The organism is Hymenobacter properus (assembly GCF_015694735.1).
Classification (GTDB): Bacteria; Bacteroidota; Bacteroidia; order Cytophagales; family Hymenobacteraceae; genus Hymenobacter; species Hymenobacter properus.
In genome coordinates this window covers 968,183-1,429,555 of record NZ_JADQDP010000001.1, presented here as the reverse complement: position 1 = coordinate 1,429,555, position 461,373 = coordinate 968,183, and the positions used below count along the sequence as shown (strand labels likewise).

Here is a 461,373-nt window from a genome sequence, read left to right as displayed (position 1 = left end):
TTGCGCGAATAGCGGCGGCGCGGGCCTCGGCACGCTCAGCGTTACGGCCCAGGATGGCCACTTTGGCACCGGCTTCGGCCACGGCCAGCGACATGGATGCGCCCAGTACCCCGGTAGCCCCGGTAATGACGACGACTTTATCGGCTAGGAAGAATTGGTTTAGAGAGGGCATATAGGGGGTAGAAACGATGGTGGAGTGAATAATCAGCAGACGTTCAAAGCAAAATTAGAGTAGCTCTACCGACCCTTCCAGACGGATGGCATCTGAGGCGCCGCTACCCACCATGAGGTTGAATTTGCTGGGCTCGGCCACTCACTCCCGGCCGCGGGGGCGGGCCTGAGTGAGGTAAGGCGGCCGGGCAGAAACCGGCCAGGAAGGGCGAACAGTCCACTAAAGGTGTTAGCCGCCCCAATCCAAATGCTAGCAGTGGCCCGGACTTATCCACGAAAGCGTTTGCGGTGGTTTTGCCTGCTTACTCGTCCAACTCAGCCGTGAAAGCACAAGTAACTCCGTGGTTTAGCTCGAAAAAAAGCTTTTAAAGCAGACCGGCCCAACACAAGAAAGCCCCGCCGGCCACCTGCTGCAAGCAGATAACCGGCGGGGCTATTGTTTCGGCCGTTACGCTTATTGCGCGATGCGGCGGCTATACGAACCCGCGCTGGTGAGCAGGCGCACCACATAAATGCCCGTGGGCAACGATTGCAGGCCCAGCGTCCAGCGGCCCGGTTGCTCGGCGGGGGTGAGCGTGATTGACTGCACCCGGCCCAAGGCATCGAACACTTGCAGGGCCGCGCCCGTGCTGCCCAGCAGCTCGGCGGGCAGCTGGCTGCTCACCACCCATTCTTTAGCCGTTGGGCCAGGGTACACGTCGAGGCCTTGTCCCGGCTTGGTGCTGAGCTGCACCACGCGCACCGGCGAATAGCTGCTGCCCTTATCGAAATCGACTTGGCGCAGGCGGTAGTAGCTGGTGCCCGGCAGCGGCTGCTCGTCCACCACGCGGTAGATGGTGCGGGTTTGTGTGGTGCCCGCGCCCTCCACTGTGCGGTTGTCGCGGAACACTTTCCCATCGGCCGAGCGCTCCACTACAAAGCTTTGGCTGTTCTTTTCCGATGCCGTTTCCCAGTGCAGGGCCACTTGCTGGCGGTCCGTGGGAGTGGCCGTGAAAAGGGTCAGCTCCACGGGCAAGGGCCTGGGGCAAGTCGGTACCAGGGCATCGCAACTTCGTTCGTTGGTGTTGTTGCCGGCCACGGGCCCCATGTTGCACACCCCGGTGCTGCTGCCTAGGGCGCACACCCCAATTTTATTCGTGCAGTTCTGGGCAAGGTGGTTGAAGGCTCCATTGCCACCGAACACGCAGCCTTTCACCGATATATTGCCCGCGCCGCAAATCGTGTTGTTGGCGCCACCCGGCGTAAGGTCCAGGTTGCCAAGCACGTACATGGCGCCGTCGGCCACAATGTCAGAATTATACAGAATTGTATTGCAGGTGGTCGTGAGCGACGCCCCGCCTTGCACCATGATGGTGGCCTTGTTCACTCGCATCACCCCCGAGGTCACCGAACTGGGCGCGAATACCCGCAGGTTGGTTACCTTCTGCGAAGCCGAACCGTCGCCCACCCCCAGGTTGTAGTCGCCCGAGATGGTGCCGCCGTTGTTTACCACCACAGTGCCGCGGCTGGATATGTCCAACGACCCGCCGTCTTCGACCACAATGGAGCCCCCATTGCTCACCGTAATCAGGCCGTCGGCTTCCACCGTCAGGTGCGAGTGCACCGTGAGGCGCCCGGCCGAAACCGTGATGCTGCCCCCGGCCCCCACCACGTAGTCGCTATCGAGCGTGAGTGCGTAGTTAGAGTTCAGAAATACCCGGGCGTCGGTGTTTGACGCTGGCTGGGTCGGGCACGACCCACTGCCTACATCAAAGGTAGCCGTTGCCGAGAGGCCGCCCATGACCCCGGAACCCGTCGCAACATACGAGCACTGGCCCAATGCTACCATGGGGATGATGGCGCTGACCGCAGCCGCCATTACGCAAGTAACTATCGTCTTTTTCATAGCAGTAGTGACAACTCATGAGCCTTTTGGGATTTAATTCATAACTAATATAACTAATTTGTATGCAAATTGCAAGTGTATATTGAATAATTTATAGTATCAACCTTGATAATTCATCACTCATAAGTTTATTGTGCTATTAGTATAATGTTTGAATTCGACAGTTTAGGTATCAAGACAGGTAAAGTCCATTTAGAATTGCCAGAAACTATTTAATTAATTATTGACAAAACACAAATCTGTCTTTGCCTTACGCTGGAGCTTATTTGCTAGTAAGGTCCCTGAAGCAGGAGGCGGCCTGTCGTGGCAGGACCGCACAAGTCCATAGTTGCCACGCCAAAGCGGGCGCTGCGCAACAGCCGGAAACGACAATGGCCCGTTCCAGACGAGCTAGAACGGGCCATTGTGTTTGCGTGCGCGCGGGGAGATTCGAACTCCCACACCCGAAGGCACCACCCCCTCAAGATGGCGTGTCTACCAGTTTCACCACGTGCGCAAAAAGAGCAACCAAACCGGGTAATTCGGCCAAGGCCGGCGTCGCTGAGGTGGCGAAGCGGGTGCAAAGATAGCCGGCGGTGTTCGGGTTTACAAACACGTTGGACACATTTTCATCAAATGACCATCATTCAATCGTTTAACTTGCGCTCCCGCATAGAAAGCGTCGCACTTTCACGCCTATTGCCCCCATTCCAGCTGATGAAACACGCTTCCAAGCCTGACTCCACATCCTTTTTTGGCCGCATGGCCGAAGGCATTACCAAGTTTTCGGGCTCCACGGCCGCTTTCATTGCCGCGGCGGGCTTGGTGCTGGTGTGGGCCCTGACCGGGCCGCTGTTTCATTATTCCGAAACCTGGCAGCTGGTCATCAACACAGGTACCACTATCATCACGTTTTTGATGGTTTTTCTCATTCAGCGGGCCCAAAACAAGGATTCGCTGGTGCTGCACCTCAAGCTGAATGAGCTGCTGGCCGCCACCCAGGGCGCCAGCAACCGCCTCATCAACGCGCAAGACTTCTCTGAGGAGGAAATTAAAACCCTGCACGATTTCTACTGCATCCTAGCCGACCTGGCAAAAAAAGACAACGACCTGGGCAAAACCCACACCGTGGAGGAGGCCGAAGACAACCACAGCGAAAAGCTGGCCGCCCACGGAGAGTAGGGGAGACAGTAAAAACAGTAAAATAGGAAGGTGGGGAGTTGGGGTTTTGCCTGCGCAAACCGCGCAAGTCTTAACTCCAACTCCCCACCTTCCTATTTTACTGTCTTCCCTACTTGGCCTGAATCAGCGGCGAATCGACCACGTGCTCCGACACAAACCACACCTGCATCTCGTTGGTGCGGATGAGCTGGCTCACAATGAGGTCGTTGGTGCCGTCGTCGCCATCCTCGTCGGCTTTGTCGGCGTAGTCGTGGCAGTTTTTCAGCAGGCGCTGGTGGGCGTCGAGCAGGCGCGAGACCTGCACGGGGGCTTCTTCGCGGTCGCGGGGCACGCGCGGGATGCTGCTGAGCTCGGCCACGTCGTGGGCCATGGCCACGGCCACGCCGCCCAGAATCTGGATGCGCTCGGCAATGGCATCTACCAGCACCGACTGCTCTTCGTAGTGCTTGTCGTAGAGCAGGTGCAGCTGGTAGAAGGTGGGGCCCACCACCTGCCAGTGGTGTTTCTTGTACATGTCGCGCAGCGTGATGGTGTCGGCCAGCAGCTGGTTGAGGCCAGTGACGCTGTTCTGGCGGGTTTCTTCGCTGAGGCCGATGGGCAGGCGCTGGCTCACGGTGCCGTAGCGCTGGGTGGGGGCGGGGGCTTGGTTTTGCTGGGTGAGCACTGGCTGGATGTTCACGGCGGGGTTGGAGCCGTTGGAGCCTTTGGCCGATGGGGCTGCTTTTTTGGCGGCCGGTGCTTTGGAGGAAGCGGTTTTGGCGGAAGATGCCATGGGAAGAAAAACGAGTGAGGTGAAAGAAAACCGGAACGAGCCGGCAGCGAAAAAATCTGCTTCTGCGTACGTAAAGCACCCCGCCGGGTTAAGCCCATGCTCTTTAAAACTTGCTCCATGACCGAGCCAATTTCTACTACCCAGCTGCCGCAGGACCTGCACCCCGAAGACCACCTCACCAGCTCGGCCATGCTGCAGGACATCGTCATTGGCTTGTCCGACGGGCTCACTGTGCCGTTTGCACTAGCGGCGGGGCTAAGCGGGGCGGTGAGTTCCTCAGGGCTGGTTATCACGGCAGGCTTGGCCGAAATTGTGGCCGGTAGCATTGCCATGGGCCTGGGCGGCTACCTGGCCGGCCGCACCGAGGTGGAGCACTACGCCGCCGAGCTCAGCCGCGAGCACCGCGAGGTGCAGGAAGTGCCGGAGGTGGAGCGCGCCGAGGTAGACGAGCTGCTGGCTGATATGGGCCTGTCGGAAGCCACCCGCCGGCTGGCCGTGGCCGAGCTTACCGCCGACCCCGAGCAGTGGGTGAAATTCATGATGAAGTACGAGCTGGGGCTGGAAGAACCCGACCCCAAGCAGGCGCCCAAAAGTGCCGTCACCATCAGCCTGGCGTATGCCGTGGGCGGGCTCATCCCGCTCAGCGCCTATTTCGTGACGGACACGCCGGCGCAGGGGCTGCTGTGGTCGGCCGTTATCACGCTGTTGTGCCTGCTGGTATTTGGCTACTTTAAAAGCCGTATGACGGGCCAGCCCCCGGTAGCGGGCGCCGTGAAAATGGCCGTGGTAGGGGCGCTGGCCGCTGCGGCGGCTTTCGGCATTGCGCGGCTGGTGGGCGGGGCGTAGAAAGCAGCTGTCATCCTGAGCAAAGCGAAGGACCTTCTCACTTATGAACGACTGGCAGTAATAAATGCGCCAAACGTGAAAAAGTCCCTCGCTGCGCTCAGGAAGACAGACGATAAAATTCTCAATCAAACTGACCAATTCTCAACCATGCAGTTCAAGCTTCCCAAAACGCCGGCCGTGTACGTCGAAGGCAAGGATTTCAAGCTCGCCGACGTTGACCCCGACGACATCACGCCCTTCAAGCGTCGCCCCGATGACAAGGCCGACGCAGAACCACGCCTTATCGAGTTGCGGAAGCGCCTGAGCGTGCTACAGGAGCTGCTTTATGCTGAGCACAAGCGCAGCCTGCTCATCGTGCTGCAAGCCATGGACACGGGCGGCAAGGACGGTGCCATCGAGAATCTGCTCACCGGCGTGAATCCGGCCGGCGTGCAGGTGGCCACGTTCAAGGCGCCGTCGAAGGAGGAATTGGACCACGACTTTCTGTGGCGGGTACACGCCCACGCACCGAAGCAAGGCCACATCACGGTGTTCAACCGCTCGCACTACGAAGACGTGCTTATCACCCGCGTGCACGGCCTGATTGACGAGAAAACCTGCCAGCAGCACTACGACGACATCAACAACTTCGAGCAGCTGCTGCGGCACAGCGGCACGCGCATCCTCAAGTTTTTCCTGCACATCTCCAAAGAGGAGCAGGCCCAGCGCCTGCAGGCCCGCCTAGACGACCCTGCCAAAAACTGGAAATTCGACCCCAACGACCTCAAGGAGCGCGCCTATTGGGACGATTACCAGGCCGCCTACGAAGCGGCTTTGCGAAACTGCTCCTCGGAAAAAGCGCCCTGGTTTGTGGTGCCCGCCAACCACAAATGGGCTCGCGACCTGGCCATCACTGAAATTGTGGTGGCCGCGCTGGAGGACATGAACCCGCAGCCGCCGGAGCCGGATTTCGACGTGAAAGCGCAGGTGATTGAGTAGGCTAGCGCGCCAGCAAGTTTACATTGCTACGGCACCAGTCAGGGCGTCCTCCTTGCGCTCGCCAATCTGTTGGCGCCACATGGCGTAGTAGAGGCCTTTTTGGGCCAGCAGCTCCTCGTGGCGGCCCTGCTCGGCAATGTGGCCGCGCTCGAGCACGAAAATGCGGTCGGCGTGCAGGATGGTGCTCAGGCGGTGGGCAATGAGGATGGTCATGTGCTGGCGCGAGCCCGAAAGCTGCCGCACCGTCTTGCCGATTTCCTCCTCGGTGAGCGAGTCGAGGGCCGAAGTGGCTTCGTCGAACACCATGAGGGTGGGCTTGCGCAGCAGGGCGCGGGCAATGCTGAGGCGTTGCTTCTCGCCGCCCGACACCTTCACGCCGCCCTCGCCAATCACCGTGTCGAGGCCCAGCGGGGCGCGGGCCAGCAGGGTGCCGGCCGCGGCCTGGCGCAGGGCCAGTAGGCATTCCTCATCGGTGGCGCCGGGGGCCACAAACTGCAGGTTTTCGCGGATGGTGCCGGCGAACAGCTGGGTGTCCTGCGTCACGAAGCCGATTTGCTCGCGCAGCTCATCGAGGTCGATTTCCGAGCCGGGGATGCCGTTGTAGCGAATCTGGCCCGCCAGGGGCGGATAGAGGCCCACCAGCAGCTTCACCAGCGTGGTTTTGCCCGAGCCCGAGGGGCCCACGAAGGCAATGGTTTCGCCCAGCTTGGTGGTGAAGGTGATGTTGGTGAGGGCCTGGTTGTTGGCCGTGAGGTGCTTGAAGCTGACGTGGTCGAAGGCCAGGTTTTCGATGTGGGCCACCGATTTGGGCTCGGCCGGCTTCACGTCCTTGGGCGTGTCGAGGATGGTTTGGAAGTTGCCCAGCGAAATCTCGGTTTCGCGGTAAATACCAATGATGGCGCCCAGTTCCTGCAGCGGCCCGAAGATGGAGAAGGAGTAGATGAAGAACGAGAAAAACTGCCCCAGGCTGATGTGGCGCTGCACCAGCAGATAGAGCAGCAACAGCACAATGATGTTGCGCAGCAAGTTCACGAAGGTGCCCTGCACGAAGCTCAGCGAGCGCAGGTAGCGCACCTTGCGCAGCTCCAGCTTCAGGATTTTGTTGGTGGTGCCGTTCAGACGCTCCGTTTCTTGCTGGGCCAGGCCCAGGCTTTTGATGAGTTCGATGTTGCGCAGGCTCTCGGTGGTGGAGCCGGCCAGGGCCGTGGTTTCGGCCACAATGGTTTTCTGTATGACCTTGATGCGTTTGCTCAGCACGTAGCTCAAAATGCCCAGCAGCGGAATGGTGAGGAAGTAGCCCAGCGCAATGGGCCAGTACACCGTGATGGCGTACCACATCACGAACACAATGCCCACCAGCGCCGTGAACAGCACGTTCACGAAGGCCTGAATCAGCTTCTCCACATCCAGACGCACTTTCTGGAGCTTGCCCAGCGTCTCCCCCGAGCGCTGGTCCTCGAACACCTGGTAAGGCAGCTCCAGCGAGTGGCGCAGGCCATCGGAATACATTTTGGCCCCCAGCCGCTGGGTGATGACGTTGACGTAGTAGTCCTGAAAGTTCTTGGCGATGCGGCTCACCATGGCCGCGCCCAGCATCAGGCCGATGTAGGGCAGGGCCTCGCGCAAAAACGGCCCGAACGGCACCAGGTGCACGGCGCCAAGGCCACCGTCTTTGGGCGCAAAGTGGTCGATTAGCTTGCGGAAGAAATAGGGGTCGAGCAGCGAAAAGACCTGGTTGATGGCGGCCAGCCCGAGGGCCAGCACCAGCAGCGGCCAGTAGTTGCGCAGGTAGCTATAGAGGATTTTCATGAAAGCAAAACAGAAGCCCGGCCGGGCCGGCCGTAAGGCTAGCAACCCGGCCGGGCGGCAATGGTTTGACCCGTCAGCATGAGAGGAGCTGAAAACGGAAAAGAACGTCATGCTGAGCGCAGCCGAAGCATCTCTACCGCGCAACGCAATTCATGTTTACTACAGCGGTAGAGATGCTTCGGCTGCGCTCAGCATGACGTTTTTATAAAGAAGCACCGCTTCTACACCGTGCGTACGGCTTGGCGGCTGCGCAACAGATACACTACCACCAGCAACACCAGCGCTACCAGCGCCGGTATGCCTTTGGCAATACCACCGGGAATCTTAGTGGCGTGCATAAACACGGCCCCAATCATGATAATGATAAGACCAAGGGCCGCCAGGCGCACCGTGCGCGGCACCAGTAATCCGATTCCGCCCAGCAGCTCGGCCACGCCCACCACGGTGGCCAGCACGCCCGGCAGCCCCATGCCTTCAAAGTTTTTGGCGGTGCCGTCCAGGTCTATCAGCTTGTGGACGCCGGCATTGATAAACATGGCCGCCAGCAAGGCTTGCAGTATCCAGGCAATGATGTTGCGTACAGAAGGGCTCATAAAAACAGGAAAAGGGTGAGGGGTGAAGGTTACGGAGTACCGGCCAACGGGGCCAGCCAGCCCGCAGACGCAGGCCGCGCAATATTACTTTAACCCCAACAAAAACACCCTCTTCACCAGCAGGGCAAAGCGGGTGTTGATGGATAAGCTGCCGCTGTTGGCGGCGGGCTTTAGCGGTTGCCGCCGCTGGCCTGGCCGCCTCTGCGGCCGGCCTCGGCGTGCTGCTCTTTGCCGCCGCCGCGCTCCGACTTGCCGCCGTTGCTGGCTTCGCCGCCCTTGCGGCCTGCTTCGGCGTGCTGCTCCGAGCTGCCGCCGCGTTGCTTTTGGTTGTTGGCCATGATTGAAAAAATGGAAATGTGGAAAGAAAGAACACCGCCTCTAACGACCTCATCACGGGCCCGGATACCACTGATGAGGTCAAAAACGGCCTTTTTCTCCAAAATCTTTCTTTCTGCGGAGGGCGGGCTACGGGTTTTCCGGCGCTACCAGCAAGAGTAGTTTAGGCCGCAAAACCCCAGCTTTAAAATAAGATTTATCCCGGTTGAAATATCAGTATTAACCACTGTCTAAACCCGTACTTTTCCACTGGATTTTTGAATATAGAATAAATTAAATTTGTAAGCCGCGTCTTCCATTATCCTCCTTAATATTTCTTTTCTGGAAGTCTGAGGCAGCTCCTTTATCGCTCTTAATCTCCATTATTCATTCCTGCCGATTATGACCGTTGTTTATCACGAATTACTGCCCGAGAGCTACCTGCTCATTCTCGCGCCCAGCCACGCTGAGGAGCCCGAAGCCGCCCTGGCCCACTCGCTGCACTGCGCCCAGCGCAGCGGCAAGGCCGCCGTGTGGGTCGATTGCGGCATGCTGCACTCGCTCTCCGATGAGGCGGTCCGGCTGCTGTGGGTGGCGCACCACCAACTCGAGGAAAAGCACGCCAAGCTGGTGCTGGTGCACGTGCCCGAGCGCGTGCGCCGCGACTTGCTGAAGCGCGAGCTGGGCCCCGCGCCCTGCATAGTGCCCACGCTACTGGACGCGGCCCGCCAAATGCCTCATGGCATTGAAAACACGCCGGACTAACGCCCGGCTCATTCCGAAATACACCGTTTTATTCTTTGTGTGATGTTTACCACGCTTTTCGGGTCCGTGCCCGACGACTTGCCGGCCGACCAGCGGGCCCACTGGCTGCGCCGCCAGGCCACCGCCCGCAACACCCTCGAAATTCAAAACCTGACCGGCACGCCCGCCAACGACGAAACGGTGGCTTTTTTCCAGCGCTATGTGCGCGGCGAAATCACGCTGGCCCAAGCCATCGCGCAAGTGCGCGAGCAAATGGCCCAGGAGCACCAGAGCTACCGGCGGTTTCTGGACCGGCGAAATAGTATCTGAGGGGTTCGTTCTGACGTGGGTGAAGCACCCACCAGAACGAACTCCAGCCGGCCCTATGCTGGCCGCAAGGTTGGATTCAGGAAGTGGGGCCTTGCGCTAAAACGGCCCTTCAACTCTCTGGCTTGACCACCGTGAATGCTCCGGTGCCGTCCCCGTTGGGCAGGAACCCGCGCAGCCGGTTGACATGCTTGTTGATTTCCTCGATGCGCTCTTCCTGCCACACGGGTAGGCGCCGCGACGCTCAGGCCCCGGCCGCTTCGTCGAGGGCGCGGCGCACTTCGGGCCAGCTCAGTTCGCCGGCCACGTAGCGGGCGTAGAGTTGCTGGGCAAGTGCCGTGGCGTGGGTTTTGAGCTTGGGGTGCGTGAGCTGCAGCTGGCGCAGTACATTGGCGCGCTGCTGGGGCGTTTGGGCGCTGGGCCCAAAGCGAGGGTCGTAGGCCATGGGTAGATGCAGGGAAATGGGATGAAGGCTTTCCTTGAACAAAGTTCCGGGCGGGAAGGCCGCAAGAACAGCGGGAGAATACGGATTTTGGGAACGGGGAATTACGGAAGGACGCTTCATGATGCCCCCGCCCAGCGCGACTATGCTACCAGCCTCGCGGCCCTGCGGGCCGTAATGGGCTCCTACGTGCTTCGTTTTTCGAACAAGCAGGTGCTACATCACCTGGATGGGAGTGCTGGAAATCATAAAAGCAACAATAACATAGCAGGTCGCTAACGTGGCCAGTTTCAAATGCCGAATTAAAACGTCATTAAAAATGCAAGGCTACCCCTCTCCCCAGCCAACCGTAGGCCGGCGAGTGAGGCGCCCCCTTTGTAGCTTTGGCCTCCTTCACCGGCCCCGCCTAATGTCGTCCACCGTGCAGTTTGCGTACCGCCCCGACCTCGATTTGTTTACCGCCCGCTGGCTCAGCCTAACTTCTGGCAGCACCGAGCGCGGCGAATACGAGGCCCTGCTACGAGCGCCTGAGGCCCTGGGCACCCCGCACTGGCTGCTCGACGTGCGCCGCCGCCCCACCACCACGCCCGAGGCCGCCCGCTGGGTTACCACCGACTGGCTGCCCCGCGCCGCCGCCCTGCTGCGGCCCGCCCGCCTGCGTCTGGCGTTTCTGGTGCCGCCCGTGCGGGCCGAAAACCTGCGCGCCGACCCGGCCTTGCACGCCATCATGAGCGCCGCCTACGCCCCCGGCCACCCCTTCGACCTGCGCACCTTTACCGACGAGGGCGCGGCCGTGGCCTGGCTGCTGGGACAGTTGGAATAGCCGCCGGGCCACGGCCATTGATGTAGTTCGGCAATGGCTTTGGCAGGGGGAAAATGGCTAGTCATACTGTGTAAATTTTAACCTGGGTTTAGGCGAAAGAGGTTCGTTTGTTGAACCGGGGAGGATTTCGGCGGCATAGCTGGGCTTGAGCGCAGCGGATTCACTCGCCCCTATTCTTTTATCACACCTTCTGCCGATAGCAACCCGCCCGCGCTGCCTCCACTCCGGGCAGTCATTTGAAGCTCCGCTGGCCTTGCGCACCCGCGCCGAGCTTTGCCGCGAATTCGCGACTCAAGTGGCCGAGCAGCACAGCGGCGGGCTCACTATGGACCCGCTCCCGGGGCGGGGCACCATTTTCAACTGCAAACTGGGCTTGTGAGGGGGCTTCGGCCTGATTATTGAGCAGCGAGCGGGACGCCGCCCAGCGGCTGGTTCTGCCGATGAAGGGCGCCGGCTGGTCGGGACCGGCGAACCTATTTGCGGGCCCGTTTGTACATTTGAAACCATACCCGCGTGGCTGGTGGTCAGCCTATTCGGTGCAGAAATGATGAAGTTTACTGCGATGCCGAAATGGGGCCGGGCCGATAGGGGCGTGGCCCGTATGTTTGCCACGGAGCACGTTCACGCTTCTTAACTTAATGCTTGCATGAAGATAAAATCGACTCTACTCGCCGGCCTGGGACTGCTACTGGCGCTGGCCAGCTGCAAGCACGACGCCGACACTGTGGACCCCGAAGGCGCTGTGGCGAAGCCCACGGCCTACAACCTGCAAGTGCCGAGCAACTTCCCGGCCCTGCCCGCCGCCCCGGCCGACAACCCCCTCACCAACGAGGGCGTGGCGCTGGGCCGGCAGCTTTTTTACGAAAAAGCGCTGTCGTTGAACAACACGGTGGCCTGTGCTTCCTGCCACCGGCAGGAACTGGCCTTCACCGACGGGCAGGCGCACGCCACGGGCGTGAACGGTACCACCACCCTGCGCGGCTCCATGAGCCTGGCCAACCTGGCCTGGGAGCCCAAACTGACCTGGGACGGCGCCGCCACCGGCCTCGAAAACCAGTCGCGCATTCCCATCGAAAACCCCCTGGAGATGCACCAGAGCCTGAGCGCCGGCGTGGCCAAGCTCCAGGCCACGGATACCTACCCGGCCCTGTTCCGCAAAGCCTTCGGCAGCAGCACCATCACCGAAGCCAACGTGCAGAAAGCCTTGGCGCAGTTCGAGCGCACCCTGATTTCGGGCAACTCGCGCTACGACCGGTTTAAGCGCGGCGACCCCACGGCCCTCACCGACTACGAGCAGCAGGGCATGGTCCTGTTCTACAAGCACCCCGAAGGCACTGCTTCCACCCGGGGCGGCAATTGCGGCGACTGCCACGCCGGCGACCTGCAAACCGACCACCAGTTCCGTAACAACGGCCTCGATGCCACCTTTACCGACCTCGGCCTGGGCGGCCTCACCGGCCAGCCCACCGACAATGGCAAGTTCCGGGTGCCCAGCCTGCGCAACATCGCCCTCACCGCACCCTACATGCACGACGGTCGCTTCGCCACCCTGGCGCAGGTGGTGGATCACTACGACCAGCACGTGGCGCTGAACAGCCCCAACATCGACCCCTTGCTGCTCAACACCACCAACAACCCCCTCGGCGGCTCCCGCCTGGACCTGACGGCCAGCGAAAGGGCCAAGATTGTGGCCTTCATGCTCACCCTCACCGATACCACGTTCATCAAAGACCCGCGTTTTGCCCGGCCTTAGGCCGCGCAGTAGCTTCTGCAACGCAAGCCCCAAAGCAGCCGCGTGCCGACGACAGCCTCTTTCGGAGAACTGTCGCCGCCATGCGGCTGTTGCGGTTAAAGGCAGCGAGCCGCCCGGGCAGAAGCGGGCGCGGCGCTAAATTTGTTGTTTCGGCGCATTTGCCACGCATTCATTTCTGCTTCTGATTCCCTCCGTTATGCTTTTATCCATTCGCGCCACCTTCGTTCTGGGCTTTTCGGCCGGTTTGCTTCTGCTAAGCGGCTGCGAGCAGCAGAAGCCCGCTGCCACCACGCCCGCTGCCCCGGCCGCTCCCGCTGCGCAGGTCCGCTACGAATGCCCCATGGGCTGCGCTGGCAGCCAGAGCAGCAAGCCCGGCAAGTGCCCGGTGTGCGAAATGGAGTTGGTGAAGAAGTCGTAACCGGCGCCGAGGGCCGGATTGTGAAAGTCTGGAGCGCAATTTTATGTAGCTGCGGAAGCAGTGGCTGGTAATTTTGCGAGGCCGTTTTTGGTTATATGCAATGCGGCTCTCGCGCGTTTGCGAGCCGCCTCAAACCTTACTCCGCCATGTCCACACTTCGTTTCAAAACCACCATCAACTGTGGCGGCTGCATCAAAGCCGTCACGCCCGCGCTCAACCAGGAAGTGGGCTCCAACAACTGGGAAGTCGACACCGCCAACCCCGACAAGATTCTGACCGTGAAAAACACCCAGGCCACCCCGGCCCAGGTAGTGAAAGCCGTGCAGGAAGCTGGGTTCGAGATTCAGGCGCTGGCTTCTTAAGACTGATAGGCAAGAAAACGTCGTGCTGCGGCCATGCTCAGCATGACGTTTTCTTGCCTGCAAGAGCAATAAAAAAGGCGGCCCCAATAGCGGGGCCGCCTTTTTTGTGGTGCCTGAATCAGCTTATTGCACCACCACTTTCTGGCTGGTGAGCTGCTCGCCCACTTGCAGCTTCACCAAGTAGGCGCCGGCGGGCAGGCTGCCCAGGGCGAACTGCTGCGGGCCGCTTTGCTCGGCCGAGGCCAGGGAGCGCACACGCTGGCCCAGCGCGTTGTATACGGCCAGCGACACCGGCTGGCGGCCGGCCGGCACGGTGTATGCCACCGTGGAGGTAGCCGTGGCAGGATTGGGGTATACCTGGAAGCCAAGGCCTTGGGCCACGGCCGAGCGGCTGGCCAGTGCGCCCGTGCCCAACACAAAGCCCACCGACTGCGTGCCGGGAATGGTGCTAAAATCAGGGTTGGCCCCGAAAGCCGTGCTGCGACCCGCTACCTGCGGAATCACGTCAGAGAAGTTGAATTGGCCGTTGCTGTCGATGAAAGCGGCAAACAAATCGATGCGGCTGCCGGCGCCCAGCGAGGTGGTGGCGCTGTTCAGCACCGACAGCGGAATCTCAAGTTCAAGACCCGTATTGTTGGTGTTGGCGGCCAGCGACACGGTGTTGCTGTAGGCGAACTTGGTGCCGGGGAGCACGGCCGTGGTCGAGGTAATCACCGCGCCGGTTTTGTTGCCCTGGCCCACGTAGGGGTCGGTGCCGGCGGCCGGGGCGCCGGTGCCCGTCACATACGATACGGCGCTGAAATACACGTCGCTTGCGCCAGGGCCCACCACGGCCCGGAAGCCGTAGTCCGTTTCCTGGTCGAGACGCGGCTGGTGGGCCAGGGGCGACTGCGAGTCGCTGCTGCCGGGCAGGGCCAAGGCCGCCGGCACCCCCGAGCGGGCAGGCGTGTTCAGGTACAGGATGAGTGCCCGGTAAGCCCCCGAAGTGGAGGATTCGGCCGAGCCCACCACCATGATGTTGAGCGTGGTGGCGGTGTAGCCCACGTAGAGGGCCTTGAGGCCGCGGTCGGCGTCGAGGTGGTTGCCGGTGTAGGTGCCGGCCAGCTGGTACTTGCCTACGCCAATGCCGATTTCAGCCGCCGAGGCCATGCCGTCCATCGTGAACTGGGCCGAAGCCGTGAGCGAAGCCGCCGTGAGGGCGCCCACTGCCGCTAGGGTAAAGAAACGTTTCATGGGAATTGGGAATGATAAGTGAGAAAGTTTGGTAAATGTGGAGTTTACAGCTGTTCGACTTTCACTACGTCGGTTTGGTCGCCGTGGCTGATTTTTAAGAAGTAAAAACCTGCGGCCAGCCCCGAGGCATCCCAGCGCAGGGTTTGCGGGCCTGCCGCCAGCGCCTGGGGCGCGGCCACCACCCGCACCAGCTGGCCGGTGAGGCTGTAGAGGGCTGCTTGCACGGTTTCGGGGCGGGGAAGGCTGAAGCGCAGCGTGCGCTGGCCGGCCGCGGGATTGGGATATACCTGGGCCGCGAGCGTGGCCGTGGCCTGCATGGTCGCGGTGGTGCTAGTGGCCACAAATTCGACGTCGTCGAGGCTCGCCGACTGGTTGGCGCCCGCGGTGGAGCGCAGGCCGATTTCGCATTGCCCGTTGGTGACGACGATGCCTGGCACCTGCACCTGCACCCAGATGCTGGAGGCGGGCAAGGTGGTAGCCAACTCGGTGCCGCCGAAGCCGTTGGCATAGAGCTGGCAGGTGGTTTGGCCGCCGGTGCTCTGGGCCCAGGCGCGCAGGGTGTAGGTGCCGTTGGGCACGTTGCTGAGCAGCTGGAAGGTGCGCACCTGGTAGGCCGTGGCTTTCTGGTGGCCCAGCTGGTAGAGGCTGGCGCGGCCGTAGTTCTGGGTCAGGTCGGCGTCGGCATCGGCGGTCGACACGGTGGTCCAGCCCAGCGGCGTCTGGGTGGCGGCCGTGTACTCAAAGCCGGGGTTGTACACCAGCCCCGGGGCCGGCGGGTTGTTCAGAAACGAGCTGAGAGCCACGGTGGGCTGGCCGTTGTTGTTCCACATGCCCAGGGCGTAGCCCATCCAATTGTAGGCCTGCGGCTCCCAGTACATCACGCCCAGCCCCTTGCCACCGGGCACGGCGCGCACCTTGGCCAGCAGGTCGAGCAGCATTTGCTGGGTGGGAATGGCGGCGGTGGCCGGCATGCCGGTTTCCACCACCATCACTTCCTTGCCGGGGTAGCGCGCCACCATGTCGTTCATGTTGGCTTGCAGCTGGGCATTGAGGGTGGGCCAGTTGGCGGCGGTGGGGTAGTGCGACATGCCGATGACGTCGTAGCGCGCGCCGTTCACGGCCAACTGGTCGAACACGTTGCGGAAGTAGCTGTTATTGTAGCCGTTGGCAATGTGCACGATGACCTTAGAGGTCGGGTTCACGGCTTTCACGGCGGCGTAGCCGCGGTCGATGATGGCGGCAAAGTTTTGGGGGTTGAGGGAACGGCGGCCGTCGGGCCAGAGCATGCCGTCGTTGGTTTCGTTGCCCACCTGTACCCACTCGGGTACGATGTTGTTGTCTTTCAGCGAGTCCAGTACATCGTAGGTATGGTTGTACACGTCGGTCAGCAGCTGGCTGAAGGAGTGCGAAGCCCAAGCGGCAGGCTTGGCCTGCTGGCCGGGGTCGGCCCAGGTGTCGCTGTAGTGGAAGTCAATCAGCAGGCGGAAGCCCAGGTTGCGAGCCCGGATGGCCTTGGCTATTACATCGTTCTTGCCATTCCAGCCGCCGGCGGGGTTCACCCATACGCGCAGCCGGATGGCGTTCATGTCGTGGTCGCGCAGCAGCCGGAACAGGTCCTGTTGCACGCCGGCTTCATTGTAGAAGCTGTAGTTGGCCTGCTCCATCTGCGTCACCCAGCTGATGTCGGCGCCTTTGGCGAAGACGGGGGTGGTTTGTGCCTGCGCGCGGTTGGCCAGCCCCAGCAGCGCGCTCAACATCAGGAAGAGTAAGGTTTTTCTCATATCAAGTAAGCAAGCTTATGGCCGCTACGCTATTAACCTAAGTTCAGGGTGGAGGTTATTTACTAAGGCGCCCTTTGCGCAATCGATTGATGCCCTGGTCACAAACGGACGCAAAAAAGAAACCCCGTGATTGCAGAAGCATTGCTCCATCAATACGGGGTTTCTCAAAAAAGTTACGCGGACTGCGGCAAAAACCTTACTGCAACGTCACGGATTCGATGTCGACAGTCAGCGGCTGGTTGGTGGGCGTTGCGGCCTCCCAAATCACCTGCAGCACTTCAGCATCGGCCAGCTTGAATGCGGGCATGCCGGCGGGCTGGTACTGCAGGGCATTGAAGCCGGGGTAGGGGCGGGGCATCAGCAGCAGCGCATCGGGCCGAAAGGCGCTGAGCGGCAGCCGAACCTCCTGCAGTTCGGCGCCCACCGGCAACGCGGCCGAGTATGACACGGCGTCCTTCGTGGTCAGGGTCACTTTGAGCTGGGCGCCGGGCTGGCTGCTGCGGGCCCGTACCACCACCGTTTGGAAGCCGGCCACATCGGCGGTGCGGCTGGCCAGTTTGTCGCCAAAATACGCCCGCAGGCTGGCAGCCGGGCCGCTTTGGGCCGCCTGGCCGGAGCGAAGCGGGCCTTGCACCAGCCGCAAGGCCAGGGCGCCAACCGGCGTTGTCACGTAGTCGGTCCAGGCGTTGTTGACGACGGTGCGGGCCTCGATGCGCTCCTGGTCACGGCCGGCCTCAAACAGCGGCAGCGGCGTGCCGGCGGCCACAATGGGCACCTCAAAATGCTCGAGGTGGGCGTAATCCCAGTCGCGCGGCTGGCCGCTGAAGCCGCCGGGAAAAGTGGTGGCCTGCGTGCCTTTGCGCACTACTATCCAGTAGCGCAGCTGTCCTGGATAAAGTAAGTCAGCGGGCACGGTGGCTTCCACGGTGGCGTAGCGCGGCATGCTCATTGGTAGGGTGCGGGTGCGGCCGTAGTAGTGCTGGGCCACCAGAAACACGCTGTCGGTAGCGGCCAGGTCGGTGAGCGTAGCCGTGAGACGCAGGGGTTGGCCTGCCACGGCTTGCGCTGGCGGCGTGTGGCGCAGTTGCCGCCCCAATTCCAGGTTTTTCGGCGTCACAAACTCGCTCAGCCGCAGGTAGTTATTGAAGACCGTGCGCTCGGTGTAGGCCGCGGTGGCCTTGCCGGGCGCGGAGAGCAGGTAGGCGCCAGGGCGCAGGATGGTGCGGCCATCAGCAGCCTGGCTTTGGGCACTATTGCCCTCGCTCAGGCCTTTGATGGCAAAGGCGGGGCCGAGGTCGGGCAGGTGGAGCTGCAGCGGCTGGTCGGTCCACAGTACCTGCGTCACGGGCTTGCTCAGCGAAGCTTTTTCAAACGGGTCGCGGATGGGGACGGCGTCGGGCATCACCTCCAGGCGCCACACGCCGGGCGCCAGCTTATCCAGGAAGTAGGCGCCGGTGCCGCCGTACGTTGCCACCGGCGAGGAGCCCACGCCGGCCAGGTGCTGCAGCTTTGCCGGCTGCTTGGGGACCGTGCGCGTGTCGGCGGTGTAGTAGAACTCCTCGGGCGTGTTCACCTCGCTGAGCTGCTGCCGGTAGCTTACATGGAAGTCGCTGAACACCGAATCTTGCGGGTAGCGCGGGAACTGCTGCCCGCGCTTCACCGTGCGAAACACCTTGCCGGCAATGAGCAGGCTGATGGCCTTGGCGGGCGTGTAGGCCAAGTTCAAGTAGTGGGTTTGGTACTCGGTGTTGGCGTGGGCAATGGCCAGCGGGTCGTAGGCAAACTGCGTGGCCCATTGGAAACCCGCCTCGCGGAAGCTGCGGGCCATGAACGGGTACATGACGGGCTGAATGATGTCGGCCGACTCGAACTCGTACACCATCTTGGCCTTGCTGCGGAAGCGCGGGTCGGTGCGGTAGGGGATGGGGTACTGGTCGACGTAGGGCAGGAAGTTGCCGCGCAGCGCGTGGTTGGCCACCAGCCCCTGCGGGTACCACTGAAAGGTGAGGCCGTCGACCTTGGCGTTGAGAATGGCCTCGTACACGTCCGGGTTTTCCGACACATTATAGAACACCGGCTTGCGGCAGCCCGTGGCCCTGATGGCGGCGGCCATGCGGTTGGCGAAGCTCGTTACCTGCTCCTCGGGCTTGTGGTAGCGCGGCTCGTTGCACACCTCGAAGGCCAGGATGTCGGGGTCTTCGCGATTGAGGGCCTTGGTGTAGGGGTTGCGGTGGTTGAGGAACTGCGTGAGGTAACGTTCCTGCGCGGCAATGGCGCGCGGGTTGGTGTAGGCCTCGCCCTTTGAGAAAATGCTGGAAAAACCCGTGCCGGTGTCGGGCTCGGGGTAGCCGTTATTCCAGTAGGCAATGGGCGTGAGGATGATTTTGATGCCTCGCTGCTTGAGCTCGTTCACCAGAAAGTCGAGCAGGCGCAGGTGCTCATTTTCTAGCAGGTTGCCGGTGGTGTCGGTGATTTCCACGTCCCACACGTGCACCCGAAAGGCGTCGACGCCCAGGCGCGCCAGGTGGTACACGTCCTGCCGAATGGCCTGCTCGTGGTTGCCGCCCACTTTCTGGATGGCGCGGTAGGAGTAGGCGAAGGGCGCGGTGTAGTTCACGCCAAACAGTGCCACTTCCTGTCCGCCCTTCTGCCAGCGCAGCACGCCTTTTTTGTCCACGTACACGTCGCCGGCGGGTGCTTTCGCAGGCTTCTGGGCCTGAGCTTGGCTGGCAGAAAAGAGGTGGCAAAAGCAGCTCAGCAGCAACAGAAACGTAGGGCGCTTGAACATGAGGCAGGCGGAAAAAGTAAAGGCGAAGTACCCCGCAAAAGTACGCGGCCCGGCTCCTGCGGTCCCGGCAAACGATTGCCTGCCTTTGAAAGTTAGACAGTACTTTTCGGCCCCTAAGGCGCCGGAATTGGCCTGTCCGGCCGCGTCTGCGTACGCTGCTCAGTGCCCCAAGGCCGTACCATCCACCCGTTTTCATTTCCTCCGCTCTCCATGTCTGCAACCCTTGCCCAAGCCCTGGCGGCTGATTTTCAACAACGTTTCGGCTACGCGCCGCTGCTGGTGCGGGCCCCCGGCCGCGTGAACCTCATCGGCGAGCACACCGACTACAACGGCGGCTTCGTGCTGCCCGCAGCCGTGGACAAGGAGGCGGTGTTTGCCGTGGGGCTGAACAAGGGCGCGCAAATCCGGCTGGTGGCGCACGACCTGAATGAAACCCTGGACCTGGACAACGCCGCCGAAATCGCACCTAGCGACACGCACTGGGCCAACTACTTGCTGGGCGTAGCGGCGCAGTTTCAGCTGCGTGGCGTGGATGTGCCGGGCTTCGACTGCGTGTTTGCCGGCACCGTGCCGCTGGGCGCGGGCATGTCGTCGTCGGCCGCCATCGAGTGCGGCTTGGCCTTCGCCCTTAATAAGCTGCTGGATGCCGGTTTTGAGAAGATGGAGCTGGCCCGCGTCGCCCAGTTTGCCGAGCACACCTACGCCGGCGTGCAGTGTGGCATCATGGACCAGTTTGCCAGCCTGTTCGGGCGCGACGGCCAGGTGGTGCGCCTCGACTGCCGCTCGCTCGAATACGAGTATTTCCCCTTCGATACCCAAGCGGCTCGCATCGTGCTCTGCAACTCGGGCGTGAAGCACAGCCTCGCCAGTTCTGAGTACAACACCCGCCGCCAGGAGTGCGAGCGCGGCGTGAGCATCCTGCAGCAGCACTACGAAGGCATCAGCAGCCTGCGCGACGCCACCATGGAGCAGCTTGAAGCCCTGAAGGGCGAGCTGGGCGGCACCGTGTTCCGCCGCTGCGCCTACGTGGTGCAGGAAAACGCCCGCCTCATTCGGGCCTGCGACTGTCTCAATGCCGGCGATTTGGCGGGTTTTGGCAAGGAGATGTACGGCTCGCACGCCGGCCTGCGCGACGACTACGAGGTGAGCTGCGCCGAGCTGGACGTGCTGGTAGAAGCCGCCCAGAAAGCTCCTGGTGTGTTCGGTGCCCGCATGATGGGCGGCGGCTTCGGCGGCTGCACCATCAACCTGGTGGCCCCGGATAAGGTGGATGCGTTTATCGAAAGCGTGAGCAAGGCGTATGAGGAGAAGCTGGGCCTGAAGTTGGAAACCTACCAGACCACGATTGTGGCCGGGGTGGGGGCGGTGGTTGAAGCCCAATAGAACGTCATGCAGAGCGCAGCGAAGCATCTCGCGTGCCGAAGTAATCAATTCGATTGAGTCAGTATTGCGCGCGAGATGCTTCGCTGCGCTCTGCATGACGTTCCCCTCAAAATTCCCGAAATCATGTCCACTTCCTTCGATTCCACCGAACACCCGCACCGCCGCTTCAACGCCCTGGCCGGCGAATGGGTCCTTGTGTCGCCGCACCGCTCCAAGCGCCCCTGGCAGGGCCAGCAGGAAGAGCCCGAGCAGGAGCAGCGCCCCGCCTACGACCCCACTTGCTACCTCTGCCCCGGCAACAGTCGTGTGGGCGGCGAGCAGAACCCCAAGTACGAGTCGACTTTCGTGTTCAACAACGACTTCGGCGCCCTCACCGCCGACGTGCCCACTGGCGGCGTGAACGAAGGCGGCCTGCTGCGGGCCGAGGCCGAGTCGGGCGTCTGCCGCGTCATCTGCTTCTCGCCGCGCCACGACCTGACCCTGCCGCAAATGACGGTGCCCGCCATCCGGCGGGTGGTCGATTTGTGGGTGGAAGAATTCCAGACGCTCGGCGCCCGACCCGACATCAACTACGTGCAGATTTTCGAGAACAAGGGCCCGATGATGGGCTGCTCGAACCCGCACCCCCACGGCCAGATTTGGGCCCAGCGCACCGTGCCCGGCGAGCCCGCCAAGGAAACCACGCAGCAGCTGGCCTACTTCCAGGAGCACGGCCGCACCCTGCTCAGCGACTACCTGAAAATTGAGCTGGAGAAGAAGGAGCGGGTGGTGCTCGAAAACGAGCATTTTGTGGTGCTGGTGCCCTATTGGGCCGTGTGGCCCTTTGAAACCATCATCATCTCGCGTCGGGCCGTGCAGGATATCACCCAGCTCACGGACGAAGAGCGCACCGCCCTGGCCGACGCCGTGCGCCGCCTCACCATCCGCTACGACAACCTGTTCAACATCAGCTTCCCGTACTCGGCAGGCCTGCACCAGCGCCCCACCGACGGCCAGGAACACCCGGAGTGGCACCTGCACATGCACTTCTACCCGCCGCTGCTGCGCTCGGCCACGGTGCGCAAGTTTATGGTGGGCTACGAGATGCTGGGCGACCCGCAGCGCGACGTGACGCCGGAATTCAGCGCCGGGCGGTTGCGCGAGCAGTCGGAAGTGCACTATAAGGGCGTGCCGGCGGAGTAAGCGGTTGCCTTCGGAAACATCATTTTAGAACGTCATGCTGAGCGCAGCCGAAGCATCTCGCGTGTGGTAGTAATTCTTTTCTTGCGATTGGATTACTTCAGCACGCGAGATGCTTCGGCTGCGCTCAGCATGACGTTCTGCTTTTAATAACAGCCTGCAATACACCCCATGTCCCACAAATACCGCGCGCTCGGCACCCTCCTCACCGGCCTTGCCCTGCTGAATGCCCCTGCTGCCTCGGCTCAGAAAGCGCCCAAAGCTTCGAAGGCTGCTGCCGTTGCCAAAGCAACCCCGGACTACTTCCCGGCGGCCGACATGATGACCATCGGGGTATACTACTACCCCGAGGCCTGGCCCGAAAGCCAGTGGGCGCGCGACTTTGCCAACATGCGGAAGCTGGGGCTGGAGTTTGTGCACATGGGCGAATTTGCCTGGGGGCTGTACGAGCCGCAGGAAGGTAAATATTCGCTCGACTGGTTGGAGCGCGCGGTGAAGCTGGCCAGCCAGGCCGGGCTGAAGGTGGTGCTGTGCACGCCCAGCGCCGCGCCGCCCGTGTGGCTGGCCGAAAACCACCCCGAAACGATGATGGTGAGTGCCCAGGGCCGCCGCCAGGCTCACGGCACCCGCGAGCAGGGCAACTGGAGCTCGCCGTTGTTTCGGCAGTATGTGGCCAAAATCAATACCCAACTGGCCCAGCGCTTCGGCCAGAACCCGGCCGTGGTGGGCTGGCAGATTGACAACGAGCTGAGCCACTACGGCCGCCAGTTTTCCTACGATGACTTTAGCAAAACCAAATTTCAGGCTTGGCTGAAGCAGAAGTACGGCACCATCGACAACCTGAACCGCGACTGGGGCAACGTGTTCTGGTCGCAGCTTTACCAGAATTTCGAGCAAATCCGCATCCCCAACCCTGACGAGCTGGTGGCCACGCCCAATCCGCACGCCCTGCTGGATTTCGAGCGCTGGTTTGCCGATGAAGCGGCCGACTACATTCGGGAGCAGGCCGCCACGCTGCGCCAGCACAGCCGCCACCAGTGGGTGACCACCAACCACATGGCCACCCACCGCGACGTGAACCCCGCCCTCACTCGCAAGGACGTCGACATCACTACCTGGACCGTGTACCCCGTGCACGGCGAGGTATTTCCCGAAAACGGTCCACTGGGTTTCCGGCTGGGCAACGGGGCCATGCTGGGTTTCATGCACGATTTCACGCGCCCCCTGAACGGCTACTCCGGCGTGATGGAGCTGCAGCCCGGCCAGGTGAACTGGGGCGACGTGAACCCGCAGCCGTTGCCCGGTGCCGTGCACATGTGGCTGATGCACGCCTTCGGCTCGGGCGCGAACCTGATTTGCTCGTACCGCTACCGGCAGCCACGCGCGGGCAGCGAGCTGTACCATTACGGCTTTGTAGGGCCCGACGGCGTGACGCCCCTGCCCGGCGGCCTCGAATACGCCCAGGCCATGCGCGAGGTGACCCAGCTACGCCAGCTGCGGAAGCCCAACGCGACCATGCCCGCCCGCCACGCCGCCCGCCGTACCGCCCTGCTCTACAACGTCGACAACCGCTTCGACCTCGACAACCAGACTTCCACAACGCGCTGGAACAGCATGGGCCACCTGCTGCGCTACTACCGCGGCCTGAAAACGTTGAACTGCCCGGTCGACGTCATCACCGAAGACCAGGATTTCAGCAAGTATCCCTTCGTGGTGGCGCCGGCTTATCAGCTGCTGGACAAAACGCTGGTGGACCGCTGGACCGCCTACGTGCAGAACGGCGGCCACCTCGTGCTCAGCGTTCGGACCGGCCAGAAAGACCGCCGCGGCATGCTCTGGGAAGGCCTCTGGGCCATGCCCATCCTCGACCTTATTGGGGCGAAATTCAACGACCGGCCCTTCGACATGCTACCCGGCCAGGTGAAAGGGCAGGTGACGGCCGCGGCCAAAAAATACGACTGGGGCAGCTGGGGCGAGCAGCTGGTGCCCAACGCCGGTACCAATGTGCTGGCCACCTACGCCGACCAGTTCTATGCCGGGGCGGCGGCCGTGGTCACGCGCAAGCTGGGCAAGGGCACCGTCACCTACGTGGGTGCCGAGTCGCTGGCCGGCGACCTGGAGCGTGACGTGTTGCGGCAGGTATACGCTGCCGCCAACGTGGCTGTGGAGAACCTGCCCGACCAGCTGATGGTGAACTGGCGCGACGGGTTTTGGGTAGCCACCAACTTCACGTCCAGCAAGCAGGCCGTGCCCGCGCCGGCCAGTGCCAAGCTACTGGTGGGCACCCGCGAGCTGGAACCGGGCGGCGTGGCCGTGTGGCAGGAATAAGCAGCAGAATTAATGGATAGCGGGTGCAAATAGGCCAAGGGAAAGGCCTACTTTTGCGTTTTCCCACCTGGCTCACTTTCCCACCTATTCTCCTTTCCCCTTGACGCCCAAACGCGCCTCTATCTCGGACATTGCCAAGGAGCTGAAACTCGCCGTTTCGACCGTGTCGCGGGCGTTGAGCGGACACTCGCGCATCAGCGAAGCCACCCGCCAGCGCGTGTGGCAGCTGGCCGAGCAGCTCGATTACCAGCCCAACCATTTGGCAGCCGCCCTACGCAAGGGCCGTAGCAACACGCTGGGCGTCATCTTGCCGAACATCGATGGTCACTTCTTTGCCCTCGTGATGAAGGGCGCGGAAGCCGTGGCCAATCAGGCCGGCTTCAACGTGATGCTGTGCCAAAGCAACGAGGACCACGCCCACGAAGCCAAAAACGTGGAAACGCTGATGAACGCCCAGGTCGATGGTATCCTGGTATCGTTGGCCCGTAACACGCACGATTTTCAGCACTTCGAGAAGGCTCGGCAGCGCAACCTGCCCCTGGTATTTTTCGACCGCATTCTCGACGGCAGCGAGGTGAGCGCCGTGGTGGTAGACGACCAGCGCGGCGGCTACGAAGCCACCCGGCACCTGCTGGCCCAGGGCCGGCGGCGCATTGCCCACTTCGGTGGCCCGCAGCACCTCAATATCTTCAAGGACCGGTATGCCGGCTACCGCCAGGCCCTGGAAGAGGCCGGCGTGCCATTGGAAGAGGAACTGGTGGTGCTTTGCCACGATATGTCGTTGGAAGACGGCGCGGCCGGCATCCGCCAGCTGCTGGACCTGCCGCAGCCGCCCGACGCCATCTTCTCGTCGGGCGACTTCACGGCCGTGGGAGCGCTGGATGCTCTTAAGGAAAAGGGCTTGCGCGTGCCACAGGACGTGGCGCTGGTCGGTTTCGGCAATGAAACCTTTTCCTCGCTCACCGAGCCCAAGCTCACCACCATCGACCAGCGCTGCGAGGAGATGGGCGGTGCCGCCATTCGCCTGCTGCTGGAAATGATTCAGCACGACACCCAGACGCGCACGCCCCGCAAAATCGTGCTCCGGCCGGAGCTGCTGAAGCGGGCGTCGTCGGAGCTGGTTTAGGTTCGAATAGGAAGAACATCATGCAGAGCGCAGCGAAGCATCTCGCGTGTAGCAGTAAACCCATCAAAAGGATTGGTACTGCCCGCGAGATGCTTCGCTGCGCTCTGCATGACGTTCTTTCCGCCCGTTATCATCCGTCGGTCGCGCTGTGAAAGACTACCTGCTGTTCGTCGATACCGAAACTTCGGGCATCCCGCGCGACTGGACCAAGCCCTACGCCAGCCGCAAAAGCTGGCCGCACATCGTGCAGCTGGCCTGGATAATCTGCACGCCCGACGGCCGCGAAATCAAGGCCGAAAACCACTACATCCAGCCCAGCGACTACGACATGAGCCCGGAGTCGGGCCGCGTGCACGGCCTCACGGTCGACTTTCTGCGCGCCAACGGCCGCCCGCGCCACGCCGTGATGCAGCGCCTGCACCGCGACCTGCTGCACTACCAGCCGCTGGTGGTAGCCCATTTCATGCAGCTCGATTTTCACATGGTGGGCGTGGGCTTCCACCGCGCCGGCCTGAAAAACGTGCTGGCCGAACTGCCCACTTTCTGCACAATGCGCGCCACTGGCCCACTGGTGCGCCACGCCACACAGGGCTTTCTGCGGCTGGGCGAGCTGTACGAGCGGCTGTTTCACGAGCCGCTGCTCCATGCCCACGACGCGCTGGTGGACGTGCGCGCCACCGCCCGCTGCTACTTCGAGATGCGCCGCCAGGGTCTCATCACTGACGAAACCATTGCCCAACAAACGCCCGTGACCGTGCCGCCTGAGCGCCCCGTGCGGCCCTTGCGGCGGAAGCGGCTGCGCATCGGCGTGGCGCCGTGGCTGTTAGTGGGCACGCTGGCGCTTCTGTTGCTGGCTTTTTGGTTGATTCGATAAATTGACCAGCTAATAATGAGCGTCATGCAGAGCGCAGCGAAGCATCTCGCCTGCTTCAACTAATTACTACTGCTGGCGAGATGCTTCGCTGCGCTCTGCATGACGTTCTTTTATTCCTGAATACTACCAGCCTCTTGCCTTATGTCCGATAAACTCGATTTTCTCCGCACCGTCAAGCCCTTCGACCTGCTGCCCGAGGACGTGCTGGCCGAAGTGGCCGCGGGATTGCAGGAAGTGCAGCACCCGCGGGAGGGCGTCATCTACTTTCAGGACGAAACCAAGCTGCGTGGGCTCGACATTCTGGTGGAAGGCGAGTACGAGACGTTCTTTTACGACAGCCAGCAGAACCGGCGCGTGGTGGAGTACAGCCGGCGCGGCGACTGCTACGGTGGCGTGTCGCTGCTGCTGAACCGGAAAAAGTCGCTGCGCACGGTGGTGGCCAAGAAAAATACCCGCGTGTACTTCCTGCACCGGCGCGAGTTTCTGGCCTTGTGCCAGGGTTATGAAGGCTTCTTTCACTTCTTCACGGCGCGCTACGGGCAGCGCATGCTCAATGAGGAATACGCCCACTTTGTGCGCCCCCTCACCCATGCCGGCCAGAGCTACCTGGCGTCGGACCAGCTGTTTTCGCGCCGCATCGAAACGCTGGAGCTGCGGCCCATGGTGCTGTGCGCCGCTTACACGCCCATTCACGAAGTGGCCCGCCGCATGGCCGAGGCCCGCACCAGCTGCTATTTCATTACCAATGCCGACGTAGACGGCCACATCATCGGCTACGTCACCGACATCACCCTGCGCGACAAGGTGGTGGCCGGCCTGGCCGACGCCCGCCTGCCGGTCGAAACCATTATGGATGCGCCGGTGGTCAGCATCAGCTCGCGGGCCTTTGTGTATGAGGCCATTCTGCTGATGTTCCGGACCAAGACGCGCTACCTGCTGGTGGAAACCGATGGCGAGTACGTGGGCTTCCTGAGCCGCAACAAGCTGCTGACCGACGACCAGGCGCAGTCGCCGTTCATCTTCATTCAGAGCGTGAAGCAGGCCCAGGCCGTGCCCGAGCTAAAGCGCCGCTGGGAGCAAGTCCCGGAAATGGTGTACCAGCTCCTGAACCGAGGCGTGAAGCCCGAAATCGTGAACCAGGTCATTACCACCGTGTCCGATACCATTGCCCTCAAGCTCATTGAGGGCGCCATTGCGGAGCTGGGTCCGCCGCCGGCCCGCTTTGTGTACATGGTGCTGGGCAGCGAGGGCCGCAAGGAGCAAACCTTGCTCACCGACCAGGACAACGCCATTATCTACGAAGACAAGGCCAATGAGCAGCGCGAGCTGGTGCGCGCTTACTTTCTGAAATTTGCCGAGATGGTGAGCGACCAGCTCAACGCCATCGGCTTCAGCTACTGCGAGGGCGGCTTCATGGCCAAAAATCCGAAATGGACGCACTCGCTCTCGCACTGGAAACGCAACTACGTGGAGTGGATGACCGAGGCCAACCCCGAGGCCGGCATGCAGTTCGCGGCCTCTTTCGACTGCCGCTATATCTATGGCGACGCCGAAATCATGGACGAACTGCACGCCTTCCTAGACGCCGAGCTGCAAAAGCCGCGCGAGCGGTTCTTCCATTACATGGCTGTGAACGCGCTGCAGTACGAACCGCCGCTCACCTTCTTCCGCAACATCCGCACCTTCGCCGTGGGCTCGCAGCAGGTGTTCAACCTCAAGCGCACCATGTCGCCCATCGTCGATTTGGTACGCATGTATGCCCTCAAGCACCGCATCTTCGCCACCAACACCGGCGAGCGGCTCGAAGCCCTACGCGCCGCCGGAGTGTTCACCGAACGCGAAGCCCAGGAGCTGCTTCAGTCCTACTATTACCTGATGGGCGTGCGCCTGAAAAAGCAAGCCGCCCAAATCATCAGCGACAACGTGGCGCCCGACAACTACCTCGACCCCAAGACTCTCACTAAAGTGGAGCAGGTGACGCTCAAGGAGATTTTTAAGGTGATTTCGGATTTCCAGCTCAAGATTAAAGTGGGCTTCACGAAGTCGTTGGGGTAGGAGCTAGCCGTCTATCCTTAGGAGGGCCTGTCATTGCGAGCGCAGCGAAGCAATCCGTCCTGTTCATAGCGACTAGCCCAATAATGTGACAAAGCCCCGGTACCATATGGCGCCGGGGCTTTGTCGCTTAAGACAGTATCTGGTTTTGACAGGACGGATTGCTTCGCTGCGCCCGCAGTGACAGGCCCTCCAAGAACAGGGCGCTATTTCCTGCGCTTCATTTCCTCGCGTCGCATCGGCATCTTGTCCACGATGCCGAAAAGTGCCTCGGGCGTAATTGGGCGGCTGCTCTTTTCTTTCACGCCGCCGTCTTTACCGATGAGTACAGCTGCAAACGCGGGCGGCTTAATGCCTATTTGCTGCGCCAGAAACTGCTGGTCAGCTGCTGTTAGCTGAGCATATAGGACTTCCAGTACCAGAAAGTCGCGCTCGGCCAAGGCTGCAGCCTGGGGCGCGAGCAGTGCCTTTTGTTGCTGGAAGTCGACGTGCTGCGTTGTGGGGGCGGCTATCAGTAGCACTCGCTTCTTCCAGCGGCTTTCCCACAAAAGTTGTTGTAAGGATGCGGGCGTGGCGGTTTGGGCGTTGAGAGATGACAGAGAACTTAGCAGCGCCGTGGCGGTAGACAGAATCAGAAAGGCGATACTTTTCATGCGGCAAGTGCAAAGTAGGATTGCAGGCAAAGTGGCTTCTCACCTCCTGTCGTAACTGGCGTAATACGCAAAAGATTTTTGCCTCGACCATGCTCCACCTGCTGCGCGACGCCCTTTTTCCCGTCCTCGTTTTCCTGCACGCCGTGCTCATCGGCGCGCCGGCCAACCACGGCCGGGGAAGCTTCCAGCGGGCTCATTGCAAAGTGCGAAAAATCGGCCGCCTGCCACGCAGCGTGCGCGAAAGCTCTGGCCTGGCTTGTGCCGACACGCTGGGTGGCTTCTGGACGCACGGCGACGGCGGCACGCCTGCGCAACTCACCGAGTTTTCGCTGCCCGGCACGGTGCGCCGCCGGCTCGACCTCGCGCCGCTGCCCAACCGCGACTGGGAAGACCTGGCCCGCGACCCCACCGGCCGCCTCTACATCGGCGACTTTGGCAACAACCGCAGCCAGCGCCGCGACCTGGCCATTTACCGCCTGAGCCTGCGCGGTGGCCGCCCGAATGTTGACACCATCGCCTTTCGTTACCCCGACCAAACTGCGTTTCCGCCGCACCGGGGCCACCGCAATTTCGACTGCGAAGCCTTCTACTTTTACCAGGACACGCTGCATTTGTTCAGCAAAGACCGCAGCCTGCGCCAACTCACCAAGCACTACGTGCTGCCGGCGCACCCGGGCCGCTACGTGGCTGTGCTGCGCGACAGCATTCGCCTCGGCCGCCCCATCACGGCGGCAGACATCAGCCCTGACGGCAGCACAGTAGCCCTGCTGGGCTACGGCGGCGTGTTTTTGTTCACTAATGCCCCGGGGCGTCCTTTGTTCGACGGGCCGAAGCGCTTCCGGGCACTGCCCACCACCGGGCAGGCCGAAGGGCTGGTTTTCCTGACAGATTCCACCTTTCTGGTCAGCAATGAGCGGGGGCGGCTTTTCGGGGGCAGCCGGCGGGAGCGCCGGTAGCAGCGTTTGGCGGCTGGCTTGGGGCTAAAGAAATGGCACCTGCATGCTGCCGATTGTCGGCGTTGGCGCGAATGCGTGGGGGCTATATTATCTTATTGTTGCTTTGGGTTTTAAAGCGTGGTTTTTCGAAAGGAATAGTATAAGGCCCTTACTTTTGAAGCGTTGAAAAAACTAGCTGAAAGCGCTGCAGGGAACCACGCAGCCCTGGCCCAACTGTGGGCCCGACTACAAGCCCTTGACCTCGACGGCGGGGCTTCGCTCTCCTTCTCCCGGCGCTTGGCCCGCGACAATGGCTGGCCCGTGGATTTCGCCCACCGGGTGGTGCTGGAGTACAAGAAATTCCTCTTTCTGGCCGCTACCTGCGGGCACCCGGTCACGCCTTCCGACGAAGTGGACCAGGCTTGGCACCTGCACCTCGTCTACACCCGTTCGTATTGGGACGAGCTGTGCGGGCAGGTGTTGGGCTTCCCGCTGCACCACGGGCCCACCCGGGGCGGGGCGGCCGAGGGCCAGAAGTTTGAAGATTGGTACGCCCGCACGCTAAACTCTTACACGGCCGCTTTTGGAACCCTGCCGCCGGCCGACATCTGGCCCGAAGCAGCGGTGCGATTTGGCGAGGCGCCGCACTTTCGGCGCATCAACCTGCGGAAGCACTGGCTGCTGCCGCGGCCGCGGTGGCCGTTTCGGCGGCCCAACGGGCGTGTGGAGCTGGGGCTCCTGGCGATGCTGGGGCTGCTGGGCTGTGGCGCGCGCACGCCCCTGAACCCGCTGAACTGGTACGGACCGGAGTTTCTGACGCTGTTCTGGGGGCTGGCCCTGCTGCTGGTGCCCGTGGTGTGGTGGCTGCGGCGTGCCGGGCGCGGACCCGAAACCGACTACGCCGGCGCCCCGCTCGGCACCTACGAGCTGGTCCGCTTAAGCGGCCGCGGCCAGCTGGTGGCCGAAAACGCCATTGCTGCGCTAGTCAGCACCGGCCACGCCGAGCTAATGTCCGGGCGCCAAATCAGGCGTACCGACGCCGCCCCGCCCGCCGAGCCCTACGAGCGTACCGTGTGGGATTTGATTCGGCCGGACGGCAGCACCGAACTGGATGCGCTGCTGAAGCAGGCCGCTAACCCCAACGTAGCGGCCCTGCAAGCCCTCGATGCCGCCCTGGAAGCCAAAGGTTTGCTGCTGCCGCCAGCCCGGCGCAAGCAGCTCAATCGCATACCGCTCCTGGCGGCGCTCGGCTTGAGCCTTTTCGGTCTAGCCAAAATAGGAGTGGGCCTGCACCGGGACCGGCCCGTGGGGTTGCTGTGTGCGTCGTTGCTTGTGCTCGCCGTGCTGGCATGGAGCTACCGGACCGCCGCGGAGGCGTGGGCCACCGGCTGCGGCACGCGCCTGCTGCAGCGCTTCATCCCAGAAGTGCGTGCTGACCAAGTGGCGCAGCGCCGCAGCGGCGGCCCAGTGTCGGGGCACTTGGTGGCTGTTTCGGTGGCCTTCTTCGGGGTGGCTGAGCTGCGGAGGTGGGGCATGGGCGCAGTGGCTGCTAGCCTGGCGCCCCCACCCAGCTCAGATAGCGGCGACAGCGGCGGCTCGGGCTGCGGCAGCAGCGGCTGCGAAGGTGGCTGCGGCGGCTGTGGCGGCTGCGGCAGCTAAACATAGGGCCGGGGACCAGCCGGCAATAAGCAACCCGCTATTTTGTGAAGGAAAACAAGTAGGCAAAGGAGGCCTGAAAAGCCCGATTTCGGAAAGTAGGACCGTCCACTGTCGAGCCATTGCCGAGTTGGAAGTCGGCCCCAAGGTTGCGCAGGCCTAAGCTATAGCCCGCCTGCACCAACAGGGGACCGTGCCGATAGCCCAGGCCGCCTTGCACGCCGAAATCGAAGCGTCGGCAATAGTAGGCCTTGTCGCCGAAGGTGTTAGAGAAGTAGTCGCCCCCGGCTACTGGCCCCGAAAACTCCGAATAGCCGCCCGAGGCGGAACGCGGGGTGCGGACAGAGTAGCTGATGCCATTTGAATAGGTGCCACCAAGCAGCACCCCGGCGTAGCTGCCCGCAAAAAGGCAGAAGCCCTGGCCGTCGGCCCGCTGGTTGTAGGCCAGGTTTAGCGGCAACGTGAGGTAGTTGAGCCGGTAGGTGCTTTTGGTCACAATGATGGTGGTTTGCCCCGCACTTTCCTCGGTGTAGTTATCGTTGATGCCAAACCCTTTTTGCGAAAAGAGCAATGCGGGCTGCAGTTCCCAATGGTTCTGGCCAATGTAAGCTTGGATGCCAGCCTCAACCCCTTGGGTATGGGTGGTGGCAAAGGACCGCCTTTCGAAATACGGGGCCGTGGTCACATTCAGGCCCAGGGTGGGGCCAACGCTGACGCGCAGCTGGGCTTGGGCACGTCCCCCCGCCAAGTTTAATGCGCCGGTGAGGGCTGCCGGAAGAAATAAAAGGCGACGGTTCATAGCAGAAAGAGAAGGATGAAGCGAATTAGCAACCAGGCTGCGGCAAGGTAACAATCGGACCAGCTTAACTAATCTGCCTGAGCTTCTCGTTGCCAGTGGCACTGTTCGCCAATCACCGGGCGTACTGTCGTTGGCACTGTGGTTTCAAGGGGCCTCCAGCAACACCACCGAAGAGTACAGGAAGGTTTGGGCAAAGGCCGGCAAGTTCTTGCGGGTGCTTACCTCCATTCCCACCCCATGAAAACCAACCGCTACTTGCCTATTGCCGGCGGCCTGCTGCTCAGCCTGGCCGGCCACGCCCAGACCAAGCTGGTTACGGGCGCGCAGAAGCCCATGCCCGCTGCCGAATGGATTGATGCCGACACCGGCCACAAGGTGGTGCGCCTCACCCAACAGGATGGCGACAACGCCAGCTTTTACTTCCACAACAACCCGTTTGTGAAGGGCAAGGGCAATGAGGATTTGATGGTGATTTACCACACCGACGACCGGGGCCACCAGCTGCGCCTGCTGAACCTGAAAACCCGCCAAACCGAGCCGCTGACGCGCTACTTCAAGCAGGTGAAGGGCGAGATTGTGGGCCGCAAGCGGCGCGAGGTGTTCTACCAGGTGCAGGACACCGTGTACGCCACCAGCGTGGACAGCAAGAAAACCCGCCGCGTGTTCGTGTTCCCCGCCGATTTCAAGGCCGACATCACTTCGCTCAACGCTGATGAAACCCAGCTGGGCGGCGCCCTGGGCTCTGATGCGGAAAAGGAGATTTACCGCCAGTACCCGGCCAAGAGCGACTTCTTCAACCGCATCTACGAGGCCAAGCTGCCGCGCACGCTGTTCACGGTGAGCACCGACGGCAAGGGACGGGTCGACAAGCTATTTACCGACAATGCCTGGCTGAACCACGTGCAGTTTTCGCCCACCGACCCCGATTTGCTGATGTTTTGCCACGAGGGCCCCTGGCACAAGGTGGACCGCATCTGGCACATCAATACCAAAACTAAGGCCGTGAAGCTGGTGCACAAGCGCACGGTGGATGGCGAAATCGCGGGCCACGAGTTCTTCAGCCCCGACGGCAAAACCATCTGGTTCGACATGCAGAAGCCGCGCAGCGTCACGTTTTACCTGGGCGGCACCGACGTGAAAACCGGCCAGGAACGCGCCTACCAGATGGACCGCAACGACTGGTCCATCCACTTCAACATCTCGCCCGACCAGAAGCTTTTCGCTGGCGACGGCGGCGACGCCGGCCAGGTGGCCAAAGCCCCCGACGGCATGTGGATTAACCTTTTCCGGCCCGAAGGCGACAAGTTCCTCACCGAGCGCCTGGTGAACATGAAAGCCCACGGCTATAAGCTGGAACCCAACGTCCACTTCACGCCCGATGGCAAGTGGATTGTTTTTCGGGCCAACTTTGAGGGCTCCGAGCAGGTGTACGCCGTGGAGGTGGAGAAGAAGGCTTCCTAAAACGTCAGCAGCGCGCAGCGAAGCATCTCGCGTGCGCAACGCATTAATTTGATTGACTACTTCCCCAGCGAGATGCTTCGCTGCGCTCTGCATGACCGGCTGATGGTCGAGAGTGAAACGCACAACCCCCATGCCCCTAAAAACCACCCTCGCCGCTTGCTTTTGCGCCGCCCTGCTGCTGGCCCAGCCCGCCGCGGCCCAGAAGCTGCCCAAGAAAAAAGCCGTGCTCAAAAGCATGACGCTCACCAACGACTACTTCATGAAGAAGTGGCCGGACACGGGCAAGGAAATTGTGACCAACAAAACCCGCCCCAGCCACATCTGGACGCGTGCCGTGTACTACGAAGGCCTGATGGCCCTCTACCGCACCGACAAGCAGGCGCGCTACTACGACTACGCCGTGGACTGGGGCCAGAAGCACCAGTGGGGCATCCGCAACGGCACCACGGACCGCAATGCCGACAACCAGTGCGCCGGCCAAACCTATCTGGAACTCTACCAGATTGACCCCAAGCCCGAGCGCCTGCACGACATCAAAGCGGCCGTAGACAACATGGTGGCCAGCGAGAAAGCGGACGACTGGAACTGGATTGACGCCCTGCAAATGGCCATGCCGGTGTTTGCCAAGCTAGGCGTTATCACGAAGGACAACGCCTATTATGAGAAGATGTACGCCATCTACAACCACTCGAAAACCCGCGAGGGCGGCAACGGCCTCTACAACCCGCAGGACAAGCTGTGGTGGCGCGATAAGGATTTTGTGCCGCCCTACAAGGAGCCCAACGGCGAAGACTGCTACTGGAGCCGCGGCAACGGCTGGGTGGTGGCGGCCATGGTGCGCGTGCTGGAGGTGATGCCCAAAGACGCCCCGCACCGCGCCGAGTACGAGCAAATGTACCTGGCCATGATGCAGGCCCTGCCGCCCCTGCAGCGCCCCGACGGCTTCTGGAACGTGAGCCTGCACGATGCCAACCACTTCGGCGGCAAGGAGATGAGCGGCACCGCCCTCTTCACCTACGGCATGGCCTGGGGCCTCAACAACGGCCTGCTCGACCGCAAGCAGTACGAGCCCATCATCGCCAAAGCCTGGCAAGGCATGGTGAAGGACTGCATTCACAAAGACGGCTTCCTGGGCTACGTGCAGGGCACCGGCAAGGAGCCCAAAGACGGCCAGCCCGTGAGCTACACCAGCAAGCCCGACTTTGAAGACTACGGCCTGGGCTGCTTCCTGCTGGCCGGCAGTGAGGTTTATAAGCTGAAGTAGAACGTCATGCAGAGCGCAGCGAAGCATCTCGCGTGCCGCCACTAATTCAATCGTTGGAACTGCCTTAATTACTGCTGCACGCGAGATGCTTCGCTGCGCTCTGCATGACGTTCTTCTACATGAAACGCTCCCTCGCCCTTCTCCTCCTTGCCTCGCTCACCGCCCAGGCGCAGGCCCCCAAATGGCCCGCCATCACCCAGCAAACCAAGCCTTGGACGCGCTGGTGGTGGGAGGGCAGCGCCGTGAACAAGGCCGACCTCACTCACCTGCTCACCGAGTACCAGAAAGCCGGCCTCGGTGGCATGGAAATCACCACGATTTACGGCGTGAAGGGGGCCGAAAGCCAGTTCATCGATTTCCTTTCGCCGAAGTGGATGGACATGCTCTCGCACACGCTCACCGAGGCCAACCGGTTGGGGCTGGGCATCGACATGGCGCAGGCCTCGGGCTGGCCGTTTGGTGGCCCTTGGGTGGCGCCGGCCGATGCTTCCAAGTACGTTGCCTACAAAACATTTGAGGTGAAGGGCGGCGCCAGCCTGGCCGAGCCGGTTACGTTCATGCAGAAGCCCATTGCCAACGCCGTGGGCCACAAGGTGGACCTAAAGCAGCTTTCAGACCCCGTGGCGACCAACAAGAACCTGCAGACGCTGGCCCTCGACCAGGTGCGCTTCGAAAAGCCGCTGCCCCTGCAAACGTTGATTGCCTATTCGGACAAAGGCGAAACCCTCGACCTCACCACCAAAGTAGACCTTAAAGGCAAGCTGACCTGGACGGCTCCGGCCGGCGGCACCTGGACGCTGTACGCCCTGTTTCAGGGCTGGCACGGCAAGCAGGTGGAGCGCGCGGGCCCGGGCGGCGAAGGGGACGTCATCGACCACCTGTCCAAGCCGGCCACCGACCACTATTTGGCTTACTTCGATAAAGCCTTCAAGGGCCACGATGTAAAGCCCATTCGCGCGTTTTTCAACGACTCCTACGAGGTAGACGACGCCCAGGGCGAAGCCAACTGGACGCCGGCAATGCTGGCTGAGTTCAGCCGGCGTCGGGGCTACGACCTGCGCCAGCACCTGCCCGCGCTGTTTGGCAAAGCCAGCGAGGACGAAAACCAGCGCGTGCTGACTGACTACCGCGAAACCATCTCGGAGCTGCTGCTCGAAAACTACACCAAAACCTGGGGCGCCTGGGCCAAAACCCACGACGCCCTGATTCGCAACCAAGCCCACGGCTCGCCGGCCAACATCCTGGACTTATACGCCGCCACCGACATTCCGGAAACGGAAGGGGAGAACCTCACGCGCATCAAGTTCGCCTCGTCGGCCGCGCACGTCACGGGCAAGCCGCTGGCCTCGGCCGAAACGGCGACCTGGGAGAATGACCATTTCTTGAGCAAGCTGAGCGACATTAAAAAGGCCATCGACCGCATGCTGCTTGGGGGCGTCAACCACGTGTTTTACCACGGCACGGCCTACTCGCCGCCGGCCGCCAAGTGGCCCGGGTGGCTGTTCTACGCCGCTGTGGAGTTCAATCCGCAAAACCCGTTCTGGACGGATTTTGGCAAGCTAAACCAGTACACGGCCCGTGCCCAAAGCTTCCTGCAAGCCGGCCAGCCCAGCAACGATGTGCTGCTCTACCTGCCGCAGTCCGACGCTTACACCCGGCCGGGCAAGGTGCTGCTCCAGCACTTCGACGGCATCGAGCATGGCTTCAAAGGCATGCCCGTTGAAGGCACCAGCGAGCTACTGTTGGCCAAGGGCTACGGCTACGATTTCATTTCCGACAAGCAGGTGCAGCAGGTGAAAAACGACGGCGCCGCCCTGCTCACCAGCGGCGGCGCCCGCTACCAAACGTTGCTCGTGCCCGACGCCCACCTCATGCCGCTGCTCACGCTGGAAAGCCTGCTGCGCCTGGCCCAGAACGGCGCCACCATCGTGCTGCAAAACCAGGCACCCGCCGACGTGCCCGGCCTCGGCAACCTCGAAAACCGCCGCGTCAACTTCCAGAAGCTGCTGGCCCAGTTCAAATTCAAAGACGCCAAAGACGGTGTGCGCCAAGCCACCGTGGGCAAGGGACGCGTGCTGCTAGGCGCCGACGTGAGCCAGCTGCTGACCCAAGCCGGCGTGAAGCGCGAAACACTGGTGGACAATGGATTGGAATTCATTCGCCGCCGCCACGAGGGCGGCCATACCTACTTCCTGGCCAACTGGGGCGAGAAGCCCGTGGCCGCCTGGGTGCCGCTGGCCACCGCCGCCAAATCGGCCACTCTCTTCAACCCCATGACCGAGCAGGCCGGGCTGGCCACCTTACGCCCCACAGCCCAGGGCACTCCCGAAGTGTACGTGCAGCTGGCGCCCGGCGAAACCTGCCTGCTAGACACCAACGAGGCCACCGCCACCGGCCCGGTATATCCCTACCTTACCCTCACCGCCACGCCCCAGGCCCTCTCCACGCCCTGGGACCTTAGCTTCGTTTCGGGCGGCCCCGAACTGCCGGCCAAGCAGCAGCTCAAGGAATTGACTTCGTGGACGAACTTGGGCGAGGCCGGCAAGAAGTTCTCGGGCGCGGCCAGCTACACCACCACCTTCGCCCTGCCGCAAGGCACCGCCGACGGCTTCCTGCTCGACCTGGGCCGCGTGGCCCAGAGCGCCCGCGTGCAGCTCAACGGCCAGCCCGTGGCCACGCTGCTGGGCCCGGCCTACCAGGTGTACCTGCCCAAAAACCAGCTCAAGGCCAGCAACACCCTCACCGTGACGGTAAGCAACCTGATGGCCAACCGCATTGAGGACCTGGACCGCAACCACGTCGACTGGAAGATTTTCTACAATACCAACATGCCCGCCAAGCTTAAGGAAAACCGCGGCCCCGACGGCCTCTTCACCACCGAGGGCTGGAAGCCGCTGGAGTCGGGTCTGCTGGGGCCGGTCACGCTCACGCCGGCGTCGGTAGGCGCCCCGGTGCAGTAGATTTTAGTTATTAGTTGCTCGTTGTCAGTTGTTAGGAAGACCTAAGACTGTATGAGTAACTGACAACTGACAACGAGCAACTGACAACTAAAGAATATGGAAGAAATAGCCTTCACCATGAAGCTCAAGCCCGGCGTGGCCGCCGAGTACGAGCGCCGCCACGACGAAATCTGGCCCGAACTGTCGGCCCTGCTACACGAAGCGGGCATCCGCGACTATTCCATCTACCTCGATGCCGCCAGCGGCATCCTGTTTGCGGTGCAGAAGCGCCTGCCCGGCCACTCTTCCGACGACCTGCCGCGCACCGAAATCATGCAGCGCTGGTGGGCCTACATGGGCGACTTGATGGAAACCAACCCCGATAATTCCCCGGTGGTGCAGCCCCTGGCGCGGGTGTTCCACATGGACTGAAGACTGCTGCAAATTTTCTGCGAATAGCAGGAGGGTGCGGGAAGGTTTGGAGTAGATGAATAGGCAGATTTGTACTGTGAGTGATTTACAACCTGACGGGTGCGCGGCAGGATGGAAAAAGATTGGGTGGGAGTCCTCTTTCAGCCGTTTCCGCCGTGTGCCCCGTCAGAGTTGTCACTTCGCCAGATTCCCGTGCGGTTGTGCAGGCAAGCCCTGCTGAATGAGGCAGCGCCCATTCAATCCGCCTCCTACTGGTGAGAAACAGCATCCGAAGCGGCCTGCCTGCCAGCTTCCCGCTTAAATGAAAAAGTGAGTTTTAGTGAAACAATAAATACGAAGAGGCGGCCTCCACTGGGGGCCGCTTCTTTTTTTGCTGTTTCCGCTAAGCCGGATGAAACTAGCCGCCTATAAAGTGCTGGGAATTGATTGAGTAATCTGGAAAGCGCAGTGCGTCGAAGTGGTTTTGCCTCAGTATATGAGGCAGTTAGCTATTTAGGTAAAGGACGCCGCGGCGGCAGAGCTACTGGTTTAAGGCCATGTTTCAGCCTCAGGGGCGCTAAGTGAAGATGTCGCATTTGTACAATTGAATATATTAAATATATAATATATTTGTTTATACAAAGAAGGAGGCACCGGCTGGATGAGCTCAGAGCCGGGGCCTGCTATCGGCCTGTCCTTGCAAGTGGTGGCGTCTGCCCGCCAATGTTCACCCGCCCTGCTTGAATGCCTCCCGGTTTCGCGCCTGAGCGAATCGGTGGGAGTTGCGCGCAATTGCTGCTGGAGGCGCCTTCTGGTGCTGGGCGCGCGGCTGCCTGCCGGAAAAGGGCTGTCCGGGAGAAGCCTGCTTTCTCATTTTTTATCCTGCACGACATGAAACACCTTGTATTTTCATCCGGTCGCCCCTGTTCAGGTGTTGCGGCGGGGGGACGCCTGCTGCTGGCTGTGCTGGTGGCGTTGCTACTGGGGGCTGGCACTGCCACGGCCCAGATTACGGCGGATTACCACGACGGCAACCCCGCCGACTGGGCCAATTTCACCACAATTTACCCCATCCACGCCTACTCGCTCGACTTGGCCAATGCGGCGGGCAACGTGGACAACCAGTTCACGCAGGGCTCGAAAGACGGCAACCTGCTCACGGATTGGCACTGGAGCAACGGCAGCGCCAACGCCAAAGGCGACATTACCAACGCCGGGGCGCTGCTCACAGGGCCCAACAACACCATCATGCGCTTCTTTGGCGACCGCACTTCCGACAACGGCGACGCGTCCATTGGCTTCTGGTTTTTCACCACCCCGGTCAGTGTGAATGCCAACGGGAATTTCAACGGGGTGCACGCCAACGGCGACCTGCTGATTCTGAGTGATTTTACCAGCGGCGGCACCACGCCCACCATCAGCGTGTACCGCTGGAACAACGGCGCCCTGGTGCAGCTGCCGGCCAACAATGCCCTGTATGCCGCCAACGTGAACCACGTGACCTACCCCGCGCCGGCGGGCTTCACCTACCGGGCCAGCAACGGCAGCCTCGACTACGCGCCCAACCTGTTTTACGAAGGCGCCATCGACCTGGCCGGGATGAACATTGCCAGCTGCTTTTCCTATTTCCTGGTTGAAACCCGCAACTCGCAGTCCATCACGGCTTCGCTGCAGGATTTTACTTCCGGCACCTTCAACGCGCTGCCGCCCACGCCCGAGGCCACCGTGGTGCAGCCCTCCTGCACCGTGACCACCGGCACCCTGAACGTCACCGACCCCGTGCTGGGCTACGTATACACCCTCACCGGCACCAAGCCTGTGCGGGCCGCAGTGAGCAATACGACGGGCATTTTTGCCGGCACGCTGCCAGGGGACTACAGCTTGGTGGCGGCCCAGCGCACCTGCCTTTCCGGCGCCCGCTCCGTTACGGTAAACCCGCAGCCGCTCACGCCCGCCGCGCCCTCGCTGGACAAAGTGGACCCCACTTGCACCGTGAGCACGGGCACGGTCACCATCACCTCAGCCACCACGGGCCTCACCTTCAGCTTGGACAATGGCACTTACGCGGCTTATCCGGCCGGGGGCTATACAGGTCAGGCAGCGGGCCCGCATACCGTAACGTCGAAAAACGGCGACGGGTGTATTTCGGCGGTGGCTTCCATCTCGATTGGCGCCCAGCCGCCCACACCGGCCACGCCCACTTTGGGCAAAGCGGACCCCACCTGCACCCTAAGCACCGGCACCGTGACGGTGACCTCGGCCACGGCGGGGCTGCAATTTAAGCTCGATGCCGGCAGCTTTGCTGCCTATCCGGCCGGGGGCTACACGGGCCTGGCCGCTGGCCCGCACACCGTAACAGCCAAAAACACCGACGGCTGCGTTTCGCCGGCGGCATCCATCACCCTCAATGCCCAGCCGCCCACGCCCACTACCCCCACGCTGGGCAAAGTGGACCCCACCTGCGCCGTAAGCACGGGCACGGTCACCATCACCTCGGGCACTACGGGCCTTACGTTCAGCTTGGATAACGGCACTTACGCGGCTTATCCGGCCGGGGGCTACACAGGTCAGGCAGCGGGCCCGCATACCGTCACGGCCAAGAATAGCGACGGCTGCATTTCGCCGGCGGCTTCTATTACCATCAGTGCGCAGCCCGCTACCCCCGCGCGGCCGGTGGTTACCATCCAGGAAGCCACCCTGTGCGGCCCCCTGACGGCGCCGAAGCTGACCGTAAGCTGCCCCCTCACGGGCTACACCTACACCGTGACCCAGACCGGGGTGGCGGGCTCGCAGACTGCGGTGTACGGCGGCTCCGGCGCGCTGGAGTTCACGCTGCAAGCCGGCAAGGGCTTCAGCATCACCACCACCAGCCCCGCGGGCAGCGGCGGCTGCACCTCGGCGGCCACCAATTGCAGCAACTACACCCTCAATGCCTGCCCGGTGTCGAATTTCTCCGTGTCTGCCCCGTCGACAGTGAGCTCCTCGCTGAGAGACATTGAAACGCAAGCCTACCCCAACCCGACCAGCCACGACGCCACCATCAACTTTGTGGTGCCCCAGCGCGGTCACGTCGTCCTGACGGTATACAACGCCATGGGTGCGCGCATTGCCACACTTTTCGATGGCGAATCGCAGGCTGGCGAAGCCCATTCTGTGGTGCTGAGGGGCGCGTTGCTGGCCTCCGGTACTTATTACTACAAAGTGACTGCCAACGGCAAAACCAAAACCAGCCGCGTCCTGCTGGTGAAGTAGCACTGGGCTGATTCTGAAACGCAAAATCCCCGCTCCACTTGGGCGGGGATTTTTGCGAAAAGCTTAAGGCTCCTGGTTTAATACAGCAGCACCACTAGGCTGCGCGCCCCGTGCGCCCCAATCACCAGCGACTGCTCAATGTCGGCCGTTTTGGACGGCCCGGCTACGAATTTGCCGTAGCCGCCCGTATCGGGCAGCTGCGCGTAGGCCTGGTGCATGGTGGCCACAATGCGCCGTTGGTCGAGCACCAGTGCGAGGTGCTGCGTGATGGTGGGCAGCGCCCGGTGCAGCATATTGGCCTCGGGCAGCCACACGCAGCCGTTTTCGGCCACCCCGATTTCGCCCGGCAACACCGCTAGGTCAATTTCGGCCAGAATGCTCGTGGGCGTCTCCCTATCCACCGGCACCGTGCCACGGAAGAGGGGAGAGGCCACGTGGCGCGCTTCGGGAAACAGCTGCTGCAGCGTGGCCTCCAATTCTTCCGGCCCGCCCATGCGCACCACGGTACCGCCGATGCCCGCCAGCACGGTCGTAAACCGTTCCACGGTGGCCTCACCGCCAAAATCGGGCACGGTGGGCAATGGCAGTTCGGCCGGCTTGTTGGCCTTGGCAGCGGCTAAAATTCGTTCGCGGGAAGTGGTGCTCATGCGGAAGTCTGGGATGGGGCGGGCTGGGCGGCGGGCTGTTTGGCGTACCACTCGCGGAAGCTTTGCTTGGGCGCCTCGGGCAACTCGCGGGCCACGGCCCAGGCGTTCATAGAAGGGGCGTGGGTGAGGCCGTGCGGCAGCAGGCGCAGGGCCTTGCGCGCAAACTGCCCGCCCAACCCATACACCCGCGTGCTGGCCAGCACCCGGCCCATGAATTTCATGCTCCACTTCTTTGAGGCCGGGATTTCGTTGGCCTCGCCCAGCACCTGCCGCCACTTGTAGAGCTGGGTGTGAATGTCGATTTTCACCGGGCACACGTCGGTGCACGAGCCGCACAGCGTGCTGGCAAACGGCAGCGAGGCGTGCTTTTTCATGTCGATGTTGGGCGACAGGATGGCGCCAATCGGGCCGGGCACGGTGAAGTCGTAGCTGTGCCCGCCGCTGCGCCGGTAGACCGGGCAGGTGTTCATGCAGGCCCCGCAGCGGATGCATTTGAGCGAAGCCCGGAAGTCGGGCCGCCCCAGCTGCTGCGTGCGCCCGTTGTCAACAATAACGATGTGCATCTCCTTGCCCGGCGCGGGCTTGGCGAAGTGCGAGGTGTACGTCGTCACCGGCTGCCCCGTGGCGCTGCGCGCCAGCAGTCGCGTGAACACGCCCAGGTCGCTCAGCCGGGGAATAATCTTCTCAATGCCCATCGCCGCGATGTGCACCCGGGCCAGGTTCACGCCCAAATCGGCGTTGCCCTCGTTGGTGCACACCACCACGGCGCCGGTTTCGGCAATGGCGAAGTTGACGCCCGAAATGGCTACTTCGCCCGCAATGAACTTGGCCCGCAAGTGCTGCCGCGCTGCCTCAGTCAGGCGCTGCGGGTCACTCTCGCCCTTGGTCGTGCCCAAGTGGGTGTGGAAGGTGTCGCCCACGTCCTCCTTTTTCAAGTGAATAGCGGGCAGCACGATGTGGCTCGGTGGCTCGTCACGGAACTGAATGATGCGCTCGCCCAAATCCGTGTCCACCACCTCAATGCCGTGCTGCATTAGGTAGGGGTTCAGGTGGCATTCCTCGGTGAGCATCGACTTGCTCTTGACGATGCGCGTGGCGCCGGCTTTCCGGGTGATGTCGAGGATAATGGCGTTGTGCTCGGCCGCATCGGCAGCCCAGTGCACGTGCACGCCATTGGCCTGCGCCGCGGCCTCAAACTCCTGCAAATACAGGTCGAGCCGGCTCAGGGTGTGGTTTTTGATGCCGGACGCCAACTCCCGCAGTTCCTGAAACTCGGGCACGCCATACACGGCCCGGTCGCGCTTCTCCCGCACGAACCACAGGGTTTCGTCGTGCCAGGTGGTGCGGTCGGCATCCAGCAAGAATTTATCGGCGCGAATGGCGTGGGACATGAGGCGGGGTAGTGGTTTGGGGGCTGGCGGATTGCGGGGGGTGAAGGTGGAAATTCTGTCATCCTGAGCGCAGTGAAGGACCTTATCACCGAAGAACTATTTGCAGTAATTCAAATTGCGCAGCCGTGATAAGGTCCTTCACTGCGCTCAGGATGACAGGTGCTTTCAGGCTACTACCCCATTCAAAATCTCGGCCGCGTGCATCACCTTAATGGGCAGCTTGGCGCGGCGCACGATGCCTTCGAGGTGCATCAGGCACGACATGTCGCTGCCGGTGAGCACCTGCGTGCCGTTGCGCACGTGGTCGGCCACACGGTCCTGGCCCATGCGGGCCGAGATGCCGGCCTCGCTCACGCAGAACGTGCCGCCGAAGCCGCAGCATTCGTCATTCCGGTTCAGCTGGGTGAGCTCAATGCCGTCGAGGGAGCGCAGCAGGCGGCTGAGCTGCCCGTCGCGCACGGGCGTCATCTCCGATTCATTGGCTTGGTGCAGGCCGCGCTGGCCGTGGCAGCTCAGGTGCAGGCCCACCTTATGGGGAAAGGCGCCGGGCAGCGCGTCCACTTTCAGCACGGTGCTGATGAAGTCGATGAGGTCGTAGGCCGCGCTGCGCACATGCTGTACATCGGCGGTCTGGTCGAGCTTGTCGAAGTGCTTGCGGACGTGGTACACGCAGCTGCCTGAGGGGGCCACCACGTAGTCGTAGTCGCTGAATGTTTCGACGAAGTGCTTGTAAATGGGCAGCGCGTCGCGCTCGCAACCGCTATTGGCCAGGGGCTGGCCGCAGCAGGTTTGCTGAGCGGGGAAGTGCGCCTGCACGCCCAGCTTCTCCAGCAGCTGCAGCGTGGCAATGCCGACCTGCGGGTAGAACTGGTCGATGTAGCACGGGACGAATAGGGCAACTTTCATTCTTGTTTTCTAGCGTATTCGGGCGTGAGGTACCTTAGAACGTCATGCCGAGTGCAGCCGAGGCATCTCGCGTGTGGCAGTAATCAAAATCGTTGTCTCGATTGGATTCCGTTACGCACGCGAGATGCTTCGGCTGCGCTCGGCATGACCATTCGGTATTGTTCAACTTCAAACCGTTCGGCCCGGCACCGCCACCAGCGGCATGTCATCCTCATCCGTAAACAGCGGCTGCGTTTTCTTCAGCGCCTCGCCCTGCTCCAGGTGCACCAGAGCGCCCAGCGCGGTGGCCTGCGGCACTTCCAGCGTGCGGATTTCCGCCTTCGGGAAGTTCCAGCTCAGCGTTTGCATGAAGAGCGGGTTGCGGGCAAAACCACCATCTACGAAGATGGTTTTCTCGCCCTGCCACACTAGGTGGATGGATTCGAGCAGGATGTTAATCAGCCCGTGCATGAGGTGCTGGTAGGCATCCGAGGCGGTGCGGAAGCCGCTCAAGTCCCACTCCTCGGCTGGCTGGTCGGGGAAGGGGCCGGTGCCGGCCATGCAGGCGGGGCGGAAGCCCGCGGAGGCCTCATCGTAGGGCCGGGCCAGCACGATGGAGCGGTAAAAATCGGGCTTGACGTGGAAATGGGCGGCAATGCGCTCCACCTGGTAGTCGTGCTCGCGGCCCAGAAACACGCGGGCGGCCCGGGTGGCCTCGCCGCGGGGCGTCATGAAGCTGAGGCAGTCGCGTCGCAGCAGCTCCGGCGTCAGCGGCTGGCTGTTGAAGGGGTTGATGGTGACCGACCAGGTGCCAGTGGATACCAGCACGAAGGGTTCGTCATTTTCGGCCAGATAAGGCATCACGGCCGAGGTGCTGTCGTGCAAACCCACGCCCACCATGATGCCATCCACCACCGAGGCGATGGAGTCGCGGGTGAGGGGCGCCAGCTTCTCGTCGATGCCCTCGCGGTACACCCACTCGTGGTAGTCGCCGCGCTTGTAGTCCCACAGCGCCGTGTGGCAGCCAATGGAAGTGAAGTCGCTAAATTTCTCGCCCGAAATGAGGTAGGAGAGGTAGTTCGGCAGGTGCAGCGAGGTGTGAATCTGGGCGAACTTCTCCGGCTTGGCGTACTTCAGCCAGTACAGTTGCAGGCCCGAGTTCAGCAAACCCAGGCGCGGCGAGCAGGTGTCGGCCGCAAACTCCTCGGGCGACTGGCTCAGCTCTGCGTAGAACTTGGCCTCGATGTCAGCCGGCATGGGCTTGAGGTAATTGTAGAGCGGTAGCATGGGCTGACCATCGGCTCCGAGGTGCACCCAACTGGCGCCGTAGGCAGTGAAGTTCACGCCCTTCACGGTGTAGTGCGGGTGTTGGCGCAGCTGCTTCCAGTGGTCGAGTACCCACTCCGTGAGGCGGGGCAGGTGGTCGCACACGAAGCCGTCGTCGTCCAGCACATCGGTGCACACGTGCAGCTCCTCGTTGATAATCTGCTGGTCCTCATCAAAGAGAATCAACTTCTTATTGGTCTTGCCGATGTCAAAAACGGCGTAGACGGTTTTTTTGATGGTTGGATTCATAGCCCCGTCGATACGCTGTGTTTGCCGCGCTGCTGAATGAGTTTCTCGCGCACGCTTTCGGCGCGGAAGGCGGCCAGAGGCCGGATGGCGCCGCCGGCACGCAGATAGGCTTCCGATACCAGCGGGCGCACGTCGGTGAGAAAGGCATCGCGCAGAATTTCCTCGGCGCGCACCACGTCGTTGGCGTCCTGGGCTTCGGCCAGGGCCTCGCGGTCCACCAGCAGGGCTTTGGCGTAGGCCGAGAGGATGTTGTCGACCGATTGCAGGAGGTCTTCCAGCGGGTCTTTCACGTTGTGGCTGGCGTCAATCATGTAGGCCACGGCCTCGGCGGGCACCGAATGGTCGAGGGCGGCGTCTACCAGCTCGTTGAAAATTAGAAACAGCTGAAAGGGCTTAATGCTGCCGGTCGTCAGGTCGTCGTCGCCGTACATCGAACCGTTAAAGTGGAAGCCGCCCAGGCGGCCGAACTGCCGCAGGCGGCCCACAATCTGCTCGATGTTAGTGTTGGGCAGGTGGTGGCCGAGGTCAACCAGCACCTGCGCCTGCTTCCCCAAAGCCTGGCACAAGGCCAGTGAGGTGCCCCAATCGGGAATCACCATCGAGTAGAAGTTGGGCTCGTAGGGCTTGTATTCCACCAGCATGGTCCAGTCCGAAGGCATGGCCTCATAGATGGCCGCCAGCGACTCCTGCGTGCGTAGAAACGCGCGGCGCAGGTGCGACTGCCCGGGGAAGTTGGAGCCGTCGGCCAACCACACGGTCAGCGTCTTGGCGTCGAGCTGTTGGCCGTAGCGCACGCAGTCGATGTTGTGCTGAATGGCCTGCTCGCGCACCGCCTTGTCGGTGTGGCTAAGCGAGCCAAATTTGTAGGACAACGGCTGGTCTTTCTGGTCCTGAAAGGTGTTGGAGTTCACCGAATCAATCACCAAACCTTTCTCCTTCAGCAGCTGCTGCAAGCTGGCAATGTCCTGCGGAATGTCCCAAGGAATGTGCAGCGAAATGGAGTTCGACGAGCGGTTCAGCGCCTGCAGAATGCCCACGTCGCTGATTTTGTCTTCCAGCGTAGCGGGCTCGCCGCCGGCCGCAAAACGGCCGAAGCGGGTGCCGCCCGTGCCCAGCGCCCAGCTCGGAATAGCCACCTGAAAATCAATCAGCTTCTGCACCACGGCGGCCACATCGGCGTGACGCAGACGCGGCGACTCGGCCGTGTACTGAAACTGGGTTTGGTGCTCGGCCAGCAGCGGCTGGTTGAGTTCGGCGAGGCGTTGGTCAGAGAACATAATAGGCTATAGGAGTTAGGTCCGGTGTTGGTTGGGTAGATACAAATTACCCGCTCCCCAAAGCGCGAACTGTTCTGGGCTCTCCTGTTTTTGGCTGCGGAAAGTGGGGACAGGCTAGTTATTAGAACGTCATGCCGAGCGCAGCCGAGGCATCTCGCGTGTGGTAGTAACTCAATCGTTCAATGATTGTGATTACTTCGGCACGCGAGATGCCTCGGCTGCGCTCGGCATGACGTTCTGGCTACGGCCTTACAACGACCCCCGCCGAATCGTGTAAAACGGGTTCTTCACCTTCACACGCTGCTTCTCCAGCAGCAGGGTGGCGGCGGTTTTGCCCATGGCCACGAAGTCGGTGGTAATCACCGTCATGTTCAGCAGCTCCTTCAGGGGCGTTTCGTTGAAGGAAATGATGCCGACCTCGCGGCCCAGCAGGTAGCTGGTCTGGCGGATTTTTTTCACCAGCTCCACTAGGTCGGTTTCGCGGATTACCACGTAGGCGGTACCGGCCTGCACCACTTCGTTCTTGGCATTCTCAACCACCGCAAATTCCTTGTTGCGCATCAGGCAGAAGGAGCGGAAACCCCAGGGCAACTCTTCCGGGTGGTTGGCGTCGGAGGGTAATACCAGCACCAGGCGCGAGTACTTTTCGAGCAGGTCTTCGGAGCTTTCCAGGGCGTTGAAAATGTCCTTGTCGAAGTCTTGGAAAACGCGTAGACAGTCGTGAGTCAGCTCCGGAATGTCCTTGTCGAGCAGCACTAATTCCTGACTGGGAATGGTGTTGAGAATGGCCCGCGACTGCTCCTTGGGCGTGTCCAGGGTGAAGTGTGGCATCACCACGTAGTAGTTGTACTTGCCGAGGTTCTTCTCGATGATTTCCTGAAACAGGTTCACGTTGTAGTGGTGAATCTGCAGGTCGACGGTGGCGCGGTCGCCGAGGGTTTCGAGGAAAGCGTAGTAGATTTCTTTCTTGTAGGAGCTCAGCTTGTTGAAAACCAGCAGAATCTTCAGCTTTGAGGTGTCGCTGGCTTCCACGTAGTAGCCTTTGCCCTGCACCGAGGTAATGAAGCCCCGCTCGCGCAACTCGCGGTAGGCCTTTTCGACAGTGTCGCGGGCCAGGTAGTGCTCCACGCTCAGCTCGCTGATGCTGGGCAGGTGGTCGCCGTTTTTCAGCACGCCACGCTCAATATCCATGATGACCGATTGCACAATCTGCTTGTACTTCGGCGTTTTATCGAGGGGCTTTAGTTGAAGTTGGTACATCCCGGAGGTGGTGGGCAAGGCAGGTGATTTCATGCTTTTCTACTAAGGGAAACCCGGTTGGAAGCGGCGAAATTCAGCAGCGCAAAAGAGGAAGTGGGAGAGGAGAAAAACGTGGGGCGTTACCCAAATGTAGCTTTTTCCGCAATGCGGACAGATAGATAGCTGGCGAAATTCGCATAAAAAAGAACGCCATGAGGGAAAAAACAGAACGTCATGCCGAGCGCAGCCGAGGCATCTCCCGTGCAGCAGTAAATCCAATCGACTGGATTACTACCACAAGCGAGATGCTTCGACTGCGCTCAGCATGACGTTCTACTTAACTCAACCGGCACAATTGCCAGCCAATTAGCGCACGAAGGCCATGGCTACGCCGCCGTCCACGTTCAGCACGTTGCCGGTGCTCTTGCTCAGCGAGCCATCCACGAATACGCGCACGGCTTTGGCAATGTCTTCGGAGAGCAACTCCTCGCCGAGCAGGGTACGCTTGGCATAATGGGCGGGCAGCTCTTCTACCGAGATGCCGTAGGCCTTGGCGCGGCCAGCAGCCCAGTCGCCTTCCCAGATTTTCGAGCCGCGCAGCACGGCATCGGGGTTCACGGTGTTCACGCGGATTTTGTCGCCACCGAGTTCGGCGGCCAGCAGGCGGCTCATGTGCAGCTGGGCAGCTTTGGCGGTGCCGTAGGCCACGTTGTTGGGGCCGGCCACGAGGCCGTTTTTGCTGGCGATGTTCACGATGTCACCGCCCAGGCCCTGCTGGCGCAGGATGGTCACGGCAGCCTGGCTCACCAGAAACTGGCCTTTCACGAGCACATCGTTCAGGATGTCCCAGTCGGCCTGGGTGGTGTCGGCCAGCGGCTTGCTGATGCTCAGGCCGGCGCAGTTCACGATGATGTCGACGCCACCGAATTGCAGTACGCCGGCTTTCAGCGACTCGGCAATGCTCTCGGCGCTGGTTACTTCGATGGGGGCGGTGATGGCGCTGTCCTTGCCGAATTGCTTGCGCAGGTCGGCCTGGGTTTCTTCGAGGCGGTCGCGGTCCACGGCCACCACGCAGGCGCCGTACTTCAGCAGCTCCTCGCAGATGGCTTTGCCGATGCCGCCGGTGCCGCCGGTCACGTAGGCGATTTTGCCGGAGAGGGCCTTGGGCGGGGCCATGCGCTGTAGCTTGGCTTCTTCCAGCAGCCAGTACTCGATGTTGAAGGCTTCCTGCTCGGGCAGGCCCTGGTAGGTGCTTACCGCTTCGGCACCGCGCATCACGTTGATGGCGTTGGTGTAGAACTCGGCGGCTACGCGGGCGGTCTGCTTGTCTTTCGAGAAAGAGAACAAGCCCACGCCGGGCCACAGGATGATAACCGGGTTGGAGTCGCGCACGGCAGGCGAGTTGGCGTGCTTGCTGCGCTCGTAGTAGGCCACGTAGTCCTTGCGGTAGGCCTCAAACTGCGCTTCTAGGTAAGTTTTTACGCTGGCGGCATCGCCCTGCATCACGTCGGCGTCGAGTACGAGCGGGCGGATTTTAGTGCGCAGGAAGTGGTCGGGGCAGGAGGTGCCTTTGGCGGCGAGGCGGGCCAGGTCGTGCGAATTCACATACTCCAGCACGCGGCTGTCGTCGGTATAGTGGCCCAGCATGCGACGCTGGCTGCTGGCCAGGCCGCGCAGCACGGGCATCACGGCGGCGGCAGCGGCGCGGCGGCCGGCAGCGTCGAGGGTTTGCTCGCGCTTCACGCCCCCGAATACCGGACCTTTCTTGCCGTAGTTGGCTTCGAGGTAGGTGGCGGCTTGCTCAATGACTTCGAGCGTGTTCATGTACGACTCGTACGACGTGTCGCCCCAGGTGAAGAGGCCGTGGCCGCCGAGGATGACGCCGCGCAGGCCGGGGTTTTCAGCTACAATCTTTTCGAGCTGCAGGCCGAGGTCAAAACCCGGCTTCTGCCAGGGCAGCCAGCCCATGGTGTCGCCCCAGATTTCGTGCATGATTTGCTCGCCGTCCTTGCTGGCCGCGATGGCAATCAGGGCGTCGGGGTGCAGGTGGTCGATGTGCTTGAAGGGCAGCAGGCCGTGCAGCGGGGTATCAATGCTGGGCGTGGCGCACTTGGGGTCGAAGAGGCAGTACTCGAACAGGCCCACCATCTCGTCTTCAAATTCGAGGCCGCGGTAGCGGTTTTTCAACTGGTGCAGCTTCTCCACGTAGAGGTTGGCGCAGCCCGAGCGGGTCAGGGTGCCGATGTCGCCGCCCGAACCTTTCACCCACATCACTTCGGCGGCTTCGCCGGTCACGGGGTTCGTCTCCTGGATTTTGCAGCTGGTGTTGCCGCCGGCGTAGTTGGTCAGGCGCAGGTCGGCGCCGAGCAGGTTGGAGCGGTAGAGGAAAAGGGCTACTTCGTCGCCCGCCAGCTCGGCGGCTTTGGCTTCGTCCCAGAGGTAGCTGACGTGCTGGAAAGTGAGGGTTTTTTCCATGATAGGGCTTCGGTTGCGGTTAACCAGAAAACAGGATTGATTTTGCTTGCTACAAAGGTGCCGGGAGTGGGAGAGGGGTTACATCCTGCACTCTCCTGCTTCGTTGGTAAAAAGTTGTTAAGGTTATGTGTAGCGGTTCCGTAGCGCGGACTTTGTAGTCCGCGGTCTTGACCGAAACCCACGCGGCGCGGCGACGCGGACTAAAAGCCCGCGCTACTTTCGCGGTCAGGAGAGCACAGGAGGGTTTGGACTCACTTACCTGGCAGCTTTGCCCAAAACGACATTGTTATGGCTGTTATCTGGGGAGTTATTCTTCATGCGCTGGGCGGCTTTGCCTCCGGCAGTTTTTACTTGCCTTATAAGAAGGTGAACGGCTGGGCCTGGGAAAGCTACTGGCTGGTGGGCGGCATCGTGAGCTGGCTGCTGGCCCCCTGGATTTTGGGCTACCTCACCGTGCCCAACCTGCTGGAGGTGCTGCACCAGGCCGATTCGTCGACCATTTTCTGGGCCTATTTCTGGGGCGTGCTTTGGGGCACGGGCGGGCTCACGTTTGGGCTGGCCATGCGCTATCTGGGCCTGAGTCTGGGCATGGCCGTCACGCTGGGGCTGTGCGCCGTGTTTGGCACGTTGGTGCCGCCCATTTACGAGGGCAAGATGGGTGAGCTGGCCGCCACGGCTTCGGGCCGCTACATCCTGCTGGGCCTGGGCGTATGCGTGCTGGGCATTCTGATTTGCGGCCGGGCCGGTTTGCTCAAAGAAAAGACGCTCACGCAGGAGCAAAAGCAGGAATCCATTGCTGAGTTCGACCTGAAAAAAGGCCTGATGGTGGCCGTGTTTTCGGGCATCATGAGTGCCTGCTTCTCGTTCGGCCTCACAGCCGGGCAGCCCATTGCCAAGCTGGCCGAGGCGCAGGGCACCAACCCGCTGTTCGTGAACAACGCCATTCTGGTCATCATCCTGCTGGGCGGCCTCACCACCAACGCCATCTGGTGCCTCTACCTCAACTTCAAAAACAAGACCTACACCGACTACCTCAACCCCTCGTACCCCGCCCTGCGCAACATCATTTTCTGCGCGCTGGCCGGCACCACGTGGTACTTCCAGTTCTTCTTCTACGGCATGGGCGACAGCCAGATGGGCGCCTACCGCTTCTCGGGCTGGACGCTGCACATGGCCTTCATCATCGCCTTTAGCAGCATGTGGGGCCTGGTGCTGCACGAGTGGCGCGGGGCCAACAAGGCCACCATGCGCACCGTGACGCTCGGCATCATCGCCGTGGTGCTCTCCACCGTGGTGGTGGGCTACGGCAACTACCTGGGTTCGCCCGAGCACAGCCAGGCCGCGCAGGACACGGCCGCCGTGGAGAATACTGCCGCTCAATAACTGTTGCTAAAACTGCCGCAGGCCAAGCGCCCGGGCCTTGTCGGTAGATGGGGCCCGGGCTTTTTGTTCAACGCCATGACCCAACACTTCGCCGCTTTTCTGCTGACTACCGGCCTGCTCAGCGCCCGCCCGGTGGCCGCACCACCTGCCGCCCCGCCGGTGCAGGCCGAGCGGCTGGGACGTGGCGTGGTAGCCATGGCAATGCCCGATGGCAAGGTCTTCGTGAGCTGGCGCCTGCTGGACTCTGATGCGCCTGATGTTGTCTTCGATGTATACCGTCAGACGGCTTCCGGTCCGACGATAAAGCTGAACGATACGCCTTTGGCAGCCGGTACAAACTGGCTTGATGCCACCGCTAAGAAAGCTGAGGCGACTAGCTATACCTATACCGTTCGCCGGGGCGGGGCTGTAGGGCTTAAAGTCCATGAAAAGCTTGAGCTTACGAAGGTCTGGGCCGACGGCTACCTGCGCCTGCCGCTGCAGCCGCCGCCCGGCGGCACGGTGAGCAGCGGCGCCGAAACCAGCCCCTATACTTACGTCGCCAACGACGCTTCGGCCGCTGACCTCGACGGTGATGGCCAGTACGAAATCGTGCTGAAATGGGAGCCCACAAACAGCCGCGACAACGGCTCCAGCGGCATCACCGGCCCGGTCATCCTCGATGCCTACAAGCTGAATGGAACCCGCCTGTGGCGCATCAACCTGGGCAAGAATATCCGGGCGGGTGCGCACTACACGCAGTTCATGGCTTACGACCTGGACGGCGACGGCCGGGCCGAAGTGGCCTGCAAGACCGCCGACGGCACCGTAGATGGCGCGGGCAAAACCCTCGGCGACGCCGGCAAGGACTACCGCTCTCTGACGGTGCCAACCGACGGCGTGCAAGTGCCCGGCCCGCGCGACAGCAAGTACGGCCGCATCCTGGCCGGGCCGGAGTATTTCACCGTGTTCGACGGACGCACCGGCGCGGCGCTGGCCAGCACGCCCTACCTGCCCGCCCGGGGCGAGCTGGGCGGCTGGGGCGGCATCGGCGGCAACGGGGGCAACGACAGCTACGGCAACCGCGTGGACCGTTTCTTGGCCGGCGTGGCTTATCTCGACGGCCAGCGGCCCAGCGTGGTAATGTGCCGCGGCTACTACGGCCGCACCGTGCTGGCCGCCTGGGACTGGCGCGGCGGCAAGCTTACTTCGCGCTGGGTGTTCGACTCGAAAGACGGGCAAAACCCCTTCTCCGGCATGGGCAACCACGGCCTGAGCGTGAACGACGTGGACGGCGACGGCAAGGATGAAATCGTGTACGGCTCAATGGTGGTAGATGATAACGGCACTGGACTGTTCAGTACCGGCCTGCGCCACGGCGATGCCCTGCATGTGAGTGACTTTGACCCCAGCCGTCCCGGCCTCGAAGCCTGGGGTGTGCACGAGAACGAAGAGAAAGTGCCTGGCCACGAAAACGGCCCTGGCGCCGCCATGTATGCCGCGGGGTCGGGCGAAATTCTATTCTCCAAGCTGCCGGGTGAGGACGTGGGCCGCGGCATGGCCGCCGACATAGACCCGCGCCACCCCGGCGCCGAAGTATGGACCAATGTGGCTGAAATGGGCTTGCTCAGTTGCCAGGGCGAGCGCCTCGGTCTTGCGCCACGCTCTGTGAACTTCGGCCTGTGGTGGGACGGCGACTTGCTGCGCGAACTGCTCAACGATACCCGCGTGGAGAAGTGGGACTACCAGACCAGCCAGCTCAGTACTTTGCTCGACGGTAAAGCCTTCGGCGCGGCCTCCTGCAACGGCACCAAAGCTACGCCCTGCCTTAGCGCCGACCTGCTGGGCGACTGGCGCGAGGAAGTGGTGTGGCGCACGGCCGACAATTCGGCGCTGCTCATCTTCAGCACCACCATTCCGACTACGCACCGCCTCGTCACGCTCATGCAGGACCGTGCCTATCGCCTCGGCGTAGCCCGCGAGAACGTGGGGTACAACCAGCCGCCGCACCCGGGCTTTTTCCTCGGGGAGGGGATGAAAGCAAATTGAGCGAAAGACGGACATGCTGAGCGCAGCCGAGGCATCTCGCGTGCGCAACGCATTCTAATCGATGAAATTACTGCTGTACACGAGATGCCTCGGCTGCGCTCGGCATCACGAACAAACTCCTGAATACCCCATTCCATGAAACCAAAGCTCCTCCTGCCACTCGCGCTGCTCGTGCTGTTCCTCGCCAGCTTCCGCAAGCCCGGCCCGCCGCCCACGCTGTTCATCATCGGCGACTCCACGGTGAACAATACCGGCAAGGGCCAGATGGGATGGGGCAACGTCATCGGCGCCTACTTTGACACTACCAAAATCAAGATTCGCAACAACGCCAAGGCCGGGCGTAGCACCCGCACTTTCATCAGCGAAGGCCGCTGGAAAACCACCATCGACGCCATCCGGCCCGGCGACTTTCTCATCATGCAGTTTGGCCACAACGAGGGCAGCGTACCCGACACCAGCAAGGCCGGCCGGCGCGGCGTGCTGCGCGGCACCGGCGAGGAAACAAAGGCCTTGGTGTGGCCCGACGGTCACCCCGAAACCGTGAACACCTACGGGTGGTACCTACGCAAATTCATCCGCGAGGCCAAGGCTAAAGGAGCCACGCCGGTGGTCTGCTCCATGATTCCGCGCAACGAGTGGAAGGATGGCAAGGTCGTGCGGGCCGGCAACGACTTTGGCAAGTGGGCCCAGGAAGTGGCCCAGCAGGAAGGTGTCGCGTTTATCGATTTGAACGACATCACCGCTTTGAAATACGAAAAGCTGGGCCCCGATGAGGTGAAAAAGTTTTTCCCCGGCGACCACACCCACACTAACGAAGCCGGCGCCCGAGTCAACGCCGAATCGGTGGTCGATGGCATTAGGGCCAATAAGAAACTGGCGCTCAATAAATACCTAAAAAAGTAAATCGTCTGTCATCCTGAGCGCAGCGAAAGACCTTATCACCTTAGAAAGCCCAAGTGTGATAAGGTCCTTCGCTGCGCTCAGGATGACAGAAGTGAAAAACACTGACGCTATGAAACCCACTAAAACCACTCTCGCCGCCGGCCTGCTCTGCCTCGCGCTGCTACTCGCCGCCTTTACTGCCCGACCGCCCAAGCGCAAGCCCACGCTCTACCTCATCGGCGACTCGACCGTAAAAAACGGCAAGGGCCGGGGCGACGGTGGCCTCTGGGGCTGGGGCAACTACTTGCCCGCCCACTTCGACACCACCCGCATTCGCATCGAGAACGACGCGCTAGGCGGCACCAGCAGCCGCACCTTCCAAACCAAGGGGCTGTGGGAGGCCGTGCGCACCAAGCTCCAGCCCGGCGACTTCGTCATTATGCAGTTTGGCCACAACGACGACGGCCCTCTGGCGGACACCGCCCGCGCCCGCGGCACCCTCAAAAGCAACGGCGAGGAAAGCCAGGAAATCTACAACCCCCTCACCAAGCAGCAGGAAGTGGTGCACAGCTACGGCTGGTACCTGCGCAAAGTCATTAGTGAAACCAAGGCCAAAGGCGCCACACCGGTGGTGTGCTCGCTGGTGCCGCGCAACGGGTGGAAGGACGGCAAAGTAAACCGGGCCACTACCGGCTACACGCAGTGGGCCGCCGAAGCGGCCCGGCAGGGCGGCGCCTATTTCATTGACTTAAACAAGCTGGTGGCCGATAAATACGACCGCGAAGGCGAGGCCAAGGTGGGCACTGTTTACTTCACCGCCAAAGACCATACCCACACCATTGAGGCCGGCGCACAGCTGAACGCGGCCACCGTGGCCGAGGGCATCCGGGCCACCAAGGGGCTGGCGTTGCGCAAGTACTTGAAGTAGAATTCGCAACACCCACCACTGGCCTCTACCTGCCGGGGAGGGTCAGGACGGTGCAGGAGGCTTACAACCGGGACCGGCAATTCCTTCGCAACACTTATTCCCACCTGTCGCCTGCTTATGAAAAAACTTGCCGCGTGGCTGCTGCTCCAGTGCTGCTTAGGCAGCTGGAGCGGCAGCGCCCAGACGCCGTCTGCCCGCCCTGCGCCGCTGCCGGGTACGGTCATCATTCCAGCCTCCGATTTTATTCAGGAGATACCCAAGGGTGTTGTCATCGCCGATGCGGGTAATCTGAAAGCGCCCTGGATTTTCAACAACACCGCGCTGGTGCTGAAGTCGAAAACCAACATGCAGGTGCGGGTGCAGGTGCCGGAGGCGGGACGCTACACGCTGTACGTGCGCAGCCAGGGCGAGAAAAACACCAGCTTCAAAGTGGCCGTCAACGACAAGGTGACGGCCGAAAGCTTCGGCCGCGGTCCGCTGAGTTGGCAGGTCGGTGGCACGTTTGAGCTACCCGCTGGGCCGGCCTACGTGAAGCTCACGCGCATCGAAATGGGCGCGGCCGTGGACGTGCTGGTGCTGAGCAAAAACGCCAACTTGCAGGAAAACGACGTGCGACCCTACCAGCTGCCGGAGGACGTGGTGCTGTTGAAGCAGTACAGCATTCCACTGTCGAACGCCGTGAAGTTTGGCGACGTGGACGGCGACGGCGAGACCGATTTCATGGTGCTTGAGCCCGACTTTTCAGCCCATGTGTTCAACCACGCGGGCAAGGAGTTGTGGGCCTACCAAGCGCCTACTGAATACGTGAAGGAGCGGTCAGAATTTGAAGCGCCCGGCGTGCTGTGGGATTTCGACCGCAACGGCCGGGCCGAAGTGGTGCACTGGCGCTTCATCGAAGGGAAAGAGTGGCTGGTGGTGGCCGATGGGCGCACCGGCCGCATCCTGCGCAAAACGCCCTGGCCCACCCAGCCGCTGCCGCACGTGTACAACAACTTCCGGCTGGCCATTGCCCACCTGCACGCGGGCCCGGCCAACGACCTGGTGGCGTACACCGACATGGGCGGCACCCAGAACATGACGGCCTACAACGCCGACCTTAAGCAGCTTTGGCAACACACCGAGCACCGCAAAAAAGACAACCTTGGCCACTACGTGTACCCCGTCGACCTCAATGGCGACGGCCTCGACGAAGTGCTGGTGGGCTCGTTGCTGCTTGACACGAAGGGCCAGGAAATCTGGAACCGCTTCGACCTGCTGCCCGACAACCACGACCACGCCGACAGCTACAAGTTCATTGACATAAACGGGGACGGCCGGCTCGACATCGCCACGGCCAACAGCGAAACCGGCGTGTTCGTGTATGACGGCATGACGGGCAAAATCATCTGGCAGAACACCGCCGAGCATAGCCAGCAGCTCGCCGTGGGTAATTTTCTGAAGGGCGTAGCCGGTCCGCAGGTCGTCATCGGCGGGCGCACCTACGGCACGAAAGGAACCGATGAGCCCGGCCTTTCCAGTCAGCTTTACTGGTTCGACAACGCGGGCAACCTGGTGAATAAATGGCCCGGTAACCCCATCAACGGCAACCCCGATTTTGTGCGCGGCCACTGGCGCGGCGACGGCGCTACCTGGCTGTTCTGGCACAAGTTCCGGCTGAACGACGCGGGCACCGGCGAACTGTATTTCCCAGATACAGTCTTCCACATGTTCGATTTCACGGGTCAGGGCGCAGAAGAAGTCATCACCCTGAACCAAGGGCGGCTGAGTGTCTTTGGCAGCCGTAGTGCCACGCACAGCGGCAAGGACCAGAAGAAGGACCTCGAATACCTGCGCAACGCCGTGGTGAACCACACGCATTACTAGCGCTTACAATGCTACGTCATGCAGAGCGCAGCGAAGCATCTCGCTCGCGCCGTCTGTCATGCTGACGAAGGAAGCATCTTATCACCGACGAACGTTTATTGTTCTAGCTTGATAAGGTCCTTCGCTTTGCTCAGGATGACAGATGGGGCAGTAAAGATGCTTCGGCTGCGCTCAGCATGATGGCGTAGTCGAATCCGATATTGCTTATGAAATACTTCTGCCTGCTGCTCTTCGCCTTGCTTGACTCGCAAGCATCCCACGCCCAAACACCCGCCACCCAGCGCCAAATCCAATACCTCTCGGGCCGCGACAACCACCCCACTGTGAAGTGGGACTTCTATTGCACCGGCGGGCGCCAGAGCGGCTACTGGACCACCATTGCCGTGCCCTCGTGCTGGGAGCAGCAGGGTTTTGGCTTCTACAATTACGGCCGCGACTACAAGACTTACGGCAAAAACTTCCGCTTCGCCGATGAGCAGGGGCTCTACAAACACTCCTTTACAGTGCCCGCCAGTTGGCGCGGCCGGCGCGTCGAAATCGTGTTTGAAGGCTCGATGACTGACACCGAGGTGAAGGTGAACGAGCAGGTGGCCGGGGCCGTGCACCAAGGCGCTTTTTACCGCTTTAAATACGACATCACCGACAAGCTCAAGTTCGGCGAATCCAATCTACTGGAAGTGAAAGTGAGCAAAATGTCGGCCGATGCCAGCGTGAACAACGCCGAGCGGCTGGCCGACTACTGGGTATTTGGTGGGATATTCCGACCGGTGTTTCTGCAGTCGTTCCCGCAGCAATATGCCGACAACGTGGCCATTGATGCCCGCGCCAACGGCAGCTTCACGCTCCGCGCCAACGTGCGCAACGTGAAGCAGGCGGCCCAATTGCAAGTCGATATCATTGACCAGGCCGGCCAAACCGTGGGCACCGCAAGCACTAGCGTGGCCGCCGGCGATACCCTGGCCCGCCTGAGCACCACCTTGAAAAACCCACGCCAGTGGACCAGCGAAACGCCCAGTCTCTACCGCGCCCGTCTCACGCTGCGCAGCGGCTCCGAAACTCAGTACCAAACCACCGAGAGCTTCGGCTTTCGCACCATTGAGGTGCGGCGCGGCAAGGGCATCTATGTGAACGGCACGCAGGTGAAGATGAAAGGCACCAACCGCCACAGCTGGTGGCCCGAAACCGGCCGCACCCTCAACGACAGCATTCAGCTGCAGGACGTGAAGCTGCTGAAGGAGATGAACATGAACGCCGTGCGCATGTCGCACTACCCGCCCGATGCCGAATTCCTGCACCTCTGCGACTCGCTGGGCCTCTACGTGCTCGACGAGCTGGCCGGCTGGCAGAAATTCTACAGCACCAAAGCCGGCACCCCGCTGGTGCGCAGCATGGTGGAGAAGGACCAGAACCACCCCAGCATCATTTTCTGGGACAATGGCAACGAGGGCGGCACCAACAAGGAGCTGGACGCCATTTTCTATCAGTATGACCTCACCCGGCGGCCCGTCATTCACCCGCACCACCGGCCCGGCAACGCTGCCAGCGGCATCGACTGCAACCACTACGAGGACTACTACAGCACCCAGAAAATCCTGGCCGACTCGCTCATCTACATGCCCACCGAATTCCTGCACAGCCAGGACGACGGGGGCGGAGGCGCCGGGCTGGCCGATATGTGGGAGCTGCATTGGAAGGCCCAGCGCTCGGGCGGCGGCTTCCTTTGGGCATTGGTAGATGAGGGAATTGTGCGTACCGATGAGCGCAACATCATCGACGTGAACGCCGTGAACGCACCCGACGGCCTCGTGGGCCCGCACCGCGAGAAGGAGGGAAGCTTCTACGCCATCCGCGAGATTTTCTCGCCCGTGCACATCACCCTCAAACAACTGCCGGCCAAGTTCGACGGCAGCATTCCGGTTGAAAACCGCTACCATTTCACTAACCTCAGCCAGTGCTTTTTCCAGTGGGAGGTGGTGAATTTCCGTAAGCCTGGCGACCCGTTTGCGGGGAGCCTCTCCGGCAAGAAAAGCCGCGTCAAAAGCCCCGCCGTTGCCCCGCTGGCCACGGGCAAGCTGAAGCTGGACCTGCCCAAGGACTTCCAACGCTACGACGCGCTGGTGCTCTCGGCCTTCGACCCGCAGAAGAACCTCGTGTACAAATGGACCTGGAAAACCGGTGGCAACGCCAAGCTACTGGAGGGCGTGCTGGCGCTGGCCGCCAAGGACCAGCCCGCCGTGCAGGTGGCCGAAACCGACTCCACGCTCAACCTCACGGCCAACAGCATTTCGGTCACCTTCAATAAAACCAACGGCCGCCTCGGTGGCGTGAAGGGCAACAACGGCGACAAGCTCAGCTTCGCCAACGGCCCCGTGCTGGTGGCAGGCACCGCCGCTTTCACCGGCCTCACGCACCGCCCCGAGGCCGACGGGGAAGTGGTGGAAGCCAGCTATACCGGCGCCCTGAAAACCGTGCGCTGGAAAATGCACACCACCGGCTGGCTGCAGATGGATTATGAGTATGCCCTGAGCGGCGACTTTCCCTTCACCGGCCTCAGCTTCAGCTACCCCGAAAACTTCGTCATCGGGGCCAAATGGCTGGGCCAGGGGCCGTACCGGGCCTGGAAAAACCGCCTGGCGGGTACCTCCCTCAACACCTGGACCAACGCCAACAACAGTACCCAAACTGGCGCCGCCCCTTGGATTTACCCCGAGTTCAAGGGCTACTTTGCCGACGTGGCCTGGATGGAATTCAACACCGTGGAGGGCGCCTTTCTGGTGGCCAGCCCCGACCCGGGCCTGTTCGTGCGGCGCTTCAATTTTTACGGCCTCTCGGGCGTGAAGCCCCAGCCCGGCTTGCCTACCGGCGACATCTCCTTCCTCGACGGCATCCCGCCCATCGGAACCAAACTGGGGCTCAACATCGACCAGCACCCCGAACGCCTCGGTCCCAATTCGGAACTCAACCACCTCGACGGCAAACCGCTGAAGCGCACGCTCTATTTCTACTTCGGCCTGCCGCCGACGGATAGCAAACCCCAGCCCTACGTAGCCCCGGTGAAGGACGATTTATTCTAAAAAGCAATTCGAAGGAAATGGGGACTTAAGGACTACATTCGTTCGGTCATTATGTCCTCCAGCCATGCGGAAAATTTTTCTTGCCTCTTTATTGGTCTTCGGCACTCAGGTAGCACACAGCCAAGCGGTTGAGCCGGGTTACTTGGTGCTGCAACGGGGCGACACGCTGCGGGGCGAAGTGGAAAATGCCTTTTGGGAAGAACCGCCCGCCACCGTCCGGTTCCGGGCGGCCGCAAGCGCGCCCTGGGAGAGTTATTCCAGCGAATCCCTGGCGAGCTTGTATGTGTCGTCGGGCCGGCTGTGGCGGCGCGAGACCCTGCCGCTCGACCGCGCCGCCCAAACCAAAGTCGACCTGCTTTCCTACGACGTGGTGCGCCGGCAAACGCCCGAGTCGGTACTGGCCGAGGTGCTGGTGCTGGGGCCAGCCTCGCTGCGTGGCCTCACCCTCAACGGCACCCGGCATTTCTTCGTGCAGCGCCCCGGCCAGCCCTTCCTGGAGCTGGCCGCGCGCAACTACCTGGTGAACAAAGAAGGCGCCACCCGCGTGGCCGATGCCAACGATTTTAAGAGCCAGCTGCTGCGCTATTTCGGCGATTGCGAAGCCCTCACCCGCCAGCTGGACAATACGCCCTTCACCGCCGCCGGCCTCACCGGCCTCGTGCAGGCCTACAACCAGCACTGCTCAGAAGCCCGGCGGGCCGGGCAGGAAATTGCCGTGCGGGGCCCGGAGGTGCGGCCCGCCCTGGCCCTTCGGGTGGGCGCGCTGGCCGGACTGCGGTTCAACTCGGTGCGCCTCGACGGGCAGGGCCAGGCCGGCGCCGTGCTGCACGGCCTCAACGCCGACGCCCGGCTGCATCCCCAGCTCGGGTTGTACGCCGATGTGGTGAACGGCCGGCGGCGGCTGGCCCTGCACTCGGCCGTTATGGCGTCGCGGTTTGGCCGGAGCGAGCCGGCCTCCTTTGGCGGCACAGCCGGCAGCTACCAGTGGAGCGGCACGGTGGTGGGCCTGCAGCTCGGCCTGCGGGGCTTCTGGCCCGTGGGCCCGCGCACGCAGGTGCTGGCGGGCGTCGGCTACGAGCTCAACACGTTTTGGGACGGCTTCAGCGACTACCACTACGGCCCCGAGCAAAGCGGCTTTATCTATCAATTCTGGGGCACGGCCCTGCCTTACCTGGAAGCTGGCCTGAGCCACCAACGCTTCGCCTTCACGCTCCTGGGCCGCATCTACGACCACGAGGCCGTGACGCTGGCTTACAGCACGCCCATTGGCCGCGCCGAAACCACCTATACCTACACGCCTGGTGCCTGAGCGCCATGCTCAGCTACCGCCTCAATGCCGACCCGGATGCCGCGCGGCCCGTCCGGTAGCGCCGGCACAGGCTGGGCACAGGACTGGTGAGGCAGCGACAACCGCCTCTGCCTCACCGGTCATTAGCTGTTCAGCATCGCAAATGCCTCGGCCGGCGACGCGCGGCTGAACTCGTAAAACTGCGCCGTCTGACCTACCCGAATTTCTTCGTCGCCCTTGGCCAGGCCGGCCAGCAGTTCGTCGGCCACCTGCTGCGGCGGAATCCCGTTTTCGCCGCCTATTTCGGTAGAAAACTCCGTGTTCACCAGCGGCGGCATCAGCTCAAACACGCGCACGCTGCTGGCTTTCAGCGTGTGGCGCAGCGCCTGGGTGTAGGAGTGCACAGCCGCCTTGCTGGCCGAATACGTGGGCACTCCCGCGCTCGGCGCGTAGGCCAAAATGGATGACACGTTCACAATAGCCGCTTCGGGCTGCTGGCCCAGCACGGGCAGCAACAGCTCAGTCAGACGTATCATGGCCAGGTAGTTGGTCGTGATTTCGACGCTGGCTTTGGCGAAAGCATCCGAGCCGGCCGTGAGTTGGTAAGCCGAGGCCTGGCCGGCGTTGTTGATGAGCACGCTTAGGTCGCTGAATTCGGCGTGTACTCGCTGCACCAAACGAGTAACATCGGTTTCGTTGGTGATGTCAGTAGCAATGGTCGTGACGCCGGGGAGTTGGGTAGCCGCCGCTTGCAACTTGGCTTCATTGCGGCCCACGATGACGACGCGGTTGCCTTTTTCGGTCAGCGTTTTGGCAATGGCCAGGCCGATGCCGGAGCCGCCCCCCGTGATGAGGACGGTTTGGTTGGAGATGTTCATGTGATGGGATAATTGGGAAATGGAAAAAAGCTGGTTTTAATGTAGGCTGTCGGTACCGCTGTTGGGCGGGGTTTTAATTGGGTGAAGCTTCAAAAAGCCATGCTGCGCGGTGCACTGAATGGCTTTTTGAACCGCCATTTAAGCCGAAAACTTCTTCACAATGAGCGTGGCGGTGTGGCCGCCGAAGCCGAAGGAATTGCTCATGGCGTATTCGATGGGGCGGTAAGCCGGCTGGCCCAGCGTGAGCCGGAGGCGGCCCGTGATTTCCGGGTCGGGCTGCGCGGTGTTGATGGTGGGCGGCACCACGTCTTGCTGCACGGCCTGCACGCAGGCAATGGCTTCCACAGCCCCGGCGGCGCCCAGCAGGTGCCCCGTCATGCTTTTGGTGGCGCTGATGTGTAGGTGCGGCGCCGGCCCAAACACCCGCCCAATGGCGCGCAGCTCGCTGGCATCGCCCAGGCCGGTGGAGGTGGCGTGGGCGTTCAGGTAGTCAATCTGGGCGGCGTGTAAGCCGGCATCGTTCAGCGCCGCCTCCATGCTTAAGTAGGCGCCTTCGCCCTCGGGGTGGGTGCCGGTGAGGTGGTAGGCATCGGCGGCCATGCCCCCGCCCACCAACTCGGCCAGAATGGGCACCCCACGGCGGCGGGCGTGCTCATACTCTTCCAGAATCAGCGCGCCGGCGCCTTCGCCCACCACAAAGCCGTCGCGGCTCACATCGAAGGGCCGCGAGGCGGTGGCGTAGTCCTCGTTGCGGGTCGAGAGGGCCCGCAGGGCGTTGTAGCTGCCAATGCCCGTTTCGTTGACGGCCGCCTCGGAGCCGCCCGAAATCAGCACGTCGGCCTTGCCCCAGCGGATGTAGTTGAAGGCATCAATCAGCGCTGTGGTAGACGTGGCGCAGGCCGAAACCGTGGCAAAATTCAGCCCCCGCAGCCCGTGCTTGATGGAAATCAGCCCGGCCGCGATGTCAATAATCATTTTCGCGCCCATGAAGGGGTTGAAGCGCGGCGTGCCGTCGCCGTGGGCAAACTCGCTTATCTGTTCCTGCAGGGTGCCCAGCCCGCCCACCCCCGAGCCCCAGATGACGCCAATGCGGTTGCGGTTGAGCTGGTCAAATTCCAGCTCGGCGTGCCGAATGGCCTCATCGGCCGCCACCAGCGCGTACTGCGTGAATAGGTCGTACTTGCGCACCTCCTGGCGGTCGAGGAAGCGGAGCGGGTCGAAGCCTTTCACTTCGCAGGCGAAGCGGGTTTTGAATTTCGACGCGTCGAAGTGGGTGATGGGCGCCGCCCCGCTCACGCCTGCCCGCAGCGCGCGGCCAAAGCTGGCGGCGTCGTTGCCGATGGGCGTGAGGGCGCCCACGCCCGTAATGACTACCCGTTTGTATTCAGGCATAATGAGGGGATTTTGAGGAAACAATAGCAGCTGAATGGTCTTCTCCGCAGAGCCTAAGTCAATGGTCCGACAAGCTGACCTTCACCGGCGAGCGGCCCGGCTGGCGGCGCACCACCAGCAGGAGCAAGGGCATGGCCGCCAGAAAAAAGCAACCCACCAGCAGGAAAGCGTCGTTGTAGCTCATGATGCCGGCCTGCTGGTTCACGGCCGCGTCCAGCAGGCCGTAGGCACGCCGTTGGGCTTCCAGCACGGGCTGGCCCAGGCGCAGAGCCACTAGCTGCGCGCCGGCGGCCAGGCGCTCGGCCACACCCAGGTCGGCGGCCGTAAGGTGGGTGACGAGGGCCTGCCGGTGCACGGCAAATTGCGTGGCCAGGTAGGTGTTCACGATGGCAATGCCGAATGAGCCGCCCAACTGGCGCATCATGTTGTTGAGGGCCGCACCCTGGGCAATGTCCTTCAGCGCCAGGCCAGATACGGCCAGTGCCGTAAGTGGCACGGTGAGCAGGGCCAACCCCGCCCCACGCAAAATGAGCGGAAAATAAAAATCGTCCTTGCCCGCCGTGCCATTCAGCAGCGCCATGCGCCAGCTAAACGCGAAAAACAGCAGAAACCCCAGCATGACTACGACTGGAATGGGCACGCCGCCTTGCAGCGCGCGGGCCGTGAGCACCAGGCAGAAAATAGCCAGCACTGCCCCAGGCAGCAACAAAAGGCCCGTGTCGAGCACCGGGAAATGCAGCAGGCGCTGAGCAAATACCGGCGTGAGGTACACGGAGGTGAATAGTCCCATGCCCGTCACGAAGGTGAGCAGCGCTGCCACCGCCAATGTGCGGCTTTTCAGCACCCGCAGGTTCACGATGGGAAATTCGGTGGTTAGCTCCCACCAGATAAACGCCACAATGCCCACGGCCGCGGCCACGCTCAGCTGCGTGATGTACGCTGTTTGGAACCAGTCTTCTTCCTGGCCGCGCTCCAGTACCACTTGCAGCGCCCCCACGCCTACAATCAGGAAAAACAAGCCCACCCAATCCATGCGCAGTGCATTGCGGGCCACCTGCACGGCGGGCTCCCGCACCAGCAGAAACGCCCCAACTGTCACAACAATGCCGATGGGCACATTCACCAGGAATATCCAGTGCCAGGTGCTCACGTCCAGAATGTAGCCCCCCAGCGTAGGCCCAATGGTGGGCCCTGTAAACACACCAATGCCAAACAAGGCACTCGCCACCCCGCGCTTGGCCGGCGGGAAGGCTTCAAAAACAATGGTCTGCGAAGTCGATAGCAAGGCCCCGCCGCCCAGCCCCTGCACAAACCGGAAGGCGACCAGCGTCCAGATATTGCCCGCCGTGCCGCACAGCACCGAGGCCAGCGTGAACAGAATAATGGACCCAATGAAGTAGCGCCGCCGCCCAAACCGCGCCGCCAGGAAGCTGGTAATCGGGATGATAATGATGTTGGCGATGGCATAGGACGTGATGACCCAGGAGGTATCCGCCAGCGTAGCACCGAGGTTGCCGCTCATGTGCGAGAGCGCCACGTTCACGATGCTGGTATCAATCAGTTCCATCACGGCAGCCGCAATGACGGTGGCGCACAGCAGGAAGAGGCGGAGAGTGCTCATGAGAAATTATTTTATACCAATCGGTATAATTTAGGGCAAAAAAAGAGAGCTATGCCACCAGCTCGTTTTCAATGAGGTGCTCGATGTGGTTCAGGCTGGCGAATAGCGCCGTGGAGCTACCCGTGGCTTTCGAAACGAGAATGCCGCCCTCGGTGAGGGCGATGAACAGGTTGGCGTAGTGGCTGGCGTCGACACTGGAGCGGACTTCGCCGGTGGCCTGGCCTTTCTCGATGAGGTGCATGAGGTTGCGGTGCCACTTGGCGAAGCTGTCTTGCACGCGCAGGAGCAGGGCCGAGGGCGGGGCATCGTCGCACTCCACCGCCGCGTTGAGGATGGGGCAGCCGCCGCGCAGCTTTAGCGTGGGGTAAGCGTTGCGGTAGTAGCGCGGCATGGCCAGCAGCTTTTCGCGCACCGTGCTGCCGCTGGCGGCCCCGGCCCGCAAGGGTTGTTGCACCAGTTCGAGGTTGTAGTCGAACGCCGCCAGCGCCACTTCCTCCTTGTTCTCGAAGTTGCCGTAGATGGCACCCTTTGTCAGGCCCGTAGCCGCCGTAAGGTCGTTCAACGACGTGCCGGCGTAGCCCTGCTTGTTGAAAACAGGGGCCGTTTGCTCGATGATGAACTGGCGGGTGCGCTCGGCTTTAGACATGATGACGGTGCAAATATACCGTTTGGTATGAAAACGCAATGACGCCCCGAAATGTTTTCGAGAAATGAAATTTGGATTGCAGCTCTACCTATCCTTAGGCTTTAATAGCTGCACATAGGTCGGCTTGTCCCGGTCGCAGGTCAGTTTGCCGTCCTTGAATTCAAGCGTCGCTACCTGAATGACGCTGCGCTTGGCAGCGATGCTGTTGGCGGGCGCGGGGTTGGCCTTGCTGCGGCCGGGGTGGGTGAAGTAGAACACGTAGGCGCGGCCGTTATTCACTACCACGTCGCAGTGCCCGCCAATGGCCTGGTCGTCGCGGCCCTGGCCGGGGAGTTCGAGCAGGCGCTCGGGCTGGGCGGCCCAGTGCAGCAGGTCGGGGGAGTGGTACACGGCCATGCCTTTCCACTGGTCAATTATCATCCAATACTGCTCGTGCCAGCGGAAGACCTTGGGGCCTTCGCCGCGCTCGTTCAGGGCCTGGCCGCGGTCGGTCCAGTGCTGCAGGTCGGGGCTATCGGCGTAGTAAATGGATTTGTGGTCCCGCTCGTTGTTGTACCACAGCCGCCAGGTGCCATCGGGTAGCCGGTGCACACTGGCGTCGATGACTTTATCGGTGATAAGGGGCAGGGTTTGCACGTACTGCCAGTTCAGTAAATCGGTGCTGCGGAGCTGCACAATGACGCGCGGGTGCTGCCAGTCGGTGAAGGTGCCGGGCACATAGGTCAGGAACATGTGGTACTGGCCGTTGGCTTCCACAACATCGGGGGCCCAGTGCGTGTAGCCGCGGTCGGGCCGGTAGTTGATGTTGGCCGTATCGCGGTAGCTCCAGGTGGTGCCGCCGTCGGCCGATTCGGCGATGCCGATGCGGGTGCCATGCACCCAGGTCACGCCCGTGGCGGTGGTATCGGTGGCGCGGCGGTTGGTGTAGAACATCCACCACTTTTGCCGCTGCTTATTCCAAATAATGACCGGGTCGGCCGCGCCGTCATACACGGGGTCGCTGAATAGCGGCTTGGGCGCCGGCTGTTTTGTCGGGCGAACCGGCGTTTTTTGCGCCAGGGCCGGGCTGGTCGCCGCCAGTAGGCCCATGGCAGCGAGGGCCCACAGGGCTCGTCGGCAGGCGTTAGGGGTGGTTGCTTTCATCGGGGACTATTGTTGCTCCAGCAGCTTCAGCTCCTTGGTTGTGACGCGAAAAATGGTGCCGTGGCGCAGGCCCGCCGGCACCCTCACCTGGTCGGAAACATCGGTCCAGGTGGTCAGGTCAGCGGACTTGACGGCCCCGTACTTGTGCTCGCGGTACTTATCGAAATACACCAGCCACTCCCGGCCCAGCTTCACGGCGGTGGGCCCCTCGGCCCAGTAGCTGCCCGTGATGGGCGCCGACGCCTTGCCATAGGGCCCGGCCATCTGGTCGCTGAACGCCACGCGCAGGTTCTTCTGCACCGGCTCGCGGGTTTCGTCTTTCAGAAACATCACAAATCGCTGGCCGTCGGGCTGAATGCTGGCGTCAATCACGTTGAAGCCGGGCTCGTAGAGCAGTTTCGTGGGCGTGAAGGTCTTGAAATCCGGCGTGCTGGTGGCGTAAATGCGGTGGTTGTAGCCATTTTCGGCTGGGCTTTGAGTTTCCGGAAATTGACCGCTGATGGTGCTGGCCCAGTAGATGAGGTAGGTTTTGGTGCTGGCGTCGTAGCTGATTTCCGGGGCCCAGGCGTTGCGCGCGCCTGGCTCGTGCGCCATCACGGGCAAAAACTGCTGCTCGCTCCAGTGAATAAGGTCTTTCGAGGTAGCGTACCCAATGCCTTTGTCCTGCCAGCTCACCGTCCAGACCATGTGAAACCGGCCATCGGCGCCGCGCAAGATGCAGGGGTCGCGCATGAGCCGGTCGTGGGCCACGGCGGGCCGCAGGAAGGAGCTGTCGCGCTTCAGGGCCGTCCAGGTGTAGCCGTCGCGGCTGCTGGCCAAGTGCAGGCCGTCGCGGCCGTTGCCTTTGAAATAGCAGAACACAAGGGCTTCACGCATGCTAAGTCCCGCGGGTGCCTGCGCCCGGGCCGCCCAGGCAGGCGCGAGGGCAAGCGCAACGAATGAAAGCACGGTTTTCATCTTTAGCATAGAAAATGATGGTGGTGAAGCGGCACTAGTTCCCGTCCGGCTTGGTCACGGCGCTTCGGGGGCTGTCGGGCCACACCCAAGCCGCTAGCGCATCCGGCTTGGCGGGGTCGAACGCCGGCGTGTCGTCGCGCAGGAATTTGGCCAGGCCCAGCTTGTTGGCTTTGATGCCTTCCACCACGCACTTGGCTATTTCGTAGGCGCCGTAGGGGTTGAAATGGGTGTTGTCGGCCAGCGGAGCGGTTTGGCCGGGATAGGTGTTGGCGGGGTAGTGCACCAGGGCTTTTTTCGATTCCTCCACGCCCAGCGCTTCGTACAGCTTGGTGGTCATGGCGTTGAGGTCGATGAGGGCCACTTTCTCTTCCTCGGCCACTTTGCGGGCGGCAGCGGGGAAGTCGCCCAGGCTGTTTTCAATGCGGCCATCGGCCCCGAAGGTGCGGCGGCTGGTGGAAGTGACGATGACTGGTATGCCGCCCTTGCGGCGGGTTTCCTGCACGAAGAAATGCAGCCGCTCGGAGTAGGCCTTCCAAGCGCCGTCGTTTTCGCCCTTGTCCTTCTGGTCGTTGTGGCCGAACTCGATGAAGAGGTAGTCGCCGGGTTTCATCACGCTCAGCACCTTGGCCAGGCGCTTCGAACTGAGGAAGCTGCCCAGTGCGAGGCCCGATTCGGCGTGGTTGGCGACGGCCACGCCGGGCTTCAGGAAGCGCGGCAGCATCTGGCCCCAGGCGGCCCAGGGCTCGTCGTCCTGGTCCACGACGGTGGAGTTGCCGGCCAGAAAAACCGTGGTGGCCTGCGGCGCGGGCGTGATTTCCAGCGCCGCCAGGCAGGGGCGTGAGCCATCGAATTCCAGCGTCAGGCGGTCGTCCCAGTCCAGCTTGTGCAGCTCGCGCGGCTTGAGGCTCACCGTTTCGGTGTCGTTGATGCGCCGGCTCTTCACGTTGATGGTGAAGGTGCGGGTGATGAGTTGGTCGGGCTTGGTGGCGGTGGTTTCGAGCAGCAACCGACGCGACTCGGCCTTTAGAAACGTACTGCTGGGGCCTTTGGCGTCGCCCAGCGTCACGGTCACGTTGTAGTTGCCCTCGGGCAGCTTCACCGAGAAGTAAAATGGTTGTGGGCTGGTCACAAAGTCGCTTTTCAGGGCATCCTTCCCGCCGCGGTCCACGCCCGTTATGGTGGTGCCGAAGTCGAAGCCGTAGCCGGTGGCATCGGTATATGCGGCAGTGGGCAGCACCTGCTGGTAGCCGGCGGCAGGTTGGCCGGGGCCGAAGTCAAATTTGAAACTGGGCTGGAGCGACTGCGCAGGGGCTGCAGTAGCCAGCAGCAAGCCGGGGCTGAGGAGCAGGCAACGGGTTCTCATGGGCGGGAAATGGCGAATGCGCTAAAAGTACCGGCGGCTTTTGCCGGTGCTTACCTGCACTGTCCTGACTGCGGCAGAGTGCAGGAGAGTGCCTGAAACGCCCCGCTCTTTCTTGCGCCATTTCCCACCCTTGCAGTACGTACCGTATGCTGGCCCGCCGCACCTTCCTGACCGGTTTGCTCCTCACGCCGCTCACCCGCGCGCTGGCGGGCTTCACCGGCCGGCTGATTGATTACCCCAAAGCCGATTTCTCGAAGTTCAGCAAGCACCTCAGGCCCGTGGGCCGGGCCCTGGAGCTGCCCGAATATTACGTGTGGTGCAACTCGCCCATCTACGGGCCCGATGGGCTGGTGCACGTGTTCTTCTCGCGCTGGGATGCGAAAAAAGGCATGGGCGGCTGGCTGAACGGCTCCGAAATAGCCCACGCCGTGGCCAAAAAGCCCGAAGGCCCCTACCAGGTGCTCGAAACCGTGCTGGCCCCGCGTGGCCCCGGCCACTGGGACGCCACCACCTGCCACAACCCCAGCATCCAGTTCGTAGACGGTAAGTACTGCCTGTTTTTCATGGGCAACTCCAACGGCAAAACCGACACCAAGCGCATCGGCCTGGCTACCGCGCCCAGCCTGAACGGCCCTTGGACGCGCCCCGACCAGCCCCTGCTGCTGCCCGGCCCCGCCGGCGCCTGGGACGACCACTGCACCACCAACCCCGCCTTTATCAAGCACCCCAACGGCCAGTACTGGCTCTACTACAAGTCCTGGAACACCCAGGAATACGAAGCCGCCAAAGGCCAGGAAATCCGCGGCAACCGCAAATACGGCCTCGCCATCGCCGACAAGCTGGAGGGCCCTTATGTAAAGTTTAAAGGCAACCCGGTCATCGACTTCTCCCGGCAGGGCAACAACAAGCAGTTCGAGGATGCCTTTGTGTGGCGGCAGCACGGCAAGTTCCGGATGCTGGCCCGCGACATGGGCGTGTACAGCCAGGAAGTGGGCCTGTACCTGGAGTCGGAAGACGGCAAGGCCTGGACCTTTCCCAAAATAGCCTTCCTGCCCATCCGCGACTATGGCGTGGCCGAACCGCCCGCGCCGCCCAAGCTCAAGCGCTACGGCCGCCTCGAACGGCCGCAGCTGCTGCTGCGCGACGGCAAGCCCGAATACTTGTTCTGCGCCTCGCAGGGCGGCCAGGGCATGACGGCTTCGTCGTTTATCCTGAAAGTGGAGTAAGCCGGCCGCGCCAGCTACAGTGAGGAATCACTCAGGCCGCGGGCCAATACGCAAGAAACAGCGGCAGGGCAGGAGGGTGCGGGAGGGCAACCCGATGAAACAGAGAAAAATTTGTATCAATGGTAATACCCGGCGGAGTGGTTCTCCGCCGAAGCGGTGAGTGAAGGCCGGCGCGGGTAGCTGCAACTGCTTGCGCCGGCCTGTTCCGCACCGGCCGGGTATTGACGGGCCCCGGCCGACGGGGTTGGCAGCGGGGCCGTTGCCCTGGGTTTCGGCGGCTTCGATGCAGCCGCTGGCCACTGGCGGTGCTGGCTCCGGCGCGATGACGGGATATGATAATTAAGTATCAAAACCGGGCAGGATGTTAGCAGAAATGTGGCCAAGCAGTAGTCTACAGGAGAGTGAGGGCTTACCCCGCTTCTAATATTGACCCAGGTTCCGCCTTTCCACCCCTCGCAAACAAGTAGAAAGTCTCACCCAATTCCCACAGTTTATGAATAAGTTTTACTCCTGGCAACGTTTGCGGCTTACCGCCTGCGTGCCCATGCTGCTGCTGGCAGGAACGGCCCTGGCCGCGGCGGCGCCGGCGGCCCACGCGGCCCGTCACGCAGTGGCCGACTGGACGCTGACCGGCAAAGTAACCGCACCCAACGGCGAAGGCCTGCCCGGCGTGACCGTGGTGGTGAAAGGCACCACCCTGGGGACTACCAGCAACGCCGACGGCTCGTTCAGCCTGTCGGTGCCCGACAAGGCCGGCACGCTGGTGTTCAGCTTCATTGGCTACCAAACGCAGGAGCGGAGCTTCTCGGGCCCCGGCAACTTCTCCATTAAGTTGGCCGACGACTCCAAGAGCCTCGAAGAGGTGGTGGTGGTAGGCTACGGTACCCAGAAACGGGCCGACGTGACCAGCGCCATTGCCACCATGGACGCCCGTAAGCTGGAAGAGCGGCCCATTGCCCGCGTCGACCAGGCGCTGGTGGGCCAGCTGGCCGGCGTGCAGGTGAAGCAGACCTCGGGCGTGCCCGGCCGTCCTTTCAGCATTCAGGTGCGGGGCGCGGGTTCCATCTCGGCCGGCAACGAGCCGCTGTATGTAATTGACGGCTTTCCGCTCGAAACCGTGGGCGCCAGCGCCAACGGCCGTTTCGGCAGCGGCAACCCGCTCGACAACATCAACCCCAACGACATCGAGAAGATTGAGGTGTTGAAGGACGCCGCCGCGGCCGCCATCTACGGCTCGCGGGCCGCCAACGGCGTGGTGCTCATCACCACCAAGCGCGGCCGCTCGGGCAAGCCGCAGATTCAGGTGAACAGCTACGTGGGCGGCTCGCGCGCGGCCAAGAAGCTCGACCTGCTCAGCGGCGAAGAGTGGGCCTCCCGCGCCACCGAAATCATCAACAATAACTGGGTGAAGTCGACGCCCACCACGCCCGGCGCCGTGCAACGCACCGCCGACCAGACCACGGCCCAGCGCCGCGCCATTCTGGGCCTGACCGGCAACAACGTGAACCCCGACCTGATGCTGGACGACCGGTGGGCCATTCCCGGCCACCCCGGCCTGACCTACATCGACTGGCAGGACCAGCTCTACCGCACCGGCCTGAGCCAGAACTACCAGGTGAGTGCCTCCGGCGCCACCGACAACGTGAACTACTACGTGTCGGGTAACTACAACGACCAGCAGGGCTTCGCCCTCGGGCTCGACTACAAGCGCTTCACGGCCCGCGCCAACGTGGAAATCAAGGCCAACGATAAGCTGAAGTTCGGCCTCACTATCAGCCCCACGTATTCCATCTCGAAAGACCCTGGCATCGAGGGCAAGGACAACCGCTTCCACCAGCTGCTGTCCGAAACGCCGATTGTGGAAGACACGGCCGGCGTGAACACCGCCTACGGCAAAAACGAAGCCTACCGCTGGGGCGTGAGCACGGCCAGCCCCATTGCCGTGATTAACGCCTACGAAGGCGACACCCGCAACTACCGCACGCTGGGCACCGTGTTTGGCGAGTACCAGCCCATTGCCGGCCTGCGCCTGCGCTCCACGCTGAACTTCGACAACAACGAGTCGACTTCGACCTCCTACCAGCCGCCCACGCGCAACCTGGCCACGTCGCTGGCTAGCGGCTCGTACAGCACCTACCGCCGCCAGACGTTCGTGAACGAAAACACGGCAACGTATAGCAAAACCCTCGGCAAGCACGACTTTTCGGTGCTGGCCGGCCAGTCCTACAACTTCGCCCGCCTCGACAACAACAGCGCCTCGTCGTCGGGCGGCTTCGTGAACAACACGGTGCGCACCCTGAACGGCGCCGTCACCATCACCACCAGCGGCCCCACGGCTTCGCAGAGCGTGCTGCTCTCGTACTTCGGCCGCTTGCAGTACGCCTACGACGGCAAGTACCTGCTCTCGGCCAGCATCCGCCGCGATGCTTCGTCGCGCTTCGGCTACGAGGACCGCGCCGGCGTGTTCCCGGCCGTGAGCGCGGGCTGGCGCATCTCGCAGGAGTCCTTCCTGCAGCCCGTCACCTTCCTGAGCGACCTGAAGCTGCGCGCCAGCCTGGGCTACTCCGGCAACAACACCATCGGCGACTACAGCAGCATTGCCACGCTGGGCGTGTACAACTACACCTTCGGCGGCCTCATCGCCCCCGGCCAGGCGCCCAACAAGGTGGGCAACTCGCAGCTGAAGTGGGAGCGCAACCGCACCATCGACTTCGGCGCCGACGTGGGCGTGTTTAAGAACCGCATCACGGCTTCGTTCGACTACTACACCAAGAACAGCCTCGACCTCCTGCTGAACGTGCCCGTGCTCACGGCTTCAGGCTTCGGCACCAACCTGCAGAACATTGGCGAGGTGCGCAACACGGGCTGGGAAGTGGAACTGAACACCCGCAACCTGGAAGGCGCCCTGTCGTGGACGACCTCCTTCAACCTGAGCCACAACGAGAACAAAGTGGTGCACCTGGGCCCCGGCGACGCCACCATCTACGTGCCCAACGGCCTCGACACCGAAAGCAACATCCTGCAGGTGGGCCTGCCGGTGTACAGCATCTTCGTGGTGAAGCAAACCGGCATCCTCAGCCAGGCCGACATCGACGGCGGCGCGGCCCGCTTCGGCAACGAAACCGCCGGCGACCCCAAGTACGAAGACTACAACAAGGACGGCAAGATTGACGTGAACGACCGTCAGGTGGTGGGCAACCCCAACCCGACTTACACCTTCGGCCTGACCAACACGCTGCGCTACAAAGGCTTCGACCTGAGCTTCCTGATTCAGGGCCAGTTCGGCGGCTCCATCTACTCCACCCTGGGCCGGGCCATCGACCGCACCAGCGTGGGCTACAAGGAAAACGCCCTAGGCCGCGTGCGCGACCGTTGGTTCTCGGCCGACAACCCCGGCGCCGGCATCAAAGGCAAGGCCACGGGCAGCTTTGGCTTCATCCGCAACACCGACTGGCTGTATTCGTCGGACTACTACCGGGTGCGCACCATCACGCTGGGCTACGACCTGGGCCAGCTCATCAGCAAGCGCGTGGCGCAGGGCGCCCGCGTGTATGTGACGGCCGAAAACTGGTTTGGCTGGGACAAGTACACCGGCGGCCTCAACCCCGACGCCCTGAACACCGGCAACACCGGCACCTTCATCTCGGGCTCGGACTACGGCGGACTGCCGCTGGCCAAGACCTTGGTACTGGGCCTCAACCTCACTTTTTAATTAGCCGAACGGTCGAGTTAGAAACCATTGAACGTCATGCTGAGCGCAGCCGAAGCATCTCGCGTGCAGCAGTAATCAATGCCATGGCAACGAAGCGAGCGAGATGCTTCGGCTGCGCTCAGTATGACGTTCAGAGTTGTCTCAATTGACTCTCTTCCCCCGAAAATTCCCATGAAAAAGATATTCCTCAGCTTATCCCTGGCTTGCGCGCTGGTGTCACTGGGCGGCTGCGAAAAGGACCTGGACCAAACCCCGATTTCGAACGGCTCGGTGCCGGACTTCTACAAAACCGCCGCCGACTTCGACCAGGCCATGACGTCGGTGTACAGCTCGCTGCGCGGCTTCCCCGACCGGGAGGTCATCCTCTCGGAGCTGCGGTCCGATAACATGTTTGCCGTGAGCTCCATCGGCTCGCGCGACTGGGACCCGGTTAACAACTTCTCGGCCGCGCTGCTGGTGGTGAACCCCTACGTGGCCGACGCCTGGGCGTCGGACTACTCCACCATCTTCCGGGCCAATACCATGCTCGACCAGCTGGACAAGAACGGCGCCGCGGCCGGCTCGCTGCGGGCCCGCTACGAGGGCGAGGCCAAGTTCATCCGGGCCTTCATGTACCTCGATTTGGTGCGCAAGTTTGGCCGGGTGCCCGTGATTGACAAGCCGCTCATTCCGCAGGAAGTGGCCAAGAAAGGCCGCAATGAAGTGTCGGAGGTGTACGCGCTGATTGAATCGGACCTGCGCACGGCCATCGCCAACCTGCCCGCCTCCTACACCGGCACCGGCGTGGGCGCTACCTCGGGCGTGGGGCGCGTCACGAACGGCGCAGCCAAGGGCATGCTGGCCCTGATGTACCTCACCAAGTCGGGCCCCGACTACGGCATCAAAGGCCCGGGCCTGAACAGCAACGAGTACGACAAGGCCAATGTGCTGCTCGATGAAATCATCAACCGCACGGGCACGCCGCAGTCGGCCGCATATTCGCTGCAAACCAACTACGCCAACATCTTCTCGCCTACCAACGAAAACAACTCTGAGGTACTGTTCGACATTCAGTACATCTCCAACGGCCTGGGCACGCTGGGCTCGTCGTTTATGAACGTGGTGGTGCCCGATGCCTATTACCAGGGCCTCGCCACCAACGGCAACCTGGCCCTGCCGTTCTCGGCCGGCTCGGTGGAAATCAAGCCTGTATCCAACGACCTGAACAACGTGTCGTACGCCGCCACCGACACGCGCCGCGCCGCCACCATTCAGCAGGGCTACACGAACGCCGGCACCACCGACACGCGCCCCTTCTACAAGAAGTACGTGAACGTAGCTGGCAAAGGCACCAGCCGCACCGACTGGGCCACCAACTACATTGTGCTACGCTACACCGACATCCTGATGATGAAGGCCGAATGCGAAGTGCGCGGCATTGGCGGCTCGCCCGCCACGGCGGCCGCCCGCCTCACGCCCATTCGCACCCGCGCCGGCCAGCCTGCCTTCACCACCATCGACCTGCCCGGCCTGATGGAGGAACGCCGCCGCGAGTTTGCCGGCGAAAACCTGCGCTGGAACGACCTCATGCGCTCGGGCCTGGCCCTGACCACGATGAACGCCTGGGCCAACCGCGAAGACCCCACGACGCTGCCCAGCGGCGCTCCGCGTGATTACAAAATCGTGCGGCCCATCACCAAGGACCTGCTGTTGCTGCCTGTGCCGCAGGTAGAGCTCGGCTCGGCCCCCGGCACCTACACCCAGAACGACGGCTACTAACCCGTTTGTACCACAAAGGCCCTGCGCCCGGTTTTGGCTCTCGTTGCGCACGAGGCCAGAGCCGGGCGCAGTTGCGTGCTAGCACCCCGGGCTAGTGTTGATACCGCACAGTACAGGACGGTGCGCCTGCAAGCCACGGCTTCATTTGCCGAACGTCCCCATTTCCACCCATGCCCACGCTTCGCTTCCGTCCTCTGGTCAACTTCTGGTGCCGCAGTTGGGTCTGGCTGCTGCTGTGGGGGCTGAGCCATGCTGCCCTGGCGGCCCCGCCTCCGGCCGGCCGCACCAAGTTCAATTTCAACCCCGGCTGGAAGGTGCAGGTAGGGGAGAAGCCCGGGGCCGAAGCCACGGCCTTTGACGACGCGCAATGGAAAAGCGTGACGCTGCCCTACGCCTGGAACGAGGACGAGGCTTTCCGCAAAGACATCAAGGACCTAAGCACGGGCGTAGCCTGGTACCGCAAGCATTTCCGGGTGCCCGCCAGCGCGGCGGGCCAAAAGGTATTTGTGGAGTTTGAGGGCGTGCGGCTGGCCGGCGAGTTCTGGTTGAACGGCCAGCGCCTGGGCCTGCACGAAAACGGCGTGATGGCCGTGGGCTTCGACCTGACCCCGTACTTAAAGCCCGCGCCGGCCGACAACGTACTGGCCGTGCGTACCGACAACGACTGGGACTACAAGGAGCGCGCCAGCGGCCAGCTGTTTCAGTGGAGCAACCGCAACTTCAACGCCAACTACGGCGGCATTCCCAAAAACGTGTTTTTGCACGTGATGAGCCCGCTGCACCAGACGCTGCCGCTGTTTTCGGCGCTGGGCACCACGGGCGTGTATGTGTATGGGCAGGACTTCGACGTGACCAGCGGCCGGGCCACGGTGGTGGCCGAGTCGCAGGTGAAAAATGAGTTCCCGACGGCCCGCACCTTCACCTATGAGGTGAGCGTGGCCGATGGCGACGGCAAAACTGTGGGTACTTTCCGCGGCGGCGAAACGGCTTTGCAGCCGGGCGAGGTGAAAACGGTGAATGCTCGGCAAGCGCTAGCGGGGCTGCATTTCTGGAGCTGGGGCTACGGCTATCTGTACACGGTTTCGACCCGACTCATCGTTGATAAGAAGGTTGTTGACGAAGTGAACACCCGCACCGGTTTCCGCAAAACCGAGTTTGCCAACGGCCTCATCAAGCTGAATGACCGGGCGATGATGGTGCACGGCTACGCCCAACGCACCAGCAACGAGTGGCCCGCCGTGGGCCTGGGCGTGCCCGCCTGGCTGTCGGACTACAGCAACGGCCTGATGGTGGCCGGCAACGCCAACCTAGTACGCTGGATGCATGTGACGCCCTGGAAGCAGGACGTGGAAAGCTGCGACCGGGTGGGCCTGCCCCAAGCCATGCCCGCCGGCGACGCCGAAAAAGACGTGGACGACCGCCGCTGGGGCCAGCGTTTGGAGCTGATGCGCGACGCCATCATCTACAACCGCAACAACCCCAGCATCCTGTTCTACGAGGGCGGCAACGAGAGCATCAGCGCCGCCCACATGCAGGAGCTGAAGGACATCCGGAACCAGTACGACCCGCACGGCGGCCGGGCCATTGGCTCGCGCGAAATGCTCGACATTCCGCAGGCCGAGTACGGCGGCGAGATGCTGTACATCAACAAAAGCGCCACCAAGCCGCTGTGGGCCATGGAGTACTCGCGCGACGAGGCCCTACGCAAATACTGGGACGAGCTAAGCCCCCCCTTCCACAAAGACGGCGCCGGCCCGCTCTATAAGGGCGCCGATGCTTCGGACTACAACCGCAACCAGGACTCGTTTGCCCGCGAGGGCGTGATGCGCTGGTACGACTACTGGCACGAGCGGCCCGGCACCGGCACCCGCGTAAGCTCAGGCGGCGTCAACATCGTGTTCAGCGACACCAACACCCACTACCGCGGCGAGGAAAACTACCGCCGCAGCGGCGAGGTAGATGCCCTGCGCATTGCCAAGGACGGCTACTTCGCCCATCAGGTGATGTGGGACGGCTGGGTGGAACCCGAGCGCGCCCGCACCCACCTCATCGGCCACTGGAACTACCCGGCCGGCACCGTGAAAAACGTGGACGTGGTGTCGAATGGCGAAAAGGTGGAGCTGTTGCTCAACGGCAAGTCGCTGGGCTTCGGGCAGCAGCGCTACCGCTTCCTGTTCACCTTCCCGAACGTGGCCTGGCAGCCCGGCACCCTGCGTGCCGTGAGCTACGACGCTACCGGCAAAAAAGTGAGCGAAGCCGAGCACCAGACCGCCGGCCCCGCCGTGGCCCTGCGCCTCACCAACCTGGCCAGCCCCACCGGCCTGCACGCCGACGGCGCCGACCTGGCCCTGCTGCAAGTGGAAGCCGTGGATGCCCAGGGCCGCCGCTGCCCCACCGCCCTGAACCTGATAAACTTCACCCTCAGCGGCCCCGCCGAGTGGCGCGGCGGCCTGGCCCAAGGGCCCGGCAACTACATCCTAAGCAAAAGCCTGCCCGTGGAAGGCGGCGTGAACCGGGTGCTCATCCGGAGCACCACGCAGGCCGGCAGCATCAAGATAACCGCCACCTCGGAGGGCTTGAAACCGGCCGTAGTCAGCCTGAAATCGCAGCCGGTGCAAGTAGAAAATGGCCTGAGCCCGCAGCTGCCGAGCGCCGGCTTGCCGGTGCGCCTGCAGCGCGGGCCCACGCCGGCCGGGCCGGCATTCACGGTGTCGCGCGTGGCGGTGCCCATTCAGTCGGTCACGGCCAGCTCGAATGCGGCCAATGCGGCCTTCAGCTTCGACGACAACGAGCTGTCGGAATGGGTGTCGGACCGCAAGCAGGCCGGGCCGTGGATTGAGTACACGCTGGCCCGGCCTGCCCCCGTTAGCCAGGTGGCGATGAAGCTGACGGGCTGGCGCAACAGCAGCTACCCCATCCGCATACTGGTGGAAGGGCAGGAGGTGTTCAATGCCAAAACCGAGCGCAGCCTGGGCTACTTTACCGCCGTGTTTCCGCCCCGCACGGGCCAGAAGATTCGCATCGAGCTAACCGGGCAAACCCAGGCCAAGGACGCCTTCAACATCACCGAGCTGGAGGCGCCCCAAGCCACTGCCGTCACCGACAAGGCCGGCCCACCCGGCACGCTAGGCCTGGTGGAGGTGGAAGTGTACGAGAAGCCGACGGGGGCATCGGTGCCGTAGATTTTTATGCAGCAATCTATTTCTAAATGCCTCGACATGAGGCGTCGCGTTTGGACGGTACTGTGGCTCTTGTTCCTCGCTTTCACCGCCCGTTCCCAAACGCCCGCGCCGCTTTGGCACAACCAGCCGCGCACCCTGCGCTACCGTCCCGAGGGCCAGGATTTCGTCATCACCAACGGCACGCACCGCTTCACCCGCGCCCTCTACGGCACCAACACGGCTTTTCGGGTGGAGGCCGGCGACTTGCCGGAATTTGCCCTCTACCTGCCCGGCATGGGTGGCAACCTGAAGTTTGGCCTGCTGGCGGGCGGCCAGAGCAAGTGGTTGATTAAGGCCGATAACATTGTGGCCCGCTACCGGCCCGGTATGATGCTGTATGACATCACCGACCCGCTGTTGGGTCCTGGCAAATTGCACCTGGAGGTGCTTGCCCGGGCCGAGGCCGAAGGCATTCTGGTGAAAGTGCGTTTTGAAAACGTGCCGGCCAACTCGGTGCGGTTGCTGTGGGCCTTTGGCGGTGCCACGGGCAGAAAGTTCAGCCGCGACGGCGACATTGGCGCCGACCCCGAATCGAGCTTCTACTTGAAGCCTGAATACTGCCAGGGCAATGCGTTTACGCTGCAAAAAAACAGCTTCACGCTCAGCTTCAGCCTGCCCGCCAAAGCCGGTGCCATCCCCGCCCCGCCCCAAACGCTGGCCGGCGTGGTGCCGCTCACGTCCGAAACCCATGTGGCCGATGCCGCGCAGCAAGACACGCCCCAGCAGCTTTTCGCATCGTCGGCGTCGGCTGCGCCGGTGGCTACCGGGGCGGTGAAAGTGGTGGCGGGGCGGGATTTCTACTTCGCGGTGCAAAAGCCGGAAACGGGCGTGCTACCCATCTACGCGGGCCTGCCTGCTGCCTTTGCCCAGGCCGAGGCGGCCCGCGCCGCGCTGGCCGGACGCGTGAGCGTGAGCACGCCCGACCCCTACCTTAACACCTTGGGCGGGGCGCTGGCCGTGGCGGCCGATGCCATTTGGGAAACGCCCTCGTACATGCACGGCGCGGTGGCCTGGCGCATGCGCCTCAACGGCTGGCGCGGCCCCTACGCGGCCGACCCGCTGGGTTGGCACGACCGCGCCGCCACCCACTTCCGGGCCTACGCCAAGTCGCAGCTGACGAGCCCGCCCCGCGGCCCCGTTACGCCCGACACCGCCCTGCACTTTGCCCGGCAGCTGGAGAAGCTGGGCACCGCCGTGTTCAGCGAGGGCTACATCAGCCGCAACCCCGGCGGCGACTTCCGGCCCCACCACTACGACATGAACCTCGTGTTCATTGATGAGCTGCTGCGCCACTTCAACTGGACCGGCGACCTGGCCCTGGCCCGCGAGCTGTGGCCGGTGCTGCAGCGCCACCTGGCCTGGGAAAAGCGCAACTTCGACCCCGACGGCGACGGCCTCTACGACGCCTACGCCGCCATCTGGGCCTCCGATGCGCTGCAGTACAGCGGCGGAGCCGTTACCCACAGCTCGGCCTACAACTACTACGCCAACCGCCAGGCCGCCGAGCTGGCCCGCCTGCTGGGCGAAAACGCCGCGCCCTACCGCCAGGAGGCTGCCCGCATTCAGCTGGCGCTGCAAAGTCGGCTGTGGCTGCCCAAGCTGGGCTGGTACGCCGAATACCAAGACGCGCTGGGCCTCAAAAGCCTGCACCCGGCCGCGGGGCTGTGGACCATTTACCACGCCCTCGATTCGGAAGTGCCCAACCTGTTGGAAGCCTACCAGGCCACGGAGTATGTTGATGCCGGGATTCCGCACATTCCGGTGCGGGCCGCCGGCCTGCCCGATGCGGGCTACTACCTGTTGTCGACCACGAACTGGCAGCCCTACGACTGGTCTTTGAACAACGTGGCGCTGGCCGAAAACCTGCACACCTCCTTGGCTTACTGGCAGGCCGGCCGTGCTCAGGACGCTTTTCTGCTCTGGAAAAGTGCTGTGCTCGAAAGCATGTACCTGGGCAGCAGCCCCGGCAATTTTCAGCAGATTTCCTTTTACGACAACTACCGCGGCGAGCTGTACCGCGACTTTGCCGACCCCATTGGCGTGGCGGCCCGCTCGCTGGTGGAGGGCCTGTTCGGCATTCGGCCCGATGCTTTGCACGACACGCTGCGGGTGCGCCCCGGCCTGCCCGCGGCCTGGGATTCGGCCTCTTTGCAGGTGCCAGACCTGACGTTCCGCTACCGCCGCCAGGACCGGCGCGAGGTTTATACCCTCGCCCAGCGCCTGCCGAAGCAGCTCGCAGTTGAGCTGCAAGTCCCGGCCCTGGCCGACCACGTGGCGGCGGTGAAAGTGAACGGCCAGCCTGCCGCCTGGCGCAACGTGGCCGGCGCCGTAGGGCGGCCGCTTATCGAAATCAGCAGCGCTCCGGCGGCGGGCTTCCGCGTCGAGATTGAGTGGCGGGGCGAAGCGCTAGAGGCGGCGCCTCCGACAACAGCAGGGCCAAACTTGGCTATTGCCTTAGCTCGTGCCCGGCCCGGCGCGTTGCTCGACCCGCAGCAGGTGCTGCGTCAGGCCCGGATTGACGGGAATAAGCTGACGGCGCAGGCAGCCGGGGCACCGGGCCAGCGCACTGCCTTTGTGCAGCTCAAGCAGGGCGACCTGAACTGGTGGGAGCCACTGAAAGTGGAAATGGTAGCGGTAAGTAGCCCCGCCGCTTCAGCGGCAGCAGCTACGAAATGGGAAACTCTCGACCTCAGCGCTTCCTTCAACGACCGGGTGACGCAGATTTTTCAGCAAATCTACCTCGCGCCGCGCGCCAATACGGCCACGCTGGCGCTGCCTTTGCAGGGCATCGGCAACTGGTGCTATCCGCTCACGCAGGCCAGCATTGACGACAGTGGCCTGCGCCAACTGGCCGAGGAAAAAGATGAAATTCGGCTGCCTAGTGGCGTACCGTTGCGGACGCCCGGGACGCCGCGGCGCATACCCGGACCTAATGTGAAGAATATTCTCTTTGTGTCGCAATGGGACAACTACCCACGTCAGGCCACTGTGCCGCTGCGGGGCCGCGCCCGCCGCGCGGTGCTGCTCATGGCCGGCAGCACCAACCCCATGCAAAGCCAGCTGGTGAATGGTGAGGTCATCGTCACCTACACCGACAACACCACCGCCACGCTGCCCCTGCGCAACCCCGACAACTGGTGGCCCATCGAGCAAGACCTGCTCGATGACGGCTTCGCCTTCCAGACTGGCGCACCCAAGCCCTGGCGCGTGCACCTCAAAACCGGCCTTATCACCCAAGACTTCAACCAATACACCAGCATCAAAGGCTTCAGCACCCGCGCTATTGACGGCGGTGCCGCCACCGTGCTGGAGCTACCCCTCGACCCGAAGAAAAAGCTCAAAAGCCTCACCGTGAAAGCCCTGGCTAATGATGTGGTAATTGGGCTAATGAGCGTGACGCTGGGGCGCCCATAACCTCACCCTCGGCCCTTGTTCGCTTGAAGCGCGAAGTCTCAGGAGAGGGTTGCCAGATGATTTTAAAGTTGATTGCATGAAAAGAAAAAACTTGAACTACTCGTCGGGCTCCCCTCTCCTGGGGGAATGCGGCCAAGCATTCTTCGGGGCCGGGGGCGAGGTGGCTCGCGTGGCAGCTTTGCTGCTCTTCGCCTTCACGTCGCAGGCTCAGCCCATCAACCGTCAGGCTGTGGTAGAGCGGCACAAGGTCGTCGTCACCAACACCGATTCGCTGAACTCGCTGTCTGTCGGCAACGGCAAATTTGCCTTTACCGTCGACGTTACCGGCCTGCAGACCTTCCCGCAGCACTACGAAAAGGGCCTGCCGCTCGGCACCGAGTCGGAGTGGGGCTGGCACCGCTTTCCGAATAAAGAAGGCTATAGGTTTGAGCAAAGCCTGCGCGAATACACCCTGAACGGCCGCAAAGTGAGCTATGCCGTGCAGGTGAAAACGCCCGGCAACAAGGAAGCAGTCGACTACTTCCGCGCCAACCCGCACCGCCTGCAGCTGGGCAACCTGGGCTTCCTGATTCTGAAAAAGAACGGCCAACCCGCCGGGGTGCGCGACCTCAAGAACATTCAACAGGTGCTGAACCCTTGGACCGGCGAAATCAAGAGCCACTTTACGGTGGAAGGCACCGCGGTGGACGTGCTAACCGTGGGCCACCAGACGCAGGACGCGGTGGCTGCTAAAGTCACCTCGGAGCTGCTGAAGGCTGGGCGTTTGAAAGTGGCCCTGCGCTTCCCCTTTCCCACGGCGGGCTGGGCCGATATGGCCGTGGACTACAGCCACGATGACGCGCACAAATCGGCCATTGCGGAGCAGAAATCCGGCCACGCATTACTCACGCATCAGCTCGATACGACGAAGTATTTCGTGGCTCTGAACTGGACTGGTGCGGGCGTGCTGGCTGCTGGTCGGCCCCACGAATTCATCCTCGCGCCCGACCGCAAAAGCGCCGTGCTGGAGCTGGGCTGCGAGTTTGCACCACTTAGGGCCAAAGCAGCTGCGCCCACCTTTACCACCACGCTCGCCAACAGCCGCCAGCAGTGGCCGGCCTTCTGGCGCAGCGGCGGCGCCGTCGATTTTGGCGGCACGCCCGACCCGCGCGCCAAGGAGCTGGAGCGGCGTGTGGTGCTCTCGCAGTACCTGACCAAAATTCACAACGCCGGCTCGCAGCCGCCGCAGGAAACCGGGCTGCTGCTCAACAGCTGGTACGGCCGCCCGCACCTCGAAATGCACTGGTGGCACGCGGCCCATTTCGCCTTGTGGGGCCGGCCCGAAATCCTGGAGAAGAGCCTCACCTGGTACGCCCGGCCCGACGTGCAGGCCGTGGCCCGCGGCATTGCTCAGCGCCAGGGCTACGCCGGCTGGCGCTGGCAGAAAATGACCGACCCCTGGGGCGAAGAAGGGCCGTCGTCGGTGGGTGCGTTTCTCATCTGGCAGCAGCCCCACACCATCTACTTCGCCGAGGAAGCCTACCGCGCCCACCCCAACGCCGCCACGCTGAAGCTCTACCAGGAGCGGGTGGCCCAGACGGCCGAGTTCATGGCGTCGTACCCGTTTTTTGAGCAGGACAAAGGCCGGTTTATTCTGGGCAAAGGCGTGATTCCGGCGCAGGAGCGGTTCAAGGCCGAAGAAACCTTCAACCCCACGTTTGAGCTGGTGTACTGGCACTGGGCGTTGAATGTGGCTCAGAAATGGCGCGAGCGCCAGGGCCAGCCGCGCAATGCCAAGTGGGACGAAGTGCTGGCTAAACTCTCGAAGCTACCCGAAGCCAACGGCGTGTACCTGGCCGCCGAAAGCGCCCTCGATTCTTACACCAACCCCGAATTCAAAACCGACCATCCCTCGGTGCTGGCCGCGCTGGGCGTGATGCCCGCCACCGGCCAGCAGGACGCCGCCACCATGCGCCGCACCTTCGACCTCATCTGGAAAGACTGGAGCTGGAACGACACCTGGGGCTGGGATTTCCCCATGACTTCGATGACGGCCACCCGCCTCGGCTTGCCCGACAAGGCCGTGGACGCCCTGCTGATGAAGGTGCAGAAGAACACCTACCTGCCCAACGGCCACAACTACCAGGAAGGCCGCCTGCCCCTCTACCTGCCCGGCAATGGCGGCTTGCTGGCGGCCGTGGCCCTCATGTGCGCCGGCTACGACGGCGCCAAGGAATCCAACCCCGGCATCCCGAAAGGGTGGAAGGTGAAGTGGGAAGGCTTGCAGAAGATGCCGTAGAGGTTAACGCAGCGAATAAACAGCACGTCATGCAGAGCGCAGCGAAGCATCTCGCGTGGGGTAATTAAATACTTACTACACGCGTCATGCTTCGCTGCGCTCTGCATGACGTTCTTTGATTTCAATATGAAAAACAAGCTTATTCTGGCCCTCACGGCTCTTTCAACCCACGCCGCCGCGGCCCAGACGCCCGCCGCGCTGCCGCCCGTCAAAACCACGGCCTTTCGAACCGACACGTTTTCTATTGCCAAATACGGCGCCGTGGGCGACGGCCAAACCCCTAACACCGCCGCTTTTCAGCAAGCCATTGCGGCCTGCGCCAGCAAGGGCGGGGGCGTGGTTCTGGTGCCGCCCGGCCAGTGGCGCACCGGCCCCATCGAGCTGCAAAGCAACGTGAACCTGCACGTGGCTACCGGCGCGCTCGTGCAGTTCAGCGAGCGAATGTCCGATTACAAGCTCATCAAAACCAACTGGGAAGGCTTAGCTGCCGTGCGCAACCAGCCGCTCATCTATGGCAAAAACCTGGAAAACGTGGCCATCACCGGCCGCGGCATCCTCGACGGGGCGGGCGAGGCCTGGTGGATGGTGCAAAAGGCCCGCACCCTGGAAAGCGAGTGGAAAAAGCTGGTGGCCTCTGGCGGCGCCCTCAACGAGAAGCAGGACCGGTGGTACCCCACCGCCCAGGCCCTGAAAGGCACCACCGTGAAGGAAGCCGGCGTGCTCACCGAGGAGAAAAAGGAAGTTGCCGATTTTGAAGACATAAAGGACTACCTGCGGCCCGATTTTCTGGTGCTCGATGGCTGCAAGCGCCTGCTGATTGAGGGTGTCACCTTCCAGAACTCGCCGGCCTGGACGGTGCACCCGCTGTTGAGCGACGACGTGGTGGTGCGCAACGTGACCGTTATCAACCCGCCCTACAGCCCCAACACCGACGCGCTGGACCTGGAATCGTGCCGCAATGGCCTGGTGGAGGGCTGCTCGTTCTCGGCCGGCGACGACGGCATCTGCATCAAGAGCGGGCGCAACGAGCAGGGGCGGGCCCGCGGCGTGGCTACCGAGAACTTTCTCATCCGCAACTGCACCGTGTACCGCGCCCACGGCGGCTTCGTGATTGGCTCGGAGATGTCGGGCGGCGCGCGCAATATCTACGCCTCCAACCTCACCTTCATTGGCACCGACATTGGCCTGCGCTTCAAAACCACGCGCGGCCGGGGCGGGGTGGTTGAGAACATCTTCATCGACCACATCACCATGAAGGACATTCTCAACGAGGCTCTGCTCTTCGACATGTACTACATGATACGCGACCCCAGCCCGCAGGTGCCCGGCTCGAAGGAGCGCCCGGCCTCGCCGCCCAAACCGGTGGACGCGGGCACGCCGCAGTTTCGCAAAATCTACATTACGGACGTGACCTGCAACGGCGCCAAAACCGGCATGCTGGTGCGCGGCCTGCCCGAAATGGCCATTCAGGATATCAGCCTGAAAAACGCCGTGCTGCGGAGCGAACAAGGCCTAGTCTGCATCGAGGCCGACCGCATCAGCCTGAGTAACGTGACGCTGCTGCCCACTCAAACCGACCCCGTGATGGAAGTGCACAACAGCCGCAACATCACCCTCGACGGAATCCGCTACGCCCAAGGCGCGGCGGTGCTGCTGCGCGTGTCGGGCCCCGAAAAGGCCCAAAACATCCGGCTGCTCAACACCGATGCTTCAAAGGCTAAGCAGGCGTTGGAACTGGGCGTGGGTGTAAACAGAAAGGTGGTGACGGTAACCAAAAAGTAACCCGCCGGGCGCGGCAAGAATGGCTGGTGCATTTGCTGTCGGCCAGTGCTTGCGTCGGCACATCCCTTTGAAGGCAATTGGTGGTCGTCAGGCAAGCCCGCAAAATTGATGAATAGCAGAAACAGGCCCCCATTGCGGGGTCTGTTTGGTATAAGTATAGCTTATCCTGCGGGGTAGGAGCTAGAATGGTGTAGTCTATTTGAGAAATTAGGTGCGCTTTATTCACTGAGAGGCCTTTTAATCCCATAGACCTGAATCTTGCTGCATTAAAGGATTTAGCAAAAAAGCTATTTTGCTGAATGTATAAATTCTGCCCGGCTGTATTAATAATATTTCTTCTGCCCGTACCATCCATTGCCTTTCCTTAAAAAAAGCTAGCGTTTTTCAGAATATGAAGGTTGGCTGAAGGGGGCGCAGGATGGTTTAGCGTTTCAAAAATCAAGGTTGTCAGGGTATTAACAGCCTTGTTTCCTTCTACATTTGAAAAAATTCTAACCAGCCTACTTCAGATGAAAAAACTGTTTACACGCACCTATCGTCCGTTGCTTTGCGCGTTGGGCCTGGGGGCTTTGGTAACCGGTGCAGCGCATGCTGCTCCGGTGCCCCTGGTTGTGACCGGCTACACCGCCGACGTGGTGGCCGACGGTACCGGTGCCGCTTCGGCCCGCACCACGGCCGATTTCGACGGCGCCTCCTACGCCCTCATGACGGTGGGCTACACCAACCCGGCCGGCACCTCTTCCACGTCGGGCCTGCCCGCGTCAGGCCTCATCACCAGCGCCAACACGCCGGGGCTCACGTTCCAGCTTGCGGCCTACACGGCCAACAATTCGCTGCGTATCAACACCACCAGCGGCACCGGCACCCTCACCGTGACCACGCCGCGCACGGCCGGCGACATCTACGTGCTGGCCTCGAGCGGCAGCGGCGTTAGCACCATGGTGGTGACCGTGACGTTTACGGACGGCACCACGCAGGTATTCCCGGCTTCTACGGTGAGCGACTGGTACGGGGGCAGCGGGGCGGCCATCATCGGCCTGGGCCGCGTGAGCGTGGCCGACAACAGCATCACCAACAACACCTCCGACCCGCGCCTCTACGAATTCCGCTATACGCTGTCGGCGGCCAACATAAGCAAGCAGGTGCAAAGCGTCGGCTTCAGCAAAACGTCGACCACGGGCGTGCTGAACGTGATGGGCGTTTCGGCCAACCCCGTGTGCAGCAGCGCGCCCACGGCTGGCACGGCCACGGCCACGGCCACCAACACCTGCGCCTCGTCGGCCATCGTGGTGTCGCTTTCGGGCGCTTCCACCGACGGCGGCCTGGCCTACCAGTGGCAGTCCTCCACCAACGGCGGCACCAGCTACACCGACATTGCAGGCGCCACCAGCGCCACCTACACGGTGTCGGGCCAAACGACGACCACCCTGTACCGTGCCCGCGTGACCTGCAGCGGCACCGCCCAATCGACTACTTCCACGGCCGTCACCATTTCCTCCACGCCGCCCACCTACGCCACCCTGCCGGTAGTGGAAAGCTTCGAGAACACCTGGCTGGACGTGTGCAACACGCGTGACGTGCCCACCGTGTCGTGGCGCAACACGCCCTCCACGGGCAACAACTCCTGGCGTCGCGAAGACGACGGCACGGCCGGGGCCTGGGTAAGCCCCGCTTCCTGGGGCTACACGCCCGCAGGCAGCCAAGGGGCCCATTCGGCCCGTTTCCACAGCGGCCAGGCCACCAACGGCCTCATCGGCACCCTGGACCTCTACGTGGACCTGAGCGCTGCCGGCGCCAAGCGCCTGAGCTTCGACTTTATCAACACCAGCGGCAGCGACTCGCTGGTGGTGCAGCTTTCGACCAACGGCGGCACCACGTTTAGCCGCCTCGACGGCTACAAGCTGAGCACGGGCACGGGATTTAACACCGTTGTGCTGCCCATCAGCGCCACTTCGGCTACGTCGGTGCTGCGCTTCCGCGGCCGCGCCGACTTCGGCGTCACCGATATTGGGTTGGATAACATCGTGCTGGAGTCGGCCACGGGCTGCCTCACGCCGGCCACCCTCACGGCCACCACCACTACCACCACGGCCACCCTCTCGTGGCTGACGGGCGGCACCGGCACCTACACCGTGGTGTACGGCCCCACGGGCTTCAACCCCGCCACGGGCGGCACCTCGGTTTCGGGCATCACCACGGGCAGCACCACCATCACGGGCCTCACGCCGGGCACCACCTACCAGTTCTACGTGACGTCGAACTGCGGCGCGGGCTCCAACTCGGGAACCGCTGGCCCGGTTGCGTTCACCACGCTTATCCTCAACGACGACCCCTGCGGTGCTACGCAGTTGACCATCAGCAACGTGTGCACGCCGATAAACTCGACTACCATCGGCGCTACGCAAACGCCCAGCAGCACTTACGCCGGCGGCACGCAGGGCACGGGCTGCGGCTCCATCTCGGCCCCGCGCGACGTGTGGTTCCAGTTCACCACGGCCGCTACCGGCCCCACCAGCACGCAGGTGCGCATCACCGTTACGGGAGGCGCCGCCAGCGTGGTGCGGGCTTACTCGGGCACGGCCTGCGCCGGCCCGCTCACCTACATTTCCTGCGCGGGTACGGCCTCCAACACGGCCGCGCCGGTGCTTGACCTGACCACCCTCTCGCCGAGCACCACCTATTACATCCGCGTGAACGAGTACAGCACCACCGGCACGCTGGGTAACTTCACCATCTGCGCCTCGCCGGTGCCGAACTGCCCGGCGCCCACCGGCCTGGGCACGGGCACGCTCACCAACACCACCGCCGTGGCCAACTGGAGCGGCACGCTGAGCACGGGCGGTACCTACTCGGTGATTTACGGCCCCAGCGGCTTCATTCCCACCGCCACCGGCACCACCATCTCGGGCCTCACCGCCAACACGGCCACCCTCACGGGCCTGAGCCCCACCACGGCCTACCAGTTCTACGTGCAGCAGATTTGCGGCGGCTTCAACGGGAGCAGCACCCTGGCCGGTCCGTTTAGCTTCACCACGCCCCTCACCGCGCCTACCAACGACGACCCCTGCGGCGCCGTGGCCCTGAGCAGCACGGCCGTATCGGCTACCAACGTGGGCTCGACCGTTACCACCACCGGCAACATGAACCTGCCGGCCTGCGCCGGCGGCTCACTGCCCAAGGACGTGTGGTTTGCCTTCACGGCCAACGCCACCACCAGCACCTTCACCCTGACCGGCGCGGCGGCCGGCGCGCTTCGCGTGTACACCAGCCCGAGCTGCTCAGCCGGTCCGTTCACCTCGGTGTTCTGCCAGGGCAGCGGCGCCAATAACACGGCCTTCGCAGCGCCGGTCGTTGTTTCGCCCCTGGTGGTAGGTCAGCGCTACTACGTGGCCGTGAGCGGCTTCGGCAGCTCCGACACCCCGGGCTCGTTCACCATTGCCGCCACCAACGTGCTGGCGGCCCGCGCCCAAACCAACAGCAACGCCCTGAGCGTGTTCCCCAACCCGAGCAACACCGGCCAGCTCACCCTGCGCCTCAATGGCCTCGGCGCCAGCCAGGCCACGTTGCTCAACGCCCTGGGCCAGACGGTGCGCACCCAGGCCCTGAGTGCCGCTCCTGAGCATACCCTCACCACCCAGGGCCTGGCCGCCGGCGTGTACACGCTGCGCGTGCAGGCGGGCACGGAGGTGTTCACCCAGAAAGTGGTGCTGGAATAGTTGCCACTTCACACCGATAAAAAGAGCCGCTCCGGTTGGGGCGGCTCTTTTTTGTTGGGCCCCGCCCATAGCTGCTGATGCCGGTGCTTGGGCGCGGTAGCTTATTGATTAACTCCGGGGGGCGGTCGTTTTTAGTTCGATGGTAGATGCGGGGGAATGCTCTAAATGTAGAATAGATTTCAGTAGACATCATTGCCGCAGGGCAGCTTGGCCCGGTCGCGTAGGTCGTGAAGAGTGCGCTGGTAAAAGCTGCGTTGGTGGCACTCGCCTTTCCGGGTAGGTGGCTCGGCTTCGACGGCATTAACAGCGCCATCCGGGCCAGCTTACAAAACCTGATGGACATTACCTTGAAAAAGGGTCAACTGGAATAACACACCCCATTAGGTACATAGGAAATCGTCGGCCTTTGCCAGCTGCGACGTTATGACAGCTGCTTAGCTTTGCCTAAGAACAGCAGCCTTCGCCCTATATGCCGGATTTATCGCCGTTAGCCGTCGAGTTCCTGATGGACCTCCGTATTATTGCCCCGGCATGTAGGGTGCATTTTCACTTGCTGTCGCCACGCCGCTCTTACGCCGAGCCGACCCCGCAGGAAATCGCGCGGATGGACCACCCGGAGTGGATAGCACCTGTCATGTGGGCCTACTGCGAGGTTGGCAACGGCATCGACCTGGCCTGGACAGTGCCCGAAGAGCTGGAGGACCAACACCCCGAGTGCAGCGGCCGGCTGGCCCTTCGCCGAATGCAGGACATCTACGGCAGCTGGGAGGGCATTGTGTATTTCGAGCGGCTCCTGCGCCCGGGCTTCGAGCGCCTGCGCCAGTTCAAGGTCGTGGACCTGAACACCGAGGAAGCCGGCGTGGGCTTCTACCACGACGAGCAGCAGGACCCGGCCCTCTATTACCTGCCCTTCGGCGAGGGTCGCCTGCCCGAGCCGCTTGGGGTGGACTTCACGGGCTACATCAAGCTGCTTACCCTCTCGCTGGGCTATGCCCACTGGCCCCTGTTGCTTGTTGAGCTCTGCCAGCACTTTGCCCAGCATCCCGACCTGCCATTTGCCGGTCCGCAGCACCCCAACGCGCAGGAAATGGTGGCCGACCTGACGGCGCTTTACCCGGCCTTCACCCTGGCCGCCTTCGTCGCCCTCTACGACCAGGTGCGCCTGCGTTCGTGAAAGAGAGGACGCTTGGGCCAGGCGGCTAGCGGGTGAGGACGTGTACCCGCCGGTGCGCATGTCGGTAGATTGATGAGGGTAAGACGCTGGAGCCACTCCGGACACAGCCGGCACAAAAAAGCCCCGACTGCTTGCGCAGCCGGGGCTTTTTAGGAAAGTCAACAAGCTGTTATTCCACTACCAGCTTCTTGACAATGACGCCGGCACTGGTTTTCAAGTGCAGGGTGTAAACGCCCGTAGCTAGGTCAGCCAGGCTGAGGCGGTGGGGAGCCGCACCCTGAGCGGGCAGCGACTGGGTACGTACGGACCGGCCCAGGGCATCCACCAGTTCGGCCACAACCGCCGTGCGGCCCAGGGCCGCCGGCAGTTCCACGAAAGCCGTGGTAGTGGCCGGATTGGGGTAGAGGCCCACCTGGGCGGCCAGCGCGGCCGGGGCCGTGGCTAGCACGGCCTGCGGCGAAAACACCAGCTCGAAGCGGCCGGTGATGAGCGCCGAAGCGTTGCTCACCGTGAAGGTGTAGCTGGGTTGGGTGCGCAGGTCGATGACGGCGCCGCTCTGCAGGTCGCGCAGGTACACGGGCGTAGTGCCCAGGTTCAGCAACTGCGCAGTGCTCAGCGTGTAGCTGCCCACGGCGGGCACGCCCACGGCCAGCGGCACCACGCGCTGCGTGGTAGTCAGCGGCGCGCGCCCGTCAATAGCCAGGCGCTGGGTGGCCGAGAGGCTGGTGCTCAGGTTCAGGCCCGAGGGGTTGGGCAGCTTTTCGGCGTCGTATTGCGCGTCGAAGCCGTCGGTAGCGCCCTGCTCGAAGTACACGAAGGCCGCGTCGGTCAGCGTGCTGCCGGCGCCTTGCAGGTGCAGCTCCACCAGGGGCCGGGTTTCGGTGGTGCGCTGATAAGTGGGGCTCGTGTAGGTGGTGGGGCGCTGGCTGTTACGGAAGGTAACCGAACCGTTCGTCTGGCCCTGGGCCACCTGCACGAAGAAGCCTTGGCCCTGGGCCACCACCGGGCTGACGGTGCCGATGCCCGCGCTCGCGCTGTAGAAGCCGTAGACGCCGGTGTAGGGATTGCGGGGGTCGTTGCTCTGGTACACGTACATCGTGCCGCCTACGTTCGGGCGGTCCGCAACGCTCACCTGCGACCAGTCTAGGGGCGAGGGGTAGGGGTTGCCAACCAGGTTGTAGCCCGCGGAGCCGTCGGTGGGCAGGGCGGCGGGGCGGGCCACGTTCACCGTCTGGGTGCCGTTGTTGAGAGGGCCGGTGAAGTTCCAAGTCTGGCCGCCGCCAATCAGCACGGTGTAGCCCTGGCCCACGTTCAGCGGGTCAGTGAGGGCGTTAGGCGAATACCAGCCCTTGTCGAACAGGTTCAGGTTGTTGTTCGTCGTGGTCAAGCGGGTCGGGTCGTAGCCATACACCGTGGGGAAGGACGGTACCAGCAACGGCGTGGCCGACGTGTTGTAGGCCGGGTTCACCACCGGCGTGTAGCCGCTCGTCGTCAGGCTGCTCACCGTGGCGTTGCCGATGGCCGGGCTCACGTGGCGGTAGCCCAGGTTGGGGTTCAGGCTGGGGTCGATGTAGCGCTGCACGGTGGCGGTGCCGGTCACAACCGCACTACTGTTATTCACCACCATCGCCGTACCCGCCGCATCCGAAACCAGGGTGAAGGGGTTGCCGTTGGCGGCAAAGTTGCCGTTGAGCAGGAGCAGGCGCCGCACCGAGGTCACGTTCGGGTTGTTGAGCTGCGCGCCGTTGGGGCCCACGGTCAGGTTCCAGAAGCGGTTGACGCCGCCGCCGTTTAGCAGGCTCAGCGCGCTGCTGCCCAGCACGAGCGTGCCGCCGTTGCTGCCCGAGAAGCCGGCGAAGATGCCGTTGTTGGTCAGATTGGCCGCGAGGATGAGCGTGTTGTCGGTCATCGTCAGCGAGGCCCCGGAGGCGATGCTCAGGTTACGGGCGTTGGCCGGCGCGTTGGCCGTGATAATCGGGAAGCGCCCGCCGCTGGGCGAAGTGGGGATGGTCGCGTCAAGCGTGGCGTCGGGCACCTGATTGGGCGTCCAGTTGCTGGCATCAAACCAGTTGGTGTTGTTGTTGCCGGTCCACGTTACCGCCGTCACGGCCGGGGCCGCAATGGTGAGGGAGTAGGCGCGGGAGCCGCTGTAGGGGCCGGGGGCGGCCGAGGCGTCGGTGGCTGTCACCGTGAAGTTGAACGTGCCGCTGGCCGTGGGTGTGCCCGAGAGCGTGCCGTTGGTCAGGGTCAACCCGTTCGGCAGGGCGCCGGCCGTGATGGCAAATGCGTAAGGAGCCGTGCCGCCCGAAGCCGTGAGGGTCTGGCTGTAGGCCGTGCCCTGCGTGCCGTTAGGCAGCGAGGCCGGGGCTACCGTGATGGTGGGAGCCGCAACAGTCAGCGTGTAGCTGCGCGACCCGCTGTAGGGGCCGCCGCTGCCTGCGGTTGAGGCATCGGTGGCCGTCACAACGAAGGTGAACGAGCCGCCGGCTGTGGGCGTACCCGCGATGGTGCCGTTCGTCAGGCTCAAGCCCGCGGGCAGGGCACCGGCCGTGATGGCATAGGCATAGGGAGCCGTGCCGCCCGAGGCCGACAGGGCCTGGCTGTAGGCCGTGGCCACCGTGCCCGTCAGCAGCGTGGCCGGGGCCACCACAATGGTCGGGGCCGCGATGGTGAGCGTGTAGTTGCGCGAACCACTGTAGGGGCCGGGGGCGGCCGAGGCGTCGGTGGCCGTTACCGTGAAGGTGAACGAGCCGCTCGCCGCGGGCGTGCCCGACAGGAGCCCGGCTGCCGTCAGCGTCAGGCCCGTGGGCAGGGCACCGGCCGTGATGGCGTAGATGTAAGGAGCCGTGCCGCCCGAAGCCGACAGGGCCTGGCTGTAGGACGTGCCCCGCGTGCCGCCAACCAGCGTGGCCGGCGAGACCGTGATAGTCGGGGCCGCGAACTGCACGCTCGCCGTGTTGGTGAACGCGTTGCCCGTGTTGTTGTCGTCGAAGGCCACGTTGTCGGCCAGGGTCACCGACACGGTGCCGAACCCGCTGGGCGTCACGGTGAAGGTGTAGGGGCCCGCGCCGCTGCCGCTGAAGCTGCCGCTGGTCAGCGTGCCGCCGGTCACCGTCACGTCCGAAGCCGTGAAGCTCGTGCCCACGCTCTGCGTGAAGCTCACCGAGAATGGAATGGGCGCGGTGCTAGTGGGGCTGGTCGAACTCGTGCTCACCGTGGCCGTCAGGGGCGCGGCCGTCACGGTGAACGTGGCCGAGGTGAAGGTTCCGTAGAGGCCAAGACCACTAATGTCGGGCTGAATGCTGCCCACAAACACGGTATTATTGAAGTTATCCAGCAGGTACACGTTCAGCACCTGGTCGTCGTTCCTGCCGTTGTTGGTCCGCTCGGCGGCCCGGAAGCGGACCTGGTAGCTGCCCGTGGGCACGGCCAGGGGCTGCGCCACGCTGCCGTTGTTGCCGGTCGAGCTTAAGCTTTGCAGGAGCGCCACCGCGTTGAGGTCGGCCGCCGTCGAGCCGAAGCCGCTCCCATTGCGTGACACGCCCGCTTGCGTCGTGAACGTCCAGGGCGAGGCCACGACCCCGGTCTGCTGGTAGAGGAAGCCACCGGCGGGCACGTTGTTGGCTTCGAAGCTGCCATTTTGGATGCCGTTAGTCACGACGGTGGTAGTGCCGCTTTGCAGCACCTGTACCAAGTCCACGAAAGCCGTCACGTCGCTGAAGCCGCTGGGGCTGCCCATGCCCTGAATGCGCAGGGTGGGCTTGGCCAGGAAACTCTTGTAGAGGGTGTAGCCGGGGCCTCTAACCGGCAGGCTGCTCACCGTGGGGGATACCCCCGTGCTGTTGACCAGCTGTAGCTCCAGACTGCCGTTGCCGGTGCCCGTGTTCACGACCACGTCGTAGGTCGTCGTGCTGCCGCTCACGGCGGTTACGCTGGCCACGGAGGCCCCGCTCACCGACGTGCCGCTATTCGCCACCGAGAAGTTACCCGTGTTCAAGCCCGTGACGCCGCCGGAGAAGGTAGCCCGGTAGGTCAGCGTCGCCGTCGCCGTCGGCGATGGCGTCACCTGCGTCAAGGTTGCCGTGACGAGCGGCAGCGAATAGGTGAACGAGTAGGTGCTCGAGGCCGGGTTGAAGTTACCGGCTTGGTCCTGAACGGTGTTGGCCAGCACCTGCACCGTCACGTTGCCCGCCCCGCTGGGCGTCACCTGGAAGGTAAAGGTGTTGCCGCTGCCGGCCGTCGGGCCGCTGGTCACCGTGCCGCCGCTCACCGCGATGTCGCCGCTGGCGAAGCCCGTCACCGGCTCGCTGAAGGTGGCCGTGAACAGCACCGGCGAGGTCGTGGTCGAGCCGCCGTTGGTCACGGTGCTGCTGGTCAGGGAGGTCACCGTCGGGGCCGTCGTGTCCACCGTGAAGGTGTTCGTGTTGGAGTTGGCGCTCACCGTACTGCCGCTGGTCTGGGCCGTGGCATACACTTGGTAGCTGCCGCTGGTCAGGGCCGTGGGCTGAGCCAGCGAAAAATTGCCGCTGGCGGTGGCCGTGGTCGTGCCGATGGCGGAGGCCGCACCGGAGGCCGGGCCGACGTACACCGTGACGGTGCTACCAGCCGGGGCCGTGCCCGAGTAGGTCGGCTGCGAATTATTGGTCAGGCTGCCGTTGGCCGGCGCGGTCACCACCGGCGCCGCCGTCACCGGCTGCTGCACCGTGAAGGCGCTGGTCACCGTCTGCGAGCAGGGAGCCGCCACCGAGATGTTGCCAGCGCCGAAAGTGGCTGTGGTGGGCACCACGAAGGAGAAGCCATTCGCCGTCAAGTTGCCCACAGTCGCCGTGGCACCGTTCACCGTCACGCTGGTCACGCCGCTCAGGTTGGTGCCGGTTACCGTCACCGGGGTGCCGCGCAGGGCCGAGGTGGGGCTCACGTTCGAAATCGTAATGGTGGGCGACGGGTTCACCGTCACCTGGGCCACCGACGTGCTGGTCTGGCCGTCGCTGCTGCTCACCGTCAGCAGCACGTACTGGGTTTTGTTGGCCTCGCTGCAGTCGTAGGTCAGGCTGGGGGCGTTGGCCGAGTAGGCAGCCTGCACGGCCAGCGCCTTGGGCGTGCCCGAGCAGGGGTCGCCAAACGTGTTGTTATTGGCATCAATGGTGCCCGAGTTTCTGTTTATCAGGGAGGCGTTCACCGTGGCGCGCACGTCGGTGCCGGGAGTGCCTCCGTTGCCCGTCGGCGAGCCGCAGGTGCTGGGCCCATAGTTGCCGTTCGTGCCCGTGGGGCTGCCGTACACGGCAAAGGGGATAGACGTGAAGTTCGCCCCATTAGGGGTGCTCAGCGCCAGCGTGCTGCCTTCGGTCACCCGCCCATATACAATTTTCTGGATGGTGTAGGTGAGCGTGCCCCCGCCGCTGCTGCCGTTGTTGACGCTGCTGGCGTTCAGGGTAGCGGTGCCGTTGGCGGTCAGGTTCACCGTTACAGCCTGCGAGGAAGCCACCAGCGGCTGCTGGTAGGTGACGCTGTACTGTGAGGCCGCCGTATTGCCGTTGCCGGCCAGGTCCTGGGCCACGTTGGCCGCCACGTTCACTCGCACGGTGCTACCGCTGCCGCTGGGCGTCACGTTGAAGGTGTAGGTGCTGTTGCTAGCAGCGAAGAAGCCCGATAGAGTGCCACCCGTCACTTGTACGTCGCTCGACGTGAAGTTCGACACGTTTTCCGTGAACGTCACCGTGAAGGCAATCGGCGTGGTGGCCGTCGTGCTGCCGTTGCTCACCCCCGGCGTCGAGCTGGTGATGGTCGTCGTCGGAGCCGTCTTGTCGATGGTATAGGTTTCACCGGCAAAGGGCACGTTGCTCACGCTGGGCGTAAGGCCGGTGCTATTGTTCAGATTCAGGGTGAGGGTACCGCTGCCGCTGCCGGTGTTCACCGTCACGGTATAGGTAGTGCCCGAGCCCGATACGCTGCTCACGCTGGGCGTTGCGCCCAGCGTACCGGTGGTCGTTACGCTGAAGTTGGCAGTCGTCAACCCCGTCACGCTGGCCGCGAAGGTCACCGTGTACTGCACGGTGGTGGCGTTGGTGGGGTTGGTGCTGGCTCGCACGATGGAGGTAATCGTCGTCGGCACCGGCGTGCCCGTTACCTGGATGTTGTCGAAGGCAATTTCTTCACCCCCGTTGTCGCCCACTTCCACCCGGAAACTCACGTTGGTACCCGCCACCGCGGCGGGCAGCGTGATGTCCACGTCTTGCATGGTGGTGGTCAGCGCCGTACCGGTACCGTTCTGAAGCAGTGCCCCTCCCGAGCCTGTAAAGTTTCCGGAAGGGAAGGCCTGCCAGCCCGCGCCGCTGTTCAGGTTGTAGGAAAAGCGCAGGAAGTCGTCGCTCGAAAACGTATTGCCCGCGGCAGCCGCCTTGAGCTTGAAGTGCAGGTTGGTGTAGCCGGTGGTATTGATGGGCGCCAGCATCAGCACTCCGCCAAGCGGCGTCGCGATATTGTTGCCCGCCGTGGGCAGCCCGTCGCTCGACGCGGGCAGGAATTCCTTGGTACCCCTGCCGTAGAAGTAGCCGCTGCCCTGGATTTGGCTGAAGACGGTGGTGGAGTTGAACGTAGCGCCGGGGGCGCCGGTCAGCCGCACAAAGCCCTGCGTTCCGGAGGTAGCCGTGTTGGAGCCGTAGGTCGTGCCTTCGCCGTCAGTCTCGAAGTCCACGGTGAAAGGCACCGCCAGACCCACCGCGCTATTGAGCGTGGCCGTCACCACGACGTTGCGGTTCAAGGGCGAACTGGTATTGGCGCCGTCGCTGACCGTAAACGCGAAGCTACGCGTCCCGCCGCGGGCGGCCGTAGAGGTGATGTTGCGGTACCTTACCGAGAGCAGCAGGTTCTGGTAATTGGCTTCCGATGAAGAGCCGGTAAAAGCCAATGCGCCGTTGGTGCTGTTGGCCGCGTCGAACGTGATGCCGCTGCCAGCAGGAATTGTGTACGTCAGCTCGTCCTGCGCCGCCACGCGGGTGCCGTTGGTGAAGACGACCTTGGCGGCGTCCAGCGTAGTGCCGGAGGGATTGTCGACGGTCAAATTGGTGAAAATGGGCAGCGCCGCGGCCCCTTCAGCATAAGCCCGGTCACCGGTGTCGGTTGTAGTTAGCGTCGGGCGGAGGGTGGTGGCCTGGCTGCCCGTTACCCGAATGTTGTCAAACCCTAGCTCCGCGCCCGGCTGGTTCTGGTCAGCCTCTACGCGGACAAACAAATACCCCGTGCCGTTCGGAATCGAAAAATCAAAATTGGTGAAGCTCCCGGTTAGGGCAGGCCCTTGGGTGCCGTTCACGAACTGGTACCATGAGCTGACAGTACCAGGATTAAGCCCCCTAAATTCGCCGGCTGTTATGAAACTGGAAGCTGCCGGAACGACGTTCGTCGGGGTATAAACGTATTGAATACGCAGATGCTCGTCCGATGAAGCGACGGGGCTGTTAGTAGCAGCGCGCGGGTCCGTGACCAGAATACTAATCTGGATGTTGTTGTAGTTCCCCGCGTTGGGTATCCCGTTGAGCGTCAACGTCGCCGAGGGTATGGTGCGGTTGAAATCCCTTACCCCTTCCGACGCCCAGAACCAGGAGCCATCGGGCGTCGGCTGAACAACCGGGTTTCCAAATCCCGTCTTCGGATTGGTCGTGCGGGTGAAATAAACGCTATTGGACGTGGTATTGGAGAAGCTACTCGTGTAGCCGTATTCACTACTGGTGCCTTCGAAGCTTTCCCTGATGCTCAACTGAGCCCAGGCGCTGCCGGAAAGCAGGAGCAGCAACCAGAGGATTAAATGTTTTTTCATAAAAAAAATATTGGAAAGGATGAAACAAAGGTACTATGTAATTCAGCGAGTTACTCGATTTTAGCGTTTCCTTTTTAGAGGAATCAGTTTAGCACCTCGCCGATGCCCACCCCAAGCTGCAGGAGCTGCGCCCCGGTGAAGTAGCCTTCTTCCAGGGCTACCATGTCAAGGCGCAGGGCTTCACGCTGGCCGCACGCTACCCAGATGCCGGCCGCCGCATCGGCGTGGAGCACCGTGCCGGGGGGCACCGGGCCGGTGGCGGCGTTGGGGTGGGGCAGCACGCTCAGCAGGCGCAGCGGCTGGCCGCGCAGGGTGGTCAGCGCGCCCCGGTTCCAAGGGTTGGCAGCGCGCACCAGTCGTTCAATGGCCGCGGCTGGCTCCGTCCAGCGCACCGATACATCGGCCAGGGCCGGGCGCGGCCAGTAGCGGGCCCGGGCCTCATCCTGGGGCACGGGCGTCAGGGGCGGCCCCTCGCCGCGCAGGCTGGCCAGCAGGCGCAGGGCCACGGGGGCGGCCTGCAGCGCCAGGCGGGCCCGGTGCAGCCCGTGCGTATCGGCCGGCCCAATGGGTACGGGCTCGGCCAGCAGCACGGGGCCGGTATCAAAGTCGGCGTCCATGCGGTGCACGGTCACGGCGCCGGCCGGTTCGCCGTTGCGCAGCTGCCAGAATAGGGGCTCGGGGCCGCGGTAGCCGGGCAGGGCGGCCAGGTGAAAATTGAGGAAGCCCAACGGCGGCACCGCCAGCAGCGCCGCCGGAATGCGCCAGGGCAGCGTAAACACCAGCACTGCTGCCGGCTGCAGTTCCCGCAGCCAGGCCGCCAGTTCTGGCGCCAGCTGGGGCCGGGCCAGTCGCACTACGGGCAGGCCTAGCGTGGCGGCCTGTTCAGCCAGCTGCTCGGTGGCATCGAGCGGGGCGCAGCGGGGCACGGCCACGCCCGCCACGGCGCCTTGGGCCGCCAGGGCCTGGAGAGCAGGCCAGCCCAGCTCGTTGCTGATGATAACGGCTACTTGCATGTGATAGGAAGCAGGAAAGCCCGCCGCCAATAAACCGCGCCGGCCTGGGTAGCAGATGGGCTGCTGCCCTGGCCGGCGCGGTTTATTGGCGGTAGAGGCAAGGGGTTAGCTGCGCGAGGGGTAGATGCCCGTTATGGCAATGGCGTAGTTCATTGCCATCAGGGGCTGGCGGTTTTCGTGGGGCTGGCTGCCGCCGCTGTTGTCCGTGTTGCCCGTAAACTGCCCGCCCAGGGTCGTGTTGGCCGAGCCATTGGCGTACTGGTTGCCCTGGTTTAGTGGAGGAGCCGGATAAGTATTGGAGGGCGACTTGCTGTCGGCCGAGTCCGACGTCTTCACGGTGCCCGAGAAGGCGTGCACGTGCGCCGGTATCTGGTTGGCGTTTAGCGCCACCGATTCGGTGCCGGCCACTTGGCCCATCGTGTAGTTGGCGCCACTGGCCGTCGACTGGCCCTGGCCCAGAATCACGCGGCCGCGCAGGTCGGGCAGCTTGAACGTGGTCACGCCGTCGCCGCCGTAGAAGGTGCCGAGCAGCGAGAACAGGGCCTGATTCTGGCTGATGGGCAACGTCTGGCCCTGGCAGAGCAGCCAGCCTTTCGGGGGAAAGTTGAAGCTCATGAGGCGAATCTCGCCGAGGAATATACCGTCCATATGATTGGGAGCTGATACGAGGTGGAAGAGGAGAAACTACTGTTGCGACGGGTAGATGCCAGTTAGGGCAATGATGTAGCTCGTCGCCAACACGGGCTGGATGTTGAGGTGCGGCGCGCTGTTACCCACTGGGGTGGTTTGACCGGTCACAGAACCGGGGGCCAAGGTGGCATTCGCTCCCCCCGCCGGGCTGGCGTATTCACTTGCTCCATTGCTCCCGAACTGGTTGTTAGCGGGCGTATTGGCGGGCGTGCCGCCGTTCATCGCGCTGATGGAGCTGCTGACCGGGTGCGCATGTGTCGCCATGTTCAGGGTGGTCAGCGTCACGCTCTCCACGCCCGTACTCATCCCTATCGGGTAATTGGTACCCGTAGCGGCCACGCCCTGGCCTACCACCACCCGGCTCTGCAGGTTGGGCAGGGCAAAGGTCGTTTGCCCGTCGCCGCCGTAGGTCGTGCCGACCAGTTGAAACAGCGCGGGGTTTTCACTAATACTGACCAGGCTGCCATCGCAGAACGCCCAGTTTTCCGGGGCGAAGTTGCCAGCAAAAACGCGGATTTCGCCAATGTAGTTATCCATAAGAAAAGCTGCTTAAAAGTCAGGGGTTAGGAACGGGGCGGGAAAACGCCCACCAGGCAGATGATGTAGTTCATGGTCAGGTAGGGCATCATGTTGCTGTGCGCCTGCCCGCCCCCGCTTGGGCCGGACGTCCCCTTGATAATGCCCTGGCCCATCGTTTTGCTGCCGGCTTCTTCCCCGTACTGATTGACGGCTGTCGTGGCCAGAAAATTATTGCTGGGACTGCCCTGGTCCGCTTGGCCATTGAAGGCCGGCAGCGTGCCGGTGATGGAGTGAATGTGGGCCGGAATCTGCGTCATATCCAGCGTGACGCCTTCACTGCCTACGGCCGCGCCCCGCGGGTACGTCGATAGCCCCGGGCCCTGCCCCGCGTTGATGATGGCCCGGCCGCAGAGGTTCGGCAGGGCGAAGGTGGTCGTGCCATTGCCGCCGTACGTCGTGCCCAGAATCGAGAACAGGGCCGTATTCGACCGGATTTGCATAATCTGGCCCTGGCATAAGGCCCAGTTCTGCGGCGCAAAATTGAACCCGACGGCGCGGATTTCGCCTATGTAAGCTTCCATAAAGGGGAATGAGAAAAAAGGTGAAGGAATAGAGAATGCTCTTGCCCACAAGCAAAAGCGGTGAAAACAGAGAAGGTATCAGAGCCATCGGCGGTTAGTTCACGTAAGTGGACCGTCCATGGTGGCCATCCAAGGCCGCGCGCATCACTCATTTGCGGTGCACGCCGAGTCGGTGGAGCATAACCTTCGCTTCTACTATCTGCCCCTATCCACACCAACATGGAAACAGGACAAGTCCGGAGGTGAACACAGCTTGAATTGAGGAACAAAAGCGGAAAAATGTCGGCTCAAGCATTTATAGCATTGCTCGTCAAAGCTTGATTCAGCACGAAAGCTACACGGCTGCTGATGCAAGCACAACTTGAGCGCATTACAAATTCATGGTTTGTATGTGAACTTCCGTATTTGGTATGTAGAGCCTGGCCGGGTAGATTATTCAATGCCTGAATGCAAGAAAAAACAGGATGCATCCTGCTGGTTTGCGCAAGCAAAGTAACGGTTTGTAAACAGGCGGTATTAGCGTAGAAATACCTGGTTTTCAGAACCAGGTATTTCTACGTAGATGGATGCCAATTTCGGGCGGTTCTTATGCCTCCAGCAGGCCGTGCTTCACGGCAAATACCACTAAGCCCGCCACGTTGGGGGCACCGGTTTTTTCGAGCAACTTTTGCCAGTGGCCCTCCACCGTGCGCCGGCTGATGCACAGGTGGGCGGCAATGTCGGCAGCCTTGCGCCCTTCGCAAATAAGCCGCAGCACCTCCTGCTCGCGCGGGGTGAAGTGCTCCTGTTCGTTGAGTTTGGCCGAGGCCGGCCGGGCTGGTTGCTGCAGGCCCCGCATGAGGGCCCGCGAAATGCGCGGCGTGAAATGGTGGCCGGTGGTGAGCACGCCTTCCAGCGCCTGAATGAGCTCGTCCTGGGTGGCGTCTTTGGGCAGGTAGCTGCGCACGCCGAGCTTCATCATTTGGGTGATGTACTTATCGGCCGAAAACATCGACAGGACGATGATTTTCAGGTCGGGGTACAGGCCGAGCAGCTGCTGGGCTACTTCGGCGCCGTCAGTCACGGGCATTTGCATGTCGAGCAGCAGCACGTCGGGCAGGCGCTGGGCGCAAAGGGCCAAAAGTTCGGGCAGGGTGGTGGCTTCCTCCACGGCGGCCACGTAGGGCAAGGCCTGCAAAATGAAGCGGAGGCCCTGCCGGAACAACGGGTGGTCGTCGAGCAGGGCGATGTGGACGGGGGAAGGAACAGCCATGTACAGTGGGGGTAGCCAATGATGGGCGAAGGTAGTAGTTCGGCCGGCGTGGAAAGCCGCGGACTAAGCCGCGGCCCGGAGCTGAATAAGGAAGTGGCTGCCCTGGCCCGGCGCTGACCGCTGCTGCAGGCGGGCGCCCAGCATTTGCACCCGCACGTCGATGTTGCGCAGGCCGGCCCCGCCCCCGGTGGGCGCCGCCACGAAGCCGCAGCCGTCGTCGCTCACTTCCAGCGTAAGCTGCGGGCCGTGCTGCTGCAGGCGCACCTGCAGGCTGGTGGCCCCTTTGGCGTGCTTCAGGGCGTTGTGGATGAGCTCCTGGCAAATGCGGTAGAGGGCCAGCTCCTGGGCCAGCGCCAGCGGCTGGGTGTAGTCCATCTCCAGTTCAATGGCCAGCGCCCCCGTCTCGTTGCACACATCTACCAGGTGCTGAATGGCCTCGGCCAGGCCGAAACGGGCCAGCACCGCGGGGTAGAGGCTGTGCGAAATGCTGCGCGCGTCGTGCACGGCCGCAGCTATCAGTTCTTCGACCAGGGCCAGCAGTTCGGCGGAGTTGTCGGGCACAGGCTGGCTGCGGAGGCGGTTGACGAGCAGCTTGGCGGTGGCAATGGTGGAGCCGATGCCGTCGTGCAAATCCTGCCCGATGCGCTCCCGCTCGCCTTCCTGCGCTTCGATGATGGCAGCTAGCAGCTCTTGCTGGTGCGCCGTTTCGGCGGTGCGCAGCCGCAGTTGCTGCTGCAGCAGGCGCTTTTGGTAGGTGAACAGAAACAGGAGCAGGCAGCCGGCGGCCACCACCATCATGCCAATGCTCCAAAAGAGTAAAGAACCAAATGTTACTTCTTCCGGGGTAGCCATAGCGCCACGCTGTAGCAGCAATAAAGCATGATGAACAGCAGCGAATGTACCATCCAGACGGTCATGTTCAGCTGGAAGGAGAAGCGCAGCAAGTAGTTGCTGAACAGCGCAATTTGTAGGTAGCCCAGGCAGTAGATGGTGAGCCCCGCCGATACCCAGAACATGGGCTCGCGCTTGAGCTGCTGCACGTGGAGTTCGTGCAGCAACTTGCGAAAATAAAGCCCCACCATCCCCAGCACCAGCACGCTTTGCAGCACCTGCTGCCCGGGCCGGAATTCTTTGAGCCCGCCGATGGAAAGACTATCGAATACCACATAAGCGGCAAAGCCCCCCACCAGCCAGGGCAGGGCCCGCGTGAAGGTGGGGGACTGGAGCGTTTTGCCGTAGAGCACGGCTTGCAGCCCAAACTCGCCAATGGCGCAGATGGGCATCAGAAACAGGTTGTTTGATTGCATCATCATCATCGCAAAGCCGATGATTTCGAGCGGCAAAATGAACCAGGTCAGGTACGCCAGGTACCGGATATTGTCTGGCAGGTGGCGAAAGCGGACGGCGCCCATGACGGCCGCCACCACCACCGGAACCGGCGTCAGCCGCGTCAGCCACTGCTCCGGCGTGAGGTACAAAAAATCATCCATGCGGGCAACGCGCTAGCTCCGCCAGGGGCAGCGCCACCAGGGTTAGCGAATCGGCGGGCAGGGCGTCGACAAATCGTAGAACGACTCGTCGGTAACGGGTTGGCCTTGCTGCACGGCCTGGGTCGGGTCGAAGCGGCGCGCCACCAGCCCAAAGGTTTGCGTCGGGCTGTTGAGGTTGGTGGGCGAGTAGTAGGTGTGCAGGCCCAGCCAGAGGCGGATTTCCTGCTGCCCGTAAGCCTGGTCGGTGAACAGTGGCTTGACGAAGTCCTTGAGGTCAAAATTGTAGCCTTCCAGCGGCCCCGCGGGCGTGGCAAACATGTCGGTCGTCACGGCCGACGCCCCCTTCCAGCTGTCGACCCACAGGGTAGCCAGGTTGTCGGGCACAGGCTCGCCCAGCACTGGCGCCGTGCTTTGCGTCCACCACGGCTGGGCCAGGTAATAAGCCGACTTGCGGCCTTCGGGCTGCTGCGTGTCGTCGGCGGCAAAGAGCACCAGCGAGAACTTCTGCTGGCCGCCGTCGGGTATCAGCACAAAGCGGGCTTTTATCTGCTTGGCCCCCACTGCCGACACCAGCTCTGCCACGCGCATGATGGGAAAGCTCACGTAGGCCACCCGGGCGCCAGCTTCGGCCTCGAAGCTGCCCGGCAGCGCCGGACTTTCGGCCTGGCTGACGAGGTTCAGCCAGTTGGCCGCGTATTGCGTGAATTCTTCCTGCGTCAGAAAGCCGGAGGGGGTGGAGATGTTTTGCATGAGTTGAAGAAAGGGGAATGAAAAGCCGTGATGCGCTTCAGCAAAGCAAATAAAGGGCCCGCGCGCCAAAGCCAAAACGGCGACGCCGGGCTTTCGGGCACGGGCGGCCGCTTGCTCCGCTGCAGGGGCAAAGGAATGCGATAAGCAGAAGAGTTGTGCAGGTAGAAATACGCGGTTTTCACAACCACGTATTTCTACGGGTGGGCTGGGCCAATTAGTCCAGCTCCACCATGGCCTTGATGACGCCGTTGGCGGGGTCGAGCCAACCGGCAAATTCGGCCTGCACGGCCCCAAACGGCACCCGGTGGGTGATGTAGGTGGTGGGCTGCACCAGGCCCCGCTTCATGCATTGAATGACGTGCTCAAAATCGGGGCGGGTGGCGTTGCGGCTGCTCATGAGCGTGGCCTCGCGCTTGTGAAACTCGGGGTGTGAAAAGCTGATGTCGCCCTTCTGCAATCCCACCAACACAAACCGCCCGCCCGGCGCCAGGTAAGCAAACGCGTTCAGAATGGCCTTCTGGCTGCCTGTGGCGTCGATGACAACTGTAGGCATGTCGCCGTTGGTAATGGCGGCCAACTGCGCCGCCACATCGGGCGCCAGCGCGTTGACGGTATGGGCCACGCCCAACTTCTCCTGGCAAAAAGCCAGGCGCTGCTCGTTGATGTCGAGGGCGATGACCTGTGCCCCGGCAATGCGGGCAAACTCCATCACGCCCAGCCCAATGGGGCCAGCGCCCACCACCAGCACAAACTCGCCGGGCTCCACGGCCGCGCGGCGCACGCCGTGGGCGCCAATGGCCAGCGGTTCTACCAAAGCCAGCTCATCGAAGCTCAGGCCGTCGCCATGCACCAGCTTATCGGCCGGCACGGCCACCACGTCGGTCATGCCGCCGTCCACGTGCACGCCAAACACCCGGATGCTGGCGCAGCAGTTGGGCAGCCCGCGGCGGCAGGCAATGCAGTGGCCACAGTTGAAGTAGGGAATAAACGTGACGGCTTCGCCCGGGGCAAATCCTTCGGCTCCGCCGGCATCAATCAGCTCGCCGGCCAGCTCGTGGCCCAGCACACGCGGGTAGCTGAAAAACGGCTGCGTGCCCTGGAAAGCGTGCAAATCGGTGCCGCAGATGCCGATGCGCCGGATGCGTATCAGTGCCTCGCCCTGCTGGGCGGTAGGGTGGGGGTGCTGCTGGTAAGCAAACTGGCCAGGCTCCAGGCAAACGAGGGTGTTCATTGGTGGATTGGTGGGGTGGTGGACTATTGGGGAGGCGAAGCAAACGCCTGTCATCCTGAGCGCAGCGAAGGACCTTCTCACGCTTGAGTTACTTACTCGGACGTGAGAAGGTCCTTCGCTGCGCTCAGGATGACAGATGGTTTTGGTATCTAAGCGTTGGCCAGGGCGCGGTCGAGGTGCACGTAGCCGCCGTCGACGTGGATGATTTGGCCGGTGGTGTGGCTGCTGCGGTTGGAGAGCAGGAAGGCCGTAGTGTTGGCCAATTCTTCGGCCGTGGTCATGCGGTTGCCGAGCGGGATTTTGCTAGTGATTTCGCGCAGCTTCTCCTCCGGGTTGGGCAGGGTCTGAATCCAGGTTTCGTAGGCCGGCGTCCAGCTTTCGGCCACCATCACGGCGTTCACCCGAATGCCGTACTTCAGCAGCTCCACGGCCCACTCGCGGGTGAGGGCGTTGCGCCCGCCGTTGGCGGCGGCGTAGGCCGAGGTGTTGCCCTGGCCCGTTTCGGCCGTTTTAGAAGTGATGTTGACGATGGCGCCCTGCGACTTCTTCAGCTCGGGCAGGGCGTGGTGGGCCATGAGGTAATAATGCACCACGTTGCGGTGCAGGCTCAGCATGAAGCCGGCGTAGTCGCCGGTTTCGAGGCCCACGCCGTCGTTCACGCCGGCGTTGTTCACCAGGCCATCGATGCGGCCAAACTGGGCCACCACGGCCTGCACGGCGCGGGCGCACTCGTCGGGTTCGGCCAGCTCGGCGGCCACCTGCCCGGCGCGGCCTCCGGCGGCTTCAATAGCGGCCACCGTTTGCCGGTTGTCGGCTTCGTTGCGGCCCACGATGACCGGAATGGCGCCCTCTTGGGCCAGCACCCGCACGATGCCCTCGCCGATGCCCTTGGCTCCGCCTGTGACGATGATGACTTTGTCCTGAAGCTGTAAATCCATGAAGAAGAAGGTTGTTAGTTGCTGGTTATCAGTTGTTCGTTGTCAGTTGCTGGTAGTGGTTACAACGACTAACCAGCAACTGACAACGAACAACTGACAACCAGTAATCCTACAGTTGATAAAAAGCGGTGGCGTTGTCGCCCCAGAACTGGTTTTGCTCGCCGGGCGAAAGCCGGGCCACGTAGTCGGCCACCAGCGCGTGCATGCGTCCGTAGCCGCCGGCCACGTTGCACACCGGCCAGTCGGAGCCAAACATGACGCGGCCGGGCCCAAAGGCCTCAAACACCACGTCGAGGTAGGGCCGAAAATCAGCCGGTTGCCACTGTTGCCAGTCGGCTTCCGTCACCATGCCCGAAACTTTGCACAGCACGTTCTCGCGCTTGGCTAAGGCCTGAATGTCGCGCCGCCAAGGCTCCAACTCGCCGGCTTTGATGAGCGGCTTGGCCAAGTGGTCGAGCACAAAGGGCTGCTTGGGAAAGAGGTCCGCTAACTCGGCCGCATAGCCCAGCTGGTCGGGCAGCACCAGCAGGTCGTAGGTGAAGCCCTGAGCGGCCAGCGCCGTTATGCCGCGCCGGAATTCGGGCTTCAGCATCAGAGCTCGGTCAGCTTCGCCCTGCAGCACGTGCCGGAAGCCTTTCAGCTTCTCGAACTGCGCGTAGTGGGCCAGGCGCTCAGCCACGTTCTCGGCCCGCAAGTCAACCCAGCCCACCACGCCTTTGATGAAGTTGTGCTCGGCCGCCAAATCCAGCAGCCAGTCTGTTTCGGTCTCGCTTTGGCTGGCCTGTACGGCCACGCACCCATCGAGGCCGTGCTGCTCCAGAATCGGCTGCAAATCGGCGGGCAAAAAGTCGCGTTGGATGACTGCCATGTCGGGCGTTATCCAGGCGTCACGCTCGGCGTCGAACTGCCAGAAGTGCTGGTGGGCGTCAATTCTGACCATACGCTTTCACGGTTTGGCGCGAGGTGCCCAGGCCGTCGATGCCCAGCTCCACCACGTCGCCGGGCTTGAGGTACACCGGCGGGTTCATGCCCAGGCCCACCCCAGCGGGCGTGCCGGTCGAGATGATGTCGCCGGGCAGCAGGGTCATGAACTGGCTGAGGTAGGAAATGAGGAAGGGAATCTTGAAAATGAGGTTGGCCGTGGTGCCGTCCTGCATCAACTGCCCGTTCACGCTTAGCCAGAGGCGCAGGTTGTCTACGTCACCCATTTCGTCGGGCGTGGCCATGAAGGGGCCGATGGGGGCGAAGGTGTCGCAGCCCTTGCCCTTATCCCAAGTGCCGCTGCGCTCCAGCTGAAACTCACGCTCCGACACGTCGTTGTGCAGGGCATAGCCGGCGATGTACTGGTGGGCGTCGGCCTCGTCCACGTAAGAAGCTTTCTTGCCAATCACCACGGCCAGCTCTACTTCCCAGTCGGTTTTGACGGAGTTCCGGGGAATCACCAGGTCGTCGTTCGGGCCCACGTAGGCCGTGGTCGACTTCATGAACAGCACCGGCTCGGGCGGGGGCGTGGCGCCGGTTTCGCGGGCGTGGTCGGCGTAGTTCAGGCCGATGCAGAGGATTTTCGACGGCCGCGCCACGGGTGGGCCCAGGCGCTCGGTTTCGGCAATGGGGGCGAGCCGGCCGTCGTTTTCTTTCAGAAATTGAGCGAGCCGAGCCAGGCCATCGGTCGCAAAAAAGGCTTCGTTGTAGTCTTCGCCGAACGCCGAGACGTCGTAGCGCTGCTCGTGGAGGATGACGCCGGGTTTTTCCTGGCCGGGCTGGCCGTAGCGGATGAGTTTCATAGGAAGGGTGTGGTGGTTAGAGAAGAGGGAACGTCATGCAGAGCGCAGCGAAGCATCTTTACCCCGGAAGTAATTATTTACTGTTGCGGTAAAGATGCTTCGCTGCGCTCTGCATGACCGTTCTGGAGTGTCCTGCATCAGGTGTTTAGCTTGATGAAGCCGCCGTCCAGCGGGTAGTCGCAGCCGGTCACGAAGCCGGCTTCGTCGGAGGCCAGGTAGAGGGCCAGGGCGGCCACTTCGTTGGGCTGGCCCATGCGGCCGATGGGCTGGCTTTTGGAGAGCTTGTCGAAGATTTCGTCTTCCTTGCCGGCGTAGTTTTTGGCAATGAAGCCATCCACGAACGGTGTGTGCACGCGGGCCGGCGAGATGCTGTTGCAGCGAATGTTGCTGCCGAGGTAGTCGCGCGCCACCGAGAGCGTCATGGCAAACACGGCGCCCTTGCTCATGGAGTAGGCCAGGCGGTCCGTCAGGCCCACGTGGGCGGCAATGGAGGCCATGTTCACAATGGCGCCGCCGCCCTGCGCCTTCATCAGCGGCACGGCCGCAAACAGGCAGTTGTAAGCGCCTTTCACGTTCACCTGGTACACCCGCTCGAAGTCGGCTTCGGAGGTGGTTTCCACGTTGCCGACGTGGGCGATGCCGGCGTTATTCACCAACACATCGACCCGGCCGATGGCCTGAAAAACGGCCACCACGGCGGCCTGCTCGGCCACGTTGGCGGCGTGCACCTGGGCCTGGCCGCCCGCCTGCTCAATTTCGGCCACCACCTCCTGCCCGGCGTCGGCGTTGAGCTCAATGATGTGCACGCGGGCGCCCTGCTTGGCAAAAAGCAGGGCAATGGCCCGGCCGATGCCGCTGCCGCCGCCGGTGATGACGGCCGTTTTTCCGGATAAACTGAACATGTTTTTAAAGTGCGGGTAAGTGTAGAATAGGGTGAAAAGGGGGCGTTAAATGTTGCGGTTTCGGCTGGCCCGGCGGCGGTTCACTACCGCCAAACATGCCAATGCGCCGCCACCCTTTCGGAATAGCGACGCATTGATTTGTAATGCATTAAACTAGCTCAGCCGTTGGCCTATTGCATGGGGTCGAAGCTGCCGCCCCAGTCTTTGTTCTGCTGCACCTGGGGGTTGTTGTCGATAGCGGCCTGCGGAATGGGAAAGAAGTAATACTTCGCATCCCACTTGATGCCGGTCGTCGAGATGGGCGCGGCTTCCAGCGCCTTGGGGGCGATGGTAAAGTAGTTGGTGTACACCTGGTCCAGGTTCAGGTTGTCGCGGGTGGTAGCGAAGTCCGACGGGGCCGAGGCGTTCAGGGTGATGGTGCGGCCCGTGCGCTTGAGGCCGTTGAGGGTTTCCATCTTGCGCCAGCGGCGCAAATCCCAGAAGCGCTTGCCCTCAAAGGCCAGCTCCAACTGCCGCTCGTACAGGATGGCGTCGAACATCTCGGCGCGGGTCATGTTGGCTTTCAGGCCGTAGTTGCCGTCGCTGCCGGGCTCGATGCCGGCACGCTGCCGAATGGCCTTCAGCTCGGTGTAGGCTTCGGTGAGGCGGTTCACGCCGCAGGCGCTTTCGGCCAGGTTCAGCAGCACTTCGGCGTAGCGGATTTCAATCCAGTCGGTGCCCAGGTACTGCACTTCGCTGGGCGAAGCCGAGGGGTTGATGGCCTTGCGGCAGTAGAAGCCGGTGTTGGTGGCACTGCCAGATTCTACCGAGGTGCTGCCGCGCAGGTAGGTCCAGAGGCGGTAGCCGGTGTTGCCGTTCAGGGGCCAGGTGCAGCCGTTGTAGGCAATGGTTTTGTCGAAGCGCGGGTCGCGGTTTTTGTAAAACAGCTGGTCGCTGTAGGTGTAGCGGCCGGTTTCGGTGCGCTTCTTGCCGTCCAGCATGGGGAAGGCCTGGACCATTTCCCAGGTGGGCTGGTTCTGGCCGCCGCCGGTGCCGTTCACGGCGGGGCGGGTGGAGTTGTCGTACTGGTTGTTGCGCTTCAGCTGGTCACCGGTCGAGGTGTTGTAGCTCGTCACCATCACGGCCTCCGGGTTGTTCACTTCCTGGAACCAGAGCTGGTCGAAGGAGGCGTGCAGGCGGTAGCCGTTGGCCAGCAGCGTGGCCTTGGCTTGCACGTTGGCGTCGTAAGCGGCCTGCCACTTGTCGGCGGTGGTGAACTGCGGGCTGGCGGCGTATACCAGCACGCGGCCCTTGAGGGCCATGGCGGTGCCTTTGTTGATGCGGCCCCAGTCCGAGTTAGACGTCCACTTGCCCGGCAGGGTCTGAATGGCCGAGTCCAGGTCGGCCACGATGGCGGCAAAGGTTTCGTTGGTGGTGTTGCGCGGGATGTAGGCCAGGTCGCGGGCTTCCTGGCCCACGCCGTTCAGCGGGCTCATCACCAGGGGCACGCCGCCGTACTGGCGCACCATCTCGAAGTAGCGCCAGGCGCGGAAAAACTGGGCCTGGCCCCGCAGGCGGCCCTTGGCGCCGCTGGGCAGCGGGCCGTTTTTCACGTTGCTCAGGAACATGTTGATGGTCCGGATTTTGCCGTAGTTGTTGGTGGCGCTCAGGCCCGTGCCAAACTCGCCGCCCACGTCCGACACCAGCAGCGTACCCGCCAGCAGGCGGTTGGCCGAGTAGGCTTCTTCGGTCAGGCCGGCCACGTTGAAGTTGCTGGCCGTGTTGTTGGCCGTGTTCAGCGTGGCGTTGATGATGGGGTCGCCCCACTCGGGCAGGTTCTGGTTGTAAATGAAGCTCAGGTTGAGGTTGGCCAGCGTGGAGTCCTTAAACACGAGCTCCGTCGTGGACTGCCCCAGGTTCTCCTTGTCCAGCACTTTCTCGCAGCTGCTCAGCCCGAAAGCGGTACCGATGGTGGCGAGGGCGATGTAGTGAAATGGTTTCATGTGGCGAATGGGGTGGGAATTAGAAGCCTACGTTCAAACCAAGCGAGAGCGAGCGCAGCGTGGGGTATGCGTCGTAGGAGCCCGAGTAGGTTTTGTAGCTGTAAGGGTTGTAAAAATTGAGGGCGTTAACGGCCGTGAAGAACACGCGCACCGAGCCGACGCCCACCCGGTTGGTGAGGGTGGTGGGCAGGCTGTAGGAAATGTTGGCGTTGCGCATGCCCGCCGAGAACGAGCTGCGGAACCAGAACGACGAGTTCACGTCGTAGGTCGAGCCGAAGGCCGGGGCCGGGTACGCGGCGTTCGTGTTTTCAGGCGTCCAGTGGTCGGCCCAGAACTCAGGCCGGTTGGCCGTGGCCGTGCCCTGCTTGCGGGCGGCCGATTCTACTACGTCCTGGCCGCCCCACGACAGGCCCATCGTGGCCGAAATGCTCAGCGACTTGTAGGTGATGGTGGGGTTGAAACCGATGCTGTAGTGGTTGCTCGACTTGGGGGTCAGGTAGGTTTGGTCTACCTCCGTGATGATGCCGTCGGGGGCCGTGTAGTTGCCCGAGGCGTCTTTGGGGCCGCGGATGTCCTCGTAGTACAGCATGCCGGGCTTGGGGGCCGAGCCGAAGAGGGTGTACTTGGGGTTGGCCTGCAGCAGGGCGTCTACATCAGCCTGGGTGCGGAGCATGCCCAGGTACTTGTAGCCCACCACGCCTTGGTCGGTCGAGCGGCCCGTCGGGTCGTCCCACTGGCCAACCTGGCCGCGGCTCACGTCCACTTTGATTTGCTTGTTGTCGCTCCAGGCAAAGAAGGTGTTCACGCGGAAACCGAGGTCCTTTGTGATTTTGTCGCCGTAGCCCACCGATACTTCGTAGCCGAAGCCGTCTACCGACGAGAAGTTTTCGGAGGGCAGAGCCGCGCCAATCACCTGCGGCGCCGAGTTCACCAGCGCCGTGAGCATGTTGTAGCGGTGGTCGTAGAAGCCGTCCACGGTCAACGACAGGCGGTTGTTCAGGAATTGAGCGTCGATACCAGCGTTGTACTTGGTGTCGTCGTCCCAGCGGGCGGCGCGGTTGGCCAGCGCATTGTTGGCCGCAAACACCAGCGACCGGTCGCCGTTGCCGCCGAACACGGCGCCCTGGCCGGTTTTCAGGCCGTAGCTCGTTTGCCAGTTGAAGGCTTTGGTGGCGTCGCCGCCCAGGAAGCCCACCGAGCCGCGCAGCTTCAGCAGGTTCACGAAGCTCACGTTGTCGCGGAAGAAGTTTTCCTGCGAAATCACCCAGCCCACCGACACCGAGGGGAACAGGCCCCAGCGGTACTCCGGTGCGAAGTTGGTGGAAGCGTCGTAGCGCAGCGTGGTTTCGAGCAGGTACTTGCCGTCGTAGTCGTAGTTGAAACGGCCGGCGTAGGAGAGCGTGCCAGCTTCGCTGGCGCTTTCCGTAGTGGTTTGGGCGCCGGTGGCGAAGTTCTGGTAGTCGAGGTTGGGCACGCCGGGGGCGATGATGGCGCCTTCGGCCATGGCGGCCACGCCGTCGGTGGTGGTTTCCGACTGCTCGAAGAAGGCAATGGCGGCCACGTGGTGCTTGCCAAACTGGCGGTCATACGTGAGGTAGCCGTTCAGCTGGTAGCTGTCGAAGGTGGTGGGATTCAGGCGCACCCGGTCGCCGTTGTTCAGCACCACAGGGGCGCCGGTCACGTTGCCGCCGTAGATGTGCTTGTTGGTGCCCAGCATGGTCAGGCGGTACACGTTGTACTTGGTGCCGTACTGCTTGCCGAAGCTGTTGTCCATGGTTTTGCCGAACAACACCCGGGCTTTCAGGCCCTTGATGAAGGGCAGCTCGTACTCGGCGCTGGCCGTCACGTTCAGGCCGGTGTTGCGGGTCGAAGTGTAATTGTCCGAGTTCTGTACTTCGAAGAAGTGGAAGGCGTCCACTGTGTTCAGGTTGGCGCCGTTGGCGTTGGTGAGCAGCGTGGGCAGGCCGTTCACGTACATGGGCACCCACTGCGGCGTGTAGAGCAGGCTCTTCATGTCGTTTTCCACGTTCTCGCCGCCCTGCTTGAGGTAGTACATGCGCTTCTGCGACAAGTCGCCGCTTACCGACAAGGCCACCTTCAGGCCGCGGGCCACCTTCACGTCGGTGCTGGCGCGGTAGGTCCACTTGTTGGCGTTGATGTTGTCGAAGTTGGCGTTCTGGTAGTTGTAGCTCACGCCGGCGAAGTAGGTCACCCGGTCGGTGCCGCCGCTCATGTTCAGGGCGTGGCGCGTCAGAATAGCCGGTTTCCAGGCCGTGCGCAGCCAGTCGTAGTTATTGCCCGCGAAGCTGTCCAGCTCGTCCTGGGTGTAGTAGTTCGTGCTGGTGGGCGCCACGTTGTTGGCGCGGTTGATGTCGTTCAGGTAGGTGGCCTGTTGCACGCCCGACATCATCTTGGGCAGCTGCACGGCGTCGGTGGAGCCCACCGAGCCGCTGTAGCTGAACTTGGGCGCGCCCAACTGGCCGCGCCGGGTGGCCACCAGCACCACGCCCTGGGCACCGCGGGCACCGTAGATGGCGGCCGAAGCGTCTTTCAGAATCGAGATGGATTCTACCTCCGACTGGTCGAGCACGTTGAAGTCGTCCTCGGTGCGCACCACGCCGTCAATAACGAACAAGGGGCGCAGCGTACCGCCGTCCTTCGACAGGATGATGGGGTTGCGCACCGTGATGGCGCCGGCCTCGCCGGGGCGGGCCGTGCCGCCACTCACACTCACGCCCGGCAGCTGCCCGGCCAGCGTGGCCGAGAGACTGCCCGTGGGCAAGTCCTGAATCTTCTGCATGTCCACCGTGGCCACGGCCCCGGTCATGGTAGCCCGGGTTTGGGTGCCGTAGCCCACCACCACTACTTCTTCCAGGGCGGCGTTGTCGTCTTGCAACGACACGTCCAGCGTGGTGCGGCCGTTCACAGCCACTTCCTGTGTCTTAAAGCCAATGAAGCTGAAAATCAGCGTTTCATTGCCCGTGGGCAGGTTGAAGTGGAAGGTGCCGTCCGGGCCCGAAGTGGTGCCGCTTTTGGTGCCTTTGATGAGCACCGTCACGCCCGGCAGCGGGTTGCCTTTGGCGTCTTTCACCACACCCGTAAGGCCCACTTTGATGCCATTCGGCGCCTTGGGCGATTTAAGATTGAGGGGCGGACCGGCCACGGCCGCCTGGGCCGGGTCGGTGGCCAGCAGCGTGCCGCCTACGAGCAGCGCGCAGGCTAGCCGCGGAGCCACTGCCGACAGCGGCAAGGATTTGGGTAAGGAGTGGGCCATAACAGTTTGGTGGGTTAAACTGAGAAAAAGGGTGTTGATGGATTATTGCGCGGTGCCGGCGGCTTTGCGGGCCGCGATGCGAGCCTGCCAGTCGATGCCGGCCTGTTTCATGTCGATGCCAGCGGCCGAGAGGTAGTTGTTGATGCGGCCCTTGTATTTGCCGAACCAAGCGTGCTTCTGCTCCGAGGTGCCGCCGTCCATGGCGTGCTCGCGGGCCTCGGTCAGCCAGGCCAGCATCTGAGCACGCTGCTCCTTCGTGAGGTTGGGCAGCATGTCGTTGTAGGCATTCATGGTGAGGGGCAGCACGCCGTAGGTCATGCCGTCTTTCACCTGTTCTACCTGGGCCGGGGTGAGGCGGCGGCTCAGCTTTTTGAGGAACTGCGGGTGCAGCTTGTCGAGGGCGGCGGTGGTTTCGGTTTCTACCTGGGCCAGGGCGGCCTTGGTGGCGTCGGTCTGGGGCTGGGCTTTGAGGGCGGCCTTGCGGGACTTCTGCTGCTCGTAGATGTCGTTCAGAGCGCGGTACTGGTCGGCGATGACGTCGCGTACCTGCACCGAGTCTTTGGCTTTCAAACCGTCAATCTTGCCCACAATCTTGGCCGCGCGCTCCGTGATGGTGCGGGTGTAGGCAGCCTCTTTGGTTTCGGTGGGCGCGGGCGCCTGGGCCGAGGCCTGACTGGCAGTAGTTGCAATAAGCAAACCTGTTAAAAACAGGCTTAGCAATGATTTATTCATGTTTCACGGGTAGTGCTAGAATAGGAGCAAGTTACCCGTGTTTTGAAGGCCCGTACTGTAACTTTTAACTAACTTATTGTACGATATTATCATGAGTATGAAGTTTTGATTAAGCCAACTTCCAATTTCGGCAAAAAGTGCCTCTCCAGTATCGTGAAGGTGGTTTTGGCCGGCTCGCCAGAGAGCCCGACCGGGTGTGTAAAAGCCCTTAAATGGCCCAAAAACGCCACGCAATCGTTCCCGGACTTTTTTTGTATATCGTATAATCAGCGCGCAAAATTCCCTATGCTTCGGGTACAGCTAGCGGGCTATATATAGGAGCGGCCGTAAGTGAGGGCGTCATCACCGGCCGTTTGCGCCAGTAATTGGCCAGGATAGAACCCGAAATATTCATCCACGGGCTGAACACCGCCGCCGGCAGCCCTACCGTGCCCAGCTTGCCCATGCTGCCGGCCAGCCCCGAGGCCATGCCGCCGTTTTGCAAGCCCACTTCGAAAGCCACCGTGCGGGCCGAATTCACGTCGAGCCCGAACAGCCGGCTCAGCCAATAGCCAAAGAAATACCCCGCCGCGTTGTGCAACACCGAAGCCAGGAACAGCAGGAAGCCCACGCGCAGCAGGTTGTCGTGCCCGGCAGCCGTGGTTACGGCCGTGAAGTAGATGATGCCGAACATGGACAGGTAGGGCATTACGGCATCTATTCGGGGCAGCTTCTTAGCTGCTTGATGATACAGCACGCCCACCACCACGGCCGCCACCAGGAAGCTGAGAATCTCCAGCGCCTGCAGCAACTCGGGGCTGCTGACACGGCGCTCCAAAAAAGCCCACAAGCCCAGCGGCAGCGCCACCAGCCATAGTGCGCCGGCCCCAGCCAGCAGGCCCACCACGCGCCGGCCCTGCGGCGGCGCGGTTTTCAGATAATCGTGCAGCAGCGCGGCCATGATGGGCACCAGCACGATTTTGATGATTTCCATCATCATGCTCACAAACTTCACCTCGATGAGCGTGCCCGCCAGCAGCTTGAGCAGGAGCGGCGTGAGAAACGGCGCCGCCAGCGTGGCCATGGCCGTCACGACCACCGAGAGCACCATGTTGGCCCGCGCCAAATACACCATCACATTCGAGGCCAGCCCGCTGGAGCAGGAGCCGATGAGGATGATGCCGGCCGCAATTTCCGGCTCGAAGTGAAACACCCGGGTGAGCAGCAGCCCCATGAGCGGCATCACTGAAAAGTGGCACAGCAGGCCGATGAGCACGCCCTTGCCCGTGCTGCCCAGCCCCGAGAAGTCCCGAATGCTCATCTGAATGCCCATGCCGAACATCACCAGCTGCACCACCGCCAGAATCAGCCATTTGTGGCGCAGGTCCACGCCGCCCCACTGCTTGAAGGCGCCCGGGTACACCAGGCCGGCCACCACCGCCACAATAATCCATGCCGTGTACTGGTAGCTGCGCAACAGAGGCACGGCTTTCAAGCCCAGCGCCAGGCCCACCACTGCTACTACTGCCGCCGGCTGCCACAGGGCAGCATTATGTTGGCTGATACCTATTAGAAGTACCACGCCCGCGAGGCCGGCAACAAGCAAGCAGAGTTGGAAAAGGCGGTTCATGGGGCGCGGCGAAAGGATTGGGGTTGGCGGGACCATTCAAAGATTTAGGCGGGGCAAGCCGGCCCCTACAGCAGCTCCGTTGCCAACTGCTTGATGGCGATGCCAGGGCTGGCCAGAATGGGCACGATGCGGTCGGCTGCATCCAGCGCATCGACCACCCGCGCCATGCTGGCCTGGGCCAGCACCACCACATCCACTTTCGTTACCAATTCCTTCAGCGCGGCGGCTACGATGGCGTCGTGCTTCGCGCCATCGCCGCTCATCAGGGCCTCGAAAGCGCCTTCGCAGAGCACAGAGGTCAATTCGATTTCGCGGCCGGCCAGGGCGGCGCGGCGCTGCACCAGGTCAGCAGTAGGGCCAAGGGTGGTGGGCAGCGTGGCAATAACGCCGATGCGCCGGCCGGTGCGCACAGCTTCGTCGGCCATGGGCTGGTCGACGCGCAGCACGGGTACCCCGGCCAGGCCGGCGGCCTGCTCCACCGCCGCGCCAATGGACGAGCAAGTGACCAGTACATAATCGGCCCCGCCTGCCTCGGCCGAATTCACGTAGCCTACCACGCGCCGGGCCACGGCGGGCGTGAGTGAGCCCTCGCGGTTGATGGTGCGCACCAGGCTGTCGTCGACGATGTTGAAGGTTTGCACGCCGGGCAGGTACTCGGCGCAAAGCTGTTGGAACACGGGCACCAGCGTAGCGGAGGTGTGGACGAGGGCGAGGGTTTTGGCGGGCATATTAGAATGGGTTGCTAGGTTTGAACAGCCGTCATGCAGAGCATATCGAAGCATTTCGCTGGGGCACAACTAATTAGTTAATCAAGCGAGATGCTTCGCTGCGCTCTGCATGACACGCCATTAATACTTATTCGGGCATCCGGCCTTCGAGCAGCACGCCGAAGTACCCCGGAGCGCCCACTTGGCCGCCTTTGAAATTGACTTCGACGCCGTGCAGAGGTGAATCCGGGGCCGACGCGCGGCACAGCGGCGCACCGGGGTAGAAGGGGGCTAGCATTTCTACTGCTTCGATGCCCATGGCGCGGGCAGCGTAGCTGGAGGTGTCGCCGCCGGCCACCACCACGCGGCGCACGCCGGTTTGCTGCACGGCTGTGCGGGCGATGAGGCCGAGGGCGGTACCCAGCGTTTCGGCCGGGAGGCTTTGGCCTGCGCCCGCCGCGCCGCCATTGGTGTGGACGATGACGCTTTGATTTTGCCGGAGGTAGCCGATGACTTGCTGCTGGTAGTGCAAGAGGGCAGAGGAGACATCAGTTTCGGTCGAAGCAGCCAGTTGATGCGCGTCAAGCACGACTTCGGCAAAGCCGTTGGCCCGGGCCCAGGCCACCTGGCCAGCCGTGACCGGCGAGCAGCTGCCCGACACTACCAGCAACGGTGCGGCACGGCCGGGTGCGGGCCACTCGCTTACAGGTTGCAGCGTGCCGCGCTGCGCCCATAGCCGCCCCAGTGCCATTTCGATGCCGGAAGAACCCACGGAAAACAGCGGCTTCGATTCGGTAGCGGCGCTGTCGACGGCGGCCCCAATGCCAAGAAGCTGCTCCTCGTAAAGCGCATCGAACAAAATGATTTCGGCTCCAGCCTGCACCTGAGCGGCCAGGGATTCCTGCATTTCAGCCAGCGGCCGGGCGATTTGCAGAATGTCGAGCAAACCGGTTTGGAGGCTGGTCTGCCGGGCCAGGTGCAGGCGCAGGTCGCTTTCGTCGGCGGGGGTGGTGGGGTGTTGGCTCATCGACGGATGCCGGTCGAGGCGGAAGATGCCGCCCTCGCTGCCGATGCCCAGGCGCGCAAAGAGGTTGCCGAAGGCGCAGTAGCGGCCCAGCGGCGGCGCAGCCACCAGCAGCGGTATAAAAGCATTGGGAAACACCCGACGCCCCACCTCAATGGCCCGCCCGATGCTGCCAATAGTAGGCGACGAATCGAACGTTGAGCACACCTTATAATGCACGTGCCGCGGCTGCAGCTCCCGCAACCGGGCAAAAGCCGGTTCTAAAACCGTCTGCATCGCATCGGGCCGCATGGCGCGGGTGAGGCCGGCTACGCCGATGGCATCGAGGCGGGGATAGGCGGCGAGCTGCGTGGCGGTGGGCGGCTCGATGAACAGGGCCGTGCGCGCCCCGGCGCGGCTCAGGAACTCAAGCGCGTCGGTGCTGCCGGTGAAGTCGTCACCGTAGTAGGCTAGGAGTAGCTGCCTGTTCATTTGCCGCCGAACTTTTCAACCGCTGCGGCAAATTCCGGATGTAGCGTGGCGGTTTCGGCCAAGCTGCGGCCGTCCACAGCGCCTTGCCAGGCTTGCTGTAGGGCCTGCACGCCGGCCGCCGGGCCCATGGGGTGGGCCAGGATGCCGCCGCCGGCCATGTAGAGCAAGTCGGTGGTGCGGGTGCGGCGGTAAGTCTCAAACGCCTGCCCGCCCCACTGGCCCGAAGACACCACCGGCAGCACTGAATAGCCACCGAGCAACGGCGTCTGGCAGGCTTCGATGGAGGCCACCACGCTGTCGTCCGATTCCCAGAACTTGTTTTGGATGCCGTTGACGTGCAGCTGGTCGACGCCCGCCAGCCGCCACAGCTTCTGGTAGGCGCGAAAATCGATGCCCAGCAGCGGGTGGCGCGTGAGCATGCCCCATCCGTTGCGGTGGCCGTGGATAGCTAGGGCCCCTTGGTCGCAGATTTTGCGGGTGCCGGCCAGGCCCACGCTGTTGATGCTCACCATAGCGCAGGTGCCGCCGGCGCGCACCACGTATTCGTACCGACGCAGCATTTCGTCCACTTCCCCGCTGATGTTGAAAGCATACATCACCTTCTTGCCGGTGCGGTCGGCATGGCGGTTGATGACGGCCATCACGGCATCCACGCGGGCCTCAAAAGGCGAGTTGGCGGCGGCCATCTGCAGCTCGTCGTCCTTCACAAAGTCGATACCAGCCTCGGCCAGCGTCTGCACCAGCCCGGCCGTTTGCTCGGGTGTGAGGCCGATGCTGGGCTTGATGATGGTGCCGATGAGCGGCCGGCCCTGCACACCGGTCAGCGCCCGGCAGCCGGCCACGCCGAACGCCGGGCCGGCAAAGTGCTGCGCATACGAAGCCGGCACGTCAAGGTCCATCAGCTTCAGCCCCGTGAACTGCCGGATTTCATACAGATTGCCCTGCAGCGTGGACACGAGCAGCGGTAGGTTGTAGCCAAAGTTCTCCACGGACCACGACACCCGCACCCGCGCCCGATGATACAGTCCGCTGCTGCTCGTGGCACCCGGAATGGCCGGTTCGCGCACCGTCTCTAGCTCCTCCACCGACTCTACGCGGGCCGCGAAACGCTGCTTGAGCTCCGCGGTTTCGCCCGGTACGGCCACGAAGGTGCCCGACGACTGCTCGCCGGCCAGCACGGCGGCCGCGTCTTCGGGGCGGAAGGGGGTTTCGATGTAGTAGGTAGCGGTAATGCGTTCCATGTAGTGGGGTGTAGCGTGGACTCTGCGAGTCCGCGCATGGGCGTTCAATTGGTAGGTTCGGGCAGGCGCGGACTCGCAGAGGCCACGCTACATTACCCTTGAAAAATTGACTTCAAATAGGCCGTATTGGCCCCGAAATTCTTCTTCACGTTGCGCGGGTCGGCGGCATCGCGCGAGCGTTCAATCACCAGCCAGCCTTCCCAGCCCATGTCGGCCAGGGTTTGCTTCACTTTGTTCATATCCAGGCGCGTGTTGTTTTGCAGCCACACGCCGTCCTCGTCGGTCGCGTGCATCTGGCAGATGCGCTTGCGGCCCAGGATGCGCAGCTCCTCGTTCAGGTCACGGCCTTCCTTGAGCGGGTTCGAGAAGTTGAAATAAATCTGGATGTTTTTTGAGCCGATTTCCTTTAACAGTTCTACCTCACCCTTGGCATCCAGTGCAGTTTCGATGCCGACGATTACGCCTGCTTTCTTCGCCATTTCGCCCACCACCTTCAGCCGCTCTACAATGGCGGGGCGCAGCTCCGGGTTCTTACGCAGGTCTCCTTGGGTGCCGAGGGGCAGGAAGGCCACCTTCACGTTCAGGGCCTTCATGGTGTCGAGGCAGTCCTGAATCATGCGTTGGTAGGTGGGGCGCGTAGCGAAGGACTGGGCGTAGAAGCCGGTCATGGCCAGCGAGCAGATTTCCAGGTTCAGTTCCTTGGCCTTGTCGATGAACTGCTGGCGGATTTCGGGCTTGGCGAGCTGGTTGTCGAAGGTTTCGCGCTGGCCCAGGCCGCCCATGTCGATTTCCACCCCGTCGGCCCCGATGTCCTTGGTGAGTTGCAGCGCGCCCAGCTTCTGCCGCTTCAGAATCATCAAGTCAACCACCGCCACTTTGTAGGTCAGTTTCTTTTTGGCGGGCGCAAGGGCGCTGGCCCAGCCGGGCAGAAGCAGGCCGCCTGTGAGCAGGGCGCTGGCGGATAGAAAATCGCGGCGGGAAATAGACTGGCTCATGGGGAGAGGGGCAGGGGCGGGGCCTGCCCCCGTCCGTTGTTGAACGAATTCGTTATTGTGGCGCGAACGTGTGGGTAGGGACAGATTTCGCCCCTACATTTTCATTGGTCGGAGCGAAAGGGACGGGCCGGCAGCCCGGCCTCCGAAAACAGATTCGGCTGCGCCACCTCATCCCAGCCGAAGCGCACGGCCTTCGGTTGCTTCACGCCCGGCGCCGATACCAGCACCTGCGAACCCTGGATGCTCGCCTGTGCAGGCACAAACACGCCGTCGGCTCCGGCAATGGTAAAGTCCGTCAGCGGCTTGCCGTCTTTGCTGACCAGCGGCGCGGCCGAGGCAAACGAAACGGTGGCTACGTCGCCCTTCACTTTCAGGCTGCGGAAAACCGGCCCTTTGGCCACCACGCCGGGCATTTTGTAGGTATTGGCCAACGCCAGCAAGGCCAACCGCCGCCCGATTTCCCACTTGAAGCCGGGGTGAATGCCGCCTTCGGTGTGGGCCAGGTCGGTGGTTTCTATCATGCCGGTGTGCGGCACTTGCAGCACCGCCGCCTGCGCCTCGCGGAACAGCGGCAAGGTTTCGCGCGTCAGCACTACTTTGTCGTGGGTATCGGAATATTTGAACGGAGCCAGCGACACGTAGTAGAATGGCATCGCTGAGTCGCCCCAGGCCGCGCGCCAGCTGCTGATGAGGGTGCGCATTTTCTGAGTGTACGTCGTCGTTTCGGCCAGGAAGCAGTTGCTTTCGCCCTGGTACCAGAGAAAACCACGGGCTGCCAGCGGCGCCAACGGCTTCACCATTGTCTCCCAGAACTTGCCCGGGTCGCCGTCTACTTTCTTGCCCGCAAAGGCCGGGTCCCGGGCAAAAGCCTCTTCCGAAATCCAGGGCTCGATTCGGCTACCCGGCACGGCCGAGGATACCATGCCCACCGGCACGTGGAGGCGTTGGTTCAGCTCTTTGGCGAAGAAATAAGCCGCTGCCGAGAATGAGCGCAGGGCCGAGTCCTGGGCCACGGCCCAGTCGTGGTGCAGGGTATCGGGCTTGGACAGCGTTTTGCGGTTGACCAGGAAAATGCGGATGGCGGGGTTGTGGGCCACATTCAGCTCGTCTACCGGATTGGGGCCGGGCACGTTGGGGCGCGTCACCTTGCTGTTTTTGCGCATGGTGTACTCCATGTTCGACTGGCCCGAGCACACCCACACTTCGCCCACCAAAATATTGCGCAGCCGGATGGTATTGCTGCCGCTGACGACCAGCTCGGCCGGCGTGGCCGAGGCTTTGAGCGGCTTCAGCAGCACCTGCCACTTGCCAGCGGCATCGGCCTTGGTGCTCGGGTGCTGCCCGGCAAACTGCACTGTCACCGCTTCGCCCGGTGCGGCCGTGCCCCAGATGGGAACGGGCTTCTCGCGCTGCAGCACCATGTCGTGCCCGAGAATGCGCGGCAGCGTGATGGTAGCGTGGGAGGGCAGTGCCATCCCTAGCAGTAACAATAATCGCCCGATAAGCCTGCGCTTTTCCATCATTTCTTGGCCAGCCAAATAACCTCCGCGCCGCTACCAGCGCTACTTAACGTCAGCGACTTGCCGCCCTTCACCGATTCTGTTGCGCCCGTAAACTGCCCAGTTTTGGGGTTGATGCGCCGCACGGCAAACGTGCCGCTCATCCCCGACAAATCCACCTGCACCGGCGACTGGCCGTCACGGTACAACAGCAGACCGGTTTTGCCGTCGCTCATGGTCCACTGGTCAGTTGGCTTACCGGGCAACTCCACCGGCTTCATCCCGGCCACTGCCGATGCAAAACCGGCATCGGCCACGCGGGGCAGGCTGGCCATCGAGCCGCCGGCCAGCAGCACGGCCCAGCCAAAGGCGTCGTAGCCATCAGCGGAGTAGAGCACGGCTTTGTCGGGGAATTGCTGGCGGTACTCGCGCACGGCCCGGTACACCTGCTCGAACGAACTGCGCTTGGGCGGCGTGAGGCGGGCGTGCTGGCGCGGGGCCAGGTTCTGGCCGCCGGCCGGGGCGTAGGCCTGGCCGTTGAACTGGTAGTGCCAGTAGTTGATGTCGATGACATCGACCACTTTGGCTCGCGCCGCATCGGCCAGAATGGCGTCCTGCACGTCCTTGGTGGTGCTCAGAGCGATGGTGGGGTGCTGACCGGTTTCAGCTTCCCACTCCTTTATGGTGTCGAGCCAGAACTGCACGAAAGCCAGTGGCCCGGTGAACTCAAACCCGATGGAGTGAATGACGCCGGTTTGGCCCTTAAAATTGTCGAGGCACTGGCGGATGTAGGCGCGGTGCAGCGGCCGACGCGTGGCATCGGTCACGTCGTAGAACTGCTCGGCCATGAAGATGCGTTTGTCGCCGGCGTAGGGCGGCGGCTCCGGGAAGCCCGTGTTGTTCACGTTGTTTACCGGGCGCCAGGGGAAGTCGGCATAGTGCGCGCCGGCCTCGATGATGTTGTGCTGGAAATAATGCTGGTGGAGCAGCACGAGGCCTTTTTGGTCGGCTAAGTCGGCAAACTGGTGCAGGCGGCTCCAGTACCAGGCGTTATACTTGGTGAGGTCGTAGCGGCTGAGGCCGTCCCAGGCCAATTCCTTGCCGCTGCGGGCGAAGGGCAGCTCGTAGAACGGCGCCCATACCTCGCCGTCCATGCGACGGATACGCTCGTGGTCGTCGCGCCGACGCTCGTACCACAGGCCGTAGTTGTGGTGCAGCATCACCACGTTTTGCGCCCGCATCGAGTCGGTCATTTCCTGCAAATCATCGGTCAGGCCACGGCCAATCTGGCCCGGCACGAAGCGCGTGATGTGCGGCTTGGGGTTGAGCAGGCCGTAGGGGCGGGCGCTGCCGTTCCACCACGGTACTTCCTGGCGGCGGCCCAGCACCAGGGAGTTGCCGCGCGTTAGCACGCCCTGCGCTACGTGCAGCGGAGCCGCGTAAGTGGGCGCCGGGGCGATTTTCAGCTTCAGCTTGTCAATGCTCGGGGCTGAGTTTTGAACCGAAATAGGCTGACGCGTGGGCGCGGCCTTCACCAGTTCCAGCACGGTAGGAGCGGGGTTCACCGATAGGCGCGTCAGCTCCTGGGCTACGGCCACTTTGGGGCTGCTGCTGGCCTCAGTAGGCACGGGCAGCAGGATGGCGCGGGCCTTTACGGCGTCGCCCAGCCGCTCCTGCAGCTGCGCGTAGTAGAGGCTACGCGGGTTGATGTTTTCGTTGGATTGGTCCCAGTAGCCGTTGCCGGCAAACTGCGCCCAGGTGCCAAAGGCCCAGTTCTGGGCCGTGGGCGGGCGGTAGCAGTCCATGCGGGAGGCGGTGCATTGCCAAAACACGCTGTTGGCCACGGTCCAGCCGGCGCCCTGCCCGTCCTGCTCGCGGTTGCCGAAGCGTAGGGCCTGGCCATATTCCTTGATGATGTCAAACAGCACGCCCGAGGCCCAGCTGTCCACACCTCCGCTAAAGCTCAATGCCTGCTCGGCGTCGCACTGCACGAAGGCATTGGGACCAGCCGCGCAGAAGCCCAGCGCGAAATCATGGTAGCCATTCTCAGCATACAACCGTTGAAAAAGCGTCTGCGAGCCCAGCGTGTAGAAGGTATTGCGCCGCTCGTTGCCGATTTCCGACACCGGCGCGGTCGAAATACAATCCTCCACCGTCAGGCGGCGCGCGGTGGCCTGCGCCAGCACGGCCGAGCCGGCGAAGTGCCGGAAACTCACCTGCCGCACCCAGGCATCCTGCGCGTTTTCAATGTCAATGGCCACCCAGCGGTGGTTTTCATCCTTGGGGTTGGCCGCGTCGAAGGTCGATTCCAGCCGCAGATTTTCTACGCCCACCTGTGTAACCAGGCCGGGCCAGATGTAGCGAGCCACGGTGCCGCCGCCGTAGGCTTGGTCGAGCGCAGTGGTGATGGGGGCGTCCAGCGTGATGCCGTTGGCATCCACAGCCACCACCTGCCGGTCCCAGGCCAGGTCGCGCTGGCCGGGTTTCCAGCCCAGCGATGACAGACCGCCACCGAAGGTTTCCATGCCCAGCTTATGCACCCAGGCCGCTGTGCTGGGCCGTCGTACCTGCACCCGGTCCCCCACCTTGAAGGCGCTGGCATTGTCAACTTTGATGCTGCGGGCATTCACCGGCACGTACTTGTCAGCGACAGCGACGGCGGTTTCAAACTTGCGGTCGTTGTGCCCGCCCACAGTCAGCAGGTGGTCGCGGCTCACGCCCGTGCCGACAACAACGGTGCCGCCGTCGCCCATGCCGCTGCCGCGCAGTACCACGCCCGACGCACGGATGAATAGGCGCCCCGCCACTTCATACGTCCCATTTTCCAGCAGCACCGCGCCGCGCAGCCCGTCTTTGCCCAGCGGCAAACCCGCTACATAATCCAGCGCCGACTGAATGCGCGCCGTGGCATCGCCGGCCTTCACCGGCACCGTCACCTTGATGGTGGCGGTGGGAATGGCTGCCTCGCCTGCCCGATAGCCGGCGTAGGAAAAATCCGGCACCCGGTTGCCGAGCGAGTCCGGCGCGTAGCTCAGCTTGCCGTCCTTGAACTCGATAGGGCCGGGAGGAGGCACGGGCTTCGCTGGCTTCTGCGCGGCGGCAGGGCCGGCGGCGAGCAGACCGGAAAGGAGCAGGAAGTAAAAGGTGCGAGTGGGGTGGGGCACTGGAAAGAAAAAGGGTGTTTTCAGAGCAGCTTAATAGGATAGTCGAATAATCAAGAACGTCATGCTGAGCGCAGTCGAAGCATCTCTACCGCGCAATGCATTTCATTTTACCATTGCAGTATAGATGCTTCGGCTGCGCTCAGCATGACGTTCTGAAAATCAAAAAATGGCTACGGCTTCACCGTATTCAGTGCCACCAGGCTATTGAGGTAGTTCTCAATGTTGGCGTAGCCGTTTTTGGCAATGGCTGCTGCGTCGGCCGCATTCTTGGGGTCGAAGCCGTTCTTCTTTTCGTAGTCGTCGGGCATGCCGTCCTTGTCGGAGTCGGTGTAGGGCTTGCCGGCGTAGGTGGGGTAGCCGCCCACCTGCACGGGGTCGGTGATGATGCCGTTTTTATAGGAATCAATCGGTAGGCGGCGGTGCTCAAACTGCGTGGTGGGCAGCTTTATGTTCTTGATGTAGTCGATTTTACCGGTGCGCACCTGCTGAATCACGCGGGTGTCGACGGGGTCGCGCTTGGGCAGGGTGGCGCCGGCGTTGTCGAGCACGTAGCTGTAGGCTTTCTCGGCCGGGATGATGGTGATTTCCGGCATCGGCAGGGGCTTGTCCACCTTCATGTCAGGCATGTACTTGCCGGCATTGGGCAGCTCCTCCACCTGCACGCCGCCGTTCCAGTTGTCCTTGGTCACCTCGGGGTAGCCTTCCACGATGTTGCCGGCCACGTAGGCGCGGCCGTACACCTGGTATTTCAGCTTGCTGCGGCCCGATTCAGGCTTCAGGATGCGGTGGCCGATGGGCGTGTCCTTGGGCGTTTGGGGGCCGGGCTTGTAGTAGTTATTGATGATGTTGTAGAGGGCGCGGTAGTCGCCGCCGTCGGTGGAGCGGTGCACCCAGTTAAACATCACATTGTTGGCGAAGTTGAACACGCCGTTCCAGCCGATGGACGGGTTGCGGCCCGCGTTGTCGGCCCACAGGTTGCGCATGAACGTGCAGTTCTCGCCGCCCAGCGTGCTGCCAAAGGCGTGGTTCCAGGTATCGAGCGCTTCGGAGAAGATAGAGTTCTGGATGGTGATGTTTACCGTGCCCAGCTTTTGCTCTGGAATGCCGGTGCTGTCGTTGTACATGTGGCGGTACATCGACATGTTCTCATCCAGGCCCCAGCTCGCCGAGACGTGGTCAATCATGATATTGCCAATCGGGTTGCCGCCGATGGAGTCGTCGCGCCGGCCCACATTCGTCTCGCCGCGGCGGAAGCGCATGAAGCGAATCAGCACGTCGTGCGTGTTCAGCCACACCGACTCGCCGGCCACGCAGATGCCGTCGCCGGGGGCGCTCTGGCCCTCGATGGTGATGTAGGGGGCCCGAATCATGAGCGGCGTTTTGAGGCGGATGATGCCGGCCACGTTGAATACGATGATGCGGGCGCCGCCCTGCTCGCATGCCTCGCGCAGGCTGCCGGGGCCGCTATCGGCCAGGCTGGTCACCACAATCACGCGGCCGCCGCGCCCACCGTAGGTGTAGGCTCCGCCGCCCTCCGCACCCGGAAACGCCGGGATGCTGGCCTGCGGCAAATCAATGGGACGGGCCGCCCACGGAATGTAAGGCTTGCCCTCGCGCTGCTCCTTCTGAATGATGGGGTAGGCCTTGTTCCAGGCAATTTCGGACTGCCGGTAGGCGTCCTTCATCATAGCCTCGCTGGCCTTCTGCACGTCCTGCGGAATCTTGGGGTACTGGGCGTGGGCCGCGAATTGCGTGGAGAAAAAGAGGCCTAAGGCGCTAAGCGAAGCAAGCGGTTTGTTCATGAGCGGGGTGGGGGAGTTTGGATGAAGCGAAATAACAGGGTAAAAACCGCCGGCACCTATACCATTTTCTCGACCCTGTGTAGGATGTTAGCATTCGCCCAGAGAAGGCGGGTGGGCGTTTGGCGTTGATAAGTAAATACTCACCCGCACGCTGCTGCTCGATATGTTTATCGTCAACGAGGCGCATTCATTGTTCAGTTCAAAACAACAGGAAGAGGGTTTTAGCTACTGAGAAAGCCTTCGAGCGTGCTAGGGTATTGCTGGCGTCTGCCTGTGAAACAGCCGTTCGTGACGCCTCACCAAGCCCAGTTTCTGCCGTGGCGAAAGCCGCTTACGCAGCAGATTTATCGATTGTGTAAAGGCTGCTTTGGCGATGGCAACATGCTACAAGAGCCGGCGAACATGGTACACAGAATTAGCCCAGGCGCCCGATAATTTTGACCTGATGCCATTCGTCCATTTCGCTTCTTCTTGCCGCCAATCAGCAGTGCTCCGCAAGTACTGGAATCAGCTTTTTTGCAGTGCTGTCTTACTGGTTGGTTTGTTGCTGGGCCCTAGCCAGATAGCCCAGGCCACCAACCCGGTAGAACGGCCTGCCGCCGCCCAGACCCGCACCATTCTCCTGCCCAAAACGGCCCACGCCCGCCTGCAATACGGCGCGGACCAACTGGCTGCGGCACTGAAAAAAGCTGGCTATCAGGTTCAGATTCAACAGGCCGACAAACTGCCCAAAGTTAAAGGCCTGATTGTAGTGGGCCGCGCGGCCGATGCCTTGGTGCAGCAGGCAAATACCACTTTTCACACCGCTGCTGAAAAGGCACCCGGCAAGGAAGGTTTCGCCATTTCTTCGGCCAAGGATGACAACCTGCTCATCAGCGGGGCCGATAATTCTGGGGCGCTCTACGGATGCCTGGAGCTGGCTGAGCAGGTGAAAGCACAAGGCAAAATCGGCGAGAACATTCACCTCACCGACCAGCCCGAAATGGTGCTGCGCGGCACCTGCATCGGCGTGCAGAAGCCCACCTACCTGCCCGGCCGCAACGTGTATGAGTATCCCTACACGCCCGAAACCTTCCCCTGGCTCTACGACAAGGCGCTCTGGATTAAGTATCTGGACATGATGGCGGCCAACCGCTACAACTCGCTCTACCTGTGGAACGGTCACCCCTTCGCCTCGCTGGTGCGGCTGAAGGACTACCCGTTTGCGGTGGAGGTAGACGATGCCACCTTCAAGAAGAATGAGGAGATGTACCGCTTCCTGACGCAGGAGGCCGACAAGCGCGGTATCTGGGTGATTCAGATGTTTTACAACATCATTGTCTCCAAGCCCTTCGCCGAGCATTATAAGATTAAAACCCAGGACCGGGCCCGGCCTATTGTGCCGCTCATTGCCGACTATACGCGCAAGTCCATCGCCGCCTTCGTGGAGAAATACCCCAACGTGGGCCTGATGGTGGCGCTGGGCGAGGCCATGGAAGGCGCCGGCCAGGACGACGTGGACTGGTTCACGAAAACCATCATCCCCGGCGTGCAAGACGGCCTCAAAGCCCTGGGCACTACCGAGCAGCCGCCCATCGTGCTGCGGGCCCACGACACCGACGCGCCCCGTGTGATAACCGAAGCGCTGCCGCTCTACAAAAACCTCTACACCGAGGCCAAATTCAACGGCGAGGCGCTGACGACTTACACCCCACGCGGTTCCTGGGCCGAACTGCACCGCAAGCTGAGCGGGATGAACTCGGTGCACATCGAAAACGTGCACATTTTGGCCAACCTGGAACCGTTCCGCTACGGCTCGGCCGATTTTATTCAGAAATCGGTGCAGGCCATGCATAACATTTACGGTGCCAACGGCTTGCACCTCTACCCTGAGTCATCTTACTGGGACTGGCCCTACACGGCCGACAACGTAGCCGGGCGCCAACTACAAGTTGACCGCGACTGGCTGTGGTATGCCGAATGGGCCCGCTACGCCTGGCGCGCCAACCGCCCCCGCCCGGCCGAAGTCGCGCACTGGAGCCAGCAACTGGCCGCCCAATTTGGCTGCGACGAGCAGGCCGGCCAGCACATTCTGGAGGCTTATGAGCAGGCTGGCGAAATCGAGCCCAAGCTGCTGCGCCGCTACGGCATCACCGACGGCAACCGGCAGACGCTCACGCTGGGCATGTTGATGAACCAGCTGATTGACCCCAAGCGCTACGGCTTGTTTACGCTGTTGTATGAGTCGGAATCGCCGGAGGGCGAGATGATTATCGAGTATGCTGAAAAGGAGGCGAAAGGAGAGAAGCACGTGGGCGAAACCCCGCCGCAGGTGGCCAATGAGGTGGTAGCGCATGGCAAAGCCGCCATTGCGGCCATCGAGCGCGCCGCACCGGCTATCAAGCAAAATCAGGCCGAGTTTGCCCGCGTCAAAAACGACATGTACTGCCAGGATGAGCTGGCGAATTTCTACGCCGAAAAGGCCCGCGCGGCCCTGCAGGTGCTGCGCTACAAGTACTCGCACAACGTGCAGGACCTGATGGCTGCAGTGCCGCTGCTGCAAAGCAGCGTAGCGCACTGGCAGAAGCTGGTGAACCTCACCAAGGACAGCTACCTCTACGCCAACAGCATGCAAACTTCGCAGCGCAAAATCCCCATGCGCGGCGTGGACGGTACCTACAAAACCTGGGCGGAAATGCTGCCCGTGTACCAAAAGGAGCTGGCCGTTTTTCAGCACCACATCGACTCGCTGAAAACCGCTAAAACCAACGTGGACGCCCCCAAAATTGAGGTGCTGCGCAACGCCCCGGTGAAGCTGCTGAGCAAATCCGATACCTACCCTATTGCCAGCGGTCAGGCCGTTTTTGCTGATACCACGGCGCGCATCACGGCCCTCGCGCCGGAACTGGCGAAGCTGCAGGGGCTGCGTTTCGGCAAGGCGCAGCAGGTGGCACATGGCACCGAAATCCGCTTCACTACTACCAAGCCGGTGCGGCTGCTGGTTGGGTTCTTCAACCAGAAAAGCCCGCGCTATTTGCCCATTCCCATCCTGGAAATTGACGCCAGCGCCAACGACTACGGCCAGGCCGATAGCAAGATTACCAATGCCCTTGCCATCGAAGGACTGCCGCCGGTGAACGTGCACGCCTATTCCTTTAAAGCCGGTACGCACACGCTGAATCTGGCCCGTGGGGCCTGCGTGGTGCTGGGCTTTATTGATGGCAGCCAGCCGCTGCGCACCTACGATGCCGGACTGGGCGAAGGGGTGCGCAAGGTGGGCGAACTGGATTGGTTGTTTGAATAAATATGTAGCGTGGACTCTGCGCGTCCGCGCCGTTCTTAACCTGACTAACGCGGACTTGCAGAGTCCACGCTACTTTCTTGCTATGAAACCCACCCGCCTGCTTCTTTCCCTCAGCCTGCTAAGCGCCGTTCCGGCCGCCGCCCAGCAGCCCGTGCTCACGCCGGAGCACCTGCGCGCCAGCGTGGCCCGCTTCAATGCCCTGGACAAGGAGGACGTCATCAACTTCGTGCCCAATGCACAGGCGGCCGACTGGCTGGCCCGTGAGGTGCCGCTGTTCGAGTGCCCCGATTCGGCCATTCAGGAGACATATTATTACCGCTGGTGGACCTTCCGCAAGCACCTCAAGCAGACGCCTGACGGCTATGTGTTCACGGAGTTCATCACGCCGATGAAGCACGCCGGGCCCTATAACACTATCAGCAGCGCGCTGGGGCACCATATCAACGAAGGCCGCTGGCTGCACGACCCACAGTATATCGACCAGTACACGCGCTTCTGGCTGATGGCTAAGCAGCCACAGGTGAACACCAAGCTGCACAGCTTCAGCAGCTGGCTGCAGGATGCGGTGTATGGCTTGTACCAGGTGAATAACAACCAGGCGTTTGTGCAGGAAATGCTGCCCGCGCTCAACGCCGACTACCGGCAGTGGGAAAAGGAGCGGATGCTACCCAACGGGATGTTTTGGCAGTACGACGTGCGTGATGCCATGGAGGAGTCCATCAGCGGCGGGCGCAAGGAAAAGAACGTCCGCCCCACCATCAATAGTTACATGTACGGCAACGCTAAAGCACTGGCCGCCATGTACAAACTTACTAAAGTCGACAGCCTCGAACGCAAGTACACGGCCAAAGCCAAACAGCTCCGCGCCGATGTGCAAAAGGTGCTTTGGGACCCCAAAGCCAGCTTTTTCAAGGTGCAGTACGAGAAGGGCGGCCTCTGCGAGGCGCGGGAGGAGCTGGGCTACATTCCCTGGTACTTCTCGCTGCCGGCCGATAAGGCGACTTATGCCAAGCAGTGGGAGCAACTCACCGACGAGCAGGGCTTCAAAGCACCCTGGGGCCTGACCACGGCCGAGCGGCGTGCCCCTGGTTTCCGCACCCACGGCTCGGGCCACGGCTGCGAGTGGGACGGCGCGGTGTGGCCCTACGCCACCACGCAAACGCTTAAAGGCCTGGCCAACCTGCTCACCGAATACAAGCATCAGGACGGCATGAGCGCGCAGGTGTACTACGACGAGCTGCACAAATACGCCCTCTCGCACCAGAAAAACGGCGTGCCCTACCTGGGTGAATACCAGGACGAAAAGAACGGCGAGTGGCTGAAAGGCGACAACCCGCGCAGCAGCTACTACAACCACTCCGGCTTCGCCGACTTGGTGATAACCGGTCTCGTGGGCCTCAAGCCGCGGGCAGATAATGTGGTAGAGGTGGTGCCACTGGTGCCAGCTGGCAAGTGGGATTGGTTTGCCCTGGACCAGGTGCGCTACCACGGCCGCATGATTTCGGTGATTTGGGATAAAACCGGCCAGAAATACGGCAAAGGCCAGGGCCTGCGCATTTTTGCCGATGGCAAGGAAATCGTTCGTGCCAGTGAATTGAAGCGGGTGACGGCTAAGCTACCCGGTTAATAATTGGTCATGCGCAGCGCAGCGAAGCATCTCGCTCGGGGTAACTAAATACTTGCTACATGCGAGATGCTTCGCTGCGCTCTGCATGACAGATTAAATTCTATGAAACGCTTCCTTTCCGCCTTTCTCCTGGTTCTCACCTTCTCGGCGGCCCGCGCCCAGGACTTTTACAACGTTCTGAAATACGGCGCCAAAAACGACAGCACGAAACTGTCCACGGCCGCTATTGCCAAGGCCATTGACGCGGCGAGCAAGGCGGGTGGCGGCACGGTGTACTTCCCGGCCGGTCGCTACTGCACCGGCCCCATTCACCTCAAAAGCAACATCACCATTGAGGTAGGCGCGGGCGCCATCCTCTATTTCAGCGACAACTTCGACGACTACCTGCCTATGGTGCCCTCGCGGTATGAGGGCATCGACGTGACCAGCTTCTCCCCTCTGTTCTATGCTTATAAGGCCGAAAACATCACTATCAAGGGCCGGGGCATCATTGACGGGCAGGGCAAAAAGTGGTGGGACTACGCCGAAGGGCAATCGCGCAAAAGCCAGGATTCGAAGTGGCAGCAGGAATTCAAGCGCCTCAACGCCAACATCCTGAAGCCAGATGAGCAGGGCGGCGTGATTGACCGCGCGTTTCTGCGTCCACCCTTCATTCAGCCCATGTTTTGCAAGAACGTGCTGATTGAGGGCATCACCATCCGCAATTCGCCGTTCTGGACCGTGAACCCGGAGTTCTGCGAGAACGTGACTGTGACGGGTGTCACGATTAACAACCCGAAGTCGCCGAACACCGACGGCATCAACCCGGAGTCGTGCCGCTACGTGCACATCTCCAACTGCCACATCAGCGTGGGCGACGACTGCATCACCATCAAATCGGGCAAGGACGCGGCCGGCCGCAAGATGAACGTGCCGGCCGAAAACTACACCATCACCAACTGCACCATGCTCAGCGGGCACGGCGGCGTGGTGATAGGCTCGGAGATGTCGGGCGGGGTAAAGAAAATCGTGATTTCGAACTGCGTGTTTGACGGCACTGACCGGGGCATTCGCATCAAAACCGTGCGCGGGCGCGGCGGCGTGGTGGAAGACATTCGGGTCGATAACATCGTGATGAAGAATATCCGCGACCAGATGATTGTGCTCGATATGCAGTACGCCAAAACCACGCCCGAGCCGGTGAGTGAGCGCACGCCGCGCTTCCGCAACATCCATTTCAGCAACATCACCGCCGAGGGCAACCAGGCCGGCCTGCTGAATGGCCTGAGTGAGATGCCTATCGAAAACGTCTCGTTTTCCAACCTGAACCTGGATGCCAAGCAGGGCTTCACCATTCGGGAAGCGCGCAACATCGCCTTTCACAACGTGCAGGTGAATACCACCATTGGGCCCGCCGTGCGCGCCGAAAGCGTGCAGCTGCTGCGCCTCGACGGCGTGGGCAGCGCTACCCCGCTGGCCGGCACCCCGCAAGTGGAGCTGGGCGACGTGCAGGATGCCTTCATCTACAATTCCTTTCCAGCAGCGGGTACCGAAACCTACCTCAAGCTGAAAGGCGCCAAAACCCGCAGCATTGTGCTGCAAAACAACAATTTTAAGTACGTGAAAGCGCCCGTGTCGCAAGACGAAGCGGTAACGGAGCGAGTGGTTGGGCCATAGCACCGTAGCGTGGACTCTGCGAGTCCGCGCTTGCCGGAACTATAAGCCTTTCGCCCAAGCGCGGACTCACAGAGTCCACGCTACACTTCCCACCCATGCCGCGCCTCATTTTATTTCTCCTGCTCCTCACCCTTCCCGCCGCCGCTCAGCAACCGCTGAAGCTGTGGTACGCCCAGCCTGCGGCCAAATGGACCGACGCGCTGCCCCTCGGCAATGGCCGACTGGGCGGCATGGTGTTCGGCGGGGTGGGGCAGGAGCACATTCAGTTCAACGAGGCCACGCTCTGGACCGGCCGGCCGCGTGCCTACGCCCGGCCCGGTGCCGCGCAGTACCTGCCCCAAATCCGCCAGCTATTGGCCGAGGGCAAGCAGGCTGAGGCCGAGGCGCTGGCCGAGCAGCACTTCATGGGCCTGAAGGACCACGAGGAATCCTACGAATCCGAAAAGGCCGCTTGGCTGCAAAAGTTGCGCACCCTGAGCGTGGCACAGGCCCTGGCCCAGCCGGGGTGGAAGCCCCTCGCCATCCCTACCCTCAATGGCTGGGAAAGCGCCGGCCTCGACGGTTTGGACGGGGCGGTGTGGTTTCGGACCTCCTTCGACCTGCCCGCCGCTTGGGTCGGCAAAGACCTCACCCTGAGTCTGGGCCGCATCCGCGATGCCGACGTAACTTACGTGAACGGCCAGCAGGTGGGCACCGACGAGGGCATCAGCAAGAAGCGGCGCTACCGGGTGCCGGCCGCCGCGCTCCGGCCGGGCCGCAACGAGGTGGCCATTCAGGTGCTGAATTTTTACGACAAGGGCGGACTGATTGGGGTGAAGGAAAAGCAACCGGTGTTTGTGGTGTATCCGGAGAATGCCGCGCCCGAAACCGGCGTGGCGCTGAGCTCTGATTGGCAATACTGGGTGCAAGACGCCAACCCGCCGCTGGCCCCGAGCTACCAGGCCTCGTACCAACCGTTTGGGGATTTGTGGCTGGACTTTCCGGCGTTGGGCCAAGCCAGCGACTACCGCCGCGAGCTGGAAATCACGCAAGCCGTAGCGCGAACGGAATACCGGCAGAATGGAGTGGCGTTTACGCGGGAATACTTTGCCAGTGCCCCGCAGCAAGCCTTGGTTAGCCGCCTGACGGCTGGCACAAAAGGCAAACTCACTTTCACGGCCCGCTTCGGCAGCGCCCACGCCAACCGCAAAACCTATCGGGTAGACGACCACACACTGGCCCTGGCCGTGCAGGTGCGCGACGGCGTGCTCCGCGGCGTGAGCTACCTGCGGGTGGCCGCCAAGCACGGCAAAGTCACGGTAACGGACAACCAGATTCAGATTGAAAATGCCGACGACGTTACGCTTTTCCTGACGGCCGCCACCACCTTCAAGAGCTACCAGGATGTGTCGGGGCAACCGGAGCAACAGGCGAAACAGGCGCTTGAAAAGGCCTCAAAACGAAGCTACGAAGACTTAAAAGCCGAGCACGTTCGGGACTATCAAACGCTCTTTAACCCCTTCGCCCTCGACCTGGGCCACACTGCCAGCGAGCAGCTGCCGACGGACACCCGCATTCAGCAGTTCACCCCCACCGCCGACCCCGCGCTACTGGCGCTGTACCTGCAATTCGGGCGCTACCTGCTGATTTCTTCCTCGCGGGCCGGTGGCCCGCCGGCCAACCTGCAAGGCCTGTGGAATGACTCGCTGACGCCCTCCTGGGGCAGCAAGTACACCACCAACATCAACCTGGAAATGAACTACTGGCCAGCTGAAGTGCTGAACCTGTCGGCCTGCACCCCGCCGCTGTTCCGCTTCATCAACCAACTCGCCCAAACCGGCCGGGCCACGGCCCAGGCCCACTACAACGCCCCCGGCTGGGTGCTGCACCACAATACCGACATTTGGGCCGGCACCGCGCCCATCAACGCGGCCAACCACGGCATCTGGGTGACGGGCGCAGCTTGGCTGTGCCAGCCCGTTTGGGAGCATTATCAGTTCACGCAGGACCGGGAATTTCTGCGCCAGCAGTACCCCGTGCTGAAAGAGGCCGCCCGGTTCTACGCCGCTTTTCTGGTGAAGGACCCACGCACCGGCTGGCTCATCAGCACGCCTTCCAACTCGCCCGAGCACGGCGGCTTGGTGGCTGGCCCAACGATGGACCACCAGATTATCCGCGAGCTGTTCAACACTACCAGCGCCGCTGCCAAGGTGCTGGGCGTGGATGCCGATTTGCAGCAGGAGCTGACCGCCAAAGCCGGCCAGCTGGCCCCGAACCAAATCGGCCGGCACGGCCAACTGCAGGAGTGGCTCGAAGACAAGGACGACCCCACCGACACGCATCGCCACGTGTCGCACCTCTGGGGCGTCTTTCCGGGCTCCGAAATCAGCCCTGCCGAGCCCAAGCTGCTGCAGGCCGCCCGCACCTCGCTCACCCAGCGCGGCGACGGCGGCACCGGCTGGAGCCTGGCCTGGAAAGTCAACCTCTGGGCGCGTTTCCGTGACGGCGACCACGCCCAGCGCATCCTCCAAAACCTGCTCTCGCCGGCCGAAAACGGCACCGGGCCCGAGCAGGGCGGCGTGTACAAAAACCTTTTTGACGCCCACCCACCATTCCAGATTGACGGCAACTTCGGCGGGGCGGCGGGCATGGCCGAAATGCTCCTGCAAAGCCAGACCGGTGCATTGGACCTCCTGCCCGCCTTGCCCACTGCTTGGGCTAGCGGCAGCGTGCGCGGCCTGCGGGCGCGCGGCGGCTTTGTGGTGGATATGAAGTGGGCGCAGGGCAAGTTGGCGGAAGTAGAAATTAAGTCGGAAGCCGGGCGGGAATGCGTGGTACGGTATGGCGGGAAGGAAACGCGGTTTGCCACGAAAGGGGGACAGGTTTATAAACTGACGGACGTAGGGGCAGGGCTTGCCCCCGCCCGCCGCTGAACAAACACAGAATGACACTTGTGCAGCTATTGCAACGATTTTGGGCCCCAACGGACAGGAGCAAGCCTTGCCTTTACATCGTGCTGCTTTTACTGCTGCTCACAGTCCAAACTCACGCCCAAACCCGTCTCACTACACCTCTGCTCGACAACTGGCGCACCATCGCCGACGACCACAACCAACAGGCTCACTCCAACTTCGAACGCCCCGATTTCGACGACAAAAACTGGCAAACTGTGACCGTACCCCACAACTGGGACGCGTACGAGGGCTACCGTCGCCAGCGCCACGGCAACCGCCACGGCTACGCCTGGTACCGCAAAACCTTCACCACACCTGCCACCGCGAAAGACGCCCGCAGCTTCCTGTTTTTTGAGGGCGTGGGTTCCTACGCCACCGTTTGGCTGAACGGCCTACAGGTAGGCTACCACGCCGGCGGCCGCACCACCTTCACCCTCGACGTAACGGCCGCGCTTCGCCCTGCCGGCCAGCCCAACGTGCTAGCCGTGCGCGCCGACCATCCCGCCAACATCCAGGACCTACCCTGGGTGTGCGGCGGTTGCTCCGAGGAGCGCGGCTTCTCGGAAGGCTCGCAGCCCATGGGCATTTTCCGGCCGGTGTCGTTGGTGGTCACCAGCCCAGTGCGGGTCGAGCCCTTCGGTGTGCACATATGGGCCGATTCTACGGTGTCGGCCCAGGCCGCCCGGTTGAACGTAGACACAGAGCTGCGCAACTACGGCGTCACTTCGCAAACCCTGACCGTCAGCAGCCAGCTGCTGGACCGGCAGGGGAGGAGCGTGGCCGAAACCAGCACCAAGCAGAAACTGGTGGCCGGGGCCAGCGCCCAGCTTCATCAGCAGCTGCCGGAGCTGAAGCAGCCGCATTTGTGGTCGCTGCAAGACCCGTATTTGTATCGGCTGGTCACGAAAATACGCGCCAAAGGCAAGCTGCTCGATGAGATAGAAACGCCCTACGGCATTCGCTGGGTGAGTTGGCCGATTGGGCGGGCAGCGGCGCCCGGGCAGAAGCAGTTTTTGCTCAATGGGAAGCCGGTTTTCATCAATGGCATTGCTGAGTACGAACACATGCTAGGCCAGAGCCACGCCTTCACCCCGGAGCAGATTCGCACCCGCGTGCAGATGATAAAAGCCACTGGCTTCAACGCCTTCCGCGACGCCCACCAGCCGCACAACCTGCGCTACCAGGCCAACTGGGATTCGCTGGGGCTGCTGTGGTGGCCGCAGCTGGCCGCGCACGTGTGGTACGACACGCCGACCTTCCGCCAGAACTTCAAAACCCTGCTCACCGACTGGGTGAAGGAGCGCCGCAACTCGCCCTCGGTGGTACTGTGGGGCCTTGAAAACGAAAGCACGCTGCCGGCGGACTTCGCCCGCGAGTGCAGCGCACTCATCCGCCAGCTCGACCCCACGGCCTCGCGCGAGCGCAAAATCACGACCTGCAACGGCGGTCAGGGCACCGATTGGGACGTGCCCCAGAACTGGACCGGCACCTACGGCGGCGACCCCAACCAGTACGGCGCCGACGTGGCCCGCCAGGTCCTCATCGGCGAATACGGCGCCTGGCGTACCCTCGACCTGCATAAAGAATGCCCGCCCGCCTTCAACAGCGGCCCCTTCAGCGAAGACCGGTTTGCCCAGCTAATGGAGCTGAAAGTGCGCCTCGCCGAAGCCGCCAAAGACCAGACCGCCGGCCACTTTTTCTGGCTGCTGACCTCGCACGACAACCCCGGCCGGGTGCAGGGCGGCGAAGGCCAGCGTGAACTTGACCGCATCGGTCCGGTGAACTATAAAGGCCTGCTCACGCCCTGGGAGGAGCCCACGGATGCCTTCTATATGTTCCGGGCCAACTACGCGTCCAAAGCCACGGGGCCCATGGTTTACGTAGCCTCGCACACCTGGCCCGACCGTTGGCTGACACCCGGCCGCAAGGACAGCATCACCGTCTATTCCAACTGCGATGAGGTGGAGCTGTTCAACGACGTGAACGCCGCCTCGTTGGGCCGCAAAACCCGCCCGGCGGGCATTGGCACCCATTTTCAGTGGGATGGCGTCGACGTCAAATACAACGTGCTCTACGCCGTAGGCTATGTTGCCGGCAAGGCCGTAGCGAAGGATTATATCGTGCTGCACCACCTGCCGAAAGCGCCAAATTTTGACCAGTTCCTAGCCGATGCACAGCCCATCACCCGGCCGCAGCCGGGCCTGAACTACCTCTACCGCGTGAACTGCGGTGGCCCGGCTTACCAGGATGAAAACGGCCAGACCTGGCAGGCCGACCAACCCCGTACCGACCCCAAAACCTGGGGCTCCGAGTCGTGGACGCAGGATTTCCCCGGCATCACGCCCTTCTTCGCCAGCCAGCGCCGCACCCATGACCCCATTCGCGGCACCCGCGACTGGCCCCTGTTCCAAAGCTTCCGCTACGGACGCGAGAAGCTGCGCTACGCCTTCCCCGTGCCCAACGGCGAGTACACAGTGGAGCTGTATTTCACGGAGCCCTGGCTGGGCACCGGCAGCGGGCTGGACTGCACCGGCTGGCGCCTGTTCGACGTGGCCATCAACGGCGAAACGGCGCTTCACAACCTCGACATTTGGAAGGAAGCTGGACACGACCAGGCTCTCAAAAAGACCGTGAAAGTGCGTGTAACTGACGGCCAGCTGATTGTTTCCTTCCCGCACGTTGCTTCCGGCCAGGCCCTGATTTCCGCCATAGCCATTGCTACTGCCGATGCCAACGCCCAGCCCGCACAGGGCCCGCAGCCTGTCATCGGTAGCCTTAAAACCACCAACACAACGCAGGCCGCGCAGTGGTCGGCCCAAACCTGGCTCGACACAGGGAGCCAAACTTTCAGCGATGCACCGGCTGCTTTCAGTGCCCTGCCTTCGGCGCTTTACGGGGCCGAGTGGCTGCGCGGGTCAAGTAAGGCCGGGGCCGCTGGCGGCACGTTCAGCGTGAGCACCGCCGCCGATGTGTACGTTGCCCTCGACGCCAAGCAAGCCACGCGTCCCGCTTGGCTGAAGGAATACGAGGACACCAAAACAACCCTCGAAACCACCGGCCCAAGCACCTCCACTTTCCATCTGTACCGCAAGCGGTTTCCGGCTAACGCCAATGTTGCTCTCGGGACCAATAGCAGCGCTTATATCGTGGCCGTAAACCGCACCAGCAGCATCGAGCCGGCCTACGACCTCAAGGCCGTCACCGGCTACAAGCCTGCCACCGCCCGGCTCAGCGGCCCTGGCCTAGTGAAGGAAACCGTCAACACCAAAGAAAGCATCACCTTCAAAGAAGCCAGCGGCAGCGCCCTGGAATGGACCATTCAGGTGGGCGTAGCCGATACCTACTCGCTCACCTTCCGCTACGCCAACCCGCTGGCCCGCCCGCTCGCCGCCACGCTCACCGTGGCGCTGGCCGACGGCACCGTCCTCAAAACCGAAAACGTGGAGCTGCTGCCCTCCAAGCCCGGCAAGTGGAACTACTTGGCCACCTCCACCGGCACCATGATAAACGCCGGCAGCTACCGCGTGAAACTCACTGCCGCCGACGCAGCCGGGCTGAGCGTGTCGGGGCTGGATGTGCAGTAGTAAGGTCGGGAACAACACCGTGTCATCCTAAGCATTCTGCGAAAGCAGAGACGAAGGACCTTATTACCGCTGAACGGTTTGCAGTAATTCAAGCGACGCAGCCGTGAGAAGGTCCTTCGTCTCTGCTTTCGCAGAATGCTCAGGATGACCGATGGTTTTCTGCGGCTCGGTTTTGCCTGATGTTATCCTGCCCTAGCCAAGATGTTATAATAGGAGGCTAACAATCTACAGCACGCCCGCTCCGGCCGCCGGTAAATTTGCTAGCAGTACCAGCAGCCCCTATTTCGGCGCTATGTCGCGGCAATTTGGTAATATGGCCTCATGAGCAATTTGCGAGTTCTTGACCTTGTTATCATCGCGCTATACCTGGCGGCCATGATTGCCGTGGGCGCCTGGTTTGCCCGGAAAAACGACAGCGCCGAGCAGTATTCCAGCGCCTCCGGCCTGATTCCGGGCTGGGCCATCGGCATGTCCATCTATGCTACTTTTCTCAGTAGCAACACATTCCTCGGCGTGCCTGGTAAGGCCTTTGGTACCAACTGGAACGCCTTCGTCTTCAGCATTTCGATGCCGTTGGCGGCCTGGGTGGCCACGCGCTACTTCGTGCCGTTCTACCGCAGCACCGGTGAAATATCGGCCTACACTCACTTGGAGCACCGGTTCGGTAGCTGGGCGCGCACCTACGCGGTGGTGTGCTTCCTGCTCACGCAGCTAGCCCGCATCGGGTCCATCTTCTTCGGCATTGCGCTCACCCTGCAGGCCCTCACCGGCTTCTCCATGGAGTGGATTATGCTCATTACCGGCAGCTGCATCATCGTTTACACGGTACTGGGCGGCATCGAGGCCGTTATCTGGACCGAGGTGGTGCAGGGCGTGGTCAAGACTTTCGGCGCGCTGCTCATTCTCTACCTCATTGTGACCAACATGCCGGGCGGCGTGTCCAATATCGTGGCCATCGGGCAGGCCCAGCACAAATTCAGCTTGGGCGGTTTTGCCCCCGATTTCACCACGTCTACCTTCTGGGTAGTGCTGCTCTACGGCTTCTTTATCAACCTCAACAACTTCGGCGTCGACCAGAACTACGTGCAGCGCTACCACACGGCCACTTCGGCTAAGCAGGCGGCCAAGTCCATCTGGCTCTGTGTGTTGATGTACGTGCCGGCCTCGCTGCTGTTCTTCGTCATCGGCTCGGCGCTCTTTGCCTACTACCAGGTACACCCCGAGCTAATTGAGGCCGTGAAGCTGAAAGTGGCCGCCGAAAAGCTGCCACTCACCGCCACCGCCAGCCAGCTGGCCCAGGCCGCCGCGCAGCTCCAGCCCGCTGATTACGGCGACAAGGTGATGCCGCACTTCATGGTCACGAAAATTCCGCCCGGCTTCGTGGGCCTCATCGTGTCGGCCATCCTGTCGGCGGCCATGAGCACCATCAGCTCGGGCATGAATGCCTCGGCCACCGTCTTCACCGTCGACATCTACCAGCGCTACTTCCGGCCCGGCCTTAATGTGAAGCAAACCATGCGCAGCCTGCACGTGGGCACCGTGCTGGTGGGCCTGCTGGGCATGGGCGTGGGCATTGCCATGATTGGGGTGAAAAGCGTCCTCGACGTGTGGTGGGAGCTCTCGGGCATCTTCGCGGCGGGCATGTTGGGTTTGTTCCTGCTCGGCATCATCAGCCGCCAGACGCGCAACGCCGAAGCCCTCACCGCCACCATTATCGGCGTGCTGGTCATCGTGTGGCTCACGCTCTCACCCAACCTGCCCGAGTCGCTGGCGGCCTTCCGTAATCCGCTGCACAAGAGCATGGTCATAGTGGTGGGCACACTCACCATTTTCCTGCTGGGCTTGCTGCTCACCCGCCTGCGTCAGCGTCGCACCGCGCCCCTTGTCCCCGAAGAAGTCTTAACCCAGTCCGTCCACTAGACGGCTCACTTTTACAGCCCGCGGCTCACCCGCCCCAGCCCTTTATTCTTATGAAAAACGCATCCAAGGGATTTATCCCCGTTATGCTCACGCCCTTCCAAAACGACGGGCGCATCGATTATCCCGCCCTTACCCGCCTCACGGAGATGTACTTAAAGGCAGGAGCGGCTGGCTTGTTCGCCAATTGCCTGTCCAGCGAGATGTTTGAGCTGAGCGCCGAGGAGCGCATGCAAAGCATCCGCCACATCGTGGATGTAGCGGGCGGCGCCGTGCCCGTAGTGGCCACTGGCACCTTCGCCGGCACCCTCACCGAGCAGGCCGATTTTGTGAAGCAAGTATACGCGGCCGGCACCGAGGCTGTCATCGTCATCACCGGCCTGCTGGCCGCGCAGGATGAATCCGACGCCGTATTCAACGAGCGGTTCCACGGCCTGCTCGCCCAGACCAGCGGCGTGCCCCTGGGCTTCTACGAGTGCCCGGAGCCTTACAAGCGCGTGCTCACGGCCGAGCAGCTGGGTGAGTTTGTGGCCACCGGCCGCGTCACCTACCACAAAGACACCTGCCTCGACCTCAACCAAATTAAAGCCAAGCTGGCTGCCACCGCCGGCCAGAAGTTTGGCCTCTACGACGCCTACATGGTGCATGCCGTGGAGTCGCTGAAAGCCGGCGCTGCCGGCCTCTCCTGCATCCAGGGCAACTTCTTCCCGGAACTCATCGTGTGGCTCTGTCAGAACTACGACAACGCCCTGCTGCAGCACGAAGTGGCTGAGGTGCAGGAATTCTTCATCAAGAACATGCACGTGATGCACGACGTGTACCCCACCGTAGCCAAGTACTCGCTCAAGCAGCGCGGGGTGGACATTTCCACCTTCACCCGCCGCAAGGTGGGCAACTTCACCGGCACCGTGCGTGCTGGGGTAGAGGCGCTCTACGGTGATTACAGCACCCTGAGCCGGCAGCTGGAATTGGTGGCTTAACCTTACGCCCTGACCTCCTCTACCCAAGGAGGAGGCACCTTTTAGGCGTAACTAATCCTACATCGTTGATAAAGTAAAAGAGCCTTCTGCATCAGCAGAAGGCTCTTTTACATTTCGTACCAAGGCATTTGGCTCCCCGAAGAATGCTTGGTCGCATTCCCCCAAAGAGCGGGGCCGGAGGATGTTACGCCGCCATTGCCAGCTCCTTGTGACTGTGCAGGTACTTCTTCTTGTACTCCAGTGGCGTCATCTTTGTGATTTTCTTGAAGTGACGGTAGAAATTCGATACGTTGTTAAAACCGCATTCGAAGCACACAACTTCTGTTGGTAGTTTGTCCTCAATCAGCTGACGGCAAGCCTGGCTGATGCGGATTTCGATGAGGAAATCGTAGTAGGTTTTCTTCGTGATGAGCTTGAAGTAGCGGCAGAATGACGTGACGCTCAGGTTGCTGATGGACGCAATTTCGTCGAGCGTGATTTCCTTTTTGTAGTTCGACAGCGTGTAGTTGCACACCTTATTGATGCGCTGCACGTCCGACTCGTTGCTCTGCTTGAAGGCGTGGTGCTCCGAGGCAATGGTTTGGGTTTCCGTGGTTTCAGAAAGCACCTTCAGGATGGACAAGAAGATGATAATGCGGTCCAAGTCGGTCGCTAGCACGGCCTGGCGCATCAACGGGGCTAGCTTGGCCTTGGCCTTGCCGGTGATGAGCAGGCCGCTTTTGGCCTTCTCAAACAGCTTGGGAATGAGGTAGGCTTCGGGCAGGCCGAAGAGGTAGCGGCCCAGGCACTCGGGTAGAAACTGAATTACAATGGCCTCCACCTGCTTGTCGGGGTTGCCTTGGAAGTACTCCTCGTTGCAGCGCCACACGTGCGGTAAGTTGGCCCCCACGAGCACCATTTCATCGTCCGAAAAATTGCTGATGTTGTCGCCAATCAGGCGCACGCCCTCGCCTTTAATCGTGTACACTAGCTCCAGCTCGGGGTGGTAGTGCCAGGTGGTACCGAAGTACGATTTCACATCGTGGCGAATGCTGAACGAGCTCTGCGGGGCAACCGGGACTTTGTGGAAATGGGCTTTCATGAGGGAGAGAGTTTGGTGGGAATTGCGAGTGGGAGGGCAACCGGACGGGTAGAGCTGACGCGACGCTATGGTTACGAAATCGATTGTGTAGAAGAGCGAAACAAGAATCGGTAGGAAGAAGGGTAGGGTGGCAAAAGGTAGTGGCGGGCTGGCTTCTCTAGGATATTATCCTGCGTTTGGAGAAGCCTGAAACTGACTAGTAAATGATAATATCCGTCAGTAAGTAGTCACTAAACTATAGCCTTCAAAAACCTGAACTCTCCTGTACTTGCCTGCTCAGGCATCTCAGCGGGGTAAAAGAGGCAGAAAAAGACGGCTTGGACACAGGTGGGGTGGCCGTTTTTTGCTTTAGCAGCTTCTGGAGGCTGGCTTCAGCCCTATGGTAACATCCTACACTAAGTAGGCAAAAAGCCGGAGGCCTTGTGGGGAATATGCTGGCAAATTTGTCTACCCACTCAACCCGGATTTTTCCCGCCATTCCTAGCGCGTTAAGCAACCGTTTTCGGACTTGCGTGGGGCTTGGCTCCACTTTTACCCTATCAGCCCGTGACGACATTTCCTACCCACGAAGTTCTCCTGCTCGCCAGCGGCGACCTGCGCTTGGCCGCCAACCAAAACTGCTGGCCCGCCCAAGCCGCCATGGAAGCCCAGCTCACCGCCGCTCTTGAAAAGCAAGGCTGGACGGTGAAGCGCGCCCACGCCTACGACGCCGACAAGCAGCACGGCTTCCTCGATTCGCAAAAGATGGGCCTGGAGGTGTTCCGCCATATCCATCCCGAACAGCCGCTCATCGTGGCCGAAAGCGTATGGCAGTACTCGCACCACGTGCTGGCCGGCCTCACCACCCACCAAGGCCCCATCCTGACGGTGGCCAACTGGAGCGGGCAGTGGCCCGGCCTGGTGGGCATGCTCAATCTGAACGGCTGCCTCACCAAGGCCGGCGTGACCTACAGCACGCTTTGGAGCGAGGATTTCACCGACGCTTTCTTCGAGAATGGCCTCAAGCAATGGCTCTCCAAAGGGCGCATCACGCAGGACGAGCGCCACGTGAAGGACTTCGCCGACGCGACTTTGCCCGCCACGGAGGAGCACGCCGGCCGCAACTTCGGACGCAAGTTCAAGCAGCACAAGGCCATCATGGGTGTGTTTGATGAAGGGTGCATGGGCATGTACAACGCCATTGTGCCCGACGAGCTGCTGCACGCCACCGGCATCTTCAAGGAGCGCCTGAGCCAGGCCAGCCTCTATGCCGCCATGCGCCTCGTGACCGAGGCCGAGGCACAAGCCGTGCTCGATTGGCTGCTGGCCCGAGGCATGAAGTTCAACTGGGGCACCGATGAGGCTACCCAACTCACCAAGAATCAGACGCTGGAGCAGTGCAAGATGTACATCGCCGCCGTGCGCATCGCCGACGAGTTCGGCTGCGACACCATTGGCATCCAGTACCAGCAGGGCCTCAAAGACCTGACCGTGGCCAGCGACCTGGCCGAAGGACTGCTGAATAATGCCGACCGTCCGCCCGTATTCTCCACCACCGGCGTGGAGCTGTACGCCGGCCAGGCCCTGCCGCACTTCAATGAAGTAGACGAGTGCGCTGGCCTCGACGCCCTGCTCACCTACCGCCTCTGGAACGAGCTGGGCTTGAGCGGCGAAACCACGCTGCACGACCTGCGCTGGGGCCAGAGCTTCGACACCGGCGACGGCGACGAGTTTGTGTGGGTGTTCCTGATTTCGGGCGCCGCCCCGCCGGCCCACTTCGTGGATGGCTACGCGGGCACCAGCAGCGAGCGCCAGCCGGCTATGTACTTCCGCCTGGGCGGTGGCAGCGTGAAAGGCGTGAGCCGCCCCGGCTCCATCGTGTGGAGCCGCGTGTACGTGATGGACGGCAAGCTGCACTGCGACCTGGGCGTGGGCGAAGCCGTGGCCTTGCCTGCCGCCGAAACCCAGCGCCGCTGGCAGGAAACCACCCCCGAGTGGCCCATCATGCACGCCGTATTGAGCGGCGTAACCCGCGACCAGATGATGGCCCGTCACAAGGCCAACCACATCCAGGTGGTATACGCCCCCTACGCCGCCAAGGCTCATCAGCTCTGCCGCATCAAGGCCGCTGCCATGGCCGAGATGGGTATTGAAGTGCACTTCTGCGGTGATGTGAAGGGCTTGGAAAAAGTGGCAGCGGGAGAGGTGGCCTACGCCGCGCAGCCGGCTTAATTCCGGACTGAAACCAACGCCAAAAACCTACGCAAACAATTGCCTAAAATGTCCCACCGCCGCGCTTTACTCGCCGTTCTTTTCGTCTCTGCTTGTGCCGCCCAATCGGCCCGCGCCCAGTACCCCACCATTCCGCCGGAAGTGCAGGCCAAAGCCGATGCCGCTCTGGCCGAAGAAGAAAAACGCTCCGACGAAGCCTGGCAGAAGGCCCAGCCCATCATTCAGGCCGAAGCCAAGGCCGGCAAGCCTTACATTCCCTGGGCCGCCAAGCCCAGCGACCTACCGCAGTCGAAGCGGCTGGCTTTTCCCGGCGCGGAGGGCGGTGGAGCCTATGTTTTTGGCGGGCAGGGCGGCAAGGTATACGTGGTGAAAAGCCTGGCTGACCGCGGCCCCGGCACCTTGCGCGAGGCCCTGGAGCAGGGAGGCGCGCGCATTATCGTATTCAACGTGGCGGGCATCATTCGCCTGCAAAGCCCCATCATCATCCGGGCGCCCTACGTCACCATTGCGGGCCAGACGGCGCCCGGCGACGGCATCTGCGTGGCGGGCGAGTCGATTTGGATTAATACCCACGACGTGGTGGTGCGCTACCTGCGCTTCCGCCGCGGTGCTACCGAGGTGGCCCGCCGCGACGACGGCCTAGGCGGCAACCCGGTGGGCAACATCTGCATCGACCACGTGTCGGCCTCGTGGGGGCTGGATGAGAACATGTCCATCTACCGCCACGTGTATCACAACCCCGAAACCGGCAAGGCCGACAAGCTGCCCACGGTGAACGTGACCATCCAGAACTCCATCTTTTCGGAGGGGCTCGACACCTACAACCACGCCTTCGGCAGCACCATTGGCGGGCTGAATAGCTTGTTTACCCGCAACCTGTGGGCCAACAACATTGCCCGCAACCCCTCGGTGGGCATGTACGGCGATTTTAACTTCGCTAATAACGTGGTGTTCAACTGGTGGAACCGCTCGGCCGACGGTGGCGACAACCACTCGGAGTACAACTTCGTGAACAACTACTACAAGCCTGGTCCCATCACCCCGGCCGGCGAGCCCATCAGCTACCGCATTCTGAAGCCCGAATCGGGCCGCGACAAGGACGCCAAGAATCTGTTCGGCAAGGCCTACGTGGCTGGCAACGTGGTGGCTGGCAACGACAAAGTAACTCAAGACAACTGGGCCGGCGGCGTGCAGGTAGAGGTCCCGGCTGATGCCGATAAAATCGTGGCCGAAATCCGCACCGATAAGCCTTTCACCCTGCCTAACATGAACACCGTGCTGCCCGCCCAGGAGGCCTACCAGTACGTGCTGGCCAACGTGGGCTGCACCCTGCCCCGGCGCGACGCCGTGGATGCCCGCATTGTGGAAGACGTGCGCACTGGCAAAATCACCTACGCCAAAAACGCCCAGCCCACGCCGAAAAGCCCCTACATCAAGCGCCGCTTGCCCGAGGATTCCTATAAAAACGGCATCATCACCGACCCCGCGCAGGTAGGTGGCTACCCCGACTACAAAGGCACGCCCTACGCCGACGCCGACAACGACGGCATGCCCGACAAGTGGGAAACCGCCCATGGCCTCAACCCCAAAAACGCCGCCGACGCCACCCAGGACCGTGACAAGGACGGCTACGCCAACATCGAAGAATACCTGAACAGCGTGGTGCCCCTGCAGAACGTGCGGCCCAATGCCGGCAAGGTGAAGTCTTAAAACGAACGTCATGCAGCGCGCAGCGAAGCATCTCGCGTGCCACCACTAATTCTTTCGATTGATTTTACTGCAGCACGCGAGATGCTTCGCTGCGCGCTGCATGACGTTCTTAGGCTTAGGCTGGGAGCTCACTGGAAACCGAATGACTATAAAAACACGCTTCTCTGCGCTGCTTTTGCTGCTACTAGCATCCTTTGCACCAGCCGCTGACACCACCGGCCCGCTCAAAGTGTCGCCCAATGGCCGTTACCTGATGACGGGTAGCGGCAAGCCGTTTTTCTGGCTGGGCGATACCGGCTGGCTGCTCTTCAGCAAGCTCAAACGCGAGGAAGCCGAAACCTACCTTGAAGACCGCCGCAAAAAAGGCTTCAACGTGATTCAGGTGATGGTACTGCACCAGGTGCCCCTTGCCAACGTGTACGGCGACTCGGCCATGGTGCACGGCAATGTGGCCCGGCCGCTCACCACGCCCGGCAACTCACCCACCGATGCCGCGCAGTATGACTACTGGGACCATGTGGACTACATCGTGGACCTGGCCGCCAAAAAGGGGCTCTACATGGGTATGGTGCCGGTGTGGGGCACCAACGTGAAGAACGGCAAGGTGAACCAGAAGCAGGCCAAAACTTACGCTACCTTCCTGGCTGAGCGGTATAAAAACCGCCCCAACATCATCTGGCTGAATGGCGGCGACATTGCCGGCTCCGACTCGCTGAAGGTTTGGAACACTATAGGTGCTACCCTAAAAGCCGTGGACCCGAACCACCTCGAAACCTACCACCCGCGCGGACGCACGCAGTCATCGGATTGGTTTCATAATGCGAGCTGGTTGGATTTCAATATGTACCAGTCGGGTCACCGCCGCTACGAGCAGGATACGTCGAAAAACGAAACCAACCACTACGGCCAGGATAACTGGCGCTACCAGCAGGCCGACTACGCCCTGAAACCCACCAAGCCCTCCCTCGACGGCGAGCCTTCCTACGAAGGCATCCCACACGGCCTGCACGACATCACCCAGCCCCGCTGGACTGATGCCGACGTGCGCCGCTACGGCTACTGGTCGGTGTTTGCGGGCGCGTTCGGTTACACCTACGGGCAGAACTCGGTGATGCAGATGCACAGCAGCTTCGACAAAGGCAGCGCCTACGGTTCGTCGGAGCTGTGGTCGTCTGCCATCAACGCGCCGGGTTCGGCCCAGATGCAGTATTTGAAACAGCTGATGCTGTCGCGGCCTTTCTTTGACCGGGTGCCCGACCAGTCGCTGATTGCCGGTGAAGTAGGGGAGAAGTACAACCGCCTGATGGCCACGCGGGGCAAGAATTACGCCTTCATCTACACCTACAACGGGCGGAACATGAAGGTGAACCTGGGCAAAATTGCCGGCGCGAAAGTGAAGGCGTCTTGGTATAGCCCGCGCGATGGCAAAACCACCGCCATCGGCACCTTTGCGAACAAAGGCACTCAGGAGTTCAACCCGCCCGGCGAGCAGAAGGACGGAAATGACTGGGTGCTGATTTTGGATTCGGTGTAATGTATCGGGCCTGAGAAGGCCGTCAGGCTGAGCGCGGACGAGGCAGCTCTATCGCGCAAGTATTCATACTATTGCAACGAAGCGGTAGAACTGCTTCAACTGCGCTCAGCCTGACGTTCTGATTTTTCCTCCAATGACTAAACATTACTCCCTCCGCTTCCTCACCCCGCTGCTAGGCATCGCGCTGCTCACTTCCTGCGCGAAAGAGGCATACATGTTTACCTCCTTCCGCGAGCCGGCCACCGACGGGCTGCACTTCCTCTACAGCTACGACGGCTACAAGTGGCAGGACGCGGGCAAGTCGTTTCTGACGCCGCAGGTAGGCCCCAGCAAGCTCATGCGCGACCCCAGCATCGCGCAGGGCCCCGATGGCACCTACCACCTCGTGTGGACCTGTGGCTGGAAAGGTGATAAGGGCTTCGGCTACGCCAGCTCCAAGGATTTGGTGCATTGGAGCGAACAGCGCTTCATCGACGTAATGAGCCACGAGCCCGGCACCGTGAACGTGTGGGCCCCCGAAATCTTCTTTGACCCGCCTACGCAGCAGTTCCTCATTGTGTGGGCCAGCACTATCCCTTTGCGCTTCCCAAAGGGCCAGGAAGAAGAGGACAATAACCACCGCCTCTACTACACCACGACTAAGGACTTCAAGACCTTCTCCGCCACCAAGCTCTACCTCGACCCGGGTTTCAGCGCCATCGACTCTGAGGTGATTCGACGAGGCGTGGATGACTACGTGCTGGTGGTGAAGGATAACACTCGGCCCGAGCGCGACATCAAGGTGGCTTTCGGTCCCACGGCTACCGGGCCGTTCCCGAAAGTTTCGGCGCCCTTCACTGCCAATTTTACCGAAGGCCCCAGCGTGGCCAAACTGCCGCATAATCAGTGGCTGGTTTATTATGACGCCTACCGCGAGAAGAAGTACGGCGCCGCGAAAACCAGCGACTTCCTAACCTTCACCGACGTCTCGGCCAAAGTCAGCGTGCCGGCCGGGCACAAGCACGGCACCATTTTCATGGTGCCGCGCAAGACACTTAAAAACCTGCTGCAAACCGCGCCGGGTGGGGCGGCGGGGGCAACCTCAGCTACTGGAAAACAATGAGTAAATCCCAACTGCCGGCAACATGTAGCGTGGATTCTGTGAGTCCGCGCCCGGGCGAACGTTCTAATGGGACGCGGACTCGCAGAGTCCACGCTACAATGCTGGCGGCGTTACTTCCCATTCTCGCCCACGCCCAAGCTGCACCGGAAACTATCCGTTATACCGGCACCACGCTCAGCAACGTGGACTACCACCACGGCCAGTTACGCCCGGCCATCGGCACGCACGCCCGGCAGGTGCTGCGCGCCAACCGCGAACACCCCGACGCAGCCAACGGCGAAGGCTGGACCTACAACCACGCGCCCATGCTGGCCTACTGGCAGGGACAGTTTTACTACCAGTACCTCAGCAACCCCGTGGGCGAGCATGTGCCGCCCGGTCGTACCCTGCTGCTGACCAGCAAGGATGGATACACCTGGAGTAACCCCACGGTTATTTTCCCGCCCTATAAGGTGCCCGACGGCTTCACCAAAGCTGACCAGCCCGGCAAAGTGGCCAAGAACCTAATGGCCGTGATGCACCAGCGCATCGGCTTCTACACCTCCAAGAAAAACCGCTTGCTCACACTGGGTTACTACGGTGTTGCCCTCGACGCCAAGGACGACCCCAACGACGGGCAGGGCATCGGCCGGGTGGTGTGCGAGGTGCTGCCGGGCGGCAAGTTTGGCCCCATCTATTTCCTGCGGAACAACAAGACGTGGGACAAGTCGAAATCCGCTTATCCCTTCTACACCACCAGCAAGGACAAGGGCTTCGTGGCTGCCTGTGAAGAAATACTGGCCAACCCGCTGATGATGCAGCAGATGGTAGAAGAGCAGGACAAGGACGACCCGCTCATTCCCATCAAGAAGGATTACAAGGCCTTCAGCTACTACCACCTGCCCGACGGCCAGCGCGTGGTGGGCCTCTGGAAGCATGCCCTCACCACCATCAGCCCCGACGGCGGCAAAACTTGGCCTAACCCGGTCATCCGTGCGCCGCACTTCGTGAACAGCAACGCCAAAATCTGGGGCCAGCGCACCTCCGACGGCCGCTACGCCACGGTATACAACCCCTCGGAATTCCGCTGGCCGCTGGCCATTTCGACCAGCGAAAATGGCCTTGAATACACTGACCTTTGGCTGGTGCACGGTGAAATCACGCCCATGCGCTACGGCGGCAACTACAAGAGCTACGGCCCGCAGTACGTGCGCGGCATCCAGGAAGGCGACGGCCTGCCGCCCGATAAAAAGCTGTGGGTGAGCTACAGTGTGAACAAGGAGGACCTATGGGTGGCCTCGGTGCCTGTGCCCGTGCGCGCCACAGCCACAAGTCACGCCAACGAAGTTTTCGCCCAATTACCAGCCGGGCAGGAACTGGACCAGTGGAACACCTACAGTCTCGTGCAGGCTCCCGTCGAAATCGGCAAGCTGCCGGACGGCTCGAAGGGTCTCGTGCTCAAGGATTCCGATAAATTCGATTACGCCAAGGCCGAGCGCATCATTCCCGAAAGCAAGCAGCTGGTGGCCGAGCTGTCGGTAGTGCCCGGCCAGAACGACCACGGCTTGCTGCAAATCGAGTTTCAGGACGCCAAGGGCCAGCCCGCCGTGCAGCTCAGCTTTGACTCTACCGGCACGCTCAGCTACAAAGCCGGCGCCCGCTTCAAGGGCGTGACTAAGTACCAGGCCAGTCAGCCGCTGGACCTGAAAGTGACCCTGGACGCCCCCAACCGCACCTGCACCGTCACGGCCAACGGCAAAACCAGCACCTTCATCTTCTTTGCCCCGGTGGCTGCCTTCGAGCGCGTGATGCTGCGCACCGGCCCGGCCCGCCACTTTCCCACGCCCGACACCCCCGCCGACCAAGCTTACGACCTGCCGAAAGCCGGCGATTCAGAGCCGCTTGCGGTGTTTTACCTGAAGTCGCTGAAAACATCGGCGCCGGAGGTAACTGCTAAGACGCCCTGAAGTGGCGCCTCACCCCCCGGCCCCCTCTCCGAAAAGGAGAGGGGGAGCCACGGCGACAGAGGTTGTTGCTTGCTTTAGTATTTTTCATTGCTTGAATGGAACCGACCGAGCCGTATTTGCCGCAGGATAAAATCTTCACTGCTGATAAGAAGCAGTATGGTAAACTTGAGCTTAAAGCGCGAGCCAGAGGCATGCGCCATGAGCCTACGCCTGCTGAGGAAAAGCTGTGGCAACATCTGCGCGGTGGCCAGCTAGAAGTGAGGTTTCGTCGCCAGCACAGCATTGACCGCTACATCGTAGACTTCGTGTGCCTTTCCCACAAGCTGATAGTAGAACTGGATGGTGCTGGCCACCTAGAACCTGACCAAGCCGACTATGACAGTGGCCGCTCTGCTTTACTAGCTGAGCTAGGCTACCGCGTGCTCCGCTTCACTAACGAGCAAGCCCTCAACCAAACTGAAATAACCTTAGCCGCCATCAAGGCCAGCCTATAAAAGTCCCTCGCGCTCTTCCTTCCCTCCATGGTCGTCAGGCTCCCCTCTACTTTTCGGAGAGGGGGCCGGGGGGTGAGGCGCCACGCTCGCACAACATGCTCAAATACCTACTAGCCTTACTGCTCCTGCCGCTGAGTCAACTCCACGCCCAGCGTACCGAAACCCAATTCCTCTCCGGCACGGGCAATGACAAAACCGTGAAATGGCAATTCTACTGCACCGCGGGCCGCAACTCCGGCAAGTGGACTACCATCCCGGTGCCCAGCAACTGGGAGCTGCAAGGCTTTGGCAAATACAACTACGGACACAACAAAGACACAGCACGCGGCAAGGAAAAAGGCCTCTACAAGTACCAGTTCAAGGCACCTGCCGGCTGGCAGGGCAAGGTCGTAAACATCGTATTCGACGGTTCGATGACCGATACGGAAGTAAAAATTAACGGTCAGTCGGCTGGGCCCATCCACCAAGGTTCGTACTACCGCTTCAAATACGACATCTCGAAGCTGCTGAAATACGGCAAAACCAACCTGCTCGAAGCCACTGTGGCGAAGCACTCGGCCAACGAATCGGTGAACGACGCCGAGCGGCGCGGCGACTTCTGGATTTTCGGCGGCATTTTCCGGCCGGTGTTTCTAGAGGCCCTGCCGATTAGCCACATCAGCCGGGCGGCGCTGGACGCACGGGCTGATGGCTCGTTCAAAGCCGACGTGTATGCAAGCGGCGCAGCCGATGAAGTCGTGGGCCAGCTTTACACACTGGATGGCCAGAAAATAGGAGGAGAGTTTAAAGCTGCAGTAGCAGCCGGCAGCACAGCCACGCGCCTGCGAACCACCGTTTCCAACCCGCGGCTCTGGACACCTGAAACACCCAACCGCTACCGCTTGGCCCTCACGCTGCGCAAGGGTGGCCAAACAGTGCACACGCTCAGCCAACGCTTCGGCTTCCGCACCGTGGAGCTGCGCGAGCGCGAGGGCTACTACGTGAATGGCGTGAAGGTCAAATTCAAGGGCGTGAACCGGCACTCGTTTTGGCCCAGCTCGGGGCGCGCTACCAGCAAGGCGCTCAGCATCATGGACGTGAACCTGATGAAGGACATGAACATGAACGCCGTCCGCATGTCGCACTATCCGCCCGACGACCATTTCCTGGAAGCTTGCGACTCGCTGGGTCTCTTCGTATTCGATGAAGTGGCCGGCTGGCACGCGGCCTATAACACGCCCACCGGCACCAAGCTCACCGAGGAAATGGTGGTGAAAGACGAAACCCACCCCAGCATCATCGGCTGGATAAACGGCAACGAAGGCGGCCACAACTTCGACCTCGACCCCGTGCTCGACCGCATGGACCTGCAAAAGCGCCCCGTAGTGCACGCCTGGCAGGTATTTCGCGGCACCGATACCCAGCACTACATCAACTACGACTACGGCAACGGCACCCACCTGCACGGCCACAACATCGTGTTTCCCACCGAGTTTCTGCACGGCCTCTACGACGGCGGCCACGGCGCGGGCCTCGAAGACTACTGGGAGCAGATGTGGCGCGAGCCACTCTCGGCCGGCGGCTTCCTCTGGGACTTCTCCGACGCCGCCGTGGTGCGCACCGACAAAGGCGGTATCCTCGACACCGACGGCGACCACGGCCCCGACGGCATCGTGGGCCCGTACCGCGAAAAGGAGGGGAGCTACTTCACCATCAAGGAAGTGTGGAGCCCCGTGTTCTTCGAGCGCCGCGAAATCACGCCCAACTTCGACGGCACCTTCCGCATCCAAAACCGCTTCATCTACACCAACCTAAGCGCCTGCAAATTCACCTGGAAGCTGGCCCAACTGCCCACGCCCGGTAGCAGCGCCGCGCCCGCCCCGCGCACCGGCGCCATTGCCGCGCCCAGCATCGCGCCCACCGAGTACGGCCCGCTCAAGCTGGCGCTGCCCGCCGATTGGCAGCAGGCCGACGTGCTCTACGTGACTGCCACCGACCCTAGTGGCCGCGAAATCTACACCTGGAGCTGGCCCATTGCCCGCCCCGCGCAGATGGCCCAGCGGCTGGTGCCCACCACCAGTTCCGGCTCGGCTAGCATCACCGAAACCGACTCGCTCTACACCGCCAGCGCCCACGGCGTCACGCTCACCTTCAGCCGCAAAACCGGCCTGCTGCGCCAAGTGCGCAATGCCAAGGGCCTCATCCCGCTCACCAACGGCCCCGTGCTGGCCGAGGGCGAAACTGCCTTCGAAGGCCTCAAGCAGCACCAGGACGGTGCCAACGTGGTCATCGATGCCACCTTTGGCAAGGCCAGCCGCTACCAGTCGCTGCAATGGACGTTGTACCCCTCGGGCTGGGTCCGTATGACGGCCAAGTACTTCCCCAAGGACTACGATTTTGCCCTGGCCGGCCTCAGCTTCAACTACCCTGAAAAGGAGGTGCGCGGCATCCAGTGGCGCGGCGACGGCCCCTACCGCGTCTGGAAAGACCGCCTGAAAGGCACCAACCTAGGCGTCTGGACCAAGGCCTACAACAACACCAGCACCGGCGAGCCCGACGGCACCAAGAGCCCGCTCTACCCCGAGTTCAAGGGCTACTACTCCAACTTCTACTGGCTCACGCTCCAAACCACCGGCCAGCCCCTCACCATCATCTGCGACCAGGAAGACGTGTACCTGCGCCTCTTCACGCCCCGCTTCGCCGCCAAGCCCTACAACACGGCCCCGGCCTTCCCCAGCGGCAACCTCTCGTTTATGCACGGCATCACGCCCATCGGCACCAAGTCGCAAAAAGCCGAAAACATGGGCCCCATGGGCAAAACCAATATGTATTACGACTACAGCAAAGACCCTTCCTACGCCAAGGAAATCACGCTGTACTTCGATTTTTCGGGGGATAGCGCGCCTGCACCAAAGCCAGTGGGCAAAAAGTAGGAGGGAGGCCCTATTCGCTGGAGCCCGAGCAGCTGCACATCGGCTTCGCCCGCATGACGTACCCGTTTTTTGCGGGGCTGCTATTTCGGCTGGCGCGGCTGCGGCCGGTGCAGCATGCCTTTTGGTGGTGCAGCCTGGCGGTGGTAGTGGTGCTGGCCATGCCCCGCATCGGCAGCCCCGCGCAGCTGTGGCAAAATGGGCTCTACGATGCTCTCTGCATCATTTTCGTCTTCCCCGCTATCATCTTCTTCGGAGCCAGCGGGGCGGTGCGCTCGGGCGCGGCCCAGCGGCTGTGCCGCTTCCTAGGTGATATTTCGTATCCGATTTACATCACGCACTACCCGCTCATCTACACCTACACGGCCTGGGTCGCTACCCATAAAGTGTCCTTGCGCGAGGGCTTGCCCGTGGCGGCGCTGGTCTATCTGGCGGCGGTGGCGCTGGCGTATGGGTGCTTGAAATTATACGATGAGCCGGTGCGGGAGTGGTTGAGGAAGAGGGTACTAGTGGGTGCGGTTTAGTAGAGGATTCCTCTGCTATGCTGATGTTATGAGTGCTTTGGCCTATTCTACCTTATATTTCCTCCCTGCTGGTCCAAATTTCGTATCGACAGTTGGATATTTAGAATGATTTTAGATTAAATTGCTGAAAATAAATGATTTATGCCTGACGAGCTTTCAATTAAAATAACCCGCGAGAAAGACGGGTCAGCGCCATCATTGACGAATATGTCACTTGATGCAGCTCAATCTGTGAAAGTTTTTATAGAATCTTTCACCGAGTACGCTAGGGCTCATAGCGAAGACTCACATATAAAAATACTTGATACTGGTAACGCAATCGATAATATACTGACTCTTCCAGAAGCTGACAATTCTGCTTCTGATGAAATTCTTGATGTTGTTAACAGTGAATCTGAAAGTGATAATCTTGTTAAGGTATTTAATCTGATACGTAAAAGAATAAGTGAGAATGGCCTATCATACGAGGTAAATCTGAAGCACCAAGACGAAATAGTTAATCTGACTGAAAAATTTAAATCTAAAAGGTTTATCACGAAACAACAAGCAGACCCACCATTACAAGAAGAGGTTGTTTTTGTGCGCGGAATGATTTATGAATCCGGCGGTATGAATGTTACTAATATTCATATTAAACCGAAAAAAGGTAAACCTTTAGGTATAAGTTGCTCACAAGCCGAAGCTAGAAAGTTTTCAAAGCTTCTTTATTCTACAGTATTCGTTTCAGCAGTTCGGCAATGGAAAAAACCGAAGGATGTTACAATGCGGTTGCTTGATGTATACAAAGACGAGGAGCAATTTGAAAGATTTCAGGCGCTTTATCATGAGTATACTGATAGCGAATCATCGGAAAGGTTTAATAAACTTCGTGAGGACTTAATATCGACTCTTACTAAGTTTGGAGCAGCTTCGCCGCGAATCTCTAGGATAATGCGTCTTTACAATCATGCGTTAAGTGATAGAGGGATAATCAGAACTATTTTATTTATTCTCAAACCTTTAAGACATGAAAAAGCTATTGCGAGTCTTTATGATGACCTAGCCACGGTTTTGAAGAATGGTAACACGCAACACTCGTATTAGAACTGACACTGAGTATGAAAGTTGAAGAGTCGTATATCATCAAAAACCTGAAAAGATTTAATGATGAGTCACTGCCGAATAGCTTCGTTGCGCTAGCAGCTAAAGTTAATGAATTGAAGCAGTTCGGTCATGCTGCAATTTTAATAAGACTAAAGGGTCGAAATTTCTTATATCATTATCCTAGTTTTACTCTTCCTGTTGTGGAAGATGACTTTGACGAGCACGGCTGGTATTTCTATAAAATATTTTCTCAAATAAGGGTTGATGATGTTAATGAAGTCGAAGGATTTTTAGATTTATGTCGATGGATATGTGGAAAGTCAAATATAATGTATGCGTTTTTTGCTGATAAATCTAATTATAATTCCAAGGGTGAATATATTAGTAAAAATGGGCTGCCTGAACTTGGGACTTGTGTTTCATTTTGTGTAAATACTCTTTCTGGTTTTATGCCTGAAGTTGATTCTTATCTTGAATTGGATGATTGGAATAGTTCTTCCTTAGGTAATATGGCTAGCTATGACTTGTTATTGCAAGAATACGCAAGAGGAAAGGATATTGATATGAATATCTACAATGCCTTTAAGAAGCGTGTTACACCATTGGAGTATGTTACTTCTGCTTTTCTTGAGGAATATCCAATCAAAAGAGAATGGATATCTGAAATTGCGCCTATAGTACAAGGTGCTGTTTAGCATACTTCTACATTATAATTTTAGTCATTGGCATCATTGTGAGTTTTTAATTCACGATTTAAACGCTATCTAAATCGCAACTAGACAAAATCTAGATTTCCCATTCCACCATCCTCACCACACCATGCACAAATCGACTAGATTCGTGCTAACATCCTAGAATAACGGGAAGCAAAAAAGTCCGAACTATGTGGGTGCCGAACTGCGCCCTGCGCACCCCCCAGCCGGCCCGGTGGCCGAGGCACTTGCTCTACCTAGGAGCGAGCGCAGGGGGGAGGCTCCGACTATGACTGCCCGACTTCTGTTTCTGCTACTTACTTGTTTGTCGCTCACGGTCTTGCGGGCCGCGCCGCCCGCCGCTGTGCAGCTTCAGCGGCTGCGCTGCGAACTGCTAACCAACCCCGAAGGCATCGACGCCACCGCCCCGCGCCTGAGCTGGGAGCTGAGCGGGCCGGCGCGCGGCCTCACCCAAACGGCCTACCAGGTGATGGTGGCCTCCACGCCCGAGAAGCTGGCGGCCGACGAGGGCGACTTGTGGAACTCGGGCAAGGTGGCCGCGGGGCAGTCGGTGCACGTGGGCTACGGGGGCGCGCCGCTACGCAGCCAGGCGCGCTGCTACTGGAAGGTGCGCACCTGGACCAGCCAGGGCGAAACCGCCTGGAGCGCGCCGGCGCAGTGGAGCATGGGCCTGCTGAACTACCTCGACTGGAAAGGTCGCTGGATTGGGCTGGACCGCGCCTTTCCGTGGGACGATGAGACGACCCACGCCCGGCTGTCGGCCCGCTATTTCCGCAAGGAGTTCAAGGCCGCGAAGGCCGTGACGCGGGCCACGGCGTCCATCATCGGGCTGGGGCTGTACGAGCTGTATGTGAACGGCCAGCGCGTGGGCGACCAGGTGCTGGCGCCCGGCCCCACCGACTACACCCAGGGCGTGAAGTACAACACCTTCGACGTGACGCGCCTGCTGCGGCCGGGCGCCAACGCCCTAGGTACCGTGCTCGGCAACGGTCGCTTCTACGCCATGCGGCAGCACTACAAGCCGTACAAAATCAAGACCTTCGGCTACCCCAAGCTGCTAATGCAGTTGGATGTGACCTACGCCGACGGCAGCCACGAGGTCGTGAAAACCGACGAAACCTGGCAGGCCACGGCCGACGGCCCCATCCGAGCCAACAACGAGTACGACGGCGAAGAATACGACGCCACCAAGGAAATGCCCGGCTGGAGCACCGCCGGCTTCGACGCCCAAAAGTGGGGCAAGGCCGAGCTGGTGCAGGAGCCCGGCGGCGCTTTCGAGGCCCAGATGAACGAGAACATGAAGGTGATGGAAACCCTGAAGCCAGTGGCCCTCAAGCCGCTGGCGGGAGGCAAGTTCATCCTCGACATGGGCCAGAACATGGCCGGCTGGCTGCGGCTGCGCGCCACGGGGCCTAGGGGCCAGAAAATCACGTTGCGCTTTGCCGAGACGCTGCAAAAAACCGGCGAGCTGTACGTGGCCAACCTGCGCGACGCCCGCGTGACCGACGTATACACGCTGCGCGGCGGCGCCCGCGAAACCTGGGAGCCGACGTTTGTGTACCACGGCTTCCGCTACGTCGAAATCAGTGGCTACCCCGGCACGCCCACGCTGGCCGATTTCGACGGCCGCGTGGTGTACGACGACCTGGCCACGACGGGCGAGTTCGTGACCTCCAACGCCACCATCAACCAGGTGTATAAGAACGCCTACTGGGGCATCAGGAGCAACTACAAGGGCATGCCCATCGACTGCCCGCAGCGCAACGAGCGGCAGCCCTGGCTCGGCGACCGCACCACCGGGGCCTACGGCGAGAGCTTCGTGTTTGACAACTCGCGGCTGTACGCGAAGTGGCTCGACGACATTGCGCAGGCCCAAAAAACCGACGGCAGCATCCCCGACGTGGCCCCCGCCTTCTGGCGCTACTACGGCGACAACGTGACCTGGCCCGGCACCTACCTCACCATCGCCGATATGCTGTATGCGCAGTACGGCGACGCCCAACCCATTGCTATGCACTACGACTCGATGCGCCGCTGGCTCGCCTACATGCGCGCCAACTACATGACTGCCGGCTACCTTGTGACCAAGGACAAGTACGGCGACTGGTGCGTGCCGCCCGAATCGGAGAAGCTGATTCACTCGCAGGACCCCGCCCGCAACACCAGCGGCGAGGTCATCGCCACCAGCACCTACTACCACATGCTGACGCTGATGGAGCGCTTCGCCACCGTGCTCGGCAAGCCCGCTGATGCGCAGGAATACGCCGCCCTAGGTGCCAAAATCAAGGACGCGTTCAACCAGAAGTTTCTGAACGCTCAAAACCAGCAGTACGCCAACAACACCGTGACGGCCAACCTGCTACCCCTGGCCTACGGCATGACGCCGGACGCCGAGCGGGGCAAGGTGTTCCAGAACATCGCCGATAAAATCTTGGTTGAAAACAAGGGCCACATCAGCACCGGCGTCATCGGCACGCAGTGGCTCATGCGCGGCCTCACCGCCGAGGGCCGGCCCGATATTGCCTACAAACTGGCCACTAACCGCGACTACCCGAGCTGGGGCTATATGGCCGCCAACGGCGCCACCACCATCTGGGAGCTCTGGAACGGCAACACCGCCGACCCCGCCATGAACTCCCAAAACCACGTGATGCTGCTCGGCGATTTAATCATCTGGGACTACGAGAGCCTGGCGGGCATCAAGTCGGCCGCGCCGGGTTTTCAAGAACTGGAAATGAAACCCGCCCTGATTGACGGGCTGACGTCGGTGCAAGCATCTTATAACTCGGTGCGCGGCCTAGTACGCAGTAGCTGGACGCGAGATGCAAAGCGCTTCACCTGGAACATCACGGTGCCGGGCAATGCCAAGGCGCTGGTGTACGTGCCGGCTAAGGATGCGAAGGACGTGATGGAAGGCGGCAAAAAGGTTTCTGGCGCGGCTGGGGTGAAGTTCCTGCGGCTGGAAGGGGGTAGGGCGGTATTTGAAGTTGGCTCGGGGGAGTATGCGTTTGTGGCGAAGCAGTAGAGAATGAATCAATTAAGCAACCGTCATGCTGAGCGCAGCGAAGCATCTCTATCGCACCGTTCAACGGGGCGCCTCACCCCCCGGCCCCCTCTCCGAAAAGGAGAGGGGGAGCCGGACGCCTTTCTTACTGAAACTAGAGCTAGAATTAAAACTAGTTCCCCCTCTCCTTTTCGGAGAGGGGGCTAGGGGGTGAGGCGCCCCGTTGGGCGAGCTTCCTGTATTACCGCACACATTCTATTGTTCCGACTTCCATTTAATGACTAAATCCTTCGCTATAACTAAGCTGAAAGCGACTGGGCAAGCCGTAGCACTAGCTTCTGCGCTGCTACTAGCCGCCCCAGCCACCCACGCCCAAACCCCAGCGCCCACCATCACGCAAATCCCCTCCACCGCCAAGTGGTCGGAGCGGATGGCGCTGTCGGTGCTGAAGCGGAGCCCGTGGCTGCAAGACCCCGCCCTAGGTGATTCCTGGGGCTATACCCAGGGGCTGCTGATGCACGCGCTGGAGGCGTTGGAGCACCAGACCCACGACCCACGCCTGCGCACCGCCTTGCAGCAGTACGGCGATAAAATGGTGGATGCCCAGGGCGAGATTCACAACAAAGATTACAAGCCGCTGGACAACAGCCTCGACAACATCAACTCGGGCAAGCTCCTGTTTCAGCTCTACACCGATACCAAGCAGGAGAAATATAAAATAGCCCTGCAAAAGCTGCACGCGGAGCTTCAGCAACAGCCCAAAACCAGCGACGGCGGCTACTGGCACAAGAAGAAGTACCCCAGCCAGATGTGGCTCGATGGCGCCTACATGGCCAGCCCCTTCGTGGCGCAGTACGCGGCGTATTTCAAGGAGCCAGCCGGGTTTGACGAGGCGGCCAAGCAGCTGCTCTTGCTCGAAAAGCACCTGCGCGACCCCAAAACCGGCCTGCTCTACCACGGCTGGGACGAGAAGCACGTGCAGGCCTGGGCCAACCCGCAAACCGGCCAGTCGCCTAACTTCTGGGGCCGCGCCATCGGCTGGTACGGCATGGCGCTGGTCGATGTGCTCGACTACCTCCCCGCCAAGCACCCCGACCGCCCCAAGTTGGTGCAGGTGCTCGACCAACTGGCCGTCGCCATTCAGAAATACCAGGACCCCGCCAGCGGCCTCTGGTACCAGGTGGTAGACAAGGGCGGCCAGCCCGGCAACTACCTGGAGGCGTCGGCCTCGGGCATGTTCGTGTACACGCTGGCCAAGGGTGTGAACAAGGGCTATCTGAACAAGAAGTACCGCCCGGTGGCCCAAAAAGGCTTCGACGGCATCACATCCAAGCTCATTGAGGTGAAGCCCGACGGCGAGCTCAACCTGCTGCAAGTGTGCGAAGTAGCCGGCCTTGGCCCCGGCACCGAGCGCAACGGCTCCTACGAATACTACGTGGGCGAGCGCATCAAAATCAACGATTTGAAGGGGGTAGGGCCGTTCATTCTGGCCAGCCTCGAACTCAATAAATAGCGGCTCCGGCCATCCAACGTACCGCCATGAGAAACCCCATTTTGCTACTGGCCCTCGGGCTGCTTGCGCACGGCGCATCGGCCCAAACGCAGCCGTGGAAACAGGGCATCGTCACTGACGAATTCATCTTCGAAAAAGCGCCCTTCCCTGAGAGCCACGCCGCCACCATCGCCGAGACACCGAAGGGCCTCGTGGCCGCGTGGTTTGGCGGTACCAAGGAGCGCAATCCCGACGTGGGCATCTGGGTGAGCCGCCAGGAAAATGGCCGCTGGACCGCCCCCGTGGAGGTGGCCAACGGCATCCAAAACGAAACCCTGCGCTACCCCACCTGGAACCCGGTGCTCTACCAGGCGCCCGGCGGCGAGTTGCTGCTGTTTTACAAAATCGGCCCAAAACCTTCGGAGTGGAAGGGCTGGCTGCGCACCTCCAAAGACAACGGCCTGACGTGGTCGGCGGCCCAGGCGCTGCCGGAAGGCTACATCGGGCCGGTTAAAAACAAGCCCGTGCTGCTCAAAAACGGCACTTTGCTCTCGCCCACCAGCACCGAGGGCAGCGGCGGCTGGCTGGTACACTTTGAGGCCACGCCAGATTTTGGCAAGACTTGGACTAGAACCGCGCCCGTGCCGAATGGCGCAACCCAGGGCGCGATTCAGCCCAGCATTCTCACCTACAAAGACGGCCGCCTGCAAGCCCTCTGCCGCAGCCGCGACCGCGCCATCCTCGAAACGTGGTCCACAGACCAGGGCAAAACCTGGTCGCCCCTCGCTAAAACCACCCTGCCCAACAACAACTCCGGCACCGACGCCGTGACCCTGAAAGACGGCCGCCAGCTGCTGGTTTACAACCACGTGTTACCCCCCGGCACCCTTGCCAAAGGCCCCCGCACCCCCCTCAACGTGGCCGTATCAAAAGACGGCAAAGAGTGGTACGCGGTGGCTATTCTGGAGGATTCACCCATCAGCCAGTACTCGTACCCCTCGGTGATTCAGACCAAGGACGGGCTGGTGCATTTCGTGTATACCTGGCGCCGCCAGCGCATCAAACACGCCGTGCTCGACCCCAAAAAGATGAAGCTGGTGAAGATTGAAAACGGCGTGTGGCCGGCCATGAAAGGCTACACAGCGCCAGAAGGCACGGCAGAGATTACGAAAGATTGAGCCTGACGAGGCGCCTCACCCCCCGGCCCCCTCTCCGAAAAGGAGAGGGGAGCCGGACGACCACCAGATTAGAGCTAAGGCTAAAACTAGAGCTAGTTCTCCCTCTCCTTTTCGGAGAGGGGGCTAGGGGGTGAGGCGCTCCGTTAGCGCGGCACCTCAAACACCAACAGCATTCCCACCCATGTCCAGATTCTTCCGCCTGCTCCTAGGTTCACTTTTCCTCACCACCGCTGCCCAGGCGCAAAACTCCGACGACCAGTACCGCGAGCCGTTGCAGCAGGTGCTGGAGGAAATTCAGCAGCGTTATGGGGTGAAAATCCGGCCCGATGCGGCCATGGTAAAGGATAAGTACGTGACCTACGCCGAGTGGCGTTTCCGCCCCGACGTGGACGAAACCTTGCGCAGCGTGCTGGCCCCCTTCGACTACCAGGCGGCGAAAACCGGCGACAAAACCTACAAGCTCAAAACCTTCCAATACCATCTCAAAACACCCGACGAAGGCGCCGCCCAACTGGCGCAACTGGCCAGTCAGTACCACGACGCGGCCACCTGGGAAAAGCGTAAAGCCGAACTGCGCAGCTGCATGTGGTCGGCGCTACGGCTGTCGCCTATGCCGGCCAAGCCAACCAGCAAACCCATCATTACCAACAAGCGTCAATTCGACGGCTACACGGTGGAGAATGTGGCTATCGAAACGCTACCGGGCTACTACATGACCGGCTCGATTTACAAACCCACTAAGGCCAAGGGTAAAATCCCGGTCATCATCAGTCCCGACGGGCACTTCGGCGACGGGCGCTACCGGGCCGATGCGCAATTGCGCTGCGCCACGCTGGCCCGCATGGGCGCGATGGTGTACAGCTACGACCTCTTTGCCTGGGGCGAGTCGCTGCTGCAATTCAAGGGCGAAGACCACCGCCGCAGCCTCGCCATGACGGTGCAAGCCCTGAACGGCGAGCGTGCCCTAGACTACCTGCTGTCGCTGAAAGACGCTGATAAAACCCGCGTTGCCATCACGGGCGGCTCGGGCGGCGGCAGCCAAACCATGCTGCTCACGGCCCTCGACGACCGCATCAAGGTGAGTGTGCCCGTGGTAATGCTCTCGACCTACCATAGCGGCGGCTGCCCTTGCGAAAGCGGCCAGCCCGTGCACCTCTGCGGCAACGGTACCAACAACGCCGAAATCGCCGCGATGGCCGCCCCACGCCCCCAACTCGCCATCACCGACGGCGGCGACTGGACTGCCCAAACGCCCGAAGTCGCTTACCCCTATCTCCAAAAGATATACGGCTACTACGGCAAAACTGACCTTGTGCAAAACGTGCACTTGCCCAAGGAAGTCCACGACTACGGCCCCTCGAAGCGGCAGGCCATGTACGAGTTTATGGCCAAAAACCTGGGTCTGAACCTGGCCGCCGCCGAGGACAAAACCGGCAAGCTGGATGAGTCGCACGTGACGGTAGAAAAGCAGGAAGCACAGTTTGTTTTCGGACCGAAAGGGGAGGGGTTGCCGGCCAACGCGCTGCACAGCTTCGAGGACTTGCAAACAGAATTTAATAAGCTGACGGCTGCCCGATGAACGATGTAGCGTGGACTCTGCGAGTCCGCGCAACGAGCGCAGCGAGTATCCACGTCTGCGCCGTTCAATTTCAAACTTAATTCAAGTGCGGCTGGCAATACTCGCTGCGCTCGTTACGCGGACTCGCAGAGTCCACGCTACTTTCAGAATGACTCGAAGCTTACTTATTGCACTCAGCCTGCTCGCCGCTGCGCCAGCCCATGCCGCCGACATCTGGGTGGCGCCCACTGGCTCGGACCGCAACCCCGGTACCCAAGCGCAGCCGTTGGCAACTCCAAATGCTGCCTTGCGCCATGCCCGTAATTTGCGTCGCTTGCACGATGCCTCAGTGACTGGTGGCGTGCATATCTGGTTGAAGGGCGGCGAGTACCAACTGGCGGAGACGTGGTTTTTCCGGCCCGAAGACGCGGGTACAGCCGACAGCCCTACGGTAGTAGCCGCCGCGCCTGGCGAGCGGCCGGTGCTGAGTGGCGGCGTGTCGGTAGCGGGCTGGCACAAAGCGGCTAGTAAAATCGCGGGCTTGCCGGCTGCGGCGCAAAGCCAGGTGTGGGTAGCCGCCGCGCCGCTGCTGGGCGGGCGCGCCCTCGATTTTCGCCAGCTGTGGGTGAACGGTTATAAAGCCACCCGCGCCCGCACGCCCAACAACGATAACCTGCCCCGCCTGCTCACCTGGGACACTGACAAGCGCGAAACAACCGTGCCGGCTGCTGCCCTAGGTGGCATAAAGCAACCCGGCCAACTGGAAATGGTGCTGCACCAGATGTGGGCCGTGAACGTGCTGCGTGTGAAAACCCTGGCTGTGCAAGGAGACAAAGCCCGCGTGACGTTTCAGGAGCCCGAAAGCCGCATCCAGTTTGAGCATCCCTGGCCGCGGCCCATTATCAACGGCAAAAACGGCAGCTCGGCCTTTTATCTGACCAACGCCATCGAATTGCTCGACCAGCCCGGCGAATGGTTTTATGACGCTCCACACGGCCAGGTATATTACTGGCCCCGCTCTGGCGAAAACCTGGCTACCGCCCAGGTAGTAGCGCCCGCCCTAGAAACGGTGGTGCGGGTAGCCGGCACCCTCGACCAGCCGGTGGGCTACGTGCAGTTCAAGGGCCTGACGTTTGCTTACACCACTTGGCTGCGGCCTTCTGAGCAGGGCCACGTGCCCTTGCAGGCGGGCATGTATCTGCTGGATGGCTACTCGCTGGCTAAGCCCGGCACGCCAGACAAGGCCGGCCTCGAAAACCAAGCCTGGATAGGCCGCCCACCGGCCGGGGTGGAAATGCAAGCGGTGGACCACACCCGCTTCGAACGCTGCCAGTTCCTGCACATGGGCGCGACGGGCCTGGACTACCAAAGCGGTACCCACGATGACGTAATTACTGGCTGCACCTTCCGCGACGTGGCTGTGAATGGTATGCAAATTGGCAAGTTTTCGGATGAAAGCGTGGAAACCCATCTGCCCTACAACCCAAAGGACGAGCGGGAAATTTGCACCAACGAGCTGATAGAAAACAACCTTATTACCGACTGCGGCAATGAGGACTGGGGCGCGGTGGGCATTGCGGCGGGCTTCGTGCGGAGTACCACCATCCGCCACAATGAAGTTTCGCAGGTGCCTTACACTGGCATAAGCCTGGGGTGGGGCTGGACCAAAACCGCCAACGTTATGCGCGACAACCGCGTGCTAGCCAACTACGTGCACCACTACGCCCAGCATACCTACGACGTGGCTGGCGTATACACGCTCTCGGCTCAGCCGGGTACTCTCATCAGCGAAAACCGGGTGGATGAAATCGGCCGGGCGCCCTACGTGCACGACCCCGACCACTGGTTCTACCTCTACCTCGACGAAGGCTCGTCCAACATCACTGTGCAGGACAACTGGTGCCCGGCCGAGAAGTTCCTGGCCAATGCCAACGGGCCAGGCAATGTATGGAAGAACAACGGGCCGATGGTAAGCGAGGCGATAAAGCAGGCAGCGGGGCTGGAGGCAGCTTATCAGGATTTGAAGAAAGTATCAGCCCAGAAATGAATAACCTAAAACGTCATGCAGAGCGCAGCGAAGCATCTCGCGTGGCGCTATAATCAATGCCATTGCAACGAGGCGAGCGAGATGCTTCGCTGCGCTCTGCATGACGACCAACCTCAATAACATCAACCCACCTGATGATAAAATTCTGCCTGAAACGAGTCGCGGCTGTGCTGCTCTTGCTACTCTTAGCAACCTCTGCCCAAGCCCAGCAGCGTCCGCAAAAAGCCACCTGGATTTGGTACCCCGGCGACTACGAAATCTGGCTGGGCAACCAGATGCAGAACCGCCGCACCGAGCGCGGCACGTTCTTCCCGGTGTTCTGGCGGATGGATAGCCACTACGTGCTCATCGACTTTCACAAAGATTTTGACCTTGCACAGCCCGAAGAAGTGGAACTGCGCGCCGAAGGCCAGTACAACGTAAAGCTCGACGGCAAGCCGCTAACCGGCGCGCCTACTCACCTTACTGTACCGGCCGGCAAGCACCGTATTAATCTCAAGGTTTACAACCAGGCCACACCGCCAGCCGTGTTCGTGCGCGGCAACACCATTGCCTCCGATGCCTCGTGGCTGGTTACCTACGAGGACAAGGAATGGATTGACGCTTCGGGCAAAACCTCCGACCAGTCGGGCACCACCTGGCTGCAGGCTGGTGCCTGGAACTTCGACTCGCCCGAGGCGCGTCCCTCCGCTTTCAAGCTGCCCACGGAGGTGCGCCGGGCGGCCCAGGTGGAGCGCAACGGGCAGAGTATGTTGGTAGATTTTGGGCGCGAGACCTTTGGCTATATCAAGCTGCACGGCGTGAAAGGCAAGGGCCAGGTGGCGGTGTATTTCGGCGAATCGAAGGAGGAAGCCCAGGCCACTGAGACTTGCGAAACACTGGAGTACTTGGCCGTGAACCAACCGCAGAAGGGCGAACAAACCACCACGCTATCCAAGGCGTTTCGCTACGTGAACATCCGGCCCGAGGCGGGTGTGAGCCTCGATTCGGTGTCGCTGCTGTACGAGTATGCGCCGGTGGCCGAGCGAGGCAAGTTCCGCTGCTCGGACGCGCAACTGAATAAAATCTGGGACGTGGCGGCCTACACCATGCACCTGAACACGCGGGAGTTTTTCATCGACGGCATCAAGCGCGACCGGTGGGTATGGTCGGGCGACGCTTACCAGAGTTACCTGATGAACTACTACCTGTATTTCGACACGCCCACCGTGAACCGCACGCAGTGGGCCTTGCGCGGCAAAGACCCGGTAACCAGCCACATCAACACCATCATGGACTACAGTTTTTACTGGTTCATCAGCGTGTACGATGCCTACCAGTACACGGGCGACAAGGCCCAGGTGCAGCAGCTCTACCCCCGCATGCAAAGCCTGATGGACTACTGCCTGAACCGCCGCAACAAAGACGGCCTAATGGAAGGGCTGGCTGGTGACTGGGTATTTATCGACTGGGCCGACGGGCTGAGCAAGAAGGGCGAAGTAAGCTTCGAGCAACTGCTGCTGTGCCGCAGCCTCGAAAGCATGGCCTTGTGCGCTAAGCTGGTCGATGACCAGACCGGCGCGCAGAAGTATCAGCAGTTGGCTACTGACCTCAAAGCGAAAATTTTCGCCACCTACTGGAATCCCGGTAAAGGCGCTTTGGTGCACAGCCGCGTAGCCGGCCGGCCCACCGACCACGTGACGCGCTACGCCAATATGTTCGCCATTTTCTTCGATTACCTCAGCCCCGAGCAGGAGCAGCAGGTAAAGAAATCGGTGTTGCTGAACCCGCAGGTGCCCAAAATCACGACGCCCTATATGCGCTTCTACGAGCTAGAAGCCCTGTGCGCGATGGGCGAGCAGCCCTACGTGCTCAAGGAAATGAAGTCGTATTGGGGTGGCATACTGGACCTAGGCGCTACCTCCTTTTGGGAAGAATACGACCCTACTAAAAAGGGCACCGAGCACCTAGCCATGTATGGTCGGCCCTTCGGCAAGAGCCTGTGTCACGCCTGGGGTGCCAGCCCCATCTACCTGCTCGGCAAGTACTACCTCGGCGTGAAGCCCCTCACGCCGGGCTACGCCACCTACGAAGTGGTACCCAACCTCGGCGGACTACAATGGATGGAAGGAACCGTGCCTACTCCGCAGGGCGACATCACGGTAGCTGCGAGCCCCAAGCAGCTTAAGGTGAAGGGCGCCAGCGGCACCGGCACGCTACGCTTTTCTAGTAAGTCGAAGCCAAGCTGCAAAGGCGGCAAAATCGCCTCGAAAGGCAACGGTCAGTATGAACTGACGCTGGAGAAGGGGCGGGAGTACGTGGTGACTTATCAGGCCCTCTAATGGAACATCCTCTGCGTTCCTCTGCGAAAACCGCTGCGCTACGCTGCGGGAGCTGGCATCTTCTCGGCCTGTTGTTATGGTTGCTGCTGCCGCTGAGTGCCACTGCGCAAGCCGGTGAGAAGATGGCAATTGTGGAAATTATTGGCTCCGGGCGGGCACCCGTTGCGGCCGAAAACCTGCTGAAGCTGTGCCGGAAATACCAAGTGCCGACCACCGGCGTGTATAGCTGGCAAAACCACTTGGTTGCCTATGGAAAGGCGGCCAGCATTCAGGCGGTGCAAAAGAACCTGGCCGCGGTTTATGCCGGGAGCGAAGTGAAGTTCTACGCCGTGCCTTTCTACAAATTCGATAGGCAGCGCTGCGCCGGTAAAACCACTGCCAAGCAGTGGGACAATATCATTCTTACCGCCAATCTGGTGAAAGACCCTGCCAAGCAGCAGGAATACCTGAACTACCACGACACCCAGTTTCAAAAGTGGCCGGAGGTGGCACAGGGCTTCTGCAACGCCCGCTTTCAGCAGCTGCTGGTGTTTCGGCAGGGGCGGCAACTGATGCTGGTTATCAGCATTCCGCACGGCGAAAGTTTGGATAAGTTGAACCCCAGAACCTCTCTGAATAACCCGCGTGTGGACGACTGGAATGCGCTGATGAAGCAGTACCAGGAAGGCCTGCCCGGCACCAAGCCGGGGGAGGTGTGGGTGTTTCTAAAACCGGTGGCAATGCCAAAAGCCGTACCGGTGCACATCAAATAATACGAAACGTCATGCCGAGCGCAGCCGAGGCATCTCGCGTGCGCAACGCAATTCAATCAGTTCAACGAAGCGAGCGAGATGCCTCGGCTGCGCTCGGCATGACCGGCGGTTTCGGTCATTCAAAACTCAACATTCATAACTCAAAACTCCTTAATGCTTACCCTCGGAATCCTCGGCCTCGGCGAAGGCCGCAGCACCATGTCAGCCGCCCTCAACAGCCCGAAATGGAAGCTTAAAACCATCTGTGACCGCAACGAAGACCTGTGCCGCCACCGTGCCGAAGAATTCAACTTCCCCCACTACACCACGCAGTACCAGGACATGCTCGACGACCCGGAAATCGACGCCGTGGCCATCTACACCCCCGACCACTTGCACGCCGAGCACGTGGCCCAGGCCCTGCGCGCGGGCAAGCACGTGGTGTGCACCAAACCGTTTATCGACGACCTCAGCAAGGCTAACGAGCTATTGGAACTGAGCCGCACCTCAGGGAAAAAGCTGTTCGTCGGCCAAAGCTCCCGCTTTTTCGAGCCCATGAAGCGGCAGCGGGCCGACTACGAGGCCGGCCTCATCGGCGAGCTCATTACCATCGAGGCCTACTACCACGCCGACCACCGTTGGTTTCTGGAAAAAGGCTGGTCCTTAGAAAATGCTTTCAAGTGGCTCTACGGCGGCCTCAGCCACCCGGTGGATTTTATTCGTTGGTACCTGCCCAATATCGAGGAGGTGATGGGCTACGGCATGCTCAGCAGCAACGGCGCCAAGGGCGGCCTCAAGCACCAGGATACCATGCACTTCATCTTCAAGAGCACCGATGGCCGCGTGGCCCGCGTGAGTGGCTGCTACACTGGACCCGTGCAGCCCGTGACGCGCGATTCGGAGATGAGCTGCGTGCTGCGCGGCACCGAAGGCGCCAGCCAGGGCGACTACATGGACCTGCGCTACGCCATCACCGACCGCACCGGGGAGGAGCGCCTCATTACCTGGGAGCACAAGCTCAAGCACTATTTCCGCTTCGAGGGCAAGAGCCACCACGCCGGCGAGTACCAGAACTATCTAGAATATTTCGCCGATTCCATCGAGCAGGATTTCACCGCCTACCCGGACTTGAAAGAAGGCATTGGCACTATTGCGCTGCTGCAGGCCATGGACCGCTCGCTAAGCACCGGCCAGCCGGTGAAGGTGCAGGCGCTGCTGGCGGAGCATGGTATTGTGCTGAGCTAGAACGGCCTAAAAAAGTCCGTCATGCTGAGCAGAGTGCAGCGGAGTCGAAGCATCTCTACCGGGGTAGTAACTCCTGACGCCCGCAACGAAGCGGTAGAGATGCTTCGACTCCGCTACGCTCTGCTCAGCATGACGAATTGTTAAAGCAAGCCCTTTCCAAATTCCCACCCGTCATTCCCACCCACTATGGGCAACAACTTACTCGGCCACCTCACCGCCTGGGACTACGCCATCGTCGCGGCCTACGTCGTGATTCTGGCTGGCATCGGCTATCGGGCCAGTGCTGCTAAGAAAACCGAAGAATCGTTGTTTCTGGCCAATAAGTCGCTGGGATGGGCCAGCATCGGGTTCAATATGTGGGGCACGAACGTGGGGCCGTCGATGCTGCTGGCGTTTGCTTCGATTGGTTACAGCACGGGCATTGTGGCGGTGAATTTTGAGTGGTACGCCTTCGTGTTTCTGTTTTTGCTGGCTGTGGTGTTTGCGCCGCGCTACCTGGCGGCCAACGTGAGCACCATGCCCGGCTTCATGGGCCGGCAGTACGGCGACTCGACGCAAAACATCCTGGCCTGGTACGCGCTGATTAAGATTCTGATTTCGTGGCTGTCGCTAGGGCTGTTTTCGGGTGGGCTGCTGGTGCGGCAGATTCTGGGCATCCCGATGTGGCAGTCGGTAGTGGTGCTGGTGCTGTTTGCGGGCGCGTTCACCTTTGCGGGTGGGCTCAAGGCCATTGCGCGCGTCAACGTGTTTCAGATGCTATTGCTCATTGGCGTGTCGCTCACGCTCACCGTTATTGGCGTGATGAAAGTGGGCGGGCTGAGCGAAGTGTTCCACCGCGTGCCCGGCCACTACTGGAACCTGCTGCAACCGGCCTCCGACCCCAAGTACCCGTGGTACGCCATTCTGCTGGGCTACCCGGTGTCGGCGGTGGCGTTTTTCTGCACCGACCAGGCCATGGTGCAGTCGGTGCTGGGAGCGCGCAGCCTGGAGCAAGGCCAGCTGGGCGTCAACTTCATCGGCTGGCTCAAAATCCTGTCGTTGCCGCTGTTCATTCTGACCGGTGTGCTCTGCTACCTCCTGTTCCCCGACCTGAAAGACCCCAAAGAAGCCTACATGACGATGGTGACCAGCCTGTTTCCGGCCGGTATGAAGGGCCTCGTCATCGTAGTACTCATTGCCGTGCTGGTTGGCACCATCAGTTCCTCGCTCAACGCGCTAAGCACCGTGTTTGCGATGGACGTATATGCCCGCAACATCAACCCCCAGGCCACCGACGCCGATGTGGTGCGGGTGGGGCGGCGCACGGTGCTGGTGGGCTGCGCCTTCGCCGTGCTCATGGCGCTGGCCATCGACTCGGTGAAGGGGCTGAATCTGTTCGACGTGTTTCAGGCGGTGCTGGGCTTCATCGCGCCGCCGCTAGCAGTGGTGTTTCTGCTGTCGGTGTTCTGGGCTCGCACCACGCAGCGCGCTGTCAACGGCATCTTGTCGTGGGGTTCGGCCTTTAGCCTGGGCGTGGGCGTGCTCTACCTCTGGGTGCTCCCGCCCGATACGCACCCCTTCTGGCCGCACTACCTGATGCTGTCGTTCTACATTTTCGCGGCGCTGTTCGGGGCCGCCGTGCTCATCTCCCTCACCGACCCGGCTGGCCAGGCCCGCCGCCAGGCGGTAGACTACGGGGAGTTGGCCCGACCTACGCGGCGCGTGCAGCTGCTGTGGGCCGCGCTGGCCGTGGTGATGGTGGGGCTATACGTGGTGTTCAATGGGCATTAAGGTGTAGCGTGGACTCGCAGAGTCCATGCTACATCACCACGACATCGGCCCTCCGCGATTCCGGCAGCACTTTCAGCACCTGCACCTTCCCATCCTTAACCACTGCTTCCACCGTCGTTTGGTATGGCGCATGCAGCTTGAAGTGCACGTCCCACTGCTTCGGCCAGGCGGGCAATAAATAAATCTTTCGGCCGTCGGTTTGCAGCAGCATTTCCTGCAAGCCAATCATACCCGAGCCGCCCCAGTTGTGGTCGGGCGCCCAGTCGTAGCCCGGCCCCCAGAAGGCAGGGAAGCGGCGGCCGGAGTCCTGCAGCTTCTGCACCGTCAGGGCGGCGGCCTCGTCGGTGAGACCAAGGCGGGCGGCGAAGATGTTGTGCTGCTTCCAGCCCACGTGGGAGCGGAATTTCTGCACGTCGGCATCATAAAGGTAGGTGTTGCGGGCCGTGTCGAGGCCGGCTTTGCCCACGCCGTAGAGGCCCCAGGGAAACACCGGGTAAAGCTGCGGGCTCTCGGTGTTGTTGATGCGCTCCCAGGTTTTGGCCGGCGCGATAGTGGGGTGGCTCTGGCTTTCGCGAAAGCTGATAGCTGGAATGCGGCCCAGCATGGCGGTCCACTTCTGGCGTTGCGCGGGCGTAACGAAGCGCGGCGGCAGGGCCAGTAGCTGCGTGAGAACGGTGCGCAGGCCGGTGATGGTGGCGGTAGAATTGTAGGCCATTTTGTAGGTCTCCGCCCCTGAGCCAGGGTAGAGAACCAGGTGCCCCGCGCCGTCGAGCGCCTTGGCCCCGCGTTGTCGGGCCAGGTACAGGTAATGCTCGTCGAAGAAGGTGAGGCAGCTCTCCACGAAGGGCAGGTAGGCGGCTACATCGTGCCCGGCGTAGCGCTCGGTTTCCAGCATCATCAAACAAAATTCGAGCACGGTGTCCCACTCATATTCCAGCCAGGCGTTGTATTCCATGCCCTTGTCGAAGTCGGCGGGGCGTTTCCAGTTGTATTCGGCGGGATTGGGCAAGCCAAAGTTTTCGAGCTGCTCGGTGAAGCTGGCGCCGCCGTGCTGCCAGTAGGTTTGGCTGCGTAGTTCGGCATTCTTGAGCAGGCGCAGGTAGAAATCAACCTGCGGTTTGAGCAGGTTGAAATCACCGTTTTTCAGCATCGGCCAGTACACGAGGCGCTGGTTTTGGGCCGTGTGCGTACCGCCGCCCCAGTTGCGAAAGTCAGGCGTGAACTTCAGCGTGGAATCCGTCAGCACCGGGTCGTAGGTGAAGAGGCCGCCGTTGAACTTGGTGGGCCACTGGCCGAAGGCGTTGCAGCCCAGCATGTAGCGCATGAGCTGGTAGTTGCGGCCGGCTTGCCATTCGCGCAAGTTTGCGGCTGCTTTATCGGGCTCGATGTGGATAAAGCTGCGCTGCCAGTAGTCGCGCCACCAGGCCACGGTGCGGCGCCGGGCCGTCAACTGGTTCGGCAGGGTGCCGATAAGCCGCTGCAGCTCGGCTTGCCATTGCACCCGGGCGGGCGAGTTAATGGCAAGCAGCCCCAAGTGCCCCTGTTCTGCGGATTCGTAGGCCGTGTGCAGCACCAGCGTGAGCGAATGCTTGCGGGCCGGCACTCGGCTTTTTAGCTGCCAGCCGCGGTAGGGAGTGCGGAGGTACTGCCCGTCGGTGGTGCCGGCCGGAAGCATGTTTTCGCCCCACAACAGGCCGCCAAAAATCAGGTGTTGCAGGGGATTGTAGAGCTGGCCTTTCACTGCCGCCAGGCCCTGCTGCTGCACGGTTACATCGAACACCGTTTGCGGCTGGTTCTGGTGGAAAAACTCCACGGTGTGCCCTTGGAAGCTGATGCTGTCGTGCCGGGTTTTGACCTCGCCTTGCGGCGCCCATTTGTAGGAGTTCTGGTTGTTTTCCTTGCCCTTCAGCACCCGGTCCTGGAAGCGCCAGCTTTCGTAGCTGGCCGTGGCCGCGAGCTGCTCGGTGCTGCTCACTTCCACATGCACCACGGGCCGGAACACATCTACCCAAACGTGAATCTGCGTCGTGGCCTTGCCCGCAGTGCCGGTGAGCGTTACGTCGCCCGTTTGCAGCGCTAGTTGCTGCTTGAAAGCGCCTTTCTCGAATGGATTGGGCGAGAGACGCAGGCGCACGCGCCCTAGCTTCAGCAGCGAATTGTTCTCATCAAACGTGCCGCTGCGGGCAATGTAGAACAACACGTCGCCGTTTTCAGCCCATACGTTCAGGCCAATGTCGCCGCCCCCGCAGGGCATCGATTCGCCGGCGTTTTTGCTGGGGGAGGTCCAGGTGATGTTGTTGGAGGCAAGTTCGGGGCTTTGGGCGCGGGTGAAGAAGGGGAGTAGCAGAAACAGCAGAAGCACTTGCCGCGTCCGATTCGGATGAGACATCAGGCCGTCATGCAGCGCGCAGCGAAGCTTTTTGCGTGCTGATGTAAACGAATTACTGCTCCACGCGAGATGCTTCGCTGCGCGCTGCATGACCGTCAAAGTAGCGCTTGTGGCCTTTCTCATTGCGCCCAATCATCCGTGCGGAACGACGACACCGGCAGCCCTTCGTTGCTGAACAGCGTGGCCTTGGTGAAGTCCTGAAACGCGTAGCGCACCGCCACCGGCGCCTTCACTGCCTCGGCCGAAACGTTGATGACGCTGCCACTGATGCTGGCTTTGGCAGGGTACCATTTCTGGTCGGCGCCGGCTATTTCAAAGCCCGTAAGCTCCTGCCCGAACGTTGTCATACCCATCGGCGAATTTTTGAAACGCACGGCCACCGTGTTGTCTTTCACCGTCATCGACTCGTAGGTGGGAGGCAGGGCGCCGAAGCCTTTGCGGCCGTAGGTCTGGGCCAGGGCCAGCAGGGCCAGGCGCGTGCCTCCGGGCTCCTTGCGCATGGGATGGATGCTGGCCTCCTCGCCCACGTCGAGCAGCACGGCCATCGCGGCGTTAGGAATCTGGTCCTGGGCCTTGCGCTGGGCATCGCGCAGGAAGGCCGAGTTGTACTTGCCGCCTTTGTTCTTGGAGGTGCGGGTGTAGTCGAAGGGTGCAATCTGGGCGTAGTAGAAGGGAAATTCGCCCATGCCCCACTTCGTGCGCCACAGCTTTACCAGCGTGGCCAGCTTGTTGGCATACTCGTCGGGGTTGTCGTAGTTCGATTCGCCCTGGTACCAGATGGCGCCCTTGATGCCGTAGCCTTCAATAGGATGCAGCATGCCGTTGTACAGCGTGGTGGCCGTGCGGCTCACCAGCTTGATGGTGTCGCCCTTGGCCGGCACTTTCACGCCGGCAAACTGCCGCACCGTCTCGGCGTCCATCCACGCCTCGATGAAGGAGCCACTGTAGCTGCAGTGCAGTAGCCCCACCGGCACCCCAAGCTGCTCTTGCAACAGCCGCCCAAAGTAGTAGGCCGTGGCGCTAAAGTTGCTCACCGCCTCGGGCTCGGCTACGCGCCAGGGCGAGGGCTTGCTATTCTCCTGCACCTCCGTCACCGACGAGCGGGGAACGGTGTAGAGCCGCAACTGGTCATTCTTCGAGTGCAGGATGGCCTCGTTCGAGCCCAGCACCGGCTGGCCTTTGAAGCCCTTCATCGGCATTTCCATGTTCGACTGCCCGCCGCAGAGCCACACCTCGCCCACCAGCACGTTCCGGAGCTGCACGGCCGGCCCGTCGCCGCTGATGCCCAGCGTGTAGGGCGTGTAGCTGGCGGCTGGTGTCTTCACTTTCACTTTCCACTTGCCAGTGGCGTCGGCCTGGGCGGTGTATTTCTGCTTGCCCCACGAAGGATTGACGGTGATGGTGCTGCCAGCCTTGGCCCAGCCCCACACGGCGCACTCGGCCTGCTGCTGCAGCACCATGTTGTCGGTGAACAGGGAAGCGAGGCGCAGCTGGGCGTGGCTTAGCAGCGGGAGCAGCAGGGTGAGGCAGAGGAGAGAAAGATGCTTGGTTCTCATGTAAGATTTGGATGGTAACCGGCGGTCATGCAGAGCGCAGCGAAGCATCTCGCGTGCCGCAGTAAACAAACTGTCCTTAATTGAATTAGCATAGCACGCGAGATGCTTCGCTGCGCTCTGCACGACGGCACGTAAAGCAGTCGATTGAGGCTACCTACTCACCGGCAGCCACACCTCCATGTCGTGCAGGCCGCGGTTGCCCCAGGCATAGTAGGGAATTAGCTTAAAGGGAACCGTGGCGGGCTTTTCCTTGGAAATGGGATGGTAGAGCTGGCCCTTCCAGGCCGAGTTGTCGGCGAATTCACTTTGGCCTTCCAGCCACACCACGTCCGAGCCGGCAATGGTGGTGTGGCGGGGCGTGAAGACGGTGTTGGCGTTTACAATCAGGCCGCTGAGGGGCTTGCCGGCGGGCAGGTCGCTGGCTTCGAGGCAGTACACCACCGGGCCGCGGCGCACGGCCACCTGGTTGCGGGTTTCTTCGATTAAAGCGTTGGCTTCAAGGAGCTGCGCAGGCATTGGGAGCTGCAGCTCCACTTTGTCGCCGGTTTTCCAGCGGCGGTTGATTTCGGCGTACTGGCCGGGAGTGAGCTTGGCGGCCACGGGCTGGCCATTCACCAGCAGCGTCGCGCCTTCGCTCCAGCCGGGCACCCGGAAAAACATCGAAAACGGCTTCTTCGGCGCGGTCTGCAGCATCACTTTCACGCTACCGTCCCAGGGGTAATTGGTTTCCTGCGTCAGCTTGAGCGGCGAACCGTCTTTCAGCTTCGTGGTCAGGTTATTGCCACCGTATAGATTGAAAAACAGTCCCTTGTCCGACGTGTTGTACATGTAGTTGTTCACCTCCGAGATGGTGCGCACCACGTTGGGCGGGCAGCAGTTGGACAGACTGATGTAGTCGACCCGCTCCTTCGACCAGCGTTGCGAAAACGGCAGGTCCGTGGAATATGCCAGCGGGTTGGTGTACAGGAAGCGCTGCCCGTCGAGGCTGATGCCGGAAAGCACGCTGTTATAGAGGGCCGTTTCCATCACGTCGGCGTACTTGGCTTCGCCGGTGATTTGCAGCATGCGCCAGTTCCATAGCACGTTGCCGATGTTGGCGCAGGTTTCGCCGTGGGCCGTGAGGTTGGGCAGCTGGTAGTCTCGCCCGTAGGCCTGGTGGATTTTCTGCACCGTGTCGGGCTTGTAGGCCGTGCCGTCGGGCGACACGCCGTCGTAGAGCGCGCCGCAGGCCCCGGTCACGTACATTTTGTGTTGGGTCACGTCGTCCCACATTCTATCCAAGGTGGTGAGCAGCGTCTTGTCGCCGGTTTCGGCGTACACGTCGGCCGCGCCGGCGAAGAGGTAGTTGGCGCGCACGGCGTGGCCGCCGGCCTTTTGCATCTGCCGGAAGGGCAGGCGGTCCTGGTTGTCGTCGGTGCCGATGTCGGCGGCCAGCCCGCGGATGTTGATGAGGCTCTCGGCCAATTCCAGGTAGCGCGGGTCGCGGGTGGTGCGGTACATTTCCACCACGCCCATGTAGTGCGCCGGGCAAATGGCGTTGCGCGCCAGCTCGGGCGAGGCCGTTTTGTAGAAATTATACAGATAATCGGTCGCTTTCTTCGCCGCATTCAGCAGCGTGGTTTTGCCTGTGGCGCGGTAATGCACGCAGCCGGCCGTCATCAGGTGGCCCAGGTTGTAGGTCTCAAAATTCAGCCGATTCTTGAATGCCGCCTTTTGCCCCGGGTTGTTCAGCTCTGCGATGGTGCTCTGGGTGCTTAGGTAGCCATCGGGCCGCTGCACCTTCACCACCAGCGCAATGGCCTCGTCGAGCTGCTGGTCTAGCTTGGGGTCGTGCGTCACGGCGTAGGAGGCCGATAGCGCCTCCAGCAGCTTGAAAAAGTCGCCATCGTGGAAGGGCGGGCCCTTGTGTGCACCTTTCTCCAGGCCCGCCGCAATTTCGAAATTCTTGTAAGCGTGGTTGCGGTCAGAATGGTAGAGCGCCCACATGGTCGGAATCATCGATTTCTGGCACACGTCGAAGCGCTCGGCCCAGAAGCCGTTGGTCCATTGCACGCTGCCCATGTCCACGCTACTGAGCTTGGCGTGGGAGCTGGCGGCGGTGTTGGTTAGGGCTTTTTGCTGCGCCAAAACCGGGCCCGCAAAAGCCATTGCCAGGAGGCCAAGGCCGAGTTTTTGAATAGCTACTCGCATAAAAACTAATCTACTTTGAAGGAGAATGACGGAACGTTGCCGAGGCCAATGGTGACTGGCCCCAGCAGGCCGGCTGGCAAAAGCGGCTTATCGGCGGCAGGCAAGGGGGCCGGGGTCCAGGTAGGGCGCTGGTCAGCAGGCAGGGCCTGGTCGCCGATGAGGCGGTTGGCCCAGGTGTTGGTGACGCTGATTTCTATTTGGTTATTGCCCTTTTTCAGCGCCGGGGTAATGTCGAGGCGGTAGGGTGGCGTCCAGGCAATGCCACAGGGCTGGCCGTTCACGCGCACTTCGGCCAGGTTGGCCACGGTGCCAAGGTCCAGGTAAACCCGGGTTGAAGGCGTGCCGGCCAGCTTGCCTTTCTGCTGCTTGAGCTGCTTCGGGGGCTGCCAGCGGAAGGTCTGGGTGTAAGTGGCCGTGCCGGAGTAATGGCGGATGGTTGCGTCTGAGTGCTGGCTCCAATCCGTGAGCTTGGCGAAGGCTACGGGCCGGGCCGGGCCGCGCATTTTCGAATCGAATTGCACCTGCCAGGGCCCCCCGAGGGTTTGCACCGGCTGCATTGCCAAGGCATTCAAATCGTCGTGCGCGCTGGGCGGTGTTGCAGGTTCTCGGAAAACCACGAAGACGGAGCCATTACGGTCCAGATGCAGCGGCAGCAAAGTGCGGCCGTTTTCAATTTTCCAGTCAGTAGCCGGGCGAATTTCACCGGTCACGGCATCCCATAGCTCCGGCTGCCGCCCGGCTACGCGCAAGCTCAGGTTGATGGTGCGGGCAGAATCGAGCTGGTTGGAAATGAAATAGAGGTCAAACTGCGTGTCGGTGCGGTGCGTCCAGGCAATACCGCGGGCGCGCTGGCCGCTGGTAGTGCTGGCCACTACGTCGCGGGTAAAGCCCAGCGCGTCAAAAGAATCGGCTTGATAAGGCTCCCGCAGCACACGGCCTTTTGCTGCTGAACCCGTCGCCGCTCCGCCCGCTGTCGTAGACGCCGAGGCCGGCGAATTAGTAGTCTGGTTCAGCGTAGCAGTCAATTGTCGAACCTGCTTATCCGCGTTTGGAAAACCTTGCAACCCCGGCGAGTGATTGGGCTGCCGGTTAAGCAACACGGTGGCCCCCTCCTGCACCAGTTCCTCTAGCTTCGTCGCCACCTCGAGCGACATGGCGCTGCTATCCGGGCTCATCTTCAGCGCGCCCGGCACCACCAGCAGGCCGTAGTTGGCCCCGCCCGGCAGCGCAATGCGGCCGTTTTCCACCTTGGCCAGCCGTAGCAGCGCGTCTTTGTTAAAGGAGTCGTAGGCGTAGCCGTGCAGAGGGTCTACCAGCATGTCGGCGGTTTCCATGTTGGCCGAGGCGGATACTTTCTCCGGCTGCTCGCGCATGGGCAGGCCCGCGTTGGCGAGGCGTTTTTGCTCGGCGGCTACGGCTTGCGGGCCCATAATGCCGGGCAGGTCGTTTACCAGCCGATTGGGCAGAATTGCCCGTCGTGGCGTTTCCTCACCCGTGAACACGGCCACATCCACAACAGGGCTACCGAGTTGCAGCAGCGCCTGGCAGCGGCGGGCGTAGTCGACCCAGGCGCGGCCGGGCTTCCACCAGGTTTGGTCGCGCTGGAAAAACAGGCCGATGCCGCTCAGGGTCATGCCCGGCTTGCGGTCGAGCCAGGGGTTGTGCACGAACACGTGGTACACCATCCGGTTGACGCCCAGCGCGTAGTTGCGGTCTTGCAGCGCCTTGAGCATGCCGGGGTGCTCGTCCCAGGCCAGTTTTAGCTCTGTGAAGGCTTCGGCCTGCACGATGTTCTTGCCGTAGATGTGCGCGCCCGACACGGCGTCGAGCATGTCGTTGGGCTTGTCGTGGGTGGGGCTGCGCAGCCAGAATTCGCCCATCGGCACGTCGGCGTGCTGGTAGTGCAGCAGGCCGTCGCTGACCATGGTGGGCGCAATGGCTTCGGCCGAAAACGTGCAGCCTTTGGCGTGCGCCAAGTCGCGTAGCGTCACGTAGAACTTGTCGTTTACTAGCTCTGCAATGGTCTGGCGCACATCGAACAGCACGCGTTCCGACTGGTCGGCGTTGGCCAGGGGCACGCCGGCCATCACGGGCAGCCAGGGCAGCAGGTCGTAGCCGCGCCGCTGCTTGAACTCGGCCGGAAAGTTGGCCGACCAGTTCTGCGAGCCGCACTCCCAACTGTCCACGTGGAAGCCCTTGAGCACCCGCGCCGCCAGCTCCGGCCCGCCCTGCCGCACCGCCTCGCCAAACCACTTATCAAACTGCATACTCACCGCAGCGGGGTTGAACTTGTCGCATTCCAGCCCGCGCCCGCCGCCGCCGGTGGTGTTGACTTGGCCGGTGCTGGTGTGGCCCATGCGCAGGATGGTCCAGCGGCCGGGCGGCGCGGTCCAGGTCAGGCGGCCGTTGGCGTCGAGCTTGTCAGTGAGGTTGATGACTTTGCCCAGCGGTACGCACTGCGCGTCGGGCAACTGGACGGGCGTGCTGCGCTCACTCACGCGCCACACGTCGCCGTTCTTGCCCTCAAATTGATGAATGCGTGCCTCGCTAGAAAGCTGGATTTCCGAAACTTTCAGACTTTGCTTCCACTTGGCCGCGTCGAGGTCCTCAGCGCCCGGCTCCGAACCGGCGGGGTCGTACAGGAAGCGAAAAAATCGGGCCGTAGTGGCGGGCAGCGCGTGCGTCACGGCGCTGCTGTCCTGCCAGCCGCTGCGAGGCGGCTGCAGGCGCGTCACGGGCCGGAACGTGCGGCCATCGTCGCTTACTTCCACGCGTAGGCGGTTGGCCTGGTAGTTATAGCCGTTAGAGCGGATGCGGATGCTGCGGCAGGTGAACGGCTGTTCGAATGCGTATTGAATCCAGCCGGTTTCGCTGGTTTTGAAGCCTTTTTTGTTGCCGGGCGTGGCCAGCAGCTCCAGATTCTCGCCGGTCAGGCTGCTGGTTATTTGCGGCTTCACGGTGGCGGTGGAAACGCCGCTGCCAGTGGGCGTGGGGTAGGCGTACACCGCCACGTCGCGGTAGTAGCCCTGCGTCCGGGGCGGCTGGGGCAGCGTCAGGCTCAGCTTTTTGCCGCCCATCACCTGTGTTTGAGCCGACACCACGTGCTGCATCGACAGCTCCGGCGTAATCCACGGCCCGCCTGCCAGCGCGAAGCCGTCGCTGACGTGCATGGCGAGCTTCAAGCCTAGCCGGTCGGCTTCCTGCATGGAGTGCTTCACCATGGCCCACCACTGCGGCGAAAGCTGCCGGGCCGGCGGCGAAACGGCCGGCGGATTCTCCACGTCCTTTATGGGCATCAGATACGCCCCGCCAATGCCGGCTTCCTTCATGGCCTCCAAGTCGGCGGTAATGCCTGCCGGGGTCACGGCGCCATTCATCCAGTACCAGAACACCCACGGCCGCGCGGCTTCGGGCGGGTTTTTGAAGGCGGATTCTAAATCAAGTGCTTGCTGGGCGCGCACCGAGGCCGGCAGCAGGCCGAGCGTCGGCAGCGCGAGCAACAGGAGGGCCTTGGGAAGCAAGCGGGTTTTCATTCGTGTTATCAGTTGAGCTGTAGTTTTTTGACTGTTATGCAGCGCGCAGCGAAGCATCTGGCGTGCGCAACGCAATTAGTTACTGCCACAAGCGAGATGCTTCGCTGCGCGCTGCATCACAGTCTGGTATAGGCCAGACGGTTAGGCCAACTGCCCTTTGATGCGGTAGCCATACATGCCGAACAGCAGAATCACCAGGTAGCATACCATCGGGATGAGGTAGCCAATTTGAATATTATCACCGCGCATGTCGATGAGGGTGCCCATTAGCGGCGGCATGATGGCGCCACCCACGATGGACATCACCAGCCACGACGAGCCGGGCTTCGTGTCGTCGCCGAGGCCGGCAATGCCCAGGGCGAAGATGGTGGGGAACATGATGCTCATGAAAAAGCCCAGTCCGCCTAGGGCGTAGATAACGTAGGCCCCGTCGCCGAACACGGCCACCGCGCACAGCGCCATGGCGACAACGGCATAAATCGACAGCAGCCGCTGCGAGGCGATGTACTTCAGCAAAGCAGTGCCAATGAAGCGCCCCACCATGAACAGCAGCCCGTAAACGGCCAGGTAGTAACCGGCCGTTTTCTCATCCACGCCGGCGCCTTGCTTGGCCATCCGGATGAAGAAGCTCGTGACGCATACCTGCGCTCCCACATAGAAAAACTGCGCCACCACGGCCCAGGTGAGGTGCCGGTGCTTGAGCACCGCGAAGAAGCCGCCGCCTTCCGACGGCTCGGCTTCGGCGGCCCGCACTTCGGGCAGCTTGCTGAAAAAGAACAGCACCGCCACGGCCACCAGCACGCTGGCCAGCACGATGTAAGGCAGTTTCACAGCTGCCGCTTCGTGGTTGAGGTAGGCGATGCGAACGGCCTCGGGCATGGCGGCCAGCTGGGCCTTGGTGTATTCCTTGCCCGACAAAATCAGGTTGGCCCCGATGATGGGCGCTACGAACACGGCCAGCCCGTTGAACGAGGCCGCCAGGTTCAGCCGGCTCGTGGCCGACTCGGGCGGGCCGAGCACGGCGGCGTAGGGGTTGGCGGCGGTTTCCAAGGTTGTCAGCCCGCAGCCAATGATGAACAGCGCGGCCAGAAACAGGCCGTAGGAGCGGGCGTCAGCAGCCGGCACGAACAGAAACGCCCCGCCCGCAAAGGCCAGCAGCCCCAGAATGATGGTGGCCTTGTAGCCCAGCCGCTTGAGCAATATCCCGGCCGGAATGGCCATCAGGAAGTAAGCCAGAAACACGGCCGTGTCCACGAAGGTTGACTGCCGGTTGTTGAGTTGGCAGGCTTTCTGAAGGTGCGGAATCAGGATGGAGTCGAGGCTATGCGCCATGCCCCACAGGAAAAACACACCCACCACCAGAATAAACGGCAGCAGGTAGGCGCGGCCACTGGCGGGGCTGCCGGTAGCAACGGGTGGCGGGGTGGAAGCAGGAGCAAGGGCCATGGGGTGGGATTTGAGTTACAAGAATGAGAAAAAGGGCGTCATACTGAGCGCAGCCGAAGCATCTCTACCGCGCAATGCAATCAATTACCAATGCGGTAGAGATGCTTCGGCTGCGCTCAGCATGACCGTTTTATTGATGGTCTCAAGCGCGCAATTTCACCACCAGCAGGTGGTCGCAGGCCAGCACCACTTCGCCGCGCTCGTTGATGACTTCCACGTGCTCAGTAACGGTGCCGTAGCCGGGCTTTTTGCCTTCTTCCTTGGCCGAAATCGTAACTTCTGAGTGGATGGTGTTGCCAATGAAAACGGGTTTCACGAAGCGCAGCCGGTCGTAGCCTTTGGAGAAGGCTTCGGGGTTGATTTCCGAGGCGGTGAGGCCGATGCCGATGCTGAAAATCATGGTGCCGTGCGCAATGCGCTGGCCGAAGGGCTGGGTTTTGCTCCACTCCGCGTCGAGGTGGTGGGGGAAGAAGTCGCCCGTGTGACCGGCGTGTACCACGAAGTCGGTTTCGGTGATGGTGCGGCCCAGCGTCACGCGCTTATCGCCGAGGGTGTAGTCTTCGAAAAAAGTCGATTTGAAGTACATGAGTTGGTAGTCAATTACTCGTTTTTAGTTGCTGGGCTGGATAGTCAAACCCAGACCGTCATGCAGCGCGCAGCGAAGCATCTCGCTTGTGGCAGTAACTAATTGCGTCGCGCACACGAGATGCTTCGCTGCGCGCTGCATGACCTACTTTATGACGTAACATTTTCGCGGTTAGAGCCACTTGTTGTGGCGTTGCCGTCGCTCGACGCATAAGCTGCTTCCACCACGGCCATGGTTTTTATCACGTCTTCCACGCTGGTGGGCAGCACGTCTGTTTCGCCGTTTTTATAGCGCATCAGGCTGCCCATTGTGCCCATGAAGGCATCCGGAAACCACGAACCTTCCAACGCCACGGTGTGCCATACCGGCTTTTCGCCCTCGCGCAGCAGGCAGTACTCAAACTTGTCGGGCACGCCGTTCGGGTAGTCCATCAGCAGGCCCATGCGGGCCTTGATGGCGCCTTTTGTGCCTTCCCATTTGATAAAGCTCTCCTGGTTTTCGGGGCCGAAGGAATGGTCGTGGTTGGTGTTGATGACGGCGTGCATCGTGTCGCCGTAGTCGAACAGAATGGTGGAGCGCGACGAGGACAGCGCCTTGGCGGGGTGCCGCAGCGTCTTGGCCAGCACGCGAGCGGGCTCGCCCAGAAAGCTGCGAATCAGGTCGATGTAGTGGATGCTGTGGTACTGAATTTCGAGGCGTGGGTGCACCATCACGTGCGGAAACAGCTCCCAGGGTGTCTCCAGTGTCACGCGCACTTCCATATCGTACAGCTCCCCGATAAGGCCCTGGCGCAGCATTTCGCGGGCGGCGGCCACGTAGGGCGCAAAGCGCAGCTGGCAGTTGATGGCGGCCACCAGGTTCTTGCGGCGGCACACCTCCAGTATTTCCTGGCTTTGCCAGAAGTAGTCGCCCATGGGCTTCTGAATCAGCACACCCGCACCATCAGGCAATTGGTTTAGCGTTTCTACAAACTGCTCGGGCATGATGGTGATGTCGTACACGGCATTGGCGGGCGCGTGGGCCACGGCCTCGGCCACCGAGTCGTACACGTGCGGGATGCCCCAGGTAGCGGCCAGCTTTTCGGCCCGGGCCCGGGTGCGGTTGGTGATGCCGACGACCTCAAACCCGGCCTTGCGGTAGGCTGGCAAATGCGCGTCGTTCACGATGCCGCCAGCTCCGATGATGACGATGGGCAACGGCCGCTGCGGCAGCACGGGCAGGTAGTTGATTTCGTGGCTGTCGATGTTAAACATGGTCAAGCGAGTTGATTTTCTGTTGGCCCGCGGCGAGTAGCTCGGCCACCGGCGCGTCGGTGTTGATGGCTTGCAGCACCACTTCGTCAATAATGGCGGCGATGCGCGCCCAGTTGGTGTGGCGGGGCAGCGTTTCGGCCTGTTGGTGCAGTTGCTCCAGCTTGTGATAGTAGGGCACGAGGCCATTAATGTCAGCGTCGTGCCAGGTCGAAATCCGGCAGCCGATGCCGCCTTCCAGCGTCAGCAACTTGTCGTTTTCGGGGCGGGTGGCGTAGCGCAGAAACTCGTAGGCCACATCCTTGTACCGGCTGCCCGCGCCGATGGCGTAGAGCCAGTACACGTTCAGCGAAGCCGACTGCCCGCCCGCGCCCTGTGGAATTGGGGCAATATCGACCTGGCCCCTTACCGGGCAAGCAGTATCCACGTCGCACACGGCCGCAAAGCCAAACCAGTTAACCATCATAGCCGCTTCGCCGCGCGCAAAGGCCTGACCGGCCGTTACCGACTCATACTGCATGGTCTGTGGATGCGCGGCGGCGTGGTCGCGGAGCAACTCCCGGTAGAACGCGAGCCCCTCGGTCGCCGCAGCACTGTCGATGCGCACCTGACCTTGGGTGTCAACCAGCTGGCCGCCACGCGTCCAGAGGTGCAGGCAGAAGTCGAAGACCGTGTTGTGGCCGTCGGGGTAGCCAGCGGCTACGAGGCCGTACAAATTGTTGGCAGGGCGCTGGAAGAAGCGTGCCACGGCCTGGAATTCCTCCCAGGTTTCGGGCACTTGCAGCGGCCGGCCGTGCTGTTGCTGGAAGGCCGCTTGCTCGGCGGGGTTCTCAAACAAGTCGCGGCGGTAAATCAGGCACTCAGGCCCGTCGTGGAAAGGTAGTCCCAGCACGGCGTCGCCAAATTGCTGCATGCCTAAAAGTGAGGGACTCCAGCCCTGCGGAAAATCAACTGGCGGGTTCGGAGTGAGGTAGGGCACGAGGTTTTCTAGGGCATCGACGGCTTGAGCTTCGGCCAGCCAGTCGGTGCTGATGTGGGCCACGTCCCAGGCGCCATTTTTAAGACCTTCATCCGTGAGCAGGCTGGCGTGTAGCTCGTGCAGGTCCATGGGCACCATCTCCACAGCTAGCGGGCAGCCGGTTTCCTCGCAGAAGCCCGACCACAGCTTCGCCATGGCACTTTCGAACGGGCCAAACTTGCGCACGGCAATGCGGAAAACGGTGGGCTCAGGCGTCATGGCGGGCGGGTTGCAAAGTGGCTAGTTCGGCCAGGATGGCGGCGTTGTCCTGGCCCAGTTGGGGGGAGCCCACGGACGAGGTCAGCAACTCGCCATCGAGGCGGATGGGGCAACGCGTGGTGCGGTAGCGGTAGCCGTCAGCCATTGTCACCTCTTGCACCATGTTCAGCGCCGCGAAGCCTTCGTGCGCCAGCAGCTTGTCCCAGGTCAGCACGTTGGCGCACCAGATGTCGGCGGGCTCCAGCACGGCCAGCCAGGCTTCGGTGGTGGCGGTGCGCAGGTGCGCGGCCAGGGTGGCTTTTATCTCGTCGCGCTGCGTGAAAGCCTGCGCCACTTCCCCGTAGCTCAGCAACGCCGGACAGCCCAGCAGCTGGCCCAGCTTGGGAATTGAGCCCATGGCCAGGGCCAGGAAGCCGTTGCTGGTCTGGTAGATGCCGTAGGGCGCGCCAAGGTAGGCGTGGGCGTTATTATGTCGGGTGCGCTCGGGCAGCGCGCCACCGTCGTTGAAGAAGGTGGTGATGGTTTCGAACTGAAAATCGAAGGCCGATTCCAGCATGCTCACCTGCACCAGCCCGCCCGCGCCGCTTCGGCCGCGCCGCACGAGGCAGGCCAGCAGTCCCTGCGCCAGGTGCGCCCCTGCCAGCATATCCACGATGGACAGGCCCATGGGCACGGGGCCAGCATCGGCGTTGCCGCTCAGCCAGGTCAGGCCCGACACGGATTGTAGCAGTAGGTCCTGACCGGGCTTATCGCGCCAGGGGCCTTCGGGGCCGTAGCCGGATATTTCGCCGTACACCACGTTGGGGTTCTGCGCTTGCACGCGGGCGTAGTCGAAGCCGAGGCGCTCCATCACGCCGGGGCGGTAGTTGTGCATCACCACGTCGGCGCGGGCGAGCAGTTCCCACACCCGAGCTTTGTCGTCCTCGTTTTTGAGGTCGACGGCGAAGCTTTCCTTGTTGCGGTTGATGGCGTGAAACACCGACGACTCGCCGTTCATAATGATGTTCGAAGTGTAGAGGTGTCGGCAGATGTCGCCCGTTTCGGGCCGCTCAATTTTGATAACACGCGCTCCGAGGTCAGCCAGCCGCAGGGCGGCCGAGGGGCCGGAAAGAAACTGGCTGAAATCAACTACCAGCAGGCCATCGAGCGGTTTGCTCGCTGCACTAACCTCACTCTCCCAAAGGCCAGCACGCAAAGAGGGGAGGCTAGCCTCTGACACAAGACCAAATTCCGCCCGAATAGCCTCCGTGTCAACTCCCGGTCGGGGCGCCGCCTTGTCTGAATACAATCGTTCGCCATCAATGCGGATGGGGCAGCGCGTGGTGGCTAGCTGCTGCCCGTTACTGAGGTTCACCAGCTGCTTTATTCCCAGCACCTCGAAGCCGGGGCTGCTGGTGGCCTGCTGGTAGTTCAGCACCTCAGCGCACCAGATGCCCAGTGGCTCCAGCTTCGCGAGCCAGGTGGCGGTGGAGGCTTCGCGCAAGGCTGCGGCTAAGCGGGCACTGATGTCGTCGCGGCCGTCGAACCAGGAATTTGCCGTGGGGTAGTCAGCCAGAATGCCCAGGTTCAGCGTGGTATCGAGCTTATCCAGGTTGCCCATGGCCAGAGCCAGGTAGCCGTCCTGAGTTTGATAGATGCCGTAGGGGGCGCTCAGGTAAGGATGAGCGGTGCCGCGCGCCGCACCGCGTTGCGGCAGCTGGCCGCCGTCGTTCAGGTGGGTGGTCAGCAGCTCAAACTGCATGTCGAGCACCGATTCCAGCAAGCTGACTTCGACCAGAGCGCCCCGGTCGGTTTTATCGCGCCGGACCAGCGCCGCCAGCAGCCCTTGCGCGAAGTGCGAGCCGCAAATAATATCGGCCACGGCAATACCGAAAGGCGTGGGGCCGTCATCCTTCGTGCCCGACAAGTATGTGAGGCCCGACATTGACTGAATCAGCAAATCCTGCCCCGGCTTGGTGGCCCAGGGACCAGTGGGTCCGTAGCCCGTCACCACGCCGTAGATGAGGCGCGGGTTCAGGGCGCGCACATCGTCGTAGCCGAGGCCGATTTTTTCCATGATGCCCGGCCGGAAGTTGTGGGTCATCACGTCAGCCCGGGCCAACAGCTGCTTCACCTGGGCCAGGTCATCGGGATTCTTGAGGTCGGCGGCGTAGGATTCCTTATTGCGGTTGATGGTGTGAAACACCAGGCTGCTGTCTTCCACAAACAGGTTTTTGATGGCAATCTGCCGGCCGGCCTCGCCGGTGCCCGGCCGCTCAATTTTAATGACGCGCGCGCCGAGGTCGGCCAGCCGCAGGCCCGCCGAGGGCGCGGCTAGGAACTGGCTAAATTCGATGACTAGTAGGCCGGAGAGGGGGAGAGACATAGATTGTTGGTTGTGATGTTGCGTGGACTCTGCGAGTCCGCGCAACGAGCACTGCGAGTATTGGCGTAAGGACGGTGAAGGCGCGAGTCACTCGCTACGCTCGTTGCGCGGACTCGCAGAGTCCACGTTACATCGTTCTGGATTTCACATATAGCTCGTTCAGCTCGCGCAGCAGGGCGCGCTCGTCGCCGCCGTGCATCAAGTACTGGCGCACGGGCTCGCCGGCGTGGTCTTGGAAGTACATGTGGCCGTGGTAGCGTGGGCGCAGGAAGGCGCGCTGCAAAGCCGGCAGCGTGGCCGCAAAATAGTTGCTGGACTGTGCGTTCACCTGCGCGTCCTGCCAGGCGGCGAGGTGGCCGGGTTGGCCGCCGTTGTCGAAATACAGCGTTTGCTGGCAGGTGGGCGAGGCCACGAACTCGGCGTAGCGCACGGCGGTGGCTACGTCGGCGCACTTGGCCGAGATGGCCAGGCCGGTGCCGCCGAGCGTGCTGCGTAGGCGGGTGCCACCGGGCGCTAGGCTTACCATGTCGTGGAAGTGCAGCAGGCGGCGGGCGTAGCCGCGGCGGGCGTAGTTGGAATAGCCATAGGCGAAGGGGCAGTAGGCCAGCGCGTCGGTCTGCGTCATAGCCTCGTACACCTGAATGGGGTTGCGGTGGAAGCAGGCCGGGTCCACCTTGCTGGCCAGCTCGCGGAACATCTGCAGGGCCTGCACGCCCACGGCCTCGCTCACCACTTCGTTTTCGCGCTGGCAGGGGTCTTCGTCCAGCGAGCAGCAGAACATGTAGAAACTCATCAGCGTGTCGATGGGGATGAGCGCGAAGGCCACCAAGCCGCGGTCGGCCAGGGCCAAGAGGTCGGCGAAGGTTTCGGGCAGGGCCAGGCCGTGCTGGGCCAGTAGGTCGGGGCGGCTGGCGGCTACGGGCGTAGCCGCGTCGATGGGCAAGGCCCACTGGTGGCCGTTGAAGCTGTAGCTTTCGAAGGAGTGACCCACGGTGTTGGCTTGCTGGTCGACCAGAAACTCGGCGGGCAGGTACTCATCCAACGGCAGAATGGAGCCGGTACGCGCCGCAAAGCCGGCCCACGGGTGGTCAATCACCAGCAAGTCGAACCGCTCGGCCAATTGCTGTATCGACTCGTCGGCGAACTGTTGCAGCGAGCGTTTCTCCCAAGTGATGCTCACGTTCGGGTTCAGCTCCGAGAAGCGTTGGGCAGTGGCAGCCATCGGCACGAAGCCGCGGCTGTGGTTCCACGTGATGCCTTTGAGGTGGATGTGGTCGGTGGGCATTGGGGTGCGTTTCTTATGATGGCCGTCATGCAGAGCGCAGCGAAGCATCTCGCTCGCTTCGTTGTTGACGCTAGGAATTACTTCAGCACGCGAGATGCTTCGCTGCGCTCTGCATGACGTTCAGTGGGTTGATTAGCAAAGCGAATGCTTTGAGCCAGTTTGCTCGCATCCTTTTTGCCGCTGACGGGTAGCAGGTAGAAGCTGTAGCTATAAGGTTTCGAGGGCAGCTGGTATTTGTCAATCGGGGCGGCCTGGGCGTCCCAGCTGGTGTTGCCGCCCACGCCCATCTGGGCGAGGTCGATGTTGAGGGTGATAAAGCCGGCGTCTTTCAGCTTGTTGGTGTGCCGGGCTTGCCGGATGTTCTGCTCGGTGTAGGGCCAGGCGCTCATGCTCAGCATGCTGTCAGCTACCACCAGCAGGCCGGTGTTTTGCTTGTCGGCGAGCTGCATCCAGCGCACGTCGGTGCGGTTGGCGTATTCCATCGGCACCACGTAGGAGTCAGCAAACTCGCTTAGCGGCTGCGAGTAAATGCCCGCGTCGAAGCCGTAGCGGCGGTCGATGTAGTTTTCCAGGGGGCCCCGGCCGTAGAAGCTGATGTTGTCGTAGGCGCGCTTGATACCGAGCTGCATGCCCACGCGCGGAATGTTGGGCAGGCCGGCGGCGGGCGTGAGGGCGTAATCCACTTTCAAGGCGCCGTCGCCGTTCAGCGTGTAGGTCACGCGCGCGGTGGTTTTGCCGTCGATGAGGGCGTAGGTGCTCATGAGGCTCGGGCGGCTGGCGTTACTTTGGTCCAGCGTCAGGCTTTGCAGCTTGGGCTCGGCCGCAAACCACTCTTTCAGCTTCTTGTCGGCCTTCCAGCCGCGCCGGTCGTTGTCGGTAAGGGGGCGGGTGAAGTGAGGCAGCAGCGGAGCCGCCAGCTGCTCGGTGCCGCGGTAACGGTAGGAGGTGAGGGCCCCGCTGGCCTTGTCAATGGTTACCTGAAAGTCCTTGCCGCTTAGCTGGTAAGCCGTCGCATCGTTGCGTACGGCCACAGCTGGCTGCTTGCCCGAGGCCGCCTGGGGCTGGGCTAGGCCGGTGAGGGCCAGCTGGTTGGTAGCGACTTCGTGGCCCGCAGCGGCCCAGGCCGTCAGTTGGGGCAAGGTGAAGGAAATATTAGCCAGGTACTCCGCGTCAGCTTTCAGCTTGGGCAGGTATTTCGCCAGGGAAATTACCGTGTCGCGCCCGGCTGCCAACCGCAGTCGGGGAAGTGGTTTGGTGCTGATAATGCGGCCGTTCTCGCGCAGAATCAGCGCGGCGGCGTAGGTGTCGGCGTTGAGCAGTGCGGCGCGGTTTTCTATTCGTACGAGGCCCTTGACGGCATCCACCAGGGTGCATTCCAGCGGCTGATACACGCGCTTGCACTCGTAGATGGCGGCGTGCGGCTTGCCGTCCGAAGCCACGATGCCTTTGATGGTGAAGTCGTCGTAGTATTTCTCCTGAAAGTCGCCGCCATAGGCGTAAAACGCGGTACCGGTCGAGTCTTTTTTCAGCAGGCCCTGGTCTTTAAACTCCCAGATGCAGCCACCAATCACGCGCTTGGTGGCGCGCCAGCCGTCCCAAAATTCCTTCATGTTGCCGGTGGCGTTGCCCATGGAGTGGGCGTACTCGCAGAAGAAAATGGGGCGGGTATCGCCGTTCGGCTGGTTGGCCAGTAGCTCGCCCGTGAACAGGCCGGGGTACATGCGGCTCACCATGTCCACGTAGGGCTGGTCGCGCGGCACCTGGATGCGGTAGGCGTGGTTTTTGGGGTAGTTTGGGTCGGAGGGGTCGATGTAGCCGGGCAGGTGCGGGTCGCCCTGCGCGGGCTCGTAGTGGATGGGCCGGGTGATGTCGAAATCGCGCAGCCAGGCAGCCATGGCGGCGTGGTTGGGGCCGCGGCCGCTCTCGTTGCCCAGGCTCCAGAAGATGATACTGGGGTGGTTTTTGTCGCGCAGGGCCATGCGCATGCTGCGCTCCTGGTAGGCGGCGGTCCAGGCCGGGTCGTTGCTCAGCTTGGAGCCCAGGCCGTGGGTTTCGAGGTTGGCCTCGTCGATGACGAGGATGCCGTACTCGTCGCAGAGGTCGTAGAAGTAGGGGTCGTTGGGGTAGTGGCTAGTGCGAATGCAGTTGAAATTAAACTGCTTGAGCGTGCGCACATCTTCCCGAATGTCGTCGCGGCTCACGGCCATGCCCTTGGCGGGGTGGTGGTCGTGGCGGTTCACGCCGTAGAGGTAGGTGAGCTTGCCGTTGATGAGCAGCTTGCCGTTATCCTTCGAGAATTCAATGCTACGGAAGCCTACCCGGCAGCTCTTGGCTTCGAGCACCGCGCCGGTTTTGTCGGTGAGGGTGAGCACCAGCGTGTAGAGGTTGGGCGCCTCGTCGCTCCACTTCAGCGGGTTGCGCACGGTGGTTTCGAGCAGACCGAACTTGGCGTTGTCGAGGCGCGGATACTTCTCATTTAGGATGCCGTCGGCTGTGATTTGCAGGGGTTTTTCCAGCACCGGCTTGCCCTGCCGGTCATAAAGCTGCGCCGCTACCTGGTAGCCGCCGAGGTCGTTGTTGCCGGTCAGATTTTCGAGGCGCGGGCGGATGCTCAGCACCGCGTCCTTGTAGTCCTTGTCGAGCTTGGCCTGCCAGTGGAAGTCGGCAATGCGCAGCTTGGGCTCGGCCAGCAGCAGCACCTCGCGGAAGATGCCGCTCAGCCGCCAGTGGTCCTGGTCTTCGAGGTAGGAGCCATCCGACCAGCGCATTACCTGCACCGACACCACATTTTCGCCGCCCTGCAAATAAGGCGTCACGTTGAACTCAGAGGGCAGGCAGCTGTCCTCGCCGTAGCCCAGAAACTTCCCGTTCACCCACACTTTAAACGCCGAGCTGACGCCGCCGAAGTGCAGCGTCACGTTCTGGCTTTGCCAGCCGGCCGGCACCGTGAAGCTGCGCTGGTACGAGCCCACGCCGTTGTAGTCCTGCGGCACGAACGGCGGGTCAACGGGCCGAAACGGGTACTTGGCGCTCTTGTAAATGGGCAGGTCGTAGCCGTTCAGCTCCCAGTTGGAGGGCACGGCCAGCTGCTTCCAGCCCTTCACGCGGCTTTTGTAGAAGTCGCGGGGCGCATCAGTGGGCTTGCTGGCGAAGCTGAAATCCCACAAGCCATTGAGCGACTGCACACGCGAGCTAAGGCTGCGGTTGCCCGTCAGCGCGTCCTTCTCAGAAGCGAATGAGTAGGCCGTGGCGCGAGCCCGGTCGCGGTTGATTTCGGTAAGCTGCGGAATCTGGTAGCCGTCGGCCTCGGGGCCGGGGTAGATGACTGGTGCGTGCGAGACGTTGGGGAAGAAATAGACGCTGGCCTCCTGGGCGCGTCCTAGGAAGGGCAGGAGGAGCAGGATACACCAGACATGGGGCTTCATCCCCCAGTCCCCTCTCCAGCGGAGAAGAGGAGCCAGGCGGCATTTCGCTCTGGAAAAAAATGGAATATGAATTCTAGTCATTCTCATTTTAGTCAATTCTTTAATCCCGTGGCTCCCTTATTCCTCCAGTAGGAGCAGGGGTAAGCCATTAGGGCTGACTTTGAAGCGTTACTGTTGCGCTAGTCGGTCCCTCAGCATCTGCCCGAAGCGTAATGGCCCCGCCCTTCTCCATCGTCTGAATAATGGCCAGCGCCATCCCATTGTAAGTCTTGCGCTCAGGCGCCTTAAATGACTCCATGCTAGCCTGGTACCCATTGTCCACGCCCGCAATAAAACCAGGCCCGCTCACCGAAAACTTCACCAGGTTGGCCGCATCGGGCACCAGGTTGCCAGCCGCATCCAGCACACGAACCGTCACAAAAGACAAGTCTTTGCCGTTGGCTTGCAGTTGGCTACGGTCGGCGGTTAACTCGATTTTGGCGGCGGGGCCGGCGGTTTTTACGGTGCTGGTCAGCACAGTTTTGCCGGCGCGGCGCGAAATGGCTTGCAGTGTGCCGGGGACGTAAGGCACGCGCCACATCACGTGCAGGTCGTCGGCGCCTTTCTTTTTCGTGCCCAGCGACTTACCATTTAGAAAAAGCTCCACCTCATCGGCTTGACTGTAGTAGACCCACACGTCCACGGTTTGGCCAGGGCGCCAGTTCCAGTGCGGCAGCAGGTGCAGCACGGGTTGGTTGGTCCACTCGCTTTGGTAGAGGTAGTAGGCGTCTTTGGGGAAGCCGGCTAGGTCGATGAGGCCGAAGTAGGAGCTGCGCGCCGGCCAGGGGTAGGGCAGGGGCTCGCCCAGGTAGTCGAAGCCGCTCCACACGAAGGCCCCGCTGATGAACGGGCTGTTCTTGACGCCCCACCAAGCTGCCTCGTGGGTGGCGCCCCAGTAGGGCGCGGCTTGGTCGTAGCTGGAAGCGGTGAAGTCGGAGTTGCCGGTGGTGAGTTTGGTTTTGCCGTCTTTGGGCCAGATGCGCAGGCTGTCGGAGGGCAGGTCGTAGTGGCCGCGCGTTTCGTAGGCGGCCGCTATTTCGGTAGCCAGGAAATGCTGACCGGGGAAGCTGGTGGGCAGTTTGGGGTAGTCAGCGTGCTTGTAATTGAAGCTCAGCACGTCGAGCACGTTGGCTTGGCTGATGAAGTTCTTAGCCGGCTCCTGCTCCGTGAGGGCTGAAGTGACGGGGCGCGTGGGGTCGAGGCGCTTCACGGTGGCGGTCAGCTCGCGGGCGAGGCGGGTGCCGGTGCTGTCGAACTGCTCGCGAATTTCGTTGCCGATGCTCCAGATGAATACGCTCGGGTGGTTGCGGTCGCGCCGAATCTGGTCTTCCAAGTCGCGCTGGTGCCACTGCTTGAAGTCAAGGTGGTAATCTTGGCCGTTCTTCTTTTTCTGCCACATGTCAAACGCCTCGTCCATTACCAGAAAGCCCATGCGGTCACACAAATCCAGCAATTGCGGCGCGGGCGGGTTGTGCGACATCCGAATGGCGTTGCAGCCCATAGCGCGCAAAATCTGCAACTGCCGCTCAGCCGCCCGCACGTTAAATGCCGCCCCCAGCGCCCCCAGGTCGTGGTGCTGGTTCACGCCCTGGATGCGCAGCGGCTGGCCGTTCAGCAGAAAGCCCTTCTGGCTATCGAAAACGCAGGTGCGAATGCCCAGCGGTGTTTCATATTCGTCCTCAATTGTCCGTCCCGTCAGCACCGTGGTTTTCACCCGGTACAAATAAGGCTTGGTCACCGACCAGAGCTGCGGATTCTTCAGGGTAAGTTTTTGCGATACTGTGGTTGTTGCGCCGCTCAGTTTCACGCTCGTTGTCAACTGGCGCACTATTTCCTTCCCACTTGCGTCCAACAGCACCGTTTGCAGCGTCACCGTTTGCGGCTTGCCGGTGGCATTTCGCAACTGCGTGACCGCGGCCACAGTAGCGGCTTGGGCGCTCACGGCGGGCGTACTCACGAAGGTGCCCCACTCGTCCACGGCCACCTGATGCGTTGTCACCAGCCGCACGTTGCGGTAGATGCCCGAGCCAGTGTACCACCGCGAGTCCGGCTGGGCCGAGTTGTCGACGCGCACGGCCAGCACGTTGGGCTGGCCGGCGGGGCGCAGATAGGGCGTCAGTTCGTAGCGGAAGGAGATGTAGCCGTTCGGCCGGTAGCCAAGAGAATGACCGTTCAGCCACACCTCGCTGTGCTTATACACGCCGTCGAACTCAACAAACACGTTGCGCCCCGCTGTGGCCGGTAGCGTGAACGTCTTGCGGTACCAGCCGATGCCGGTGGGCAAGCCGCCGCCCTCGGGCTTGGCGGGGTTCTTCTCATCGAATTTGCCTTCAATACTCCAGTCATGCGGCAGCGTGAGTTTTCGCCACGCGGCATCGTCAAAAGCCGATTCTTTCGCACCGGCTTCGTCGCCCAGATAGAACTTCCAGCCTTTGTTGAAATCAGCCGTGACCCGCGCCGACGGCTGTGCGCCAAAAGCCGTATTGGCTGCGCTGAGCAACAGTAGAAACAGGGCGAGCAGACGGGGCATTGGGTGGGATTTTGGAATATCAGAACGTCATGCAGAGCGCAGCGAAGCATCTCGCTCGGGGTAGTAAATCAACCGTGCGAACAAAGCGAGCGAGATGCTTCGCTACGCTCTGCATAACCGCCTATTTTTTACTCTCTTTCGGCTTCTTCACCGGCGGCGCGATAAATGCCACCGCACTCTTGCCCAAGTCCTTCGACGTGGCCACGGCAATGCCGCGCTGGTCGGCCTTGTTCACGGCGCAGTAGTAGTGGTACACCACGCCTTTGTATTTCAGCACGAAGGACTTATGGGCAAACAGCTCGTCGTAGGGCTCGGAGGGTTCTACCAGGTTAGCACCGGTCCAGTCGGTCCAGTGGGTGAGGTCGTAGGAGCAAGCGAAGCGGTTCACGGCGCCCTTCACGCCGGGGTAGAAGGCGCCGAAGTAGAACATCACCCACAGGCCGCTGTCCATCTTCTGCAAATAGGCGTCGCCGGTGATGCCGGTGTGGTGGTTCAGCACGGGGTTGCGCAGGTAGCGCTGCCAGTGCGTCATGTCGTCGCTCACGGCCATGCCGATGCGCTCAGCGCCGCGTTTGGCGTTGAGGCTGTCGCCGTTGGCGTTGTAGTACATCACGAAGGGGTGGCCGGTGAGTTTGGCCTTGTCCCAGGTCACGGAGCTTTTGTAGATAGTGTGATTTTCCCACCAGCGCACGTCCTTGTCGTCGGGGCGCAGCACCGGTTTGGCAAGCCGCTGCCACGTGGGCAGGGTGGTGGGGTCCTTGTCGGTCGAGGCCAGGCTGATGGAGAGTAGGCCTTTTTCGTACCCGCGCGAGTTACCGCCGAAGTACGACAGCCAATACTTCCCCTGGTAAGGCTGCCACTCGTAGCTGCCGCCCCACTTGGGGTCTTGCAGGGCCACGTAGCCGGCCTTTTGGTTGGTGTCCCAATCAGTGGTGTCCGTGAAGGACAGGATTTTGCCCTTGGTTTCCCACTTTAGCAGGTCTTTGCTCTGGGCCAGCCAGGTTTCGTAGCCGCGCCCGTCGAAGATGATGTAGGTCATCCACCACTGCCCGTTTTTGCGGAACACGCTGGGGCAATCCATCTTCTTCTGGTTGTCATCCGTCACGAGGACAAGGCCGTATTTGTGGGGCGTCTTCACCTCCTCGTACACCTTCTGCATCTCGGCAGCAGGCACTTCTTTTGGCAGCACTTTCTGCGCCCAAGCCGGTTGGCACATGCCGCTGATTAGCAGGAAGGAGGCAAGCTTGATTTTCATGCGATTACAAAGAGGAGTTAACCTCAAAATGATAAGTGCCCGAGCCCACCTTAATGCGCGCCCGGCCCTGGTCAATGCCCAGCGACTGCAGCTCCGGATGCTGCGCCAGCGGCTGGCCGCCCTCTGAGATGCGTGCCCCTGCCGCAGCGGGCAGGTAAACCGTGGCCGTGGCGTTGGCCGGAATGGTAACCGTCAGCGCGAAGCCGCTTGCCGACTTTTTCCAGTCGCTGGCAATGAGGCCATAGGGCGACTGGTGGCTGGCTTTAGCGCTGGTCACGTCGCCCACCGGTTCGGGCTTAATGTCAATGTGGTTGAAGGCCACCGACCCTTCAGCCGGCCGTATCCCGGCCAGGCCACCGTACAGCCACTCTTGCAAGTGGCCCAGCATCAGGTGGTTATTCGATACGGTGGGCAGCGCGGCCCACGACTCGGTGAGGGCCGTGGCGCCGTGGGCCAATTGGTAGCCGTAGCCGGGCACGTCGGTGCGGCTGTTCATGGCAAAAATGACGTCGGAGCGGCCGGCATCTTCCAGCACGCGCAGCAGGTAGCGGTAACCAATGTCGCCGGCCGTCAGGGCGTTGTCGCGGCTGCGGATGTCTTGCACGATGTTGTCGACCACGGCGGCCTTATCGGCCGGAGCCACCAGGCCCATGTACACAGCCATGGCGTTGGCGGCCTGACTGCCGGTGGCGTACTGCTTGGTGCTGGGGTTGAAAAACTTCTGGTTAAAAGCCGTTTTCACTTCCGCGCCCAGCTGCTCGTAAGTCGTAGCGTCGGCGGTTTTGCCCAGCAGGCGGGCAATTTGGGCCAGAATGGTGAGGTCGTAGTAATAGGTAGCGGTGCCCGTCACGCCCATGGGCGTGAGTTGCGAGGTGCCCGGCGGCTTGGGGCCGAGGTCGTACCAGTCGCCCAGGCCTTTGGTGATGATGTGGCCGTTGGCCTGCGTGCCGAGGTAGGCCACGTAGCGGCGCATCATGTCGTAGTTCTCGGCCAGCGCCGGCCGGTCGTCGTACCATTGATAGAGGTACCAGGGCAGGATGATGCTGGCGCTACCCCACTCGGGCGAGTCGCGGAAAATGTCGCCGCCCCACTCAAACTTCACGTACTCGGGCGCAATTTCCGGCACCAGCCCCTCGGCGGTTTGCGAGGCGCGCATGTCGGCCAGGGTTTTGCGGCCGAGCGTGGCAATGTCGTAGCCGTAGCGCATCGAGGCGCCCATGAGGTGGGTTTCCTCCAACCAGCCCAGCTTTTCGCGGTGCGGACAGTCGGTGAACACGCTGGCTAGGTTGCTTTTAATGGACCAGTCAATCAGCTTGTTGGTGCGGTTGAGCAGGTCGTTGGAACACGAAAACTCGCCCACAGAAGCCGCCGCGTTGCGCGTGTGCAGGGCGGTGAGGCTGATAATCTCGGGCCGGTTTTGCGGGTTGGCTTCGCCCTTCGGCACGCCGCCTTCCACCTGCGCGTAGCGGAAACCATAGTAAGTGAAGCGCGGGCGCCAGGTTTCGATGTCGCTGCCTTTCAGTACATAAGTGAAGTAGAAGCCGCGCCCAATGTTCTTCTGCGTGATGGTTTTATCGACGGACAGCAGCTCGGCAGGCGCAATGCGCACGGTATCACCGCGCCGGCCCTTCACTTGGAGCTCAATGATGCCCGAGGCGTTCTGGCCGAAGTCGTACACCCACTTGCCGGGCTGGGGTTGGGTGGTGCTTTTCGCCTTGAAAGTATCGAACATCCGCAACGGCTCTTGTTGCTGGGCCAGCAGCTCGGCCGGACCGTCCACGGTGATGACGGGCCGCCACTGCCGCGCGTCGAAGCCGGCGGTGGCCCAGCCGGACTGTTCCAGAATGGCGTTGTAATCCTCGCCGCCGTAGATGCTACTGAAGGTGACCGGCCCGGCGGTAGTTTGCCAGCTTGGGTCGCTCACCACATTCTGCTGGGTGCCGTCGGCATAGGTCAGCGCCAGCCGGCAAATGAGCTTGGGGTAGCCAAAGGCCGACTTGAGCTTGCGGTACCGCTCCTTCACCGGCGGCACGTAGTAGAAGCCGTTGCCGAGCATCACGCCCAGCGCATTGGCGCCACTTTTCACCTGGTTGGTAACGTCGAACGCCACGTACTGCGCCTGCTGGTCGTACTTCGTCCAGCCCGGGTCGAGGAAATGGTTGCCAACTTTCTGGCCGTTCAGCACTGCTTCAAACTGGCCTAGCCCGCTGATGAACAGCGTGGCTTTAACAGGCTGCTTTTTGGCTTCGAACTGCTTGCGTAGCAGTGGCAGTACGTTGTTTCCGGTGTAAGTGTCCTTCTTGCCGTCTACGGGCAGCACGTTCACGCGCTCGGCGGGCAGTTGCTCGTAGGCTATCCAGGTGGCGTCCCTCCAATCTGCAGCAGAAAACAGACCCGTTTGCCACTCGGCCGGGGCCGACCACCCGGAGGCCACGCCCTGGTTGTCCCAGGTTTTTACCTTCCAACAATAAGTTGTGGCCGGTTGCAAGGCGCGGCCGGCGTAGCTTACCTGTATGGAAGCGTCCGACATTATTTTGCCGGAATCCCACACGTTGCCTACGTTCTGGTTGAGCTTTGTGGGGCTGTCAGCCACCAGAATCTGGTAAGCCGTTTGCCGCACGTTGCGGCGGTCGGTGCGTAGCTGCCAGCTCAGGGCCGGCGTGCGGGTTTGCACGCCTAGCGGGTGGGGCTGGTACTCGCAGCGAAGGTTGGTAACAGCCAGCTTTTGCGCGGCGGCCGGATGATAAATCAGTACAATGAGCGTGAGCAGAAGGGCAGCGGCAGGCGAGGGCAGAAAGGAAAGAAATGGCCTTATTTTCATTGCCTTGAATTTGGCTGCGACGGTGCTGGGCTCAGAATGGATAGACGAACAGAATATTGGACCGGGCCTGAAGCAGGCCATTGACAAATGTAGAATTTGCGCCGGCCGGGCCCGTGCCGGGCGTTGGCATCTTGTTGTAGGATGTTAGCATGCGGCCTGCTGAAGCCGTTTCCTCGTTTTTTGTAGCCAACCCTAAAGCGCCGCCTCCCGTTTAGCCACCCACTCAGGGCACACAGCGTGGGGAGTATTGAAAGGATGATGAGAAAGAAAATGACGGCCTTTGCGGGAGCATTGCTTGTGGCGGACCTGCTGCTCGCAGCCTGCCAGGACAAGCCTTCGCAGCCCACCGCTACCTCCGAGGCCCCCGTCCCGGTAGCCGATAGCAGCGCCGATACCCTGAAGCGGGTGCGGACGCCCGGCAGCAAGGTGCCCTTCGTGGCGCCCACCAAAATCGGACGAGTGCTGGGCGAGAAAAGCCCGTCGCCACCCGCCAGCCGCTAAGGGGCGGCGCCGCGGCCAGCATAGACGGATAGGCTATGTAATTTCAGCACAGTACAGGAGGGTTTTCGCGTGCACTGGTGGGTGCTTGCGCGCATGTTACAACGCGCCGTTTTGCTGCTCCTGCTGTTGCTGGGTGGCCTGAGAAATGCCAGTGCCGCCCCGCCCGCTGGCGGCTTCAACATCCGCGACTTTGGGGCCCGGGGCGACAGCGCAACGCTGGACACCGACGCCATTAACCGGGCCATTGCCGCGGCGGCCAAAGCGGGCGGGGGCACGGTGTATTTCCCGGCGGGCACCTACCGCAGCTACTCTATCCGGCTACAAAGCCACATCAGCCTCTACCTCGACCAGGGCGCCGTGCTGCTGGCGGCCGCGCCCGTAGGCACCACCGGCTACGACGCTCCCGAGCCGGCCGACAACGACAAATTTCAGGATTTCGGCCACAGCCATTGGCACAACAGCCTGATTTGGGGCGAGAAGCTGATGGATATTTCCATTCTCGGGCCGGGCACCATCTATGGGCAGGGCCTCACGCGGGAGGGGCCGCACCAGGCGCCGGTGGGCAACAAGGCCATAGCCCTGAAACTGTGTCGCAACGTGATGCTGAAGGATTTTACGGTGCGGCAGGGGGGCCACTTTGCCCTGCTGGCCACCGGCGTCGACAACCTGACCATCGACAACCTCAAGCTCGACACCAACCGCGACGGCCTCGACATCGACGGCTGCCAGAACGTCCGCATCAGCAACTGCACCGTCAACTCGCCCTGGGACGACGCCATTTGCCTGAAAAGCTCCTTCGCCCTGGGCTACGCCCGCCTTACCGAAAATGTCACCATCACCAACTGCCAGGTAAGCGGTTTCGACCGGGGCTCGCTGCTGGATGGCACCTACCGCCGCAACGAAGCCGCCCTCGTACCCGACCATGAAGGGCCCACCGGCCGCATCAAGTTCGGCACCGAGTCGAACGGGGGCTTCCGCAACATCGCCATCAGCAACTGCGTGTTCACCTACTGCCGCGGCCTGGCCCTGGAAACCGTCGACGGTGGCCTGCTCGAAGACGTGACCATCTCGAACATCACTATGCGCGACGTCACGAACTCGCCCATCTTTCTGCGCCTGAGCAGCCGGTTGCGGGCGCCGGCCGGCACCGCCACCGGGCAGCTGCGCCGCATCAATATCAGCAACGTGACAGTTTATAACGCCGACGCGCGCTTTGCCACGCTCCTGAGCGGCGTGCCCGGCCACCCCATCGAAGATGTGCGGCTGAGCAATATCAGCATCTGGTACCGGCCGCTGGACGCGGCCTCCGCAGCGGCCATTCAAAAGGACCTGCCCGAGGACGAGAAAGGCTACCCCGAGCCGCAAAAGCTGGGCGTAGGCCCGGCCTACGGCTTCTACATCCGCCACGCCAAAAACATTGAGCTCAGCAACATGAACATCTACTTGCTGGGGGCCGAAATGCGGCCGGCGCTGATGCTCACAGATGTAGAAGGCGCCCGCCTGCAAAACGTGATGGCCGACAAGGCCGGGGCTGCGCCGCTCCTGGTGCTGCGCGGTGTGCGCGGGCTGGAAGTGGCAAATAGCGAGGCACTGAAGAAGTCGACCAGCACGAAGTAAGCGCGGGGGCGTAACCGACAGGGCTTGGTTCTGCGCGCCATCCAACGTCATGCAGCGCGCAGCGAAGCATCTCGCTCGAAATAGTAAATCAACTGTGCGGGCGAAGCACACGATATGCTTCGCTGCGCTCTGCAAGACTTTTTTCTTGTTCTACAAATCCCACCCCATGAAACAAGCGCTACTCCTGGCTTTCACGCTCCTGGCTACCACCGCCCAGGCTCAAATCGGCCGTCGTTTTCCTGCAGAAAAGAAGGTTGTGAAAGACCCTGTGACGGGCACGCCGCTGACCTTTCTCACCAGCACCCCAGCTGGTGATTCCAAGATTTACCAAACCCACAACCAGTGGACTGCCGACCTGCAGTGGCTCATCTTCCGCTCCAACCGGGCTAAGAACGAGGCCCTTGCGGTGAATGAGAAAACCGGCGAAATCGTGCAGGTGAGCGAAGGCGGCTACACCGGCATGCTGAACGTGGCGCGCAAGGCCATGAAGCTGTATTTCATGCGCGACCTGCCGGGAAGCACGAAAGAGCAGCCCGCCGGCGTGCAGATTGTGGAAGTAGACCTCGCTAAGGTGTTTGCCGACAGCAAGGCCGGTAAAATGCAGCCCGCCAGCGCCTACCAGCGCATCTGCGGCACCACGCCGCTGGAGCTGCAGGCCGGCGGCGACATGGCCCTGGATGGCGACGAAAACTGGGCTTACTTCCGCGTGGGCAAGGAGGAAGCCGCCCGCCATCTGGCCCCCGGCACCAAGCTGGAACCGGAGTTTGGCCCGCGCCACATGGGCGCCGGCCCGGCCGGCATTGCGGCCATGAACGTGCGCACCGGCGCCATCAAGTACGTGGTGTCGGTGCCATTCCAGATTGGGCACATCCAGACCAACCCCTGGGTGCCCGGCGAAATCGTATTTTGCTGGGAAACCGGCGGGAAGTCGCCCCAACGCACCTGGACGGTGCAGGCCGATGGCACCGGCCTGCGCCCGCTCTACCCCGAGGCCGAGTACGAATGGGTGACGCACGAGGCCGTGATTACCAAGGATGAAACCGCATTTACCATCATGGGCCACCGTCCCATTCCGGCCGTGGCCAAGGACGTGGCCCCCGGCACCCCCGTAGCCGGCGCCAACCCCGGCCAGGAGGCCGCCTGGGGCCCCTCCGGTACCCGCGAAAAGCCCACGGGCCTGGCCATCGTGAACCACCGCACCCGCGAGGTAACCATTGCGGGCCAGACGCCCAGCGGCAGCGGCCTCTGGCACGTGAGCGGCTCGGCCGACGGCCGCTGGGCCGTAGGCGACGACTTCGCCCGCAACATCTATCTCATCGACCGGCACAGCCACGAAATGCTGCTGCTCAGCACCGGCCACAAACCCACCGCTGCCGACCACCCGCACCCCACCATGAGCCCCGACGGCACCCGTATCGAAATCCAGTCGGCCATGCTTTCGGCCGATGGTAAGAGCATGAACATCTGCATCATCCCGGTGCCGGCGGCGTGGCTGAAACGGAAGTATTAGGTTTGGCCTTCTACAGGAAAAGAACGTCATGCCGAGCGGAGTCGAGGCATCTCGCGTGCAGCACTAATCAATGATGAAGCAACGATTTAATTACTACTACACGCAAGATGCCTCGGCTCCGCTCGGCATGACGTTCCGGCGAGGTATATGCTGCCTCCTAGTGCTGCTTTGCTTCTTTCGTCTCCCCGCCGCCTACGCCCAGGAAGACCGGGGCTTCAAAGTATACCAGTTTCCGGCTAACATGATACCGCGCATCGACGGCAAAGCCGACGATTGGGCCACGTTTCCGAAGGAATACATTGTGGGCACCGACCAGCTGCGCGACGACTCCGGCCACTACCCCAAAGCCGACTCGGCCAACCTCGACGTGAAGGTGCGCGTGGCCTGGGTGGCGGGCCTCAACCGGCTCTACTTCCTCTACGAAGCCTATGACAACTATTGGGATTTTAGTCGGCCCGACCTGCACAACGACACCTTCGAAGTGGTGGTGGACGGCGACCTCTCCGGCGGCCCGCTAACCGCCGAAATGCACCCCAATCAGGACTTGCCGTTGATGGAGCGCTACTTCGCCTTCCACGGCGTGCACGCCCAGAACTATCACATTTTCATGCCCGCCGAGGGCAAGGATTGGGCCCTGGCCTGGGGCAGCCAGCCCTGGATAAAGCAGCTGCCCTATTCCAACATCGCCTATCACTACGATTTCCGGCCCGGCCAACGCGGACGGCTCACGGCCGAGTTCTGGATTACGCCCTTCGACTACGCTGGGGCAGAAGGGCCGGCGCGCGCTGTTGAATCGGTGTTGACCGAGGGCAAGAAAATCGGCCTCACCTGGGCCGTGATTGACTACGACGACGTGCAGGACGAAAGCAAAAAGGGCTTCTGGAACCTCTCCAAAAACCACAAGATGTACGGCAACACCAGCCTGGGCACTGTGTTCACGCTGCAACCGCTAGCCGAGCAGTACCTCCCGAAACTGGCGGCCCAATGGTCTTTCAGCGTCACGGATATGGCCCGCCGCCAAGTCAGCTTCCGCGACGAAAGCCGCGGCCCCATCCGGCGCTGGCATTGGGACTTCGGCGACGGCAGCACCTCCACCGAGCCAAGCCCGGTGCACCGCTACAAAGACGCTGGTAAGTACATCGTGGTGCTGGAAGTGGAGGGCCCGGCGGGCAAAGCGCGGATGGCCAAGGTGTGGGACGTGGCGGTGAAGTGACATTTCCGCAGCCGTACCCCAAAAGCCCGTGCTCGCCAAACCCCGGTCGGGTTTTCATGGTAACTATGCCTGACCACTGCCCCGCCTCCCATCCGCTGCATGCCCGATTCCACCTATGATGCCGTTGTTGTCGGTTCCGGCCCTAACGGGCTGGCGGCTGCCATTGCCATGCAGCAAGCCGGCTTGTCTGTGCTGCTGATTGAGGGCAAGAACGAGCTGGGCGGCGGCCTACGCACCGCAGAGCTGACCTTGCCCGGCTTCCGCCACGACATCTGCTCGGCCATTCACCCGCTGGCCGTCGCCTCGCCTTACTTCCAGACGCTGCCGCTGGCCCAGTACGGCTTGGAATACCTCACGCCGCCCGTGGCCGCCGCCCACCCTTTCGACGACGGCACCGCGGCGGCGGTCCTTGCTTCCATTGATGCCACCGCCGCCACCCTCGGTCCCGATGCCGCCGCCTACCGCCGCCTGCTGGCCCCACTGGTGGCCGAGTGGCCCAGCCTTGTGCGTGCCGCGCTGGGGCCCTTGCGCCTGCCGCCCAAGACGCTGGCGCTGGCTCGGTTTGGGCTGTCGGCGCTGCTGCCGGCTACAGTGCTGGCGAGGCGGTTTTCGGGTGAAAAGGCAAAGGGGCTGCTGGCGGGCATGGCCGCCCACAGCATTCAGCCGCTCAGCAACCTCACCACTTCGGCCATTGGCCTGGTGCTGCTCACGGCGGCGCACCGCGGCGGCTGGCCCCTGGCGCGGGGCGGTTCGCAATCCATCGCCGACGCGCTGGTGGCCCACTTCCGCGCCCTGGGCGGGCACGTGGAAACTGGCACCTTCGTGCGTTCGCTCGGGCAACTGCCGGCCGCTCGTGCCGTGCTGCTCGACGTGACGCCCGCCCAGCTGTTGGAAATAGCCGGGCATAGCCTCTCCCGCATCTACCAGTGGCAGCTGCGGCGCTACCGCTACGGCATGGGCGTGTTCAAAGTCGATTGGGCCCTGGCCGCGCCCATTCCTTTCACTGCGCCGGAGTGTGCGCAGGCTGGCACCGTGCACCTGGGCGGCACCCTGGCCGAAATTGCCGCCGGCGAGCAGGCCGCCGCGCGTGGGCAGCACCCGGCCCGGCCGTTTGTGCTGCTGGCCCAGCAAAGCCTGTTCGACGCTACCCGCGCCCCGGCGGGGCAGCACACCGCCTGGGCCTACTGCCACGTGCCCAACGGCTCGCGCCACGACATGACCGCCGCCATCGAAAGCCAGGTGGAACGCTTCGCGCCAGGCTTCCGGGAGCGCATTCTCGCCCGCCACACCTTCGACCCGCTTCAGATGCAGGCCCACAACCCCAACTACGTAGGCGGCGACATCAACGGCGGTGTGCTCGACATCGGGCAGCTGTTCACCCGGCCGGCGCTGCGCGCCTCCAACTACCGCACCTCACAGCGTGGGCTCTATCTGTGCTCCTCGGCCACGCCGCCGGGCGGGGGCGTGCACGGCATGTGCGGCTACCGCGCCGCTCGCCTGGCCCTGCGCGAGGTGTTCGGGCTGGAGGCGCCGCCGCTGCAGGGGGAGGGGTGAGGTGCCCGGAGGTCGGCGCTAAAACCCAAACGCCAGCGCCCCGCCGTCCACGCTGAAATCCTGGCCGGTGATGTAGGTGGCGCTGGGCGAGGCCAGGAAGCACACCAGCGCCGACAGCTCCTCGGGGCGGCCGAAGCGGTGCAGGGGCATGCGCTGCAGGATTTTCTGTCGGCGGTCGGCGTCCATCACCTGCTGGCTCATCTCCGACGGAAACCAGCCGGGCGACACCGAATTGACCAGCACGTTCGACTGGCTCCACTCCACGGCCAGGCCCCGGGTGATGCCCAGCACCGCCGACTTGCTGGAGCTATATGGCACCACTTCCGCAAACCCGAGGTAGGAGGCCATCGAGGAGATGTTGATGATGCGGCCGACGTGCGGCGACTGGCTGAGGTATGGAAACGCGGCCCGGCAGCAGGTAAATACGCTGGTCACGTTCACGGCATGAATGGCTTCCCACTCGGCCGTGCTCAGTGCTTCGGCCCGCTTGCGCTGGGTGATGCCGGCATTGTTAATCAGCACATCGATGCCGCCGTCGGTGCCGATGGCGTCGAACACTTCTTTCACGGCGGCTTCGTCGGTCACGTCCAGCTTCATGAACGTGATGTTTTCCGGCACCGATCCATCGTGGGCCACCTTGATGCCGCCGGAGCGGCTCAGGGCAAACACTTGGGCGCCGCACTGGGCCAGCGTCAGGGCCTGGTCGAGGCCTAAGCCGCTGGAAGCGCCAGTGACGATGATGCGCTTGCCTTGTAGGGAGAACAGGGATTCTAGTTTGGAAGTCATAGCGGGGGAGAGTAATAACTTTAATCACCTGTCATCCTGAGCGCAGCGAAGGACCTTATCACGTTAGGAGTAAAATTCAAACTTGATAAGGTCCTTCGCTGCGCTCAGGATGACAGATGGCGCGGGCGGGCTAAATCTCCGTCAGGCACTCGTCCTTAAACCCGAAGCCCCAGCCTGGGCGGTTGTGCGGGCGGGCCAGGCCGTTCACGATTTCCAGCGGGTGGTCAATGAGCGGGTCTATCCAGTCGAAAGACTCGGCACCAGCGCCGTTGGGGATGGTGCAGAGCAGCGGAATGTCGTAGTCTTTGTAGTAGTGCGGCAGCACAGGAATATTGAAGCTGCCGGCCAGCGCGGCGCTGTTGCGCCAGGCTTCCACGCCGCCCAGCCGCAAGATGTCGGGCTGCCAGATGTCGATGGCGTTGCGCTGCAGCAGCTCGCGCAGCGGCAGGGTGGAGTATTCACGCTCGCCCATGGCCAGCGAAATGCCCGCCTGGGTGCGCAGCAGCTGGTAGCCCTGGAAGTCGTCGTGGGCAATGGGCTCCTCAAACCACTGGATGTTGAGCTCGCGGGCGGCGCGGGCTAGGGCCAGGGCGTTGGGCACGGTCATGCCCTGGTTGGCGTCCATCATGATGCCGATGTCGAGGCCCACGGCCTCGCGCACTAGCCGCAGGCGCTCGAGGTCTTCGCGCCAGTCGGGCTTGCCCACCTTGATTTTCACGGCCTGGAAGCCGCGCGCCTTGTAGCCGCTCACCTCGCCAATCAGCTCCTCCACCGAATAAGAAATCCAGCCGCCGCTGCCGTAGATGGGCACTTCGGTGCGCGAGGTGCCCAGCACTTTCCAGATGGGCTGACCCAGGATTTTGCACCAGGCATCCCACATGGCAATGTTGTAAGCCGCCTGCGCCCAGCGGTTGATGCCTTCCATGCCGAAGTACTCGTTGGCGTGGTTGAGCTGCTCAAACACCTTCACCGTGTCCGACACTTCGGCGCCGAGCACCAGCTGGCCGGCGTCTTTCAGCGCCCCGGCAATGGCGAGCGGGCTGTACTGAAAGCTGAGCAGGTAAGACTCACCCACTACGCCGGTTTCGGTGGTGATGCGCAGCACCAGAAACGAGATTTCTGAGAGCGTGTGCGTGGCGTCGGAAATGGGGTTTTTCAGGTCGGCCTTGGCGGTGTACACGCCGAAGCTTTTGATTTTGTGCATGGGAAGGGAAACAGGTGTTTTTGGTAAAGAAGCAGTGTTGCTGGCGCGCCAGCGAGAGAGTGGAAGGAGGTGAGTAAGCTACCGCGCCATAATGGTGAGCACGGGCGCCACCAGCAGCCGTGAGGCGGTGGCATCGAGGTGCAGGCCGTCGGCGGTCATGGCGTTGATGTCGAGGCCCGGTGTTTGGTAGCCGTTCACGAACAGGCAGTGGGTGCGTTTCGCTACTTTTTGGAGGGCGGTGCTCATGGCGCGCACTCGCGCGTCGCCGCCCTGGTATTTGGGCAGGGCCTCGGCCTTTGTGCCGTAAGGCGGGGGCGAAACGATGATGATGCGTGCCTGGCGGATGGCGGGGTAGGGGCAGGATTTGATTTTGCGGATAAGCTTCTCCAGGTTGGCCGGCACTTCAGCCTGGCGGTCGGCAAAAACGGCTTTGGCGTCGTTGGTGCCCAGCTCCAGCACCACAAAATCGAATGGACGCTCCTTGGTAAACTCGGCTGCTTTCCGCAGATTCTCGTCGATGACCAGCAGCGAGTTCAGCGTACTGTCGCCGTTGTTCACGAACCCAATGGTGCGGCCCGATTTGCTGATGTTGAATACCTGCGCGCGGGGCAAAGCCAGCTCCAACTGCTTGGGCCAGCTGTGCGGAAACGTGCCGTTGCTATCGCCCAGGGTAAAGATGTTGAGGGCCTTGTCCGATGCCGCCGGGGCTTGTGCGGGCAGCAGCGCCGGCAGGAGCAACAGAAACAGGATAAGCTTTTTCATGGCAGATGTTAATTGGCGCGTGTGCTGCTTTGCAATGGATTACAGAGGGGGTTAAGTATTTCCCTCATTAGATTTATTGGCCGCATTAATTGATAGATTAGCGCAGACAGCAATTTGGAAGGAGCCGATACATGAAAAGAAAGCAGTGCGCACTTTGGGTTTTCGCTTGGCCGTTATTCGCCTTGGCTCCGAAACAAGAGGCTGCACCTGTTCCAATAGTTGGGCTTCATTCTTTGCAAGAAGTAATTGATATCCACACGAAAGAACTACGGGAACACCTGCCTAGATATGACCATCTTTTTGTTGTGACAAACCTTGACCATGTACAGGCTTTTGATAAAACTGTATTGGTATTGAGCGAATTAAATGCTCACGTCTTACGCCGAAATGACCAAGACTACTTAATGGACGTTCGTATTGAAGCAAATGGACATGATTTGAGAGTTCGAGTAGCTAATTTCAAAGTGATGAAGATGTCTAATAATCGTATAGAGCTACTGAACCTAAATAATGGCCATGTCTACCTCTTACAATAAAACAGTTAGGTTAAAACCTTAATCAGCTACTTCACCTGCACCGAGCTGTCGTTAATGCCATACGGGTGCTGCTTGAGCAGTTGGGTGATTTCGGCGCCGGCCAGCAGCACGGGACCGTAGCCGTGGGCGGCGTACACGTTCACGGGGCGGTAGTAGTAGAAGGCGGGGTCGAAGCCCATGCCGGTGCCCACGCAGGTGTCTTCCACCTGGCCTTGCGGGTTAACCTTAGTGCTCACGGCGTTCCAGGCGAGCAGGGCCATGGGGCCGTAGGCCTGGGCATCGAGCCAGCCCTGGTTCACGGCGTGGGCAATGGCGTAGGCGTAGATGGCCGTGGCCGAGGTTTCGAGGTAGCTGTCGTTGCGGTCGAGCAGCTGGTGCCAGAAACCGGTTCCGCTTTGTTGGGCCGCCAGGCCGCGGGCATGGGCGCGCAGCAGCTCCAGCACCGCCGGGCGGCCGGGGTGGTCGGCAGGCAGCACGTCGAGCAATTCTACCTTGGTGAGGATGGCCCAGCCGTTGGCCCGCGCCCAGTGGAACTCGGGGTGCTCGGCCATGCCCTGCACCCAGCCGTGCATATACAGGCCCTTTTGCTTATCAAACATGCGCGGGGCAAACTGCGTGACCTGCTTCACGGCCTCGTCGTAGTAGCGTCGCTCGCCGGTGAGCTTGCCCATTTGCGCCAGGGCCGGCGCGCTCATAAACAGGTCGTCGAGCCAGAGGGTGTTGGGCAGGGGCCGGTTGCGGGCCAGTGTGCCATCGGCCAGCCGAAACTCCTTGGTCATGATGTAGCCGATGAAGTTGTCAATCATAGGCCGCAGGTTGGCCTTGGGGTCGAGGCGCTGCGTTTTTATCATGGCCGCGCAGATGGCGCCGGCATCGTCCAGCGCGTGCGGCTGCAGCACCGAGCGCACGGGCGTAGCCGCCTCGGGGTGCGCGGTTTGGTAGTCGCGGAAGTAGGGCACCAGCTCGCCCAGAAACTTGAGGCGGCTGCTGGTGTAGGCCGCGTATTTGGGGTCGCCGGTGGTTTCGGAGGCGCGCAGCATGCCGGCATAGGTCACGCCCCATTCGTAGCTGGTGAGGCGGAAGTCGCCGGGCTTTATGATGGCGTCGGGGTTGAACTTCCGGCGGTCGGTGATGGCCGCATTGGTCTTTTTATCTACCAGCTCGGCAGGCGTGGCGGCATTGAGGTAGCCGTACACGCGGTCGAGCACCTGCTTCACGTCCTCGGCTTTGGTCTGGCCGTAGGGCACGGGGTAGTCGGGCCGGAGCAGGTGCAGCGGGGTGGTGGTGTCGTTGGTTTTAACCTGGGCGTGGGCGGGAGCGGCGGCCAGCAGCAGGAGCAGGGCAGGAGCAAGGGGGCGCATGGCGGAGAAAAGGCGTTGGCTGGCCAAGGTAGCGGCCGGGCCGAAGCGGATTCTCCTGCGCTGTCCTGCTTCGCGGCGGGCTTAGGCCAGTGTGGCCTCAGGGCGGGCAGCAGGGTGCCGCTTCGCCTTACTGTAATCCCCGCAGCATGTTATAAAAGGCCTCGGCATAAGTGTCGCTGATGGGAATGATTTGGTCGGCAATTCGAATCCTGTTTTTCTCGATGTGGTCTATTTTGTCAATAGCAACCAGGAAGGACCGGTGCACGCGGGCAAAGTCCTGAGCGGGCAGCAGCTCTTCCAGCTTGGCAAAGCTCAGTAGCGTCATAATTTTCTCGGTGCTGGTATGAATGCGTAAGTAGTCTTTCATGCCCTCCACAAAAAGTATGTCGCGGGTGGCTACTTTTTGAATGCGGTGGCCCACTTTCAGAAAGACATACTCCGGCTCATTCCGGGCCTCCGCCCTGGCTTCCTTGTTCTCCCGCAGCTGTGGCCAGCTTTGTTCCTGGTACAGGCGGAGCACGGCCTTATAAAACCGCTCAAACGTGAAGGGCTTCAGCAGGTAGTCCCGCACTTCCAGCTCATAGGCTTTCAGCGCATACTGGTCGTAGGCGGTGGTGAGAATAATCATGGGCTTTGGGTTCAACATCGGGATGAAGCTGAGCCCGTCCAGGTCCGGCATATTGATGTCGAGAAACAGCAGGTCGGGCTGGTCGGCCTTCAGCGGGGCGGCGGCCTCCAGGGGGCTGGCATAGGCGCCTTTCAATTCCAGAAACGGCACCTTCCGGATGTATTCTTCCAGAATTTCCTGGGCCAGGTATTCGTCCTCAATGATGTAGCAGCTGAGCTTTTCTTTCATGAGCCGGGGCGTGCAGGCCGTGGATGGTCAGATTGACCGTAAAGGTGTGGCCGGTGTTCTGAATGGTGAGCGAATGTTGCTCCGGATACAACAGCGCCAGCCTTTTCCGAACATTCGGCAACCCGATGCCGCCGGGGCCTTCCAGGGGGCTGGTGGCCTGCTGGCCGATGGGGTTTTGCACGCTGAAAGTCAGCGTGTCTTCCTGCACCGCCACGCACACTTTCAGGTCGCCGGGCTCGAGGCGGGCGGGGCTATGCTTGTAGGCGTTTTCGAGCAGGTGGATGAACAGCAGGGGGGCAATGCGGCAGGCCGTGGCGTTGCCACTAATCTGCAGGTCAACTATGGGGCTGTTTTTATAGCGAAGCTGCTGCAGGCTCACGTAGTCGCGCAGATAGTCCAGCTCCCGGGCCAGCGGCACGGTGGCCGCGTTAGACTCGTAAATCATGTAGCGCATGAGCGAGGCCAGGTGCATCACCGCCTCCGGGGCAGCCGGGGCTTGCTTGTACACCAGCGTGTGAATGTTGTTGAGGGTGTTGAACAGGAAGTGCGGGTTGATTTGCGACTTCAAGTAGTACAGCTCGGCCTCCACGGCCTGCTTCTCGAGCTGCTCTTTTTTGATGGTGTTAATGACCAGCGTCTCGGTGACCCGCGCCAGCCAACCCAGGAAGATGAAAATGGGCACCAGCGTGACCAGTGTCATGCAATAGTACCCGATAAAGGGGTTCGATAAACTGAAATCCTTATAGTGAAAAAGCAAAAAGGGCAGCGGCCCAATCAGCCAAATGGCCGCCAGCCGCAGCCAATAGCCTTTTCGCGTACCAGTGTAGTGGGTAAGCAGGTAGAAATGGCTGTAGAACACTCCCGTAGCGGAGGCCACCACCCCCACGGTGAGCGTCAGCCAATGAGGGTTTGTTTCCCCTCGCAGCTGCAGCACGACCAGCAGCGTGAACAGCGCCCAGAGGGATACGTGAATCAGCCGGAAGATTTTCTTGATGCGGTCCATGAAGCAAAGGTGTTTCGTTCGGGCCTGGCCGGCGCACCGCTTTATACCAGCTGCTGCTCTCCCTCTACGAAAAGGGAAATGTAGCCGGCCAGTGCTTTGGCGGCAGCAAAGCCGCACTTGGTAGAGCGGTTCACGGCATTAGCATAACGCTTTTCGCTTTCCCAGCCGGCCAGCCTTGCTTCGACCCAAAATGAGGAAAAGGCCCCGGCTGGGGTGCTTGCAGCCCTCAGGCCACCCAAAACACCGAAGCAAATCAGCTATGACAAAGCCTCACTCGTTGCGCCTTTCCATTCGCAACGTCTCGAAAAAATATGCGAATGGCGTGCAGGCGTTGGAGAATGTGTCGTTGGACATTCCGCCCGGCATGTACGGCCTGCTGGGCCCCAACGGCGCCGGCAAATCAACCCTCATGCGCACGCTGGCCACGCTGCAGGAACCCGATGCCGGGCAGCTGCTGCTGGGCGACATCGACGTGCTGAACCAGAAGGACGCCGTGCGCCAAACCCTGGGCTACCTGCCCCAGGAATTTGGCGTGTACCCCAAGGCCAGCGCCGAGGAGCTGCTCGACTATTTCGCGGTGCTCAAGGGCCTGACCGACCGGGCGCAGCGCCGGGCCACCACCGAGGCCCTGTTCCGGCAAACCAACCTGTGGGACAAGCGCCAGCAGAAGCTGGGCGGCTACTCCGGCGGCATGCGCCAGCGCTTTGGCGTGGCCGTGGCCCTGCTGGGCAACCCGCGCCTGCTGATAGTAGACGAGCCCACCGCCGGCCTCGACCCCGCCGAGCGGGTGCGCTTCCTCAATTTGCTCAGCGAATTGGGCGAAAACAGCATCGTGATTCTCTCCACGCACATTGTGGCCGATGTGGCGGAGCTGTGCACCAACATGGCCATCATCAACAAAGGACGAATTTTGCTGGAGGCCTCGCCGCTGGGTGCCGTGGCGGCCCTCAACGGCCGCATCTGGCGCCAGCTGACTGATAAACACGCCCTGCCGGCGCTGGAGCAGGAGCACCGCGTCATTTCAGCCAAAATGCTCAGTGGCCGCACCCTGGTGCACGTGCACAGCGAGGAGCGGCCCGGCCCGGGGTTTGAACCGGTGCAGCCGGACCTGGAAGATGTGTACTTCAGCGCCCTGACGGGCTGCCTGGGCCCGGCCCAGCAGCAACGCAAAGCGGAGGAGGCAGCGCAATGAAGCTCCAACGAATTTTCGCGCTGGAATTTGGCTACCAGCTGCACCGGCCCGCCACCTGGCTCTACTTTGGGGTAATAGGAACCATTGCCTTTCTGATAGTCACGGCCAATTACCTGTCGGATGCGCAGGAAGGGTATTTTAAGGTCAATGCGCCCGTGGTCATTGCCACGGTGGCGGTGTTGTGCAGCGTGTTTTGGCTGCTGATAGGAGCCTCGGTGGCCGGCGACGCCGCCGCCCGCGACGTGCAGACGCGCATGCACTTGCTCACCTATACGGCCGCCACCCGCAAAGCCGACTACCTGGGCGGGCGGCTGCTGGCGGCCCTGGCCCTCAATGTGCTGGTGCTGCTGGCGGTGCCGGCGGGGCTGCTGTTGGCCATGCATGCCTCCGGCATCGAGCCCGAGCTGCTGGGGCCATTTCGCGGGGCACCCTACCTCACGGCCTTTTTCTTTATCGTGCTGCCCAATGCGTTTATCGCCACGGCCATTCAATTTTCGGTAGCTGCCCTCAGCCGCCGGGCCATGGGGAGCTACCTGGGCGGGGCGGTGCTGTTTGTAGCGGCCTACGTGGTTGGGCAGGTGCTGCAGCACGAGGGGCAATGGGGAAATCTGGTCGACCCCATGGCGTTTACCCCGGTGATGGGCCTGATGTCCAAATGGAGCCCGCTGGAGCTGAATGCGCGCCTCGTGCTGCTGGAAGACGCTTTTCTCGTCAACCGGCTGTTGTGGCTTGGCATCGCACTGGGCTCGCTGGCCTTTACTTACTTTCGGTTTCAGCTTGTGTTGCCCGAAAGCCGCCAAAAGCGGAAGCTCGCGGAACAGTCCCAGGCGAACGGGCCGGCCCAGGAAGCCCTCAGCTGGGGAGCCGGGCAGCCGCAGCCTCGGGGAACGTTTGGGGTGGCTACGTGGCTGCAGCAGCTGCGCTTGCTCACTGGCCAGGCCTTTCGGCAGCTCGCTACAAGCAAGGCGGGCTTGCCGCTGCTGGGCTTGCTGGCTTTGGTGATGTGCGTGGCCTCGCCCGGCAACCTGAAGGCTCGGGGTGTGCCCTTGCTGCCCCGCACCGACTTTGTAATAGACTACCTGACGGCGCCCATCACGCAGCCCGACAAGTTCTGGATTGTCGTCGGCCTGCTCACCATTTTCTACGCCGGGGAGCTGGTGTGGCGCGAGCGGGAAACCGGGCTAAATGAGATTTCTAATGCCGCGCCGGTGCCGGAATGGGTGCAGTTTTTGAGTCGGTACCTGGCACTTGTGCTGGTGCTGGTGAGCTGGCTGGCTTTCCTGCTGGTGGCCGGCATGGGCGTGCAGGTAGCTATGGGTGGGTTCAGGCCCGAACTGTGGCTATACGTGCAGGTTTTGTTCGGGCTGCACCTGCTCGATTGCCTGCTCTTTCCCCTGTTGGCGCTGGCCGTGCACGTGCTGGTGAATCAGAAGTTCGTCGGGCACCTGGTGGCGCTCCTGCTTTACGGCTGCCTCTGCTTTGCCCCGAAACTGGGCATCGAGCATAAGCTGCTCATTTATGCCGCCAGCCCAGGCTGGACCTATTCCGACCTAGCGGGCTTTGGCCCGTCGGTAGCGCCCTGGCTGTGGTTTAAGAGCTACTGGGCGGCGTGGGCTCTGTTGCTAGGGGTGGTGGCGGTGCTGTTCTGGGTGCGCAGCCGCGATGCCGGCGTTATTTCCCGGTTCCAATTGGCGCGTCGGCGCTTCAGGGGGGCTGTGGCCGGGGTAGCGGCGGGGGCAGCAGTCGGCATTTTGGGGCTGGGAGGGTATATTTTCTACAACACCAACGTGCGGCATGCCTATACCAACTCCGCGGCCGCCGCCGCGCAACGGGCAGCCTACGAGCAGCGGTTCCGTCGGTACCAAAGCATGCCCCAACCCTTGCTGACCGGCGTAACTCTCGGGGTAGAAATGTACCCCAAGCTGGGCACGGTGCAGATACAGGGCACCTACCTGCTGGTAAACAACAACCGGGTACCCATTGACTCGGTGCTGCTGGCCGCTGGTACTGCCGACGTCGCAACCAGCGCCGTTGCCTTCAGCCTGCCCGCCAAGGCCGTGCTCGTGGACGAGGAGCTTGGCCAGCGCCTGTACGCGTTGAGCAAGCCCTTGGCGCCCGGCGATTCGTTGCGCCTGCGCTTTGAAGTGGCGCACAAAGCGGTGGGCTTTTCCAACGACGGCGCCGATGCGCAGATAACGGCAAACGCCAGCTCCTTCCGGAACCTGGAGTGGCTGCCCACCATCGGCTACCAGCCCTACCGGGAGCTGGACGAGGCGGGCGCCCGCAAAGCGTATGGCTTGCCGCCCCGGCCCGCCACGGCATCGCTCTATGATGTGGCGGCCCGGCAGTATGCCCCATTCCCTGAACAAATCCGCTTCGAAGCCACCGTGGGCACCGACGCCGACCAAACCGTGGTGGCACCGGGCACCCTGCGCCGGAGCTGGACCAAAGCCGGCCGCCGCTACTTCCATTACGCTTCGGAGGCGCCCATCCGCAACGAGTACGCTTTTTTCTCGGCGCGCTACGCGTTGCATGAGGGGAAATGGCACAATCCGACGGCCGGCGGGCAGGACGTTGCCATTCAGGTTTACTACCCCCGGGGGCTGACCGAAAACCCGGCTCGTATGGTCCGCAGTGCCCAGGCTTCGCTGGACTATTACACCCGGCAGTTTGGGCCCTACCCGCACCGTCAGCTGCGGTTTGTGGCCCATTCAAGCAATGATTTTGGCAACCACGCCGCGCCCATCAACATCACCACGGAAGAGGGCTTTTTCCTCCTCAACCCCAAAGCCGACGAGCGGGGCTTCGACCTGGTGACGGCCGTGGTAGCACACGAAATAGCGCACCAGTGGTGGGGCAACCAGCTCAAGCAAGCCTATGTGGAGGGCGCCGGCCTTATTACCGAAAGCCTGGCGTGGTACTCGGCCATGGGCGTGTTGGAGGATAAGTACGGCGCCGAACACCTGCAGGCGCTGCTGGGTTTTCTGCGGGAAGAAAACGAAACCCCGCGCACCCGGGCCGCCAAGCCGCTGCTGCAGGCCGACGACTGGTACCAAAACTACCGCAAAGGCCCCCTGGCCCTGTACGCCCTGAGCCAATACATAGGCCGAGACCGAGTGAACGGGGCGCTGAGGCAGCTGCTGGCGAAGCACCGCCCCGGCACGCTGCCCCGGCCCACTTCGCTCGACCTCTACCACGAGCTGCAGGCGGCAACGCCGGACTCGGTTAAACCCTTGTTGCGCGACCTGTTCCAGGTCAACACCTTTTGGGAGCTTGCGGCGGAAAGCGCCCGCGCCCAAAAAATTAAAACGGGCGCCTGGCAGCTGACGTTCACTGTGAAGGCCAACAAGCTGGCGGTGGATAGCTTGGGGGCCGAGACCAAGCTACCGATGAAGGAATGGGTGGAAATTGGCGTCTTCGCACCCGCTGAAGCGGGCAAGGAAGTAGGCAAGCCGCTCTACCGCCAAAAGTACCTCATCGCATCCGGCAAGCAAACCATCGTGGTGACGGTACCTGACCAGCCTGCTAAGGTTGGTATTGACCCCCGCAATCTGTTGGTGGATTGGAAACTGACCGACAACTACGCAGTGGTGCAGGCCAAAGAATAAGCCGCCGCCCTGCACCATTGGGCGAGAGGGCACTACATTTCCAACAGAAACGTAGTGCCTGCTTCCAGGGCGGTTTGCACCTTGATGCTCCCGCCATGCAAGTGCATAATCTGCTTGGCCAGGCTCAGGCCGATGCCCGTGCCGCCTTTGCGCGTGGTGAAGAAAGGAATGAAGATGCTGTCCAATACGTCGGGCGCGATGCCAGTGCCATTGTCGGCTACTTCCAGCCCTACCTGGCCCTCCGCCAAGTGGCGAGCCAGCAGCTGAATGCGGGGCTGGGGGCTGAGGCGCACCGCGTAGGCCGCGTTGAGCACAAGGTTGATGAGCACCTGCTCCATCAGGCGTGAGTCGGCTTGCATACACAGGTCGTGGGGCTCCACCGTGGTCAGGAGCTCAATGCCCTTTTCGGCCAACTGGGTCGTCATCAACCCCCGGATGCTATCGAATAGCTCCTGCACGTACACGGTGGTGAGCTGAGGGGCGCTGATGGTGCTGAAGTCGCGGTAAACCTGCGCAAACTGCAGCAGGCCCTCGCTGCGGTGCTGAATAATGCCCACGCCTTCCACCACATCCTCCAGGGTGGCGCGCACGGCAGCGGGCGCCAGCTCCAGCTCGCGGCCCAGGTCGCGCCGCAGCGTGTCGGCCAGCGAGGCAATGGGGGCCACCGAATTCATGATTTCGTGGGTCATCACGCGCAGCAGCTTCTGCCAGGCTTCGGTTTCGTTTTCTTCCAGCGCGTGGCTCACGTTTTTGAAGGCCACCAGCGTAAACTCCCGGCCCTGCAGGCGGAAGGTGGTGGCCGAAAGCAGCAGCTGCACCGCCTTGCGGCCCACGGTCAGCTTCACCACCGTGGCCGCGCCCGACCGGAGCTGGCCAATGGCTTCGTAGAGCGCTGGCAGCCGCTTTTGCAGCGTGCTCATGTGCCGGAGGTAGGGCAGTTCCAGGGTGCGCTTGAACGACTCGTTGATGGATTCGACCTGCCCGTCGGCGTCGTAGGAAATAATGCCCGTGTCGATGAGCTGCAACACGGTTTGCAGGTAGGTGAACTGGGCTTCCCGCTCGGCGCTGAGCTGCCGGTAAGTGGCGCTGAGCTGGTTGAACACCGCGTGTAGGGGCCGCAGGGCGCGGTTGGGGTGAGCCTCGTTGTAGTGCTGCGAGAAGTCACGGTACTGCACCCCGGCCATGAAATCGGCCAGGGCCTTACTGCCCCGGGTCACGTGCCGGCCCAGCTCCCATACGGCGAGGCCCAGAAGCAACACGGCCAGCCCCAGCAGCCCGAACTGGCCGCGCGCAAACAGCCGTTCGGCCGCATACAGCAGCGCAAAAAGCACCAGCAGGCGCAGCGCCAGGCCAAGTTCCAGCCGCTTAAAGGTCATGTTTGTCGAGGCGGCGGTAGAGGGCAGTGCGCGTGAGGCCCAGCTCCTTGGCGGCCTTGGTGATGTTGCCGTTGTGGCGCTCAATCACGCGCAGAATGGTGTTTTTTTCAACTTTGCTCAGTTGCAAGGGGCCTTCCTCGGCACCGGCCGCCCCGGCGGCCACGTTTTCCATGGCCGAAAACTGGAAATCTTGCGGCCGCAGCACCTCGCCTTCGGTCAGGATGACTGCCCGCTCCACGGCGTGCTGCAGCTCGCGCACATTGCCCGGCCAGGGGTGCTGCTTGAGTTTTTGCAGGGTGGCGGGCTCGAAGGCGGGCGTGGGTTTGCGGTTGCGGGCGGCGTAGAGGCCGGCGAAATGCCGGGCCAGCAGCAGCACGTCATCGCCGCGGGCCCGCAGGGGCGGCAGCGTGATTTCGACGGTGTTGAGGCGGTAAATGAGGTCTTTGCGGAACTGCTGCCGGGCCGCCAGCTCGTAGAGCGGGGCGTTGGTGGCCGAAATCAAGCGAATGTCGATGGGCACCGGCGCGTTGCTGCCCACCGGTATCACCTGCCGGTTTTGCAGGGCCGTGAGCAGCTTGGCTTGCTGGGCCAGCGAAATGTTGCCGATTTCGTCCAGAAACAGCGTGCCGCCCGACGCGGCCGTGAACCGGCCCTGCCGGTCCTCGCGCGCGTCGGTGAAGGCGCCCCGCTTGTGGCCAAACAGCTCGCTCTCGAAGATGCCCTCGCTCATGGCGGCCAGGTCGGCGGTCACGTAGGGTTTGGCTGCGCGGAAAGACTTTTGGTGCAGGGCTTTGGCTACCAGCTCCTTGCCGGTACCGTTTTCGCCGAGCAGCAGCACGTTGGCTTCGGTGGGGGCCACTTTTTCGATTTTGTGAAACACCTCCTGCATGGCTTCCGATTCGCCGAGCAGGGAAAACTCGGCAAAAGAGGCCGCGCGGCGGGGCGCGGGCGGGGCGCTGGGGGCGTTGCCGGCCTCGCGGGGCTCTAAAGCCGCGGCCAGGGTTTCGAGCAACTGGGCGTTGTGCCAGGGCTTCACCAGAAAATCGGTGGCGCCGGCCTTGAGGGAGCGCACGGCCGTGCTGATTTCGCCGTGGGCCGTAATCATGATGACGGTGGCGCTGGGGTCTTTTTCGCGGATGCGGCTCAGCCAATACAAGCCCTCGTTGCCGGTGCCGAGGGTGCTTTTGTAGTTCATGTCGAGAAAGATGGCATCGAAGCGCTGCTTGCTCAGCAGCGAGAGCAGCAGCTCGGGGTTCTTCTCGGTCACTACTTCCTGCACCTCGGGCTTGAGCAGCATGCGCACGGCAAACAACACGTCTGTGTCGTCGTCGACCACCAAAATGCGCGCTTTTTTCAGAATCATGAATCGGTAACGCTAAACAAATCGAAGCCCGCGGCCCGTTGCGGACGCGAAGCACCGCATTTCCAGCCACAATTGTACTAGATTCTAAAAATTGCCTTTGCAGCGCCTGATAGATGATTTTAACCCGGCGGTGTTGCAGCGTTGTATCAAAAGCGGACGGTTGGTGTATCAAAAACGTACGTTTTAGGCGCTGCTTTAATTGGTTATAAATTTAATAATTTGTGAATCAGTGATTTGACAAAGTGGCATCGTTCTTCGTGTGTCGAGGCATGGGCCTTTAATCAGGCCGCTGAAACGCTGCCAAGCACATGGACGAACTGATTCAAAAGAAAACCTGGACCCCAGCTAAGCTGCTGCTGCTGGGCGCGCTGGCCCTGGTGGTGGTGGCCGTGGCGGCCCTGCTGCTCACCTCGGCCGGCCCGGCCAAGCTCAACATCGACCCCGAGCGTATCACCATCAGCACCGTGTCGCGCGGGCCGTTTCAGGAGTTTGTGCCCGTGGATGGCGTGGTAATGCCCATCAAAACCATTTACCTCGACGCGCCGGAGGGCGGCACGGTGCAGCGCATCCTGGTGGAAGATGGCGCGGCCCTGCAGGCTGGCCAGCCCATCATTCAGCTGGCCAACACCGACCTGCAGCTCGAAATGGTGAACCGCGAAACCGCCGTGTTCGACCTGATGAACAACCTGCACAACACCCGCAACCTGCTCCAGCAAAACCGCATCACGCAACTCAATCAGCAGGCCGAAATCGACAACCAGCTGCGCGAGGCCAAGCGCCTCTACGACCTCAACAAAAGCCTCTACGACCAAAAGGTGATAGCGCGGCAGGAGTACCAGCAAACCAAAAACGCCTACGATTTTCAGCGCCGCCGCAAGCAGCTCAGCGGGCAGGCCCTGCAGCACGATTCGCTGGTCATTCGGGAGCAAATCAACCAGATGCAGCAGTCGGTGGGGCGCATGCAAAGCAACCTGGCCCTGATGCGCCGCAAGCTCGACGACCTCACCATCCGGGCGCCCGCGGCCGGCCGCATCACATCGCTCAACGCCGAGATTGGGGAACTGAAAACCCGCGGCCAGCGCATCGGCCAGCTCGACATGCTGACCGGCCTGAAGGTGCGCGCCACCGTGGACCAGTACTACATCTCGCGCATTTTCCCTGGCCAGAAGGGCGATATCACCCTCAACGGCAAAGTGTATGGGCTGAGCGTGAAGAAGATTTTTTCGCAAGTGGCCAAGGGCGTGCAGGTAGACCTGGAGTTTACCGGCGAAACGCCTGCCGGCCTCGCCCAGGGGCAGTCGTTGCCGGTGCGCCTGGCCCTGAGCGACCAAACCATGGCCCTGCGCGTGCCCAAAGGCGGCTTCAACCAGAAAACCGGTGGCAACTGGATTTTCAAGGTGAGCGAAAACGGCGACAAGGCCTACAAAGCCGACATCCGGCTGGGCCGCCAAAACCCTGACTATTACGAAGTGCTGGAAGGCCTCAAGCCCGGCGACCGGGTGATAACCTCCAGCTACGAGGGCTACGAAAACATGGGCGAGTTAGAGCTGCGCGCCAAGTCGAACTAGCCCGGCACGAACATAAAAGGAACGGTCTTGCCGGGCGCGGCCGAAGCGGCGCTGCCACAAATGGTACTTGGTGAGTGCTTTGGCTTCGCTGCAACGAAGCGGTAGCGCTGCTTGGGCGGCACTCGGCAAGACCGTTCCACACAACCGAATGCGAACACAACCCCATCTTTTTTCTGCAAAAATTACCTTCTCCCGTTCACCAGCCCACTTCCACTTCCCATCCCATGATTAAAATCGAAAACCTCGAGAAGATTTACCGCACCGACGAGGTGCAGACCAAGGCCTTGAACAACGTGTCGCTGGCCGTGAACGAAGGCGAGTTCGTGGCCATCATGGGGCCGAGCGGCTGCGGGAAGTCGACGCTGCTCAACATCCTGGGGCTGCTTGACGAGCCCGACGGCGGGCAGTTTGCCTTTGCGGGGGCGGAGGTGGCGCACGCCTCGGAGCGCCGCCGGGCCGAGCTGCGCAAAAAGCACATCGGCTTCGTGTTTCAGAGCTTCAACCTGATTGAGGAATTGACGGTGGCCGAAAACGTGGAGCTGCCGCTCATATACCTGGGCGTGGGCGCGGCCGAGCGCAAGGAAAAAGTGGCTGCGGTGCTGGAAAAGATGCAGATTATGCACCGCCGCAACCACTTTCCGCAGCAGCTCTCGGGCGGGCAGCAGCAGCGCGTGGCCGTGGCCCGCGCCGTGATAAACAGCCCCCGCCTGATTCTGGCCGACGAACCCACCGGCAACCTCGATTCCAGTAACGGCAACGAGGTGATGGAGCTGCTCACCGAGCTCAATGAAGGCGGCACCACCATTGTGATGGTGACCCACTCGGAGCACGACGCGCGGTATGCCCACCGCGTCGTGCGGCTGCTGGACGGGCAGGTGGTGCTCGAAAACCGGCAGCCGGCTTTCTCGGCCTAACCAGCCCTTATATCTCGCCCGATTTTCTGCTCAGAAGTCATGTTCAAGAACTATTTCCTCGTGGCCTACCGGAACCTGGTCCGGCACAAAGGCTTTTCTTTTCTCAACATTGCAGGGCTGGCGCTGGGGCTCACGGCCTGCCTGCTCATTGGCCTGTTTGTGCACGACGAGCTGCAATTCGACAAGTTTGTGCCGCAGGGCGACCGGATTTTCCGCCTCTACGCCGACCATTTCAGGGGTGATGCCCGGGAAACTGCCGCGCCGGTGCCGCCCATGTACGCCACCACCATGAAGCAGGAGTTTCCGGAAGTGGAGCAAACCATGCGCATCCTGATGCAGGCCTCGAACAACCTGGTGGAAGTGGGCGACAAAAAGCTCTACGTCGACAACAGCGTCATTGCCGATTCTACCTTCTTCAGCATGTTTGAGCTGCCGTTCAAATACGGCTCGGCCGAGCACGCGCTGGACGCGCCCACGTCCATTGTGCTGGCCGAGGACGTGGCGACCAACTTTTTCGGCAAGGAAAACCCGGTAGGCAAGGAAATTAAGGTGAACAAGCAGAGCCTGCTGGTGAAAGGCGTGCTGCGCGGCGGCCTTTCTAAATTCCACTTGCCCATCAACTATGTGCTGCCCCTGTCGGCGGCCGGCCTGCCCAAGGAGCGCATGAAAAAGTGGGGCTGGCACCAGTTTTTCACCTACGTGAAGCTGCGCCCCGGCACCGACGCCCAGCAAACCCAGGCCAAGCTGCAGCGCTACGTGACGCAGGTGGTGAACCCGACCCTGCCCGCCGACGACCAGATTAAAGAGGTGACGTATCTGCAGCCCCTGCACCAAATCCACCTGTATTCGGCCAATTTCAAGTACGACATGTCGACGAAGGGCAACATCACCTACGTAAAGGCCCTGAGCTTCATTGCCGTCTTCATTCTGCTGATTGCGGGCTTCAACTTCGTAAACCTGTCCACGGCCAAATCGCTGCAGCGGGCCAAGGAAGTGGGCATCCGCAAAACCATTGGGGCCAGCCGCGAGCAGCTCATGCTGCAGTTTCTGAGCGAAACCGTGCTGCTCACGCTGGTGAGCGTGGTGCTGGCCACGGTGCTCACGGCCTTGCTGCTGCCTTCGCTCAATGCCTTCACGGGCAAAACCATGACGTTCGACCTGCTGGCCAATCCGGCACTGCTGGGTTTGCTGGGGCTGCTGACCGTGGTGGTGGGGCTGGTGGCGGGCTTCTACCCGGCGCTGGTGCTGTCAGGTTTTCAGCCGGTAAAAGTGCTGAAAAGTGCCGTGGTCACGGACGGTGTGTTTGGCCGGGTGCAGTGGCTGCGGCACGGGCTGATTGTGGTGCAATTCGCGCTGTCGGTGTTCCTGATTGTGTGCGCGCTGGTGGTGTTTCGGCAGGTGAGCTTCCTGCACAACAAGGACTTGGGTTTCAACCGCGACCAAATCATGTTTTTCCCCATGCGCGGCGACAACATGAAGGAGCACTACGACGCCTTTAAGAACGAGCTGGCGCAGGTGCCCGGCGTGGCCTCGGCCAGCATCGGCTACGGCTTCCCCGGCGACCAGGTGGCCGGCGACGGCATCATCGTGCCCAAAAACGGCGAGGACAAGGAGCACGGCGTAACCCAGTTGATGGTAGACTACGACTACCTCAAAACCCTGGGCATGCAACTCATCGCCGGCCGCGACTTCTCGCCGGCGCTGAAAACCGACAAAGACCAGGCCTTCATCCTCAACGAAACGGCCGTGAAGGAGCTGGGCTTCGGCACGCCCGAAAAAGCCCTGGGCCAACCTCTGAAGTGGAAGGTGTGGAACGACAAAAACCCCGACTCGCTGAAAGTGGGCAAGGTTATCGGCGTGGTGAAGGATTTTCATTACAAGAGCCTCTACGACAGGCTGGAACCCGCCGTGCTCCAGATTTTCCCCGGCGCCTACTGGAAAGTGGCCGTGAAGCTCAAGGCCGACAACATCGGCAGCTCGGTGGAAGGCGTGAAGCAGGTGTGGGCCAAGTTCAGCCCCGACAGCCCCATTGAGTATAAGTTTCTTGACGACAACTTCGACCAGATGTACAAAGCCGAGGATAAGCTCAAGTCGCTGCTCTGGCTATTCACCGGCATTGCCATCTTCGTGGGCTGCCTGGGCTTGTTCGGCCTGGCCACCTACGCGGCCGAGCGTCGCAAGAAGGAAATTGGCATCCGGAAGGTATTGGGCGCCAGCGTGGGCAGCATCGTGGGCCTGCTCTCGAAGGAATTCCTGGTGCTGGTGCTGGTGGCGGCCGTCATTGCCTTCCCGGCCGCCTGGCTGGCCATGAACCGTTGGCTGCAGGACTTTGCATACCGCATCGATATGCCGCTGTGGGCCTTCCTGGTGGCCGGGCTGGCTGCGGCCGCTGTGGCCTTTCTCACGGTGGGCTACCAGGCCGTGCGCGCCGCTACCATGAACCCGGTTTCTAACCTGCGAGCGCAGTAAGGATTCCTGCGCGTGCCTGGCAGCCGCACCAGCCACGCACCTAACCCCGGCAGCTTTGGGAAGCTACCTCTTCGGAGGTGAGGCCGAAGAGGGGAGGAGTGGGCACGCCCAGTAGCCCCAGATAAACGTACAGCTGCCCCCGGTGGTGGATTTCGTGCTCCAGAAGGGCCCGGAGCCATTTCCACAGCGTAATCGGCGCGTTGCCCGGCATGAGGCGTTTCTGCTGAAGTTCACTGTCGGTCAGGCTGCCGAGAATGGCGGCAGATTCGGCCCGCAACCGGTGGTAGTAGTGCAGCACCTCGGCAGGGCCCGCCGCCAGTTCCCGGCCCCAGCCCGCGTAGGCACTCGGTCGGCCCGCCGCTACTTCGGCGTACAAGTACCGCTCGATGGCCGCGAGGTGGCGCACGGTATCGCCGAGGGTTAAGCTGCCGGGCCGGCAGCGCCAGTCCAGCTGGTCGGGGGGCAGCAGCGCAACCAGGCGGTCGGTTCGCTGACGGATTTTCCCGTGGTAATCGAGGAATGAGGCAATGGTGCGAATTTCCATCAGGAGTTCAACGAAGTAGACGCCGCGGCCGGGCTTTCATCCAGCAGCAGCTCCATGTGGATGTTGACCCGTTCGTAGGGCGAGGGCCGGTCGGGCTCAATCTGGCGGAACCCCAGCTTGTGGTAGAGCCCGATGGCCGCGGTGAGCCCGGTGTTGCTTTCCAGGTACACGCGCCGCGCGCCCATGCTGCGGGCCGCGTCGAGGGCGGCCTGGGCCAGGCGCTGGCCAATGCCCAGCCCCTGCGCCGCCGGCGACACGGCCATTTTGGCCAGCTCCAGCGTATCGGCACCCATGCGCAGCAACGCGCAGGCCCCAACAATTCGACCCTGATGCTCGGCCAGCAGGATTTGGCCGCCCCGTTGCAGCACGTAGGCTTCGGGATGGTCGAGCATCTCTAGGTCGTGGTCTTCGAGCACGAAGTCCTTCTCAATCCATTCTGCATTGAGGCGCTTGAAATCCGCGGCGTACTCGGGCTGGAAAGTGAGGATGCGGAGGTTTTCCGCCTGGGAGCGGGCCGCTGGTCCGGGTTGGGCAGGGGTGGTGGAGGCGTGCATGAGTGCAGGCGAATAAGGGGAAGGCACTGTTGTTAGGAGGCGGCGGGCTTACGCCCCTGCAGGTACTCGTCGGTGAAGTGGGCGGTGCGCTTGGGCTGGGCAAACTTCTCGGCGTTGTAGCCCTGCGAATGGCCCCGCGGGATGGACAGGGAATGCCACTGGCTATCGAGCGCCATCTTGCCCAGAAACACAATTTGGCCCACGTGGTAGGGGTAGTGCGCCAGTTGCCGGTTGATGGCTTCGGTGATGCTGTGGCCTTGGTTGCGGATGTACACCGTGGTGCCCTGGTTGGCTTCGGTGATGGAATCCAAAGCCGTGAATAAGCATGCCCAGCCGGCTTCCCACTTGGCCAGCAAGTCGTCGCGGGTCAGGATGTGGGCTTCAAATTCCGCGTCGCGGTTGCGCCACTGCTTCTCGCCATCGGAGGTGAGGAAATCGGTCCAGCGCGAGAGCATGTTGCCCCACAGGTGCTGCACAATGATGGCGATGCTGTTGCTCTCGGCGTTGTATTGCCAGAACAGGGCTTCATCAGGCACCTGGGCAAACGTCTGGTCGCCGAGCAGCTTGTAGTACTCAAACTGTTTTCTGACACTGGTGAGGTAGTCCGGAGCCATGGCAATAGTCATTGAAGGGTGAAAAGAGTCGTGTTGCTTGAATTCAATTAGGAGCCTTGTGGCCCGGAGCCGGGCGGTTGATAAGCCAGACGCCGCCCAGTATCACCGCCAGGGCCAGCACTTGTTGCAAGCGAATGGCTTCGTGGGCCAGGCCGGCCCCCAGCAGCACCGCTACCACCGGGTTGACGTAGGCGTAGGTGCCCACTACGGCCGGCGGCCGCACCTGCAGCAGCCACAGATAAGCCAGATAAGCCACCCCCGAGCCGAACACAACCAGGTAGCCCAAGGCCCACAGGCTCCGGCCGCTGACCTGGGCCGGCGCCACGCGCGCCCACTCGCCCGCGCCGCAGCCCACCAGCCCGCAGAACAGCCCCGCAGCCAGCAACTGCTGCGCCGCATTGGGCAGCGCAGAACCCGGCGCGACCCAGTAGCGGGTGAGCAGGGCCCCGGCCGCAGTGCACAGGCTGCCACCCACAACGGCCCCCACGCCCAGCCAGTACCCCGGACTGAGGACCCGCACCCCCGATTCCGTGAGCTGTCCACCAAACAAGCCCGCTACCCCCAGCGCGCCCAGCAGCAAACCCAGCAACCGCAGCTTCTCGCGTCGGTACTGCGCCCAGCGCGGCCAGTCGAGCACCGCCAGCCACAGCGGCACCGTGGTAGCCAGAATGGCGGCTAGGCTGCTGGGCAGCACCTGCTCGGCCCACACCGTAGAGCTGCTACCGAGTCCCAGAATCAGCACGCCGCACGCCGCATTGCGGGACCACCCGGCCCGCACCACGGCCGGCTGCCCGCGCAGCTGGCTCAGGCCGGCCAGCAAAGCGCCGGCCAGCAGCAGGCGGGCGGCCATCAACAGGTAGGGCGGCAGCGTTTCCAGCGCCACCAGCGCCGCAAAATACGTCGACCCCCAAATCACATAAATGGCGGCAAACGCCAGGGCCACCGCTCCGGGTGCGGTCACGCGGGGCGCGAGCGGGCCGCTGCGGCGCACGGGAGAGTCAGCTGTCGCGGGCATAGAGGGACATAATGAAAATGATTGAGAAGGCCCTGCCAAAGGACCAAAGCGGGAACAAGCCGCAAACGCAGGCTTCAAGGAAATTGGCGTGCTGCAGCACCGGCGTGTGACGCAAGAGGCGGCTATGGCCTGATTCACTGGCTACAAGCAACTCAATGCTTGCATTCTCAGCCAAGTAGGTATGCGCCCGGACAAAACGCCTGCTCGTTAGCTGTGTCGTGAACGCCCATGCAGCAACGGGCTCTCTGCAGTGCCTCGAAAGGAAAGGCAATATCCTCCAAGGGTTGCCGCAGGTACTGGGCAACGCGCTAGTAGAACCGTTCCCGCACGGAATTGGAAACGTGAAGCGGCGGAAACCTACCCTTGGGCTGGTTCAGCCAATTCTTCGGGCACCACCACGATGCCCTGCTGCAGCTTGGAGTTTCGGCGGCCGTAGAGGAAATAGACCGCGAAGCCCAGCAGCATCCACACCCCGGCCACTTGCAGGGTAAAGGCATCCAGGGCCACAATCAGCAAGGTGCAGAGGACGGCGCCCAGCGCGGGCACCAGCGGGAAGCGCGGCGACGACAGCGGCGAACGGAACGGGCGGGGCTGCTCGGGGTGGGAGCGGCGCATCAGCCACACGCCCACGCTCACCAGCACGAAGGCCAGCAGCGTGCCGAAGGAGGTTAAATCGCCGGCCAGCGAGCCGGGCACGAAGGCCGCGAACAAGCCCACAAAGGCCATAAGCATGAGGTTGGACTTGTAAGGGGTGCGGTAACGTGGGTGCAGCTCGGCAAAGGCCGGCGGCATCAGGCCGTCTTTGGCCATGGAGAAAAACACGCGGCTCTGGCCCATGAGCATCACCAGCACCACCGACGAGAAACCCAGCAGAATGGCCAGCGTCACGGCCGTGGCCAGCCAGCCGTAGCCCGGCATGTGCGCCCGGATGGCATAGGCCACCGAGGCCTCTGCCCCCAGCGAAGGGTCGGCAAACTCGCGCCAGTTGGCCACCCCCGTGAGCACGTGCCCGAACAGGATGTAAAGCACCGTGCAAATGACCAGCGAGCCCAGAATACTCAGCGGCATGTCGCGCTTGGGGTTCTTGGCCTCCTGCGCAGCCGTGCTCACGGCGTCAAAACCGATGAAGGCAAAGAACACAATGGCCGCGCCGCCCAGAATACCGCCCAGGCCGTGCTTGTTCCAGGCCGAGTACTCGCGCACCACCGCACCCGCCGCGTTCCGCACCGGCGCTGCATTTTCCGGAATGAGGTAGGGCGTGTGGTTGGCGGGGTTGATGAACTGCCAGCCCACCCCAATGAAGAGCAGCACCACGGCTACCTTCACCACTACCATCACCGAATTAAACACTGCCGATTCCTGCGTGCCTTTCACAAGCAGCAAGCTCAGGGCCACCACCACCAGCACGGCCGGCAGGTTGATGAGTCCGTGCTGCGTGACGCCGCCAAGCACGGCGCTTTCCAGCGGGGAATGGCACCAGGCGTAGGGCATCTGAATGCCAAACGCCTGCAAGAGCTTGTTGAGGTATTCGCTCCAGCCAATGCTGACGGTGGCCGCGCCCAGGGCGTATTCCATAATCAGGGCCCAGCCGATAACCCAGGCCACAAACTCGCCCATGGTGGTGTAGGCGTAGGTGTAGGCCGAGCCGGCAATCGGAATCATGGCCGCGAACTCGGCGTAGCACAGCCCCGCAAACACGCAGCCCAGCGCCGCCAGCACAAACGCCAGCGTCACGCCCGGCCCCGAGGCCTGCGACACGGCGTTGGCCGTGCGAATAAACAGGCCGGAGCCGATGATGGCGCCCACGCCCAGCGCAATAAGGTTGCCCGCGCCCAAGGTGCGCTTAAGCGCGCCGTGACCGGAAGCATTGGCCTCGCCCAGCAAGATTGCCAGGGGCTTGGTAGCGAAGATGTTGCTCATGAGTGTGAGAGGGAATGAGTAGGGGAGAAGGCTTCAAGTTGGCGCCTTAGCTCGCTGATACGGGCCAGGTGGTGGTCGTCGTGCTCGGCCACAAACAGAAACAGGTCCGTTGGCCGCATGGGCGTGCGCATGCGCGGGTGTAGAGCCGACCGTTCCAGCATGGCTGCGTCCAACGCCTGCAGGCGTTGCACGGCGCGCAGGCGCTGCTGCCGGAAGCTGCTCAGCAGCGTGGGCAGGGGCGTGGCGTTGTGGCCCGCCCGGGTGGTGGCTTCGTTGTTCAAATCCGTCGGGCGCAGCTCGGCTTCCCCAGCCACGATGTCTTCGAGGCGGCCCAGCCACAGGGGTTCCAGGTCGGCCAGGTGGCCCGCGTTTTCCTGAATGCTCCAGGTGCCGTCCACGCGCGCAGTCAGCCATTCAGAAGGCATTGCGGCCAGTTTTTCTTCCAGCCGGGCCGGCGTGCCCGCTAGCCGCTCCAGCAGCGAAGGCAGCAGGCGCGGGTCGGCCGACTGGGAAAATTCGCGTTCAAACCATTTTAGTTGTTTCATGCGGAGTGGGGTGGTGGGGGCCGCAAGGCCTGTTTTTGGGAAGCCAAATGGGGGATGCCACCCGCTTTAAGCAGGCGGCGCGGCCAGGCCGATGGCCTCGCGCACGAGCCCGGCCAGGCGAATGAGGCCGGCTTCCACTTCCTCACCGAAAGGCAGGCCGTAGCTGAGCCGAAAGCAATTGTGGTACTGCTCGTGCAGCGTGAACATGCGGCCCGGCGCCAGGCTGATGCCCGCCTGCGCCGCCCGCCGAAAAAGCGCTGTGGCGTCCACGCCCGCCGGCAGCTCCACCCACAGCAGAAAGCCCCCCTGCGGCCGGCTGACCTTGGTGGCCGGAAAGTGTTGCTCGATGACGCGGGCGTAGCGCCGGTAGTTGTCCAGCAGAAAGCGCCGCAGCCGCTGCAAGTGCAATTCGTAGCGGCCAGTGGCCAGCAGGTAGCCAATGGCTTGGTGCGTGAGCCCCGGCGAAGCCACCTGCTGGTAAAGCTTGAGCCGCTTGAGCTGCTCCACATAGCGACCCGGGGCCACCCAGCCCACGCGGTAGCCCGGCGCCAGCGTCTTGCTCACCGAGCCGCACCAAAGCACCAGCCCCGAGGTGTCGAAAGCCTTGCAGGGCTTGGGTCGCTGGGCGCCGAAGTGCAGGTCGCCGTAGAGGTCGTCTTCAATCAGCGGCACCTGGTAGCGCTCCAGCAGCTGCACCAGTCGGCGCTTGTGGGCTTCGGGCATGCAGCTGCCCATGGGGTTGTTGAAGTTGGGCGTGAACAGGCACACCTGCACCCGGCCCGCCGCCAGGTGAGCAGCCAGGGCATCCAGCTCCACGCCGGTGTCGGGGTGGGTGGGCAGCTCCAGCACCTGCCGGCCCAAGGCGCGGGCCAGCTGCAGCACGCCCAGGTAGGTGGGGCTTTCCACGGCGAGCGTGTCGCCGGGCTTAGTGAGCGCCAGCAGGCACAACGTCACAGCCGCCATGCAGCCTTCGGTGGCGATGAGCTCGTGCTCGGTGAGCTGGCCACCCCACAGCATGCTGTAGCGGGCAATCTGCTGGCGCAACAGCAGGTTGCCCTGCACGGGCTCGTAGCGGGTGCCGGCCTGCGGCAGCTGTTGCTGGGCCCGTCGCACGGCCTCGGCCAGCCGGGCCACGGGCAGCACCGAGGGGTCGGGCACCGAGACCGAAAGCGGAAGCAGGTCCGGGCGGTGCATGTGGGCCGAGTACTCAGCAATCAGGTCTTCCGCCTCGCTGAAGGCCGCCAGCTCCGGCGGATGCGCGGCGGGCTGTGTGGGCGTGGGCAGGGCAGGAGCGGGCCGGCCCACCGGGCGCACGTAATAGCCCGACTGGGCCCGGACCTCCACCAGCCCGCTCGCTTCCAGCGCGTAATAGGCCTGCAAGATGGTGCTCACGCTCAGCCCCTGCTCCCGGCTCAGTACCCGCACCGAGGGCAGCTTGTCGCCCGCGCGCAGCACCCCGCCCCGAATCTGGGCCGTCAGGTGGTGGGCCACCACCTGGTATTTGTGCAGCGGGGCAGCGACGGGCAGTGCAGGGTTCATGGCAAGGCAAGAATAATGCTAATGAGCAAGATAAACCTGTCGGGGATGCATCGCGAATCAGGCGCCGGCCGCTGCAGCCGCGTAGTGTGCCCGCACCCGCTGCACCAGGCCCTGGGCGTTCAGCTCCATGTATTCGGCGGCCGGCCAGTCGTTGATGCTGCGGTAGTAGAGCACCACCGACTGCACGCCGGGCAGCACCTGCTGTAGCGCAAAGCGCAGGTCGGGGTAGCGGGTCAGGCCCGTGGCGAAATAGGCGCGCAAGGCGGCTTTGCTGCGAAGCACGCCGCTGGCGTCCGCGCCCAGCTGCTTAATGAGTGGCGAGCAAAAATCGAGCTCTTCGGCGTAATGGGCCATAATGCGGTCCAGGTCGTGAGCATTCCAGCTGTCGACCCAGTCGTGGGCGAAGGCGGTGGCTTGTTCGAGGGTCATGGTAATAGCAGAAGGGTAGTAGCACGGCCGGTGCAGGAACCCGACAAAAGTCCGGAAGGCTGTACCGCCAAAACAGAGGCAGTTTTCCACTTATTACACCGGTACAGTTGGCCCTTGCACGAAGCTTGGAATTGTCGGCACACCACCAGCGAGGCCTGCGCTAGGGCGTCCACTCCCTTAATGACCATGCACTGTTATTCAGACAAGGCAAAAAGTGCCACAGAGACAGAAGTTTCCCTGATATTAAATGTGCCAAGCACTCTGGGCTTCGTGGCATTGTTTAGCCTTAGGGGGCAGGTGCAGCTAACCCAAATTGCGCCGCCGTACCCATGCCGCATCGTTCATTGACCACGCGGGGCTCAAAAAGGAATATCCGGAAAACGAAAATGCCCTTCCTGCAAGCAGGAAGGGCATCGTTTGTAGTCCGTAGGGGAATCGAACCCCTGTTGGCAGAATGAAAATCTGCAGTCCTAACCCCTAGACGAACGGACCGTTGTTCGTTTTGATGATGCAAAGGTACGGCGCGAAGTCTTCCGTGCAAGTATCGGGCCTAAAAAAAATGGCGTGTGAGCGGAAATGGCCTGTTTTACAGGCTGAAAAATTTGCGCACCATGTCAAGTCCCGCTGCTGGCTGGTGGATGCAAACCCTCAATGGAGCTAGTTGGTTGTTGTAATCGGTAGAGGAATCGAACCCCTGACGGCCTATATGGTGGAAAGCGGCGCCAACCCGCGCCGTTCTACTATCTTCGCCCCGATTTTAAACCAGCCGCCAGTCTGGGGGCTGTCACTTACCACCCTTCCTGTTTCACCATGGCTAAAATTAAAGTCGCCATCAACGGCTTCGGCCGCATTGGCCGTCTCACTTTCAAATCGCTGCTGGGCCGCGACAACGTGGAGGTCGTTGCTATCAACGACCTGACCGACAACAAAACCCTGGCCCACCTGCTGAAGTACGACTCCGTGCACGGCCGCTTCAATGGTACCGTGAGCTACGACGAGGAGAGCCTGACTGTGAACGGCCAGCGCATCCATGCCCTGGCTGAGCGCGACCCCAAGCTGCTGCCCTGGGGCAAAATGGGCGTGGACGTGGTGCTGGAATCGACCGGCCGCTTCGTGGACGAAGCCGGTGCTGGCCAGCACCTCACCGCTGGCGCTAAGAAAGTGGTGATTTCGGCCCCCGCCACCGGCAACATCCCCACCGTAGTGTTGGGCGTGAACGAAGACATCCTCACCGGCTCCGAAACCATCCTGAGCAACGCCAGCTGCACCACCAACTGCCTGGCCCCCATGGCTAAGGTGTTGGACGATGCTTTTGGCATCGAGAAAGGCTACATCACCACGGTGCACGCCTACACCTCCGACCAGAACCTGCAGGACGCCCCCCACAAGGACCTGCGTCGCGCCCGCGCCGCTGCCTATAGCATCATCCCCACCAGCACCGGCGCCGCCAAAGCCGTGGGCCTGGTGCTGCCCCAGCTGAAAGGCAAGCTCGACGGCCTGGCTATGCGCGTGCCCGTGCCCGATGGCTCGATGACCGACCTGACCGTGATTCTGAAAAAGGAAACCACCAAGGAGGAAATCAACGCCGCCCTGAAAGCCGCCGCCGAAGGCCCGTTGAAAGGCATCATCGAGTACGTGACCGACCCGCTGGTGAGCATCGACATTGTGGGCAACCCCCACAGCTGCATCTTCGACTCGGAACTGACCGCCGTGAACGGCACGCTGGCCAAGGTGATTGGCTGGTACGACAACGAAACCGGCTATTCGACCCGCACGGCCGACCTCATTCAGAAGCTCGGCGAGCAGATGAACGGTTAACTCCCGGCTTCGTAAATAAGACGCCGCTTGCTTCGCCATCCGTGGTGGGGCGGGCGGCGTTTTTCGTGTAGCTGCCCGGCGACTCCACCTTTTATATTGATTTGCTTAGCGCTAGCTGAGTGCGCACCATGCCCAAAACCTGCTTCATCCTCAACCCCAAAGCGGGCCCCAGCCGCCGCCACGACATGCCGGCGCTCATCGCCCAGCACTTTGGGGCGCGGGAGGCCGACTATGAAATCCGGCAAACCGAATACGCGGGGCACGCCGTGGAGCTCGCACGGACGGCCGCGGCGGAAGGGTTCGCGGTGGTGGCCGCGGTGGGCGGCGATGGCACGGTGAATGAGGTAGGCCGCGGCCTGCTGGGCACCGATGCGGCCATGGGCATCATCCCGCAGGGTTCGGGCAACGGCCTGGCCCGCCACCTGAAAGTGCCGCTGGGCTTGCCGGCGGCCCTGCGCCGGCTGGCTGCGCCCGCTTTCAGCCGCATGGACGTGGGCGTGATGAACGGGCACCCGTTTTTCTGCACGGCCGGGCTAGGGTTCGACGCGCACGTGAGCCAGCACTTTGCCCAGGCCGGCTCGCGAGGACTGAGCACCTACCTGCGCGTGACACTGCGCGAATACCGCCGTTTTCGCGCCGTGCCTGTGGAAGTAGACCTCGCCGGGCAGCACCTGGCCACCGATTGCTACGTGCTGGCCTTTGCCAACGCCTCGCAGTACGGCAATAACGCCTACATCGCCCCGCTGGCCGACTTGCGCGACGGCCAACTCGATGTGTGCCTGATTGACGCGCTGCCGGCCGGCCGGGCCTTCCGCGTGAGCCTGGCCATGGCCCTGGGCACGCTGCCCCAGAGCAAGGCGGCCGAGTATTTTCGGGTGCCACAGGCACGGGTGCAAGCCGCGGCGCCCATCGGCTTCCACGTCGATGGCGACTACCTGGGCCACGCTACAGAGTTTGAAGTGGAGCTAATGCCGCTGGCGCTGGCCGTGGCGGTTTAGATTTTGGTGGTCAGTTGCTCGTTGTCCGTTGTTAGCAACTCGATACGCTGATGCAAATGCTAACAACGGACAACGAGCAACTGACAACTAGAACCATGAAACAGAACCGTACCGGGGTCGTGTACTCGACCAACCCCGATTTCTCTTACCAAAGCAACGAGCCGGCGGAGGCCACTACGCTGCCGCCGCAGCAACAGCAGCTGCGTGTGCAACTCGACAAAAAGCAGCGCGGCGGCAAGCAGGTGACGCTTGTGACCGGCTTTGTGGGCACCGATGCGGACCTACAAGCTTTGGGTAAGCTGCTAAAAACCAAATGCGGCGTGGGCGGCAGCGCAAAGGATGGCGAGGTAGTGGTGCAAGGCGACTTCCGCGACAAAGTGCTGGAAGTGTTGCTGAAGGAAGGTTACAAAGCCAAAAAAGCGGGCGGTTAACGCTAAGCGGATGCACCCCGGCGGTGGGGTTTGCGTATGCCGGGCTTTACACTTGATGCTCATGCCCGAGTTGCCCGCGCCTGCTCCCATTAATTCGTCGGCCCGTCGGCTGCTGAGCCGGCGCGGCGAGTTATTACTGGCGGTGCTGCCAGTAATTACGGTGCTGGGCTTGCTCTGGCTGCTCAAACTCCTGAGTAACCAGCAGCTCCTGTTTGCCTCGCTGGCGTCGAGTTGCTTTTTGATTTACCTCGACCCTGGGCATCCCACCAATAGCGGGCGCACGCTGGTGATTAGCCAGCTGTCGGGGGCAATTCTGGGTTTTGCGTTTCATGCCTGGCTGGGGCCGGGCTACCTTGGAGCGGCTCTGGCGCTCCTGAGCGTGATTGGGGTGATGATAGCCGCCGATGCCATGCACCCGCCGGCCGTGGCCACGGCGTTGAATTTTGCATTCCGCGCCGGCGCGGGCGAAGGTAATTTGCTGTTGTTTGGGCTGGCCGTGGGCTTGGTGCTGGTGCTGCTGGCCGTGCAACGCGGCTCGGCCTACGTGTTGGGCCGGCTCACGCGCGCCGCGTCCTTGCCTTCGTTCTAATTTACTGCCATGCCACAGCTACCCGCCCTGCCCGAAACAGCCCGCGACGTGACCTCCTTACACGGCCAGGCCGAAGACACCGTCATCAACGCCGTGCAGTGGCTGAAGCTGGGAGTGGAAGCGGTGGGGGCCACCATCATTGTGCTGGGCATTCTCAGCGCTGGCTGGCTGCTGTTGAAAGCGCTGCTCAAACGACAGACGGCTGATTTTACGGCCATCCGGTTGGCGTTGGCGCGTTACCTAGCCCTGGCGCTGGAGTTTCAACTGGGGGCAGATATTCTCTCTACGGCAATTGCGCCGAGTTGGGAGCAAATAGGCAAATTGGGCGCCATTGCCGTCATCCGGACGGCATTGAACTACTTCCTCTCCCGCGAAATGCGCGAGGAGCGCCGTGAAACCACACCCGAAAAAGCGGTGGTGGAGCGGGCTGATAAATGAAAGAGTAGAAGACAGCACGTCCTGCTGAGCGCAGTCGAAGCATCTCTGCCCCAGCAGTAATCCATTCGATTGTCATGCTGAGCTTGCGAAGCATCTTCTCCCCGCTGAACGATTCGGACTGACGTGATAAGGTCCTTCGTCTCTGCTTGAGCCGCAGAATGCTCAGAATGACAGACGAAGTGGTAGAGATGCTTCGGCTGCGCTCAGCAGGACGTTTCTTTTCTCACTTCTCACTTCTCACTTCTCATTTCTCAACCGCTCCTTTGCCCGCTCAGCGTCCTCCGGCGTGTCGATGCCGAAGGCTTCGAGCTCGGTTTCGGCGCATTGGATGCGGAAGCCGGCTTCGAGCCAGCGCAACTGTTCCAGGCTCTCGGCGGATTCGAGGGGCGACACGGGCAGGCGGGTGAGCTGCTCCAGCACGGTGGGCTTGTAGGCGTAGAGGCCCAGGTGGCGCAGGTAGCGGTGGTGCGCCAGCCACTCCTCGGGCACGCGGCCCCGCTGGTAGGGCAGGGGGTGGCGGCTGAAATACATGGCGTGGCCCAGCTGATTGAGCACCACCTTGGGCAGGTGCGGGCTGAACAACTCCTCGTCCGTCAGCACGGGTTTGACCAGCGTGGCGATGTCGGGTGCGGTGGCGGCGTCGGCAAACAGGTCGGCCAGGGCGTTGATTTGGCCGGGGTGAATGAAGGGCTCGTCGCCCTGGATGTTGACGATGCAATGCACGTCGGCCGGGCTGCCCAGCTGCTGGAAGGCTTCCCACAGGCGGTCGGTTCCGCTGGGGTGGTCGGGGCGGGTGAGCACGGCCTCGCCGCCGAATTCCTGCACGTGCTGCTGGATGCGGGCGTCGTCGGTGGCCACCACCACGCGGGCCAGGTTGGCCTGCCGGGCCTGCTCCACCACGCGCCGAATCATGCTGCGCCCGCCCAGGTCGACGAGGGGCTTGCCGGGCAGGCGGGTGGAGGCAAAACGGGCGGGAATAAGGCCAAGAACCATGCGGAGCGCGAAGATAAAATCCGGTGAAAGCACCAAAAATAGGGGGCAAACCACGGCTTTAACTTGAAATGCTTTCGGGGCGCGGCCAATTACCCGCTGGTTTTTGCGTTATTTTGCCTCAACTGCCCACCCAATCGGTTTTTGCTGGAGTGGCGCTGATTTTGCCAGGTTGATTTTATGACTGTACTTCTTTCGTTATTCACGGTGCTGGCCCTCGGCGGCCCGGGCAAGGGCTCAGCTGCCAAGGCTGCGCCCACCGATTCTATTGGCGTGGAGATGCGCGGCGGCCAGCGCTTCGTGAAGCACCGCGTGACGGCCGGCGAAACCCTCACCGCCCTCACCCGCCGCTACCACGTCAGCCTCGACCAGCTCACGGCGGCCAACCCGCAGATTAAAAACGGCCTGGGCATTGGCCAAATCGTGTACGTGCCGCGCCCGGCAGCCGGCAAAACGGCTGCGGCAACGACGGCCAGCAAGGCTACCGCACCCGCTGCTGTTGTTGTGCCCGCCCGCCACACCGTGGCCAAGGGCGAAACGCTGTTTGGCATTGCCCGCAAGTACCAGCTCACGCCCGACGAACTCATTCGCCTGAACAAGCTGCCCGCCGGCGGTGCGGTGCGCGTGGGCCAGCAGCTGGTGCTCTCGGGCAGCAGCGCCACGGCCGAGCCCGCGGCTGCACCAGTGCGCGCCGCCGAGGTGGAGGCCGTGCCCACCACCACGGTGGCCAAAACGCCCCCGCCGGCTCCCGACAAGCCCGCGCAAATTGCTACTGTGACCTCTACGGCACCGGCTGAGAAAGAGAAAGAAGAAAAGCGCGAAGAGCGCGAGGAAAAAACCGAGCGCACGCCTACCCGCGCCGGCGAGCTGCTCTCCCGCGTGGTGGAAAATGGCCTGGGCGCGTCCATCGAAAACAACGTGACCGACAAGTACCTGGCGCTGCACAAAACCGCGCCGGTGGGCACCATCATGCAGGTGAAAAACAGCATGAATGGTCTGTCGGTGTATGTGCGCGTAATCGGCAAGCTGCCCGATACGGGAGAGAACAACAACATTCTGGTGCGCCTCTCGCCCCGCGCCGTGCAGAAGCTAGGCACCTCCGATGCCCGTTTCCGGGTGGAGACGAACTACATTCCGCAGTAGGGCGGTTGTCATTATAACACGCCTGTCATCCTGAGCGCAGCGAAGGACCTTCTTACGTTGGAACGACAGTTCAGCCGTTAGAAGGTCCTTCGCTGCGCTCAGGATGACAGGCGTGTTATTTCATGCATTTATACTTACCTCGTTGAACATCGCCCAACTCCGCCGCCAACTCGACGCCCAGTACGAGCGCTACAACCGGCCCGATTTCATTAAGAACGACCCCATTCAAATCCCGCACCGCTTCACCCAGAAGCAGGATATTGAGATTTCGGCCCTGTTTGCGGCACTGCTGGCCTGGGGGCAGCGGCCCACCATCATCAACAAGTGCAACGAGCTGCTGCGCCGCATGGACGACACGCCCTACCAGTTCGTGACGCAGCACCAGGACGAGGACCTCAAGCGCCTGCTGGGTTTCTGCCACCGCACGTTTTGCGACACCGACTTGCTGTATTTCGTGGAGTTTCTGCGCGACTGGTACCGGCAGCACGATTCGCTGGAAACCGCGTTTCTGGTGGGGCACTCACAGCGCGAGCGGCTCATCAACTTCCACAACCGCTTCTTTAGCCTGCCCGATGCACCCCAGCGCACCCGCAAGCACGTGGCCACGCCGGCCCGCAAATCGGCCTGCAAGCGCGTGAACATGTACTTGCGCTGGCTGGTGCGCCGCGATGACCACGGCGTAGACTTCGGCCTCTGGACGCGCCTCTCGCCCGCCGACCTCATCATGCCCATCGACCTGCACGTGGAGCGGCAGGCCCGCCCCCTGGGCCTGCTCACCCGCAAACTCGTGGACTGGGAAGCTGCCGAAGAACTCACCGCCAACCTGCGCCAACTCGACCCCGCCGACCCGGTGAAATATGACTTCGCGCTGTTTGGGGCGGGGGTGGATAAGTAGGGCAAATGGCGTCGCTGGCGCGCGTGCTACACACCAGCTAGTCTGGTGCCTCAAATTTAATTTGCCTGCACATTAAGCATTTGGGGCGGCTAGCGGCAGCTTGGGCCAAATGGTCGAAGAAAATATCTTGCGCGCTATGCTCCGTTATGCCCTGCGTCTCCTTTGCCTGATGCCGCTGGCGGTGGTCGCATGTCAATCACACCAAGACAGCGGCGCTGCCGGTCGCAAGTCCCGGCCTGCAGACGACCCGATTGAAAGTGGGGCGCTGTTCTACTGGGTGGGGGCGAGTGCAACGCAAACCTTCGGCCACTACACCCAAGGCCAGCCAAAATTCACCGTTGATTCTGTTAACCACCGGAACTATAGTGTCCGAATATTCGACCAATGCCTAACGGTTGACGCCCGCGATACTGTGCTGGCCACCTGCAACGACGCAAGCCCCGGAACCGCAGCCTTTGCGCCGCTACTTGCTAAGAATACACGGCTGCATTTTACTTACAGCGGGGAAAGTGGGGAGCACGAACAAGTGCTTGTTTATGAAGTTGCTGATTTGGAACATGCAAGCAAACAGTCGCTTGCATTGCCGCGTCGGGCCGTTATTCTGGACCTAAAGCCATTTTCTTCTGATGGGGAATAACTCTCCGGAACGCGGCCGCACAAGTGCACCCGGCATGAAACCAAACCATCCAGTAGCGCCTCGCTGGCTCCTGTATTCCTGCTTTTTGCTGCTTGCCGTGGCGCTCTTCTTGGCTTATTTGTCGTGGCAGGATTTTCGGTTTGCCAATGCACTACTTTCCAACGGGACCCGCACTCAGGGCAAAGTGGTCGATGTTTTTTACCAGCGAGGCTGGTACGCTGCAACCATCTACACGGTAGAATACGCCGTGGGCCACACCCACTACCAAGTCACCAACCGGTTCACGAGCAACGACCAGCGGCACCAGCTCAACGACTTGGTGCCCGTGCTCTATGCGGCTGCCGCACCCCAGGTGGCAATGATGGACGATAAGTGGGAGCGAAACACTTGGACTGTACACGCCCTTGTGGCGGGCGGTGCTCTCCTAATGGCTGGACTTTTTTTCAAAGTATATCGCGCCGCAAAAGCTACCTGAGATTTCGGCCGGGCGCATATTTGACTCTTGTCCCCGCTCTGGGAATAAAATCTGGGCATGGTCTTCACCCTGTGCCGCTCGGGCCCGCTACCGCAATTTGCTTTTTCACTGACAGACAGATAATTTGGCTGCCCTCTCACCCCAACGTTATCTGCTATGAGCGCACCGCTACCCGCTACTGCTGAATCAATTGCCACCCAGCCCACCACCTTGCGGAGTCACCTCGTGCTGGTGCGCATGGGCCTGATGCTGGCTGGCATCCTTATCCCGGCGTTTGGGCTGCCGGTACTCATTGGCGCCTGCCTGTTGCTGAGCGAAGGCAACCTGGCGTGGGGCGGGGGGCTGCTGTTGCTCGGCCTACTGATGCTGGCTGCGGCCTGGCCGCTGTTGCGCCGCAGCATGTTGCCCGTGCTGGCCACCCTCACGCCCGCGGCCCTGCGCCTCGAGCCCCGCGACCGCAGCGTAGCCTACGGCCTGGCCCCGGCCGAATACCCCTTGGGCGACTTCACCGGCTTTGGCGAAATCCTGTCGCAGGGCGGCAGTCACATCAAGCTCTACCGCGCCAACGGCCCCATGCTGCAGCTGGCCGACCGCCCCAAGCGCGGCATCTCAGCCGCCGAGGCCAACCTGCCCGGCCTGGTGGATGCCCTCAGCCTGAGCGAGGCGATGCAGGGCCAGGTGGCCGACGCCGGCGCGCCCGCCGAAAGCCTGCATCGCCCCAATTTCTACCAGAGTGGGCTGGGCCGAGCCTTAGCGTGGCTGTGCTACGCGCTGATGGCGCTGGGCGTGGTGCTCCTGCTCGTACCCGGTGTGGAATGGACGGTTTCGTTGCGCTTGTTCACGTTCACGGCTTTGTACCTGGGCCTGTACCGGCGCAACCAAAAGACCGACGACTCGGCTGCTCCGGCCGAGGCCAAATAGTCAAGTTTACGCTGGGCTGCCAACTGCCTTATGGAGCAACGCTTCCCTCTCGTCCTGACCAACCGGTGGAAGGCCACAAGCTTTGTACTTGCTACCATAGTGGTAGCGCTGGCGACAATGGGACTGATTGGCTTTGCGGCCGCTCTCTATCCGCTGCTGGGCATTGTCGGACTGGGGCTGTGGTTTGCGGGCTTATGGGTTTTGCCAGAGCGGCTGGGCAAAAAAGTTGCCTACAGCCTGGCCACTGCTACGCTGGATGAGACGGGGCTGACGGTCTGCTACGAGACAACTGGCACCGTGCAGCATCTTGCGTTTGCCGACATGGTCTCTTACAGCACTTATTTTAACTCCGGCCTAACCATCAGGCCGCGCCGGGGCCGTACGCTGTGCCTTCACCTCAACAGCCGGCTACACCCGCAGGGCATGGGCAAGATGTGGGCGCTGATAAACGCTTTTGAAAGCATCGTGGCAGCCTATCAGCGGCAGCACCCGCAACAGCCGCAAATAGCTAACCTTGGCTTTCTGGAGCGGCCGGCTGGGGCGTTTTGGCTGGTTGTTTTCGCCACCTTCGTGGGGTGGCTGGGCTGGCGGGCCGGGCAGCCGCTGGCCAGCGAAGGCACCTGGGGCGGTTTCCTCTTTGCAAGTCTGCTGCTCACTATTTATGCCCTGGCCTGGCGCCATGCCCGCATGCAATGGAAACGGTAGACGGCAGCATAGGGCACATTTAAGTAATAAACCGGCGAATCTTCCCGCCCGCTTAGCTGTTTACCTTCGTATCCAATTTCCGAAATACTGAAAGACTACCTTCTTGCTTTTACCCCAACACTTTGAACAAAAAATTGGCTTCAACACCCTGCGCGAGCAGCTCGAAGCCAATTGCCTATCGGCCCTGGGCCGGCAGTACGTGGCCCGCATGGAGTTCCAAACCAAGCACGAGCCCCTGCTGAAACTGCTGCAGCAAGCCGATGAATTCGCCTACCTGCTGCGCTCCGGGGCCGATTTTCCGGCTTCGCACTACCACGACGCCAAGGTGCACCTCAAGCGCGCTGCTCTGCCAGGCGCCTACCTCGACGTGGCCGCGTTTTTTGAGGTGAAGATGAGCCTGCGCACCATCCGGGAGGCGCTTACCTTCTTCACCCAAGCCGACGAGGAACTGTACCCCACGCTGCGCCTGCTGGGCATCGGCGTGCAGGTAGACCGCAACCTGCTGGCCGCCATGGACAAAGTAGTAGACGACGAGGGCGGCGTGCGCGACGATGCCTCGCCGCTGCTGCGCCAGATTCGGCAGGAGCTGATTGCCCGCCAAGGCCAGCTGCGCCGCCAGATTGCCGGCATCCTGCGCCACGCCAAAACCGAGGGTTGGATTCCGGGCGATGCCGAGCCCACCATTCGGGGCGGCCGCCTGGTGCTGCCCGTCATTGCCGAGCACAAGCGAAAGGTGAAGGGCCTGATTCACGACGAGTCGGCCTCGGGCCAGACCGTGTACATCGAGCCGGCCGAGGTGTTCGAGCTCAACAACGACATCAAGGACCTCGACAACGCCTATCACCGCGAGCTGATTCGCATCCTTACGGCCCTCACCAACCAGTTGCGCCCCCACATTCCGGACCTGCGCAAGGCCTATTCCTACCTCGGGCTGATTGACTTCATTCGGGCCAAGGCACGGCTGGCCGTCACGCTCGACTGCCAGTTGCCCAAGCTGCACAACAAGCCGCTGCTGAAGTGGCACGGCGTGCGCCATCCACTGCTGCAACTGGCATTCGCCCAGCACAAGCGCGAGAACGGCGACGCCCGCGAAGTGGTGCCGCTCGACCTGGAGCTAAATCACGAGCAGCGCATTCTGGTGATTTCCGGCCCCAACGCCGGCGGTAAGTCGGTGAGCTTGAAAACGGTGGGCCTGGTGCAGTTCATGCTGCAAATGGGCCTGCTGATTCCCTGTGCCGACAACTCCGAAGCCGGCGTGTTCGAGGACATTTTCCTGGATATCGGCGACGAGCAGAGCCTGGAAAATGACCTGTCGACCTACTCCTCGCACTTGCTGGCCATGAAGCAGTTCCTGACCCTGGCCGGCAAGAAAAGCCTGGTACTGATTGACGAATTCGGCACCGGTACCGAACCCAGCCTGGGCGGCGCCATTGCCGAGGCCGTGCTCGACCAGCTGAATAGAGCAAGAGTATATGGCGTCATCACCACGCACTACACTAATCTGAAGAATTTTGCCGAGCGCACCCCGCACCTCATCAACGGGGCCATGCGCTACGACCCGGAGAAGCTGCAGCCGCTTTACCGACTGGAGGTGGGCAAGCCGGGCTCGTCGTTTGCCATCGAAATAGCCCGCAAAATTGGCCTGCCCAAGGAGGTGGTGGAGCGCGCCACGCAGCTGGTGGGCAAGGACAAAATCCGCTACGACCGCCTGCTCGAAGGCCTTGAAAAGGAGAAAACCGAGCTAGAGCAGCGCACCGCCGAAGCTGCCAAAGCCGAGCGTCGACTCAAGAAGGCCGCCCAGGAATACCAGGACCTCAAGCAGCACCTCGAAGACACGAAAATCGAAACCCTGCGCACGGCCAAGCAGCAAGCCAAAGCCCTGTTGGTGAACACCAACCAGCAGATTGAGGCCACCATTGGCGAAATCCGCCGCGGCAACGCTGAGAAGGAGGTGAACAAAGCCGCCCGCGAGAAGCTCGACAACTTCGTGCGGAAGGAGTTGCAGATTGAGCCGCCCAAGCCCAAGGCCACCCGCGAGCGCGCCGAAACCGGCGGCCTGCAGCCCGGCGACAAGGTGGCCCTCTACGGGCAGGAAGGCCACGGCGAGGTGGTGAGCGTGAAAGGTAAAACCGCCGAAGTGCTGTTCGGCGGTCTCAAAACCTTGGTGAAGGTGAACCAGCTCGAAAAGCTGGGCCGCGCCGAAATCCGCGAGCGGGAGCAGGCCGCCAAGGCCAAAGCCGGCAAGCTGGGTGGCGGCGGAGGGGGCGGCAACGGCCTCAACATCACCGACCGCATGGCCGGCTTCAGCCCCACGCTCGACCTGCGCGGCGAGCGTGCCGAAGACGCCCTCACCAAAACCATGAGCTTCGTGGACGACGCCGTGATGCTGGGCATGCCCGAAATCAAGTTCCTTCACGGCCGCGGCAATGGGGTGCTGCGCCAGGTGGTGCGCGACTATCTGCGCTCGCAGCGCGCCGTGGCCAGCGTGGCCGACGAGCACGCCGACCGCGGCGGCGACGGCGTCACCATTGCCGTGCTGAAGTAGCGTATTTTACTTGGCGGCGGGACGCCACTAATGTCCTTGAAAAAAAGAGAAATCCAGGCCAAAATAAGGCCTGGGTTTCTTGTTTGTGGTATTTTGTAGGCTGCGAGGAAGCCAAGAGAGCAACCTGAAAAGTCTGGAAAAAGCAAAAATCAGCTGGCGGCCGGGAGTAGGTGGGGAGTACGTTTGCAGCGCTTCGGCCAAAACGCAACGCCGCGTGGGTCGCAAGCCATAACCACGACCTTGCCCCCCTAATTCCTATGAGTCCCGCTGCCACCAACCCGCGCCTTCAGCAAACTTCTTCGGCCTTCATCGCCGCCTCCTGGGTGGCCTTGCTTCTGGGCATCGTTGCCTTCAACATCGGCCTCTGGAATGCGCAAATGGCCCTGAATGAAAAGGGCTACTACTTCACCGTGCTGATGTACGGCCTGTTCGCCGCCATTTCGGTGCAGAAAAGCGTGCGCGACCGCCTCGAAGGCATTCCCGTTACGAACCTCTATTACGGCATTAGCTGGGTGTCGGTGCTACTCACGGTGCTGCTACTCACAGTCGGTTTGTGGAATGCCACGCTCACGCTGAGTGAAAAGGGATTCTACGGCATGGCCTTCGTGCTGAGCTTGTTCGGGGCCATTGCCGTGCAGAAAAACACCCGCGACAGCCTACACGCCAACCCGCCCACGTCGGCCGACCTCGCCCAGTAGCCTGCCGCGCCGCTCACTTTGCCCCAAGGCCGCTGTGAAGCAAGTTCCACTGTTGCTTATCTATTCCCGGCTGGTCATCGGCGGGGCGCTGCTGGTTCTTAGCTACCAGGCTGTGGCCCACTTTGCCGCCCTAGCCGTGGGGCTGCTGGCCCTGGGCGTGCTCACCGATGTGTTTGATGGCATCGTGGCCCGCCACCTGAGCCTTTCCACCGAAAAGCTGCGCCGGCTCGATTCCGCAGTTGACCAGATTTTTTGGGTATTGGTGCTCGGAGCCACTTACCTGGCCTGGCCGGGCTTTTTCGCACGGCACACAGCGCAGCTTTGGCTGCTGGTGCTGCTGGAAGGGCTGACGTATGCCGTTTCGCTGCTACGGTTTCGCAAGGAGGTGGCCACACATTCGTGGGGCGCTAAGGCCTGGGTGCTAGTTTCGCTGGCCGCTCTCATTCAGCTATTGACCACTGGCGACGCCGGGTGGTTATTTCAAGCCTCATTCGGCATTGGCGTGGCCAGCCGGCTTGAAATTGTGGTCATTGTGCTTCTGCTGCGGCGGTGGACCAACGACGTCCCCACCGCCTACCACGCTTGGCAGCTGCGGCGCGGCCGGCCCATCCGGCGCTACAAGCTGCTGAATGGGTGAGACGATTACTTAATTAGAAAAGCTACTTGTCTTTAATCAGCCCACCCAAATAATTCAGCGGCTGACTGACATTGAAGTAGATTCTATTGCCATTAAAGTGCTGCTGGGCATCACCCGCCGAGGCTTCGGCCATGGGCTTCAAAGTGAAGACATCGGTGGTGCCCGTTCGCGACTGCTCGCTAAAATCCAGGTTGTAATAGCCCATCAGGGTGTACTCGTCGTCTACCGTGGGCACCACAAAAGCCGTGGCGGGGCTGTGGCCGTCGCCGCTGCTGCGCAGGGCCCGGAGCAGGCCAAAGTAGCGGTTGGCGTAGCGCTGGGCGAGGCGGCGGCCGCTGGCCTGGCTGGCGCACACTATCATTTCGGTGGTGAGACGCAGGTTGAAGGGGTGGGCGCGCAGGTCTTTGGCACCCAGCGCCAGGGCTTCGCGGTACTGCTTGGCGGCAAAGGCTTTGGTGAAGGCTTCGGATGCTTCAGCAGCAGCTTCTGGGTTATAGCTCGGCTGAAAAATCTGCCCGTAGTAGAGGTAATGGTAGTCCTTCGCCTGCAAGGTCGAGTCCGAAGCTTGCAGCCGCGTCAATTGCTTGGGAAAGTAGTAGGGCGAGCCAGGGTTGGTGGTTTCGCGCTTGATTTCGTCAAAATCAACGTTGGAAACCTTCTGACCCATTGCCCGGAAAGTGAACAGCAGGCAAACGGATAGCAGCAAAAATCTCATAGCAGTGAAAGGGTTTTGAGTCTGAAACGCAACGGCGGGATAATTGAATGATACCCGAACACAAAAAAAGGCGGCCTCCCGTTAGGAGGCCGCCTTTTTTTAATGCTTAATTAGTGCTTACTGCACCACCACGCGGCTCACCTGAGTGAATTCCGGCGTGGTCACCTGCACCATGTACAGGCCCGATTTCAGCGCCGTGGCGTCAACCGATAGGTCGGTGCCGTTCAGGGGCTGGGTTTGGGTCAGCACTACGCGGCCGGTCACGTCGCGCAGCACCACGGTAGCGGTGCGGGCGGTGCTGCTGGCCAGGCGCAGGTTGAAGCTGCCGCGGGCGGGGTTGGGGTACACCTGCATGGTGCTGGTTTGCACCGTGCCGGCCTTGGTGGCCAGGGTGAGGCGGCACACCGTCACACCGCTCACGTTTTGCTCGGCAATGCGGGCAGCATATTCCTGGTAGTAGCGGTTGGTTACGCGGCCATCGTGCACCACGAGGGTGTTTTCGTCGTTTTCGGTATCAGCCGAAAGCGTCCAGTTGTGCGAGCCCACGAACACCGTGGGGTCCGACTGGCTGGCGCCGGCGTCCACAATCAGGGTTTTGTGGTGCATGATGCCGAAGCCGGCGTTCGAGCGCTTGATGAGCAGGCGGTTGCCCAGCCCGGCCTGCATGAGGCGGAACGAGTAGCCGGCCGTGCCGCTGGTGTCGTTCACGAGGCCGTCGGAGCAGGTGCCGATGCCGCGCTGCGTCACCTGCAGGGCAATGGCGCGGGCCAGGTCGGCGCGGGTGATGAGCATGGACTCGAAGTGCAGGTCATTATCGGCCGAGGCAATGGCCTGCAGCAGGCGGCCGTTCACGTTGTCGGTGGGCGAGAAGTACGACTCCACCGACTTGCCGCCGATGTTCAGGAAGTGCGGCGTGTTGTCGGTTTTGCGCGAGCCGAAGGTGCTGGTGCCGGGCGTGGCCGTGTTGGAACCCCACATTTCTTCAAACTCCACGGTGTAGACGCGGGCCAGCGACTGGTCCTGAATGGCGATGACGTTGTTGCGGTCGGTGGTGAGCTGGGCGCCGGTCCAGTTCATTGAGCCCGTCCACACCCATGGCACGTTGGGGTTGGTGCTGTTGGCATCCACAATCACAAACTTGTTGTGCATGATGCTGCTGGTGGTGCTGCCGGCCGTGTTGGGGCGCGAAATGCGGCGGATGCCGGTATTCAGGCTGTTGATGCTCACGTTGGCGTTGTCGTCCTCGTAAATCACACGCACCCGCACGCCGCGGGCGAAGGCGGCATTCACCGCGTTCAGAATCGTGGCGTTGTTCCAGTTATAGATGGCAATGTCCAGCGTCTGGGTGGCGCGGTTGATGTAGCGCACCAGCGTATCAGGAGCGGCGCCGTTGAGCATAACCACGGCCGCGTTGCCGGGCAGAGCCAGCGAGGCGTCCACCGTGTTGTTGAAGAAGTTCTTAATCACGCCCGACGACAGCGAAGCCGTAATCATGGGCACCACGCGCGATTCCGAGCGGCCCACGCTGTTCACCGACACCGCCTGGATGTAGTAGATGGTGGCGGGCTGCAGGCCGGAAAGCGTCTGGGTGTGGGAGGTGGTGAGGGCCGTGTTGCCGGCCACGGTGGTGAAGGGGCCGGCCGCCGTGGTGGCGTAAGCCAGCTGCGTGTTACCCGCGTTCTGGGTGGTATAGTCGATGGTCAGGCTGGTGGTCGTGATGGTCGTCGGCACCGGCGTGTTGGTCAGGTTCGGCGTCAGCCCCTGCAGGAAGTCGCTGTACTTGCGGTTCAGCAGCTGGTAGCCACCGGTGATGGAGGTAGCCGACGACGAATACTGGCTCATGACCCCAATGGCGTCGAACGTGCCGGTCGGGCTGGGCTTGCCAATCAGGCCGTCGGGGCCCGTCGAGTTGGTGGGCACGTAGGTGATGTAGTTGCAGTTGCCGTTGAGGCGGTACGAGGTGTTGGCCGCGAAGGCCGACACCGGCGAACCCGAGGTGGTGCAAGCCGTGGGGTGCGTCGTCATCGACGTCAGGCCGTTGATGCGCACCAGCATGCCTTCGTACTGCTCGGCAAAAGCACTGGCCGCGTTGGCAGCCGTAAATACCACCGGCGCCGGCACGGGCCGGTTGCCGGCCAATACAGTCAGCGAGTTGATGGGGTCAATTTCGAGCAGGCCACGGAACATTTTCAGGCCGCCGGTTACTTCAATGCTGTCGCCGGGTACCAGCGGCGACACCAGCGCGCCCGAAGCGCCGCCCGTGCTGTACACCCCGATGCCGGCCGTGCCGTCCTGAATGTAGCGGATGATGCTCGCCGAGGAGCCCAGCTCGGCCCCGTTCGTCACGATGCCGCGCACCGTCACGGTGGGGCCTTGCGTGCCGTTGGTGGTGGGGGCCAGGGCCCGCGCCGCCGCAATGGTAATCGCAGTAGTTTGCGCCGAGACGGTGTGCCAGCAGCTGGCCGCCGCCAGCAGCGCCAGCAGAGTAAGTTTCTTCATGAAAAAAACAGGTTTACGAAACGGTTATTTTTAAATGGTCGGCGGTAGACGGAAATACAAAGATGCTGTATTTCAGCCAAACGAACCCGCCGCCTGGGCCGGCCGTTCCCCCGTCGCGCATTAATTTTTTGTTGTCGCACGGCCGCGCTTGCCGCCGGCTGTGATGAAGGGCACCGGCGTGGCCGTCTCGGTCCCGGCCGCGTTGCGCGAGCTAACTTCCACGTAATAAGTGGTGCCCGGTATCAGGTCGCTCAGCGTGAGGCTGTGGTGGGTGGTGGGCGTGGCGTCGAGGCGCGATTCGCGGAGCTGTTTGGGGTCGAGGCCGAAGCGCACGCGGGTGTCGCCGGGGTTCAGCGTCGAATACACCACCGTAAAGCTCGTGGCGCTCACGTTCACCGGCACGGGCTCCTCGGTGAGGCGGGGCAGGCCACCGCCCAGCACCAGGTCGGAGGCCAGGCGGGGCAGCAGCTGGTAGCCGCCCGCACCGCTGGGCGCATACTGGCTCATGATGCCGCGCAGGTCGAATTTTTCGGTCGGGGGCTTGGCGTCCACCAGGCCCTCGGGGCCGGTGCTGGCGGCCATTACGCGCACCAGCGTGCCCGGCTGGCCGTCGAGCAGGTAATTGGCGTTGCCGGCCAGGGCAGTGGCCGGGGTGCCGGCCGGCGTGGCCAGGCGCGTCACCCCCGTGAATTCCACCAGCCGGCCTTCGTAGCCTTCGGCAAAGGCCGTGGCAGCCTGTGCCACCGGCAGCTTCACGGCGTGCAGCCGCATGCCCGAGGCCAGCTTGTGCACCGAGGCCACGGGGTCCATTTCCAGCAGTCCGTTGTAGGCCTTGAGCTGGCCGGTGACTTGAATGCTGTCGCCGGCGCGCAGCTCGCCGAAGCCCGGCAGCTTGGCCGGCTGGGCGTAGAGGGCCAGGCCAGCTTCGGCGTCCTGCACGTAGCGGACGTTGCCCATTTCAGGGCCGTTGAGCACGATGGCGCGCACCGTCACGGTGCTGCCGGGCCCCAGCGCGCGGGCCGCTTTCACGGTGAGCACGGGCGGGGCAGTAGGTTCGGTAGGGGCGGGTGGGGGCGTCGGCAGGCCGGGGACCAGGCTGGCGCAGAGTAGCAGGTGGTACATCATCGTAAATGGGATTTAAAGCAGACCGATGGTGGCAGTGCTATTGACAAAGTTCGGCACAAATTCCTCATTTGGTGCCCGTCAGCCCATTCAAAAATGTGTAACGTTACGGTGCTATTCAATCACAAAATATTAACTTCCGGGTGTAGCTCGATGCCGAACTGCTGGCGCACGGAGGCTATTATCTCCTCGGCCAGCTGGCGCACTTCGCCGCCGGTGGCACCGCCGTGGTTCACGAGCACCAGGGCCTGGCGGGCGTGCACGCCGTGGGTGCCCGCGCCGGGGCCACGCCGCATCCCCTTCCAGCCCGCCCGCTCGATGAGCCAGCCGGCGGGCACCTTCACGCCGCCGGGCACGGGGTAGCCGGGCAGCTCGGGGTACTCGCTTTTGAGGTGGTCAAATTTGGCCTGCGACACCTCGGGGTTCTTGAAAAAGGAGCCCGCGTTGCCAATTTCAGCCGGGTCGGGCAGCTTGCTGCGGCGGATGTGGATGACGGCCTGGCTCACATCTTGCGGCGTGGGCTCGCCCTCGATACCCAGTTCGGCCAGGGTTTCGGCGATGGCGCCGTAGCGCACGTTGGGACGGGCCTGCCGGTGCAGGCGCAACACCACTGCCGTGACCACAAACTGGTTTTTGAGCGTGTTCTTGAACACGCTTTCGCGGTAGCCAAAGCCGCACTCACCAGCCGAAAACACGCGCAGCGCGCCGGTGGCTATTTCCACCGCTTCGAGGTGGTCGAAAGTATCGCGCAGCTCGGCCCCGTATGCCCCGATGTTCTGCAAAGGTGAGGCGCCCACCGTGCCGGGAATGAGCGAGAGGTTTTCGAGCCCGCTCAGGCCCTGGTCGAGGCTATACTCCACGAGGCCGTGCCAGCTTTCGCCGGCCCCGGCGCGAATGAGGGCTGTCTGAGTGTCGGCATCTTCCGAAATGATTTCGAGCCCGCGAATCTCGTTTTTGAGTACTACGCCCGGATAATCCTGGGTGAACAGCAGGTTGGAGCCGCCGCCCAGGATGAGCTTGTCGGCCGCCTGCACCTGGGGCAACCGTAGAAGCTGGCGCAACTCATCGGCCGAAGCGAAGCGGGCAAAGTAGCGGGCCCGCACATCGAGGCCAAAGGTGTTGTAGGGGCGTAAGGAGACGTTTTCTTCGAGTACCATGCCGCAAAGGTATTGGTGCCTGCATCAGCCTTGCCAGTAGGCATATTTAAGCCGGAAAGGACTCGCATATTTTGTACTGCTGTGATGAGCGTTGTACGCGGCAAGGTGTCGTTGTGCCTAATACGTTGACATTTTGTGCTAGAACGAAGTCTTTTGTGCGGTAAAAGTGGGCTTTGTGCTATTAGGGATGGCTCAGAAATGCGCCGATTCAAATGGTGGTTTTATCGCCAAGACTTTGGGAAACGCCAGCAATTACGGTTTGCCTGGCTCTTTGCCCCATGTTTAGAAACCATTGTCATCTTTGGGCAATGGACTCCAAGCAAACCACCCGCCTTAGCAAGTTTCTCAGCCTGCACCTCCGCCACCGGCCCGATGCCATTGGCCTCACCCTGCAGGAAGGCGGCTGGGTGAGTGTGGCAGAGTTGCTGGCCGCCTGTGCGGCGCACGGCACGCCTATCAGCCCAACGCAGCTGGCAGAGATTGTGGCCAACAATGATAAAAAACGCTTTGCCTTCGATGCCAGCGGCACCCAAATTCGCGCCCAGCAGGGCCACAGCGTGGAAGTTAATTTGCAGCTCACGCCCGCCGTGCCGCCGCCCGTGCTCTACCACGGCACGGCCCCGGCCGCGCTGCCCGCCATCCGCCGCGAGGGTTTGCAGAAGATGCAACGCCACCACGTGCACCTCTCGCCCGACGAGGAAACGGCACGCCGCGTGGGCGCCCGGCGCGGCCAGCCCCACATCCTAACCGTGGATGCAGCCGGCCTGCACGCGGGCGGCGCGCTGTTTTACGAGTCCGGCAACGGGGTGTGGCTGGTAGATGCGGTGCCGCCGCAGTACCTGGGCGGGCTGTAGCCCGGACTTTGCGAATCCGCATCTAGGCGAAATCCGGCTGATATATGCAGGCTCACCGAGCCGAAGCTACAGCGGCACTAGCGCAAATAATGCGCGGCCATGATGATGCCGTAAATCCAGCAGGTGTAGAGCGAGGCGTACCCAAAGCCTTCCCACAGGCTGGCACCCAGGCGGCCCCGGCAGCGATTTGAGTTTTTGAACACCAGCCGCAGCGCCCGGAAAAACACCCAGTACAGCATAGCGGCGAAGATGAGCACGCCCGTCCAGAGCAGCGCGCCCACCAGCCAGATAACGAATACTGCCAAAACGGCCACCACCACGGCCATGACAAGGGCCGCCAGGATACCCAGGATGCCGTGCCCTTCGGAGAAGTCAAAATCGAGGCTGGGCAACGAGTCTAAGCCGCCGGTGCCGGGGAAATGTTTGCGGCTGATGCGGTCGGTGAGGCGGCCCACGTCATCGCGCAGCTTCACGCCGTGGTAGAGGCCCACAGCTGTGAACAGGAAAAATGCCGCGAACAAGATGCTGGTTGAAATCAGCGAATTGGCAAACAGAGTGCGATGCTGCCCCAGCCCCAGCAGCCACACGGCCACCGTCGTGACTACCACCACGGCCGCCGACACCAGGGCCACATTGCCGGCGCTGAGCAGGCGGTAGGGGCGGGGAGCGGTGGGCATGGCGTCTGGTAAGAGCGGGCTCGGGTAAGGCGAAGCGAAGATTGCGCCATCAGCGGGCGCAATCCTCGCTGCCTAAGCAACGCGGGCTACTTCAATTTGGCTTTCACATTAAAGCGCGAATCGGCCCGCAAGGTGGTGTTCTGGCGCAGGGGCTGGGCCATGGTCACGTCCGTAAACAGGGTGTAGGAGCCGTTGCGCAGGTAGGCGTCGAGCTTGTTGCCCGAGGGGGTCAGGGTGATGGTGGTTTGGCCGGTGGGCACAGGATTGAGCGAGGCCAGCAGCGTTTTGTTGGTGCCCGACGCGTCGGTGGCAATGTAAATGCTCACGCTTTTCAGGAAGTCGAAGTTCTGGCCGGCTGGGTCGGTCACAGTCAGGGTGAGGCGGTCGAGGGTAACGTCCTGCACGTGGTCGGCGCTGGTATTGTTGGCCGAATACGTGTTAGAAGAGCTGGAATTGACTGTGGCCCCCGGCAGCGACAGCAGCGCCGTGCTGAACACGCCCGTGGCCGGCACCTGGAAGCTGGTCGAGTCGTTGATTTGAAAGGTGAGCAGGTCTTCAATCTTCTTGCAGCTGCTGGCACCCACGGCCAAGATGAGGCAAATAGCGAATAGGACTTTATGGGAAGAAAGTAGGGTTTTCATGAAAATCGGGCTTTTTGAAATAAGACAGTAGAAAGAATCGTGCCGGCAAAAATATTGCCAGCGCTGAATCTACGCCCCATCCAAACCTTCGGATTTCAGCCAGCGTTCAATCGTACCCTCCGCGTGCTACCGCACCCGGTAGCCGCTCAGCGCGTAAAACAGCAGGTACAGGTAGCACAGAGCCGGCACCACAAATGCCACCCGCAGCCCGCCGCCGTGCGTGGCCAGCCAGCCCATGAGCGGCGGAATCAGCGCCCCGCCCACAATGGCCATAATCAGATACGACGAGCCCTGCTTGGTGAACGGCCCGAGCCCGGTGATGGCCAACGGGAAGATGACGGGCCACATGATGGAGTTCATCAGCCCGCAGAGCACGATGAGCCACAGCGCCGTTTCGCCGGTGCTCAGGATGCTGGCGCCCACCAGCGCCGTGCCGGCCGCGCACACCGCCACCAGCAGCGCGCGGTTATGAAACTTGAGCAACAGCGGAATGCCCACCACGCGCCCAATGAGCGAGCCGAACCAGTACGAGGCCACCAGCACTGCGCCCACAGCTTTGGTAAAGCCGGCCGCAGTATCAATAGGCGCCGGCTGCTGCCCAAAAAGCACGCCCACGTAGTTGGTAGCCACATTCAGCCCGCGCACCAGGCTTTGGGTGAAGCTGGAAAGCTGCTGAATCCCTTGGCTCTCGCCGTAGCGAATTAGGAAAGACCCCAAGCCTACTTCTACACCTACGTATACGAAAATGGCCACCACGCCCAGCACCAGGTGCGGGAACGACAGTGCCGACGTGCGCCCCGCCGCCATGGGCCGGGCCTCTTCGGCGGCTTCCTCGGGAATGCCTTCAATATCGGGAAGTTTCACTAAGAAGAAAAACAGCGCCGCCAGCAGCACCAGAAACACCGCCAGCCCGATGTAAGGCCCCTTCACCAATTGCGATTCCTCAGCCAAGCGCTCTTGAAGCGGCAACGCTGCCAGCCGTGCCTTGAGCGCCACCGAGCCGCCAAACAGCACCAGCCCGCCCACCAGCGGCGAGAGGCTGCCGCCGAAGTTGTTGGCCACGCCCACCACACTCACCCGCGCCGCCGCGCCGCGCGCCGGGCCCAGGATGCTCACGTAGGGATTGGCCGCCACTTGCAGCAGCGTGATGCCCGCGCCCAGCGTGGCCAGCGCCGTAAGAAACAAGGCAAACGCCCGCGAGTCGGCCGCCGGAATGAAGAGCAGCGCGCCCGCCGCCATCACCAGCAGCCCCACCACAATGCCGCGCTGGTAGCCCAGCTTCCGTAGTACCCAGCCGGCGGGCAATGACATCAGAAAATAAGCCCCGAAAAAGGCCGACTGCACCGCCGAGGACTGCAAATCGGTGAGCTGGCACACATCCTTGAGGTAGGGCATGAGCACATCGTTGAAGTTGGTGACGGCGCCGAACAGGAAGAACAGCGTGGTCATCAGCACCATGGGGCCGGCGTAGGAGCGGGCGGGCGCAGCAGCGGTGGGAGCCGAAGAAGGAACAGAAACAGGAGTAGCCATATGGGGGCGGAAGGTACAAAAAAACCGGCCACAGGGGCTGGCTTCAAAGCAGGAGCATGAAGAGGGGACACGGCGGCTTTGTAAATGCGCCAACGAAAGGCGGCCTTATTGCGGGCTAAGCTTCATTATTTTCTTGTAATTGGCCACGGTTCCGTAGTTTTCAAGCCCCTGTAGGTAACTTATTTTCCAGGTGCCGTTAACTTTTTTCGCTTTCACCTCATAGTTGAGTGGAGGCTCAACGCCATCTATTTCGTCCCAGGTCCAGTGAAATGAGGCCGTATTATCGCCAAACTTCAGGTTGTTGAGGGTAAGTCGTTTCCAGTAAAAGTCAGGGTTGTCCTGGCAGTTACACCAATCATCCGAATCGGTGTACCACAACGGAACGCCATCCTTTGCGTTTCGCCATTCAACCCCTGCTTGTTTGATGGAGGAATCAATCGTCATGGCAATGGCCCGGTGCTTGGCCAGAAATTCATCGGAGAAAAAGTTGGTCTTCTTATAAGTCGCGTAGCTTTTTTCGTAGGCTGCCCAGTCGATGCCGGTGAATAGGCTATCGGAAGGGGCATTGAACTTTAGGGGAAATCCGTAATCCCGGAATTTAGTCGCGTGCCACTCGTAGGCGCGTCTCATCAAAGCCGTGAGTTCAACGCTGTCCGGGTTTATTCGGAGCTTGGTGCCGGGTTTATCTTTTGAATTGTAGGTGTTTAGCAAAGTCGTGCTGTCGGTGTCTGCTTGCTTCTGGACGGTGATGCTACCTGCTGGCTTTGAATCGGGCGAATGGCCGCAACTTGCGAGCGCGACAGCCATTAGTAATAAGGCAAACAGGGAGAAGCTGCAGTTCATCTTAAGGTGGTTATTGAAGCGCTTGCCCACTCAGTCGGAATGCAAGCTCGTCTAGGTGTTTCTCAAGCTAGAACTTGCAGCGGATTATCTGATGCAGCCTGCCGATGGCAAAGTAACAAAGCGAAGTGCATGGCTAGAGGAGGGCTGGATTACGGGTGACGAGTGCTTTCGCCTAACTACCATTCGCGGCTGGCAGGGCACTTAGGCGAAGGAAAAAGGAGCCGCATGGCCGGGTTGGTGGTCGGTACCCGCCCGCTAGTCCCGACCTTTGTGGGATGCACCTCACCGCCACCACCCAGTTTGGCCTAGAAGAACTCCTGGCCGACGAACTCTACGACCTCGGGGCCGACATCACCCACGTGGGCTCCCGCGCCGTCGAATTCATCGGCGACCTGCGCCTGCTCTACGAAGTGGCCCTCTGGAGCCGGCTTTCCATGCGCCTGCTGCGGCCCTTCGCCGCCTTCTACGCGCCCGATGAAAAGGCCCTGTACCGCGAGGTGAGCCGCATCGACTGGCAGGATTTCCTCGGCCCCGGCCAAACCTTTGCCATCACGGCCGTGGTGAACCGCTCCACGTTCGAGCACTCGCTGTTCGTGGCCCAGCTCACCAAAGATGCCATCGTGGACCAGTTCCGGAACCGCACCGGCGAGCGGCCCAGCGTAGACACCCGCAACCCCGACATCCGCCTGCACCTGCGCATGACCGAGAACGAGGTCATTCTCAGCCTCGACGCGGCCGGCGACTCGCTGCACCGCCGCGGCTACCGCCAGGGCACCAACGAAGCGCCCCTGAACGAGGTGCTTGCCGCTGGTCTGGTTTTGCTCTCGGGCTGGGACGGCAAGCAGCCGCTCATCGACCCCATGTGCGGCTCGGCCACCATCCTCACTGAGGCGGGCCTGATGTGCCAGCGCATTGCGCCCGGCCTGTTCCACCAGGGCAAGTTCGGCTTCGAAAACTGGTACGACTTCGACCCCCAGCTCTGGCAGCAGGTGCGCACCGAAGCCGAGGCCCAGCGCCTCGAAGAGCCGCAAGCCTACCTCGCCGGCTCCGACCTCGACCCCAAAGTCATCGACGCGGCTGCCGCCAACATCACCGCCGCCGGCCTCGAAGACTGCGTGCGCCTCTCGGTGCGCAACGTGAGGGATGCCGCCGCGCCCGCAAAAGAGGAGCCCGGCATCGTACTCATGAACCCGCCCTACGGCGAGCGGATAGGGGAGGAGGCCCAGATGGCCGCGCTCTACAAAACCATCGGCGACTCGCTGAAGACGAATTTCCAGGGTTACAACGCCTTTGTGTTCACCGGCAATCTGGAGGCGGCCAAGAGCATCGGGCTGAAGCCGGCGCGGCGCATCCCGCTGTTTAACGGGCCGATTGATTGCCGACTGTTGAAGTACGAGTTGTACCGGGGCTCACGTCGTGAGCCGAAGCCAGCCGAGGGCCCGGCCAAAAACTAATCTGCTTGGAACTTCCCGCCCCCGGCTGTTATTTTTATCTAATTACTCCACCTGTGTTATGTCCGATACCTTAACTACCGCCCCAACCGACCTGCTGCCCGCCGCCCGCCAGGCCCTGAAACGGTATTACGGCTACGACAATTTCCGCCCCATGCAGGGCGACATTATCCAGAACATCCTCGGCGGGCGCGATACCGTCGTGCTCATGCCCACTGGCGGCGGCAAGTCGGTTTGCTTCCAGATTCCGGCCGTGGTAAGCGAGGGCACCTGCGTGGTCGTCTCGCCCCTCATTGCGTTGATGAAAGACCAGGTGGAAGCCCTAAAAGCCAACGGCATTGCGGCAGCTTACATCAACAGTAGCGTGGGCCAGTCGGAGTCCAATGACATTGCCCGGGCGGCCGTGAGCGGGCACCTCAAGCTGCTCTACGTGTCGCCGGAGAAGCTGCTGAGCGAGGGCTTCTTGCAGTTTTTGAATCGGGTTAATATCAGCCTTTTCGCCATTGACGAGGCGCACTGTATATCGAGCTGGGGCCACGATTTTCGGCCCGAATACACGCAGCTGGGCGCGTTGCGAAACCACTTTCCCAACACGCCCATTATAGCCCTCACGGCCACGGCCGACCGCCTTACCAAGCGCGACATCATCACCCAGCTCAACCTGCACGAGCCCAAGGTGTTCCTGTCCAGCTTCGACCGGCCGAACATCAACCTGATAGTGCGCGGCGGGCAGGACCGCATTAACTCCATTATCGATTACATCGGGCGCCACCCGCAGGACCCCGGCATTGTGTATTGCCTCTCGCGCAAAACCTGCGAAACCATTGCCGCCAAGCTCAAGACCAAGGGCATTAAGGCCGGCCACTACCACGCCGGCATGACGCCCAACCAGCGCGGCGCTGTGCAGGAAGCCTTTTTGCAAGACGATTTGCAGGTGATTGTGGCCACCATCGCCTTTGGCATGGGCATCGACAAGAGCAACGTGCGCTGGGTGATGCACTACAACCTGCCCAAAAACATCGAGGGCTACTATCAGGAAATTGGCCGGGCCGGGCGCGACGGCGCACCCAGCACCGCCATCCTGTTCTACAGCTTCGCCGACGTGATGCAGATGCGCGAGATGGTGACCAAGGACGTGCCCGCGCGCCAGGCCCAGCTCAACACCGCTAAGCTCGAGCGCATGCAGCAGTTTGCCGAGGCCGCCAGCTGCCGCCGTAAAATCCTGCTCAACTACTTCTCCGAAACCCTGCACGAGGAGTGCGGCAACTGCGACATCTGCCGCAACCCGCCCACCACGTTTGATGGGACATTGATTGCCCAGAAAGCCCTGTCGGCCGTGTTTCGCAGCCGCGAGAAAGTGGCCATCAACCTGCTGATTGACATCCTGCGCGGCATGCGCAACCAAGCCGTGCTGCAAGGTGGCTACGACCAGATTAAAACCTACGGCGCGGGCTCCGACCTGCCGTATCTGGACTGGTACAGCTACATCCACCAGATGCTGAACGACGGCCTGTTCTACATCGCCTACGAGGAAGGCTACGCCCTGAAAATTACCGAGCGCGGCCACCAGGTGCTCAAGGGTCAGCTCACGCTGCCACTCAAGAAATTCCAGCCCGCCGAGAAGGCCGAAAAGCCCACCCGCGCCAGCAAGAAGGCCGCCAGTGCTGCGTCTACGGCCGCCGTGGGCACGCCCGAAGCCCAGCTGTTCGACAAGCTGCGCCGCCTGCGCAAAGCCATTGCCGACGAGCAAGGTGTGCCGCCCTACGTGGTATTCTCCGACGCCACGCTGCAGGAAATGGCGGCCGAGCGGCCGGTCAGCCGTGTGGGCATGCTGGGTATTTCGGGCGTGGGCATGAAGAAGTTCGAGACTTATGGCGAGGCCTTCATCAAGCTCATTCTGGAAGATGGCGGCGGCCAGTACGTGCCCTCCGACTCGGACAGCATGTTCAACGAGCCTCGCCCGCGCCTGGCCAAGGCCGCTGCCGACAAAACGGCTGGCGCCGACAAGCCCGTGAATGACTCCGAAGACGCCACCGTGCAGTTCCACCAAATGGGCCTGACGCCGGAAGACATTTCGGAGCGCCGGGGCTTGGCCCTGAGTACCGTGAAAACCCACCTCTACACCGCCTACGCCAAGGGCCGCGAGCTGCGCATCCAGGACTTCGTGAGCGACTCGGAGCTGGCCGAAATCCTCACCGCCCGCGCCCAACTCGGCAACGACGCCTCGCTGCGCGACCTGTTCGACCACCTGCGCGAGAAGTACGACTACTTCCAGCTGCGCATGGCCGGGCTGTACCACAAGCGCCTGCGCGGACAGTAGGCTGCACCAAATAAATAGAGAAAGCTCGCCGTTACGCACGGCGGGCTTTTTTATTTGTAGGTTCCCGCCTGATTCTGCCGCTTTTATGGCTCGAAAACTTCTCCTTGCCCTCGCGGCCCTCGTCATCGCCGCGTTTGCGGGCCTGATGCTCACCAAAACGTACCCTTACTACACCTTCGAGAAGGGAATTTTCTTCCTCACCACCAAGAGCGACGAAACCAACGACAGCCCAATTTTTCGGCTGGGATTCTACGTGCACATCACCACCAGCCTCGTGGTGCTGGTGCTGGGGCTGCTGCAGTTTCTGCCGTGGCTGGCGCGGCTGGGGCCGGGGCTGCACCGGGGGCTGGGCAAGGGCTACGTGCTGGGCATTTTGGCGCTGGCGGCACCGTCGGGCCTCATCCTGGCTTACTTTGCCAACGGCGGGCTGGCCGCCCAGGTCGGCTTCACGCTGCAGTGCCTGGTGTGGTGGCTGTGCACCTGGAAGGCCTACCGCACCGCCCGCCAGCGCCAGTGGCCCCTGCACGTGGACTGGATGCTGCGCTCCTTCGCCGTGACGCTGGCCGCCCTGGCCTTGCGCGGCGAGAGTTATGTGATGTACTACGTGTTCGAAACCAAGCCCATAGAAACCTACCTGACGGTGGTGTGGCTTTCGTGGGTGGGTAATTTGATAGCGGTAGAAATGCTGCTGGAGGCAGGACTCGGGCGGTATTTCCTGCGCGAGTTTATGCCGCAGCTGCGTGCTAAATTGGCGGCATGAAAGCCACGAATTGGGTACTCGCGCTGGCAATGGCCGGCAATGCCGCCTGCCAGCACCAGACGCCGCCGACTGCGGCTGTGGAGGGCGCAACTGCCGCGCCGCTTGCCGCTGCATCGGCCCCGGAAGTCGCCCCTTTACCGAAGCCCTCCGCCACCGAGCCCAAAGACACGCTGACGCCGGAGATGCTCCAGGCACTGCAGCGCTACGACTTCTCGCCCTTGCTCCAAACGGTCACCGGCAAAGATTCGGTCGCCAGCAGCCACGTGCATAACGGCTTTTTCGGCCCCGACCACTACCGAATTGAGGTCGTGTTTACGGAGGTGCGGCGCGACTCTGCGCAGCCGGCCCTGTACCATCTGCGGGGGCAGGACCGGTACAAATCCGTCGTTACGCCTTTCGCCGGCACCTTCACCGTCACCCAATTGGCTGACCAAGCGCCCTATTCGGCCGCACGGGTGGCAATGGCGAAGAGAGACGGCTATGAACTGCGGAATGACCCCAACCTCTACAGCGCGCTGGGTAAGTTTGAGCTACGCGAAGACAGCACCCGGCGCGGGGCGGGCGTGTTCAGGGGCCGGGTCGCTTTCGACTGGCAGTTGTTAGAAAGCGGCTCATTGGTTTTGTCGTCACGCGACGGCAAAGGTTCTACCCAGGGCGGCGATGTAAAGTTTGAGGGCACTTGGACGCATGCCGCCACGCACCGCACGTATCCGGTAGTTTGGGTAGAGAACATCTTTACCTATGCCGGGGCCCGAAACGTGCTCAAGGACTTTTTCATTGGGGAGCGTGACCCCGATTTCAATCCCAAGTACGCCAAGCTCGGTTGGAACAGCTATTGGGAAAACGACGAATGGTGGGCCAAGCCGACCAAGCCAGCGCTTAGTTTGTAAATACTAAAACGCCGCCACTCTCCGTTAGAACCCCAGAAGAGCCATCTAGCAATATAGCTGGCCATATAATTCTCATTTCTGGGCTCATGCGGTATTTCCTGCTTCTCACGGCTCCGGCGCTGTTGCTGGGCGCCACGCAATTCAATTCCTTGCCACCCGCCCCCGCTCCTGCAAAGGGGACGACGCCCGCCGCCCTGGCTGCCCCCGGCGCCGTGCTGCCCAATGCCGCCCGCGCCACCCTGCTGGCCCGCGCCCAACTGGGCAAGCTCTGGCAGCACCAGCCCCAGAGCGGCACCGAAGATGTGCTCAACGGCTGCTATGGCTACGACGGGCGGCGCATCGAGTTCGTATTCACCACCGTGCAGGCCGATGCTAAGAGCCCCGGTCGCTACCTCGTGGCCGGCAAGTTCCGCTGCTACGGCGACGTGACGCCCTTCCGCGGCAGTGTGGAAGTGCAGCAGGTACAGCGCCTGCCCACCGAGCAGGCCGCCTATGCCGAGGCCGACGAAAGACTGCCCACCTACTGCGCCACGGGCAGCTTTGCCCTGCAGGCCACCAGCCACCGCGGCCTGGGCGGCCGTTTCGATGGCCGCCTGGCGCTCGATTTTACCCTCTCGCCCAGTCAGCGCGCCGTGCTGGCGTCTACCAGCAACCCCGCCACCCGCAACGGCGGTCTGCTGTTTGAAGGCCAATGGCGTGAAGACGCCACGGCCGAAACCGCCGTGCCCGTGCTCTGGAAGCAGGGAACCGCCGTGACGCGGCAGGTGCTTTCGCGCTTCGAAATGGGCGAACGCAGCTCCTATGTCAACCCTAAATACGCCCGCGTGGGCTGGAAGGACTTATGGGAAAACGATGAATGGTGGGTCGAAAAATCGGTGGCGCGACGCTAAAGTGGTGGGCAGAAAATTATTAGCTAAGTGAATTAGTATCTTCGCACTTGCGTTGCTAACTTCACCAGCCGAATTCGCGTTAGCATCCGACGCCACTCCCGGCTGCTGCCCTCCCCGATGATTAACACCAACCTCAAGTTTTGCCGGCGCGAGCTCGCCCTCACGCAGGCCCAGATGGCCGATAAACTCGGCATCAAACGCTCCCTGGTGGGCGCCTACGAAGAAGGCCGCGCCGAGCCCCGCCTCGCCACCCTCGTCAACATGGCCCGCCTTTTCGGCATCACCCTCGACCAGCTGGTGACCACCGACTTTAGCAAGAAAAAGAACGCCAAAATCATCGGCACCGCCCCGGCCCCCGAGGCCGCGGCCGACACCGACGACCAACCCGAGCCGCCCACGCCCGCCGGCGGCAAGCTCCGCGTGCTGGCCTTCACCGTGGACAAGGACCAGAACGAAAATATCGAGCTGGTGCCCCAGAAAGCCGCCGCCGGCTACCTCAACGGCTACGCCGACCGCGAGTACCTGGAGGTGCTGCCCAAGTTCCGCCTGCCCATGCTCTCGAACACGGGCACCTACCGCGCTTTCGAAATTGCCGGCGACTCCATGCTGCCCATTGCCAGCGGCACCGTCATCGTGGGCCGCTATGTAGAAGACTGGACGACCATTAAAGACGGTACGCCGTGCATCGTGGTGAGCAACCGCGACGGCATCGTGTTCAAGCGCGTGTACAACAAGCTGCGCTCGGGCGCCATGTTCGTGCTGCACTCCGACAACCCGCACTTCTCGCCCTACGACGTGAAAGTAGACGACGTGCTCGAAATCTGGGAAGCCAAGAGCTACATCAGCAGCACCTTCCCCATCGCCGAGCTGTCGCTGGAGCGCGTGGCCAGCCTTGTGCTGGACTTGCAGCAGCAAGTGGCGCAGCTGAAGAAGGTGTAAAGAATCAGAGAAAGAGCGTCGTGCCGAGCGCAGCCGAGGCATTTCGCGTGCCATAGTAAACCATAACGATTGGATTGCTTCGGGACGTGAGATGCCTCGGCTGCGCTCGGCATGACGTTTTCTGTTCCTACACCGGCCAACTTACGGCCCAGCCGGCGCGTATGGGAGGCACTCCCATTCTTCACGCCCCCGCCCATGCTCAAATACATTTCCGCCGCCGACCGCCACCATGCTGCGCCCGCTGCCTGGCTCAACAGCTATTTCCTGTTCTCGTTCGCCGATTATTTCGACCGCGACAACCTGCATTTTGGCCCGTTGCGGGTGTTTAACGACGACAGCGTGGCCGCGCAGTCGGGCTTTCCGCAGCACCCGCATTCCGAAATGGAAATTGTGACACTGGTGCTCGAGGGCGAAATCACGCACCAGGACACGATGGGCAATAAAACCACCATCAAAGCCGGCGAAGTGCAGCGCATGACGGCCGGTTCCGGCCTGGCCCACTCCGAATTCAACCGCCAGGACAAACCCCTGCACCTCTACCAACTCTGGTTCATTCCCGGCCAGAAAGGCCTGACGCCCAGCTACGAGCAGAAGGATATCGGTTTCCTCAGCGGCAACAAAAACGAGTTGGTGCCTCTCGTCACGGGCCAGAAAGTACTGGAAGACGTGGTCTACATGAACTCCAACAGCACGGTGTATTGGTCCAACCTGAGCGCCGACAAGGAAATTGAGTTTAAAACCTTCCCCATTCGCCTCACCTTCATCTACGTGAAGGAAGGCGTCATCTTCGTGAACGGCACGGAGCTGGGACCCAACGACCAGGCCCGCATGACCGACGACGACGTGGTGCAAATCAGGGCCAGTAAGGACGCCCAATTCATCCTCATTGACCTGCCCGCAAGCGAAGCCAACTACTAAGCTGCGGTTTCGCAAAAACAAAAAAGCCGGCACGAAGCCGGCTTTTTTGTGTCAATGCCATTCCATAACTGAGGTCGAAGGCGCTTTAAAAATTGTAGCTCACCCCGGCCGAATACCCAGTCGATTTGCCGATGTTGCGCCCGGCCACGTAGGTGCTGATGCCCAGCGTCAGGCCGAAGCCGTTGCTGATGGGGCGGTAGCCGCTGGCACCCAGGCGCACGTAGTTGACGCGCGTGGACGGGAAAAAGCCGGTGAAGCCCTGTTCGGAAATATCGGTGCCGCCGTTCGACTCCTGGAAGGAGGCGTAGCCTTCGAGGTAGGTTTTGGGGCCGGCGTAGCCCAGTTTGGCTTCGCCGATGAGGGCGTTGGGCACCAGGCCGCTACGCAGGCTGTAGCCTACCTGGGCCGTGGCAAACACGCCGGACGCTGTTTTGAGGTGGGCCACGCCGGCCGTGGAGTACTTGGTGGCCCGGTTGCCGATGGCAATGATGTAGCCGTAGCCAGTGTTCGTCTGGTAATTGCTGAGCGGCGTGCTGAAGCTCACCACGCCCAGCAAATCGAGGATGCTGCTGCCGATTTCGCGCGAATACGCTTTAAACTTGAGCAGGGCCGTTACGTCTTGCAGGCCCTGGCGCACGTTGGTGTAGCCTTGGTCGCTATACAAGGCGCTGAGGTCGTTGATGACGGTGCCCGGGGCCCGGCCTTTTGACTGGATGAAGGGCAGGCTCACTACCGCGTCAATCTTGTCGGTGAGGCCATAGGTGGCGTAGAGGTTGACCGAGTTGACGCGCACTTCCTGGAAAATAGGCACCTGGTCGATTTTCTCCGGGGCGAGGTACACATTGGTGTAGCTCTCTGTGGTGCCCGACAGCGACGCCGAGCCATGCCCTTTGCCCGCCATAAAGCCGCTTACCAAGGTTTGTGCCCATCCGGCCGAAACGCTGCCCAGTACTAACATCGCGCTCAGCGCAAGCGTAGAAAAATTTTGCATATAATAGGATTTTGCAAATAAATAATTTGCCGGGTGTTGGTTGCAAAAAGGCCGTACTAATTATTTCAAAGCGCAATCTACGGAGATTAATTGCCTGTCGGATTTACCTTCGTGCAATCCGAAGCCGATTTAAAATCGTTTGTATTCAACACTTTGGGTCGAATTGCAAATTACGCCCGACCAATACATCCTTTTACCCGATGAAAAATTTTTTCTCTCTTACAACAGGTGTTCTGGCCATGTCCTTGCTGGTAGCCGGATGTGCTAAAAACAAGGACGTCGAACCGACAATTACCAATATTGCCGTTACCAATCCCGACTTTCAGACCCTGGAAGACGCAGCCATTCGCGGCGATGTGGCCGTGCTGCTGGGCAACAAGAATGCGGCCGACCCATCGGGCAACTTCACGGTGTTTGCGCCCACCAACGCGGCCTTCGCCCGCCTGGGCCTAAACTCGGCAACGGACCTCACGGCCTTGCAGCAGCCGTTTCTGCGCAGCACCCTGTTTTACCACGTGTTTAGCGGCACGCTGCCGGGCAGCGCCCTCACGGCCGGCAGCACGTCGGTGTCGGCACTGGGCGTTACGCGGCGCATCATTCAGCGGGCCGACAGCAGCAAGTACGTCAACGGCTCGAAGATTCTGGGTACGGACGTGACGGCGGCCAATGGCCTGATTCACCCCATCGACAAGGTGCTGCTGGCCACGGGCGGCAACGTAGTAGAATCGGCGGTAGCGCTAAGCACCGCAAAGGTCTTCGTGAAGCCGGAGCTGACGTTCCTGGTGGCGGCCGTGTTGCGCTGCAACCTACAGGGCCTGCTTTCGCAGCCGGGCCCCTACACCGTGTTTGCGCCCACCGACCAGGCGTTTATCGACGCCGGCATTCCCAACATCGACGCCATTAACAAAATGGACGTCAACACCCTCACCGGCATTCTGGCCAACCACGTGCTCAGCAACAGCAGCGCCGGACAGCTGGGCAACAAGTTCACGCCCGAGCTGCCGGCCGGTAGCTCCGTTACGGCCTTTGGCGGGCGGCCCCTGGCCCTGGGCGCTTTCACCGACGGCGTGCTGACCGTGAAAGGCGCGGGCAACCCGGCCCCGGCCAACATGGTGATTCCCGACGTGCAATGCACCAACGGCGTGGTGCACGTCATCGACCGCGTGTTGCTGCCCTAGCAGCGCGGCAACAGAGCAGCTAAAACGAACAAACAGAACGTCATGCTGAGCGCAGTCGAAGCATCTCTACCGCAGCACTAGCCATTTAGTATCGCGGTAGAGATGCTTCGGCTGCGCTCAGCATGACGTTCTTTTTTACTCGATTCGCAAGCTACCCAAAGCTACATCGTGTATTTCCGGCCCTTGTTTTGAGCTTTCAAATAAGCCATCAGCGGTTGGAAGTAGTCGACCATGGCGCGGGCCGAGAGTTCTTCGCCCGTTTTTTCTTTCAGCACCACGCGCCAGTCGCGGCTGGCGCCGGGGCGCATGATGTCGCGCAAGAAATCACCAACTTCCTTGTTGCCGAAATAATTGGTAGCGTGCGGGTCCTGGTGCAGAATGTTCTTGGCAATGTGGTCGTGTAGCTGAAACAGAATGACGTAGCTCAGGGCGTAGTCGTAGTACTGAGCGGGGTCGTCGTTGATGTGGGTTTTGGTGGCGGGGTCGAGGAAGTTTTCGCCGCGCTCGGTGGGCGGCACCATGCCTTGGTACTGCTTGCAGAGGGCCCACCACCGGGCGTTGAGCTGGTCGGCGGGCAGGTTGTCAGCGTAGAAGCTGTTTTCCCACTCGCTCATCACGCCCGAGGCGAAGGGTATGAACGTGACGTAGCTCAGGGCCTCTTGCAGCAGCTGCTGAGTCTGGTCGGTTTTGGTGTTGGCCGGAATCAGGCCAAGGCCCACTAGGAAGGGCTTCTGCTTGGCCGCCAGGCCCATCATGCTGCCGATGGCTTCGTGGTAGGCTCGGTTGGCGCCCTGGCGCAGCAACGGCGGCACGTCGGGGTTGGAGTAGGTTTGGTAGTAGAAGATGTGGCCCAGCTCGTGGTGAGCGGTTTCGTACCACTCGGTGTTGGGCTCCACGCTCATCAGGCTGCGCAGGTCCTGGTTCAGGTCCATGTGCCAGGCGGAGGCATGGTTGTTCTTTTTGTAGCCCGCGTTTTTGGGCAGGGGGTAGAGGCTGCTTTTTTCGTAAAACGAGGCCGGCAAGGCCGGGAAGCCCAGGCTTTGGTAAAACCGCTCGCCCTGCTTCACTTGCCACTCGGCGCCTTTCTTGGCCAGCACGGCGTCGAGGTTCAGGCCTTTCACGTCCACCATGGCGCCCCAGTCCTGGCCCCAGCGGTTGGGCAGCCAGTGGGCGGGCAGGTAGTCGGGAACCTGCTTCACGTGGTATTTCTTTGCCAGCTCATAGCGGGCGTAGGTATGCAACTCGCGGTAGAGCGGACGCAACTCATCGTTGATTTTGCGCACCAGCGCCATCATCTCGTCGCGCGTTAGGCCGTAGTCGCTGGCCTGGTAGGTGAAGTAGTCGGGGTAGCCCAGTGCCTGCACCGTCTGGTTGCGCAGGTCGCGCAGGTTCAGCAGGCCGTCTTTCAGCGTGGGGCCGATGGCCTTGCTGGCTTCCCACACCTGTTGGCGCTTGGCGGGGTTGGTTTCCTTGCGCAGCAGGTCGTCAATGTCGTTGGTGGTGACGGACTTGCCAGCGTATTTGTAATCAAAGCCATAGAGCTTTTCCGTTTGGGCGGCCTCGGCACTGATGCGCTTTTTCACCACACCGGCCACCGTTTGCGGGTTGTTGGCGGCATTGTAAAGGGCCGTTTCCAACTGTTTGACCTGGATGGGGGTGAGGGCGCTTTTGTGCTTGAGCAATTCGCGGAGCTGCTCAATGTTGGCCGTGCTGCCCGTGAAGGCGGCCATGCGCTGGTTGGCGCGGGTGGTGGCGCCGGCATTGCTGGTGTCGCCGGCCACAATGTGCGTGTTGGAGCGCCACTCAGCCTCGCTCGAGGCCGTGTAGAGGCGCACGTACTCGGCGTTGTAGCCGCGCAGGAAGTCCTCGGCCTGGGCGCGGTAGTCGGGCGGGGCCGGCGCGGCGGGCGGCGGGGCAGGAGCGGCCGGCGTGGTGGCCACGGGTGCTTTCGCGGTGGGCGCGCAGGCGGCCAGCGTGGCGGCCGCCAGAAGGGGAAGTAGCTGCTTTTTCATGGAGCAAAGAAAAGCATTTGCGCCGCGCGTGGCAGCCCCCAATTCTAATGCTTCATGCCGTGCATGCCGGGCTGGCCCTTGCCCAGTTGGTCGAGGGCGGCGCGGAAGCCGGTGGCCAGCTGAGTGGCGGGCCCGCGGCCGTAGTAGTGCAAAAACACCATGCGCGGCTGGTCGAAAAGCATGTGGTTGTGCACGGCCACCACTTCCAGCTGGTGGGCGCGCAGGGCCCGGATGACTGGGTTGACTTCGTGCTCCAGCATGGCGATGTCGCCGGCTATGTGGGCGGCCTGTGCCGTGCCCGCAAACGCCGCCCACGAGTTCAGGCCCATGGCGGCCGTCATCTCCGTGTTCATCATCAGCACGCGCAGGTCGGCGCGGCCCACGGTGTATTTGTAGGTGGGGCCGTTTACCTTGCCCTGATACTTCACAATGGCGTCGAGCGCCGGCAGGTCGAACAGTTCCTTGCCCGTGGGCGCGGCGCCGGGGGCCGGCGTGGCGTTGTTGGCAGAGGTGGGTGCCGGGGCTGCCGGGCCCGGCGGCTGGTTGGCAGGCAGCAGCTTCGAGTTGCGCAGGGTGGCGGCAAACTTGCGGGCCAGCTCCGCGGGTGTGCCCATGCCGTGGAGGTGCATGTAAAAAATGCGCGGCTCCTCGTAGAAAAAATGGTTGTGCACGGCCCCAATCTCCAGGCCATTGGCGTGGGCGGCATCCATCAGAGGCGCCACTTCTGCCTGTAGCAGCACGGTGTCGCTCATCAGCATAGCCGCCTTTCCGTCGAGGGTGTGCTTGATGGCCACCCACCCGCCAAAACCGAACGGGATGGGCACAGGCTCGCCGTGGATACTTATTTTCAGGTCGTTGCGCGGCAGAGCAGTTACGTGGGTGGCCTGGGCCTCGTCGTAGCTGCCTTTCTTGCCCAGCGCAGCTTCGATTTCGGCAATTTCCGCTGGCGTCAGTGCCGGTGTTGCGGCTTTAAGGACGTGCGCCGCCTGCGTGGCCTCGGCGGGTAGCAGCGACGTGGCGCTGAGCAAAGCGGTGGCGCGCAAGGCCTCGCGCCGGGACATGTAAGTACTCATAAGCAGCCGGAATGAAGCGCAAAAAAACGAATGCACGAAAGAACAAGCCAGGCTTGCTAATGCAACTCGAACGCCGCCCGTAAGGGGTTGGCCCGGCCCCGCAGACTTCTAACTACGCCGCCTGCGCCTGCATCAAATGGCAATCCTTATACTTCTTGCCGCTGCCGCAGGGACACGGGTCGTTGCGGCCAAACTTGCGGCGGCTGCGCAGGGTTTTCAGCCACTCGCGCGGGTCCACGGCGAAGCGCAGAAAGCGCTTTTTGGGGTTTTGGCGGAAGGCCCGGCTCAGCAGCTCGTACAGCTCGGGGTGGTTTTCCTGCAGCTTCTCGGGCTTCTCGAAAAAGTATTCGGTGACAACGGCGAAGAACTCGGCCTCGTTGGTGGCGGCGTAAGGGTTGATTTCGGACTTACCTTCCTGAATAGCGGCAATTTCACGCTGCATCACGGTGGCCCAGGGCTGCAGCAGCTCGGGCGGCAGGGCAGCTTTGGGAAGGCCGTCAATCACGCCGTCGGCCTCATCGAGCAAGTGCGCAAACTCGTGGATGCCCACGTTCTGCCGGTCCAGCCCGTCGCGGAAGCCCTGCTCCAGCGAAGCCTTCGACAGGCGCATGTAGTGCTGGTTCTGGAAGCCCTGCACTGAGCCCAGCAAGGTGCCCTGCAACGGTTTCACTTCCTTATCGGGGTCGTTTCCCAGCTTCCACGCGTCGGGCACAATGAGCACCTCGCCCAGGTGGCTGTACTCCCAGTCGGGAAAGCCAAATACCGGAATCAGCGCCGAGGCCGCCACCAGCAGGCGGGTGGTGTCGTCCACTTCCGTCTGCACGCCGGTGATGCGGGTATTGGCCAGAAACACCTGCACCTGCTTCTCAAAGCGGGCTTTTTCGTTCTTCGTTAGTGAGAGGTAGAACGCCACGCGCTCGGCCAGCACCTGCCGCCACGCTGCCGGAAACTCCGTGGCAACGGCCTCGGCGCGGCGGCGCGAGTCGGCGGTGGCGTAGCGGTAAAAGACGTACAGGATGGCTACTAAAACGGCCAGGGAAATCAAGTAAGGCATGGGCCGGTAGTACGGCTTGGTGCCCTTGGGGTTGGCCTAGGGCTTGGCCGCCGGGCGGTGCGGGGTAGCGTCGGGGTTGCTATTGAGCCGGTAGGCCAGCCCCGCCCGCAGTTCCCGAAGCCCGCTGTAAACCATAGCATCAAGGCTCACTGACAAGCGGTTGGCGCGCCACCCAATGCCAGCATAAGGCAACAGCAGCCCCACGTCATCGTTGTCGCCGGGGTTGGGCGTGGCCGCCCCCGCCGGCAGCGTAAACCGGCGGCCCGTGACGACATCGTTGGTGAAGCCGCCGCCGATGAAAATACGCTGGCCGGCGGGCAGCGGGAAGTAAACGCGCGCCCCCAGGCGGGCCGTGAGCAGCCAGGCCCGGTAGGTGTAGTCGCCAAACACCGGGGTGGTGTAATTATACACCACGCCCCCAACCACCATCGAGGACGGAATGGTCCCGGTTTGCACGCTGCCCCCGCCGCTAAAGCGGCCCACGGTCAGGTCGCCGTACAGCGAAACGGTGCGGTTGGGCAGCAGCATTTCCCCGTAAAGGCCGCCCGAGGGCCACCCCCAGTGCCGACCATCTTCGGTCGGCCGAAGCAGGTAGCGCGCGCCCGCGGCGGCCCCAATGTGGAAAGCAAGGCGATGGGGGGCTTTTTTCGGAAAAAACGTGCGTCCGGCCGCGCCGCCCGGCGTGCACGTTTCGTTGAATGCCTGCACTACTGCCGCCAGTCCGGGCGCCGAATACTCAGCGCCCACGGCGGCGCGGCTGGCCGCCGGGCAGTCGCCAAAGTACCGTTCCAGCTGAGCCCGATAGTTGTTGCCGTTCACGACTTCCAGGGTGCCGTAGCGGCCGGTGTGCAGGTACTTGCGCTCGCTCAGCTCCAGCAGGGGCTGGCCGGGCCGGCTCACCACGTAGTGGGTGGCCCCGATGCGTACCACCCGCACCAGCGAAGCGGCCCCTTCCACCAATACCTCGGCCAGCACCGAATCTACGCGCACGTTGGGGGTGTAGCCCTGCGTCAGCCGGTCGAGGCGGGTTTCGGCGGCGTGGTCGATGGGCAGCGCTTGGTAGCGAAAGTAGCGCCCCAACGTGAGCGCCACGGCCCGCAGCTGGCGCGGTTTGAACAGCTCGCCGAGGCCGTTGGACGTGGACCGGAAGCGAATGAACGTAGGCGGCTCTTCCCAAACCCCATTTTCTACTTCGCCCCGCAGGGTATCGCCGGTGCTGCGCACGATGTAGCCCGGCTCGAAAGCCTGCGCTTGCGCACGCCAGATGAAACAGCTTAGAGCTGCGGTGAGGAGAAGGCGCGGGAGCATAAGGGGCAAGAGTAGGGGGCAGGCGCTGGCCTTCCGCTCAGGTTTTGGTTTTAAAGGGCTTGAGCTAGTGGGTGGCCGCAGGCTTTCTCGCATCCGGGTTGCGGCCCAGGCGGTAGCTCAATCCTAGGCGGGCGGCGAAGTTGGTGCCGAAAAACATGGGCCCCAGAAAGTCGCTTACCTGGCCCATTCCCTTGGGACCGGTAATGCTCCCCGAATCCACCATGTCGCTGCTGGCATACATCTGGCCGTCGAGGCTGAGGGTGAACCGGTCGCGCCGCCAGCCGGCGCTCACGCTGGGCGTCAGGACGGGGGTGGCGAAGTAAAGCTGCGGGTCGGTGGGCGCGGCGCCTCCATTGAGGGGGGTAGTCTCCGCCCCGGAAATGAAGTTTAATTCGTAGCTGACGCCGATAAAGGCCAGCTGCTCTTTGGGTAAGCTCATGAAATAGCGCATGCCAATGCGAGCCGTCGTCAGCCAGGCGTCGTAGACAAACTCGTTGAACCCCTCGGCCCCGGTTAAGGGAACGTACGTTCGCTCGGCGCCCTTGCTGTGGAAACGGCTCAGGCTCAACTCGCCGTGCACCGCGATGTTGCGCCCGGGCTGCAGCAGCTCGCTGTACAAGCCGGCGAAGGGGTGCGGCTGGCAGTCGGTGCAGGCGCCTTCGTAGTGCAGCGAGCCGCTCTCGATGCGGTTGTAGCGCACGCCCGCGAGCAGGCCGCCCTGAAACGCCACTTTGCGGCGTGGGTGAGCCAGCTCTAGCAGGTTGCGGCCCGGCTGGTGAGCGCAGGCTTCGTTGTAGGCCTGCACCACGGCCATGAGGCCGTCCGCCGTGAACGGGGCCTTCTGCACGGCGCTGTGGGCGGCCGGGCAGTTGCCAAAATACACGCTGAGCTGGCCGCGGTAGTTGTTGCCGTCGGTGAGCAGCCACGCCAGGTCCACAGTCCGGCGCAGGTATTTGCGTTCGCTCAGGTCGAGCGGGGCATGGCCAGCCTGCAGGAGCAGGTAGTGCGTGGGCCGCTCAAACTTCTCCACGCGCACCAGCGACACCGGTCCGTCCACGAGTATTTCGGCCAGCAGCGAGTCAACCTGCACGTCGGGGCGGTTTTCGTAGGGCAGGTCGCCCACTTTGGCCCGTGCTGCGTGGTCGATGGGCAGGCCTTCGTAGCGAAAAGCCCGGCCCGCGGTAAAGCTCACCCGGCGCAACTGCCGGGGCTTGAACAGCTGGCTGGCACTTTCCGGCGTCGGCCGAAAGCGGATGTAAGCTGGCGGCTCCTTCCAAAACCCGTTTTCAATCTCGCCGCGCAGGGTGTCGCCGGTGCTGCGCACGATGTAGCCCGGCTCGTATACCTGGGCGGTGGCCGAAAAGGATAGTGAAACGAAGGCGAAGCAGTAGAAAAGTAAGCGTGTTGACATAGGAAAGGAATTGGTAGCCAAAAAGCACGCTAAAATAAGGGCAAATGCGTCGCCAGCTTCTGCCGCAGCAGCGCAATCAGCCGCTCATCGCCAAACGGGTATTTATCCGGAATACGCAGCACCACCAGGGTTTTGCCGTGCAGCTCTTCCTCGAACTTTTCGCGCAGGCGGTCGGCGTGGCGGCGCTCCATCACGAAGATGGTTTCGGCCCAGCCCAGGTGGCCGGCACTCACCCGTACCCGGGCCCCCGGCTCGGTGCCGGCCGAGCGGGCCTCGTAGTGCGGGTGCTCGTCGAACAGGCGTTCGGCGGTGAGGCTGCGCCACTTGTTTTGGGAGCAGATGAAGAGGATTTTCAAATTGAATAATGGATACCAAAACGTCATGCCGAGCGCAGTCGAGGCATCTCGCGTGCAGCAGTAATTAATTTTACTATGGCACGCGAGGTGCCTCGGCTGCGCTCGGCATGACGTTCAATTGATTGTTCTGCTACCGAATCAGGGCCACCTTCACCTTTTTGCCTTTCACCTTGGCGCCCTGCATGCGGGCCAGCACTTCCTGGGCTTGGGCCTCAGGCACGGCCACGAAGCTGTGGTGGTCGAACACTTCGATGCGGCCCACGGCCTCGCGCTCCAGCCCGCCCACGCTCACGAAGGCGCCGGCCAGGTCGCCGCGGCTTATTTTCTCGCTCTTGCCCGCCGACACATGCAGCGTGACGGTGCTCGGGCGCGGGGCCTTGGGTGCGGCGGCGGGCAGGGCCGGCGGGCGCAGGCCAGCCCACTGCACATTTTTGGCGGTGGGCCACTGCTGAATTTTTTGCTGCTCGGGGGGCGTCACCAGCAAGTGGGCGGTGCCGGTGGCGCCGGCGCGGGCCGTGCGGCCCGCCCGGTGCTGAAAGGTGTCGGTGTCGTGCGGTGGGTCGAACTGCACCACGGTGTCGAGGTCGTTCACGTCGAGGCCGCGGGCGGCCACGTCGGTGGCCACCAGCACAGTGGCCGAGCCGTTGCGCAGCTTCAGCATGCTTTTGTCGCGCTCAGGCTGCAGCATTTTGCCGTGCAGGGCCTCGGCGGCCAGGCCCCGGCCGCGCAGGAAGCGGGTGAGCTCCTCCACCCGGTCGCGGGTGTTGGCAAACACCAGAGCCCGGCCGGCGGTGGGCTGATTGAGAAGGTGAAAGAGGGCAGCGGGCTTCTGCTCGGAGGCGCTGAGCACGTGGCCGCGCAGCACCAGCGTGTCGGGCAGGGTGGTGGCGTTGGCGCCGCCCACGTTCATCACGCGGGGGCGGGTGAGGTGCTTGCGCACCAGGGCCAGCACTGCATCGGGCATGGTGGCCGAGAACAGCAGCGTTTGCCGGCGCTGCGGCAGGCGGCTGATGATGGTGGCCATTTCCTCCTGAAAACCCAGCTCCAGCAGCTTATCGGCTTCATCCAGCACCAGCACTTTCAGGCGGTTGGGCACAATGGTGCGGCGCTCCAGGTGGTCGAGCAGGCGGCCGGGGGTGGCCACCACCACGTGGGGCATCTGCTGCAGGCCCTTCACCTCGTCGCGCATGGCGTGGCCGCCGTAGTAGCCGGCCACGCGCAGGTTGGGCAGGTGCTTGCCCAGGCGCTGCAGGGCGTCGCGCACTTGCAGCACCAGCTCGCGGGCGGGCACCAGCACCAGCGCCTGCACGGTGGCCGAGGTGGGGTCCACCTGTTGCAGCACGGCCAGGCCGTAGGCGGCGGTTTTGCCCGAGCCGGTGGGGGCCTGCCCGGCCACGTCCTGCCCCTCCAGGGCGGGGGCCAGCACCAACTGCTGCACGGGGGTGGGCTGGGTGAAGTTCAGCTCGGCCACACCCGCCAACAGGGCGGGGGAGAGGGCGAAATCGGCGAATTGCGGGTCAAGCTGGGCGGACTTGGGCGCTTCGGAAGCGGCCCCGGCGGCGGAGGTATCAGGAGTTTGCACGGGGCAAAGGTACGGCCCGGGGAAAGGGAAGCTGCGCTACATCGGCATTTCCGCAACAATGGCGAAAAAGCCGAAACTCACAATAAAATAAAGCAGGAATAACGCCAGCATAATCAAAGGAAGACCAAAGAAGAGGGCTGCTCCGGCGTCGAGCGCCAAGCTCCATTTAAAAAGCGCATATACCAGCCAGCCGGCCAGCCCCACCAGTGTCAGGTAGATGGCCCAGCTCAAAAACCTTCCCATAAAATACTTCAGCTTGCCCCGCCCCGTGCGGGTTTCGGCAGGGTCGGGATGCCGCGGCTGGGTAGCAGGCCGAAGCAATGTGTCCGGGGAAACGGTGCGCTTTGGGCGCACCAACTGGGGATTATAGCGGTGAGGAAGCGCCCGGTTTGTTCGGTATTTTCGCTGGTAAGTGCCCCCAAGCCCAACGGCTGCTGGCTGCAAAATGGTCGTTGGGCCAACCGGCCGATGGGCAGCCAATGGACACGCGCGTGGCGCGGGCCGCCCGGCAGAGCGCCCCTCAAAAACAGCCGCCGCGGGTTTCAGAGAAGTGGTTCTAAAAGCCAGGCGCGCCTCGCGGCAGCTGCTTAGCAGCAAGAGCAACTGCAGGAGGCGTTGATACCGCATGGCATCCGTCTATTTTACATCTTCCACGTTCACCAGCCGGTAGCGCACGGCCGTTTTTTTGGGTCGGATGTCCAGCCCGATGCGATGGGCGTAAGCCTTCGTAAACGCCGCCCCGAAGTAGAAAATCATAGCGCAGTAGAATACGAACAGCAGCACCAGCACCAGGCTGGAGGCCGGCCCGTACACCGGCCCCAGGTCGCGCGCCACCAGCAGGTGGCCCAGCACCACCTCGCCCAGGCTGATGAGCAAGGCCGTGAGCGCCGCCCCGCGCGTGACGGCCCGCCACGGCACCTTGGCCAAACTCAGCGTGCGAAACGTGACGCCAAACCACGCCGCCAAAATCAGCCAGGCAATGAAGGCGTTGAGCCCGCGCACCACGAAGTAGGCAAAGGTGGCGTCGAAGTCGTGAATGCTTTCGGCAAACAAGCCCAGTGCCGAGTCAGTGCCGAAGGCCAGCAGCGACAGCCCCGCCGTGGCCAGCAAAATGCCCGCCGAACGCGCCCGCTCGCGCAGGGCCTGCGAAAACTTGCCTGCCCCGCGCTTGGGCCGGATTTGCCAGAGCTGATTCAGCGAGTGCTGAATGACCGTGAACAGCGTGGTGGCCACAAACAGCAGGAAGGCAAAGCCCAGCATCGTCACCAGCCGGCTGCGCGTGGGGTCGGCCACGTTCATCACAATCTGCGATACCAAGCCGGCCGCCGACGCGCCCACCAAGTTGCTGATTTTAGCCAGCAGCAGTTGCCGCACCATCGACGTGGAGTAGAGCGAGCTGAGCAGCTGAATGAGGATGATGAGGATGGGCGGCAGCGCAAACGACGTGAAAAACGCCGTGGCCGCGCCCAGCCGCAGCGGGTCGTTCTGGCCCAGCTCGCGGGCGGCGCGGTGCAGCAAAATGGGCAGCTCGCGCCACCACGGGCCCGGCAGCTCGGCCGGCGAATCTAACTTTGTCATAACACCCCAGGGGCAACATTCTTGGCCGCAGCCGTAAGAAGCAAGGCCCCCGCGAAGGTACGGGCTGCCAAATGGCCCGGGTTTGTTTCCTCTCTATGTCGCCCTCCGAATCTGAGCCTCAGCCTGTAGCCGCTCCATCCCGCTCCTGGCTGCGCCGCCGCGTGCTCGACCCCTTTCTCGACCTGCTCAAGGCCGGCCTCTCGCCCGAGAAGCTGGCCCTCACCATCGGCCTGGGGGTAGCGTTTGGGTTGGTGCCGCTGTTCGGCGTCACTACCCTAGTGAGTGTGGCCACGGCCCTGCGCCTGCGCCTCAACGTGGCCGCCATGCAGCTGGCCGCCCACCTCATGAGTGCCTTTCAGCTTATCCTGCTAATCCCGTTTCTGCGCACCGGCGCCACCATCATGGGCCAGGGCGACAAAGTGAAAGGCCTCACCGTGGCGCGCATCCGCCACCTCATCGACCACGAAGGCTGGGCGGCCGTAGTTAACTTGCTCTGGCGCGCCGAACTGGGCGCCCTGCTGCTGTGGGCCCTGATGGCCGTGCCGCTGGTGGCGCTGCTGTACTTTATCCTGCGCGCAGTGTTTCGGCGGGTGCTGGCCAAGCAGAGCACTGCCCAGGCCGAAGCGGCGCCAGAGGGTATTTAGGAATCGGCTGTCATCCTGAGCACAGCGAAGGACCTTGCCACGGCTGCGCACTAAATGCAGGAACGTGATAAAGTCATTCCTTTCACTCTGAATGACAGACGCCCTAATCCCTGCTCTTCACTGAATTAAAACGCCAACAGCGCCGTCGCCTGCTCGCGCAGCAACTGGCGCGACAGTTCGTGGTTGAGCCCGCCATCGGCGTTCAAATCCTGGTTGATGAAGGGCAGGCGCACCCGCTGGGGCAGCACCGCCGAGCCCAGGTACATCAGCACATCGGTGAGGTGGGCCATGGCCAGCAGGCCGCCTTGGCCCCCGCTGCTCAGGCCCACCAGCGCCACCTTTTTGCCCTGAATGCCTCCCGGGTACGCCAGGCCATCAATAAAGGCTTTGAGGGCCCCGGGAAACGAAGCGTTGTACTCGGGTACCACCATTACCAGCTTGGGTCCCGCGTCGAGCATCGTGGCCAGGCGGTTGAATTCGGGGTGGCGGCCCACGTTGTGGTACAACGCCGTGCCCACAAAGTCGGCCGGCAGCTCGGCCAGGTCCAGCAGCTGGCTTTCGGCCCCCAGCTCCGTCAGCACGGCTTGGTAGTAGTGGGCAATGCGGCGGGCGCGGGACTGGGGCCGGTTGGTTCCGGCAACGACGGTAATCAAAGCAGCGCGATGTATTAAGGGTTGGTGAGAGGCTAACTGCTGAGCCTGGCAGTTGGTTGCGGCCTTTTAACAGCCATAGCCGGCCGGTGGTCTGGTTTTCTGATAATATTCCGAGGCGAGCGCCGCCGCTGCACCGACCAAACCGCCGCCTGGGCCGTACTGAGAAACTTATGTCCCCTACTGCCGCCCGCCCCAACCTCACCCAAGGCTCTATTCTGAAAGCGCTGCTTACCCTGGCGCTACCCATCGTGTTCGGCAACCTGCTTCAAACGGGTTATCAGCTGGTAGATGCCTTTTGGGTGGGGCGGCTGGGCGCCAGCGCGGTGGCGGCTGTGGCGGTGAGCTTCCCGGTCAACTTCCTGCTGATTGCGCTGGGCTCAGGGTTTTCGGTGGCGGGCTCGGTGCTGGTGGCCCAGAACTACGGCGCTCGCAACCTGCCCATGGTGAACCACATTGCGGCCCAGACGCTAATGCTCGAAACCGGCCTGGCGCTGCTGCTCACGGCGGTGGCGCACTGGGGCTCGCCGCTTATCCTGCGGCTGATAGGGGTGGGGCCCGACATTTTTGAGCAGGCCAATCAATTTCAGCGCATCCTGTTTCTGGGGCTGGGTTTCAACTTTGGTTTTCTGATGTTTCAGGCCCTGATGCGGGGCGTGGGCGAGGTGCGCATTCCGCTCTACATCAACATTGGCACGCTGGCGCTCAACTTCCTGCTCGACCCGCTTTTCATTTATGGCTGGGGGCCGGTGCCGCCGTTTGGGGTGGCTGGGGCGGCGGTGGCCACTTTGGTCACACAGGCGCTGAGCGTGGTAGTGGGCATGGTGGTGCTGCTGCGGGGCCGCTCAGGCATTCAGCTTACTTTCAAAGGGTTTAAGCCCGACTTTGCCCTGATGCGTCGGGCGGTGAAGCTGGGCGTGCCCTCGTCCATCGAACTGTCGGCCCGGGCCCTAGGGCTGTCGATGATGACGGTGCTGGCCGCTGCTTTCGGCACCACGGTGCTGGCTACCTATGGCATTGGGTCGCGCATTCTGGCGCTGGGCATCATCCCGGCGCTGGGCATCTCGCTGGCCTGCTCCACACTGGTGGCCCAGAACATTGGCGCTCGCAACCTGCCCCGCGCCGTGCGCACGGCCAACTACGCCATTGCCATCAGCTTCGGCGGACTATTGGTGGTAGGGCTGCTGGGCTACCTGGCGGCGGGCCCCCTGGTGTGCTTTTTCCTGAAAGGCGACGAGGCCGTGAGCCAGGACGCCATCGAATTTGTGCGGATTGCCGTGTTTAGCCTTTGCTTCACGGGGGCGCAGCAGTCGGTGTCAGGAGCCTTGCGCGGCTCCGGTAACACGCTGTCGGCCATGATGCTGACTATCATCGGGGTATGGGTGTTTCAGTTTACGGTGGCCTGGTACCTGTCGCAGCACACGGCGCTGGGCTTCCACGGGCTGTGGTGGTCGTTTGTGGTGGCCAACGTGCTGGCCGCCACACTGGCGCTGCTCTGGTACCTGCGCGGCGACTGGAAAGGCAGCGACTTAGCCGACCCGCTGCAGGGCCGGGCCAACCAAGCGGCGCAGCTGGAAGACAAGCCTTGAAATGCAAAACGGTGAATGAGACGATGAGCAGTGGAAAAGAATTTTACAGCCCTCAGCCTATTTTCCGTCTTCAATCTCGCTGGCTAACTCATCACTCTCTCATTCCTCTCGTTTCGCCGCCAGCGCTGCCACGGCTGCCAGGCACAGCGCAAACCACACCCACGGCAGCCGCAAATCGAGCACCGACAGCCCTCCGAAAACCAAGGCCGTGCTGAAGCTGGCGAACGACTGAAAGGCTTGGTTCAACCCAAAAATCTCGCCGCGGTCGGCCTCGGTAGTGCGGCGGGCCAAGCGGCCTTCCAGCAAACCCTGGATGAGAGAAAGGGTGAGGCAGTCGGCCGTGACCAGCGCGTACAGCGCGATTTTGGAGGTGCCCATCAGGCCGTAGCCGGCCAGCACCGGCACGCCCAGCGCCGCCAGCCATATAATGGCCCGGCGCTGGTCGAGGCGGTCGGCGAGGTAGGTGTAGAATACATAGTTGAGCACGATGCTCAGCCCGCCAAAAAACATGAACATGTAGGAAATCTGCCGGGCATCGAACCGCATGGGCCCGGCACTCAGGAATGGTACAAAGTAGAAATAGTACCCCGTGCTGAGCGTGAGGGCCACCTGCGTGAGCACAATGCGCCGGATGCCAGGCGCGTGGGCGTCTTTCTCACGCAGCCGGGCCCAGAGCGTGAGCGGGTTGATGGCCTGCATCAGTTCGGCCCGTAGCTCGGCACCGCGCACGCCGCTGCGCTGCTGGTGCGTTTCGGGCAGCCACAGGCTCAGCAGCACATTGAGAGCCGCCAGAGCCACCGCCAACCGCACCACGTAGGTGGCCTGCAGCGCCGGCGGTACCTGCAAGGCGCTGAGCAGCAGCCCCGATGCCATGGGCCCCAGCACGAAGCCCAGCGATATAATGGCACCCTCAATGCCCAGGTTGCGAAACAGCTGCTCGGGCCGGGAAATGTCGGTAATGGCCGAGCGCACGGTGGCGTACATGCCGTTGGTGAGCCCGTCCGACACGCGGTTCACAAAGTAGAGCCCGGCCCGCACCGGCAGCAGCAGCGCATTGGCCAGCAGTGTGCCCACAGCCGAAAGAATGAAAATGGGCCGCCGCCCGTAGCCGTCGCCCAGCCGCCCGAGCAGCGGCGCCGAAAACAGCTGTACGCCCAAAAATATACCTGTGCCCACGCTCAGCCACAGCTGCGGCTGGCGCAGGCCCCGCACAAATTCGGGCAGCACCGGCCCCACGGCCGCGCCCACCACCACGTCGAGCAGAATAATGGCATAAAGCAGCGGCAGGCGGCGGTCGGAGGGAAGCAGAGGCACAGGGCAAAGTAACAGGTTGGCAGGCGTAGGGGCCTGCCCAGACATGCGCCATTAGAATGGTACCGGTTAACAGCGGCCGGGCGGTGCTCCGGCCTTGCATCTTTTAACAAGCAACAACGGCCATTGGCCAGCGCTCCAGGGCTTATTTTTGCCAAACCCGACCAGGCGCCCTTGCAGCCTGTGTCCGTTTCTCTTGCAGCGTATGAGTGAAGTATTGATTGCCCCCGGGGTTGCGCCGCGGCGGGCGCGGGTGGCCATTGCGCTGTTCTTTTTCGTGTCGGGCTTCGGGTTTGCCACCTGGGCGTCGCGCATTCCCGTCATTCAGCACCGCCTGGGGCTGAGCGAGGCCGGGCTGGGCGCCGTGCTGCTGGCCCTGCCGGCCGGCCTGATGCTGACGCTGCCCGTGACCGGGCAACTGCTCCAGCGTTTCAGCAGCCGCCAGGTGATGCTGGTGGGCGCCGTGCTCTACAACCTGGCGCTGGGCCTGCTGGGCTTTGCGGCGCACGCCTGGCAGCTGGCGGCGCTGCTGTTTGCTTTCGGCTGTTCGCGCAACCTGCTCAACCTATCCGTCAATGCCCAATCGGTGGGTGTACAAACGCTGTACAGCCGTTCCATTATTGCCACGTTTCACGGCATCTGGAGCGTGGCGGGCTTTGCCGCAGCGGGCCTGGGCGCCTGGCTCATCGGCCACGACGTAGCCACTACCACGCATTTCGCGGCGGTTTCGGTGGCACTCTCTGCGCTGGCTTTTGCCTTTTTTCCCAATACCCTGGCCCTGCCACCGGCTCCCGAAAAGAAATCGTTTTTCACCTGGCCCGAGAAAACGGTGGTGAAATACGGCCTCATCACCTTTGCTTCCATGGCCTGCGAAGGCACCTTCTACGACTGGAGCGGCGTGTACTTCGCCGAAACCGTGCACGCGCCCAAGGCCATAGCCGGCCTGGGCTTCACCCTCTACATGGTGGCCATGACCAGTGGCCGCTTCCTGGGCGACGGGCTGGTGGGCCGTTTCGGCATCAAGCAAATCCTGCAAACCAGCGGCTTGCTGATGACAAGCGGCTTGCTTTTGGCCGCTGCCTTTCCTACGCCGGTTACGGCCGGATTCGGCTTCGTGCTGGGCGGCCTGGGGGTGTCGTGCGTGGTACCACTCGTGTTCAGCCTCGTGGGCCGCGCCAACCCGTTAAGCGCGGGCGCGGCCATTGCTTCCGTGTCCACGGTCAGCTACTTCGGGTTCCTGATGGTACCGCCTTTGGTGGGCTTTGTCGCCAAGGCGGCCAGCCTGCGCTGGTCGTTTGCGCTGGTGTCGGTGCTGGGGCTGCTGGTGGTATGGATGGTGCCCAAGCTGCGGGTAGGAGAGGAGCCAGCCCGGGCAAACGCTAGCGTATAGCAGCGTACGGCCTGTTTACTCTTTGTAAGGGGCAGCTAGACTGCGCGTTGCTAGGCCTTGGCCTGAAACAGCTTTTTATCGGCCCAAAAAGTGCCCAGCGGCACCAAAGAGGCAATAAATCCCAGCAGCACTTTCTTAATAGACCACCCACGCTCGATGCTTTGCTGAATCAGCAACAGGACGTAAAGTACAAACAGCACCCCATGAGCCATGCCCACATGCCTGACGGCCTGCGGCTGCCCGGCAAGGTATTTCAAGGGCATGGCAATCAGCAGCAATACCAAAAAAGAAACGCCTTCGAGAATGGCCACAAGGCGCAAGCGACCCAGGCCAGTTAGCAGAAAATCCTTCATTCAAAAACAAAAAAGCGCGGCGAATGGACGCCGCGCTTTTCGTAGAAAGTGTCTTAACAATTAAGCTAGGTTGTTCGAAGCAGCCTTGGCTGCCAGGAACTCGCGGTTCAGGATGGCAATGTTCTCCAGCGAGATGCCCACCGGGCACTCGGCCGCGCAGGAACCAATGTTGGTGCAGGCGCCGAAGCCCTCCTTGTCCATCTGGGCCACCATGTTTTCGACACGGGTTTTGCGCTCCACCTGGCCCTGGGGCAACAGCGCCAGCTGCGACACCTTGGCCGATACGAACAGCATGGCCGAGGCATTTTTGCAAGCCGCCACGCAGGCGCCGCAGCCAATGCAGGTAGCCGCCTCGAAGGCGCGGTCGGCAATTTCCTTCGGCACCGGAATTTCGTTGCCGTCAGGGGCGCCGCCGGTGTTCACGCTCACGTAGCCGCCGGCCTGAATGATGCGGTCGAAGGCCGAGCGGTCCACGCTCAGGTCTTTGTTCACCGGGAAGGCGTTGGCGCGCCAGGGCTCGATGGTGATGGTGTCGCCATCCGAGAACTTGCGCATGTGCAGCTGGCAGGTGGTGGTGCCCTTCTCCGGGCCGTGCGAGCGGCCGTTGATGAACAAGTCGCACGAGCCGCAGATGCCCTCGCGGCAGTCGTGGTCGAAGGCCACCGGGTCTTGGCCGGCGTGCAGCAGGTCTTCGTTCAGCACGTCCAGCATTTCCAGGAACGACATATCGGGCGAAATGTCCTTCACTTGGTATTCCACAATTTTCCCTTGAGCCTGGCGGTTGGGCTGCCGCCACACTTTCAGGGTCAGGTTCATCGGTTTAGCGTTGGGGTTGGAACCGGCCATTTTTCTATTTATCGTTTGTCATCCTGAGCGCAGCGAAGGACCTTATCACGCTGGTACTCGTTGGGTTAGTAACTTAATTGATGCGCACGTGATAAGGTCCTTCGCTGCGCTCAGGATGACAGGTTATTACTTGTAGCTGCGCTGGGTCAGCTTCACGTTTTCGAACGTCAGGGCTTCCTTGTTGAGCTTTTCGGGCTGGTTATCGCCCTGATACTCCCAAGCGGCCACATAGGCGTAGTTTTCGTCGTCGCGCAGGGCCTCGCCCTCAGGCGTCTGGTACTCCTCACGGAAGTGGCCGCCGCAGCTCTCGTTGCGGTTGTAGGCGTCGTCAACCATCAGTTCGCCCAGCTCCAGGAAGTCGGCCACGCGGCCGGCTTTCTCCAACGCCTGGTTCATTTCCTCGCCCGAGCCCACCACTTTCACGTCCTGCCAGAACTCCTTGCGGAGCTGCTGAATCATGCCTTTGGCCTTTTTCAGACCTTCAGCAGTGCGGGCCATGCCGCAGTATTCCCACATGATGTGGCCCAGGGCCTTGTGGAAGTCATCCGGCGTGCGGCTGCCGTTGATGCTGAGCAGCTGCTCGGCGCGGGCTTGCACGTAGGCTTTCGACTCGGCAAAGGCCGGGTGGTTGGTGTCTACCGGCTTGGGCGGCGTCTGGGCCAGGTAGTCGCCAATGGTATAGGGAATCACGAAGTAGCCGTCGGCCAGGCCCTGCATCAGGGCCGAGGCACCGAGGCGGTTGGCGCCGTGGTCGGAGAAGTTGCACTCGCCCGTAGCGTAAAGGCCGGGCACGGTGGTTTGCAGGTTGTAGTCCACCCACAGGCCGCCCATGGTGTAGTGCACCGCCGGGTAAATGCGCATGGGCTGCTTGTACGGGTCTTCGTCGGTGATTTTCTCGTACATGGCAAACAGGTTGCCGTACTTCTGGCTCACCGCCTCGGCGCCTGTGCGCTTGATGATGTCCGAAAAATCGAGGTACACGGCCAGGCCAGTGCTGCCCACGCCGCGGCCTTCGTCGCACATCATCTTGGCGTTGCGCGAAGCCACGTCGCGCGGCACAAGGTTGCCGAAAGCGGGGTACTTGCGCTCCAAGAAGTAGTCCCGGTCATCCTCAGGGATGTCCTGCGGCTTAATTTGGCCCTGGCGCACGCGCTCAGCCATTTCCACCGTTTTGGGCACCCACACGCGGCCGTCGTTGCGGAGCGATTCCGACATCAGCGTGAGCTTCGACTGGTAGTCGCCCGATACCGGGATGCAGGTGGGGTGAATCTGGGTGAAGCAAGGGTTGGCGAAGTAGGCGCCTTTTTTGTGGGCGCGCCAGGCGGCCGTCACGTTGCAGTACTTGGCATTGGTGCTCAGGTAGAACACGTTGCCGTAGCCGCCGGTGGCCAGCACCACGGCGTGGGCCGCGTGCGTTTCAATCTCACCGGTAATCAGGTTGCGCGTCACAATGCCGCGGGCCTGGCCATCAATCACCACCACGTCGAGCATTTCCGAGCGGGTGTACATCTTCACCTTGCCGTAGGCAATCTGGCGGCTCAGGGCCGAGTAGGCGCCCAGCAGCAGCTGCTGCCCGGTTTGGCCGCGGGCGTAGAACGTGCGGCTTACCTGGGCACCACCGAAGGAACGGTTGGCCAGCAGGCCGCCGTATTCGCGGGCAAAGGGCACGCCCTGTGCCACGCACTGGTCGATGATATTTACCGATACCTGGGCCAGGCGGTACACGTTCGCTTCGCGGGCACGGTAGTCGCCGCCCTTGATGGTGTCATAGAACAGGCGGAACACGGAGTCGCCGTCGTTCTGGTAGTTTTTAGCGGCGTTGATGCCGCCCTGTGCGGCGATGGAGTGCGCGCGACGGGGCGAGTCGTGGTAGGTGAAGGCCTTCACGTTGTAGCCGAGCTCGGCAAGCGAGGCGGCGGCGGCGCCACCGGCCAGGCCGGTGCCCACCACAATCACGTCGTATTTCCGCTTGTTGGCAGGGTTTACGAGCTTAACGTTGAACTTGTGCTTCTCCCACTTTTCGGCGAGAGGACCTTCGGGAATTTTGGAATCCAACTGCATAGCAAGACGGAGTGAGGTTAGTTATTCAGTTGTTGGTTGTCAGTTGTTAGCGCACGCTAGGCTGTTGCCACAAACCGGCAACAAATAACCAGCAACCAACCACGAAAGTTAGAAAGCAGCTGCCACGGATTGCAGCAGGGCCGGGGCATTGGCCGCCAGCTCGCCATCGGCATTCGTGAACAGGAAGAAGTAAAGCGGCATGGACGCAAAACCGGCCGACACCACCACGGCGAAGGCATAGCCCACGTACTTGATGATGGGCGTGTACTTGCGGTGGTTCAGGCCCAGGGTTTGGAAGCCCGAGCGGAAGCCGTGCCACAGGTGGTAGCCAAGGCTGATTTGGGCGGCCACGTAGAGCAGCACGTACCACCAGATGTGGAACGACGACACCACAGCCAGGTACAGGTTATCGTAGTCGCGGGTCAGCGGGTCGGCGCCGCCCATGCGGGGCAGGTCGCCGGCAAAGCGGGCACGCCAGAAGAAGTTGTAGAGGTGCACCAGCAGGAAAATCAGGATGATGGTGCCCAGGATGCCCATGTTGCGCGAGGTCCATTCCGAGTTCTGCTCGGAGTGGTTGCTCACGTAGCCTTGGCTGCCGCGGGCGGCTTTGTTGCGGCGCGTCAGCATCAGGGCTTCGTAGATGTGGAAACCGAAACCCAGCACCAGGCCCCATTCGATGGTGCGGATGATGGGGTTGGTGCCCATGAAATGGGAGTAGGTGTTGAAGGCTGCGCCCCCGTCGTGCTTAAAGAGCTGCAGGTTGCCAATGAGGTGAACCACCAGAAAGGTGCACAGAAACAGGCCCGTGAGGGACATGATAATTTTCCGGCCGATGCTGCTGGTGAATGTTTTGGTTATCCAACTCATAAAGTAGCCAAACTTGGAACGTGGGAGGGTGTGTTTTGAGGGCTCAAAGGTAGCCCCCACTGGCTAACCGGGCAACGGACGAGCGGTTTACTTGTGCGCAGACGCCTATCGAATAAACATTGCCGAGCGTGGTGAATCTATCCTGAGCCGGCATCGTTAACACACGCACGGGTGCGGCTCAACATTTTCCGTAACTTGACTGTGGCTTGCAGCGGGGCGGCTGCAGCCGGGCAAGCACCCGAAGGGTATATTTCGTAAAACAATCAGTATGATACAGTTTTCTCCACTTCGGGTAGGGGCGTGGGCGCGGTTGGCGCTGCTGCTTACCGTTATGGCTGCGGGGCTGGGTTTGCGCCCGGAATCGGCCTGGGCCACCCACATTCGCGCCGGCGACATTCAGGCCAAGCCCGATACGGTGACCAACAACCCCCGGCGGGTCTTTTTCAAGCTGGTGCTGTACACAGACAACAGCTCAACTGTGCCGGCCGACTTCGCCACCGTTTTCTACGGCGACGGCACTTCGAGCTGCGGCCAGGGCATCCCGCGCTCTTTGAAGCGCGCCATTCCCGGCAACACCGATACCAGCGTCAACATTTATTATTTCGAGCACACCTACCCGTCGTCGGGCAGCTTCACGGTGAGCTACATTGGCGAGAACCGCAACGCGGGCGTGCTGAACATGGATAATTCGGTGAATACGAATTTCTACATCAGCACCACCATTACCATTGACCCGGCGCTAGGCCGCAACCATTCGCCCATTCTCACGGCGCCGGCCGTCGACAAAGCCGCCCTGCGCCAGGTATACCTGCACAACCCGGCGGCCTACGACGCCGACGGCGATTCGCTGGCATTCCACCTGCGTTCCAGCCAGAAGGTGCCGCTAGGTATCACCGGCACGCAGGGGCCGCCCTGCGCTGGTACGGGCAACAACAATCCGGTTGCCGTGCCGGTAGACAACTTCCGCTACCCCAACAGCCCGAGCATCACTGGGGCGACGCCGACCCAAGTAGCCTACGGGGGCTTGCCTCCGGGGGTGGTGGGCGACCCCGCCATCTTTGTGCAGGACGCAATTACCGGGCAGATTACCTGGAACGCGCCCGCCGCCCTGGGCTTCTACAACGTAGCCTTTGAAGTGGAAGAATGGCGCCGCACGCCGCTGGGCCGGCGCCGGATTGGCCTGGTAATCCGCGACATGCAGATTATTGTGACGGCCAGCAACAACCTGCGGCCCACCATCACCGTGCCGGCCGACATTTGCGTGGTGGCCGGGCAAACCGTGACGGGCACCGTGACGGCCGTGGACGATGCCACGGGCGGCGCGCAGCAAACCCCCATTTCGCTGTTTGCTTACTCGGGCATCATTCCGCCGGCCACATTCCGGCAGACGCAAACCGGGCCGCCGCAGGCCCAGGGCACCTTCACCTGGCAAACCGATTGCAGCAATGTGGCGCAGCTGCCTTACCTAGTCGTGTTTAAAGCGCAGGATTCGCCGGCCGCGCCGGCACCGCCGCTCATCGACGAGAAGCCCTGGCGCATCAGGGTGGTGGGCCCGCCGCCCCAAAACCTGCGCGCCACCCCCGCCACTGGTGCTTTGACTAGCGCCGTGCTCACGTGGAGCCCCTACATCTGCACCAACGCCTCGCAGATTTACATCTACCGCAAGGTGAATTCATCGAGCTTTGTGCCAGGACCCTGCGACACGGGCATTCCTGCTTCGGCCGGTTACACGCGCATTGGCACAGTGGCGGCTTCGGCTACCACGTTCACCGATTCCAACCTGGACGCCAGCGGCGTGGCGCAGGGCCTCGACCGTGGCCAGACGTACTGCTACCGCATCTACGCCGAGTTCCCGCTGCCGGCCGGCGGGGCCAGCATCGCCTCGCAGGAGGCCTGCGTGTCGTTTCAGGGCAATGCGGCCCGCCTCGTGAAAGTAGACGTGGAGAATACCAGCACGACCACCGGGCAAATGCAGGTGTGCTGGACGCGCCCACGCCCGGCCGGTGGCGGCACCTTCGACGGCACGCCCAGCTACGTGCTCTCGCGCGGCGAGGGGCTGAATCCGGGCACGTTCACGCCCATTGCTACGCTTAGCTCGCTGGCCGACACCTGCTACACCGACACGCAGCTGAATACGCAGGACCTGCAGTACACTTATAAGCTGGAGTTTGTGCGCACCTTCCCGGCTGGCGACTCGCGCCCACCCGTTCGGGAGGCTTCGCCCACGGCCAGCAGCGTGCGCACCAGCGCCGCGCCGGCCACCGCCGCGGCCACGGCCGTGCGGGTAAGCTGGACGTATAATGTGCCTTGGGACAATGCATCCCGCCCGGCCATCGTCTTCCGCCGCACGGGCAGCAGCGGGGCCTTTGTGCGCATTGGCACGGCCCCCACTACCAATACCGGCGGCACCTACACCGACAGCGACCCCACGCTGGTGAAAGGCCAGACCTACTGCTATTACGTGCAGACCGACGGCCAATACCCCGGCATTGCCTACCTGAACTCGCTGCAAAACCGCAGCCAGGTGCGCTGCCTGGAACTGCGTAGCCCCCCGTGCACGCCCAAGCTTACGCTGGACCCCACCAACTGCGAAGAGCTGGCGGCCCGCCCGCAGTACCCCACGCCCAACGACCGGTATACCAACCGCCTGAGCTGGACGCTGAGCGACTCGCCCACTGGCTGCGACGCCAACGTGACCGGCTACCGCGTGTATTACCGGCCCACACCCACGGGCGCGTTCACCTTCCTGGGCACCACCACGCAGCCCAGCTACGTACACAGCGACCTGGCGTTTAATGGCGGGTGCTACGCGGTGCAGGCCGTGGGCAACGGCGGCGTGCTGAGCGACACGAGCAACGTGGCCTGCCAGGACAACTGCTTGTTCTTTGTGTTGCCCAACATTTTCACGCCCAACGGCGACAACCAGAACGCGGTGTTTCGGCCCAAAAACAACTCGCCGGTGCGCAGCGTGCACTTCCAGGCATTCAACCGCTGGGGCGTGAAAGTATTCGAAAATACTACCACGGCCAACGACCCCGTGCTCATCAATTGGGACGGCGGCGGCCCCGTGGGCGAGTCTGCGGCGGGCCCGGGCAAGAAATCTGCCGACGGCGTGTACTTCTACCTGGCCGAAGTGGAGTTTGCCGACTTCAACAACACGAAGCGCACTTACAAGGGCTGGGTGGAAATTGTCCGATAGCCCGCGCGGCCAGCCCGCCCTGTTTGGCAAAAAAGAAAAGGCCGTCCTGCAAAGGGCGGCCTTTTCGGCTTAATTTGTGTGGGCAAGAAGGGCCGGTAAGAAAACGGCACCGTTTGCCGTACTTGCTTTTAAACCTCAGGCGTTCGGCAGGGTTGCTGGTCGGGGCCGGGGGCGGCGGAGGGTGGGCAGCGTTTGTTCTGGGTTTCGTTTTCCAATAGTCTTATGATAGCATCTCTTCTACTTCGCGCCAGGGCTTGGGTATGGACCGGCTTCCTGCTGTTGCTGGTGAGCGCGGGGCTGCGGCCGGAAACGGCGCAGGCCAGCCACATTCGCGCCGGCTTCATTCAGGCCAAAGCCGACACCACGATACCCGGCAACCCGCGCCGTGTCTTCTTCAAGATGATACTTTATACCACCACGCTGTCCACTGGCACGCAGCCCCCGGTGGACGAGGATAAAGTGACCATTTTTTTCGGGGACGGCACGTCCAGCTGCTACCGGGGCATCGACCGGGTGGGCGGCCGCCAGCCCATTCCGCTGGTGCCCGATACCGGGCTCAACGTGTACGTGTTTGAGCACATTTATCCTTCGGTGGGGCCGTTTACGGTGCGCTACACCGGGGAAAACCGGATTGCGGGCGTTCGGAACATGGACAACTCGAGTGCCCAGTCTTTTTACATTAGTACCACCGTCTACATCTACCCCGAACTGCTGGGCAACCGGTCGCCGGTCATCACGTCGCCGTCGGTCGACAAAGGCGCGGTCAGGCAGGTGTTCACTTACAACCCGGGTGCTTACGATGCCGATGGCGACTCGCTGGTGTACAGCCTGCGGCCCAGCAAAAAAGTGAGCCTCCTGGCCCAGGACATCGTGGGACTGCCTTGTTCGGGCGCTACGGGGAACAATACCCCGGTGCCCGTCACGGTACCAAACTTCCACTACCCCAACCATCCCTCTGTGACACCGGGCACCCGCCCGGAACAAGTAGCTTACAACGGGTCGCCGCCCGGGGTGCCGGGAGACACGGCCACTTTCGTGCAGGACATCCGCACGGGCCAGGTTACCTGGAACGCGCCGGCCGAGGCGGGGATATACAATTTTGCTTTCAGCATTCGGGAGCTCCGACGCACGCCCCTGGGGTGGCGCGAAATAGGGGAGATAATAAGCGACGTGCAGGTTATTATCGTTTCGACCAACAACCTGCGGCCGACTCTGACGATTCCGGCCGACATCTGCGTGGTGGCGGGCCAGACAGTGACGGGTGTAGTCACGGCCGTCGATGGCCTGTCGCAAGGCAGCACGGCCCAAACCCCGGTTTCGCTGTTTGCTTACTCGGGCATCAAGCCACCGGCCACCTTTGTGCAGAGCACGCAGGGGCCGCCCCAGGCGCGGGGCGTCTTTACCTGGCAAACGCAGTGCAGCAACGTGGCCCGGCTGCCTTATCTGGTGGTGTTTAAGGCCCAGGACACGCCGCCGGGCTCGGGCTCTACCACCACGCCGCCCGCCAACCAGCCGCTGATTGATGAGCAGGTGTGGCGCATCACGGTGGTGGGGCCGCCGCCGCAAAACCTGCGTGCCACCGCGGCCACCACCACTGGCGGCCTGAACCGCACGGTGCTCAATTGGGACGCTTACACCTGCACCAATGCCAGCACCATCTACATCTACCGCAAGGTGGGCCCGGGCCCGAGCCCGGGGCCCTGCGAAACGGGCATCCCGCCCTCGTCGGGCTACGTGCGCATTGGCTCAGTAAATGCCAACGTCACGACCTTTAACGATGACAACCTCGACGCCAGCGGCGTGGCCCGCGGGCTGGCCCGTGGCCTCACGTATTGCTACCGCATCTACGCCGATTTCCCGCTGCCTGCGCTCGGGTCCAGCCTGGCTTCGGCCGAAGCCTGCGTTACGTTCGCCGGCCGCTCGGCCCAGCTCAAGAACGTGGACGTGGAAGCCACCAGCACCAACGCCGGCCAGATAGCCGTGCGCTGGACCACACCGCGCACCACCACGGGCGTCGCGTTTGACGGCACGCCCAGCTACGTGCTGTCGCGCGGCGAGGGCTTGGCCCCGACGACCTTCACCACGGTGCGCACCTTCACTTCGCTCACCGATACGTCGTATGTCGACACCGGCCTCAATACCATGGACCGGCAGTATACCTACCGGCTCGATTTTGTGCGCACCTTCACGGGTGGCCAGCCCAGCATCACCGAAACCCTGGCCCCGGCCAGTAGCGTGCGTACCACCGTGGTGGCCAACAACCCACCCACGGCTTTCACCGTGAGCTGGACCTACAATGTGCCCTGGGACAACACGGCCCGCCCCGTGACCATTTACCGCCGTGTCGATACGCCGGGCAGCACCTTCGTGCCCATTGCCACGGCCCCGACCGGGCCAGGCGGGGGGACCTACCTGGACAATAGCTCGGCGCTGGTGCCGCGCCAGAGCTATTGCTACTACGTGCGCACCGAGGGCCGCTACGCCGCCGCTGGCTACCTCAGCTCGCTGCTCAACAAAAGCCAGGAGCAATGCCGCCAGCTGATTGCGCCGCCCTGCACGCCGGTGCTGGCCCTGCAAGCAGTGAACTGCGACAGCCTGGCCGCCCTGCCCCAGCCGGCCGGAACCACCACTACCTATACCAACCGCCTGCGCTGGACGCTGAGCAACGCTCCCACGGGCTGCGATGCCAACGTGGCCAGCTACCGCGTGTATTACCGCGAAGGCACTGCCGGCGCTTTCACCCTGCTCACCACCACCACGCAAACCACCTTCATCCACGCCAACCTTCCTACTTCGGGCGGCTGCTACGCGGTGCAGGCCGTGGGCAACGGCGGCACGGCCAGCGACACGAGCAATGTGGCCTGCCAGGACAATTGCCTGTTCTTCTCGCTGCCCAACATCTTCACCCCCAACGGGGACAACCAGAACGCCGTGTTCCGGCCCAAAAACAACTCGCCGGTGCGCAGCGTGCACTTCCAGGCCTTCAACCGCTGGGGGCGCAAAGTTTTTGAAAACACCACCACGGCCAGCGACCCCGTGCTCATCAACTGGGACGGTGGCGGGCCGGTGAACGGCGACACCGCCGGCGGCCGGGGCAATAAGGTGGCCGACGGCATCTATTTCTACCTGGCCGAGGTGGAGTTTGCCGACACGGCCAGCACCAAGCGCACCTACAAGGGTTGGGTGGAAATTGTGAGGTAATTTGATTGATAATCAATGCAAAATGGCTGAAATTAGCGCTTTTGTTTTGAACAGCGCGGGCTCCGAGGCCCGCGCTGTTTTTTTGGGCCAATGCTGGTTTGTGTGCAGCTTGCGCCCCAATTCATTTTCCCTCCCTCAGCACTAAAACTCCTATGAGCTCGACCACCGCAGTAGTATTTCCTGGCCAGGGCAGCCAGTTTCCGGGCATGGCCCGCGACTTGTTCGACCAGAGCCTCGACGCCCGCGCCCTGCTCACCCAGGCCAACGACATCCTCGGCTTCAGTCTCACCGACATTATGTTTTCGGGCACTGATGAAGACCTGCGCCGCACCGACGTGACGCAACCGGCCATTTTCGTGCACTCGGTGGCTCAGTTTGTGGCCCGGCCTGAGCTGCAGCCCGGCATGACGGCCGGCCACTCGTTGGGCGAATTCTCGGCCCTGGTGGCGGCCGGCGTGCTGCGCTTCGAAGACGCCCTGCCGCTGGTGGCCCGCCGCGCCCAAGCTATGCAGGCCGCCTGTGAAGAGCAGCCCGGCACCATGGCCGCCATCCTGGGCCTCGACGACGCCACCGTGGAGCGCGTCTGCCAGGAAATCACCAACGGCGGCGACGTGGTGGTGGCCGCCAACTACAATTGCCCCGGTCAGCTCGTCATCTCGGGCTCAACGGCCGGCATTACCAAAGCCTGTGAGGCCCTGAAAGCCGCTGGCGCCAAGCGCGCCTTGCCGCTGCCCGTGGGCGGGGCCTTTCACTCGCCCCTGATGCAAAGCGCCGCCGCCGCCCTGGCCGAGGCCATCGAAAAAACGACCTTCAGCGCCGCCAAATGCCCCGTTTACCAAAACGTGGACGCATTGCCGCACACCGACCCCGCCGAAATCAAAGCCAACCTGCTGGCCCAGCTCACCGCTCCCGTGCGCTGGACGCAGCTGGTGCAGCGCATGGCTGCCGACGGCGCCACCGACTTCATTGAGTGCGGCCCTGGCAAAGTGCTGCAAGGCTTGGTGAAAAAGATTGTACCCACGGCCACCGTTGGCTAGTTAAGGCAACTAAATAAGAATTGCGGCCCTGGCTTGCTGGTTGATTTACTCAACTGGCAGCCCAGGGCCGCACTGCTAGCGAGTCGGGGCATTGCGCCAGCAACTGGGCCACGCTGAGGCCAAGAACCGGATGCCGCACTCCGCCGGCAATTTCGGCCAGCGGCACCAGCGCAAAGCGCCTTTCGGCCAGGCGTGGGTGCGGCACGGTCAGGTGCGGCTCGTCGATTATTTCATTGCCATAAAGCAAAATATCCACGTCCAGCGTGCGGCTGCCCCAGTGTTCGAGGCGCTGGCGCCCGGCCTGTTGTTCGGTGGCCTGGCAGGCGCCGAGCAACTCCTGAGTCGACAGCTCCGTGCGCAGCGCCAAGGCTTGGTTGAGGAAGGCCGGCTGGTCTTCGCGGCCCCAGGCGGCGGTTTCGTAGAGGGCTGATGCCGCAATTATTGCCCCGGCCGACGCGGCGAGCTGCTGGCAGGCGCCGGCCAGCAGGGCGGCCCGGTCGCCGAGGTTGCTGCCGAGCAGCAGGTAGGCGGTGGCGGCACGGCTCATGCGCGGCGCTTGAAAAAGTCGGCGGTGCGCTCGGCAATGAGTCGGGCGGGCTCAGGCAATTCCACATTTGCCCAGGGATGTGCCCCGCCAAACATGTGCGTGGCGTCAGGCACGAGCAGCAACTCGGCATCGGGGCGGAGCTGGTGCAGGGTGTGGGCGGCGGCCACGTTCACGGTTTCGTCCTGGTCGCCGTGCACGAGCAGCAGGGGCTGGCGCAGCTTGCGGCGCACGTTGTGGGCAATGTCGAGGCGCGGGCGGTGCGTATGGTAGTCTTCCACCAGTTGGTAGTGCAGGGGCAGCTGCTGGCCGGTGCGGGTGTTGGGCACGTGCAGCACGCCGGTGCGCTCCCACTCGTCAAACACGGCTTGGGGCCAGTGCGGGTGTACTTCGGCAATGGCGGCCCAGGTGGCCACGGCCCGCACGCGCGCGTCTTCGGCGGCCTTGAGCAGCACTAAACCGCCGCCGCGGCTGTGGCCTACCAGGCACAGGCGCCCAAGGTCCATTTCGGTGGCCGGCACGGGTGTGCTGCCCGCAAACAGCGCGTCGATGAGCTGCCCGATGTCGTCCAGCTCGATGCTGAAATTATTGCGGCCAAACGCATCCAAATCCTCCAAATCGCCGGTGCCGCCGACTACAATGCCGTTGTGCGAGAGGTTGAGCTTGACGAACACGAAGCCGCGCTCGGCAAAAAAGTCGGCCAGCAGCGGGAAATGGCCCCAGTCCTTAAAGCCCTTGAAGCCGTGCACAAAAACCACCACCGGCTTGGGCTGGCCATCGGGCCGGAAGGTGGCATCGGCCTCGAAAGCCCGGCCGTGGCCGGTGCCGGTGAGCAGGAAAGAAACGTGAGTGAGCATGCGGCGAAGGTAGGGCAGGGGAGATGGGGAGTTGGTGAAAGGACGAAAAAGCCCGTCATGCCGAGCGCAGCCGAGGCATCTCGCGTGCAGCAGTAAATCCTGACGTTGGACTACTGCTGCACGCGAGATGCCTCGGCTGCGCTCGGCATGACGGGCTGGTGGTGTTTTACATTGCACCAGCCCGCAACCCACAAATCCACCACTCTTGCCGTATCATTGCCGGCGCAATGCCCCAACAACCCACTTTCTCCCTCGACCAGATTCAGGCGCCCATTGCGGCCGAAATGGAAGAGTTTGAGGTCAAGTTCCGCCAGTCGATGCGCACCAAGGTGCTGCTACTCGACAAGATAATGGGCTACATCGTGAAGCGCAAAGGCAAGCAAATCCGGCCGATGTTTGTGTTTCTCACCGCCCGCGCCGCCCGCCCCGAGCCCACTACTACGGCCCCGCTGCCCGATGCGTCTTTCCGCGGCGCGGCCCTCATCGAGCTGCTGCACACCGCCACCCTGGTCCACGACGACGTGGTGGACGAAAGCAACTACCGCCGCGGCTTTTTCTCCATCAACGCGCTGTGGAAGAACAAGATTGCCGTGCTCGTGGGCGACTACCTGCTCTCGCGCGGCCTGCTGCTCTCGCTCGAAAACGACGATTTCGACCTGCTGAAAATCGTGAGCAACGCGGTGCGCGAGCTGAGCGAAGGCGAGCTGCTGCAAATTGAAAAAGCCCGCAAGCTCGACATTACCGAAGACGTGTATTTCGACATTATCCGGCAAAAAACCGCCTCGCTCATTGCCTCCTGCACGGCAGTAGGGGCAGCCTCGGTGGGGGCCGACAAGGAAACCATTGAGCGTGCCCGCTTATTCGGCGAAAAGGTGGGCATCGCCTTTCAAATCAAGGACGACTTGTTCGACTACGGCACGGCCGAAATCGGCAAGCCGGTGGGCATCGACATCAAGGAAAAAAAGATGACGCTGCCGCTGATTTATGCCCTGCAACACGCCTCGTGGCTGGAAAAGCGGCAGGTGATTTTCAACGTGAAAAACAACGAAGGCCACCGCGACCGGGTGCAGCAGGTGATTGAGTTCGTGAAGAAGTCGGGCGGGCTGGACTACGCCATCCGCACGATGAAGCAGTACCGCGACGACGCGCTCAACATCCTCCACACCTTCCCGGCTTCGCCCAGCCGCACTTCGTTGGAGGAGTTGATTAACTACACGATAGAGCGGGAGAAATAGGCCTGCGGCCTTGCGCACCACCTGTCATTGCGAGCGCAGCGAAGCAATCCGTCCTGTCAAAATCAGACATGTTCTTAAGCGACAAAGCCCCGGTGCCGCATGGCACCAGGGCTTTTTATTAAGCTTGTCACATTAGAAGGCTAGTCGCTGAGAACAGGACGGATTGCTTCGCTGCGCTCGCAATGACAGGCGCTCCGTGCTACTACGGCTACTCGGCTACCTGGTAGCTCACCGATTTGGCGTCGCTCACTTTGAAGGTCACGCCGTCGAAGGTGCTGTCGACTTCCAGCGAGTGGGTCATCTCGCAGCCGGGGCACTTAATTTCTTCGATTTCGTGGTTTTCGGCGTGCTCGGGCGAGTCGGCCTGGTCGTTGGGGGCGGGCACGCCGATGAGGTCGGTGAATACTTCGGTGTTGCATTTGGTGCACTCAAACTTGAGGCCGACGGCGCGGCCTTGCAAATCGGCGAGCGGAGCGGGTGAGCTGGGGTTCTGCTGAATCCACATAGGGCAAGGGAATTGGAGGAAAGAAAAGAAAGGTGCCGGGCCGGGGCCCGTTCGGCTGTACGCGGACAAGGCAAAAAAAGATGAACCAGTTGCGCCCGGGCGGTAGTTTTGGGTAGCCGTCCCACGGCCGGCCGCGAAGACATCCCAAATGCAAGCATCCGAAAAAGCAAGCCCTAAGACCTTCTACCTGCCGCGGCTGCCGCGCTGGCGCTCCCTGCTGCGCTCCTTTGCGCTGGCCAAAGACCCGCTGCCGGTACTCAACGACACCCTGGCCCACTACGGCGACACGGTGGAGCTGTTCATTGGCGGCGTGGAGAAAAGCATCCTCACCCGCGACCCCGGCCTCACGCAGCACATCCTGCAGAAAAACAACCGCAACTACGCCAAGTCGAAGTTCACGCGGGGCTTTTCGCGCTACATCGGCCACGGCCTGCTCACCAACGACGGGCCCGACTGGCTGCGGCAGCGCCGGCTCATTCAGCCCGGCTTCCACCGGCAGCGCGTGGCGGCACTCACCGGGCTGATGCAGGAAATCACCAGCGACACGCTGGCGCCGCTGGTGGCCCAGGCTGGCGCGGCGGGAGGTGCTACCACCGTGGAAGTGCACGAACTGATGACGCGGCTCACCTTCCGCATCATTGCGCGCTCGGTGTTCAGCACCAACTTCCCGGAGGCCGAACTGGACCGCCTGGCCCGGCTCATCACCGAGATTCAGGCGTTTTTCGTGCGCTCCATCCGGCAGCCCTACCTCAAGCCGTGGTTCCGGCTGCGCGGCCGGTTTAAATACCACGACGACCTGGCCGCCGAGTTGCGCGTGCTGCTGGGCCGCCTTATTGCCAAGCGCCAGGCCGATAATGCCCAGCCCGGCGCCACCCCGCCCGACGACCTGCTGCAAATGCTGCTCGACGTGCGCTACGAAGACACCGGCGAGCCCATGACACCCGAGCGCGTCCTCGACGAAGCCCTCATCCTGCTCATTGCTGGCCACGAAACCAGCGCCAACGCCCTCACCTGGCTCACCTATCTGCTGGCCCACCACCCCGCCGAAGCCGCCGCCATTCGCACCGAGGCCGACGGTGTGCTGGCCGGCCGCCGGCCCGTGTTCGAGGACCTGCCGCGCCTGGGCCGCGCCCTGCACGCCGTGCAGGAAACCATGCGCTGCTACCCGCCCGCCTGGATGGTGGACCGCGTGGCCCTGGCCGACGACGAGTACCAGGGCCTGCGCATCCCGAAAGGCACGCTCTTCTCGCTCTACTTCCACGGCCTGCACCACGACCCTAAGTATTGGCCCGAGCCCGAGCAGTTCCGCCCCAGCCGCTTTGCGCCGGGCCAGGCGCAGCCGGTGCAGGCCAACGCCTACGTGCCCTTCGGGGGCGGGCCGCGCCTGTGCATCGGCATGCAGTTCGCCCTCACCGAAATGCAGCTCGTGACGCTGGAGCTGCTGCGGCTGTTCGAGATTAACTGGGTGCCCGGGCAGGGCCCCGTGGACATGCAGCCGCTCGTCACGCTGCGGCCGAAGGGAGATTTCCGGGTGCAACTGCGGCTGCGCTGAAAAAACGAGTGCCCCGAAGCAGTACTGCGGCTCGCGTTGAACGCTGGCGTTCTAACGGACAGAAAAACGCTTAGGGGCACTTGTTTCCGGGCTTTTAGGCGTCGGCCAAGTGGTACGTCAGCACTGGCGGGAAGGCCCGGGTGGCTACTGTTTCGGCAATGCTGGTGTTGAAGTAGCGGCTAAGGCCGGAGCGGGCGTGCGTCGGAATCACCACTAGGTCGGCATTCACCTGCTTGGCAAATTGCTCGATGCCGGCGCTGGTGTTGTCGGCGGCGATGGTGCTGGTCTGAAAGTTGGTCAGTTGCGCCCGCTGTGCAAAGGCCTGTTCGTGTTGCTGGTTGGCCTGGCTGTTGGCCCCGTCGGCCACGTGCAGCAAGTGAATGGTGGCGTTCGGGAAGGTGGTCTGTACCTGCTGCAAGCCGGCAATGGCCCCGACGGATTCCTCCGTAAAGTCGGAGGGGAAAACGATGTTGCGCACCTCAAACTGCGGCTGCTGGTGCTTCACGGTCAGCACCGGCACGTTGGCCAGCCGAATAATCCGCTCGGTGTTTGAACCCACGAAGAAGTTTTCCATGGCCCCGTGGCCCTGCGCGCCCATCACCACCAGGTCGGCGCCATGGCGTTCAACGGCACTCAAAATACCATCGCCAATGCGCCCCATTTCCACGCCGTCGGCCACGGCCACGCCGGGTGCCAGGGTTTCGGCCTGGGTGCGCAAGGCGTGCAGGCGGCGTTTCGTTGCCTCCATCAGCTTTGGAATGAAAACGTCGTCGATGCTGCCTTCGCTGTTGGGCAGCTCACTGCCATTCACCGGCCCGCCGTAGGCACTGAAATTGGCCGTGGCGGCTTCGGGAGCTTCCAGCACGTGCAGCAGCCTCACGGCGGCGCCGGTTTGCTTGGCCAGTTGCAGCGCTACTTCAAAAGCATGGTGCGACTCGGCCGAAAAGTCGGTGGGAACAAGGATGTTTTTCATAGGATGAAGATGGAGTGTAAAACAGGTGTAGTCTAGCTGTTTAGAGGCTTACGTAGAACGTTCGTTTGGGTAGATAAGCTGCTGCGTAAGTTTTGCAGGGCCTTTCACTGTGCCTTCATCTAATGCCCCCAAACAGCTTGGCAACGCAGACGAGCACTGGCCAAAACCACGGGCTCAGCCCTAAAAAAAACGCTGCGACCCGCCCGGAATGGCAAATCGCAGCGTTTCTTGTTGGTTGTGACTGATGATGCCAGGCGCACCAGCGTCACAGGCCGGCTATTCCTTCAGCAGCTTATCCACCGTCTGCTCAAACCCGGTAATTTCTTCCTGGTAGTACTTGCCCGTGCCCGGCCCGGCGAAGCCCGTATGAATCTTGCGCACGTTGCCCTTTTTATCAAGGAAAATGGTGGTGGGGAAGGCCAGGAACTTGGCCAGCTGCGGCATCGACTTCGCCACCGAGTCCTTGTTCGACACACCGGCAAACGCTACGTCGTAGCCGATGTTGAACCGCTCGCGCATGTTGCGCAGCTTGGGGGCCGACTTGGCGTATTCGCCGCTGCGCTCGTAGCCCAAGCCGATGATTTCGACGCCGCGCTGCTTGTTCTTCTCGTACCAGGGGGCCAGGAAGTTGGTTTCGTCCATGCAGTTGGGGCACCACGAGCCCAGCACCTGCAGCACCACCACCTTGCCGCGGTACTTGGGGTCGGTGGGGGAGATGCTGCCGCCTTCGATGACGTTCGGGAACTTGAAATTCAGCCGCGACTCGTCCTTTTTGAGGTAGGTGAGCGTGTCGGCGTCGGGCAGCTTGGCCTTGGGGTCGGGCACGGCCGTCCAGGTTTCGTGGCCCGACTTGCCGGAGTAGAAGTCGCCGAACAGCGTATTGGGCGCGTAGTGCTTGGTGATGTCGATGGGCTCCTTGGGGCCGTTCTGGGCCGTGAACAGGAAGGCGTGGCTGCCATCGAAGGTGCTCACCATCATTTTCTGCCCGCTCACCGTGCCGCTGAGGTAGCGGTAGTCGCCGGTAGTCGTGAGGAAGGTGCCCGTGAGCTTGTTGCCCTGCTGCGTGAATACGCCCGTGGCCGGGTAGCTGTCGTCGCCGTCCTGGAACGTGGCCCGCCAAGTGCCGCCAAAGCTGCCCGGCTTCTCGATGGATTGCGCGGCTGGAAACAGCTCCTGCGCGCCCGCCGAAGCCGTAAAGGGCACGCGGTAAGGGTCTTTGGTGTCGTACTTCACCCAAGTGCCTTTCAGCTTGTTCGCGCCACCAGCCCGTACCACCAGTGCGGCATCGAAGGCGTGCATGCGAATGGTGGTGGAGTCGCCGGCTGATTTAATATCCTCGCAGCGCAGCCGCTCTTCGCCGTTCAGGCCCTTATTAATAAGGTAAACCACCGGCTTGCCGGCTTCGGTTTTCACCTCAAACAAGAACGGAATTTCCTGGCCCTGCGTGGCCAGCACCCCGCGCCAGGGACCGGGCGTGAGCGTGGGGGCCGCGGCGGAAGAGCCGCCAGCAGCGGTTTCAGAGGAAGAAGAATTGGAAGAGCAGCCGGTGAGGCCGAAGCCCAGCGCGGCCGCAGCCAGCAGGGAAAGCGAAGTTGATTTCATGGTAAGCGCAAAAATGCAAACGGAAGCCCCACAACCGCCACCCGCGCCAATAGGTTGCCGCCTGCCGCTGCGCCATCAGCGCAAACCGCGGCGCTCACTGCGGGAGCCCGGCCCTGCGCCGCATCCGAACGCAACCACCAAAACCCTCGTTAATCCATTCAAAACCCGCATCTGCGCATTTTGGCTAGGTACAACTTGGCGGGGGTGCTACATTTGCACAACCACTCTTATTATAACACGCATCCTATGGCTTTCGACCTGGAAATGATTCGCGCCGTGTACGCCGGCATGGGTTCCCGCATCGAAGCGGCCCGTGCCGCTGTGGCGCGCCCGCTCACCCTCACCGAGAAAATCCTTTACGCCCACCTCTACGGTGGCGAAGTGAAGCAAGCCTACGAGCGCGGCGTCTCTTACGTTGATTTTGCCCCCGACCGCGTGGCCATGCAGGACGCCACTGCCCAAATGGCTCTTCTGCAGTTCATGCAGGCCGGCAAAGACAAAACCGCCGTGCCCAGCACCGTGCACTGCGACCACCTGATTCAGGCCAAAGACGGCGCCACCGAAGACTTGGCCGAAGCCAATACCGAAAACAAGGAAGTGTACGACTTCTTGGCCTCGGTTTCCAACAAATACGGCATCGGCTTCTGGAAGCCCGGCGCCGGCATCATTCACCAGGTAGTGCTTGAAAACTACGCCTTCCCCGGCGGTATGATGATTGGCACCGACTCGCACACCCCCAACGCGGGCGGTCTGGGCATGATTGCCATCGGCGTAGGCGGTGCCGACGCCGTGGACGTAATGGCCGGCATGGCCTGGGAGCTGAAGTTCCCGAAGGTCATCGGTGTGAAACTGACCGGCAAAATGAACGGCTGGACTTCGGCCAAAGACGTGATTCTGCGCGTGGCCGGCATCCTGACTGTGAAGGGCGGCACCGGCGCCATCGTGGAATACTTCGGCGAGGGCGCCGAGAGCCTGAGCGCTACCGGCAAAGGCACCATCTGCAACATGGGTGCTGAAATTGGCGCCACCACGTCGGTATTTGCCTACGACGAGAAGATGGGCGACTACCTGCGTGGCACCGGCCGCGCCGAAATCGCCGAGGGTGCCGCTGCTATTGCTCAGCACCTGCGCGCCGACGACGAGGTGTACGCTCAGCCCGAGCGCTACTTCGACCAGCTCATCGAAATCGACCTCAACACCTTGGAGCCCTACGTGAACGGCCCGTTCACGCCGGACGCTGCCTGGCCCATCTCGCAGTTCGCTGCCGCCGTGAAAGAGCACGGCTGGCCCGAGAAGCTGGAGGTAGGCCTGATTGGCTCGTGCACCAACTCGAGCTACGAGGACATCACCCGCGCCGCTAGCATCGCCAAGCAGGCTGTTGACAAAGGCCTGACCGTGAACGCCGAGTTCACCATCACGCCCGGTTCGGAGCTGGTGCGCTACACCGTGGCCCGCGACGGCCTCCTCGACACCTTCGCCGACATGGGCGGCGTGGTGCTGGCCAACGCCTGCGGCCCGTGCATCGGCCAGTGGGCCCGCCACACCGACGACCCCAAGCGCAAGAACTCCATCATCACGAGCTTCAACCGCAACTTCGCCAAGCGCAACGACGGCAACCCCAACACCCACGCCTTCGTGGCCTCGCCCGAAATCGTGACGGCCTTCGCCATTGCCGGCGACCTCACCTTCAACCCCCTTACCGACACCCTGCCCGGCGCCAACGGTCCCGTGAAGCTCGACGAGCCGATGGGCGTGGAAATGCCGCCCCGTGGCTTCGCCGTGGAGGACGCCGGCTTCCAGGCGCCTGCTGCTGACGGCTCGGGCGTGCAGGTAATTGTGAGCCCCACCTCGGACCGCCTCGAACTGCTCGAAGCGTTCAAACCCTGGGAAGGCACCGACCTCATGGGCCTGCGCCTGCTCATCAAAGCCCAAGGTAAGTGCACCACCGACCACATCTCGATGGCCGGCCCGTGGCTGAAATACCGCGGCCACCTGGACAACATCTCGAACAACATGCTCATCGGGGCCACCAACGCCTTCAACGGCGAGGCCAACTCGGTGCGCAACTTCGCCGTGCAAGGCGATTCGTACCTGACCGTGCCGCAGTCGGCTCGCTCCTACAAGAGCCAGGGCATCGGCACCGTGGTAATTGGCGATGAGAACTACGGCGAAGGCTCCTCGCGCGAGCACGCCGCCATGGAGCCTCGCCACCTCGGCGTGCGCGCCGTGATTGTGAAGAGCTTCGCCCGCATCCACGAAACCAACCTGAAGAAGCAGGGCATGCTCGGCCTCACCTTCGCCAACAAGGCCGACTACGACCTGATTGAGGAAGGCGACACCATCGACATCCTCGGCCTGACCGACTTCCAGCCCGGCAAGCCCCTGCAGGCCCGCCTGCACCACGCCGACGGCGACACCGACCTCATCACCCTCAACCACACCTACAACGAGGGCCAGATTGAGTGGTTCAAAGCCGGCTCGGCCCTGAACCTGATTCGCATGAAGGAAGCCAGCGGAGCTCAGCTCTCGCAGAAGTAAGCGAGTAGCACTAGCTGCTTGAGCAACAACGGCCGCCTCGGGAAACCGGGGCGGCCGTTATATTTAATGCCTTACTGACAGCACAAAGAATGGAGTTGAAAAAGATGTTGCTTCTGTGCGCGCTTGGGTTGCCGGTTTCGCGCGCTGCGGTGGCCCAATTGGCTACTGAGCCGGTGCAGCCAGTGCAAACGCAACAATACAATACGGGCGCTGTGGAGGAATTTAACGTGCTGAAAACGGATAAAAAGGTCCGGCACGGCACTTATGTGCGCTACCTGCCAAGAACCTTTGCCGGTGTGGTGGTGCTGGAAACCGGGAGCTACGACCACGGCCAGAAGGAGGGCGAGTGGCGTACGTTTTCGGAAGAGCGGCCCTGGTGGAACCGCATCACCAGCGTCGGGGCCTACCACACGGGCGAAAAAGAAGGTATTTGGACGTATTACCACCGCTATATGCCCGGCCCAACGGCCGCGACTACGGTGAATAAGGAAGCAAATGCCAAAACTGGTTATTCGGTCGATGTCAAAGACACAACTGCCATTGTGCAGGCCCAAGGCTTATACGCGCAGGGGAAACGCGTAGGCGTTTGGACTTATTTTGACCGGCAGAAGCAAGTAGTGCAGAAAGTCAACCATTTCAGCAACCAACTGCTGTACTGGCAGGATGCGGCCGCCCCGGCCAACCACCCGCTGCTGTACGCAGGCGGCAAAGACCAGCTTCGGGTCGAAATCATGGGCGCGCTGGGACCTTTTTTCGCGCTGGGTTTCGATAAAAACAGGTCGGCAGAATTTATTTATCAGGTTGATGCCGCCGGCAAACAACTGGCCATTGTGTACGCCGAAGCCACCGGCCTTACACGCTACGAAAAGCAGCTGCTGCAAGTATTAGCTAAAGTACCGCCCTATTGGGTGCCGCAGCTGGCCAACGGCCAGCCGATGGCGTCGCAGTACCGGGTCAAAATCAGTATTGAAGTAGAAGCAGATGGTAGCCGAAAAAGAGCGCGGGCTTTGGTGGAACCGCTGGGCTCTTGAAGCTGGGATGCCATTCTGGTCGATTAATAATCGATAGATTCCCGGCAAGCGCGACGCCAGATGAAGGCTGCCTCGGGAAACAAGGGCGGCCGTTTTGGCTTTAGAATCACCATGACCAGTTCTTCCCGTCCTGCCGTTCCAGTTGCTGGGTTTATCATCACCCTGCTGGGGGCTGTTCTGTTTTCCACGAAGGCCATTATTGTCAAGCACGCCTTTGGTGCCACGCATACCGACGCCCTAACGCTGCTGACCCTGCGCATGGCGTTTGCACTGCCATTTTATGTGGTGGCTGCGTTCGTGGTATCGGGCCAGAAGGCAAACGTGCGCATGACACTGCAGCAATGGCTGCTGGTGGCTTTTCTGGGAATGACGGGGTATTACCTCAGCAGCCTGCTCGACTTTATTGGCTTGCAATATGTGTCGGCTGGGTTGGAGCGGCTGATATTGTTTCTGTACCCCAGCTTCGTGGTTTTTATCAACGCTATTTTTTTTGGGCAGCGAATCACCCGCATTCAAAAAGGGGCTTTGCTGCTTACGTATAGCGGTATTTTGATTGCCTACGTGGGGGAAATATCCTTTGATGCCAGCCAACCGGGCCTGTATTGGGGAAGCTTACTGGTGTTTGCCTGCGCTGTCACGTACTCCATTTACATTACGGGCAGTGGCAAGATAATTCCGGTAATTGGGGCTAATAAATTCACCGCGTATGCCATGCTGGCGGCCACGGCCGGCATTTTTGTTCATTTCGCTCTCACCGGCCACCACGAAGTGTTGGCTACGGGCAAGGCACTGTGGGTGTATGGGTTGCTGCTGGCCGTGTTTGCCACCGTGCTGCCTTCGTTTATGATATCGCAGGGCCTGAAACGAATAGGCGCCAACAATGTGGCCATCATCAGCGGCATCGGGCCCGTTTCGACCATCTTACAGGCCCATTTCATCTTGGGCGAAAAGATATTTGCGGCGCAGATTTTTGGGACTGTGCTGGTCGTGTTGGGGGTGCTGCTGCTGAGTTGGAGGCGTAAGGAAGCAGCGGGATACTAAGGCAAAATGGCCCCTTTGCGCCGACGTAAAGAGGCCTACCTTTCGGTCATGAGAAATGTACTGCTTGCCATTGGTCTGCTTTTCTGCCACGTGCTGGCCAGCGCCCAGTCCGCCATACCTTATGGCAACAACCCCGCCGCCGGGCACTACCTGCTGGTGCGCGGGGTGAAGCTGTACTACGAAACCTACGGCCAGGGCCCGCCGCTGCTCCTGATTCATGGCAACGGCGGCAGCATCAAGAAACTTGAAAACAACATCCCTTTTCTGGCGCAGCGCTACCGCGTCATTGCCGTGGATAGCCGCGCCCACGGCAAGTCCGTGGACCCCGGCGACTCGCTGAGCTTCGAGATGATGGCCGATGACTTTGCCGGTTTGCTCACCAGCCTGCGCATCGACTCGGCCTACGTGCTGGGGTGGAGCGACGGTGGCATCAACGCGCTGTTGCTGGCCATGCGCCATCCGCAGAAGGTGAAGAAATTGGTTTCCACCGGCGCCAACCTCTGGCCCGATTCCACGGCGCTCATGCCCAGCCTGTGGCGCCAGCAGCAGCGGGGCTACCAGGAAAACAAAAACGTGAAACTCACCGACGCCAAGCAGAAAAACGACTGGAAGGTGTTCTGCCTGGACGTGTTTCAGCCCAACATTCCACTCTCGGCGCTGAAAGGCGTGCAGGCGCCGGCCCTCATCGTGGCGGGCGACCGGGACCTCATCGTGCCAGAACACACCATCGCCATTTACCGACATCTGCCGCGCGCCTGGCTCTGGATAATTCCCAACAGCGGCCACGCCACCGTGCGGGAGCACGCCGACGAATTCAACCGGAAAGCCAATGAGTTTTTCGGGCCAAAGCGGTATTGCCTCCGGCGCGTTAGGTGGGCTGGGTGTTCGAAAGCGACTGCAGGCGGATGCATGTTTATTGCCCATTTCGCACCCTGCCGCCGGCTTCCGGGCTGCCAGGCTTGGCAAGACGCCGCTCATTTATCCATCGCCTAAACCCTGTTTCGTGCTTCCGCCCTTTAACCCCATCACCAAAGCACCCTATACCGACGGGGAACGAAGTCATTTGCGGGCCAGCTTTGAGCAGGTAAGCGCTGAATATCGTCGGCAAAAGCGCTTGGGCGGGTGGTGCATGGGCGGCCTTTTCTTGGGGATGGTGTTGCTGCAGGTGGTGCCGGGCTCCATCCAGTCAGGAGGAGGAATTCTGATTGGCTTGGGATTATTGGCAGTTCTGATAATGCTGCTGGTGACCGGCTTGCGCATGGCTGGCCTCCTGCTTTGCCCGGGCTGCCACCAAAAGCTGGAGGAAATAGGCGCCTACTGCCCCGAGTGCGGCAGCCACGGGCTGAAACCCGGCGGTTGGTTTTCGTCGCCGCACTGCCCCACCTGCAACCGAAAGATGCGCCGGAACAAAGGACGCCATTATACCATTCGGGCCTGCTCGCACTGCGGGCTATATCTCGATGAGAAAGGCCTGTAGACGGTACCGCGCCGCCCGGAAAGCCAAGAGTGCTGCCACAGTAGCCATGTGCCTAATGCTGCCATAGCGAGGCCCCAAGCCACTGCCCCCGCTCGGCCCGCGTAGAGGAAATTGACCACAGGCCCGGCCAAAATGCAGCCGTCCCCTTAAACGAGTAAATCCGCCACAATTCTTTCGACCATGACGCCAAGTTCTCAAGCCCATAAGCTCCCCACCATTGCCTGCTTCGGCGAAATCTTATGGGACTTGCTGCCCACCGGCAAGCAGCCGGGCGGCGCGCCCTTCAACGTGGCCGTGCACCTGCACCAACTGGGCCTGCCCGTGCGCTTCATCAGCCGCGTGGGCGCCGACGAGCTGGGCGCCGAGCTGGTCGATTTTGTGGCGTCGAAAGGCGTGGCGACGGACCTCGTGCAGCACGACAGTACCCACCGCACGGGCATCGTGCACGCCAACGTCGACAACGCCAGCGAGGTAGTCTACGACATTGTGCAGCCCGTGGCCTGGGACTACATTCACTACGATAAGCTGGTAGAAGCCGCCGTGGCCAGCGCCGATGCCTTTGTGTTTGGCAGCCTGGCGGCCCGGCAGGCGGGCACCCGCGAAACGCTCTACCGCCTGCTCGAAAGCGCAAAATTCAAAGTGTTCGATGTGAACATGCGCCCGCCGCACGACACCCGCGCCGTGGTGGAACACCTGCTGAACCAGGCCGATATGGTGAAAATGAACCACCACGAGCTGGCCGAGCTCATGGCCTGGTTCGGTGCCGAAGCCGAGCCAGCAGCGGCCATGCCCTGGCTGGCCCAGCGCTTCGGCCTGCAAGCCGTGTGCGTGACTTGCGGAGCCGACGGCGCCCTGCTCTGGACGAATAATCAACTCTACCGCGCGCCCGGCATCGCTGTGCCGGTGCAGGACACCATCGGCAGCGGCGACTCGTTTCTGGCGGCGCTGCTCAAGGGCTGGCTTACCGGCCAGGCCCCCAGCGAGGCGCTGCGGTTTGCCTGCGCCACGGGGGCACTGGTGGCCACGCGCCAAGGCGCCACGCCCGCCTTTGCCGAAGCCGACGTGCGGGCGCTGCTGACGGCCGCCGGTGGGCGCTAGCGGGGCAGTGGCCGCGCTTCTTCGGCCGCGAAGTGGCGCATGCGGTAGCAGTTCATGGCTGTGTCGCCGAGCTGCTCGATGAGCTTGTAGTTGGCCACGGCGCCCACGGCTGCCCCGATGACGGGCACCAGCTGGGCCATTTTGGCCAGGTCGATGTAGTCGCGGTATTCCTGCTGGAAGGTGCGCCAGTCGAACTCCTCCGGGTTCAGGGGCAGGCTGAGGCGGTAGGCGTCCCAGTCGGCCAGGCGGCGGTAGGTGGCGTTGCGGGTGTGCTGGCTGCTGAAAGCCAATTGAAACACGTAGAGCAAATACAGCCGCTCGGTGTAGTCGTGCACGTCGTAACCGTAGAGGGCGGCGGTATCGAACAGGAGCTTGATTTTGAGCCCCAGCAGCAGCGGAAAATCGGCCAGGCCCAGCAGAAAGCCGCCCGCGCCGGTCACGGCGCCTTCGGCCGTGGCCATGGTGCGGTAGTCGCGGATGCGGGTGCGTACCTCGGCCTCGCGGGCAGCAAACGCCACGCCGGCCAGCGGCTTGCTGGTGGTGTGCCGCGAGCCAAACAGCACGCCGCGCACCATCTGCTTGATGGCGGCGGTGATGGCCTGGTGCACCTTCTCGGGCAGCAGGGCATTGAGGCGCACCTGCACGCGGTGGGCAAAGTTGTTCAGAAACGAGGGGCGCCGCTGCATCCGGAGCTGCCAGGCGCGCAGTTCTATGCGGGTTTGCTGTTCGTCGGGGTTCATGGGCGCAAAGTAGCGCGGACGCTGCGAGTCCGCGCATCGGTAGGACGTTCGCCTCGGCGCGGACTTGCAGCGTCCGCGCTACAGCGTAGCCGTTTGCGCCTCCCGGTTTTCGCGTGGCTTGGTCACGAGGTAATACCAGAGCAGAATGCCCAGGCCGATGAGAAACGGCACCAGCGCCAGGTGCTTGCCCGTGATGGTGGGCGTGACGTGTACCGTATCGAACCCGAAAAACTCGCTGGTCATCCAGTAGGAGTTGGCCGTAATCCAGAACACGATGGCCAGGTTGTGGGCCAGCTCCGAGGCCAGCGCGCGGGTGCGCCAGGCAATAATCAGGGCAATGCCCAGCGTGGGCACCACCATAGCCAGCCCCAGCGGCCGCCACACCATGCACCAGGCAATGTCTTTGAGCAGCCAGAACAGGATGTGCGTGTTTTCCATCTTCCGGTACGTGGCCGGAATGCTGTACACTTCTTCGGAAACCTCGGGCGCAGGGGCGGACATAGGGCAAGGCGAAAGCCCAAAAATAAGCCAGGCGGCTATTCTCCCGGCGCCCCGATGCCCAGTGCCTGCAGCTGCGGGCGGTACTTGTCGTAAATCACCCGCAGGTCGGCGTTGTGCGTGGCCGCATCTACCCCAATGCTCACGTTGCGGGCGTGAAAGCGGTGCAGGTGGCTGATGTGGGGGCACACCACCGGCAGCTGCCCCGCAAGCAGGAAGCGCACGTAGAGGTCCAGGTCCTCGGCCATCTTCAGCTCATTGTCGTAGCCGCCCACTTCATCCACGAAGGCGCGGCTGTAACACACGTTGCCCTGAATGAAGTGCTCGGCCCGAAAAATGGCCTGGAGCATGGCCGTGGGCGTGTCGAACTGCCAGGCGTAGTAGTCCTCGTTTGGCAGGTAGCGGCCGTGCTCGTCCACGCGCAGGAAATCGGCCACAAACCAGGAGCGGCCGGGATTAGCGTTGATTTGGGTGCCGTAGTGAAACAGGGTGCGCTGCAGCAGAAAGTCGTCGTCGTCGAGCGGCACAATCCAGGCGTCGGGCGCGGCTTCCCGGATGAGCTGGTTGCGGGCCAGCCCGGCCAGCTGGCGGCCCGGCGTGTGCCAATGGCGCAGCGGCGGGCCCGGCTGGCCGGCGGCCTCGCGCAGGAAAGCGGCCGTGCCATCGCGCGAGCCGTTGTCGAAAATCAGGTGCTCAAAGGAGAAATCGAGGGGCGCGGTCACGGTGGCGCGCACGCTGGCCACGGCTTCGGGCAGCAGCTCGCGGCGCTGGTGGGTAGGAGTGATAACGGAGAAATGCATACGCGGCTTTTCAGCATCTTTTCGGCGACGGGCCGAAAAAGTTGCTCCCGGCCGCGCCTTTCACCAGCCGTATGGGGGCAAGCGGCGTGCTGTAAGGCACTTACTTCGTGCTGATTTTGCTTTTCAGCCAGGTGTTCAGCTCGCCGGCGGCGGCCAGGTCGCGCACTTTCTCCAGCGGTTTGAGGGTGCCCAGGCCGCCCAGGGCGTAAAGTTTCAGCATGGCTTGCACGCCTTCGGCGTTCAGGGTAAGGGCGTCGGTCACGTCGGGGTGTTGCAAGCTGTAGCGCGTCCAGCCGCCCATGAAGGCCATGAGCAGGTCGGTTTGCTTGCCGTACAGCTCGCCCACGTAGGGCTGCAGTCCGATGGACACTTTGGGGCTGCCACTGGCCCACTCCAGCAAAAAGCGCTGGGCTTGCTTGCGGCGGGTCAGGTCCTGGTTTGCGGGAGTGGCTTCCAGCCAGTTGATGGTGTTGATGACCTGAGGCTCGTATTTAGCGAAGTCGTCGGGCTTGCTCAGGGTGTATTGGGCGGGCACGTCGAAGGTCTGAGCCGAAGCTGCCGCGGGCAGGCCACCGAGCAGAAAGGCAAGTAGAAGTTTTTTCATGGAAAGTAGCAGGGACAAGAATGGGCTCAAGGTAGGCAGCCTGCGGCAAATGACCACACCTGCCCTCAGGCGCACACTCCGGCAGCCGGCGCTGCGGCCTTACCTTGCCCCGAAATGAAAACATCCGCTATTTTCAACTGGAGCGGGGGCAAAGACTCGGCCCTGGCGCTCTACAAAGTGCAGCAAATCGGCCACTACCGCCTCCAGACGCTGCTCACCACCCTGAGCGAGCCCTACCAGCGCATCTCCATGCACGGCGTGCGTGCCGCTCTGCTCGACCGGCAGGCCGCCAGCCTCGGCCTGCCGTGCCGCAAGCTGTTCCTGCCCGAAATGCCCAGCATGGATGCCTACGAGCGCCTGATGGCCACCACAATGGCAGAGCTTAAAAACGAAGGTGCCACGGCCGCCATCTTCGGCGATATTTTTCTGGAAGACCTGCGGCGCTACCGCGAAGAAAAGCTGGCCGCGGCCGGCTGGGAAGCTGTATTTCCGCTCTGGGGCGTGCCCACCGGCGAGCTGATGCGCGAGTTTCTGGCCCTGGGCTTCAAAACCATCACCACCTGCGTCAGCGACAAATACCTCGACCAGAGCTTCGTGGGCCGCGTCATCGACGAGCAGTTTCTGCGCGACCTGCCCGCCAACGTGGACCCCTGCGGCGAAAACGGCGAGTTCCACACCTTCGTCTTCGACGGGCCCAACTTCCGCGAGCCCGTGGCCTTCGAGAAAGGCGAAATTGTGCACCGCCGTTACCAGCCCGCGCCCAAAGCCGATGATGCGGACTACGAATGTGGCGATAAGGCCGACGCGAGTCCGTTCGACACAGGTTTCTGGTACTGCGATTTGCTGTAAATCAGAACGTCATGCAGCGCGCAGCGAAGCATCTCGCGTGCAAGAGTAATTCAATCGTCAGGATTAGTGGCCGCACGCGAGATGCTTCGCTGCGCGCTGCATGACGGGCCAGAATTACGCGCCTGATGACCCCGCTGCGTCCAGCGTGCGGCTTAAGTCCATGGCCTGTTGCACAATTTCCGCTGGGAAGCCTGCCCGGGCCAGCAGGCGGATGGCGTTGCGGGTGCGCAGCGGGCCGGGTTTGAGCAGGTAATCGAAATGCCAGCTGGTTTCGGTCACGGTTTCGGAGAAGTGGTATTCCGTGAACGCGGGCGCCAGCAGCTGGCCCAGCTCGCCGTCGTGCGTGGAAGCTATTACCAGGCTGCGCGGCTGCAGATACGCCAGCACGGCCTGCGTGGCAGCAATGCGCTCCACGGTGTTGGTGCCTTTGAACAGCTCATCAAGAATGAACAGGTAGCCTCCCCCGCCGGCTTCGGCCGCCTTCACGAAGCCGAGGATGGTTTCGGCTTCGGCGAAGTAATAGCTCTTGCCCTCGGTGAGGCTGTCGGCCAGGTTGATGCTGGACACCACCCGCCGGAAGGGCGCGGCGTAGGCTGTGGCCGGGCAAGTGGCAATGGTTTGGGCCAGCAGCGTATTGAGGCCCACGGCGCGCATAAACGTGGTTTTGCCCGACATGTTGGAGCCTGTGAGCAGCACGCTGGTGTGGGCCACGGCCAAGTCGTTGGGCACGCAGCCGGGCACCAGTGGGTTGTAGGCGCCCGCTAGGTGCAGGCCCGCTTGGGTGGTGAATTGCGGCACGCAATGCGGGTGCCGCGCCCGAAACCCGGCCACCGCCACCGCGCTGTCCACGTAGCCCACTGCCTCGTACACCGCCCGGATGGCTCCGAAGTGCTGCTCTACCTGGCGCCGGCAGCTGTGGTACACAATGAAATCGAGCAGCAACACCATTTTGATATACTGCAGAAACAGCCACGGCAGCATCGCCAGGTCCGACTGCACCACTTCGTTGGCCTGCAAAAACGCTACCCGGTTCACGATGGCGCCCAGGCGGCCCAACGCCTCGGGCAGCCCGCGCAGTGCCGTCAGCGGCAACTGTTGCCGGGCCAGGTCGCGGCCGGTGCGGTAGAGGCTGCCCAGCTGCAGCATGGGCCGCACGCCTACTGCAATGCGGCTCTGGTACCAGAAATGCAGCACCGCATGCAGCACCACCAAGGCCCCCGAGAGCAGCCACAGCGCCGGCTGCCAGAAGCCACCCACCACCGTGGCCAGGAGCAGCAGCACCAGCGCGGGCGCGGCGGCCGTCCAGGGCAGGGCCGGCAGGGCGTTGCCGGTGAGGATATCGGGCAGGTAGTAGGCCTGGGTGGAGGTGAGGCGGCGCAAGGCCAGCAGCGCCTGCCCGCGCGGGGCCGGGTCGGCCATCAAGCGGGCGGCCTGGTCGAAATCCTGCAAGGCGGCTTCGTCATTCGAAGGGCTGCGGAGGCGGTGGTAGAGGCATTGCTGGCCCACGCGGCTCACGGTGCTATCGAGCAGCGCAAACAGGTCGTTGCCGTTGAGGTCGGCCCAGGTCTGGTCGTCGAGGCGGTGGTAGGCGGGCTCCGTTTGCACGTTGGCATGGTAGCGGGCCACGAGCGGAAACAGGTGCGAGCGGGTGGCAGGCGTGCGCCACGCCGCTTCGAGGGCGGCTAGCTGGCTGGCGGTAGAGGTCCACATGGGAGCGGGGGAGGGGCCGGCCCGTAAGTGGGCGGGGGCGGGCAAAAGTAAGGGTGCCCACCGGGCCCAACGGTTTGGGTTACTTTTTCAAATCTGCCGTATTGGTCAGCGGCGCCGTTGCCTAACCCATTCCCAGCTATTGCCCAATTCATGCCTTCCCTTTTTCGCAAAGCGCTAAAAGTTGTCGCCTACACCGCCGTCGGCCTTGGTGGGGTGGTGGCGGCTTACCTGGGTTCGGCCTTCGTGCTTTCGCGCATTGCCGTGCCCAAGGCCCAGCCCAACGCCCCGGCCGATGTGCCGGTATTCCTGAAGTCCAACGGCGTGCACACCGATATTGTGGTGCCCGTCAAAACCGCCCAGATGGACTGGAGCAAAACGCTGCCCTACAGCAATATTCCCTCCGGCGACACCACCCTGCGCTACATTGCCTTCGGCTGGGGCGACAAAGGCTTTTACCTCGACACGCCCACCTGGGCCGACCTCAAGTTCAGCACCGCCTTTGTGGCCGCGTTCTGGCTGGGCTCGTCGGCCATGCACACCACCTACCTGCGCAGCCTCACGCCCGGCCCCGACACCGTGCCGCTCACCCTCAGCCACGCCGAGTACGCCCGCCTCATCCGCTACATCCAGGATAGTTTCGACTACGACGCCGCTGGCCGTCCGCAGCACATCGAGGGGCACAGCTACGGTGCGGATGATGCTTTCTACGAGGCCCACCGCGTCTATAGCTTCCTCTACACCTGCAACACCTGGACCAACAACGCCCTCAAAGCCAGCGGCCAACGCGCCTGCCTCTGGACGCCCGCCGACAAGGGGATATTGTATCAGTACGGTCGGTAGGGGAACGTTCTGACGTCGACGCCTCACCCCCTGACCCCCTCTCCGGAGGGAGAGGGGGCACCGGTGCTGCTCCTGACGTCAGGCTCCCCTCTCCATTGGAGAGGGGCCGGGGGTGAGGCGCCACTTCTGCAACTAAACTACGCGAGATGCTTCGGCTGCGCTCAGCATGACGGTCAATTATCACCAAAAACAAACCGGCCCCGCCGGCTGCAACGCCAACGGGGCCTAACGGGTGGAACCATGGAGCCAAGGGCTCGGGCGGGGCTTAGTTCAGCCACACATCGGCCACTTGCTCGAAACGGTGGGCAGCGAAGGCGCCGTAGGGCCGCTCGGCGTAAAAGCCGAGGATGTGCACCTGCGGCTGGCCGGTGCGCACGTGCGGCAGCACGCGCACGGCGTACACGCGGCCGGCTTCGGGCCAGTCGCCGACGAAGTCGGCCGGGCGCTGCTTGTCGTTCACGCAGCGGGCAAATTGCTGCAACGGCAGCGGCGTGGGGAGCTTGACGTTTGACATGTCCAAAGATACTGATTTTACAATAAACTAAAAAATTTGGCGGAAATTATTTTAGTCTTTTTTGGAGAGAAGCAGGCTAATTACGCTTTCATCACATGATTATATGATGAATTGCACGGCCGGATGAATACGCCAAGCCAAGAAGGTTAAAGGCCATACAAAACAAATTACTAAATTGATTAGTAAATAGCATGCCAATCCGTTGGGATAGACGGATGGACACGGCTATGCTTACATCGTTGCACGATTTTATTTCGGCCTCCCTGTTCTCCACTCGGGAACTGCCTTTGTTTGGTTGCCCGGTGCCGGCGGGCTTCCCCTCGCCCGCCGACGACCACCTCGAGGGGCCGTTCGACCTGAACCGGCTCTTGTTTCGGCACCCGGCCTCCACGTTCCTGGCCCGCGTCAGCGGCGATTCCATGATTGAAGCGGGCATTCACCCCGGCGACTTGGTGGCCGTTGACCGGGCCCTGCGCGCCGACCACGGCAGCATTGTGGTGGCCGTGGTGGAGGGCGAGCACACCATCAAGCGCCTGCAATTCCGGGCCGGCCAGCCGTGGCTGGTGGCCGAAAATGCCCGCTACGCGCCCCTGCCCATCGACCCCGATGTGGGCCTGCTGGTGTGGGGAGTGGTGACGCACGTGATTCATTCGCTGGCAGGCGCACCGGCGGCGAAGTGAAGGCCGGCGAGCGTGTCAAAAATGAAATATTTATTTTATGAAATGCCGCTACTGTCGATGAAGAGGGGGGATTCATCGGCGAGCCTTTGCAAAAATCCGGATGTACGCCCTCGTCGACTGCAATAATTTTTACGTGTCCTGCGAGCGGGTTTTTGCGCCCCAGCTGGAAGGCCGGCCCGTGGTGGTGCTGAGCAACAACGACGGCTGCCTGATTTCGCGCTCGCAGGAGGCCAAGGACCTTGGCCTGAAAATGGGCGAGCCCTACCACTTGGTGCGGCCGCTGCTGGAGCAGCACCGGGTGCAGGTGTTTTCGTCGAACTACGCGCTGTATGGCGACATGAGCCGGCGCGTGGTGCAGGTAATGAGCAGTTTCACGCCGGCCGTGGAGGTGTACTCCATTGACGAAGCCTTTCTGGATTTCAGTGGCCTGGATTGGATAACCAAGAAATCAGACTTGCTGACCTACGGCCAGCAGGTGCGCAACACTGTGCTGAACTATACCGGCATTCCCACCTGCGTGGGCATTGCCCCTACTAAAACACTGGCGAAACTGGCCAACCGACTCGCCCCCAGAACCGGCCCCACGCGGACCATGGTACTGGCCACTGCTGCTGACTGGGAGCCTGCCCTGGCCCGGGTGCCCGTTGATACCATCTGGGGCGTGGGGCGGCGCTACGCCCGCAAGCTCACCGAGCTGGGCATCAACACCGGTTTGGAACTGGCCCGCTTGCCCGAGCACTGGCTGCGCCGCCACCTGGGCGGCGTGGTGGGCCAGCGCCTGTGGCGCGAGCTGCACGGCCAGCCCTGCCTGGAGTGGAACCCCGCCGAGTGGGACGACGACCAACTGCAGCCCAACACCGCCAGCCGCCACAGCGTGACCTGCACCCGCTCCTTCGGCCGGCCTCAGCACCAGGAAACCGTGCTGGCCGAAGCCGTGGCCACCTTCGCCACCAAAGCGGCCGAGAAGCTGCGCCGCCACGGCCAGGCCGCCCACCTCGTCACGGTGATACTGGGCACTGACCGGTTTGCGCCCGCGCCCGGCCCCAAAACCCACACCGCCGTCATCAGCCTGCCCACCAGCACCAACGACACCGGTATGCTCATCAAGGCCGCGCTGCAAGGCTTGCGCCACCTGCGCCGTGCCGGCACGGCCTACCACCGGGCCGGGGTGCTGCTCACCGGCCTGGAGCCGGAGGGGCAAGCGCAGTTGGGTTTGTTTTCCGGCTCGGCTGCCGACCAGCAGCGCAGCCAGCAGCTCATGAAGGCCATGGATGGGCTCAATGCGCGTTTTGGCCGGCAACTGGTGCGGTCGGCGGCCATGGGCGTCGCCAAAAATGTGGACGGGCTGCTGCAGAAACCGGTGTGGGCGGGGCGGGCCGCCCACTGTTCGCCGCGCTACACCACCGGCTGGGACGAGCTATGGCAGGTGCGCTAAGCTTGGTTTAGCGCACCACAACGTTTCTGGTTACTAATCCATTGGCGCCTTGCGCCCGCAGCACGTAGAGGCCGGGGCCAAGACTTGTGAGGTTTAACTCAATTGCCTTTTCAACGCCGGTTTGTTTCAGCACCGTCTGGCCCACGGCATTGTTCAGCCACAGCGTAGCTAGGCCGAACTGGGCCGGCAGCTCTACCCGCAGCCGCCCGGCCGCCGGGTTGGGGTACACGTTGAAGCCGGCTGCCGACGCGGCCGCCCGCGCAGGCAGCAGGGTGGCGTAAACGGATGCGGCGGCATCGGCGCTGGCTTGCAACTGGGGCAGGGTGGGGGCCACCAGCACGGCGAAGGTGACGGTGGTGGAGTCGCCGGGGGCCAGCCGGGCCACGCGGGTGCCCACCACCTGCGAGACGTCGGCCCCATTGGGCAGACCGGCGGTGCGCTGGGCGCGGGCGGTGCCATTGCTCAGCGTCAGGAATTTCTCGGCCAGCGAGAAGCCGTCGGCCAGGCGCACTGCACTGCCCACCGGGGCGCCATTGTCAATGGAATACACCGCGGGCGTGCCGCCTCGCAGCAGCCGAATGCCGGCGTAGGCGGTGGGCAGGGGCTGCGGGGCGGTTTGGCCCACGGCGTAGGCGTAGCCGAGGGTGCGGGCGCTGTCCCAAGTGGCCACGTTGCGGGCCGCGCCGTCGGAATTAGGCAGGTCCCAATCGGTGAAAATGCCGGCGTAGAGCGGCTTGAGGGTATCGGCGGTAATGTTTTTGAGCGAATATTCCAGCAGCACAAAGTCGCGCAGACCCGCTGCAGCATAGGCATAAGCCCGCTGGCGCACGCGCACGCCCACGCTGCGCACCCGGCTGCCGGCCACCGGCACGGTGTCTTGAAACACCACGCGCGCTTCCTGGGTGGCGCGGGGGCCGGGCTGCTGGCGGGTGGCCTGCGCCAGGCTGAAAAACGACTGGCGCGACTGCCCACCGCTGGTGCGTAGCCGGTCCGACACGCGGGTGGCGCTGGTGGCCAGCAGCAGGCCGCCCTCGCTGAGGATGTTGCTGCTGCCGCGGTAAGTCAAGCCCGCCCCGACGGTGCCGGCCAGGTTGTCGTAGGCCAGGTTGCCGCGGCTGGTCAGGGTCAGGGCCAGGTCGTTGGCGTCGAGCACCACATAGTCGGGGTTCAGCACAAGGTCCACGTACTGGTCTAGCTGAAAGCCGCCGGTGGCCGTGAGGCGGTAGCGCAGCGTGGCTGTGGTGTTGAGCGGAATGCCGCTGGCAGCCACCGCCAGCCGGAAGGGCGCGGCCGTATTGCGGGCCCGGCCCAACGTGGGCAGGCTGCCCACCACAAAGCTGCCCTGCCGCACCGTGACGTAGGGCGACAGCGAGGTGAGCGTGACCGTGAGGCCCGCCACCGGCTGCAGCAGGTTTTGCACGTCGGTGGTCAGCCGAATGGTGTCGCCCGGCAGGTAGGCCGTGCGCTGCGGCGCGAAGTAGCTGGTCACCACGCGGGCTTCCTGCAGGTTGGTGCGCGTCACGGCCTTGAGCACGTTGAGGCGGCCCGTGCCGAGGCGGCCCACCCACTGCGCATTGGCGGGCAGGTTGTCGATGTTGTCGGTGGTTTGGCGCAGCTGGGCGGCCACCTGGTCGGAGTTGTACTGCGGAAACACGCGCCGCACCAGCGCCGCCGCCGCCGACACCAGCGGCGCGGCAAAGGAGGTGCCGCCCACGGCAATGTAGTCGTTGTCCTGCACGCCGTAGGTGGTGAGAATGCTGATGCCCGGCGCCACCATATCAACCCGGTGGCTGAACGTGCCGTTGGGGCTCTTCTGGTCGGTGCTTTGCACGCCTGACACCGACAGCACGTGGTCGTAGGAGGCAGGGTAAAAAAGCAGGTCGGCGTTGGTGTTGCCGGCGGCGGCCACCAGCACGGCGTTGCGGTTCACGGCGGCGTAGGTGATGACGTCCTGCTCGAAGCGCGAGTAGCCGCCCACGGCGCCCCAGCTCATGTTGATGACCTGGCAGCCGTGGTCGGCTGCGTACACAATGGCCTCGTAGCCGGCAAACACGCCGGTGGGCGTGTTGGGGTAAATGGACAGCGGCAGAAACCGGCAGCGGTTGCCCAGGCCCGCGATGCCCACGCCGTTATCGGTGCGGGCGGCCGTCACGCCCGCCACCAGCGTGCCGTGCACAATGGTGGGGTCGTAGCCGGCGTTGTTGTCGTTGTTGGCCAGGTCCCAGCCGGTGAAATTGTCGATGTAGCCGTCGTTGTCGTCGTCGAGGCCGTTGATGGGGTCGGCGTAGTTGTGCTTCACCTGCTGGCGCAGTTCCTCGTGGGTGAGGCGCACGCCGCCGTCGGTGATGCCGATGACGAGGCTGCTGTCGCCGCGGGTGATGTCCCAGGCGCGGTAGGCTTTAATCTGCTTGAGGTAGAACTGGCTAGTCGTGATGTCGGTCAGCGTCGAGTCGGCCATGGGGTCGTTGGGCTGGTAGAGCGGCTCGCGGATGTAAAGCGGCTCCACGTACTCCACGGCGCCGGTGGCCAGCAGCGCGGCGCGGGCCCAGTCCAGCGTCACAGTGGCAGGCAGCTGTAGCTGGTAGATGCCGCGCAGCTCCACGCCACCCGGCCGCTCCGGGCTGGGCGCCAGCGCCCGCGGAAACTTCTGCTGCAAAGCGCCCGCGCCCAGGGAGCGCAGCACCGCGTCGAGCGCGGACGGCGCCTTGCCCGGCTGCAGCTTCAGCACCAGCCGGCCGGGGATGGTGGGCGGGGCGGCCGAAGCCGCCCAGGGCAGGGCCAGCCCCATCAAAAACAGAAAAGCGAATAAGCGTAGGATGTTTCGCATCAGGCAGAAGGATAGAACTATAGGCGGATAGTAAAGATAAGCATCTACGCAACCACTGGGATTGCAGCTTGCCCATGCCCCGAAATAATTTGCCGCTCAAAAATGTATAACGCCAAGCGTCAAAACGCCAGTTAAAAGGCGGTATAAACCAGCCGTCGTGCCGCGCGCCGCCGTCGCGGCCCTACCGCGCAACGTAGTTACTCACTACTGCAGTAGAGCCGCGGCGGCGGCGCGCGGCACGACGGGCTGGGGGGCTAAGCGCAGCGCTTAACGGGCGCGCTTAAGCTTGTTGCCGTTGCTGTATTTGTAGGCCTTGGGCGCTTTCACGGTTTTGGAGCGCTCCAGGCTATTCGGCTTGAGGTCGATGACCGGCCGTATGGTTTCGCGCCGGAAATGGACCTTGCTGGTCTTGCCTTTGCTCGACTCGGAAGTATGAGAGAAAGCACGCTTAGCTTTCACTTTGGGGCGGTTTTGGGCCTGCACGGTGCTGGTCGCAAAGCAGGCCAGGAGCAGCAGGAGGAATAACTGTTTCATGGCAGTGTCAGGTTGATGCGTTTAAATGAAAGGGGCGGGTAAGAGGCCAAAAAGTTAATCTTTGAGCAGACCGCGCACGTCGTCGCGCAACGACTCAATGCCGTGGCGAATGCTGGAAAGCATGCCGGAGTCGCCGCCCTCGGTGGTGTGCTGGCCGAGCTGGGCGGCCAGCTGGGCGCGCTTGGTTTCGAGGGCGTCGGCGTGCTGCTCGTGGGTGCTGGCCGAGCCGGCGACGGTAGCTTGGGCGCGGTTGCGCAAGGTTTGAATCTTGGCATCAAGCTCTTCAAGGGCTTGGTGCAGCTCGGCCTCGCTGAGCTGGGGGGCGCGCTGATGGATGGGCGTGGACATGGCGAAGGAAATCAGGACAAAGGAACCTAGGCTTTGTACTGCAATTGCGCCGGAAAAGATGCCGCCCCGCCGCCGGGACCGGCAAAAACTACTGCCCGAAGGTGCGAGGCAGGCCCAGCTCGCGGGCCAGCGGTGCGGCGCCCGACTGCCACAGGGCGGCCAGCACGGCGTTGGCGGTTTCGGCCAGCTCCAGGTGGTAGTCTTCGTGCAGCTTGGCGGTTTGCTTCAGGGCCTCCTGGGTGCGCTTGGCCAAGTGCTGCAGCAGCGGCTGGGTGGGGCCGTGCAGGCGGGCCGTGGCCTCGGCCTGGTGCCGGAACACGTTGGCCAGCAGGCGCCAGCTCAGCTCCACTTCGCCAAAAGCGTCGTCGGTAATCTTGGCGTGGTAGGCCAGGCGGGCCTGCAGCTGCCGCAGTATCACCAGCAGGTCGTTGGGGGTGGGGTGGTAGCCGCGCACGGGGTCGTCGACCTGGGTGCGCAGGGCGGCGCGGCGAGTTTCCAGTGCCTCGGGCCCTTCGAGCAGGCGGAAGGCCAACTGCTCGGTCAGCACCGCGTCCTGGGCCACGAGGCGGGCCAGGAGCTGGTCTTTCTCGCGTTCGGGCAAGGCAAAGAGGGCACGGCGCAGGTCGGGCGTAAGGGCGGGCATGGCACAAAAATACCGTGCGCAGCAGTTGCAGGTTACGGCCGCCAGCGCCAAATAGCCAATGCGCCTATGCAGGCCAGCAAAGCAAGCGGCCCCTCCCAGCCGGGCGCCGCAAGCAGGGCCCAGCTTTCGGTGAGTTGGTTCGTGTTGGGATACCAGTTTTCAGCCACCGTCAGGCGTTCCCACAGGGGAGCTGATACCGGTTCAGCCTGTGGCTCAGGGGCGTCTGCTGGTTCTGGCAGAGCGGCCGGGCGCAGGAGCGGGTCGGTCCAGCGCTGGCGGGCTGAGCCACCGTTGAAAGCATAAAAAGTCGGCCGGTAAGCCGGGTGGTGCAGGTCCAGGAAGTACTTTTTTACATTGTACTGCGCCATCAAATCCAGCACCAGCACCAAAGACGCGTAGCGGGCCCGCTCGCCGAAGTAGACGCGCAGGCCGTCCCGCCCCGGGTCGCTTTCCCAGCCCCGACTCAGCGTGCGGATGGTTGTGGCCAAACGGCGCCCGGCCGCTGAATCGGCCGAACGGCTTTGCCCAAATTCAATGGTGTGCCAGTTGCGGAAATAAGCCAGCTGCGAATAGCGCAGGTACGGGCCATAGTGTCGCATTCCGCCCCAAAGAAAGTCGGAGTCGGGCCGGGGCGGCATGGTTAGCTGCATCACATTGCGCAGCTTGAACTGTATCGGGTGCTGGGCCACCAGCACGCAGCCCAGCCACAGCAGCCCCGCCAGCGCCAGCAGGCCCGGCGGCAACAGCAAGGGGCGGCGGTGGCGGCGCGGCAGGTGAAGGTGCATGAGCATAGGCGTAGCGCGAACTTCAAGGTCCGCGCTACAAAACGCCCGCCGCCCGCCGTTTAGTCTATCAGCGTCAGGTTGTAGGTCAGGCCCAGCCGAAAGCCGTTGTTGAACTCGAACACCGGAAACCGGGTGGCCGGGTCGGGGTCGTAGTGCTGGGTAATCTGGTTGAGCAATTGCAGCTCCAGGCGAAAGTCCTGGCCGAACTGGTAGCCCAGGCCGGCGGCCAGGCGGTTCTGGTTGAAGACGTTGGTGGTGATGTCGCGGCCGAAGTTGAGGAACACCTCGTCGAAGGCCGTGAAATACCACTCGTTGTCATCGAGCGAAGGGCCCTGCAGCGGGATTTCGCCGGCCAGCTGGTAGCGGATGCGGTTTTGGCGCTGCCACACGGCATCGTTGCCCAGGGGGCCGCTGGCGCCGGGCACCCCAATGAAGCGCTGCTCCAGGCGCAGGCGGTGCGTGAGGCTCACCCGGCCCAGCGAGTCGGTCAGGGTCAGGTCTTCGTAGAAGCGCTTTTCGGGGTAGGTGCCCTGGTCGGCCACCGGATGGTTGCCGTAGTAGTAGGTGTTGAGGAAGGTATAGCCGCCGCCCACTTTCAGGCGCGGCAGCAGCTGGTAGCCCGCGCCGGCCCGCAGCAACTGCTGCTGCCAACCCGTGATGAAGCCCGTGCGGCGGGCTTGATATTCGGTGTGGACGGTGATGCGCGGCCCCAGCCGGTGGTCGCCCTCGTACACGTACCAGCCAATGCGGTTAAAATCGTCAATTCGATTGACCGGGTTCTGGGCCCGGACGCCCAGGGGCAAAAGCAACAGTAGCAGCAGGTATTTCACCGGGCGAAGGTACGGCCAACCCCGGCCGTGCCTCAGCCGTGCCGAGCCAACTCCTGCAACTGCCGCACCTCGGCGTCCTGGGTGTCGCGCAGCTCTTTGTTGCGGGTGCACAGGTCGGTGGTGAAGTAGGGCGGCACCGGGTGAACCGTGCCGCGGGGCCCATAAGCCTTATCGACCCGGTAAGCGTAAATCAAAACATCGGCTCCGACCCGAAAAGAAGTGCCACAGGAGGCGCCCATCGTAGCTGTGAGCACCGTCACGGTAGCGGCCACGGGTTCGCCTTTGAATTGCTGCGTGACGGCAAACGTGAACTGGCGGTATTGCTGACTGGAAGTTACCACCGTATCGGCCCCGGTGCGCGTCCGGATGTGCACCGTATCCGTCTTTTCCACCAGTGCCTCGGCCACCACCCGGCCCGTGAAAACGAGGTTGGCCTGAGCGTGGGCTTTGGCAATCTTTTGCTTTTCCGGCAGCTTTGCGTTGACGCAGGAACAAGCCCACGCGCCCGAGAACTGAAGCAGAAGGGTACAGGTGAGGAACAGGAATTTCAACACTTTCAACATGGGAGTTTGGTCGGTAAGGTGTGCTGGGAGGATGCAGCCAGTGGCCATTTTCCACATGACCTCTTTCATAATGGTGCAGCCTCGCTCTGCGCGAAGCGCTGAAATCTGATTTCAGGCGCCCGCCCACCAATGGGCCGCCTAATCTAACATTCCGCAGGCTTTTGCCGTTGGCACAAGCCTGCACTACTCGCCCTTCATGTTTCGTTTTTCCTCGCTGGCGCTGCTGGCTGCCTGGGTTCCCGTCGTCCCACTGCTGGCCCAAACATCGGTGGCCGACACCACCGCCCGCGCCGTGGCCCTGCCCGAAGCCACCGTCACCGGCTATGGCCAGCGCCTGCCGCTGCGCCGCACGGCCGCCGCCATTGGCGTGCTCGACGCCGGCACCATTCAGCAGTTCAATCCCGCCGCCCTCACCCAGGCCGTGAACACCCTGCCCGGCGTGCGGCTGGAGGAACGGGCCACGGCCAGCTACCGGCTCAGCATTCGGGGCAGCACGCTGCGCTCGCCGTTTGGGGTGCGCAACGTGAAGGTGTACTACAACGGCATCCCCTTCACCGAAGCCGGCGGCAGCACCCCGCTCAACCTGCTCGACCCCGCCCTCATCGGCCGCCTCGAAGTGCTGAAAGGCCCGGCTGGCAGCGTGTATGGGGCCGGTACGGGCGGCGTGGCTCGCTTCGGCACACCCGAAGTGGCGGCCGGCACCAGCCGGGTGGCGGCCGGCGCCACCGTGGGCAGCTACGGCCTGCGCCGCGCCACCCTCACAGCCGAAACGGGCAGCGCCACCAGCAGCGTTCGCGCCCAGTATGCCCACCAGGAACTAGACGGCTACCGCCAGCAAAGCGCCCTGCGGCGCGACGTCTTCGCGCTGGACGTGCGCACCGTGGCCTCGCCCAAAACCACGCTAGCCGCCCACCTGCTCTACGCCGACATCAACTACCAGCTGCCCGGCGGCCTCACCCGCGCCCAGTTCGAGGCCGACCCGCGGCAGGCGCGGCCGGGCACCGCCACGGCGCCCGGCACGGTGGCGCAGCAGGCGTTTTACGCCTCGCGCACCGGCTTGCTGGGGCTCACGCACGAGTACCGTTTTTCGGATAAGCTGGAGCTGGAAACCACACTTTATGGCAGTGGTACGGCCATCCGCACGCCCTACCTGGTCGATTATGAGCGCAACACCGGGCTGGGGCTGGGTGGCCGCTCGGCCCTAAGCTACCGCACGGCGCTGGCGGGCCGGGTGCTGCGGCTGCAGGGTGGGGGCGAGTTTCAGGCCGGCTTCACGGACGGGCGCAGCTACCAGAACAACGGCGGCACGCCCGGTGCGCTGCGCTACAACGACGAAATAACCACCACCACGGGCTTCGCATTTGCCCAGGCCGACTACAGCCTGCCCGCCGACCTGCTGCTGACCGTGGCCGCCAGCTACAACCGCCTGCGCTACGGCATCGCGCGGGTGAGCAATGCCGCCACCCAACCCAACGCTTACCAGTTCAGCCGCGACTTCCGGCCCGAAGTGTCGCCACGTGTAGCTCTGCTTAAGGAGTTTAACCTTGGCCTCTCGGTATATGCCAGCGTGAGCACCGGCTTCGCGCCGCCCACCGTCGAGGAAATCCGGCCCTCCGATGCCAGTCTGAACGGCGAGCTGCAGGCCGAGCGCGGCACCAGCTACGAGGTGGGTACGCGCGGCAGCTTCTTCCAAAACCGGCTGCGCTATGAGCTAACCGTGTTTGATTTTGAGCTACGCCAAACCATCACCAGCAGCACCACCGACCAGGGCATCGTCGTGTTTCGCAACGCGGGCCACACCCGCCAGCGCGGCTTCGAAGCAGCCCTGAGCGGTTGGCTGTGGCAGCAACCCCAAATAACCAGCGTGGTGTACCGCGACTCCACGAAGCGGATGCCCCGACCTGAAAAAACCGGCCTGCGCGCCTGGGCCAGCTATGCCTACAACGACTTCCGTTTCCGCGACTACCCTGGCCGCACCGACCTGCTCGGCAAACGCCTCACCGGCAGCACGCCGCACACGCTCAGCGCCGGGCTGGAACTCACCGAGCGGCTGGGGTTCTACTTCAGCCCCAACCTCAGCCACCAGGCCCGCGTGGTGCTCAACGACTTCAACACCGACACGGCGCCCGGCTACTGGGTATTTGGGGCGCGCGGCGGCTGGCGGCGCACCCTGGCCGGCCACCTCGAAACCGATGTCTTCGCCGGCCTCGACAATGCCACTAATAGGCGCTACAGCCTCGGCAACGACCTCAATGCCTTTGGCGGGCGCTACTTCCAGCCCGCGCCGGGCCGGGCCTGGTACGCGGGTGTGCAGCTGAGCTGGCGCTGGTGAAAAGGCAAAAAAATAGCCGGCAGCGAAAGCTGCCGGCTATTTGGGCGCAAACCGCGCAGAGCCTGCTTACTTAATCAGGTTCAGGCGGATGGTTTGCGTGGTTTTGTCGGTCACCAAGCGGGCCAGGTAGATGCCTTCCTGCAGGGCGCCGCCCAGCGGGAACGAGTACCGTACGCCTGCTTCGGCAACCCCGCTGCCCACGGTGGCTACCACGCTGCCTTTCACGTCATACACCACCAGGGAGTAGTGCGTGGCTTGGGGCAGGGTGAATTCCAGGGTGGTAGTGGCCGCAAACGGGTTCGGGTAAGCGTGCAGGTTCGAGGTGGCTTCGACGCTCGGGCTGGTGGTGGGCGTAAGGGCCACTCGCAGCTGGGCCGAAGTCGTGTTCAGGAACATGCGGCAGTTGTCGAACAGCTCGTTGATGGCGCCGGCCGCTCCGCTGATTTCGGAGAAGCTGGGGTTGCCGCCCGCGTTGGCATAGGAGGCGCCGCCGAGGGCCTTGTTGGCCAGCGTCAGCAGCGAACCCACCGTGGGAGTGGCGCCCATGTGGCTCAAGTTGCCCATCACCGAGGCCGGGATGTTCTTCGTCATGCCGGTCAGGTCCAGCGGGTCGGGCCCGCTGCAGCTCAGGGCATTATACGAAGTCATAACAGCGCTCAGCGGCACGTCGGCCAGGGTGTTGTCGAGGCGCGTGTTCAGGCTCAGGGCCAGGGTTTGGCCAATCAGCACGTTGTTGAACCTGCCGTTTTTCAGCACGGAACCCGGCAAGCTGCAACCGCTCGCATTGCCAATGCTGGGGAGCGCCGCAGCGGAGCCACCGGCCGGCATGGCGTCGATGATGCACTGGGCAGCCGACGATGCCGTGGCAGCCGAGAAGGTAATGCTGCGGCCCGAAACCCCGAGCGTCAGGTCGCCCCCGCTGCTGAGCAGGTTGGTGATGAGCTGGGTGCGGCGCACGCCGGGGTACTTGCAGATGACGCCGTTGCCGTTGCCGTAGCCGCCCTGCGTGAGGGTGCAGTGCTGCACCAGGCAGTTGTCGGCCACCACCTTCGTGGCAGCAGTCGTCGAGCAGGAGTTGAAGTCGGTCACGGTCACGGTGTAGTCGCCGGCCACCAGGCCAGTAGCCACGCGCGTGGTCGACACTACTGCAGGCTGGCCGGTGAGGCGCCAGGCGTAGGAATAGGGCGCGGTGCCCCCCGCAACTGTGGCCGTAGCCGTACCGTCGGTTTTGGCGCAGGTTTCGTTAGTCGAAACAGCCGAAGCCGTCAGCAGCTCAGGCTGGCCGATGGTAGCCGAAGCGGTGGCCGTGCAGCCTTTCGCATCGGTCACCGTCACGCTGTAGGTGCCGGCGCCCAGGCCCGTGCGGTTCTGCGAGGTAGCCCCGCCGTTCCACAGGTAGCTGTAGGGCATAGTGCCGCCAGTTACGGTGAGGGTAATGGTGCCGTTCGTGCCATCGAAGCAGCTCACATCGGTCTTAGCAGCCGAGGCCGTGAGGAGGGCGGGCTGACCAACCGTGGCAGAAGCGGTGGCCGTGCAGCCGTTGGCATCGGTAACGGTCACGTTGTAGGTGCCGGCAGGCAAGCTCGCGAGGTTCTGCGTGGTTGCCCCACTGTTCCAGGCATAAGTATAAGGAGTAGTACCCCCCGTCACCGTGAGCGTAATGGTGCCGTTGCTGCCACCGTTGCAGCTCACATCCGTTTTCGCGGCCGAAGCCGTCAGGAGCATGGGTTGACCGATGGTAGCCGAAGCAGTAGCCGTGCAGCCTTTCGAGTCGGTAACCGTCACGTTGTAAGTACCAGTAGCCAGACCCGAGCGGTTCTGCGACGTGGCCCCACCGTTCCACAGGTAAGTATAGGGAGCGGTGCCGCCAGTTACGGTCAGGGTAATGGTGCCGTTGGTGCCGTTGTAGCAGCTTACGTCTGTTTTAGCTGCGGTGGCCGTCAGCAAGGCAGGCTGACCGATGGTGGCTGAAGCCGTAGCCGTACAGCCGTTGGCATCCGTTACCGTCACGTTGTAAGTGCCAGCAGCCAGACCCGAACGGTTCTGCGAGGTGGCCCCGCCGTTCCAGAGGTAAGTATAAGGTGCCGTGCCACCGGTTACGGTCAACGTAATGGTGCCGTTGGTGCCGTTGTAGCAGCTCACGTCCGTCTTGGCGGCCGAAGCTGTCAGCAGTGCGGGTTGGCCGATGGTGGCCGAAGCGGTGGCGGTGCAGCCCTTCGAGTCAGTTACGGTCACATTGTAGGTGCCAGCAGCTAAGCCCGAGCGGTTCTGCGTGGTGGCGCCGCCGTTCCACAAATACGTGTACGGGGCGGTGCCACCAGCCACGGTTAGGGTGATGGTACCATTGCTACCACCGTTGCAGCTCACGTCCGTCTTAGCGGCCGAAGCCGTGAGGAGGGCAGGCTGACCAACCGTAGCCGAGGCAGTGGCCGTGCAGCCGTTGGCGTCGGTAACCGTCACGTTGTAAGTGCCGGCAGCCAGACCTGAGCGGTTCTGCGACGTGGCCCCGCCGTTCCACAGATACGTGTAGGGAGAGGTGCCACCAACCACTGTCAGGGTGATGGTGCCGTTACTGCCACCGTTGCAGCTCACGTCCGTTTTCGCGGCCGAAGCCGTCAGAAGAGCAGGTTGGCCGATGGTAGCCGAAGCAGTGGCCGTGCAGCCGTTAGCGTCGGTCACGGTCACGTTGTAAGTACCAGCAGCCAGGCCGGTGCGATTCTGGGTGGTTACCCCGCCGTTCCAGGCATAGGTATAAGGAGCAGTACCCCCGGTCACCGTGAGCGTAATGGTGCCATTGCTGCCGTTATAGCAACTCACGTCCGTCTTGGCGGCCGAAGCAGAAAGAGCGGCAGCCGGCTGGACAATGGTAGCCGATGCCGTAGCGGTGCAGCCGTTAGCATCCGTTACCGTCACGTTGTAGGTGCCGGCAGCGAGGCCCGAGCGGTTCTGCGACGTTACGCCCCCATTCCAGAGGTAAGTGTAAGGTGCAGTACCGCCAGCCACCGTGAGGGTGATGGTGCCGTTGGTCCCGTTATAGCAGCTCACGTCGGTTTTTGCTGCCGAGGCAGTCAGGAGTACCGGCTGGCTAATCGTTGCCGAAGCAGTAGCGGTGCAGCCCTTCGAGTCAGTTACAGTCACGTTGTAAGTGCCAGCAGCTAAGCCCGTGCGGTTCTGCGAAGTGGCGCCGCCGTTCCAGAGATAGGTGTACGGGGCGGTGCCGCCAGCCACGGTCAGGGTGATGGTACCGTTGGTGCCATTGAAGCAGCTCACGTCGGTCTTAGCAGCCGAAGCCGTCAGGAGAGCGGGTTGGCCGATGGTGGCCGAAGCAGTGGCCGTGCAGCCGTTGGCATCCGTCACGGTCACGTTGTAGGTGCCAGCGCTGAGGTTGTTGCGGTTCTGCGAGGTGGCCCCGCCGTTCCAGAGGTAGGTATAAGGAGCCGTGCCGCCGGTTACGGTCAACGTAATGGTGCCGTTGGTGCCGTTGTAGCAGCTCACGTCCGTCTTGGCGGCCGAAGCTGTCAGCAGTGCGGGTTGGCCGATGGTGGCCGATGCCGTCGTGGTGCACCCATTCGCGTCGGTCACGGTCACGTTGTAGGTGCCGGCCGCCAGGCCGCTGCGGTTCTGCGAGGTTACCCCGCCATTCCACAGATAGGTATAAGGCGAAGTGCCCCCGGTTACCGTGAGGGTGATGGTGCCGTTGCTACCACCGTTGCAGCTCACGTCCGTCTTGGCAGCCGAGGCCGAAAGCGCGGCGGCCGGTTGCGCAATAGTAGCCGATGCCGTAGCCGTGCAGCCGTTGGCGTCGGTAACCGTCACGTTGTAAGTGCCGGCGCCAAGGCCGACGCGGTTCTGCGTGGTAGCCCCGCCGTTCCACAGATACGTGTAGGGCGAAGTGCCGCCGGCCACCGTCAGGGTGATGGTGCCGTTGGTGCCGCCAAAGCAGTTCACATCGGTTTTAACCGCCGAGGCCGTCAGGAGCATAGGCTGGCTGATGGTGGCCGAGGCCGTGGCCGTACAGCCTTTCGCATCCGTTACCGTGACGTTGTAAGTACCGGCGGCCAGGCCCGTGCGGTTCTGTGTGGTGGCCCCGCCGTTCCACAGATAGGTGTAGGGAGCGGTGCCGCCGGCCACCGTGAGCGTAATGGTCCCAGTGGCATAACCAAAGCAACTGACGTCCGTCTTCGCAGCCGAAGCCGTCAGCAGCGCCGGCTGCGCAATGGTGGCCGAGGCGGTGGCAGTACAGCCATTGGCGTCGGTGACCGTTACGTTGTAGGTGCCAGCGCCGAGGCCGGTGCGGTTCTGCGACGTGGCGCCGCCATTCCAGAGGTAAGTGTAGGGAGCCGTGCCGCCGGCTACGGTGAGGGTGATGGTGCCGTCGGTGCCGCCGTTGCAGCTCACATCGGTTTTGGCCGCCGAGGCCGTGAGCCCGGAAGCAGGTTGCGTGATGGTGTAGGAGGCAAAAGCCGAACAGCCTATGGCGTCCGTCACAGTCACGGAGTAGGTGCCGGCGGCGAGGCCGGTCCGGTTCTGGGAAGTGATACCGCCACCCCAATCGTAGGTGTAAGGAGCCGTGCCGCCCGAAGCCGTGAGCGAAATGCTGCCGGTGTTTCCGCCGAAGCAAGCCACGTTTACAGTCGTTGCCGCCAAGCTGACCTTGTTCACGTTCACTATCTTCTGGCAGACGTCGGTCGACGTCACGCCCAGGCGGGTAGTTACCAGTTTCACGGTATACGACCCGCTGGTGCCGCCCGCCAGCACACTCACGCTGGGCAGGTTGGTGGCAGTGGTAAACGAACTGCCCGAAGTATTGTTGAGAAGCGTCCAGGTATAACTGTCCATACCGGCCGGGCCGGTGAAAGTAGCCGTGCTCCCACTGCAAATGGTGGCCGGCCCCGAGATTGCACAAGAGGGCGCGGGCGGCATCAGAATATCAGTACCCTTAATCTGGTTGTCCTGCGAGCCCAGAGTGATGCCGTCCACGTTGTCGAGCTTGAAGTGGTACGGCCCCCCGCTGATGGAGCCCGAGCCCAGCCCCGGCCCATACGACAGCGTGCCCGCCGCGCCCGTGCCGCTCACCGACAAGTGGCCACCCATCAGAATAAGCACGTTCGGCGAGGCCGAATCCCAGTGCAGGTCGTAGTCAGCATAAATATCGGAGCCCCCGGAGTAGCTCACCAGGTCGAGGTGAGCATTGGTCACGGGCGAGCTGCCATAAATCTGCACACCGCGCTTGCTGGTGCTAGCGCCGTCGTACACCGCCACTTTGGCCGCCACGTTTCCCGCCGGCGCGTTTGGCAACGACGAATAACTCGCCGCCACCGCATTGGCCGCCACCATCTTGTTGGGACCTGCGAGGTTGCTGTTATACAGCGCATTCACCATGGCCGCAGTGGCCTGCGGCCCCAGCGCATTGCCCGCCACCGAAAGCGCCGTGAATGGCCCGCCCGTGATGGTATTGTAGTCGGCCAGGGCCTGGTCGTAGCCCGTCACGAAGTCGTAGGCGTGAATGCCCCCTTTCGTGGCCTGGTGGCTGAAGTGCAGCACGTGGTGGTTACCCGACGTGGTCGGGATGCCCACCAGCACCAGGCGCTGCAGCGTCGAAGTGCCCTCGTAGTACACCGAGTTGTTTTGCTGCAAAATCGAGTTTATCCAGGCTTCGTTGCCCGGTTCGTTGGCAAACTGCCGGAAGTCGGTGGATTGCCCGTAGCTGGCGGTGGCAGCGCCGCCCAGCAGTAGCACTGTACACAGCAAGGGCAGCAACCGCTGCAGCAGCCAGCCCAGCGGCCCGGCCTTCGGATTGCCATCTGCCGGTGTTAGACCAAAGCGCGATGGGTATTGGAGATGTGTATTCATTTGGAGTGCAGTTGAGAAGTGATTCATTAGACAAGTTCCATGAAATTCAACGCTTTATGAATCATGGTTCAACTTATCCTGCACGGCTGGGAGGAAGGTATTTTAGCACTGGCGTCACCATGTACTTGAACAGCGGGTGTGGGCCAAATCTAAATAATTATTTTTCCATATGTGTATAAAAATTATTTGAATAGTCTCATTTATGTAAAGCTAAAGCACTACTCGATGGAGTTAAAATTGTACAAAAACTGACTGAAAAATTACAATTGATGAGCTTATTAAAATATTTAAAACACTGACATATGCATTAATATATATTAAGGGGTGAACAAGGGGTTGAGAATATCAGGTTTGTATGATATTTAAGAGAAATTTTTTAAATTATTTCCAAAAAATTCGCATCGAGCCAGCCAACCAATGTTTGGTAATCAGAACCATGCGCCGTACCGGATAACCAAAAGCTACAACTGGTGCCGATGCAGCTCCGATGTTGGCTAGCGCTGGCTTTGCCCTGGTCACAGGCAGCCAACGCCCCGGCAGGCACGCAAAAAGAGCCCGCAGTGGGCACTGCCGGCTCTTTTTGCGCAATCCTGAGCGGGCCCGATTACTTAATCAGGTTCAGGCGGATAACCTGAGTGCTCTTGCCCGTTACCAGGCGGGCGATGTACACGCCCTCCTGCAGGCCCCCGGCCAGCGGGAAGCTATAGCGCACGCCGGCTTCGGCGTTGCCGCTCGCCACGCGGGCCACCAGCCGGCCGCTGATGTCATACACCGCGAGCTGGTAGCTGGCGGCTTGCGGCAGTGTGAACTGCAGCACGGTAGAGGCCGAGAAGGGGTTGGGGTAGGCGTGCAGGCTCTCGTCGGGGCCGGCGGCCGGGGCCGAGGCCAGCGCGGTGCGGCTTTGCGTGGGCATGCTGCTGGAGAAGCCCAGCAGGAAGCGGCACTTGTCGAAGCCGTTGTTGACGGCCCCCAGGGCCTGGGTCATGTCGCCTACCGAGAGCATGGGGGCGGAGTTGTCGCCGCCGAGGGCGCGGTTGGCCATGTCATAGAGGTTCCCCACGGTGTAGCCCACGGCCGAGGCCGGGAAGGTGAACACCTCGGGGCTGCCGGTTGGGATGCCGCCCGTGCCGCAGGTGGTGGAGGGCTGCGTGGTCATGTATTGGGCCATGATGGTGAGGCTGCTCAGGGCGGAACTGCCCACCAGCCGCTGGTTCAGGCCCAGCGCAATAGTCTGGCCCAGGAGCGTATTGTCGAACTTGCCTTTCTTGAGCGGCACATTCAGCGGGCTGATGGCGCAATTCAGGGCATACGCCATGTTGTAGGCTGGGCCCGTGGCGTTCAGAAAGGCGCTGGGGTTGCCACCGGCGGGCATATTGGCGTTGAGGCAGGCGGCCCGGGCCGAGGTCATGATGAAGGTGTGCGTAGTGCCTTGGCCAATGACCAGCGGCGACGGCGCGAGCAGGCTGCTGATGAGTTCTACCGCCGTTTGCCCGTTGCAATACTTGCCGTTGGTGCTGCCGTAGAAGCCTTGCGTGAGCGTGCAGTACTGGTCGCAGGTGCTCACGTTTACGGTGGCCGTGCCGGTGGGCGTGCCCGAGCAGTTGGCGTCCGATACGGCCGTCAGCGTGTAGGTAGTGCCGGCCGTGGGGCTCACCGAGAACGTGTAGGGCGACGCCGTGATGCCGCTCACCGTCACGGGCGAGGTACCGTCCGAGTACGTCAGGGACCAGGGTTGGGCACCGGTCAGGGCCACTCGGAGCGTGGTGGCCTGGCCCATGCAAAGCGAGGCCCCGCCGCTGAGTGCGCCTGTGGGCAGGGCTTTAGCCACTACCGTGGCTGGGCCAGTGGTGCTGGGGCACAGCGTAGTGGCGTTGGTGGCCACCACGGTATAGGCCGCGCTGGCGCTCAGGCCCGTCCAGCTCAGGGCGTTGCCCGTGCCGGCCTGCGTGCTCACCGACGAGGCTCCGTTAAACAGCTCGTAGTTCACGCCCACCTCCGAGCCGGATAGGTCCACTATGCCGGCCGGCGTGCCGTTGTCGCAGTACGGAGTGCCCTTCAGCGCATAAACCGTGGGCAGGGCATTGGCCACCACTGCGGCCGTGCCCGAGGTGCTGGGACACAGCGTGGTGGTGTTAGTGGCCACCACTGAGTAAGTGCCCGCGCCCAACCCGGTCCAGCTCAGGGCGCTGCCGGTGCCCTGTTTCGTGCTCACCGACGCAGCGCCGTTGAACAACTCGTAGTTCACGCCCAGCTCCGAGCCGGACAGGCCAATGGTGCCGGCCGGCGTGCCATAGTCGCAATACGGGGTCCCGGTCAGTGTATAGACGGCCGGTAGCGCATTGGGTGTTATGGTCAGGATGTTGCTGGCGGCGGGGCAGCTCACCGCGCCGGCTGTGCCCGTGGCGATGGTGCTGATGGCCATGCGGCGGAAGTCAGTGGTCACGCTCAGGGCGCCGGGGTCGTAGGTGGGGCCCGTGGCGTTGGCAATGTCGGCGAAGGCGTTGGCGCCCGTGCGGCTCTGCCACTGGTAGCTGATAGTGCCCGCGCCAGTGGCGTCAGTGCTGCCAAAGGGTGGCGCGTCGAAGGGCGCGCAGCCCGGGCCGCCGCCGCTGATGCTGCCCGGGTTGATGCTGTTAATCTGCACCGACACCGAGCACGGCTGGTTGCCATAGCTCGCCTTGCTGATGACGACAGTCAAGGTATAGCTCCCGGTAGTTCCGGCCCGCACGCTCACGCTGGAAGTAGTGCCCGCCGACGTGGTGACGGTCGACGTCACGTCCTGCCCGTTCACCACCATCACCCCATTGCCGGTAATCGACCAGGTGTAGGTAGCGCCCGAAATGTCGGTCGTGGCCGTGTGCACCGTAACATCGCTGGCGCACACCGGTCCGGCCGCCGGTAGGTGGCAGGACGGGAAAATAATCCGGTCCACGTTTTTGAACGGAATCGTCTGCTTGCCCACGTTGATGTTATCAGCTGCCGGGGCCGTCACCCGCCCGGCCACAATGGCGGCCTGCAGGTTGCCGGTGGGGCTGCTGCCGGGGTTGCAGGCAATGCGCACGTCCACCCGCAAAATCAGGGTTTCGCCCGGGTCAAGGCCGGTCAGCGTCACGGTGCCCTCCAGAGTGCTGCCGCTTTGGAACAGCGGGCCCGTCAGGTGGGGGTTGATGAGGGTAGCCACGCTGCTGGTGCCGCCGGCGTTTTCAATCAGGCCGCTGTCGGTGTTGCCCGCCCCGGCGCCGTTGCTCACCACCCCGCGGTTCACTTGCACGGTGCCGAAGCTGCCCAGCGCCACGCCCGGCTGCCCGGTGGCATCGGCCAGGAAAGAATAGTCCAGCGCGATGGTTTGCACGCCCGCCGCGTTGGGGTTCACCGTGATTTCGGTGAGGTAAGTCACCACGTCGCCGCAAGTGAAATCGCCGCCTTCCAACGACTCCACCACGTCCATGTTTTTGCCAATGGTGCGGTCGTTGAAAGCGCCGCCGCCCGTGCTGTGGATGTAGGTGTAGGGGGCCGCCGCCACGAAATCGAGGCTAAAGTCGCCGCCCGAAACCACCGATGCGCCCAGCTTGTGTAGCGCCACCACCGTTTTGGTCTTGCTGGCCGGCCGGTGCGCTGGCGCCGCCGCTGCGGCCGCAAATGAAATGAATATAGCCAGCAGCAACGCCAGCCAGGGCAGCCGGGGGCCAGCAGCGCGCAGCATGGTCGCGGCGGCTGCCGGGGCATTTGAACAACTAGGAAGGGTTCCCGCAGTGGCGTGGCAGCATGCAGGTGTAGGGGTAGGGCATAGCTTCTCCATGATGAATGGGGTTTAACAATAAGCAGTAAGGGAGCGTGAAAGAGCGCGGGGTGGGACTGCCAGGCAGGTACCCGCCGGCCCAGGCCCCGCCAGGGCGGGACGGCCGGAACCAACAAACCGGATGCGCGACAACGGGCGCCAGTGGGCCGCCCAAACGCATGCGCCAGCCTGCCTCCGGGGCAGGCACAATCGGCAGAAAGCAGGGGCCGAGGCTACGGCTCAGGTCGACAACTGAGGGGCAGCAACACGAACTTCGAAGTAATACAAAGGTAATTTGTCAATAAAAAATTGCATTGTATAAATGCGACTTTTATTGATTTTCTGGTAAAAGTTTAGCCCTGACTTGCCGCTCCTGCAAGAAATACGAAGCCGGCGTGCGGCCCGTAAAGCGCCGAAAATCCCGAATCAGGTGCGCCTGGTCATAGTAGCCGCACTGGTGCGTCACGTCCTGCCAGTTCACCAGCGGCTGGGCCTGCAGCTGCTCCACCACGTAGCGGAAGCGGCTGATTTCGGCAAACAGCTTGGGTGCCACGCCCACCACCTCCCGGAACCTCCGCTCAAACTGTCGGCGGCACAGGTGAGCGCCGGCGGCCAGCTGGTCGATGCTCACCTGGCCGTGCCGCTGCAGCACCCCGGCGGCCAAGGCCTCCAGGGCCGTGGGCCACTCATCGGGGCCGGTTTCGGCCAGCAGCAGGGCCTCGGCGACGGCGGCGTGGGCGGCGGCAGTGCGGACACTGGCCAGCTGCGCCGCCAGCGCCCGCACAAAAGCGCCGGCGCGCCCAGCCAGCGCCGGTCCGGCTTCGGCGGCGCGGGTCATCGAAAGGCCAAACAGCCGGTAAAACCCCGTGGGGTGAAACGTGATGCCCAGCAGCCCCGTGCCGGGCGAGCACCGCAACTCCAGCCGCTGGTACGACGCCGGCCGGCACAGCCAGTCGGCAGCGGGCTGGCCCGGCGCAGCGGCGCAGCGAAAGAAAAGCGCAGGCGTGGGCGAGGGCAGCACAACCTGCGGACGCATCACTTCTCCGTCGGCTACCGGCTCAAAAGCCCAGTAATGGTCCACCACGTGCCGCAGCGCCGGCAGGGGCTCAAATGCTTGCCAGTTGGTGTACGCCATGCGGATGAGAATAAGAAGATAATTTTATAATATTAAACTTTTTATATATAAAGACAACATGATTTTAATCAACTGGCAGTGAAATAGTCGAAACAGGCTGCCAGTCAGCAGGCGGCCCTGTACCCTTTGGCCGGGGAGGAGGGGGCCTTGCCCCGGCCCGTAACGAGAAAACAAAAAGGCCTCCATCAGTCGATGGAGGCCTTTGGTGAGCTGAGCGAGCAGCGTCGGGCTAGTTGGGGCCCTGTTCTTCGGGCAGGGTGTAGGCCCGGTCGCTGGGGTTGGTGAGCTCGCGGGGCAGGTTTTCGTCGGACGCCGGGGCGGGGCCGGTGAGGGTGCGCTCCTGCGTGTCCATGCGCAGCGAGTCGTCCATCTCATCGGCTTTTTCCTGGCCGGAAGCGTTATTGTCGTCGAGCTGCTGGCCGTAGGTTTCGGCGTTGAGCATGGGCGTGGAGGCGCCGTCTTCGGCGTTGGGCTCCTCGTTGAAGGTGTTGGGTTGGTCGGGAGACATGGGGCGAGCGAAAAAGGTAAAAGCAGGAGCTTATTTGTCGTCGTTGTTGGGGTAGTTGGCGTCGGCGTCCTCGTCGCGGGTGTTGTGGGTGCCGCCGCCGGCGTAGCGCGGGTCGTCGATGGCCCAGGCTTTGCGCAGCTCCTCGTTATCGTCGGTGCTGGCTTCTACAGCGGCTACTAGGCCGGGGGCCTGGTTTTGCACCACGTGGCCGGGCTGGTCTTCGGCGCGGTCGGGGGCGTTTTGGGCTTGCTTCTCCCGGTCGCGGAACTCGCTGAACTCGTCGGGGTTGTCGTTGGCACCGCTGCGGCCGGGGGCGCTGTTGGTGGGGGCGGCGTAGTTAGCGGCCGTGGGGCCCGAGGCGGGTACCCCGCCAAACTCGCCGTAGTTGGGGCTGCTGGCGTTCACGGCCGGGTCGTTCGGGTTGGGGCGGGCGGTGGCGGCGCGCTGCTGCTGGTCTTCGGGGCGGAAGTCGTTTTCGGACGGCTGGGATGAGTTTTGCGTATCCATGGGGAAAGAAGAAGGGAAAGAAAGAAAACCAAACGGGCCGGGCCCATCTTTACCCTGCTGTACGCAAACCAGCCGCCGCCGTTTACTTTCCGGCCGCAGGCCATCCATTTCCACCCACTACTTATTGTTTACATGGCCGTTAACCACAACACCGCCGACCAGGAATTCACCGTCATCCGCGACGGCTACACCGCCGAGCTCGCCTACGCCCGCCCCGCCGACGGCGTCATCGACTTCACCCACACCTTCGTCGACGAGGGCCTGCGCGGCCAGGGCGTGGCCGACGAGCTGGCCCGCGCCGGCCTGGCCTTCGCCCGCGAAAACCACCTCAAGGTCAAAACCACCTGCACCTTCATGCACGGCTTCGTGAAGCGTCACCACGACGAGTACGCCGATATCCTGGCTTAAGAAATCGGCCGTCTGTCATTGCGAGGATGCACGACGAAGCAATCCGTCCTGTTCTCAGCGACCAACTCAATAATGTGACAAACCTTTTCTAAAACGCAAAAAAGCCCCGGTACCATTGCGGTACCGGGGCTTTTTGGTAAAAGGCGTGTCTGGTGTTGAGAGGACGGATTAGCTGCGCTGAACTTCGTTTGCCGCGTTGCGTCTCCGCTTGATGCGCGGAATGCTCCACTCGCAATGACAGACGACGCTTGTTGGCTTAGCGCACCACTACGCGGCCGGTATACGTCACCTCCTCGCAGAGCACGCGGATGGCGTAGATGCCGGCGGGCAGGCCGCGCAGGTCCACGGGCACGGCGTCGGTGGCGCTGAGCTGGGCGGCGCGCTGGCGCACGGGGCGGCCCAGCAGGTCGAGCACTTCGATGGTGGCGGGGCGGGCCGAGGGCACGCCGGGCAGGCGCAGCTGCACGGTTTCGGAAGCCGGGTTGGGGTAAATTTCGAGGGTGTTGCGCAGCACTGCGGCGGTGCGGCCGGCCAGCGGCACGTAGCAGGCGGTGCTGGTGTAGGAGCCCACACCGGCGTAGTTGTCGACGCCGCCGGCGCTCCAGGTGCTGCTGCCGTTGGGGCCGTTCCAGCGGCCGCCCTGGCTGGTGGTGGGCTGGCGCACGAGGGTATTATTCAGGGTCGAGCCGCCGGGTACGGTCCACTCGGTAGGGCGCTGGCCGATGACGCCGATGACGTCGAGCGTGTCGGTGCCGTCGAAGAGGGCAATGGCGTCGTCGCCGTTGAAGAAGGCCACGTTGCTCTGGATGTCGGCCTGAGCGGCCACTCCAGTATCCACCACGCCGGTGTTGGCAATGACGTACACATCACCGGGGGCAATGGTGCCGGTCAGGGCCTGCGTGGCGGTGGGGGTGGTGGCGCCGTTGGCGTAAAGCACCACGCTCTTGCCGGCCAGCGGCATGGGGCTCAGCGTGGGGTTATAAATCTCCAGCACCTTGGTGTTGGTGGCCGAGCCTTCCACGTACTGCGAGAAATAGGGCTTGGTGCAGGGCGCGCCGGCCGGGGCCGCGTCGTCGTTCAGAATCGTCAGCGTGTGGGTGTTGGGCTGGCCCACGATGATGGTGGCGTTGGAGGGCGTGCCCAGGCGCAGGCGCACGGTTTCGTTGGGCTCAAAGGTCACATCCCCGTTCACCGTGATGGTGATGGCCTGCGTGAGGGCCGTGTTGCTGAAGGTGAGGCTGGTGGTATTCAGCACGTAGTCGGTGGTGGCGGTGGCGGTGCTGTTGGCCGCGTCCACACTCACCGGCACGGTGAAGGTGCCGGTGGGCAGGGTGCCGCTGGCCGTCACGTTCACGGTGTAGGTGCTGGTGCCAGAGTTTCCTTCGGCGATGCTGCCGGTGGCGGTGGCAAAATTCACCATGGGCGGGGTGCCGTCGTCGTTGGTGATGGTGAGCGTGTGAATACCGGGCGAGCCCACGCTGTTGCCGGTGCTGGGGTTGGTCAGGGTCAGGATGACGGTTTCGTCGGCTTCGGGCTGGGTGTCGCCGTTCACGGTGATGGTCACCGTTTGGGAGGTGCTGCCGGCCGGGAAAGTTACCGTGGTGGGCGAGGTGAAGGCAAAGTCGGTGCCGTTGGTGGCGGTCGAATTGGTGCCGTCTACGTTCACCTGCACGGTGGTAGCCGCGGTGGCGGCGGGAGCCAGGTTCAACGTAACGGTGTAGGTGCTGGTGCCGGTGTTGCCTTCGGTGATGCTGCCGGCGGCCGTAGCGAAGCTGAACACCGGGCCGGGAGGCGTGAGGCCCCAGGCGGTAGCTACGGTTTCGGGGTGCTCGATGTAGGGGTTGTAATTGCCCTGGCTCACGGCCACGCGGCGGTTGCGCTCAATCTCGTGGGCGTCGACCGGGTCGGCCAGGTGCCAGGCGTAGAGCGTGTTGATGTCGGCGATGGAGCTGATGTTGTTGTGGCCGGTCGCAATCAGGTCGGGCTGATTGGCGTGCATCGTGTAGAAGTAGAAGATGGAGCGCGCCACGTTGCCTTTGTGGTCTTCGCGGGGCTCAAACTGGGTGTTGGTGTCCTCGCTCCACTCGGCGATATTCGTCGTGGGAATGGTGCTCTGGCTCACCAGCAGGCGCATCCAGGTCTGGGTCTGCGCGTCCGGGATTTCGGCGTAGGGGTCCGAGCCGCGCAGGTTGTTCCAAGTGTCGTAGGTGGGGTAGAGGTGGTGCATGTCGGAGCGCATGCGCACCGTTTGGTTGAACCACGACTGCGGCACCGTGTGCTCGCAGTTGATGCGGTTGACGGTGGTGGTGCTGGTGTTGGTGGTGCTGTAGGGCACAGTTTCCTGGTAGCCCGAGTACACGCAGGTCACCAGGTTGTTGTAGTTGTCGGCGTAGTTATACATTTTGCCGCGGGCCGTGGCGTAGCTCAGCTCCACGCGCTTGCCGTCGTACCAGTTGGTGCGGTACCAGTCGCGCAGGGCCACACCCGACAGATTGGTGGGGGCCGCCGGGGGCATGGGCGGCGCTGTTTGGGCGTGCAGGGCGGCGGGCACGAGGCCCAGCACCAGCAGGCACGAAGTGAAAAGGTGTTTCATAGGAACTTGGGAACTTGGGGTCTTAAGAACCAGGATGGGAATAAATAAGAGGTGAGGCCGGAGAAGCTAAAAGCGGCGGGCCCGGAAATACCAGGGCCAACCGGGAACTACAAAGGTACGGATTGTGCCGTAGGCTGGGGGCTGCCCCACCGTTACGAAACCGAGAAGCCTTCGGCCGTAAGCCTTACTTTCGCCCCATCAAGTCCCCATCTCCCTAAGCCTTCAAGCCCCAAATAACCATGGCCGACATCACCCCCGCCGAACTCCACCAGCGCCAGCAAGCCGGCGAAACCCCCACCATCATCGACGTGCGCGAGCCTTGGGAGCACGACGAAGCTCGCATAGCCGGCGCCCAGAACATCCCCCTGGGCACCCTGCCCGACAAACTCGACGACCTCGACGAGTGGAAAAACCAGGAAATCATCGTGCACTGCAAAGGCGGCGGCCGCTCGGCCTCGGCCAAGGCCTTCCTCACCCAGCAGGGCTTCACCAACGTGCGCAACCTGCTGGGCGGCTACCAGGCCTACGCGGCGGAGGGCAAGTAAGCCAAGCCGTTAGCACGATATAAAAACGTCATGCAGAGCGAAAGCGAAGCATCTCGCGTGCAGTAGTAAGGATTTACTCTTGCACGCGAGACGCTTCGCTTTCGCTCTGCATGACGTTTTTTACTCAGCACTCAGCACTCAGCACTCAGCACTCACCGGCTACTGGGCTCTTCCATATTCAGGTCGTTGTCGAAGGGGCTTTTGGTAAAGGGGTGTTTTAGCTGTTTCCAGTAGCCTTTGGGGTAAGCGCCTTCGCGTACGCCCGTGGCCTCGGGCCAGGCCGTGCCAGGCAGGTAGTAGGTGCCGAAAAGCCGGTCAATCAAGGGGAAGTGAATGGCGAAGTTCTTGCCGTAGTGGGCCGGGTCTTCGCAGTGGTGCCAGTGGTGGTACTGCGGCGTCACGAGCAGGTACTTCACCCAGCCAAAGTTGAGGCGCGTGTTGGCATGAATCAGTACTGCGTGAATGGATACGAAGAGGATGTAGGCGTTGAAGGTGAGCGACGAAAACCCGCACACATAGAGCGGAATGAACGAGATGGAGCGCGTCACGAAAATGTCCACAAAGTGCGTGCGCGAGCCCGCCAGCCAGTCCATGGCCTGGGTGGAGTGGTGCACCGAGTGAAAGCGCCACAAGTACACGTGGGAGTGAAACAAGCGGTGCGCCAAGTACTGAAACAAGTCCGTCACGAAGAGCGCCAGCACGAAGCCCGCCACAAAAGGCAGCTGCTGCACCCAGTGTTGAAACGGCGCCAGCCCCATCCAGCCAAACAGGAGCTTGGCCGGCGCCTGCGTAATCACGCCAAAAAACTGCACAAACAAGTGGCTGACCGTGAAGTACACCAAATCGGTGCGCCACTCGGCGTGGAAGCGCGACTGCCGCTTGTTCTGCGGGAAGAACATTTCGATGGGCACGAAAATCACGGCCAGCAGCAGCAGGTCAATCAGCAGCCAGTCGAGGCCCACGTGCCAAATCGTTTTCTCCACTGCCCGCGGCTGCACCGCAAACCCGCCCGTGACCACCGCCATAGCTGCAATGCCGATGCCCGTCAAGGGCAACTTCTTCTGCTGGCTCAGCAGGTAGCTCACCGTCGCAAACAGAAACGACGCCACGATGACGGCCATGAGCACCGTTTTCATCATCTCGCCCGTGTACAGCTCGCGGAACTCCGGCGTGGTAAGGTACTCCGGGTAGTGAAAGCACAGCACCGCGGCCATGGCCAGCACGGCCAGAAAAACAGACGCATTGCCGCTGATAACGCCCTCGCCAATGCGTAAGCGCTGGGGCGAAGGTTTCTGCAGGGTGTTCATATATGGTAGCAAGTTGGTTGGGGCCGCCGCAGCCAGAGAAGCCGCTTGGCGCTGCGGGTAGTGTAAAGGTGTCGGCCCGCTGATGTTGCTACCAAATTTATTTTGAGTAATTAGGGACTTTGTGAAAGAAGTTTTACGCGAAATAAAATATTGATTTACAAGATAAAATGATTTCGAAAACCAGCTTTGAAAGGGGTATTTTTATGGGCTTTCCTGGGCGTCTTAGACGCGTTTTGCCATCAAGGAAGCGTATGGTTTCCCTGTTACCGGGCGTTGATATATCAATTCGACTAAGTTGAGAGAAGTGTTTTTCACTGCCTGATGCGTATTCCCCTATTCGCTGCTCCCAACGGTCAACCAAAGCTTCGGTCAAGCGAAGTGCTGTATCGGTTCTTCACGGTTGCCAGCGTTGCCAGTCTGGCGCTCAGCTTGTGGGCCGCTCCCTATTATGAGGCAAATCAACAGCCGGGATTCTGGATGGGGTTGGCTTTATACAATGCTGTCGGTGTTTGTCCCTTGTTGGTTTTTCTTCAATTTATAACTGGATTCTACCTATCAGTCAGAGATTTTGAAAAACCGGTGGATAAGAGGCGACTGGTTTATGGCACCTTATTATCCCTGGTCGTTTTCTGGGCCAACCTGTTTTTCGGCGTAGCCGGACCATTCTTCGATTCCTGGGACTAAACTCCCATCACCAGCCGCCCGTCGGCCGCGTAGGCCAGCTCGCCGCGGTCCACCAGCTCGCGCACGGTGGCCGTCACGGCCGTCGCGTCTTTGGGCGCAAAAGCGGCCAGTAGCTCGCGGGGGGCCAGCGCCCCCTGGCGCACCTGCGTCAGGATGGGCTCGCGCAGGGAAGGTGCGGGGGCTGCCTGAGCGGCTTTTTTCTCGGCCAGGCAAATGTCGCAGATGCCGCAGCGGGCCGGGTCGGCCTCGTCGAAGTAGGTGAGCAGCAGTATCTGGCGGCAGCGGGTGCCGCTCAGGTACTGCGCCACGGCCTGGGTTTTGGCGCGGGCCAGGTCGCGGGCGGCCGTCATCTTCACCTGGTCGAGGGGCAGCTTGCTGGCATCGTAGCGCGGCGTGGTGAACAGGGCCTGCGGCGACTCCTGCCGCGGCTGGTAGTGTAGGATGCCGGCCGTGTGCAGGTAGCGCAGCTGCTGGCGCACTTCTACCACGCTGCGGCGCAGGTGGGTGGCCAGCGCATTCTCCGAAATGGTCTGGAAATCCGAAAACAGCTCGCCGCCGTGCAGGCGCAGCAGGGCTTTTATCAGCAGGTCGTGCTGGGCATTGGCTACCTGAAAGGCGTACAAATCCTGATGACTCAGAATGAGGTGCACCCGCGCCGGCTGGTTCACGGCCTCGTTGAGCTGCACGAAGCCCTCGCGCTGCAAAATCTTGAGCGAGTTGTGCGCGTCCACGGCCTTGATGCGGTAGGTTTCGGCAAACTGCTGCATGTCAAACTCAAACGCGGCCAGCTCGCCCCCGCCCACCGCCGTTTGGGAGTAGTTGGCCAGGGCCTGGTACACGCGCTTCACCGTATCCAGGGGCGGAAACGACTGGTTGGTGCGGCGGCGCAGCTCGTCGCTGTCGTTGGGTCCGGCCAGCAGCACGGCAAAGGCGTTGAGGCCGTCGCGCCCGGCACGGCCGGCTTCCTGGTAGTAGGCTTCCAGGGTGTCAGGAGCATCGAGGTGCAGCACCAGGCGCACGGTGGGCTTGTCGATGCCCATGCCGAAGGCGTTGGTGGCCACAATGAGGCGCGTTCGGTCCTGAATCCAGTCCTGCTGCACCTTGGTGCGCTTTTCGGCCGGCAGGCCGGCGTGGTAGGCAGCGGCCGAAAAGCGGTGCTGCTGCAAGAAGGTGGCCGTGTCTTCGGTTTGCCGCCGGGTGCGGGCGTACACGATGCCGGTTTTGTCGGGGCCCACGCCGCGCAGCACCTCCAGCAGCCGGCGCAGCTTGTCCTCCGTCTGCAGCACCGAGTACGACAGCCGGGGCCGCGCAAAGCTCTGCCGAAACACCCCAAAGCCCGGCCGGAACCGCAGCTTCTCCACAATGTCGGCCTGCACCTGGGCCGTGGCCGTGGCCGTGAGGGCGATGACCGGCGTGCCCGGCGGCAGCTTCTCGCGCAGCTCGGCAATGCGTAGGTAGGGCGGCCGGAAGTCGTAGCCCCACTGCGAGAGGCAGTGGGCCTCGTCCACGGCCAGCAGGCCCACGTGCATCTTGGCCACCCGCACCTGGAACAGCTCCGTGAGCAGGCGCTCAGGCGACACATACAGGAACTTCACGTTGCGGCCGTACACGCAGTTGTCCAGCGCGTGGTCGATTTCCTGGTGGCTCATGCCCGCGTATATGGCCTCGGCCTTGAGCCCGCGGCGGCGCAGGTTGTCCACCTGGTCCTTCATCAAGGCAATGAGCGGCGACACCACGATGCAGATGCCCGGCCGGGCCAGGGCCGGCACCTGAAAGCAGATGCTTTTGCCACCGCCGGTGGGCAGCAGCGCCAGCGTGTCGTGCCCATTGAGCACGGAGTTGATGATGTCCTCCTGCCCGGGGCGAAATTTTTCGTGCCCCCAATGCTCACGCAGCAGGGCCAGGGGCGCGAATTCGGTGGGAGAGGGGGACATGGGGGCGAAGATACGGGCGCTGCTCAACCGGTGGTAGCTTGCCGGGCGCCCGCACCGCACTCCTAATATGCCGCGATTCGAGTGGTTCTTTTAATAAAATTTCGGCTAGCGCGGCTGCTTCTGAGGCGGAAGTTGCGCCACGAAGCCGGCAGCGCGGTGCATCTGTCATCGGCGAAGAAAATATGTAAACTTGTGCTGTTCATTTAAACCGACGAACAATACCTCGCGCTGTTCCATCCGAATGGCTTCCCCCTCGTTCCGGCTATTGTGGTCCAATAAAGCCGACCTTTGCTACCGTCTACCTCCGAACCTGCCGCCACGATGCCCCTGGCCCACCCATCGACCAACCTGCTGCCCGTTTTCAACGCCCTGCCCGGGGCTACGCTGCTGCTGTCGCCGGACTGGGTGATTGTGGCGGCCAGCGACGACTATCTGGCCGCGACGCTAGCCGAGCGGGAGGCCATCATCGGAGAATTTATCTTCGATGCTTTTCCCGACAACCCGCTCACCCCCGAGGCCAATGCCGTGGCCAACGTGCGCGCTTCGCTGGAGCAGGTGCTGGCCACTCGCCAACCGCACGACATGGCCCCGCAGCACTACGACGTGCCCGACCGTGCCCACCCCGGCCGGTTTGTGGAGCGCCACTGGCTGCCGCGCCACACCCCTGTGCTCGACGCGGCCGGGGAGGTGGAGTACATCATCCAATCGGTGCAGGACATCACGGCCAGCCGCGTGGCCGCGCAGCGTCTGCGCGAAAGCCGGGCCAGCGAGCAGGCGGCGCACGCCGAGGCTGCCTATCACCGCCACGAATTGCAACACTTTCTGGAGGTGGCCCCGGTGGCCGTGGCCCTGTACCAGGGCCCGGAGCACCGCGTGGAGTTTGCCAACGCCACCACGCTGGCCATCTGGGGCCGCACGCGGGAGGCCGTGCTGCACCGGCCCGTGTTTGAGGTGATGCCCGAAGCTGCCACGCCCGAGGTGCTGGCTATTTTTGAGCGGGTGTTCACCCTGGGCCAGCCGCACCTAGCCAGCGAGCAGGCCTCCATCATTTTCCGCCACGGCCGGCAGGAAACGGTGTATTGGAACATGGTGTTTGAGCCCCAGCGCGGGCCCGACGGCCGCGTGAAGGGCATTTTCACAGTGGGCACCGAAGTGACCGAGCAGGTGCGGGCCCGGCAGCAGGTGGAGCAGCTCAACCAGGCCCTCGAAACCCGCGTGCAGGCCCGCACGGCCGAGCTGCGAGAAAGCGAAGCCCGCTTCCGCATCATGGCCGACGCGGCGCCCAACCAGGTATGGGCCGTGCACCCAGACGGGTCCATCCGCTACACTAACCGCGCCTTTCTCGACTTCGTGGGCCTCGAAACCGAGCAGCAGTACAGCGCCACCGGCTGGGGACCCTACCTGCACCCCGACGAGCGGGAGCTGGCCCAGGCCACGCTGGTGGAGGCCATTGCGCAGCGCCGGCCCTACGTGCTGGAGCACCGCATGCGGCGCTATGATGGGCAGTACCGCTGGCTGCTGGCCCAGGGCGCGCCCAGCTTCCTGGCGGGCGGCGAGCTGTACGGCTACGTGGGCTCGGCCATCGACATCACCGAGCTCAAGCTGGCCAACGAGCAGCTGCGGCGCACCAACGCCGACCTCGACAACTTCATCTACACCGCCTCGCACGACTTGAAGGCCCCCATCGCCAACATCGAAGGCCTGCTCACGCTACTGCGCGAAGAACTGCCGCCGGCCGTGGCCGCGCACGAAACCATTGGCCCCACGCTGGTGCGCATGCTCGACTCGGTGGAGCGTTTCAAGCGTACCCTCGACCACCTCACCGCCGTGTCGAAGCTCCAGAAGGAGCATGCGCCTTCGTTAAGCGCCGTCGACCTGGCCGCCGTGGTCGAAGACGTGCGCCTCGACCTGGCCCCGCTGCTGCGCGAAACCAACGCCGAGCTCCGCGTGCACCTCGACGGCTTGCCGGCCGTGGCCTTCGCGGAAAAGAACCTGCGCAGCATCGTGTACAACCTGCTCAGCAACGCCCTCAAGTACCACCACCCCGACCGCCGGCCCCACGTGGACGTGCGCGGCCACCAGCGCGTGGGTTTCACGGTGCTCGAAGTGCACGACAACGGCCTGGGCATAGCGGCGCACCAGCTGCCCAAGCTGTTCACCATGTTTCAGCGCTTTCACGACCACGTGGAGGGCTCGGGCGTCGGCCTCTACATGGTGAAGCGCATGGTGGAAAATGCCGGCGGCCGGGTAGAGGTGCACTCCCAGCTTGGGGCCGGTACCACCTTCTTCGTGCACCTGCCCTTGGCCGAAAGCAACCAGGGCTGAGGGCGCTTGGTGGCGAGACGCCAATGCAGCCAGTACTTAAGGGTAGCCGCTTGCTAAGGAATAGGCCGAATAAAACGAGCGGGCCCAACGGGTCCGCTCGTTTTATTGGTGGAAATAAGTAGCCCCAGCGCCTAATACTGCGCCTGCAGCTGTTGCAGATGGTGGTAGGTCTGCTGGGAAACCTCGTACTGGCGCTCGATTTCCCGGCGCAGGGTGCCCGTCACGGTGCGGTCGCGCAGAGCGGCCTCGTAGGCGGACAGGGCCCACTCCTCGCCATACACGTTGGAGGCCAGCACGGCGGTTTCGCTGTAGCCCGTCACGGCCGCTTTGGCTTCCATCCAGGCGCGGTAGAGCTTGCCTTTGAGGGTGGTGCCGGTTTCGGGGGCGTGCTGCTGCACGCGCAGGTAGCCGTTGAGGCGAATGGCAAACTGCTTGCTCTGGCCCGCCAAGTCCTCGTAATAGTTGCGCAGGTCGGCGTCATGGCTCTCGCTGGCGGCGCGGCGGTAGCCCTGCACCCGGTCATTCACGAACAGCAGCAGCTCGTGCAGCGTGTCGACGGGGTTCAGGGCCTTGCGGCGCCGGGCGGCTTTGCCGGGGCGCAGCACAAGCCAGCCCGCGCCGGCCAGCAGCGCGCCGCCCACCACTTTCTGGGTGGTGGAAAGCTGGCGCCAGCCGCTGCCGGCCTGGCCTGCCAAGCGTTGGAGGGGCGCCGGCACTTCCTTCAGTGAATCGGGCAGGCTGACGCTCTGCGCCCATTGCTTGGCTTGGGTCAGCAGTGCAGTCGGACCCGTGGCCGGGGCAGCCGAATCGGCGGCGCCGTTGTTGGCAGCATTGGGGGTGTCTTGGGTAGGTAGGGCCTGCGCGTCGCTGGCGTGGGAGGGGGCCGAAGCGGCGGCCAGGTCGGCGCTAACGCGGGGGCTATTGGGGTGGCTCATAAGATGCGGAAAGGTGCGTGTTGAAGGCAGGAGCAATGCAGCCCAGCCGGATTGTCTTTCGGCGAAGCCAACCGAAAGGTTGCGAGAAAAAGCAGACGGTGGAGGTTTGTTTACACTGCCAAAGCATTGAAAGCAAGACGAATTCAGCGCATTGTGCCTACTACAGCAGCGCGCGAATTAAGTTAAGCCCACAGGCCGTAAACCAAGAAGCCCGGCACCTCATGGCACCGGGCTTCTCTCGAAATAAAACCGTTCTTCGGGACCCTACAGGCACTCAGGTTCGCTACTGCCAGCCGCCCCCCAGGGCTCGGTACAAGCTCACGCTTTGCAGCAGCTGCCGCTGGCGCGACTCGGCCAGGCTCAATTCAGCTTCCAGCACGCTGCGCTGGGCCGTGATGACTTCGAGGTAGGTAGCGTAGCCGGCCACGAACAGCTTGTTGGATGTCGTCACGGCTTTAGTGAGCAGCTCCACTTCCTGCTGGCGGGCGGCGGCGGCAGCGCGGTAGTTTTCCAGGCCCTGCAAGCCGTTCACTACTTCGCGAAAGCCAGTTTGCAGGCTTTGCTGGTAGCGGTAGTAGGCTTCGTAGCTGCCGGCCGTGGCCAGGCGGAAATCAGCCTTGAACTGGGCCCGGTTCAGCAGCGGGCCGGTGAGGCCAGCCAGGGCCCCGTAGGCCAAAGAGCTGGGGTCGAATAGTGTGCCGGTGCGGTAGGAGTTGAAGCCCACGTAGGGCGTGAGGGTGAGCGAGGGCAGGAAGGCAGCGCGGGCGGCGGCCACGTCGGCGCGGGTGGCCTGCAACTCCAACTCAGCTTGGCGCACATCGGGGCGGCGCAGCAGGGCCGAGGCGGGCACGCCGGCGCTCAGGCGCTCGGGCAGCACCTGGCCGGGCAGCGGCCGGCCCCGCGTGATGGGCTGCTGGTAGCGGCCCAACAGCTGATTGAGGCCGGTTTCGGCTTCGGTCACGCGCTGGCGGGCTTCGTGCAGGAGGCTTTCGGTGCGCACCACCTGGGCGGCAAACTGCTGCACGGCCAGCTCATTGGCCCGGCCGGCCTCCTTCTGGATGCGCATTAGCTTGAGGGCCTCGCGCTGCAAGCTGATGTTGCGGTCGAGCACGGCCAGCTGATTGTCAGCCGTCAGCAGCTCGTAGTAGAGGCGGGCCACCTCAGCCACCACGTTAGTCGTCACCAGGTGGCGGCCCTGCTCCGAGGCCAGCACCCGCAGGTAGGCGGCCTGGCGGCGTTGCTTTAGCTTGCCCCAGATGTCAATTTCCCAGGAGCTGCGCAGGCCCACGAAAAAATCCGGCGTCACCGGGCCCGGGATGCGTTGCTGCCCATCGATGTTGGGCGAGAGGTTGGTGTCGAAGTTGCCCACGCCGTTGAGGGTGTAGCGGCCGTAGCGGTCGGCGCCGGCCGTGGCTGCGGCGGCCACGGTGGGCAGCAGGGCGCCGCGCCGGGCCAGGTAGTTGGCGCGGGCCGTTTCGACGCGCTGCAAAGCCACCTGCAAGTCCAGGTTCCGGCGCAGGGCCGTGTCGATGAGGGCCGTGAGGGCGGGGTCCTGGAAGAACTGCCGCCAGGGTTGGCGCCCGGCGCTGGCCGTGTCGGCTGTGGGCTGCGTGAAGGCGGCGGGCACGGCTGGGGCGCCGGTGGGGTCGGCGGGCGCGGCCACGCGGCAGCCCGCGGCGAGGAGAAGGACGGAGAGAAGAGCAGGGAGAAAGCGCATATTATTCGTTTTGGCGCGGCGCCTCACGGGACCCCTTCGGGGCCGGCCCCCTCTCCTTAAGAGAGGGGGAGCCGAGGCGGCGCGGGTGATATGGCGTGGACTTTTAGTCCTCGCATGGGCCATGTTGGTCAATCAATTCGCGGACTAAAAGTCCGCGCTAAAAATCGTCAGGCTCCCCTCTCCCCAAGGAGAGGGGCCGGGGGTGAGGTTAATGCGCCACTAGCTCCCGCTTTTCCTCCACCACCTCGTCTGCTTCCAGGTTCTTCACCTTTTCAAACGAAGCAAACAGCACGTACAGCCCCGGAATCAGCACCATGCCGAACAGCGTGCCGATGAGCATGCCGCCCGCCGCCGCCGTGCCGATGGAGCGATTGCCGAGGGCGCCAGCGCCGCTGGCCATCACCAGCGGAATCAGGCCGGCGATGAAGGCAAAGGAGGTCATCAGGATGGGACGCAGGCGCGAGCCGGCGCCTTCCACGGCGGCCGCCAGCACGCTGGCCCCGGCCCGGCGCCGCTGCTCGGCAAACTCGATGATGAGGATGGCGTTTTTGCCCAACAAACCTACCAGCATTACCAGCGCCACCTGGGCGTAGATGTTGTTTTCGAGGCCCAGCAGCTTGAGGCTGAGAAAGGCGCCGAAGATGCCGGTGGGCAAGCTCAGCAGCACGGGCAGCGGCAGCAGCAGGCTTTCGTACTGCGCGGCCAGCAGCAGGTACACGAAGATGAGCACCACGCCGAATACGTACAGGGCCTGGTCGCCGCTCAGGATTTGCTCGCGCGTCATGCCGCTCCACTCGTAGGCGTAGCCTCGCGGCAGCTCCTTGGCGGCTACCTTTTCGATGGCTGCGATGGCGTCGCCCGACGAGAAGCCGGGGGCGGCGTCACCGTTGAGCATGGCCGAGGTGTACATGTTGTAGCGCGTGAGCTGGTCGGGGCCGAACACGCGCTCCAGCTTGATGAAAGTGGAGAAAGGCACCATCTCGCCGCGGTTGTTTTTCACGTGTAGGGCCAGCAGGTCTTCGGGGCGGCTGCGGTATTCGGGGCCGGCCTGAACCATCACCTTGTACATCTGCCCGAAACGGATGAAGTTGGAGGCGTAGTAGCTGCCCATCAGCGTTTGCAGCGTACTCATGGCCGCGTCCACAGTCACACCTTTCTTGGCGGCCATGTCTTGGTCCACGTGAATGAGGTACTGCGGGAAGTTGGGGTCGAAGGAGGTGAAGGCCCCGCCAATGGCCGGGTCTTTCCGCAACGAAGCCAGGAAGGTTTGCGACACGGCGGCCGTTTTCTGCAGGTCGCCGGTGCCCGATTTATCCAGCAGGCGCAGCTCGAAGCCGCTGCTGTTGCCGAAGCCTGGCACCGTGGGCGGCGGCAGGAATTGGATGTCGGCGTCGGCAATATTCTTGGTTTTCTCTTCCAGCTCGGCAATGAACTGGGTCACCGACTGCTTCCGCTCGTCCCAGGGCTTGAGGTTAATCATGCCCATGCCGTAGCTGGAGCCGGCCACCTCGTTCACCAAACTGTAGCCGGCCAGGGTCGACACCGATTCCACCGGCCCCAGGCGGCTGGCAATGCGCTGCACTTCGTCCAGCACGGCCTCGGTGCGTTCCACGGTAGCCCCGGCGGGCGTGGTCACGTTCACGTACACCATGCCCTGGTCCTCGGTCGGGATGAAGCCCGAAGGCAGGATTTTATTCACCCCCCAGGTAGCCGCGCAGAAGCCCGCCAGCACTAGCAGCGTCATCATGCGCCGGCCGGCCACGGCCCGAAGCAACCCCTGGTAGCGCCCTGCCAGCGCGTCGTAGCGTTTGTTGAAGCCGGCGAAGAACCGGTTAATCAGTCCTTTCGGCTGTTCGCCTTCGGCCACTGGCGTGTGCTTCAGCAGCAGCGCGCACAGCGCCGGCGTCAGGGTCACGGCGTTGATGCCTGAAATGACAATGGAGATGGCCAGCGTGAGCGAAAACTGCCGGTAGAACACGCCCACCGGCCCGTCCATGAAGGACACTGGGATGAATACGGCCGACATCACCAGCGTGATGGCGATGAGCGAGGAGCTGATTTCGCCCATGGCCTCGAAGGTGGCGGCGCGGGCCGGCAGGTGCTTCTCCTGCATCTTGGCGTGCACCGCCTCAACCACCACAATGGCGTTATCGACCACAATGCCAATGGCCAGCACCAGTGCAAACAGCGTGAGCAGGTTGATGCTGAAGCCCAGCACCTGCATAAAGAATAGCGTGCCCACCAGCGCCACCGGAACCGCCAGCGCCGGAATCAGCGTGGAGCGCCAGTCCTGCAAAAACAGGTACACAATCACGAACACCAGCAAAAATGCTTCCACCAGCGTGCGCAGCACCTCGTGAATGGAGGCGTCGAGGAAGCGCGATACATCGTAGGCAATGCTGTACTTCATGCCGGGCGGAAAGCTGGTTGCCTGCAATTCCGCCATGCGCTTTTTCACGCCCGCAATCACGTCCGAAGCGTTGGAGCCGGGGCGCTGCTTGAGCATGATGGCCGCCGAGGGCCGGCCGTCGGTTTTTGACGCCATGCTGTAAGTGAGCGAGCCAAATTCCACGTCGGCCACCTCGCGCAGGCGCAGCACCGAGCCGTCGGCGTTGGCCCGCACCACGATATTGCGGTACTCCTCAGGCTCAAAAAATTTGCCCGTGTAGCGCAGCACATACTGCATGGCCTGCGCCTTGTCGGCCCCCGAGCTTTCGCCCGATTTGCCCGGCGCGGCCTCCACGTTCTGGGCCCGAATGGCCGCCACCACTTCGTCGGTGCCCACATCATAGGCCGCCATTCGGTCGGGCTTCAGCCAGACACGCATCGAGTACTCTCGCGAACCCATGATTTCGGCAAAGCCCACGCCATCAATACGCTTGAGCTCCTGCAATACGTTGATGTCGGCGAAGTTGTAGATGAACTTCTCGCCCACCGCCTTGTCGTCGCTCGTCACGTTGAGGTAAAGCAGCATGGAGTTTACCTCCTTTTCTGTCGTTACACCGGCCTTGATGACTTCCTCCGGCAGTTCGTCCAGAATGGTCGTCACGCGGTTCTGCACGCCCACTGCGGCCAGGTCCGGGTCGGTGCCCACCTTGAAAAACACTGTAATCAGTGTCACCCCGTTGTTGGAGCTCACCGAGTTCATGTAGGTCATGCCCGGCACGCCGTTGATGGCGCGCTCCAGCGGCGTGGCCACGGCCTTGGCGCACACCTCGGCGTTGGCGCCGGTGTACTTGGCCGTGACGGTCACCGAGGGCGGCACGATGTCGGGAAACTGCGTGATGGGCAGCGTGAACAGCGCTAGTGACCCCAGCAACACTAGAAACACCGAAATAACCAGCGAGAGTATCGGCCGGCGAATGAAGATATTGAACATGAAAATCGTCGTTAAAACACACGAAAACAGCACGTCATGCTGAGCGGAGTCGAAGCATCTCTACCGCTTCGTTCAACGGCGGAACCTCACCCCCGGCCCCTCTCCACAGGAGAGGGGAGCCAGCCGAAGCGGTAGAGATGCTTCGACTCCGCTCAGCATGACCGCCTAATTGGGCCGGCAGAACCTTGTGAGCGGCCCTACCGCGCCGCCAGCAGCGAATCCAGCACCACCGGGCGGGGGCTGATGCGCTGCCCGTCCTTCAGGCTGGCCGCGCCCTCGTACACCACCCGCTCGCCGGGCTTCAGCCCCTGCTTCACCACGTAGAAATCGCCGGTGCGGGCCTGCGGCTGGAAGTTGCGCATGTGCACCACGCCCTGCCCGTCCACCACGTACACGTAGTTTTTATCCTGAATTTCAAACACCGATTTCTGTGGCAGCAGCAGCGCCGCCGGCAGGGTAGTAGTGAGCCGCACGCGGCCCGAAGCGCCGTGCTTCAGCATCCGCTGCGGGTTAGCAAAGCGCGCCCGGAAAGCCAGCGAACCCGTGTTGGGGTTGAATTCGCTCTCGGTGGTTTCGATGCGGCCCGCCAGCGGGTAGGCCGAGCCGTCGGCCAGCGTGAGGCGCACCGAGTCGGAGTGGCGGTCGGGGTGGCGCTCCCGGGCCTTCACGTACTGCAGGTACTCGCCCTCGCCCACGTTGAAGTAGGCATACACCTCGTGCAAGTCCGAAACCGTGGTGAGCAGCGTGCCTTCTTCCACCACGCTGCCCCGCTTGAGCGGAATCCGGTCGATGATGCCGTCGAACGGCGCGCGCACCAGCGTGTAGCCCAGGCTGAGGCGGGCGGCGGCCTCACCGGCCCGGGCCTCGGCCACGCGGGCCTCGGCGTCTTTCACCTTGCTGTTGGTGAGGGCCAGCTCCGTTTTGGCAATGATGTTTTCCTGTACCAGCAGGCGCACCCGCTCGCGCTCCAGCCGGGCGGCGCTGGCCTGGGCCTGGGCGCCGGCCAGCGCCGCCTGGGCCTGGCTCAGGCGGTTGTGGTGGGCGCTGGCGTTGAGGCGGAACAGGGGCTGACCCTTTTTCACCGGACGTCCCTCGTCCACAAAAATCTCCTCCAGAAAGCCGGCCACCTGGGCCCGCACTTCCACGTTGCGCACGGCTTGCACGTCAGCCACGTAGTCCTGAAACAACTCCTGCTCGGTGGTTTTGAGGGCTACCACAGGCAGTACTTCCGGCGCTTCGGCTTTTTCCTGGCTCTTGCCATCGGCATTGCCCGAGCAGGCGCCAAGGCCGGCCGCCAGCAGCACGGCCAGCGCGCCGCCCCACAGCCCGCGGTGCGGTTGGCTGCCGGGGTTGGGCATGATTGATAAGTTTGGTTTCACAAAAAGCAGGCTCATTGGGCGGAAGAAAAGTCGGATTGATGTTCGGTCAGCGTCGCGCTGGCATTGTGGGCGCGCAGGCTGTCCTGCCGCAGCTGTTGCTGCTGGCACTGGGCCAGCAGGCGCTGGGTAAGGTGCAGGTCGGCGGTGGTGGCGGCCAGCGCGTCATCGTCGTCGGGCCAGGGCTCGGGCCGGGCCGTCAGCAACACTCCGTTCAAGCCCAGCGACAGCAGCAAAGCCCCACCGAGTAGCAGGGCCAGCAGGTTGGTCGGTTGAGATTTGAACGGAGTCGTCGGCATAGGCTAAGCCCTTGGTGGAACGTGCCACAAAGGAGCCGCCGCGACATTAGAACGAGATGAGAACGGTATTAGAAAACATGAAAACGGCCCTACCGGTGAGGCAGGGCCGTTTTTAGCAACCGCAACAGTGACTTCGTACCGCCTGTCATCCTGAGCGCAGCGAAGGACCTTATCACATCAGAACCACGTCGTTCTCACCTGATAAGGTCCTTCGCTGCGCTCAGGATGACAGAGATTGCAAGAGGTAAGCGTCGTTCAATTCCGGAACGACGCTTTATTACCCAACTTTAATTAATGCGCTACCTCAGGCAGCCGGCAGCCACACTGTGGCTGTGGTGCCCGCCCCGGGCGCCGATGTAATTTCCAGGCGCCCGCCATGGCGCTGCACCACGCGCTGCGTCAGGGGCAGGCCCAGGCCGTAGCCAGGGCGGCCCAGCGCACCCGAGGCCCGGTACAGCGGCTCGTATATGTGACGCAATTCCTCCTGCGTGAGGCCGGGGCCGGCATCGGTTACGCGCACGCGCAGCGTGTCGGCGTCAGCATAAGCCAGCTCGGTGCGCACGGGGCCGCTGGAGTATTTGCCGGCGTTGTCGAGCAGGTTGAGCAGGGCCGTTACCAGCAGCTCGGCGTTGCCGGGCACCATGAACGGGTCGGCTTCTGTTTCGGTCGGAAACTCGCCGAAGCTGAGGCGCCATTCGCGGCCAGGGTATTTGGCGCGGGCAAACTGCAGGGCTTGGTTAAGGCACTCGTCGAGCCGCACCGGCGCGAAGGCGGGCAGGGCGCCATCGGCCTTGGCCAGGTTCAGCAGGCCGTTGGTGAGGGCGCTCAGGTGGCGGGCCGCGTCGAGACTCTGGGCCAGGCTCTGGCGGGCTTCGGGCAGGGTGGCGTCATAGGCCAGGGCCGTTTCGAGGGTGCCGGTGAGGGTGGTGAGGGGCGTGCGCAGCTCGTGCGAGGCGTGGGCCAGGAAGCTTTTCTGGCTTTCAAAGGACTGTTCCAGCCCCGCCAGCATGCCATTGAAGGCGTGCGCCAGCTGGGCCAGCTCGTCGCGCCCGTTGCCTTCCGAAAGGCGCCGGCCCAGGTTGGTGGCCGAAATGCGTCCCGCCTGCCGTGTGATGCGCGCCACCGGCCGCAGGGCCGCCCCGGCAAAAAACCAGCCCGCCAAAATGGTGAGCACCAGCGCCCCCACATTGCCGAGCACCAGCAGCAACCCCAGCTGCCGCAGCTGCGCCCAGCCTATCCGGTCCTCGGCCGACACAAAAATGCGGTACGGGTCCGAATTGGGCTCCTGCAAAAACACCAGCCCAATCGCCTCGCGGTGGCCCACCGCCGGGTACTTCATTGGTTGGGCCGGCCGCAGACCCGCCAGCCGCGCGCGGTTCACCGCTTGGTCAATGTTGTCGGCGCTGCTGTAGCGCAGCGAGTTGTCGGGGCCGTAGATGCTGACTTGCTCCGCGGGCAGCGTCAGCAAATCGCCGCGGCGCAGGCTGCCCAGGATGCCGGTTTCGAGCTTGTGGGTGCGCACCAGCAGGCGGCCCGCCAGCAGGGCGCTGTTGGTGAGGCGGTGCTCGAAGCGCTGGGCCCGCATGCTGGCATTGAAGTAGAAAATAAACGCCGAAAAGCCGACCTGGATGCCCAGCACCAGCAGCGTAAAGCGCAGCATCAGCTTGTTGCGAATCAGCATAGCATCAGCGGCTTATTGCTCGCGCATCACATAGCCCATCCCCACCACCGTATGAATGAGCTTGGGCGTAAAGTCGCGGTCAATTTTCTTGCGCAAATAGCTCACATACACGTCAATCACGTTGGTTGTGGTGTCAAAGTCCAGCTCCCACACCCGCTCGGCAATGTCCACCCGCGACACAATTCGGCCTTGGTTGAGCAGCAGGTGCTCGAGCAGCGAATACTCCCGGGTGGTCAGGTCGATGCGCTGCCCGGCGCGCGTCACAATCTTCGACTCCAGATTAAGCTCCAAATCGGCCATTCGCAACACCTGGGCTGCGCCGGTTTCGGCGTAGCGCTTGGTGAGGGCGCGGGCTCGTAGCAGCAACTCGCGGAAGGCAAAGGGCTTCACGAGGTAGTCGTCGGCCCCTGCCTCGAAGCCTGCTTCCTTGTCGGCCAGGCTATCGAGGGCCGTGAGCAGCAGTACCGGCGCGCGGTGCTGCCCGGCCCGGATGCGGCGGCACAGCTCCACCCCATTGAGGTAGGGCAGGTTCACGTCCAGAATCACCAAGTCGTACGGCTGCTGCTGGTAGAGCGACCAGCCCGACCGCCCGTCATAAGCCACGGTCAGCTCATAGCCTTCGTGCTCAAAACCCTTCTTGACAAAGGATGCCAATTGGGGCTCATCTTCTACCAGCAAGACTTTCATATCAGCAGAAATTCACAGACGCTCAAAAGTACGCACAGGCGAGGGGGCGGGAACCTCACCCCCTGACCCCCTCCCCATGAGGAGAGGGGGAACCGGTCTTGCTTATAACATCAGGCTCCTTTCTCCTAGGGAGAGGGGCCGGGGGTGAGGTTTCTCCAATTCAAACGGCACCCACTGCCCACAAAAAAGCCCGGCACCTTGCGGCACCGGGCTGGTAGATATAGGAGGCAATAATTAAGCGGCTGCTTTCTCGCCGTTCTCACGGTCGTCGATGGCTTTGCGCAGCTTGGCAATGGCTTGCACGGCGCGCTCCTCGTCGAGGCGGTTGATGTTGAGCAGCATCTTGGTCTTCTCCGGACGGGTGATGACCGGGTGGTTGAGCAAGCGGATGATTTCCTCTTTCTGCGAAGCCGTGGCGTACTGCACCGGAGCCGTAGCTTCGGCAGCAGGGGCCGGAGCCTCGGCGGGCACTACCTGCATGGCCGGCACTGCCTGAGCTACTGCAGCAGCAGGAGCGGGTGCCGCATTAGCCGTGTTGGTGTTGTAGTCCATTTCCTCAGCGGGCGTGGGCTCGTAGCCGGCAGCGCGGATAATCCAAGCCAGGCAGTTGCGGTAGGCCTTGCCAATGGCACGGGTCTGCGCCATGCTCATGATGGCAAACTCCTGGTAGAATTTCTTGCCGCTCTCCTTGTTCGAGCACACAGCGAAGCCGGCGCCGACGGTGGCGTTGTGGCGCAGGTCGAACAGCGTCACCTTGGCCTGATACTTCATTTCTTCAGGCGAGCTCACGTTTATAACGTGCTCCACGATGGGCACAATGCCCAGGCGCGAACCCGCGTACTGCCAGCCCTCCACGTTCACGAACTCCTTGCCCTGCACGTTGGTGGTCAGCTTATTGTCCTTGATGAACTTGGCGAGGTCCTTCGCCAAGTCCAGCGTTTCGTCGGAGCGGCTGATGTCAAAGCTCTCGACTTTTACTTTTTTGGTAATGTCCTTGGTGGTTTTGGTGGCCTCGTTCATGACGGTGTGTTTTAATGTGTCCAACTGATGTTCGTGAGTATAACCCAAAGGTAGAAAGAAACGTGCCAAAAAAGCCAAAAATATTGGTAAATTTTATTGCTGTAAATCAGTGATTTGGCAGCAATAATAAAAATAAATGTGGCTAACCAGTTTGGGAGAGTTGCTTTCGGAGGTGAAACACCGGCGGGTTTGCTAAAATTCCGGCTCATTGGGATATTCTTGACCGGGCCGGACGCCTTTTCTTTTTAGCCGCCTCAACTATTTAGCACCACTGAGCCAACCCTTTTTCGCTAGCTTCCGAGTAGCAGGAAAAGCCCCCCGCCCCGGCGCGACTGCCTCACCCAAGTCCGCGCATGGGGCGCCGGCTGTCCCGTGAACGGGCGGCTGGAAGTCGGCGCCGACTTCCGCTGCTCGCTCACCTGTCAGCTGGCTGCATGCTTCTTTTTTGAATTGACCCGGCGCCCAGCCCGGTCGCCAGTCCACGCCCTGTTTGGGCCGGATATGGACTTGCTGTGCCCAGATTTTTAGCCGGCAAACTTCTCAGCTCACCACTTTTTAGCTTCTTAACCAACTACTTTCATGGCACACTCGGTAACATCTATTCTGACGCGCTTCCGGTCTATCGGACTGGGCCTGGCCCTCGTGGCTGCCCTGGGCGCTAGCACCACCAGCTGCAAAAAAGACTCCGCGCCCGAAGTCGACCAGGACGCTGTGGCCAACGTGAAGCTGGCCAATTCGTCCACCCTTGGCACCTACATGACCGACGCCAGCGGTAACACGCTCTACATCTTCGCCCGCGACGTGGACGGCACCAACAACTGCACCAGCGCCACCTGCATGCCCCTGTGGCCCGTGTACTACGAAGCCAACATCAAAGTGCCCAAGGCGCTGAAAGCTGAAGATTTTGGGACCAAAACCACCACCGACGGCCGTCAGCAAACCACCTACAAAGGCTGGCCGCTCTATTACTACGCCCCCGGCACTACCGGCGTGAATACCCGCGAGGCGCCCGGTGCCACCGGCGGCAACGGCATTGGTGGCGTGTGGCACGTGCTCAACCCCGAATACGGCGTGCTGCTGGCCAGCAAAACGGTGGTCGACAAAACCACGCAGGCCTCGTCCACCAAAACGTTCCTGACTGATGTCAACGGCCGCACGCTTTATTATTTCGCCAAAGACAACACCAGCCCCAGCACCCTGCCCACTAACTGCACGGGCGGCTGCGCCGCCATCTGGCCGGCCCTGTACATGGGCAAGCCGACAGTGCCCTCGACGCTGGTTGCCAGTAAGTTCACCACCATCACCCGCGACGGCAACCGCGAGCAGCTCGTCTACAACGGCCACCCGCTCTACTACTACGCCGGCGACGCCGCCACGCGCGGCAAAGTGGAAGGCCACAATTTGAATGACTCCGGCGATTACTGGTTTGTGGCCGACCCAGCACGGTAGGGGAGGGAGCGGCTGCCTAAACTGACAGCACGCCCAAAAACCAGAACGTCATGCTGAGCGCAGCCGAAGCATCTCTACCGCGTAACTAATCAGATTTAGTGTTGCGGTAGAGATGCTTCGGCTGCGCTCAGCATGACGTACTTTTTTGCTTTATCAACTCCTTACCCGCCCTCCATGATGTGCCCGTCGCGCATCACGATTTTGCGGTCGGCCATTTCGGCGAGTTGGTCGTTGTGCGTCACGATGACGAACGTCTGGCCCAACTCTTTGCGCAGCAGGAAGAAAATCTGGTGCAGCTCCTGGGCGTTCTTGGTGTCGAGGTTGCCGCTGGGCTCGTCAGCGAAGATGATTTCGGGCGAGTTGATGAGGGCGCGGGCCACCGACACGCGCTGCTGTTCGCCGCCGCTCATTTCGCTGGGCTTGTGCTCGGCGCGGTGCTCCAGGTTGAGCATGCCGAGTAGTTCGCGGGCCCGCACGCGCACTTCTTTTTCGGAGCGGCCAGCCAGGTAGGCGGGCAGGCACACGTTTTCGAGGGCCGTGAACTCGGGCAGCAGGTTGTGAAACTGGAAAATGAAGCCGATGTGCCGGTTGCGAAACCGCGCCAAATCATTGCGCCCCAAGGAGCTAACCGATTCGCCATCGAACAGCACCTCGCCCGAATCGGGGGTGTCGAGGGTGCCCAGGATGTGCAACAGCGTGCTCTTGCCCGCGCCCGAAGAGCCGACGATGCTCACGATTTCCGACTTCTCAATCGTCAAATCGATGCCCTTGAGGACGTTCAGAGCGTTGTAGCTCTTGTGAATGTTAATAGCTTGCAGCAACGGAGCCGGCGATAGACGTGAACGGAATGCGGTAGTGGCAAAGCTACGCACAATCCGGTGGCAGCTAAGCGGGGCTGTATACGTGGTTCGTCGTTTGGCGTCGCTAATCCTGTTTCAAGGTTAGAAAATTCAGTTAAAATGCCCTTGTCCTTTTCGCTGCGCCGCTGGTTACTCTGGGCTCTGGTTGGCCTGGTATCCGTTTCGGCAATGTGGTGGCTATTCGGCCAACGGGTGGCCTACCACAGCGAGAACGGCCCGGCCGCGCGGGAGATAGAAGGCGAATACGCTCCCGTTGCAACAATCGAAACCAGCAGCCCCATCACTCTTGCCGACAGCCTCCGGCTGCGCGGCGTGAACTGGGTGGCCGGTGACTCCATAACCGAGACCGACCTGGCGCCCCTGCTGCACGACCACATCACCTGGATAGCCCAAATGCCCTTCGGCTGGCAAGCCGATGCCGCTACGCCGGGCATCCGCACCAACACGGCCCGGCCCGTGGGGCGCCGCGGCCTGTGGGGCGAAAGCGACGCCGGCCTGACTTACACGGCCCGGCTGGCGCGGCGGCACGGCATCCGCACGCTGCTCAAGCCGCACCTGTGGGTGCGGGGCCGCGGCGCCTGGCCCGGCGACATCAACATGCGCAGCCCGGCCGACTGGGACGCCTGGTTTGCCAGCTATTCGGCCTTCATCCTGCACTACGCCGCGCTGGCCGAAAGCGCACATTTCGACGGCCTGTGCATCGGTACCGAACTGCTGCACGCCACCGAGCCCGCCCATGAAAAGGCCTGGCGCAGGCTCATCAAGCAGATTCGAAAAACCTACCACGGCCCGCTTACTTACGCCGCCAACTGGGCCGTGGAGTACCAGCAAATCCGCTTCTGGGATGCGCTTGACTATGTAGGCATACAGGCCTATTTCCCCCTGAGCACCGCCGCCAGCCCGCCGCTCGATACGCTGCTGCGCGGCTGGCAGCCGCACCTACGCGCCCTGGCCGCCTGGCAGAAAAAAGTCAAAAAGCCCATCGTCTTCACCGAAGTGGGCTACAAAACCACGCCCGACGCGGCGGCCAAACCCTGGGAATGGCCCGAGCGCCTGGCCACCGCCACGCCCGACGAGGCCACCCAGGCCCGCTGCTACGAGGCATTATTCCAAACCTGTTGGGGCCAGCCGTGGATGAAAGGCATGTTCATCTGGAAGTGGTACCCAGGGCTGGCGGCCGACGGCCCGGCCCGTCGCCACGCCGATTTTACGCCCCAGCACAAGCCGGCCGAGGGGGTTTTGGCGCGCTGGTACGGGCAGTAGCATTGTGGCGTGGGCTCTGCGAGTCCGCGCATTCTCACGTCGGTGAATACGCGGACTCGCAGAGCCCACGCTACAATGCTTGCCGTGGGGTTGCGGCAATCACAGCCGGGCGCCGTACTTTCGCGTTTGCAACCGCAGGGCTGCAAGGCACAACCCACCCCTTTACTGTTTTTATGAACATTCACGAATACCAGGGTAAGGAAATCCTGAAAAAGTACGGCGTTCGCGTGCAAGAAGGCATCACCGCCGACACCCCCGACGAGGCCGTAGCCGCCGCTGAGAAACTGACCGCCGAAACTGGCACCAGCTGGTACGTCATCAAGGCGCAAATCCACGCCGGCGGCCGGGGCAAAGGGGGCGGGGTGAAGCTCGCCAAAGGCATCGACAAGGTGAAGGACATTGCCGAGAGCATCATCGGCATGCAGCTCGTGACCAAGCAGACCGGCGCCGAAGGCCGCAAGGTGCACAAGGTGCTCGTGGCCCAGGACGTGTACTACCCCGGCCCCTCGGAAACCAAGGAATTCTACATGAGCGTGCTGCTGGACCGCAGCAGCGGCAAGAACGTCATCATCTACACCACCGAGGGTGGCATGGACATCGAAGAGGTGGCCGAAGCCCATCCCGACAAAATCCTGAAAGAGCTGATTGACCCCGCCGTGGGCCTGCAGGGCTTCCAGGCCCGCAAAATTGCCTTCAACCTCGGCCTCGAAGGCGAGGCACAGAAGGAGATGGTGAAGTTCGTGACGGCCCTCTACAAGGCCTACGACGAAACCGACTCCAGCATGTTCGAAATCAACCCCGTGCTGAAAACGTCGGACAACAAAATCCTGGCCGTGGACGCCAAGGTGACGCTGGACGAAAACGCCCTCTACCGCCACAAGGATTTCGTAGCCCTGCGCGACCTCAACGAGGAAGACCCCCTGGAAGTGGAGGCTTCGAACAACAACCTGAACTACGTGAAGCTCGACGGCAACGTGGGCTGCATGGTGAACGGCGCCGGCCTGGCCATGGCCACCATGGACATCATCAAGCTTTCGGGCGGTGAGCCTGCCAACTTCCTCGACGTAGGCGGCGGAGCCAACGCCCAGACCGTGGAAGCCGGCTTCCGCATCATCCTGAAGGACCCGAATGTGAAGGCCATCCTGATTAACATCTTCGGCGGCATCGTGCGTTGCGACCGGGTGGCCAACGGCGTGGTGGAAGCCTACAAAGCCATCGGCGACATCCGCGTGCCCATCATCGTGCGCCTGCAAGGCACCAACGCCGAAGAAGGCGCCCGCATCATCGACGAAAGCGGCCTGAAAGTATCGTCGGCCGTGCTGCTGAAAGACGCCGCCGCCCGCGTGAAAGAAGTGTTGGCTAACGCTTAGTTGCTGGTTATCCGTTGCTAGTTGTTAGCAATAAAAAGGCCCGTCTGGTAATTCAGACGGGCCTTTTTATTCAAATTGTCGTCAGAGCTAACAACTGACAACGAGCAACTGACAACTATTTTCCGGCCACGCCGGCATTTTCTTCAGCTTGCACGGGAATGGCTTCGCCCTGCACTTTGAGCTCCACTTCCATGTTGCCGCGGGTGCCTACGGAGTAGGGGCAGATTTTGTGGGCCTGGCGTACCATATCAATGGTTTTGTCGCGGTCGAAGGCCTTCAGGTCTACGTCGAGCACGGCGCTCAGGCCGTAGCCTTCGCCTTCCTGGAACAGCGTGACCGAGCATTGCACGGTGGTGTCCGGGGCGAGCTTGTCGCCGGCGCGCTGGGCGATGACGAGCAGGGCCTGCTGGAAGCACGAAGCGTAGCCGGCGGCAAACAGCTCTTCGGGGTTGGTGGCGTTTTTCTTGCCGCCGAGGCCCTCGGGCACCGACATGTCGAGGTCGATGATGCCGGTAGACGAGCGGACGTGGCCGCTACGGCCACCAACGGCCGAGGCGTCGGCCGTGTACAGGTTCTTTTTCATGGTGTGGGTTGGAAGGTGAAAGCAAATGAGTGCGTGATGCGCTTAGGCTTAACTGCATTTGCGGCGCTGAGGTTATGGCAAAGCATGGCGCTGGGGCGAGGAATTTGCTGCTGGATTTGGTAGCCTTCGTTTTTGCGGCTACTTTTGCAGTCCTATCCAGGAACCGGCCACGTCGTACAACGGATAGTATGAGAGTTTCCGAAGCTCTTGATTTAGGTTCGATTCCTAACGTGGCCACAAAAGCCCCATTTCCAGCTGGAAATGGGGCTTTTTCGTTTTCCATGCGACAGGAGAGCAGAACTGGAAAAGGCAGTTTTTCCAATTGACCGCTAATTGCTGATTATTCCTGCTCTATTCAACGGTCGCCGCCTCCGCTGTCACTTCAAACGGATGCCGGAGCGTTGCCATCCTTGCCTCTTCCTGTGGAGATTCAGTCGGAACAGGAGGCCCGCCCGTGCTTCCGGTCCTGGTGTTAGCCAAGCACAGAAAATATTGACAAATTCGTGTAGCAACGCGCTTTCAGCACGCTGCGGCCAGTGCTTTTGGGCAGTTTAAGGCTGTTCTGCGCTCGGCATGACTTGTAAAGGTTGGGCGGTGTGCTCCGTTTGGCGGCCATAAACCAGTCCAAACCCTTAATCGGTTTTGTGGCAGTTCCAGATGGCTCAGCCTGGATAGCATTGGTTTCGCCAGATTTAGAGCCTTGACCGCAGGGCATAGATTCCAGAATCTGGGAACGATGCTTAACCCATATCCAGATAGTGAAGCCCCGCGTCGTTTGGCCGGGAATCGGTTTTGTTATTTGGCTGGGGGGGGGGCTGTGGCGGTGGGTTTGGCTAACGACTGCCGTATCAACCTTTCTACTGCGCCGCTACTAGGGCGGGGCGCGTTGCCATCAATGATATAACCATCGGGGCCAATGAGCAAATAGCGCGGCAGGCTGGCAAGCAGGTAGGTGGCGGCGACGTTTGCGCGGCCCGAGTCGGGCGATAGCACGTGCAAACCCGCTAAGCTGTCGGCTTCCACGGCGCACAGCCACTTGTCCCAACTGTCGTCGATGCTCACGTTTAGAAACACCACGTCATCGGCGCGGTCGGCCAAGGCGGCGCGCAGGGTTCGGGCCCGGGCCGACTCGCCCCGGCAGAAGCCGCACCAACTGGCCCAAAAATCAACGTACACCCATTTGCCGCGCAGGCTGGCTAGTGAAAACGGTTGGCCGTGCCAGTCGCGAGCATGAATGGCGGGGGCCGGCAGGCCGGGTCGGGTCAGCCGGTCGCTGTTCCAACTGCGCTCATAGAATTTATAGCGCAAAAAGTCCATGTCGTCGCGCTGGTAGCTAAGAAAGGCTGTTTCGCTGGCCGTGGGGTGCGGAAAAGCCCGCTGGCAGCGAACAGCGGCTTGCTGCCGGGCTTGTGCCAGCCAGGCACCGAACTGTTTTTCGGTGCCGGCAAGGGTCTGGCGGTACGCGTTGTAGATGCGGTGGGAAGCCAGCAGGTCAGCGGCCCGGAAATTATTGGCGCGGCTGCCACGTCCTGCGTAGCGTAAGGTTTCGTTGAAATGGCGGGCATCGAGGGTAATAGTCAGGTTGTCGCCCGGAGTGAGCCAAAGCCCGGTGGTCTGCCGCCCGATGCGCAGCGTAGCAGGCTGCGCTGCGCCCCACCGCGCCCGAAAGCTAAACCGCCCGTTGGACGGAATCGTCGTCTTCAAAATCTGATTTCCGTAATGGTCAATCAGCTCGAATTCGCGACTCTGAACGTGCTGTACCTGGCCCTGCAAGGCAATGATGGGGTGGCCGCTGGCTGACGTAGCAGGAGCGTTTTGGCCCAGGGCCCGTAGCGGCCCGCTGATGCCCAGCAGGACCAGGCCTAGGACTAGGCGAGAAAGTGTCGGCATGGCAAGCAGAAGATTAGAATGGCCTTATGCGCAAAACGGTGAGCACTTGGCGAGCCGCGGTACGGTGGTTTCGAGGGCAAAAGGTATGTTTGTCGTGTTTTCCACGCTATTTTTCTCAACGCATGCCTCAACCGAACGCTGTTCCCTAAGAGAATAGTATTCAACGCTGTTGTATTAGTATTAGGTAAACTTGAATTCCTTTAATCCTAGAATAACAGGGTTACTACATAATTATTACTTTTGGATACCCATTTGATTACTCTACACGTTTTGGGCTCTCGCTTTTTTATATGGGCGCACTATTACCTGAATACGAGCACGACATTTTTATCAGCTACCGGCACAACGACAACCTAAAAGAGGGCTGGGTGACGGACTTCGTGCAACGCCTGCAAAATGAACTCAGGGCAACGCTCAAAGAGCCACTCAATGTGTACTTTGACCTTGATGCTCATCGTGGGCTGGGCGATTCGCACGACGTGGACCAAAGCCTAGTCAATAGGCTCAAGTCGTTGATTTTCATTCCGCTGATTTCGCAGACTTACTGCGCCACGGACTGTTATTCCTGGAAAAGCGAATTTTTGCCCTTTAAGCAACAAGCCCAGAGAGACGGGTTGGGCCTCAATTTGCGCCTGCCGGGCGGCAACACAGCCAGCCGCATTTTGCCCGTTCGCATCAACGAAATTGACAGTACAGACCTGAAACTGTTAGAAAACGAGCTTGGGGGGCATTTGCGCAGCATTGATTTTGTGTACCAAGGCCTTGGCATCAACCGGCCTTTGTTGTACAACGACGACCAGACCTGGAGCGGTAACCCGGGCCAGTTGCTGTACCGAAATCAGATTAACAAGGTGGCGAACGCCGTGAAGGAGCTGGTGCTGGCAATCAAGATGAAAGCTGGCGCCAGGGCTTCAATGCCCAGTGCCGCGCCCGGCCAGCCGGTTTCGGCTCAAAAGCCAACGATTTTTTTACCCTGGGTGTCTCCGGGCCTCGTTGCCCGGCGCGAAGAACTGGCGCTGGTGTGCCGCAAGGCCGGCTTTGAAGTGCAACCGGCCAATGACTGCCCGTCCGACGAAGCCGTGTTTCAGCAGCAAACGCAAGCTGCTTTGGCCGCCAGCACCTGCGCGGTGCACCTGCTGGGCAGCGAGTTTGGCCAGCGCTTCGCCGAAAACGACGACCTGTCGTTTCCGCAATATGCTTACTCGCTCGCCAAGGAGCGCTTGGCGCAGGACGCGGCTTTTCGGCAATTTACCTGGTATTGCCCCACCGAAGGGGTGCCCGTACGCCTGAACCAGCAGCAGTTCATCAACGAAATCCTGAACGAACTCACCGAACGACGCACGTATTCCACCGTCGATACCGCTATGCGTTTCGTAGAAGACCTACGGAGTTTGCTGGTGCCGACGGCCAAGGAAACGTCGCTGGTCGATAAAGACACCGATATATTTTTTGTGTACAACCAGCAGGACGTTGAGGAAGCAAACATCATCACCGACCAGTTGAGCGAACACATGCCGTGCGAACTGCTCACGATTGAGCCAGACAGCGAGGACGCTTACAAATCGTTGGCCGTAGCGGCCATTCCGCGCAGCCGATTGGCCGTGGTGTACTTCAAATACAGCGCCGACTGGGCGCTGCCTTTTGTGAAGCAGGTGTGGCGTTTGGTGGGGGGAGCGGCGTCCAGCACGCCTATTTTGCTGCTCGGCGAAGACGACCCCATCATCAATAAAATGCGGGTGTTTAAAGCGCCGCGCGTGATTTCGTCGGTGATGGCGCACGGACAAATTCCGGCGGAAGTACGCCGCATCTTCGCCAACCTCAACCGCTAAGTCGCTGCGCTGATGTTGCATGACTTCCCCCCCTCGTCCGACTGGCTCGACGAACTTGATGCGCCGGTTTGCCCCTACACCGGCTTGCGCACCTTCACAGAAGAAGAAGCCGTATATTTCCGGGGCCGCGAAGCCCACATCGGGCGGTGCGTCGAACTACTGGCCGACCAGCACTTTGTGATGATTACGGGGGCATCCGGAGATGGAAAGTCGTCGCTGGTGTACGCGGGCCTGCTGCCGGAAATCCGGGCGGGTTTTTTTCGGGCCAAATACAGCAACTGGACGGTTTGCACGTTTCGGCCCGAGCGGCAGCCGCTGCGGCAGATGGCCCGCGCCGTGGCCGCCAGCTTGCGGCTGACAGCTAGCTCCGAAGCCATTGAAAGCGAACTGGCCCAAGGATTTTCGGCTTTGGTCGAGCTTTACCAGAATTCCTCGCTGGTGCCCTTGGTTCCGCTGCCCGAGCAGCCCGAACCCACGGAGGCTGAGCGGCGACGCCAGCGCAACGAGTCGGCCAACCTGCTGATTGTGGTCGACCAATTCGAGGAGTTTTTTACCAATGCCGAAAACTACGACGGGGAGGTGCCCGCTGCCTCGGCGCAGGCCGTCATCAACCTACTGCTTGAAACGACGCGGCTGGCCCGCGAGCAAAACCTGCCCATTTACATCATCTGCACCATGCGTTCGGATTACATCGGCCAATGCGCCGACTTCCGGGGCTTGGTGGAGCTGATTGGTGAAAGCCAATACTTCGTGCCGCGCTTGCTTCGCGCGGAGTTTGTCGAAATCATTCGCGAACCGGCCCAACTCAGCGGCAACCGCATTGCCGAACGCCTGGTGCAGCGCTTGGTCGACGACAACCGCGACGGCCGCGACCAGTTGCCCGTGCTGCAGCACGCGCTGTACCGCATTTGGGTGGCGGCCCAGTGCGGCCGCGAAGAAATGGATTTGGTGCATTACGCCATGGTGGGCGGGCTGCCGCCCGTGGAATTGCCCTGGGCCGACCAGCGTCGTTTTGCTGACTGGCGCCATACGCTCAGCTACGAACAAGAGCAGCGGCTGCTGGCCAATCCGTCGTTGCACAACGTGCTCGATGCCCACGCCGATGAGTTGTACGCCACCGCGGCTGAAACCTTCAACCAGCACTTTGCGCCGGCGCTGCCTGCCGTTACCGCAGAGCGTTTGGTTGAGCTTACGTTTCGCGGCCTCACGAAAGTGGACGGCGGACGGGTGGTGCGCAACCGCCTCACAGGAGCCGAAATAACCGCTTTGGTTGACGACCCGGCCCTGCCATGGCAGGTGGTTTGCCGGCTGTTGCGGCCGTTTCGCCAGCCGGGCAATACGTTTCTTTCCCCGTTTCTCGACCCGAACGACCCCGGTACCGACGACCTGCCTCCGGAAACCGTACTTGATATCACCCACGAAAGCCTCATCCGAAACTGGCAGCGCCTGGCCCGCTGGGCGCAGGAAGAAGCCGAGGATGTGCGCACGGTGGGCCAGCTCACCACGCAGGCCGCCAGCTGGGCGGCGCATGCTGAAGACAAAGGCTACCTGCTACCCATCGGGCCGTATTCGCAGTTCGCCAAATGGTTTGCCCGAAAAAAGCCCAACAGCAGTTGGTTGGCTTACTACGTGGCCGATGCCGGGCACGGCAACCAGCGCATGGCCCAAGCCGAGGCCCAAAGCAAAATGCTCAGGCATTACCTGCAGCGGAGCAAAGAGCGCCTGCGTTTTTCGTTGCTGATTGCCAAATACGGCGTAGGCCGGCTCGCGGGCTGGGTGCTGACCCCTTTGCTGCTACTGGTTTTGATTTGGGGCGGCTGGACGCTGCGCAAACACAACGATGATTACGTTGCCTACACGGTGTTGCGCGACCGGAAGCCTTTTCTAAAGTCGTCCTACGTGTCTATAAGCGACAAAGCCGACTTCATCATCAGTGCGCAACGGCTGAAAGATTTCGCGTACCAGCCACCCTTTAGCGGGCTCGATTCGACAGAGTATCATTTTTCTACCCTACTCGACGCCCTCGAGAACGACACGTTGGCGCTGGACTGCGAGTTGCTGCTGTACCAGAAATGCAACAACGTGGGCTACGACAGCATTGTCGGCGAAAACCGGGTGGCCCGTCAGGTGCTGTTCGACCTGGACAAGCGTCTGGACCAGGCCGGCAGCATTTTGCTTCCGGCGGCGGACGGGCCCACGCCCAGCGCCAAGCAGCGGCAGCTAGCCACCCGCACGGCCCAGACCGTGATGGCGCTTACGCACTACATGCTCTACACAGCGCCCCGCCCGCTGCTGCCGGGGCGGCCGCGCTGCTTGGCGCACCTCGACAATGCGCCGCTGCTGGCCATCAAGCAAAAGCTGCTGCTGCGCCTGCGTGAGTACCTGCAACGCGAAGTGGAGGCCACATCCGGGCGCCCTCCGCGGGCCGTGGATTTCTGGTTTTGGACGCAAGTGCTGCTCGGGCAGGGCGATTTTTCGGCGGCGCAGCTCGGCTTTCTGAAAAAACTAAGTCCGTTGAAGCAAGGGGGCTCGTCGCAATTTGCACGTTTCTACCCCGCTCTGAACCAAGCGGCGTTGTTTGAGGAAGGCCCCACCCTGCGTGGGATAGGATACCAAACGTACATGCTGGCAGCGGCTGCTTTGCAGGAACCTGCCCAACTGGTGGCCTGCGCCGACTCGCTCAGCAAGTACACGCGCGAATGTGCCGACATGAACAAGCTGGGGCCGGTGCTGCCTTATTTGCTGAAATACCCGGGTTCATTGCCGGCGGCCTACGCCATCATCAGGCGCAGCCAGGTTGCGCCCACCACTGCTTTTGCCATCCTCACGTATTCGCTGCTGAGCGTGGCGCCCGACAACCTCGCCCTTGGATTGCCGGAACCGGGCACTGAATCCGCCTCGGCTGCCACCAGCGCTAACATTTACGCCGACCGGGTGAGCTATTCTATTCCGCTGCGTACGCGCGACAATTGCTGGCCGGTGTTGGCCTCGCTCATTCCGCCCATGGCCCAGCGCGAAAAACTGTTTGAAATGGGCAACGGGGAGCAAATAGACGAACACGAGAATGGCTTGTTCCTCGAAGCGTTTTACTTAAAACACAAAGGTAACTACCTCTACGAGATTCGTAGCGCGCCACAGGCCGGCGGAAAGTGCTTTAGTCAGTTTGATGCGGCATTGGAACAGCTGCGGGCGACTAGGCGACGGCCTCACGCCGTGAGCATGGTAGAATGGAACACCGAAGCCACCGAAACCTATACGACAGGAAAACCCATCGACGCGCTGGATTTCTTGTTGCACACGGGGCGGCCCGTTACGCTGAACTGGAACGGCAACACCGGGCATGGTAATTTCTTCCTGCCGCCGTTCTTCCATTTTTATCGCCACCGGCTGAATACCCTGACTGCCGCTGCTGTGCCGGCCCGTCGCCAGGTGGAGTGGCTGGATAGCATGGTCTTTTTGGAAAGCGCCTTGCCGGGCCGCTACGTGCTGCCTCGTGCTGCTTCTTTGTACCGAGACAAGTTCGGGCGCCCGGTCCTGCCGCTGGCGGACGTGCGCTGGGTGAAAGACCTGCGAATTGTGAAAGCGGGCGGCGCCCGGCGCCGGGCCCGCAACCTGTTTTTGACAAGGGTATTGAGCTCCTGCCAGGATTTCACCGCCATTAGCGGCTTGAACGTGAGCACCGAGGTAACGCCCTTTGCGCGCACGTTGGCCGAGCAGCCCGGGTTTGCACAGGCCCCGTTGCAGGCCGTGTTGTCGGACTTGGCGGCTGCTATGGCTGCCCACGGGCGGGTGGCCGATGCCTTTGCTGTGGCCAACCTGCTGCCTAACTCTACTATTCGGACGGCGACCAAAATTCGGGCGGGTGAGCAGGCCATGCTCAACGACGCGAACGGCAACCTTGATGCGCTGGATGAATTTTTGCACCAATACGCCCCGAATATCGAACAACACCCCGACCTAGTGCCGGCCAGTATGATTCAGGTGCTGACCTGGCGAAACCAGAGCGAGTTCGATGACCTGGCCGAACTGTTGGTCAAAGAGGGGAGCGCAAATGCGCTACGCACAGGCCTCGGGGCCGTGTGCCTAGGCCAGACGCTGGCCGGAAAGAGTTATGATGCTGTCAAAACCGTGCCGGCCTACGTTTCGGAAACCCAGCGCCAACGCGACTTTAACCGTATTCTGGCCGGAATAGCTCATGCAAATCGGCTGGGCCGGCGAGACGGCTGGCAGGAATACGACGAGGCGACGCTTACGACGCCCAACGACTATTTGGGGGGCAGCAAATGAGGCCAGCCGTAGCCCGCCGTCTTGCGGGCGACACCTACTCGGCGCGCTGAAGCTGCCACTCTCTGGTTTGCGTGAGCAGAAGCTTTTCGGTGCTGCGCACCCAGTGCTTGAAGTCATCGGAAGTAGCCGGGGCGGGGGCTGCAATATGCGCCGCCAACTCGGTTACCATGTGCTGGTACCGGCTCAGCAGTGATTCCGTTTTTTCGGTGGTTGTGTAAGCTTTGTGCAGCGCAATAACGGCAATCAAGACAGAGGTCAGATTATATTGCCGAAAAATGGTATGCCAGTCGAACGCAATATCCAGCGCTTCGAAGAAGGCCCACGCCAGCGCAATAATAAGCAGCGCGAGCGCCACATAATGGTGCCGCCGGTTGCGCTTGATGAGAGATGCCAGGCGACTGGAAAAATAATGCTGCTGCTCGTGAAGCCGGTGCTGCCGGTACCATTGAACCTGCTGCTCCAACGGTAGGACCACAAAGTGCTGTCTGGCGGTTTGCAAGGCGGGCATGGCCAGATATGGGCTAAGCGACGGTGCTGCGCCGCCGTCGATAATGCGCTGGGCTACCTTGCGCCAATCGGCTTCGGCCACGTGCGGATGGTTGGTTGGCTCTTCGGCTCCCGCCAGCAGCAGCCAAGCCCGGCTCTTGAGTTGCTCGGCCACGGCTCGCACATGAATCCAGCGGCCAAACCGGTGGTGGTGGCGCACAGCGTATTGCACCTCGTAGAGCAAGCCCAACGCCCCGATGGTGGTTAGTGAAATCAGCGAAAATTTGAGCACCTGGGTGTTCGGTGCCAAATAGTGGCGAAGCAGCTCGCCGCCTGCCACAACGGCGGCAATGATGCCCAAAACCACCAGGGATTGGATGTAGCGGCGGCGCCAGGTCTGCTGGGCTTCGTTGGCGGCAGCATCTAAAGCAACGTACAGAGGAATGGTGTGTTCAGGGGCTTTCATGGCAGGTGAACCGGGGAGGGGGGATACTTCAAAAATTGCCGATTGACCATCAGGCGTTTCATGCGCAGCATACGGCCAAATTCCTGGGTGCCGCCAGCTAAGCTGGTTTGGTCTTTTTGCAGCAGCAGCACGCCCAGCACCGTGGTGTGTGCACTGGCGGCCTTCGCCTGCGCCAAGTGCAGCATGGCTTGGTTGCAGCGCTTAAAGGGGCGCGCGCAGGCCCGGTAGGGTGCCTTGGATGTGAAGTGCAGGGTCGTGGCCCGGCGCAGTACCAACTTGTACAAGGCCAGCCAATTGGGAGATGGCACTGTGGCATCTTCTGGTTTGGCGTAAGAAACCGATTGACCGATAAAATCGGGCTGGCGCAAGGGCAGCACAATGTGCAGCGGGATGCGCCGCCGCAGGCAGGCCAAGGCAAAAAGCAAATCGCCGCCCGCCGCCAGGCTACTCACCGCCGCCCGGGGCGGCCCCAATGCTTGAATGCCTTGGGCCATTTTATTAAGTTGCGCACGGGCCTGAGGTACCCCCGAGGGTGGAAAACGCGGCTGGTTCCGGCGGCGGCTGTCTAGGCGATGGCCGGAAAAAAGGAGTATAGCCAAAAATTTGAAATTGGAAGGGTCAAACCGCAAGCGGCACTTATGGAAAAACAACCAGCAAAAACCACTTCGGACCCGCAGGCGTGGCGGACCCACGGAGATGGCGATGGAAAGCGCTTGTCATGCGGCCACAAGTGCTCGGATTCGGTCTGTAAGTTACTATGACTTTTAAACGGATTATAAGAACATAAGCAGCGTCGCACCACCCGTTGGGCGCTAAGCGCGCGTATGCCCGAGAAAAGGGTGCATCGGAACTGCGGTGGCTGCGCAGACGTCCGAGGCGCGGATTTGGGCCGCCAGCCATATCGCGTTCTGCTCACAGGCGAATGCGGGTGCCCTTTAATTCAACGTGCGAAATACCTAGCGTAAACGCCTCACCCGATTGCAGGAAAGCGGCCTCGGCCTGGCAGTTTTCCAGAAGGTGGAGGTGGTCGGGGACGCCTACATCTTCTGCAAGCTTGGAGGCGTAATTGACCGGCGCCCCGCCGACAATGTTGGTACTGCCGTCTTTTTTCAGCTCCCGCAGCACATGGCCGTAAGCCATGCCGAACGAGCAGCTAAGCTCAATGGAGCGGGTGGCGGCGCATAGTTTCTGAATGAATGCTACCATTGCCTGGAACGAGGCTTCCAGCACAATGACGACCGGGCCGGCGTACTCCGCCACATCGATTCCGAACGTATGCGCGGTTTCCCGAATTAGGTAATGCCAGGCAACAAGTTGGAGCTGTTTTTCGAGCAGCAAAACACCTTCGTCCACGTGCAGCTTGATGAAGCAAACGTGCGTTGTGATGAGCAATTCGGCATGCAACGCGTCAAGGTGCTGAGCGTCCGAGAAATTGACATTTTGCAGCGTCGCAATCAACCCGGCGCTAAAAGGCATGGGGTACGCGGCGGCGCGGCGGGGCACGGCGTGGGTCAGGCTGGCGTATTGCACTGACCACAGCGTGCCGGCGGGGGCAAATTCATCGACCCCGTCGAAGGGGTGGAAGAGGGATTCATGCCCCACAAGAGGGCGGCCTTCCCACACAATGGCCGTCGGGCCAATTTCGTCTTCTGTAATAGCATCAAGGACCTGAAAAGCCGGGCCGAATAGCGTGTTCTGCACCTCATAAAATTGCCCTCGGCGCACTCCCATGCCCACCTGCACCGTGCATTCGCGCTGAATGGTCTTTTGGGCCAGCGCCATCTGTTCCAGTACATCGAGCGACTTTAGGGGCGAAGGGTAAAACATGCAGGTATTGTCGGCCTTCCAGGTGCCAATGCCTTGTCCGCCGATGGCCGCGCCACATTCAAAAATGATTTGCTTGGGGTAATGAATCAGCAGCAAGACCTCCAACACATGCCGCTCGGCCGACAGGCGCGTGAGGCCCGAACTGTCGGACTCGACCACCACGCCGTGCACGGCATAGTCGCTGAGAATGGTGTGCTGGGCGTGGGCGGTTCTGTCCGATTTCAGCCAGCGCTCCAGCACCTCATAAGGTAAATTTTTTCCGGTGGCCCACCGCAAGTCGGCAGTTGAAGGAATGATTTTGTCTAGTTGAAAATGCGGTTTGGGCATGGCGCGAACCTAAGCATGGAAGTAAGCATTTGAACAGCTGACCGAAGCCATAACGAGCCAACACCGCGCAACTCCCGCCGCAAGGGTCTACCTCGGCAATCAAAACAGCCGGCGAGGAATGCGAGCATCGTACAATATTGGCTGAACAATATACTGAACAGAGTTCAAACGGAGGGCTTCTGTTTTGCTAATGAAGTCAACGCTGGCACCCCCGAGCGAGCACCAAGCTTGTGACCGGCAACGAAGAGCACTGAGGGGCCGTCCGCAGGAAACCCAAGGCTTATGTAATGTCGTATGCTTATTCTCAGTTAGTTCCTTTTTCACCCTAATTCTCACACCTCATGAACACGAAACCATTCTTCGCCGCAGCGGCCCTGCTGGCCGCCCTCGCCACGCCGGCTTTCGCCCAAGACATGAAAACCAAGGCGGACGACGAAAAGACCAAGACCAAGGCCGACGGCATGACCACCAAAACCAAGATGGCCGACGACGGCAAGATGAAGGTGAAAGGCAAGTCGGACGCCGGCGATAAGATGAAAGCCAAGACCATGCCCCGCAAGGGCGAGGCCATGGGCACCAGCACCAGCACCACAACCACTACCTCCAGCATGAGCACCACCAGCACCATGAGCTCCGGTGGCGGCGTGATGGTAGGCGGCGCCATGATGACGCCCGACAAAGACATTGTGGACAACGCCGTGGGCAGTTCCGACCACACCACCCTGGTAGCCGCCGTGAAAGCTGCCGGCCTGGTCGAAACCCTGAAAAGCGCCGGCCCCTTCACGGTATTCGCGCCCACCAACGCCGCTTTCGACAAGCTGCCCGCGGGCACGGTGAATTCGCTGGTGCAGCCAGAAAATAAATCCAAGCTCACCACTATTCTTACCTACCACGTGGTGCCCGGCCGCTACACCGCCGGCAACCTCACCCCCGGCCAGGTGCTGACCACCGTGGAAGGCGAAACGCTGACCGTGATGAAAAACGGCAACGGCGTGATGATTAAAGACGCCAAAGGCGGCATGGCCCGCGTCACCATCCCCGACGTCATTTCCAGCAACGGCGTCACCCACGTCATCGATACGGTGCTGATGCCCACCAAGTAGGCACCGAGCATAATACACAAAAAGGCCCGCCAGAACAGTCTGGCAGGCCTTTTTGCGTTATTGCATTCGGTTTACTCCAGCATCAGCCGGCGGCCGACGGTGCGGCCGTCGGCCAGCAGGAGGCGCACGGTGTACACACCGGGCGGCAGGGTGGGCAGGGGCAGCGTGGCCTGGCCGGCCTGGGCGGCGGGCTGCTCCCACACGGTGCGACCGAGGGCATCGAGCAGGGTAGCGCGGGCAAAGCCCGGGCCTTCCACACGCACGGTACCGCGGGCGGGGTTGGGGTAAAGGCTGTATGCGGCGGCCTCACGGGCTGAGGCGGTGGCCGTGGTCACGTTGTTGGTCATCACCGGGCGCATCATGAGGGCACCGCGGGGCCCCACGAAACGGGTAGAATCCCAGACGCCTACGTAGTTACGGTTCCAGAGGTAGCCGGGCGGAAAATAGTTGTTCAGGTCCTTGCCGTAGCTCAGGAAGCGCCCCGTGGAGGGCTGCGAAAAGCCCACGTAGAAAATGCCAGAAACGGGGACCGGCTGGTCGAAGGTGATTTCAACGTAGGGCAGGCCGCTCGGCAGCGGGCCGGTGCCGGGCAGGGTGGCCGTTTTGGTGGCCACGGGCGTCGCGCTGGGATGGCCCGCGTCGTCGTTCCACACGCTGATGGTGACGGGGCGCGCACTGACGTCGGCCGGGGTGTACACGGGGTAGAGGCGCAGGCCCCCCACGTGGTCGGGCTGGTTGAGGTTGAAGCGGTAGGCCAAAACCTCGGCCTGACCGGTGGACCGGGCCGGAATCTGGGTGTACGCTTCGGCCGTGCCATCGTCGTAGGCGAAGTAGTTATTCAGGTCCACGTCGCGCGAGATGGTGTCGTTAGGCGTGGCACGCGGCGCATCCAATCCATTGGTGTTAATGGTTAGGGTGTAACGCAGGCGTTTGGGGGTGGCCGTAGCGGGTACCGCCACCGTTGCGGCCGAACCCGTTTGGGGGGCGTTGCGCACGTTCGGGACGATAAGGCGCGGGGTTTGCAGCCAGGTGCCCAGGGTGGTGCCGGCGGTTAGGTCGCGCACCGTACCGGTCACGGTGATGGGGCGGGACAGGGGTGGAGTGGGCAGCTCCAGGTTGGTCAGGTTCACGCCCAGGTTGGCGCTCAGCTCGCTGGTGGTGGCGGCATTAAACTGCCACACCGGCATGGCCGTGTAGCGCCGTAAAGGGCTGCGCAGCCCGCCCGAGGGGCTGCTGCCCACCAGGCCGGCACCAGTGGCCACGTCCACAAACGTGGTGTCGGTGAGGCCGCGGGCGCGCCCACGGTCCAGCAGCACGTAGTCGATGTTCCAGTTATCGGAGTTATCGGAGGCGTTACCGCTGGCTACCAGCATAAACTGAAAGGTGCCGTGCAGGTACTGGGTCTGGTTGAGGTCCATGACCTGCTGGCGGAAGCCGGTGCGGACGCGCTGGCTGTTGTAGCTCCAGGCCCGCACCCAAGTATTCGTGCTGTTTTTAAGGTAAAGCTCCAGCCGCACCGGGGTGCTACCCGAGTTGCCGTTGGGCGTGCCCACGATGCTGCCGGCCTGCCAGGCAAAGCTCAGGTATACCTGGTCGTTGACGGTGAGGCCGCTCAGGTCGATTTCCTGCGATTTCAACGAGTCAATGCTGCTGTAGAACACGCCGGTGCTGCCGCTGTAGTTCTGGCCGTTGGCTTTGAGGCCATCGAGCGTAGCCGCGCCGCGCGTGAGGGGCGCCAGCGCCAGGCGGTTGCTCACCAGCGCGCCGCCCGTGGGCACCCAGCGGCGCGGGTCGGGGGCGCCGTCGAGGGGGGTGATGAAGTCATCAAAAAATGGCAGCGACAGGGCCGTGGTGCGCTGCTGCACAGCCGGATTGGCTTTCGGCATATACGCCGCGCGTCCCGGGTCGGCCGGCAGCGGGCCTGAGGGCAGTAAAACTTGACCATGGGCTGCACCAGAGGCGCAAAGCAGCGCCGGCATCAGCAAGCGGCAACACGTGCGGAATCGTTTCATCATACCAATGCGGAAAGGAGTTTCAATACCCAACGCCTGGGTATGCCAAAAAATTGCGGGTCAGCCGGTTATTTCGCTACCCAAATATCCACCAGCTGGCCCGTGCGGATGGTGGCATCGGGGCCGGCCACGGGGCGCTGGCGCACCACGGTGCCGGGTGTCTGGCCGTCTTCGGCGGGCTGCTCAAACACCTCGCCCTTTTGCAGGCCCTGGCCCGAGAGGAGCAGCAGGGCTTCGTCCTGAGGCATGTTGATGAGGTTGGGCACGGCAAAGGTCTGGTTGCCCTGGCCGTCGCCCACCACCAGGTCCACGGTGGCGCCCTTGGTGATGGGCGCGCCAGCCGCAATTTCTTTGCCGTTCACCAGCTGCTTGAGCACCTGCCCGGGGGCCAGGTCGGGCACCAGCTGAATCTGGCCCACCACGAGGTCGTAGCTTTTCAGAATGAGCGCCGCGGCCTTCGAGGAATTGCCCACCAGCTTGGGCATCTTGATGACGGGAGGGTTTTTCATGCTCACCTGCACGTAGATTTTGCGGCCTTCCTTCACCTTCTCGCCCGGGGCGGGGTCTTGCACCAGCACCGTGAAGGGGCGCACGCTGGGGTTGTAGCTGGAGTCGTCGACGAAGTAAGCCAAGTTGCGCTCGTCGAGGTAGTTTTCCAGGTCAGCCACGTTCATGCCCGTCACTTTCGGCACCGTGATGGTCTCGCCGTGGTGCGTGCTCATGGGCAGGTACACGTAGAAAAAGCCCAGCACGAGCAGCAGGCCCGCCAGGGCGATGAGCACCAGATGCTTCACAACATCAAGCGGGGAATTAGCAGAAAAAAACGACATGCGGTAACGGTAACGAAGCTATTTGAAAGAATAAAGAACGTCATGCTGAGCGAAGTCGAAGCATCTCGCGTGCTGAAGTAATCATTTACTCTTGCACGCGAGATGCTTCGACTTCGCTCAGCATGACGTACTAGTTGGCGGGCACGGCCTTTTCAACCCGCGCCTTGCCGAACTCCAGAATCCGGTCGATGAACTGGTATGGCGTGTAGCCGGCCAGCGCCGTCTGGTGGAAGATGCAGGTGGCGGGCGTCATGCCGGGCAGGGAGTTCACTTCGATGATGAGCACCTCCACCTCACCGCCCTGGCGCACGCGCACAAAGGCGTCGATGCGCGCATAGCCCTGAATATCGAGCACTTCGGCCACGCGGCGCAGCACGGCCTTCACCTCATTGCTGATGCGCTGGCGCTCGGCCGGGTCTGGGGCGTAGCGGGCGGGGGTGATGTTCTGGCCTTCGCCGGCCAGGAATTTTTCTTCCAGGCTCAGCACCTCGCCGGTGGCCAGGGCTTCGCTGGCTTCAAATACTTCGATGTTGAGCTGGCCGTTCGTATCATAAGACGTGAGCAGGCCGCCGGTGATTTCGAGGAAATGCGCGGCCCCGTCGCGGCTGATGAGCGTCTCGACCAGGAAGGCATCTTTGCGCGGGAATTCCTCTTTGAAGCCCAAGTGCAGCACCTCAGCCGGGCCGGCCAACAGGTCTTCTTCGGTGCGGAAGATGAGCTGGCAGAAGGCTTCGAGCTCCGCGCGGTTTTTAATTTTCTTCACCGCCGAGGAGCAGCCGTCGTCGGCCGGCTTGGCGATGAAGGGGTAGGGAAACTGCGTTTCGAGGCTGCGGTAGAAGCTTTCGGCGTCGGCCTGCCACTCCAGCTTGTTGGCCATGCGGTGTTCGGCCACCAGCAAGCCGGCCTCGCGCAGGCGCTTGTTCGTTTCGAACTTATTGATGGTGATGCTGCTGCTGGCCACGCCCGAGCCGTTGTAGGGCAGGTTGAAGCGTTCCAGCTCCTGCTGCAGGGCGCCGTCCTCGCCGGGGCGGCCGTGCAGGGCAATGAACACCTCGTCGGCCAGCTGGGCCAGCTCCTCGAACGAGATGCGGCGCGGCTGGGCCAGCGCCTGCCCGGCGTAGGTGCGGGTGATGTCGCCGGCCTCACGCCGGATGCGCTCCAGAATGGGGTGCGTGGCTTCGCCGGCCTCGGCGTGCTCTATTTTCTCGCGGATGTCGTCGGCGTTGTCCTTCAGCATCACGTTCACGGGCAGCACATACAGCTTGTGCTCCGCGCTGGAACCCGTGAGAAATACCGGCACCGGCGCGTACTTGGCCGAGGAGCTGAGCTTCTCGTAGATGTTGCGCCCACTCTCCACCGAAATGTGCCGCTCCGAGGAGTAACCGCCCATAATCACGGCCACCCGAATGCGCTCGGTGGCCTCGTGCTGGCGGCCGGCCACGGCGGTATCGAGCTTAGCGAGCAGTTGTGCCAAATTCACCGGATGCATTCCGGCGCGGCGCCGGGCAGCCAGCGAGGTGCGAATGAGGTAGGTGAGAAACTGCGAGGGATTTAGCCCGATTTCGGCCGCCTGGTGGAAGAAGAACGAGGCCGGCAGCATGCCCGAGGTGGTGTTCGGGTCATTCAAAAACAGCCGGCCATCGTGCGCCACAAAGCCGTCCAGACGCGCGTACACCTGGAAGCCAAAAGTGCGGAACATCTCCTCACAAGCCTCCCGGATTTCCTGAATTTTCGCCTCGGGCAGGTCGATGGGCGTGATTTTGCGGGCCAGGCCGGGCAGGTATTTCGAGCGGTAGTCGAACATTTCCTCGCCCTTCACAATCTCCGTCGGGGGCAGGGCCAGCGGCAGGCCGTTGGGGTCTTCCACCACAATGCACGAGAACTCGCGGCCGGCCACAAAGCTCTCCACCAGCACCTGGGTTTCGCCGTCCACATTGGTCAGGCGCACGGCTTCGGCCGTTTCCAAGGCCTCGGTCAGAGCCGTGAGCAGGGCTTCGGGGTGGTAGATAGTTGTCGGTTGTTGGTTGTTCGTTGTCAGGCTAGCCTCACCACTAACAACTGACAACGGATAACTGTCAACTACCACCGGCAGACCGATGCCTTCGCGGATATCCGTGAGGTGCTGCACCCAGGCAATGCGGTCCTGCTCGCCGAGGCGCTGCCAGTCGGCGCGCGTCACGGTTTTGCGGAACAGGCTCTTATCGATGGCGGCCTCAAACTTGGCCAGGTCGTCGGTTTTCAAAATGCTTACTCCGATGCTGGAGCCCTGGCGCGGTGCTTTGAGCACCAGCGGCAAGCCCAGCTCGCGCACCAGGTAAGCAAGGGTGGCGGCGTGGTCCGTCAAGTCCCATTCCTCGGCGGCGATGACGCGGAAGTCGGGCGTGGGGCGGCCCAGGGCGTGCAGCAGGTTTTTCTGCGCGATTTTATCGATGCCGAAAGCCGACGGCAGAATGCCCGAGCCCGAGTAGGGGATGCCCAGCCACTCCAGCAGCCCCTGAATGGCGCCGTCTTCACCGCCCGGCCCGTGCAGGGCCAGAAAGGCAAAGTCCATTAGCTGTGGCAGTTCCTCGGCCTGCACCGGGCGGCCCACCTGGGCAATGGCCGTGGCGCGCGCATCGGGGCTGAGTTCGCCCAGGCTCTCGATGTACACCTGCAAATGGTGCACGGTAGGCGGCAAGGCGCTCACCGGCGGGTAGAAATCCCGAATGGTGCCTTTGTAAATGAACTGCCAGTCGAGCAGAATGAACTGCCCCAGGCTATCCACGAAGATGGGCACGGGCTGAAACAGCGCCTTGTCCAGATTATCAAACACGGTGCGGCCGCCCGCGAACGAAATTTCTCGCTCGCGCGAAGTGCCCCCGAAAAAAATGCCGATTTTCATAAGTGTCGCAAAGGTAAGAACCCGTAGCGCGGACTTTTAGTCCGCGTCCCCGCGCGGTGCGGCTGGTGGGCGGTTTCCGCCGCCTCGCGGACCAAAGTCCGCGCTACAGCAGCGCCACCAGCTCCGCCACCAAAGCGGCATCTGTCTCAAATTGTTCCGTCGCGAACAGCCCATCGGCCGGGTTGGCCGGCAGCCGGCGCTTGGCGCTGGTGTGAAACTCGTGCGCGCCCGTGTGCCGGGCCAGCTCCTGGATGTTGGCCGCCGAAACGCCCGCACCCGGCATGACGCTGATGCGCCCGGCCGCTTGCTGCACCAGCGCCGCCAGCTGCGTTTGGCCGGCCTCGGCCGTGGGGTAGCCACCCGAAGTGAGCACCCGCTGGCAGCCCAGCGCGATAATATCTTCCAACGCCTGCGACTGGTTGGGGCACACATCGAAGGCGCGGTGGAAGGTGACTTGCATAGCACCCGCCCGCTCGATGAGCCCCCGGCAAGCGGCCAGAGCTACGCGCCCAGCCGCATCGAGCGCGCCCAACACCACCCCGGCTGCCCCCAGCTCGCGGCATATCCCGATATCGGCCCGCATCATGGCCAGCTCATCGGCCGAGTACACGAAACCGCCCGGCCGCGGCCGAATGAGCACAAACACCGGGATGCTGAGTTGCGCCAGCGCTTCGCGAATCAGGCCGTAGGAGGGCGTGATGCCGCCCTGCTCCAGGTTTTGGCACAGCTCGATGCGGTGCGCGCCACCCGCCTGCGCCGCCAGGGCTGAGGGAAGGGACGCTGCGCAGATTTCCAGGGTGAGGGACATGTGATTGAACGTCATGCAGAGCGCAGCGAAGCATCTCGCGTGCAGTACTAATCCTTTCGGTTGGAATGCGTTGCGCACGCGAGATGCTTCGCTGCGCTCTGCATGACGCGCAATCCTATTTCAACAAAAACTCACTATCCCGCAGTACCGGCGTGTCGGTAGTGCTCACGGTGAAGTTGAAGCCTTTTTGCAGGGCATACGCCCCCGTCTGTCCGGTTTTGCTGAGGGCAATAAACGCCACTTGAATGTCCTTAGCCTTGGCGCCTTTGATGGCGGCAATGCGCCCGATGGCCTCCTGGCAAGCCTGCTGCGGCGTGCGGCCCTGGCGCATGAGCTCCACCACGGTGTGGGCGCCAGCAATGCGCACCACGTCCTCGCCCTGGCCGGTGGCGGCGGCGGCCCCCACCGCCGGGTCCACGAACAGGCCCGAGCCGATGAGGGGCGAGTCGCCCACGCGGCCGCGCATTTTGAAGGCCATGCCGCTGGTGGTGCAGCTGCCGCTGAGGCGGCCCTGCGCATCAAGCGCCAGCATGGCAATGGTGTCGTGGTTTTGGGGGCCGCCCACGGGGCCGGTGGGCTTGCGGCCGCTGTTCTCGATGTTGACGACGGGCTTGTACTGGCTGGTTTTCAACCACTGCTCATAGGCCTTTTTGGCGTCGGCGCTCAACTGCTGCGGTTCCAGCGGGAAGCCTTGGGCCACGGCAAACTGCTGGGCACCCTCGCCCACCAGCAGCACGTGCGGCGTGCGCTCCATTATGCGCCGGGCCACGCTGATGGGGTGCTTGATGCGCTCGAGGCCGGCCACGCCGCCGCAGTTGAACTTCTCGTCCATGATGCAGGCGTCAAGCGTCACGATTCCTTCCCGGTCGGGGTTGCCGCCCAGACCCACGCAGCAGCCTTGTTCCGACTCGGTTACCATCACGCCGGCTTCCACAGCGTCGAGGGCGTAGCCCCCGGGGCCGATGATTTTCCAGGCCCCTTTGTTGGCGTTCACGCCCGCGTCCCAGGTAGAGATGACGACCGGCTTGCCGGCCACCGGCGCGGCGGGCAGCGCCACAGCCGCCAGGGGAGAGGCAGCCAGGCCGGCCAGGCCAGCGGCGGAGTTTTGCAGGAATTGGCGGCGGGAGGACATGGCTGTAAGATTGTATTTGTGTGAAAAAAACGGTCATGCTGAGCATTCCGCGCATCAAGGCCGTGCGTGCCGCCGCAGCATCTTTGCCGCGCAACGTGCTTGCTCCGATTGGATTACTCCCGCGATAGAGATGCTACGACTGAGCTCAGCAGGACGTGCCATTTCTTGAGCCCGATTGCCAAGCGGCGAAAGATAAGGCCAGCCGCCAACTCCCGCATATTTTTGCCCCCTATGATACTGATTGCCGACGGTGGCTCAACCACCTGCAGCTGGGCCTTGCTGGCCGGCGGCCTGCCCCAATACTTCAATACGGAAGGCTACAACCCTTATTTCTGGGACACGCCGGGCATTGCGGCCTCGCTGGCACGCCAGGTGCCGGTCGATGTGCGGCAGGCGCCCATTCGCTCGATTCATTATTACGGCTCCGGCGTGCTCTCGCCGGCCAAGGCCGAGGTGGTGGCCGGGGCCCTGCGGCAGGTGTGGCCCCAGGCCGAAGAGGTGTACGTGGCCGAAGACCTGCTGGCGGCGGCCCGCGCTTTGCTGGGGCAGCAGGCGGGTTTCGCCGCCATTTTGGGTACGGGCACCAATTCCTGTTTGTATGACGGCCAGCGCATTACGCAGGTGATTGAGTCGTTGGGCTACTCGCTGGGCGACGAGGGCTCGGGCACGTCCATCGGCCGACAGGTGCTGCGCGACTACTTGCGCGGCCGGCTGCCCGCCGGCCTGGCCGCCCAGCTCCAGGCCGAGTACCGACTGGGCGACGTGAGCGAAGTGCTCGACCGGCTCTACAACCAGCCCTCGCCCAACCGTTTCCTGGCCAGCTTTGCCCGGTTTGCCAGCGAGCATGCCGACGAGCCCTATTGCCAGGAAGTGGTGACGCGGGCCTTCGAGGCCTTGTTTGAGCAAATCGTGACGCATTACCCCGACTACCAACGCCATGCTTTCAACTGCGTGGGCTCGGTGGGCTACTACTTCCGCGACGCGCTGGCCGCCGTAGCCCAGCGCCACGACATGGCCGTGGGCCAGATTTTGCGCGAGCCCATTGATGCTTTGGTGCGCTACCACGAGGGGGCCGCACGGCCGTAGCGCCGCCGTTTTTTGCGTCTCGGCATCAAGGTCGGGTGTGTCCTTCCGGCGTCATCGGGCAACGACGAGGCGCAAAATGCGGCGGTCCTCCTACTCGGCAACGCGGAAATACGCACTTTTGCAGCACTGACCAACCACACTTCTCACCGTTTCACTCTCTTCATGAACACCCTCGATTCTTACAACTTTGCCGGCAAGCACGCCGTGATGCGCGTCGATTTCAACGTGCCCCTCGACAAGGACCTGCACATCACCGACGACACGCGCATCCGCATGGCCACGCGCTCGGTGATGAAAATCCTGAACGACGGCGGCTCGGTGGTGCTCCTCTCGCACCTGGGCCGGCCCAAGGGCGGCTACGAAAAGAAGTTTTCGCTTGAAAACCTCGTGCAGCGACTCTCGCAGGAATACGGCCGCGAGGTGCAGTTCGGCGGCGACGTGCTAGGGGAGGAGGCCGCGCAAAAGGCCGCCGCGCTGCAGCCCGGCCAGGTGCTGCTGCTCGACAACGTGCGCTTTTACAAAGAAGAGGAAGCCGGTGACAAGGAATTTGCCGCCAAGCTGGCCAAGCTGGGCGATGTGTATGTGAACGATGCCTTTGGCACGGCCCACCGCGCCCACGCCTCCACGGCCGTGATGGCCGATGCCTTCGCGCCCCAGGACCGGGTGGGCGGCTACCTGCTGCAATCCGAAATCGACAACGCCAAAAAGGTGCTGGAACAAGCCGAGCGCCCTTTCACGGCCATCATGGGCGGGGCCAAGATTTCCGACAAGATTCTCATCATCGAGAAGTTGCTGGATAAGGTCGACAACCTGCTCATCGGCGGCGGCATGGCCTACACCTTTGCGGTGGCCGAGGGCGGCAAAGTGGGCAGCTCCCTGCTCGAAGCCGACAAGGTGGACCTGGCCCGCGAGCTGATTCAGCGCGCCAAAGCCAAGGGCGTGAACCTGCTACTGCCCACCGACTCGCTGGTGGCCGACAAGTTTGCCAACGACGCGCAGGTGAAAGTGGCCACCAACCACGACATCCCCGACGGCTGGATGGGCCTCGACCTGGGCCCGGAAAGCCGCCAGGTCTTCGCCGACGTCATCCGCCAAAGCAAAACCATCCTCTGGAACGGCCCCATGGGCGTATTTGAGATGCCGAACTTTGCCAAGGGCACCGAGGAAGTGGCCCACGCCATTGCCGAAGCCACTAGCCAGGGCGCCTATTCGCTCATCGGCGGGGGCGACTCGGCAGCGGCGGTGCAGCAGCTGGGCTTCGGCGACCAGGTGAGCTACATCAGCACGGGCGGCGGCGCCCTGCTCGAGTACATGGAAGGCAAGGAGCTGCCCGGCGTGGCGGCGCTAGGTTAAGCTTTGGTGAAGCCGCCGGGCCGGTTGGCCCGGGGTGCTTCGCGTTTGGTAGAGGGCCAGTGGCCGCGCGGTTTGCGCGCGGCTACTGGCCCTTAGCTGTTTGGAACAGACGGCCCCCGGCTGCACCTGGGTTACGGCCACCCCACTGGCTGATTTACGGCCGCTGAAACACTCAGTCACCAAGGCATTCCGGTGAAAAAAGTACTGGATAATTCAGGTTAAAAATTGTAAGTTTGGCACCAGGAATAACTGAATTTTACGCCCTCATTTGGTGGGGTGCCGGTCTTTGTTTTGCCCTCATCATATGGAAACACCTTTTACTTCCGCAAACTCCACCTTGCTGGCCCCAACGGAGGCAGCTGGGTTACCGCCCGCACCGGCCCGGCGGGGCTGGCTTAAAGGCCTGAGCGCCTTTTTGGGCGGCCTGTTTTTGAGCCGGGCGGCCAAGGCTGCCCCGGCCTCTGCCAAGCAGGTGATGGGCGGCTCGCCCTACGTGGGCGAGATTCAAATTTTCCCTTTTGATTTTGCGCCCCGTGGCTGGGCCCAATGCAACGGGCAGCTGCTGCCCATTGCCCAGAACGCCGCCCTTTTCTCCCTGCTGGGCACGATGTACGGGGGCGATGGCCGCACAACTTTTGCCCTGCCCGATATGCGCGGCCGGGTGCCCGTGGGCTCCGGCACCAGCCCTACTTCGGGCAGCAGCTACTACGTGGGCCTGGCCGGCGGCCGGGAAGGCGCTACGTTATCTGTTAACAGTCTTCCCGCGCACAACCACGGCTACCAGGTGAGCAACGCCACGGCCACTTCCAATGCTCCCAACGGCACACTGGCGGCCGTAGTGCCCCCCAGCGTGGACCTGAACGGCGCCCCCGTCAACATTCTGGCCTACGCGCCCAACCCTTCGGGCCTCGCCGAAGACGGGCGTGCCATACAACCTGCCGGCGGCTCGCAGCCATTTTCGGTGCTGGCCCCCTACCAGACGCTTAATTTCTGCATAGCCCTGCAGGGCGTCTACCCCTCGCGCAACTAGCGGGAGGGCAGAGCTGGTTAGGCTCATTTCGGTTTTTTCAACTTTCGCTATGGCTCAAATTCTTATTCCCGGCAGCCCCGAGGCTGCCCCCCCCGCCGCGGCCGAGCCGGCCCGGCGCAGCTGGCTTAAGCGCCTGACGGCCGCCCTCGGCGGGGCGGCCTTGGTAGCGCCCGCCGCAGCCCGCCCCGCCAGCCCCGCGCAAGTGCTGGGCGACGACGTGTACGTGGGCGAAATCATGATGTTTGCGGGCAATTTTGCGCCGGTGGGCTTTGCGCTCTGCAACGGCCAGCTGCTGTCCATTGCCCAGAATACGGCCTTGTTCTCGTTGCTAGGTACCATGTACGGCGGCAACGGCACCACCAATTTTGCCCTGCCCAACCTGCAGGGCTACACGCCCATTGGCCAGGGCAACGGGCCAGGCCTCACGCCCCGCGTCGTGGGCAACCGAATTGGCAGCGAGTCCGTGGCCCTGACAACGGCGATGGCCGGCCACGTGCACAGCACGCTAGTAAGCACCGTTTCCGGTACCAGCAACACGCCCTTGGCCAACCTGCCGGCCGTGCCCTTGGCCACCAACGCCAGTGGCGAGAATGTGCCCGTGCTGAACCGCGCCGACGCGCTCAACACCGGCCTGGCTGCCGCCGCGACTGTGACTTCCACGGGCGGCAGCCAGCCCATCGACTCGCTTTCGCCCTACCTCACCATCAGCTATTGCATTGCCCTGCAGGGCGTGTTCCCGGCCCGGGCGTAGGTCGGGGGCCCCGGATTTTTCTTGGACTTTACATTTTGAAGCTATGCGATTGAGAGCAACTGCTGCCGGCGTGGTGCCCCTGCTGGATTCCCAAGCGGCCCCCGCCGAGCCGGCCCGCCGCAACTGGCTGAAGCGCCTGGGCGCGCTGCTGACGGGCGCCGCCGTGACCGCCCCGGCCCTGGCCGCGCCCCGCAAAGTAGCGGGTAATGACCCCATGATAGGCGAAATCATGCTGTTTGGGGGCAATTTTGCGCCGCAGGGCTGGGCACTTTGCGATGGCAGGCTGGTAGCTATTTCCGATTATACAGCCCTGTTCACGCTGATTGGTACCACCTACGGCGGCGATGGCCAGACCACCTTTGGCCTGCCCGACCTGCGCGGCCGGGCCCCGCGGCACCAGGGGCAGGCCCCCGGCTTGTCGCCCTACACAACAGGGCAGACCGGCGGGAACGAAACCCGAACGCTAATCAGCTCCCAGCTGCCCAGCCACGCACACTCCGTGACGGCCAACGCCACGGCCACCACCAACTCGCCCGTGGGCGCGGTGCCCGCGGTGCCGGTGGCCACCGACGTGAACGGCGAAGCGGTGAACGTGCTGGCTTACGGCACCGACGCGCCGCTGCAGGCCGCCCATCCCGTCACCATAGTGCCGACGGGCGGCAGCCAGCCGTTCAGTACCATGACGCCGTCGTTGGTGATGTCTTACTGCATTTCCCTGTATGGAGTTTACCCTAGCCGCGCGTAGGCGGGCTTGCCTCGGCCGACGGCCGGGGCCCGGTTCTGCTTTTGCATTCGCTTTTCTATGCTTGTTGCCATGAAACAACGCTACACTTTTGCCCAACGCGGTCGGATAGCAGCCGGTCTCCTCTTCCTGTTGCTGCTGCTGGCCGCGCCTGGCGCCTGGGCCCAGAGCCGGCTTTATTACACCCAGGGCAGCAGCACCGCCACCCTGGACGCGGCCAAGGCCGTGAACCCCGACGGCACGGCCGGGGCCACGCTGGCCTCCAATGCCACCAGCTTCGCGCAGCCCACTGACGTGGCCGTGGACCCGGCGGGGGGCTTTCTGTACGTGGCCGACCAGTACGTGGGCACGGGTGGCATCCTGCGTTTTACCACGGCCGGCGGCAGCCGCACCCAGATAGTGGCCCCTATCGCCGGCGCCACCTACAACGGCCTGGCCCTGGATGTGGCCAACAACCTCTTGTATTTCACCCAGGGCAGCGCCACCGACCCCACTTTGGACGCCCTCAAAGTGGTGAACCTGACAACGCGGACCGTGACCACGCTGGCCTCGGGCGCTGCCAACTTCACTCAGCCCACCGACCTGGCGCTGGATGCGACGGGCGGCTTTCTGTATGTGGCCGACCAGTACATCGGCACCGGGCGCATCCTACGCTTCACCACGGCGGGCGCCAACCGCACCAGCATCGTGGCGCCCACGGCCGGGGCCGATTACACGGGGCTGGCGCTGGATGCGGCGGGTAGCCGCCTGTACTTTGCCCAAGGCAGCGCCGACCCCACTTTGGACGCCCTGAAGGTAGTGAACCTGTCCACGAATGCGGTGACCACACTGGCTTCGGGCGCTACCAACTTCACCCAGCCCACGGATTTGGCCTTGGATGCGGCGAACAACCAGATTTACGTGGCCGACCAGTACACGGGTACGGGCGGCATCCTGCGCTTTACCACAGCCGGAGGCAGCCGTACCCAGATTGTGGCTCCCCTTGCCGGCACTACTTATAATGGCCTGGCCTTGGCCATAGCGCCGCCGACCGTGACGACAATGGCCGCCACCAGCATCGCGACGAATAGTGCCGTGCTGGGCGGCAACGTGACGGCCGATGGCGGCGGGACGGTAACGGGCCGGGGCGTAGTATACAGCGTCACGAGTACCAACGGCACCCCCACCATCGGCGGGAGCGGCGTCACACAAGCGGCCAATGGCACGGGCACGGGCACTTTCTCGGCCACAATTGCGGGCCTGACGCCGGGCACCAACTACTCGGTGCGCGCGTACGCCACCAACTCGGCTGGCACCAGCTACGGGGCGGTGCAGACGTTCACCACGGCGGCCGTGCCCGTCGCCACGGCCCAGAACGTGACGTTGAACCTGGCCGCCAACGGCACGGCCACGCTGAACGCCAGCAGCGTGAACAACGGCAGCACCGGTTCGGGCACGCTCACCTACACCATCCAGAAAATCGTGTACGGCAAGGTCAACGAAAACCAAACGCTGACCCTGACCACGCCCAACGGGGCCAACTTCACGCAGGTGCGCTTCGCCAGCTACGGCACGCCCAACGACAACGGCAACGGCAACTACACCCTCGGCTCCTGCAACGCGGCCAACAGCCTGGCTACGGCGCAGAACTCGTTCAGCACGAGCCGCAGCACCGGCAGCATGGACGCCGTCAACGCGGCTTCTGCCAATAACAACCCCATCCTGAACGACCCCTGCTTGGGCACGCCTAAGTCCCTGGCCGTGCAGGCCGGCTACTCGGCCGACGCCGCCAGCCTGAGCTACGACTGCGCCGAAGCGAACAAAACCCAGTACGTGCTGCTCACCGTGACCGATGGCAGCGGCAACGTCAGCACGGCCACGGCTCAGGTAACGGTGAACCCGCCGCCCACCGCTACCCTCACCGGACTGAGCCCCAACCCGGCCACGCCGGGCACCACCATCACTGCCACGGGCACCAATCTGAGCGGGGTGACCAGCGTGACGCTCGGCGGTACGCCCGTTACGGTGAGCAACCTTAGCGCCACCGGCTTCCAGTTTGTGGTGCCCGCTTCAGCCAATTCGGGCAACGTGGTGGCGAGCTTGCCCTGCAGCCAAACCCTGACCAGCACCTTCACCGTGACGAGCCAGGCGCCGGTGGTGACTGCGCCGGCCAATGGCAGCCTGCTCAGCACGACTACGCCCATCTACACAGGCACGGCACCGGCCAACAGCACGGTGACGGTGTACGTGGACGGCTCATCGCCCGGCACCACGACGGCCACGGCCGGGGGAAGCTTCAGCCTGACCCAGCCCACACCGCTCACCGATGGCAGCCACACCGTGTATGCCACGGCCCTGAGCAGCGGCCGGGCGGTGAGCGTCCCTTCGGCCACAAACACCTTTACGGTAGATGCCACAGCGCCCACGGTGACGCTTAGCAGCGCTACGGTGGTTAACGGCGGCGCTACCACGACTTCGCCCGTGACGTTCACGGCTCAGTTTTCGGAGAGCGTGGGCGCTACGTTCACCAGCGGCGACATCACGCTGAGCAGCGGTAGCTCGGTGAGCAGCTTCGTTGCTAATAGCACGCCGGCCAATTCCTACACCTTCACCGTGACCCCGGCCGTGGGGGCGGTGTCGGTCAGCATTGCGGCGGGCGTGGCCCAGGATGCGGCTGGCAACGGCAATACCGCCGCAACGCCTAGCCCGTACACCTTCACTTATAGCCTGCCCGCGGCGACGGTGCAGTCGGTAACCGGGTTGACGCCTTCGCCCACGGCCACGGCCACGGTCGATTACCGGGTGGTGTTTTCGGGCGCGGTGACGGGCCTGAGTACCGCTAATTTCAACCTGACCACGAGCGGTCTGAGCGGGGCTTCGATAACGAGCGTATCGGGCTCGGGCACGACCTACACGGTGACGGTGAATACGGGCAGCGGCGACGGCACGCTGCGCCTGAACGTGTTCAGCAGCACGGGCGTGACGCCGACCATCTCGAACGTACCCTACACCAGCGGCACCACCTACACCATCACCAAGAGCTTCCTGGCGGCCCCGACCCTTTCCATTGTGGGCACGGGCGGCACGGGCACGGATGTGACGGCCTTTGTGGACGTGGTGCAGGTGCTCAGCGGTGGCACGGCCTTCGCCAACGCCTTACAGAACCCTAGCTTCGAAACCCACGGCCCCTACAACAACGGTGGCAATACGTTCAGCTACGCCACGAGCGGCGCCGTGTGGGCCTTTAACGCCCTAGCGGGCATTGCTGACCAGGGCAGCGCCTTCACCCCGGTGACGCCCATCCCCAACGGCATTGCCGTGGCCTTCGTGCAAAGCAACTCCCTCGCGAATGGCCAGCTGCAGCAAAACCTGGCCGTGCCCACGGGTAGCAACTACCAAGTCAGTTTCCAGACTGCGCAGCGTAATTGCTGCACGACGGGCGACCAGGCGCTGAATGTGTTCCTCAACGGCGTGTTCCTCGGCAACATCCAGCCACGGAATATCGGGGTTTACCAGACTTTCACCTCGGCCGCCTTTAGCGTGACGGCCCCGGCCCTGACGGCCACGGTGAGCGGGCCGGCCAGCCCCACCAGCACGTCGCCCATTCCCTTCGCGGTGAGCTTCTCGCAGAGCGTGGGCAGCACCTTCACGGCGGCGGACGTGACGGTGACGGGCGGCACGCTGACCGGCGGCAGCTTCAGCGGTAGCGGCGCGGGCCCCTACACCTTCACCGTGACGCCCAGTGGCACCGGAACCGTGTCGGTGAGCGTGGCCGCGGGCGTGGCCACTGACGCCAATAACACCGGCAACGCGGCCAGCAACACCGTGAGCGTGCAGTTCCAGGCGCCCACCATCACAGTTAACCCGGCCACAGTACCAGGCGGCTCGGTGGGGGTAGCCTACAGCCAGATCTTCTTGGCGTCGGGCGGTACGGCCCCCTACACTTATGCCATCACGGCCGGCGCCGTGCCAGCGGGCCTGAGCCTGAGCAGCGGCGGTACCCTTTCGGGCACGCCCACGGCCAGTGGCACGTTCAACTTCCGCGTCACGGCCACCGATAACTCGGCAGCCCCTGGCCCCTACAGCGGCTTCCGCGACTACGCCCTCACCATCGCTGCGCCGACCAGTGTGGTTTGGAACGGCAGCCAGAGCACCGACTGGTACACGCCCGCCAACTGGACGCCCAACGTGGTGCCCACCATTAGCCTCGATGCCACCGTGCCGGCCGGCGTGCCAAACATGCCCGCCATTGGCAGCGGCACCGCCTCGGCCCGCAGCCTGACTTTGAATAGCGGAGCCACGTTGAACCAATCCGGCGGCACGCTCGACGTGCGCGCCGACCTGACCAACAACGGCAGCTTCAACGCGACGGGGGGCACGGTGGTGCTGGGCACCACGGCCCAAACCAACGGCCCGAACCTGCTCGGCAGCAGCCGCCTGCGGTTCTGGAACCTGACCGTGAACAGCAACGGGGTACTGCTGAGCACCTCGGCCGGCGCAGCGGTGCAACGCCTGCTCACCCTCAATGGGGCATTCGTGACCCAAGGCAATGCCTTTGTGCTTGAATCGGATGCTGCGGGCACAGCCCTGGTGGTGAACAGTAGCAGCGCCGGCTTCGTCTTTGGCCAGGCTACGGTGCAACGCTACATCGCGCCCGACCTGAACCCGGGCCTGGGCTACCGCCACTATTCGGCCCCGGTGGGCCTGGCCACGGTGGGCAGTCTGGCAACGGGTAGCTTCACGCCGGTCGTAAACCCGGCTTATAACAACTCGGCCACGCCCACACTGGTATCAAACTTCCCCACGGTGTATGGTTATGACCAGAGCCGCCTGGCCACGACCAACAACAACCTCAATGCTTTCGACAAAGGCTGGTATTCTCCCACCAGCCTCGCCGACCCGCTGACCGTGGGCCAGGGCTACACCGTGAACCTGGCGGCCAACCAGACGCTAAACTTGAACGGCCCCCTAAACAACGGCAACGTGACGCTGAACTTGGCCCGCAACAGCGGCGCCACGGCGCCCGATGCCGGCTGGGCCCTGGTGGGCAACCCCTACCCGGCGCCGTTGGACTACACCCAAGTGGCCCCGGCCGACCGCCCGGGCCTCGACGCGGCCATCTACGTGTTTGAGAGCACCAGCCAGTACGCCGGCACGTACCGCGCCAGCGTGAACGGAGTAGGCGGCAACGCCAACAGCCCGAACTCACTGCTGGCCCAGGGGCAGGGCTTCTTTGTGCGGGTGAGCAACGGCCAGACCAGCGGCTCGCTCACCTTCCGCAACAGCCAGCGCCTGACCAGCTACACCAGCCCGGTGTACCACCGCACCGTTGAAACCCGCCCCCTGGTGCAACTCGACCTGCAGGGGGCTGGCCAAGCCGACCCGGTGTACGTGTACTTCGAGAACGGCGCCACCCCGGGCGTTGACCGCGAGCTGGACGCCGTGAAACTGCCCAACAGCCACGGCCTGAACGTGTCGGCCGAAACCGGCGCCCAGCGCCTGGCCATCGATGCCCTGCCTGCCTTGGGCACGGCCACCGTGGTGGTGCCGCTGACTGTGGGCGTGCCCGCGGCCGGCTCGTTCAGCTTCAACACTACGCAGTTGCTGAACCTGGGCACCACGCCCGTGTACCTGCGCGACCTGCTGACCGGCGCCGTGGTGGACCTGCGCGCCCAGCCCCGTTACCAGTTCACGGTGAGCAATGCCGCGGCGTTGATTACCGGCCGTTTCGAGCTGGTGTTCTCGCCCCAGGCAGTGCTAAGCACCGCCTCGGCTGCTCTCACGGCGCAGGTAGTGGTGTACCCGAACCCGGCTTCCAAGGCCGTGTTTGTGGAACTGCCCGCCGCGCTGGGCCGCCTGGCCGTGACGGCCGCGTTGCTCGATGCCGTGGGCCGCGTGGTGGTGCAGCGCGTGCTGCCCGCCGGCGGAACCACCCACACCCTGCCGCTCACCGGCCTGGCTACGGGCGTGTACTCGCTGCGCCTGCAAACCCAAGCTGGCGTGGTGGTGAAGAAGCTCGTGGTCGAATAATCCATCAAAAGCTGCATGCTGAGAAAAAGCCCCGACTAGCAGTCGGGGCTTTTTTTATGTGGCGTGCAACCGGCGGGGGAGGGGTGCCGGTCAAGCGGGTATCCATCCTCAAAATTCCCCGATTATGACTACAATCCAACGCTTCGCTCCGCTGCTGGTCATGGCCATTAGCAGCCTCAGCGCCTGCCAGCGCACCCACGACGTAGCCCCCGTGACCGTGGAGGGCGAATGGCGCCTCACCGTGTCTGGCGGCGGCATTACGGGCAAAATGGATGCGGTGCCCGCTGGCCAGGACTCCCGGCTGATGCTCGGGGCCAACCAGCAGTATTCCCGCTACTACAACGGCCAGCTGCAGGAAAGCAGCACCTACGAGGTGCGCACCGTGAAGCACAGCTACGACAGCGGCGAAGACAAAGTGCTATTCTTTAAATCGGCCAACTCGCCCAACGGGCAGTCCTACGACCGGCAGGAAATCATTACCTCGCTCACCGACAGTCGCATGGAGCTGACCACCGGCGGTGGCTGCGCCATCAACAGCGTGTACGAGCGGGTGTCATCGGGCGTGACCTATTGTGGCGTGAAATAGCTTGGACGTCAAGATTTAAGTTGCCCATTCAGTCAATAGCAGAAAGCCCCGGCCGCACTCGCGGCCGGGGCTTTCTGCATGGACGTGCAGCGCTATTTTGCTTCTTTCTCGAGCAGTTCCAACAGCTCGTCGGCCGCATTTTCAACATCTTTGTAGCCTTGCTGGGCGGCGCGCTCCTTGGCGGCAATCAGGCCGTCGCGGTGCACGGTTTTGAAGTCGCCGTAGGGAAAGTGGTAGCGGCCCTTGGTGTCGGCACCCTTGCTCATGTCGAGGCCAAGGTGCCAGTTGGCATACTCCTCCATCTCGTGCTTTTCGAGGAAGGCATTTTCCCTGGTCGAGTCGGGGTTGTGCTGGCCCCAGTGGCCTTGGTCGTTCTTGAGTTTGCCGTCCTGAATGAGGCGGCGGGCGTAGGCCACAGCCTGCGGATTGAGGGTGATGCTCATAGCTGCAAAAGGAAAGAAAGTGGATGAATAAACTTCCTACGCGCCTCAGCAGCACGGGTTCCCAGCGTTCAGCTTTTGCGGTGGAGCAGGTATTTGGTTTGGTTGAAGCTGTAGCCCACGGCCAGTACCAAGCGCCCGGCGCTCACGGGGTGGTCGGTATCGGCGTTGTACACGGGCAGCTGGAAGCTGGTGTTCAACGACAGGTTTTTGTAGTACACGCCCAGGCCTGGGCCCAGCAGGGCGTTGTTCATGGCGTGCTCGCCGGTGAGGTTGCCGTCGAGCATTTCGCCCGCCGTTTTCTCGTAGAAAAACTCGGCCGAAGGGTATACCTGCCAGTTCTCGCCCAGCGGCAGGCGGTAGAACAGGCTGGCAAACGTGGCCGTGCTCGGCGCCAGGCTGTTCTGAAACCGGTTTTCCGTCGAGCGGCGGTAGCTGCTGTTCACACTCAACCCGAAGCTGTGGTAGCTGCCGATGTAATTGGCGTAAATAAACCCGTCGGTGGTGCCGGTGCCCATCTGGTTGAGCAGCGGGTAGCGCCGGCCCTGGGCATTTTGGCGGGTGTACTCGCCGGTGGGCAGCTTCAGGCCGCCGCCCACGATGAGGCGGCTTTGCACCCCGGCCGTTTCGATGGCCCGGATGAGGTGGTAGCCGGCAAACAGCGTCACGTCGCCCAGCCCAGAGGAGTTGAGCTGCCGGCCGTTTATCTGTGAGGTGTTCATCACGTAGGGCACAAACGCATTCAACTCGACGCGCTGCGAGAGAAAGTACTTGCCGCGCAATTCGATGACGCGAAAGGCCTCAAAATCGTTGGGGTCGCCGTTGTGGTTGTGCGTGTAGCCGTTGTCGCCGTTCAGCGGCGAGGGAAAGAACGGACGCGCCCCGGCCGGAAAAAACTGCGGCGACTGCCCGTAGGCGCGGTAGCCGTTGAACACGCGGTACCGGTGCATCAGGCTCAGGCTGCTCTGGTTGTCGTAGGGCGTGATGCCCATGAAGCAGCCGCAGATGTCGCAGGCCCGGCCGGGCAGGGCCAGGCCGCTCAGCAGCAGGCCAAGCAACAGGATATTTTTCAATTTCATAGCAACAAGCAAGAGGGGTGAGGCCCCGGGCCCAAGGCAGGCTCAGGGCTGCTCGGCCAGGCGGGCGTCGTGGAGGAAGTCCTCGTCGGTGAGCGTCTTCAGAAAGGCAATGATGTTGGCCTGCTCGGCGGCCGTGAGCGGAATGCCCACCGGGCCGCCCGCTGGCCGCAGCGCGGCATCGAGCGTAGGCGAGGCGATGACGCCGTGGTCGTAGTGCGCCAGCACTTCTTCGAGGGTATTGAAGCGGCCATCGTGCATGTAGGGCGGCGTGAGGGCCACGTTGCGCAGGCTGGGCACCTTGAAGCGGCCCACGTCGGAGGCCCGCCCGGTGATGTGCGCCCGGCCCGAGTCGGCCCCGAATGTGGCGTTCAGTCCATTGTTCCGAAACGACTCGTCGGTAAACAAATCGGTGGCGTGGCAGCTGGCGCACTTCTGCGCCACCAGCTGCCGGCCCTGCAGCTCGGCCGGGCTGAGCGTGGCCGAGCCTTCGCCGCGCACATAATGGTCGTAGCGCGAATTGGCCGACGTGAGCGAGGCGGTGAACTGCGCCAGCGCCCGCAGAAACTGGTACGAGTCGATGGGGCCCGGGCCGTACACCTGCGCAAAGCGCCGGGTGTAGCCGGCGTTGGCGTTCAGCTTGCGCAGCACGTTGCTCAGCGTCTCGTCCATCTCCACCGGGTTAGTGAGGGGGGCCAGCGGCATGGTTTCGAGGTTGCTGGCGCCGCCGTCCCAAAGCAGGTTGGGCTTCCAGCGCAGGTTTTGCAGGGCCGGCGCGTTGCGGGTGCCCAGGCGGTTGTCGACGCCGTGGCTGACGCGGTGGCCCTGCTGGGCAAACGCCACAAACTGCTGGTGGCAGCTGCCGCACGACACGGTGCCATCGCGCGAGAGCAGCGGGTCGTAGAACAAGGAGCGGCCAAGCGCAAACGTGGCCGCATCGGGCGGGTTGGCCGCGGCGGCATACAGCGGCGCCGGAAAATTGGCGGGCATGGCGGTGCCCGGCACCGTTTCGGTGGGCGTCACCGCAATGTCGGGAACCTGGCACCCTGCCAACAGCAGCCCCGCCAGCCCAAAGACCAGCGAGGCGCTGAATAAACGCGACATGAGAGTGGGCGCTTAGTTAGCGTGGATGTGCTCCACCGTGAACATGCCGGCCGCGTAGTTATTGGCCACCGGCACCGAGTTGGGGCCGCCCATGGTGTTCGAAAGCGTGGCGAAGCGGATGGTGTTGGGGCCGGTAAACATCTTCATCACGTCCACATTGTAGTGGATTTCGGGGCTGTGGTCGTTGCGCACCAGCAGCTTGGTGCCCGACGGGAAAGCCGGCGACACCGTGCGAATTGTGTTGTTAGGCGACTTGAAGCCCCCGATGTGAAACACCAGCCCTCCGGTGGAAGACTGCGGCGAGTAACCTTCCAGCTTGGTGTAGATGTAGCCGGAGTTCCAGGTCCAGAACATGCCGTTGTTGGGGTCGAGCGCGCCCTTCTGGGCCCCCGATACGTTGCGTGCGCTGTCCACGCCAATGGTGAATGTCACGCCCGTATAGTCGCCCACGGGCACGTCGGTAATCGTTACCTCCTGCGAACTGCTCACGGCTGCATCCACCAGGTAGTAGCTCTCGGGCACGGCATAAGATGAACCATCGGCCTTGTTGAACTTCACGTTAGAAATGTACTGCCGGAAGGCGCTGACCCGGAACTGGTCGCCGGACGGCGTGGTGTAGGTCTGGGTGTTCAGCGTGAGCGGGGCGGTGCCCACAGTTTGCTCAAAAGCGAAGGAAACGGTGCCGGTTTGGCTGGGCGCCGGCTGGTCTTTTTTGCAGCCCGTCAGGGAAAGGGCGGCGAAGGAAAGCGCAGAAATGAAAAAACGTTTCATCGGAAAATTCAAGGGGAAATAAACGAGTACTGATTGCAGGGCGCGGCAACATGGCGCGCGCATGAGCCCGATGCGGAAACCATCGGGCGTAAGAGTGGGGCAGTGCTCCCGGCCTGGCCGAAAGCAGCGAGCCCGGAATCAGACCAGCAGGAGGGGCGGGCGGAATACGCCCCGGGCGGTGCCGGCGGCACACGCACCCGGCACCAGCGCTGCGAAGTGGGCAGCGGGCCGGCGCCAGCGTTGGGGCGCGGCCAGCTCGAAGGCTACGGTGGGCAGCACCTCATATTTCACCTTGGCCTGGGCCTCGGTGGGGGCTTTCTTATCGGCGCCCTCGGCCCTGCGCAGCTGCTTGGCCAAATGGCATTTGCCGTTGCAATGCAGTTGAGGCCGGGCTTTGTTGACGCAGAACCGCGCCGTGATTTCCGCCTTGTTCAGCTGGTAGTCCAGCACCAGCACCTCGCGCCCCAGGGTTTGGAGCAGCATGAGAGCAGTGAGGAAAAAAGCCAGAAAGCGCGTCACGGCGGGGGAGGAGTTAGGATAGCAAAGGTAGGCGGGCGCGTTAAAGTTCTGCTTTGGCTGTACTCGGCGGTAGCAAAAAAACGGTTGCCTCTAGCGCGGCCAAGTGAAACCCAGCGCGCAAAAACAGTGCCGCGATGCCTTGCCAGACAGGTGTTAGCAGCGAAAGCCGGGCTGGTTGTTCGTCGTTGAAAGTCATTGTGATATCGAAACTATAAACACAAAAAGAACCGTCGAAATCGGTGTATCTTTCGCATTCCCTTCACATCAGTTCATCGTTTGCATGAAACAACCTCTACGCGCCGGGCTATTGGGCGCGCTGCCGCTGCTAGCTGCGGCGGCGGTATCGGCCCAATCCCTGCCCACCGACGGCACCCCGCAGCTGCGGGCGTTGCCGGAAAAATCGGCCGCGGCCCTGCGCCAGCTGCCTACCGACAGCCGCCAGTTGCTGCGCCAGGAGCTGGGCCTGCGCCCCGCCGACGACCTGCGCGCCCTGCGCGTGGAAACCGACGACCTGGGGCAGCGCCACGAACGGTTTCAGCAGTACTTCAACGGCGTGAAGGTGGAGCACGGCGTGTACACCGTGCACCGCGAAGCCGGGGTGCTCAGCGGCGAGTTTAAGCCAGTGCCCGCCGGCCTCGGCACCAAGCCGGCCCTGAGCGCCGCTGCCGCCCTGCAGCGCGGCCTGGCTGCCGTGGGCGCCCGCCGCTACATGTGGGACGATGCCGCTGAGGAAGCCAACATCAAGCGCGAAACCGGCAACCCCGCCGCCACCTACCGCCCCAGCGGCGAGCTGGTGCTGGTGGAAGACTACCGCGTGGCCGACGCCGCCCGGCGCCCGCTGGTGCTGGCCTGGAAATTCAACATCTACGCCCAGCAGCCCGAAAGCCGCGCCTGGGTGTACGTAGACGCCCGCACCGGCGACGTGGTGCTGCAGGACGCCATCATCAAACACGCCAAGGGGCTGGTGCCGGCCGGCTCGGCTGCGGCCCACGCGGCCCCGGCGGCCCGCCCGGCCGGGGTGCGCGGTGCCAAGAGCACGGCCACGGGCACGTTTGCCACGCGCTACATGGGTTCGCGGCAGGTGGCTACCGACTTGTTCAATGGCAGCTACCGGCTGCGCGACTACACCCGCGCCGCCGGCATCGAAACCTACAACCTGCGCAACGGCACCAACTTGGCCACGGGCACCGACTTCACCGACCTCGACAACAACTGGACGGCGGCCGAATTCAACAACACGGCCAAAGACAACGCGGCCCTCGACGCCCACTTCGGCTCGACGCAGGTGTACGACTACTGGATGACCGTGCACGGCCGCAACTCCTGGGACGGGGCCGGCGGCAAGCTGGTGAACTACGTGCACTACTCCACCAACTACGACAACGCCAACTGGAACGGCTCGGCCATGCGCTACGGCGACGGGGCCACCACCTTCTTCCCGCTGACGGCCCTGGACGTGTGCGCCCACGAAACCGGCCACGGCGTGTGCCAGGCCACGGCCGGCCTGGTGTACCTGAACGAGTCGGGCGCGCTAAACGAAGGCTTTTCCGACATCTGGGGGGCCACCATTGAGAACTACGTCGACCCCACCAAGCAAACCTGGATTGTGGGCGAGGACATCTGCCGCACCTCCGGCGGCCTGCGCTCGATGAGCAACCCGCTGAGCACGGCCGTGCTCTCGCCCTGCCCGGCCAACTACAAGGGCCAGCGCTGGGGCTTCGGCACGGCCGATAACGGCGGCGTGCACACCAACTCGGGCGTACTCAACCACTGGTACTACATCCTGACCGTGGGCAAAACCGGCGTGAACGAGCAGCAGCAGGCGTATAACGTGACGGGCCTTGGCTTCCTCAAAGCCGCCCGCATTGCCTACCGCGCCGAGCGCCTCTACCTCACGCCCAACTCCGACTACCGCTCGGCCCGCATGTTCACCATTCAGGCGGCGGCCGATTTGTACGGTTCCGGCTCGGCCGAAGTGCAGGCCGTGACCGATGCCTGGTTTGCCGTGGGCCTGGGCAACAGCAGCGCGGCCCCGGCCGGCGCGCAGGCCCAATGCCCCACCGATGATGCGGCTGTGCTCACGGCCACGGCCTCGACCAGCAGCGTGTGCGCGGGCAACGCCGTGCGCCTCACGGCCACGGCCGCTTACCCCAACACCCGCCGCCTGCGCAACCTGGCCGTGGTGCCCGTGCCCGACGGCAGCACCACCTACACGTCCATCCTGGCCTACAGCACCGTCATAACGAGCGGTGCCACCTACCAGCACGGCCTCGAAAACATTTACCGCAACTACAGCGACCTGAAAGGCGTGCGCGTGCGCCTCAACCACGCCCAGCCCAGCCAGCTGGCCCTGCGCCTGGCCGTGCGCACCAGCACCGGCACCACCACGTACCTGAACCTGGCGTCGGCCCTGCCCACGGCCCCGGCCGGCGCGGCCCCCGTGGCCCTCGACCTCACGTTCTCGGACGCGGCCACCGCGGCCCTGCCCGCCACCGTGAGCGGCACCACCCTCACCGGCACCTACACGCCCGCCGCCACCTTTGCCAGCCTGGCGCCGTCGGGCACCCTGGCCACCATCAACCTGGAGGTAATGGACAACCAGGTGGGCAGCGCCGGCACCGTAGAGCTGACGGAACTGCTCTTCAACCGCCTGAGCACCGACGTGCCCGCTGTGCGCTGGACCGGGCCCGGCCTCGATGCAACGGGCCTCACGGCCAGCGTGACGCCGGCCGCTCCGGCCACGGGTGGCTCGGCTACCTACCGCTACACCGTGCTGGCCTCCGACCCTTACTATGGCTGCACCAGCGCCCAGGATGTGAGCGTGACCGTAAGCCAGCCCGTGCTGCAGGCCGCCGCCACCCAAGCCGACCTGTGCGCCGGCCAGGGCCAGGCCTTCGGTGCCGTGGGCCTGCGCGTGACGGCCGACGACAGCGTGGCCAACCAGCTCTACTCCTGGACCGGCCCCGGAGGGTTTAACGCCGCGGGCAAGCGCGTGAGCGTGACCCCGGCCACGGCCGGTCGCCTGCGCTACACCGTGACCACGGCCACGCCAGGCACGAACTGCACCAACCAGCAAACCGTGTCGGTAGTGGCGCGCCGCCAAGCCACCGGCCCCATCAGCGCCGACTCGGTGGCCTGTGTGGGCGGCCGGGTTCGCCTGCGCAGCCGCTTGTTTGAAAACCAACTGGGCGGCCCATACCGGTTCACGGGCAGCGTGCAGATTCCGGACAATAACCCCGCCGGGGTGCGCATTCCGCTGGTAGTGGCCGGCTCGGCCGAAAGCTTTTTCGACCTGCGTGGCATCAGCGTGAGCATCACCCACACCTACACCGGCGACCTGACCCTGTATGTGGAAGCGCCCGATGGCACGCGCGTGCTGCTGAGCAACATGCGCGGCGGCGCCGGCCAAAATTACCAGAACACGGTGTTCATCGATTCTGTAGGTGCCCGCAGCCTGGGAGCCGGGGCGGCACCCTTCACCGGCACCTGGCAAGTAGACGAGCCCACGGGCTTTGCCAAGCTGCGCGACGCGCCACAGGCCGGCACCTGGAACCTGTTTGTGGTGGACGGCGGCCCTGCGGACGTGGGCCCGGTTACGGCCTGGGGCCTCGTCACGCGCGACAATAATGTGACCTGGACCGGACCCAATGGCATCACGGCCAACGGCTCCGACATGCTGGCCGCCGTGCCCACCGCGCCCGGCCGCTACCGCTACATTGGTACCACCACGGCCGGCGGCTGCGCCTTCCGCGACACCGTGAGCGTGCGCGTGGCGCCCGGCCCGCAGTGGCAGCGCCGCCAAAACACCGACCTGGCTCTGGCCACCAACTGGACCTGCCTGCCCACGCCCACCACCGACGCTGAAGTGCGCGGCGGCACCGGAGCCCAGCCCGTGCTCACCACTGGCCTGGTACAGGTGCGCAACCTCACGCTGCGCGCCGGCACGGCCCTGGCCCTGAACGGCGGCACGCTGGAAGTGTACGGCAACCTGACCCTGGAAGCCGGCGCCACCATAGCCGGCACCGATGGCACCCTTAGCCTGCGCGGCAGCACCGCGACCGTCAGCGCACCCTCCGGCACCGTGCAGCCCTTCAACGTGCCTCGCCTGCTGGTGAACCTGCCCGCCGCCGCCGACACCGCGCGGCTGGCGCAGTTCGTGGCCGTAAGCGTTGCGGCCACAATGCAGCGGGGCGTTCTGAAAACCACGCAGTCTGCCCTGCTCAATCTGGCCGGTGCCCGCCTCACCGAAACGGCCGATTCTTATGTGTCGGGCTACGTCAGCACCACTGGGCCGTTGCTGCCGGGCACGAGCCAGGATTTTGGCGGCATTGGAATGGCGGCTACGCTTAACTCGGGCAGCCTAACGCCCGGCACCGTCAGCGTGTTGCGCGTAACCGACCGCGCCATTGGCCAGGCGCCGGCCCGCACCAGCATTCGCCGCTACTACTCCATGTCGTACCCGCAAACCACACCGGCCAGTGCCACCCTGCGCCTAAGCTACCGCGACGCGGAGCTGAACGGCTTAAGTGAGACTGATGTGCAGCCCTTTGCCGCTGCTGCAATTATGTCCCCTCCCATCCAGGCACCCGCTTCCGGCTGGGCGCCCTACGCGCGCACCGGGCAAAGCACCGTTCTGAATTACGTCGAGTTTGTTGGGCCGGTGCAGGCAACCTGGACGCTGAGCACCCCCGCCGCCATGCTGCCCACCCGCAGTGCCGCGGCCACCAGCTTCGGCGTGCAGGCCCAGCCGGTGCCCTTCGGCGAAGCCGGATTCTCGCTGGCCCTGCAAGTGACAAAGGCCCCGCGCGCTGCGTCGGTGGCGCTGTACGACCTCACCGGCCGCCTGCTAGTGCAGCGGCCGGTGGCAGTAGCTTCTGGCCTCAACGCCGTATCCCTGCCCGAGGCGGGCCACCTGGCCGCCGGCGTGTACGTGGTGCGCGTGGTGCTCGACGGCGAAACCCAGACCCTACGCGTGACGCGGGAGTAGGGAAACGCCTGTCATTGCGAGCAGAGCGAAGCAATCCGTCCTGTTCTCAGCGACTAGCCCAATAATGTGAAAAAGCCCCGGCGCTGTGCAGTGTCGGGGCTTTTTGTTAAAGAAGCAGTTACATTTCTGTCATCCTGAGCAGCGCGAAGGACCTTGCCTTGTCAGAAGGCGCTAACGTGACAAGGTCCTTCGCGCTGCTCAGGATGACAGGCCACACATCTCTCCTAATTCAAATAAGGCGCTTCCAACTCCTGGCCCATGCTTTTGAGCGGAGTGGTGCTGCGGCGGCCGGTGAGGCGGGTGCTCAACGCTTGCGCCTCACGGGCGCTGAGTACGTTGAGCTCGTGCAGCCAGGCCACCCGGCGCAGCTGCGGCTCGATAAAGCCCAGCGGGTTCACCTGGCCGTACTCGGAGCGGAGGTAGGTTTTGGTGCGGCGTTCCAACTCGGCCGCCAGAGCCCGGAATTTCTTGCGCTGCCAGGGCCGGCCGGCCAGCGTCACCACCAGGTGCGCCGTTTGCAGCCGGAAGGTGCACCACTGCTGCTCGAAGCGCACCCAGCTGGCCAGGCCATTCAGCCCCAGTATGCCCCACCACAGATAAAGCGACAGCCCTGCCTGGCCCGTGGCCAGCCACTGCCGCCAAGGCTGGTAGCCCAGAAAAACCAGCAGCAGGCCCGTCAGCAGCAGTTGATTGACGGGAATGTGCCGGTGCTCGACTGCCTTCACCGGCAGGATTTCTTCATAGGGTACTTCGGTTTCGAGGGTAGCCACGCCTTGCGGGTTGCGCTTGCAAACGTACAGGCTTTCAGCTCGCAACACCACGCGCGTAGTGCCTTGGAATAGTTGCTTTTGGTTAAAAATCATGCAGAAGTGCGGGCGAGTGCCGGCCAAAAATCAATCGAAAAAATACCCGTTTTGTGAATAGTTGGGTGGCCCTAGCCGTGGAGTTCATTGCCAAAGCGCGCGACCTGTGCCTTAACTCAGCCCTGCTACCGGAATGGGCTGGGCGTGAAGCACAGCACAAAAATAACCACCATCACCCAGCCCAGTGCCTGCCGGCCGGCGCTCAGGGGCCGCTCGTCGGGCGCGGGCGGGTGGGCCACCCCCGTGAAGCGCCCCAGCAGCAGCCCAAACACTAGCCACCCGGGGTTGCCCACTGCGCCGGGCACAGCCGATGCCACGGCCACTTGCGCAGCCCAAATGCCGGCCGCCAGCAACAGCCCGAGCCAGGGACGGGGCAGCACCCGCCAGAAAATGAGCGCCAGGTAGCCCGCGTACACCGGCCCACCATACAGCCAGGTCTGCCAGTCGGCGCGCAGCGAAAACAAACCCAGCCCGGCGTAAAAAATGAAGCCAGTGAACAGCACCGGGGCCAGCCGGTTGAAAATGCGGCGGCCCAGCAGGCCATACAGGATGTGGCCGCCGTCGAGCTGGCCCATGGGCAGCAGGTTGAGCGCCGTGAAAAACAAGCTCAACGAGCCCGCCAGCAGCACCGGGTAGTGCAGCAGCTCGTTGGGGTGGGGCAAGCGGGCGGGGTCGGCAAACGTCTTCTCCAGCCATTGGTACAGCAGAGGCTTAGCCAGGGTAAGGGCCTGCGCGTCGGGCGGGTACACGTGCCGGGCGTAGTCGGCGCCAAACCGGGCGTACTCCGGGTGGATGCTAAACATGTACTCCAGCGGCGGCAGGTGCGTGAACCCGTAGATGAGCAGCGGCACCGCCACCAAGAAGCCCGCCAGCGGCCCGGCCAGCCCAATGTCGAAGTACTCGCGGCGCGAAAACAGACGCTCCTTGAGGCGAATAACGGCTCCGAATGTGCCCAACCCCATCGGAAACGGCACGTAATACGGCAGCGTGGTTCGCACGCGGTTGTAGCGCGCCGTGAAATAATGCCCGAACTCGTGCACCGTGAGCACGCCCAGAAACGGCAGCGCAAAAGCCAGGCCCCGCGCCCACTCGCCCGGCTGCGGCACTGCCGGAAACACCCAAAAACCCAGTGGAAGCAGGTCGATGGTGCCCCGCGTGAGTACCACGCCCGCCAGCGTGGTGGTGAGCAGCGTGAGCACAAACAGCCCGAGGTGCAGGGCCGCCGTACGCCCCGGCGAGGGCGCTGGCCGCTCAAACCGCCGAAACAGCCGGCGCGCTGCCCGCAGCCGGTCCTGGGGTTCGGGGGCATCAAGCGGGCTGGCGGGAGGCGCTACCACATCGGCGGGCCAGCCGGCATGGTCGGGTTCAGCGTGAGTTGGGGGTGTATTCTCGGGGAAAGACACGGAGGGCTTCGGGCAGGGCAGTCGTGAGGGTGAGGGGCGGGGCCAGGTGCAGCACCTGCAGCCCCAGCCGGCGGGCCGTGGCCACGTGCTGCGGGCTGTCCTCAATGAATAACACGTCTTCGGGCCGCCAGTTCATTTCGCGCAGCGCGTGCCGAAAGATTTCCTCGCCCGGCTTGCGCAGGCCCACTTCCTGGGAGTAAAACACGCGGTCGAGCACATCGGCGATGCCGTTTTTGAAGCCATACTTGGCGGCCAGTCGCTGGTTGATTTCGGCGATGTGCAACTCGTTGGTGTTCGAGAGGAGGGCTGTTTGGTGGCCCTGTGCCCGCAGCTCGCCGATAAGGGCCAAGCGCTCGGCCGGCACGTCGAGCAGCATGGCGTGCCAGGCGGCGTCCAGCTCGGCGTCGGTAGCGTCGAGGTCGTAGGCGGCGCGCAACCCATCCCGAAACTCGGCGGGGGAGAGGTGGCCGGTTTCCAGCTTATCAAACAGCTCGGCCTGCCGGGCCTGCGAGAATTCAATGGTACTGCCGGCCCGGCTCAGGCGGCGCATGGCGGCCGGCGTGGCGTCATAATCGATGTCGATAATGACCCCGCCGAAATCAAAGAGCAAATGAGGTAACATGAAGGCGCTTGGTTTTCCGTGCGCGAAGGTCGTACTTTTGCAGCGTTGGAGGGCCGGCAACGGCACGGGTTGAGGTGAAAGATGACTGCCTCCAGCACCGGGCCTATAGCTCAATCGGTTAGAGCAACTGACTCATAATCAGTAGGTCCTTGGTTCGATTCCAAGTGGGCCCACAAAAATGCCTCTCACGTTATGGTGAGGGGCATTTTTGCTAAAGGTGTGCGAGAAGGTGTGTGAAATTAATTGATTCAGGCAGCAAATTAGGCCATGACCCTCCACGATTTTAACAACCTCTCCGACGAAGTGCAGCAGGCCTACGTCTACCGGGTGGGCACCTATCTGGCCCGGCGCTGGGATGACTTCCACCGGGCAGCGCTGCTCTACCAACTACCTGATGGCTTCTACGCCGAGCTGGCCTACGACACGGTGGCGGAAGAGGTCGAGTTCTGCTTTGCCTTCGAAGCCGGCAGCGAAGACGACCGCTTGCCGGACTACGCGGCGTTTGTGAAGCTGCCGGACTGGATGCCGGAAACAGAATGATTCCCTACGGCCAATTCGGTTACGACGTGGGCAACCTGGTGCAACTGCGCTGGCCCGGCCCCGTCTACGTGGTGCGCTGGCGGGGCTGGGTCATGACGCGGCTGCCAAACGGAATGAACCACCGGATGGCCGTGTACTGGCTCGGGCCGCCGCACTGGGATTGTTACTTCGAAGACGAGCTGCGGCCCATCGGGCACCCGGGCTAGTGGTGCTCAAACCACTTCACCACCCAGAGCAGCCCCCATACCAGCCCACACAGCACGGCCACACCCAGCACCTTGGCCCACCAGGGTACATCGTCGTCGTATTGGTTGTGGGGGTCGTAGCGCATGGCGCAATGATACGAAAAAGCCCCGGCCGGTTGGTCGAGGCTTTTTTGCTTCTAATACAAAGCGCCTTAGTGTGGCTGTTTAAGCTATATGTGGAAAACTTCCGGAACTTTTCCTTGTCGTCGGAAAACACAAGAGGTAATTTCCGGAATTGAATAACTGCCCGTCGGCTGCTGCCCCAGCCTTCGGTTCTGCTCTTTCACAACTGCCTTAACGACCCAATCCAATGTAGGCCAAGACGCGAACCCGTAGCAACCCTCCACTGGCCACAAAAAAAGGCTGCCAGTGGCAGCCCTTTTGTGGCGATACCGACACGTAAATGCACGTATCGTTTTCATTGGGATTAGAAGAATTGAAGCTTCTGCTAATCTCGCTTTTCGTTGCCGTGATTCTCATCATTGGCATCTGCAAGCCATCGCTCCTGAAGCGAATCGGACCGGCATTGATACTGCTGGCCAAACTTATCACCGCTAACAAGGAGTAACTCCTTCGCCTAGCCCCTCATTATTCCACTGCGCCAACAGTGAAATGGTGGGGGGTTTTAGCCTTAACGGAAAGGAGCAAATGTAAGCAAAGTGTGGATTTATACTAACAGTTTTTTTCAAGGCTGTTAATCCGTTTACGTCTCTGGTGTTTCCTCAGCTTGGCCAGCAGCTGGTGTCCAACTTATAACATTAGTCGCCACGACAGCACAGCGCAAACGCCGTAGGTGACGATGCCCAGCGCCAGCACCCAGCGGCAGAGCAGCTCCAGCTCGCGGGCAGCGTAGGCCCGGCGCTTCTTGTCGAGTGCATCAGCCTCTTCCCAATTCAAGGTGGTGGGCCCCCAAGGAATGGCCTTCTTCGCCCGGCCCGCCAGCCACCTATCGGGCCACCACGCCGCGCGCGGGTCGAAACTGACGTAATACTGCTGCACGTAGGCCAAGCCGCGCGCCAAGCTCAAGCCCGGGTTGAACTTGAAAAAGAAGTAAGCGCCTCCGATGCTGGCCAGGCCCACGGCCCCAACCCAGAAGGAGAGGGGCGCCCCACTCCAAAGCAGAGGGGCCGAGCACACCAACGCGGCCACCACGTCGAAGGCAATGCGCCACGTCAGCCGTTGCCGGTGAAAGACATCGTGGAAGGTATCGGCCGCTGGGTCTTTATTAAAGTCGCCCACGTCGCGCTTTATCCAGAAGCGCGGGGCATAATAAGCAAAGGCCAGCCCGACGAGCTGGCCCAAGACAATGGCGACGATGAGCCAGGGCTTCACGAGCGCCGGGTATTTTTGGCGCCAACGAAAGCAAATAAGACGAAGGCCGCCAGGGCCGCCACAAAATACAGCGGCCGCGAGGGTGCGTCGGTTTTCGTGACCAGAACCATAATGCCGAGCACGATGCCGGCCACAACGATGCCGGCGAGTGCGCCGAGCCAACCTGAGAGGAATTTCATACCATTAAGAATTAAGAGTGAGGAATAAGGATTAGGAGCGCGTGAATCAGGATTCGCTTACAGCCTTGACCACGCCGGCCGCGTTGATGCGGATGGGGCGCACGTCGTCGGGCTGCTGGTTGCGCCACGGGCAGCGGCGCACGTAGGCGATGCGCCCCTTGGGGAAGCCAGCGATGCACACGCTGTCGCCTTGGTTGCCGCCCAGGCCGTAGTAGTGGGTGTCGTCTTCGCCCACGTACATCGTCACGTGGCCGCCGCCGTCACGGGCCATCACCAGCACGTCGCCCAAGCTGGCTTGCCCGGCGGGTACGGCCGTACCGAACGTGGCCCAGCTCAGCGCCCGCAACGGGTCATGCGGCAGCGGGAAGCTGGCCATTTTCACCACGAAAGACATGAACAGCGCACACCACGGCGTGGCGTCGTGCTTGTAGTAAGAGCTGGCGCCCACGAAAGCGGCCCACGCCAGGATGGCGGGGTTGTCCACATTGGGCCCGGGCGCCTCTTTCACGCCCAGCCAGCGCAGCGCTTCGATGAGCACCTTGGGACCGGTTTTGCCGGCCAGGTAGTTGAATTGTTTGGGGAGCGTAGCCATGGCTTATTCGGTATCACCGGTTTTAATAGTGGAATTTTTGGCGTCGATTTCCGACTTGGGGGCATTGATTTGCGTAGCTGGGCGGCTGGCAAATGCCTTGCCCACCACCTTGGCCGTGCCCAAGCCCAGCAGCACGGCCGCAAAGCCGTAGTTGGTGGTGGCCATGGCGTCAGAGATGCGGGCCGCGCCCTGCATGCACAGCGTAAAGAGTACCACGGCCGTGGCCAGCACCAGCCGGATGCTGAGCACGTTCTCGCTTTCCCAGATGGTGAGAAAGCGGGCAGGCGTCAGCTCGTGCCGCAGCCAGAGCCACAGCAGGAATGCCAATAGGCTCCAGCCAAAGAGCGACCACAAGGCAAACCAGGTAATCGAAGCGGGCAGCGTAATCATGCGGCGGGCTCCTTTCTGCGGCGGCGTGCCACCACGGCGATAACCAGCACCACCCCGCCCACAATCAGCAGCACCAGCAGCAGGCTGGCGTCTTTAATGAAGAGCCAGATGCGCTCCCAGGTGGTCATTTCCTTGCGCACCACCACCGGCCCCGTCTCGTGCACCTCCTTTGCGTACCCGAATTTTTGGGGCGCGCTGGTGACGGTGGTGTGGGGCCGGCCCTGCCGGTCTACCCAGGTGCGCACGGTCAGCACACCCAGCCGCTGCACCAGCGTGTCGCGGCTCAGCTTGGGCCGGGCCGCGAGGATGGCCCGCAACCGTGCCGCGTAGGCCAGCGAGTCCTTGGCGTGCAACTGCGAGGCGGCCGAGCGCATGAGCGAATCGACCAGCGCGTTATCCGTGGCGGCCGTGCTGACGGCGGGCAGCGTGACGGTGACCGTGGCGCCGGGGACGCGCAGCGTGTCGGTTTTGGTCACCACGCGCACCGTCTTGCCTTCGAGCTCCGGATGCGCGGCCACCAGGTTGGTGAGCTGCTGGTCGGGCGGGGTGTCGCGTTTGTATGTGGCCAGCACCTGCTCGGCTTTGGCCACGCGGCGGCGCTGCTGGGCTTCTCGGAAGCCGGCGCAGCTGGTGAACAGCACAACAAACAGGAGGAATACGGAGTGTTTCATACGGCTAGCGTTTGGCGGCCAACGTGATGCGCACGTTGGTCAGGGTTTCTTGGATGGCGGCGTTCTGGGCCGTTTGGCGGGCGTAGTAGTCGGCCGCTGCGGCTTCCGTTTTGGCGTTGGCGGCCAGCACCTGGGCCAGTTGCTCGGCGGCCCGCTTTTCGTGCTCGGCTTTCCACTGCTTCAGCTCGGCTACTTCGCGCTTGTTGTCGGCCACGTCGTTGCGGATGCTGCCGCCCCACGCCGCCACGGCCAGGCAGAAGGTCAGCAGAATGGCCAGCAGCGGGAACGGGATGGTGAGCGAGTTGTCGGGGTTGACTTTGAGGGCAGCCATGAAGCAGGGGTGGCAGAGATGAAGAGGTGGGCCCAGGGCCGGCGGAAGCGGTAGCAGGAAAGCAGAAAATAGTATTCTGTGTAGCTCGGCTTGTATTGGGTAAGGGAAACGGTAGCTTTGACCCCTGCCTTACTTTCTACCAAATGAAAAATCTGTGGAACCGCCTGCGCCAATGGGTGCGCGACTTGTTGAAAGCGGGCCGTTCCGCGTCCCACTACCCCTATCCGCTGCTGGACGAGGAAGACATGCAGAATTTTGAGGAGGGGTTGGCATCGGAGCAGCGGGAAGAGGAACGGGGTTAAGCGGCGCGCACCACAATGCGGTCAATGGAAAGCATTCCCAGCGCCGTCAGGCGCAGCAAGTGCTTGCCGGCCGGGATGGTGGGCGAGGTGTAGCGCACGGCATAAGAACTGGTGCCCGCGTCGGTGCTGATGTCCACCGTGGCCTGCGGCAAGCCGGTCACGTCCACCGTGTAGGTGGTGTGGTAGCCGGCAATGGTGGAGTGAACCAGGTCGAACACGAAGTCCACCGCGGCTTCCAGGTAGACTTCGCCCTTATCGCCTGTGGTGAGCGTGAACAGGCCCGAACCGCCTGCTTCGATGCCGTTGCTGGCCGAGCCAAAAGAGCCGGTCAGCAGCCAAGCCGGGTCGTCCTGCTCGTGTGTGCCGAGGCCCAAGATGCCGGCGCTCACCCGCGCGGGGATGGTGGTCGGGCCGGTGTAGGTTTCGAGCGTGCCCGTGATTTCCACTTGCCCCAGCCAAGCGTAAGCGCCGTACACCGTGCGGCCGACCACCTGAACGTGGTGCTGCGCATTGGGCAGCCCCGCCACCGTAATGACGGCCCGCAACGAGTTGTCCGTTGCCTCGTACACCGTGTCATACAATACGCCATCAACGTACACTTCGTATTTCTGCGACAGCCCGCCGTAGCTCGCGTGCAGTAGCCGAAAGCCGGTGCCGGTGAAGGAGATGCCACGAAAACCGTCTGCGCCAAGCAAATAGGACGCGCCGCCCGGGCCGTCGCCCACGTTGCCCGCCACGTCCCAGGGGCCTGGGAAAGCCGCAATCTTGGGCTCGGACTGGTAGTAAAGCGTCACCGGCAGCGCGGGGGCACTGGTCGTCACGGTAAATGTGCCGGTGCTGGTGGCCGTGCCACCGGGCGTAGTGACCTTGACGGTGCCCGTGGTTTGGCTGCCGCTGAGCGTGGCCGTGACCTGCGTGGCCGAGTTCACCACGAAGCTGGCCACCGCCAAGTTGTTGATTGCCACGGCCGTAGCGCCGGTTAGGTTGGTGCCCGTGATGACCACCGTGCTGCTCACCGCCCCACTCGTGGGAGTGAAGCTGGTAATGGTTGGCGCGGCCGGGGCCGTGCCGCCCGCGTTGGCGAAGCGCCGCGCCCGGTTGGTTTGGAAGATGGCGTTGTAGATGTCTACGTCGCCCATGTTGAACATAGTGCGCACGTCGTAGTGCAACCCGTCGTGGGTGAGGTACGAGGCGGTTGGGATGAGGACGTGCGTGGCGGCGTTGTTGCCCGCCCACACGGCCTGCTGCGCCGGTACTACCGTGTCGGTCTTCACCTCGCCAATGGCCCAGCGCGTAGTTGCGGCGGTCAGAGTGTCGGCCAGCAGCCCATCTTCCAGCGCCTGCGCCTTGGCAGCGTAAGCGGTATCGCCGGCGTCGCTCTCGCCCTGGTTCCACGAAACACCCACCACGTTAGGCGTCAGCCCCTGGCTTGCCAGGGCCGCTTTCGCCTCGTTTATTTCGGTGCGAATCTGCGGGTAGTAGCTCTGCGTGTTGGCCGGGTCGAAGTAGGCAATGCCCACGCCGGAGCGGGCGAACTTGTAGAGGTAGAGCACCTCGGTGGCGTTGAGGTCTTCCCAAGCTTGTGCAATGCCCAGCTCGGGGCCGTAGCACTGGTGGTCGCCGGGAAGCGTCCAGGACAGGTTGTTGACGCCGACTTGCAGCTTCTCCCAGGCGTGGGACGTGGGATTCCAGATTTTAACGCGCTGAAATTCGCGCAGCAGGGCGGGCGTGACGGCGGCCAGCTCCGGGGTGGTGGCAATCAGCTCGCTGTCGGCAATGCCCACCTCGTTGCTCTGGCCCATGAGCAGCATCATCTTGGCGGCGTTGGAGGGAAGCGTGGTGCCCAAAACCGTCACGGCCGCGCCGCTAAACCCGTACTCGGTGGTGGTGCCCACCAGCCGGCACTTCAAGCCCGTATAGGAGCCCGCTGCGATGGCCGGGCCGCCCGCGCCGCCGTTGCCCAGCAGCAGCTCGTACTTGCCCGAGCTGTTGTTGAGGACACCCAGGTGCCAGGTGCCAGCCGTGGGGTGTTTAAATTCCACGGCCTTGCTGGTGTTGTTGGCGGTGGCTTTGGCGAGAATCTGGTTGGCCATGATTAAGCGGGGGTGGCGTCGGTATAAGTGGCGGTTTCGGCGGGCGTGCCCCCTTCCAGGGCTTGCAGGCGCGTGAGGATGTCGGCAAGCAGAAAGCCCAGGTCCACGTCGTCGGCGGCCAGGTGCTTTTGCTGCACGGGGATGCTGGCGGTGGCTTCGGCCGTGGGCGGGTGGGGAACCTTGGCTTTCAGGCGGTCAATGAGGTCGGAGGCGGCCATGCGTTAGGCGGGGGTGGCGTCGGTGAAAGAGGCGGATTCGGCGGGGGTGCCGGACAGCCGGCCCAGCAGGTAGGCATTCAGGGTGGCCTGGTCGGCAAAGGCGGGGTGCGCGCCGTATTGGTTCGCGGCAATGGGTTGAAAGGAGCCCTGCGGCACGTCCGCGCTGCTGACCGGCAGCCAGTGCACGGGGTCGCCCTCCTGGCTGGTCGGGGCCGGGTGGGGCCCATCGGTGCGCGGGTGGAAAAACTGCTCGGTGGCGGCGTCGGGCACGTAGGCGCTCACGTACTGCGTGGTCACGAAGGGGTAGCCCGCCGGCACGCTGACGTAGGGCAGGGCGGCTTTCACCTCTTCCACCTTCACCCACTTGGCCGGCACGGTTTCGCCCGTGCCCGTGGCAAAGCCGCCGTGGCGGGCCACCTGGTACGCTGGCGAAGGGCCGCCGTCGTACTGCGCCACCAGCTTCTGCCCGTACACCAGGTTACTGGTGGGCGTTTCGCGGTAGAACTCGACAATGACGGTCGTGAAGATGCAGCAGGTGCTAAAGTCCAGCTCCTCGAAGACATCGCCCCCGCTGCCCGCGTTGGCTTCGGCCCGGGTCATGTAGCGCACTTCTTTCCAGAGGTCGGGGCGCTGGTTGGGGCCGCGGCGTAACAATGCCGCCAGCGGTGCGCTATCCGTAGGCAGGCCCGTGAGCGCGCCGTAAGAACCCGCGCCGCCGGGCCCAACAGGTAGCCCATCATCGGAGAGATTGAGCGCAGAGGCGTCCATGTCCTCCATCTGCGCCCGTACGTCAGCGGGCGTGATAACATTCAGCGGGTTATCGGGGATGCGCTGAAGGCGGAGAGAAGATAGTTCTGAGCGGGTGCGCCGTACTGCCATACCACAAAGCAGCAACAGCCCACCGCGCGGCCGGAAAGGCTGGCAGTGGGCTGTTTAGCAGAACACCGGGCGGCTTAAATCACCAGGGCCACCGGCGAGGTAATCACCTTCGCGTCGAACTTGCCGAACGCGCTAATGGTGCCCTCGATGGTCTGGGGCTCCTGCTCACCGGTGGGAATCACCTGGCTCAGCTGCAGGGAAGCCGGGCCGCCGTCGGCGCGGGGGCAGATACCGTTCTGGCCGCCGAACCACTGGCCGTTAGAATCGACCGCAAACCAGTGCTTGCTGATGCCGCCGTTCTGGGTTTGGCGGGCCAGCTCGCGGTACACGGGCTTGGTGTTGGTGATTTTCACGGCCCACGACTGATTCGAGGGGATGGGCACGTCGCGCTGGTCCACGCGGATGGTCGAAGCGGTGTTGGCGGCTTTGCTGAACACGCCCACCAACGGCCCTACCCCCGTGCCCGCGGTCAGGCGGGTGGCGATTTCGGTGGCGGTAGGAGCGGCGCTGAACGGCTCGTCAAAGCCGTAGAGGTTGTAGCACGGGCCCACGTTGACGTCCGGCGTGTAGCAATCGCCGGGGTTCAAATCGGGGTCGAAGGCGAACGTGTCGCAGGTGGTCGGCAACGTGGGGTCGTCGGGATTTACAATGGCCATGATGAAAAAGGGGTTGGGGGTTGGGGTGAATGAAAACGGAAAAGGCTTAGCAGCGCGGGCACTGCACGGGAATGGTGGAACCGGCGGGGTCGGGCACCTCGGGCACGAAGTATTGCGCCCGCTCGTCGGCCGTGGCGCTGCGCACGTCGCTGGCGTTGTCGGGGTTGACCATCTGGCAGGCAAAGCAGCCGGTGAAGGTGCCGCTGTCGTAGTAGACCGGCTGGAAGGCCGCGCTGGTGCAGGTGCCGTGGGTGTTGGCGTAGGCTTGTTTGTTGGCGTTGAAGTAGGCCAGGGCCGAAGCGTCGGCATCGGCCTGGCTTTCGCGGCTGCTGAAAAGCCCGGCCGCTATCGTGTAGGCCACGGCCCCGCCCACCTGCCCGCTCGGGCAGTTGTTGCGCGTCACCAGGTCGCTCACTTCCGCCGAGTAGTAGGTGGGCGGAATCGGACAGAGCACCGTGTCGGTTTCAGCATTCAGCACCGAGCGCGTGTTGCTGTAGCCCGCGCTGTAGGGGTTCACGTCGCGCTGGCTCCAGTTCACCAGGCCGCTGTTGCTGCCGTCGTTGGCTTCGGCGCAGGTGCGTTGGAACGTCTGCCAGTCGGGGGCCGTGTCGGAGGTGTCGCCGCAGCGCCAGCCGCGTGGGGCGTCGGCCACGGGGTCGAAGGCGTGCACGGCCAAGGGGGCAGGTGGGCAGGCCGTGCGGGATTGCAGGGCTTCCAGGCTTTCCAGGCTCAGCTGCAGGCTCCAGCGCCCGCCGTCGGGGCCGGCTTCGGTTTCCTTGGCCCCGGTCAGGCGCCAGGGCTCGCCGTCCACCGTAAAGGTTTTGTGGGCCTTGGCGCCCTGCACGGCATCGGCCAGAAAGCGCGGCACCGGCGGCACGGTGGATGTGCGGCTGGCGTAGGAAGCGAAGTAGTCGGTGCGCAGGGCGCCGGTCGTAGCATCCTGGCTGCTGGCCTGCACCTCGCGCGGGGCGGCGTACTGGAGCCCGCCGTTTTCCACGTAGAGCCGCTGCACGAGGCCCGTGCCGTAGGGAATGCCCGACAGCGGGCCCGGGTGCGTCCACTCTAATTTCTGGTAGCCGCTCAGGTTATTGATGGCCACGAAGCGGGCGCTCTGCCAGGCGTTGTCGAGCAGCAGCCGCAGGGGGCGGCCGCAGGGCAGGGCCAGGCCGGCAATCAGCGCGCCGTAGTAGAGAAAGTGTTCCCGGTCGCCGTCGATGACCTTGGCCAGCACCAGGCCCAGGGCGGGCGGGCTGCCGGCGGTTTGGCCCGTGGGCGCCAGGTTAACCAGCACGTCTTCCGTGTCGGCGTCTACGATGGTGGCGCAGTTCAGCCAGGCCGCCTGCCCGGGCGCCCGCAGCCGCGTGAGCACGAACGGCAGCAGCCGGTCATTTGGTGCTGGCAGGGCGTAGGGCTCCCACCCGCCCTGCCCGGAGCGGGCGGCCAGTTCCGGCGCCGGGCCGGGGTGTGCGACGAGGGGGAAAACGTGGGCGTTGAGCACTTAAATGGCGGTTTGCAGCACCCAGCGGAGGGCGTTTATTTCACTCTGATTAGCGCGGGACTGGCGCACATTGGCGTCACCGTCCCACTGGCGCTGTTCCGGCGTTTGGAGGTGGTAAGGCGTTTCATAGTGCGCTTTGGCCTCTGCGGCCAGCGTCTCATTCTGCCCTTGCAGGCGCTCAATCCGCTCCATCAGTTCTTGTTTCGTGCGCATGCGTTAGCTGAATTGGGTGGTGAATGGGTCGGCAAAGTCGCGGTGCCAGGCGGGCGCGGGGCCAGTGGGCGTGAGCGGGGGCAGGAAGGCCGAGAGCGTGCAGGTGCCGGCCAGCAAGTCCAGCTCGGCCTTGGCCAGCTGCCCATCGGGCCCGAGCGAGGTAGTCAGGTGGGTGGTGCCGTCGATGCCCCGCAGCGAGCACAGCGGCACGCTCATGCCTTCCTGCAGGCGCGTCGGGCGCACCGAATCCACAACGAGTGCTTGCCCGGCTACCGTGGCCGACGCAGCCGCCGCCCCGCGGCGGTGGTAGCGGCGCAGCAGCTCGGAGGCCGCCACTTGCTGGTTGGCGTTGGTCAGCGTGCCAGCGGTGTCGGGGGCCAGCAGGGCAATGGCCGAATCGGGAATGGCGTCCCCGCTCAGCACGAGGCCGGCCACGTCGCCGGTGAGGCGGGCGCTGGTTTTGGTGGCTTTGTTCTGCCCTTCGCGGGCGTTCACGCAGCCGCCCATGCCGTAGTCGATGCTGGCCTTGTCGAAGTAAATGCCAGCAGCAGCGTTTTCGGTGGTGGCGTTGCTGACGGTCAATTCCTCGAAGCGCGGCAGCTGGCCGGTGCGGTAGCTGTAGGCCTCGGGCAGGTGGGCGTCGGGCAGGGCCGTGAGGTCCAGCGTCGCGCCGGCGGCCCGGCTGGTTTCGAGGTAGGCGCGGTGCTCGATGCGAAACTTGCCCGTGGCCGGGTCGATGAACCAGCCGCAGTCGTAGAACGCAGCCAGGTCGGCCAGTACCTGCTTGAGGCTGACCAGTAGGCGGTCGGCCGGCTCGCTCGCGCCGTAGCGCTTCACGTCCGAGCCGGCGGAAAGCAGCAGGCGCGGCAGCTCGTTGGCCGCCCCGGTTTCGCCGGTGGCCGGGTTGGGGTCTTGGCTGAACCCCACGCTCAGCCCGGCGGGCGTGGTCGGCAGCAAGGCCGTTTGGCCCGTGGCGGCCACGGTTTGCTGCAGCAGGTGGTGGATGCCGTTAAGCAGGGGGAAGCAGCGGCCGAACTTGAACTGTCCGAAGCGCCACCATAGTGACTTTGAATTAGCTGGTTCTGAATCGCCTTGGTCCACGTTGCGGCGCACGTTCAGGCATTGCCCGCCGTCGGCCTCGCTGTTGAACGCCCCACCCAAAGATGGACCGCCACCCGAGCCCCCCGAACCTGTTACCTTCAGGTAATCGCTGTTGGTGTAGCCGTAATCGGCCGGGGATTGGAAGCAGGGCAGCAGCAGCAGCTGGGCATCGTAAATGGGGCGTGCCGCCGGGTTGTTCGGGTCGTTCCAGTTGCCGTAGTTGCTGATTTTGTAGGGCTTGAACCCGCTAATGGCCGGCGTCTTGACGTAATCAATGGTGTGGTTAACCGTATCTTCTGAGTCAGGCAATACCGTCCAGCCGCGGCCCGACATATCCACTGGGGTGTATTGGGTGCCGGGCGGCACGGGCGCGGTCATGGCCTGGTTCGGCAGCCGATAGCGAAAGAGCAGAATATCCCGGCTGCGAGTGCCTTTTTGGGTCACGCCGCCACTAATCCAGCTCGTGTTTACCAAGAAGGTGGTCCAGCCCTCGGTGTTGAGGTAGTCGGCCTGTTCGTTGGCGTCGATGCGCAGGAATTCGACGAACGTGCCAGCCGCCAATGTAGCCAGCTCGGCCGTTACTTGCGAGCGAGCCCCTGGTGTCGTCAGAAGGTTATACTCTTGGTCGTAATTCTCTAAAAAGAGACGGTAAGCGTCATCTGTAGCCGGGGTAACCGTGGCCGTGCCCTCCTTGTGGTCCCACTTGGCCTCATTGCAGGTGAATACAAATTGCTCCTCGGACTGCCACGGTTCGTAAGGGTTAGGCCTCGTTTCCAGCAGCAGCCCAATGGGCGTGCAACGGTCAGAGCTTTGCTCTATCTGTAGCAGGCGCAGATAGTCAGTACCCTCAAAAGTTAAGGCGCTGAGCTTGCTCCGGTAGTAAAAGGAGCCCTGCGACGAGTCGTCGCCAGGCTCTCGCGTCAGCTTGGCATTACCCTGGCTGCGAGGTGCACACGGCCGCGTGACGCCCCTCCAAATAAAGGAAAAGCGAAGGGTGCGGGTATCAATTGCGAGCAAAGGCAGCGCCATGCTCCAAAAGTGGAGCGAGGCGCTGCCCGGCCGGAAACGAAGGGGCTAGGAGCGGTTATAGTTAGCGACCTTTCCGCTTTTAATGGTAAGAAGCTGCCGCCTGAAATAGTATACCCGTACGCCCATTCTGCGCATTGCTGCGGTTGGTTCGAGCGAAAGCCAGGCGAGGCGGCATCATTCGTTGCCCAGGGCGCCTAAGTTTGCTCCATGCTTGCCCAGCAAACGCCGTTTAACGCTTTTCCCCGCCCGCATAGTGACCCACCAATACCAGCTAGGTAGCTTTGTTCAGCTAATGGCAGTCCACCGGCAAGTCCTGCCTCTGCGAAAAACTTATCCACAAACTAGCAAGATTTAGCGCCTTCGTGCTTTTGGTAGTAGGCAAGCCAAACATGCAAAGAAGCCCCGCCGTTGAGCATTCAAACAGACGCCTATTTGGAAAGTCGTTAAATTTCTATTATGTTTGTGACAGTCAATTAGTTAAATGAATAATTCACCTAACAAAAGCAGCATAAAAGATGAAAGCCAAAGCTTGGCTTTGTATCTTTGGAGTACTCGCGTTACCAAGTCCCCAGACTAACGGCCACCCTTGAAAAAGGGAAGCCCGAATGTCCTGGCAGACAAACGGGCTTCGAGAAGTGTAGGGGTTTTCTGACAACCCTTTTACTTCATGCAAGATGAAAAAGGACCAAGCGAGTACGGATTTTGAGTTACTGCTCAAAGTCCGGATGCCACCGAAGCTCTTTAAATGGCTTTTGTGGTTTCTAGCGGGAAGCGGCACCCTATCGGTGGCCGCAACTCACTGGATTAAGTAGGGCTTAGGCCGTTCCGCAAGGGGCGGCCTTTGTTTTTTTGTAAGGTACGTTACAAAGATAAGGACCGTTCAAATTTATTTCCTAGAAATATATTTGACATACGCAAGCCCGCCGCAACGATTGCCCCGCGCAAAAGGTGGCCCCCGTCGCTTCGCGCACGGTGTACTTGGCAAGGCTTTTAGGGGTTGGCAGGCGGCTTTTTTTTAAAAAAGCGCACCCCGCCCGCCTCTGTTGCACGGCTGGCCTGTTTCGGCCGGGGTTGGATGGTGAGGTTGGGGCCTTATTCGACGCCCAGGCGGCGGGCCTCGTCGAGAGCGAGCGAGCGGAGTAGAGCCGAAACACTTAAGCCGCGTTTCTCAGCTACGCGCTCAATTAGCGCCACTTCATCAGGTTTAGCCGTGATGTTTATCTGCGGCTTGCGGGGCTTCTCGGGTATCGGGTTTTTCATAGCGTGTAGAACCGTGGGGTTGACAGGTCAAAGGTACAAGAAAAACGTAGAAAAAAGCTAGAGAAATAATTTTATTTCTTTCGTTTATCTACGTTTTTTCTACGTATATTTGTCAAGTCGAAACGCGACACCCCCACCACCCTAGAACGCAAAGAGGCCAGCCCGGCAAGGCTGGCCTCCCGCAACGGCCCCGGCAAGGGCCGCTACTAGGTGGGGACTCTTACACCCCCAACAACTGTACAAATGTACAACAACACCCAAAACGGGAAAGCAGCCGCAGGCACGGCAGCCACCCAAGCCGAGGCCCAGCGCCTCTCCGAACTCCGTTACCTCGTGCTCGACGCGGTAACCTACTCTCCCTACGCCACGGCCGAGGAAAAGGCCCGCACCGCTGCCAGCGTGGCCCGCTGCCAGTCGGCCGAAGTCTTGGTAAAGTGGTACTGCAACGTGCTCACGCTCCTTTCGGAGCGTGAGCTTGCCCCCGTTGCCTACGCCACGGCTGAGCAGAAAAAGCAAATCATTTGCCTCTGCAACCACCCCGCCGTAAGCCGCGCCAAAAAAACCAAAACGCTGCTGAACATCAACCGGCTCACCGAGGCCGGGGCCGTGGCCCTCATTGCCGAGCTGTTGGCCCTCACCACCACGCCCCCCACCCGCCCCGCTGGGGCGGGCTTGGTGGTGCGCCGAAACGGGCAGTTGGCCGTAGCGGCCCTGACGGGCTACGCGGGCCGGGCCGTGGGCGACGGTGGCGTGTCGGTGTCTTATGTGCAGGCAGCTTAGGGGCGCGGGCCATGATAAAGTACTCGGAACTGCTCGTGCCGCTCACTTGGATAGGCACCCTACACGCCTTGCGCGAGGGCTGGCAGCTTAAGCCGCTGAATATCCAAATTGAATCAGTTAAAACACCGGACTGGCAAGCCTCGAAGTACGGCCCGCCCCGCTACGCCCCCCGCGTAGCAGCGTGGATAATCCGAATGCTCGACGCAACGCCCCGCCTCGCGCCCGACCACCCCAACGCACTAAAAGTGACCCTGCACCAGCCAGGGTACACGCCTTGCGTGTACGGTTATTTTGATGCCTGCCACGCTTACGGGCGCGGCCTGCTGACGGGCCTCTACGCTCACCACTGCAAGCTGAGCCGCGAAGCCAAACGCGAAGCCAAGCGGCAACGCGAATTAAACGCCGCCGTTTGGGTGGTGGCCTCGTTGGCAGGGGTAGAGCTTCAACAAACGCGCCGCCACCCCGGCCGCCGCCATAACTAAGAAACTAGTTATGCACCGGCAACAATGGATGACCCAGCAGCACGGCCGAAAGGCTGTGCTGTATGTGGTGAAGCTCTACGGCAACGAAGGGGAGCCCGCCTTTTACAAAATCGGCATCACGTTCAACTTAACCCAACGCTTCCGCACCCTGCGCTTCGCGGGTTACAAGTGGCGCACCGTGGCCCGGTTTAGTAGCTGGGATGCGGGCAAAGTGTTTGACCTGGAGCAACGGCTACACGGGGCCGGGTTCGTGCCGTACGCGCCGCTTTTGGACTTCTCAGGCCGGACGGAATGCTACGCGGCGGTTGAAGGAATTTTAGAGGCGCTGCCGAAGGTCGGCACGTTTGTATTACGGAACCAAGTAACCGAAATTTGACGATATGGCCGAAAAACTCACACAAGCCGAGTTCATCAAAAAAGCCCACGCCGCTCACGGCGTGGGCAAGTATGATTTTTCGCTTGCTACATACGCGGGCAAGACATCCAAAGTAAAGGTTGGGTGCCCTGTACACGGTTTCTTTGAACTACTGCCAGGCTCACTCTTTCAAGGCAATGGTTGCCAAAAATGCGGTTATCTAAGAATGGGCGCAGCTAAAACTAAGCGCCTTAGCAACTTCTTGGCCCGTGCCCGCGCTGCCCACGGCGAAAAATATGATTACTCGTTGGTGACGTATGCGGGAAGCTTGGGCCTTGTCAAGATTATCTGCCCCAAACACGGCGAATTTGAGCAAAGCGCAAAAAGCCATATGGCTGGCAGGGGCTGTCTTAATTGTGGGCTTGACACAATCGGCAACCAAAAAAGAGGCACCCTAGCCACATTCTTGGCCCGTGCCCGCGCTGCCCACGGCGAAAAATATGATTACTCGTTGGTGACGTACAGTAACGGCAATACCAAGGTTAAGATTGGGTGCCCTGAACATGGCATTTTTGAGCAAGGGCCTAAAAGTCATGCTTTAGGCGGTCAAGGCTGTCCGCGTTGCGCTGATGTTGCCAACGGTGAGCGACAGCGGGAACAAGCTGCCGCCACATTCTTGGCCCGTGCCCGCGCTGCCCACGGCGAAAAATATGATTACTCGTTGGTGACGTATGCCGCTGCAAATTCCAAAGTCAGCATTATCTGCCCTGAACATGGCATTTTTGAGCAAATACCGGCAAGCCACACACAAGGCATTGGCTGTGCTAAGTGCGGGACTGTGCAAACAAGGCGGCGGTGGATTGAGCAAGCAACCGGGCATTTGTGTCAGTTGTATTTTGTCCGTCTCTTTACCAAATCCGAGTCTTTTTATAAAGTCGGGATTACGTATCAAACCCTCAAAAAGAGGTTTGGCCTAGAGGGCAAAACTCGTATCGGCACCTACCGGTACGAGATTCTCGCTATTCACAAATCATACAATGCAACTGCGGTTTTTGAATGGGAACAGAGTATTCTAGAATCCTTTGCCCACCTTAAATACTGGCCACAAAGGCCCTTTATCGGTCAAACCGAATGCTTCTCAAGCTGCGAAGAAATCCTAGAAATCTTTCCCTTGTAAAAAGGCCCGGCCGATTACTTGGCCGGGCCTTTGCGTTTTGCCCTTAAAAGCCAATCGTCCGTAAATCTGCGCGAAGCGAGATAGGCCACCTTTTGCGCGCGGGCAATCGTTGGCGGGCTTCGCGCTATATTGGCCGAATGAAAGCTAATTATCTGCTGCCCCTTGCCTTATCGCTGTTCGGCTGTTCGGCCAACAGCAAGCCCGAAAGCCTCATTTCGGACTACGTAAAAGCCCACGCGACCGACGCCAGCAGCTACGCCCCTGTTTCATTCAGCCAGCCGACCCGCTTTCACAATCGAGACATAGAGCCTAGCTTGCTCGATACTACTACCACGGGAACGCGCTACAGTCACACGTACAAAATCAAAAACGGCTCCGGCGCAATCGTTGAAAAGACGCATGACTTCGTAATTATTACGCATTCTCAGCACGTCATGCAGCTACCCGACAGCACGAATGATATAGAGTGATTCTTTTTTTATGAAACTAGGCGTTGATGCGGTGAATGCTATTGGTTTCAGGGTCAATCTTCATGAAGCCGGTTTCGGTTGGATGGGTATCCCACCGTTCGGCCATACGCTTGTTGGTCGCGTCGATGCTGGCTAATCGGGTTTCCATTTCGTCGAACTTGGCTTGCAGCGGCTCCATGCTCAGGCGGTAGTGGTGTTCGATGCTGGCCTGCCGTTCTTCGCGCAGCTTGCCCGGCAATGTGTGGTCGGGCAGTAGCGCCGCTAGTTTTGGGTCGCTCCAATCAATATGCTGCGGCTGCCCTTCGTGCAGGGCCTTGAACAGCGGGCGGTAGTCGCGGGTGAGTTCCTGATTGGCGACAAACTCGCCTTTGTGCACGGTGCCCGCCTCTTCGTATTTGCCGCCCTCGGGCGTGAAGCCACCGTTAAAGTAGCCCTTGCCAATGTTGCTGGCCTGATTGTAGGCGGCAACCTTCGAGGCGGCGAACGCCCCAACCAACAACGAACTGAGTGTAATACCCGCCGCAATACCCGCGCCCGGCAACAGCAGGTCAAGTTTGGAGGTGCCAGCGAAGATGTTTGAAATGGCTGTTATCAGGTTTCCGGCCTGTGTGACCGTATCAAGTAACACCTGGGCCTGCGCCGCCTCGCGCTGCTCAGCTAGGGCATCCTTTCTAATTTGACGCTGTTCGGCAATGGCCGCCCGCGTAGCGGCCACGTTGGCGGCGCTTCCTTCTTCCCGGTATTGCAATTCCTGCGTAAGCTGGTTTTGCAATTCGGATATGGCGGTAGTGGCGTCGTTTGCCCGTTGCGCCGCCGCCTGTTGCTGGGTTTGCAGCATCTCCCGGTAGAAGCCCGCCACATTAGCGGCCGTTTCATCGAGTGCCTTCCGCAGCTCGGGGGAATCGGCTTTTCCGAGAATGTAGCGGTAGAGGTCGAAGGGCTTGGCCTTGTTGCGGGTGGCTTGCAGGGCATCCACCGCGTTCTGGGCATCCTTAACCGCTTTTTCGGTGTTTGTAGTAGGGTCATTGTCCCGGATGCGTTTTTTTAGCTCCACCTCAAGCAGCGCATACTTCAGCTTCACGGCATACACGCCCTGTTGCCGCACTTCCTCGGCTTTTACCGGGTCGGTGAAGTCGAGGGCGGCCGATTCAGCAACGGCAAGGTCTAGCGCCTGCTGTTCGTCAAGCCGCTTCTGTTCTTGGTCGAATAACAGCTTGGCGCGTTCGCGTTCGTATTTTAACTGACTATCTTTTTTAAGCCCAGCCTGATTGGCATACTTTTCCTGTTCCCGTTCAAAGTTTAAATCAAGCTGCTTGAGCTGCTTTTCGTCTCCGTCTTTAGCAAGGCTTAACTGTTGGTCTTGGTAGGTGCGCTGAATAGACAGCAGGCGCTTGTAGTGAGCATCATAAGCACCCTGTAGCAAGATGTTTTCTTGCTCGGTTTGCACCGAATCTAGTTCGCCGCCCTTTCCCGCCGCCTTTTTAGCTGCCTTTAGCTTCCGGCTGGCTTCGTATATGTTGGTGAGGTCAAGCTGAAATTGACGCTCAGAAGCGGACTTTGCGTCGTCGGCCTGTGCTTCACTGGCCTTTAGCGCCAGCTCTTTGTAGGTCTGCTGTTCGCGTAGATAAGCGGCTAAAAGGCTTTCTTGCTTTTTCTGCTGGCTTATGGCTGCTTTGTCTTGCTTCCCTAGCAGTTCGTTTATCAGCTTATCCGTTTTATCTAGGTCGGCCTTAAAAGCGGCCAATTTAGCCCGGTAGGGCCCGTCGTTGTAGTCGTTGGTTTTCAGCGCCTGCATTTGGTCGCTGATTTCCTTGCGGTGGGCTTGCAGCGCGTCAATGGACTTGGTGAGGGCGGCAGCGTTGCCATTCAATGCACCCGTAGAAGCAGCTGTAGAAATGCCCAACGCCTGCATAAACAGCGCCTTTTGGCGCGTCAACTCGTTGCCCTTGTCCTCCTCTGTATTGAGCACTACTTGCGCTTCCCGGTAGGCTTTCACGGCCGCGAACAGCCGTTCGTAGGCGGGTGAAAGGGTCGAAATCGCCACCTTCCGCTGGGCAATTAAATCAACCGTATTCTGCCCGGCTACATCGACCGGCAGGCCCTGGTTTTCCTTGCGAAAGTCAATGCCGAAGCCCACGCTGCCGTTGTCATTAATGGCGCGCACCCCGTTGCTGCTGTTGATGTTGCGCTGGCGCTCCAAATTCAGCGCGGCTAACTGCTTGGTGATTTCGACCTGGGCGGCGGTGCGTTTATAGAGTGCGTCGGCTGTTTTCTTGGCTTGGTCGGCTATCTTTTCATCCTCTTTTTGAATCAGAATTTTATTAACCAACGACTCAGAAACCTTGTCGATAGCGGTTGAAAGCTGCTCATTGCTGACCTTTTCGGCGTCGATGTTGCCCAAAAAAGCGGGGTACTCCGCTTGCAGCTCTTTGATGAGGCGGGTGCGCTCGCTGTTGCCCACGTTTAGCGACGTGATAGCCACTAACGATTCCTCCAGCTTTACCTGTTCTTCGGCCGTGACTTCGGACGCCCGTTTGGTGCTGCTTACGAAGTCGGCCACGTATTTAACCGCTGGAGCTAAAAACGCCCCGATTTTGGCGCTGCTTTCCTGAAAGGCGGTATTGATACGGCCTAGATTCGACCGCACCCCGGCGGCGGCGTCTTCCGTCGAATTGACGTACTTTTCCTTTAGCACGGCCGCGAACTTGGGCAGAAAGTCACTGGCTAAAATCTTGCCCGTTGCCAACTGCTTTGTAAAGGCTTCGGTGGTGAGGCCCGCCGCTTTCGCCGCCAACCCGAATGCCCCCGGCAAGGCATTGCCCAACTGCAATTTCAGTTCTTGGCTGCTGACCGTGCCTTTGGAAATCATCTGTTCCACGGCTACCAACGAAGACCGTATTTCTTCCTGGCTACGGTCAAGCACTTTCCCGGCAGCGGTTAGGCCGACGTATAAATCACGGGTGGTGGCTACTGAAAAGTTTGATTCCTTCGCGGCGGCATACAGGCCGGTATAGGCGCGGGCCGTAGACGTTAGCTCAAGCCCTAGCTCATTGGCCCGCTGCTTCACAAACGCATACTCGCGGGCTCCCTCGCTGGCACTGCCTGCAATGGCCTTGAACGTGTTTTGGATGCCGGAAAGGGCCGCGTAGTCGTCAAGTCCTTGCGTTACCTTTTCCTTGATTTTGTCGATAATGGCACCCACGGAAAACAACCCCGCGCCCAACCCCGGCAACTTGTTCAGCAGGCCCCCAAAAAAGCCGCCTCCTGAACCCCCGGCGCTTTCGGCGTTGCTTTCCTTCGCGGCCGTAGCAGCTTCGCGCTGTGCGGCTGCTACGGCCTTAACTTCAATACTCTCCTGCTTCGCAGCAGCGGCGGCATCCTTGGCGGCAGCGGTGACCAGCTTGGTTTGGTTGGCTTCCTCGCGACGGGCATCGCGCACGGCCTGCACAGCGGCCCGCTCGGCTTCGGTGGCCCGCTTGTTTTCGTCAATGGCAAACTTGGCCTCCTTGATTTTCTGCGTGTTTTCCGCAATAAGCCCTTTTAGGCGTAAGTATTCCGCGCTGGTCGAGCCCAGGCCTTTCTGCGCGGCAGCCAGCTCGCGGTTGGCGTCGGAGAGGCGGCGCACCTCGTCGGCGGCCGAACGGGTGGCCGCCTGGGCGTTGCGCGCCTCGGCCGTGGCGTTGGCCAGCTGGTTGCTGAACTGCACCTGGGCCTGGGCGGCCTGGCTGAACTTGGCCGTGGTGGCGTCGCCGGCAGCTTGCACCGTGTCGAGCAGCTTGCCCGCGGCGGCCCCGGCCTTGTCAAGGTCGGCCAGGTACTGGGTGAGGTCGAGGCGCAGATCGCCGGCGGATACTTCGGGCATGGCTGCTTAGGTTTTGGCGTTGCGCCGGTGCGTGTCGAGAAGGCGGTAGAATTCAGGGGCGGGCATCCGCATGAGCGGGTCGTATTCGCTGGCCAGTCCTTTGCCGACGTGGTAGAGGACTTCCGACCAGTGTTCTTCGTCGGCGGCTAAGCGGTCGGCAAGCCGGGGGCCGACGGTTCCGGCGTTGCCAGATTTTCCAGACTTGGGTAGTGTGTCGCGGTACGCAGCAATAGCTTGAAGGCTGCATGGGTAAAAAAATCCGCATCTATGGCCCTCCATGCCACGTTGACCTTTTGCGTGATGGCGGCGTGGTCGTAGCTGGTGGGGTCTTCGTCGGGGGCGTTGTAGAACAGGGCCACGATTTCGGCCTCGCGCATGCGGTTCTGCCCCAGCAGGTCCAGCCGATCTTTCAGGCTGCCCAGCAGTTGGGCCCCGTCCACATCCCGGCGGGAATTGTAGGCGGCGTAGGTTTCCATGACCAGCTTTTGCAGGGCCGGAATGCTGGTGCCGAACTGCAGCTCGGTTTGGAACCGCTGCAACAGGCGCGCCCGGCCCAGCGCCAGCGTGTCGGTGCGGGTGTAGGTAGTCCCGTCGGGCGTGGTGAAGCTCTCGCAGTCGACGGGCGGGGAAATGATGGTCGGGGTTACTGGCTCCATTTGTTGAGCAGGATGCTGATAAGGATGGTGACGGCCACGAAAGACAGGTGAGCCAGCAGGTGGTAAGCCGAGAGCGGAAACAGCAGCAGGTAGCCCCAAAAAGCCCACTGGCCAGCCACACACTTGAAGCAGCCCCACAGCGGCGCCCACCACCACTGATTGTCGAGGTCGTGGCCGGCATAGTATTCCACCTCCATTTGCCCGGCATTTACATGGCCAGGGCTGCCTTCGATGTAGAAGTAAAACCAAGCCCGCCGATGGAGGCGCCGCACCCACGCCTGCACCGGCGCCAGCAGCATCCCGGGCTGCACCAGTACCGAGGCCCAGCAGTAGGCCAAGGCGGCCAGCAGCAGGGCGTCAATCCAATAGGCAAGGGTTAGGGTCGTACTCATGCAAGCGGGCCGTTAAGCAATAGGGGAAGCAGCCCGGCCGGCACTTCTTCGGCGGGCGGCGCGGGCACACAAATGGGCTTGAGGCGGTAGCGGCATTTCAGCTCCAGCCCTATCAGCCGGTAGGGCGGGTAGAGCATGGGGTCTACCTCGGCCGCGTAGGTGTATTTGGTGAACAGGGCCGCTTCAGCGGGCAGCACGGTGGCGGTGATGCCCAGCCCCTGGTAGTCGCCAGCAGTGAGCCGGGCCGGGCCGATTTTGAGAGCCTTCCACAGCGCGTCGATGGCCTGGTTTTCGGTGGGCACGTTGGGCGCTTCGTGGTTGAGCCAGCCCAATAGCAGCAGCGTGCTTTCGGACTCGCTCAGCCCGGCCACGATGGGGCGCGAGACGGTGCCGCGGTCCTCGAAGAAGAAGATGCCATTGGTTTCGCGGCTGGGCAGCAAGTAGCGCTCGTCACGGTCGCAGGCGGCCGTGCCGGCGGGGTAAGCCACCGGCATGGGCGTCTTGAGGCGCCGCGGCTGCTCCTTGCCCTCGAAGGCGTCGCTGGTGAGCGTATCGACCGGGCGCGCCAGTCCCACCACGCGCTCGGCAAAGGGGAGCGGGCGGATGCGGTCGGCTAGCAGGTCGGCAAGGGCTTCAGTCACAGGGCGGGGTGTTTTATGCGCTTATCTTTCTTGGTGGGCGTGGCTAGGTTCACGATGTAGCCCAGCAGGTAGCACTCGATTTCGGAGTTGGTGTAGCTGGGCTTGTGGCCGATGTTCTCCAGGATGGCGTGCGTGATATGAAGCGCTTCGTGGGCCACGGTTTGTGCGTTGGCGTCGCCCCGCAGGCCCATGTAGGCCGTGCGTGTGCTTTCCTCAAACCAGAACAGCCCAAAAGCCGCCGGGTCGGGTAGGCCTATCTCGGGCCACAGGATGCCCCAGGCCGCTGCCATGTCATTGGCCACCAATACATGCAGTTTTACCTCGAAAATGGGGATGGTGTATTGTTCGTGAATGCACTCATCGTCGCGTAGCTTCTTCATGCTTCCAGAATCTGCTTGGTGATGCGCTGTAGCTCCGCTGCCACGGCCGCTTGCGCTTCGGCGGCTTCGCTTGGGAGAGGTTGGAGCCAGTTGCCGTAGCGGGCGAGGTTGCGCTCTACCTTGGTGGCGCTCTCCTGGTCGGCGGCGACGATGGCGGCCAGAAACACCGCCCCGTTGGCGCCCTTGCCCGTCACAGCCAGGCTGCGCATCATCCGGCCGGAGTGCGTCAGGTCCACAAAGGCCGTTTGCAGGCCTTCAGCGGCCCGGAGCCCGGCCCAGTTGCCCAGCTTGTTCTTCTTGATGTAGGCCCGGCCGCCCGCGTTCAGCGCCTCTTTGCCAAAGAAAAAGGTCGGAATCAGCGTCGGGCTGTAGTGCTTGCCCGTCAGGCCCTGCGACTGAATGCGCAAGGTCACCAACGCCAGCACGGTCGTGGCGTAGAGCAGCGCCAGCCGGGGGCCGGCCTGCAGCACCGCTTCCTTGGTGCGGGCGAGCTTTTGGGGCAGCGTTTCCATTAGGCGGTTTTGGCCAGGCGCGGGCCGTAGGGGTTGGGCTGGCAGGTGTAGCAGGGGTGCTTCAGCCGACCCAGGCCCTGGGGCTGGGAGAGCCAGGCAATCATCTGGTCGGCGTAGGGCTTGAACTGTGTGTTGGCCAGGTAGTCCATCTGCTTCTGGTCGAGCAGCGTGTAGCGCGAGTAGTTGGCCTGGCTGAACAAATCCATCAGGAAGTAGTAGCCAGCCATGGCCTGCACGGCCCGGGCCAGCGAATCGGCCAGCTCCGCACTAGCCGTCGTCGCGTAGCAGAGCACGTCGTCTTCGGCCGTGCACACCTCCTGCACCCGCAGCAAAAAGCCCGCGTTGGGGGTGCTGCTGGTGACGCCGGAGAGCCCGCGGGCCACGGAGCCGCCGAAAGTGCCGGGGCCCATGCTGTTGCAGCCGGTGGTACAGAACAGCTGGCCGGTCAGCGGGCGCACGCCGTCGGGCAGGCCCACCGGCACGAGCTGGTGCACAGCGCCGTCGAAGGGAATGACGAAGGGCGTGATGGATTGCAGCGGGGCGTTCGTGGTGATGGTGGCCACCGTTACACCGTCGAGCTGAATGGCCACGTCGGCCACGGTAACGGTCGTTTGCAGCGCCAGGGCCGTCACCTTGTAGCCGCCGCCCTCCACGTAGTTCGTGGTGAGCGTGAGGGCTGCTGCGCCTTGGTACACGCTGCCGTTGCCGGCCTTGCCCAGTTGGCCGCTGGCGCTGAACAGGGCGGCTCCGAAGCCGTAGCCGCGGGCCTGCTGAATGGCCGTCCGGACGTAAGCCGCCGCGCTGTTGCGGGCCTTGCCCAGCCGGTCGTACACGTCGGTGGGGGGGTCAGCTTTGGCGGGCTGAAAGTTCAGGCCGGCCAGCTGGCTCACGTACACCGCCCCGCCGGCCGAGCCCGCGCGGCTGCTGGCGGTAATCCAGTCGGTGTCGCCGCTGGGCAGGGGGAAGCAGGGCAGCGCGGCAGGCGCAAGGCCCACCAGGGATTCAAGGCAGTTCAGCGGCTCGGTTGGCATGCTACGAAATACCGCTGGGAAGGCGCCCGGCCGGAAACCAGACGCAAAAAGCCCCAGCCATTGCGGGCCGGGGCTTTCGTAGCAGAGCGGATGGGTAATTATACCTTGGTCACCTTCAGCACGCCCGTGTTCGTGCTGCCGCCCAAACGGTAGGGGTCGTGTAGCAGGTCGAAGTAAGGCAGCGTGAAGTCGTACACGTCGAACCAGCGCTTTACCGTGCGGCCGGCGCGGGTTACGGTTTCGCACTTGCGCTGTACTTCCACGTCGATGTTGAACAGGCTCGTGCCCACGTTCTGACCGTCCATGCCCTGGCTGATGGCGCCGGGGATGGCAAATACCGTGTGGTCGGCCTGGGGCGATTCCACGGCGCCCACGGCGTACTGGTTCCGGGCTGCGAAAGCCACGGCCGTGCCGTCTACCACGAAGTCGGTGTTCACCAGACCGGCGGCGGCGAAGGTGAAGTAGTCGAACACGGCCTCAATCAGATTGAACTTGGCCTGCTGGTCGCGCTGCGAGTCGTTCAGCGCGTTCGGGATGGCGTTGAGGCGGCGCAGGTACAGGCCGTTTTGCACGCCATCCAGAATGTAGGGGCGCACCATGCGGTTAATCTGCGCCTCCATTTGCAGGAAGGGAAACAGGCCCTCGTTCCAGTTGGCGGCGGGGATGGTCGTGTTGGTGCCCGTTACCGTGGCGCCGTATTGGCCGGTGGTATCGGCATTCACGCCGGCGAAGGTGGCCAGCTTGGCCAGCATCTTCAACGCGGCATCTTCCTGAATCACCTGCTTGGCACGCATGATGTCCTGGGCCACCGACTGAGCATAGCCAATCACGCCGTTCTGATACAGGCCGTAGGGGTTGTCGCCCACAATCACCTCTTTCTTGAAGCTGGTGTGGCTGCAGTAGTTCAGCGTCATTTCCACGCCGTCGGTGCCAGTTTCGGGGCCGTCAAGGTCGCAGGCGGGGGCGCAGGAGCCGGCCACGATGGCCGAGCTGTCTTGCCAGGCCACCTTGACCTTGTTGATGGCCGAGCCCGTGACCGGGGTCACGTTGGCGGTTTGCATCTTCACGATTTCGTTCAGCACCTCCGTTTTCGGAGCGTACAGGTCGGGCGTGTTTTTGAAGATGTCGTTGCTGGCGCGCACGATGGTGGCCAGGGTGGAGGGCGTAAAAACGCCGGCGGTTGCTGCCATTGGAAGTTAAGGGGAAGTGCCGCCCGGCTGGGCAGCGGTTATTGTTTGGCGAAGTCGGGGTAGTCAGCCTCCAACTTTTCGAGGGCTTTGGGGTCGGCCATGTTCTTCACGTAGGCCTCGTCAAATTCCTCTTTGGTTTTGATGCCCGTGGCTTTGGCGGCGGCCGGGGTGCCAGTAGGCACATGGTCGCGCTTCTCGGCTGCGGGCAAATCGTATTCGCTCGTCACCACCTCGCGCACATGCTCGGCAAACGACTTGCTGCCACCCGCGCCGTTGTCGAGGTACTTGCCCTCGGCATCAATGGGGGTGAGCGTGCCGTCGGCTTCCTGCTTGTAGTGGCCGTTTTTGATGTCGGCCACCAGGCGGGCAATTTGCCGCTGGGCCTTGGCGCTGTCGGGGTTCAGGTTGGGGTTCAACTCGGCAATGATTGCGCGGGCTTTCTGCTCTACCTGGGCATCCTGCTGCTCTTTGAGGAAGGCAGCGCGCTTCTGGCTCAGTTCTTCATCGCCTTCCTTTTTGGCGGCATCTACGGCGCGCATCTTCTCGTTTTCGGCCTCTGTGAGCGCCCGCTTCACGGCGGGGTGCTTCAGAACGTCTTCGTCGGAAAGCGTGCCGCCGCCTTTGCTGGCTGCGGTGGTTTCGAGCTGGTCTAAGGCATCGGTGAGCTTGTCGAAGGACGGGGCTTCTACGCCGCGCGCTTTGAGGGCTTTCTCTACGTCCTGCTTAATCTTGCCCTCGGCCCGCTGGTAGCCGGCCGTGTCCAAGGTTTCGCGGTTGTCTTTGAATGCTTTCGACAAGCCTTTGATGGCTTCATCCGATTCAGCGTAATCGGCAACGGTTTCGGCTGAAAGATTCAGCGCTCGGGCAACCTGCCCGACAAGGCGTTTAAATTGGTCTTCCATGATGGGGCCTAAGCCATTAGGATAGCAACCGCGTCAACTTGAGCGGCCAAAGGCCCGGGCAACCGGCCCGGGCTTCGGTCTTACTTGCTGGCCTCGGCCTTGTCGGCCTTGGCGGGTTTCTCAGTGTTGGTAGCCAGGTCGGCGGGCTTTTCAGCCAGGGCCACCACCTCGTAGCTGCGAGCGAAGTGGCGCGGGCCGAAGGCTTGGCGCATCTGCTCCAGCTTGGCCTCGGTGACGTGCTCGTAGTGCCCCACGCTGGTTTTGAGGCGCACCTTGTGGGTCGGGGTTTCGACGGGCTTGCTCATGGCTTAGGCCTGGGGCAAGTCGGCCGGCTTGGGGGCATCGGCGGCGGTGAAGCGGGCTTTGTCTTCCTCGCTGAGTAGGCCGAAGACCTTGGCAGGCAGTTCCTGCACTTGGCCGGTCAGGCTGTCGTGCTTGGCCTCCATTGGCACGGACTGTACAGGGCCGGCGTTGACGGCGGCCTGCTCGGTTGTTGCCGACACGGTCGTAAGCGGCGAAGCGGTCAGGGCGGCTACATCAGCACGGCGCTTGAGAATGGCAATGTGCTTGTCGTATTCTTCCTGCGGGGCGTTGTCCACGTCGAAGTCGGGCGAACCGGGCGCGGGGGCGGCGGCCACCTTGGTTTTGGTTTCAGTCATTGGGCAAGGGCTTGAGGTGAAGGAGTATCTTGTGACCCCAAACCTCCCCCGCCTCTCCCCGCTGCCCGAAATGCGCCAACCGCTCCGCCGTCGCCTCAAACCACGCCCGCCGCTGGACGTCACCGTTACCCCGCTACCCGGCGGCCTGGGCATCTCCTTGGACCTGGGCCGCCTGCTGTGGGACTTGGAGGTACAGGAGACGCTGCGGGAACTGGGGATGCGGTAGGGCACGAAAAAGCCCCGCTTCCTTTCGGGGCGGGGCTTAATGCTGGCTGTTTCTGCTTGTCTATCGCAGGCGTGGCCGAACAGTGCAAATATACTACTTCTGAAACAGCCGCCGCATCAGGTTCTTCCCTGTGGGCCGCTTCCCCTGTAGCTGCCGCTGCTGGGCTACCTTTTGCAGGGAGTCGAGGAACAGGCCGCCCTTCCAGCCTTGCACCTGGGCCAGCAGCGTGGCCCCGTCGGCCGGGCGTAGGTCGGGCTCCTTGCTGGCTTGCAGGAAGGTTTCGTAAATGAAGGTGGCTTTCTGGGCGTCGTTGAGTTCCATGGGGCTAAGATACTGGCTTGATGAACAATTCACCCTTGTCGTTCTCCCCTAAATCTGGCCGCATGCGCAGCGCAGTTGCGTTTGGAATGTAGTGCCAGGTATGCCGGCAGTTGTAGCCGCCGCAGTCGCTATAGGGGTCATAGGGGTCGGGCTTGCCCGCGAACAGCCCCTCGGCTTTGTTGGTGTAGCCGCCGTAGGGGTCGGCTTTGGTGCCGAACTTGGCTATCTCGAAATCAACGAACACACGGCCGTTGCGCACCTCGCAGAAGGCACGGGTATGGGCCATGACGCCGCCTTGGTACAACGCCGCTCGCAAGCCAAGCTCTTTGCCGGACAGGTGTTGCAGCATCCGGTCGGCTTGGCTGAAATCATCACCCGCCGACTTGTATAGCTCCTGCACTACGCCTAGCGCCGTGCCATTGCCTACAACAAGCATATTCAAGCCGTCCCGGTAGGCGTCTATACCCGCTCCGCTGGCTTGGGCTTGGAAAGCGTACGTGAGCACCTGCTGGCTGAGTCGGTCCTTCACTACGCCCATGGTAGCCGAAAGGTAGCCGCCGGGCAGCAGGTTGCCCTGGGCATCAAGGCCCAACCGGGCCGTAAGGAAGGTGGTGAGCGGCGCGCGTAGGCGTTGGTAGTCGGCCAGGCCCAGCGCAGCGAAGTAATCGAGCTGCAAGGCTGGTAGGTTCAGCAGGCTTTGCCCGTAGAGCGCGGCCAGGGGCGCCAGTACCGTGTTGGCGTACTCCTGCAGCAGCACGGGCAGCAGGGAGGCGTCGGCGTGCAGGTCTTTGAGCCGCTGCAGCAACCCTTCCCACAGCAGGCGCTGGGCTTCTTCGACGTGCTGCTTTAGCGCGTCTTCCAGCACTTGGATGGCGTTGCTGCGCTTGCGGGCGGCGTCTTGTGGGTCGGTGGTCATTCGTCAGGCCATTGTGCGGCGGGGCGTATCCCGCCTGCATCATTCAGCAAGGCGGCTATGCCCTCGGTTGCCTCTTGGTCATCGTTTCCAATTTCTACACCGAAAGCCAAAAGGTTGCTAACATCCCCGCCCAATACCTTTTCGGAGTAGTTCCAGCGGTGTAGGTTAGCCTCGGCATCAAGGGCAGTGTAAAGAAAGTAGCGCGGTGCGCGCAACAGATGCCAGCAGGCTTGCAGCTTACGCAGTAGGGTCTTCATTTTGCAGCTTGTAGTAACAATCCTTAATTGTTAGCGCATCGTGCAAGGCATTATGCTTGCTGCCGGTCCAATAAGAAGCTTTGCGGCCTGAGTATTCTTCCCTGCTTATATCAGGGTTAACCCCTTTCATTTCAAACAGCGGACATATATCCATTGGGATATAATGTATCTGCGCGGGTAGTTGCGGGTAGCCATTGGTGTAGTCGGCTAGCAGGTCGTTGAACAGAACCCAGTCGTAAGCCAAGCAATCTGACCACATTTGAATCGGCCCTTTGCGCACCTCCTGATTAGCCAGCCATAGTATTAGCGCAGTGTTTACTTCGTTTTTGGTAGCGCGAATGGTCGTTGCCTTGCATAGCGAAAGCTCGTCTTGCTCGACAAAGAATTGCCCCGCCTGTTGGTCGTTCAGCCTGAAATTGGCAATCACATTCTCACGCAACCACTCGTTGACCTGGCTTTCGTCATAGTCCGTCAGTTCGGCATAGAATGTATCGCCAAACTCGTCAATTAGGCCAATGGACATAAGCGTGGTGTTCTTATGTAGTCCGGTAAACTCGGTATCAAAGAAAATCTTGGTCATCTTACGCAGTGGCAGCAGCCGTTACAGGTGAAACACTGAGCCGCCCGAAGCTCCCGGATGCCACGCCACCGGCGGGCAGCTTGGCCTTGATGAGGTCCACCTGAGCTTGCACGGCGGCGGCCTGGGCCTCCGCGCTCAGGTTGTAGAAATTGGTGTTGGCCGCCTCGGCATCCATGAAGATGCGGTCGGCATTGAAGCGGGTAATAAAGTCGTCCTCCGTCATCTTGCCCAGCGCAAACACCTTGAAGGCCACGTCGTCGCTCAGCCCCAGCGTGGGGATGAAGCGCGAGCGCACCAGGTAGCGGCGCATGGCCTCCGGGTCGCTGGCATGCGTCTTGCGCATGATGGCGTTCTGGATGCGCGTGATTTCGTCGGGCCGCACCCCGGCTTCAACAGCCGCTTTGAGCTGGGCGTAGAGGTCGGATTCGCTCTTGAGGTCGAGCCCGTCGGGGAAGTCGTAAATCAGGCTCAGTCCCTTGCCCGCGTCTACGTAGGTGCCGCACACCATGCCGTGGTGCACGTAGGTGCCGCTGAACCAGTCGGCAAACGGACCCAGCGCAACCGCCTTCTGGTCGGCCAGGTCGGCTATCTCGGTGGCGGTCATCGGGCCGCTGGTTTTCTGCAGCGCCTGCCGGCCGAACACGGCCGCCTGCACCTTGTCGCTAATCCAGTCCTGAAACTTGAGCTGAAACGTCGGAATGTCGGGGCTCGGGCCGATGAAGGCCAGCATGTCGGTCAGCTTGAGCTTGTTCTCGGTGGGGTCCGGCGAAAGCGGCACCTTGATGACGTCCGACGCGCTTTTGCTGATGGGCTCAATGCCGGAGCCGTGGCATTTGGGGCAGCGGAAGTCGTTGGGGTTGGTCGGGCTGGGGTTGCGGCACAGGCCGTTGGCACAGCCCCCCAATGCCTCAATGCCGGTACACGGCTGGGTGTATTCCAGCTGGCGCGGCATGGCCATGTTGCGCATGACAATCTGCAACTCATGCCCCGTCTTTAGCTCCAGCTTCAACCAGTTGATGGCGCGGTGCAACGGAGAGAGGAACACCAGCCCACGGGCGTTCTGGTCGGGAATGTAGCCCAGCGGGGAAGCGGGCACGCGGCCCGCGCCGTGCTCCAATACCTGGTAGTGGTAGGCGATTTTGTCGCCGTTGTAGACCGTGCCCGTTGCGTACTCCGGCCCGTCGGGAATGGTGTGGTTGCCGCTGTTGTCCACCGGCCAGAAGTCCACGGCGTGGTCGGGCAGGTAGGTGGTGTAGCGGTGCAGCGTTTCGGTGTTGTCGGCGCTGCGGATGGCGTAGCGGGCCGTGAGGCTGGTGACCTCCCCAGCCGAGCGGGTGAAGTGCACCACGGCCGAAGAGGGCAGCAGCACCGGGTAGGGGCGGGCCTGCTGGGTGCGGTAGTCGAAGGCGTCGAAGGCCGTGAGCAGCCAGGCGTTGGGGTCGGTGAGGGCCACCGTCTGGGCCAGGTGCTCAGCCAGGTAGTCCTGCAGGGGCCGGTTGTTGTAGTAGCTGCTGAGTGCTTGCGTGAGGCGGGCGGTCCAGCGGGCGCGCTCGGCTTCCCCGGCGGCTTCGTCGTAGACGATTTTGCGCTCTACTTGCCCATCCCGTAAGCGGGCGACTTTGTAGAACTGCGTGGCCAGCTCGCCCCAGGCGCTTTCGCAGGTCGGCACGTAGAGCCGAAACAGGCGCTGCAGCTGTTCCTCGGCTTCGCCCTCCCAGTAGGTGCGCAGCAGCGGTTCGACGTCGCCCGTGGCGAAGCGGCGGCACAGGTCGGCATACTTCACCACCCGGTCGTAATCGGGGTGCCAGGCGCTGGGGCCGGCGAGCAGGATGCCGGAAACGAGGGGGATGCTTTGGTCGGGCGTCATGGGCTACGGGCGTGGCACAAAGTAGCGGGGTGACAAGGCCCGGCCGGAAACGACACGAAAAAGCCCCGCCAACTTCTCCGAGGCGGGGCTTTTACTAACTATTCCGAAGCGCAGCAGCTTTGTATCGAGTGTAAGTTGCGCCAACCGGGCGACGCCAACCAGGTCGTACTCGCAACGGAGCCCCCGACATTGAAAGGTAAATAGCTTTGGTGGCTCCGCTACGCTCTGCGTTCAGTACAACGTCAGTAAGCTCTGGCGGTGCCGGGCTTTCCACAGGCGTAATGCGGACGGCAGACGCCTCGGCTGCTGTGGCAGCAATGGCGACTTGTACGGCCTGAATCTGCTTGTAGATAACGGCCGCTTTAACAGCGGGCGTACTTGCGGTGGCGAATGCACCGGGCGGGGCGGCGAAGCTACAGAGTAGCCCCAGCAGCAGAAGCACAAAGGTCTTCATGTGGTGTTTGGGGTTGGTGAATGATTGGTGATTCAAAAGTGGGCGAGCCAATTGCCTGGCCCGAAATCACCCACCTCGCCCCGCCTTGAACGCCTCGTACTCCGGCTGCAGAATGGTGCACAGCCAGTAGTCGAACACGTCGCTAAAGTGGCCCAGCTTCTGGTACTTCACGCCCAATGCCTTGTCGTCGTACAGCTCTTTGTGCTTGCCGTCGATGCCCTTCTGCACCAGTTCCAGGTCGGCAATGAGCTTGGGGCAGGCCGTGGCGTCAATCTGCACCTCCACTTCCCGAAAGCCGCCGGCCAGTACGTAGTTCACGAAGTCGCGCCGCCGCTCCACCTCGGGGTTGCGCTTGGGCCAGAAGCTATCGGAGCGCCCGTTCAGGCAGCCGGGCACTGGCTTCCCGTCCGTGTCGGTGAAGCCATTGAGCGCGGCCAGCACATCACCCAGGGCCGTGCTGCGCTCGTCCGAGGGCTTGCGGGCCCGCATGCTGGCGTCGCCGGTGAGCATGACGGCCGAATCCATCCACTTGAACGCCCGCCGGTCTTTCAGGAAGGCGTGCCCGGTGTTTCTGAGGCCGCTGTTGGGGCTGCCGATGGCGTACTCGTGGAAGATGCGGAGCGTGCGCTTGCCGCCGGGCAGGTGGCGGCGGTCGTCGTTCTGCCCGCAGAACATGGCGCAGTAGGGCAGGGAGTTGGCGTCCCAGCTTTGCCAGATGGGCAGGCCGGGCAGGTAGGGCACGGCGCCGGTGTGGGTGGCGCGCTTGAACTGGGGGTAGAACTCGTTGCCGGTTTGGCGACTAGCCCACAGGCCTTCCCACCACACGCGGTAGCGGTAGGGGTCGGTAAACTGATAGCGTTTGTAAGTGGCTTTGCGGTCAGGCGGGCACCACGGATTGTCCTGGGCCGTGGAGTGCAGCACCCGAAACGACTGCCGCACCAGCTGCCCATCAATGTCAACGGACAGCTGGCCGTCGAAGGTGGTGCCGTTGGGGTTGCCCGTGGCGTCGAAAAACTTCTTCCAAATCCAGAACTGCTTATAGTCTTCTTTGTGGTCGGGGTTGAAGCTGTAGATTTCCCGAATCACCGCGCCAGGGTGCGATGTGCGCAACGTGGTGCTCACCACGTCGGCATCGTCCTTGGCTATCTGGTTGGCTTCCTCGTACCACGCACAGGTCGGGTCCGACACCGATTTTACCCGGTCCATGTCGTCGGTGCCGCGCCCAATGAACTTGTTTTTGTTGAGCTTGCAGCTGATTTCGAGCACGGCCGACGGCCCCTGCGGAAAGCGGAAGAACGGTGCCAGGCCTTCGCGTTCGGCCACCTTGCGCAGGGTGGCAATCTGGCTATCGGCAATGGTGTTCTGTTTTTCCCGAATCAGCACGCAGAGGAAGTACGGGTCTTGCAGGCAGCTCAACAGCAGCTCCAGCGCCACGAAGTCGCTCTTGGTGCTGTCACGCCCGCCCCACAGCAGCAGGTGCCGGCTCCTGTCGCGCAGGTAGGGCCGGAACTTGGGGGCGCAGGCGCTGGGGCCGATGTGCAGCCTAAGCGTCTGGCGTTTCTGGGCTACCACCGATGATGATTTCTACGTCCGTGCCAGCAGTCTGCCGGTTGTCTTTCTCGAAAATGCCAAGTACGCGGCCCAAGTCACGCAGTGCACCATCGGCAGCGTACATCTCTACTTTGGGCCCGAACTCGGTGTAGGAAAGCGTTTTGATGCGGCCTAAATCCTGGGCGTTGGCCAGCGCCACCATATCAAGCTCTACTGCCTCATATGTTTCCGGCGGGCCGTCTATGAGGCGCGTCGCATCGGGGTTCTTGCTTAGCTCAATCTCATACCGCAGCTTCGACAACCGCATAGCATCCACATGCTGCCTGCGGCCCGCCTGATACTTGGCAGCCTCCTTGGCAGACAGTTGAAGGACATGAATGGAGCGAACGGTGAACTCTTCCTCGAAGAGTATCTTCTCATCTAGCTCAGCTATGGCTTCAGCAAGCGGCTGCGGAATCTTCGTGCCCCGTTCGCGCACTACTACCTGCAAGTAGTCGTTCAGCCGCGTTTTGGCAATGTCAACGAATTGCTTTATAACCTCTTCTGCGGGCATCCCCGCCTCAGCCAGCCGTTTGTTGATTTCGGCCCGAATGTCAGCATTTGACAGCAGGCGGCTGCCTTCTTGCCGGGCGCCTGAAAGCGCATACCCCGCCCGTATTGCCGCCTGGGTGGCGTTGCAATCAAGCAGGTATTCATCAATGAAGCGCTGGCGCTTGTCCGTCAATTCGGCATCTGCCTCCATGCTACAAACCTGCCTCCAACGCCCGCGCAGCCGAAACCGGGGGCCACATGAAACACAGCTGCCCGGGCAACGTCAGCGGGTGCACGCCCCGGCGGCGCTTGGCCGTGCGCAGGCGGCCGGGCTTGGCCTGCGTGGGCGGCACCAGCACCAGGGGCGGGCCACCAGTGGGGAGCAGGCCGCGCAGCTGGCGGCTGGCAGCCGTGGCCTGGGCGGTGCCGGCCTGGGCCAGCTTGCCGAAGCCGAGCACCTTGGCCGCCACGTCGAAGGTGCGGGCATCGGAGAGCTTGGGCTCGGGCTCGCGGTTGTAGAGCGCATTGCCGGCGCCGTTGTAGGCCATCACGGCTTTGGCAAAGGCGGCCAGGTCGTTGGCCTCCAGCAGGAGCGGGGCCACAGCTTGCTGCTCGTGCGGCAGCAGCATCCGCAGCAACTCGGGCACCACGTCGGTGAGGCGTTCGAGGCGGTTGGCGGTCTGGCGGTCGGCGGCGGCTTCGCTCAGCGGACGGTTGTAGCGGTCCACGGCGGGGCCGAAGGCGGCCAGGCACAGGGCCTCGATGTGGGCCACCCGGCGCGTGAGGGCGGGCAGCTGGGCCGCGTAGGCTTTGAGCAGGCGGCTTTCAAGAACGAAGGCGCTGCCCGGGGTGGGGCAGCCAACTAAGTGGGCGCGGTGCGGGGTGGGCATGGTTTCGGGCTCTGGGGGTTGCGTTCGACAACGCAAATCAGGGCCCGGCCCGAAACAAAAGCGGCTTTTTGGGCCTGCCAAAGGCACACGGCGCAGCTAGCCGGGCAGCAGGCTGTAGCGTTGCGTTTCCCCGGCAAGGGGCAGCAGCAGGTAGCGGCCAGCGGGGGGCGCCTCGGCGGGTGGTACCCGGAAGCGGAGCTGGGCCGGCTTGTCGGGGTGTGCCGAGAGGGCCACGCACCGGCCGGCGCTCAATTCCCAAAGCTTGGGGTGCCGGCCGGGCCGCACGGGCTTGGGCGCGTGCAGGCAGAGGCTCGCGTTGGCAAACCGGGCCACCAGGCTGGAGGCCTCGGCATTGAGGCAACTAAAGCCGTCCGCATAAATCGTAACGGTCGGGACGGCGCGCGGCAACACCTCCCGATGCGCGGCACTCGGTGCCGCGGCGTCGCCGGTCCGGGCAGTGAGCTTGGGGGTGTTGTCGATGAGGGGCATGGGTCAGGCGAGGTAGGCGGTGAGCAGGGCTTGGAATTCTTCGACGGTGCGGACCACTTCGACGCGAAAGCCTGCCTGGGTCAGGGCGGCCATCATCGTTTTCTGGTGGGCGCTGAGGCTGCCCGTGGCCGTCTTGAATTCGATGAAGAGGCCGTGGGCCAGCACCTGGCCGGCGGGGTCGTGCTGGGGGCAGGCCAGGAAGCAGTCGGGCACGCCGGCCTTGGCGTGCATGGCCTTGAGGCGGGCGCCGGTGATGCGGTCGCGGGCCTCGCCGTTGGGCGTGTGCCAGAACAGCTGGTAGGCGTAGCGGTGGTGTTTGTTGAGCCAGTTGCCGCACTCCTGCTGCAGGCGGGCTTCGGTGAGGGCGGGGGCGGTCGTGTCGGCCATGGCTAGGAAATGACCGTGTTGTAGTGCAGGGCAATCATGCGGCGAAAGCCATCGTGCACGCGGGCCACGGTGAAGAGCACGCAGTGCTGGGTGCCCGGGCGGTCCACAATGATTTCGTGGCCGGCGATGTGGGCGGCCCAGGCCTCTTCCCACGTGATGGCGCGGTGCACCTCGGCCAGCAGGGCGGGGTACTCGGCGGCGAACGTGGCGCAAAAGCGGCCATTGTTGGTGACGTAGAAAACCGGGGCAGCCGAGAGGTCGAGTGGGGCCGGCTGGCGCTGGGGCTTGGCAGTTTGCATGGGCTTGGGGTTTTTCGGGGTTAGAACTTCAAAAACCCCAGGCAGTGATTTGAATTTCAATTAGTTAAATGTTGTTTTTTGTGTTGTTGGGACAGCTTTAAAACTGCAGCTTATAAATTGTATTATTTTTTAAAATATAATCGCGAATATAAGAAAAATACAAATTTGTATAGGGAAGTTTTGGAGCACTGTCTGATGTCGTTTTTTGTCGCATAACGTATTGATTTTTAATTGGTAGTCTGGGGTTTTTCGATTTCCAACCCCGAAAAACCCCAGACTACTCAGATGCTGCTGATACGGGGGCTTCGAAGTAGGGCTTGTCGCGGTTGATGCCCTGTCCTTTCCACTGCTTGCGCATAAAGCCCACCTTGGCCATCCACTGGTAAAAGCGGCGCATGGGAAAGCGATGCTGCGCCTCACCGGAGTAGGCTAAAAATTTTTGAAACATCGTGTCAGCCCACAGCACCGGGTCTAAAATGTCGCCACTGCCTATTTCCCGCACCTCTTTGGCAAACTCCAAAAACTCCGGACTCGTCGAGTCCTCCAGCTTGCGCGCGTCGAGCGCGGCGCTGGCCAGCTGGGTGAGCTGGCGGCCGGCGGCCAGGTAGTCCTGCACCCAGCCCAGGGCCAGGTTGAAGAAGTAGTTCCAATCCTCGGCATCCCACTGGCCATCCGCGAAAAAGCCGCGGCCGAACTCGTCAATGGGCGTGTGCCGGGCCGAGTAGTGGGGGGCCAGGGGTATCTCAATTTTGCGGCCCTCGTGGCTGCCGCCTTCGCCCGAAACCACGTCGTTGGTGGTGATGGCAAACTTGGGGCTGCGCTCGAACGGAATGGTGAATTCCGCGTGGTTCTTGCGGTTCACGGCCAGCTCCGTCGTTATCTCGGTGAACAGCTTCTTGAACGGCAGGCGGCGGCCGTCCCACTCGTCGAAGTAGGCCACGCGGGTGCTTTCGTGGATGCGCTGGAAGCGGAAGCTGTCCTCGAACCGGAAGGTGGCGCCGGGAATCGTGGTCACCTTCACCAGCTCGCCCACGGCCTTGATGAGCAAAGACTTGCCCGTGCGCCCATCGGGCTTGCCCGTGGTGGCCACCTCGTCAACAAAAATGATGCACTTGGCGTTGGCCTCTTCCTTGTAGCCGTGCAGCAGGTAACCCAGGGCCGAGCGCAGCAGGGCCAGCCGGTCGGCCTGGCCGCCGCTCACGTTCAGGGTGAAGCGGTGGAAGTCGCAGGCCTTGGCTTCCAACCCGAACAGCGGGCGGAACTCGTGGGCGCGGACCTGCTCGGCCCAGATGAGGCCCGGCAGCTCGGTGTAGTCGTGGAGCGTGATGCCGCTGGCCTGCACCAGCACCCAGCCGTTGCGAAAGAAATAATGGGCCGTGGTGGCCGTGTCGCGCACGAAGTCGGCGCCCAGCGTGGGCAGCGCCTGCAGGAAGCGCTCGTCGAACAGCTTGCGCTCCAGGCTGAGGACTAACTCGCGCACCTGAAAGCCGTAGATGCCGTCGTACTCGTAGGGCAGGCCCGCCAGGTAGCCCAGCACGTGGTCGAAGAGCTGGCCGCGGTCGACCTCGTGCACCACGCCCGCCACCACGCGCACCGTGGCGTAGTCGCCGCCGGCGCGGTACTTGGCGAAGCCCTCCTCGCCGAGCCAGGCCGTGAACTTGTCGAGGCTCAGGCTCACCTTCAGCGGCTTGTCCTGGCCGGGGTCGGTCACGTTCCAGAAGGTGAGCAGGCGCACCTGCCGGGCCTGCTCCTCGGCGATGAGGTCGAGTGCCGCCGAGATGCCGGGCACCGGCACGTGGGAGGCTACCGAAATTTTGTGGGCCAGCGTGAGCACCACGCCCGGGTTGCCGGCGGCGGCCCGAACTTCCTGACGGGCGCTGTACTGCAGCCAGTCGGGCAGGATGGGGCGCTGGGCGCCTTTCTTGAGCCCCGAGCGGATGGCCTCTTCCGCGTTCCGCAGCGAGGCCACGTTCTCCTTGGCCAGCACCGCCGCCAGCAGCGCATCGAAGGCCCGGCTTTCGTCGACGTAGCCCGAGCCCACGTAGCCGCCCAGCAGGTAGGCCGCGTCGCGCACCTTGGCGTGCTTGCTGCCGTCCACCGCTTCGCGCACCATCTTCACGCCGATGGCGATGAGCAGCGTCTCGGCATCGGCGCGCGGGTCGGCCGGCAGGGCGGCAGGGGCGGGGGCCCGGGCCGGAATGGGCTTGGGCGCTTCGGGCTCCAGCAGCTCGGCAAAGGTGTCGGCGTGGGGGTTGTGGTAGAGGGCCGGGTCGTAGCTGATGAAGCGGGCGCGGCACACGTCGGGCAATCTGTCCACCTTCACGCCGAACGTGTTGAGGTAGTAGCGCTCCAGGGCGCGGAAGCTGGCCACGTGGTGCGAGGTGGGCACCGGCACAATCACGCAGAGCCCGGCGCCGCCCGTGCTCAGAAAGCAGGCGTAGGTGTGCTCGTCGGCCTCGATGGCGGCACGCGTGGCCGCCCAGTCGGTGTCGGGGTTGTGCTTGGTGTCGAGGTCGAGGCTCATCAGGCCGCTGTGGGCCAGCAGGCCCGCATTTGCGCGGTGCTCGAACGTGCCCGAGGTGGTGAAGTAAGGCAGGCACTTTTTGGCCGCGTCGTACTCCTTGGAGCCGGCCGGGCAGGCCCGCACGGCCTCGACTTCGCGGCGCCACTTGCCGGCGCGGATGGAGTCGAGCACCTGCGTAATGGGGCAGGCGTGGCCGCCGGTGGTGGCTTTGATGTGGGGGAATAAGCTAACCATCATTATGCGGTAGCCGCTATGGCTTGATAAAATCGATGTACTAATTGGGGCACCACGGCATTGCCATAGGATTTCAGGCTACCGTTTCGCTCTGCTGTGGCAAGCTTTTTAATTCGACGCGCAAGGCGTTTTGCCGCTCTTTTGTCTGCGGCAGTTCGCACCAGTCGGGCGGGAACCCCATCATCTGGGCTACAAAGCGGGGGTTCAGTAAGCCGCCACCCGTCTGCCGATGGATTTCCCCCGGCAACGTGTCCCGCGTCGCCTGCGACGCGGGACACGTTGCATTCTTGGCATCCTGTGCACAAGGCGTGGGTAGCATATTCCTCGCGGCTGTTGTCAGCCCGTCGCCCGCTTTCTTCGATGAGCCCCTCCGGTTGTTGTTGCCGTTCACCGTGGGCGTCGGCAGCATCCTCCGGAGCCGGTCCGGCAAGCTGATTTGCCGTTTCTTGCCATCTGCTGTCATGCCCGAATCCGAAACCGCATCGAGACTTGTCAGTTTGCCTCCGGTCGCCAGTGAGGCATCCGGCGTTGGCAACAGCTTCGCAAAGAAGGCCAGTGGCATCCCACCCTGTGCGTACTTGGAATTCCTGTCTGAGGCGCTGTCCACTGTTGGCGTGGGCCACAAACCAGAACCTATCTCGGTGGTGCGGCGCTCCAACGCTTGCAGCTGGAAGTAGAAACGGTTGAACTTCGTACCCTTCAGTTTCCAGGTCAACACACACACCCTCGAATGCCAACCCCCTCCCGTTACTAAGCAGGCCGCGAACGTTTTCGCCCAAGACGTGGCTTGGTTGAACCTCCCGAATGATTCTAAGGAAATGCGGCCAGAGCGCACGAGGGTCGTCGTTTCCGAGTTGCTTGCCGGCAAGGCTAAAGGGCTGGCAGGGGAATCCGCCGCAAACAAGGTCGATTGCACCCAGCCAAGGGCGGGCGTCGAAGTGGCAGATGTCGCCATATAAAATCGTGGGGGGATGGGGCTGGCCCGGCGTCCATGCTTTCCACCGGCCGATGATGGCGACCAGTTCCGCAGCGCTCAGGCTTTCAGCCGGCACACATTTGAAATTTTTAATCAGCACCTGACGGGCGAAATCGTCCCACTCCACCATGACGGCAGTGGCCCAGCCCATCCAGCGCGCTGCGAGGTCGAAGCCGCCGATGCCGGCGAAAAGGCTACAGAGTCTCACGCCGCCACCCCTCCCTTCTCTGCATACTTGGTCCGCACCTCCATCTGGCGGTCTACCCAGCGCGGGTGGTAGCCACGGAAGCGGGCCACCTGGCGCAGCTGTTCCCGGCTCATGGCCGACATGGGCACGCCCTCCAGCTCGGCCGGCAGCGCCTTCTTTTTGTCGACCACCACCGAAACGGTCAGCCCGCCAATCACCGTCGTCTTGCGCTGAATCTCCACGAACTCGGCCTCCTTGGCTTCCTTCACGGCCGCCGGAAACTCATGCCCACATTCCTCGCACACGCGGGCCTGCACCTTGTTGATGAGCTGGCAGCCCGGGCAGAACTTGATGGGCGCCACGTCCAGGGCCGCATTCTTGCGCTTCTTCTCGGGCGCATCGAGGCTGTGCTCCACCTCGTCATCAAAGAAACCGTGGGCCTTCACGTTGCCGCCGTGGTCAATCACGACACAATGCTGTTTCCCTGCCGCCGGGCGCAGGCCACGGCCCACCATTTGCAGGTAGAGGGATTTCGATTGGGTGGCCCGGTTGAGAATCACACAGCCCAGGTCGGGCAAGTCGAACCCTTCCGTGAACAGCGCTACGTTGCAGAGCACCTGCCACCGGCCGGCGGCAAACTCGGCCAGCACCTTGGCCCGCTGGGCCGCCGGCGTGCTGCCGTCGAGGTGGGCGCAGGCAATGCCCTCGTCGAGGAAAGCCTGGGTGGTTTGCAGCGAGTGCTCCACGTTCACGCAGAACACAATAGCCTTCCGGCCCTCGGCAAAGTTGAGGTAGTTGATGACGGTGCCGGCGTAGAGTTCCCGCTTGTTGAACTTCTTGTAGAGCTCGTCGGCCGCGTAGTCGCCCCCGCGCTTGGCGATGCCTTCCAGGTCGGCCTCGGTGGCGTAGTAGCGGGCCGGCACGAGGTAGCCGCGGGCCACCAGCTCGGCCGCCGTGATGGGCGCCACCAGGTCGGCGTACCATTCGCGCAGGCCCTTGCCGTCGAGCCGGAACGGCGTTGCCGTCAGGCCGATGCGCTTGGCGTTGGGAACGGCTTCGATAACCCGTTGGTAGGTGCCGGCCGCCGTGTGGTGGCCCTCGTCGAAAAAGATAAAATCGGGCAGCTGGTGGGCTGGCAGCTTGGCGATGCGCTTGGAGAGCGTCTGCACCATGCAGCACTGCACGGGCCGGGCGGGGTGGTACTCCCAGCCGGCGGCGATGCACCCCACGGTCAGGCCGAACAGCTCCATCCGAGCTCGAGCTTGGGAAACCAGCTCAAACAGGTGGGCCACGAACCACACGCGTTTGCCCTTGCCGACCATGCGGCGGGCCATTTCGGCCGCCACGGTGGTTTTGCCGGCGCCGGTGGGCAGTACCAGCACCACCGAGGGGTGGGCCACCAGGGCGCGGGCGCAGTCGGTGATGGCCGTGGTTTGGTAGTCGCGCAGGGTGGGGAGGTTAGCCATTGCTGCGGTCTCCTTTCAAAGCAGCGTACAACTCCGGCGCGCCCTTCACGCTGGGCAGAAGCGCCTCATTCTTGCTCAGCAGGCCGAGGGCGCGGGTTATATCAATGGCTTGGGCCGTGCGCACATGGAAACCACTCCACAGGGTTTTTACTGTGGCGCGGATGCGCTCCAAGATTTGCTCCGTCTCCGCATCAGTTGGCAGCTGCTCGGCCTTACTCAGCCCCACCGCTGCCACCGCCTTGGCAATGGCCACCGCTGGGCTGGGTTTCCCAACCGGCAGCAACGGATAGAGCTTGCCCACAAAGTCCTGCTCGAAAGGCTGCGTTTCAATGCGCAAGTGCACGGCGTGCACCGAATCGGGCACGTGGTTCGCTTCGAAATAGGCGCGGGCCCGGGTAGTGCTGCTAAACACCAGCCGGCTGCCCGATTTCCCGCCCACGGCCCGCAGCGGAAAGGGCTTGTGCTTGACCATGGCCGGCCCACTGCCCAGCAGCATGTACCACTGGTTGTTGTCGGCGTCCTGCACGGGCATGGCCAGGCCGTTCACCACAAGGTCAAGCCGGCGCACGGCACCCGCCGAAAAATAGAAATTGCCCTTGCGCTCGATGGTGAGCACCGCCGCGCCGGGCTCGGGGGCTATGGTAGTACGGTCGTGAAAGATGAGGTTCATTGGAATAGCTCGGCTTGCTGTGGAACCATGGCTTGTAGGCGGGCCAGCGTGGCCTGGGTGCAAGCGATTTCGTGCTCGTGGGTGGTGCGCATTTCCTCGCGTTCCCGCACGGTTTTGGCGTTTTGGCGCAGGTTGGGGTACACCCGCTGCCGCATGACCAGCTCGCGTTGGAGGCTGGCGATTTCATCGGAGAGGGTGACTTTAGCCACGGGGTACCTCCGTTTCTGCCAGCACGGCCTTGACGGTTTGCAGGTTCACGCAGTTGGGCGTGCCGTGGCTGGCGTGGCGCAGGAGCTTGGCGAGCTTGTACTCAGCTAGTCGCAGCTTGTGGAATTGGTCAAACTCCGAGAGTCGGATGTAGCACCAGCGTTCCAGATAAGCACGCAGCTCAGGTGCAGCAAAATGATACGGAATGATGTCATCCATGCCAGATGCTGCCTCCTTGGCCTCAGCCTCGGTGTAGAGGCCAGCCTGCGCAAAAAGCATCGTGTAGCCACGGCAGTTAGCGCGGTAGAAAGGAGCGCCATTGGGGCCCTTTTCGTGGCGAATAGCCAGCACCACCCAATTACGCGGTGCGGTACCCACCATGTCAATCATGTTGAGGTTCGTGTCCTGGCTCATTGCACAATCGGCTTGGCGTGGGCCGGCAGCCCGCGTTGGGGGTGATGCTTCGGCCCCATGCCGCAGCAGTTGAGCAGGGCCGCCGTGCCCTCCTCGTTGTAGGTGGCGCGCAGCAGGTCGAGGAGCTTGGCCGTGGCGCGCACGTCGTTCATGGCGCGGTGGGCGCCGGTCAGCTCGATTTCGAAGTGTTGGCAGAGCGTGCCCAGCCGGTAGTTGGCGGGGGCGGGGTGCACGCAGGCCACAGCCAGCGTCTTGGTGCACAGGAAGTCGTTGCTCACGCCACCCGATGCGCCCAAGCGGGCGTACATCTGTTCGAGGTAGGCCACGTCGAAAGCGGCGTTGTGGGCCACCAGCACGTCGGCCCCGATGAAGTTGCGCAGCAGGGCGAAGGCCGTGCGGGGCGGCAGGCCCTTGGCGCAGAGCTCGGTGGTGATGCCCGTCAGCTTGGTGATATCGGCTGGCACCTCGCCGCCGAAGGCCACCAGCGTGTGGAAGCTGCCCACTTCCCGGCCGCCCCGCAGGCGCACGGCGGCAATCTCGGTCACGTGGTCGGTGAACGGATTCAGGCCCGTGGTTTCGAAGTCGAATACGATGAGGTTATTGAGCACTGGCTACCTCCTTTCCTTCGACAACTCCGGTTGCAGGCTTCATAAATACAAGCCAATGCGTCCCTGCCTTGCGGCCAGAAGTGTTACCGAAAATGGGTTGGTGTGGCGTTAGGGCCAACACTTCGGATAGCTTGACATGGGTTTCATTCCATTTAAATACCAGCACACCATTAGCAGCCAGCACGCGGAAGCACTCGGTAAAACCCGCTCGCAAATCGTCCTGCCAATTGGGACCTAGCTTGCCATACTTGGCAACCAGCCAGGAATCTTCCCCACCACGTGCCACGTGGGGCGGGTCGAAGGCTACTAAGTGAAAGGAACCGTCGGCGAAGGGCAGCGCGCGGAAGTCGAGTAGCGTATCGGGTGCTATCGTAATGGTGCGCGTGCCATCAGCCTTGCCGTGTGAGCGGTCGGTGACAGTAATCGTTTCGGCGCGGCGGTCACCGAAAAGCACATCGGGATTAGCACGGTCAAAATGCATCATGCGCGAACCACAGCAAGGGTCGAGAATGCGTTTTTGGTTAGCCATTATTTCAATTCCTTGCGGATGTATTGGTCAGGGGAGAGGTTGAGGGCGATGCCCAGGGCGCGGCAGTAGTCCACGATGGCAGCCATTTGCTCCAGCTTTTTAGCTGTTAGTTGATAGGCAGAAAAGCTGAGGCCGTTGTAAATGAATGGCTTAAGCAATTCGTCTTTGTCATCAGAACTGTACAGCACCGGCTTCACCCGTTCCAGCTCGTACCAGTCCGGGAAGTCGCTGCCTTCGCGGTCGAAGCGCACGCTGGCCAGCTGGCCGCCGTCGCCGATGTGGTGGCTGGGCAAGCCGTGCAGCAGGCCGCGGCCCAGGCCGGGGGCCTCTACCGTGGTGTGGTGGGGCAGGTAGAGGGAGAGGGTGCGCAGGTCAGCCATTGCTCGGGCTCCCTTCCATGGTTGCGGCCGCCTCCGGTGCGGCAGCGACGGGGGAGACAGGAGCGGCGGGCGCGTAATTCGACAGGAAGCGGCACAGGTAATGTCCGGCCCAGCTATCCCGGTACTTCGTGGCCTCATCTAGCGCTTTAAGCGATTCCGGTGTATTCAGGCGCTTCATTTGCTCAAAAGCGTGCTGGGCGGCGTCCTGCGCTTTCGTCAGCAAAGGCCAGTCGATGCGATAATGCGGCTTGTTCGCCCCACCCGCTTCGAGGGCAGCCGGGGCGCCGGGGGTGGCGGCCAGGGCGTCGGCTTTGGCATCCAGCATGGCCAGCGCGGCCTCCAGGTAAGGATTGGCGCTGCGCATATTCAGGTAGTTGCGTACCTCGTCCAGCGTGTATGTGCTGCCGTCGATAACAACGGGCGCCTCCCAGGGCCGGCCCGCCGCTGCGGGGGCTGCTACTGGTTTGCGCGCTTCCCGCAACGCCACCACCAAGCGCGGCACGGCCTGCGCGCACCAGCTTTGGCAGCCCTCGCCCGAGGCGTCGGCCAGCCACCGGTTCAATTCTTCGTCCGTAATGTGTTTCATACCTTTGGGGTGCTCGTAGGAGCGCTAAGAGTTTAAAAAGTCCGCCTACTTGGTCATTTCGCCGATGCCAGGTAGGCGGCGATGTTTTTAGCAAAAGCTTCAAGCTGTTCGCGACTGGCCCCACCCTTCATGGAATTGGCCAGGTTGGAAATGATTCTCACATTTCCAGGCACATACCCTCTGGAATTATCGATTCTGTCGATACTGGGGCTGTTTATTTTCTTGGTCTTGTCGCCTATAAAAAGCGGGATTCCCAGCAATGGGCACACCGCTGGAATTTCTAGGTCAGTAGCTGATATTGAAAATTCAATACCCCGTTTGCTGGCCCTTTGAGCAGCCCAGGTCAGCATTACCTTGATTGGATTTTCTGACCTTAATTCCTTTCTGCGAATCTGCTCTTGCTGGTTGCCATATGCCTCGCGTCTCTTAGCAAGGCTTGCTTGATAAGATGGGCTAGCATGATATAGCTTTCGCTTGCAAGGCAAGCAACGACTGCCAGCACGGGTGGCTTCGCTCAACAAACACCCACATGAAGTGCAGTTTGGATTGGTGGCTTTCTGCTTCACGGCAGTGTTTGGTTAGGTTTTTTTGGGTTTCGGCAGCCAGCAGCGCGAAGCGATGCAGAAGGTGTCGGCGTAGGCGGGGTGCTGCTCAACCCAGCCGGCCCGTTTCACCGCGCCGAGCAGACCCGGCGCGGTGAAGTGGTGGTGTTGGATGCCCGCCAACCGCCTCGAAAGCGTGGCCTCGGTCAGCCACACGTCGGTGTCGAGGTGGGCCAGGAGCCAGGAAGCGAGCTGGGCGGGCGTCATGGTCGGCTGGGCTTAGAAAGGCAGGTCTTCGTCGCCAGCGGCTACCGGCTCGGGCTGGGCTTGCTTAGCCGCCGGCGCTGCCCCGGGTCGCACCAGCGCTTTGAATTCGGGCGTGCTCTCGATGTCTTCCCGGATGAAGCTGGGCAGCTTGTCGAACACGTCCCAGTTGAAATCATCGTAAGTGAGCACCGTGCTGGGCGTGAGCTGGTCGGGGCAGCTCATGCCCTTGCCCAGGCTGGCAATGGCCTTGATTTCGGCGTATTCCTTGCCGGCCTTGCTGGTTTTGTGCACCACGTTCAGCATGCAGGGCTTGCCTAGCAGCACCAGGATATCGAAGCCAGCGGCCTCGGCATCCGTGAACGGCTTGCCGCGCCACGATTCGAGGTGGTTGCGCAGCGTGGCCTTCTCGTGCATGGACAGCGTGTAGTTCTTGCTGACCAGGGCGGGCTTTTCGCCCTCGCCCTCTTTGTATTCTTTCAGCTCGTGGGGCAGCTCGAAGGTGAGGCGCACCTTGTGCTGGAGCTTGGGCTTGCCTTCGAACATTTCGGAGACGGTGCCAATTTGAATCATGCCCACGCAGCGGGCGGCGTGGTTGCCGGCGGGGGCCGGTGCGGAAGTGGTGGAGGAACTTGCGGAAGCGATGAGCGTTGCCATAATGGGTTGCGTATTGATTGTGAGGTTAAATGGGGCTGGAGGCGCTATCTTTGCCAGGCTTGGCTTCGGCCACAGCGCGGGCCGGTTCGAACTCAGCTTGGCAGCAGGGGCGGGCCGCGCCCGCGTTTGCGTTTGGGGCCTTTCATTGCTTTTCGATGTACTGGTGGGGCTCCATGCCGACGGCGAAGTGGTGGCGGCGCAGGTAGTCGATGATGGCAATTGAGCAACTCAGATTGTCGCCCGTCTTTATTTCCCACTCTTCATCGATAGTGCAGGAATAGACCCAGCGCACATCGGACTGGGCAGGCACAGAAATAGCAGCGCACCAGTGGTATTGGTCAACTGTTGCTTTGGTCCAATCGAGTTCATCAAAGCAATCAGCAAGGGCCATCTTTGCCACCTCCACCGCCGGCACCGTCCCATCGGCCAGCGGCTCCACCAGCTGCGAGAAGGAGCGCAGGATGGGCTTGATGTACTCCAATCCCAGCCAGCTTTCCCAGCCTTCGGCAGACTTGCAGGCGGCGCAAGGGCCGTCGCCCATTTGTAGGCCAGAAAGCGTGCGCGGGTTGTCGAAAGGCGTCTGGAGTGGGATGCCGTAAGGCAGGTAAGGAGCCAAGATTTCCGGCGTCGTGCCGGCGGGCAGGATCGTCGTTTCCATAACTAAGCCGCTACCATCTGCCCGACCACCTCCGCACTGCCCACCACGCCGTACGCCACCTCCACCACCTGCCCTTCCTTCACGGTGTAGCCCAGCACCTCCGGATACACGACATAGCCGCGGCGGGCATTGAGGTCCAGTTTGAGGCCGATGATGACGGCAGCGGCCGTTTCGGTGCTCATGCGGGGCAGTTCCAGCAGGCCCTGCACTTTCTCGCCCGGCTCGATGCCCGGCTGGTTGAGCAGCCGGATGATGTCCTGGCGTTGCGTCACGGTGGCGTAGATGACGGGCTGCGCGTCCGCCTCCCACGCGGCCTTCGCTGCATCGCGCTTGGTCTCCATCGTGGCGAGGCAGTCCAGCGCTTTCTGGTGGCCTTCCAGCGAGAGGAAGGGGCGCAGCTGGGTGAACAATTCGGCGGCGCCCACCACTTCGGAGGCGGCACGGTCAAGGGCACGTTTAAGCGGGCAGGTAGGGGAGCACATAGCGGGGTGATGGTTGGGTTAGTGAGACTTGGCGAGGCAGTAGCAGAGGGCCGTGAGCAGGAGCAGGCCCAGCAGGCGGCGGGCAGCGGCATTCATCAGGCGTGCAGGCTGTAGCGGGTTTCGGCCGTGGTGCCCTTCAGCTGGGCGCGGTCTTGGGCGGCAGCCCGCTCGGCCCGCAGCGCGTCGGCTTCGTCGGTTAGGTCCATGCCATGGGCCAGCTGCGCGTACACCACGATGGCGGTGAGGCTGGTCTCCCAGCAGGGGCCGGGGCACTTGGCCAGGGCTTCGCGCAGGTAGCGCATCTCGGCCGGGTTGACGCGGCGGGTGTCGGGGGCGGTGTTGAGGCGCAGCATGACTAGGCGGCTTGGCGGTAAGGCGTTTCCGTTTCGTTCAGCAGCAGGCGGGCCATGGTGGCGGGCTGGCGCTCCAGGCGCAGGCAGTCGGCGTAGTCGGTCAGGTCGACCGGCACCAGGTACATGAGCACCGCGCCGAACCAGCACTCCGTCTGGTCTTCAAAGCGGAAGCGCACGGCGTCGCGCTCGCTGTAGGCCACCACGGGTTGCCCCGCGGCGCCGTTGGGCCGCACGTAGGCCGTCACGCAGAAGGGCGTGCCGTGCTCGTCGCGCAGGCAGCAGTAGCCGTAAATGGGCAGCACCGCGCCCTTGGCGTAGCCGAGGATGGCCGTGCGCAGGTGGAGCTGGTCGCCGCCGCGCAACGCGGTGACGTCGTGGGAGAGGTGGCGCGCCACGGCATCGGGCAGGGGCGGCACAGTCAGGGGCTTGGCAGCAGGGGTTGACATGTGTGAAAGTGAGGTGTGAATGGATTGGGTTAAGTGCTAGTTGGTGGGGGCGGGCTCACCGAAGAATTCGCGCACGGCGGCCTCCGTCACGAGCCACTTGTCACCGGCCCGCACCCGGCGCAGGCCGCCGCGAATGGGGCCCAGGTCGAGCAGTTCGCGCAGCTTGGTTTTGCCCAAGCCGGTGCGCGTCGTCAGCCGGTCATCGTAGCCCCGGCCGGGCGTGGGCACGGTGCCCAGGTGGTAGGTGCGGGCCAGCACCTGCGGCCCGTTCCATTCCAGGTCGGCGAGCTTGGCGCTCAGCGCTTGGATTTGCGCCTGTTGCGCCTGGTACTGTTGCAGCGAGGCGACTTGCATGGTTTTAGGCGGCGACAGGCTGAGCCAGCGATTCGAGGATAATTGTCAGCTTCTCATCAGAGCTAGCGCCACTCAACACATTGTTGAGCTTGCGTCCACCTGCGGCGGTATCGTACTCCGAGTGCTCTTTGATGACCAGCGCACGCACGTCTTTGGGCAGCTGGGCGCGGATGGCCAGAACCCGCGATTTCAACTCCGTGGGGGAGGGGGCCGTGTTTTTTGTCGCTATCATTGTGTAGTAATGTTATTGGTATTACAAATATGTGAGTAATACTGATGAAAAGCAAAATAGTTGGCCCAAAAAATCAGCATCACTCATAAAATAATCTCCAAATGTCTGATACAGAGAATCTAGGCAAAAGGCTCAAAAGGCTGAGAAAGGGCAAAAAAATGACCCAGCTGCAACTTGCTGAGCAACTGGGTTTGAGTATTAGTGCGATATCGAAGTTTGAAACTGGTAATAGTTCTCTTTCTTTCGATACACTCAAAAAGGTAGCAGCACTCTATAATGTGTCAACTGACTACCTTCTAATTGGGAGCATTACTG

At 62.3% G+C, this 461,373-nt stretch carries 360 protein-coding genes, 4 tRNA genes and 2 pseudogenes (1 of these 366 running past the window's edge); 148 read left to right on the top strand and 218 right to left on the bottom strand.

Annotation, left to right across the window (positions count from 1 at the left end):
• The 3 genes from I2I01_RS05945 to I2I01_RS05935 form a co-directional block, all read right to left on the bottom strand.
• Positions 1–172, bottom strand: the beginning of a protein-coding gene (locus I2I01_RS05945; RefSeq protein WP_196285482.1) for an SDR family NAD(P)-dependent oxidoreductase. It extends 251 nt beyond the left edge of the window; only the first 172 of its 423 coding nucleotides appear in the window; it begins with the start codon at positions 170–172; its stop codon lies beyond the left edge, outside the window.
• A 453-nt stretch (positions 173–625) separates the two neighbouring features.
• Positions 626–2,056: a T9SS type A sorting domain-containing protein gene (locus I2I01_RS05940; RefSeq protein WP_196285481.1), complete on the bottom strand. Its 1,431-nt coding sequence runs from the start codon at positions 2,054–2,056 to the stop codon at positions 626–628.
• Positions 2,057–2,470: 414 nt separating this feature from the next.
• Positions 2,471–2,552 (bottom strand) — tRNA-Leu (locus tag I2I01_RS05935).
• Between the two features lie 200 nt (positions 2,553–2,752).
• On the opposite strand from I2I01_RS05935, the gene I2I01_RS05930 reads away from it, so the two are divergent.
• Positions 2,753–3,217, top strand: coding sequence for a low affinity iron permease family protein (locus tag I2I01_RS05930; protein WP_196285480.1), 465 nt, complete (start codon positions 2,753–2,755; stop codon positions 3,215–3,217).
• A 109-nt stretch (positions 3,218–3,326) separates the two neighbouring features.
• Here I2I01_RS05930 and I2I01_RS05925 read toward each other — a convergent pair whose 3' ends face one another.
• The gene (locus I2I01_RS05925) at positions 3,327–3,989 is read right to left on the bottom strand and encodes a Dps family protein (RefSeq protein WP_196285479.1); all 663 of its coding nucleotides are present in this window, start codon (positions 3,987–3,989) and stop codon (positions 3,327–3,329) included.
• 117 nt (positions 3,990–4,106) lie between these two features.
• Here I2I01_RS05925 and I2I01_RS05920 point away from each other — a divergent pair, with 117 nt between their 5' ends.
• Together I2I01_RS05920 and I2I01_RS05915 are read left to right on the top strand one after the other, a co-directional pair.
• Positions 4,107–4,835 carry a VIT1/CCC1 transporter family protein gene (locus I2I01_RS05920; protein WP_196285478.1) on the top strand — a complete coding sequence of 243 codons (729 nt, stop codon included), beginning with the start codon at positions 4,107–4,109 and terminating at the stop codon, positions 4,833–4,835.
• Positions 4,836–4,982: 147 nt separating this feature from the next.
• Complete coding sequence (locus I2I01_RS05915) at positions 4,983–5,813, top strand: polyphosphate kinase 2 family protein (RefSeq protein WP_196285477.1); 831 nt, start codon at positions 4,983–4,985, stop codon at positions 5,811–5,813.
• Positions 5,814–5,831: 18 nt separating this feature from the next.
• Here I2I01_RS05915 and I2I01_RS05910 read toward each other — a convergent pair whose 3' ends face one another.
• From I2I01_RS05910 to I2I01_RS05900, 3 genes are all read right to left on the bottom strand, one after another.
• Positions 5,832–7,622 carry an ABC transporter ATP-binding protein gene (locus I2I01_RS05910; protein ID WP_196285476.1) on the bottom strand — a complete coding sequence of 597 codons (1,791 nt, stop codon included), beginning with the start codon at positions 7,620–7,622 and terminating at the stop codon, positions 5,832–5,834.
• A 221-nt stretch (positions 7,623–7,843) separates the two neighbouring features.
• Positions 7,844–8,215 carry a DoxX family protein gene (locus I2I01_RS05905; RefSeq protein ID WP_196285475.1) on the bottom strand — a complete coding sequence of 124 codons (372 nt, stop codon included), beginning with the start codon at positions 8,213–8,215 and terminating at the stop codon, positions 7,844–7,846.
• Between the two features lie 170 nt (positions 8,216–8,385).
• Complete coding sequence (locus I2I01_RS05900; protein WP_196285474.1) at positions 8,386–8,553, bottom strand: hypothetical protein; 168 nt, start codon at positions 8,551–8,553, stop codon at positions 8,386–8,388.
• A gap of 379 nt (positions 8,554–8,932) precedes the next feature.
• On the opposite strand from I2I01_RS05900, the gene I2I01_RS05895 reads away from it, so the two are divergent.
• Positions 8,933–9,295: an STAS domain-containing protein gene (locus tag I2I01_RS05895; protein WP_196285473.1), complete on the top strand. Its 363-nt coding sequence runs from the start codon at positions 8,933–8,935 to the stop codon at positions 9,293–9,295.
• Between the two features lie 42 nt (positions 9,296–9,337).
• The gene (locus I2I01_RS05890) at positions 9,338–9,604 is read left to right on the top strand and encodes an antitoxin VbhA family protein (protein ID WP_196285472.1); all 267 of its coding nucleotides are present in this window, start codon (positions 9,338–9,340) and stop codon (positions 9,602–9,604) included.
• Between the two features lie 241 nt (positions 9,605–9,845).
• On the opposite strand, the gene I2I01_RS05885 is transcribed toward I2I01_RS05890, so the two are convergent.
• On the bottom strand, positions 9,846–10,046 hold the full coding sequence (locus I2I01_RS05885; RefSeq protein WP_196285471.1) for a hypothetical protein: 201 nt from the start codon (positions 10,044–10,046) through the stop codon (positions 9,846–9,848).
• Positions 10,047–10,452: 406 nt separating this feature from the next.
• Here I2I01_RS05885 and I2I01_RS05880 point away from each other — a divergent pair, with 406 nt between their 5' ends.
• The 4 genes from I2I01_RS05880 (at position 10,453) to I2I01_RS05865 (ending at position 13,399) form a co-directional block, all read left to right on the top strand.
• Complete coding sequence (locus I2I01_RS05880) at positions 10,453–10,866, top strand: hypothetical protein (protein ID WP_196285470.1); 414 nt, start codon at positions 10,453–10,455, stop codon at positions 10,864–10,866.
• A 646-nt stretch (positions 10,867–11,512) separates the two neighbouring features.
• Positions 11,513–12,619: a cytochrome-c peroxidase gene (locus I2I01_RS05875; RefSeq protein ID WP_196285469.1), complete on the top strand. Its 1,107-nt coding sequence runs from the start codon at positions 11,513–11,515 to the stop codon at positions 12,617–12,619.
• 196 nt (positions 12,620–12,815) lie between these two features.
• Positions 12,816–13,037, top strand: a complete 222-nt coding sequence (locus tag I2I01_RS05870; RefSeq protein ID WP_196285468.1) for a heavy metal-binding domain-containing protein — start codon at positions 12,816–12,818, stop codon at positions 13,035–13,037.
• A gap of 146 nt (positions 13,038–13,183) precedes the next feature.
• Positions 13,184–13,399, top strand: coding sequence for a heavy-metal-associated domain-containing protein (locus tag I2I01_RS05865; RefSeq protein ID WP_196285467.1), 216 nt, complete (start codon positions 13,184–13,186; stop codon positions 13,397–13,399).
• A gap of 123 nt (positions 13,400–13,522) precedes the next feature.
• On the opposite strand, the gene I2I01_RS05860 is transcribed toward I2I01_RS05865, so the two are convergent.
• The 3 genes from I2I01_RS05860 to I2I01_RS05850 form a co-directional block, all read right to left on the bottom strand.
• Positions 13,523–14,632, bottom strand: a complete 1,110-nt coding sequence (locus tag I2I01_RS05860) for a T9SS type A sorting domain-containing protein (protein ID WP_196285466.1) — start codon at positions 14,630–14,632, stop codon at positions 13,523–13,525.
• Positions 14,633–14,676: 44 nt separating this feature from the next.
• A complete protein-coding gene (locus I2I01_RS05855) occupies positions 14,677–16,413 on the bottom strand; it encodes a glycosyl hydrolase 53 family protein (protein ID WP_196285465.1) in 1,737 nt (578 codons plus the stop codon).
• A 196-nt stretch (positions 16,414–16,609) separates the two neighbouring features.
• On the bottom strand, positions 16,610–19,201 hold the full coding sequence (locus I2I01_RS05850; protein ID WP_196285464.1) for a cellulase family glycosylhydrolase: 2,592 nt from the start codon (positions 19,199–19,201) through the stop codon (positions 16,610–16,612).
• A gap of 210 nt (positions 19,202–19,411) precedes the next feature.
• Between I2I01_RS05850 and galK the strand changes: the two genes are divergently transcribed.
• From galK to I2I01_RS05820, 6 genes are all read left to right on the top strand, one after another.
• Complete coding sequence (gene galK / locus I2I01_RS05845; RefSeq protein ID WP_196285463.1) at positions 19,412–20,584, top strand: galactokinase; 1,173 nt, start codon at positions 19,412–19,414, stop codon at positions 20,582–20,584.
• Positions 20,585–20,707: 123 nt separating this feature from the next.
• Complete coding sequence (locus I2I01_RS05840) at positions 20,708–21,766, top strand: UDP-glucose--hexose-1-phosphate uridylyltransferase (RefSeq protein WP_196285462.1); 1,059 nt, start codon at positions 20,708–20,710, stop codon at positions 21,764–21,766.
• 168 nt (positions 21,767–21,934) lie between these two features.
• Positions 21,935–24,091: a beta-galactosidase gene (locus tag I2I01_RS05835; protein ID WP_196285461.1), complete on the top strand. Its 2,157-nt coding sequence runs from the start codon at positions 21,935–21,937 to the stop codon at positions 24,089–24,091.
• 100 nt (positions 24,092–24,191) lie between these two features.
• On the top strand, positions 24,192–25,217 hold the full coding sequence (locus I2I01_RS05830) for a LacI family DNA-binding transcriptional regulator (RefSeq protein WP_196285460.1): 1,026 nt from the start codon (positions 24,192–24,194) through the stop codon (positions 25,215–25,217).
• Between the two features lie 148 nt (positions 25,218–25,365).
• Positions 25,366–26,091 (top strand): 3'-5' exonuclease, encoded by a 726-nt coding sequence (locus tag I2I01_RS05825; protein WP_196285459.1) that lies wholly within the window; start codon positions 25,366–25,368, stop codon positions 26,089–26,091.
• 141 nt (positions 26,092–26,232) lie between these two features.
• The gene (locus I2I01_RS05820) at positions 26,233–28,146 is read left to right on the top strand and encodes a DUF294 nucleotidyltransferase-like domain-containing protein (RefSeq protein ID WP_196285458.1); all 1,914 of its coding nucleotides are present in this window, start codon (positions 26,233–26,235) and stop codon (positions 28,144–28,146) included.
• A gap of 203 nt (positions 28,147–28,349) precedes the next feature.
• On the opposite strand, the gene I2I01_RS05815 is transcribed toward I2I01_RS05820, so the two are convergent.
• A complete protein-coding gene (locus I2I01_RS05815; RefSeq protein WP_196285457.1) occupies positions 28,350–28,796 on the bottom strand; it encodes a DUF4174 domain-containing protein in 447 nt (148 codons plus the stop codon).
• A gap of 89 nt (positions 28,797–28,885) precedes the next feature.
• On the opposite strand from I2I01_RS05815, the gene I2I01_RS05810 reads away from it, so the two are divergent.
• Both I2I01_RS05810 and I2I01_RS05805 read left to right on the top strand, forming a co-directional pair.
• On the top strand, positions 28,886–29,752 hold the full coding sequence (locus I2I01_RS05810; protein WP_196285456.1) for a hypothetical protein: 867 nt from the start codon (positions 28,886–28,888) through the stop codon (positions 29,750–29,752).
• 162 nt (positions 29,753–29,914) lie between these two features.
• Positions 29,915–31,390 (top strand): TIGR04222 domain-containing membrane protein, encoded by a 1,476-nt coding sequence (locus I2I01_RS05805; RefSeq protein ID WP_196285455.1) that lies wholly within the window; start codon positions 29,915–29,917, stop codon positions 31,388–31,390.
• Positions 31,391–31,427: 37 nt separating this feature from the next.
• Here the strand turns inward: I2I01_RS05805 and I2I01_RS05800 are convergent, their stop codons facing one another.
• Entirely contained in the window at positions 31,428–32,186 is a 759-nt protein-coding gene (locus I2I01_RS05800; RefSeq protein ID WP_196285454.1) for a porin family protein, read from the bottom strand.
• A 237-nt stretch (positions 32,187–32,423) separates the two neighbouring features.
• Here I2I01_RS05800 and I2I01_RS05795 point away from each other — a divergent pair, with 237 nt between their 5' ends.
• From I2I01_RS05795 to I2I01_RS05775, 5 genes are all read left to right on the top strand, one after another.
• A complete protein-coding gene (locus I2I01_RS05795; RefSeq protein WP_196285453.1) occupies positions 32,424–33,647 on the top strand; it encodes an oligogalacturonate lyase family protein in 1,224 nt (407 codons plus the stop codon).
• Between the two features lie 130 nt (positions 33,648–33,777).
• Positions 33,778–34,911, top strand: coding sequence for a glycoside hydrolase family 88/105 protein (locus I2I01_RS05790; protein ID WP_196285452.1), 1,134 nt, complete (start codon positions 33,778–33,780; stop codon positions 34,909–34,911).
• Between the two features lie 119 nt (positions 34,912–35,030).
• A complete protein-coding gene (locus I2I01_RS05785) occupies positions 35,031–37,871 on the top strand; it encodes a glycosyl hydrolase (RefSeq protein WP_196285451.1) in 2,841 nt (946 codons plus the stop codon).
• 96 nt (positions 37,872–37,967) lie between these two features.
• Positions 37,968–38,282 carry an L-rhamnose mutarotase gene (gene rhaM, locus I2I01_RS05780; RefSeq protein WP_196285450.1) on the top strand — a complete coding sequence of 105 codons (315 nt, stop codon included), beginning with the start codon at positions 37,968–37,970 and terminating at the stop codon, positions 38,280–38,282.
• An 870-nt stretch (positions 38,283–39,152) separates the two neighbouring features.
• Positions 39,153–41,513 carry a T9SS type A sorting domain-containing protein gene (locus I2I01_RS05775; RefSeq protein WP_196285449.1) on the top strand — a complete coding sequence of 787 codons (2,361 nt, stop codon included), beginning with the start codon at positions 39,153–39,155 and terminating at the stop codon, positions 41,511–41,513.
• Between the two features lie 77 nt (positions 41,514–41,590).
• On the opposite strand, the gene I2I01_RS05770 is transcribed toward I2I01_RS05775, so the two are convergent.
• The 7 genes from I2I01_RS05770 to I2I01_RS05740 form a co-directional block, all read right to left on the bottom strand.
• Entirely contained in the window at positions 41,591–42,160 is a 570-nt protein-coding gene (locus I2I01_RS05770; protein WP_196285448.1) for a LutC/YkgG family protein, read from the bottom strand.
• The gene (locus I2I01_RS05765) at positions 42,157–43,551 is read right to left on the bottom strand and encodes a lactate utilization protein B (RefSeq protein WP_196285447.1); all 1,395 of its coding nucleotides are present in this window, start codon (positions 43,549–43,551) and stop codon (positions 42,157–42,159) included. Before I2I01_RS05765 ends, I2I01_RS05770 begins: the two co-directional genes overlap by 4 nt.
• A 165-nt stretch (positions 43,552–43,716) precedes the next feature.
• The gene (locus I2I01_RS05760; protein WP_196285446.1) at positions 43,717–44,457 is read right to left on the bottom strand and encodes a (Fe-S)-binding protein; all 741 of its coding nucleotides are present in this window, start codon (positions 44,455–44,457) and stop codon (positions 43,717–43,719) included.
• Between the two features lie 168 nt (positions 44,458–44,625).
• Positions 44,626–46,011 (bottom strand): FGGY-family carbohydrate kinase, encoded by a 1,386-nt coding sequence (locus I2I01_RS05755; protein WP_196285445.1) that lies wholly within the window; start codon positions 46,009–46,011, stop codon positions 44,626–44,628.
• Complete coding sequence (locus I2I01_RS05750) at positions 46,008–47,291, bottom strand: TIM barrel protein (RefSeq protein ID WP_394369263.1); 1,284 nt, start codon at positions 47,289–47,291, stop codon at positions 46,008–46,010. The genes I2I01_RS05755 and I2I01_RS05750 overlap by 4 nt, the downstream gene beginning before the upstream one ends.
• Before the next feature lie 246 nt (positions 47,292–47,537).
• Positions 47,538–48,581 (bottom strand): GntR family transcriptional regulator, encoded by a 1,044-nt coding sequence (locus I2I01_RS05745; protein ID WP_211537833.1) that lies wholly within the window; start codon positions 48,579–48,581, stop codon positions 47,538–47,540.
• A 312-nt stretch (positions 48,582–48,893) separates the two neighbouring features.
• On the bottom strand, positions 48,894–51,002 hold the full coding sequence (locus I2I01_RS05740) for a bifunctional aldolase/short-chain dehydrogenase (protein WP_196285443.1): 2,109 nt from the start codon (positions 51,000–51,002) through the stop codon (positions 48,894–48,896).
• 288 nt (positions 51,003–51,290) lie between these two features.
• Here I2I01_RS05740 and rhaT point away from each other — a divergent pair, with 288 nt between their 5' ends.
• The 7 genes from rhaT to I2I01_RS05705 all read left to right on the top strand — a co-directional run bounded on the left by rhaT (position 51,291) and on the right by I2I01_RS05705 (position 62,469).
• Entirely contained in the window at positions 51,291–52,385 is a 1,095-nt protein-coding gene (gene rhaT / locus I2I01_RS05735) for an L-rhamnose/proton symporter RhaT (RefSeq protein ID WP_196285442.1), read from the top strand.
• 75 nt (positions 52,386–52,460) lie between these two features.
• Positions 52,461–54,413 carry a rhamnogalacturonan lyase gene (locus I2I01_RS05730; RefSeq protein WP_196285441.1) on the top strand — a complete coding sequence of 651 codons (1,953 nt, stop codon included), beginning with the start codon at positions 52,461–52,463 and terminating at the stop codon, positions 54,411–54,413.
• 135 nt (positions 54,414–54,548) lie between these two features.
• A complete protein-coding gene (locus I2I01_RS05725) occupies positions 54,549–55,316 on the top strand; it encodes a rhamnogalacturonan acetylesterase (RefSeq protein ID WP_196285440.1) in 768 nt (255 codons plus the stop codon).
• 109 nt (positions 55,317–55,425) lie between these two features.
• On the top strand, positions 55,426–56,223 hold the full coding sequence (locus I2I01_RS05720; RefSeq protein WP_196285439.1) for a rhamnogalacturonan acetylesterase: 798 nt from the start codon (positions 55,426–55,428) through the stop codon (positions 56,221–56,223).
• Between the two features lie 117 nt (positions 56,224–56,340).
• On the top strand, positions 56,341–58,086 hold the full coding sequence (locus tag I2I01_RS05715; RefSeq protein ID WP_196285438.1) for an FG-GAP repeat domain-containing protein: 1,746 nt from the start codon (positions 56,341–56,343) through the stop codon (positions 58,084–58,086).
• 206 nt (positions 58,087–58,292) lie between these two features.
• Entirely contained in the window at positions 58,293–61,160 is a 2,868-nt protein-coding gene (locus I2I01_RS05710) for a glycoside hydrolase family 2 protein (protein ID WP_196285437.1), read from the top strand.
• 64 nt (positions 61,161–61,224) lie between these two features.
• Entirely contained in the window at positions 61,225–62,469 is a 1,245-nt protein-coding gene (locus I2I01_RS05705; protein ID WP_196285436.1) for a hypothetical protein, read from the top strand.
• Positions 62,470–62,591: 122 nt separating this feature from the next.
• Here I2I01_RS05705 and I2I01_RS05700 read toward each other — a convergent pair whose 3' ends face one another.
• The 7 genes from I2I01_RS05700 to I2I01_RS05670 all read right to left on the bottom strand — a co-directional run bounded on the left by I2I01_RS05700 (position 62,592) and on the right by I2I01_RS05670 (position 70,448).
• A complete protein-coding gene (locus I2I01_RS05700) occupies positions 62,592–63,326 on the bottom strand; it encodes an SDR family oxidoreductase (RefSeq protein ID WP_196285435.1) in 735 nt (244 codons plus the stop codon).
• A 138-nt stretch (positions 63,327–63,464) separates the two neighbouring features.
• Complete coding sequence (gene fabF / locus I2I01_RS05695) at positions 63,465–64,718, bottom strand: beta-ketoacyl-ACP synthase II (RefSeq protein WP_196285434.1); 1,254 nt, start codon at positions 64,716–64,718, stop codon at positions 63,465–63,467.
• Between the two features lie 58 nt (positions 64,719–64,776).
• Entirely contained in the window at positions 64,777–66,339 is a 1,563-nt protein-coding gene (locus I2I01_RS05690; protein WP_196285433.1) for a DHA2 family efflux MFS transporter permease subunit, read from the bottom strand.
• Between the two features lie 49 nt (positions 66,340–66,388).
• Positions 66,389–66,985, bottom strand: a complete 597-nt coding sequence (locus I2I01_RS05685; protein WP_196285432.1) for a TetR/AcrR family transcriptional regulator — start codon at positions 66,983–66,985, stop codon at positions 66,389–66,391.
• 84 nt (positions 66,986–67,069) lie between these two features.
• Entirely contained in the window at positions 67,070–68,128 is a 1,059-nt protein-coding gene (locus tag I2I01_RS05680) for a glycoside hydrolase family protein (RefSeq protein WP_211537832.1), read from the bottom strand.
• Between the two features lie 6 nt (positions 68,129–68,134).
• A complete protein-coding gene (locus I2I01_RS05675; protein ID WP_196285431.1) occupies positions 68,135–69,085 on the bottom strand; it encodes a glycoside hydrolase family 43 protein in 951 nt (316 codons plus the stop codon).
• A gap of 34 nt (positions 69,086–69,119) precedes the next feature.
• The gene (locus tag I2I01_RS05670; protein WP_196285430.1) at positions 69,120–70,448 is read right to left on the bottom strand and encodes a rhamnogalacturonan acetylesterase; all 1,329 of its coding nucleotides are present in this window, start codon (positions 70,446–70,448) and stop codon (positions 69,120–69,122) included.
• 146 nt (positions 70,449–70,594) lie between these two features.
• On the opposite strand from I2I01_RS05670, the gene I2I01_RS05665 reads away from it, so the two are divergent.
• The 9 genes from I2I01_RS05665 (at position 70,595) to I2I01_RS05625 (ending at position 92,729) form a co-directional block, all read left to right on the top strand.
• Positions 70,595–71,674: a glycoside hydrolase family protein gene (locus I2I01_RS05665; RefSeq protein ID WP_196285429.1), complete on the top strand. Its 1,080-nt coding sequence runs from the start codon at positions 70,595–70,597 to the stop codon at positions 71,672–71,674.
• A gap of 493 nt (positions 71,675–72,167) precedes the next feature.
• Positions 72,168–75,386 (top strand): SusC/RagA family TonB-linked outer membrane protein, encoded by a 3,219-nt coding sequence (locus I2I01_RS05660; protein ID WP_196285428.1) that lies wholly within the window; start codon positions 72,168–72,170, stop codon positions 75,384–75,386.
• Positions 75,387–75,557: 171 nt separating this feature from the next.
• Complete coding sequence (locus I2I01_RS05655) at positions 75,558–77,144, top strand: RagB/SusD family nutrient uptake outer membrane protein (protein ID WP_196285427.1); 1,587 nt, start codon at positions 75,558–75,560, stop codon at positions 77,142–77,144.
• Between the two features lie 170 nt (positions 77,145–77,314).
• Positions 77,315–80,326 (top strand): glycoside hydrolase family 2 protein, encoded by a 3,012-nt coding sequence (locus I2I01_RS05650; protein WP_196285426.1) that lies wholly within the window; start codon positions 77,315–77,317, stop codon positions 80,324–80,326.
• A 36-nt stretch (positions 80,327–80,362) separates the two neighbouring features.
• On the top strand, positions 80,363–83,779 hold the full coding sequence (locus I2I01_RS23395; protein ID WP_196285425.1) for a DUF4450 domain-containing protein: 3,417 nt from the start codon (positions 80,363–80,365) through the stop codon (positions 83,777–83,779).
• A gap of 76 nt (positions 83,780–83,855) precedes the next feature.
• A complete protein-coding gene (locus tag I2I01_RS05640) occupies positions 83,856–86,057 on the top strand; it encodes a hypothetical protein (RefSeq protein ID WP_211537830.1) in 2,202 nt (733 codons plus the stop codon).
• A gap of 126 nt (positions 86,058–86,183) precedes the next feature.
• Positions 86,184–87,839, top strand: a complete 1,656-nt coding sequence (locus tag I2I01_RS05635) for a glycoside hydrolase family 28 protein (protein WP_196285424.1) — start codon at positions 86,184–86,186, stop codon at positions 87,837–87,839.
• Between the two features lie 509 nt (positions 87,840–88,348).
• On the top strand, positions 88,349–91,555 hold the full coding sequence (locus tag I2I01_RS05630) for a T9SS type A sorting domain-containing protein (RefSeq protein ID WP_196285423.1): 3,207 nt from the start codon (positions 88,349–88,351) through the stop codon (positions 91,553–91,555).
• 505 nt (positions 91,556–92,060) lie between these two features.
• Positions 92,061–92,729: a hypothetical protein gene (locus tag I2I01_RS05625; protein WP_196285422.1), complete on the top strand. Its 669-nt coding sequence runs from the start codon at positions 92,061–92,063 to the stop codon at positions 92,727–92,729.
• Positions 92,730–92,898: 169 nt separating this feature from the next.
• Here the strand turns inward: I2I01_RS05625 and I2I01_RS05620 are convergent, their stop codons facing one another.
• The 25 genes from I2I01_RS05620 to I2I01_RS05500 form a co-directional block, all read right to left on the bottom strand.
• Positions 92,899–100,542, bottom strand: a complete 7,644-nt coding sequence (locus I2I01_RS05620; RefSeq protein ID WP_196285421.1) for a putative Ig domain-containing protein — start codon at positions 100,540–100,542, stop codon at positions 92,899–92,901.
• 83 nt (positions 100,543–100,625) lie between these two features.
• On the bottom strand, positions 100,626–101,555 hold the full coding sequence (locus tag I2I01_RS05615; protein ID WP_196285420.1) for a methionyl-tRNA formyltransferase: 930 nt from the start codon (positions 101,553–101,555) through the stop codon (positions 100,626–100,628).
• Positions 101,556–101,660: 105 nt separating this feature from the next.
• Positions 101,661–102,203 carry a phage tail protein gene (locus I2I01_RS05610; protein WP_196285419.1) on the bottom strand — a complete coding sequence of 181 codons (543 nt, stop codon included), beginning with the start codon at positions 102,201–102,203 and terminating at the stop codon, positions 101,661–101,663.
• Positions 102,204–102,239: 36 nt separating this feature from the next.
• Entirely contained in the window at positions 102,240–102,782 is a 543-nt protein-coding gene (locus tag I2I01_RS05605; RefSeq protein WP_196285418.1) for a phage tail protein, read from the bottom strand.
• A gap of 26 nt (positions 102,783–102,808) precedes the next feature.
• Complete coding sequence (locus I2I01_RS05600) at positions 102,809–103,345, bottom strand: phage tail protein (RefSeq protein ID WP_196285417.1); 537 nt, start codon at positions 103,343–103,345, stop codon at positions 102,809–102,811.
• A 586-nt stretch (positions 103,346–103,931) separates the two neighbouring features.
• Positions 103,932–104,597 carry a response regulator transcription factor gene (locus I2I01_RS05595; protein WP_196285416.1) on the bottom strand — a complete coding sequence of 222 codons (666 nt, stop codon included), beginning with the start codon at positions 104,595–104,597 and terminating at the stop codon, positions 103,932–103,934.
• 63 nt (positions 104,598–104,660) lie between these two features.
• Positions 104,661–105,449, bottom strand: coding sequence for a sensor histidine kinase (locus I2I01_RS05590; RefSeq protein ID WP_196285415.1), 789 nt, complete (start codon positions 105,447–105,449; stop codon positions 104,661–104,663).
• Entirely contained in the window at positions 105,428–106,087 is a 660-nt protein-coding gene (locus I2I01_RS05585; protein ID WP_196285414.1) for a hypothetical protein, read from the bottom strand. The genes I2I01_RS05590 and I2I01_RS05585 overlap by 22 nt, the downstream gene beginning before the upstream one ends.
• Positions 106,088–106,129: 42 nt before the next feature.
• Complete coding sequence (locus I2I01_RS05580) at positions 106,130–106,837, bottom strand: hypothetical protein (RefSeq protein WP_196285413.1); 708 nt, start codon at positions 106,835–106,837, stop codon at positions 106,130–106,132.
• A 214-nt stretch (positions 106,838–107,051) separates the two neighbouring features.
• On the bottom strand, positions 107,052–108,068 hold the full coding sequence (locus I2I01_RS05575; protein ID WP_196285412.1) for a zinc-binding alcohol dehydrogenase family protein: 1,017 nt from the start codon (positions 108,066–108,068) through the stop codon (positions 107,052–107,054).
• A 149-nt stretch (positions 108,069–108,217) separates the two neighbouring features.
• On the bottom strand, positions 108,218–109,006 hold the full coding sequence (locus I2I01_RS05570) for an L-fucose dehydrogenase (protein WP_196285411.1): 789 nt from the start codon (positions 109,004–109,006) through the stop codon (positions 108,218–108,220).
• A gap of 109 nt (positions 109,007–109,115) precedes the next feature.
• On the bottom strand, positions 109,116–109,946 hold the full coding sequence (locus tag I2I01_RS05565; protein WP_196285410.1) for an amidohydrolase family protein: 831 nt from the start codon (positions 109,944–109,946) through the stop codon (positions 109,116–109,118).
• Complete coding sequence (locus tag I2I01_RS05560) at positions 109,933–110,790, bottom strand: fumarylacetoacetate hydrolase family protein (RefSeq protein WP_196285409.1); 858 nt, start codon at positions 110,788–110,790, stop codon at positions 109,933–109,935. The genes I2I01_RS05565 and I2I01_RS05560 overlap by 14 nt, the downstream gene beginning before the upstream one ends.
• A gap of 137 nt (positions 110,791–110,927) precedes the next feature.
• The gene (locus I2I01_RS05555; RefSeq protein ID WP_196285408.1) at positions 110,928–111,692 is read right to left on the bottom strand and encodes an SDR family NAD(P)-dependent oxidoreductase; all 765 of its coding nucleotides are present in this window, start codon (positions 111,690–111,692) and stop codon (positions 110,928–110,930) included.
• A gap of 170 nt (positions 111,693–111,862) precedes the next feature.
• Complete coding sequence (locus I2I01_RS05550; protein WP_196285407.1) at positions 111,863–113,674, bottom strand: RagB/SusD family nutrient uptake outer membrane protein; 1,812 nt, start codon at positions 113,672–113,674, stop codon at positions 111,863–111,865.
• A gap of 19 nt (positions 113,675–113,693) precedes the next feature.
• Positions 113,694–116,948, bottom strand: coding sequence for a SusC/RagA family TonB-linked outer membrane protein (locus I2I01_RS05545; RefSeq protein WP_196285406.1), 3,255 nt, complete (start codon positions 116,946–116,948; stop codon positions 113,694–113,696).
• Between the two features lie 42 nt (positions 116,949–116,990).
• Positions 116,991–117,680, bottom strand: coding sequence for a DUF3826 domain-containing protein (locus I2I01_RS05540; RefSeq protein ID WP_196285405.1), 690 nt, complete (start codon positions 117,678–117,680; stop codon positions 116,991–116,993).
• A gap of 283 nt (positions 117,681–117,963) precedes the next feature.
• Positions 117,964–119,289, bottom strand: coding sequence for a bile acid:sodium symporter family protein (locus I2I01_RS05535; RefSeq protein WP_196285404.1), 1,326 nt, complete (start codon positions 119,287–119,289; stop codon positions 117,964–117,966).
• Between the two features lie 65 nt (positions 119,290–119,354).
• Entirely contained in the window at positions 119,355–120,017 is a 663-nt protein-coding gene (locus I2I01_RS05530; protein ID WP_196285403.1) for an aspartate/glutamate racemase family protein, read from the bottom strand.
• A 127-nt stretch (positions 120,018–120,144) separates the two neighbouring features.
• Positions 120,145–121,491 (bottom strand): four-carbon acid sugar kinase family protein, encoded by a 1,347-nt coding sequence (locus tag I2I01_RS05525; protein WP_196285402.1) that lies wholly within the window; start codon positions 121,489–121,491, stop codon positions 120,145–120,147.
• Complete coding sequence (locus I2I01_RS05520; protein ID WP_196285401.1) at positions 121,488–122,732, bottom strand: ribulose-bisphosphate carboxylase large subunit family protein; 1,245 nt, start codon at positions 122,730–122,732, stop codon at positions 121,488–121,490. Before I2I01_RS05520 ends, I2I01_RS05525 begins: the two co-directional genes overlap by 4 nt.
• Before the next feature lie 92 nt (positions 122,733–122,824).
• Entirely contained in the window at positions 122,825–123,727 is a 903-nt protein-coding gene (locus I2I01_RS05515) for a sugar phosphate isomerase/epimerase family protein (RefSeq protein ID WP_196285400.1), read from the bottom strand.
• A gap of 101 nt (positions 123,728–123,828) precedes the next feature.
• Positions 123,829–125,202, bottom strand: a complete 1,374-nt coding sequence (locus tag I2I01_RS05510) for a sialate O-acetylesterase (RefSeq protein WP_211537829.1) — start codon at positions 125,200–125,202, stop codon at positions 123,829–123,831.
• 44 nt (positions 125,203–125,246) lie between these two features.
• A complete protein-coding gene (locus I2I01_RS05505) occupies positions 125,247–128,390 on the bottom strand; it encodes a DUF6298 domain-containing protein (protein WP_196285399.1) in 3,144 nt (1,047 codons plus the stop codon).
• Between the two features lie 170 nt (positions 128,391–128,560).
• Positions 128,561–130,192, bottom strand: a complete 1,632-nt coding sequence (locus tag I2I01_RS05500) for a pectate lyase family protein (RefSeq protein ID WP_196285398.1) — start codon at positions 130,190–130,192, stop codon at positions 128,561–128,563.
• Between the two features lie 541 nt (positions 130,193–130,733).
• Between I2I01_RS05500 and I2I01_RS05495 the strand changes: the two genes are divergently transcribed.
• The 7 genes from I2I01_RS05495 to I2I01_RS05465 all read left to right on the top strand — a co-directional run bounded on the left by I2I01_RS05495 (position 130,734) and on the right by I2I01_RS05465 (position 146,172).
• The gene (locus tag I2I01_RS05495; protein WP_211537828.1) at positions 130,734–133,475 is read left to right on the top strand and encodes an alpha-d-galacturonidase; all 2,742 of its coding nucleotides are present in this window, start codon (positions 130,734–130,736) and stop codon (positions 133,473–133,475) included.
• A gap of 82 nt (positions 133,476–133,557) precedes the next feature.
• Positions 133,558–135,102, top strand: a complete 1,545-nt coding sequence (locus I2I01_RS05490) for an MGH1-like glycoside hydrolase domain-containing protein (protein WP_196285397.1) — start codon at positions 133,558–133,560, stop codon at positions 135,100–135,102.
• 102 nt (positions 135,103–135,204) lie between these two features.
• Positions 135,205–136,758, top strand: a complete 1,554-nt coding sequence (locus I2I01_RS05485; RefSeq protein WP_196285396.1) for a glycoside hydrolase family 28 protein — start codon at positions 135,205–135,207, stop codon at positions 136,756–136,758.
• Between the two features lie 95 nt (positions 136,759–136,853).
• A complete protein-coding gene (locus I2I01_RS05480) occupies positions 136,854–139,670 on the top strand; it encodes a glycoside hydrolase family 95 protein (protein WP_196285395.1) in 2,817 nt (938 codons plus the stop codon).
• 80 nt (positions 139,671–139,750) lie between these two features.
• Positions 139,751–143,275 (top strand): malectin domain-containing carbohydrate-binding protein, encoded by a 3,525-nt coding sequence (locus tag I2I01_RS05475; protein WP_211537827.1) that lies wholly within the window; start codon positions 139,751–139,753, stop codon positions 143,273–143,275.
• Between the two features lie 321 nt (positions 143,276–143,596).
• Positions 143,597–145,195, top strand: a complete 1,599-nt coding sequence (locus tag I2I01_RS05470; protein ID WP_196285393.1) for a sodium:solute symporter — start codon at positions 143,597–143,599, stop codon at positions 145,193–145,195.
• A gap of 50 nt (positions 145,196–145,245) precedes the next feature.
• The gene (locus I2I01_RS05465) at positions 145,246–146,172 is read left to right on the top strand and encodes a dihydrodipicolinate synthase family protein (protein ID WP_196285392.1); all 927 of its coding nucleotides are present in this window, start codon (positions 145,246–145,248) and stop codon (positions 146,170–146,172) included.
• A gap of 184 nt (positions 146,173–146,356) precedes the next feature.
• Here the strand turns inward: I2I01_RS05465 and I2I01_RS05460 are convergent, their stop codons facing one another.
• On the bottom strand, positions 146,357–147,253 hold the full coding sequence (locus I2I01_RS05460; protein ID WP_196285391.1) for an AraC family transcriptional regulator: 897 nt from the start codon (positions 147,251–147,253) through the stop codon (positions 146,357–146,359).
• 546 nt (positions 147,254–147,799) lie between these two features.
• Between I2I01_RS05460 and I2I01_RS05455 the strand changes: the two genes are divergently transcribed.
• From I2I01_RS05455 to I2I01_RS05365, 19 genes are all read left to right on the top strand, one after another.
• On the top strand, positions 147,800–149,464 hold the full coding sequence (locus I2I01_RS05455) for a fucose isomerase (protein ID WP_317196858.1): 1,665 nt from the start codon (positions 147,800–147,802) through the stop codon (positions 149,462–149,464).
• A 48-nt stretch (positions 149,465–149,512) separates the two neighbouring features.
• The gene (locus I2I01_RS05450; RefSeq protein ID WP_196285390.1) at positions 149,513–151,174 is read left to right on the top strand and encodes a pectate lyase family protein; all 1,662 of its coding nucleotides are present in this window, start codon (positions 149,513–149,515) and stop codon (positions 151,172–151,174) included.
• A gap of 175 nt (positions 151,175–151,349) precedes the next feature.
• The gene (locus I2I01_RS05445; RefSeq protein ID WP_211537826.1) at positions 151,350–152,708 is read left to right on the top strand and encodes a glycoside hydrolase family 140 protein; all 1,359 of its coding nucleotides are present in this window, start codon (positions 151,350–151,352) and stop codon (positions 152,706–152,708) included.
• 133 nt (positions 152,709–152,841) lie between these two features.
• Positions 152,842–153,810 carry a glycoside hydrolase family 43 protein gene (locus I2I01_RS05440; RefSeq protein ID WP_196285388.1) on the top strand — a complete coding sequence of 323 codons (969 nt, stop codon included), beginning with the start codon at positions 152,842–152,844 and terminating at the stop codon, positions 153,808–153,810.
• A gap of 98 nt (positions 153,811–153,908) precedes the next feature.
• The gene (locus tag I2I01_RS05435) at positions 153,909–155,756 is read left to right on the top strand and encodes a sialidase/neuraminidase family protein (protein ID WP_196285387.1); all 1,848 of its coding nucleotides are present in this window, start codon (positions 153,909–153,911) and stop codon (positions 155,754–155,756) included.
• Positions 155,757–155,851: 95 nt separating this feature from the next.
• Positions 155,852–156,250: an endonuclease domain-containing protein gene (locus I2I01_RS05430; RefSeq protein WP_196285386.1), complete on the top strand. Its 399-nt coding sequence runs from the start codon at positions 155,852–155,854 to the stop codon at positions 156,248–156,250.
• 95 nt (positions 156,251–156,345) lie between these two features.
• Positions 156,346–159,162, top strand: a complete 2,817-nt coding sequence (locus tag I2I01_RS05425) for a glycoside hydrolase family 2 protein (protein ID WP_196285385.1) — start codon at positions 156,346–156,348, stop codon at positions 159,160–159,162.
• Positions 159,163–159,215: 53 nt separating this feature from the next.
• Entirely contained in the window at positions 159,216–159,683 is a 468-nt protein-coding gene (locus tag I2I01_RS05420) for an acyltransferase family protein (RefSeq protein ID WP_196285384.1), read from the top strand.
• A gap of 141 nt (positions 159,684–159,824) precedes the next feature.
• Complete coding sequence (locus tag I2I01_RS05415) at positions 159,825–160,766, top strand: hypothetical protein (RefSeq protein WP_196285383.1); 942 nt, start codon at positions 159,825–159,827, stop codon at positions 160,764–160,766.
• Between the two features lie 14 nt (positions 160,767–160,780).
• Positions 160,781–161,461: a hypothetical protein gene (locus tag I2I01_RS05410; protein WP_196285382.1), complete on the top strand. Its 681-nt coding sequence runs from the start codon at positions 160,781–160,783 to the stop codon at positions 161,459–161,461.
• Positions 161,462–161,747: 286 nt separating this feature from the next.
• Entirely contained in the window at positions 161,748–164,504 is a 2,757-nt protein-coding gene (locus I2I01_RS05405) for an alpha-L-rhamnosidase (protein WP_196285381.1), read from the top strand.
• 256 nt (positions 164,505–164,760) lie between these two features.
• The gene (locus tag I2I01_RS05400; RefSeq protein ID WP_196285380.1) at positions 164,761–165,996 is read left to right on the top strand and encodes a glycoside hydrolase family 88/105 protein; all 1,236 of its coding nucleotides are present in this window, start codon (positions 164,761–164,763) and stop codon (positions 165,994–165,996) included.
• 26 nt (positions 165,997–166,022) lie between these two features.
• Positions 166,023–167,153 carry a sialidase family protein gene (locus I2I01_RS05395; protein WP_196285379.1) on the top strand — a complete coding sequence of 377 codons (1,131 nt, stop codon included), beginning with the start codon at positions 166,023–166,025 and terminating at the stop codon, positions 167,151–167,153.
• A 181-nt stretch (positions 167,154–167,334) separates the two neighbouring features.
• Positions 167,335–168,732: an alpha/beta hydrolase family protein gene (locus tag I2I01_RS05390; RefSeq protein WP_196285378.1), complete on the top strand. Its 1,398-nt coding sequence runs from the start codon at positions 167,335–167,337 to the stop codon at positions 168,730–168,732.
• A gap of 148 nt (positions 168,733–168,880) precedes the next feature.
• Complete coding sequence (locus tag I2I01_RS05385; protein WP_196285377.1) at positions 168,881–170,758, top strand: right-handed parallel beta-helix repeat-containing protein; 1,878 nt, start codon at positions 168,881–168,883, stop codon at positions 170,756–170,758.
• A gap of 134 nt (positions 170,759–170,892) precedes the next feature.
• Entirely contained in the window at positions 170,893–173,079 is a 2,187-nt protein-coding gene (locus I2I01_RS05380) for an alpha-L-rhamnosidase-related protein (protein ID WP_196285376.1), read from the top strand.
• Between the two features lie 71 nt (positions 173,080–173,150).
• Positions 173,151–173,831, top strand: coding sequence for an L-rhamnose mutarotase (locus I2I01_RS05375; protein ID WP_211537824.1), 681 nt, complete (start codon positions 173,151–173,153; stop codon positions 173,829–173,831).
• A 153-nt stretch (positions 173,832–173,984) separates the two neighbouring features.
• On the top strand, positions 173,985–175,055 hold the full coding sequence (locus I2I01_RS05370; RefSeq protein WP_196285374.1) for a Gfo/Idh/MocA family protein: 1,071 nt from the start codon (positions 173,985–173,987) through the stop codon (positions 175,053–175,055).
• A 186-nt stretch (positions 175,056–175,241) separates the two neighbouring features.
• Positions 175,242–176,825: a sodium:solute symporter family transporter gene (locus tag I2I01_RS05365; protein ID WP_196285373.1), complete on the top strand. Its 1,584-nt coding sequence runs from the start codon at positions 175,242–175,244 to the stop codon at positions 176,823–176,825.
• 28 nt (positions 176,826–176,853) lie between these two features.
• On the opposite strand, the gene I2I01_RS05360 is transcribed toward I2I01_RS05365, so the two are convergent.
• The 14 genes from I2I01_RS05360 to I2I01_RS05290 form a co-directional block, all read right to left on the bottom strand.
• On the bottom strand, positions 176,854–179,187 hold the full coding sequence (locus I2I01_RS05360; RefSeq protein WP_211537823.1) for a DUF5703 domain-containing protein: 2,334 nt from the start codon (positions 179,185–179,187) through the stop codon (positions 176,854–176,856).
• 146 nt (positions 179,188–179,333) lie between these two features.
• A complete protein-coding gene (locus I2I01_RS05355; RefSeq protein ID WP_196285371.1) occupies positions 179,334–180,770 on the bottom strand; it encodes a sialate O-acetylesterase in 1,437 nt (478 codons plus the stop codon).
• A gap of 150 nt (positions 180,771–180,920) precedes the next feature.
• Positions 180,921–182,897, bottom strand: a complete 1,977-nt coding sequence (locus I2I01_RS05350; protein WP_211537822.1) for an aceric acid hydrolase — start codon at positions 182,895–182,897, stop codon at positions 180,921–180,923.
• Positions 182,898–182,965: 68 nt separating this feature from the next.
• A complete protein-coding gene (locus I2I01_RS05345) occupies positions 182,966–186,493 on the bottom strand; it encodes a glycosyl hydrolase (protein ID WP_196285369.1) in 3,528 nt (1,175 codons plus the stop codon).
• 141 nt (positions 186,494–186,634) lie between these two features.
• Positions 186,635–187,939, bottom strand: coding sequence for an L-fucose:H+ symporter permease (gene fucP, locus I2I01_RS05340; RefSeq protein WP_196285368.1), 1,305 nt, complete (start codon positions 187,937–187,939; stop codon positions 186,635–186,637).
• A 142-nt stretch (positions 187,940–188,081) separates the two neighbouring features.
• Positions 188,082–188,525: a MaoC/PaaZ C-terminal domain-containing protein gene (locus I2I01_RS05335; protein ID WP_196285367.1), complete on the bottom strand. Its 444-nt coding sequence runs from the start codon at positions 188,523–188,525 to the stop codon at positions 188,082–188,084.
• Between the two features lie 149 nt (positions 188,526–188,674).
• Positions 188,675–189,778, bottom strand: a complete 1,104-nt coding sequence (locus I2I01_RS05330) for a Gfo/Idh/MocA family protein (RefSeq protein WP_196285366.1) — start codon at positions 189,776–189,778, stop codon at positions 188,675–188,677.
• Positions 189,771–191,012, bottom strand: coding sequence for an extracellular solute-binding protein (locus I2I01_RS05325; RefSeq protein ID WP_196285365.1), 1,242 nt, complete (start codon positions 191,010–191,012; stop codon positions 189,771–189,773). The genes I2I01_RS05330 and I2I01_RS05325 overlap by 8 nt, the downstream gene beginning before the upstream one ends.
• A complete protein-coding gene (locus tag I2I01_RS23135; RefSeq protein WP_230678872.1) occupies positions 191,002–193,377 on the bottom strand; it encodes a CaiB/BaiF CoA transferase family protein in 2,376 nt (791 codons plus the stop codon). The genes I2I01_RS05325 and I2I01_RS23135 overlap by 11 nt, the downstream gene beginning before the upstream one ends.
• A 127-nt stretch (positions 193,378–193,504) precedes the next feature.
• Entirely contained in the window at positions 193,505–194,662 is a 1,158-nt protein-coding gene (locus I2I01_RS05310) for an ABC transporter substrate-binding protein (protein WP_196285364.1), read from the bottom strand.
• Positions 194,663–194,739: 77 nt separating this feature from the next.
• A complete protein-coding gene (locus tag I2I01_RS05305) occupies positions 194,740–198,087 on the bottom strand; it encodes a glycoside hydrolase family 2 TIM barrel-domain containing protein (protein WP_196285363.1) in 3,348 nt (1,115 codons plus the stop codon).
• Between the two features lie 148 nt (positions 198,088–198,235).
• A complete protein-coding gene (galB, locus tag I2I01_RS05300) occupies positions 198,236–200,656 on the bottom strand; it encodes a beta-galactosidase GalB (protein ID WP_196285362.1) in 2,421 nt (806 codons plus the stop codon).
• A 121-nt stretch (positions 200,657–200,777) separates the two neighbouring features.
• On the bottom strand, positions 200,778–201,911 hold the full coding sequence (locus tag I2I01_RS05295) for a glycosylase (RefSeq protein WP_196285361.1): 1,134 nt from the start codon (positions 201,909–201,911) through the stop codon (positions 200,778–200,780).
• Between the two features lie 4 nt (positions 201,912–201,915).
• A complete protein-coding gene (locus I2I01_RS05290) occupies positions 201,916–204,732 on the bottom strand; it encodes a family 78 glycoside hydrolase catalytic domain (protein WP_196285360.1) in 2,817 nt (938 codons plus the stop codon).
• Between the two features lie 255 nt (positions 204,733–204,987).
• Between I2I01_RS05290 and I2I01_RS05285 the strand changes: the two genes are divergently transcribed.
• The 5 genes from I2I01_RS05285 to I2I01_RS05265 all read left to right on the top strand — a co-directional run bounded on the left by I2I01_RS05285 (position 204,988) and on the right by I2I01_RS05265 (position 211,127).
• A complete protein-coding gene (locus I2I01_RS05285; protein ID WP_196285359.1) occupies positions 204,988–205,233 on the top strand; it encodes a hypothetical protein in 246 nt (81 codons plus the stop codon).
• Positions 205,234–205,326: 93 nt separating this feature from the next.
• Entirely contained in the window at positions 205,327–206,850 is a 1,524-nt protein-coding gene (locus I2I01_RS05280) for a rhamnogalacturonidase (RefSeq protein WP_196285358.1), read from the top strand.
• 166 nt (positions 206,851–207,016) lie between these two features.
• Positions 207,017–208,360, top strand: a complete 1,344-nt coding sequence (locus I2I01_RS05275; RefSeq protein ID WP_196285357.1) for a TolB-like translocation protein — start codon at positions 207,017–207,019, stop codon at positions 208,358–208,360.
• A gap of 73 nt (positions 208,361–208,433) precedes the next feature.
• A complete protein-coding gene (locus I2I01_RS05270) occupies positions 208,434–209,573 on the top strand; it encodes a PKD domain-containing protein (RefSeq protein WP_230678871.1) in 1,140 nt (379 codons plus the stop codon).
• Positions 209,574–209,672: 99 nt separating this feature from the next.
• On the top strand, positions 209,673–211,127 hold the full coding sequence (locus I2I01_RS05265) for a phytoene desaturase family protein (RefSeq protein WP_196285356.1): 1,455 nt from the start codon (positions 209,673–209,675) through the stop codon (positions 211,125–211,127).
• Between the two features lie 18 nt (positions 211,128–211,145).
• Here I2I01_RS05265 and I2I01_RS05260 read toward each other — a convergent pair whose 3' ends face one another.
• The 3 genes from I2I01_RS05260 to I2I01_RS05250 all read right to left on the bottom strand — a co-directional run bounded on the left by I2I01_RS05260 (position 211,146) and on the right by I2I01_RS05250 (position 213,879).
• Complete coding sequence (locus tag I2I01_RS05260; protein WP_211537820.1) at positions 211,146–211,913, bottom strand: SDR family NAD(P)-dependent oxidoreductase; 768 nt, start codon at positions 211,911–211,913, stop codon at positions 211,146–211,148.
• A 130-nt stretch (positions 211,914–212,043) separates the two neighbouring features.
• Positions 212,044–213,117, bottom strand: coding sequence for a mandelate racemase/muconate lactonizing enzyme family protein (locus I2I01_RS05255; protein WP_196285355.1), 1,074 nt, complete (start codon positions 213,115–213,117; stop codon positions 212,044–212,046).
• 78 nt (positions 213,118–213,195) lie between these two features.
• On the bottom strand, positions 213,196–213,879 hold the full coding sequence (locus tag I2I01_RS05250) for a GDSL-type esterase/lipase family protein (protein ID WP_196285354.1): 684 nt from the start codon (positions 213,877–213,879) through the stop codon (positions 213,196–213,198).
• A gap of 131 nt (positions 213,880–214,010) precedes the next feature.
• Here I2I01_RS05250 and I2I01_RS05245 point away from each other — a divergent pair, with 131 nt between their 5' ends.
• Complete coding sequence (locus I2I01_RS05245; RefSeq protein ID WP_196285353.1) at positions 214,011–214,415, top strand: hypothetical protein; 405 nt, start codon at positions 214,011–214,013, stop codon at positions 214,413–214,415.
• A 26-nt stretch (positions 214,416–214,441) separates the two neighbouring features.
• Here I2I01_RS05245 and I2I01_RS05240 read toward each other — a convergent pair whose 3' ends face one another.
• The 3 genes from I2I01_RS05240 to I2I01_RS05230 form a co-directional block, all read right to left on the bottom strand.
• Entirely contained in the window at positions 214,442–215,776 is a 1,335-nt protein-coding gene (locus I2I01_RS05240; RefSeq protein ID WP_196285352.1) for a glycoside hydrolase family 88/105 protein, read from the bottom strand.
• Positions 215,777–215,903: 127 nt separating this feature from the next.
• Positions 215,904–216,632, bottom strand: a complete 729-nt coding sequence (locus I2I01_RS05235; protein ID WP_196285351.1) for a LytR/AlgR family response regulator transcription factor — start codon at positions 216,630–216,632, stop codon at positions 215,904–215,906.
• A complete protein-coding gene (locus tag I2I01_RS05230) occupies positions 216,601–217,635 on the bottom strand; it encodes a sensor histidine kinase (RefSeq protein WP_196285350.1) in 1,035 nt (344 codons plus the stop codon). Before I2I01_RS05230 ends, I2I01_RS05235 begins: the two co-directional genes overlap by 32 nt.
• A gap of 277 nt (positions 217,636–217,912) precedes the next feature.
• Here I2I01_RS05230 and I2I01_RS05225 point away from each other — a divergent pair, with 277 nt between their 5' ends.
• Both I2I01_RS05225 and I2I01_RS05220 read left to right on the top strand, forming a co-directional pair.
• The gene (locus I2I01_RS05225; RefSeq protein ID WP_196285579.1) at positions 217,913–218,827 is read left to right on the top strand and encodes an ABC transporter ATP-binding protein; all 915 of its coding nucleotides are present in this window, start codon (positions 217,913–217,915) and stop codon (positions 218,825–218,827) included.
• Positions 218,824–222,435, top strand: a complete 3,612-nt coding sequence (locus tag I2I01_RS05220; RefSeq protein WP_196285349.1) for an ABC transporter permease/M1 family aminopeptidase — start codon at positions 218,824–218,826, stop codon at positions 222,433–222,435. The genes I2I01_RS05225 and I2I01_RS05220 overlap by 4 nt, the downstream gene beginning before the upstream one ends.
• Before the next feature lie 32 nt (positions 222,436–222,467).
• On the opposite strand, the gene I2I01_RS05215 is transcribed toward I2I01_RS05220, so the two are convergent.
• Together I2I01_RS05215 and I2I01_RS05210 are read right to left on the bottom strand one after the other, a co-directional pair.
• Entirely contained in the window at positions 222,468–223,811 is a 1,344-nt protein-coding gene (locus I2I01_RS05215; RefSeq protein ID WP_196285348.1) for a sensor histidine kinase, read from the bottom strand.
• Positions 223,801–225,174, bottom strand: coding sequence for a sigma-54-dependent transcriptional regulator (locus I2I01_RS05210; protein ID WP_196285347.1), 1,374 nt, complete (start codon positions 225,172–225,174; stop codon positions 223,801–223,803). The genes I2I01_RS05215 and I2I01_RS05210 overlap by 11 nt, the downstream gene beginning before the upstream one ends.
• Positions 225,175–225,482: 308 nt before the next feature.
• Here I2I01_RS05210 and I2I01_RS05205 point away from each other — a divergent pair, with 308 nt between their 5' ends.
• The 3 genes from I2I01_RS05205 to I2I01_RS05195 all read left to right on the top strand — a co-directional run bounded on the left by I2I01_RS05205 (position 225,483) and on the right by I2I01_RS05195 (position 230,125).
• Entirely contained in the window at positions 225,483–226,742 is a 1,260-nt protein-coding gene (locus I2I01_RS05205; protein ID WP_196285346.1) for an efflux RND transporter periplasmic adaptor subunit, read from the top strand.
• A gap of 224 nt (positions 226,743–226,966) precedes the next feature.
• Positions 226,967–227,656 (top strand): ABC transporter ATP-binding protein, encoded by a 690-nt coding sequence (locus I2I01_RS05200; protein WP_196285345.1) that lies wholly within the window; start codon positions 226,967–226,969, stop codon positions 227,654–227,656.
• A gap of 39 nt (positions 227,657–227,695) precedes the next feature.
• Positions 227,696–230,125, top strand: a complete 2,430-nt coding sequence (locus I2I01_RS05195) for an ABC transporter permease (RefSeq protein ID WP_196285344.1) — start codon at positions 227,696–227,698, stop codon at positions 230,123–230,125.
• A gap of 40 nt (positions 230,126–230,165) precedes the next feature.
• Here the strand turns inward: I2I01_RS05195 and I2I01_RS05190 are convergent, their stop codons facing one another.
• From I2I01_RS05190 to I2I01_RS05150, 9 genes are all read right to left on the bottom strand, one after another.
• Positions 230,166–230,669: a DinB family protein gene (locus tag I2I01_RS05190; protein ID WP_196285343.1), complete on the bottom strand. Its 504-nt coding sequence runs from the start codon at positions 230,667–230,669 to the stop codon at positions 230,166–230,168.
• Positions 230,669–231,223: a GNAT family N-acetyltransferase gene (locus tag I2I01_RS05185; protein ID WP_196285342.1), complete on the bottom strand. Its 555-nt coding sequence runs from the start codon at positions 231,221–231,223 to the stop codon at positions 230,669–230,671. Before I2I01_RS05185 ends, I2I01_RS05190 begins: the two co-directional genes overlap by 1 nt.
• Positions 231,224–231,255: 32 nt before the next feature.
• Entirely contained in the window at positions 231,256–231,837 is a 582-nt protein-coding gene (locus I2I01_RS05180) for a DUF1572 family protein (protein ID WP_196285341.1), read from the bottom strand.
• Positions 231,838–231,880: 43 nt separating this feature from the next.
• The gene (locus tag I2I01_RS05175; protein ID WP_196285340.1) at positions 231,881–232,852 is read right to left on the bottom strand and encodes an EamA family transporter; all 972 of its coding nucleotides are present in this window, start codon (positions 232,850–232,852) and stop codon (positions 231,881–231,883) included.
• Between the two features lie 357 nt (positions 232,853–233,209).
• The gene (locus I2I01_RS05170) at positions 233,210–234,772 is read right to left on the bottom strand and encodes an amino acid permease (protein ID WP_196285339.1); all 1,563 of its coding nucleotides are present in this window, start codon (positions 234,770–234,772) and stop codon (positions 233,210–233,212) included.
• Positions 234,769–235,317, bottom strand: a complete 549-nt coding sequence (locus I2I01_RS05165) for a DinB family protein (protein WP_196285338.1) — start codon at positions 235,315–235,317, stop codon at positions 234,769–234,771. Before I2I01_RS05165 ends, I2I01_RS05170 begins: the two co-directional genes overlap by 4 nt.
• Positions 235,318–235,383: 66 nt before the next feature.
• Positions 235,384–236,856 carry an aminotransferase-like domain-containing protein gene (locus I2I01_RS05160; protein WP_196285337.1) on the bottom strand — a complete coding sequence of 491 codons (1,473 nt, stop codon included), beginning with the start codon at positions 236,854–236,856 and terminating at the stop codon, positions 235,384–235,386.
• A 57-nt stretch (positions 236,857–236,913) separates the two neighbouring features.
• A complete protein-coding gene (locus I2I01_RS05155; protein ID WP_196285336.1) occupies positions 236,914–237,285 on the bottom strand; it encodes a nuclear transport factor 2 family protein in 372 nt (123 codons plus the stop codon).
• Between the two features lie 420 nt (positions 237,286–237,705).
• Positions 237,706–237,777, bottom strand: a tRNA-Glu gene (locus I2I01_RS05150).
• Between the two features lie 318 nt (positions 237,778–238,095).
• On the opposite strand from I2I01_RS05150, the gene gap reads away from it, so the two are divergent.
• The 5 genes from gap to I2I01_RS05125 all read left to right on the top strand — a co-directional run bounded on the left by gap (position 238,096) and on the right by I2I01_RS05125 (position 241,559).
• Entirely contained in the window at positions 238,096–239,103 is a 1,008-nt protein-coding gene (gene gap, locus I2I01_RS05145; RefSeq protein ID WP_196285335.1) for a type I glyceraldehyde-3-phosphate dehydrogenase, read from the top strand.
• A gap of 128 nt (positions 239,104–239,231) precedes the next feature.
• Positions 239,232–240,101, top strand: a complete 870-nt coding sequence (locus I2I01_RS05140) for a diacylglycerol/lipid kinase family protein (protein ID WP_196285334.1) — start codon at positions 239,232–239,234, stop codon at positions 240,099–240,101.
• Between the two features lie 95 nt (positions 240,102–240,196).
• Positions 240,197–240,532: a translation initiation factor gene (locus tag I2I01_RS05135; protein WP_196285333.1), complete on the top strand. Its 336-nt coding sequence runs from the start codon at positions 240,197–240,199 to the stop codon at positions 240,530–240,532.
• A 61-nt stretch (positions 240,533–240,593) separates the two neighbouring features.
• Positions 240,594–241,121 (top strand): HPP family protein, encoded by a 528-nt coding sequence (locus tag I2I01_RS05130; RefSeq protein WP_211537818.1) that lies wholly within the window; start codon positions 240,594–240,596, stop codon positions 241,119–241,121.
• Positions 241,122–241,130: 9 nt separating this feature from the next.
• A complete protein-coding gene (locus tag I2I01_RS05125) occupies positions 241,131–241,559 on the top strand; it encodes a DUF1622 domain-containing protein (RefSeq protein WP_196285332.1) in 429 nt (142 codons plus the stop codon).
• A 237-nt stretch (positions 241,560–241,796) separates the two neighbouring features.
• On the opposite strand, the gene kdsB is transcribed toward I2I01_RS05125, so the two are convergent.
• Positions 241,797–242,552: a 3-deoxy-manno-octulosonate cytidylyltransferase gene (gene kdsB / locus I2I01_RS05120; RefSeq protein ID WP_196285331.1), complete on the bottom strand. Its 756-nt coding sequence runs from the start codon at positions 242,550–242,552 to the stop codon at positions 241,797–241,799.
• 177 nt (positions 242,553–242,729) lie between these two features.
• Here kdsB and I2I01_RS05115 point away from each other — a divergent pair, with 177 nt between their 5' ends.
• The 9 genes from I2I01_RS05115 to I2I01_RS05075 all read left to right on the top strand — a co-directional run bounded on the left by I2I01_RS05115 (position 242,730) and on the right by I2I01_RS05075 (position 251,205).
• A complete protein-coding gene (locus I2I01_RS05115; RefSeq protein WP_196285330.1) occupies positions 242,730–243,692 on the top strand; it encodes a DPBB and LysM peptidoglycan-binding domain-containing protein in 963 nt (320 codons plus the stop codon).
• Between the two features lie 142 nt (positions 243,693–243,834).
• Positions 243,835–244,587 (top strand): TIGR02757 family protein, encoded by a 753-nt coding sequence (locus I2I01_RS05110; protein WP_211537817.1) that lies wholly within the window; start codon positions 243,835–243,837, stop codon positions 244,585–244,587.
• 136 nt (positions 244,588–244,723) lie between these two features.
• Positions 244,724–245,224, top strand: coding sequence for a hypothetical protein (locus I2I01_RS05105; protein WP_196285328.1), 501 nt, complete (start codon positions 244,724–244,726; stop codon positions 245,222–245,224).
• Positions 245,225–245,321: 97 nt separating this feature from the next.
• Positions 245,322–245,699, top strand: coding sequence for a DUF3592 domain-containing protein (locus I2I01_RS05100; protein ID WP_196285327.1), 378 nt, complete (start codon positions 245,322–245,324; stop codon positions 245,697–245,699).
• Positions 245,700–245,855: 156 nt separating this feature from the next.
• A complete protein-coding gene (locus I2I01_RS05095; protein WP_196285326.1) occupies positions 245,856–246,620 on the top strand; it encodes a hypothetical protein in 765 nt (254 codons plus the stop codon).
• 30 nt (positions 246,621–246,650) lie between these two features.
• Entirely contained in the window at positions 246,651–247,325 is a 675-nt protein-coding gene (locus I2I01_RS05090) for a hypothetical protein (protein ID WP_196285325.1), read from the top strand.
• A 103-nt stretch (positions 247,326–247,428) separates the two neighbouring features.
• Entirely contained in the window at positions 247,429–249,870 is a 2,442-nt protein-coding gene (locus I2I01_RS05085) for an endonuclease MutS2 (RefSeq protein WP_196285324.1), read from the top strand.
• A gap of 257 nt (positions 249,871–250,127) precedes the next feature.
• Entirely contained in the window at positions 250,128–250,568 is a 441-nt protein-coding gene (gene yiaA, locus I2I01_RS05080; protein ID WP_196285323.1) for an inner membrane protein YiaA, read from the top strand.
• A gap of 34 nt (positions 250,569–250,602) precedes the next feature.
• Positions 250,603–251,205, top strand: coding sequence for a CDP-alcohol phosphatidyltransferase family protein (locus I2I01_RS05075; RefSeq protein ID WP_196285322.1), 603 nt, complete (start codon positions 250,603–250,605; stop codon positions 251,203–251,205).
• 22 nt (positions 251,206–251,227) lie between these two features.
• Here the strand turns inward: I2I01_RS05075 and I2I01_RS05070 are convergent, their stop codons facing one another.
• The 4 genes from I2I01_RS05070 to murB form a co-directional block, all read right to left on the bottom strand.
• Complete coding sequence (locus I2I01_RS05070; protein WP_196285321.1) at positions 251,228–251,920, bottom strand: DUF4919 domain-containing protein; 693 nt, start codon at positions 251,918–251,920, stop codon at positions 251,228–251,230.
• A gap of 117 nt (positions 251,921–252,037) precedes the next feature.
• Positions 252,038–254,419 (bottom strand): phospholipase D-like domain-containing protein, encoded by a 2,382-nt coding sequence (locus I2I01_RS05065; protein ID WP_196285320.1) that lies wholly within the window; start codon positions 254,417–254,419, stop codon positions 252,038–252,040.
• Positions 254,420–254,539: 120 nt separating this feature from the next.
• Positions 254,540–255,544 (bottom strand): fibronectin type III domain-containing protein, encoded by a 1,005-nt coding sequence (locus I2I01_RS05060; protein ID WP_196285319.1) that lies wholly within the window; start codon positions 255,542–255,544, stop codon positions 254,540–254,542.
• A gap of 119 nt (positions 255,545–255,663) precedes the next feature.
• Positions 255,664–256,698, bottom strand: coding sequence for a UDP-N-acetylmuramate dehydrogenase (gene murB, locus I2I01_RS05055; protein WP_196285318.1), 1,035 nt, complete (start codon positions 256,696–256,698; stop codon positions 255,664–255,666).
• A gap of 308 nt (positions 256,699–257,006) precedes the next feature.
• On the opposite strand from murB, the gene I2I01_RS05050 reads away from it, so the two are divergent.
• The gene (locus I2I01_RS05050; RefSeq protein ID WP_196285317.1) at positions 257,007–257,552 is read left to right on the top strand and encodes an RNA 2'-phosphotransferase; all 546 of its coding nucleotides are present in this window, start codon (positions 257,007–257,009) and stop codon (positions 257,550–257,552) included.
• A gap of 77 nt (positions 257,553–257,629) precedes the next feature.
• Here I2I01_RS05050 and I2I01_RS05045 read toward each other — a convergent pair whose 3' ends face one another.
• The 4 genes from I2I01_RS05045 to I2I01_RS05030 all read right to left on the bottom strand — a co-directional run bounded on the left by I2I01_RS05045 (position 257,630) and on the right by I2I01_RS05030 (position 261,207).
• On the bottom strand, positions 257,630–258,229 hold the full coding sequence (locus tag I2I01_RS05045; protein ID WP_196285316.1) for a hypothetical protein: 600 nt from the start codon (positions 258,227–258,229) through the stop codon (positions 257,630–257,632).
• Positions 258,230–258,315: 86 nt separating this feature from the next.
• The gene (locus I2I01_RS05040; protein ID WP_196285315.1) at positions 258,316–258,870 is read right to left on the bottom strand and encodes a hypothetical protein; all 555 of its coding nucleotides are present in this window, start codon (positions 258,868–258,870) and stop codon (positions 258,316–258,318) included.
• Between the two features lie 126 nt (positions 258,871–258,996).
• Positions 258,997–260,400 carry a sugar MFS transporter gene (locus tag I2I01_RS05035; RefSeq protein WP_196285314.1) on the bottom strand — a complete coding sequence of 468 codons (1,404 nt, stop codon included), beginning with the start codon at positions 260,398–260,400 and terminating at the stop codon, positions 258,997–258,999.
• Positions 260,401–260,505: 105 nt separating this feature from the next.
• Positions 260,506–261,207, bottom strand: a complete 702-nt coding sequence (locus tag I2I01_RS05030; protein ID WP_196285313.1) for a hypothetical protein — start codon at positions 261,205–261,207, stop codon at positions 260,506–260,508.
• Between the two features lie 311 nt (positions 261,208–261,518).
• Here I2I01_RS05030 and I2I01_RS05025 point away from each other — a divergent pair, with 311 nt between their 5' ends.
• The 7 genes from I2I01_RS05025 to I2I01_RS04995 all read left to right on the top strand — a co-directional run bounded on the left by I2I01_RS05025 (position 261,519) and on the right by I2I01_RS04995 (position 269,411).
• Positions 261,519–262,697, top strand: coding sequence for a THUMP domain-containing class I SAM-dependent RNA methyltransferase (locus tag I2I01_RS05025; protein ID WP_196285312.1), 1,179 nt, complete (start codon positions 261,519–261,521; stop codon positions 262,695–262,697).
• 58 nt (positions 262,698–262,755) lie between these two features.
• Positions 262,756–265,014 carry a DNA helicase RecQ gene (gene recQ, locus I2I01_RS05020; RefSeq protein WP_196285311.1) on the top strand — a complete coding sequence of 753 codons (2,259 nt, stop codon included), beginning with the start codon at positions 262,756–262,758 and terminating at the stop codon, positions 265,012–265,014.
• An 85-nt stretch (positions 265,015–265,099) separates the two neighbouring features.
• The gene (locus I2I01_RS05015; protein ID WP_196285310.1) at positions 265,100–265,774 is read left to right on the top strand and encodes a DUF2306 domain-containing protein; all 675 of its coding nucleotides are present in this window, start codon (positions 265,100–265,102) and stop codon (positions 265,772–265,774) included.
• Positions 265,771–266,664 (top strand): hypothetical protein, encoded by an 894-nt coding sequence (locus tag I2I01_RS05010; RefSeq protein ID WP_196285309.1) that lies wholly within the window; start codon positions 265,771–265,773, stop codon positions 266,662–266,664. The genes I2I01_RS05015 and I2I01_RS05010 overlap by 4 nt, the downstream gene beginning before the upstream one ends.
• Positions 266,665–266,750: 86 nt before the next feature.
• Positions 266,751–267,554, top strand: a complete 804-nt coding sequence (locus I2I01_RS05005; protein WP_196285308.1) for a hypothetical protein — start codon at positions 266,751–266,753, stop codon at positions 267,552–267,554.
• Positions 267,555–267,671: 117 nt separating this feature from the next.
• Complete coding sequence (locus I2I01_RS05000; RefSeq protein WP_196285307.1) at positions 267,672–268,493, top strand: helix-turn-helix domain-containing protein; 822 nt, start codon at positions 267,672–267,674, stop codon at positions 268,491–268,493.
• Positions 268,494–268,688: 195 nt separating this feature from the next.
• Positions 268,689–269,411, top strand: a complete 723-nt coding sequence (locus I2I01_RS04995; protein WP_196285306.1) for a pirin family protein — start codon at positions 268,689–268,691, stop codon at positions 269,409–269,411.
• 85 nt (positions 269,412–269,496) lie between these two features.
• Here I2I01_RS04995 and I2I01_RS04990 read toward each other — a convergent pair whose 3' ends face one another.
• Entirely contained in the window at positions 269,497–270,402 is a 906-nt protein-coding gene (locus tag I2I01_RS04990; RefSeq protein ID WP_196285305.1) for a hypothetical protein, read from the bottom strand.
• A 200-nt stretch (positions 270,403–270,602) separates the two neighbouring features.
• Here I2I01_RS04990 and I2I01_RS04985 point away from each other — a divergent pair, with 200 nt between their 5' ends.
• Entirely contained in the window at positions 270,603–271,580 is a 978-nt protein-coding gene (locus tag I2I01_RS04985; RefSeq protein ID WP_196285304.1) for a fasciclin domain-containing protein, read from the top strand.
• A 161-nt stretch (positions 271,581–271,741) separates the two neighbouring features.
• Here the strand turns inward: I2I01_RS04985 and I2I01_RS04980 are convergent, their stop codons facing one another.
• The 9 genes from I2I01_RS04980 to I2I01_RS04940 form a co-directional block, all read right to left on the bottom strand.
• Positions 271,742–273,592, bottom strand: a complete 1,851-nt coding sequence (locus I2I01_RS04980; protein ID WP_196285303.1) for a M2 family metallopeptidase — start codon at positions 273,590–273,592, stop codon at positions 271,742–271,744.
• A gap of 44 nt (positions 273,593–273,636) precedes the next feature.
• A complete protein-coding gene (locus tag I2I01_RS04975) occupies positions 273,637–274,665 on the bottom strand; it encodes a DUF1259 domain-containing protein (protein WP_211537815.1) in 1,029 nt (342 codons plus the stop codon).
• Positions 274,666–274,777: 112 nt separating this feature from the next.
• A complete protein-coding gene (locus I2I01_RS04970; RefSeq protein WP_196285302.1) occupies positions 274,778–275,719 on the bottom strand; it encodes a M90 family metallopeptidase in 942 nt (313 codons plus the stop codon).
• A 36-nt stretch (positions 275,720–275,755) separates the two neighbouring features.
• Positions 275,756–277,027, bottom strand: a complete 1,272-nt coding sequence (locus I2I01_RS04965) for a hypothetical protein (RefSeq protein WP_196285301.1) — start codon at positions 277,025–277,027, stop codon at positions 275,756–275,758.
• 64 nt (positions 277,028–277,091) lie between these two features.
• Entirely contained in the window at positions 277,092–278,438 is a 1,347-nt protein-coding gene (locus I2I01_RS04960) for a hypothetical protein (protein ID WP_196285300.1), read from the bottom strand.
• 29 nt (positions 278,439–278,467) lie between these two features.
• On the bottom strand, positions 278,468–278,794 hold the full coding sequence (locus I2I01_RS04955) for a low molecular weight protein tyrosine phosphatase family protein (RefSeq protein ID WP_211537814.1): 327 nt from the start codon (positions 278,792–278,794) through the stop codon (positions 278,468–278,470).
• Between the two features lie 130 nt (positions 278,795–278,924).
• The gene (locus I2I01_RS04950) at positions 278,925–280,376 is read right to left on the bottom strand and encodes a DEAD/DEAH box helicase (RefSeq protein WP_196285298.1); all 1,452 of its coding nucleotides are present in this window, start codon (positions 280,374–280,376) and stop codon (positions 278,925–278,927) included.
• 36 nt (positions 280,377–280,412) lie between these two features.
• Positions 280,413–280,697: a hypothetical protein gene (locus I2I01_RS04945; RefSeq protein ID WP_196285297.1), complete on the bottom strand. Its 285-nt coding sequence runs from the start codon at positions 280,695–280,697 to the stop codon at positions 280,413–280,415.
• Between the two features lie 315 nt (positions 280,698–281,012).
• Complete coding sequence (locus I2I01_RS04940; protein ID WP_196285296.1) at positions 281,013–281,954, bottom strand: YihY/virulence factor BrkB family protein; 942 nt, start codon at positions 281,952–281,954, stop codon at positions 281,013–281,015.
• A gap of 95 nt (positions 281,955–282,049) precedes the next feature.
• On the opposite strand from I2I01_RS04940, the gene I2I01_RS04935 reads away from it, so the two are divergent.
• The gene (locus tag I2I01_RS04935; RefSeq protein WP_196285295.1) at positions 282,050–282,598 is read left to right on the top strand and encodes a DUF2062 domain-containing protein; all 549 of its coding nucleotides are present in this window, start codon (positions 282,050–282,052) and stop codon (positions 282,596–282,598) included.
• A gap of 125 nt (positions 282,599–282,723) precedes the next feature.
• Here the strand turns inward: I2I01_RS04935 and I2I01_RS04930 are convergent, their stop codons facing one another.
• The gene (locus tag I2I01_RS04930; protein WP_196285294.1) at positions 282,724–283,251 is read right to left on the bottom strand and encodes an NADPH-dependent FMN reductase; all 528 of its coding nucleotides are present in this window, start codon (positions 283,249–283,251) and stop codon (positions 282,724–282,726) included.
• Between the two features lie 170 nt (positions 283,252–283,421).
• Between I2I01_RS04930 and I2I01_RS04925 the strand changes: the two genes are divergently transcribed.
• Positions 283,422–284,837: an MATE family efflux transporter gene (locus I2I01_RS04925; RefSeq protein ID WP_196285293.1), complete on the top strand. Its 1,416-nt coding sequence runs from the start codon at positions 283,422–283,424 to the stop codon at positions 284,835–284,837.
• 99 nt (positions 284,838–284,936) lie between these two features.
• Here I2I01_RS04925 and I2I01_RS04920 read toward each other — a convergent pair whose 3' ends face one another.
• Positions 284,937–286,151, bottom strand: coding sequence for an MFS transporter (locus tag I2I01_RS04920; protein ID WP_211537812.1), 1,215 nt, complete (start codon positions 286,149–286,151; stop codon positions 284,937–284,939).
• 202 nt (positions 286,152–286,353) lie between these two features.
• On the opposite strand from I2I01_RS04920, the gene I2I01_RS04915 reads away from it, so the two are divergent.
• Positions 286,354–287,538, top strand: a complete 1,185-nt coding sequence (locus I2I01_RS04915; RefSeq protein ID WP_196285291.1) for an MFS transporter — start codon at positions 286,354–286,356, stop codon at positions 287,536–287,538.
• Positions 287,539–287,588: 50 nt separating this feature from the next.
• On the opposite strand, the gene I2I01_RS04910 is transcribed toward I2I01_RS04915, so the two are convergent.
• From I2I01_RS04910 to I2I01_RS04895, 4 genes are all read right to left on the bottom strand, one after another.
• Positions 287,589–287,891, bottom strand: coding sequence for a DUF3817 domain-containing protein (locus I2I01_RS04910; protein WP_196285290.1), 303 nt, complete (start codon positions 287,889–287,891; stop codon positions 287,589–287,591).
• 60 nt (positions 287,892–287,951) lie between these two features.
• Complete coding sequence (locus I2I01_RS04905) at positions 287,952–288,707, bottom strand: succinate dehydrogenase/fumarate reductase iron-sulfur subunit (RefSeq protein ID WP_196285289.1); 756 nt, start codon at positions 288,705–288,707, stop codon at positions 287,952–287,954.
• 156 nt (positions 288,708–288,863) lie between these two features.
• Positions 288,864–290,798, bottom strand: a complete 1,935-nt coding sequence (locus tag I2I01_RS04900; RefSeq protein ID WP_196285288.1) for a fumarate reductase/succinate dehydrogenase flavoprotein subunit — start codon at positions 290,796–290,798, stop codon at positions 288,864–288,866.
• Between the two features lie 108 nt (positions 290,799–290,906).
• Positions 290,907–291,665 carry a succinate dehydrogenase cytochrome b subunit gene (locus I2I01_RS04895; RefSeq protein WP_196285287.1) on the bottom strand — a complete coding sequence of 253 codons (759 nt, stop codon included), beginning with the start codon at positions 291,663–291,665 and terminating at the stop codon, positions 290,907–290,909.
• A gap of 268 nt (positions 291,666–291,933) precedes the next feature.
• Here I2I01_RS04895 and I2I01_RS04890 point away from each other — a divergent pair, with 268 nt between their 5' ends.
• The 3 genes from I2I01_RS04890 to fabD all read left to right on the top strand — a co-directional run bounded on the left by I2I01_RS04890 (position 291,934) and on the right by fabD (position 299,102).
• Positions 291,934–294,864, top strand: a complete 2,931-nt coding sequence (locus I2I01_RS04890; protein ID WP_196285286.1) for a T9SS type B sorting domain-containing protein — start codon at positions 291,934–291,936, stop codon at positions 294,862–294,864.
• A 222-nt stretch (positions 294,865–295,086) separates the two neighbouring features.
• Positions 295,087–298,065: a T9SS type B sorting domain-containing protein gene (locus tag I2I01_RS04885; protein WP_196285285.1), complete on the top strand. Its 2,979-nt coding sequence runs from the start codon at positions 295,087–295,089 to the stop codon at positions 298,063–298,065.
• Between the two features lie 152 nt (positions 298,066–298,217).
• Complete coding sequence (fabD, locus tag I2I01_RS04880; RefSeq protein ID WP_196285284.1) at positions 298,218–299,102, top strand: ACP S-malonyltransferase; 885 nt, start codon at positions 298,218–298,220, stop codon at positions 299,100–299,102.
• Positions 299,103–299,151: 49 nt separating this feature from the next.
• Here fabD and folK read toward each other — a convergent pair whose 3' ends face one another.
• Together folK and I2I01_RS04870 are read right to left on the bottom strand one after the other, a co-directional pair.
• The gene (gene folK / locus I2I01_RS04875; RefSeq protein ID WP_196285283.1) at positions 299,152–299,649 is read right to left on the bottom strand and encodes a 2-amino-4-hydroxy-6-hydroxymethyldihydropteridine diphosphokinase; all 498 of its coding nucleotides are present in this window, start codon (positions 299,647–299,649) and stop codon (positions 299,152–299,154) included.
• Positions 299,646–300,503: an alpha/beta hydrolase family protein gene (locus tag I2I01_RS04870; protein WP_196285282.1), complete on the bottom strand. Its 858-nt coding sequence runs from the start codon at positions 300,501–300,503 to the stop codon at positions 299,646–299,648. The genes folK and I2I01_RS04870 overlap by 4 nt, the downstream gene beginning before the upstream one ends.
• A 227-nt stretch (positions 300,504–300,730) precedes the next feature.
• Here I2I01_RS04870 and I2I01_RS04865 point away from each other — a divergent pair, with 227 nt between their 5' ends.
• Positions 300,731–301,738, top strand: coding sequence for a polyprenyl synthetase family protein (locus tag I2I01_RS04865; RefSeq protein ID WP_196285281.1), 1,008 nt, complete (start codon positions 300,731–300,733; stop codon positions 301,736–301,738).
• 208 nt (positions 301,739–301,946) lie between these two features.
• On the opposite strand, the gene I2I01_RS04860 is transcribed toward I2I01_RS04865, so the two are convergent.
• Positions 301,947–302,243 carry a hypothetical protein gene (locus I2I01_RS04860; protein ID WP_196285280.1) on the bottom strand — a complete coding sequence of 99 codons (297 nt, stop codon included), beginning with the start codon at positions 302,241–302,243 and terminating at the stop codon, positions 301,947–301,949.
• 148 nt (positions 302,244–302,391) lie between these two features.
• Between I2I01_RS04860 and I2I01_RS04855 the strand changes: the two genes are divergently transcribed.
• Positions 302,392–303,795 carry a cytochrome P450 gene (locus I2I01_RS04855; protein WP_196285279.1) on the top strand — a complete coding sequence of 468 codons (1,404 nt, stop codon included), beginning with the start codon at positions 302,392–302,394 and terminating at the stop codon, positions 303,793–303,795.
• Between the two features lie 94 nt (positions 303,796–303,889).
• Here the strand turns inward: I2I01_RS04855 and I2I01_RS04850 are convergent, their stop codons facing one another.
• Positions 303,890–304,768, bottom strand: coding sequence for a universal stress protein (locus I2I01_RS04850; protein WP_196285278.1), 879 nt, complete (start codon positions 304,766–304,768; stop codon positions 303,890–303,892).
• 276 nt (positions 304,769–305,044) lie between these two features.
• Positions 305,045–306,370 carry a peroxiredoxin family protein gene (locus tag I2I01_RS04845; protein ID WP_196285277.1) on the bottom strand — a complete coding sequence of 442 codons (1,326 nt, stop codon included), beginning with the start codon at positions 306,368–306,370 and terminating at the stop codon, positions 305,045–305,047.
• A gap of 246 nt (positions 306,371–306,616) precedes the next feature.
• Between I2I01_RS04845 and I2I01_RS04840 the strand changes: the two genes are divergently transcribed.
• From I2I01_RS04840 to I2I01_RS04815, 6 genes are all read left to right on the top strand, one after another.
• Positions 306,617–308,908, top strand: coding sequence for an aconitate hydratase (locus I2I01_RS04840; protein WP_196285276.1), 2,292 nt, complete (start codon positions 306,617–306,619; stop codon positions 308,906–308,908).
• A 182-nt stretch (positions 308,909–309,090) separates the two neighbouring features.
• Entirely contained in the window at positions 309,091–309,939 is an 849-nt protein-coding gene (locus tag I2I01_RS04835; protein ID WP_196285275.1) for a toxin-antitoxin system YwqK family antitoxin, read from the top strand.
• Positions 309,940–310,050: 111 nt separating this feature from the next.
• Entirely contained in the window at positions 310,051–310,980 is a 930-nt protein-coding gene (locus I2I01_RS04830) for a DMT family transporter (protein WP_196285274.1), read from the top strand.
• A gap of 48 nt (positions 310,981–311,028) precedes the next feature.
• Positions 311,029–311,973, top strand: a complete 945-nt coding sequence (locus I2I01_RS04825) for an alpha/beta fold hydrolase (RefSeq protein ID WP_196285273.1) — start codon at positions 311,029–311,031, stop codon at positions 311,971–311,973.
• A gap of 10 nt (positions 311,974–311,983) precedes the next feature.
• Positions 311,984–312,457: a hypothetical protein gene (locus I2I01_RS04820; protein WP_196285272.1), complete on the top strand. Its 474-nt coding sequence runs from the start codon at positions 311,984–311,986 to the stop codon at positions 312,455–312,457.
• 180 nt (positions 312,458–312,637) lie between these two features.
• Positions 312,638–313,555 (top strand): carbohydrate kinase family protein, encoded by a 918-nt coding sequence (locus tag I2I01_RS04815; protein ID WP_196285271.1) that lies wholly within the window; start codon positions 312,638–312,640, stop codon positions 313,553–313,555.
• Here the strand turns inward: I2I01_RS04815 and I2I01_RS04810 are convergent.
• The 4 genes from I2I01_RS04810 to I2I01_RS04795 form a co-directional block, all read right to left on the bottom strand.
• Positions 313,552–314,295 carry an EcsC family protein gene (locus tag I2I01_RS04810; RefSeq protein ID WP_196285270.1) on the bottom strand — a complete coding sequence of 248 codons (744 nt, stop codon included), beginning with the start codon at positions 314,293–314,295 and terminating at the stop codon, positions 313,552–313,554. The two genes, I2I01_RS04815 and I2I01_RS04810, sit on opposite strands and share 4 nt — an antisense overlap.
• Positions 314,296–314,373: 78 nt before the next feature.
• Positions 314,374–314,796: a hypothetical protein gene (locus I2I01_RS04805; protein WP_211537811.1), complete on the bottom strand. Its 423-nt coding sequence runs from the start codon at positions 314,794–314,796 to the stop codon at positions 314,374–314,376.
• Positions 314,797–314,831: 35 nt separating this feature from the next.
• Positions 314,832–315,593, bottom strand: a complete 762-nt coding sequence (locus I2I01_RS04800) for a glycosyltransferase family 2 protein (RefSeq protein ID WP_196285269.1) — start codon at positions 315,591–315,593, stop codon at positions 314,832–314,834.
• A 100-nt stretch (positions 315,594–315,693) separates the two neighbouring features.
• Entirely contained in the window at positions 315,694–316,197 is a 504-nt protein-coding gene (locus I2I01_RS04795) for a hypothetical protein (RefSeq protein ID WP_196285268.1), read from the bottom strand.
• 114 nt (positions 316,198–316,311) lie between these two features.
• Here I2I01_RS04795 and I2I01_RS04790 point away from each other — a divergent pair, with 114 nt between their 5' ends.
• Positions 316,312–317,046 carry an adenine nucleotide alpha hydrolase gene (locus I2I01_RS04790; protein WP_196285267.1) on the top strand — a complete coding sequence of 245 codons (735 nt, stop codon included), beginning with the start codon at positions 316,312–316,314 and terminating at the stop codon, positions 317,044–317,046.
• Between the two features lie 114 nt (positions 317,047–317,160).
• Here I2I01_RS04790 and I2I01_RS04785 read toward each other — a convergent pair whose 3' ends face one another.
• A complete protein-coding gene (locus tag I2I01_RS04785; protein ID WP_196285266.1) occupies positions 317,161–318,756 on the bottom strand; it encodes a MutS-related protein in 1,596 nt (531 codons plus the stop codon).
• Positions 318,757–318,906: 150 nt separating this feature from the next.
• Here I2I01_RS04785 and I2I01_RS04780 point away from each other — a divergent pair, with 150 nt between their 5' ends.
• Positions 318,907–319,596 (top strand): TIGR02117 family protein, encoded by a 690-nt coding sequence (locus tag I2I01_RS04780; RefSeq protein WP_196285265.1) that lies wholly within the window; start codon positions 318,907–318,909, stop codon positions 319,594–319,596.
• A gap of 265 nt (positions 319,597–319,861) precedes the next feature.
• On the opposite strand, the gene I2I01_RS04775 is transcribed toward I2I01_RS04780, so the two are convergent.
• Entirely contained in the window at positions 319,862–320,110 is a 249-nt protein-coding gene (locus I2I01_RS04775; RefSeq protein WP_196285264.1) for a hypothetical protein, read from the bottom strand.
• Between the two features lie 227 nt (positions 320,111–320,337).
• Between I2I01_RS04775 and I2I01_RS04770 the strand changes: the two genes are divergently transcribed.
• On the top strand, positions 320,338–320,790 hold the full coding sequence (locus I2I01_RS04770; protein ID WP_196285263.1) for a LexA family protein: 453 nt from the start codon (positions 320,338–320,340) through the stop codon (positions 320,788–320,790).
• A 100-nt stretch (positions 320,791–320,890) separates the two neighbouring features.
• Positions 320,891–322,225: a Y-family DNA polymerase gene (locus I2I01_RS04765; RefSeq protein ID WP_196285262.1), complete on the top strand. Its 1,335-nt coding sequence runs from the start codon at positions 320,891–320,893 to the stop codon at positions 322,223–322,225.
• Between the two features lie 7 nt (positions 322,226–322,232).
• Here I2I01_RS04765 and I2I01_RS04760 read toward each other — a convergent pair whose 3' ends face one another.
• The 7 genes from I2I01_RS04760 to I2I01_RS04730 all read right to left on the bottom strand — a co-directional run bounded on the left by I2I01_RS04760 (position 322,233) and on the right by I2I01_RS04730 (position 328,755).
• The gene (locus tag I2I01_RS04760; RefSeq protein ID WP_196285261.1) at positions 322,233–325,052 is read right to left on the bottom strand and encodes a S8 family peptidase; all 2,820 of its coding nucleotides are present in this window, start codon (positions 325,050–325,052) and stop codon (positions 322,233–322,235) included.
• Positions 325,053–325,319: 267 nt separating this feature from the next.
• The gene (locus tag I2I01_RS04755; protein WP_196285260.1) at positions 325,320–325,586 is read right to left on the bottom strand and encodes a hypothetical protein; all 267 of its coding nucleotides are present in this window, start codon (positions 325,584–325,586) and stop codon (positions 325,320–325,322) included.
• Positions 325,587–325,640: 54 nt separating this feature from the next.
• Positions 325,641–325,934, bottom strand: a complete 294-nt coding sequence (locus I2I01_RS04750; protein WP_196285259.1) for a hypothetical protein — start codon at positions 325,932–325,934, stop codon at positions 325,641–325,643.
• An 88-nt stretch (positions 325,935–326,022) separates the two neighbouring features.
• Positions 326,023–326,577, bottom strand: coding sequence for a hypothetical protein (locus I2I01_RS04745; protein ID WP_196285258.1), 555 nt, complete (start codon positions 326,575–326,577; stop codon positions 326,023–326,025).
• 32 nt (positions 326,578–326,609) lie between these two features.
• The gene (locus I2I01_RS04740) at positions 326,610–327,362 is read right to left on the bottom strand and encodes a hypothetical protein (RefSeq protein ID WP_196285257.1); all 753 of its coding nucleotides are present in this window, start codon (positions 327,360–327,362) and stop codon (positions 326,610–326,612) included.
• Positions 327,363–327,421: 59 nt separating this feature from the next.
• The gene (locus I2I01_RS04735) at positions 327,422–328,192 is read right to left on the bottom strand and encodes a DUF2490 domain-containing protein (protein WP_211537810.1); all 771 of its coding nucleotides are present in this window, start codon (positions 328,190–328,192) and stop codon (positions 327,422–327,424) included.
• Between the two features lie 32 nt (positions 328,193–328,224).
• Positions 328,225–328,755 carry a hypothetical protein gene (locus I2I01_RS04730; RefSeq protein ID WP_196285256.1) on the bottom strand — a complete coding sequence of 177 codons (531 nt, stop codon included), beginning with the start codon at positions 328,753–328,755 and terminating at the stop codon, positions 328,225–328,227.
• Between the two features lie 196 nt (positions 328,756–328,951).
• Between I2I01_RS04730 and I2I01_RS04725 the strand changes: the two genes are divergently transcribed.
• Positions 328,952–331,087, top strand: a complete 2,136-nt coding sequence (locus tag I2I01_RS04725; protein WP_196285255.1) for a TonB-dependent receptor family protein — start codon at positions 328,952–328,954, stop codon at positions 331,085–331,087.
• 66 nt (positions 331,088–331,153) lie between these two features.
• Here I2I01_RS04725 and I2I01_RS04720 read toward each other — a convergent pair whose 3' ends face one another.
• The 5 genes from I2I01_RS04720 to I2I01_RS04700 all read right to left on the bottom strand — a co-directional run bounded on the left by I2I01_RS04720 (position 331,154) and on the right by I2I01_RS04700 (position 342,868).
• Positions 331,154–336,940: a T9SS type A sorting domain-containing protein gene (locus I2I01_RS04720; protein ID WP_196285254.1), complete on the bottom strand. Its 5,787-nt coding sequence runs from the start codon at positions 336,938–336,940 to the stop codon at positions 331,154–331,156.
• 604 nt (positions 336,941–337,544) lie between these two features.
• Complete coding sequence (locus tag I2I01_RS04715) at positions 337,545–340,643, bottom strand: T9SS type A sorting domain-containing protein (protein ID WP_196285253.1); 3,099 nt, start codon at positions 340,641–340,643, stop codon at positions 337,545–337,547.
• 406 nt (positions 340,644–341,049) lie between these two features.
• Positions 341,050–341,853 carry a helix-turn-helix domain-containing protein gene (locus I2I01_RS04710; RefSeq protein WP_196285252.1) on the bottom strand — a complete coding sequence of 268 codons (804 nt, stop codon included), beginning with the start codon at positions 341,851–341,853 and terminating at the stop codon, positions 341,050–341,052.
• A 229-nt stretch (positions 341,854–342,082) separates the two neighbouring features.
• Positions 342,083–342,361, bottom strand: coding sequence for a hypothetical protein (locus tag I2I01_RS04705; RefSeq protein WP_196285251.1), 279 nt, complete (start codon positions 342,359–342,361; stop codon positions 342,083–342,085).
• Positions 342,362–342,391: 30 nt separating this feature from the next.
• Entirely contained in the window at positions 342,392–342,868 is a 477-nt protein-coding gene (locus I2I01_RS04700; protein ID WP_196285250.1) for a hypothetical protein, read from the bottom strand.
• 132 nt (positions 342,869–343,000) lie between these two features.
• Here I2I01_RS04700 and I2I01_RS04695 point away from each other — a divergent pair, with 132 nt between their 5' ends.
• A complete protein-coding gene (locus tag I2I01_RS04695; protein WP_196285249.1) occupies positions 343,001–343,276 on the top strand; it encodes a GNAT family N-acetyltransferase in 276 nt (91 codons plus the stop codon).
• 256 nt (positions 343,277–343,532) lie between these two features.
• Here the strand turns inward: I2I01_RS04695 and I2I01_RS04690 are convergent, their stop codons facing one another.
• Positions 343,533–345,869: an endonuclease gene (locus I2I01_RS04690; RefSeq protein ID WP_196285248.1), complete on the bottom strand. Its 2,337-nt coding sequence runs from the start codon at positions 345,867–345,869 to the stop codon at positions 343,533–343,535.
• 239 nt (positions 345,870–346,108) lie between these two features.
• Between I2I01_RS04690 and I2I01_RS04685 the strand changes: the two genes are divergently transcribed.
• Entirely contained in the window at positions 346,109–346,414 is a 306-nt protein-coding gene (locus I2I01_RS04685) for a rhodanese-like domain-containing protein (protein WP_196285247.1), read from the top strand.
• Between the two features lie 152 nt (positions 346,415–346,566).
• Here I2I01_RS04685 and I2I01_RS04680 read toward each other — a convergent pair whose 3' ends face one another.
• Entirely contained in the window at positions 346,567–347,721 is a 1,155-nt protein-coding gene (locus I2I01_RS04680) for a sterol desaturase family protein (RefSeq protein ID WP_196285246.1), read from the bottom strand.
• A gap of 321 nt (positions 347,722–348,042) precedes the next feature.
• Here I2I01_RS04680 and I2I01_RS04675 point away from each other — a divergent pair, with 321 nt between their 5' ends.
• Positions 348,043–348,405, top strand: a complete 363-nt coding sequence (locus I2I01_RS04675; RefSeq protein ID WP_196285245.1) for a hypothetical protein — start codon at positions 348,043–348,045, stop codon at positions 348,403–348,405.
• Here I2I01_RS04675 and I2I01_RS04670 read toward each other — a convergent pair.
• Positions 348,402–350,339: a RecQ family ATP-dependent DNA helicase gene (locus I2I01_RS04670; RefSeq protein WP_196285244.1), complete on the bottom strand. Its 1,938-nt coding sequence runs from the start codon at positions 350,337–350,339 to the stop codon at positions 348,402–348,404. The two genes, I2I01_RS04675 and I2I01_RS04670, sit on opposite strands and share 4 nt — an antisense overlap.
• A gap of 321 nt (positions 350,340–350,660) precedes the next feature.
• Here I2I01_RS04670 and I2I01_RS04665 point away from each other — a divergent pair, with 321 nt between their 5' ends.
• Positions 350,661–352,664, top strand: a complete 2,004-nt coding sequence (locus tag I2I01_RS04665; RefSeq protein WP_196285243.1) for a PAS domain-containing sensor histidine kinase — start codon at positions 350,661–350,663, stop codon at positions 352,662–352,664.
• 131 nt (positions 352,665–352,795) lie between these two features.
• Here the strand turns inward: I2I01_RS04665 and I2I01_RS04660 are convergent, their stop codons facing one another.
• The 8 genes from I2I01_RS04660 to I2I01_RS04625 all read right to left on the bottom strand — a co-directional run bounded on the left by I2I01_RS04660 (position 352,796) and on the right by I2I01_RS04625 (position 363,758).
• A complete protein-coding gene (locus I2I01_RS04660; RefSeq protein WP_196285242.1) occupies positions 352,796–353,599 on the bottom strand; it encodes a ferritin-like domain-containing protein in 804 nt (267 codons plus the stop codon).
• 283 nt (positions 353,600–353,882) lie between these two features.
• A complete protein-coding gene (locus I2I01_RS04655) occupies positions 353,883–355,316 on the bottom strand; it encodes a TolC family protein (RefSeq protein ID WP_196285241.1) in 1,434 nt (477 codons plus the stop codon).
• 208 nt (positions 355,317–355,524) lie between these two features.
• Positions 355,525–358,695 carry an efflux RND transporter permease subunit gene (locus tag I2I01_RS04650; RefSeq protein WP_196285240.1) on the bottom strand — a complete coding sequence of 1,057 codons (3,171 nt, stop codon included), beginning with the start codon at positions 358,693–358,695 and terminating at the stop codon, positions 355,525–355,527.
• A gap of 197 nt (positions 358,696–358,892) precedes the next feature.
• The gene (locus I2I01_RS04645; protein WP_196285239.1) at positions 358,893–360,053 is read right to left on the bottom strand and encodes an efflux RND transporter periplasmic adaptor subunit; all 1,161 of its coding nucleotides are present in this window, start codon (positions 360,051–360,053) and stop codon (positions 358,893–358,895) included.
• Between the two features lie 32 nt (positions 360,054–360,085).
• On the bottom strand, positions 360,086–360,370 hold the full coding sequence (locus tag I2I01_RS04640; protein ID WP_196285238.1) for a hypothetical protein: 285 nt from the start codon (positions 360,368–360,370) through the stop codon (positions 360,086–360,088).
• A 304-nt stretch (positions 360,371–360,674) separates the two neighbouring features.
• Complete coding sequence (locus tag I2I01_RS04635; protein ID WP_196285237.1) at positions 360,675–362,051, bottom strand: ATP-binding protein; 1,377 nt, start codon at positions 362,049–362,051, stop codon at positions 360,675–360,677.
• A gap of 12 nt (positions 362,052–362,063) precedes the next feature.
• A complete protein-coding gene (locus tag I2I01_RS04630; RefSeq protein ID WP_196285236.1) occupies positions 362,064–362,738 on the bottom strand; it encodes a response regulator transcription factor in 675 nt (224 codons plus the stop codon).
• Positions 362,739–362,972: 234 nt separating this feature from the next.
• Positions 362,973–363,758: a hypothetical protein gene (locus tag I2I01_RS04625; RefSeq protein ID WP_196285235.1), complete on the bottom strand. Its 786-nt coding sequence runs from the start codon at positions 363,756–363,758 to the stop codon at positions 362,973–362,975.
• 579 nt (positions 363,759–364,337) lie between these two features.
• Here I2I01_RS04625 and I2I01_RS04620 point away from each other — a divergent pair.
• Positions 364,338–365,207: a COG4315 family predicted lipoprotein gene (locus tag I2I01_RS04620; RefSeq protein WP_196285234.1), complete on the top strand. Its 870-nt coding sequence runs from the start codon at positions 364,338–364,340 to the stop codon at positions 365,205–365,207.
• A 161-nt stretch (positions 365,208–365,368) separates the two neighbouring features.
• On the opposite strand, the gene I2I01_RS04615 is transcribed toward I2I01_RS04620, so the two are convergent.
• The gene (locus I2I01_RS04615) at positions 365,369–366,028 is read right to left on the bottom strand and encodes an ABC transporter ATP-binding protein (protein WP_196285233.1); all 660 of its coding nucleotides are present in this window, start codon (positions 366,026–366,028) and stop codon (positions 365,369–365,371) included.
• Between the two features lie 138 nt (positions 366,029–366,166).
• On the opposite strand from I2I01_RS04615, the gene I2I01_RS04610 reads away from it, so the two are divergent.
• Together I2I01_RS04610 and sucC are read left to right on the top strand one after the other, a co-directional pair.
• Positions 366,167–367,330 (top strand): glycoside hydrolase family 113, encoded by a 1,164-nt coding sequence (locus I2I01_RS04610; RefSeq protein WP_196285232.1) that lies wholly within the window; start codon positions 366,167–366,169, stop codon positions 367,328–367,330.
• Between the two features lie 173 nt (positions 367,331–367,503).
• Positions 367,504–368,700 (top strand): ADP-forming succinate--CoA ligase subunit beta, encoded by a 1,197-nt coding sequence (sucC, locus tag I2I01_RS04605; protein ID WP_196285231.1) that lies wholly within the window; start codon positions 367,504–367,506, stop codon positions 368,698–368,700.
• Between the two features lie 115 nt (positions 368,701–368,815).
• On the opposite strand, the gene I2I01_RS04600 is transcribed toward sucC, so the two are convergent.
• Positions 368,816–369,283: an organic hydroperoxide resistance protein gene (locus I2I01_RS04600; RefSeq protein WP_196285230.1), complete on the bottom strand. Its 468-nt coding sequence runs from the start codon at positions 369,281–369,283 to the stop codon at positions 368,816–368,818.
• A 165-nt stretch (positions 369,284–369,448) separates the two neighbouring features.
• Between I2I01_RS04600 and I2I01_RS04595 the strand changes: the two genes are divergently transcribed.
• A tRNA-Arg gene (locus tag I2I01_RS04595) sits at positions 369,449–369,520 on the top strand.
• 558 nt (positions 369,521–370,078) lie between these two features.
• Here I2I01_RS04595 and I2I01_RS04590 read toward each other — a convergent pair.
• Positions 370,079–371,173 (bottom strand): TlpA family protein disulfide reductase, encoded by a 1,095-nt coding sequence (locus I2I01_RS04590; protein ID WP_196285229.1) that lies wholly within the window; start codon positions 371,171–371,173, stop codon positions 370,079–370,081.
• A 290-nt stretch (positions 371,174–371,463) separates the two neighbouring features.
• On the opposite strand from I2I01_RS04590, the gene I2I01_RS04585 reads away from it, so the two are divergent.
• Both I2I01_RS04585 and I2I01_RS04580 read left to right on the top strand, forming a co-directional pair.
• Positions 371,464–373,002, top strand: a complete 1,539-nt coding sequence (locus I2I01_RS04585) for a TIR domain-containing protein (RefSeq protein WP_196285228.1) — start codon at positions 371,464–371,466, stop codon at positions 373,000–373,002.
• 12 nt (positions 373,003–373,014) lie between these two features.
• Entirely contained in the window at positions 373,015–377,289 is a 4,275-nt protein-coding gene (locus tag I2I01_RS04580) for an nSTAND1 domain-containing NTPase (protein WP_196285227.1), read from the top strand.
• Positions 377,290–377,323: 34 nt separating this feature from the next.
• Here I2I01_RS04580 and I2I01_RS04575 read toward each other — a convergent pair whose 3' ends face one another.
• The 3 genes from I2I01_RS04575 to I2I01_RS04565 all read right to left on the bottom strand — a co-directional run bounded on the left by I2I01_RS04575 (position 377,324) and on the right by I2I01_RS04565 (position 380,395).
• Positions 377,324–378,241 (bottom strand): DUF4231 domain-containing protein, encoded by a 918-nt coding sequence (locus tag I2I01_RS04575; RefSeq protein WP_196285226.1) that lies wholly within the window; start codon positions 378,239–378,241, stop codon positions 377,324–377,326.
• Positions 378,238–378,735, bottom strand: coding sequence for a hypothetical protein (locus tag I2I01_RS04570; protein WP_196285225.1), 498 nt, complete (start codon positions 378,733–378,735; stop codon positions 378,238–378,240). Before I2I01_RS04570 ends, I2I01_RS04575 begins: the two co-directional genes overlap by 4 nt.
• Positions 378,736–379,153: 418 nt before the next feature.
• A complete protein-coding gene (locus tag I2I01_RS04565; RefSeq protein WP_196285224.1) occupies positions 379,154–380,395 on the bottom strand; it encodes a hypothetical protein in 1,242 nt (413 codons plus the stop codon).
• 341 nt (positions 380,396–380,736) lie between these two features.
• Here I2I01_RS04565 and I2I01_RS23645 point away from each other — a divergent pair.
• Positions 380,737–380,904 (top strand): annotated as a pseudogene (locus tag I2I01_RS23645) (hypothetical protein); the annotation flags it as partial.
• Between the two features lie 99 nt (positions 380,905–381,003).
• Positions 381,004–381,498, top strand: a complete 495-nt coding sequence (locus tag I2I01_RS23130; RefSeq protein ID WP_230678914.1) for a fasciclin domain-containing protein — start codon at positions 381,004–381,006, stop codon at positions 381,496–381,498.
• A gap of 71 nt (positions 381,499–381,569) precedes the next feature.
• On the opposite strand, the gene I2I01_RS04555 is transcribed toward I2I01_RS23130, so the two are convergent.
• The 5 genes from I2I01_RS04555 to I2I01_RS04535 form a co-directional block, all read right to left on the bottom strand.
• Entirely contained in the window at positions 381,570–383,384 is a 1,815-nt protein-coding gene (locus I2I01_RS04555) for a T9SS type A sorting domain-containing protein (RefSeq protein ID WP_196285222.1), read from the bottom strand.
• Between the two features lie 194 nt (positions 383,385–383,578).
• A complete protein-coding gene (locus I2I01_RS04550) occupies positions 383,579–384,340 on the bottom strand; it encodes a PASTA domain-containing protein (protein WP_196285221.1) in 762 nt (253 codons plus the stop codon).
• A 130-nt stretch (positions 384,341–384,470) separates the two neighbouring features.
• A complete protein-coding gene (locus I2I01_RS04545; RefSeq protein ID WP_196285220.1) occupies positions 384,471–387,221 on the bottom strand; it encodes a D-alanine--D-alanine ligase family protein in 2,751 nt (916 codons plus the stop codon).
• A 103-nt stretch (positions 387,222–387,324) separates the two neighbouring features.
• Positions 387,325–388,044, bottom strand: coding sequence for a copper homeostasis protein CutC (locus I2I01_RS04540; protein ID WP_211537809.1), 720 nt, complete (start codon positions 388,042–388,044; stop codon positions 387,325–387,327).
• A 100-nt stretch (positions 388,045–388,144) separates the two neighbouring features.
• A complete protein-coding gene (locus I2I01_RS04535; protein ID WP_196285219.1) occupies positions 388,145–389,161 on the bottom strand; it encodes a N(4)-(beta-N-acetylglucosaminyl)-L-asparaginase in 1,017 nt (338 codons plus the stop codon).
• A 231-nt stretch (positions 389,162–389,392) separates the two neighbouring features.
• On the opposite strand from I2I01_RS04535, the gene I2I01_RS04530 reads away from it, so the two are divergent.
• The 7 genes from I2I01_RS04530 (at position 389,393) to I2I01_RS04500 (ending at position 400,718) form a co-directional block, all read left to right on the top strand.
• On the top strand, positions 389,393–390,247 hold the full coding sequence (locus I2I01_RS04530) for an N-acetylglucosamine kinase (protein ID WP_196285218.1): 855 nt from the start codon (positions 389,393–389,395) through the stop codon (positions 390,245–390,247).
• 162 nt (positions 390,248–390,409) lie between these two features.
• Positions 390,410–391,600 (top strand): phosphoglycerate kinase, encoded by a 1,191-nt coding sequence (locus I2I01_RS04525; RefSeq protein ID WP_196285217.1) that lies wholly within the window; start codon positions 390,410–390,412, stop codon positions 391,598–391,600.
• A gap of 304 nt (positions 391,601–391,904) precedes the next feature.
• Entirely contained in the window at positions 391,905–392,630 is a 726-nt protein-coding gene (locus I2I01_RS04520; protein ID WP_230678869.1) for a phage tail protein, read from the top strand.
• A gap of 49 nt (positions 392,631–392,679) precedes the next feature.
• Positions 392,680–393,381 (top strand): phage tail protein, encoded by a 702-nt coding sequence (locus tag I2I01_RS04515; protein ID WP_230678868.1) that lies wholly within the window; start codon positions 392,680–392,682, stop codon positions 393,379–393,381.
• A 43-nt stretch (positions 393,382–393,424) separates the two neighbouring features.
• Positions 393,425–394,126 (top strand): phage tail protein, encoded by a 702-nt coding sequence (locus tag I2I01_RS04510; protein WP_230678867.1) that lies wholly within the window; start codon positions 393,425–393,427, stop codon positions 394,124–394,126.
• A 69-nt stretch (positions 394,127–394,195) separates the two neighbouring features.
• Positions 394,196–400,132, top strand: coding sequence for a T9SS type A sorting domain-containing protein (locus I2I01_RS04505; protein WP_196285216.1), 5,937 nt, complete (start codon positions 394,196–394,198; stop codon positions 400,130–400,132).
• A gap of 124 nt (positions 400,133–400,256) precedes the next feature.
• Positions 400,257–400,718, top strand: coding sequence for a hypothetical protein (locus tag I2I01_RS04500; RefSeq protein WP_196285215.1), 462 nt, complete (start codon positions 400,257–400,259; stop codon positions 400,716–400,718).
• 92 nt (positions 400,719–400,810) lie between these two features.
• Here the strand turns inward: I2I01_RS04500 and I2I01_RS04495 are convergent, their stop codons facing one another.
• The 5 genes from I2I01_RS04495 to I2I01_RS04475 form a co-directional block, all read right to left on the bottom strand.
• Positions 400,811–401,161: a hypothetical protein gene (locus I2I01_RS04495; RefSeq protein WP_196285214.1), complete on the bottom strand. Its 351-nt coding sequence runs from the start codon at positions 401,159–401,161 to the stop codon at positions 400,811–400,813.
• Between the two features lie 68 nt (positions 401,162–401,229).
• Positions 401,230–402,237 carry a hypothetical protein gene (locus I2I01_RS04490; RefSeq protein ID WP_196285213.1) on the bottom strand — a complete coding sequence of 336 codons (1,008 nt, stop codon included), beginning with the start codon at positions 402,235–402,237 and terminating at the stop codon, positions 401,230–401,232.
• 42 nt (positions 402,238–402,279) lie between these two features.
• Positions 402,280–403,338: a cytochrome-c peroxidase gene (locus tag I2I01_RS04485; RefSeq protein WP_196285212.1), complete on the bottom strand. Its 1,059-nt coding sequence runs from the start codon at positions 403,336–403,338 to the stop codon at positions 402,280–402,282.
• Between the two features lie 12 nt (positions 403,339–403,350).
• Entirely contained in the window at positions 403,351–404,109 is a 759-nt protein-coding gene (locus I2I01_RS04480; protein ID WP_196285211.1) for an MbnP family protein, read from the bottom strand.
• 138 nt (positions 404,110–404,247) lie between these two features.
• Positions 404,248–404,628, bottom strand: coding sequence for a hypothetical protein (locus I2I01_RS04475; protein ID WP_196285210.1), 381 nt, complete (start codon positions 404,626–404,628; stop codon positions 404,248–404,250).
• Positions 404,629–404,908: 280 nt separating this feature from the next.
• On the opposite strand from I2I01_RS04475, the gene I2I01_RS04470 reads away from it, so the two are divergent.
• Positions 404,909–409,615, top strand: a complete 4,707-nt coding sequence (locus I2I01_RS04470; RefSeq protein ID WP_196285209.1) for a M4 family metallopeptidase — start codon at positions 404,909–404,911, stop codon at positions 409,613–409,615.
• A gap of 224 nt (positions 409,616–409,839) precedes the next feature.
• On the opposite strand, the gene I2I01_RS04465 is transcribed toward I2I01_RS04470, so the two are convergent.
• The 3 genes from I2I01_RS04465 to I2I01_RS04455 all read right to left on the bottom strand — a co-directional run bounded on the left by I2I01_RS04465 (position 409,840) and on the right by I2I01_RS04455 (position 412,503).
• The gene (locus I2I01_RS04465; protein WP_196285208.1) at positions 409,840–410,478 is read right to left on the bottom strand and encodes a hypothetical protein; all 639 of its coding nucleotides are present in this window, start codon (positions 410,476–410,478) and stop codon (positions 409,840–409,842) included.
• Between the two features lie 125 nt (positions 410,479–410,603).
• Complete coding sequence (locus I2I01_RS04460) at positions 410,604–411,815, bottom strand: site-2 protease family protein (protein ID WP_211537808.1); 1,212 nt, start codon at positions 411,813–411,815, stop codon at positions 410,604–410,606.
• Positions 411,816–411,843: 28 nt separating this feature from the next.
• Positions 411,844–412,503: an HAD family hydrolase gene (locus I2I01_RS04455; protein ID WP_196285207.1), complete on the bottom strand. Its 660-nt coding sequence runs from the start codon at positions 412,501–412,503 to the stop codon at positions 411,844–411,846.
• Positions 412,504–412,602: 99 nt separating this feature from the next.
• Here I2I01_RS04455 and I2I01_RS04450 point away from each other — a divergent pair.
• From I2I01_RS04450 to I2I01_RS04440, 3 genes are all read left to right on the top strand, one after another.
• Positions 412,603–412,676, top strand: a tRNA-Ile gene (locus I2I01_RS04450).
• Positions 412,677–412,770: 94 nt separating this feature from the next.
• Positions 412,771–413,043: a hypothetical protein gene (locus I2I01_RS04445; protein WP_196285206.1), complete on the top strand. Its 273-nt coding sequence runs from the start codon at positions 412,771–412,773 to the stop codon at positions 413,041–413,043.
• Positions 413,040–413,249, top strand: a complete 210-nt coding sequence (locus tag I2I01_RS04440) for a hypothetical protein (protein ID WP_196285205.1) — start codon at positions 413,040–413,042, stop codon at positions 413,247–413,249. Before I2I01_RS04445 ends, I2I01_RS04440 begins: the two co-directional genes overlap by 4 nt.
• On the opposite strand, the gene I2I01_RS23390 is transcribed toward I2I01_RS04440, so the two are convergent.
• The 7 genes from I2I01_RS23390 to I2I01_RS04410 form a co-directional block, all read right to left on the bottom strand.
• Complete coding sequence (locus I2I01_RS23390) at positions 413,246–413,374, bottom strand: hypothetical protein (protein WP_262895425.1); 129 nt, start codon at positions 413,372–413,374, stop codon at positions 413,246–413,248. The two genes, I2I01_RS04440 and I2I01_RS23390, sit on opposite strands and share 4 nt — an antisense overlap.
• A 664-nt stretch (positions 413,375–414,038) precedes the next feature.
• Positions 414,039–414,620 carry a hypothetical protein gene (locus I2I01_RS04435; protein ID WP_196285204.1) on the bottom strand — a complete coding sequence of 194 codons (582 nt, stop codon included), beginning with the start codon at positions 414,618–414,620 and terminating at the stop codon, positions 414,039–414,041.
• Positions 414,617–414,799, bottom strand: coding sequence for a hypothetical protein (locus I2I01_RS04430; RefSeq protein ID WP_196285203.1), 183 nt, complete (start codon positions 414,797–414,799; stop codon positions 414,617–414,619). The genes I2I01_RS04435 and I2I01_RS04430 overlap by 4 nt, the downstream gene beginning before the upstream one ends.
• 46 nt (positions 414,800–414,845) lie before the next feature.
• Positions 414,846–415,391, bottom strand: a complete 546-nt coding sequence (locus I2I01_RS04425; protein ID WP_196285202.1) for a TIGR02594 family protein — start codon at positions 415,389–415,391, stop codon at positions 414,846–414,848.
• A 3-nt stretch (positions 415,392–415,394) separates the two neighbouring features.
• Entirely contained in the window at positions 415,395–415,781 is a 387-nt protein-coding gene (locus tag I2I01_RS04420; RefSeq protein WP_196285201.1) for a hypothetical protein, read from the bottom strand.
• Positions 415,778–416,452 carry a hypothetical protein gene (locus tag I2I01_RS04415; RefSeq protein WP_196285200.1) on the bottom strand — a complete coding sequence of 225 codons (675 nt, stop codon included), beginning with the start codon at positions 416,450–416,452 and terminating at the stop codon, positions 415,778–415,780. Before I2I01_RS04415 ends, I2I01_RS04420 begins: the two co-directional genes overlap by 4 nt.
• A 4-nt stretch (positions 416,453–416,456) precedes the next feature.
• Positions 416,457–416,783 carry a hypothetical protein gene (locus tag I2I01_RS04410; protein WP_196285199.1) on the bottom strand — a complete coding sequence of 109 codons (327 nt, stop codon included), beginning with the start codon at positions 416,781–416,783 and terminating at the stop codon, positions 416,457–416,459.
• A 143-nt stretch (positions 416,784–416,926) separates the two neighbouring features.
• Between I2I01_RS04410 and I2I01_RS04405 the strand changes: the two genes are divergently transcribed.
• The gene (locus I2I01_RS04405; protein WP_196285198.1) at positions 416,927–417,085 is read left to right on the top strand and encodes a hypothetical protein; all 159 of its coding nucleotides are present in this window, start codon (positions 416,927–416,929) and stop codon (positions 417,083–417,085) included.
• Here I2I01_RS04405 and I2I01_RS04400 read toward each other — a convergent pair.
• The 8 genes from I2I01_RS04400 to I2I01_RS04365 form a co-directional block, all read right to left on the bottom strand.
• Complete coding sequence (locus I2I01_RS04400) at positions 417,082–419,178, bottom strand: IPT/TIG domain-containing protein (RefSeq protein WP_196285197.1); 2,097 nt, start codon at positions 419,176–419,178, stop codon at positions 417,082–417,084. The two genes, I2I01_RS04405 and I2I01_RS04400, sit on opposite strands and share 4 nt — an antisense overlap.
• A gap of 2 nt (positions 419,179–419,180) precedes the next feature.
• A complete protein-coding gene (locus tag I2I01_RS04395) occupies positions 419,181–419,396 on the bottom strand; it encodes a hypothetical protein (protein WP_196285196.1) in 216 nt (71 codons plus the stop codon).
• 3 nt (positions 419,397–419,399) lie between these two features.
• The gene (locus tag I2I01_RS04390) at positions 419,400–420,275 is read right to left on the bottom strand and encodes a hypothetical protein (RefSeq protein ID WP_196285195.1); all 876 of its coding nucleotides are present in this window, start codon (positions 420,273–420,275) and stop codon (positions 419,400–419,402) included.
• 74 nt (positions 420,276–420,349) lie between these two features.
• Positions 420,350–420,931, bottom strand: a complete 582-nt coding sequence (locus I2I01_RS04385; protein ID WP_196285194.1) for a hypothetical protein — start codon at positions 420,929–420,931, stop codon at positions 420,350–420,352.
• 46 nt (positions 420,932–420,977) lie between these two features.
• Positions 420,978–422,429 carry a DUF5977 domain-containing protein gene (locus I2I01_RS23505; protein WP_196285193.1) on the bottom strand — a complete coding sequence of 484 codons (1,452 nt, stop codon included), beginning with the start codon at positions 422,427–422,429 and terminating at the stop codon, positions 420,978–420,980.
• Positions 422,430–422,642 carry a hypothetical protein gene (locus I2I01_RS04375; protein WP_196285192.1) on the bottom strand — a complete coding sequence of 71 codons (213 nt, stop codon included), beginning with the start codon at positions 422,640–422,642 and terminating at the stop codon, positions 422,430–422,432. It lies immediately after the preceding gene.
• 3 nt (positions 422,643–422,645) lie between these two features.
• Positions 422,646–424,772 (bottom strand): hypothetical protein, encoded by a 2,127-nt coding sequence (locus I2I01_RS04370; protein ID WP_196285191.1) that lies wholly within the window; start codon positions 424,770–424,772, stop codon positions 422,646–422,648.
• A gap of 1,092 nt (positions 424,773–425,864) precedes the next feature.
• Positions 425,865–426,032 carry a plasmid mobilization protein gene (locus I2I01_RS04365; RefSeq protein WP_196285190.1) on the bottom strand — a complete coding sequence of 56 codons (168 nt, stop codon included), beginning with the start codon at positions 426,030–426,032 and terminating at the stop codon, positions 425,865–425,867.
• A 243-nt stretch (positions 426,033–426,275) separates the two neighbouring features.
• Here I2I01_RS04365 and I2I01_RS04360 point away from each other — a divergent pair, with 243 nt between their 5' ends.
• The 5 genes from I2I01_RS04360 to I2I01_RS04340 all read left to right on the top strand — a co-directional run bounded on the left by I2I01_RS04360 (position 426,276) and on the right by I2I01_RS04340 (position 429,296).
• Entirely contained in the window at positions 426,276–426,812 is a 537-nt protein-coding gene (locus I2I01_RS04360; protein WP_196285189.1) for a hypothetical protein, read from the top strand.
• Between the two features lie 11 nt (positions 426,813–426,823).
• Positions 426,824–427,294 carry a hypothetical protein gene (locus I2I01_RS04355; protein ID WP_196285188.1) on the top strand — a complete coding sequence of 157 codons (471 nt, stop codon included), beginning with the start codon at positions 426,824–426,826 and terminating at the stop codon, positions 427,292–427,294.
• Positions 427,295–427,304: 10 nt separating this feature from the next.
• Complete coding sequence (locus tag I2I01_RS04350; protein ID WP_196285187.1) at positions 427,305–427,670, top strand: GIY-YIG nuclease family protein; 366 nt, start codon at positions 427,305–427,307, stop codon at positions 427,668–427,670.
• A gap of 4 nt (positions 427,671–427,674) precedes the next feature.
• Positions 427,675–428,826: a hypothetical protein gene (locus I2I01_RS04345; RefSeq protein ID WP_196285186.1), complete on the top strand. Its 1,152-nt coding sequence runs from the start codon at positions 427,675–427,677 to the stop codon at positions 428,824–428,826.
• A gap of 137 nt (positions 428,827–428,963) precedes the next feature.
• Complete coding sequence (locus I2I01_RS04340; protein WP_196285185.1) at positions 428,964–429,296, top strand: hypothetical protein; 333 nt, start codon at positions 428,964–428,966, stop codon at positions 429,294–429,296.
• A gap of 16 nt (positions 429,297–429,312) precedes the next feature.
• Here the strand turns inward: I2I01_RS04340 and I2I01_RS04335 are convergent, their stop codons facing one another.
• The 11 genes from I2I01_RS04335 to I2I01_RS04285 all read right to left on the bottom strand — a co-directional run bounded on the left by I2I01_RS04335 (position 429,313) and on the right by I2I01_RS04285 (position 439,521).
• A complete protein-coding gene (locus I2I01_RS04335) occupies positions 429,313–433,158 on the bottom strand; it encodes a tape measure protein (protein WP_196285184.1) in 3,846 nt (1,281 codons plus the stop codon).
• A 146-nt stretch (positions 433,159–433,304) separates the two neighbouring features.
• The gene (locus I2I01_RS04330; protein ID WP_196285183.1) at positions 433,305–433,814 is read right to left on the bottom strand and encodes a hypothetical protein; all 510 of its coding nucleotides are present in this window, start codon (positions 433,812–433,814) and stop codon (positions 433,305–433,307) included.
• The gene (locus tag I2I01_RS04325; protein WP_196285182.1) at positions 433,802–434,206 is read right to left on the bottom strand and encodes a hypothetical protein; all 405 of its coding nucleotides are present in this window, start codon (positions 434,204–434,206) and stop codon (positions 433,802–433,804) included. Before I2I01_RS04325 ends, I2I01_RS04330 begins: the two co-directional genes overlap by 13 nt.
• Positions 434,203–434,847 (bottom strand): hypothetical protein, encoded by a 645-nt coding sequence (locus tag I2I01_RS04320; protein ID WP_196285181.1) that lies wholly within the window; start codon positions 434,845–434,847, stop codon positions 434,203–434,205. The genes I2I01_RS04325 and I2I01_RS04320 overlap by 4 nt, the downstream gene beginning before the upstream one ends.
• Positions 434,844–435,227 (bottom strand): hypothetical protein, encoded by a 384-nt coding sequence (locus I2I01_RS04315; RefSeq protein WP_196285180.1) that lies wholly within the window; start codon positions 435,225–435,227, stop codon positions 434,844–434,846. Before I2I01_RS04315 ends, I2I01_RS04320 begins: the two co-directional genes overlap by 4 nt.
• Positions 435,224–435,739, bottom strand: coding sequence for a hypothetical protein (locus I2I01_RS04310; RefSeq protein WP_196285179.1), 516 nt, complete (start codon positions 435,737–435,739; stop codon positions 435,224–435,226). Before I2I01_RS04310 ends, I2I01_RS04315 begins: the two co-directional genes overlap by 4 nt.
• Positions 435,739–436,770 (bottom strand): hypothetical protein, encoded by a 1,032-nt coding sequence (locus I2I01_RS04305; RefSeq protein ID WP_196285178.1) that lies wholly within the window; start codon positions 436,768–436,770, stop codon positions 435,739–435,741. Before I2I01_RS04305 ends, I2I01_RS04310 begins: the two co-directional genes overlap by 1 nt.
• A gap of 98 nt (positions 436,771–436,868) precedes the next feature.
• Complete coding sequence (locus I2I01_RS04300; RefSeq protein ID WP_196285177.1) at positions 436,869–437,960, bottom strand: hypothetical protein; 1,092 nt, start codon at positions 437,958–437,960, stop codon at positions 436,869–436,871.
• Between the two features lie 38 nt (positions 437,961–437,998).
• Positions 437,999–438,862, bottom strand: a complete 864-nt coding sequence (locus I2I01_RS04295) for a hypothetical protein (protein WP_196285176.1) — start codon at positions 438,860–438,862, stop codon at positions 437,999–438,001.
• 80 nt (positions 438,863–438,942) lie between these two features.
• Positions 438,943–439,167: a hypothetical protein gene (locus I2I01_RS04290; protein WP_196285175.1), complete on the bottom strand. Its 225-nt coding sequence runs from the start codon at positions 439,165–439,167 to the stop codon at positions 438,943–438,945.
• A gap of 3 nt (positions 439,168–439,170) precedes the next feature.
• A complete protein-coding gene (locus I2I01_RS04285) occupies positions 439,171–439,521 on the bottom strand; it encodes a hypothetical protein (protein WP_196285174.1) in 351 nt (116 codons plus the stop codon).
• A gap of 31 nt (positions 439,522–439,552) precedes the next feature.
• On the opposite strand from I2I01_RS04285, the gene I2I01_RS04280 reads away from it, so the two are divergent.
• Complete coding sequence (locus tag I2I01_RS04280) at positions 439,553–439,747, top strand: hypothetical protein (protein ID WP_196285173.1); 195 nt, start codon at positions 439,553–439,555, stop codon at positions 439,745–439,747.
• Positions 439,748–439,840: 93 nt separating this feature from the next.
• Here the strand turns inward: I2I01_RS04280 and I2I01_RS04275 are convergent, their stop codons facing one another.
• From I2I01_RS04275 to I2I01_RS04130, 30 genes are all read right to left on the bottom strand, one after another.
• Positions 439,841–440,068, bottom strand: a complete 228-nt coding sequence (locus I2I01_RS04275) for a hypothetical protein (protein WP_196285172.1) — start codon at positions 440,066–440,068, stop codon at positions 439,841–439,843.
• A 4-nt stretch (positions 440,069–440,072) separates the two neighbouring features.
• Positions 440,073–440,984 carry a hypothetical protein gene (locus tag I2I01_RS04270; RefSeq protein WP_196285171.1) on the bottom strand — a complete coding sequence of 304 codons (912 nt, stop codon included), beginning with the start codon at positions 440,982–440,984 and terminating at the stop codon, positions 440,073–440,075.
• Positions 440,981–441,241: a hypothetical protein gene (locus tag I2I01_RS04265; protein WP_196285170.1), complete on the bottom strand. Its 261-nt coding sequence runs from the start codon at positions 441,239–441,241 to the stop codon at positions 440,981–440,983. The genes I2I01_RS04270 and I2I01_RS04265 overlap by 4 nt, the downstream gene beginning before the upstream one ends.
• Positions 441,222–441,821 (bottom strand): 3'-5' exoribonuclease domain-containing protein, encoded by a 600-nt coding sequence (locus tag I2I01_RS04260; RefSeq protein WP_196285169.1) that lies wholly within the window; start codon positions 441,819–441,821, stop codon positions 441,222–441,224. Before I2I01_RS04260 ends, I2I01_RS04265 begins: the two co-directional genes overlap by 20 nt.
• A gap of 1 nt (position 441,822) precedes the next feature.
• Positions 441,823–443,688, bottom strand: a complete 1,866-nt coding sequence (locus tag I2I01_RS04255) for a hypothetical protein (protein ID WP_196285168.1) — start codon at positions 443,686–443,688, stop codon at positions 441,823–441,825.
• A 520-nt stretch (positions 443,689–444,208) separates the two neighbouring features.
• Complete coding sequence (locus I2I01_RS04250) at positions 444,209–445,714, bottom strand: phage terminase large subunit (protein ID WP_196285167.1); 1,506 nt, start codon at positions 445,712–445,714, stop codon at positions 444,209–444,211.
• Entirely contained in the window at positions 445,686–446,435 is a 750-nt protein-coding gene (locus I2I01_RS04245) for a terminase small subunit (protein ID WP_196285166.1), read from the bottom strand. The genes I2I01_RS04250 and I2I01_RS04245 overlap by 29 nt, the downstream gene beginning before the upstream one ends.
• A 1-nt stretch (position 446,436) precedes the next feature.
• The gene (locus I2I01_RS04240) at positions 446,437–447,114 is read right to left on the bottom strand and encodes a hypothetical protein (RefSeq protein WP_196285165.1); all 678 of its coding nucleotides are present in this window, start codon (positions 447,112–447,114) and stop codon (positions 446,437–446,439) included.
• A 96-nt stretch (positions 447,115–447,210) separates the two neighbouring features.
• The gene (locus I2I01_RS04235) at positions 447,211–447,603 is read right to left on the bottom strand and encodes a hypothetical protein (protein ID WP_196285164.1); all 393 of its coding nucleotides are present in this window, start codon (positions 447,601–447,603) and stop codon (positions 447,211–447,213) included.
• A gap of 3 nt (positions 447,604–447,606) precedes the next feature.
• Positions 447,607–447,990 (bottom strand): VRR-NUC domain-containing protein, encoded by a 384-nt coding sequence (locus tag I2I01_RS04230; protein ID WP_196285163.1) that lies wholly within the window; start codon positions 447,988–447,990, stop codon positions 447,607–447,609.
• Between the two features lie 2 nt (positions 447,991–447,992).
• The gene (locus I2I01_RS04225; RefSeq protein ID WP_196285162.1) at positions 447,993–448,289 is read right to left on the bottom strand and encodes a hypothetical protein; all 297 of its coding nucleotides are present in this window, start codon (positions 448,287–448,289) and stop codon (positions 447,993–447,995) included.
• Positions 448,290–448,566: 277 nt separating this feature from the next.
• On the bottom strand, positions 448,567–451,047 hold the full coding sequence (locus tag I2I01_RS04220; RefSeq protein WP_196285161.1) for a BT4734/BF3469 family protein: 2,481 nt from the start codon (positions 451,045–451,047) through the stop codon (positions 448,567–448,569).
• A 2-nt stretch (positions 451,048–451,049) separates the two neighbouring features.
• Positions 451,050–452,174 (bottom strand): DNA cytosine methyltransferase, encoded by a 1,125-nt coding sequence (locus I2I01_RS23640; RefSeq protein ID WP_394369258.1) that lies wholly within the window; start codon positions 452,172–452,174, stop codon positions 451,050–451,052.
• A gap of 53 nt (positions 452,175–452,227) precedes the next feature.
• On the bottom strand, positions 452,228–453,676 hold the full coding sequence (locus tag I2I01_RS04210; RefSeq protein ID WP_196285159.1) for a DEAD/DEAH box helicase: 1,449 nt from the start codon (positions 453,674–453,676) through the stop codon (positions 452,228–452,230).
• Positions 453,669–454,346 carry a hypothetical protein gene (locus tag I2I01_RS04205; protein WP_196285158.1) on the bottom strand — a complete coding sequence of 226 codons (678 nt, stop codon included), beginning with the start codon at positions 454,344–454,346 and terminating at the stop codon, positions 453,669–453,671. Before I2I01_RS04205 ends, I2I01_RS04210 begins: the two co-directional genes overlap by 8 nt.
• Positions 454,343–454,555, bottom strand: a complete 213-nt coding sequence (locus I2I01_RS04200; RefSeq protein WP_196285157.1) for a hypothetical protein — start codon at positions 454,553–454,555, stop codon at positions 454,343–454,345. Before I2I01_RS04200 ends, I2I01_RS04205 begins: the two co-directional genes overlap by 4 nt.
• The gene (locus I2I01_RS04195) at positions 454,548–454,967 is read right to left on the bottom strand and encodes a hypothetical protein (RefSeq protein ID WP_196285156.1); all 420 of its coding nucleotides are present in this window, start codon (positions 454,965–454,967) and stop codon (positions 454,548–454,550) included. Before I2I01_RS04195 ends, I2I01_RS04200 begins: the two co-directional genes overlap by 8 nt.
• Positions 454,964–455,575: a 3'-5' exonuclease gene (locus I2I01_RS04190; protein ID WP_196285155.1), complete on the bottom strand. Its 612-nt coding sequence runs from the start codon at positions 455,573–455,575 to the stop codon at positions 454,964–454,966. The genes I2I01_RS04195 and I2I01_RS04190 overlap by 4 nt, the downstream gene beginning before the upstream one ends.
• A complete protein-coding gene (locus tag I2I01_RS04185) occupies positions 455,565–456,104 on the bottom strand; it encodes a class I SAM-dependent methyltransferase (protein WP_196285154.1) in 540 nt (179 codons plus the stop codon). Before I2I01_RS04185 ends, I2I01_RS04190 begins: the two co-directional genes overlap by 11 nt.
• Positions 456,104–456,484 carry a hypothetical protein gene (locus I2I01_RS04180; protein WP_196285153.1) on the bottom strand — a complete coding sequence of 127 codons (381 nt, stop codon included), beginning with the start codon at positions 456,482–456,484 and terminating at the stop codon, positions 456,104–456,106. The genes I2I01_RS04185 and I2I01_RS04180 overlap by 1 nt, the downstream gene beginning before the upstream one ends.
• Positions 456,477–457,070, bottom strand: coding sequence for a hypothetical protein (locus I2I01_RS04175; RefSeq protein WP_196285152.1), 594 nt, complete (start codon positions 457,068–457,070; stop codon positions 456,477–456,479). Before I2I01_RS04175 ends, I2I01_RS04180 begins: the two co-directional genes overlap by 8 nt.
• A 53-nt stretch (positions 457,071–457,123) precedes the next feature.
• The gene (locus tag I2I01_RS04170; protein ID WP_196285151.1) at positions 457,124–457,636 is read right to left on the bottom strand and encodes a hypothetical protein; all 513 of its coding nucleotides are present in this window, start codon (positions 457,634–457,636) and stop codon (positions 457,124–457,126) included.
• Between the two features lie 12 nt (positions 457,637–457,648).
• Positions 457,649–457,879 (bottom strand): hypothetical protein, encoded by a 231-nt coding sequence (locus tag I2I01_RS04165; RefSeq protein ID WP_196285150.1) that lies wholly within the window; start codon positions 457,877–457,879, stop codon positions 457,649–457,651.
• A 12-nt stretch (positions 457,880–457,891) separates the two neighbouring features.
• On the bottom strand, positions 457,892–458,533 hold the full coding sequence (locus I2I01_RS04160; protein ID WP_196285149.1) for a phage replication initiation protein, NGO0469 family: 642 nt from the start codon (positions 458,531–458,533) through the stop codon (positions 457,892–457,894).
• 142 nt (positions 458,534–458,675) lie between these two features.
• Positions 458,676–459,191, bottom strand: a complete 516-nt coding sequence (locus I2I01_RS04155; protein WP_196285148.1) for a hypothetical protein — start codon at positions 459,189–459,191, stop codon at positions 458,676–458,678.
• 2 nt (positions 459,192–459,193) lie between these two features.
• A complete protein-coding gene (locus I2I01_RS04150) occupies positions 459,194–459,673 on the bottom strand; it encodes a hypothetical protein (RefSeq protein WP_196285147.1) in 480 nt (159 codons plus the stop codon).
• Between the two features lie 95 nt (positions 459,674–459,768).
• The gene (locus tag I2I01_RS04145; protein WP_196285146.1) at positions 459,769–460,026 is read right to left on the bottom strand and encodes a hypothetical protein; all 258 of its coding nucleotides are present in this window, start codon (positions 460,024–460,026) and stop codon (positions 459,769–459,771) included.
• 2 nt (positions 460,027–460,028) lie between these two features.
• Complete coding sequence (locus I2I01_RS04140) at positions 460,029–460,472, bottom strand: hypothetical protein (RefSeq protein WP_196285145.1); 444 nt, start codon at positions 460,470–460,472, stop codon at positions 460,029–460,031.
• 36 nt (positions 460,473–460,508) lie between these two features.
• The gene (locus I2I01_RS04135) at positions 460,509–460,826 is read right to left on the bottom strand and encodes a hypothetical protein (protein ID WP_196285144.1); all 318 of its coding nucleotides are present in this window, start codon (positions 460,824–460,826) and stop codon (positions 460,509–460,511) included.
• 4 nt (positions 460,827–460,830) lie between these two features.
• Positions 460,831–461,058, bottom strand: a complete 228-nt coding sequence (locus tag I2I01_RS04130) for a hypothetical protein (RefSeq protein WP_196285143.1) — start codon at positions 461,056–461,058, stop codon at positions 460,831–460,833.
• A gap of 101 nt (positions 461,059–461,159) precedes the next feature.
• On the opposite strand from I2I01_RS04130, the pseudogene I2I01_RS23635 reads away from it, so the two are divergent.
• Positions 461,160–461,369, top strand: a pseudogene (locus I2I01_RS23635) (helix-turn-helix domain-containing protein); the annotation flags it as partial.
• Positions 461,370–461,373 lie beyond the last annotated feature (4 nt).

What these genes read in the sequence shown, in the direction of transcription:
- I2I01_RS04635 (WP_196285237.1), bottom strand. Translation starts at nt 362,051, where the DNA reads ATGCTGATTCGCAACAAGCTGATGCTGCGCTTTACGCTGCTGGTGCTG.
- I2I01_RS04480 (WP_196285211.1), bottom strand. Translation starts at nt 404,109, where the DNA reads ATGAAACGTTTTTTCATTTCTGCGCTTTCCTTCGCCGCCCTTTCCCTG.
- I2I01_RS05175 (WP_196285340.1), bottom strand. Translation starts at nt 232,852, where the DNA reads ATGCCCGCGACAGCTGACTCTCCCGTGCGCCGCAGCGGCCCGCTCGCG.
- I2I01_RS05460 (WP_196285391.1), bottom strand. Translation starts at nt 147,253, where the DNA reads ATGAAAGCCCATTTCCACAAAGTCCCGGTTGCCCCGCAGAGCTCGTTC.
- I2I01_RS05190 (WP_196285343.1), bottom strand. Translation starts at nt 230,669, where the DNA reads ATGGAAATTCGCACCATTGCCTCATTCCTCGATTACCACGGGAAAATC.
- I2I01_RS04425 (WP_196285202.1), bottom strand. Translation starts at nt 415,391, where the DNA reads ATGGCTACGCTCCCCAAACAATTCAACTACCTGGCCGGCAAAACCGGT.
- I2I01_RS04160 (WP_196285149.1), bottom strand. Translation starts at nt 458,533, where the DNA reads ATGGCAACGCTCATCGCTTCCGCAAGTTCCTCCACCACTTCCGCACCG.
- I2I01_RS05290 (WP_196285360.1), bottom strand. Translation starts at nt 204,732, where the DNA reads ATGAAAATAAGGCCATTTCTTTCCTTTCTGCCCTCGCCTGCCGCTGCC.
- I2I01_RS05915 (WP_196285477.1), top strand. Translation starts at nt 4,983, where the DNA reads ATGCAGTTCAAGCTTCCCAAAACGCCGGCCGTGTACGTCGAAGGCAAG.
- I2I01_RS04455 (WP_196285207.1), bottom strand. Translation starts at nt 412,503, where the DNA reads ATGTTACCTCATTTGCTCTTTGATTTCGGCGGGGTCATTATCGACATC.
- I2I01_RS05640 (WP_211537830.1), top strand. Translation starts at nt 83,856, where the DNA reads ATGAAAAGAAAAAACTTGAACTACTCGTCGGGCTCCCCTCTCCTGGGG.
- I2I01_RS05090 (WP_196285325.1), top strand. Translation starts at nt 246,651, where the DNA reads ATGGAGCAACGCTTCCCTCTCGTCCTGACCAACCGGTGGAAGGCCACA.
- galB (WP_196285362.1), bottom strand. Translation starts at nt 200,656, where the DNA reads ATGCCCCGTCTGCTCGCCCTGTTTCTACTGTTGCTCAGCGCAGCCAAT.
- sucC (WP_196285231.1), top strand. Translation starts at nt 367,504, where the DNA reads ATGAACATTCACGAATACCAGGGTAAGGAAATCCTGAAAAAGTACGGC.
- I2I01_RS05095 (WP_196285326.1), top strand. Translation starts at nt 245,856, where the DNA reads ATGAGCGCACCGCTACCCGCTACTGCTGAATCAATTGCCACCCAGCCC.
- I2I01_RS23135 (WP_230678872.1), bottom strand. Translation starts at nt 193,377, where the DNA reads ATGTCTCTCCCCCTCTCCGGCCTACTAGTCATCGAATTTAGCCAGTTC.
- I2I01_RS05035 (WP_196285314.1), bottom strand. Translation starts at nt 260,400, where the DNA reads ATGGCTACTCCTGTTTCTGTTCCTTCTTCGGCTCCCACCGCTGCTGCG.
- I2I01_RS04205 (WP_196285158.1), bottom strand. Translation starts at nt 454,346, where the DNA reads ATGAACCTCATCTTTCACGACCGTACTACCATAGCCCCCGAGCCCGGC.
- I2I01_RS05865 (WP_196285467.1), top strand. Translation starts at nt 13,184, where the DNA reads ATGTCCACACTTCGTTTCAAAACCACCATCAACTGTGGCGGCTGCATC.
- I2I01_RS04780 (WP_196285265.1), top strand. Translation starts at nt 318,907, where the DNA reads ATGCCTTCCCTTTTTCGCAAAGCGCTAAAAGTTGTCGCCTACACCGCC.
- I2I01_RS05420 (WP_196285384.1), top strand. Translation starts at nt 159,216, where the DNA reads ATGACGTACCCGTTTTTTGCGGGGCTGCTATTTCGGCTGGCGCGGCTG.
- I2I01_RS04590 (WP_196285229.1), bottom strand. Translation starts at nt 371,173, where the DNA reads ATGCCGACACTTTCTCGCCTAGTCCTAGGCCTGGTCCTGCTGGGCATC.
- gap (WP_196285335.1), top strand. Translation starts at nt 238,096, where the DNA reads ATGGCTAAAATTAAAGTCGCCATCAACGGCTTCGGCCGCATTGGCCGT.
- I2I01_RS05140 (WP_196285334.1), top strand. Translation starts at nt 239,232, where the DNA reads ATGCCCAAAACCTGCTTCATCCTCAACCCCAAAGCGGGCCCCAGCCGC.
- I2I01_RS04790 (WP_196285267.1), top strand. Translation starts at nt 316,312, where the DNA reads ATGAAAACATCCGCTATTTTCAACTGGAGCGGGGGCAAAGACTCGGCC.
- I2I01_RS04765 (WP_196285262.1), top strand. Translation starts at nt 320,891, where the DNA reads ATGTACGCCCTCGTCGACTGCAATAATTTTTACGTGTCCTGCGAGCGG.
- I2I01_RS05010 (WP_196285309.1), top strand. Translation starts at nt 265,771, where the DNA reads ATGAAAGCCACGAATTGGGTACTCGCGCTGGCAATGGCCGGCAATGCC.
- I2I01_RS04915 (WP_196285291.1), top strand. Translation starts at nt 286,354, where the DNA reads ATGAGTGAAGTATTGATTGCCCCCGGGGTTGCGCCGCGGCGGGCGCGG.
- I2I01_RS04495 (WP_196285214.1), bottom strand. Translation starts at nt 401,161, where the DNA reads ATGAGCATCACCCTCAATCCGCAGGCTGTGGCCTACGCCCGCCGCCTC.
- rhaT (WP_196285442.1), top strand. Translation starts at nt 51,291, where the DNA reads ATGGCTGTTATCTGGGGAGTTATTCTTCATGCGCTGGGCGGCTTTGCC.
- I2I01_RS04935 (WP_196285295.1), top strand. Translation starts at nt 282,050, where the DNA reads ATGTCGCCCTCCGAATCTGAGCCTCAGCCTGTAGCCGCTCCATCCCGC.
- I2I01_RS04810 (WP_196285270.1), bottom strand. Translation starts at nt 314,295, where the DNA reads ATGAACCCCGACGAACAGCAAACCCGCATAGAACTGCGCGCCTGGCAG.
- I2I01_RS04245 (WP_196285166.1), bottom strand. Translation starts at nt 446,435, where the DNA reads ATGGAGGCAGATGCCGAATTGACGGACAAGCGCCAGCGCTTCATTGAT.
- I2I01_RS05330 (WP_196285366.1), bottom strand. Translation starts at nt 189,778, where the DNA reads ATGTTTAACATCGACAGCCACGAAATCAACTACCTGCCCGTGCTGCCG.
- galK (WP_196285463.1), top strand. Translation starts at nt 19,412, where the DNA reads ATGTCTGCAACCCTTGCCCAAGCCCTGGCGGCTGATTTTCAACAACGT.
- I2I01_RS04700 (WP_196285250.1), bottom strand. Translation starts at nt 342,868, where the DNA reads ATGGATACGCAAAACTCATCCCAGCCGTCCGAAAACGACTTCCGCCCC.
- I2I01_RS05765 (WP_196285447.1), bottom strand. Translation starts at nt 43,551, where the DNA reads ATGTCCCACGCCATTCGCGCCGATAAATTCTTGCTGGATGCCGACCGC.
- murB (WP_196285318.1), bottom strand. Translation starts at nt 256,698, where the DNA reads ATGGTACTCGAAGAAAACGTCTCCTTACGCCCCTACAACACCTTTGGC.
- I2I01_RS04900 (WP_196285288.1), bottom strand. Translation starts at nt 290,798, where the DNA reads ATGCAGTTGGATTCCAAAATTCCCGAAGGTCCTCTCGCCGAAAAGTGG.
- I2I01_RS04645 (WP_196285239.1), bottom strand. Translation starts at nt 360,053, where the DNA reads ATGCCCAACCCCGGCAGCCAACCGCACCGCGGGCTGTGGGGCGGCGCG.
- I2I01_RS04350 (WP_196285187.1), top strand. Translation starts at nt 427,305, where the DNA reads ATGCACCGGCAACAATGGATGACCCAGCAGCACGGCCGAAAGGCTGTG.
- I2I01_RS05250 (WP_196285354.1), bottom strand. Translation starts at nt 213,879, where the DNA reads ATGAAAAAGCTTATCCTGTTTCTGTTGCTCCTGCCGGCGCTGCTGCCC.
- I2I01_RS04330 (WP_196285183.1), bottom strand. Translation starts at nt 433,814, where the DNA reads ATGGAGCCAGTAACCCCGACCATCATTTCCCCGCCCGTCGACTGCGAG.
- I2I01_RS05345 (WP_196285369.1), bottom strand. Translation starts at nt 186,493, where the DNA reads ATGAAAACCCGCTTGCTTCCCAAGGCCCTCCTGTTGCTCGCGCTGCCG.
- I2I01_RS04415 (WP_196285200.1), bottom strand. Translation starts at nt 416,452, where the DNA reads ATGAAACACTCCGTATTCCTCCTGTTTGTTGTGCTGTTCACCAGCTGC.
- I2I01_RS04720 (WP_196285254.1), bottom strand. Translation starts at nt 336,940, where the DNA reads ATGAATACACATCTCCAATACCCATCGCGCTTTGGTCTAACACCGGCA.
- I2I01_RS05815 (WP_196285457.1), bottom strand. Translation starts at nt 28,796, where the DNA reads ATGAAAAGTATCGCCTTTCTGATTCTGTCTACCGCCACGGCGCTGCTA.
- I2I01_RS05415 (WP_196285383.1), top strand. Translation starts at nt 159,825, where the DNA reads ATGCCTGACGAGCTTTCAATTAAAATAACCCGCGAGAAAGACGGGTCA.
- I2I01_RS04910 (WP_196285290.1), bottom strand. Translation starts at nt 287,891, where the DNA reads ATGAAGGATTTTCTGCTAACTGGCCTGGGTCGCTTGCGCCTTGTGGCC.
- I2I01_RS04580 (WP_196285227.1), top strand. Translation starts at nt 373,015, where the DNA reads ATGTTGCATGACTTCCCCCCCTCGTCCGACTGGCTCGACGAACTTGAT.
- I2I01_RS04620 (WP_196285234.1), top strand. Translation starts at nt 364,338, where the DNA reads ATGGCACACTCGGTAACATCTATTCTGACGCGCTTCCGGTCTATCGGA.
- I2I01_RS04520 (WP_230678869.1), top strand. Translation starts at nt 391,905, where the DNA reads ATGGAAACACCTTTTACTTCCGCAAACTCCACCTTGCTGGCCCCAACG.
- I2I01_RS05660 (WP_196285428.1), top strand. Translation starts at nt 72,168, where the DNA reads ATGAATAAGTTTTACTCCTGGCAACGTTTGCGGCTTACCGCCTGCGTG.
- I2I01_RS04135 (WP_196285144.1), bottom strand. Translation starts at nt 460,826, where the DNA reads ATGCAAGTCGCCTCGCTGCAACAGTACCAGGCGCAACAGGCGCAAATC.
- I2I01_RS05900 (WP_196285474.1), bottom strand. Translation starts at nt 8,553, where the DNA reads ATGGCCAACAACCAAAAGCAACGCGGCGGCAGCTCGGAGCAGCACGCC.
- I2I01_RS05800 (WP_196285454.1), bottom strand. Translation starts at nt 32,186, where the DNA reads ATGAACCGTCGCCTTTTATTTCTTCCGGCAGCCCTCACCGGCGCATTA.
- I2I01_RS05165 (WP_196285338.1), bottom strand. Translation starts at nt 235,317, where the DNA reads ATGAAACAACTAAAATGGTTTGAACGCGAATTTTCCCAGTCGGCCGAC.
- I2I01_RS04130 (WP_196285143.1), bottom strand. Translation starts at nt 461,058, where the DNA reads ATGATAGCGACAAAAAACACGGCCCCCTCCCCCACGGAGTTGAAATCG.
- I2I01_RS04750 (WP_196285259.1), bottom strand. Translation starts at nt 325,934, where the DNA reads ATGTCCACGCCCATCCATCAGCGCGCCCCCCAGCTCAGCGAGGCCGAG.
- I2I01_RS05620 (WP_196285421.1), bottom strand. Translation starts at nt 100,542, where the DNA reads ATGAAAAAACATTTAATCCTCTGGTTGCTGCTCCTGCTTTCCGGCAGC.
- fabF (WP_196285434.1), bottom strand. Translation starts at nt 64,718, where the DNA reads ATGCCTGAATACAAACGGGTAGTCATTACGGGCGTGGGCGCCCTCACG.
- I2I01_RS04975 (WP_211537815.1), bottom strand. Translation starts at nt 274,665, where the DNA reads ATGAGTACTTACATGTCCCGGCGCGAGGCCTTGCGCGCCACCGCTTTG.
- I2I01_RS04705 (WP_196285251.1), bottom strand. Translation starts at nt 342,361, where the DNA reads ATGTCTCCCGACCAACCCAACACCTTCAACGAGGAGCCCAACGCCGAA.
- I2I01_RS05770 (WP_196285448.1), bottom strand. Translation starts at nt 42,160, where the DNA reads ATGAGCACCACTTCCCGCGAACGAATTTTAGCCGCTGCCAAGGCCAAC.
- I2I01_RS04825 (WP_196285273.1), top strand. Translation starts at nt 311,029, where the DNA reads ATGAGAAATGTACTGCTTGCCATTGGTCTGCTTTTCTGCCACGTGCTG.
- I2I01_RS05130 (WP_211537818.1), top strand. Translation starts at nt 240,594, where the DNA reads ATGCCCGAGTTGCCCGCGCCTGCTCCCATTAATTCGTCGGCCCGTCGG.
- I2I01_RS04845 (WP_196285277.1), bottom strand. Translation starts at nt 306,370, where the DNA reads ATGAAATCAACTTCGCTTTCCCTGCTGGCTGCGGCCGCGCTGGGCTTC.
- I2I01_RS05690 (WP_196285433.1), bottom strand. Translation starts at nt 66,339, where the DNA reads ATGAGCACTCTCCGCCTCTTCCTGCTGTGCGCCACCGTCATTGCGGCT.
- I2I01_RS05490 (WP_196285397.1), top strand. Translation starts at nt 133,558, where the DNA reads ATGAAACCCACCCGCCTGCTTCTTTCCCTCAGCCTGCTAAGCGCCGTT.
- folK (WP_196285283.1), bottom strand. Translation starts at nt 299,649, where the DNA reads ATGAGCCGTGCCGCCACCGCCTACCTGCTGCTCGGCAGCAACCTCGGC.
- I2I01_RS04235 (WP_196285164.1), bottom strand. Translation starts at nt 447,603, where the DNA reads ATGCCCCTCATCGACAACACCCCCAAGCTCACTGCCCGGACCGGCGAC.
- I2I01_RS04575 (WP_196285226.1), bottom strand. Translation starts at nt 378,241, where the DNA reads ATGAAAGCCCCTGAACACACCATTCCTCTGTACGTTGCTTTAGATGCT.
- I2I01_RS04530 (WP_196285218.1), top strand. Translation starts at nt 389,393, where the DNA reads ATGATACTGATTGCCGACGGTGGCTCAACCACCTGCAGCTGGGCCTTG.
- I2I01_RS05550 (WP_196285407.1), bottom strand. Translation starts at nt 113,674, where the DNA reads ATGAAACCATTTCACTACATCGCCCTCGCCACCATCGGTACCGCTTTC.
- I2I01_RS04440 (WP_196285205.1), top strand. Translation starts at nt 413,040, where the DNA reads ATGATTCCCTACGGCCAATTCGGTTACGACGTGGGCAACCTGGTGCAA.
- I2I01_RS05205 (WP_196285346.1), top strand. Translation starts at nt 225,483, where the DNA reads ATGGACGAACTGATTCAAAAGAAAACCTGGACCCCAGCTAAGCTGCTG.
- I2I01_RS04685 (WP_196285247.1), top strand. Translation starts at nt 346,109, where the DNA reads ATGGCCGACATCACCCCCGCCGAACTCCACCAGCGCCAGCAAGCCGGC.
- I2I01_RS05875 (WP_196285469.1), top strand. Translation starts at nt 11,513, where the DNA reads ATGAAGATAAAATCGACTCTACTCGCCGGCCTGGGACTGCTACTGGCG.
- I2I01_RS04465 (WP_196285208.1), bottom strand. Translation starts at nt 410,478, where the DNA reads ATGATTTTTAACCAAAAGCAACTATTCCAAGGCACTACGCGCGTGGTG.
- I2I01_RS05850 (WP_196285464.1), bottom strand. Translation starts at nt 19,201, where the DNA reads ATGTTCAAGCGCCCTACGTTTCTGTTGCTGCTGAGCTGCTTTTGCCAC.
- I2I01_RS05185 (WP_196285342.1), bottom strand. Translation starts at nt 231,223, where the DNA reads ATGCACGCCTCCACCACCCCTGCCCAACCCGGACCAGCGGCCCGCTCC.
- I2I01_RS04725 (WP_196285255.1), top strand. Translation starts at nt 328,952, where the DNA reads ATGTTTCGTTTTTCCTCGCTGGCGCTGCTGGCTGCCTGGGTTCCCGTC.
- I2I01_RS04175 (WP_196285152.1), bottom strand. Translation starts at nt 457,070, where the DNA reads ATGAAACACATTACGGACGAAGAATTGAACCGGTGGCTGGCCGACGCC.
- I2I01_RS04755 (WP_196285260.1), bottom strand. Translation starts at nt 325,586, where the DNA reads ATGAAACAGTTATTCCTCCTGCTGCTCCTGGCCTGCTTTGCGACCAGC.
- I2I01_RS04290 (WP_196285175.1), bottom strand. Translation starts at nt 439,167, where the DNA reads ATGAGCAAGCCCGTCGAAACCCCGACCCACAAGGTGCGCCTCAAAACC.
- I2I01_RS05195 (WP_196285344.1), top strand. Translation starts at nt 227,696, where the DNA reads ATGTTCAAGAACTATTTCCTCGTGGCCTACCGGAACCTGGTCCGGCAC.
- I2I01_RS04660 (WP_196285242.1), bottom strand. Translation starts at nt 353,599, where the DNA reads ATGAGCCACCCCAATAGCCCCCGCGTTAGCGCCGACCTGGCCGCCGCT.
- I2I01_RS05355 (WP_196285371.1), bottom strand. Translation starts at nt 180,770, where the DNA reads ATGAGAACCAAGCATCTTTCTCTCCTCTGCCTCACCCTGCTGCTCCCG.
- I2I01_RS05065 (WP_196285320.1), bottom strand. Translation starts at nt 254,419, where the DNA reads ATGAAGAAACTTACTCTGCTGGCGCTGCTGGCGGCGGCCAGCTGCTGG.
- kdsB (WP_196285331.1), bottom strand. Translation starts at nt 242,552, where the DNA reads ATGGTTCTTGGCCTTATTCCCGCCCGTTTTGCCTCCACCCGCCTGCCC.
- I2I01_RS04870 (WP_196285282.1), bottom strand. Translation starts at nt 300,503, where the DNA reads ATGCTCACTCACGTTTCTTTCCTGCTCACCGGCACCGGCCACGGCCGG.
- I2I01_RS04675 (WP_196285245.1), top strand. Translation starts at nt 348,043, where the DNA reads ATGCGTATTCCCCTATTCGCTGCTCCCAACGGTCAACCAAAGCTTCGG.
- I2I01_RS04405 (WP_196285198.1), top strand. Translation starts at nt 416,927, where the DNA reads ATGAAAAATCTGTGGAACCGCCTGCGCCAATGGGTGCGCGACTTGTTG.
- I2I01_RS05060 (WP_196285319.1), bottom strand. Translation starts at nt 255,544, where the DNA reads ATGATGTACCACCTGCTACTCTGCGCCAGCCTGGTCCCCGGCCTGCCG.
- I2I01_RS04485 (WP_196285212.1), bottom strand. Translation starts at nt 403,338, where the DNA reads ATGTCGCGTTTATTCAGCGCCTCGCTGGTCTTTGGGCTGGCGGGGCTG.
- I2I01_RS05450 (WP_196285390.1), top strand. Translation starts at nt 149,513, where the DNA reads ATGTCCCACCGCCGCGCTTTACTCGCCGTTCTTTTCGTCTCTGCTTGT.
- I2I01_RS05680 (WP_211537832.1), bottom strand. Translation starts at nt 68,128, where the DNA reads ATGAAAGCAACCACCCCTAACGCCTGCCGACGAGCCCTGTGGGCCCTC.
- I2I01_RS05560 (WP_196285409.1), bottom strand. Translation starts at nt 110,790, where the DNA reads ATGAAACTCATCCGCTACGGCCAGCCCGGCCAGGAAAAACCCGGCGTC.
- I2I01_RS05160 (WP_196285337.1), bottom strand. Translation starts at nt 236,856, where the DNA reads ATGAACCCTGCACTGCCCGTCGCTGCCCCGCTGCACAAATACCAGGTG.
- I2I01_RS04840 (WP_196285276.1), top strand. Translation starts at nt 306,617, where the DNA reads ATGGCTTTCGACCTGGAAATGATTCGCGCCGTGTACGCCGGCATGGGT.
- I2I01_RS05280 (WP_196285358.1), top strand. Translation starts at nt 205,327, where the DNA reads ATGTTACAACGCGCCGTTTTGCTGCTCCTGCTGTTGCTGGGTGGCCTG.
- I2I01_RS04470 (WP_196285209.1), top strand. Translation starts at nt 404,909, where the DNA reads ATGAAACAACCTCTACGCGCCGGGCTATTGGGCGCGCTGCCGCTGCTA.
- I2I01_RS04795 (WP_196285268.1), bottom strand. Translation starts at nt 316,197, where the DNA reads ATGAAAAAACTTCTACTTGCCTTTCTGCTCGGTGGCCTGCCCGCGGCA.
- I2I01_RS05430 (WP_196285386.1), top strand. Translation starts at nt 155,852, where the DNA reads ATGGAACCGACCGAGCCGTATTTGCCGCAGGATAAAATCTTCACTGCT.
- I2I01_RS04655 (WP_196285241.1), bottom strand. Translation starts at nt 355,316, where the DNA reads ATGCGCTTTCTCCCTGCTCTTCTCTCCGTCCTTCTCCTCGCCGCGGGC.
- I2I01_RS04300 (WP_196285177.1), bottom strand. Translation starts at nt 437,960, where the DNA reads ATGGCAGCAACCGCCGGCGTTTTTACGCCCTCCACCCTGGCCACCATC.
- I2I01_RS05855 (WP_196285465.1), bottom strand. Translation starts at nt 16,413, where the DNA reads ATGAGAAAAACCTTACTCTTCCTGATGTTGAGCGCGCTGCTGGGGCTG.
- I2I01_RS04180 (WP_196285153.1), bottom strand. Translation starts at nt 456,484, where the DNA reads ATGGCTGACCTGCGCACCCTCTCCCTCTACCTGCCCCACCACACCACG.
- fabD (WP_196285284.1), top strand. Translation starts at nt 298,218, where the DNA reads ATGAGCTCGACCACCGCAGTAGTATTTCCTGGCCAGGGCAGCCAGTTT.
- I2I01_RS05840 (WP_196285462.1), top strand. Translation starts at nt 20,708, where the DNA reads ATGTCCACTTCCTTCGATTCCACCGAACACCCGCACCGCCGCTTCAAC.
- I2I01_RS05410 (WP_196285382.1), top strand. Translation starts at nt 160,781, where the DNA reads ATGAAAGTTGAAGAGTCGTATATCATCAAAAACCTGAAAAGATTTAAT.
- I2I01_RS05395 (WP_196285379.1), top strand. Translation starts at nt 166,023, where the DNA reads ATGAGAAACCCCATTTTGCTACTGGCCCTCGGGCTGCTTGCGCACGGC.
- I2I01_RS05200 (WP_196285345.1), top strand. Translation starts at nt 226,967, where the DNA reads ATGATTAAAATCGAAAACCTCGAGAAGATTTACCGCACCGACGAGGTG.
- I2I01_RS05755 (WP_196285445.1), bottom strand. Translation starts at nt 46,011, where the DNA reads ATGAATCCAACCATCAAAAAAACCGTCTACGCCGTTTTTGACATCGGC.
- I2I01_RS04295 (WP_196285176.1), bottom strand. Translation starts at nt 438,862, where the DNA reads ATGGAAGACCAATTTAAACGCCTTGTCGGGCAGGTTGCCCGAGCGCTG.
- I2I01_RS04715 (WP_196285253.1), bottom strand. Translation starts at nt 340,643, where the DNA reads ATGCTGCGCGCTGCTGGCCCCCGGCTGCCCTGGCTGGCGTTGCTGCTG.
- I2I01_RS05720 (WP_196285439.1), top strand. Translation starts at nt 55,426, where the DNA reads ATGAAACCCACTAAAACCACTCTCGCCGCCGGCCTGCTCTGCCTCGCG.
- I2I01_RS23640 (WP_394369258.1), bottom strand. Translation starts at nt 452,174, where the DNA reads ATGGGCTGGGCCACTGCCGTCATGGTGGAGTGGGACGATTTCGCCCGT.
- I2I01_RS05940 (WP_196285481.1), bottom strand. Translation starts at nt 2,056, where the DNA reads ATGAAAAAGACGATAGTTACTTGCGTAATGGCGGCTGCGGTCAGCGCC.
- I2I01_RS05590 (WP_196285415.1), bottom strand. Translation starts at nt 105,449, where the DNA reads ATGGCTACCCCGGAAGAAGTAACATTTGGTTCTTTACTCTTTTGGAGC.
- I2I01_RS05670 (WP_196285430.1), bottom strand. Translation starts at nt 70,448, where the DNA reads ATGAGAACCCGTTGCCTGCTCCTCAGCCCCGGCTTGCTGCTGGCTACT.
- I2I01_RS04710 (WP_196285252.1), bottom strand. Translation starts at nt 341,853, where the DNA reads ATGGCGTACACCAACTGGCAAGCATTTGAGCCCCTGCCGGCGCTGCGG.
- I2I01_RS05705 (WP_196285436.1), top strand. Translation starts at nt 61,225, where the DNA reads ATGCGGAAAATTTTTCTTGCCTCTTTATTGGTCTTCGGCACTCAGGTA.
- I2I01_RS05405 (WP_196285381.1), top strand. Translation starts at nt 161,748, where the DNA reads ATGACTGCCCGACTTCTGTTTCTGCTACTTACTTGTTTGTCGCTCACG.
- I2I01_RS05905 (WP_196285475.1), bottom strand. Translation starts at nt 8,215, where the DNA reads ATGAGCCCTTCTGTACGCAACATCATTGCCTGGATACTGCAAGCCTTG.
- I2I01_RS05605 (WP_196285418.1), bottom strand. Translation starts at nt 102,782, where the DNA reads ATGGATAACTACATTGGCGAAATCCGCGTTTTTGCTGGCAACTTCGCC.
- I2I01_RS04210 (WP_196285159.1), bottom strand. Translation starts at nt 453,676, where the DNA reads ATGGCTAACCTCCCCACCCTGCGCGACTACCAAACCACGGCCATCACC.
- I2I01_RS05635 (WP_196285424.1), top strand. Translation starts at nt 86,184, where the DNA reads ATGAAAAACAAGCTTATTCTGGCCCTCACGGCTCTTTCAACCCACGCC.
- I2I01_RS05870 (WP_196285468.1), top strand. Translation starts at nt 12,816, where the DNA reads ATGCTTTTATCCATTCGCGCCACCTTCGTTCTGGGCTTTTCGGCCGGT.
- I2I01_RS05795 (WP_196285453.1), top strand. Translation starts at nt 32,424, where the DNA reads ATGAAAACCAACCGCTACTTGCCTATTGCCGGCGGCCTGCTGCTCAGC.
- I2I01_RS04565 (WP_196285224.1), bottom strand. Translation starts at nt 380,395, where the DNA reads ATGCCCAAACCGCATTTTCAACTAGACAAAATCATTCCTTCAACTGCC.
- I2I01_RS05925 (WP_196285479.1), bottom strand. Translation starts at nt 3,989, where the DNA reads ATGGCATCTTCCGCCAAAACCGCTTCCTCCAAAGCACCGGCCGCCAAA.
- I2I01_RS04525 (WP_196285217.1), top strand. Translation starts at nt 390,410, where the DNA reads ATGAACACCCTCGATTCTTACAACTTTGCCGGCAAGCACGCCGTGATG.
- I2I01_RS04885 (WP_196285285.1), top strand. Translation starts at nt 295,087, where the DNA reads ATGATAGCATCTCTTCTACTTCGCGCCAGGGCTTGGGTATGGACCGGC.
- I2I01_RS05565 (WP_196285410.1), bottom strand. Translation starts at nt 109,946, where the DNA reads ATGGTCAGAATTGACGCCCACCAGCACTTCTGGCAGTTCGACGCCGAG.
- recQ (WP_196285311.1), top strand. Translation starts at nt 262,756, where the DNA reads ATGTCCGATACCTTAACTACCGCCCCAACCGACCTGCTGCCCGCCGCC.
- I2I01_RS05895 (WP_196285473.1), top strand. Translation starts at nt 8,933, where the DNA reads ATGACCGTTGTTTATCACGAATTACTGCCCGAGAGCTACCTGCTCATT.
- I2I01_RS23390 (WP_262895425.1), bottom strand. Translation starts at nt 413,374, where the DNA reads ATGCGCTACGACCCCCACAACCAATACGACGACGATGTACCCTGGTGG.
- I2I01_RS05675 (WP_196285431.1), bottom strand. Translation starts at nt 69,085, where the DNA reads ATGAAAACCGTGCTTTCATTCGTTGCGCTTGCCCTCGCGCCTGCCTGG.
- I2I01_RS04990 (WP_196285305.1), bottom strand. Translation starts at nt 270,402, where the DNA reads ATGCAAAATTTTTCTACGCTTGCGCTGAGCGCGATGTTAGTACTGGGC.
- I2I01_RS04865 (WP_196285281.1), top strand. Translation starts at nt 300,731, where the DNA reads ATGCCCCAACAACCCACTTTCTCCCTCGACCAGATTCAGGCGCCCATT.
- I2I01_RS04220 (WP_196285161.1), bottom strand. Translation starts at nt 451,047, where the DNA reads ATGGTTAGCTTATTCCCCCACATCAAAGCCACCACCGGCGGCCACGCC.
- I2I01_RS04860 (WP_196285280.1), bottom strand. Translation starts at nt 302,243, where the DNA reads ATGTGGATTCAGCAGAACCCCAGCTCACCCGCTCCGCTCGCCGATTTG.
- I2I01_RS04895 (WP_196285287.1), bottom strand. Translation starts at nt 291,665, where the DNA reads ATGAGTTGGATAACCAAAACATTCACCAGCAGCATCGGCCGGAAAATT.
- I2I01_RS05615 (WP_196285420.1), bottom strand. Translation starts at nt 101,555, where the DNA reads ATGCAAGTAGCCGTTATCATCAGCAACGAGCTGGGCTGGCCTGCTCTC.
- I2I01_RS04730 (WP_196285256.1), bottom strand. Translation starts at nt 328,755, where the DNA reads ATGTTGAAAGTGTTGAAATTCCTGTTCCTCACCTGTACCCTTCTGCTT.
- I2I01_RS04345 (WP_196285186.1), top strand. Translation starts at nt 427,675, where the DNA reads ATGGCCGAAAAACTCACACAAGCCGAGTTCATCAAAAAAGCCCACGCC.
- I2I01_RS04690 (WP_196285248.1), bottom strand. Translation starts at nt 345,869, where the DNA reads ATGAAACACCTTTTCACTTCGTGCCTGCTGGTGCTGGGCCTCGTGCCC.
- I2I01_RS05535 (WP_196285404.1), bottom strand. Translation starts at nt 119,289, where the DNA reads ATGAACCGCCTTTTCCAACTCTGCTTGCTTGTTGCCGGCCTCGCGGGC.
- I2I01_RS05045 (WP_196285316.1), bottom strand. Translation starts at nt 258,229, where the DNA reads ATGCCCACCGCTCCCCGCCCCTACCGCCTGCTCAGCGCCGGCAATGTG.
- I2I01_RS04165 (WP_196285150.1), bottom strand. Translation starts at nt 457,879, where the DNA reads ATGACGCCCGCCCAGCTCGCTTCCTGGCTCCTGGCCCACCTCGACACC.
- I2I01_RS04150 (WP_196285147.1), bottom strand. Translation starts at nt 459,673, where the DNA reads ATGTGCTCCCCTACCTGCCCGCTTAAACGTGCCCTTGACCGTGCCGCC.
- I2I01_RS05155 (WP_196285336.1), bottom strand. Translation starts at nt 237,285, where the DNA reads ATGACCCTCGAACAAGCCACCGCCTTCGCCCACGACTGGGTCGACAGC.
- I2I01_RS05515 (WP_196285400.1), bottom strand. Translation starts at nt 123,727, where the DNA reads ATGAGCCAGTCTATTTCCCGCCGCGATTTTCTATCCGCCAGCGCCCTG.
- I2I01_RS04395 (WP_196285196.1), bottom strand. Translation starts at nt 419,396, where the DNA reads ATGGCCGCCTCCGACCTCATTGACCGCCTGAAAGCCAAGGTTCCCCAC.
- I2I01_RS05555 (WP_196285408.1), bottom strand. Translation starts at nt 111,692, where the DNA reads ATGTTCAGTTTATCCGGAAAAACGGCCGTCATCACCGGCGGCGGCAGC.
- I2I01_RS23395 (WP_196285425.1), top strand. Translation starts at nt 80,363, where the DNA reads ATGAGGCGTCGCGTTTGGACGGTACTGTGGCTCTTGTTCCTCGCTTTC.
- I2I01_RS05500 (WP_196285398.1), bottom strand. Translation starts at nt 130,192, where the DNA reads ATGAACAAACCGCTTGCTTCGCTTAGCGCCTTAGGCCTCTTTTTCTCC.
- I2I01_RS04695 (WP_196285249.1), top strand. Translation starts at nt 343,001, where the DNA reads ATGGCCGTTAACCACAACACCGCCGACCAGGAATTCACCGTCATCCGC.
- I2I01_RS04905 (WP_196285289.1), bottom strand. Translation starts at nt 288,707, where the DNA reads ATGAACCTGACCCTGAAAGTGTGGCGGCAGCCCAACCGCCAGGCTCAA.
- I2I01_RS05440 (WP_196285388.1), top strand. Translation starts at nt 152,842, where the DNA reads ATGACTAAACATTACTCCCTCCGCTTCCTCACCCCGCTGCTAGGCATC.
- I2I01_RS04370 (WP_196285191.1), bottom strand. Translation starts at nt 424,772, where the DNA reads ATGGCGCTGCCTTTGCTCGCAATTGATACCCGCACCCTTCGCTTTTCC.
- I2I01_RS05730 (WP_196285441.1), top strand. Translation starts at nt 52,461, where the DNA reads ATGACCCAACACTTCGCCGCTTTTCTGCTGACTACCGGCCTGCTCAGC.
- I2I01_RS05255 (WP_196285355.1), bottom strand. Translation starts at nt 213,117, where the DNA reads ATGCACAAAATCAAAAGCTTCGGCGTGTACACCGCCAAGGCCGACCTG.
- I2I01_RS04500 (WP_196285215.1), top strand. Translation starts at nt 400,257, where the DNA reads ATGACTACAATCCAACGCTTCGCTCCGCTGCTGGTCATGGCCATTAGC.
- I2I01_RS05265 (WP_196285356.1), top strand. Translation starts at nt 209,673, where the DNA reads ATGCCCGATTCCACCTATGATGCCGTTGTTGTCGGTTCCGGCCCTAAC.
- I2I01_RS05365 (WP_196285373.1), top strand. Translation starts at nt 175,242, where the DNA reads ATGGGCAACAACTTACTCGGCCACCTCACCGCCTGGGACTACGCCATC.
- I2I01_RS05470 (WP_196285393.1), top strand. Translation starts at nt 143,597, where the DNA reads ATGAGCAATTTGCGAGTTCTTGACCTTGTTATCATCGCGCTATACCTG.
- I2I01_RS04925 (WP_196285293.1), top strand. Translation starts at nt 283,422, where the DNA reads ATGTCCCCTACTGCCGCCCGCCCCAACCTCACCCAAGGCTCTATTCTG.
- I2I01_RS04630 (WP_196285236.1), bottom strand. Translation starts at nt 362,738, where the DNA reads ATGAAAGTCTTGCTGGTAGAAGATGAGCCCCAATTGGCATCCTTTGTC.
- I2I01_RS05125 (WP_196285332.1), top strand. Translation starts at nt 241,131, where the DNA reads ATGCCACAGCTACCCGCCCTGCCCGAAACAGCCCGCGACGTGACCTCC.
- I2I01_RS04305 (WP_196285178.1), bottom strand. Translation starts at nt 436,770, where the DNA reads ATGCCAACCGAGCCGCTGAACTGCCTTGAATCCCTGGTGGGCCTTGCG.
- rhaM (WP_196285450.1), top strand. Translation starts at nt 37,968, where the DNA reads ATGGAAGAAATAGCCTTCACCATGAAGCTCAAGCCCGGCGTGGCCGCC.
- I2I01_RS04650 (WP_196285240.1), bottom strand. Translation starts at nt 358,695, where the DNA reads ATGTTCAATATCTTCATTCGCCGGCCGATACTCTCGCTGGTTATTTCG.
- I2I01_RS04745 (WP_196285258.1), bottom strand. Translation starts at nt 326,577, where the DNA reads ATGCCCGCCCTTACGCCCGACCTGCGCCGTGCCCTCTTTGCCTTGCCC.
- I2I01_RS05050 (WP_196285317.1), top strand. Translation starts at nt 257,007, where the DNA reads ATGGACTCCAAGCAAACCACCCGCCTTAGCAAGTTTCTCAGCCTGCAC.
- I2I01_RS05630 (WP_196285423.1), top strand. Translation starts at nt 88,349, where the DNA reads ATGAAAAAACTGTTTACACGCACCTATCGTCCGTTGCTTTGCGCGTTG.
- I2I01_RS05400 (WP_196285380.1), top strand. Translation starts at nt 164,761, where the DNA reads ATGACTAAATCCTTCGCTATAACTAAGCTGAAAGCGACTGGGCAAGCC.
- I2I01_RS05710 (WP_196285437.1), top strand. Translation starts at nt 58,293, where the DNA reads ATGAAATACTTCTGCCTGCTGCTCTTCGCCTTGCTTGACTCGCAAGCA.
- I2I01_RS05530 (WP_196285403.1), bottom strand. Translation starts at nt 120,017, where the DNA reads ATGCCCGCCAAAACCCTCGCCCTCGTCCACACCTCCGCTACGCTGGTG.
- I2I01_RS04240 (WP_196285165.1), bottom strand. Translation starts at nt 447,114, where the DNA reads ATGCCCACCCCGCACCGCGCCCACTTAGTTGGCTGCCCCACCCCGGGC.
- I2I01_RS04315 (WP_196285180.1), bottom strand. Translation starts at nt 435,227, where the DNA reads ATGAAGAAGCTACGCGACGATGAGTGCATTCACGAACAATACACCATC.
- I2I01_RS05030 (WP_196285313.1), bottom strand. Translation starts at nt 261,207, where the DNA reads ATGGCTGTCGCGCTCGCAAGTTGCGGCCATTCGCCCGATTCAAAGCCA.
- I2I01_RS04890 (WP_196285286.1), top strand. Translation starts at nt 291,934, where the DNA reads ATGATACAGTTTTCTCCACTTCGGGTAGGGGCGTGGGCGCGGTTGGCG.
- I2I01_RS05220 (WP_196285349.1), top strand. Translation starts at nt 218,824, where the DNA reads ATGAAGCTCCAACGAATTTTCGCGCTGGAATTTGGCTACCAGCTGCAC.
- I2I01_RS04570 (WP_196285225.1), bottom strand. Translation starts at nt 378,735, where the DNA reads ATGGCCCAAGGCATTCAAGCATTGGGGCCGCCCCGGGCGGCGGTGAGT.
- I2I01_RS05295 (WP_196285361.1), bottom strand. Translation starts at nt 201,911, where the DNA reads ATGAAAATCAAGCTTGCCTCCTTCCTGCTAATCAGCGGCATGTGCCAA.
- I2I01_RS04600 (WP_196285230.1), bottom strand. Translation starts at nt 369,283, where the DNA reads ATGAAAAAGAACCTGTACACGGCCGACGCCTCGGCCGTTGGTGGCCGT.
- I2I01_RS04260 (WP_196285169.1), bottom strand. Translation starts at nt 441,821, where the DNA reads ATGACCAAGATTTTCTTTGATACCGAGTTTACCGGACTACATAAGAAC.
- I2I01_RS04805 (WP_211537811.1), bottom strand. Translation starts at nt 314,796, where the DNA reads ATGTCCGCCCCTGCGCCCGAGGTTTCCGAAGAAGTGTACAGCATTCCG.
- I2I01_RS05105 (WP_196285328.1), top strand. Translation starts at nt 244,724, where the DNA reads ATGCTCCGTTATGCCCTGCGTCTCCTTTGCCTGATGCCGCTGGCGGTG.
- I2I01_RS04400 (WP_196285197.1), bottom strand. Translation starts at nt 419,178, where the DNA reads ATGGCCAACCAGATTCTCGCCAAAGCCACCGCCAACAACACCAGCAAG.
- I2I01_RS05595 (WP_196285416.1), bottom strand. Translation starts at nt 104,597, where the DNA reads ATGGCTGTTCCTTCCCCCGTCCACATCGCCCTGCTCGACGACCACCCG.
- I2I01_RS05575 (WP_196285412.1), bottom strand. Translation starts at nt 108,068, where the DNA reads ATGAACACCCTCGTTTGCCTGGAGCCTGGCCAGTTTGCTTACCAGCAG.
- I2I01_RS05810 (WP_196285456.1), top strand. Translation starts at nt 28,886, where the DNA reads ATGCTCCACCTGCTGCGCGACGCCCTTTTTCCCGTCCTCGTTTTCCTG.
- I2I01_RS05480 (WP_196285395.1), top strand. Translation starts at nt 136,854, where the DNA reads ATGCCGCGCCTCATTTTATTTCTCCTGCTCCTCACCCTTCCCGCCGCC.
- I2I01_RS04185 (WP_196285154.1), bottom strand. Translation starts at nt 456,104, where the DNA reads ATGGCTAACCAAAAACGCATTCTCGACCCTTGCTGTGGTTCGCGCATG.
- I2I01_RS04550 (WP_196285221.1), bottom strand. Translation starts at nt 384,340, where the DNA reads ATGTCGTTTTTTTCTGCTAATTCCCCGCTTGATGTTGTGAAGCATCTG.
- I2I01_RS04535 (WP_196285219.1), bottom strand. Translation starts at nt 389,161, where the DNA reads ATGTCCTCCCGCCGCCAATTCCTGCAAAACTCCGCCGCTGGCCTGGCC.
- I2I01_RS04340 (WP_196285185.1), top strand. Translation starts at nt 428,964, where the DNA reads ATGAAAGCTAATTATCTGCTGCCCCTTGCCTTATCGCTGTTCGGCTGT.
- I2I01_RS05570 (WP_196285411.1), bottom strand. Translation starts at nt 109,006, where the DNA reads ATGGATTTACAGCTTCAGGACAAAGTCATCATCGTCACAGGCGGAGCC.
- I2I01_RS05885 (WP_196285471.1), bottom strand. Translation starts at nt 10,046, where the DNA reads ATGGCCTACGACCCTCGCTTTGGGCCCAGCGCCCAAACGCCCCAGCAG.
- I2I01_RS04445 (WP_196285206.1), top strand. Translation starts at nt 412,771, where the DNA reads ATGACCCTCCACGATTTTAACAACCTCTCCGACGAAGTGCAGCAGGCC.
- I2I01_RS04390 (WP_196285195.1), bottom strand. Translation starts at nt 420,275, where the DNA reads ATGGCAGTACGGCGCACCCGCTCAGAACTATCTTCTCTCCGCCTTCAG.
- I2I01_RS04610 (WP_196285232.1), top strand. Translation starts at nt 366,167, where the DNA reads ATGCCCTTGTCCTTTTCGCTGCGCCGCTGGTTACTCTGGGCTCTGGTT.
- I2I01_RS05880 (WP_196285470.1), top strand. Translation starts at nt 10,453, where the DNA reads ATGTCGTCCACCGTGCAGTTTGCGTACCGCCCCGACCTCGATTTGTTT.
- I2I01_RS04255 (WP_196285168.1), bottom strand. Translation starts at nt 443,688, where the DNA reads ATGACGCCCGACCAAAGCATCCCCCTCGTTTCCGGCATCCTGCTCGCC.
- I2I01_RS05835 (WP_196285461.1), top strand. Translation starts at nt 21,935, where the DNA reads ATGTCCCACAAATACCGCGCGCTCGGCACCCTCCTCACCGGCCTTGCC.
- I2I01_RS04625 (WP_196285235.1), bottom strand. Translation starts at nt 363,758, where the DNA reads ATGAACGAGGCCACCAAAACCACCAAGGACATTACCAAAAAAGTAAAA.
- yiaA (WP_196285323.1), top strand. Translation starts at nt 250,128, where the DNA reads ATGAGTCCCGCTGCCACCAACCCGCGCCTTCAGCAAACTTCTTCGGCC.
- I2I01_RS04995 (WP_196285306.1), top strand. Translation starts at nt 268,689, where the DNA reads ATGCTCAAATACATTTCCGCCGCCGACCGCCACCATGCTGCGCCCGCT.
- I2I01_RS05930 (WP_196285480.1), top strand. Translation starts at nt 2,753, where the DNA reads ATGAAACACGCTTCCAAGCCTGACTCCACATCCTTTTTTGGCCGCATG.
- I2I01_RS04545 (WP_196285220.1), bottom strand. Translation starts at nt 387,221, where the DNA reads ATGAAAATCGGCATTTTTTTCGGGGGCACTTCGCGCGAGCGAGAAATT.
- I2I01_RS04360 (WP_196285189.1), top strand. Translation starts at nt 426,276, where the DNA reads ATGTACAACAACACCCAAAACGGGAAAGCAGCCGCAGGCACGGCAGCC.
- I2I01_RS05235 (WP_196285351.1), bottom strand. Translation starts at nt 216,632, where the DNA reads ATGAAAGAAAAGCTCAGCTGCTACATCATTGAGGACGAATACCTGGCC.
- I2I01_RS04785 (WP_196285266.1), bottom strand. Translation starts at nt 318,756, where the DNA reads ATGTGGACCTCTACCGCCAGCCAGCTAGCCGCCCTCGAAGCGGCGTGG.
- I2I01_RS04680 (WP_196285246.1), bottom strand. Translation starts at nt 347,721, where the DNA reads ATGAACACCCTGCAGAAACCTTCGCCCCAGCGCTTACGCATTGGCGAG.
- I2I01_RS05435 (WP_196285387.1), top strand. Translation starts at nt 153,909, where the DNA reads ATGCTGGCGGCGTTACTTCCCATTCTCGCCCACGCCCAAGCTGCACCG.
- I2I01_RS05485 (WP_196285396.1), top strand. Translation starts at nt 135,205, where the DNA reads ATGAAACGCTTCCTTTCCGCCTTTCTCCTGGTTCTCACCTTCTCGGCG.
- I2I01_RS04145 (WP_196285146.1), bottom strand. Translation starts at nt 460,026, where the DNA reads ATGCTGCGCCTCAACACCGCCCCCGACACCCGCCGCGTCAACCCGGCC.
- I2I01_RS05600 (WP_196285417.1), bottom strand. Translation starts at nt 103,345, where the DNA reads ATGGAAGCTTACATAGGCGAAATCCGCGCCGTCGGGTTCAATTTTGCG.
- I2I01_RS04960 (WP_196285300.1), bottom strand. Translation starts at nt 278,438, where the DNA reads ATGTCAACACGCTTACTTTTCTACTGCTTCGCCTTCGTTTCACTATCC.
- I2I01_RS05025 (WP_196285312.1), top strand. Translation starts at nt 261,519, where the DNA reads ATGCACCTCACCGCCACCACCCAGTTTGGCCTAGAAGAACTCCTGGCC.
- I2I01_RS05700 (WP_196285435.1), bottom strand. Translation starts at nt 63,326, where the DNA reads ATGAACATCTCCAACCAAACCGTCCTCATCACGGGGGGCGGCTCCGGC.
- I2I01_RS05740 (WP_196285443.1), bottom strand. Translation starts at nt 51,002, where the DNA reads ATGGAAAAAACCCTCACTTTCCAGCACGTCAGCTACCTCTGGGACGAA.
- I2I01_RS05860 (WP_196285466.1), bottom strand. Translation starts at nt 14,632, where the DNA reads ATGAAACGTTTCTTTACCCTAGCGGCAGTGGGCGCCCTCACGGCGGCT.
- I2I01_RS04970 (WP_196285302.1), bottom strand. Translation starts at nt 275,719, where the DNA reads ATGCCTTACTTGATTTCCCTGGCCGTTTTAGTAGCCATCCTGTACGTC.
- I2I01_RS05625 (WP_196285422.1), top strand. Translation starts at nt 92,061, where the DNA reads ATGGACCTCCGTATTATTGCCCCGGCATGTAGGGTGCATTTTCACTTG.
- I2I01_RS05070 (WP_196285321.1), bottom strand. Translation starts at nt 251,920, where the DNA reads ATGAGATTTTTGCTGCTATCCGTTTGCCTGCTGTTCACTTTCCGGGCA.
- I2I01_RS05665 (WP_196285429.1), top strand. Translation starts at nt 70,595, where the DNA reads ATGCTGGCCCGCCGCACCTTCCTGACCGGTTTGCTCCTCACGCCGCTC.
- I2I01_RS04670 (WP_196285244.1), bottom strand. Translation starts at nt 350,339, where the DNA reads ATGTCCCCCTCTCCCACCGAATTCGCGCCCCTGGCCCTGCTGCGTGAG.
- I2I01_RS05210 (WP_196285347.1), bottom strand. Translation starts at nt 225,174, where the DNA reads ATGATTCTGAAAAAAGCGCGCATTTTGGTGGTCGACGACGACACAGAC.
- I2I01_RS05310 (WP_196285364.1), bottom strand. Translation starts at nt 194,662, where the DNA reads ATGCCCACCGACCACATCCACCTCAAAGGCATCACGTGGAACCACAGC.
- I2I01_RS04265 (WP_196285170.1), bottom strand. Translation starts at nt 441,241, where the DNA reads ATGAAGACCCTACTGCGTAAGCTGCAAGCCTGCTGGCATCTGTTGCGC.
- I2I01_RS04140 (WP_196285145.1), bottom strand. Translation starts at nt 460,472, where the DNA reads ATGTCAACCCCTGCTGCCAAGCCCCTGACTGTGCCGCCCCTGCCCGAT.
- I2I01_RS05335 (WP_196285367.1), bottom strand. Translation starts at nt 188,525, where the DNA reads ATGTACTTCAAATCGACTTTTTTCGAAGACTACACCCTCGGCGATAAG.
- I2I01_RS05760 (WP_196285446.1), bottom strand. Translation starts at nt 44,457, where the DNA reads ATGAAAGTTGCCCTATTCGTCCCGTGCTACATCGACCAGTTCTACCCG.
- I2I01_RS04375 (WP_196285192.1), bottom strand. Translation starts at nt 422,642, where the DNA reads ATGCGCACGAAACAAGAACTGATGGAGCGGATTGAGCGCCTGCAAGGG.
- I2I01_RS04285 (WP_196285174.1), bottom strand. Translation starts at nt 439,521, where the DNA reads ATGACTGAAACCAAAACCAAGGTGGCCGCCGCCCCCGCGCCCGGTTCG.
- I2I01_RS04740 (WP_196285257.1), bottom strand. Translation starts at nt 327,362, where the DNA reads ATGCACCTTCACCTGCCGCGCCGCCACCGCCGCCCCTTGCTGTTGCCG.
- I2I01_RS04385 (WP_196285194.1), bottom strand. Translation starts at nt 420,931, where the DNA reads ATGGCCATTGTAAATCCCGACGACCCCACGTTGCCGACCACCTGCGAC.
- I2I01_RS05580 (WP_196285413.1), bottom strand. Translation starts at nt 106,837, where the DNA reads ATGCAAAACATCTCCACCCCCTCCGGCTTTCTGACGCAGGAAGAATTC.
- I2I01_RS05230 (WP_196285350.1), bottom strand. Translation starts at nt 217,635, where the DNA reads ATGGACCGCATCAAGAAAATCTTCCGGCTGATTCACGTATCCCTCTGG.
- I2I01_RS04965 (WP_196285301.1), bottom strand. Translation starts at nt 277,027, where the DNA reads ATGCTCCCGCGCCTTCTCCTCACCGCAGCTCTAAGCTGTTTCATCTGG.
- I2I01_RS04430 (WP_196285203.1), bottom strand. Translation starts at nt 414,799, where the DNA reads ATGAAATTCCTCTCAGGTTGGCTCGGCGCACTCGCCGGCATCGTTGTG.
- I2I01_RS05585 (WP_196285414.1), bottom strand. Translation starts at nt 106,087, where the DNA reads ATGGATGATTTTTTGTACCTCACGCCGGAGCAGTGGCTGACGCGGCTG.
- I2I01_RS05510 (WP_211537829.1), bottom strand. Translation starts at nt 125,202, where the DNA reads ATGGCACTGCCCTCCCACGCTACCATCACGCTGCCGCGCATTCTCGGG.
- I2I01_RS05910 (WP_196285476.1), bottom strand. Translation starts at nt 7,622, where the DNA reads ATGAAAATCCTCTATAGCTACCTGCGCAACTACTGGCCGCTGCTGGTG.
- I2I01_RS05115 (WP_196285330.1), top strand. Translation starts at nt 242,730, where the DNA reads ATGACTGTACTTCTTTCGTTATTCACGGTGCTGGCCCTCGGCGGCCCG.
- I2I01_RS05465 (WP_196285392.1), top strand. Translation starts at nt 145,246, where the DNA reads ATGAAAAACGCATCCAAGGGATTTATCCCCGTTATGCTCACGCCCTTC.
- I2I01_RS04770 (WP_196285263.1), top strand. Translation starts at nt 320,338, where the DNA reads ATGCTTACATCGTTGCACGATTTTATTTCGGCCTCCCTGTTCTCCACT.
- I2I01_RS04270 (WP_196285171.1), bottom strand. Translation starts at nt 440,984, where the DNA reads ATGACCACCGACCCACAAGACGCCGCCCGCAAGCGCAGCAACGCCATC.
- I2I01_RS05890 (WP_196285472.1), top strand. Translation starts at nt 9,338, where the DNA reads ATGTTTACCACGCTTTTCGGGTCCGTGCCCGACGACTTGCCGGCCGAC.
- I2I01_RS04410 (WP_196285199.1), bottom strand. Translation starts at nt 416,783, where the DNA reads ATGGCTGCCCTCAAAGTCAACCCCGACAACTCGCTCACCATCCCGTTC.
- I2I01_RS05215 (WP_196285348.1), bottom strand. Translation starts at nt 223,811, where the DNA reads ATGACCTTTAAGCGGCTGGAACTTGGCCTGGCGCTGCGCCTGCTGGTG.
- I2I01_RS04775 (WP_196285264.1), bottom strand. Translation starts at nt 320,110, where the DNA reads ATGTCAAACGTCAAGCTCCCCACGCCGCTGCCGTTGCAGCAATTTGCC.
- I2I01_RS04275 (WP_196285172.1), bottom strand. Translation starts at nt 440,068, where the DNA reads ATGGAACTCAACGACGCCCAGAAAGCCACCTTCATTTACGAAACCTTC.
- I2I01_RS05325 (WP_196285365.1), bottom strand. Translation starts at nt 191,012, where the DNA reads ATGACGCCTGAGCCCACCGTTTTCCGCATTGCCGTGCGCAAGTTTGGC.
- I2I01_RS05785 (WP_196285451.1), top strand. Translation starts at nt 35,031, where the DNA reads ATGAAACGCTCCCTCGCCCTTCTCCTCCTTGCCTCGCTCACCGCCCAG.
- I2I01_RS05370 (WP_196285374.1), top strand. Translation starts at nt 173,985, where the DNA reads ATGCTTACCCTCGGAATCCTCGGCCTCGGCGAAGGCCGCAGCACCATG.
- I2I01_RS04195 (WP_196285156.1), bottom strand. Translation starts at nt 454,967, where the DNA reads ATGAGCCAGGACACGAACCTCAACATGATTGACATGGTGGGTACCGCA.
- I2I01_RS04335 (WP_196285184.1), bottom strand. Translation starts at nt 433,158, where the DNA reads ATGCCCGAAGTATCCGCCGGCGATCTGCGCCTCGACCTCACCCAGTAC.
- I2I01_RS05545 (WP_196285406.1), bottom strand. Translation starts at nt 116,948, where the DNA reads ATGGCCCACTCCTTACCCAAATCCTTGCCGCTGTCGGCAGTGGCTCCG.
- I2I01_RS05380 (WP_196285376.1), top strand. Translation starts at nt 170,893, where the DNA reads ATGATAAAATTCTGCCTGAAACGAGTCGCGGCTGTGCTGCTCTTGCTA.
- I2I01_RS05040 (WP_196285315.1), bottom strand. Translation starts at nt 258,870, where the DNA reads ATGAAAACCCTACTTTCTTCCCATAAAGTCCTATTCGCTATTTGCCTC.
- I2I01_RS04155 (WP_196285148.1), bottom strand. Translation starts at nt 459,191, where the DNA reads ATGGAAACGACGATCCTGCCCGCCGGCACGACGCCGGAAATCTTGGCT.
- I2I01_RS05385 (WP_196285377.1), top strand. Translation starts at nt 168,881, where the DNA reads ATGACTCGAAGCTTACTTATTGCACTCAGCCTGCTCGCCGCTGCGCCA.
- I2I01_RS04420 (WP_196285201.1), bottom strand. Translation starts at nt 415,781, where the DNA reads ATGATTACGCTGCCCGCTTCGATTACCTGGTTTGCCTTGTGGTCGCTC.
- I2I01_RS05005 (WP_196285308.1), top strand. Translation starts at nt 266,751, where the DNA reads ATGCGGTATTTCCTGCTTCTCACGGCTCCGGCGCTGTTGCTGGGCGCC.
- I2I01_RS23130 (WP_230678914.1), top strand. Translation starts at nt 381,004, where the DNA reads ATGAGCACCACCAGCACCATGAGCTCCGGTGGCGGCGTGATGGTAGGC.
- I2I01_RS04850 (WP_196285278.1), bottom strand. Translation starts at nt 304,768, where the DNA reads ATGAAAAACATCCTTGTTCCCACCGACTTTTCGGCCGAGTCGCACCAT.
- I2I01_RS05260 (WP_211537820.1), bottom strand. Translation starts at nt 211,913, where the DNA reads ATGACTTCCAAACTAGAATCCCTGTTCTCCCTACAAGGCAAGCGCATC.
- I2I01_RS05655 (WP_196285427.1), top strand. Translation starts at nt 75,558, where the DNA reads ATGAAAAAGATATTCCTCAGCTTATCCCTGGCTTGCGCGCTGGTGTCA.
- I2I01_RS04800 (WP_196285269.1), bottom strand. Translation starts at nt 315,593, where the DNA reads ATGCATTTCTCCGTTATCACTCCTACCCACCAGCGCCGCGAGCTGCTG.
- I2I01_RS04225 (WP_196285162.1), bottom strand. Translation starts at nt 448,289, where the DNA reads ATGCAAACTGCCAAGCCCCAGCGCCAGCCGGCCCCACTCGACCTCTCG.
- I2I01_RS04985 (WP_196285304.1), top strand. Translation starts at nt 270,603, where the DNA reads ATGAAAAATTTTTTCTCTCTTACAACAGGTGTTCTGGCCATGTCCTTG.
- I2I01_RS05525 (WP_196285402.1), bottom strand. Translation starts at nt 121,491, where the DNA reads ATGAACAGGCAGCTACTCCTAGCCTACTACGGTGACGACTTCACCGGC.
- I2I01_RS05180 (WP_196285341.1), bottom strand. Translation starts at nt 231,837, where the DNA reads ATGGCTCCGGACTACCTCACCAGTGTCAGAAAACAGTTTGAGTACTAC.
- I2I01_RS05725 (WP_196285440.1), top strand. Translation starts at nt 54,549, where the DNA reads ATGAAACCAAAGCTCCTCCTGCCACTCGCGCTGCTCGTGCTGTTCCTC.
- I2I01_RS04505 (WP_196285216.1), top strand. Translation starts at nt 394,196, where the DNA reads ATGAAACAACGCTACACTTTTGCCCAACGCGGTCGGATAGCAGCCGGT.
- I2I01_RS04760 (WP_196285261.1), bottom strand. Translation starts at nt 325,052, where the DNA reads ATGCGAAACATCCTACGCTTATTCGCTTTTCTGTTTTTGATGGGGCTG.
- I2I01_RS04585 (WP_196285228.1), top strand. Translation starts at nt 371,464, where the DNA reads ATGGGCGCACTATTACCTGAATACGAGCACGACATTTTTATCAGCTAC.
- I2I01_RS05285 (WP_196285359.1), top strand. Translation starts at nt 204,988, where the DNA reads ATGATGAGAAAGAAAATGACGGCCTTTGCGGGAGCATTGCTTGTGGCG.
- I2I01_RS05000 (WP_196285307.1), top strand. Translation starts at nt 267,672, where the DNA reads ATGATTAACACCAACCTCAAGTTTTGCCGGCGCGAGCTCGCCCTCACG.
- I2I01_RS05820 (WP_196285458.1), top strand. Translation starts at nt 26,233, where the DNA reads ATGTCCGATAAACTCGATTTTCTCCGCACCGTCAAGCCCTTCGACCTG.
- I2I01_RS04515 (WP_230678868.1), top strand. Translation starts at nt 392,680, where the DNA reads ATGGCTCAAATTCTTATTCCCGGCAGCCCCGAGGCTGCCCCCCCCGCC.
- I2I01_RS05920 (WP_196285478.1), top strand. Translation starts at nt 4,107, where the DNA reads ATGACCGAGCCAATTTCTACTACCCAGCTGCCGCAGGACCTGCACCCC.
- I2I01_RS05540 (WP_196285405.1), bottom strand. Translation starts at nt 117,680, where the DNA reads ATGAATAAATCATTGCTAAGCCTGTTTTTAACAGGTTTGCTTATTGCA.
- I2I01_RS05275 (WP_196285357.1), top strand. Translation starts at nt 207,017, where the DNA reads ATGAAACAAGCGCTACTCCTGGCTTTCACGCTCCTGGCTACCACCGCC.
- I2I01_RS05425 (WP_196285385.1), top strand. Translation starts at nt 156,346, where the DNA reads ATGCTCAAATACCTACTAGCCTTACTGCTCCTGCCGCTGAGTCAACTC.
- I2I01_RS04510 (WP_230678867.1), top strand. Translation starts at nt 393,425, where the DNA reads ATGCGATTGAGAGCAACTGCTGCCGGCGTGGTGCCCCTGCTGGATTCC.
- I2I01_RS04830 (WP_196285274.1), top strand. Translation starts at nt 310,051, where the DNA reads ATGACCAGTTCTTCCCGTCCTGCCGTTCCAGTTGCTGGGTTTATCATC.
- I2I01_RS04940 (WP_196285296.1), bottom strand. Translation starts at nt 281,954, where the DNA reads ATGACAAAGTTAGATTCGCCGGCCGAGCTGCCGGGCCCGTGGTGGCGC.
- I2I01_RS04355 (WP_196285188.1), top strand. Translation starts at nt 426,824, where the DNA reads ATGATAAAGTACTCGGAACTGCTCGTGCCGCTCACTTGGATAGGCACC.
- I2I01_RS05610 (WP_196285419.1), bottom strand. Translation starts at nt 102,203, where the DNA reads ATGGACGGTATATTCCTCGGCGAGATTCGCCTCATGAGCTTCAACTTT.
- I2I01_RS05270 (WP_230678871.1), top strand. Translation starts at nt 208,434, where the DNA reads ATGAAGCAACGATTTAATTACTACTACACGCAAGATGCCTCGGCTCCG.
- I2I01_RS05305 (WP_196285363.1), bottom strand. Translation starts at nt 198,087, where the DNA reads ATGAAGCCCCATGTCTGGTGTATCCTGCTCCTCCTGCCCTTCCTAGGA.
- I2I01_RS04540 (WP_211537809.1), bottom strand. Translation starts at nt 388,044, where the DNA reads ATGACGTTCAATCACATGTCCCTCACCCTGGAAATCTGCGCAGCGTCC.
- I2I01_RS04365 (WP_196285190.1), bottom strand. Translation starts at nt 426,032, where the DNA reads ATGAAAAACCCGATACCCGAGAAGCCCCGCAAGCCGCAGATAAACATC.
- I2I01_RS05135 (WP_196285333.1), top strand. Translation starts at nt 240,197, where the DNA reads ATGAAACAGAACCGTACCGGGGTCGTGTACTCGACCAACCCCGATTTC.
- I2I01_RS04855 (WP_196285279.1), top strand. Translation starts at nt 302,392, where the DNA reads ATGCAAGCATCCGAAAAAGCAAGCCCTAAGACCTTCTACCTGCCGCGG.
- I2I01_RS05715 (WP_196285438.1), top strand. Translation starts at nt 56,341, where the DNA reads ATGAAAAAACTTGCCGCGTGGCTGCTGCTCCAGTGCTGCTTAGGCAGC.
- I2I01_RS05245 (WP_196285353.1), top strand. Translation starts at nt 214,011, where the DNA reads ATGAAAAGAAAGCAGTGCGCACTTTGGGTTTTCGCTTGGCCGTTATTC.
- I2I01_RS05650 (WP_196285426.1), top strand. Translation starts at nt 77,315, where the DNA reads ATGCCCACGCTTCGCTTCCGTCCTCTGGTCAACTTCTGGTGCCGCAGT.
- I2I01_RS04555 (WP_196285222.1), bottom strand. Translation starts at nt 383,384, where the DNA reads ATGCCGAAAGCCAATCCGGCTGTGCAGCAGCGCACCACGGCCCTGTCG.
- I2I01_RS04665 (WP_196285243.1), top strand. Translation starts at nt 350,661, where the DNA reads ATGCCCCTGGCCCACCCATCGACCAACCTGCTGCCCGTTTTCAACGCC.
- fucP (WP_196285368.1), bottom strand. Translation starts at nt 187,939, where the DNA reads ATGGCCCTTGCTCCTGCTTCCACCCCGCCACCCGTTGCTACCGGCAGC.
- I2I01_RS05170 (WP_196285339.1), bottom strand. Translation starts at nt 234,772, where the DNA reads ATGAGCAACATCTTCGCTACCAAGCCCCTGGCAATCTTGCTGGGCGAG.
- I2I01_RS04980 (WP_196285303.1), bottom strand. Translation starts at nt 273,592, where the DNA reads ATGAAAAAGCAGCTACTTCCCCTTCTGGCGGCCGCCACGCTGGCCGCC.
- I2I01_RS05390 (WP_196285378.1), top strand. Translation starts at nt 167,335, where the DNA reads ATGTCCAGATTCTTCCGCCTGCTCCTAGGTTCACTTTTCCTCACCACC.
- I2I01_RS05745 (WP_211537833.1), bottom strand. Translation starts at nt 48,581, where the DNA reads ATGAAATCACCTGCCTTGCCCACCACCTCCGGGATGTACCAACTTCAA.
- I2I01_RS04325 (WP_196285182.1), bottom strand. Translation starts at nt 434,206, where the DNA reads ATGAGTACGACCCTAACCCTTGCCTATTGGATTGACGCCCTGCTGCTG.
- I2I01_RS05775 (WP_196285449.1), top strand. Translation starts at nt 39,153, where the DNA reads ATGAAACACCTTGTATTTTCATCCGGTCGCCCCTGTTCAGGTGTTGCG.
- I2I01_RS05015 (WP_196285310.1), top strand. Translation starts at nt 265,100, where the DNA reads ATGGCTCGAAAACTTCTCCTTGCCCTCGCGGCCCTCGTCATCGCCGCG.
- I2I01_RS05240 (WP_196285352.1), bottom strand. Translation starts at nt 215,776, where the DNA reads ATGCGCCCCCTTGCTCCTGCCCTGCTCCTGCTGCTGGCCGCCGCTCCC.
- I2I01_RS04490 (WP_196285213.1), bottom strand. Translation starts at nt 402,237, where the DNA reads ATGAAATTGAAAAATATCCTGTTGCTTGGCCTGCTGCTGAGCGGCCTG.
- I2I01_RS04230 (WP_196285163.1), bottom strand. Translation starts at nt 447,990, where the DNA reads ATGGCCGACACGACCGCCCCCGCCCTCACCGAAGCCCGCCTGCAGCAG.
- I2I01_RS05520 (WP_196285401.1), bottom strand. Translation starts at nt 122,732, where the DNA reads ATGGAACGCATTACCGCTACCTACTACATCGAAACCCCCTTCCGCCCC.
- I2I01_RS04310 (WP_196285179.1), bottom strand. Translation starts at nt 435,739, where the DNA reads ATGGAAACGCTGCCCCAAAAGCTCGCCCGCACCAAGGAAGCGGTGCTG.
- I2I01_RS05685 (WP_196285432.1), bottom strand. Translation starts at nt 66,985, where the DNA reads ATGTCTAAAGCCGAGCGCACCCGCCAGTTCATCATCGAGCAAACGGCC.
- I2I01_RS04640 (WP_196285238.1), bottom strand. Translation starts at nt 360,370, where the DNA reads ATGCCGACGACTCCGTTCAAATCTCAACCGACCAACCTGCTGGCCCTG.
- I2I01_RS04815 (WP_196285271.1), top strand. Translation starts at nt 312,638, where the DNA reads ATGACGCCAAGTTCTCAAGCCCATAAGCTCCCCACCATTGCCTGCTTC.
- I2I01_RS05790 (WP_196285452.1), top strand. Translation starts at nt 33,778, where the DNA reads ATGCCCCTAAAAACCACCCTCGCCGCTTGCTTTTGCGCCGCCCTGCTG.